At 72.3% G+C, this 461,373-nt stretch carries 372 protein-coding genes, 19 pseudogenes and 4 riboswitches (2 of these 395 cut by a window edge); of the genes and pseudogenes, 219 read left to right on the top strand and 172 right to left on the bottom strand.

Annotation, left to right across the window (positions count from 1 at the left end; genetic code table 11):
- A protein-coding gene (locus BLW82_RS40975; RefSeq protein ID WP_093507285.1) for a hypothetical protein crosses the window boundary here: on the bottom strand, window positions 1–27 show its start. Its footprint begins 180 nt before the window's first position; only the first 27 of its 207 coding nucleotides appear in the window; its start codon is at window positions 25–27; its stop codon lies beyond the left edge, outside the window.
- A 339-nt stretch (window positions 28–366) separates the two neighbouring features.
- On the opposite strand from BLW82_RS40975, the gene BLW82_RS40970 reads away from it, so the two are divergent.
- Window positions 367–1,887 (top strand): catalase, encoded by a 1,521-nt coding sequence (locus tag BLW82_RS40970; protein ID WP_093507283.1) that lies wholly within the window; start codon window positions 367–369, stop codon window positions 1,885–1,887.
- 208 nt (window positions 1,888–2,095) lie between these two features.
- Here BLW82_RS40970 and BLW82_RS40965 read toward each other — a convergent pair.
- Window positions 2,096–3,647 (bottom strand): annotated as a pseudogene (locus tag BLW82_RS40965) (MFS transporter).
- Window positions 3,648–3,932: 285 nt separating this feature from the next.
- On the opposite strand from BLW82_RS40965, the gene BLW82_RS40960 reads away from it, so the two are divergent.
- Window positions 3,933–5,786, top strand: coding sequence for an arabinofuranosidase catalytic domain-containing protein (locus BLW82_RS40960; RefSeq protein WP_177233358.1), 1,854 nt, complete (start codon window positions 3,933–3,935; stop codon window positions 5,784–5,786).
- Window positions 5,787–5,912: 126 nt separating this feature from the next.
- On the opposite strand, the gene BLW82_RS40955 is transcribed toward BLW82_RS40960, so the two are convergent.
- Window positions 5,913–6,437, bottom strand: coding sequence for a MarR family winged helix-turn-helix transcriptional regulator (locus tag BLW82_RS40955; protein WP_093507280.1), 525 nt, complete (start codon window positions 6,435–6,437; stop codon window positions 5,913–5,915).
- A 39-nt stretch (window positions 6,438–6,476) separates the two neighbouring features.
- On the opposite strand from BLW82_RS40955, the gene BLW82_RS40950 reads away from it, so the two are divergent.
- Window positions 6,477–7,400 (top strand): EamA family transporter, encoded by a 924-nt coding sequence (locus BLW82_RS40950; RefSeq protein WP_093507278.1) that lies wholly within the window; start codon window positions 6,477–6,479, stop codon window positions 7,398–7,400.
- Here the strand turns inward: BLW82_RS40950 and BLW82_RS40945 are convergent.
- Window positions 7,371–8,312, bottom strand: coding sequence for a L,D-transpeptidase (locus BLW82_RS40945; RefSeq protein ID WP_093507277.1), 942 nt, complete (start codon window positions 8,310–8,312; stop codon window positions 7,371–7,373). The genes BLW82_RS40950 and BLW82_RS40945 overlap by 30 nt on opposite strands.
- 535 nt (window positions 8,313–8,847) lie before the next feature.
- On the opposite strand from BLW82_RS40945, the gene BLW82_RS40940 reads away from it, so the two are divergent.
- On the top strand, window positions 8,848–10,275 hold the full coding sequence (locus tag BLW82_RS40940; protein ID WP_093507275.1) for an alkaline phosphatase family protein: 1,428 nt from the start codon (window positions 8,848–8,850) through the stop codon (window positions 10,273–10,275).
- Between the two features lie 160 nt (window positions 10,276–10,435).
- On the opposite strand, the gene BLW82_RS40935 is transcribed toward BLW82_RS40940, so the two are convergent.
- Window positions 10,436–12,343 carry an FHA domain-containing protein gene (locus BLW82_RS40935; protein WP_256216134.1) on the bottom strand — a complete coding sequence of 636 codons (1,908 nt, stop codon included), beginning with the start codon at window positions 12,341–12,343 and terminating at the stop codon, window positions 10,436–10,438.
- A 378-nt stretch (window positions 12,344–12,721) separates the two neighbouring features.
- The gene (locus BLW82_RS40930; RefSeq protein ID WP_093507273.1) at window positions 12,722–14,335 is read right to left on the bottom strand and encodes a purple acid phosphatase family protein; all 1,614 of its coding nucleotides are present in this window, start codon (window positions 14,333–14,335) and stop codon (window positions 12,722–12,724) included.
- Between the two features lie 258 nt (window positions 14,336–14,593).
- Here BLW82_RS40930 and BLW82_RS40925 point away from each other — a divergent pair, with 258 nt between their 5' ends.
- Together BLW82_RS40925 and BLW82_RS40920 are read left to right on the top strand one after the other, a co-directional pair.
- Entirely contained in the window at window positions 14,594–15,490 is an 897-nt protein-coding gene (locus tag BLW82_RS40925) for an RNA polymerase sigma-70 factor (protein ID WP_093507271.1), read from the top strand.
- A gap of 100 nt (window positions 15,491–15,590) precedes the next feature.
- Window positions 15,591–16,337 (top strand): SDR family oxidoreductase, encoded by a 747-nt coding sequence (locus BLW82_RS40920; protein ID WP_093507269.1) that lies wholly within the window; start codon window positions 15,591–15,593, stop codon window positions 16,335–16,337.
- Window positions 16,338–16,394: 57 nt separating this feature from the next.
- On the opposite strand, the gene BLW82_RS40915 is transcribed toward BLW82_RS40920, so the two are convergent.
- Window positions 16,395–16,736 (bottom strand): hypothetical protein, encoded by a 342-nt coding sequence (locus tag BLW82_RS40915; RefSeq protein WP_093507267.1) that lies wholly within the window; start codon window positions 16,734–16,736, stop codon window positions 16,395–16,397.
- Between the two features lie 490 nt (window positions 16,737–17,226).
- On the opposite strand from BLW82_RS40915, the gene BLW82_RS40910 reads away from it, so the two are divergent.
- From BLW82_RS40910 to BLW82_RS45935, 3 genes are read left to right on the top strand one after another with little or no spacing between them, the layout of a single operon-like run.
- Window positions 17,227–18,048: a DUF1684 domain-containing protein gene (locus tag BLW82_RS40910; RefSeq protein WP_093507265.1), complete on the top strand. Its 822-nt coding sequence runs from the start codon at window positions 17,227–17,229 to the stop codon at window positions 18,046–18,048.
- Window positions 18,049–18,098: 50 nt separating this feature from the next.
- Complete coding sequence (locus BLW82_RS45940; protein WP_256216133.1) at window positions 18,099–18,407, top strand: TetR/AcrR family transcriptional regulator; 309 nt, start codon at window positions 18,099–18,101, stop codon at window positions 18,405–18,407.
- Entirely contained in the window at window positions 18,314–18,601 is a 288-nt protein-coding gene (locus BLW82_RS45935) for a hypothetical protein (RefSeq protein WP_256216271.1), read from the top strand. The genes BLW82_RS45940 and BLW82_RS45935 overlap by 94 nt, the downstream gene beginning before the upstream one ends.
- On the opposite strand, the gene paaE is transcribed toward BLW82_RS45935, so the two are convergent.
- The 7 genes and pseudogenes from paaE to BLW82_RS40875 all read right to left on the bottom strand — a co-directional run bounded on the left by paaE (window position 18,589) and on the right by BLW82_RS40875 (window position 23,882).
- The gene (paaE, locus tag BLW82_RS40900; protein ID WP_093507263.1) at window positions 18,589–19,701 is read right to left on the bottom strand and encodes a 1,2-phenylacetyl-CoA epoxidase subunit PaaE; all 1,113 of its coding nucleotides are present in this window, start codon (window positions 19,699–19,701) and stop codon (window positions 18,589–18,591) included. The genes BLW82_RS45935 and paaE overlap by 13 nt on opposite strands.
- The gene (gene paaD / locus BLW82_RS40895) at window positions 19,701–20,216 is read right to left on the bottom strand and encodes a 1,2-phenylacetyl-CoA epoxidase subunit PaaD (RefSeq protein WP_093507261.1); all 516 of its coding nucleotides are present in this window, start codon (window positions 20,214–20,216) and stop codon (window positions 19,701–19,703) included. Before paaD ends, paaE begins: the two co-directional genes overlap by 1 nt.
- Window positions 20,210–21,040 (bottom strand): 1,2-phenylacetyl-CoA epoxidase subunit PaaC, encoded by an 831-nt coding sequence (gene paaC / locus BLW82_RS40890; RefSeq protein WP_093507259.1) that lies wholly within the window; start codon window positions 21,038–21,040, stop codon window positions 20,210–20,212. The genes paaD and paaC overlap by 7 nt, the downstream gene beginning before the upstream one ends.
- A gap of 9 nt (window positions 21,041–21,049) precedes the next feature.
- Window positions 21,050–21,340, bottom strand: coding sequence for a 1,2-phenylacetyl-CoA epoxidase subunit PaaB (gene paaB, locus BLW82_RS40885; protein ID WP_093507257.1), 291 nt, complete (start codon window positions 21,338–21,340; stop codon window positions 21,050–21,052).
- A complete protein-coding gene (paaA, locus tag BLW82_RS40880; protein WP_093508552.1) occupies window positions 21,337–22,308 on the bottom strand; it encodes a 1,2-phenylacetyl-CoA epoxidase subunit PaaA in 972 nt (323 codons plus the stop codon). The genes paaB and paaA overlap by 4 nt, the downstream gene beginning before the upstream one ends.
- A 139-nt stretch (window positions 22,309–22,447) precedes the next feature.
- Window positions 22,448–22,555: pseudogene (locus BLW82_RS45930) on the bottom strand (3-hydroxybutyryl-CoA dehydrogenase); the annotation flags it as partial.
- A gap of 106 nt (window positions 22,556–22,661) precedes the next feature.
- On the bottom strand, window positions 22,662–23,882 hold the full coding sequence (locus BLW82_RS40875; RefSeq protein WP_093507255.1) for a thiolase family protein: 1,221 nt from the start codon (window positions 23,880–23,882) through the stop codon (window positions 22,662–22,664).
- A 202-nt stretch (window positions 23,883–24,084) separates the two neighbouring features.
- On the opposite strand from BLW82_RS40875, the gene paaI reads away from it, so the two are divergent.
- The 3 genes from paaI to BLW82_RS40860 are packed head-to-tail and all read left to right on the top strand — an operon-like array spanning window position 24,085 to window position 26,387.
- Window positions 24,085–24,516, top strand: a complete 432-nt coding sequence (paaI, locus tag BLW82_RS40870) for a hydroxyphenylacetyl-CoA thioesterase PaaI (RefSeq protein WP_093507253.1) — start codon at window positions 24,085–24,087, stop codon at window positions 24,514–24,516.
- Entirely contained in the window at window positions 24,513–25,859 is a 1,347-nt protein-coding gene (gene paaK, locus BLW82_RS40865; RefSeq protein WP_093507251.1) for a phenylacetate--CoA ligase PaaK, read from the top strand. Before paaI ends, paaK begins: the two co-directional genes overlap by 4 nt.
- A gap of 42 nt (window positions 25,860–25,901) precedes the next feature.
- On the top strand, window positions 25,902–26,387 hold the full coding sequence (locus tag BLW82_RS40860) for a GNAT family N-acetyltransferase (RefSeq protein ID WP_093507249.1): 486 nt from the start codon (window positions 25,902–25,904) through the stop codon (window positions 26,385–26,387).
- Window positions 26,388–26,523: 136 nt separating this feature from the next.
- On the opposite strand, the gene BLW82_RS40855 is transcribed toward BLW82_RS40860, so the two are convergent.
- On the bottom strand, window positions 26,524–27,588 hold the full coding sequence (locus tag BLW82_RS40855; RefSeq protein WP_093507247.1) for a glycoside hydrolase family 5 protein: 1,065 nt from the start codon (window positions 27,586–27,588) through the stop codon (window positions 26,524–26,526).
- Between the two features lie 255 nt (window positions 27,589–27,843).
- On the opposite strand from BLW82_RS40855, the gene BLW82_RS40850 reads away from it, so the two are divergent.
- A complete protein-coding gene (locus BLW82_RS40850; RefSeq protein ID WP_371131453.1) occupies window positions 27,844–28,938 on the top strand; it encodes a LacI family DNA-binding transcriptional regulator in 1,095 nt (364 codons plus the stop codon).
- Here BLW82_RS40850 and BLW82_RS40845 read toward each other — a convergent pair.
- Window positions 28,904–30,463: an FAD-dependent monooxygenase gene (locus BLW82_RS40845; RefSeq protein WP_093507245.1), complete on the bottom strand. Its 1,560-nt coding sequence runs from the start codon at window positions 30,461–30,463 to the stop codon at window positions 28,904–28,906. The genes BLW82_RS40850 and BLW82_RS40845 overlap by 35 nt on opposite strands.
- Before the next feature lie 181 nt (window positions 30,464–30,644).
- On the opposite strand from BLW82_RS40845, the gene BLW82_RS40840 reads away from it, so the two are divergent.
- The 3 genes from BLW82_RS40840 (at window position 30,645) to gap (ending at window position 33,136) form a co-directional block, all read left to right on the top strand.
- Window positions 30,645–31,010 (top strand): low affinity iron permease family protein, encoded by a 366-nt coding sequence (locus BLW82_RS40840; RefSeq protein ID WP_093507243.1) that lies wholly within the window; start codon window positions 30,645–30,647, stop codon window positions 31,008–31,010.
- Between the two features lie 64 nt (window positions 31,011–31,074).
- Window positions 31,075–32,031 (top strand): GlxA family transcriptional regulator, encoded by a 957-nt coding sequence (locus tag BLW82_RS40835; protein ID WP_093507241.1) that lies wholly within the window; start codon window positions 31,075–31,077, stop codon window positions 32,029–32,031.
- Between the two features lie 109 nt (window positions 32,032–32,140).
- The gene (gene gap / locus BLW82_RS40830) at window positions 32,141–33,136 is read left to right on the top strand and encodes a type I glyceraldehyde-3-phosphate dehydrogenase (RefSeq protein ID WP_093507239.1); all 996 of its coding nucleotides are present in this window, start codon (window positions 32,141–32,143) and stop codon (window positions 33,134–33,136) included.
- 421 nt (window positions 33,137–33,557) lie between these two features.
- On the opposite strand, the gene BLW82_RS40825 is transcribed toward gap, so the two are convergent.
- Entirely contained in the window at window positions 33,558–34,802 is a 1,245-nt protein-coding gene (locus BLW82_RS40825; protein ID WP_093507237.1) for a ThuA domain-containing protein, read from the bottom strand.
- 201 nt (window positions 34,803–35,003) lie between these two features.
- Here BLW82_RS40825 and BLW82_RS40820 point away from each other — a divergent pair, with 201 nt between their 5' ends.
- Window positions 35,004–35,948: a D-2-hydroxyacid dehydrogenase family protein gene (locus tag BLW82_RS40820; protein WP_093507235.1), complete on the top strand. Its 945-nt coding sequence runs from the start codon at window positions 35,004–35,006 to the stop codon at window positions 35,946–35,948.
- Window positions 35,949–36,068: 120 nt separating this feature from the next.
- Here BLW82_RS40820 and BLW82_RS40815 read toward each other — a convergent pair whose 3' ends face one another.
- Window positions 36,069–37,586 (bottom strand): hypothetical protein, encoded by a 1,518-nt coding sequence (locus BLW82_RS40815; protein WP_093508550.1) that lies wholly within the window; start codon window positions 37,584–37,586, stop codon window positions 36,069–36,071.
- Between the two features lie 237 nt (window positions 37,587–37,823).
- Window positions 37,824–40,292, bottom strand: a complete 2,469-nt coding sequence (locus BLW82_RS40810; RefSeq protein ID WP_093507233.1) for a SpoIIE family protein phosphatase — start codon at window positions 40,290–40,292, stop codon at window positions 37,824–37,826.
- 213 nt (window positions 40,293–40,505) lie between these two features.
- Between BLW82_RS40810 and BLW82_RS40805 the strand changes: the two genes are divergently transcribed.
- Window positions 40,506–42,599: a SpoIIE family protein phosphatase gene (locus BLW82_RS40805; RefSeq protein WP_093507231.1), complete on the top strand. Its 2,094-nt coding sequence runs from the start codon at window positions 40,506–40,508 to the stop codon at window positions 42,597–42,599.
- Between the two features lie 134 nt (window positions 42,600–42,733).
- On the opposite strand, the gene BLW82_RS40800 is transcribed toward BLW82_RS40805, so the two are convergent.
- The 3 genes and pseudogenes from BLW82_RS40800 to BLW82_RS40790 all read right to left on the bottom strand — a co-directional run bounded on the left by BLW82_RS40800 (window position 42,734) and on the right by BLW82_RS40790 (window position 45,861).
- Window positions 42,734–44,395: a tetratricopeptide repeat protein gene (locus tag BLW82_RS40800; RefSeq protein ID WP_093507229.1), complete on the bottom strand. Its 1,662-nt coding sequence runs from the start codon at window positions 44,393–44,395 to the stop codon at window positions 42,734–42,736.
- Window positions 44,396–44,506: 111 nt separating this feature from the next.
- Window positions 44,507–45,193: pseudogene (locus tag BLW82_RS40795) on the bottom strand (polysaccharide deacetylase family protein); the annotation flags it as partial.
- Window positions 45,193–45,861, bottom strand: a complete 669-nt coding sequence (locus tag BLW82_RS40790; RefSeq protein WP_093507225.1) for a glycoside hydrolase family 11 protein — start codon at window positions 45,859–45,861, stop codon at window positions 45,193–45,195. The gene BLW82_RS40790 and the pseudogene BLW82_RS40795, both read right to left, overlap by 1 nt.
- A 346-nt stretch (window positions 45,862–46,207) precedes the next feature.
- Here BLW82_RS40790 and BLW82_RS40785 point away from each other — a divergent pair, with 346 nt between their 5' ends.
- On the top strand, window positions 46,208–47,392 hold the full coding sequence (locus BLW82_RS40785) for a PP2C family protein-serine/threonine phosphatase (protein ID WP_256216132.1): 1,185 nt from the start codon (window positions 46,208–46,210) through the stop codon (window positions 47,390–47,392).
- Between the two features lie 79 nt (window positions 47,393–47,471).
- Here BLW82_RS40785 and BLW82_RS40780 read toward each other — a convergent pair whose 3' ends face one another.
- Entirely contained in the window at window positions 47,472–49,001 is a 1,530-nt protein-coding gene (locus BLW82_RS40780; RefSeq protein WP_093507221.1) for an L-piperidine-6-carboxylate dehydrogenase, read from the bottom strand.
- 26 nt (window positions 49,002–49,027) lie between these two features.
- Window positions 49,028–50,425 (bottom strand): 2-oxoadipate dioxygenase/decarboxylase, encoded by a 1,398-nt coding sequence (locus BLW82_RS40775; RefSeq protein ID WP_093507219.1) that lies wholly within the window; start codon window positions 50,423–50,425, stop codon window positions 49,028–49,030.
- Window positions 50,426–50,706: 281 nt separating this feature from the next.
- Between BLW82_RS40775 and BLW82_RS40770 the strand changes: the two genes are divergently transcribed.
- The 3 genes from BLW82_RS40770 to BLW82_RS40760 all read left to right on the top strand — a co-directional run bounded on the left by BLW82_RS40770 (window position 50,707) and on the right by BLW82_RS40760 (window position 53,863).
- Window positions 50,707–52,884 (top strand): MMPL family transporter, encoded by a 2,178-nt coding sequence (locus BLW82_RS40770; RefSeq protein ID WP_093507217.1) that lies wholly within the window; start codon window positions 50,707–50,709, stop codon window positions 52,882–52,884.
- Window positions 52,885–53,041: 157 nt separating this feature from the next.
- Window positions 53,042–53,395: an ANTAR domain-containing protein gene (locus tag BLW82_RS40765; protein ID WP_093507215.1), complete on the top strand. Its 354-nt coding sequence runs from the start codon at window positions 53,042–53,044 to the stop codon at window positions 53,393–53,395.
- A gap of 15 nt (window positions 53,396–53,410) precedes the next feature.
- Window positions 53,411–53,863, top strand: a complete 453-nt coding sequence (locus tag BLW82_RS40760; protein ID WP_177233227.1) for an acyl-CoA thioesterase — start codon at window positions 53,411–53,413, stop codon at window positions 53,861–53,863.
- Between the two features lie 36 nt (window positions 53,864–53,899).
- Here the strand turns inward: BLW82_RS40760 and BLW82_RS40755 are convergent, their stop codons facing one another.
- Window positions 53,900–55,051, bottom strand: a complete 1,152-nt coding sequence (locus BLW82_RS40755) for a glutathione-independent formaldehyde dehydrogenase (RefSeq protein WP_093508549.1) — start codon at window positions 55,049–55,051, stop codon at window positions 53,900–53,902.
- An 836-nt stretch (window positions 55,052–55,887) separates the two neighbouring features.
- Between BLW82_RS40755 and BLW82_RS40745 the strand changes: the two genes are divergently transcribed.
- Window positions 55,888–57,168, top strand: a complete 1,281-nt coding sequence (locus BLW82_RS40745; protein WP_093507210.1) for an MFS transporter — start codon at window positions 55,888–55,890, stop codon at window positions 57,166–57,168.
- 56 nt (window positions 57,169–57,224) lie between these two features.
- Here the strand turns inward: BLW82_RS40745 and BLW82_RS40740 are convergent, their stop codons facing one another.
- A complete protein-coding gene (locus BLW82_RS40740) occupies window positions 57,225–58,208 on the bottom strand; it encodes a LysR family transcriptional regulator (protein ID WP_093507208.1) in 984 nt (327 codons plus the stop codon).
- A 121-nt stretch (window positions 58,209–58,329) separates the two neighbouring features.
- On the opposite strand from BLW82_RS40740, the gene BLW82_RS40735 reads away from it, so the two are divergent.
- The 8 genes and pseudogenes from BLW82_RS40735 to BLW82_RS40700 form a co-directional block, all read left to right on the top strand.
- Complete coding sequence (locus BLW82_RS40735) at window positions 58,330–59,313, top strand: fumarylacetoacetate hydrolase family protein (protein WP_093507206.1); 984 nt, start codon at window positions 58,330–58,332, stop codon at window positions 59,311–59,313.
- Entirely contained in the window at window positions 59,310–60,272 is a 963-nt protein-coding gene (locus BLW82_RS40730; protein WP_093507204.1) for a cyclase family protein, read from the top strand. The genes BLW82_RS40735 and BLW82_RS40730 overlap by 4 nt, the downstream gene beginning before the upstream one ends.
- 152 nt (window positions 60,273–60,424) lie before the next feature.
- A complete protein-coding gene (locus BLW82_RS40725; RefSeq protein ID WP_093507202.1) occupies window positions 60,425–61,588 on the top strand; it encodes an FAD-dependent oxidoreductase in 1,164 nt (387 codons plus the stop codon).
- Window positions 61,585–62,595, top strand: coding sequence for an amidohydrolase family protein (locus tag BLW82_RS40720; protein WP_093507199.1), 1,011 nt, complete (start codon window positions 61,585–61,587; stop codon window positions 62,593–62,595). Before BLW82_RS40725 ends, BLW82_RS40720 begins: the two co-directional genes overlap by 4 nt.
- A gap of 10 nt (window positions 62,596–62,605) precedes the next feature.
- The gene (locus tag BLW82_RS40715; RefSeq protein WP_093507197.1) at window positions 62,606–63,544 is read left to right on the top strand and encodes a VOC family protein; all 939 of its coding nucleotides are present in this window, start codon (window positions 62,606–62,608) and stop codon (window positions 63,542–63,544) included.
- A gap of 114 nt (window positions 63,545–63,658) precedes the next feature.
- Complete coding sequence (locus BLW82_RS40710) at window positions 63,659–64,630, top strand: fumarylacetoacetate hydrolase family protein (RefSeq protein WP_093507195.1); 972 nt, start codon at window positions 63,659–63,661, stop codon at window positions 64,628–64,630.
- Window positions 64,627–65,370: an SDR family oxidoreductase gene (locus BLW82_RS40705; protein ID WP_093507193.1), complete on the top strand. Its 744-nt coding sequence runs from the start codon at window positions 64,627–64,629 to the stop codon at window positions 65,368–65,370. Before BLW82_RS40710 ends, BLW82_RS40705 begins: the two co-directional genes overlap by 4 nt.
- A gap of 32 nt (window positions 65,371–65,402) precedes the next feature.
- Window positions 65,403–66,038 (top strand): annotated as a pseudogene (locus tag BLW82_RS40700) (CoA-transferase); the annotation flags it as partial.
- 435 nt (window positions 66,039–66,473) lie between these two features.
- Here the strand turns inward: BLW82_RS40700 and BLW82_RS40695 are convergent.
- The 3 genes from BLW82_RS40695 to BLW82_RS40685 all read right to left on the bottom strand — a co-directional run bounded on the left by BLW82_RS40695 (window position 66,474) and on the right by BLW82_RS40685 (window position 70,304).
- Window positions 66,474–67,706: an alpha/beta hydrolase family protein gene (locus BLW82_RS40695; protein WP_093507191.1), complete on the bottom strand. Its 1,233-nt coding sequence runs from the start codon at window positions 67,704–67,706 to the stop codon at window positions 66,474–66,476.
- Window positions 67,707–67,845: 139 nt separating this feature from the next.
- Window positions 67,846–69,408, bottom strand: coding sequence for a glycoside hydrolase family 30 protein (locus BLW82_RS40690; protein WP_256216131.1), 1,563 nt, complete (start codon window positions 69,406–69,408; stop codon window positions 67,846–67,848).
- A 242-nt stretch (window positions 69,409–69,650) separates the two neighbouring features.
- Window positions 69,651–70,304, bottom strand: a complete 654-nt coding sequence (locus BLW82_RS40685; protein WP_371131452.1) for a dienelactone hydrolase family protein — start codon at window positions 70,302–70,304, stop codon at window positions 69,651–69,653.
- Between the two features lie 157 nt (window positions 70,305–70,461).
- Between BLW82_RS40685 and BLW82_RS40680 the strand changes: the two genes are divergently transcribed.
- Window positions 70,462–70,938, top strand: a complete 477-nt coding sequence (locus BLW82_RS40680; RefSeq protein WP_093507189.1) for an SRPBCC family protein — start codon at window positions 70,462–70,464, stop codon at window positions 70,936–70,938.
- A gap of 82 nt (window positions 70,939–71,020) precedes the next feature.
- Here BLW82_RS40680 and BLW82_RS40675 read toward each other — a convergent pair whose 3' ends face one another.
- Window positions 71,021–71,389, bottom strand: a complete 369-nt coding sequence (locus BLW82_RS40675) for a DUF6479 family protein (protein ID WP_177233226.1) — start codon at window positions 71,387–71,389, stop codon at window positions 71,021–71,023.
- A 233-nt stretch (window positions 71,390–71,622) separates the two neighbouring features.
- Here BLW82_RS40675 and ctaD (BLW82_RS40670) point away from each other — a divergent pair, with 233 nt between their 5' ends.
- Window positions 71,623–73,296, top strand: coding sequence for an aa3-type cytochrome oxidase subunit I (gene ctaD, locus BLW82_RS40670; protein ID WP_093507187.1), 1,674 nt, complete (start codon window positions 71,623–71,625; stop codon window positions 73,294–73,296).
- Window positions 73,293–73,697, top strand: a complete 405-nt coding sequence (locus tag BLW82_RS40665; protein ID WP_093507185.1) for an aa3-type cytochrome oxidase subunit IV — start codon at window positions 73,293–73,295, stop codon at window positions 73,695–73,697. Before ctaD (BLW82_RS40670) ends, BLW82_RS40665 begins: the two co-directional genes overlap by 4 nt.
- Here the strand turns inward: BLW82_RS40665 and BLW82_RS40660 are convergent.
- From BLW82_RS40660 to BLW82_RS40650, 3 genes and pseudogenes are all read right to left on the bottom strand, one after another.
- Entirely contained in the window at window positions 73,615–75,132 is a 1,518-nt protein-coding gene (locus BLW82_RS40660) for a cytochrome bc1 complex cytochrome b subunit (RefSeq protein ID WP_093507184.1), read from the bottom strand. The two genes, BLW82_RS40665 and BLW82_RS40660, sit on opposite strands and share 83 nt — an antisense overlap.
- Window positions 75,133–75,276: 144 nt before the next feature.
- Window positions 75,277–75,495, bottom strand: a pseudogene (locus BLW82_RS45925) (CBS domain-containing protein); the annotation flags it as partial.
- A 181-nt stretch (window positions 75,496–75,676) separates the two neighbouring features.
- Window positions 75,677–76,318, bottom strand: coding sequence for a diguanylate cyclase (locus BLW82_RS40650; RefSeq protein ID WP_093507182.1), 642 nt, complete (start codon window positions 76,316–76,318; stop codon window positions 75,677–75,679).
- Window positions 76,319–76,456: 138 nt separating this feature from the next.
- On the opposite strand from BLW82_RS40650, the gene BLW82_RS40645 reads away from it, so the two are divergent.
- The 8 genes from BLW82_RS40645 to BLW82_RS40610 all read left to right on the top strand — a co-directional run bounded on the left by BLW82_RS40645 (window position 76,457) and on the right by BLW82_RS40610 (window position 84,674).
- Complete coding sequence (locus tag BLW82_RS40645) at window positions 76,457–77,413, top strand: TIGR03557 family F420-dependent LLM class oxidoreductase (RefSeq protein ID WP_093507180.1); 957 nt, start codon at window positions 76,457–76,459, stop codon at window positions 77,411–77,413.
- Window positions 77,414–77,443: 30 nt separating this feature from the next.
- Window positions 77,444–78,055, top strand: a complete 612-nt coding sequence (locus BLW82_RS40640) for a cysteine hydrolase family protein (protein WP_093508544.1) — start codon at window positions 77,444–77,446, stop codon at window positions 78,053–78,055.
- Window positions 78,052–78,381 carry a hypothetical protein gene (locus BLW82_RS46425; protein ID WP_371131451.1) on the top strand — a complete coding sequence of 110 codons (330 nt, stop codon included), beginning with the start codon at window positions 78,052–78,054 and terminating at the stop codon, window positions 78,379–78,381. Before BLW82_RS40640 ends, BLW82_RS46425 begins: the two co-directional genes overlap by 4 nt.
- A 46-nt stretch (window positions 78,382–78,427) precedes the next feature.
- Window positions 78,428–80,230: a thiamine pyrophosphate-requiring protein gene (locus BLW82_RS40630; RefSeq protein WP_093507178.1), complete on the top strand. Its 1,803-nt coding sequence runs from the start codon at window positions 78,428–78,430 to the stop codon at window positions 80,228–80,230.
- A complete protein-coding gene (locus BLW82_RS40625; protein WP_093507176.1) occupies window positions 80,227–80,460 on the top strand; it encodes a hypothetical protein in 234 nt (77 codons plus the stop codon). Before BLW82_RS40630 ends, BLW82_RS40625 begins: the two co-directional genes overlap by 4 nt.
- A 19-nt stretch (window positions 80,461–80,479) precedes the next feature.
- Entirely contained in the window at window positions 80,480–81,493 is a 1,014-nt protein-coding gene (locus BLW82_RS40620) for an SDR family oxidoreductase (protein WP_093507174.1), read from the top strand.
- 146 nt (window positions 81,494–81,639) lie between these two features.
- Window positions 81,640–83,166: an APC family permease gene (locus BLW82_RS40615; RefSeq protein ID WP_256216130.1), complete on the top strand. Its 1,527-nt coding sequence runs from the start codon at window positions 81,640–81,642 to the stop codon at window positions 83,164–83,166.
- 47 nt (window positions 83,167–83,213) lie between these two features.
- Complete coding sequence (locus BLW82_RS40610; protein ID WP_093507170.1) at window positions 83,214–84,674, top strand: aldehyde dehydrogenase family protein; 1,461 nt, start codon at window positions 83,214–83,216, stop codon at window positions 84,672–84,674.
- 95 nt (window positions 84,675–84,769) lie between these two features.
- On the opposite strand, the pseudogene BLW82_RS45920 reads toward BLW82_RS40610, so the two are convergent.
- A pseudogene (locus BLW82_RS45920) lies at window positions 84,770–84,954 on the bottom strand (DUF1275 family protein); the annotation flags it as partial.
- A 108-nt stretch (window positions 84,955–85,062) separates the two neighbouring features.
- On the opposite strand from BLW82_RS45920, the pseudogene BLW82_RS40600 reads away from it, so the two are divergent.
- The 3 genes and pseudogenes from BLW82_RS40600 to BLW82_RS40590 all read left to right on the top strand — a co-directional run bounded on the left by BLW82_RS40600 (window position 85,063) and on the right by BLW82_RS40590 (window position 88,724).
- Window positions 85,063–86,765 (top strand): annotated as a pseudogene (locus tag BLW82_RS40600) (MFS transporter).
- 30 nt (window positions 86,766–86,795) lie between these two features.
- A complete protein-coding gene (locus tag BLW82_RS40595; protein ID WP_093508543.1) occupies window positions 86,796–87,758 on the top strand; it encodes an alpha/beta fold hydrolase in 963 nt (320 codons plus the stop codon).
- A 51-nt stretch (window positions 87,759–87,809) separates the two neighbouring features.
- Window positions 87,810–88,724 (top strand): squalene/phytoene synthase family protein, encoded by a 915-nt coding sequence (locus tag BLW82_RS40590; RefSeq protein WP_093507168.1) that lies wholly within the window; start codon window positions 87,810–87,812, stop codon window positions 88,722–88,724.
- Here BLW82_RS40590 and BLW82_RS40585 read toward each other — a convergent pair.
- The 3 genes from BLW82_RS40585 to BLW82_RS40570 all read right to left on the bottom strand — a co-directional run bounded on the left by BLW82_RS40585 (window position 88,715) and on the right by BLW82_RS40570 (window position 94,330).
- On the bottom strand, window positions 88,715–90,625 hold the full coding sequence (locus BLW82_RS40585) for a glycoside hydrolase family 97 protein (RefSeq protein ID WP_177233225.1): 1,911 nt from the start codon (window positions 90,623–90,625) through the stop codon (window positions 88,715–88,717). The genes BLW82_RS40590 and BLW82_RS40585 overlap by 10 nt on opposite strands.
- Before the next feature lie 26 nt (window positions 90,626–90,651).
- Window positions 90,652–92,985, bottom strand: a complete 2,334-nt coding sequence (locus BLW82_RS40575; protein WP_177233224.1) for a glycosyl hydrolase family 95 catalytic domain-containing protein — start codon at window positions 92,983–92,985, stop codon at window positions 90,652–90,654.
- A gap of 397 nt (window positions 92,986–93,382) precedes the next feature.
- The gene (locus BLW82_RS40570) at window positions 93,383–94,330 is read right to left on the bottom strand and encodes an RICIN domain-containing protein (protein WP_256216128.1); all 948 of its coding nucleotides are present in this window, start codon (window positions 94,328–94,330) and stop codon (window positions 93,383–93,385) included.
- 296 nt (window positions 94,331–94,626) lie between these two features.
- Between BLW82_RS40570 and BLW82_RS40565 the strand changes: the two genes are divergently transcribed.
- The 3 genes from BLW82_RS40565 to BLW82_RS40555 are packed head-to-tail and all read left to right on the top strand — an operon-like array spanning window position 94,627 to window position 101,178.
- A complete protein-coding gene (locus tag BLW82_RS40565; RefSeq protein ID WP_256216127.1) occupies window positions 94,627–95,199 on the top strand; it encodes a sigma-70 family RNA polymerase sigma factor in 573 nt (190 codons plus the stop codon).
- Window positions 95,196–96,374 carry a hypothetical protein gene (locus BLW82_RS40560; protein ID WP_093507160.1) on the top strand — a complete coding sequence of 393 codons (1,179 nt, stop codon included), beginning with the start codon at window positions 95,196–95,198 and terminating at the stop codon, window positions 96,372–96,374. Before BLW82_RS40565 ends, BLW82_RS40560 begins: the two co-directional genes overlap by 4 nt.
- 58 nt (window positions 96,375–96,432) lie before the next feature.
- Window positions 96,433–101,178 carry an FtsK/SpoIIIE domain-containing protein gene (locus BLW82_RS40555; RefSeq protein ID WP_093507158.1) on the top strand — a complete coding sequence of 1,582 codons (4,746 nt, stop codon included), beginning with the start codon at window positions 96,433–96,435 and terminating at the stop codon, window positions 101,176–101,178.
- Between the two features lie 236 nt (window positions 101,179–101,414).
- Here the strand turns inward: BLW82_RS40555 and BLW82_RS40550 are convergent, their stop codons facing one another.
- Window positions 101,415–102,308: a hypothetical protein gene (locus tag BLW82_RS40550; protein ID WP_093507156.1), complete on the bottom strand. Its 894-nt coding sequence runs from the start codon at window positions 102,306–102,308 to the stop codon at window positions 101,415–101,417.
- A 170-nt stretch (window positions 102,309–102,478) separates the two neighbouring features.
- Here BLW82_RS40550 and BLW82_RS40545 point away from each other — a divergent pair, with 170 nt between their 5' ends.
- Together BLW82_RS40545 and BLW82_RS40540 are read left to right on the top strand one after the other, a co-directional pair.
- On the top strand, window positions 102,479–116,284 hold the full coding sequence (locus tag BLW82_RS40545) for a hypothetical protein (protein ID WP_093507154.1): 13,806 nt from the start codon (window positions 102,479–102,481) through the stop codon (window positions 116,282–116,284).
- Between the two features lie 37 nt (window positions 116,285–116,321).
- A complete protein-coding gene (locus BLW82_RS40540) occupies window positions 116,322–118,841 on the top strand; it encodes a right-handed parallel beta-helix repeat-containing protein (protein ID WP_093507152.1) in 2,520 nt (839 codons plus the stop codon).
- Between the two features lie 135 nt (window positions 118,842–118,976).
- On the opposite strand, the gene BLW82_RS40535 is transcribed toward BLW82_RS40540, so the two are convergent.
- Entirely contained in the window at window positions 118,977–119,531 is a 555-nt protein-coding gene (locus tag BLW82_RS40535) for a cysteine hydrolase family protein (protein ID WP_093507150.1), read from the bottom strand.
- Between the two features lie 160 nt (window positions 119,532–119,691).
- Between BLW82_RS40535 and BLW82_RS40530 the strand changes: the two genes are divergently transcribed.
- Window positions 119,692–120,306 carry a TetR/AcrR family transcriptional regulator gene (locus tag BLW82_RS40530; RefSeq protein WP_093507149.1) on the top strand — a complete coding sequence of 205 codons (615 nt, stop codon included), beginning with the start codon at window positions 119,692–119,694 and terminating at the stop codon, window positions 120,304–120,306.
- 18 nt (window positions 120,307–120,324) lie between these two features.
- Here the strand turns inward: BLW82_RS40530 and BLW82_RS40525 are convergent, their stop codons facing one another.
- Window positions 120,325–120,963, bottom strand: coding sequence for an HD domain-containing protein (locus tag BLW82_RS40525; protein WP_093507147.1), 639 nt, complete (start codon window positions 120,961–120,963; stop codon window positions 120,325–120,327).
- Window positions 120,964–121,065: 102 nt separating this feature from the next.
- Between BLW82_RS40525 and BLW82_RS40520 the strand changes: the two genes are divergently transcribed.
- Entirely contained in the window at window positions 121,066–122,061 is a 996-nt protein-coding gene (locus tag BLW82_RS40520) for a GlxA family transcriptional regulator (RefSeq protein ID WP_093507145.1), read from the top strand.
- On the top strand, window positions 122,058–122,531 hold the full coding sequence (locus BLW82_RS40515) for a GNAT family N-acetyltransferase (protein ID WP_093507143.1): 474 nt from the start codon (window positions 122,058–122,060) through the stop codon (window positions 122,529–122,531). Before BLW82_RS40520 ends, BLW82_RS40515 begins: the two co-directional genes overlap by 4 nt.
- Window position 122,532: 1 nt before the next feature.
- Here the strand turns inward: BLW82_RS40515 and BLW82_RS40510 are convergent, their stop codons facing one another.
- Window positions 122,533–123,084: a GNAT family N-acetyltransferase gene (locus BLW82_RS40510; RefSeq protein ID WP_093507141.1), complete on the bottom strand. Its 552-nt coding sequence runs from the start codon at window positions 123,082–123,084 to the stop codon at window positions 122,533–122,535.
- A 4-nt stretch (window positions 123,085–123,088) separates the two neighbouring features.
- Window positions 123,089–123,295 carry a thioredoxin domain-containing protein gene (locus tag BLW82_RS45910; protein ID WP_256216126.1) on the bottom strand — a complete coding sequence of 69 codons (207 nt, stop codon included), beginning with the start codon at window positions 123,293–123,295 and terminating at the stop codon, window positions 123,089–123,091.
- A 258-nt stretch (window positions 123,296–123,553) separates the two neighbouring features.
- Here BLW82_RS45910 and BLW82_RS40500 point away from each other — a divergent pair, with 258 nt between their 5' ends.
- The 7 genes from BLW82_RS40500 to BLW82_RS40470 all read left to right on the top strand — a co-directional run bounded on the left by BLW82_RS40500 (window position 123,554) and on the right by BLW82_RS40470 (window position 131,790).
- Complete coding sequence (locus BLW82_RS40500; protein ID WP_093507139.1) at window positions 123,554–123,958, top strand: winged helix-turn-helix transcriptional regulator; 405 nt, start codon at window positions 123,554–123,556, stop codon at window positions 123,956–123,958.
- 323 nt (window positions 123,959–124,281) lie between these two features.
- The gene (locus BLW82_RS40495; RefSeq protein ID WP_093507137.1) at window positions 124,282–126,552 is read left to right on the top strand and encodes a M4 family metallopeptidase; all 2,271 of its coding nucleotides are present in this window, start codon (window positions 124,282–124,284) and stop codon (window positions 126,550–126,552) included.
- Between the two features lie 212 nt (window positions 126,553–126,764).
- On the top strand, window positions 126,765–127,964 hold the full coding sequence (locus tag BLW82_RS40490) for a glycoside hydrolase family 3 N-terminal domain-containing protein (RefSeq protein ID WP_093508541.1): 1,200 nt from the start codon (window positions 126,765–126,767) through the stop codon (window positions 127,962–127,964).
- Between the two features lie 712 nt (window positions 127,965–128,676).
- Window positions 128,677–129,342 carry a DedA family protein gene (locus BLW82_RS40485; protein ID WP_093507135.1) on the top strand — a complete coding sequence of 222 codons (666 nt, stop codon included), beginning with the start codon at window positions 128,677–128,679 and terminating at the stop codon, window positions 129,340–129,342.
- 47 nt (window positions 129,343–129,389) lie between these two features.
- Window positions 129,390–130,052, top strand: a complete 663-nt coding sequence (locus tag BLW82_RS40480; protein ID WP_093507133.1) for a response regulator transcription factor — start codon at window positions 129,390–129,392, stop codon at window positions 130,050–130,052.
- Complete coding sequence (locus BLW82_RS40475; RefSeq protein ID WP_256216125.1) at window positions 130,049–131,425, top strand: sensor histidine kinase; 1,377 nt, start codon at window positions 130,049–130,051, stop codon at window positions 131,423–131,425. The genes BLW82_RS40480 and BLW82_RS40475 overlap by 4 nt, the downstream gene beginning before the upstream one ends.
- 29 nt (window positions 131,426–131,454) lie before the next feature.
- On the top strand, window positions 131,455–131,790 hold the full coding sequence (locus tag BLW82_RS40470) for a hypothetical protein (RefSeq protein ID WP_093507131.1): 336 nt from the start codon (window positions 131,455–131,457) through the stop codon (window positions 131,788–131,790).
- A 67-nt stretch (window positions 131,791–131,857) separates the two neighbouring features.
- On the opposite strand, the gene BLW82_RS40465 is transcribed toward BLW82_RS40470, so the two are convergent.
- The 4 genes from BLW82_RS40465 to BLW82_RS40450 form a co-directional block, all read right to left on the bottom strand.
- Window positions 131,858–132,865 carry a zinc-dependent alcohol dehydrogenase family protein gene (locus BLW82_RS40465; protein ID WP_093507129.1) on the bottom strand — a complete coding sequence of 336 codons (1,008 nt, stop codon included), beginning with the start codon at window positions 132,863–132,865 and terminating at the stop codon, window positions 131,858–131,860.
- A 119-nt stretch (window positions 132,866–132,984) separates the two neighbouring features.
- On the bottom strand, window positions 132,985–133,347 hold the full coding sequence (locus tag BLW82_RS40460) for an ArsR/SmtB family transcription factor (protein ID WP_256216124.1): 363 nt from the start codon (window positions 133,345–133,347) through the stop codon (window positions 132,985–132,987).
- 249 nt (window positions 133,348–133,596) lie between these two features.
- Window positions 133,597–134,994 carry a dihydrolipoyl dehydrogenase gene (gene lpdA / locus BLW82_RS40455; protein WP_093507127.1) on the bottom strand — a complete coding sequence of 466 codons (1,398 nt, stop codon included), beginning with the start codon at window positions 134,992–134,994 and terminating at the stop codon, window positions 133,597–133,599.
- A gap of 65 nt (window positions 134,995–135,059) precedes the next feature.
- Entirely contained in the window at window positions 135,060–135,758 is a 699-nt protein-coding gene (locus tag BLW82_RS40450) for an SDR family oxidoreductase (RefSeq protein ID WP_093507125.1), read from the bottom strand.
- 145 nt (window positions 135,759–135,903) lie between these two features.
- Between BLW82_RS40450 and BLW82_RS40445 the strand changes: the two genes are divergently transcribed.
- The 3 genes from BLW82_RS40445 (at window position 135,904) to BLW82_RS40435 (ending at window position 138,060) form a co-directional block, all read left to right on the top strand.
- Window positions 135,904–136,404 (top strand): winged helix-turn-helix transcriptional regulator, encoded by a 501-nt coding sequence (locus BLW82_RS40445; RefSeq protein WP_093507123.1) that lies wholly within the window; start codon window positions 135,904–135,906, stop codon window positions 136,402–136,404.
- A gap of 91 nt (window positions 136,405–136,495) precedes the next feature.
- Window positions 136,496–137,002: an SRPBCC family protein gene (locus BLW82_RS40440; protein ID WP_093507121.1), complete on the top strand. Its 507-nt coding sequence runs from the start codon at window positions 136,496–136,498 to the stop codon at window positions 137,000–137,002.
- The gene (locus BLW82_RS40435) at window positions 137,002–138,060 is read left to right on the top strand and encodes an LLM class flavin-dependent oxidoreductase (RefSeq protein WP_093507119.1); all 1,059 of its coding nucleotides are present in this window, start codon (window positions 137,002–137,004) and stop codon (window positions 138,058–138,060) included. Before BLW82_RS40440 ends, BLW82_RS40435 begins: the two co-directional genes overlap by 1 nt.
- 11 nt (window positions 138,061–138,071) lie before the next feature.
- Here BLW82_RS40435 and BLW82_RS40430 read toward each other — a convergent pair whose 3' ends face one another.
- Both BLW82_RS40430 and BLW82_RS40425 read right to left on the bottom strand, forming a co-directional pair.
- A complete protein-coding gene (locus BLW82_RS40430) occupies window positions 138,072–138,359 on the bottom strand; it encodes a hypothetical protein (protein ID WP_256216123.1) in 288 nt (95 codons plus the stop codon).
- A 97-nt stretch (window positions 138,360–138,456) separates the two neighbouring features.
- A complete protein-coding gene (locus BLW82_RS40425) occupies window positions 138,457–138,702 on the bottom strand; it encodes a hypothetical protein (RefSeq protein WP_218162434.1) in 246 nt (81 codons plus the stop codon).
- A 154-nt stretch (window positions 138,703–138,856) separates the two neighbouring features.
- Here BLW82_RS40425 and BLW82_RS40420 point away from each other — a divergent pair, with 154 nt between their 5' ends.
- Together BLW82_RS40420 and BLW82_RS40415 are read left to right on the top strand one after the other, a co-directional pair.
- Window positions 138,857–139,633, top strand: a complete 777-nt coding sequence (locus tag BLW82_RS40420) for a polysaccharide deacetylase family protein (RefSeq protein ID WP_093508537.1) — start codon at window positions 138,857–138,859, stop codon at window positions 139,631–139,633.
- Between the two features lie 145 nt (window positions 139,634–139,778).
- Window positions 139,779–142,106 (top strand): FUSC family protein, encoded by a 2,328-nt coding sequence (locus tag BLW82_RS40415; RefSeq protein WP_256216122.1) that lies wholly within the window; start codon window positions 139,779–139,781, stop codon window positions 142,104–142,106.
- Window positions 142,107–142,187: 81 nt separating this feature from the next.
- Here BLW82_RS40415 and BLW82_RS40410 read toward each other — a convergent pair.
- Window positions 142,188–142,555, bottom strand: a pseudogene (locus BLW82_RS40410) (SIS domain-containing protein); the annotation flags it as partial.
- A gap of 222 nt (window positions 142,556–142,777) precedes the next feature.
- On the opposite strand from BLW82_RS40410, the gene BLW82_RS40405 reads away from it, so the two are divergent.
- Window positions 142,778–143,662, top strand: coding sequence for a MurR/RpiR family transcriptional regulator (locus tag BLW82_RS40405; protein ID WP_093507115.1), 885 nt, complete (start codon window positions 142,778–142,780; stop codon window positions 143,660–143,662).
- A gap of 239 nt (window positions 143,663–143,901) precedes the next feature.
- Here BLW82_RS40405 and BLW82_RS40400 read toward each other — a convergent pair whose 3' ends face one another.
- Window positions 143,902–144,915 (bottom strand): N-acetylglucosamine kinase, encoded by a 1,014-nt coding sequence (locus BLW82_RS40400; protein ID WP_093507113.1) that lies wholly within the window; start codon window positions 144,913–144,915, stop codon window positions 143,902–143,904.
- Window positions 144,916–145,091: 176 nt separating this feature from the next.
- On the opposite strand from BLW82_RS40400, the gene BLW82_RS40395 reads away from it, so the two are divergent.
- The gene (locus tag BLW82_RS40395) at window positions 145,092–145,754 is read left to right on the top strand and encodes an aggregation-promoting factor C-terminal-like domain-containing protein (protein ID WP_177233222.1); all 663 of its coding nucleotides are present in this window, start codon (window positions 145,092–145,094) and stop codon (window positions 145,752–145,754) included.
- A 61-nt stretch (window positions 145,755–145,815) separates the two neighbouring features.
- Here BLW82_RS40395 and BLW82_RS40390 read toward each other — a convergent pair whose 3' ends face one another.
- The 4 genes from BLW82_RS40390 to BLW82_RS40380 form a co-directional block, all read right to left on the bottom strand.
- A complete protein-coding gene (locus BLW82_RS40390) occupies window positions 145,816–146,742 on the bottom strand; it encodes a hypothetical protein (RefSeq protein ID WP_107408599.1) in 927 nt (308 codons plus the stop codon).
- A 4-nt stretch (window positions 146,743–146,746) separates the two neighbouring features.
- Complete coding sequence (locus tag BLW82_RS43685; RefSeq protein ID WP_107408598.1) at window positions 146,747–147,832, bottom strand: C40 family peptidase; 1,086 nt, start codon at window positions 147,830–147,832, stop codon at window positions 146,747–146,749.
- A gap of 413 nt (window positions 147,833–148,245) precedes the next feature.
- A complete protein-coding gene (locus BLW82_RS40385) occupies window positions 148,246–152,433 on the bottom strand; it encodes a beta-galactosidase (protein ID WP_093507111.1) in 4,188 nt (1,395 codons plus the stop codon).
- 173 nt (window positions 152,434–152,606) lie between these two features.
- Complete coding sequence (locus BLW82_RS40380) at window positions 152,607–155,840, bottom strand: alpha-L-rhamnosidase (RefSeq protein WP_093507109.1); 3,234 nt, start codon at window positions 155,838–155,840, stop codon at window positions 152,607–152,609.
- A gap of 704 nt (window positions 155,841–156,544) precedes the next feature.
- On the opposite strand from BLW82_RS40380, the gene BLW82_RS40375 reads away from it, so the two are divergent.
- Window positions 156,545–157,645, top strand: a complete 1,101-nt coding sequence (locus BLW82_RS40375) for an LLM class flavin-dependent oxidoreductase (protein ID WP_093507107.1) — start codon at window positions 156,545–156,547, stop codon at window positions 157,643–157,645.
- On the top strand, window positions 157,642–159,042 hold the full coding sequence (locus BLW82_RS40370) for an NtaA/DmoA family FMN-dependent monooxygenase (protein WP_093507105.1): 1,401 nt from the start codon (window positions 157,642–157,644) through the stop codon (window positions 159,040–159,042). The genes BLW82_RS40375 and BLW82_RS40370 overlap by 4 nt, the downstream gene beginning before the upstream one ends.
- 314 nt (window positions 159,043–159,356) lie before the next feature.
- On the opposite strand, the gene egtA is transcribed toward BLW82_RS40370, so the two are convergent.
- Together egtA and BLW82_RS40360 are read right to left on the bottom strand one after the other, a co-directional pair.
- Window positions 159,357–160,637 (bottom strand): ergothioneine biosynthesis glutamate--cysteine ligase EgtA, encoded by a 1,281-nt coding sequence (egtA, locus tag BLW82_RS40365; protein ID WP_093507103.1) that lies wholly within the window; start codon window positions 160,635–160,637, stop codon window positions 159,357–159,359.
- A 151-nt stretch (window positions 160,638–160,788) separates the two neighbouring features.
- Entirely contained in the window at window positions 160,789–162,063 is a 1,275-nt protein-coding gene (locus BLW82_RS40360) for a sulfite oxidase (protein ID WP_093507101.1), read from the bottom strand.
- Window positions 162,064–162,531: 468 nt separating this feature from the next.
- On the opposite strand from BLW82_RS40360, the gene BLW82_RS40350 reads away from it, so the two are divergent.
- Window positions 162,532–163,566 carry an MDR family NADP-dependent oxidoreductase gene (locus tag BLW82_RS40350; RefSeq protein ID WP_093507097.1) on the top strand — a complete coding sequence of 345 codons (1,035 nt, stop codon included), beginning with the start codon at window positions 162,532–162,534 and terminating at the stop codon, window positions 163,564–163,566.
- 49 nt (window positions 163,567–163,615) lie between these two features.
- Window positions 163,616–163,987 carry a MerR family transcriptional regulator gene (locus BLW82_RS40345; RefSeq protein ID WP_093508534.1) on the top strand — a complete coding sequence of 124 codons (372 nt, stop codon included), beginning with the start codon at window positions 163,616–163,618 and terminating at the stop codon, window positions 163,985–163,987.
- Window positions 163,988–164,022: 35 nt separating this feature from the next.
- Here BLW82_RS40345 and BLW82_RS40340 read toward each other — a convergent pair whose 3' ends face one another.
- From BLW82_RS40340 to BLW82_RS46420, 4 genes are all read right to left on the bottom strand, one after another.
- On the bottom strand, window positions 164,023–164,616 hold the full coding sequence (locus BLW82_RS40340; RefSeq protein ID WP_093507095.1) for an FAD-dependent oxidoreductase: 594 nt from the start codon (window positions 164,614–164,616) through the stop codon (window positions 164,023–164,025).
- A 703-nt stretch (window positions 164,617–165,319) separates the two neighbouring features.
- The gene (locus tag BLW82_RS40335) at window positions 165,320–166,135 is read right to left on the bottom strand and encodes a DUF427 domain-containing protein (protein ID WP_093507093.1); all 816 of its coding nucleotides are present in this window, start codon (window positions 166,133–166,135) and stop codon (window positions 165,320–165,322) included.
- A 22-nt stretch (window positions 166,136–166,157) separates the two neighbouring features.
- On the bottom strand, window positions 166,158–166,802 hold the full coding sequence (locus BLW82_RS40330; RefSeq protein ID WP_093507091.1) for a 2OG-Fe(II) oxygenase family protein: 645 nt from the start codon (window positions 166,800–166,802) through the stop codon (window positions 166,158–166,160).
- A complete protein-coding gene (locus tag BLW82_RS46420) occupies window positions 166,739–167,095 on the bottom strand; it encodes a 2-oxoglutarate and iron-dependent oxygenase domain-containing protein (RefSeq protein ID WP_371131525.1) in 357 nt (118 codons plus the stop codon). Before BLW82_RS46420 ends, BLW82_RS40330 begins: the two co-directional genes overlap by 64 nt.
- On the opposite strand from BLW82_RS46420, the gene BLW82_RS45905 reads away from it, so the two are divergent.
- Window positions 167,052–167,357 (top strand): hypothetical protein, encoded by a 306-nt coding sequence (locus BLW82_RS45905; protein ID WP_256216121.1) that lies wholly within the window; start codon window positions 167,052–167,054, stop codon window positions 167,355–167,357. The two genes, BLW82_RS46420 and BLW82_RS45905, sit on opposite strands and share 44 nt — an antisense overlap.
- A gap of 48 nt (window positions 167,358–167,405) precedes the next feature.
- Here the strand turns inward: BLW82_RS45905 and BLW82_RS40320 are convergent, their stop codons facing one another.
- Window positions 167,406–168,155, bottom strand: coding sequence for an MFS transporter (locus tag BLW82_RS40320; protein WP_093507087.1), 750 nt, complete (start codon window positions 168,153–168,155; stop codon window positions 167,406–167,408).
- A gap of 340 nt (window positions 168,156–168,495) precedes the next feature.
- Window positions 168,496–168,609: riboswitch (SAM riboswitch) on the top strand.
- A 34-nt stretch (window positions 168,610–168,643) separates the two neighbouring features.
- Here BLW82_RS40320 and BLW82_RS46415 point away from each other — a divergent pair.
- The 6 genes from BLW82_RS46415 (at window position 168,644) to BLW82_RS40295 (ending at window position 175,320) form a co-directional block, all read left to right on the top strand.
- On the top strand, window positions 168,644–168,760 hold the full coding sequence (locus BLW82_RS46415; protein WP_351495055.1) for a putative leader peptide: 117 nt from the start codon (window positions 168,644–168,646) through the stop codon (window positions 168,758–168,760).
- A 220-nt stretch (window positions 168,761–168,980) separates the two neighbouring features.
- A complete protein-coding gene (locus BLW82_RS40315) occupies window positions 168,981–170,600 on the top strand; it encodes an ABC transporter substrate-binding protein (protein ID WP_093507085.1) in 1,620 nt (539 codons plus the stop codon).
- 3 nt (window positions 170,601–170,603) lie between these two features.
- Entirely contained in the window at window positions 170,604–171,563 is a 960-nt protein-coding gene (locus tag BLW82_RS40310) for an ABC transporter permease (RefSeq protein WP_093507083.1), read from the top strand.
- Window positions 171,560–172,483, top strand: a complete 924-nt coding sequence (locus tag BLW82_RS40305) for an ABC transporter permease (RefSeq protein ID WP_093507081.1) — start codon at window positions 171,560–171,562, stop codon at window positions 172,481–172,483. The genes BLW82_RS40310 and BLW82_RS40305 overlap by 4 nt, the downstream gene beginning before the upstream one ends.
- Entirely contained in the window at window positions 172,480–174,219 is a 1,740-nt protein-coding gene (locus tag BLW82_RS40300; protein WP_093508533.1) for an ABC transporter ATP-binding protein, read from the top strand. The genes BLW82_RS40305 and BLW82_RS40300 overlap by 4 nt, the downstream gene beginning before the upstream one ends.
- A gap of 12 nt (window positions 174,220–174,231) precedes the next feature.
- On the top strand, window positions 174,232–175,320 hold the full coding sequence (locus BLW82_RS40295) for an LLM class flavin-dependent oxidoreductase (protein ID WP_093507079.1): 1,089 nt from the start codon (window positions 174,232–174,234) through the stop codon (window positions 175,318–175,320).
- Here BLW82_RS40295 and BLW82_RS45900 read toward each other — a convergent pair.
- The 3 genes and pseudogenes from BLW82_RS45900 to BLW82_RS40280 form a co-directional block, all read right to left on the bottom strand.
- Window positions 175,289–175,432 (bottom strand): annotated as a pseudogene (locus BLW82_RS45900) (cupin); the annotation flags it as partial. The gene BLW82_RS40295 and the pseudogene BLW82_RS45900 sit on opposite strands and share 32 nt — an antisense overlap.
- A gap of 48 nt (window positions 175,433–175,480) precedes the next feature.
- A complete protein-coding gene (locus BLW82_RS40285) occupies window positions 175,481–178,198 on the bottom strand; it encodes a helix-turn-helix transcriptional regulator (RefSeq protein ID WP_093507076.1) in 2,718 nt (905 codons plus the stop codon).
- Window positions 178,199–178,422: 224 nt separating this feature from the next.
- The gene (locus BLW82_RS40280; RefSeq protein ID WP_093507074.1) at window positions 178,423–178,917 is read right to left on the bottom strand and encodes an SsgA family sporulation/cell division regulator; all 495 of its coding nucleotides are present in this window, start codon (window positions 178,915–178,917) and stop codon (window positions 178,423–178,425) included.
- A gap of 228 nt (window positions 178,918–179,145) precedes the next feature.
- Between BLW82_RS40280 and BLW82_RS40275 the strand changes: the two genes are divergently transcribed.
- Entirely contained in the window at window positions 179,146–179,643 is a 498-nt protein-coding gene (locus tag BLW82_RS40275) for a MarR family winged helix-turn-helix transcriptional regulator (protein WP_093507072.1), read from the top strand.
- 110 nt (window positions 179,644–179,753) lie between these two features.
- Entirely contained in the window at window positions 179,754–180,422 is a 669-nt protein-coding gene (locus BLW82_RS40270) for a nitroreductase (RefSeq protein WP_093508532.1), read from the top strand.
- Window positions 180,423–180,439: 17 nt separating this feature from the next.
- Here BLW82_RS40270 and BLW82_RS40265 read toward each other — a convergent pair whose 3' ends face one another.
- Window positions 180,440–181,378, bottom strand: a complete 939-nt coding sequence (locus tag BLW82_RS40265) for a sigma factor-like helix-turn-helix DNA-binding protein (RefSeq protein ID WP_093507070.1) — start codon at window positions 181,376–181,378, stop codon at window positions 180,440–180,442.
- 221 nt (window positions 181,379–181,599) lie between these two features.
- Between BLW82_RS40265 and BLW82_RS40260 the strand changes: the two genes are divergently transcribed.
- The gene (locus tag BLW82_RS40260) at window positions 181,600–181,902 is read left to right on the top strand and encodes a DUF5133 domain-containing protein (protein WP_093507068.1); all 303 of its coding nucleotides are present in this window, start codon (window positions 181,600–181,602) and stop codon (window positions 181,900–181,902) included.
- A gap of 61 nt (window positions 181,903–181,963) precedes the next feature.
- Here the strand turns inward: BLW82_RS40260 and BLW82_RS40255 are convergent, their stop codons facing one another.
- Window positions 181,964–182,452, bottom strand: a complete 489-nt coding sequence (locus tag BLW82_RS40255) for a MarR family winged helix-turn-helix transcriptional regulator (protein ID WP_093507066.1) — start codon at window positions 182,450–182,452, stop codon at window positions 181,964–181,966.
- A gap of 501 nt (window positions 182,453–182,953) precedes the next feature.
- Here BLW82_RS40255 and BLW82_RS40250 point away from each other — a divergent pair.
- Both BLW82_RS40250 and BLW82_RS40245 read left to right on the top strand, forming a co-directional pair.
- Window positions 182,954–183,427: a carboxymuconolactone decarboxylase family protein gene (locus BLW82_RS40250; RefSeq protein WP_093507064.1), complete on the top strand. Its 474-nt coding sequence runs from the start codon at window positions 182,954–182,956 to the stop codon at window positions 183,425–183,427.
- A 366-nt stretch (window positions 183,428–183,793) separates the two neighbouring features.
- Window positions 183,794–184,204: a cupin domain-containing protein gene (locus BLW82_RS40245; RefSeq protein ID WP_093507062.1), complete on the top strand. Its 411-nt coding sequence runs from the start codon at window positions 183,794–183,796 to the stop codon at window positions 184,202–184,204.
- 185 nt (window positions 184,205–184,389) lie between these two features.
- Here BLW82_RS40245 and BLW82_RS40240 read toward each other — a convergent pair whose 3' ends face one another.
- Window positions 184,390–185,118 carry an SDR family oxidoreductase gene (locus BLW82_RS40240; RefSeq protein WP_093507060.1) on the bottom strand — a complete coding sequence of 243 codons (729 nt, stop codon included), beginning with the start codon at window positions 185,116–185,118 and terminating at the stop codon, window positions 184,390–184,392.
- Window positions 185,119–185,536: 418 nt separating this feature from the next.
- Here BLW82_RS40240 and BLW82_RS45895 point away from each other — a divergent pair, with 418 nt between their 5' ends.
- Window positions 185,537–186,016 carry an Ohr family peroxiredoxin gene (locus tag BLW82_RS45895; protein ID WP_371131524.1) on the top strand — a complete coding sequence of 160 codons (480 nt, stop codon included), beginning with the start codon at window positions 185,537–185,539 and terminating at the stop codon, window positions 186,014–186,016.
- Window positions 186,017–186,154: 138 nt separating this feature from the next.
- Here the strand turns inward: BLW82_RS45895 and BLW82_RS40230 are convergent, their stop codons facing one another.
- Window positions 186,155–186,685, bottom strand: a complete 531-nt coding sequence (locus BLW82_RS40230; RefSeq protein ID WP_093507056.1) for a DUF1003 domain-containing protein — start codon at window positions 186,683–186,685, stop codon at window positions 186,155–186,157.
- 172 nt (window positions 186,686–186,857) lie between these two features.
- Between BLW82_RS40230 and BLW82_RS46410 the strand changes: the two genes are divergently transcribed.
- On the top strand, window positions 186,858–187,085 hold the full coding sequence (locus BLW82_RS46410; protein ID WP_107408624.1) for an alpha/beta fold hydrolase: 228 nt from the start codon (window positions 186,858–186,860) through the stop codon (window positions 187,083–187,085).
- A 118-nt stretch (window positions 187,086–187,203) separates the two neighbouring features.
- Here the strand turns inward: BLW82_RS46410 and BLW82_RS40220 are convergent, their stop codons facing one another.
- On the bottom strand, window positions 187,204–187,809 hold the full coding sequence (locus BLW82_RS40220) for a TetR/AcrR family transcriptional regulator (protein ID WP_093507052.1): 606 nt from the start codon (window positions 187,807–187,809) through the stop codon (window positions 187,204–187,206).
- Between the two features lie 122 nt (window positions 187,810–187,931).
- Here BLW82_RS40220 and BLW82_RS40215 point away from each other — a divergent pair, with 122 nt between their 5' ends.
- From BLW82_RS40215 to BLW82_RS40205, 3 genes are all read left to right on the top strand, one after another.
- Entirely contained in the window at window positions 187,932–189,152 is a 1,221-nt protein-coding gene (locus tag BLW82_RS40215; RefSeq protein ID WP_143063742.1) for an ABC transporter permease, read from the top strand.
- A 15-nt stretch (window positions 189,153–189,167) separates the two neighbouring features.
- Window positions 189,168–189,740 (top strand): winged helix-turn-helix transcriptional regulator, encoded by a 573-nt coding sequence (locus tag BLW82_RS40210; RefSeq protein ID WP_143063741.1) that lies wholly within the window; start codon window positions 189,168–189,170, stop codon window positions 189,738–189,740.
- 143 nt (window positions 189,741–189,883) lie between these two features.
- The gene (locus tag BLW82_RS40205; protein ID WP_093508531.1) at window positions 189,884–190,549 is read left to right on the top strand and encodes a nitroreductase; all 666 of its coding nucleotides are present in this window, start codon (window positions 189,884–189,886) and stop codon (window positions 190,547–190,549) included.
- A gap of 37 nt (window positions 190,550–190,586) precedes the next feature.
- Here the strand turns inward: BLW82_RS40205 and BLW82_RS40200 are convergent, their stop codons facing one another.
- Genes BLW82_RS40200 through BLW82_RS40190 form a run of 3 tightly spaced genes read right to left on the bottom strand, consistent with a single transcriptional unit; the run spans window position 190,587 to window position 194,517 of the window.
- Window positions 190,587–191,381, bottom strand: coding sequence for a hypothetical protein (locus BLW82_RS40200; protein ID WP_093507046.1), 795 nt, complete (start codon window positions 191,379–191,381; stop codon window positions 190,587–190,589).
- A complete protein-coding gene (locus tag BLW82_RS40195; RefSeq protein ID WP_093507044.1) occupies window positions 191,381–193,696 on the bottom strand; it encodes an HAD-IB family phosphatase in 2,316 nt (771 codons plus the stop codon). Before BLW82_RS40195 ends, BLW82_RS40200 begins: the two co-directional genes overlap by 1 nt.
- Complete coding sequence (locus BLW82_RS40190; RefSeq protein WP_093507042.1) at window positions 193,693–194,517, bottom strand: hypothetical protein; 825 nt, start codon at window positions 194,515–194,517, stop codon at window positions 193,693–193,695. The genes BLW82_RS40195 and BLW82_RS40190 overlap by 4 nt, the downstream gene beginning before the upstream one ends.
- Before the next feature lie 315 nt (window positions 194,518–194,832).
- Here BLW82_RS40190 and BLW82_RS40185 point away from each other — a divergent pair, with 315 nt between their 5' ends.
- The 9 genes from BLW82_RS40185 to BLW82_RS40145 all read left to right on the top strand — a co-directional run bounded on the left by BLW82_RS40185 (window position 194,833) and on the right by BLW82_RS40145 (window position 203,212).
- A complete protein-coding gene (locus BLW82_RS40185) occupies window positions 194,833–195,624 on the top strand; it encodes an SDR family NAD(P)-dependent oxidoreductase (RefSeq protein WP_093507040.1) in 792 nt (263 codons plus the stop codon).
- Between the two features lie 135 nt (window positions 195,625–195,759).
- The gene (locus BLW82_RS40180) at window positions 195,760–196,401 is read left to right on the top strand and encodes a lysophospholipid acyltransferase family protein (RefSeq protein WP_256216118.1); all 642 of its coding nucleotides are present in this window, start codon (window positions 195,760–195,762) and stop codon (window positions 196,399–196,401) included.
- Window positions 196,398–198,101 (top strand): FAD-binding oxidoreductase, encoded by a 1,704-nt coding sequence (locus tag BLW82_RS40175; RefSeq protein WP_218162394.1) that lies wholly within the window; start codon window positions 196,398–196,400, stop codon window positions 198,099–198,101. The genes BLW82_RS40180 and BLW82_RS40175 overlap by 4 nt, the downstream gene beginning before the upstream one ends.
- Before the next feature lie 77 nt (window positions 198,102–198,178).
- Complete coding sequence (locus BLW82_RS40170; RefSeq protein WP_093507037.1) at window positions 198,179–198,508, top strand: WhiB family transcriptional regulator; 330 nt, start codon at window positions 198,179–198,181, stop codon at window positions 198,506–198,508.
- Window positions 198,509–198,666: 158 nt separating this feature from the next.
- A complete protein-coding gene (locus tag BLW82_RS40165) occupies window positions 198,667–200,292 on the top strand; it encodes a cytochrome bc1 complex cytochrome b subunit (protein WP_093507035.1) in 1,626 nt (541 codons plus the stop codon).
- Between the two features lie 72 nt (window positions 200,293–200,364).
- Window positions 200,365–200,994, top strand: coding sequence for an HAD family hydrolase (locus tag BLW82_RS40160; RefSeq protein ID WP_256216117.1), 630 nt, complete (start codon window positions 200,365–200,367; stop codon window positions 200,992–200,994).
- 133 nt (window positions 200,995–201,127) lie between these two features.
- Entirely contained in the window at window positions 201,128–201,283 is a 156-nt protein-coding gene (locus BLW82_RS40155; RefSeq protein WP_177232775.1) for a hypothetical protein, read from the top strand.
- Window positions 201,284–201,353: 70 nt separating this feature from the next.
- Window positions 201,354–201,977 carry a DUF5134 domain-containing protein gene (locus BLW82_RS40150; RefSeq protein ID WP_093507031.1) on the top strand — a complete coding sequence of 208 codons (624 nt, stop codon included), beginning with the start codon at window positions 201,354–201,356 and terminating at the stop codon, window positions 201,975–201,977.
- A 29-nt stretch (window positions 201,978–202,006) separates the two neighbouring features.
- Complete coding sequence (locus BLW82_RS40145; protein ID WP_093508529.1) at window positions 202,007–203,212, top strand: acyl-CoA dehydrogenase family protein; 1,206 nt, start codon at window positions 202,007–202,009, stop codon at window positions 203,210–203,212.
- A gap of 48 nt (window positions 203,213–203,260) precedes the next feature.
- On the opposite strand, the gene BLW82_RS40140 is transcribed toward BLW82_RS40145, so the two are convergent.
- The 3 genes from BLW82_RS40140 to BLW82_RS40130 all read right to left on the bottom strand — a co-directional run bounded on the left by BLW82_RS40140 (window position 203,261) and on the right by BLW82_RS40130 (window position 209,318).
- Window positions 203,261–206,113, bottom strand: coding sequence for a helix-turn-helix transcriptional regulator (locus BLW82_RS40140; protein WP_177233220.1), 2,853 nt, complete (start codon window positions 206,111–206,113; stop codon window positions 203,261–203,263).
- Window positions 206,114–206,199: 86 nt separating this feature from the next.
- On the bottom strand, window positions 206,200–206,571 hold the full coding sequence (locus tag BLW82_RS40135; RefSeq protein WP_093508528.1) for a cupin domain-containing protein: 372 nt from the start codon (window positions 206,569–206,571) through the stop codon (window positions 206,200–206,202).
- 182 nt (window positions 206,572–206,753) lie between these two features.
- Window positions 206,754–209,318 (bottom strand): SpoIIE family protein phosphatase, encoded by a 2,565-nt coding sequence (locus tag BLW82_RS40130; protein ID WP_093507027.1) that lies wholly within the window; start codon window positions 209,316–209,318, stop codon window positions 206,754–206,756.
- 229 nt (window positions 209,319–209,547) lie between these two features.
- Here BLW82_RS40130 and BLW82_RS44755 point away from each other — a divergent pair, with 229 nt between their 5' ends.
- Entirely contained in the window at window positions 209,548–210,054 is a 507-nt protein-coding gene (locus BLW82_RS44755) for a hypothetical protein (protein WP_177233219.1), read from the top strand.
- Window positions 209,961–210,185, top strand: a pseudogene (locus tag BLW82_RS40125) (SDR family oxidoreductase); the annotation flags it as partial. The gene BLW82_RS44755 and the pseudogene BLW82_RS40125, both read left to right, overlap by 94 nt.
- Window positions 210,186–210,733: 548 nt before the next feature.
- Here the strand turns inward: BLW82_RS40125 and BLW82_RS40115 are convergent.
- The 4 genes from BLW82_RS40115 to BLW82_RS40100 all read right to left on the bottom strand — a co-directional run bounded on the left by BLW82_RS40115 (window position 210,734) and on the right by BLW82_RS40100 (window position 214,386).
- Window positions 210,734–211,669, bottom strand: a complete 936-nt coding sequence (locus tag BLW82_RS40115) for an RNA polymerase sigma-70 factor (protein ID WP_093507025.1) — start codon at window positions 211,667–211,669, stop codon at window positions 210,734–210,736.
- Window positions 211,670–212,264: 595 nt separating this feature from the next.
- Window positions 212,265–212,606: a hypothetical protein gene (locus BLW82_RS40110; protein WP_093508527.1), complete on the bottom strand. Its 342-nt coding sequence runs from the start codon at window positions 212,604–212,606 to the stop codon at window positions 212,265–212,267.
- Between the two features lie 14 nt (window positions 212,607–212,620).
- Window positions 212,621–213,976 carry an NAD(P)/FAD-dependent oxidoreductase gene (locus BLW82_RS40105; protein ID WP_093507023.1) on the bottom strand — a complete coding sequence of 452 codons (1,356 nt, stop codon included), beginning with the start codon at window positions 213,974–213,976 and terminating at the stop codon, window positions 212,621–212,623.
- A gap of 29 nt (window positions 213,977–214,005) precedes the next feature.
- A complete protein-coding gene (locus tag BLW82_RS40100; protein ID WP_093507021.1) occupies window positions 214,006–214,386 on the bottom strand; it encodes a hypothetical protein in 381 nt (126 codons plus the stop codon).
- Window positions 214,387–214,520: 134 nt separating this feature from the next.
- On the opposite strand from BLW82_RS40100, the gene BLW82_RS40095 reads away from it, so the two are divergent.
- The 6 genes from BLW82_RS40095 to BLW82_RS40070 all read left to right on the top strand — a co-directional run bounded on the left by BLW82_RS40095 (window position 214,521) and on the right by BLW82_RS40070 (window position 219,719).
- Window positions 214,521–215,129 (top strand): flavin reductase family protein, encoded by a 609-nt coding sequence (locus tag BLW82_RS40095; RefSeq protein WP_093507019.1) that lies wholly within the window; start codon window positions 214,521–214,523, stop codon window positions 215,127–215,129.
- A 157-nt stretch (window positions 215,130–215,286) separates the two neighbouring features.
- Window positions 215,287–215,715 carry a GntR family transcriptional regulator gene (locus BLW82_RS40090; RefSeq protein ID WP_093507017.1) on the top strand — a complete coding sequence of 143 codons (429 nt, stop codon included), beginning with the start codon at window positions 215,287–215,289 and terminating at the stop codon, window positions 215,713–215,715.
- Window positions 215,712–216,626 carry an ATP-binding cassette domain-containing protein gene (locus tag BLW82_RS40085; RefSeq protein ID WP_093507015.1) on the top strand — a complete coding sequence of 305 codons (915 nt, stop codon included), beginning with the start codon at window positions 215,712–215,714 and terminating at the stop codon, window positions 216,624–216,626. The genes BLW82_RS40090 and BLW82_RS40085 overlap by 4 nt, the downstream gene beginning before the upstream one ends.
- Complete coding sequence (locus tag BLW82_RS40080; protein ID WP_093507013.1) at window positions 216,623–217,579, top strand: transporter; 957 nt, start codon at window positions 216,623–216,625, stop codon at window positions 217,577–217,579. Before BLW82_RS40085 ends, BLW82_RS40080 begins: the two co-directional genes overlap by 4 nt.
- 193 nt (window positions 217,580–217,772) lie before the next feature.
- Window positions 217,773–218,909: an acyltransferase family protein gene (locus BLW82_RS40075; protein ID WP_093507011.1), complete on the top strand. Its 1,137-nt coding sequence runs from the start codon at window positions 217,773–217,775 to the stop codon at window positions 218,907–218,909.
- 30 nt (window positions 218,910–218,939) lie between these two features.
- Entirely contained in the window at window positions 218,940–219,719 is a 780-nt protein-coding gene (locus tag BLW82_RS40070) for a polysaccharide deacetylase family protein (RefSeq protein ID WP_093507010.1), read from the top strand.
- Here the strand turns inward: BLW82_RS40070 and BLW82_RS40065 are convergent.
- The 7 genes and pseudogenes from BLW82_RS40065 to BLW82_RS40035 all read right to left on the bottom strand — a co-directional run bounded on the left by BLW82_RS40065 (window position 219,707) and on the right by BLW82_RS40035 (window position 227,960).
- Window positions 219,707–221,332: a carboxylesterase/lipase family protein gene (locus BLW82_RS40065; RefSeq protein WP_093507008.1), complete on the bottom strand. Its 1,626-nt coding sequence runs from the start codon at window positions 221,330–221,332 to the stop codon at window positions 219,707–219,709. The genes BLW82_RS40070 and BLW82_RS40065 overlap by 13 nt on opposite strands.
- 98 nt (window positions 221,333–221,430) lie before the next feature.
- Complete coding sequence (locus BLW82_RS40060) at window positions 221,431–222,069, bottom strand: GOLPH3/VPS74 family protein (protein WP_093507006.1); 639 nt, start codon at window positions 222,067–222,069, stop codon at window positions 221,431–221,433.
- Window positions 222,070–222,192: 123 nt separating this feature from the next.
- Window positions 222,193–222,852: a response regulator gene (locus tag BLW82_RS40055; protein ID WP_093507004.1), complete on the bottom strand. Its 660-nt coding sequence runs from the start codon at window positions 222,850–222,852 to the stop codon at window positions 222,193–222,195.
- On the bottom strand, window positions 222,849–224,018 hold the full coding sequence (locus tag BLW82_RS40050) for a sensor histidine kinase (RefSeq protein ID WP_177233218.1): 1,170 nt from the start codon (window positions 224,016–224,018) through the stop codon (window positions 222,849–222,851). Before BLW82_RS40050 ends, BLW82_RS40055 begins: the two co-directional genes overlap by 4 nt.
- A gap of 227 nt (window positions 224,019–224,245) precedes the next feature.
- On the bottom strand, window positions 224,246–225,250 hold the full coding sequence (locus tag BLW82_RS40045) for a 2-dehydropantoate 2-reductase (protein ID WP_256216116.1): 1,005 nt from the start codon (window positions 225,248–225,250) through the stop codon (window positions 224,246–224,248).
- A 112-nt stretch (window positions 225,251–225,362) separates the two neighbouring features.
- A pseudogene (locus BLW82_RS40040) lies at window positions 225,363–226,168 on the bottom strand (MarR family transcriptional regulator).
- A gap of 208 nt (window positions 226,169–226,376) precedes the next feature.
- Window positions 226,377–227,960, bottom strand: a complete 1,584-nt coding sequence (locus tag BLW82_RS40035; protein ID WP_093507000.1) for a glycoside hydrolase family 32 protein — start codon at window positions 227,958–227,960, stop codon at window positions 226,377–226,379.
- A gap of 172 nt (window positions 227,961–228,132) precedes the next feature.
- On the opposite strand from BLW82_RS40035, the gene BLW82_RS40030 reads away from it, so the two are divergent.
- The 4 genes from BLW82_RS40030 to BLW82_RS40015 are packed head-to-tail and all read left to right on the top strand — an operon-like array spanning window position 228,133 to window position 232,745.
- Window positions 228,133–229,542, top strand: a complete 1,410-nt coding sequence (locus tag BLW82_RS40030; protein ID WP_093506998.1) for an extracellular solute-binding protein — start codon at window positions 228,133–228,135, stop codon at window positions 229,540–229,542.
- On the top strand, window positions 229,539–230,489 hold the full coding sequence (locus tag BLW82_RS40025) for a carbohydrate ABC transporter permease (protein ID WP_093506996.1): 951 nt from the start codon (window positions 229,539–229,541) through the stop codon (window positions 230,487–230,489). The genes BLW82_RS40030 and BLW82_RS40025 overlap by 4 nt, the downstream gene beginning before the upstream one ends.
- Before the next feature lie 13 nt (window positions 230,490–230,502).
- A complete protein-coding gene (locus tag BLW82_RS40020; RefSeq protein ID WP_093506994.1) occupies window positions 230,503–231,357 on the top strand; it encodes a carbohydrate ABC transporter permease in 855 nt (284 codons plus the stop codon).
- Window positions 231,354–232,745 (top strand): glycoside hydrolase family 32 protein, encoded by a 1,392-nt coding sequence (locus tag BLW82_RS40015; RefSeq protein ID WP_093506992.1) that lies wholly within the window; start codon window positions 231,354–231,356, stop codon window positions 232,743–232,745. Before BLW82_RS40020 ends, BLW82_RS40015 begins: the two co-directional genes overlap by 4 nt.
- Here BLW82_RS40015 and BLW82_RS40010 read toward each other — a convergent pair.
- Window positions 232,708–233,772 (bottom strand): LacI family DNA-binding transcriptional regulator, encoded by a 1,065-nt coding sequence (locus BLW82_RS40010; protein ID WP_093506990.1) that lies wholly within the window; start codon window positions 233,770–233,772, stop codon window positions 232,708–232,710. The genes BLW82_RS40015 and BLW82_RS40010 overlap by 38 nt on opposite strands.
- 114 nt (window positions 233,773–233,886) lie before the next feature.
- Here BLW82_RS40010 and BLW82_RS40005 point away from each other — a divergent pair.
- From BLW82_RS40005 to hypA, 10 genes and pseudogenes are all read left to right on the top strand, one after another.
- Window positions 233,887–234,105: pseudogene (locus tag BLW82_RS40005) on the top strand (lyase family protein); the annotation flags it as partial.
- A 235-nt stretch (window positions 234,106–234,340) separates the two neighbouring features.
- Window positions 234,341–235,162, top strand: coding sequence for a maleylpyruvate isomerase family mycothiol-dependent enzyme (locus tag BLW82_RS39995; protein ID WP_093508525.1), 822 nt, complete (start codon window positions 234,341–234,343; stop codon window positions 235,160–235,162).
- 212 nt (window positions 235,163–235,374) lie between these two features.
- Window positions 235,375–236,877, top strand: a complete 1,503-nt coding sequence (locus tag BLW82_RS39990; protein WP_371131450.1) for a hypothetical protein — start codon at window positions 235,375–235,377, stop codon at window positions 236,875–236,877.
- On the top strand, window positions 236,874–237,968 hold the full coding sequence (locus BLW82_RS39985; RefSeq protein WP_093506988.1) for an NADH-quinone oxidoreductase subunit B family protein: 1,095 nt from the start codon (window positions 236,874–236,876) through the stop codon (window positions 237,966–237,968). The genes BLW82_RS39990 and BLW82_RS39985 overlap by 4 nt, the downstream gene beginning before the upstream one ends.
- Window positions 237,969–238,033: 65 nt before the next feature.
- Window positions 238,034–239,824 carry a nickel-dependent hydrogenase large subunit gene (locus tag BLW82_RS39980; RefSeq protein WP_093506986.1) on the top strand — a complete coding sequence of 597 codons (1,791 nt, stop codon included), beginning with the start codon at window positions 238,034–238,036 and terminating at the stop codon, window positions 239,822–239,824.
- Window positions 239,817–240,362, top strand: a complete 546-nt coding sequence (locus BLW82_RS39975) for a NifU family protein (protein WP_093506984.1) — start codon at window positions 239,817–239,819, stop codon at window positions 240,360–240,362. The genes BLW82_RS39980 and BLW82_RS39975 overlap by 8 nt, the downstream gene beginning before the upstream one ends.
- Entirely contained in the window at window positions 240,359–240,979 is a 621-nt protein-coding gene (locus BLW82_RS39970) for a DUF5947 family protein (protein WP_093506982.1), read from the top strand. The genes BLW82_RS39975 and BLW82_RS39970 overlap by 4 nt, the downstream gene beginning before the upstream one ends.
- 53 nt (window positions 240,980–241,032) lie before the next feature.
- The gene (locus BLW82_RS39965; RefSeq protein WP_093506980.1) at window positions 241,033–241,239 is read left to right on the top strand and encodes a hypothetical protein; all 207 of its coding nucleotides are present in this window, start codon (window positions 241,033–241,035) and stop codon (window positions 241,237–241,239) included.
- 25 nt (window positions 241,240–241,264) lie between these two features.
- Window positions 241,265–241,459 (top strand): hypothetical protein, encoded by a 195-nt coding sequence (locus BLW82_RS39960; protein WP_143063740.1) that lies wholly within the window; start codon window positions 241,265–241,267, stop codon window positions 241,457–241,459.
- Between the two features lie 7 nt (window positions 241,460–241,466).
- Window positions 241,467–241,805: a hydrogenase maturation nickel metallochaperone HypA gene (gene hypA, locus BLW82_RS39955; RefSeq protein WP_093506976.1), complete on the top strand. Its 339-nt coding sequence runs from the start codon at window positions 241,467–241,469 to the stop codon at window positions 241,803–241,805.
- A 64-nt stretch (window positions 241,806–241,869) separates the two neighbouring features.
- Here the strand turns inward: hypA and hypE are convergent, their stop codons facing one another.
- The 7 genes from hypE to BLW82_RS39920 all read right to left on the bottom strand — a co-directional run bounded on the left by hypE (window position 241,870) and on the right by BLW82_RS39920 (window position 249,802).
- Complete coding sequence (gene hypE, locus BLW82_RS39950) at window positions 241,870–242,859, bottom strand: hydrogenase expression/formation protein HypE (RefSeq protein ID WP_093508524.1); 990 nt, start codon at window positions 242,857–242,859, stop codon at window positions 241,870–241,872.
- A gap of 67 nt (window positions 242,860–242,926) precedes the next feature.
- Window positions 242,927–244,054 (bottom strand): hydrogenase formation protein HypD, encoded by a 1,128-nt coding sequence (gene hypD, locus BLW82_RS39945; RefSeq protein ID WP_093506974.1) that lies wholly within the window; start codon window positions 244,052–244,054, stop codon window positions 242,927–242,929.
- A complete protein-coding gene (locus BLW82_RS39940) occupies window positions 244,051–244,353 on the bottom strand; it encodes a HypC/HybG/HupF family hydrogenase formation chaperone (protein ID WP_093506972.1) in 303 nt (100 codons plus the stop codon). Before BLW82_RS39940 ends, hypD begins: the two co-directional genes overlap by 4 nt.
- A gap of 3 nt (window positions 244,354–244,356) precedes the next feature.
- Window positions 244,357–246,720, bottom strand: coding sequence for a carbamoyltransferase HypF (gene hypF, locus BLW82_RS39935; protein WP_093506971.1), 2,364 nt, complete (start codon window positions 246,718–246,720; stop codon window positions 244,357–244,359).
- Entirely contained in the window at window positions 246,717–247,439 is a 723-nt protein-coding gene (hypB, locus tag BLW82_RS39930; RefSeq protein WP_093506969.1) for a hydrogenase nickel incorporation protein HypB, read from the bottom strand. The genes hypF and hypB overlap by 4 nt, the downstream gene beginning before the upstream one ends.
- A gap of 117 nt (window positions 247,440–247,556) precedes the next feature.
- Window positions 247,557–248,138, bottom strand: coding sequence for a hydrogenase maturation protease (locus tag BLW82_RS39925; RefSeq protein ID WP_093506967.1), 582 nt, complete (start codon window positions 248,136–248,138; stop codon window positions 247,557–247,559).
- Window positions 248,135–249,802, bottom strand: coding sequence for a hydrogenase maturation protein (locus BLW82_RS39920; RefSeq protein ID WP_093506965.1), 1,668 nt, complete (start codon window positions 249,800–249,802; stop codon window positions 248,135–248,137). Before BLW82_RS39920 ends, BLW82_RS39925 begins: the two co-directional genes overlap by 4 nt.
- A 180-nt stretch (window positions 249,803–249,982) precedes the next feature.
- Here BLW82_RS39920 and BLW82_RS39915 point away from each other — a divergent pair, with 180 nt between their 5' ends.
- On the top strand, window positions 249,983–251,329 hold the full coding sequence (locus tag BLW82_RS39915; protein WP_256216114.1) for an FAD-binding protein: 1,347 nt from the start codon (window positions 249,983–249,985) through the stop codon (window positions 251,327–251,329).
- Between the two features lie 224 nt (window positions 251,330–251,553).
- Here the strand turns inward: BLW82_RS39915 and BLW82_RS39910 are convergent, their stop codons facing one another.
- Both BLW82_RS39910 and BLW82_RS39905 read right to left on the bottom strand, forming a co-directional pair.
- Window positions 251,554–252,486: a pyridoxamine 5'-phosphate oxidase family protein gene (locus BLW82_RS39910; protein WP_093506963.1), complete on the bottom strand. Its 933-nt coding sequence runs from the start codon at window positions 252,484–252,486 to the stop codon at window positions 251,554–251,556.
- A 3-nt stretch (window positions 252,487–252,489) separates the two neighbouring features.
- Window positions 252,490–253,182: a hemerythrin domain-containing protein gene (locus BLW82_RS39905; RefSeq protein ID WP_256216113.1), complete on the bottom strand. Its 693-nt coding sequence runs from the start codon at window positions 253,180–253,182 to the stop codon at window positions 252,490–252,492.
- 156 nt (window positions 253,183–253,338) lie between these two features.
- Here BLW82_RS39905 and BLW82_RS39900 point away from each other — a divergent pair, with 156 nt between their 5' ends.
- Complete coding sequence (locus BLW82_RS39900; RefSeq protein WP_256216112.1) at window positions 253,339–256,665, top strand: ATP-binding protein; 3,327 nt, start codon at window positions 253,339–253,341, stop codon at window positions 256,663–256,665.
- Window positions 256,666–256,692: 27 nt separating this feature from the next.
- Here BLW82_RS39900 and pgm read toward each other — a convergent pair whose 3' ends face one another.
- The 4 genes from pgm to BLW82_RS39880 form a co-directional block, all read right to left on the bottom strand.
- Complete coding sequence (gene pgm, locus BLW82_RS39895) at window positions 256,693–258,333, bottom strand: phosphoglucomutase (alpha-D-glucose-1,6-bisphosphate-dependent) (RefSeq protein ID WP_093506961.1); 1,641 nt, start codon at window positions 258,331–258,333, stop codon at window positions 256,693–256,695.
- Between the two features lie 200 nt (window positions 258,334–258,533).
- Window positions 258,534–259,289: a CbtA family protein gene (locus tag BLW82_RS39890; protein ID WP_093506960.1), complete on the bottom strand. Its 756-nt coding sequence runs from the start codon at window positions 259,287–259,289 to the stop codon at window positions 258,534–258,536.
- Window positions 259,290–259,311: 22 nt separating this feature from the next.
- A complete protein-coding gene (locus tag BLW82_RS39885; protein WP_093506958.1) occupies window positions 259,312–259,533 on the bottom strand; it encodes a CbtB domain-containing protein in 222 nt (73 codons plus the stop codon).
- Between the two features lie 36 nt (window positions 259,534–259,569).
- Window positions 259,570–259,711, bottom strand: a riboswitch (cobalamin riboswitch).
- Between the two features lie 67 nt (window positions 259,712–259,778).
- A complete protein-coding gene (locus tag BLW82_RS39880) occupies window positions 259,779–260,834 on the bottom strand; it encodes an enoyl-CoA hydratase/isomerase family protein (protein ID WP_093506957.1) in 1,056 nt (351 codons plus the stop codon).
- Between the two features lie 331 nt (window positions 260,835–261,165).
- On the opposite strand from BLW82_RS39880, the gene BLW82_RS39870 reads away from it, so the two are divergent.
- From BLW82_RS39870 to BLW82_RS39855, 4 genes are all read left to right on the top strand, one after another.
- Window positions 261,166–262,362, top strand: coding sequence for an EfeM/EfeO family lipoprotein (locus BLW82_RS39870; RefSeq protein ID WP_093506954.1), 1,197 nt, complete (start codon window positions 261,166–261,168; stop codon window positions 262,360–262,362).
- Complete coding sequence (gene efeB / locus BLW82_RS39865; protein WP_093506952.1) at window positions 262,359–263,591, top strand: iron uptake transporter deferrochelatase/peroxidase subunit; 1,233 nt, start codon at window positions 262,359–262,361, stop codon at window positions 263,589–263,591. Before BLW82_RS39870 ends, efeB (BLW82_RS39865) begins: the two co-directional genes overlap by 4 nt.
- Window positions 263,592–263,804: 213 nt before the next feature.
- Entirely contained in the window at window positions 263,805–265,610 is a 1,806-nt protein-coding gene (locus BLW82_RS39860) for a phospholipase C (protein ID WP_093506950.1), read from the top strand.
- A 387-nt stretch (window positions 265,611–265,997) separates the two neighbouring features.
- Window positions 265,998–268,370 carry a SpoIIE family protein phosphatase gene (locus BLW82_RS39855; RefSeq protein WP_093506948.1) on the top strand — a complete coding sequence of 791 codons (2,373 nt, stop codon included), beginning with the start codon at window positions 265,998–266,000 and terminating at the stop codon, window positions 268,368–268,370.
- Window positions 268,371–268,381: 11 nt separating this feature from the next.
- On the opposite strand, the gene BLW82_RS39850 is transcribed toward BLW82_RS39855, so the two are convergent.
- The 5 genes and pseudogenes from BLW82_RS39850 to BLW82_RS39835 form a co-directional block, all read right to left on the bottom strand.
- A complete protein-coding gene (locus BLW82_RS39850; RefSeq protein WP_256216111.1) occupies window positions 268,382–268,996 on the bottom strand; it encodes a TMEM175 family protein in 615 nt (204 codons plus the stop codon).
- A 179-nt stretch (window positions 268,997–269,175) separates the two neighbouring features.
- Window positions 269,176–271,013 (bottom strand): annotated as a pseudogene (locus tag BLW82_RS46105) (M1 family aminopeptidase).
- A 137-nt stretch (window positions 271,014–271,150) separates the two neighbouring features.
- Window positions 271,151–271,318 carry a hypothetical protein gene (locus BLW82_RS44750; RefSeq protein WP_177232774.1) on the bottom strand — a complete coding sequence of 56 codons (168 nt, stop codon included), beginning with the start codon at window positions 271,316–271,318 and terminating at the stop codon, window positions 271,151–271,153.
- Between the two features lie 277 nt (window positions 271,319–271,595).
- Window positions 271,596–273,782: a catalase/peroxidase HPI gene (gene katG / locus BLW82_RS39840; RefSeq protein ID WP_093506944.1), complete on the bottom strand. Its 2,187-nt coding sequence runs from the start codon at window positions 273,780–273,782 to the stop codon at window positions 271,596–271,598.
- 76 nt (window positions 273,783–273,858) lie between these two features.
- Window positions 273,859–274,296, bottom strand: a complete 438-nt coding sequence (locus BLW82_RS39835; protein ID WP_093506942.1) for a Fur family transcriptional regulator — start codon at window positions 274,294–274,296, stop codon at window positions 273,859–273,861.
- Between the two features lie 221 nt (window positions 274,297–274,517).
- On the opposite strand from BLW82_RS39835, the gene BLW82_RS39830 reads away from it, so the two are divergent.
- The 5 genes from BLW82_RS39830 to BLW82_RS39810 all read left to right on the top strand — a co-directional run bounded on the left by BLW82_RS39830 (window position 274,518) and on the right by BLW82_RS39810 (window position 278,033).
- Entirely contained in the window at window positions 274,518–274,892 is a 375-nt protein-coding gene (locus BLW82_RS39830; protein ID WP_093506940.1) for a RodZ family helix-turn-helix domain-containing protein, read from the top strand.
- On the top strand, window positions 274,889–275,515 hold the full coding sequence (locus tag BLW82_RS39825; RefSeq protein WP_093506938.1) for a class F sortase: 627 nt from the start codon (window positions 274,889–274,891) through the stop codon (window positions 275,513–275,515). The genes BLW82_RS39830 and BLW82_RS39825 overlap by 4 nt, the downstream gene beginning before the upstream one ends.
- Before the next feature lie 92 nt (window positions 275,516–275,607).
- Window positions 275,608–276,099, top strand: coding sequence for an RNA polymerase sigma factor (locus tag BLW82_RS39820; protein ID WP_093506937.1), 492 nt, complete (start codon window positions 275,608–275,610; stop codon window positions 276,097–276,099).
- Complete coding sequence (locus BLW82_RS39815) at window positions 276,083–276,550, top strand: hypothetical protein (protein ID WP_093506935.1); 468 nt, start codon at window positions 276,083–276,085, stop codon at window positions 276,548–276,550. Before BLW82_RS39820 ends, BLW82_RS39815 begins: the two co-directional genes overlap by 17 nt.
- 364 nt (window positions 276,551–276,914) lie before the next feature.
- On the top strand, window positions 276,915–278,033 hold the full coding sequence (locus BLW82_RS39810) for an acyltransferase family protein (protein ID WP_093506933.1): 1,119 nt from the start codon (window positions 276,915–276,917) through the stop codon (window positions 278,031–278,033).
- Here BLW82_RS39810 and BLW82_RS39805 read toward each other — a convergent pair whose 3' ends face one another.
- Both BLW82_RS39805 and BLW82_RS39800 read right to left on the bottom strand, forming a co-directional pair.
- Window positions 278,034–280,166, bottom strand: a complete 2,133-nt coding sequence (locus BLW82_RS39805; RefSeq protein WP_093506931.1) for a discoidin domain-containing protein — start codon at window positions 280,164–280,166, stop codon at window positions 278,034–278,036.
- Window positions 280,167–280,322: 156 nt separating this feature from the next.
- Window positions 280,323–281,024, bottom strand: coding sequence for an SDR family oxidoreductase (locus BLW82_RS39800; protein ID WP_093506929.1), 702 nt, complete (start codon window positions 281,022–281,024; stop codon window positions 280,323–280,325).
- A gap of 285 nt (window positions 281,025–281,309) precedes the next feature.
- On the opposite strand from BLW82_RS39800, the gene BLW82_RS39795 reads away from it, so the two are divergent.
- Window positions 281,310–282,230 (top strand): SGNH/GDSL hydrolase family protein, encoded by a 921-nt coding sequence (locus BLW82_RS39795; RefSeq protein WP_093506927.1) that lies wholly within the window; start codon window positions 281,310–281,312, stop codon window positions 282,228–282,230.
- A 271-nt stretch (window positions 282,231–282,501) separates the two neighbouring features.
- On the top strand, window positions 282,502–282,993 hold the full coding sequence (locus tag BLW82_RS39790; protein ID WP_093506925.1) for a peptidylprolyl isomerase: 492 nt from the start codon (window positions 282,502–282,504) through the stop codon (window positions 282,991–282,993).
- A 61-nt stretch (window positions 282,994–283,054) separates the two neighbouring features.
- Here BLW82_RS39790 and BLW82_RS39785 read toward each other — a convergent pair whose 3' ends face one another.
- From BLW82_RS39785 to BLW82_RS39775, 3 genes are all read right to left on the bottom strand, one after another.
- The gene (locus BLW82_RS39785; protein WP_093506923.1) at window positions 283,055–284,056 is read right to left on the bottom strand and encodes an MASE1 domain-containing protein; all 1,002 of its coding nucleotides are present in this window, start codon (window positions 284,054–284,056) and stop codon (window positions 283,055–283,057) included.
- 87 nt (window positions 284,057–284,143) lie between these two features.
- Window positions 284,144–284,974, bottom strand: a complete 831-nt coding sequence (locus BLW82_RS39780) for a PP2C family protein-serine/threonine phosphatase (RefSeq protein ID WP_093506921.1) — start codon at window positions 284,972–284,974, stop codon at window positions 284,144–284,146.
- Window positions 284,975–285,117: 143 nt separating this feature from the next.
- Entirely contained in the window at window positions 285,118–286,221 is a 1,104-nt protein-coding gene (locus BLW82_RS39775) for a GNAT family N-acetyltransferase (RefSeq protein WP_093506919.1), read from the bottom strand.
- A 608-nt stretch (window positions 286,222–286,829) separates the two neighbouring features.
- On the opposite strand from BLW82_RS39775, the gene BLW82_RS39770 reads away from it, so the two are divergent.
- Entirely contained in the window at window positions 286,830–287,921 is a 1,092-nt protein-coding gene (locus BLW82_RS39770) for a mandelate racemase/muconate lactonizing enzyme family protein (protein ID WP_093506917.1), read from the top strand.
- Window positions 287,922–288,091: 170 nt separating this feature from the next.
- Here the strand turns inward: BLW82_RS39770 and BLW82_RS39760 are convergent, their stop codons facing one another.
- Complete coding sequence (locus tag BLW82_RS39760) at window positions 288,092–288,865, bottom strand: GntR family transcriptional regulator (RefSeq protein ID WP_093506915.1); 774 nt, start codon at window positions 288,863–288,865, stop codon at window positions 288,092–288,094.
- A 180-nt stretch (window positions 288,866–289,045) separates the two neighbouring features.
- On the opposite strand from BLW82_RS39760, the gene BLW82_RS39755 reads away from it, so the two are divergent.
- The 5 genes from BLW82_RS39755 (at window position 289,046) to BLW82_RS39735 (ending at window position 293,802) form a co-directional block, all read left to right on the top strand.
- Complete coding sequence (locus BLW82_RS39755; protein ID WP_177233216.1) at window positions 289,046–289,789, top strand: YqjF family protein; 744 nt, start codon at window positions 289,046–289,048, stop codon at window positions 289,787–289,789.
- Window positions 289,790–289,906: 117 nt separating this feature from the next.
- On the top strand, window positions 289,907–291,121 hold the full coding sequence (locus tag BLW82_RS39750; protein ID WP_093506913.1) for a carbohydrate-binding protein: 1,215 nt from the start codon (window positions 289,907–289,909) through the stop codon (window positions 291,119–291,121).
- Window positions 291,122–291,249: 128 nt separating this feature from the next.
- Complete coding sequence (locus tag BLW82_RS39745; RefSeq protein ID WP_093506911.1) at window positions 291,250–292,026, top strand: polysaccharide lyase family 7 protein; 777 nt, start codon at window positions 291,250–291,252, stop codon at window positions 292,024–292,026.
- Window positions 292,027–292,220: 194 nt separating this feature from the next.
- Window positions 292,221–292,673: a hypothetical protein gene (locus tag BLW82_RS39740; protein WP_093506909.1), complete on the top strand. Its 453-nt coding sequence runs from the start codon at window positions 292,221–292,223 to the stop codon at window positions 292,671–292,673.
- A 154-nt stretch (window positions 292,674–292,827) separates the two neighbouring features.
- The gene (locus BLW82_RS39735) at window positions 292,828–293,802 is read left to right on the top strand and encodes an SMP-30/gluconolactonase/LRE family protein (protein WP_093506907.1); all 975 of its coding nucleotides are present in this window, start codon (window positions 292,828–292,830) and stop codon (window positions 293,800–293,802) included.
- 42 nt (window positions 293,803–293,844) lie between these two features.
- Here BLW82_RS39735 and BLW82_RS39730 read toward each other — a convergent pair whose 3' ends face one another.
- On the bottom strand, window positions 293,845–297,219 hold the full coding sequence (locus BLW82_RS39730; protein WP_093506905.1) for a pyruvate carboxylase: 3,375 nt from the start codon (window positions 297,217–297,219) through the stop codon (window positions 293,845–293,847).
- 140 nt (window positions 297,220–297,359) lie between these two features.
- Window positions 297,360–298,220, bottom strand: a complete 861-nt coding sequence (locus BLW82_RS39725) for a hypothetical protein (protein ID WP_256216109.1) — start codon at window positions 298,218–298,220, stop codon at window positions 297,360–297,362.
- Between the two features lie 402 nt (window positions 298,221–298,622).
- Here BLW82_RS39725 and BLW82_RS45880 point away from each other — a divergent pair.
- From BLW82_RS45880 to BLW82_RS39690, 7 genes and pseudogenes are all read left to right on the top strand, one after another.
- Window positions 298,623–298,833 (top strand): annotated as a pseudogene (locus tag BLW82_RS45880) (serine hydrolase); the annotation flags it as partial.
- Window positions 298,834–299,144: 311 nt separating this feature from the next.
- Complete coding sequence (locus BLW82_RS39715) at window positions 299,145–300,734, top strand: sensor histidine kinase (RefSeq protein ID WP_093506902.1); 1,590 nt, start codon at window positions 299,145–299,147, stop codon at window positions 300,732–300,734.
- A complete protein-coding gene (locus BLW82_RS39710) occupies window positions 300,731–301,138 on the top strand; it encodes a roadblock/LC7 domain-containing protein (RefSeq protein ID WP_093506900.1) in 408 nt (135 codons plus the stop codon). Before BLW82_RS39715 ends, BLW82_RS39710 begins: the two co-directional genes overlap by 4 nt.
- The gene (locus tag BLW82_RS39705; RefSeq protein WP_093506898.1) at window positions 301,135–301,482 is read left to right on the top strand and encodes a DUF742 domain-containing protein; all 348 of its coding nucleotides are present in this window, start codon (window positions 301,135–301,137) and stop codon (window positions 301,480–301,482) included. The genes BLW82_RS39710 and BLW82_RS39705 overlap by 4 nt, the downstream gene beginning before the upstream one ends.
- Window positions 301,463–302,089: a GTP-binding protein gene (locus tag BLW82_RS39700; RefSeq protein ID WP_371131449.1), complete on the top strand. Its 627-nt coding sequence runs from the start codon at window positions 301,463–301,465 to the stop codon at window positions 302,087–302,089. Before BLW82_RS39705 ends, BLW82_RS39700 begins: the two co-directional genes overlap by 20 nt.
- The gene (locus BLW82_RS39695; RefSeq protein WP_093506893.1) at window positions 302,086–303,294 is read left to right on the top strand and encodes a cytochrome P450; all 1,209 of its coding nucleotides are present in this window, start codon (window positions 302,086–302,088) and stop codon (window positions 303,292–303,294) included. The genes BLW82_RS39700 and BLW82_RS39695 overlap by 4 nt, the downstream gene beginning before the upstream one ends.
- A gap of 70 nt (window positions 303,295–303,364) precedes the next feature.
- Window positions 303,365–304,591 carry a cytochrome P450 family protein gene (locus BLW82_RS39690; RefSeq protein WP_093506891.1) on the top strand — a complete coding sequence of 409 codons (1,227 nt, stop codon included), beginning with the start codon at window positions 303,365–303,367 and terminating at the stop codon, window positions 304,589–304,591.
- Between the two features lie 108 nt (window positions 304,592–304,699).
- Here the strand turns inward: BLW82_RS39690 and BLW82_RS39685 are convergent.
- Window positions 304,700–304,942: pseudogene (locus BLW82_RS39685) on the bottom strand (LysR family transcriptional regulator); the annotation flags it as partial.
- Between the two features lie 150 nt (window positions 304,943–305,092).
- Between BLW82_RS39685 and BLW82_RS39680 the strand changes: the two are divergent.
- From BLW82_RS39680 to BLW82_RS39670, 3 genes are all read left to right on the top strand, one after another.
- The gene (locus tag BLW82_RS39680; RefSeq protein WP_093506889.1) at window positions 305,093–306,082 is read left to right on the top strand and encodes an aldo/keto reductase; all 990 of its coding nucleotides are present in this window, start codon (window positions 305,093–305,095) and stop codon (window positions 306,080–306,082) included.
- Between the two features lie 183 nt (window positions 306,083–306,265).
- Window positions 306,266–307,426, top strand: a complete 1,161-nt coding sequence (locus BLW82_RS39675; protein WP_093508519.1) for a PP2C family protein-serine/threonine phosphatase — start codon at window positions 306,266–306,268, stop codon at window positions 307,424–307,426.
- A 377-nt stretch (window positions 307,427–307,803) separates the two neighbouring features.
- A complete protein-coding gene (locus BLW82_RS39670; protein ID WP_093506887.1) occupies window positions 307,804–308,589 on the top strand; it encodes an NPP1 family protein in 786 nt (261 codons plus the stop codon).
- 76 nt (window positions 308,590–308,665) lie between these two features.
- Here the strand turns inward: BLW82_RS39670 and BLW82_RS39665 are convergent, their stop codons facing one another.
- The 3 genes from BLW82_RS39665 to BLW82_RS39655 form a co-directional block, all read right to left on the bottom strand.
- A complete protein-coding gene (locus BLW82_RS39665) occupies window positions 308,666–309,481 on the bottom strand; it encodes an SAM-dependent methyltransferase (RefSeq protein ID WP_093506885.1) in 816 nt (271 codons plus the stop codon).
- Window positions 309,482–309,601: 120 nt separating this feature from the next.
- On the bottom strand, window positions 309,602–309,838 hold the full coding sequence (locus BLW82_RS39660; RefSeq protein WP_177233215.1) for a DUF397 domain-containing protein: 237 nt from the start codon (window positions 309,836–309,838) through the stop codon (window positions 309,602–309,604).
- 1 nt (window position 309,839) lies between these two features.
- A complete protein-coding gene (locus tag BLW82_RS39655) occupies window positions 309,840–310,715 on the bottom strand; it encodes a helix-turn-helix domain-containing protein (protein WP_093506882.1) in 876 nt (291 codons plus the stop codon).
- A 327-nt stretch (window positions 310,716–311,042) separates the two neighbouring features.
- On the opposite strand from BLW82_RS39655, the gene BLW82_RS39650 reads away from it, so the two are divergent.
- Complete coding sequence (locus BLW82_RS39650; protein ID WP_093506880.1) at window positions 311,043–311,720, top strand: ATP-binding protein; 678 nt, start codon at window positions 311,043–311,045, stop codon at window positions 311,718–311,720.
- 151 nt (window positions 311,721–311,871) lie between these two features.
- Here BLW82_RS39650 and BLW82_RS44745 read toward each other — a convergent pair whose 3' ends face one another.
- The 5 genes from BLW82_RS44745 to BLW82_RS39625 all read right to left on the bottom strand — a co-directional run bounded on the left by BLW82_RS44745 (window position 311,872) and on the right by BLW82_RS39625 (window position 318,567).
- Window positions 311,872–312,123 (bottom strand): hypothetical protein, encoded by a 252-nt coding sequence (locus BLW82_RS44745; protein WP_177233214.1) that lies wholly within the window; start codon window positions 312,121–312,123, stop codon window positions 311,872–311,874.
- A gap of 26 nt (window positions 312,124–312,149) precedes the next feature.
- Window positions 312,150–314,285 carry a hypothetical protein gene (locus tag BLW82_RS39640; protein ID WP_093506876.1) on the bottom strand — a complete coding sequence of 712 codons (2,136 nt, stop codon included), beginning with the start codon at window positions 314,283–314,285 and terminating at the stop codon, window positions 312,150–312,152.
- A 102-nt stretch (window positions 314,286–314,387) separates the two neighbouring features.
- Entirely contained in the window at window positions 314,388–314,846 is a 459-nt protein-coding gene (locus tag BLW82_RS39635) for a flavodoxin family protein (protein WP_093506874.1), read from the bottom strand.
- A 55-nt stretch (window positions 314,847–314,901) separates the two neighbouring features.
- Window positions 314,902–316,218 carry a lipase family protein gene (locus BLW82_RS39630; protein WP_093506871.1) on the bottom strand — a complete coding sequence of 439 codons (1,317 nt, stop codon included), beginning with the start codon at window positions 316,216–316,218 and terminating at the stop codon, window positions 314,902–314,904.
- Window positions 316,219–316,593: 375 nt separating this feature from the next.
- Entirely contained in the window at window positions 316,594–318,567 is a 1,974-nt protein-coding gene (locus BLW82_RS39625) for a DUF1996 domain-containing protein (protein ID WP_093506868.1), read from the bottom strand.
- A 406-nt stretch (window positions 318,568–318,973) separates the two neighbouring features.
- Window positions 318,974–319,148, top strand: a riboswitch (cyclic di-AMP (ydaO/yuaA leader).
- A gap of 10 nt (window positions 319,149–319,158) precedes the next feature.
- Between BLW82_RS39625 and BLW82_RS46405 the strand changes: the two genes are divergently transcribed.
- Window positions 319,159–321,378 (top strand): NlpC/P60 family protein, encoded by a 2,220-nt coding sequence (locus BLW82_RS46405; protein WP_371131448.1) that lies wholly within the window; start codon window positions 319,159–319,161, stop codon window positions 321,376–321,378.
- A 19-nt stretch (window positions 321,379–321,397) separates the two neighbouring features.
- On the opposite strand, the gene BLW82_RS39615 is transcribed toward BLW82_RS46405, so the two are convergent.
- Complete coding sequence (locus BLW82_RS39615; RefSeq protein ID WP_256216108.1) at window positions 321,398–322,456, bottom strand: NAD-dependent epimerase/dehydratase family protein; 1,059 nt, start codon at window positions 322,454–322,456, stop codon at window positions 321,398–321,400.
- Window positions 322,457–322,703: 247 nt separating this feature from the next.
- Here BLW82_RS39615 and BLW82_RS39610 point away from each other — a divergent pair, with 247 nt between their 5' ends.
- The 4 genes and pseudogenes from BLW82_RS39610 to BLW82_RS39595 all read left to right on the top strand — a co-directional run.
- Window positions 322,704–324,068, top strand: a complete 1,365-nt coding sequence (locus BLW82_RS39610; protein ID WP_093506863.1) for an FAD-dependent oxidoreductase — start codon at window positions 322,704–322,706, stop codon at window positions 324,066–324,068.
- Between the two features lie 339 nt (window positions 324,069–324,407).
- Window positions 324,408–325,559 carry a hypothetical protein gene (locus BLW82_RS39605; protein ID WP_093506860.1) on the top strand — a complete coding sequence of 384 codons (1,152 nt, stop codon included), beginning with the start codon at window positions 324,408–324,410 and terminating at the stop codon, window positions 325,557–325,559.
- A gap of 40 nt (window positions 325,560–325,599) precedes the next feature.
- On the top strand, window positions 325,600–325,884 hold the full coding sequence (locus tag BLW82_RS39600; RefSeq protein WP_093506858.1) for a YkvA family protein: 285 nt from the start codon (window positions 325,600–325,602) through the stop codon (window positions 325,882–325,884).
- Between the two features lie 21 nt (window positions 325,885–325,905).
- A pseudogene (locus tag BLW82_RS39595) lies at window positions 325,906–326,157 on the top strand (2-phosphosulfolactate phosphatase); the annotation flags it as partial.
- Between the two features lie 645 nt (window positions 326,158–326,802).
- Here the strand turns inward: BLW82_RS39595 and BLW82_RS39590 are convergent.
- Complete coding sequence (locus BLW82_RS39590) at window positions 326,803–327,546, bottom strand: SDR family oxidoreductase (protein WP_093506854.1); 744 nt, start codon at window positions 327,544–327,546, stop codon at window positions 326,803–326,805.
- A 169-nt stretch (window positions 327,547–327,715) separates the two neighbouring features.
- Here BLW82_RS39590 and BLW82_RS39585 point away from each other — a divergent pair, with 169 nt between their 5' ends.
- Window positions 327,716–328,756, top strand: a complete 1,041-nt coding sequence (locus tag BLW82_RS39585; protein ID WP_143063737.1) for a hypothetical protein — start codon at window positions 327,716–327,718, stop codon at window positions 328,754–328,756.
- A 267-nt stretch (window positions 328,757–329,023) separates the two neighbouring features.
- Window positions 329,024–329,203 (top strand): hypothetical protein, encoded by a 180-nt coding sequence (locus BLW82_RS39580; protein WP_093506850.1) that lies wholly within the window; start codon window positions 329,024–329,026, stop codon window positions 329,201–329,203.
- Between the two features lie 254 nt (window positions 329,204–329,457).
- On the opposite strand, the gene BLW82_RS39575 is transcribed toward BLW82_RS39580, so the two are convergent.
- A complete protein-coding gene (locus BLW82_RS39575; protein ID WP_093506848.1) occupies window positions 329,458–329,910 on the bottom strand; it encodes a MarR family winged helix-turn-helix transcriptional regulator in 453 nt (150 codons plus the stop codon).
- Window positions 329,911–330,119: 209 nt separating this feature from the next.
- On the opposite strand from BLW82_RS39575, the gene BLW82_RS39570 reads away from it, so the two are divergent.
- The 10 genes and pseudogenes from BLW82_RS39570 (at window position 330,120) to BLW82_RS39525 (ending at window position 342,097) form a co-directional block, all read left to right on the top strand.
- The gene (locus tag BLW82_RS39570; RefSeq protein ID WP_371131302.1) at window positions 330,120–331,385 is read left to right on the top strand and encodes an IS701 family transposase; all 1,266 of its coding nucleotides are present in this window, start codon (window positions 330,120–330,122) and stop codon (window positions 331,383–331,385) included.
- Window positions 331,386–331,778: 393 nt separating this feature from the next.
- Window positions 331,779–332,684: an NmrA family NAD(P)-binding protein gene (locus BLW82_RS39565; RefSeq protein WP_093506846.1), complete on the top strand. Its 906-nt coding sequence runs from the start codon at window positions 331,779–331,781 to the stop codon at window positions 332,682–332,684.
- Window positions 332,685–332,785: 101 nt separating this feature from the next.
- The gene (locus BLW82_RS39560; RefSeq protein WP_093506844.1) at window positions 332,786–333,259 is read left to right on the top strand and encodes a VOC family protein; all 474 of its coding nucleotides are present in this window, start codon (window positions 332,786–332,788) and stop codon (window positions 333,257–333,259) included.
- A gap of 119 nt (window positions 333,260–333,378) precedes the next feature.
- Window positions 333,379–334,410 carry a nitrilase-related carbon-nitrogen hydrolase gene (locus tag BLW82_RS39555; RefSeq protein ID WP_093506842.1) on the top strand — a complete coding sequence of 344 codons (1,032 nt, stop codon included), beginning with the start codon at window positions 333,379–333,381 and terminating at the stop codon, window positions 334,408–334,410.
- Complete coding sequence (locus BLW82_RS39550) at window positions 334,403–335,119, top strand: hypothetical protein (RefSeq protein ID WP_093506840.1); 717 nt, start codon at window positions 334,403–334,405, stop codon at window positions 335,117–335,119. The genes BLW82_RS39555 and BLW82_RS39550 overlap by 8 nt, the downstream gene beginning before the upstream one ends.
- An 81-nt stretch (window positions 335,120–335,200) precedes the next feature.
- Window positions 335,201–335,683, top strand: a complete 483-nt coding sequence (locus BLW82_RS39545) for an allene oxide cyclase barrel-like domain-containing protein (RefSeq protein WP_093506838.1) — start codon at window positions 335,201–335,203, stop codon at window positions 335,681–335,683.
- Window positions 335,684–335,728: 45 nt separating this feature from the next.
- Window positions 335,729–336,142 (top strand): hypothetical protein, encoded by a 414-nt coding sequence (locus BLW82_RS39540; RefSeq protein ID WP_093506836.1) that lies wholly within the window; start codon window positions 335,729–335,731, stop codon window positions 336,140–336,142.
- A 92-nt stretch (window positions 336,143–336,234) separates the two neighbouring features.
- A pseudogene (locus tag BLW82_RS39535) lies at window positions 336,235–336,675 on the top strand (2-phosphosulfolactate phosphatase); the annotation flags it as partial.
- Between the two features lie 107 nt (window positions 336,676–336,782).
- Window positions 336,783–339,275, top strand: a complete 2,493-nt coding sequence (locus BLW82_RS39530; protein ID WP_093506833.1) for a SpoIIE family protein phosphatase — start codon at window positions 336,783–336,785, stop codon at window positions 339,273–339,275.
- Window positions 339,276–339,355: 80 nt separating this feature from the next.
- Window positions 339,356–342,097 carry a SpoIIE family protein phosphatase gene (locus BLW82_RS39525; RefSeq protein ID WP_093506831.1) on the top strand — a complete coding sequence of 914 codons (2,742 nt, stop codon included), beginning with the start codon at window positions 339,356–339,358 and terminating at the stop codon, window positions 342,095–342,097.
- 3 nt (window positions 342,098–342,100) lie between these two features.
- Here the strand turns inward: BLW82_RS39525 and BLW82_RS39520 are convergent, their stop codons facing one another.
- Window positions 342,101–343,933 carry a glycoside hydrolase family 15 protein gene (locus BLW82_RS39520; protein WP_093506829.1) on the bottom strand — a complete coding sequence of 611 codons (1,833 nt, stop codon included), beginning with the start codon at window positions 343,931–343,933 and terminating at the stop codon, window positions 342,101–342,103.
- Between the two features lie 131 nt (window positions 343,934–344,064).
- Between BLW82_RS39520 and BLW82_RS39515 the strand changes: the two genes are divergently transcribed.
- The 4 genes from BLW82_RS39515 (at window position 344,065) to BLW82_RS39500 (ending at window position 348,531) form a co-directional block, all read left to right on the top strand.
- Window positions 344,065–344,271, top strand: coding sequence for a hypothetical protein (locus BLW82_RS39515; RefSeq protein WP_093506827.1), 207 nt, complete (start codon window positions 344,065–344,067; stop codon window positions 344,269–344,271).
- A 119-nt stretch (window positions 344,272–344,390) separates the two neighbouring features.
- Entirely contained in the window at window positions 344,391–345,794 is a 1,404-nt protein-coding gene (gene sthA / locus BLW82_RS39510; protein WP_093506825.1) for a Si-specific NAD(P)(+) transhydrogenase, read from the top strand.
- Window positions 345,795–346,088: 294 nt separating this feature from the next.
- The gene (locus BLW82_RS39505; protein ID WP_093506823.1) at window positions 346,089–347,561 is read left to right on the top strand and encodes an APC family permease; all 1,473 of its coding nucleotides are present in this window, start codon (window positions 346,089–346,091) and stop codon (window positions 347,559–347,561) included.
- Between the two features lie 10 nt (window positions 347,562–347,571).
- Window positions 347,572–348,531, top strand: coding sequence for a hypothetical protein (locus BLW82_RS39500; RefSeq protein WP_093506821.1), 960 nt, complete (start codon window positions 347,572–347,574; stop codon window positions 348,529–348,531).
- 98 nt (window positions 348,532–348,629) lie between these two features.
- Here BLW82_RS39500 and BLW82_RS39495 read toward each other — a convergent pair whose 3' ends face one another.
- The 3 genes from BLW82_RS39495 to efeU form a co-directional block, all read right to left on the bottom strand.
- Entirely contained in the window at window positions 348,630–349,781 is a 1,152-nt protein-coding gene (locus BLW82_RS39495; protein WP_177233213.1) for a Nickel transporter NicT, read from the bottom strand.
- A 148-nt stretch (window positions 349,782–349,929) separates the two neighbouring features.
- The gene (gene efeB, locus BLW82_RS39490) at window positions 349,930–351,201 is read right to left on the bottom strand and encodes an iron uptake transporter deferrochelatase/peroxidase subunit (RefSeq protein WP_093508516.1); all 1,272 of its coding nucleotides are present in this window, start codon (window positions 351,199–351,201) and stop codon (window positions 349,930–349,932) included.
- A gap of 47 nt (window positions 351,202–351,248) precedes the next feature.
- A complete protein-coding gene (gene efeU / locus BLW82_RS39485) occupies window positions 351,249–353,339 on the bottom strand; it encodes an iron uptake transporter permease EfeU (RefSeq protein WP_093506819.1) in 2,091 nt (696 codons plus the stop codon).
- Window positions 353,340–353,611: 272 nt separating this feature from the next.
- Here efeU and BLW82_RS39480 point away from each other — a divergent pair, with 272 nt between their 5' ends.
- The gene (locus BLW82_RS39480; protein WP_093506817.1) at window positions 353,612–354,295 is read left to right on the top strand and encodes a phosphatase PAP2 family protein; all 684 of its coding nucleotides are present in this window, start codon (window positions 353,612–353,614) and stop codon (window positions 354,293–354,295) included.
- Window positions 354,296–354,401: 106 nt separating this feature from the next.
- Here the strand turns inward: BLW82_RS39480 and BLW82_RS39475 are convergent, their stop codons facing one another.
- On the bottom strand, window positions 354,402–355,319 hold the full coding sequence (locus tag BLW82_RS39475; protein WP_256216262.1) for a lysylphosphatidylglycerol synthase domain-containing protein: 918 nt from the start codon (window positions 355,317–355,319) through the stop codon (window positions 354,402–354,404).
- Window positions 355,320–355,496: 177 nt separating this feature from the next.
- Here BLW82_RS39475 and BLW82_RS39470 point away from each other — a divergent pair, with 177 nt between their 5' ends.
- Both BLW82_RS39470 and BLW82_RS39465 read left to right on the top strand, forming a co-directional pair.
- Window positions 355,497–355,880: a BlaI/MecI/CopY family transcriptional regulator gene (locus BLW82_RS39470; protein WP_093506815.1), complete on the top strand. Its 384-nt coding sequence runs from the start codon at window positions 355,497–355,499 to the stop codon at window positions 355,878–355,880.
- Window positions 355,877–356,773: a M56 family metallopeptidase gene (locus BLW82_RS39465; protein ID WP_093506813.1), complete on the top strand. Its 897-nt coding sequence runs from the start codon at window positions 355,877–355,879 to the stop codon at window positions 356,771–356,773. The genes BLW82_RS39470 and BLW82_RS39465 overlap by 4 nt, the downstream gene beginning before the upstream one ends.
- Window positions 356,774–356,933: 160 nt before the next feature.
- Here the strand turns inward: BLW82_RS39465 and BLW82_RS39460 are convergent, their stop codons facing one another.
- Both BLW82_RS39460 and BLW82_RS39455 read right to left on the bottom strand, forming a co-directional pair.
- Window positions 356,934–359,279: a glycoside hydrolase family 65 protein gene (locus tag BLW82_RS39460; protein WP_093506811.1), complete on the bottom strand. Its 2,346-nt coding sequence runs from the start codon at window positions 359,277–359,279 to the stop codon at window positions 356,934–356,936.
- A complete protein-coding gene (locus BLW82_RS39455; protein WP_093506809.1) occupies window positions 359,276–360,010 on the bottom strand; it encodes a beta-phosphoglucomutase family hydrolase in 735 nt (244 codons plus the stop codon). Before BLW82_RS39455 ends, BLW82_RS39460 begins: the two co-directional genes overlap by 4 nt.
- A 77-nt stretch (window positions 360,011–360,087) precedes the next feature.
- Here BLW82_RS39455 and BLW82_RS39450 point away from each other — a divergent pair, with 77 nt between their 5' ends.
- Window positions 360,088–360,738, top strand: a complete 651-nt coding sequence (locus BLW82_RS39450) for a nucleoside/nucleotide kinase family protein (RefSeq protein WP_093506808.1) — start codon at window positions 360,088–360,090, stop codon at window positions 360,736–360,738.
- A 105-nt stretch (window positions 360,739–360,843) separates the two neighbouring features.
- Here the strand turns inward: BLW82_RS39450 and BLW82_RS39445 are convergent, their stop codons facing one another.
- The 6 genes from BLW82_RS39445 to BLW82_RS39420 all read right to left on the bottom strand — a co-directional run bounded on the left by BLW82_RS39445 (window position 360,844) and on the right by BLW82_RS39420 (window position 369,045).
- Window positions 360,844–362,661 carry a hypothetical protein gene (locus tag BLW82_RS39445; protein WP_093506806.1) on the bottom strand — a complete coding sequence of 606 codons (1,818 nt, stop codon included), beginning with the start codon at window positions 362,659–362,661 and terminating at the stop codon, window positions 360,844–360,846.
- 13 nt (window positions 362,662–362,674) lie between these two features.
- Window positions 362,675–364,381, bottom strand: a complete 1,707-nt coding sequence (locus tag BLW82_RS39440) for a hypothetical protein (RefSeq protein WP_093506804.1) — start codon at window positions 364,379–364,381, stop codon at window positions 362,675–362,677.
- A 1-nt stretch (window position 364,382) separates the two neighbouring features.
- The gene (locus BLW82_RS39435; protein WP_093506802.1) at window positions 364,383–365,285 is read right to left on the bottom strand and encodes a carbohydrate ABC transporter permease; all 903 of its coding nucleotides are present in this window, start codon (window positions 365,283–365,285) and stop codon (window positions 364,383–364,385) included.
- Window positions 365,282–366,193 carry a carbohydrate ABC transporter permease gene (locus BLW82_RS39430; RefSeq protein WP_093506800.1) on the bottom strand — a complete coding sequence of 304 codons (912 nt, stop codon included), beginning with the start codon at window positions 366,191–366,193 and terminating at the stop codon, window positions 365,282–365,284. The genes BLW82_RS39435 and BLW82_RS39430 overlap by 4 nt, the downstream gene beginning before the upstream one ends.
- Window positions 366,194–366,314: 121 nt before the next feature.
- Entirely contained in the window at window positions 366,315–367,637 is a 1,323-nt protein-coding gene (locus BLW82_RS39425) for an ABC transporter substrate-binding protein (RefSeq protein ID WP_093508514.1), read from the bottom strand.
- A gap of 274 nt (window positions 367,638–367,911) precedes the next feature.
- Window positions 367,912–369,045, bottom strand: a complete 1,134-nt coding sequence (locus tag BLW82_RS39420; RefSeq protein ID WP_256216107.1) for an ROK family transcriptional regulator — start codon at window positions 369,043–369,045, stop codon at window positions 367,912–367,914.
- Window positions 369,046–369,514: 469 nt separating this feature from the next.
- On the opposite strand from BLW82_RS39420, the gene BLW82_RS39415 reads away from it, so the two are divergent.
- The 6 genes from BLW82_RS39415 to BLW82_RS39390 all read left to right on the top strand — a co-directional run bounded on the left by BLW82_RS39415 (window position 369,515) and on the right by BLW82_RS39390 (window position 378,782).
- Window positions 369,515–370,420 (top strand): N-acetylglucosamine kinase, encoded by a 906-nt coding sequence (locus tag BLW82_RS39415; protein WP_093506796.1) that lies wholly within the window; start codon window positions 369,515–369,517, stop codon window positions 370,418–370,420.
- A gap of 276 nt (window positions 370,421–370,696) precedes the next feature.
- Window positions 370,697–372,628, top strand: coding sequence for a phosphatase PAP2 family protein (locus BLW82_RS39410; protein ID WP_093506794.1), 1,932 nt, complete (start codon window positions 370,697–370,699; stop codon window positions 372,626–372,628).
- A 91-nt stretch (window positions 372,629–372,719) separates the two neighbouring features.
- The gene (locus BLW82_RS39405) at window positions 372,720–374,417 is read left to right on the top strand and encodes an ArnT family glycosyltransferase (protein WP_093506792.1); all 1,698 of its coding nucleotides are present in this window, start codon (window positions 372,720–372,722) and stop codon (window positions 374,415–374,417) included.
- Between the two features lie 186 nt (window positions 374,418–374,603).
- On the top strand, window positions 374,604–375,527 hold the full coding sequence (locus BLW82_RS39400; protein ID WP_093506790.1) for a MurR/RpiR family transcriptional regulator: 924 nt from the start codon (window positions 374,604–374,606) through the stop codon (window positions 375,525–375,527).
- A 408-nt stretch (window positions 375,528–375,935) separates the two neighbouring features.
- Window positions 375,936–376,319, top strand: coding sequence for a hypothetical protein (locus BLW82_RS39395; protein WP_093506788.1), 384 nt, complete (start codon window positions 375,936–375,938; stop codon window positions 376,317–376,319).
- Between the two features lie 84 nt (window positions 376,320–376,403).
- Window positions 376,404–378,782 (top strand): SpoIIE family protein phosphatase, encoded by a 2,379-nt coding sequence (locus BLW82_RS39390; protein WP_256216105.1) that lies wholly within the window; start codon window positions 376,404–376,406, stop codon window positions 378,780–378,782.
- On the opposite strand, the gene BLW82_RS39385 is transcribed toward BLW82_RS39390, so the two are convergent.
- The gene (locus tag BLW82_RS39385) at window positions 378,769–379,566 is read right to left on the bottom strand and encodes a peptidoglycan-binding protein (protein ID WP_256216104.1); all 798 of its coding nucleotides are present in this window, start codon (window positions 379,564–379,566) and stop codon (window positions 378,769–378,771) included. The two genes, BLW82_RS39390 and BLW82_RS39385, sit on opposite strands and share 14 nt — an antisense overlap.
- 185 nt (window positions 379,567–379,751) lie before the next feature.
- On the opposite strand from BLW82_RS39385, the gene BLW82_RS39380 reads away from it, so the two are divergent.
- The 4 genes from BLW82_RS39380 (at window position 379,752) to BLW82_RS39365 (ending at window position 384,434) form a co-directional block, all read left to right on the top strand.
- Complete coding sequence (locus BLW82_RS39380) at window positions 379,752–380,495, top strand: TetR family transcriptional regulator (protein WP_093506785.1); 744 nt, start codon at window positions 379,752–379,754, stop codon at window positions 380,493–380,495.
- A 176-nt stretch (window positions 380,496–380,671) separates the two neighbouring features.
- A complete protein-coding gene (locus BLW82_RS39375) occupies window positions 380,672–381,091 on the top strand; it encodes a Zn-ribbon domain-containing OB-fold protein (protein ID WP_093506783.1) in 420 nt (139 codons plus the stop codon).
- 52 nt (window positions 381,092–381,143) lie between these two features.
- Entirely contained in the window at window positions 381,144–381,530 is a 387-nt protein-coding gene (locus BLW82_RS39370) for a nuclear transport factor 2 family protein (RefSeq protein WP_093506781.1), read from the top strand.
- Between the two features lie 135 nt (window positions 381,531–381,665).
- Window positions 381,666–384,434 (top strand): alpha/beta hydrolase, encoded by a 2,769-nt coding sequence (locus tag BLW82_RS39365; RefSeq protein ID WP_093506779.1) that lies wholly within the window; start codon window positions 381,666–381,668, stop codon window positions 384,432–384,434.
- A 33-nt stretch (window positions 384,435–384,467) separates the two neighbouring features.
- Here BLW82_RS39365 and BLW82_RS39360 read toward each other — a convergent pair whose 3' ends face one another.
- From BLW82_RS39360 to BLW82_RS39345, 3 genes are all read right to left on the bottom strand, one after another.
- Entirely contained in the window at window positions 384,468–384,863 is a 396-nt protein-coding gene (locus BLW82_RS39360; protein ID WP_093506777.1) for a PPOX class F420-dependent oxidoreductase, read from the bottom strand.
- Between the two features lie 292 nt (window positions 384,864–385,155).
- Window positions 385,156–385,911, bottom strand: coding sequence for a type 1 glutamine amidotransferase domain-containing protein (locus BLW82_RS39350; protein WP_093506773.1), 756 nt, complete (start codon window positions 385,909–385,911; stop codon window positions 385,156–385,158).
- A 49-nt stretch (window positions 385,912–385,960) separates the two neighbouring features.
- Window positions 385,961–387,133 carry a MalY/PatB family protein gene (locus BLW82_RS39345; protein ID WP_093506771.1) on the bottom strand — a complete coding sequence of 391 codons (1,173 nt, stop codon included), beginning with the start codon at window positions 387,131–387,133 and terminating at the stop codon, window positions 385,961–385,963.
- Window positions 387,134–387,323: 190 nt separating this feature from the next.
- Between BLW82_RS39345 and BLW82_RS39340 the strand changes: the two genes are divergently transcribed.
- Window positions 387,324–388,700 (top strand): S1 family peptidase, encoded by a 1,377-nt coding sequence (locus tag BLW82_RS39340; protein WP_093506769.1) that lies wholly within the window; start codon window positions 387,324–387,326, stop codon window positions 388,698–388,700.
- 100 nt (window positions 388,701–388,800) lie between these two features.
- On the opposite strand, the gene BLW82_RS44740 is transcribed toward BLW82_RS39340, so the two are convergent.
- Together BLW82_RS44740 and BLW82_RS39330 are read right to left on the bottom strand one after the other, a co-directional pair.
- The gene (locus BLW82_RS44740) at window positions 388,801–388,956 is read right to left on the bottom strand and encodes a hypothetical protein (protein WP_177232773.1); all 156 of its coding nucleotides are present in this window, start codon (window positions 388,954–388,956) and stop codon (window positions 388,801–388,803) included.
- Between the two features lie 154 nt (window positions 388,957–389,110).
- The gene (locus BLW82_RS39330; protein ID WP_256216103.1) at window positions 389,111–390,256 is read right to left on the bottom strand and encodes an ROK family transcriptional regulator; all 1,146 of its coding nucleotides are present in this window, start codon (window positions 390,254–390,256) and stop codon (window positions 389,111–389,113) included.
- 141 nt (window positions 390,257–390,397) lie between these two features.
- Here BLW82_RS39330 and BLW82_RS39325 point away from each other — a divergent pair, with 141 nt between their 5' ends.
- On the top strand, window positions 390,398–391,597 hold the full coding sequence (locus tag BLW82_RS39325; protein ID WP_093506765.1) for a Gfo/Idh/MocA family protein: 1,200 nt from the start codon (window positions 390,398–390,400) through the stop codon (window positions 391,595–391,597).
- 41 nt (window positions 391,598–391,638) lie between these two features.
- Here BLW82_RS39325 and BLW82_RS39320 read toward each other — a convergent pair whose 3' ends face one another.
- Window positions 391,639–392,334: a L,D-transpeptidase family protein gene (locus tag BLW82_RS39320; protein WP_093506763.1), complete on the bottom strand. Its 696-nt coding sequence runs from the start codon at window positions 392,332–392,334 to the stop codon at window positions 391,639–391,641.
- Window positions 392,335–392,534: 200 nt separating this feature from the next.
- On the opposite strand from BLW82_RS39320, the gene BLW82_RS39315 reads away from it, so the two are divergent.
- A complete protein-coding gene (locus tag BLW82_RS39315; RefSeq protein WP_177233212.1) occupies window positions 392,535–393,167 on the top strand; it encodes a hypothetical protein in 633 nt (210 codons plus the stop codon).
- On the opposite strand, the gene BLW82_RS39310 is transcribed toward BLW82_RS39315, so the two are convergent.
- On the bottom strand, window positions 393,091–393,909 hold the full coding sequence (locus tag BLW82_RS39310) for an SDR family NAD(P)-dependent oxidoreductase (RefSeq protein WP_093506761.1): 819 nt from the start codon (window positions 393,907–393,909) through the stop codon (window positions 393,091–393,093). The genes BLW82_RS39315 and BLW82_RS39310 overlap by 77 nt on opposite strands.
- A gap of 50 nt (window positions 393,910–393,959) precedes the next feature.
- Between BLW82_RS39310 and BLW82_RS39305 the strand changes: the two genes are divergently transcribed.
- Entirely contained in the window at window positions 393,960–394,496 is a 537-nt protein-coding gene (locus tag BLW82_RS39305; RefSeq protein WP_093506759.1) for a hypothetical protein, read from the top strand.
- A gap of 77 nt (window positions 394,497–394,573) precedes the next feature.
- On the opposite strand, the gene BLW82_RS39300 is transcribed toward BLW82_RS39305, so the two are convergent.
- Window positions 394,574–395,203, bottom strand: coding sequence for an MBL fold metallo-hydrolase (locus BLW82_RS39300; RefSeq protein ID WP_093506757.1), 630 nt, complete (start codon window positions 395,201–395,203; stop codon window positions 394,574–394,576).
- Window positions 395,203–396,291 carry an S-(hydroxymethyl)mycothiol dehydrogenase gene (locus BLW82_RS39295; protein ID WP_093506755.1) on the bottom strand — a complete coding sequence of 363 codons (1,089 nt, stop codon included), beginning with the start codon at window positions 396,289–396,291 and terminating at the stop codon, window positions 395,203–395,205. Before BLW82_RS39295 ends, BLW82_RS39300 begins: the two co-directional genes overlap by 1 nt.
- Before the next feature lie 372 nt (window positions 396,292–396,663).
- Here BLW82_RS39295 and BLW82_RS39290 point away from each other — a divergent pair, with 372 nt between their 5' ends.
- Complete coding sequence (locus tag BLW82_RS39290; protein WP_093506753.1) at window positions 396,664–398,430, top strand: ABC transporter ATP-binding protein; 1,767 nt, start codon at window positions 396,664–396,666, stop codon at window positions 398,428–398,430.
- Between the two features lie 112 nt (window positions 398,431–398,542).
- On the opposite strand, the gene BLW82_RS39285 is transcribed toward BLW82_RS39290, so the two are convergent.
- Window positions 398,543–398,839 carry a hypothetical protein gene (locus BLW82_RS39285; RefSeq protein WP_093506751.1) on the bottom strand — a complete coding sequence of 99 codons (297 nt, stop codon included), beginning with the start codon at window positions 398,837–398,839 and terminating at the stop codon, window positions 398,543–398,545.
- Between the two features lie 173 nt (window positions 398,840–399,012).
- On the opposite strand from BLW82_RS39285, the gene BLW82_RS39280 reads away from it, so the two are divergent.
- Together BLW82_RS39280 and BLW82_RS39275 are read left to right on the top strand one after the other, a co-directional pair.
- Window positions 399,013–399,378 carry a nuclear transport factor 2 family protein gene (locus BLW82_RS39280; protein ID WP_093506749.1) on the top strand — a complete coding sequence of 122 codons (366 nt, stop codon included), beginning with the start codon at window positions 399,013–399,015 and terminating at the stop codon, window positions 399,376–399,378.
- Window positions 399,379–399,550: 172 nt separating this feature from the next.
- Window positions 399,551–399,633, top strand: a riboswitch (ZMP/ZTP riboswitch).
- 25 nt (window positions 399,634–399,658) lie between these two features.
- A complete protein-coding gene (locus tag BLW82_RS39275) occupies window positions 399,659–400,507 on the top strand; it encodes a bifunctional 5,10-methylenetetrahydrofolate dehydrogenase/5,10-methenyltetrahydrofolate cyclohydrolase (protein ID WP_093506747.1) in 849 nt (282 codons plus the stop codon).
- A 3-nt stretch (window positions 400,508–400,510) separates the two neighbouring features.
- On the opposite strand, the gene BLW82_RS39270 is transcribed toward BLW82_RS39275, so the two are convergent.
- A complete protein-coding gene (locus tag BLW82_RS39270) occupies window positions 400,511–401,479 on the bottom strand; it encodes a CU044_5270 family protein (RefSeq protein ID WP_093506745.1) in 969 nt (322 codons plus the stop codon).
- Window positions 401,472–402,014 (bottom strand): RNA polymerase sigma factor, encoded by a 543-nt coding sequence (locus BLW82_RS39265; RefSeq protein ID WP_093506743.1) that lies wholly within the window; start codon window positions 402,012–402,014, stop codon window positions 401,472–401,474. Before BLW82_RS39265 ends, BLW82_RS39270 begins: the two co-directional genes overlap by 8 nt.
- Window positions 402,015–402,119: 105 nt before the next feature.
- On the opposite strand from BLW82_RS39265, the gene ctaD (BLW82_RS39260) reads away from it, so the two are divergent.
- On the top strand, window positions 402,120–403,718 hold the full coding sequence (gene ctaD, locus BLW82_RS39260; RefSeq protein ID WP_093506741.1) for an aa3-type cytochrome oxidase subunit I: 1,599 nt from the start codon (window positions 402,120–402,122) through the stop codon (window positions 403,716–403,718).
- Complete coding sequence (locus BLW82_RS39255; RefSeq protein WP_093506739.1) at window positions 403,715–404,062, top strand: hypothetical protein; 348 nt, start codon at window positions 403,715–403,717, stop codon at window positions 404,060–404,062. Before ctaD (BLW82_RS39260) ends, BLW82_RS39255 begins: the two co-directional genes overlap by 4 nt.
- Window positions 404,063–404,140: 78 nt before the next feature.
- Here BLW82_RS39255 and BLW82_RS39250 read toward each other — a convergent pair whose 3' ends face one another.
- Entirely contained in the window at window positions 404,141–404,806 is a 666-nt protein-coding gene (locus tag BLW82_RS39250; protein WP_093506737.1) for a TetR/AcrR family transcriptional regulator, read from the bottom strand.
- A gap of 175 nt (window positions 404,807–404,981) precedes the next feature.
- On the opposite strand from BLW82_RS39250, the gene BLW82_RS39245 reads away from it, so the two are divergent.
- Window positions 404,982–406,232, top strand: a complete 1,251-nt coding sequence (locus BLW82_RS39245) for a YncE family protein (protein ID WP_093506735.1) — start codon at window positions 404,982–404,984, stop codon at window positions 406,230–406,232.
- A 59-nt stretch (window positions 406,233–406,291) separates the two neighbouring features.
- Here the strand turns inward: BLW82_RS39245 and BLW82_RS39240 are convergent, their stop codons facing one another.
- Complete coding sequence (locus tag BLW82_RS39240) at window positions 406,292–408,148, bottom strand: cellulase family glycosylhydrolase (protein ID WP_093506733.1); 1,857 nt, start codon at window positions 408,146–408,148, stop codon at window positions 406,292–406,294.
- Window positions 408,149–408,215: 67 nt separating this feature from the next.
- Window positions 408,216–410,201 carry an elongation factor G gene (locus tag BLW82_RS39235; protein WP_093506731.1) on the bottom strand — a complete coding sequence of 662 codons (1,986 nt, stop codon included), beginning with the start codon at window positions 410,199–410,201 and terminating at the stop codon, window positions 408,216–408,218.
- A gap of 252 nt (window positions 410,202–410,453) precedes the next feature.
- Here BLW82_RS39235 and BLW82_RS39230 point away from each other — a divergent pair, with 252 nt between their 5' ends.
- The 8 genes from BLW82_RS39230 (at window position 410,454) to BLW82_RS39190 (ending at window position 419,950) form a co-directional block, all read left to right on the top strand.
- Window positions 410,454–410,966, top strand: a complete 513-nt coding sequence (locus tag BLW82_RS39230; protein WP_093506729.1) for a (2Fe-2S)-binding protein — start codon at window positions 410,454–410,456, stop codon at window positions 410,964–410,966.
- A complete protein-coding gene (locus tag BLW82_RS39225) occupies window positions 410,963–413,449 on the top strand; it encodes a xanthine dehydrogenase family protein molybdopterin-binding subunit (RefSeq protein WP_093506727.1) in 2,487 nt (828 codons plus the stop codon). Before BLW82_RS39230 ends, BLW82_RS39225 begins: the two co-directional genes overlap by 4 nt.
- Window positions 413,446–414,300, top strand: coding sequence for an FAD binding domain-containing protein (locus tag BLW82_RS39220; protein ID WP_093506724.1), 855 nt, complete (start codon window positions 413,446–413,448; stop codon window positions 414,298–414,300). The genes BLW82_RS39225 and BLW82_RS39220 overlap by 4 nt, the downstream gene beginning before the upstream one ends.
- 15 nt (window positions 414,301–414,315) lie before the next feature.
- On the top strand, window positions 414,316–415,191 hold the full coding sequence (locus tag BLW82_RS39215; protein ID WP_177233355.1) for an AAA family ATPase: 876 nt from the start codon (window positions 414,316–414,318) through the stop codon (window positions 415,189–415,191).
- Window positions 415,192–415,197: 6 nt separating this feature from the next.
- Complete coding sequence (locus BLW82_RS39210; protein ID WP_177233211.1) at window positions 415,198–416,418, top strand: vWA domain-containing protein; 1,221 nt, start codon at window positions 415,198–415,200, stop codon at window positions 416,416–416,418.
- Complete coding sequence (locus BLW82_RS39205) at window positions 416,411–417,517, top strand: XdhC family protein (RefSeq protein ID WP_093506722.1); 1,107 nt, start codon at window positions 416,411–416,413, stop codon at window positions 417,515–417,517. The genes BLW82_RS39210 and BLW82_RS39205 overlap by 8 nt, the downstream gene beginning before the upstream one ends.
- 34 nt (window positions 417,518–417,551) lie before the next feature.
- Window positions 417,552–418,208 (top strand): SRPBCC family protein, encoded by a 657-nt coding sequence (locus BLW82_RS39200; protein ID WP_093506720.1) that lies wholly within the window; start codon window positions 417,552–417,554, stop codon window positions 418,206–418,208.
- A gap of 347 nt (window positions 418,209–418,555) precedes the next feature.
- Entirely contained in the window at window positions 418,556–419,950 is a 1,395-nt protein-coding gene (locus BLW82_RS39190) for a hypothetical protein (protein ID WP_371131523.1), read from the top strand.
- Between the two features lie 24 nt (window positions 419,951–419,974).
- Here BLW82_RS39190 and BLW82_RS39185 read toward each other — a convergent pair whose 3' ends face one another.
- A complete protein-coding gene (locus BLW82_RS39185) occupies window positions 419,975–420,475 on the bottom strand; it encodes a metallophosphoesterase family protein (protein ID WP_093506714.1) in 501 nt (166 codons plus the stop codon).
- Window positions 420,476–420,601: 126 nt separating this feature from the next.
- Between BLW82_RS39185 and BLW82_RS39180 the strand changes: the two genes are divergently transcribed.
- Genes BLW82_RS39180 through BLW82_RS39170 form a run of 3 tightly spaced genes read left to right on the top strand, consistent with a single transcriptional unit; the run spans window position 420,602 to window position 423,041 of the window.
- Window positions 420,602–421,039 carry a MarR family winged helix-turn-helix transcriptional regulator gene (locus BLW82_RS39180; protein WP_093506712.1) on the top strand — a complete coding sequence of 146 codons (438 nt, stop codon included), beginning with the start codon at window positions 420,602–420,604 and terminating at the stop codon, window positions 421,037–421,039.
- Window positions 421,036–422,448 carry an MFS transporter gene (locus BLW82_RS39175; protein ID WP_093506710.1) on the top strand — a complete coding sequence of 471 codons (1,413 nt, stop codon included), beginning with the start codon at window positions 421,036–421,038 and terminating at the stop codon, window positions 422,446–422,448. Before BLW82_RS39180 ends, BLW82_RS39175 begins: the two co-directional genes overlap by 4 nt.
- A gap of 8 nt (window positions 422,449–422,456) precedes the next feature.
- Window positions 422,457–423,041 carry a hydrolase gene (locus tag BLW82_RS39170; RefSeq protein ID WP_093506708.1) on the top strand — a complete coding sequence of 195 codons (585 nt, stop codon included), beginning with the start codon at window positions 422,457–422,459 and terminating at the stop codon, window positions 423,039–423,041.
- Between the two features lie 129 nt (window positions 423,042–423,170).
- Here BLW82_RS39170 and rfbD read toward each other — a convergent pair whose 3' ends face one another.
- The 5 genes and pseudogenes from rfbD to BLW82_RS39145 all read right to left on the bottom strand — a co-directional run bounded on the left by rfbD (window position 423,171) and on the right by BLW82_RS39145 (window position 429,027).
- Window positions 423,171–424,052, bottom strand: coding sequence for a dTDP-4-dehydrorhamnose reductase (gene rfbD, locus BLW82_RS39165; protein WP_093506706.1), 882 nt, complete (start codon window positions 424,050–424,052; stop codon window positions 423,171–423,173).
- A pseudogene (rfbB, locus tag BLW82_RS39160) lies at window positions 424,052–425,049 on the bottom strand (dTDP-glucose 4,6-dehydratase). Before rfbB ends, rfbD begins: the two are co-directional and overlap by 1 nt.
- Window positions 425,046–426,113 (bottom strand): glucose-1-phosphate thymidylyltransferase, encoded by a 1,068-nt coding sequence (locus BLW82_RS39155; protein WP_093506704.1) that lies wholly within the window; start codon window positions 426,111–426,113, stop codon window positions 425,046–425,048. The pseudogene rfbB and the gene BLW82_RS39155 overlap by 4 nt, the downstream one beginning before the upstream one ends.
- Window positions 426,114–426,251: 138 nt before the next feature.
- Window positions 426,252–426,527, bottom strand: a complete 276-nt coding sequence (locus BLW82_RS39150) for a hypothetical protein (RefSeq protein WP_093506702.1) — start codon at window positions 426,525–426,527, stop codon at window positions 426,252–426,254.
- A 52-nt stretch (window positions 426,528–426,579) separates the two neighbouring features.
- Complete coding sequence (locus tag BLW82_RS39145) at window positions 426,580–429,027, bottom strand: SpoIIE family protein phosphatase (RefSeq protein ID WP_256216102.1); 2,448 nt, start codon at window positions 429,025–429,027, stop codon at window positions 426,580–426,582.
- Window positions 429,028–429,223: 196 nt separating this feature from the next.
- Here BLW82_RS39145 and lanKC point away from each other — a divergent pair, with 196 nt between their 5' ends.
- The 4 genes from lanKC to BLW82_RS39125 all read left to right on the top strand — a co-directional run bounded on the left by lanKC (window position 429,224) and on the right by BLW82_RS39125 (window position 435,460).
- A complete protein-coding gene (gene lanKC / locus BLW82_RS39140) occupies window positions 429,224–431,815 on the top strand; it encodes a class III lanthionine synthetase LanKC (protein ID WP_093506698.1) in 2,592 nt (863 codons plus the stop codon).
- Between the two features lie 58 nt (window positions 431,816–431,873).
- Window positions 431,874–431,990: a SapB/AmfS family lanthipeptide gene (locus BLW82_RS39135; protein WP_093506696.1), complete on the top strand. Its 117-nt coding sequence runs from the start codon at window positions 431,874–431,876 to the stop codon at window positions 431,988–431,990.
- Between the two features lie 84 nt (window positions 431,991–432,074).
- A complete protein-coding gene (locus tag BLW82_RS39130) occupies window positions 432,075–433,781 on the top strand; it encodes an ABC transporter ATP-binding protein (protein ID WP_093506694.1) in 1,707 nt (568 codons plus the stop codon).
- Between the two features lie 29 nt (window positions 433,782–433,810).
- A complete protein-coding gene (locus BLW82_RS39125; protein WP_093506692.1) occupies window positions 433,811–435,460 on the top strand; it encodes an ATP-binding cassette domain-containing protein in 1,650 nt (549 codons plus the stop codon).
- Here BLW82_RS39125 and BLW82_RS39120 read toward each other — a convergent pair.
- Window positions 435,437–436,045 (bottom strand): response regulator transcription factor, encoded by a 609-nt coding sequence (locus BLW82_RS39120; protein ID WP_256216101.1) that lies wholly within the window; start codon window positions 436,043–436,045, stop codon window positions 435,437–435,439. The two genes, BLW82_RS39125 and BLW82_RS39120, sit on opposite strands and share 24 nt — an antisense overlap.
- A 318-nt stretch (window positions 436,046–436,363) precedes the next feature.
- Between BLW82_RS39120 and BLW82_RS39115 the strand changes: the two genes are divergently transcribed.
- Window positions 436,364–438,520, top strand: a complete 2,157-nt coding sequence (locus BLW82_RS39115) for a SpoIIE family protein phosphatase (RefSeq protein WP_093508509.1) — start codon at window positions 436,364–436,366, stop codon at window positions 438,518–438,520.
- 96 nt (window positions 438,521–438,616) lie between these two features.
- Here BLW82_RS39115 and BLW82_RS39110 read toward each other — a convergent pair whose 3' ends face one another.
- Window positions 438,617–440,065, bottom strand: a complete 1,449-nt coding sequence (locus BLW82_RS39110) for a S1 family peptidase (RefSeq protein ID WP_177233210.1) — start codon at window positions 440,063–440,065, stop codon at window positions 438,617–438,619.
- Window positions 440,066–440,272: 207 nt separating this feature from the next.
- Between BLW82_RS39110 and BLW82_RS39105 the strand changes: the two genes are divergently transcribed.
- The 5 genes from BLW82_RS39105 to BLW82_RS39085 all read left to right on the top strand — a co-directional run bounded on the left by BLW82_RS39105 (window position 440,273) and on the right by BLW82_RS39085 (window position 447,355).
- Window positions 440,273–440,686, top strand: a complete 414-nt coding sequence (locus BLW82_RS39105; protein ID WP_093506687.1) for a PaaI family thioesterase — start codon at window positions 440,273–440,275, stop codon at window positions 440,684–440,686.
- Window positions 440,687–441,195: 509 nt separating this feature from the next.
- Window positions 441,196–441,411 carry a type A2 lantipeptide gene (locus BLW82_RS39100; RefSeq protein ID WP_093506685.1) on the top strand — a complete coding sequence of 72 codons (216 nt, stop codon included), beginning with the start codon at window positions 441,196–441,198 and terminating at the stop codon, window positions 441,409–441,411.
- 100 nt (window positions 441,412–441,511) lie between these two features.
- A complete protein-coding gene (locus BLW82_RS39095) occupies window positions 441,512–442,318 on the top strand; it encodes an HlyD family efflux transporter periplasmic adaptor subunit (protein ID WP_093506683.1) in 807 nt (268 codons plus the stop codon).
- On the top strand, window positions 442,315–444,537 hold the full coding sequence (locus tag BLW82_RS39090; RefSeq protein ID WP_093506681.1) for an NHLP family bacteriocin export ABC transporter peptidase/permease/ATPase subunit: 2,223 nt from the start codon (window positions 442,315–442,317) through the stop codon (window positions 444,535–444,537). Before BLW82_RS39095 ends, BLW82_RS39090 begins: the two co-directional genes overlap by 4 nt.
- A 1-nt stretch (window position 444,538) precedes the next feature.
- A complete protein-coding gene (locus tag BLW82_RS39085; RefSeq protein WP_093506679.1) occupies window positions 444,539–447,355 on the top strand; it encodes an NHLP bacteriocin export ABC transporter permease/ATPase subunit in 2,817 nt (938 codons plus the stop codon).
- 4 nt (window positions 447,356–447,359) lie between these two features.
- On the opposite strand, the gene BLW82_RS39080 is transcribed toward BLW82_RS39085, so the two are convergent.
- Together BLW82_RS39080 and BLW82_RS39075 are read right to left on the bottom strand one after the other, a co-directional pair.
- Complete coding sequence (locus tag BLW82_RS39080; RefSeq protein ID WP_093506678.1) at window positions 447,360–447,890, bottom strand: SRPBCC family protein; 531 nt, start codon at window positions 447,888–447,890, stop codon at window positions 447,360–447,362.
- A gap of 5 nt (window positions 447,891–447,895) precedes the next feature.
- The gene (locus BLW82_RS39075; RefSeq protein ID WP_093506676.1) at window positions 447,896–448,237 is read right to left on the bottom strand and encodes an ArsR/SmtB family transcription factor; all 342 of its coding nucleotides are present in this window, start codon (window positions 448,235–448,237) and stop codon (window positions 447,896–447,898) included.
- A gap of 212 nt (window positions 448,238–448,449) precedes the next feature.
- Here BLW82_RS39075 and BLW82_RS39070 point away from each other — a divergent pair, with 212 nt between their 5' ends.
- The gene (locus BLW82_RS39070) at window positions 448,450–449,952 is read left to right on the top strand and encodes an MFS transporter (protein WP_093506674.1); all 1,503 of its coding nucleotides are present in this window, start codon (window positions 448,450–448,452) and stop codon (window positions 449,950–449,952) included.
- A gap of 392 nt (window positions 449,953–450,344) precedes the next feature.
- Here BLW82_RS39070 and BLW82_RS39065 read toward each other — a convergent pair whose 3' ends face one another.
- Entirely contained in the window at window positions 450,345–450,767 is a 423-nt protein-coding gene (locus BLW82_RS39065; protein ID WP_093506672.1) for a subtilase-type protease inhibitor, read from the bottom strand.
- Between the two features lie 323 nt (window positions 450,768–451,090).
- Between BLW82_RS39065 and BLW82_RS39060 the strand changes: the two genes are divergently transcribed.
- A complete protein-coding gene (locus BLW82_RS39060) occupies window positions 451,091–451,621 on the top strand; it encodes a hypothetical protein (RefSeq protein ID WP_093506670.1) in 531 nt (176 codons plus the stop codon).
- Window positions 451,622–451,739: 118 nt separating this feature from the next.
- Here BLW82_RS39060 and BLW82_RS39055 read toward each other — a convergent pair whose 3' ends face one another.
- The 3 genes and pseudogenes from BLW82_RS39055 to BLW82_RS39045 form a co-directional block, all read right to left on the bottom strand.
- Window positions 451,740–453,374 carry an RICIN domain-containing protein gene (locus BLW82_RS39055; RefSeq protein WP_093506668.1) on the bottom strand — a complete coding sequence of 545 codons (1,635 nt, stop codon included), beginning with the start codon at window positions 453,372–453,374 and terminating at the stop codon, window positions 451,740–451,742.
- Window positions 453,375–453,664: 290 nt separating this feature from the next.
- A pseudogene (locus BLW82_RS39050) lies at window positions 453,665–453,841 on the bottom strand (toxin Doc); the annotation flags it as partial.
- Between the two features lie 3 nt (window positions 453,842–453,844).
- Entirely contained in the window at window positions 453,845–454,087 is a 243-nt protein-coding gene (locus BLW82_RS39045) for a hypothetical protein (RefSeq protein ID WP_093506666.1), read from the bottom strand.
- 178 nt (window positions 454,088–454,265) lie between these two features.
- Between BLW82_RS39045 and BLW82_RS39040 the strand changes: the two genes are divergently transcribed.
- Both BLW82_RS39040 and BLW82_RS39035 read left to right on the top strand, forming a co-directional pair.
- On the top strand, window positions 454,266–454,754 hold the full coding sequence (locus tag BLW82_RS39040) for a methylated-DNA--[protein]-cysteine S-methyltransferase (protein WP_093508507.1): 489 nt from the start codon (window positions 454,266–454,268) through the stop codon (window positions 454,752–454,754).
- A 417-nt stretch (window positions 454,755–455,171) separates the two neighbouring features.
- The gene (locus tag BLW82_RS39035) at window positions 455,172–457,559 is read left to right on the top strand and encodes a SpoIIE family protein phosphatase (RefSeq protein ID WP_093506664.1); all 2,388 of its coding nucleotides are present in this window, start codon (window positions 455,172–455,174) and stop codon (window positions 457,557–457,559) included.
- Window positions 457,560–458,031: 472 nt separating this feature from the next.
- On the opposite strand, the gene BLW82_RS39025 is transcribed toward BLW82_RS39035, so the two are convergent.
- The 4 genes in view from BLW82_RS39025 to speB are tightly spaced (at most 5 nt apart) and all read right to left on the bottom strand, a layout consistent with a single transcriptional unit that may run on beyond the window.
- Window positions 458,032–458,427 (bottom strand): nuclear transport factor 2 family protein, encoded by a 396-nt coding sequence (locus tag BLW82_RS39025; protein WP_093506662.1) that lies wholly within the window; start codon window positions 458,425–458,427, stop codon window positions 458,032–458,034.
- The gene (locus BLW82_RS39020) at window positions 458,424–459,077 is read right to left on the bottom strand and encodes a cyclase family protein (RefSeq protein WP_093506660.1); all 654 of its coding nucleotides are present in this window, start codon (window positions 459,075–459,077) and stop codon (window positions 458,424–458,426) included. Before BLW82_RS39020 ends, BLW82_RS39025 begins: the two co-directional genes overlap by 4 nt.
- A 5-nt stretch (window positions 459,078–459,082) precedes the next feature.
- Complete coding sequence (locus tag BLW82_RS39015; protein ID WP_093506658.1) at window positions 459,083–460,651, bottom strand: purine-cytosine permease family protein; 1,569 nt, start codon at window positions 460,649–460,651, stop codon at window positions 459,083–459,085.
- On the bottom strand, window positions 460,648–461,373 hold the 3' portion of the coding sequence (speB, locus tag BLW82_RS39010) for an agmatinase (RefSeq protein WP_093506656.1). It continues 243 nt past the right edge of the window; 726 of the gene's 969 nt are visible here — the last part of the coding sequence; its start codon lies off the right edge, out of view; the stop codon is at window positions 460,648–460,650. Before speB ends, BLW82_RS39015 begins: the two co-directional genes overlap by 4 nt.

Genomic DNA, 461,373 nt, shown 5'->3' with positions numbered 1-461,373 from the left:
CGCGGCGGCAGTGATGATCCTCTTCATGCTCTGAGGAACGACCGTCCCTGCCCGGGGACACGACCGGCGGCGGCGTCCCCTGCCGGAATTCGTCCCCGGCCCCCGAGTGGCGGCACCGGCCCGGTGGGACCACGCTGGATCCCGGAGAGCCGGGCCGCGCCGCCGTCGCGGCGCGGGCTCGGGCGGCGGGTGCCGGGCGCTCGGTGTTTGCCTCGCCCGGGCCTGGTCACCCGCCACTGCGGGGCGCGGCCTCCAATGTCCCGACCGGTCGGCGGCCCCCGGACACCGCAAGGACCCGGTTTCCGCACGGACCCCGGTCACCGCAGGGACCGGCATCCACTGCTCCGCGCCGAGAAAGGCAGAGTCATGACGCAGAAGCCACCCCTCACCACGACCGACTCCGGTGCCCCCGTCGAGAGCGACGAGCACTCGCTGACCGTGGGGCCCGGGGGACCGGTCCTGCTGCAGGACGCCTATCTGATCGAGCAGATGGCACAGTTCAACCGGGAGCGGATCCCCGAGCGCCAGCCGCACGCCAAGGGGAGCGGCGCGTTCGGTCACTTCGAGGTGACCGAGGACGTCAGCGCCTACACCATGGCCGGCCTCTTCCAGCCCGGCACCCGCACCGACCTGGTCATCCGCTTCTCGACGGTCGCCGGTGAGCGAGGCAGCCCGGACACCTGGCGCGACCCCCGCGGCTTCGCGATCAAGTTCTACACCAGCCAGGGCAACTACGACATGGTCGGCAACAACACGCCGGTGTTCTTCGTGAAGGACCCGATGAAGTTCCAGCACTTCATCCGGTCCCAGAAGCGCCGGGCGGACAACAACCTGCGCGACCACGACATGCAGTGGGACTTCTGGACGCTCTCCCCGGAGTCCGCCCACCAGGTGACCTGGCTGATGGGCGACCGCGGCATCCCCCGGACCTGGCGCCACATGAACGGCTACACCTCGCACACGTACATGTGGATCAACGCCAAGGGCGAACGGTTCTGGGTGAAGTACCACTTCAAGACCGACCAGGGCATCGAGTTCTTCACCCAGCACGAGGCGGACCAGATGGCCGCCGTCGACACGGATTACCACATGCGCGACCTGTTCGAGCACATCCGTGACGGCCAGTTCCCCAGCTGGACCCTGTACGTGCAGCTCATGCCGTACGCGGACGCCGCGGGTTACCGCTTCAACCCGTTCGACCTCACCAAGGTGTGGCCGCACGGTGACTATCCGCTCGTCCCGGTCGGACGGATGACCCTGGACCGCAATCCGACCGACAACCACGCCGAGATCGAGCAGGCCGCGTTCCAGCCGAACAACTTCGTTCCGGGGATCGGGCCCAGCCCGGACCGCATGCTGCTGGCCCGGCTGTTCTCCTACGCGGACGCCCACCGGCACCGGATCGGCGCCAACTACCAGCAACTCCCGGTGAACGCGCCCATCGTCGACGTCCACACGTACTCCAAGGACGGGGCGATGGCCTTCCGCAAGACGTCCGACCCGGTGTACGCCCCGAACTCCAAGGGCGGCCCCGCCGCCGACCCCGCCCGCTTCGGCCCACCGCCCACCTGGGAGGCGGACGGCGAGATCGTCCGCGCCGCGTACGTCTCCCACCCCGAGGACGACGACTGGGGCCAGCCCGGCACCATGGTGCGGGAGGTGCTGGACGACGCCGCCCGCGACCGCCTGGTGGACAACGTCGTGGGGCATCTGCTCAACGGCGTGAGCGAGCCGGTCCTCCAGCGCGCGTTCACGTACTGGTCGAACATCGACGAGACAATCGGCAAGCGCATCGCCGACGGCGTCCGCGCCAAGGGCGACGACAAGGACCCCAAGGCCGCCGAGCAGGGCAATCCCGCACGAAGCTCCATGCAGGACAAGGCCTGATCCCGTCCGCGAACAGCGGACGCCGAACGGGAAGGGTGCCGTGCGAGCCGTGGGCTCGCGCGGCACCCTTCACCCGGATGCCGGGGGCCCGGTGCGTGGCAGGTGGCCCGGTCACCACGCCGTGAGTTCGAGACAGTCGTCGACCGCCGCAGGGCCGGCCTCGGGATACGGGAGGCGCGGAGCCGCCTGCTGCTCCAGGAGGTGCCGCTCAGTCCGGACCGGCTTCTGAGGTCTTGACGCCCGCACCCGCCCGGTCCCGCAGGCAGGCGGTGTACAGCTCCTTCGAGGTGCTGACCAGCCGGCGCTGCTCCGCGCGTGAGCCGACCATGGGGCGGGAGCCGCGCAGCGGGACCTGGGCGCTCTCCGGCAGGAAGCGGACGGTCAGCAGACCGATCGCGCCGGCCAGCATCAGGTAGTAGGCGGGCACCAGCTCGTCGCCGGTGGCGTTGACCAGGGCGGCGGTCACCAGCGGTGTGGTGCCGCCGAAGGCCGCGACCGCGATGTTGAAGCCGATGCCCATCGCGGCGTAGCGGACGGCCGTGGGGAAGAGAGCCGGGAGGGTCGCGGCGCTCGGCGCGGCGAAGCAGGCCAGCAGGGTGGCTAGGAGCAGCACGCCGAGCACGGGTGGCCAGGTGCCGTGCGCCCTGATCAGCTGGAACGACGGCACCGCGAGCAGGATCATGGCGGCCGCGGAGACCCCGTAGAGCGGGACGCCGTCCGATCCGGTCGCTGAGCCGCCCGACGAAGGTGATCAGTACGACGATCCAGACCATGCCGATCAGCACCAGGAGGCCGGCCGAGCCGCTGGAGCGGTGCAGGGTCTCGGTCTGGTAGGTCGGCAAATACCCGGTGACCATGTAGTTGGTGACGTTGTACAGCAGTACGAGGCCCATGCAGACGAGCAGTGCGCGCCAGTGCCGCGTGACGACGGTCCGGAGTTCGCTGCGTGCCGACTCCTGGGCGACGCTCTTCTCGTGGTCGTCCAGCTGCTGCTGGAAGGCCGGGGACTCCTCCAGTTTCAGCCGCATGTAGAGGCCGATCACACCCAGCGGGCCCGCGATCAGGAAGGGCAGGCGCCAGCCCCAGGTGAGCATCTGCTGGTCCGTGAGGAGCACGTTCAGCACGGTGACCAGGGCCGAGCCGAGGGCGTAACCGACGAACGTGCCGAAGTCGAGCCAGCTGGAGAGGAAGCCGCGGCGCCGGTCCGGTCAGTACTCCGCGACGAACGTGGTCGCGCCGCCGTACTCGCCGCCGGTGGAGAACCCCTGGACCATGCGGGCGACGAGGAGCAGGACCGGGGCGGCGATGCCGATGGCGGCGTAGCTCGGGATCACTCCGATGGCGAAGGTGCCGAACGCCATCATGATCATGGTGGTGGCGAGCACCTCCCGCCGGCCGACCCGGTCGCCGAGCGGCCCGAAGAAGAGTCCGCCGAGGGGCCGCACGACGAAGGCGGCCGCGAAGGTGGCGAACGAGGAGATCACCTGGGCGCCGGGGGAGGCTCCGGGGAAGAAGACCTTGCCGATGGTGGCGGCGAGGTAGCTGTAGACGCCGAAGTCGAACCACTCCATGCAGTTGCCGAGCGCCGACGCGCCGACCGCGCGCCGCAGCAGCGGGCGTTCGACGACCTGGACGTCGCCGCTGCGGAAGGCCCGGTTGGTCCGCCGGAGCCTGCGGACGAGCTCGTCGCGGACCTGCCGGGGCAGTACGGCTTCGGACACGTTGCTCCCCGTTCCACCGTCAGCGGGCTCGACCGGCAGAAGTTCGCCGACGCGAACTCCGCGGCGGGCGCGAACACCTCACACCACAACCGGCTGCCCCGAAACGGCGACGCCACACGCGCGGTCTGTGCTCCTGCAACCACCGCCTCCCACCGGTTCTGGTCTGAACCAAAAAAGGAAACAAATATTGACGGACTCGAACAGCGTGCGTAAGTTCCGGGCCGAGCCGATCTGAGAGCTGTTCCGCCGCACCCCCGGTGCGGCCTCCCCCGTTCCAGCTTCGAAGGGACGCGCATGCCTGGATCCCTGTCCGCCGAATATGTCATGACCTCGCCAAGGTTGCGTGCACCGGGGCCGCGGGTCCTGGCCGTACTGGCCTCCCTGGGTCTCGCGCTCGGGCTGCTGCTCGGGTTCCCGGCCGCCTCGCAGGCCGCAGGCGCGCTGCCCTGCGACATCTACGCCGCGGCGGGTACCCCGTGCGTGGCCGCGCACAGCGTCACCCGCGCACTCTTCTCCTCCTACGCCGGCGCGCTGTACCAGGTGACCCGCGTCTCGGACGGGGCCACCGCCGACATCGGACCGCTCACCCAGGGCGGGTACGCCGACGCGGCGGCCCAGGACGCCTTCTGCGCCGCGGACGGCGGCTGCCGGATCACGAGGATCTACGACCAGAGCGGCCGCCACAACGACCTCACCCCCGGACCCGCCGGCACCGCCGGCATGGGTGCCGACCGGGGTGCCGACGCGTCCGAGATCGCCGTCACCGCGGGCGGCCACAAGGTCTACGGCCTGTGGATCTCGCCCGGCGTCGGCTACCGCTACACCGGGGTCGCGTCGGGTGTCGCCGTCAACGGACAGCCCGAGGGTGCCTACATGGTGGCCAGCGGCACCCATGTCGGATCCGCCTGCTGCTTCGACTACGGCAACGCCGAACGCACCCCCGCCGACACCGGCAACGGCCACATGGACGCCGTGTCCATCGCCACCACCTGCTACTTCGCGCCGTGCACCGGGAACGGCCCGTGGGTCGAGGCCGACCTGGAGAACGGCATGTTCCAGGGTGCCAACGGCTCCAACACGGCGAACCGGGGCAACGGCTCCGCCTTCGTCACCGCCGTACTGAAGAACAACGGGCAGACCCGGTACGCGCTCAAGGGCGGCGACTCCCGGTCGGGCGGGCTCTCCACCTGGTGGGACGGGGCGCTGCCGACCCGGGGCGGCTATCAGCCCATGCAGCAGGAGGGCGGCATCATCCTGGGCATCGGGGGCGACAACAGCAACTGGAACCGCGGGACCTTCTTCGAGGGCGTGATGGTCTCCGGCTATCCCACCGACGCCGCCGAGAACGCCGTGCAGGCGAACATCGTCTCCGTCGGGTACAACGGCGCGACGGACGTGCCGAACGGCCCGCAGGGGACCATCACCGGTCCGGGCGGCAAGTGCGTGGACGTCGCCGCCGACGACACCGGCGCGAACGGGGCCGCCGTCCAGCTGTGGGACTGCCAGACGTACGCCGAGGACCAGCACTGGACCCACAACCCCGACGGTTCGCTGTCCACCCTCGGACGGTGCCTCGACATCGAGGGCAACGGCACGGCCGGCGGGGCGAAGCTCGAACTGTGGGACTGCAACGGGGTCGGGGGCCAGAAGTGGGTCCAGCAGGCCGACGGCTCCCTCCTCAACCCCCAGTCCGGACGCTGCCTCGACTCCCCCAGCGGCGCCACCGCCAACGGCACCCGCCTGCAGATCTGGGACTGCAACGGCGCCGCCGCGCAGAAGTTCTCGGTGAACGGCGGCGGGCCAGTCAAGGGCCCGGGCGGCACGTGCGTGGACGTCGCCGCCGACGACACCGGCACGAACGGGGCCGCCGTCCAGCTGTGGGACTGCCAGACGTACGCGATCGACCAGCACTGGTACCACGGCTCGGACAACTCCCTCGCCACGCTGGGGCGTTGCCTGGACATCGTGGGCAACGGCACGGCCAACGGCACCAAGGTCGAGCTGTGGGACTGCAACGGGGTCGGGGGCCAGAAGTGGGTCCAGCAGGCCGACGGCTCCCTCCTCAACCCCCAGTCCGGACGCTGCCTCGACTCCCCCAGCGGCGCCACCGCCAACGGCACCCGCCTGCAGATCTGGGACTGCAACGGGTCCGGTGCACAGACCTTCGGCCTGACCTGAGCGCCGCCCGGGTGCGCCCTGCCGACGGCGGGGCGCACCCTCCACTCTGTTACGAGCCCTGCCACGAGTGCGCGAGGTTCATCCCTCCGAGTGAACCGGTGAGCGTGGCCGCGTACCGGGGACCGGTCACTCGCCGCCGGGGGTGTCCGGGTCCTCCATGCGGGCCAGCCAGGTGGTGAGCAGGGTTTCGAGCGACTCGGCCTCGGCGGGGGTCAGCAGGTCGACCAGGCGGCGTTCGTTGCGCATGTGGTCGGTGAAGGCACGGTCGACGAGTTCGCGCCCCGGCGTGGTGAGGGCGACGATACGGCCGCGCTGGTCGTCGTCGGAGCGGCGGCGGGTGACCAGTCCCGCCCGTTCGAGGCGGTCGATCCGCTTCGTCATCGCGCCGGTGGTGACCATGGTGTGCGCGGCGAGCTCGCCCGGCGCCCTCTCGTAGGGCTCTCCCGCACGGCGCAGGGCGCACAGGACGTCGAACTCCCCCTCGCCGAGGCCGTAGCGGCCGTAGACGAGGCAGAGTTCCTCGGTGAGCCGGCCGGCCAGGCGGTGCAGCCTGCCGATCACCCCCTGCGGGCCCACGTCGACGTCGGGCCGCTCGCGGCGCCAGTCGGCCTGGATGCGGGCCACGCGGTCGATGGGTTCATCGTGCTTCATGTCCCCACAATACCTTCCCAGGAAGTTATATTAGTTTCCATGGAAGCTAATTCACGCTGGGTGGCGGTCACCGCGGTCGCGCCGGTGGCCTGGGGTGCCAACTACTACGTGACGCACGAGTTCCTGCCCGCCGACCGCCCGCTCTACGGAGCCGCCCTGCGGGCGCTGCCCGCGGGTCTCGTCCTGCTGGCGCTGCGCAGACAGCGGCCGCGCGGTGCGTGGTGGTGGCGGTCCGTGGTGCTCGGGCTGCTCAACATGAGCGTGTTCTTCGTCCTCGTCTACGCGGCTTCCCAGCTGCTTCCGACGAGCGTCGCCTCGACCGTCATGGCGGTGTCCCCGCTGACGATGATGCTCATGGCCTGGCCCCTGGTGGCCGAGCGGCCCCGGCCCGCCCAACTGGCCTGCGCGGTGCTCGGACTCGGCGGGGTCTGCCTCATGCTGCTCACGGGGGTGCGGGGCACGAGCGTGCCGGGGATCCTGGCCTCGGCCGCCGCCATGCTGGTGTCGGCCTTCGGGCACGTCCTGACCAAGCGGTGGAGCGCCGGTACCGACGTGCTCGCGTCGACCGCCTGGCAGCTCACCGCCGGCGGCCTCTCCCTGCTCCCGGTCGCCGCGGTGGTGGAGGGTCCGCCGCCCGCGCTCTCCGCACCGGCGCTGCTCGCGTTCGGCTACGTCTCGCTGGTCGCCACCGCGCTGGCCTTCGTCGCCTGGTTCACCGGGCTGCGGCACCTGTCGGCGGGAACGGTCGGGCTGATAGGTCTGCTCAACCCCGTCACCGGCGTCCTGCTCGGCACCGCGGTCGCCGGAGAGGTGCTGACCGGCCGGCAACTGTGCGGACTGGTGCTGGCCCTGGCCGGAGTCGTCCTGGGCCGGCCCAGGCGGGAGGGGCCGCCGCCGCTCCCGGAAGCGAGCCGGCGGCCCTCCCACCGCGGGTCAGAGCGCCGTGGTCGTCTCCTGTCCTGACGCGCTGCCCGTGAGCCACTGGTCCCAGCCCAGGTTGAAGTCGGCGTAGCCGTTGTCGGCCGGGGCCTTGCCCCGGGGCGAGCCGGTGATGGTGACCGGGTCGCCCTGCTTGACCTGGCCGTAGAACCACTTGGCGTCCGACAGCGACAGGTGGACGCAACCGTGCGAACCGCGGGCGCTGCCGCTGCCCGGGTTGGGATCGCCCGTCGAGTAGTGCACGTACGTGCCCGACTGGGTGAGGTGGACGTCCCAGGGCAGCGTCAGGTCGTAGAAGTTGGGGCTGCCCTTGTCACAGCTGATGCCCACGCTGCAGGAGGTCATGTGGACCTTCTCCTGCTTGTCGATGACGGCCATCGTGCCGTCCCACGTCGGGTACTGGGCGCTGCCCGCGTTGATCGACAGGGTACGCACGGTCTGGCCGTTGCGGGTGACCTTCATGGTGTGGCCGGTCACCGAGACGTCCGCCCGCACGTCGTCGCCGATCGTGAAGGTGTGCGTGTAACCGTGCACGCCGTAGCGCCCGTTGCCGTTGCTGACGCCTGTCATGTCGGCGTCGATCTTCACCTTCGTACCGGAGGGCCAGTAGGTCTTCGGCCGCCAGTCGGCGCGGCGGTCGCCCATCCAGTGCCAGGCGCCGACCACCGGCTGCGAGGTGCTGATCTTCATGTGCTTCTCGACGTTCGCCCGCGCCTTGGCCGCCACGGGGTTCGTGAAGATCACCGAGATCGGCATGGCCACGCCGACCGTGGTGCCCGTCTGCGGGGTGATCGTGTCCAGCAGCATCGGCGGTCCCGCGGGCTTCGTGGGACTGGGCGAGGCGCTGGCGCTCGGCGTCCCGGACGCCTTCGCGTCGCCCCCGCTCGCCTTGTCGCTGCCGCCCCCGCCACCGCAGGCGGTCACCCCCACCAGCATTGCGACCGTACCGACTGCGATGCCTATGCCACCCTTGCGCCGTCCCACGCCCTGCCCCACTCACTCGTCTCGCCCTGCGGCCTCTCCAGGCCCCACTGTCCGTCAGACTGCTGCAGCACGGGTTCCAGTTCCCCCGGGGACGTAAAACATGGATCAAGAATCGGCGGCCGGCGCCCGGCGCGGTCCGGCCGGCACCGTGCGAGGAGATGCCCGGCAGCGCATCAGGAGGGCCGGGCGACCGCCACGGGGCCGTCGTCACCGGCCGCACCCCTGCCGCGGTGCGCGGCGCCCGGACGCGCGTGATTCATGTAACGGCCATCGTTCTATAACTTCTGGCAACACCCGCACGTCAAGCGGGTGTTGGTCGTAACGGACCGGTAAATTCCTTCCGTGCGTTGGCCCGGAGTTCACCAGCCGCACCTGACGCACCGCACCGCCCGGGGCCCACAGTGAACGGCGGCCCGTCCTCGTGGCCGGGCCTGCCGTCACTCCCGCAAAGACCTTCCCTGCCGGAGGGTCCGACAAAGGAGCAGTCATGGCCGAACCGACCCGTCGCAGACTGCTGGGCTCCGCCGCCGGCGCGATCGGCGGCGCCGCAACCCTGTCCCTCCTGCCGCCCAGCGTCCGGAAGGCCGTCGCCGCCGAACCGCCGAGGAACGGCTCCCTGCACGACATCGAGCACGTCGTCATGCTGATGCAGGAGAACCGGTCCTTCGACCACTACTTCGGCACCCTCTCCGGCGTCCGCGGCTTCGCCGACCCGCACGCGCTGAAGCTGGACAACGGGCGCTCCGTCTTCTACCAGCCCGACACCGTCAACCCCAAGGGCTACCTGTTGCCCTTCCACCTCGACACGCACAAGTCGAGCGCCCAGGCCATCCCCTCCACGAGCCACGCCTGGTCAGTGCAGCACCAGGCCTGGAACAACGGCAGGATGGACCAGTGGCTGCCCGCCCACCGCAAGGCCGACGGCGTCAACGGCCCCTACGTGATGGGCTACTACACCCGCGAGGACATCCCCTTCCAGTTCGCCCTCGCGGAGACCTTCACCATCTGCGACAACTACTTCTGCTCGGTGTTCGGCCCGACCTGGCCCAACCGCCTGATGTGGATGACCGGTTCGATCGACCCGGGCGGCACCCGGGGCGGTCCGGTCATCAGCAACGCGGCGCCCACGCCGTACCGCTGGACCACGTACGCCGAGCGCCTCCAGGCCGCCGGGATCAGCTGGAAGGTGTACCAGGAGGAAGACGACTACGGCACCAACATGCTGGAGCAGTTCGCGGCGTTCAGGAACGCGCAGCCCGGCTCCGATCTGTACGAGCGGGGGGTGCGGCCTCAGGCGCGCGGCACGTTCGAGGACGACGCACGCGCCGACCGGCTCCCGACGGTGTCGTGGATCTGCCCGACGAGCTACCAGTCCGAGCACCCGGACTACCTGCCGGCCGCGGGCGCCGACTACGTGGCCTCGAAGATCGAGGCCATCGCGGCGAACCCGAAGGTGTGGCGGAAGACCGCCTTCATCCTCAACTACGACGAGAACGACGGCCTGTTCGACCACGTGGCGCCGCCGACCCCGCCTGCGGGCACGAAGGACGAGTTCGTCCAGGGGCTGCCGATCGGCGGCGGGTTCCGGGTCCCGGCCGTCATCGTCTCACCCTGGACGGTGGGCGGCTGGGTGGCCTCGGAGGCCTTCGACCACACGTCGGCGCTGCAGTTCCTGGAGCGCTTCACCGGCGTCGAGGAGCCGAACGTCAGCGACTGGCGGCGGGCGGCCTTCGGTGACCTGACCACCGCGTTCCGCTTCCGCGACGCCCGCCCGCGCGCGCCACGGCTCCCCGACGACACCGCCGGGCAGCTGGAGAAGGCGCAAGAAGAAGTGGTCACGCTGCCCAAGCCGACCCTGCCCGGCGCCGACCAGTCCTTCCCCCGCCAGGAGAAGGGTTACCGCCCCCACATCTGACCGCCTGGGCGCGACGGTCCCGTGCCCGACGGTCCTGTGCCCGACGGTCCCGTGCCCGACGGTCCCGTGCCCGACGGCCCTCGCACGACGACGGGGCCGGGGCCCGGCCCCGCCCGCCGGTACGAACGGTCCGGCGGGTGGGGTCTCGGACGTCCCGGGTCTACGCCTGGGCGGCCGGTTCCAGTGCCTCCACGGCCGCGGCGGCCGCGGACGAGTCCTGGCCGTAGAAGATGTCGATGTCGACCTCCTCACCGCCCATCGTCAGCGTGTCCCAGGCGCCGCTGAGGACGAGCATGCGCAGGGTGGCGGGCTGCAGGGTGCGCAGGCGTTCCAGGATCGCCTCGTCGTCCGGCATGCCGGGCAGACGGAGGGCCAGCCGGTCGCGGATGGCCTGCATGCGCTCCAGCAGCGTCTTGGTGTCCGCCTCGCGGTCGGGCTCCTCGGGGATCCCGTCGATGCCGTGGCCGATGATGTCCTTGATCGCCCAGGTGACGCCACGGTCGTCGGTGGTCACCATCGCCTTCCAGGCCCGGCTCTTGTGCCGGTACTGCAGCATGGACATCGCCGCCTCGTGCCGGAGGAAGTCGGCGTCCCGGAACGGCCTGCCGTTCCATGCCCCGTTGAGGGAACGGGCCAGCGAGATCGCGGAGGCGAGGCCGCTGTTGAGGCCGCGGCCCGGCCAGAAGTGGATCGCGTTGGCGGCGTCGCCGAGCAGGAAGCCGTACGTGCCCGGCGAGGTGGTGGTGGGCGGCAGCAACTCGGCGGAGAAGCGGGGACGCTGCACCATGTCCAGGCGGAAGCTGGTGACCGCCGAGAGGTCGTCGGCCTCGACGCCGAACAGCAGCAGGCCCTCCTGCACCCGCCGCCACAGGGCCGAGCCCTTGACCAGGGCGGGCAGGAACAGCGTGCCGTGCGTCGAGCACTGGAAGTCGCCGTACTCGTCACGGTCCATCAGGCACGGCCGGGAGGCGATGCACTCCTCGAAGACGCGGCGGACCGGGTCCAGGCCGATCACCTCGGCGGTCTCGGCGTCGGTCAGCCGCATGTTGAGGAAGCCCTCGCCGCGCAGCGAGTTGAGCAGAAAGCGGTTCTGGGCGACGGTGAGCAGCACTGCCATGGGGTCGCTGAGTCCGGACTTCACGCGCAGGCCGAGCACGACGTCCTGGAGGTGGCGGCCGTCGAGGGAGTAGATCGACTCGTCGGCCTTGCCGAACCGGGCGGCGAAGTGCTCCCGGGTGCGCGAGCGGCCGCCGTCGCAGATCGCGAGCACGTGCTGGGAGGCGAGCGCCTCCTGCTGCTCCGCCGGGTCGAACCGGCCGGGTATGAGGCGTATCCGGTCCCGCTTCTCGTTGGCCAGCTCCAGCAGGCGGTCCTCGATGTAGGCGATGCGCATGTTGCGCGGGCTGTGGTCGCCGACCGAGTCGGGGCCGGAGGGCCACATCTCCGTGTAGTGCTCCGGGGCGAAGAGGCGCGCCTGTACCTCCTCGGGCCACGCGAGGTACTGGCGGCTCTGCACGGTCACCACCTGCTGGCGCCGTACGTTGCCCTCGTCCTTGCTCTTCCAGACGACGGTGCGGCCCTGCTTGCGCCACCTGCCGTCGTAGACGGTGATCTTCACCTGGGGCCCGAGGAAGTGTTCCAGGAGCAGGGCGAGGGAGAGCCCGACGGGGCCGCCGCCGGCGACGGTGACCTGGAGTACGGGTTCCTGTCCGTCCTTCTGCCCCGCGTGGGTGACGGACCGGGGCAGGGAGAGCGCCATCAGCGTCTCCATGGCGTCCGCCACCTCGAAGCGGAACTCCTGGTCGCCCAGGGCGATCTCGTCGCCGGGCTGCAGCAGCCGGGACTCCACCTCCTCCCCGTTGACCAGCGTGCCGTTGCTGCTCTCCAGGTCACGCAGTACGTAACCCTTGTCCTCGTCGAAGACGATCTCCGCGTGGAAGCGGGAGACGCTGAGGCTGGAGATGACGACGGTGTTCTCCGAGTTGCGCCCAAAGGTGACGCGGGTGTCCAGGACCGGGATGCGCTCCCCCGCCAGCAGACCTTCGAGTCCGACCAGCACCGGTGCCACGGCACTTCCTTCCAGGAGTGATTGACCTCGACATCACTGCGGGACCGCCGGACACTGCCGCGCACGTCCACTCCGGGCGGCAGTCAACCGGCGGGACAGCGACACGCTTGACATGTTGCCGAACCATGAGATCGATCGAGTGCGACGGCGCCACGGTTCTGCCGGCGGCGTCCGGCTTTCCTCACCCATTCGCCCCCATCGGGGAGCTTATCCTTGCGCTGCCAGGCAGTTCCAGTGGGCGCCGCGCCGCGATGTCGCGTCGGCGCGGCGGGAGTTCGCCGCTTTCGCCAGGCAGGGAGCAGGAGCCGCCGACCGGGCCGGAACACGGCGCGGGCCGGACGCTCACCGCCCGGCCCGCGTGTCCCGCCCGTCGCGCGATCAGCCGGCGTGGCCGTCGGAGCGCTTGCGGTGCAGGCTGAAGGTCTCGAAGACCGACAGTTCGCCGTTCGGCTTGTTCACGTTGTAGTACGTGACGTGCATCCGGGTGGTGTCACCGGGGTGCCGGCCGGGGTCGACGGTGAAGGCGGCGAAGCCGTAGGGGTGTTCGACGTCCCGGACGCCCACCCACACGGCTTTCTCCTGGACGTAGGTGGAGGTGCGCTTGCCGTTCGAACCGGCGGTCGCCGACACGGCGGTGATCACCTTGCCGGTGCCGTCGTTGAAGAACTTCTCGTTGGTGGTGCCCGAGACACCTCCGCCGCCGAGGATCATGTGCACGGTGCCGAGGTTGGCGTCGATGTCGTCGGTGGCCTGGGAGACCGGGTTGGGAGTCAGCGTCTCGCTGCCGTTCACCACGCCGCGCACGGCCAGCGAACGCTCGTAGTTGTGCTCGTGACCGCAGAGCACCAGGTCGACGCCGTACCGGTCGAACAGCGGGCCGTACTTCTCGCGCAGGCCGAGGTCGGCGCCGTTCGCGTCGGAGGAGCTGACCATGACCTGGTGCATGGCCACGACCACCCAGTCGACGTCCTTCGAGGAGCGCGCCGCCCTCAGCTCCTTCTCCAGGAAGGCGAGCTGGCGGCCGCCGGAGTAGCCGCTGATGTAGATGTCGCCGCCGTCCTGGAGGCAGTTGTCGTCGTTCTGCAGCACGATGACCCGCACCGAGCCGGCCGTGAACGCGTACCACAGGCCGGCGAGTTCGGCGTCGGTCTCGGTGGAGGGCAGCGAGAAGTACGTCTGGTAGGCACCGAGGCCGAGCGGGCCGTTGGCCTTCTCGATCTCGTGGTTGCCGGCCGCCGGCATCCAGGGGCGGAAGCGCGCCGAACGGGAGTTGTTGGTGAAGAAGTTGTTCCACGTGCGCACCCGGTCGACGTCCAGGTTGGCGTAGCAGAGGTCGCCGTTGAGGAGGTGGAACAACGGGGCGACCTGCTCGATGCCGGTGACGATGTCCTTCGTCGCGGGCGTGGAGTTGGCGTCCAGGCCGACGGACCCGTCGGCGGCCCAGGTGACCTGCGGGGCGGACTGGTCGCCGAAGCTGGTGAAGGTGACCGGCCTGCGTCCCCGCGGAGCCGTGCGGAACGTGCCGCTGTCGGGGGTCGCTCCCTCGTGCGTGGCGAGGTAGAGGTAGTCCGTGTCCGGGTCGAGCCCCTTCAGCAGGGCGTGGTGGACGTAGACGGTGCGGTTCGAGGTGCCGTCGACGTAGGTGACGGTCTGGGCCTTCTTGCTGGAGCCGAAGCCGTGCTCCAGGGTGCCGTAGCGCACGACGGGCCTGGTCACCGGACGGTCCGTGATCCACGACACCGTCATCTGGGTGCGCGGGTCCGCGCCGAAGGTCAGGTGCAGGCCCTGGACCGGGGGCGCGCCGGAGGAGTCCGCGGTGAGGTGGAAGGCCGGAGCGGCGTGCGGTGCGGCCTGGGCGGTGCCCGCCCCGAGGAGGCCGGTGGCGGCGGCGCCCGCCCCCGCGGTCCCCAGCAGGCCCAGCGCGTGCCGGCGGCTGAGCCCCTCCGGGCCCTCCGCCGATCTGTCCTGGGTCGACTCTGTGTGTGTGGTCATGACGCCTCCCGACGAGCAGCTGAGCAGACAACGACCGCACCCTTGCCCAGCCCAACTGCTGACACGTGAACACCACATGACCACCTGGCGATCACATGTCAGGCATCCGGCCGACGGGACCGGCTCCTGCCCGTGCCCTTACCGGCCGCCGCCCTGTCCTTGACCCCTCGGGGGGGGCTCCGACACCCCGGCTCCGGCCGTGCGCCGGCCGGGGCCGGACCGGCTTGTAGCATGCTGGTCCGACCCTGGAGGACATGAATGCGCGCCGGTGACCACGCCGACCCCCTCGACCGGGCGACGAAGGAGTTCGTCGCGGCGCGTCCGCAGCTCTTCGGCATCGCCTACCGCGTGATCGGCAGCGCCGTGGAGGCCGAGGACATCGTCCAGGAGGCATGGGTGCGGTGGCAGAACACCGACCGTAGCGACGTCCACGAGCCGGCCGCCTTCCTGGCCACGGTGACCACCCGGCTGGCGATCAACTTCACGCAGTCGGCCCGGGTGCGCCGGGAGTCGTACATCGGGCCCTGGCTGCCCGAGCCCGTCGACACGCGGCAGGATCCGCAGCTGGGTGCCGAGCGCGCGGAGGCGCTCGACTTGGCGGTGCTCTTCCTGCTGGAGAAGCTGAACCCGGTGGAGCGGGCCGCGTACGTGCTGCGGGAGGCGTTCGACTACACGTACCGGCGGATCGCGGACATCGTGGAGACCAGCGAGGCCAACGCCCGCCAGCTGGTGAGCCGGGCCCGCAAGCGGCTGGCGGCGGAGCGCAGGGAGCCGGTCGGCTCCACCGAGCACCGGCGCTTCCTGGAGGTGTTCCTCGCCGCCGCGCAGAACGGCGACCTGTCGGTCCTGGAGGAGGTGCTCACCGAGGACGTGGTCAGCTACGCCGACGGGGGCGGCATGCGCGGGGCGTCGAAGATCCCGGTGTCCGGGCTGCCGCACGTCTCCCGGTACCTGGTCGCCTTCGCCCCGCGGTTCTGGCCGCAGGCCCAGGTGCGCTGGGTCGAGGCCAACGGCCGGCCGGCCGTCCTGGTCTCGGCCTCGGGAACCGCGGTGGCGCTGCTGTCCGCCGACGTGTCGGCGCGCGGAATCGAACGTCTCCTGTGGGTGATGAACCCCGCGAAGCTGGCTCCCTTCGTGGCCTCGCTGGGGGCGTGACACACCCGTCCCCGGATTCCCGGAGCGCGTGTCACACCTGAGGGGGCTGCCCGGTCTCTTCTGTCGGAAGCAGCAGAAGGATCGCGAGAGGAATCCCGTCATGAAGGTCGTAGTCATCGGAGGCACCGGGCTCATCGGCTCGAAACTCGTCCGCAGGCTCGGCGAGCAGGGGCACGAGGCGGTCGCCGCCGCACCGAGCACCGGTGTCGACACCCTCACCGGCAAGGGCCTGGCCGAGGTCCTTGAGGGCGCCCAGGTCGTGGTCGACGTCTCCAACTCCCCCTCGTTCGAGGACCAGGCCGTCATGGACTTCTTCCGTGCCTCCACGGCCAACCTCCTCGCGGCGGAGGCCGAGGCCGGGGTGCGGCACCATGTGGCGCTGTCCGTGGTGGGCACCGACCGGCTGCAGGGCAGCGGGTACTTCCGGGCCAAGCAGGCCCAGGAGGAGCTGATCGAGGCGTCCGGCATCCCCTACACCGTCGTCCACGCGACCCAGTTCTTCGAGTTCGCGAAGGGACTCGCCGACGGGGTCACCGAGGGCGACACCGTGCGGCTGCCCGCCGGCCGGATCCAGCCCATGGTCTCCGACGACGTGGCCGCGGCCGTGGCCCGCGCCGCGGCCGGCGCCCCGGTGAACGGCGTGGTGGAGACCGGGGGCCCGGAGAGCTTCGCACTGGAGGAGTTCATCCGGATGGGGCTCGCCGCCCAGGACGACCCGCGCAAGATCGTCACGGACCCGCAGGCCACCTACTGGGGTGCCGAGCTGCAGGAGGACACGCTGCTGCCGGGCCCGGACGCGGACCTCGGCGAGGTCAGGTTCGCCGACTGGCTGGCCGGGCAGGAGTAGGGCCCGCTCCGCGGGGTCCGGCGCGGCCGCCGGGCCCCTGCCCGGCGTTCCGCCGGTCTACGACGCGCCGGCCAGCACCACGGCGACGCACAGTGCCATCGCCGCGGTGATCAGGAGCATCGCGGTCAGCGTGCCGCGCAGCCACCGACCGAAGCGGGCGTGGTGCCGCTGTTCCACCGCGCTGACGCTGGTGGCGATGTGCTCCGTCACCATGTGGGCCACGTAGGCCTGTTCCTGGAGGTACCAGCGCTCGATGTCCGCCTTCTGCTCCCGGGTCAGCCCCGGCTCGCGGGCGACGAACGCCGCGACGCGCCGGCGTGCCGCGCGCAGGTGGGCCTGCTGGTACAGGAAGTCCTGGATGTCGGTCAGGCCGCGGGCGGCCTCCTCGCTCGTGTCCATGGTGTGCTCCACAGGTGAGGCGGCGGCTGTCCGGCCGGTCGCGGTGCACGCGCATCGGCGCCGGGCGGGAGAGCTGCGCGCACGAACGTATCGAGCCGGAACGGGTCGGGGCCGGCGGTCTCACGAACGCCGTGGAGCGGGAGCAAGCGGTGCGAACCTCCAGCGTGACAACTTCCGCACGCGGTCGCAAGGTGTCGGCACCGTACGAACGCCGCGCTCGTCCGTGCCGGCGCGTTCGCGCCCGGCAAGGGCGAGTCGGTGACCCCCCTCGTCGCCGCCCCGGTGCCGCACACCCACCGGCAGCCGCCTGCCCGGCGGCGTCCGGCACGGCACACCCCGGCGCCGGCTTCCGGGGTCCGGCGTCCTCAGCGGCCGTGACACACGACTGACAAGAAGCTGTCACACAGGGACCGGAATGCGGGTCCGTCCGCCCCTCGTTCTGACGGGTTGGGCTCTTCCAGAGCCTCGCCTGACGACAGAGGACGGACGCATGACGACTGAGGCCACCACCGATCTCCAGGTCTTCACCGAGAGCTGGCAGGACTGGCACCGCGCCCAGGAGGCCCGGATCTCCGCCCCGCACGGGTTCCTGGCCATCACCGGGCTGCACTGGCTCGACGACCGCCCGCAGCGCTTCCCCGACGCCCCGGGCGCCTGGCGCACCGGCCCCGACGGGGTCGTCGTCGCCCTGGACGACGGCGAGGAGCTGGTCGTCGAGGGGAAGCCGGTGCGCGGCGAGCACCGCTTCGGCGTGCTTCCCGAGCGCGGCGGTGTCGACGCGGTCTGGGGCGACGCCGTCATCGAGGTCGCCAAGCGCGGCGGGAGCGACATCGTGCGCCCCCGGCACCCCGACGCCCCGCTGCGCACCGCGTTCACCGGAACCCCCGCCTACGCCCCCGACCCGCGCTGGGCCGTGACCGGCCGGTACGTCCCCTTCGACGAGCCGCGGCCGACCACGGTGGGCGCCGCGGTGGAGGGCCTGGAGCACGTCTACGACGCCCCGGGCCGGATCGAGTTCGAGCTGGCGGGGCGGCAGCTGTCCCTGACCGCGTTCCCCGGGCACGGTCCGGGCGGCCTGATGGTGCTGTTCACCGACGCGACCTCCGGGGTCACCACCTACGCCGCCAACCGGTCCCTGACCGTCGGACCGCCCGCCGCCGACGGCACGGTGGTGCTCGATTTCAACCGCGCCGCGAACCTGCCGTGCGCCTACACGGACCTGGCCACCTGCCCGCTGCCGCCCGCCGAGAACCGGCTGCCGGTGGCGGTCGAGGCCGGGCAGAGGATCCCGCGCGAGCGCGGCGGATCCTGACCCGGACGGCGGGGCTCGGCGCACATGATCCACAGGGCTGCCCTGTGCGCATGCCGGAGCGTCCCCCGCCGAGTGCGCCGAAGGACGGCGAGCGCCCCCTGCGGTGCGACGCCGCCCGCAACCGGGAACGGATCGTGCACGCGGCGCGGGAGGTCTTCGGGCGGCGCGGCCTCGGGGTGCCCCTCGACGACGTGGCCAAGCACGCCGGGGTCGGCGTGGGCACGATGTACCGGCGCTTCCCCCCAAGGAGGCCCTGGTACGGGCCGTGTTCGAGCACGACCTCGCGATGCGGCAGGAGTCCGCGGAGCGGGCGCTCGTCCACCCCGATCCCTGGCAGGGGCTCGTCGACTTCCTCATGACGCGGGAGAAGCCGACCGTGTCGAGCTGCTCGTCCCTGGCGACGTCGAACTGGGCCGGCAGCACGCCCAGTCGGCCGGTTCCCGTGCGTGGCTCCCTTCGCGGTCAGCCGTTCGGCTGCGCTCGGGCGGAGGCCATCGGCCGGCCCGAGCGGGGCGCCACGGATTTCCGGGCCGGGGCCGGTCAGCTGTCGTAGTCGACGGTCAGCGACTCGGAGACCGGGTAGGACTGGCAGGTCAGGACGTAGCCGGCGGCCACCTCGGCGGGTTCCAGGGCGTAGTTGCGGCGCATGTCGGCCTCGCCGTCCGTGATGCGGGCGCGGCAGGTTCCGCAGACGCCGCCCTTGCAGGCGAAGGGGAGGTCCGGGCGGAGGCGGGCGGCCGAGTCGAGGATGGTGCGCTCGCGCGGGAGGGGTGCGGTGGTGGAGCGGCCGTCCAGGGTGACGGTGACCTCGCTGGCCGGGCCGGTCGCCACCGCGTCCTCGTGGCGGACGGGCTCGATCGGCTCGTCGGCGAAGAAGAGTTCCTGGTGGATCCGTCCGGCGGGGACGCCCAGCTCGGCGAGGACCTTCTGTGCGTCGAGGACCATGCCGTGCGGGCCGCAGAGCCACCAGTGGTCGGCGCTCTCGAGGTCGACCAGGCCGTCGACGAGCGCGCCGAGGCGGTCGCCGTCGAGGCGGCCGGAGAGGAGCTCGGCCTCGCGGGGTTCGCGGGAGAGGACGTGGGCGAGGTGGAAGCGGGCGCGGTACTCGTCCTTCAGGTCGGCGAGTTCGTCGGCGAACATCACGGTGTCGGTGCGGCGGTTGCCGTAGAACAGCGTCACCGTCGAGCGGTCGTCGGCGGCGAGGACCGACTCGGCGATGGACATCATGGGGGTGATGCCGGAGCCGGCCGCGATGAGGACGTGGTGGCCGGGGACCGTGAGGTCGGGGGTGAAGGCTCCGGTGGGGGCCATCACCTCGACGGTGTCGCCCGGGCGCACCTCGTGGACCAGCCAGGACGAGAAGAGTCCGCCGGGCACCTCACGGACGCCGATGCGGGGGGCGGTGCCGGCCGGCGAGCAGATCGAGTAGGAGCGCCGCTCGTCGCGTCCGCCGACCTCGCGGCGGAGGGTGAGCGACTGGCCGGGGCCGAAGGCGAACTCCTCCGCGAGGGCGTCGGGGATGTCGAAGGTGACCGCCACCGCGTCCTCGCACAGGGGCTGGACGGCGGCGACGCGCAGGGGGTGGAAGGCAGGGCGGCGCCGGCGTGCTGTCGTCGCGGGGGCACCGGCGGTCGGTGCCGTCAGCTCTGCCATCAGATCTCCTTGACGTACTCGAACGGCTCCTGGCAGCTGAGGCAGCGCCACAGCGCCTTGCAGGAGGTGGCCGCGAACCGGGAGGTCTCCTCGGTGGCGGCCGATCCGCAGCGGGGACACGGAACCGTGCGCCGGGTCGGCGACAGGTCCAGCGGGACGGGGCCCGCGAGGCGCCGGGGCGCGGTGTTGGGCGGTGCGATGCCGTGGTCGGCGAGCTTGCGGCGCCCTTCGGGGGTGATCCAGTCACTGGTCCACGGCGGGTCGAGGACCGTCCGGATCTGCACGCGGCCGAAGCCGGCCTCGCGCAGGCGGGCGGCGACCCCGGCGCGCATCTCGGCCATGGCGGGGCAGCCCGAGTAGGTCGGCGTGAGCTCGGCGACCACCGTGCCGTCGGGCTCGACGGTGACGTCCCGCAGTACGCCGAGGTCGGCGAGGGTGAGCATGGGAAGCTCCGGGTCGGGCACCTGTTCGGCGATGTGCCGGGCGCGCCGGGCGTCGGTCAGAATGGTCACCACGTCGCCTCCGGGTGGGCGCGCGCCACGCTCTGCAGCTCGGCGAGGAGCGGGGCGAGGTGGCCGGTGTGGGCGCCTTCGCGGCCCTGGCCGGGCAGCGGCGGGACGGCCGGCATGGGGAGCCCGGCCGCGTCGAGGACCTGGTGGAGGTCGGCCAGTACCGCGTCGCGCACGTCGTGGGCGGCGAACAGCTCCTCCCAGTAGGGCGCCTGCGCCTCCAGGGCGGTCAGCATCCGCGCGTGCGACTCCTCCGTGCCGTCGCCGAGGCGTACGACCCACTCGGCGGCGTACTGCCGGTGGTAGGTGAGCTCCTTGACGCCCTTGACCGCGATCGCCGCGAACACCGGGTCGGGTGCGGCGGCCAGTTCGGTGAAGTGGGCGAGCCGCCAGCTCGCGAACACCAGGAGCCGCAGGACGGAGAAGGCGAAGTCGCCGTTGGGGAGTTCGGCGAGGCGTACGTTGCGGAACTCGGCGGCGTCCCGGAAGTAGGCGTAGGCGTCCTCCGTGCGGCCGGTGCCGTCGGTCTGGCCGGCGCGGGAGTAGAGCAGCCGGGCCTGGCCCAGCAGGTCGAGCCCGATGTTGGCCAGTGCCACCTCCTCCTCCAGCTCGGGGGCGCGGGTGACCCATTCCGCGAGCCGCTGGGCCAGGACCAGGGCGTCGTCGCCGAGCGCGAGGCAGGCGGCGGCCAGTGCGGCGGCGTCGACGCCCTCGGGTACCGCGGTGTCGACGCCGTACAGCGGGTCCTCGAACCCGGTGCCGAACGCCCAGCGCGCGTCGCTGTCGTCGTGGCCCTCGGCCAGGCTCAGGTAGACGTGGTCGTCGCTCATCGCCGGCTCCTAGATGTGCGGGACATCGTCGGGGATGTCGTAGAAGGTCGGGTGGCGGTAGACCTTGTCTGCGCTGGGGTCGAAGAAGGGGTCCTTCTCGTCCCGGGTGGAGGCGGCGATGTGCTCGGAGCGCACGGCCCAGATGCTGACGCCCTCGTTGCGGCGGGTGTACAGGTCGCGGGCGTGGGTGAGGGCCATCTGGTCGTCGGCCGCGTGCAGCGAGCCGACGTGGACGTGGTTGAGGCCGCGCTTGCCGCGGATGAAGATCTCGTACAGGGGCCAGTTCCCGGTGTCGCTCATGCCACTGCCTCCTCGCGGGCTCGGGCGGCCTGCTTGGCGGCGTGGGCACCGGCGGCCGCACGCACCCAGGCACCTTCCTCGTGGGCGGCCCGCCGGCGCTCCATGCGCTCCGCGTTGCACGGGCCGTTGCCGCTGATGACTTCCTTCAGCTCGGAGAAGTCGGGGGTGCCGAAGTCGTGGTGACCGCGCTCCTCGTTCCAGCGCAGCTCGGGGTCGGGCAGGGTCACGCCGAGCTTGGCGGCCTGCGGCACGGTCATGTCGACGAAGCGCCGGCGCAGTTCGTCGTTGCTGTGCCGCTTGATCTTCCAGGCCATCGACTGGGCCGAGTTGGGCGAGTCGTCGTCGGGCGGGCCGAACATCATCAGGGACGGCCACCACCAGCGGTCCACGGCGTCCTGCACCATCTCGCGCTGGGCGTCGGTGCCGCGCATCATGGTCATCAGCAGTTCGTAGCCCTGCCGCTGGTGGAAGGACTCCTCCTTGCAGATCCGCACCATCGCGCGCGCGTAGGGGCCGTACGAGCTGCGGCACAGCGGCACCTGGTTGCAGATGGCCGCGCCGTCCACGAACCAGCCGATGACGCCGACGTCCGCGTAGCTGAGCGTCGGGTAGTTGAAGATCGACGAGTACTTCTGGCGGCCTTCGAGGAGGCGCTCGGTGAGCTCCGCGCGGTCGATGCCGAGGGTCTCGGCGGCCGAGTACAGGTACAGGCCGTGGCCGGCCTCGTCCTGGACCTTGGCGAACAGGATCGCCTTGCGGCGCAGCGAGGGCGCCCTGGTGATCCACTCGCCTTCCGGCTGCATGCCGATGATCTCCGAGTGCGCGTGCTGGGCGATCTGCCGGATCAGCGTCTTCCGGTAGCCCTCCGGCATCCAGTCGCGCGGCTCGATCCGCTGGTCCCGCGAGATCGTCGCCTCGAAGTGGGACTCCAGATCGGGCCCGGCGTCCCTTCCGGCCGCTTCAGTCATCTCCACCAACTCCCAACCGACCATTCGTTCGGTCCATTTTAAGGTGCGCCCTCCCCGGTCTGGCAAGGGGCTACGCCGATCAGTGCGGTGCGCGGTACGGCGGCCACGGGCCAGGGACCGGTGCCGTGGCCCGCCGCGGTCACCATGTGTGGAAGCCCTGTCCCGACTTGCGTCCGAGTTCGCCGCGGGCCACCTTGTCGCGCAGCAGCCCGGGCGGGACGAAGCGGTCACCGAGGGTCGCGTGCAGGTCGTCCGGCCGCTGACGGCGTCGCGGGCCTCGGGCCGGTGAAGGGTGACGACGACCCGGTCGACGCCCTCCTCGACCAGGAGGGTGTCGTAGGACGCGGAAGTGGTCACACCCGCTCCACGAGGAGTGCGACGCCCTGGCCGACGCCTACGCAGAGCGTGGCCAGGCCGCGGTGGCCGTTCCCGCGTTCGAGGCGGCCGAGGAGGGTGAGCAGGATGCGGGCGCCGGAGCAGCCGAGCGGGTGGCCGAGGGCGATGGCGCCGCCGTCGGCGTTGACCTTGTCCTCGTCGAGCTTGAGGCGGCGGATCACGGCCAGCGCCTGGGCGGCGAAGGCCTCGTTGAGCTCCACGGCGTCCAGGTCGCCGGTCTGCCAACCGGCGCGGGCGAGGGCCTTCTCGGTGGCGGGGACCGGGCCGAGCCCCATGAGGTTGGGCTGGACACCCGCGGAGGCCGAGGCGACGATCCGGGCCCGCGGGGTGAGGCCGTACCGCTCGACCGCCGCGGCGCTCGCGACCACCAGGGCGGCAGCGCCGTCGGACAGTGGTGAGGAGGAGCCCGCCGTGACGATGCCGCCCGCGCGGAAGACGGTGCGCAGGGAGCCCAGCTTCTCCAGGGTGGTGGCGGGACGGGGGCCCTCGTCCCGGGTGACCTCGCCGTCGCGTACCGGTACGGGCACGATCTCGCGGTCGAAGCGGCCCGCCTCCTGGGCGGCCACCGCCCGCTGGTGGCTGCGCAGGGCGAAGGCGTCGGAGTCGGCGCGGGTGATGCCGTCAAGGGCGGCGACCTCCTCCGCGGTCTCCCCCATGGACAGCGTGACCTTGACCGCCTCGGGTCCGGCGTCCGCGGCCACGTCCCGGTCGGCGGCGGTGAAGCGCGGGTTGGTGAAGCGCCAGCCCGGCGCGGTGTCGTGCACCTGCCCGGGCTTGGCCCAGGGGGTCCCGGGCTTCTCCATGACCCAGGGCGCCCGGGTCATGGACTCCACTCCCCCGGCGACCACGAGGTCCGCCTCCCCGGCGCGGATCGTCTGTGCGGCCGAGGCGACGGCCGTGAGGCCCGAGGCGCACAGGCGGTTGACGGTGTAGCCGGGCACGGTGTGCGGCAGCCCGGCGAGCAGGACCGCCATCCGGGCCACGTCCCGGTTGTCCTCGCCCGCCTGGTTCGCGGCTCCCAGGACGACCTCGTCCACGGCTTCGCCGGGGACGCCGGAGCGCCGGACGGCCTCGCCGACGACGAGGGCGGCGAGGTCGTCCGGCCGTACGGTGGCGAGCGCGCCGCCGTAGCGGCCCTGCGGGGTGCGGGCCCCGTCGATCAGGTAGACGTCGGGCATCGGGCGGTCTCCTCGGCTTCGGTGCGCGGTCCGCCGCGGCCGCGGGACGGCGCGGCGGCAGGTGACGGAGGGGGCGTCGGACAGAGGGGCGCGGGCACTCTCCCGGCCTGCGGTCCACCCCTTGACATGCAGGTGGGTTGCTGGATTACTTGACCACGCCGCACGCTAACCGAATGTTCGGTCGGTTCACAAGGTGGTGGAAATGACGACCCAGGTACCCGGGACGACACCTGGCCCCGTCGAGACGATGTTCGCCGCGGACGAGGCGTCCAGGCGGCTCGGGATCGAGTTGCTGGAGCACGGCGAGGGGACGGCCGTGCTGCGGATGACGGTGACCGCCTCGCAGGTCAACGGGCACCGGATCGCCCACGGCGGGCACGTGTTCCTGCTCGCCGACACGGCGTTCGCCTGTGCCTGCAACAGCCACGGGCCGGTGACGGTCGCCGCCGGCGCCGACATCGACTTCGTCGCGCCCGCGTACGAGGGCGACGTGCTGGTCGCCACCGCGCGGGAGCGGGTCCGGTTCGGCCGCAGCGGTGTCTACGACGTGAGTGTCGTGCGCGGCGACGAGGTGATCGCGGAGTTCCGCGGCCGCAGTCGCACCCTGCGCACGCGGAGTGAGGAGCCGCAATGAGCAGCGAAGTGACCGCGCCCGAACCGAGGGGCACCCGCCGGGGAGAGCCGCTTCCCGAGGCCTTGCTGGACGAGGCCGAGCGGATGTCCCGCGAGGAGGTCGAGGCGCTCCAGCTCACCAGGCTGCGCACGACGCTGCGGCACGCGTACGACAACGTGGAGCTGTACCGCAAGAAGTTCGACGCGGCCGGCGTCGGTCCGGACGACTGCCGCACCCTCGCGGACCTCGCCCGCTTCCCCTTCACCACCAAGGCGGACCTGCGGGACACCTACCCCTTCGGCATGTTCGCGGTGCCGATGTCCGAGGTGCGGCGCGTGCACGCCTCCAGCGGCACCACCGGCCGTCCCACCGTGGTCGGCTACACGGAGAACGACCTGTCCATGTGGGCGGACGTCGTCGCCCGTTCCATCCGGGCCGCCGGCGGCCGCCCGGGGCACAAGGTCCATGTCTCCTACGGCTACGGCCTGTTCACCGGCGGCCTGGGCGCCCACTACGGCGCCGAACGCGCCGGCTGCACGGTGATCCCCGCCTCCGGCGGCATGACCGCGCGCCAGGTGCAGATCATCCAGGACTTCCGGCCCGAGATCATCATGGTCACGCCCTCCTACATGCTGACCCTGCTCGACGAGTTCGAGCGCCAGGGCGTCGATCCGCGCTCCACCTCGCTGAAGGTCGGCATCTTCGGCGCGGAGCCGTGGACGGAGGAGATGCGCCGCGAGATCGAGGAGCGCCTGGACATCCACGCGGTCGACATCTACGGGCTGTCCGAGGTCATCGGCCCCGGGGTGGCGCAGGAGTGCGTGGAGACCAAGGACGGGCTGCACGTCTGGGAGGACCACTTCTACCCGGAGGTCGTGGACCCGCTGACCGACGAGGTGCTGGCGGAGGGCGAGGGCGGCGAACTGGTCTTCACCTCGCTGACGAAGGAGGCGCTGCCGATCATCCGGTACCGCACCCGCGACCTGACCCGGCTGCTGCCCGGCACGGCGCGTCCCGGGTTCCGCCGGATCGAGAAGATCACCGGCCGGTGCGACGACATGATCATCCTCCGGGGCGTCAACGTCTTCCCCAGCCAGGTGGAGGAGATCGTGCTGCGGACGCCGGGGGTGGCCCCGCACTTCCAGATCGAGATCAGCCGGCGCGGCCGCATGGACCACATGACGGTCCGGGTGGAGGCCCGTCCCGACGCAGGCCCCGCCGACCGTGAGGCGGCGACGCGGACCATCGCCCAGGGCATCAAGGACGGCGTCGGCGTCACCGTGGAGGTCGCGGTCGTCGAACCCGAGACGCTGGAGCGCTCGCTCGGCAAATTCCGCCGGGTCAAGGACCTGCGGCAGGCCTAATTCCGTGGCGGGCGGGCGACCGGGGTACCTACTGTCCTCCTCATGCCCGAGCTCCAGTTGCTCAGCCCTGACCACTTCCCGGCGCTCCTCGCCTTCGAGCAGGACAACCGCGCCTATTTCGCGGCGACCATCCCCGACCGCGGCGACGACTTCTTCGCCGAGTTCGACGAGCGGATGCGGGCGCTGCTGGCCGAGCAGGAGGCCGGGACCTGCTACTTCCATGTGCTGGTCGACCCGGCGGGCGAGGTGCTGGGCCGGGTCAACCTGGTGGACGTCGCGGACGGCACGGCCGACCTGGGGTACCGGATCGCCGAGCGGGCCACCGGGCGGGGTCTCGCCACCCGGGGTGTACGGGAGGTGTGCCGACGTGCCGTCGACACCTACGGACTGACCACCCTGCGGGCCGCCGCCGCCGTCGGCAACGGGGCGTCCCGGGCCGTCCTCGCCAAGGCCGGGTTCACCGTGACCGGGGAGACGCGGCTGTCCCGCGGGCCGGGACTGACATATGTGCTCCGGCTGCGGCCGTGAGCGTTCCGCCGGACGGCCGCAATGCGCCACGTCGTGCGTCCGCGGCGCCGTCGTGGCTGGTCGCGCGGTTCCACACCCGGTTTTCGGCCGGGGGTGCCCCGGCGCCCCTTTCGGGGCGCTCTCGCCGCGGGGTCGGTCAGTCGCCGACCGGCCTGCCGCGCCCCCAGGCCCAGGCGAGGCGGTCGGCGCCGGACTGGTTGGTGGTGGCGAGCCATGGGCGTGATGTGCTGCCGATGAGCTTCTGGATCGAGTACGTGTCGTCGGTGCGCAGGCCGGGCCAGTACACCGAGCCCATGCCGAGCTTGCGGAAGGTGTCGGTGTCGGCCTGGACGAAGTTGACGGAGTTGTCGTCGGGGGCGGGCCTGTCGTAGTCGAGGCCGGTGGTCATGGGGGCACCGAACTCGTCGGCGACCGTGCGGTTCGCGCAGTCGCCGAGCCGGTCCTTCAGGTCGGTCACCCACTGGTCGTAGGTGGCGTAGCTCTTCCAGAAGCCGTAGTGGTGGAGGGAGAGGTAGGTGCCCTTCAGGCGCGGGTCGGCGCAGACCGTGGTGACGTGGTCGTTGTAGCCGGCGCCGCTGACGAAGACGCGGTCGTGCGGGACGGACGGGTAGGCCGCCAGCCACTTCGCCGCGAGGTCGGCCCACTGGGCGTCGGTGTAGCCGTGCGGCTCGTTCATCGGCTCGAAGTAGACGTGCGGGTCGTGCCGGTAGGCCTTCACGACGGTGTTCCACATGGGCCAGTAGGTGGCCTCGTCGTCGATGAAGCCGTCCTTGTCGGCGCCGGTGCCCTCCCAGTAGGAGACGATCACCTTGAAGCCCTGCGCCGAGGCCGCGTCGATGACCCCGCGGTACGACGTCCAGTACGAACCGTTCACCGTGTACGGGTTGACGGGCAGCCGTACGGTGTTGGCCCCGAGGTTCGCGCGGAAGGCCGCGATCACCCGGGTCGCCTTGGCGTAGGTCTGGGCGTAGGTGTCGGAGAGCGACAGGCCGGAGAGGACCACGGGGTCGTCGGCGTAGTTGTCGCGCGGGTCGGCCCAGTTGACGCCCTTGAACTGGCTGGTGCCGGGGCCCGGTGCGGCGGCGGAGGCGACGGCTGGGTTGCCGGAGAGGGTGGTGGCGCCGACCGCGGCGATCGCGACCGCCGCGAGGGCGGCACGGGTGCGGGGGGCGATCCGGGTTCTGGCGGGGGTCTTGCGCATCAACGTGCCCTTTCGGAAGACGGCGGCTCAACGCGGGGCTCGCGGGCCCGACGGCGTGTTCACGTAAACATCGACGCGGCATGTTCACGTGAACATCGCCTCCGCGAGCCCGCCCGCGGAATCTCCGCGGGGGCTGGTCACGGGGCGATGTTTACGTAAACTCGAAGGCGTCGGAATCGTGGCACCCGCTCCTGCGGCCGTCAAGGTTCGCGTTCCCGACTTCCCGTGCATGAAGGAGAATTGAGGGGTGGGGCGATGGGCCTGAACGAGCCGGGGCAGCCGGTCGCGCCGGCCGTCGGCGGTGCCCGGCGGGACGGCTCCGGGCTGCCCGGCGGACGCCGCAAGCAGCGTGTCTCCATGGCGGACGTCGCCGAACGCGCGGGTGTCTCCTCACAGACGGTCTCGCGGGTCTCCAACGGGCATCCCGGGGTGGTCGGTTCCACCCGGGAGCAGGTGCTGGCCGCGATGCGGGAGCTCGGCTACCGGCCCAACAGCGCGGCCCGCGCCCTGCGTTACGGCCGCTTCAACACCATCGGCGTGATCCTGTTCAGCCTGTCCTCCACGGGCAGCAGCCGCACTGTCGAGGCGATCGCCACGCATGCGGCGGCCGAGGGCTACGCGATCACGCTCATCCCCATCGACGTGGCCACGCAGGACAACGTGCTGGGCGCCTTCACGCGGATGGGCGAGTTGGCGGTGGACGCCGTGATCGTCATCATGGAGATCCATCTGCTGGACACCGCCACCGTGCAACTGCCTCCCGGCGTCCATGTGGTGGTCGTGGACTCGGACGCCGGGGACCGCTACGGCGTGGTCGACACGGACCAGGCGGACGGCGCGCGCGGGGCCGTACGGCATCTGCTGGATCTGGGCCACCGGACGGTGTGGCACGTGGCAGGTCCCGAGTCCTCGTACGCGGCCCAGCGCCGTGCCCAGGCCTGGCGGGCGGTGCTGGTGGAGGCCGGGTGTCCCGTTCCGGGGCTGCTGCGCGGCGACTGGTCGGCCGAGTCCGGTTACGCGGCGGGGCTCGCGCTCGCCGAGGAGGCGGACTGCACGGCCGTGTTCGCGGCCAACGACCAGACGGCCCTGGGCCTGCTGCGCGCCTTCCACGAACGGGGCCGGTCCGTGCCCGCGGAGATCAGTGTGGTCGGTTTCGACGACACTCCGGACGCGGCCTTCTTCATCCCGCCCCTCACCACCGTCCACCAGGACTTCGCCGAGGTCGGCCGCCGCTGCGTGGCGGGCGTCCTGCGCCAGATCCGCACCGGTGACGACTCCCGCCCCGGCACCGACCTGGTCCCGGCCCGTCTGGTGGTCAGGGGGAGCACCGCTCCGCCGCGCACGACGTGACGGCGGTCAGGGCCGCGCGCAGGGCCGGGCCGGACGGCTGGGGACCCTCCCAGCGGGCGGCGACGTGGCCGTCGGGGCGGACGAGCAGCGCCCCGCCGTGCAGGCTCAGGCCGTACCGGTCGGCGTGGTCGCCGGGCAGCGGTTCGACGTGCAACGGCCAGGGCCCGGTGGCGTGTTGCCGCCAGGGTCCGGGGTCCGGCGTCAGGACGGTGAACCACTCCCCGAGCGCGTCGAGCGTGGAGCGGTCCGGGGTGAGCCAGTGGTGGGGCAGGCGGTGGCCCGGCCGCGCGGTGGGCACGTACTCGGTGCCGGGGACCTCGGGGCGCGCGTGGACTGCGGCGGAGTCGTACACGGTGCCGAGAACCAGGCCCAGCTGTGCGAAGTACCTTTCCGACCAGGGCAGTTCGACCGGTGCCGAGGAGCCGCTGCGCAACTGCTCCTTGCGCAGGTTCTGCACCTGGAGCAGGAGGTGGGTGTTGGCGACCGCCTGGCGGAGGGTCTCGTGGGCCACCGGCAGGCGCTCGGTCTCGTAGGTGTCCAGCAGGGCGGGTTCGGCCCAGCCCTGCAGGACGCCGGCCAGTTTCCAGGCCAGGTTGTGCGCGTCCGCGACGCCGGCGTTCATGCCGAGGCCACCGATCGGCGGGACCGCATGCGCGGCGTCGCCGGCCAGCAGGACCCGGCCCCGCCTCAGCCTCTCGGCGACGTAGGCGGTCATCGACCAGTGCTGGACCCGCACCACGTCGGCACGGACCTCGGTACCGGCGCCCAGGGCGTGCGAGACGCGGCCGGACCAGTCGGGCCGCCCGTTCCCGTCGGGCGTGGGGCCGAACCAGGCCCAGCCGCCCTCCGGGTAGAGCGGGGTGAAGGAGCCGAACGCGGTGAAGTAGACCCCGGCGGGCTGGTGGGCGCACCAGGGGGCCAGGTCGGCGTCGAACACGACGGTGGTGTACTCACCGAGTGCTCCGGGGCCGGTGGTGGCGATGCCCAGCCGATCGCGGACGGTGGAGTTCGCGCCGTCGGCGGCGACCACGTACCGGGCCCGGACGCGGGTCCGCGCGCCGCGTGCGCCGTCGGCGAGCACGGCGACGACACCTTCCGGTTCCTCCTCCAGGGCGACCAGTCCGGTGCCGAACCGCACCTCTCCCCCGGCGGCGGCGAGCAGGGTGGGCTCCAGCCGGTCCTGCGAGGTGACCACCCCGACGACCGGGCTCTCGGCGACCGCCGCGCGCACCCCGACCATCGCGGCGCCGGCGAAGTCGGGGGCGCACAGAGTGTCCCGGAAGCGCACCCGGCCGTACTCGGGTGCGAACGCGGCCGCCGTGATCCTTTCGGCGACCCCGAGCCGGCGGAAGATCTCCATGGACCGCACGTTGACGAGGCGGGCCCGCGGAAACGGGGACAGTTCCCGGTGCTTCTCGACCAGCAGGGACGGCACCCCCCAGCGCTCCAGCAGCGCCCGTGCGGTGAGTCCGACCGGCCCCCCGCCGACGATCAGCACCGGCACCTCTGCGTCCGCTCCAGGCATGGCTCCATCGTCGGGCCCCGTCCACCGCCCGCCGTCGCCGGCCGCGGGCAGCCACCCGAACGGGTTCCCATCCGCGCGGGGGCTCCGTGGCACGGCCGCGGATGAAGAGGTACGCCAGGGGGTACCCGGGCCGGAACCGTGGTGAAGGGCACCGCGCGGGCGTAGGAGTTCTCCTGTGTCCATGACGCATCCTGCCGAGCGCTCCCGCAACGGGCGGGGCTGGTTCGAACGGCTGGCCGAGGCGGCCTCGAACCTCACCAGTTCGCTGGCGTTCATGTGCTTCTGCCTGGCCCTGGTCGCCGCCTTCGTCGCCGTGCACCTCTCGGGTCTCGCGCTCAGCTGGCAGCTGCTCGTCGGGGACGTCATGACCTCCGTGAACCTGCTGCTGCTCGCCCTGCTGAAGAACTCCGAGCGCCGCGCGGAACACGCCATCCAGCGCAAGCTCGACAGCATCGCCGCCGCGCTGCTCGACCAGCGGGAGGGCGACCACCCCGTCGAGGCGGCCGAGGAGCTGCGCAGGGCGATCCGGATGGAGGAGGAGCTCTGAGCCGCCCGGCGGCCGGTGGGCGGTCCGCTCCGGGCGTGGGCCGGGTCCTCGTACTCTGTTCGATGTGTCTCCCGTCCGTCTGCATCGCGTCGCCGTCCTTGTGCTGGAGGGGGCCAAACCCCTCGACGTCGGTATCCCGGCGCAGGTGTTCACGACCCGGGCGAGCATGCCCTACGAGGTGAGGGTGTGCGGCGCGGCGCCGGGTCTGGTCACCGGCGGCGACGGGCTGTCCTACCACGTCGCCGACGGCCTCGACGCGCTGGAGTGGGCGGAGATCGTGTTCGTGCCCGGGTACCGGTTCCCGGACCGGGAGGACCCGCAGCCGGCCGTCGTCGACGCGCTGCTCGGCGCGCACCGGCGGGGCACGCGGCTGGCCGCCATCTCGACGGGGGCCTTCGCGCTCGCCGCGACCGGGCTGCTCGACGGCAGGCGCGCCACCACGCACTGGCACTACACGCGCGCCCTCGCCGAGAAGCATCCGCTGGTCAAGGTGGACGAGAACGTGCTGTTCGTCGACGAGGGCAGCGTCCTGACGTCCGCTGGCGCCGCCTCGGGGATCGACCTGTGCCTGCACATCCTGCGCGGCGACCTCGGGGTGGCCGCCTCCAACCACGCGGCCCGGCGGCTGGTGGCGGCGCCCTACCGCAGCGGCGGCCAGGCGCAGTACGTGCCGCGCAGCGTGCCCGAGCCGCTCGGCGAGCGGTTCGCGGCGACCCGCGAGTGGGCGCTGCACCGGCTCGGCGAACCGCTCGGCCTCGACGCGCTGGCCCGGCACGCGGGGGTGTCGGCACGGACGTTCTCGCGGCGGTTCGTGGAGGACACCGGGTACACGCCGATGCAGTGGGTGATGCGTGCCCGGATCGACCTGGCCCGTGAGCTGCTCGAACGGTCGGAACGCAGCGTCGAGCAGATCGCGGCCGACGTGGGCCTGGGCACCGGGGCGAACCTGCGGCTGCACTTCCAGCGCATCCTCGGCACGACGCCGAGCGACTACCGGCGCACCTTCACCAAGGGGGAGTAGGGCCGCCCGGGAGACGCCTGGCGGGATCCTTTCGAACCATGGCGTTCTCGCCGCTGTCCCGGCCGCGGACGGCCCGCGAACCTGGTGGCGTAGCGAAGGGACACCACTTATGACTCGTATCGCCGTCAACGGATTCGGCCGCATCGGACGCAACGTGCTGCGCGCCCTGCTGGAGCGGGACAGCAGCCTGGAAGTCGTCGCCGTCAACGACCTCACGGAGCCGGCCGCCCTCGCGCGGCTGCTCGCCTTCGACTCCACGGCCGGCCGCCTCGGCCGCCCGGTGAGCGTCGACGGGGACGTCCTCGTGGTCGACGGGCGCCGCATCAAGGTCCTCGCGGAGCGCGAGCCGGCGCAGCTGCCCTGGGCCGAGCTCGGCGTGGACGTCGTGCTGGAGTCGACCGGCCGCTTCACCTCGGCGAAGGCGGCCCGCGCGCACCTCGACGCGGGCGCCCGGAAGGTGCTGGTCAGCGCGCCGTCGGACGGTGCGGACGTCACGCTGGCGTACGGTGTGAACACCGACGCGTACGACGCGGAGCTGCACACGATCGTCTCCAACGCCTCGTGCACGACCAACGCGCTCGCGCCGCTGGCCGCCGTCCTCGACGAACTCGCCGGGATCGAGCACGGGTTCATGACCACGGTGCACGCCTACACGCAGGAGCAGAACCTGCAGGACGGCCCGCACCGCGACCCCCGGCGGGCCCGTGCCGCCGGTGTCAACATCGTGCCGACCACGACGGGCGCCGCCAAGGCGATCGGTCTGGTGCTGCCGAACCTCGACGGGAAGCTGTCGGGCGACTCGATCCGGGTGCCGGTGCCGGTGGGCTCGATCGTCGAGCTGAACACGACCGTGTCGCGTGACGTGACGCGCGACGAGGTGCTGGCCGCGTACCGCGCGGCGGCCGAGGGGCCGCTCGCGGGCGTCCTGGAGTACTCGGAGGACGCGCTGGTGTCGTCGGACATCACGGGCAACCCGGCCTCGTCGATCTTCGACTCGGCCCTGACCCGCGTCGAAGGCCGCCACGTCAAGGTGGTCGCCTGGTACGACAACGAGTGGGGCTTCTCGAACCGGGTGATCGACACGCTCGAACTGCTGGCGCGCTGACCGGCCTTGACAGGTCGGGAGCGGTCGGCCGCCGGCCGGGTGGCCGACCGCTCCGCGCCGTACGTCGGACGGCGGCACCGATCACCGCCGTGACCACGGCGAGGACGAGCGAGGGCAGGAAGCGACAGCGGGAGCCGGGTCAGGCCGGTCCCGGCTGCCGTCCGCGCGGCGCCTGCGCGGCGGGTTCGGCCGGAATCACCGTTTCCGCGGGCCACTTCTGTCGGGGCCGGCGCTTCGGACCGCATACCGACGTGCCGCCTGCGGAGCTGCCCTTGGACCTGCAACCCGGGGTGAACGGCGCTGTCGCCTGCCCCCGTCCCCCGCTCTCCGGACGGCACCGTGGCGCCGTTCTCGACGCATACGTGAAACGCGGGCACGCCGTGTGCCGGCGTGCCCGCGTCCCACCCGAGTGCCGGGTGTGTCAGGACGGGAGGGTCCAGTTCTGGTTGGCGGCTCCCGAGCAGGTCCAGATCTGCAGCCGGGTGCCGTTGGCCGAACTCGGGCCGGTGGCGTCGAGGCACTTGCCCGACTGCGGGTTGACGAGGGAGCCGTTCGAGCCCGCCCGCCAGACCTGTGAGCCCGTGCCGTTGCAGTCGTAGAGCTGCACCTTGGTGCCGTCGGCGGTTCCGGCGCCGGTCACGTCCATGCACTTGCCGAGGGCGCTGAGGGTTCCGGAGCTGCCGACCGTCCAGTTCTGGGCGCTGGTGCCGTTGCAGTCGTAGAGCTGGACGGCGGTGCCGTTGGCGGTGGCCGCGCCCGCGACGTCCACGCACTTGCCGCCGTACCCGTGGATCGGGCCGGTGGCGCTGGTGGGCGGGGTGACCGGACCGGACTGGCCGGCCGCCCACTTGATCTCCTGGAGCAGGAGCTGGTTCTGCTGGGCGCTCGCGAACGTCGACGACAGCGTGGTGTTGGTCGAGTAGTCCATCGCGTTGTGGCCGAAGTTGTTGTAGACCATCTTGTAGTTGCGGTTGGACCAGACGATCGGGTAGTAGCCGCTGTACCAGGTCTGGTTGGGGTCGGTGCCGACCGGGAACGTGGACGGGGCCAGCGAGGCGAGGATGTCGATGGCCGGGTTCTGCCGCAGGTCGTTCTGCCAGCTGTACCACTCGCTCACCGAGGACGTGATGGTGGACGGGAGGTTCGCGGTGGCCGGGTGCGAGGGGTCGTCGATCTGCAGTGTCTCCTGGGTCGGTCCCCAGGAGTTGCTCCTGAAGGTGCCGGTGCCGAGGAAGGTGTTGTGGTACCAGGGCCAGTCGCTGGTGTCGTCGTTGTACGCCGAGACGTGGAAGCCGATGAACCCGCCGCCGTTCGCCATGTAGGTCTGGAAAGCGGCCTGCTGGGACGCGGTGTGGGGATAGTTGTCGAGGAACATGACGACCTGGTAGCCGGCCAGGGTGGAGGCGTTGAGCCGGCTCCAGTCCGTGGTCGCGGTGTAGGTGAAGCCGTTCTGGGCGCCGGCCTGCGGGAACCAGCTGTTGGCCTCGTGGTCGAAGCTGATGTGTGCCGCGTCGTACGTGCCGTCGTAGAAGGCGATCACGTTGACGGGGGTGGCGGCGTGGGCGTCGTGGGCGGGACCGGCCTGGATGCCGAGCACGACGGCGACCAGGGCGAAGAGTCTCAACAGGGTACGGGGCCAGGCGAGGTGCGGGCGGGGGGTGAGCATGCGGGGCCTTCCTCATACGTGACCGTCGGATACATATGCGGGTGAGCCGCATTGAAGGCCCCGGGGTGCGTACATGTCAATGGTGCAGACCAATCCGGTTACGGTCCGGAGATCCGCGGGCCACGTGCCGCACGTGATGGCCCCCTCCACGCGCCTCGGGTGACACCCTGAAGATCGGGGCCGAGAGCGAGAGGGATACGGATGAGGATCGCGATCCTGGACGACTATCAGGGCGTGGCGCTGAGCCTGGCGGACTGGGATTCGCTCCACGCCGACGTGCACGTCTTCTCCGACGCCTTCGGCGGCGAGGACGAAGCCGTGGCGGCGCTCGCCGACTACGAGGTGGTCGTGGCGATGCGCGAGCGGACCCCGTTCCCCGCGTCGGCCCTGGAGCGGCTGCCGCACCTGAAACTGCTGGTCACCACCGGGCCCGTCAACGCGGCGATCGACGTGGACGCCGCACGCCGGCTGGGGATCACGGTCTGCGGCACCGGCTACTTCTCCTACCCGACGGCCGAACTCACCTGGGGTCTCATCCTGTCCGCGGCCCGGCTGATCCCCCAGCAGGTGGATTCGGTGCGGCGGGGCGGCTGGCAGCAGGGACTGGGGACGAGTCTGCGGGGCGCCACCCTGGGGGTGCTGGGCCTCGGCCGGCTGGGGACGGCGGTGACGGAGGTGGGGCGCGCCTTCGGTATGCGGTGCATCGCCTGGAGCCAGCACCTGACACCGGCGGACGCGCAGGCGAAAGGGGTGACCTACGTGGCACGGGACGAGTTGTTCGAGCGCTCCGACGTGCTGAGCGTCCACGTCGTGCTCAGCGAGCGCACCCGGGGTCTGGTCGGCGCCCGCGAGCTGGGCCTCATGAAGCCTACGGCGATCCTGGTGAACACCTCCCGCGGGCCCGTGGTGGACGAGGCGGCGCTGATCGGCGCACTGACCGAGGGCAGCATCGCCTCCGCGGCGCTGGACGTCTTCGACCGCGAGCCACTGCCGCCCGGCCACCCGCTGCGTACCCTGCCGAACGCCGTGGTGACCCCCCACATCGGCTATGTGAGCCGGGATCTGTACGAGGTGTTCTACCGGGACGCGGTCGAGGACATCGCGGCCTGGCGGGCCGGGACGCCGGTGCGCACCCTCACGGGCTGAGTGCACCGCGTCCGTACACCTGGATCCGCTCAGCCGGCGTACGGCATCACCTTGACGGTCCTGCCCCGGCTGTCCGTCTCCTTCACGGCCGCGGCGCGCCGCGCCGCGGCACGAGCCCGCTCAGTAGGTGGACCCCAGCGTCTGCGTCGTGTAGGCGCACTCCGTGTAGACGTAGCCGTAGCGCAGCTTCGCGGTGTCGGAGCCGGGGGTGGCCGTGCTGTCGTTCTGCGGCTTGTGCACGAAGTACGTGGTGCCGGGCGGGAGGCTGATCGTGCGCTGCGGGTAGTTCTTGCCGCTGTCGCTGCACGGTTCCCAGCCGCTGATCAGCGGGCTGGCGAACGAGTACGCCTTGCAACTCCCGCACGCCTTCAGGGTGAAGCTGCCGGTGACCGGGCCCGTGTACAGGACGGTGATGTCGTCGGGACTGTCGTTCTTGACGGTCACGGAAATGCCGCCGCCGGAGGCGGTGGTGGGCAGCTTCTTGCCGGCGGCCGGGAGGGTCTGGGCGACCTCGGCGCCGATGGCGATCTTGCGGGCGCGGTCGCGGTTCTTGGCGTGCGGGTTGTCGCTGACGAACTTCCCCAGGGTCTGCTGTGCCTGCGCGTAGTCACCGTCCTGGTACTGCTTGACGCCGCACTGGTACTCCCCCGCGTCGCCGCTGCGGCCGGCCCGGCCGGCGACCTTGGTCAGACCGTCGGCCTGGGCGCCGGACCCGTTCGACAGCTGGACGATCTGTGTGGTGAGCGTGCCCAGCTGTGCGACGGCGCCGCACGGGTCCTTCCCGGAGACCGCCTTCGCCGCCTTCGTCTCGGCGGCGTCCACGGCGGGTACGACCTTGGCGGCCTGGGCGGAGTCGGGGAAGGTGCTCAGCAGGTCGCCGAACTGGGTGACCCAGTCGGTCCCGCCGTCGGCGAGGCCCTTCGCCCCGCACTCGTACAGCGAGGTGGCCAGCCGGTCGTCGGGCCAGTGGGCGAGCGTGCCGAGCAGGTCCTTCGGCATGGAGTCGGGCACGGTCCGCAGGAACTGCAGCGGTGCGACGGCCGAGCAGTAGTCACGGTGGCTGTAGGCGGCCGCGACCGTCGTGTAGTAGGTCTTCAGGCGGTCGGGGACCTGGGCGGCGGCGCGCGAGCCGGAGTGGTGGACGGCGAGGTCACGGTAGACGGCGAGGGCGCTCCGGTAACCGGACCTGGCCGTGCCGAAGTCCTGCCCGGCCGCCACGCTCACCTGACGGTCGGCGCGGTCGAGACGGCCGAGGAGGGCACGTTCGACGGCCTCGTGCTGTGCGCTGTCGTACCAGAGCGCGCCGCCCACGGGGACGGCGAGCAGGGCGATGCCCAGCACGAGCGCGACGGGCCGCCGTCCCGGCCATGCCAGGCGGGTGCGCAGGCCGGCGAACCAGCCGTGGACGGCGGCCGCCAGGAGGAGAACGGCGTAGAGGACCAGCGCGGTTCCGGGCACGCCGTCGGCGTCCGCGGGCAGGGCCATGAGCAGCAGGACCGCGGTGGCGGCCAGACACACGGCCAGCGCAATCCGTCTTCGCAGCAGCAGGTAACCGAGGCCGAGGCCGCTGAGGTTGAGCAGGGCGACGGCGGTGGCGCGCAGGGCGTCCGGCGGGGTGGGCGGCGGGGCCGACGGCATGGGCGGCACGAACGGGCCCGCAGTCGGGAAACCCGGGGCCGGGGCGGCCTGGCCGGGGAACCCCTGGTGCGGCGAGCCGTGATCGGGCGGTCCCTGGTGTGAAGGTCGCTGGTGCGGGCCGTACGCGTCCCCGGACATGGCGGCTCCCCCAATTGCTGCCGTTTCCTTCGGAATTGATAGCGTACGGCCATACGTGCGAATGTGACAGGGGCACCAGGACGGTCGGTACCGGACCGGTCACACTCCGGGGATCTCCTGCTCGGCCCAGATGATCTTGCCTTCTCCGGTGTAGCGGGCTCCCCAGCGGTGGGCGAGCTGAGCCACCAGGAAGAGGCCGCGGCCGCCCTCGTCGGTGCTGCGGGCGTGCCGCAGCCGGGGGGCGGTGCTGCTGGCGTCGGCGACCTCGCAGGTCAGCCGGGCGTCGCGCAACAGCCGTAGCCGGATGGGCGGTTCGGCGTAGCGGATGGCGTTGGTGACCAGTTCGCTGACGATGAGTTCGGTGGTCGTCGCCAGTTCGTCATAGCCCCAGGCGACCACCTGGCGCACGGCCTCGGCGCGGACGTCGGCGACGGCCGCCGGGTCGGCCGGCACGTCCCAGGAGACGACGTTGCCGGCGCCCAGGGCGTGGGTGCGGGCCAGCAGCAGGGCGATGTCGTCGGGCTGGGGAACGGGGACCAGTTGCCGCACGGCCGACGTGCACAGCGTCTCCAGGTCGGCGCCGGGGCAGGCCAGCGCGCCGCGGAGGCGGGCCATGCCCAGATCCACGTCCTGGTCGGCGCCTTCGATGAGGCCGTCGGTGTAGAGGCCGAACAGGCTGCCCTCGGCGAGTTCGATCTCGGTGGCCTCGAAGGCCATGCCGCCGAGCCCGAGCGGCGGTCCGGCGGGGATCTCCGGAAAGTGGACGCGGCCCTCGGGTGAGACGACGACCGGTGGCGGATGTCCGGCGCGGGCCATCGCGCACCGCCGGGTCACCGGGTCGTAGACCGCGTACAGGCAGGTCGCCCCGACGAAGGTGTCCGAACTGCCCTCCGCCACCGCTCCCTTGCCCTCCTCCTCCCCCAGCCGCAGCACGAGGTCGTCGAGATGGGCGAGGAGGTCATCGGGGGGCATGTCCATGTCGGCGAGGGTCTGTACGGCGGTCCGCAGCCGGCCCATGCTCGCCGCCGCGGTGAGGCCGTGCCCGACCACGTCGCCGACGACCAGGCCGACCCGGGCGCCGGACAGCGGGATCACGTCGAACCAGTCGCCGCCGACGCCGTCCGTCGCGTCGGCCGGCAGGTAGGAGGAGGCCACCTCCAGGGCCGTGCCGCCGGTCAGGGCCTGGGGCAGGAGGCTGCGCTGGAGGGTGACGGCAGCCGTGTGCTCCCTGGTGTAGCGGCGGGCGTTGTCGACGCAGACGGCGGCGCGCGCGACCAGTTCCTGCGCGAGCAGGACGTCGTCGGGCTCGAAGGAGATCGGGTTGAGCGAGCGGGCGAACGTGGTGAGACCCAGGACGGTGTTGCGCGCCCGCATCGGGACCGAGATCAGGGTGTGCAGTCCGAAGTCCCGGATGCGGGCGGCCCGCGCGGGCTGTTCGAGGGCCCACTGGCGGTCGTCCGGGTCGAGTTCGGGGACGAGGACCGGCTCGCCGCTGATGAGCAGGTCCACGCCGTGCGGCGGGGGCAGGAAGTCGACCTGGTCGCCGATCCCCGCCACGGCCTCGGGGCTGCCCTCCCGGACCGTGCGCAGCGCTGCGCGCCGCATCACCGCCCGGTCGGGGGCCGGGCCGGCGTCGGGCAGCCAGGTGCCGTGTCCCTCGTTGCTGAGGACGGGCTCCAGGAGGTCGACGATGACGAAGTCGGCGAAGCGCGGGACGGCGAAGTCGGCGAGTTCCTGCGCGGTGCGCAGGACGTCGAGGGTGGTGCCGATGCGGGTGCCGGCCTCGTTGACGAGCGACAGCAGCTGCCGGGCGTTCCAGCGTTCGGTGACGTCCGAGACCAGGTAGCAGACGCCGGTCACCGTGTCGTCGGGGTCGACGAGCGGAAAGAACGACGTCGAGTAGGCGCGCTGGCGGTGCGGGTCCGACCAGCTCCAGCCGAGGTACTCGTAGTCGGTGACCGGCTCCCTGGTCGTCAGCACCTTGCGCATCAGGCCTTCGATGGTGGTGCCCTGCAGGCCGGGCAGCAGCTCGCTGAGCCGGCGGCCCAGGCGCTGCTCGCGGGGGACTCCGCCGAACTGCTCCAGGGTGTCGTTGAGCCAGACGTACCTCAGGTCCAGGTCCATCACTGCCATCCCGATCGGTGACCGGGTGAGGAACCCGTCGAGGACGGACTGGCCCACCGTCCACTGCGGGCGCTGCTCGCGCGCCGAGACCAGGAAGCACTCGGCGCCGCCGATCCGGAAGGCCGCGGAGACCCGCAGGTCGACGACGACGCTGCGGCCGTCGAGGTGCCGCAGCGGGACGAGGCCGCTCCACCCCATGCCGGAGCGGCAGCGCTCGGCGACCCCGGCGGCCCGGGCCGGGTCGACGCGCTTGGCGAGCAGCCGCACGGCGGGGCTGCCCAGCATCGTGACGGCCGGATGGCCGAGCAGCGCCTCGGCGCCACGGGTCCACCCGACCACGTCGCCCTCTGCCGACAGCACCGCCGCAGCGTCACTGGCGGCGTCCAGCAGGCCGTGCGGCCTCACGGTGGTCGACACGTCGAAATCTTCTCGCGGAGAATCCATTGGATACATCCTGTACGTCCCCTCATGTTCCCGCTTGTCCACCCGCTGCGCACCGGCCCTGGCGGGGACCGCGACGGGCGCCTGGACACGGTGCGTGAGACCGGGCGGAGCGGGGCACTCGGTCTGGAGTTGGGGCGAGCCGCACCCCGGGGGCAGCATGGAAGGGCCGTTTGCAGCGGCATCGGCCCGGCGGCCGGTGGAGGTGGTTGAGGGATGGCGGTGGACTCCCTGCGGTCCGGTGACGCCGAAGGTTCCGGCGGCTCCCGCAGCGCCGATTACGGCTCTGCCCTACCGCGCCCGACCGGCCTGCTGGACGTGCTGAGCGTGGCCGCGGTGGCGCTGGACGTGCAGGGCCGGATCGTGTTCTGGACCCCGCAGGCCGAGGAACTGTTCGGCTACACGTCCGAGGAGGCCCTCCGCAAGAACGCGGCGCGCCTGCTCATGCAGCCGGAGCATCTGAAGTCCGCGGTGAAGGTCTTCACGGACGTACTGGAGACCGGGCACAGCTGGGCCGGCGCGTTCCCGGTCCGGCACAAGGACGGCAGCACCCGGCTGATGGAGTTCCGCACCATGCGGCTCCTTGACGACCTCGGCGACACCTACGCCTTGGGCATCGTCGCCGACCACACCCTGCTGCAGCGGCTGGAGACCGACCTGGCGCTGTGCGAGCGGCTGATCAGCCAGTCCCCGATCGGCCTGGCCCTGCTCGACCCCGATCTGCGCTATCTCCTGGTGAACCCGGCGCTGGAGCGGATCGACGGCGTCCCCGCCGAGGAGCACATCGGTCGCCACCTGCGGGAGACGCCGCTGCTGCCCGACATCGACACCGTCGAGTCGGCGCTGCGCCAGGTGCTCACCACGGGCACGCCGCTGCTCGACCAGTACCACGTGGGACGTACACCCGCCGACCCGGAGCACGAGCACGCCTGGTCGCTGTCGTTCTACCGGCTCGAGGACCCCGGTGGCCGGGTCCTGGGCGCCGCGACCTCGGTGGTCGACGTGACGGAACGGCACCGCGCGGCCGCCGAGGCCGACCGGGCCCGGCGCCGCCTCGCCCTGATCGCCGACGCCTCGGCCCGGGTGGGCACCTCGCTGGAGGTGGAGCGCACGGCGCACGAGCTGGCCGAGATCGCCACCCCGGTGCTCGCGGACGTCGTCGCGGTGGACGTGCTGGACGCGGCGCTGGCCCTGCGCCGCTCGCGCCGCCCCGACAACGGCCCGGAGCTGTTCCGCGCCCTCGCCCTCGAGGCCGCCCATCCCACGGTCGCCCTGCGGGCCGCCGACACGCCCGGTGACCTCGCCTCCTACGACGGCGACCGGCTGGTCACGCTGTGCGTGCACACCGCCCGCCCGGTGCTGGTCCCGCGGGTCGGCAGGCAGGACCTGCCGCGCATCGCCCGCAGTCCGGAGGCCGGGGCGCTGCTGGAGGAGGCGGGCGTGCACTCCTACCTGGTGGTGCCGCTGATCGCGCACGGGGAGGTGCTGGGTGCCCTCGACCTCAAGCGGACCCGCAATCCGCTCCCCTTCGACGAGGACGACGTCGTCCTCGCCACCGAGCTGGCCGGGCGTGCGGCCGTGGCCATCGACAACGCCCGCTGGTTCCAGAGCGTGCGCAACACCGCCCTCACCCTCCAGCGCAGCCTGCTGCCCGACCACCCGCCCGAGCACACCGGCCTGGAACTGGCCTCCCGCTACGAGCCGGCGCAGGCGACGAGCGAGGTGGGCGGCGACTGGTACGACGTGATCCCGCTGTCGCAGGACAGGACCGCGCTGGTCGTCGGCGACGTGATGGGCAACGGCATCGACGCGGCCGCCACGATGGGCCGGCTGCGGACCGCCACCTGCGCCTACGCGGACCTGGAGCTGCCCCCGGACGCGGTGCTCAAGCACCTCGACCGGATCACCTGCGACCTGGAGCACTACATCGTCACCTGCCTGTACGCGGTGTACGACCCGCACACCAGGAGCTGCGAGATCGCCAACGCGGGCCACATGCCGCCCGCGCTGGTGCACTCCGACCGTCCGCCGGCTCTCCTGGAGCTGCCGCCCGCCGCCCCGCTCGGCGTCGGCGGCATCGCCTTCGGGACCACCACCATCGGCTTCGACCCGGGGGACCTGCTGGTCCTGTACACCGACGGCCTGGTCGAGACCCGCCGCCACCCCATCGACGACCGCCTCGAGGTCCTCCTCGGCTTCCTCGACGAGCCCCACCGCCCCCTGGAGGAGACCTGCGACCTCCTCCTGCACGGCCTCCGCCACCCCGACGACCACGACGACGTGGCCCTGCTGGTGGCCCGGGCCCTCTGAAGCGCCCCGATACAGCCCCCGCAGTTCAGCGCCCCGAAGGAGGGGCCGCGGGGGTGCCCCCGGCCGAAGGCTGGGGGAGGAACCGCGCGACCAGCCGCGACGGCGCCGCAGACGAACGACGGCAGGCCGCGGTGCTACTGCCCGCCGCAGCACTCCGTCCGGCAGAAGCACGACGCCGTGATCGGCACGTCCGCCAGCGCCTCCGCCAGCCTCAGCTGCTGACCCACGATCCGCGCCTCGCCCTCCCGGCCGAGCCGCCGGAGGCACTCGTGGAAGCCGTGCAGCGCCCACACGTTGCCCGGGTGCTGCAACGCCCGGGGCAGGGTGCCGTCCAGGCCGAGGTCGGCCCGGTAGACCGCCTCGGCCTCGGCGATCCGGCCGCGTTCGAGGAGCAGGGCGCCGTAGGCGTGCCGGGTGGGCTGCATCCAGCCCCACGGTTCGTCGTACGGGAGGTTGTCGTCCAGGTCGACCGACCGGCGCAGCTCGGCGAAGGCCGTGTCGAAGTCGCCCTTCCGGTAAGCGAGTTCGCCGTCGAGCATGGCGGAGGCGATGGCCAGGATGTCGACGCAGGTGTTGTTGAACAGCATGCGGGTCTCCGGGACGGCGGCGACCGCGTCCCGGAAGCGGGCCCGTTCGGTCTCACCTTCGGCGATCCGGCCGGTGGCCGCCTGGGCGACACCGCGCGCGTAGTGCAGCATCGCGGTGGTCACGCAGTACAGCCGCGGGTCGGCGGGCAGCGGCAGGCGCAGGATGTCGTCCCAGCGGCCGAAGCGGACCAGGACGTGCACCCGCATGGCAACGAAGCCCTCCAGCCAGTCGGCCATCGGGGGGCTCTGCACCCTCAGCAGCTCTGCCGGTACGGCGGCTTCGAGCCGTTCGGCCAGGGCGAGGGCGTCCTGGAGGCGGCCGAGGAACAGGGCGCCGTAGATTCCGAAGTGCAGGTTGTGGCAGCGGTAGAGGGTGTAGAAGTTCATCGCGCCGGCGCGGGCGAGGTACTTCTCGTCGGCGGCGACGGCCGCGGCGTTGTCGGAGACGACGCGGCGGTAGTCGCCGCACAGGACCTCCAGGTGGGACGGCATGTGCTGGAGGTGCCCGGCGTCGGGCACGAGGCCGCGGAGCCGTTCGGCGACCGGCAGGGCGGTCTCGGGCGTGGGCGACATCTCCATGAGGTGGATGTAGAGGTGCAGCAGCCCGGGATGCCTGGCTCCGCCCTCGGTCGCGAGGGCCCGCTCCAGCACGGCCCTCACTTCCTCCGTGCGGGCCCCGTCGGCCGGGCGTCCGCTGCGGATGTCCCAGAGCTGCCAGGGGGTGAGGTTCATCAGGGCGTCCGCGTAGAGGGCGGCGACGTCGAGGTCGTCGGGCGCCAGTTCGTAGGCGGTGCGCAGGCTGTCGGCGTAGGCGGTGTTCCACACCGAGCAGGCCGCCGCGTCCGGGGCCGCGGACTGCGGGTACCGGGCGCGCAGTGCCTCGATCAGGGCGCGTTCGACGGGGGTCGCGTGCGCGGCCTTGGCGTGGGCGCGTTCCACGGCGGCGTGGGTCCGCTCGACCGTGTCCGCCAGGTCACCCGGGTCGAAGAACTCCCAGGGTTTGTTGTAGTGGGGACCGAGGGCGTAGGCGACGCCCCAGTCGGCCATGGCGCAGTCCGGGTCCGCCGCACCGGCCGCCTCGAAACAGCGGACGGCCTCCTCGTGGTTGAAGGCGTAGGTCCAGTTCAGCCCCCGGTCGAACCAGGTCTGTGCGGCGGCGGACGAAGTCGTCACGCGCCGGCCGTGACGGCCCAGGTCGTAGTAGTCCACGGTGGCGAACCTATCGACGCGGGGCGGGCGGGCGAACCCCGTTCATCCGAAGTCATGAGGGTGGCGCGGCGGTTGACGGGCCGCCGCGCCACTCGTGCCACCGTTCTCTCAGGGCGCGACCGCGCGGCCGGTCTGCGCGGAGATCCGCCCGGCGCACAGCCCCTTGGCCGCGAGGGTCTGTGCGATGCGCGGGATCGCGGCCAGGGTGTTGGCCGGCCACTCGTGCATGAGGATGATCTGGCCGCCGGTGAGCCGGGAGACGGCCTGCACGATCGCGTCGGTGCTCGCGCCGTTCCAGTCCTGCGAGTCGACGTCCCAGATGATCTCGGTGAGCCCGTACCTGGCCTCGACCGCCCGTACGGTGGCGTTGGTCTCGCCGTAGGGCGGCCGGAACAGCGCCGGTGTCCCGCCGCCGGCCGCCGCGACGGCCGACTGGGTGCGGGAGATCTCCGAGTCGATCTGCGCCTGGGTCTCCTGGGTGAGGTGCGGGTGGGTGTAACTGTGGTTGCCGACCCACATACCCGCGTTGACCTGGGCCTTGACCTGGGCCGGGTAGGCGGCCGCGTACTGGCCCTCGTTGAACATGGTGGCCCGCAGCCCGTTCGCCCTCAGGGCGCCGAGCAGGCCCGGGGTGTGGGCGGTGGACGGTCCGTCGTCGAAGGTCAGGCCGACGTAACCGGCGCAGGTGGCGGAGCGGGCGGGGGCGGCGCCGACGGCGAGGGTGCCGGCGGCGGCCAGCGCGACGGCGGCGGCGGTCGCGACCAGGGGGCGTGACGAGTGTTTCGCTACGGCACTCATCACGCCACCGTGATGTTCGAGCTGCCGCTGCTCTGGTAGCCCTCGGTCGCGAGGATCTGGTAGTAGCTGAAGCTGCCCAGGGGCATGCCGGCCCTGGCCCAGGAGTCGAAGTGGTTGCCGGTGGTGATGGTGCCGCCGGTCCGCTTGGACTGGCGGACGCTCCAGTACTGGTTGAAGGTCTTGGTGCCCTCGACGGACGGGGCGTTGTACCGCGTCGTCAGGTAGATGTCGTAGGTGCCGCCGTCGGTGGTGACGCTGCCCTTGTACGTTCCGGTGGGCCGGTAGGTGCCCCAGTTGTCGACGATGTAGTACTCGACGAGCGGGTTCGAGGTCCACCCGTAGAGGGACAGGTAGCCGTTGCCGGAGGGGCTGAAGCTGCCCGAGTAGGTCACGTTCCGGCGGGCGCCGGTGCTCCAGCCCTTGCCGCAGACGAAGTTGCCGGTGTTGCGCCAGCTGGTGCCGTAGTTGCCCCCGGAGCCGAGGGTCATGGAGACCGTGCCCTGCGCGTCGGTCCAGAACGAGTAGTAGTAGCCGTTGTTCGTGCCGGTCTGGTTGGTGGTGACGACGGTGGCGGCGCGGGCGGTGCCGGGCAGGGCCAGCCCGGCGGCGGCGCCCAGCAGCAGGGCGCCGGCACTCCTGCGGCTCAGGGCGTGGTCGAGCGGGTTCATGGGATGCCTCCTCGTGTTGGCCTGTGCGGGTGCGGCCTGGTGGGGAGTGTTGGTCTGGCCATGACAGCTGTCAACAGTTTCGGTAATTATTTCGAAACCTTCGATTCACCCGGTTACACATCTGCGCACTTGAAGCATCTGATCAGCCGACAGAAGAGCGAACTTCTCGCCGCGCGACAGAGATGAGATCCCTTTACGAGTATCAAATTCTCGAATGTTTCGACGCATGGCTCGAATGCTTCTGCGGGTCCCGGAACATGCCGCTGAGTGGAGCAATCACCAGCGTTCCGGGGGTCGGCCGGAGAGGCTGGGTGTCTTGTCTAGATTCATATGCCAGGAGTCCCGGGTGAGGCATGACGGTCCCAACCCACCACTGCCCGCGCCGCCCGCGTGGATGCGCTGGCTACCGGTCCTGTACATCGCCGTCGTACTGCTGATCGAACCGGTCACTCCGGTGCAGTGGCCGGTGAGTTTCGTCCTGATCGCGCTGCCTCTGGTGACCGCCTTCGCCCACCCGCCCGTCGTCGTCGCGGTCGCCACGGTCTTCGGCATCGGCCTCGAACTTCTGCTGGCCGGAACCCCGTGCTGTGCGGGACGCCCCGTCGGCTACGTCTGGGAACGGCACTACGTGGCCGCCTACGCGTGCACGGCTCTGGTGGGTGCGCTGGGCGCGATCCTGGCCGCGCACCGGATCCGCCGGGAACGCACCCTGGCCGACGTCCGGTTCGTGGCCGAGATCGCCCAACGCGTCCTGCTCAGGCCGGTCCCGCGCCGGATCGGGAACCTGCTCCTCGAGAGCTTCTACCTGTCCGCCGCCGCGGAGGCACGTATCGGCGGCGACCTCTTCGAGGCGGTTCCGACCGTGTACGGAGTACGGCTGCTCATCGGGGACGTGCGCGGCAAGGGGCTGCTCGCGGTGGAGACCGCGGCGGCGATGCTGGGCGCGTTCCGCGAGGCGGCGCACGACGAACCCGACCTGCGTGCGCTGGTGGAGCGGGTGGACATCAGCATGACCCGCCGGGCGGACCGGCTGGGCGGGACCGAACTGGGTGAGCGGTTCGTGACCGCCGTCTTCGCGGAGATCCCGGGGAACGAGCGGATCGTGCGCGTCCTCAACTGCGGCCATCCGCCGCCGCTGCTCATCCGCCCCGGCGAGGTGAGCGAACTGGACCGGGGGCAGCCGGGTCCGCCGCTGAACCTCGGCATGCTCGTCGGGGATCCCTACCGCGTCGACACCTACTCCTTCGGCCCCGGCGACCAACTGCTCCTGTACACGGACGGTGTCACCGAGACCCGGGATCCGGACGGCGCCTTCTACCCGCTGCTCCAGCGGCTGCGTTCGTGGGGCCCGATGCCGCCCCCGGAGCTGCTGGAGCGGCTCCATCAGGACCTGCTGGCCTACAGCCACGACCAGTTGCGGGACGACACGGCCGCGCTCACCGCCTTCCTGCTGCCCGAGGAGGCGGCCGAGACAGCCCGCTCCGGCCAGGACGACACGGTCAACGGGGAGTTCGGCGAGCCGCTGCCGTGACGCAGCCGCCGTGGCGACGTCGAAGACGCTGATCTGCGCGAACCGGCCGCCCGCTTGCGGGAGGACTCCTGACAGACGGTCAGAGGAAGCTGACGCCCTGGGCCAGGGTGAGTTCGCCGGAGTAGTTGACCGTGTTGGTGGCGGAGCGCATGTACGCCTTCCAGGCGTCGGACCCGGACTCGCGGCCGCCGCCGGTGTCCTTCTCGCCGCCGAAGGCGCCGCCGATCTCGGCTCCGGAGGTGCCGAGGTTGACGTTGGCGATGCCGCAGTCGGAGCCTGCGGCGGAGAGGAAGAGCTCGGCCTCGCGCTGGTCGCGGGTGAAGATGCTGGAGGACAGGCCCTGCGGGACGTCGTTGTGGAGCGCGATCGCCTCGTCGAGGGTGTCGTAACCGAGGACGTACAGGATCGGTGCGAAGGTCTCCTCCCGTACGACGTCGGTCTGTTCGTCGACGCGGACCAGGACGGGCTCGGTGTAGGCCGCCGCGGGTGCTTCCTCGGCCAGGCGCCGGTTACCGCCGGCCAGGAGCTTGCCGCCGTCGGCCTGGACGCGGGCGAGGGCGTGCCGCATGCGGTCGAGGGCGCCGGTGGTGATGAGCGGGCCGACCAGGGTCGCGGGGTCGAACGGGTTGCCTACGGGAAGCCTGCCGTAGACGGTGGTCAGACGTTCGGCGAGGGTGTCGGCGACGTCCCGGTGGACGATGAGCCGGCGCAGGGTGGTGCAGCGCTGGCCCGCCGTGCCGGCCGCGGCGAAGACGATGCTCTGGACGGCGAGGTCGAGGTCGGCGGAGGGTGCGACGATCGCGGCGTTGTTGCCGCCGAGTTCCAGCAGGCTGCGGCCGAAGCGGGCGGCGACGCGGGGTCCGACCTCGCGGCCCATGCGGGTGGAGCCGGTGGCGCTGACGAGGGCCACCCGCGGGTCGTCGACGAGCCGCTCGCCGACCGTGCGGTCCCCGAGCAGCAGGCGGTGCACGTCGCGCGGGGCGCCGGTCTCCTCGGCGGCTCGGGTGAGCAGGTGGTGGCAGGCCAGTGCGGTCAGCGGGGTGAGTTCCGAGGGCTTCCAGACCACGGTGTCGCCGCAGACCAGGGCGACGGCGGTGTTCCAGGACCAGACGGCCACCGGGAAGTTGAAGGCGGAGACGACGCCGACCACGCCGAGCGGGTGCCAGGTCTCGGCGAGGCGGTGGCCGGGGCGTTCGGAGGCGATCGTACGGCCGTAGAGCTGACGGGAGAGGCCGACCGCGAAGTCGCAGATGTCGATCATCTCCTGGACCTCGCCGAGCGCCTCCGAGCGGATCTTGCCCGCCTCGACGGTGACGAGGTCGGCGAGGTCGCTCTTGTGCTCGCGCAGCAGCTCGCCGAGGCGGCGGACCAGGTCGCCGCGGCGCGGGGCGGGGGTGGTGCGCCAGGTCAGGAAGGCGGCACGGGCGGCGGCGAGGGCCTCTTCGACGTCGGTGGCGGTGGATGCCCGCAGGCCGAAGAGGTGTTCGCCGGTGACGGGGGTGCGAGCCGGGAGGTCGTCGCCCTCGGGGACCTGTGCACCGATGGTCCGCAGGCGGGCCCGGGCGCGGGTGCGCAGCTCGTCCGTGGTGGGCAGCGCGGTGCTGGTCATCCTGGTCCTCCGGAGGTGTGAAGGGGTCAGCTGACGGGTTCGGTGAGGCCGAGGGTGCGGGCGGTCCGGGCGAGGGAGCGGTTCTGCTGCCGCTCGTAGAGGGCGAAGGGGTCGAGGACTTCGCGGCCGATGGCGCCGGAGAGCCAGTCGGCGTCGTAGGCGGTGCCCTGCGCGTCGCTGTCGCGGGTGCCCTCGCCGCCGAGGTTGGACTGGAAGATGCCGGCGGCGGAGCGGGGCAGGAAGTCCTCGTAGACGACCGGTTCGGCGCGCACCCAGCCCTGGCGTACCAGTTCGGCGATGCCGGCGGGCGGGGTGCGCCCGTCGTGCGGCCGGTCGTCGGCGACCCGGTAGGTGAAGTACGCCAGCCCCTGGGCCGCCAGTTCCTCCTCGCTGCCGGGCAGGTGGCGCTCCCAGACGGCGCGGGCCAGGTCGGCGCGCGCCGTCCCGGGGTGCCGGGCGGCCTGTTCGTCGACGCGGTCGAGGAGTTCGTCGTACAGCGCGCGGCCCGCCCGGGTGAGGGCGATGCCGCGGGCCTCGACCTCGCCGAAGCGCACCCGCAGGGCGCCGCTGACTACGCTGCCGTCCTCGGTGCGCATCGCGCGGGCCTCGGCCAGGGCGCGGAAGGAGGTCTGGCGGAGCAGGACGTCGGGGCCCTTCCAGGCCGGCGGGCCCTGGATGGTGTCGATCATCTCGATGCCGCGGTCGGTCATCCGGCGGTACAGCTCGTCGATGTCCAGGACGCGTGGAGTCAGGTGGTTGATGTGGGTGCTGCGGACGCCTCCGATGTCGGCGGCGACGGCGGAGACCCGCTCCAGGGTCCGGTACCAGGCGCGGTCCACCGGTTCGGCCGACAGCTCGAAGGCCCGCACGGCCAATTGCAGGAAGCGCTCGGCGTCGTCCGGCCGCAGTCCGCGGTCGGCCGCGGCGCGGTCGGCGAGCGTGAGCAGTTCCGGCGGGAAGAGTTCGCGGGCGGCGAGGAAGGCCTCCAGGCGGGCGCGCAGGTCCGCGTCGAAGAAGCGGGGGTCGGCCGGGGTGAGCAGGGAGGTGAACACGCGGAAGGGGTTGCGGGCGAGTCCCTCGCCGTCGACCGGGCGGAAGGCGGTGGAGACGACGGGGACGGCGCTGGTCGCGGCCTCCCGCAGGTCGTAGAAGCCGACGGGGTGCATGCCGAGGGCGCCGAAGACGCGGGCGACCTGGCGCAGTTCGCGCGGGGTGCCGACGCGGATGGCGCCGTGCCGCTCGGCGGTGACCCTGCCGATGGAGCCGAGTCGTTCGGCGTCGGCTCCACGGGCGCGCAGCACGTCCTCGTTCACCTCGCGGGAGACGTCCACCAGCGTGGTGTAGGCCGGGACCTCCCGCCCGTACATCTCCGACAGCCGTGCCGCGAAGGCGGCCCGCAGCTGCCATTGACCGATCGTCGACATGGTTCGCCCCTCCGGTCGTCGACGGCGCCGCGATCACGCCTTCGATGGTCGCCGACCGGACCGCCGCCGTACAGATGACGGGGCCGCCCGCGGGCGGCGGGAAAGGCGCAACTACGGGCGGCGCGAAAAACCCGGTGGACCGATCTTCACAGCTGATCTCTAACATATGGCGTCAAGACAACCAAGCGACCGGCTCGTCGGATGCGTGCCGGTCGGGGTCGCCGATGCCAGGGTCCGCTCCCCGGGCTGCGGTGATCTTCCTACCCAGGAGGACCTTCCGCATGTTCCGACGAATTGGCAGTGCCGTCGTCCGACATCCTGTCTGGACGATCGTGGCATGGCTGATCGCGGCGGTGGCGATCGTCGCCACCGCCCCGAGCCTGCCCTCGAACAGCGACGAGAGCAGCTTCCTGCCCAAGAGTTACGAGTCCATCAAAGCGGCCGATCTCCAGGCGAAGGCGTTCCCCAGCGCCTTCACCCCGTCCGCGATCGCGCTGTACCAGCGCACCGACGGCGGCAAGCTCACCGCCGAGGACACGAAGGACGTCGCCAGGTTCGCCACCGAACTGGGCGGCAAGCACATCGACCAGGTCCAGAAGGTCGTCCCCGGCCAGCCGTCGAAGGACGGCAGGTACGACCTGATCCTGGTGCAGATGGACAGCAAGAAAGCCGGTCAGCCCGTGCAGGCGGACGCGGCGAAGGTGTTGCGCGACGACGTCAAGCAACTGGCCAAGGGCACGAACCTGGAGGTGAAGCTGGGCGGTTCGGCGGCGCAGGCCCTCGACCAGCAGGACTCCTCCAAGCGCGGTGAGGCGCTGATCGGCGTCGGCACCTTCGTGATCATCCTGGTGACCCTGCTGATCATCTTCCGGGCGCCGATCCTGGCGTTCCTGCCGCTGGTGCTGATCGGCGTGGTGTCGGCCATCGCCAACGGGCTGATCGCGTACGCCACCAAGCTGTTCGGTCTGCAGGCCAACAGTTCCGTGTCGTCGATCCTGATCGTCGTGCTGTTCGGCGTGGGCACGGACTACTTCCTGTTCCTGATGTTCCGCTACCGCGAACGCCTGCGCGCGGGAGACGAACCGAAGGAGGCCATGGTCAACGCGGTCGGCCGGGTCGGTGAGGCGATCGCCTCGGCGGCGGGCGCCGTCATCATCGCCTTCCTCGCGCTGGTGCTCTCCACACTGGGCTTCCTGAAGCAGATGGGCCCGGCGCTGGCCATCGCGGTCTCCGTCACCCTGATCGCGGGGCTGACGCTGATCCCGGCCGTGGTCTCGCTGATCGGCCCCAAGGTGTTCTGGCCGTCCAAGTCCTGGCAGCAGGAGCCGTCGAACGCCCGTTTCGCGGCCCTGGGCCGTGGAGTGCAGCGCCGTCCGGGGCTGACCGCGATGGTCTCCGGGCTGGTCCTGGTCGTGCTGTCGCTGGGCACGCTGGGCTTCCACGCCACGTTCGACCTCGCGTCGGGCTCGATGCCCAAGACCAAGGAGTCCATGGTCGTCCAGGACCAGATGCAGAAGGCGTACTCGGCCGGTGCCGCCGCGCCCACCGACGTCTACCTCTCCAGCACCGACGGCAAGCCGCTGGACACGTCCGCCTTCGGCGCGTACGCGCGGAAGCTCGGGGCCGTGGACGGGGTCGCGAACGCCCGGATGGCCCAGGTGAACAAGGCCGGGACCACGGCGGACTTCACCGTCACCCTCAAGTACGAGGCGTCAACGGACAAGGCCATAGAGTCCGTCGGCCGGGTGCGGGACGTCGCGCACGCCGGCGCTCCGGAGGGGACCGAGGCGCTCGTCGGCGGCATGTCCTCGATCTACAAGGACATCGACTCGGCGGTCAACCACGACTACCGCACGGTGTTCCCGGTCGCCGCTCTGCTGATCATGGTGATCCTGGGGCTGCTGCTGCGCAGCGTGGTCGCTCCCTGGTACCTGATCGCCTCCGTCGGGCTCGGCTTCGGCTCGACCCTCGGCGCCACGGTCTGGATCTTCCAGGAGGCGCAGCACAAGCCGGGTCTGATGTTCATGCTGCCGGTGATCATGTATCTCTTCGTGGTCGCCATCGGCACGGACTACAACATCCTCATGATCGCCCGGCTCCGGGAGGAGGCCCGCGAGGGCCGGGAGCCGCGCGAGGCGGCCGGGATGGCACTGCGGCACGCCGGGCCGACGGTGGCCGCGGCGGGCTTCATCCTGGCCGCGACCTTCGCCACGATGATGCTGGCGGGCAACTCGCTGCTCACCGAGATGGGTTTCGCGGTCTCCTTCGGCATCGCGGTGGCCGCCTTCGTCATGGCGATGTTCTTCACCCCGAGCCTCACGGCGCTGATCGGCCACGCGGCCTGGTGGCCGGGCCACGCCGACCGGGCGGAACCGGCGGCGATCCCGGGACAGGCGGGCGGCGACGCCACGTCGTCGGCCGGGGAGGACCGGAACGCCCCCGCGGGGCGCCGCGGCTAGGCGCTCCGCCGGGAGGGCCGGCTGCCGGCCGCGGCGCCGTCGTGGCTGGTCGCGTGGTTCCTCCCCCAGCGCCCCCGCGGGGCCGGCGCGGTGTACGGATGGGATCCGGGGGAAGGCGTTGAGCCGACCCCGGACCCCATCCCCCACGAGGCGATCCATGGCGTTCTTCGCGATCTCCCGCACGGAGCCGTTGCGGTTGCTGTCGGTCACCGAACTGGCCGTCGAGCTGGAAAGGCTTCGGGCCGAGAACGCCCAACTGCAGCAGGCCGTCACCTCGCACGCCGTCATCGACCAGGCCATCGGCGCGGTCGTCGCCTACGGCCGGATCCCCCCGGACGAGGCCTGGCGGGTCCTGCGGGACATGTCCCAGCGCACCAACACCAAGGTGCGCACCCTCGCCGCGCGGATCCTGAGGTACGCGCAGGGCGAGGCCGTCCCGGACTTCGATGCGGCCGAGCTGCGACGGGCGATCGACCGGTACCGGGTCTTGCACCGGACCTCGGCTTGTTGACTACACTTGACGACCGTGAAAAATACGCAATACAAGCCGGCTGGTGCCGGTACCGACGGTGTCCGCGCCATACACCGGTGCCGGGTCGAGTGGCCGGACACCGACGCCTCCGGGCACTACCACAACACCGCGGTGGTGCGGTTCGTGGAGGCGGCCGAGGCCGCGCTGGTACGCGAGCGCGGCCTCGTGGGCTACTTCGGCGCCGCGCCACGGGTGCGCTACGAGGCCGACTTCACGGCACCGCTCTGGTTCCAGCAGGAGGTGACGACGGTCCTGACCGTCGAACGCGTCGGCACCTCCTCGATGACGTTCGGCTTCGAGGTGTGGGGCGAGGAGATCGACGGCCGGCCGCGGCAACTCGCCGCGGCCGGCCGCTATACCGTCGTCCACGTGCCGCAGGGGACGGAGCGGAACAGTGCCCCCTGGCCCGCCGAGTGGATCACCGCGCTCACCCCGGCGCGAGGCTGACGTGACCGGGTCCACCGCGCTGCGCCGGCGACGGTGCTACGCCGCGAGAGCGTGCCCCGGGTGCAGGACGACCTTGGTGTAGCCCTCGATCCGCTGGTCGAACTTCTCGTAGGCGCCCGGTGCCTCCTCGAGCGGCAGTTCGTGGGAGACCACGAAACTGGGCTTGGCCCGCCCGGCGATGATCAGGTCGCGCAACTGCCGGTTGTACTGCTTGACGTTGCACTGACCGGTGCCCATCTGCTGCCCCTTCTCGAACATCCGACCGATGGACACCAGCAGCAGGCCGTGCTTGGCGTGCTCGTCGGGTCCGCCCGGGTCGGACGGGACGTACAGGCCCGGTACGCCGAGCATGCCGGTCGGCCGTACCGTGTCGACGAGGGCGTTCAGGACGACGGCGGGTTCCTCGTGGCTCGCGTCGTGCGCCTGGGCCTGGTAGCCGACGGCGTCGACGCCCTTGTCCGTGCCCTCGCCCCCGGTCTGTTCCTTGATCTGCTCGGCCGGGTCGCCCTTGGTGAAGTCGATCGGTATCGCCCCGATCTGCTCGGCCTTGGCGAGCCGCTCGGGCACCCGGTCGACCGAGAACACCTTGGACGCGCCCCGCAGCAGCGCCGAGTACGCGGCCATCAGACCGACCGGGCCGGCGCCGAAGACGGCGACGCTCTCGCCGGGGGACAACCGGGCGAGCTCACAGCCGTGGTAGCCGGTCGGGAAGATGTCCGCGAGCAGCACGAAGTCGGTCTCGAACTCGTTGCCCGGCGGCAGCTTCAGGCAGTTGAAGTCGGCGAACGGTACGCGCAGCAGCTCCGCCTGGCCGCCCTTGTAGGGGCCCATGGCCACGTAGCCGTAGGCTCCGCCGGCGAAGCCCGGGTTGACCGTGAGGCAGAAACCGGTCTTGCCGGCCAGGCAGTTCTTGCAGAAGCCGCAGGCGACGTTGAAGGGCATGACCACCCGGTCGCCCTCGGACAGCGAGATCACGCCGGAGCCGATCTCCTCGACGATGCCGAGGTTCTCGTGTCCGAAGACGATGCCCGCCTCCGCGGCCGTACGCCCCTCGTACATGTGCAGGTCGGATCCGCAGATGGCGGTCGACGTAACCCGTACCAGCACGTCGTTCGGGTGCTGGATCTGTGGATCGTCGACGTCCCTGACTGTGACGGTGAAGGGCTTCTCGTAGACGACGGCTTTCACCTGGTTCACCTCCGCGTCGAACGCCGTACGACGACGGACCGCGCGGCCCGAGGCCTGGCCGGCAGAGACGGCCGGGACCGAGGCCCGGTCCGTGCCGCGACTCTGGGCGCTCTAGTTCCACCATCGGATACTTCCAGAAAACGCCGGTCGGGCAGCCGCTGCAACCCAGGCCCCGGCGAGGCCCTCCTCCTGGGAAAGCGCCCGGCCCAGCGAGCCACGCACGGCTGCGGCGCGGTCCTCGGTTCCCTCGCCAACAGGGCTGGCCGGCAGGGCTGTTGCACCAAGGGGGCCGGTGGGAGTGGAGCATACGGTGGCCGTGCGGCCGGTTTCGGAGCTGCTCGCCGAGAACTCCGTGCGCCACGGCGGGAAGGTCGCCGTCGCCGACGACCGGCGGGCGGTGGGCTGGGCGGAGCTGGAGCGCAGGACCGGCCGGCCCACGCGGCGGGGGCGTCGGTCGCCGTCGCCGTCTGTCGGCGCGTCCTGCCGCTGCCCTGTCCGCTGACGCTGCCTGGCGTGCGCGACCGTGCCGGCTGCCGGCTTTGGGCGGTGTCCCGGGAGCCGGGACGACCGAGCTCCGGGACACCGCTGTTCGCGCGCAGGAACGGCCGTGCACGTCTTTCGTCCGGGTGACGGTTACCGATTGCATCCACCGCGTGGATAACCCGGATACGGGATTCGGATCGCGCTGGGGATGGCACCGGCGCGTTGGCGCCCCCATAGTCGTCGCTACCGCACGCCGCTGTCCGGATGCCGCCGGCGTGCGCGTCCCCCAGCATGCCGTGCGTCGTCGGCGCCCGTGAGGCATGCCCGCTCCCTTTCCGTTCCCTGGAGTCGCCATGCCCGGTTCCGTGCCCCCGCCGCCTCCCGCCGCGGTCGATGCCACCGCTCCGTCAGCCGCCGCCGTGTCGGGCCCGGCCCATCTGCTGCGGGTGACCCTGCTGATGGCGGGCAGCTGTCTGCCGATCCTGGGGGCGGTGCTGATCGCCCCGGTACTGCCGAAGATGCAGGACCACTTCGCGTCGGTCCCGGGGGCCAAGGCGCTGGTGCCCCTCGCGCTGACCGTCCCGGCGCTCGCGCTGGCACTGCTGGCCCCGTTCGCCGGTGTGATCGTGGACCGGGTGGGCCGCAAGCGCCTGCTGGTCGTGGCGACCCTGCTGTACGCCGCGTTCGGCACGGCCCCGCTGTGGCTGGACTCGCTGGGTGGCATCATCGCCGGCCGCGCCCTCGTCGGAGTCGCCGAGGCCGCGATCATGACAGCCTGCACGACCCTGATCGGCGACTACTACAGTGGCCGGCAGCGGGTGAAGTACCTCGCCCTGCAGACCATGTGCGCCTCGGCATCGGCCACCGTCTTCTTCGTGCTCGGCGGCGCCGCCGGATCGGCGGGCTGGCGGGTGCCGTTCTGGGTGTACGCCGTGAGCCTGGTGCTGGCCCCGCTGATGGCAACCGCCCTGCCCGATCCGGCGGCCCGTGCGGACGGCGACGAGGTCCCGGCCGCGGCTCCGGCCGAGGCGGAGGCCCGCCGCCCGTTCCCCTTGCGGCAGCTGGCGGGCATCTGTGCCCTCACCTTCTTCGGGGCGATGGTCTTCTACACCGTCCCGGTGGAGATGTCGTACCTGCTCGACGACCTCGGGGTGGAGAACACCGGCGTGATCGGACTGGCCACCGCCACCGCCAGTGCCGCCACCGTGGGGGGAGCGGTCACCTTCGCCCGGCTCAAGCGTTCTCCCGACCCGATGCTTCCCGTCGTTCTCGCGGTCTGCGCGGTCGGCTTCGGGGTGATGTTCCTCGCGGGCAACGCCCCGCTGCTGGTCATCGGGGCGGTCGTCAACTGTGTGGGCACCGGCATGCTGCTTCCCGCCCTGCTCACCAGTGCCATGTCCCGTCTGTCGTTCGAGGACCGCGGCCGTGGCACGGGGCTGTGGACGGCGGCCTTCTTCGGCGGTGAGTTCGTCTGCCCGCTGGTGCTGCTCGCCGGGGAGGCTGCCGTCGGCAGTCTCGCCGGTGCGGTGGGCGTGCTGGGGCTGGCCGCCGCCCTCGTCGCGGCGGGGCTGTGGGCGGCCCGCCGCCGTACGGGTGCCGTCGATCCCCGGCCGTTGCCGGAGCGGTCGTTCTGAGGGCGGCCAGTCCGCCCGCCGACAGCGCGTCGCTCACGGGCTGCCGCCGGGCCCGGTCAGAGCCGGCCCGGCGGCAGCCCCGCGCTCTGGTCGACGGGCACGGCCTTCCCTGCGCCCTTGCCATTGCCGTAGCCGTTGCCCAGCAGCGTCGCGCCCACCTCCGCGGCCTTCTGCCGCAGCCAGATGTGGCCCGCGTCCTGCGCGTGCACCGGGTGCCACCACATCGCCTCCCGCACCGGTACCGCCTCGAACGGGCAGGGCAGGACGCGCACCGCGGCGGAGCGGACCGCCTTGCGCGCCAGGCGCTCCTGGATCATCGCGATCCGGCGGGTGCCCTCGACCATGTGGGGCAGCAGCTGGAAGGTCTGCACGGACACCTCCACCTGGGGACTGATCCCTATCATGCTGAGCTGGCGGGCGGCCGGGGCGTCGTAGGGACGCTGGTAGACGGCCCAGGGCAGACGCCCCAGCTGGTCCAGGGTGAGTTCGTCACCGATCTCGGGGTGGTCGTCTGCGACCAGGAACAGCCAGCGGTCCTGGTGGAGGTCGACGGCGGGCAAGCCGTCGATGACGCCGTGCGGCATCAGCAGTCCGTCGACGGTGCTCAGCACGGTGGCGGTGTTCTCCACGACGGACGGTGCCGGGTGCTGGAAGGTGAGCCGGATGCCGGGCGCCTCCTGGTGCAGGGTGCGGGCGAGTGCGGCGCCGAAGACGGCCGCTCCGTAGTCGGAGGCGAGCAGCGTGAACTCGCGGGTCTCGGCGGCCGCGTCGAAGTCGGCCTGGCTCGAGAAGACCCGCTCCAGCAGGTCGCACGCGGTGGCGCTGCGGTCGCGCAGGGCGGTGCCGAGCGGGGTCAGCTCGTAGGCGTTGCCGGTCCGGGCGAGCAGGTCGTCGTCGAAATGGCGGCGCAGCCGGGACAGCGCCGCGCTCATGGCGGGCTGGCTCAGCCCGATGCGCTCGCCGGCCCGGGTGACATTGCGCTCTTCCAGCAGCGCGCGCAGGGCGAGGACCAGATTGAGGTCGAGTCGGGACAGGTTCACCGGGCAACCACCTAGCAAGCGAGAGTCATCCATGGCATGGATTCGGCACATCCACAGGATTGATTTCCGTGATTGACCGATGGGGGCCAGAGTAGACCGCACCCCAGCAGGAGGAAATCGGATGGCAACGCTCGCGCAACCTGCCGGCCCGTTCGCGCTCGGCACGTTCTCCACTCAGGACGGGGAGCCGTTTCCCGGCCTCCTGGCCATGGGCCGGGTACTCGACTTGAGCGGTGTCCTGGCCTGGGCGCCGTCCAGCGTGCGCGCCGTGGTGGAGCGGTGGGAGGAGGCGCTGCCCGTCCTGCGCGTCCTGGCGGACGAGGACTCCCCTGGCCGGCGGCCACTGGAGGGCCTGCGGGTGCACGCCCCCATCGAGCCGCGGCAGATCTTCCAGTCCGGCGCCAACTACCGGCAACACGTGATCGACCTGGAGGTCGCCCACCGCTCCCCGGACGACCCGCGCACGGTCGAGGAGGCCCGTGCGGAGATCGCCGCGGTCATGGACCGCCGGGCCGCCGAGGACCTGCCGTACGTCTTCATCGGTCTGCCGAGCGCGATCACCGGCCCGTACGACGACGTGGTCCTGCCCGCCTGGGCCGAAAAGCCGGACTGGGAGCTGGAGTTGGCGGCCGTCATCGCCAAGCCCGCCTACCGGGTGACGGTCGAGGAGGCCCTGGAGTACGTCGCCGGCTACACCATCGCCAACGACCTCACCGATCGCGCCACCGTGTTCCGCCGGGACATGAAGGCCATCGGCACCGACTGGCTGCGCAGCAAGAACGCCCCCGGCTTCACGCCGCTCGGCCCGTGGCTCGTACCGGCCGAGTCGATCGCGGACACCGGTGACCTGCGGGTCACGCTCAAGCTCAACGGCGACACCATGCAGGACGAGTCCACCAAGGACATGCTCTTCGGCGTCGCCCGGTTGGTGTCGTACGCCTCGCAGACGGCTCAACTCCTGCCCGGTGACCTGGTGTTGACCGGCAGCCCGGCCGGCAACGGCATCCACTGGGGACGCCTGCTGCGCGACGGCGACGTCATGGAGGGTTCCATCACCGGTCTGGGCGTGCAGCGCACCCGCTGTGTCGCGGAGGGCACGGCATGAGCCTGGACCGCCGCGACCCGGAGGGCGCGATAGCCGAGGCCGCCAAGGCGTACTCCAACTGGGGGCGTTGGGGTGAGGACGACGTGCTCGGCACGCTGAACTTCCTCGACGAGGCCAAGCGGCGCGAGGGCGCGGCGCTCGTGCGCCGCGGCGTCAGCTTCTCGTTGTCGCAGCGGTTCGACATGAACGGCCCGCAGAAGGGCTGGCGCCGGCGGACCAACCCGGTGCACACCATGCTCGACACGGGCACCGACGCGGCGCTGGGCAACCAGGGTTTCCCGCACGGCATCGGCGGCGCCGACGACGTGATCGCCATGCCGCTGCAGTGCTCGACCCAGTGGGACGGACTGGGCCACATCTTCGACCACGGATTCGCCTGGAACGGGCGGCGCGCCGACAAGGTGGTCACCTCCGAAGGCGACCTCGTCACCGGCATCGAGCACATGGCGCCGCACGTCGCCGGACGCGGCGTGCTCCTCGACGTCTGCCAGGTCGTCGGCACCGACGGCGAACTGCCCGACGGGTTCGCCATCACCGAGGAGCACCTCACCCGGACCGCCGAGGCCCACGGGGTGACCGTCGGCCGCGGCGACATCGTGCTCGTCCGCACCGGACACCTCGCCCGCGCACGGCGCGACGGCTGGGGCGACTACGCGGGCGGCCCCGCGCCCGGCCTGTCGTTCACCACCGCCGGCTGGCTGCACGGCAGTGAGATCGCCGCCGTCGCCACCGACACCTGGGGCTTCGAGGTCCGTCCCAACGAGTTCGAGGGCGCCTTCCAGCCGCTGCACCAGGTCGTCATCCCCAACATGGGCCTGCTGATCGGCGAGATGTGGGACCTCGACGCACTCGCCGCCGACTGCGCCGACGACGGCGCGTACGAGTTCTGGCTCACCGCCGCTCCCCTCCCCGTCACCGGCGCGGTGGGCTCCCCGGTCAACCCGATCGCCGTCAAGTAACCCGCACAACCGCCGGGTGCGCCGTTCCCCGGACAGCAGCGGCGCATCCGGCCCCGCACCCCCGTCCCCTCCTCTGGCCCGCACGCGCGGCGGGCGAGCCGCAGCCCCGCCGCCCGATGTCGCGCGGCCCAACCCCGGGAGGAATCCCCGACATGGCCGACAGCCGCACTCTCCCCCAGCCTCCGGCCGGGGGCACACCCACCGTCCTGGTCATCGGCGGGGGCGCCTCGGGCAACGCCGTCACCGTCCTGCTGCGTCGCGCCGGCATCGCCGTCGACCTGATCGAGGCCAAGCCGGACTGGAACGCGACCACCGGCTCCGGCATCACCCTCCAGGGCAACGCCCTGCGGGTCCTGCGCGAACTGGGCGTGTGGGACCAGGTGAAAGCCTCCGGATACGCCTTCGGATCGCTGGGCGTGACCGCCCCCGACGGCACCGTCCTGTTCGTCGCCGAGGACATCCAGACCGGCGGGGAGGACCTGCCCGCGACCCTCGGCATGCAGCGCCCCCAGCTGCAGCAGATCCTCATCGACGCGGTCCTCGCCTCCGGCGCCGACGTTCGTCTCGGCACCACCGCCGAAGCGCTGGAGCAGGACGCCGACGGCGTCTCGGTGCGCTTCAGCGACGGCACCGAGGGCAGATACGACCTGGTGATCGCCGCCGACGGTCTCAACTCGGCCACCCGCGCCGCGATCGGCATCACCGACAAACCCGAGCCGACCGGCATGGGCATCTGGCGCATCGCCGCCCCGCGGCCCGCGAGCGTGACGCGCACCGACCTCGCCTACGGCGGCCCCGCCTACATCGCCGGCTACTGCCCCACCAGCGAGAACACCATCTACGCGTACGTCGTCGAAGCGTGCCGCGACCGCGCCTCGATCGACCCGGCCACCTACGCCGACGAGATGCGCCGCCTGGCGCAGAGCTACGGCGGGGTCTGGCCGGAGATCACCGAGCACATCACGGACCCGAAGAAGGTCAACTACACCTGGTTCGACCACCTGCTGGTGGAGGGGTCCTGGCACCGGGGCCGGATCGTGCTGATCGGCGACGCCGCCCACTGCTGCCCGCCCACCATGGCCCAGGGCGCGGCGATGTCCCTGGAGGACGCCCTCGTCCTCGCCGAGCTGCTCACCAGCGGACGGGACTGGGACGACGAACTGTTCCAGGCCTACCACGACCGCCGTATCCCCCGGGTGCGCACCGTCGTCGCGGCGTCCCTGCAGATCGGCCAGTGGCAGCTGGACGGTGTGCGCGACGCCGACATGGCCGGGCTGGTCGGCCGCACCATGAACCTCCTCAAGGAGCGCCCGTGACCACCACCGCATCCTCCGCGCCGACCGTCGACGTCCACGCCCACCTCCTGCTCCCGGAGGTCGAGGAGGCCGTCGCCGGTCATCCCGGTCTCGCGGAGGCCCGCGAGCTCGACGCCCGCCGCAACGGCCCGGCGGCGCTGGCCGTCAACGGTCCGATGGTCGGGGCGCGGGTGCCGAAGCTGACGGACGCCGCGGTGCGCCTGGCGGCCATGGACGCGCAGGGCGTGGACATCCAGCTGGTCAGCCCCTCGCCGTCCCACTACCACTACTGGGCAGAGCCCCAACTGGCCGGGAAGGTCTGCCGGCTGGCCAACGAGGGCACCGCCGCACACTGTGCGAAGGCTCCCGACCGTCTTCACGGCCTGGGCCTGGTCCCGCTCCAGCATCCCGACCTCGCGGTCGGCCTGCTCGACCACGCCCTGGACCAGGGGCTGAGGGGCGTGGAGATCTCCTCGCACGCGCTCGGCCACGAACTGTCGGACCCGGCGTACGAACCCCTCTGGTCCCGTGCGGAGGAGACGGGCGCCTTCCTCTTCCTGCACCCGTTCGGCTGCACCCTCGACGAGCGCCTGGACCGGTGGTACCTGTCCAACACCGTCGGCCAGCCCACGGAGAACGCGGTCGCCCTCTCCCACCTGATCTTCTCCGGCGTCCTGGACCGTCATCCGGGTCTGAAGCTGATCGCGGCGCACGGCGGCGGCTACCTGCCCACCCACATCGGCCGCTCCGACCACGCCTGGCGGGCCCGTCCCGACGCCCGGGGCTGTGAGCGGGAACCGAGCAGCTATCTGAAGCAGCTGTACTTCGACTCCCTGGTCCACGACCCGCAGGTGCTGCGGGAGCTGCTGCGAGCGGTCGGCCGGGAACGGGTGCTGCTCGGCTCCGACTTCCCCTTCGACATGGGCACCGACGACCCTCTCGGCGCGCTGCGCGCCGCGGACCTGCCCGACACCGACTTCCACTCCGTCCGCGGCGGAAACGCCGCCGCTCTGCTCAACCTCGTCTGAGGAGCCCCCCATGAGTAACCGCCTGCTCACCCACCTCCGCCACGTCGACCTCGCCGTGCCGGACTACGACAAGCAACTCGACTTCTACGCCGGCGTCTGGGGCCTGACCAAGGTCGCCGAGGACTCCGGCGTCTCCTTCCTGGCCGCCGAGGGCTCCCCCGAGCAGTACGTCGTCCGGCTGCGCAAGGCCGACGAGAAGCGTCTGGACCTCGTCTCCTACGGCGCCGCGAACACGACCGACGTGGACACCCTCGCCGAACAACTTCTCGCGGCCGGCGTGCAGTTGGTCTCCCAGCCGGGCAAGGTGGACACCCCCGGGGGCGGGTACGGGTTCCGGTTCTTCGACGTGGACGGGCGCACCGTCGAGGTCTCCGCCGACGTCGAGGTGCGGCAGCACCGCAGGATCGAGGAGAAGGAGTCGATCCCGGTCAAGCTGTCGCACGTCGTCCTCAACTCGCCGGATCTGGACAAGACCAGGGCGTGGTACGAGGAGCACCTCGGCTTCCGGCTGTCCGACACGCTCGGGCATCCGCACATCGGCGACGTCATGCACTTCATGCGGATCAGCAACCAGCACCACTCCATGGCCATCGCCAAGGGCCCGTACACCTCCCTGCACCACATCTCCTTCGAGATGCGCGGGATCGACGAGTACATGCGCGGCTCCGGCCGTGTCATCCGCTCCGGCGCCCGCAAGATCTGGGGCCCGGGCCGGCACATGGCGGGCGGCAACACCTTCACCTACTTCCTCGACCCGCACGGCAACACGGTCGAGTACACGACGGAGTTGGAGCTGCTGGACGAGGACACCTGGCACCCGCACGTCTACGACTTCTCCAAGCCCGAGGTCACCGACCAGTGGGGCACGGCCAACCCGATGAACGAACTGGTCACCAAGGAGTCGTTCAACGACGTCGACCGCGGCGTCTTCGTCGCCCCGCCGGTCTGATCGGCGACGCCCTGAGTCCCCGGGGGCGCGGTGACCCTGTCACCGCCCTGACTCCCCTGCCGCGCCCCCGGCCTTCGTGCCACCCCTCACGCCGACAGCCGACAGGAAACCGCCATGCGTTTCGCCACGTACGAGTACCGCAACCGACGCCAGGTGGCCGTCGTCGCAGAGGACGGCACGCTCCACCCCCTACCCGGTGTCAGCTCACTGACCGGCCTGCTCGTCGAGGGCGGCGGGCTGCCCGAACTGCTCGCCGCGGGCTCCGCGACCCTCGACGTCCCGGCCGGCCCCCACGTCTCCGAGGTACGACTGCTGACGCCGCTCCAGCCGCCCACCGTGCGTGACTTCGTCACCTTCGAGGAACACGTCGAGGGCGTACGGCGGTCCGTGGACGGGGCTGCCGGGGTACCGGAGCGGTGGTACGCGGCCCCGACGTTCTACTTCGGCAACCCCTACGCGGTGTACGGGCCGCACGACGACATCCCCATGCCGCCGGGGTCGAGCGTTCTCGACTTCGAGCTGGAGGTCGCCGCCGTGGTCGGAAAGGAGGGCCGCGACCTCACTCCCGAGCGGGCCCGCGACCACATCGTCGGCTACACCGTCTTCAACGACTGGTCGGCACGGGACCTGCAGTCCGCCGAGATGAAGGTCGGCCTCGGCCCCTGCAAGGGCAAGGACACCGCCACCACGCTCGGTCCTTACCTGGTCACCGCCGACGAGCTGGCCAAGTACCGCGACGCGGACGGCTTCCTGCGCCTGGCGCTCACCGCCGAGATCAACGGCGAGGTCGTGGGCAAGGATCTGCTGTCCAACATGAGCTGGACCTTCGAGGAGATGGTCGCCTACGCCTCACGCGGGACCGTCGTCCGCCCCGGCGACGTCCTCGGTTCCGGGACCTGCGGCAACGGCGGCTGCCTCGCCGAGCTGTGGGGTGTACGGGGTGAGCAGTCCCCGCCTCCCCTGAAGCCCGGCGACACGGTCACCCTCACCGTCGAGGGCATCGGCTCCGTCTCCAACACCGTGGTGGCCGGCCCGGACCCCATGACCGTTCCCGTCGCCCGGCGCCGCACGAGGGAGCGGCCGTGACCGGTCTCCATCCCAGAAGACTCCTCGGCAGGGTCGTCGTGGTCACGGGCGCGGCCGGTGGCCAGGGCGCCGCGGAGGCCGAGGCGCTGGCCCGCGAGGGCGCCCGGGTGATCGCCACCGACGTCACGCAGGCACCCGGCTGCCGCCGTCTCGACGTCACGAGCGAGAAGGACTGGGCGGAACTCGCCGCCGACCTGCGTGCGGCGTACGGGCAGGTGCACGGCCTGGTCAACAACGCGGGCATCACCTGGCGGGCCCGGATCGGCGACGTACGCCCCGAGGACATGGCCCGCGTCCACGCGGTCAACGTCACCGGCCCGCTGCTGGGCATCCAGCACCTGATGCCCCTGATGCCGTCCGGCTCCTCGATCGTGAACGTCGGCTCGTCCGCCGCGCTGACCGGCCACTACCCGGTCGCCTACACGGCCGGCAAGTGGGCGCTGCGCGGCGTGTCGAAGACCGCTGCCATGGAACTGGGGCCCCGCGGCATCCGCGTGAACACGATCCATCCCGGCTTCATCGAGACGGACATGACCGCCTCCGCGGCGCCCGCCTTTCGCGAGGCGAACATCCGGGAGACACCGCTCGGCCGCACCGGCACGGCCGGGGAGGTCGCCCCGCTCGTGGTCTTCCTCCTGTCCGACGAGTCGTCCTTCATCACCGGCGCCGAGATCCCGGTCGACGGCGGCCTCACTGCGCACGGCGGCGTCAAGTCGATCTCCGACGCCCTTCACCGGTAGCAGCGGAAAGGCCCTCCCACCCCCTCCCGCCCATGGACAAGGTCCGCGCGAGCGCGGCCGAGGCGGTCGCCGACATTCCCGACGGTGCGTCACTGGCCGTCGGCGGCTTCGGACTCAGCGGTGTACCCGAGACCGCGATCCGGGCCCTGCACGAGCAGGGCGCGACCGGCCTAGAGGTCGTGTCGAACAACTGCGGCGTCGACGGGCGCGGGCTGGGCGTGCTGCCGGCCGCCGGACGCATCGCCGGCAAGGAGACCGTCACCGTCCTGCCCGGCGCCTCCTTCTTCGACTCGGCCCTGTCCTTCGGGATGATCCGCGGCGGCCACATCGACACCGCCGTGCTCGGCGCCATGCAGGTGTCGGCCGCCGGCGACCTGGCCAACTGGATGATCCCCGGCAAGATGGTCAAGGGCATGGGCGGCGCGATGGACCTCGTCCACGGCGCCCGGCGCGTCATCGTCCTGATGGAGCACACCGCCAAGGACGGCACCCCCAAGATCGTCGAGGAGTGCACCCTGCCGCTGACCGGCGAGCGGTGCGTCCACCGGATCATCACCGACCTCGGCGTACTGGACGTCACACCGGCCGGCCTCGCGCTCGTCGAGACCGCACCCGGGGTCACCGCCGAGGACATCACCGCCCGCACCGAAGCACCTCTGATGATCCGGAAGCCATCAACCATGGCCGCGTCGGGCGGGCGGGGACCGCGGTCCCCGCCCGCCCGACAGGCCCTGGCCCCGCGCCGCCCTCAACCTCCTCGCCTACGCCCACCTCATCCCCGTCGTGGACGGAAGAATCCCGGTCGATGCGCGCGGCGCCATCTGAAGGGCGCCGAATGGCGTGCCCACGTTGCCGCACCGGGCCGCGCGTGCGGGGAATGCCTGGGCCAGTACGACCGGCTCACGTTCCCGTGGAAGGCGACGGGCTGCTCGACGGCCCTGCGAGCGGCATCACCGACACCGGCGGCTCACCTCTACCGCCTGACCATCGGAACCATCGACCAACGCCTGGAGGGCTGCGACGCCGGGTGCCTGTTCGACCAGCGCATTCCGTCGGTTCCCCCGCAGGACGCATCCTCGGCGCCGAGCCCGCCTGACGGGCCTTCACCAAGGCCGAGGCACCAACAACTCCGGGGCAGTGGCCGAGGGGCCTGCCACCTCACGGCCGTGCAGCCGCCGGTCGAAGAAGGAGGCGAGGCAGGCCCGTGCGACGGGGATCGCGCGGGCCGGGGCGATGGTGCCGATGTTCTTCACGACCGTCGCCCGGGGCAGCCCGAGGCGACGGGCGATCTGCGGGATCAGCGCCTCCTCGTCGGTGAACGTGGCGTGTTCGGCGCCGCGCAGGGTCAGGCCCTCGCGCGGGCCGCGGCTGTGCCGCCACAGGGAGTTCCAGGACGGGACCGTGCTCAGGTCGTTGCCGTCCTTGCCGAGCAGCAGGAAGGGCCGGTCCAGGCCCTCGGCGGCGACGGTGGAGAGGTGACCGGAGTCGCCGTCGTCCGGGACGTAGGCGACGACGCCGTCCATGTTGGCCCCGGCCGCGACGCGCCGGTCCTCGTGCATCGTCTGGAGGGCCGTGAAGCCTCCTGCCGAGTGCCCGAACATGCCGATGCGGTCCAGGTCCGAAATGCCGCGCAGTGCGCGGGGCAGCGCACGCGGCAGCTCGTCGAGCAGGAAGCGGGTGTCGGCCACCCGTACGTCGATCGTCTTCTTCAGGAGCGCCCTGATCCGCTTCTTGTCCGGGTAGGCCTTGTCGTACTCGGCGGGCAGCACGGTGCGTTCGACATGGCCGCCGGGGAACTGGACGGCGGTGGCGTCGTAGGTGTGGTCGAGCATCACCACGACGTAGCCGCGGGAGGCGAGATCGTCGCAGAGGGTGGCGCCGAGGGAGCGCGGGTCGCCGGTGCCGGGTGAGTAGCAGACGACCGGGTACGGGCCGTGGTCCCGGTCGGCCGGGGCGTCCTCGTGCGCGTGGGTCCGGGTGGCCGCCCAGTCGACCTTGTCGGCGGGCACGTCGGTGAGGTTGTTGACGGCAGTGAAGCCGGCGGCCTCCCCAGGCAGCATCTGCGGTGCCCTGGGGTGGCCGCCGGTGTCCCGCGCCGGGTACCGGACGCTGATCATCAGCTCCCGGTACGCCTGCGCGGTGATCCAGGGATCGGCACGTGCGGTGTCGACGAGGCGCAGGGAGACGGTCCCCACCGGATGCGGGCCGCCGGGCGCCGGCAGGGTCAGCCGCACCGGCCCCGCCGCGGACGGCGTGGCCGACGCGGTGCGCGCGGAGACGGCGGACAGGGCGGTGGCGGCGACGGCCGACAGCAGGGCGGTACGGCGGGTGAGCAAGGCGGGCCTCCTCGGCTGCGCGGTCCGCGCGGACGGCACGGACCGCGCGGACCGCGTGTGTTCGCGGCTCCTCTCAGCCTTGCGGACGGGCCCGGCCGCCACCATCCGGCAAGCCCGTTGTCACCCCGGGGGGTTAGCCCTACGCTCGGCCTCGCCACCGGTAGGTGGCGTAGGAGCCCGCCGGTACGGTCGTCACGAAGCTCTGGCCGCCGACGGTGACCCGGACCTTGCTGTCGGTGCCGTTGCCGTTGCCGAGGACGGTGACGTAGCCGCCGTCGCGAGTGCGGTAGACCACGTTGCCGATGCCGTGTTCGGTGGCGCTGGACTCCAGGCGGACGTCACCGGGCGAGAGGTACTTCGCGAACTGCCCGAGCCCGTACAGCTCGTCGCGGACGGAGAACTTCTTGGTCTCCGTGTCGACGGTCACCAGCCGGTCCTTCCACTTGGTGGTGGCCGCGACCTGGTCCCAGTCGACGTTGTTGTCGCGGGCCGGTGTCCAGTGCAGGGTGCCGCCGTCCTGGTCGGTGGTCTGGGCCCACAGGATGTAGGAGCCGGCGTCCAGGCGGAAGTCGTCGAGGACGGTCGAGGGCGAGAGGTCGCTGGTCTCCGTGAGCTGGACGGGCTTGCCGAACTCCTCGAACGCGTCGCGCATGACGGTCGGGTCGCCCCAGTAGGGGTGGAAGGCGATGGCGTCGGCCGCCTTGCGGACCTGCGCGCCGGTCACCGAGCCGTCGGGGGCGTCCTGGAAGATGCGGTGGTAGTTCTTGGTCGCCGTGCTGTTGGGGTCGCGCCAGTCCCAGAAGTTGAAGTCGTGCACGTAGAGCTGGGTGTCCAGGCGGGCAGCGCGCATCTCGCGCTTGACGGCGAGGGCCAGCTTCTGCTGCTGGGCGACGCTGATGTCCATGGCCGGGTAGACGACGTCCATGCCGGGCTCGTTGAGCAGGGTGAGCGCGTCGACGCGGACGCCGTGCCTGGCGTACGCCTGGACGAACTTGACGTAGTAGCGGGCGAAGACCTCGATGCAGTCGTCCCGCAACTTGCCGACCTGGTAGTAGTCCGTGCTGCTGCCGGGCTTGAGGGCGACCTCGCCGAGGAAGCGGTTGTTCGTCTTCATCCAGGCCGGGGCGCTCCACGCCGACGCGAAGAACGTGGCGTGCGGGTTGTAGTGCTGGATGAGCTTGACGGTGTCGACGATGTGCAGGTCGATGTCCCGCTGCACGGAGAAGTGCTTCAGGCCGAAGTCCTCGGTGACGCCGGCGGGCAGGTCGTCCTCGGACCAGAACGGCAGGTGCTCGATGAGGTCGGGACTGCCGATGGTCAGCCGGAACCGGTCGAGTCCGGCGCCGTGCTTCGGGTCGACGAGGAGCCGGACGGCCTTCGCGCGTTCGGCGGGGGTGAGCTTCCACAGGTTGGAGACGCTGGTCTCGTCCAGGGAGAAGCCGATGCCGGTGTACTCCTGCCGCGGCGCGCCCGGGTCTGCGACCACGGCCGCGTCGACGGCACCGCCCGGGTCAGCGCCGGTCCTGACGATCGGCAGGGGCTGCCACGCCTGCGCGGCGCCGGTGGAGTAGGTGCCGGTCACGACCTGGCCGTGCCCGGTGCTGCCGGTCCCGGGCCGCCCGGACTGCCCGGACGGACCCGCGGCGATGAGTGGCAGGGTCATGACAGTCACGGCCGCGATCGCGGTGATCGTACGTCTCACAGCAACTCCTCCGAGTGGACGGCGACTTGCGATCCAAGCAATATCCGCGATGTTAAGTCAAGGTGTGAAGAAAGGGTTTCCGCGAGGAGCCGTGCCGGCGCCCGGCAGGCTGCCGGCCGCCGACGGGCCGTCAGTTCAGTCATCCCGACGAGTCCGTCGAGCACGGCGGGCAGTGGCTGTTCGCCGTGCGCCGGCCGGTGGCCGACCGGACGGAGGCCCGCCCGTCGGCACCCTGAGCGGCGTCAGACCGGCAGGTGGCGGGTGAACCAGTCGCGGGCCAGGTGTGCGACGCGCTCCAGTGTGCCGGGCTCCTCGAACAGGTGGGTGGCGCCGGGGACGACCACGAGCCGGGTCTCGCCCGGGATCCGCCGGGCCGCCGCCTGATTCAGCCGCAGGACCTCCTGGTCGCGTTCGCCGACGATCAGGAGGGTCGGCCGGTGGACCGACGCCAGCGCTTCCGGGGCCAGATCCGGCCGGCCGCCCCGGCTGACGACCGCGCGGACCGTGTCCGGACGCGCGGCGGCCGCGACGAGGGCGGCCGCGGCGCCCGTGCTGGCGCCGAAGAGCCCACGCCCCAGGCCGGCGGCGGGGTCGTACTCACCGAGCCGGTCGACGAGGTCGGTCAGGCGTGCGGCGAGCAGCCCGATGTCGAAACGGAGCGCCCCGGACACCGCGTCGGTGCGCTCCTCCTCGCGGGTGAGCAGGTCGGCGAGCACGGTGCCGATCCCGGCCGCGTACAGCTCGCCGGCGACGTAGCGGTTGCGGGGGCTGTGCCGGCCGCTGCCGCTTCCGTGGGCGAACAGCACGACCCCGGTGGCCGCCTCGGGGACGGCCACGTCGGCGTCGAGCCGCACTCCCGCGGCGGGTATCCGCACGCTCTCCATGACCGCCTTCACGGCCCCTCCTCACCTGCGGGTCCGCCCACCGGCCCGGTCCGGGACCGTCCCGGGTGATTCGCCGGCGGAAGCGGGTACCCGTCCGCCGTGCGAATGCGAACCAATCGCATCAGGCACGCCTAAAAGGTTCATACCCTAACGCACAAGGGAGGAACAGATGAGCACGGTCAAGGAAACCGTGGACGTCGACGTCCCGGTCCACACGGCCTACAACCAGTGGACCCAGTTCGGGGACTTCCCGAGCTTCATGGAAGGCGTCGACGAGGTCCGGCAGCTCGACGACCGGCACAACCACTGGACCACCAGCATCGGCGGGGTGCGTCGCGAGTTCGACACCGAGATCGTCGACCAGTTGCCGGACGACCGGATCACCTGGCGGACCGTCGACGGCGACACGACCCAGCGCGGGTCCGTCCGCTTCGAGCCCCTGGACCCGACGCACACCCGGATCGAGCTCACCATGGACATCGAGCCCTCCGGGATGGCCGAGAAGGGCGCGGACGCGCTCGGCATGATCGACCGGCGGGTCAAGGGGGACCTGCACCGCTTCAAGGACTTCATCGAGCACCGCGGCGCCGAGAGCGGCGCGTGGCGCGGCCGCATCCGGCCCGGCGACCCCGGCGGCCTCCACTGAGGACGCACTGAGGGCGACACGGCCCAGCGTCACACCCCACGAAACCCCGGGCCCGTGCAGCGGGCCCGGGGTCTCGCGTCGGTCACTTCGCGCCGCTGCCCCCGCTTCCGAAGGATCCGCTGGACCCGGGGTGCCAGCGCCGGCGCGCCTGGTCCCCGCTCGGCCGGGTGGACGCGTTGCCGAGCTGGTGCGGGGTGAGACGCTCCCCGCCCTCGGCCGCCCGGGGCACCTCGTTCGGCTCGCGCATGGTCTGCTCCTCGCGCACCGGCCCGGAGTCGGGCAGCCTCGGCTGCTCCGAGCGCCGGGGCGGTGCCGACTCCCGCCGCCGCACCCCGATGCCGAGACGTACGGCGCCCATCAGCGCGGCCGTGACGAGTACCCCGCAGACGACGATGACGACCATCCCCGCCACCGAGCCGGCGGCGGCCAGTTGCTCCAGTGCTGTGTCCATCACCGCCGGGTACCCGCCACCGGGCATCGAATGCCCGGCGGTGAGGCGTGGCGGAGCCGGTCTTCGGCGGGTCCCCGGTAGCGTCGCCCGCAGCTGACACGTCCCGTTCGCCCGCCGAACCGGTTCGTCGTCCCAGGTGGCGGCCGCGTCCGTGCGCGAGCCGGCGGTTTCCGTGAACGGCGGGCAGAGCACCCGCGAGGCGCTTCCCGCGCCCGGCACGGCTGAGGAGGACCATGAGCGAACTCTCGCAACGCGTCGCCGAAGAGCCCGCGCCTCCCCGGCTGCCCGCGCCGCTGGGGCGCCGGCTGCTCGGCTGGATCTCCACGACCGACCACAAGGTGATCGGCCGCCTGTACATGGTGACGGCGTTCTGCTTCTTCCTGTTCGCCGGGCTGCTGGCCCTCGGCATGCGGGCCGAACTGGCCCGTCCCGGGCTGCAGTTCCTCAACGACCAGGCCTACAACCAGTTCGTCACCATCCACGGCACGATCATGATGCTGCTGTTCGCGACCCCGATGTTCGCCGGTTTCGCGAACGCGATCATGCCGCTCCAGATCGGCGCCCCGGACCTGGCCTTCCCGCGGCTGAACGCGCTGTCGTACTGGATGTACCTGTTCGGCGGGCTGATCGTGGTCTCCGGGTTTCTGGTGCCGGACGGTCCTGCGGCGTTCGGCTGGTTCGCGTACGCGCCGCTGAACAGCGCCTACTTCTCCCCCGGCGCGGGCGGCGACCTGTGGGTGATGGGGCTGGTGGTGTCGGGCGTGTCGACGACGCTCACCGCGGTGAACTTCCTCGCCACCGTCCTGTGCCTGCGCGCCCCGGGCATGACCATGTTCCGGATGCCGATGTTCACCTGGAACGTGCTGTTCACGTCCATCCTGGTGCTGCCCGCGTTCCCGGTGCTGACGGCCGCGCTGCTCGCCCTGGAGTCCGACCGCAAGTTCGGCTCGCACGTCTTCGACGCGCACAACGGCGGTGCGCTGCTGTGGCAGCACCTGTTCTGGTTCTTCGGCCATCCCGAGGTCTACATCGTGGCGCTGCCGTTCTTCGGGATCATCTCGGAGATCATCCCGGTGTTCTCGCGCAAGCCGCTGTTCGGCTATCTGCCGATGATCGGCGCGACCACCTCGATCACCATGCTGTCCGCGGTGGTATGGGCACACCACATGTTCGCGACCGGGGCGGTACTGCTGCCGTTCTTCTCGATCATGTCGTTCCTGATCGCCGTCCCGACCGGGATCAAGTTCTTCGCATGGATCGGCACGATGCGCGGCGGTTCGCTCTCCTTCGAGACGCCGATGCTGTGGTCGATGGGGTTCCTGGTGACGTTCCTGCTCGGCGGGCTGAGCGGGGTGCTCGTCGCCTCGCCCCCGCTCGACTTCCACGTCACCGACTCCTACTTCATCGTGGCCCATCTGCACTACGTGCTCTTCGGGACGGTGGTCTTCGCGATGTTCGCCGGGTTCTACTTCTGGTGGCCCAAGTTCACCGGCAAGATGCTCGACGAGCGGCTGGGCAAGGTGCACTTCTGGCTGCTCCTCCCGGGGTTCCAGCTGACCTTCCTGGTGCAGCACTGGCTCGGGGCCGAGGGCATGCCCCGCCGCTACGCCGACTACCTGCCGGCGGACGGCTTCACCCTCCTCAACACCCTCTCGTCGGCGGGCGCGTTCCTGCTGGGCGTCTCCACCCTGCCGTTCCTCTACAACGTCTGGCGTACGGCCCGCACGGGACGGCGGGTCGAGGAGGACGACCCGTGGGGGTACGGGCGCGGCCTCGAGTGGGCGACGAGCTGCCCGCCTCCGCGGCACAACTTCGTGGCGCTGCCCCGGGTGCGGTCGGAGTCGCCGTCCTTCGACCTGCACCATCCGGAGATCCTGCGGCAGGCGGAGAAGAAGGGGCTGCGGTGAAGGTCGAGGCACTGCTCTTCGGCGGGGTGGCGGTCTTCTTCGGTGCCGCCGCCGCGCTCTACGGCGTGTGGTCGCACGCCGATCCGGCCGGGACGGCGACGCTGATCGTGGCGTTCGGGATGGCCGCGCTGGTGTCGTTCTTCTGCGCGGTCAGCTACCTCCGGCACGGTCCGCGCCCCCAGGACCGCAAGGAGGCGGAGGTGGCGGAGGCGGCCGGGCCGGTGGAGTTCTTCCCGCCGCACAGCTCCTGGCCGGTCGTCACGGCGCTCGGGTTCGCGCTCGCGGCGACCGGGGTGGTGTTCGGGCTGTGGCTGTTCCTCATCGGCTTCGGTGTTCTGGCCCGGGGTGTTGCCGGGATGGTGTTCCAGTACGTGAATCGGGGGGTCGGTCAGGAAGACTGAGCGGCCTGCGCGGGGCGCCCGGCCGGAACGACGTGACCGGGCGGTGCCCGCTCTCGTAGCCGCCGGCGAGGGTCTGCCGTACCTCGCCGGTCTCCTCGCCCTCGGTCAGCCGCTCCTGTTCGGCGTGCAGCAGGGCCCGGCACACCGTGCGGGTCACGAGGAAGGCGGCGACCGGAGCCAGGACGAGTGCGACCCGGAAGATCCAGGTCAGTGCGTTGACCGAGATCCGGAAGGTCTGCGCCATGACGTCGTTGCCGCCGGCCAGCAGCAGCACGCCGTAGCAGGTGATCCCGGCGACGCCGAGCCCGGTGCGGACGGGCCGTTCGCGGGGACGGTCGCAGAGGTGCTGCTCCTGCCGCCCCTCCCCGGTCAGCCGCTGCTCGGCGAAGGGGTAGGCGTACAACACGAGGAAGAACAGCGCCGGCAGGACGACGGCAGGCAGCAGCACGTTCCACATGAGGGTGTGACCGGCGAAGTTCGTCTCCCAGGGCGGCACGAGGCGCAGCGAGCCTTCCAGGAAGCCGACGTACCAGTCCGGCTGGGAGCCGGTCGACACCTGGTCGGGGCGGTAGGGGCCGTACGTCCACACCGGGTTGATCTGGACGGCGCCGGCCAGCACGACCAGGAGCCCGGAGACCATGAGGGAAAGGCCCAGGGAGGAGGCCGTGAACTGCGGGTAGAGCGGCTTCCCGACGACGTTGGTGTTCCGGTGGCCCGGTCCCCGCCAGTGGGTGTGCTTGAGGTGGAACACGAGGATCAGGTGGACGGTGACCAGGGCGATCAGCGCGCCGGGCAGCAGCAGGATGTGCAGGCTGTACAGGCGGGGGACGATGTCGTGGCCGGGGAACTCGCTGCCGAACGCGAACATCGCGAGGTACGTCCCGGCCACCGGGATCGACAGCATGATGCCCTGGGCGATCCGCAGCCCGGTGCCGGACAGGAGGTCGTCGGGCAGGGAGTAGCCGGCGAAGCCCTCGGCCAGGGCGAGTGCGAAGAGGGTGACGCCGATGGCCCAGTTCATCTCCCGCGGCCGCCGGAAGGCGCCAGTGAAGAAGACCCGGAGCAGGTGCACGCCGATCGCGGCGACGAAGACCAGCGCCGCCCAGTGGTGGGCCTGCCGCATCAGCAGCCCGCCGCGGACGTCGAAGCTGATGCGCAGGGTGGAGTCGAAGGCTCCGGACACGGGCTGTCCGAGCAGGGGGACGTACGACCCCTGGTAGACGACGTCCCGCATCTCGGGTTCGAAGAAGAACGTCAGCCACACGCCCGTGAGCACCAGGACGATCAGGCTGTAGAGAGCGATCTCGCCCAGCAGGAACGACCAGTGGTCGGGGAAGGACTTGCGCAGCAGCTGCCCGGCCCCGTCGTGGACGGGCAGCCGGGCGTCGACCGCGTTCGCCAGCCGCTCCCCCGCCGCACCGTGCTCGTGATTCACCGGACGCCCTCCTCACCTCGCGCCATCCCTTGCCCGGGAGGCGCGGGGCGAGCACCCGGCCGCCGCGAAACACTCGCGCGGCCGGACCGCGGCACCCGATCGGCTGAGAGCGTGAGCGCCTCGGGTGTTCTCCCGGCCCTGCCGTCAGGTGTCGGGCCGGGCCGCGCTGATGTCACCGAGGGCGGAGGTCTCGTCGCGTTCGATCGCGAGGTCGCCGATGGCGATGATGCCCACCGACTGGTCGCCGTCGACGACCGGGAGCCGCCGTACGGCGTGCTCGCGCATCAGCCGGACCGTCCGGTCCAGGGTGTCGTCGGGGGTGACAGTGACCAGGTCGTCGCCGGCCGCCCGCAGCACGGTGGTCCGGACGGCGACGCTTCCGGCCGGCGCGAACTCGTGCCCCGCGCGTTTGAGGATGACGGTCCGTTTCCCATCGACGGCTCCCTTCGGACGACACGGACGGCCCGGACGACACAGACGACACAGACGGCACGGACGGGACGGGCGGCGGCCCGGACGGGACCGGTGGGACGGGCGGCATGCTCTACGCCGCCTGCGCGGTCGGCGCCGTGCGCACGCAGCGCCACAGCTCCTCGGCGTACGGCAGGACGACGCCGCAGACGACGGCGCCGCCGAGTGCCGCCAGGTACCTCGCCGGAAGCGGGTGCTCCTTGGGCAGCAGCCGCCAGTCCTGCGCACCCCGGCCGCCGCGCAGGGTGGCGCGGACCTGGTCGTCGTGCAGGCAGGCGGTGAAGGCCAGGGCGGTGAGCGGCAACACCTCCAGGAAGCTGTGGATGTGCTGCTCGATCGGCCGGACCTCCCGTTCGCCGACGGCCAGCGAGACGTCGTACACGGCCGTGGCGCCGTGGGCGAGGGCGGCGCCGCCCATCACCGAGAGCACCAGGGGGTTGATCCGGGCCAGCAGCCCCATGAGGACGGGCACTCCCGCCTCGGTCATCATCAGGGCGTGGACCGCGGACTCCTTGGTGCCGCTGGTGTGCTCGATCCGGGTCCGTTTGTGCATCCACCAGTCCGCCAGGCCGGGCAGTACCCACAGCGGGACGGCGCCGTACAGGAGGAACCGCCTGCCGGCGTCCTCCGTCTCGGTCGAGTGGAGCGGAATGCGCAGGTCGGCGGAGCGCCGCCAGTTCCGCCAGGCCTTCCGGGGCAGCACGCGCAGTGCCATGGACACCTCCGTGGTCGGTCCGTCGACGACCCGTCTCCCCGGTACCCCTCCGCATCCGGGCGACACTCCGTGCACAACCCGGTGGCCGCCGGGTACTCGGCAGCGGTTCCCCGTCACACACGTGCATCAGGAGAGACGATGGCGGCTTTCGGATACTTCCTCTCGTGCGAGGAGCACAGCCCCGCGGACCTGGTCGAGCAGGCGCGGATGGCCGAGCAGGCCGGTTTCGAGGCGCTGTGGATCTCGGACCACTACCACCCCTGGCACGACGGGCAGGGCCAGAGCCCGTTCGTGTGGTCGGTGATCGGCGCCCTCTCCCAGGCGGTCTCGCTGCCCGTGGAGACGGCCGTGACCTGCCCGCTGGTGCGCACCCACCCCGCCGTGGTCGCCCAGGCGGCCGCGACCGCCGCGGTGCAGCTGGACGGCCGGTTCCGGCTGGGGGTGGGCACGGGTGAGGCTCTGAACGAGCACATCCTCGGCACGGCCTGGCCCGAGGCGCCGGTGCGGCTGGAAATGCTGGAGGAGGCCCTCCAGATCATCCGCCGGCTGTTCACCGGTGAGCAGGTCAGCCACCACGGCCGGCACTACACCGTGGAGAACGCCCGCCTCTACACGGTGCCGGACGAGCCGGTGCCGATCGACGTGTCGGCGTTCGGCCCGCAGGCCACCGAGGTCGCGGCGCGGATCGGGGACGGGCTGATCACCATGATGCCCGAGGAGTCCGCGGTGGAGCGGTTCCGGCGCGGGGGCGGCGGCGCCAACCCCGTGTACGGCGGGATGAAGGTGTGCTGGGGCGCCGACCGGCAGGAGGCCGTCCGCACCGCGCACCGGCTGTGGGCGAACGAGCAGCTGCCCGGCGAACTCCCGCAGGTCCTGCCGACACCGCGCCACTTCGAGCAGGCCATGGAACTGGTCACCGAGGAGCAGGTGGCCGGCTCCGTGCCGTGCGGCGACGACCCCGAGGAGCACGTCAAGGCCGTGTCCGCGTTCGTCGACGCCGGGTTCGACACCGTCTACGTCAACCAGATCGGCCCCGACCAGCAGGGCTTCTTCGACTTCTACCGCACCAAGGTCCTGCCGCGCCTGCGGAGCTGACCTCGACAGCAGCGGAAGGTGGTGAACGCCGTGACCGGGTCCGGATCGACCGGCGGTACCGCGCTCGTCGTCATCGACATGATCAACACGTACGACCACGAGGACGCGGAGCTGCTGCTCCCCGCCGCCGAGCAGGTGGTGCCCGTCCTGGCGAACCTGATCGGCCGGGCCCGGGACGCGGACGTGCCGGTGATCTACGCCAACGACAACTTCGGCCTCTGGCGCTCCCACCACGGGGAACTGGTCGAATCCGCGCTGTCCCGCCCGCACGCCGCCCTGGTCGAGCCGATCCGGCCCGACGACGACTCGCTGTTCGTCGTGAAGGCCCGGCACTCGATCTTCTACGACACGCCCATGTCGTACCTTCTGTGGCAACTGGGCGTCGGGACGGTGGTGCTGACCGGTCAGGTCACCGAGCAGTGCGTCCTGTACTCCGCTCTCGACGCGCACATCCGCCACCTGGATGTCACGGTGCCGAAGGACGCCGTCGCCTCCATCCACCCGCACCTGGCGGACGCGGCGCTGGAAATGATGGAACGCAACATGGGTGCCCGAATCGTCCTGGAGAAGGAAGTCGATTTCCGGGGTACCCGGCGGCCCGCGCGGGAGGGAACTCGAAGTCAGCCCGGAGGTAGGCCATGAGCTCACGCGTTCACGGAGAGTCACTGGACCGCCGGTTCACGGCCCTTCGGGCCGGGACCGACGCGGAGGTCCGGTTCGACACCGGGAGCCGCGCCTACTCGACGGACGGCTCCGACTACCGGCACCGGGGCGGCACCGGGCGCCGGGCCCTGCACCTGGCGGAGGCACAGGCCGTGGCCCTCGACGGCCCCGTGCCCAGCGACCGCCCCGAACGGCTCGCCCGGCGGCCCGCCGAACCCTCCGGCACGGCGCGGTGGGCGACCACCGCGGCCGCCGGGACCCTCGCGGCCGCGCTGGGCGCCGTAGGGCGGCTGCGCCGCCCGTAGACGCACGCATAGGCACCCACCTCAACTTCAGGAAAGGTTGTCGCACATGTCGACGAAGGTCTCCGACTACATCCTCCAGCGGCTGCGCGAGTGGGACGTGGAGCACGTCTTCGCCTACCCCGGCGACGGCATCAACGGCCTGCTCGCGGCCTGGGGACGCGCGGAGAACAACCCCCGGTTCATCCAGTCCCGGCACGAGGAGATGTCCGCCTTCGAGGCCTGTGGGTACGCGAAGTTCTCCGGCAAGGTCGGCGTGTGCGCGGCCACCTCCGGCCCCGGGGCCATCCATCTCCTCAACGGCCTGTACGACGCCAAGCTGGACCATGTCCCGGTGGTGGCGATCGTCGGGCAGACCAACCGCAGTGCCATGGGCGGCTCGTACCAGCAGGAGGTCGACCTGCTGTCCCTGTACAAGGACGTGGCCTCGGACTTCTGCGAGATGGTCACCGTCCCCGAGCAGCTCCCGAACGTCCTGGACCGGGCCATGCGTACGGCCATGGCCCGCCGCTCGGTGACCGCCGTGATCATCCCGGCCGACGTGCAGGACCTGGACTACTCGCCGCCCGAGCACGCCTTCAAGATGGTGCCGTCCAGCCTCGGCATGCCGCACTACGCGCCGGTACCCGACGACGGCGACCTCCAGCGGGCCGCCGACGTGCTCAACTCGGGCGGCAGGACGGCGATCCTGATCGGCCAGGGCGCGCGCGGCGCCCGCACGGAGGTGGCGGAGGTCGCCGACCGGCTCGGGGCGGGGGTCGCCAAGGCACTGCTGGGCAAGGACGCCCTGGACGACGACCTGCCCTACGTCACCGGTGCCATCGGGCTGCTCGGCACCCGGCCGTCGTACGAGATGATGCGTGACTGCGACACGCTGCTGGTCATCGGTTCGTCCTTCCCCTACACGCAGTTCCTGCCGGCGTTCGGGAAGGCGCGGGCGGTGCAGATCGACATCGATCCGCACATGGTCGGGATGCGCTACCCCTTCGAGGTCAACCTCGTCGGCGACGCCGCCCGGACCCTGCGCAGGCTGCTGCCGCTGCTGGAGCAGATGGAGGACCCGTCCTGGCGGGAGACGATCGAGAGCAACGTCAGGGACTGGTGGGAGGTGATGGAGCGGCGGGCCGCCGTCGAGGCCGACCCGATCAACCCCGAGTACGTCGCCCACGCCCTCAGCGGACTGCTCCCGGACGACGTGATCCTCTCGGCCGACTCCGGTTCGGCCGCCAACTGGTACGCCCGGCACCTGAAGCTGGGCGGGGCGATGCGGGGCTCGCTGTCGGGGACGCTGGCGACGATGGGCCCGGGCGTGCCGTACGCCATCGGTGCCAAGTTCGCGCACGGCGACCGGCCGGCGATCGCCCTGGTCGGTGACGGGGCGATGCAGATGAACGGGCTGGCCGAGCTGATCACCGTCGCCAAGTACTGGCAGGACTGGGCGGACCCGCGGCTGATCGTCGCCGTCTTCAACAACCGGGACCTGAACCAGGTGACCTGGGAGATGCGCGCCATGGAGGGCGCCCCGCAGTTCCTGCCCTCGCAGTCCCTCCCGGACGTCGGGTACGCCGACTTCGCCCGCTCGCTGGGCCTGACGGGAATGCGGATCGACGAGCCGGGCGGGGTGCGGGGCGCGTGGGAAGCCGCGCTCGCCGCCGACCGTCCGTGCGTCCTCGACTTCGTGACCGACCCTGCGGTACCGCCGATCCCGCCGCACGCCACCCTCGACCAGATCGAGGCGGCGGCCGCCGCCGTCCTGAAGGGCGACAGCGACCGGGGGGCGATGGTCCGGCAGGGCTTCAAGGCCAAGGTGCAGGAGTTCCTGCCGCACCGGCACGAAGCGGGACGGCGGTGAGCGGCCTGCCGGCCGTCGAGCGGGTGGACAGCGCCGTCCACACCGTTCCGACGGACTCGCCCGAGGCGGACGGGACCGCGGCCTGGGACAGCACCACGCGCGTCCTGGTCACCGTCCGCTGCGGGGACGTCACCGGGCTCGGGAACACCCACGCCCCGGCCGCGTGGACCGTCTCCGACCTCCTCGCCCGAACGGTCACCGAACAGGGCCGCCCCTTCCGCATCAGCTGACGAACCGAAGGAAAGGACCATGTCGCAAGTCGTCGTCATCACCGGAGCAAGCGCCGGCATCGGCCGCGCCGTCGCCCGCCTCTACGCCGAACGCGGGGCGCGCGTCGCCCTGATCGCACGGGGCGAGGCCGGCCTCGAAGCCGCGGCGAAGGAGGTCGCGGAACTCGGCGGCCATCCGCTGATCCAGCGGGCCGACACCGCGGACCCTGGCCAGGTGGAGGCCGCCGCCGACACCGTCGAACGGCTCCTCGGGCCCATCGACGTCTGGATCAACTGCGCCTTCACCAGCGTGTTCGCGCCCTTCGTCGAGATCACCCCGGAGGAGTACCGGCGGGTCACCGAGGTCACGTATCTCGGGTTCGTCAACGGCACCCGGGCCGCCCTCGCCCGGATGCTGCCGCGCGACCGGGGCACCATCGTGCAGGTCGGGTCGGCACTCGGCGAGCGGGCGATCCCGCTCCAGTCGGCCTACTGTGCCGCCAAGCACGCCATCAACGGCTTCACCTCCTCCGTCCGGCTCGAACTGCTGCACCAGGGCAGCAACGTGCACATCACGATCGCCCAGATGCCGGCGGTGAACACCCCGCAGTTCTCCTGGGTGCGCTCCAAGCTCCCCCGTCATCCGCAGCCGGTGCCGCCGATCTACCAGCCCGAGGTGGCCGCGCGCGGTGTCGTGTTCGCCGCCGACCGTCCCGCTCGCAAACAGCGCTACATCGGCGCCACCACGGCGGCGACGATCTGGGCCAACCGGCTCGCCCCCGCCCTCCTCGACCGCTACCTGGCCCGAACCGGCTTCGGCTCCCAGCAGACGGACGCCCCCGCACCCCCCGGCCGGGGCAACCTGTACGCGCCGGCCGACTCCGTGCCCGGCACCGACCACGGCGCCCACGGCGAGTTCGACGACCGGTCGCACGGGCACTCCGTGCAGGCCGCGCTGGCCCGGCACCCGGCGGTGACGGCCGCGACCACGACCGCCCTGACCGTCGCGGCGGTCGGCGGGGTACGGCGGCTGCTGGGCACCAGGAGCGGGTAGCGGGGGTCCCGCGGTTTCCGGGAGATTTCCGGCGGCTGTGAGTGCCGGAAGCGATGGTCACGACTTGGGTCCGAGCGCTTGTGCGGTTGTGCGGCACAGTGGACCATGGCCGGATCGCGCCCCTCCTGAGCACGCTGGAGCTCCCGGTGACCGCTGCCCCACTCGCACCCGAGCCGGTCGACGCGCCGGCCGCCGCCCAGGCGGAACGGCAGAAGCTGCGCAAGCACTTCGGCCGCTTCGACATCCTGTTCTTCCTGCTGTGCACCATCGTCGGCGTGGACACCATCGGTGCCGTGGCCTCGTCCGGTGCCGAGGCGTTCACCTGGCTGATCGTGCTGGCCGTGGTGTTCTTCGTGCCGTCCGCGCTGCTGATCGCCGAGCTGGGGGCAGCCTTCCCCGACGAGGGCGGCCCCTACATCTGGACCAGCCGGGCCTTCGGGCGCCTCGCCGGTGCCGTCAACAACTTCCTGTACTGGATCACCAACCCGGTGTGGCTGGGCGGCACCCTCGCCGTCTCCGCCGTCACGGCGTACACCACCTTCTTCAACGGCGGGAAGGAGCTGAGCACCCCCGCCTTCTACGTCTTCACCGTCGTCTTCGTGTGGGTGGGCGTGCTCGCCGCGATCCTCTCCTTCGACATCGGCAAGTGGATCCCGACCATCGGCGCCTGGAGCCGGTTCGTGCTGCTCGGCCTGTTCACCGTCACGGTCGTGGTGTACGGGATCCAGCACGGTCTGCACGGCTTCGGCATCGGCGACTTCTCGCCGACCTACGCCGGATTCGTCGGCCTGGTGCCGGTCCTGATGTTCAACTACGTCGGTTTCGAGCTGCCGAACACGGCCGGCGACGAGATGACGAACCCGCAGAAGGACATCCCGTACGGCATCTTCCGCAGCGCCGTGCTCTCCGTCCTCCTCTACGCGCTGCCGATCCTCGGCATCCTGCTCGTCCTGCCGGTCAAGGCGATCACCGGCCTCGGCGGCTTCGTCGACGCGATCCGGCAGGTCTTCACGGTGTACGGCGGCCACGTCGGCGCCGACGGCACCGCCACGCTGAGCGGGTTCGGCACCGTGCTCGGCGATCTGGCCGGGATCATGTTCATCCTCACGGTGCTCTCCTCCGGCGTCACCTGGATCATGGGCTCGGACCGCGCCCTGGCCGTCTCCGGCTACGACGGCGCCGCGCCCCGCTTCCTCGGCGTGATCTCCAGCCGGTTCGGCACCCCGGTCCGGGTGAACATCCTCAGCGGACTGGTCTCCACCGCGGTCCTGATCCTGGCCCACCAGTTGACCAACGGCAGCGCGGCCAAGCTCTTCGGCGCGGTCCTCGGCCTCGCCGTGTCCACCACCCTCGTCAGCTACCTGGGCATCTTCCCGGCGCTGCCGTTCCTGCGCCGCAAGTACCCGGACACGCCCCGCCCGTACCGGGCCCCCCTCCCCTGGGTCATCAGCGGTGTGCTCACCCTGCTGATCCTCTTCGCCAGTGTGCAGCTGGTGGCGCCCGGGGCCGGCGACCACTGGTTCGGCGCCGACTACGCGCCGGACGGCTGGACCCACGCCGAGCGCGGAAAGTACCTGCTGACGGAGCTGATCCCACTCGTCGGCTTCATGCTCCTGGGTGTCCTGTTCTGGGCGCTGGGCCGGCCGACCCGGACGGCGGCCGCCGAAAAGTAGGGCGCGAATGCTTGAACCGTAAACATGTGGTGCCTACGGTTGCGCCCATGCCCCTCATTCGCGAACTGCTGATCGGCGGCAAGGACGTCCCCGCCCTGTCCGGCCGAACCACCGAGGACCTCGCCCCCTACAGCGGCGAGGTCTACGCCACGGTCGCCGCGGCCGGGCCCGAGGACGTGACCCGCGCCGTGGACGCCGCCGACGCGGCCTTCGAGGACTGGGCCGCGCTCGCCCCCTTCGCCCGCCGCGCGATCTTCCTGAAGGCCGCCGACCTGCTGGAGTCACGTGCGGAGCAGGTCGCCGACCTCATGGCCCAGGAGGTCGGCGGCACCCGGCCGTGGGCCGGCTTCAACGTGGGTCTCGCCGCGAACATCCTGCGCGAGGCGGGGGCCGCGATCACCGCGCCGCGCGGAGAGGTGCTGAGCGCCCAGGAGGCCGGCACCCTGGGCCTCGCGGTCCGGGAGCCGCTCGGCGTGGTGGCGGCGTTCGCGCCGTGGAACGCGCCGGTCATCCTCGGTGTCCGGGCGGTCGCCGCGCCGCTCGCCGCCGGGAACACGGTGGTCGTCAAGCCCAGCGAGGACGCCCCGATCGCCTGCGGGCTGCTCGTCGCGGACGTGCTGCGCGAGGCCGGGCTGCCCGACGGCGTGCTGAACGTGGTCACCAACGCCCGGGAGGACGCGGCCGAGATCGCCGAGGCGCTGATCGCCGACCCGCGGGTGCGGGCGGTGAACTTCACCGGCTCCACCGGCGTCGGCCGGATCATCGGCACCCACGCGGCACGGCACCTCAAGCCGGCGGTGCTGGAACTGGGCGGCAAGAACGCGGTGCTCGTCCTCGCGGACGCCGACGTGGACTACGCGGTGGACGCCGTCACCTTCAGCATGTTCATGAACTCCGGGCAGATCTGCATGTCGGGCGACCGCATCCTCGTCCACGAGTCCCTCGCCGAGGAGTTCACCGGCAAGCTCAGCGCCAAGGTCGCCGCCCTCCCGGCCGGCGATCCGGCCGACCCGCACACCGTGGTGGGCCCGCTGGTCACGGCCGCCGCGGCGGAGCGCGTGGCAGGGCTGGTGGCGGACGCCGTCGGCAAGGGCGCCACCGTGCTCACCGGGGGCGGCCGGCCGGAGGGCGCGGTGCATCCGGCGACCGTGCTCGCCGACGTCCCCAGGGACGCCGAGCTGTACTACGCGGAGGCCTTCGGACCGCTCGGCGTCGTCGAGACGTTCGCCGACGACGCAGCCGCGATCGCCCTCGCCAACGACACCGACAACGGCCTGACGTGCGGCATCATCACCGAGAACGCGACGCACGGGCTGGCGGTCGCGCGCCGGATCCGGACCGGGATCGTGCACATCAACGACCAGTCCGTGGCCGACGAGCCGCACGCTCCCTTCGGCGGGGTCAAGGCCTCCGGGTACGGCCGGTTCGGCGGCCGGTGGGGCATCGAGGCGTTCTCCAACACCCGCTGGGTGACCCTGACGACGCAGCAGGCGCACTACCCGTTCTGAACGCCGCGTCCGCCGCGGGTCGCGTGCTCGCCGCGGGGGCCCGGCGGCGGAGCGGGGGCCCGGCGGCGGACGCGGCGCCACAGCGGGTCGGTCCAGCCCGCGATCGCGAAGCCGGAGACGACGAGGTTGCCGGTCGTGTGGCGACGAAGACGTGGCCGGGGGCGAGGTGGCCGAAGGCGTCCACGAGGCCGGTGACCACGGTGAGGTCGAGCACCACCGGGGGCAGGGGGCCGTGCCGGTCGGCCGGGTCGGGTGGGGCGCGCCGGTCCGGCCGGCCCACGGTGGCTGCCCGTTCGGGCAGAGGGCGAGCCGGCAGGGCGTCTCCGCTTGCCTCGGCGCGGTTTCGGCGCGTAGGAAAGCGGCGTAGGAAAGCCGGGAAGGCGGGGGCATGTCAGGCACCACGAAGGACGACGACGGCGCTGGTGGTTCCCCGGTTCCGGGTTCGGCCTGGGCGCCGCTGGCGCTGCCGGTGTTCCGGGCCCTGTGGATCGCGCAGTTCGTGTCGAACATCGGCACCTGGATGCAGACGGTCGGCGCGCAGTGGCTGCTGCTGGGCCACGGGGCAACCTTGGTCACGCTCGTGCAGACCGCGTCCAGTCTGCCCGTAGTGCTGCTGGCGCTGCCGTCGGGGGTGCTCGCCGACCGGTTCGACCGGCGGGGGCTGCTCGTCGTCGCCCAGGTCGCCATGTGCGCGGTGGCGGTGGTCCTCGCGGTGCTGGCCTTCGCCGGCGCGCTCGCGCCGGGTGCGCTGCTCGCGCTGACGTTCCTGCTGGGCTGCGGCACCGCCCTGATGAGCCCGGCGTGGCAGGCGATCCAGCCCGAACTCGTGGGCCGCGCCCAGCTCGGGCAGGCCTCCGCGCTGGGCGCGGTCAACATGAACCTGGCCCGCGCCATCGGGCCGGCCGTGGGCGGTGTGCTGGTCGCGGCGGCGGGCGCGGGGTGGACGTTCGCCTTCAACGCGGTGTCCTACCTGGGCATCGTGGCCGTGCTGCTGCTGTGGAAGCGTCCCGCGGGCGCGTCCGTCCCGGCCGCCGAGGGCGAGGGGTTCTTCACCGCCCTGTACGCGGCCCGCCGTTACGTGTGGAACGCGCCCGGCGTCCGCCGGGTGCTGCTGCGCACCGCGCTGTTCATCCCCGGTGCGGCCGCCGTGTGGTCGCTGCTGCCGCTGGTCGCGGGCGACTCGCTGCACCTGGGCTCCGGCGGATACGGTCTGCTGCTGGCCGCCGTCGGGTTCGGCGCGGTGGGCGGCGCGTTCCTGCTGCCGCGGCTGCAGAAGCTGCTCGGAGCCAACGGGGTCCTGGCCGCCGGTGCCGTCGCCTTCGGGGTGGTCCTGACCGTCCTGGCCACGGTGCACGTCACCTGGGCCGTCGCGGTCGCGCTGCTGCCCGCGGGGGTGGCCTGGATCGCGGTCCTGTCCACGCTCAACGCGGCGACCCAGACCCGGCTGCCCGGCTGGGTGCGGGCCCGCGGCCTCGCCGTCTACCTGCTGGTCTTCCAGGGCGGCCAGGCCCTCGCCGCCCCGCTGTGGGGCGCGCTGGCCCAGGGCGCGGGACTCGGCACCGCCCTGCTCGTGGCGGCGGGCCTGCTCGTGCTCACCGCCGTCACCGTGCCGCTCTGGCCGCTGTACGACGCCGCGCGGATCGACCCGACCCCGTCCGACCACTGGCCGACCCCGCCCTGGTGTACGAGCCCGGTCCGGCCGACGGGCCGGTCCTCGTCTCGATCGTCTACCACGTCTCCCCCGACGACGGGGTGGCCTTCGCCCGGGCCATGGAGAACGTCGCCCGCTCCCGGCGCCGCACCGGGGCGCTCACCTGGGGGCTGTACGAGGACGGCACCGAACCCGGCCGGTTCATCGAGAACTACCTCGTCGGGTCGTGGGCGGAGCACCTCGCCCAGCACCACACCCGCCAGACCGTGACCGACCGGCGCTTCGAGGAGCAGGCCCGGTCCTTCCTGCTGCCCGGCAGCACGCCCCAGGCCACGCACGCCTTCGACGCCGCCGTCGCCGCGGGGAGGGGCCGCCGGGCCTCCGCGCCGCCACCGGCTCCGGACGTCTCCCCCGTGTCCGGCGCCGGTCAGGACGGGTAGCCGAAGATCGTTGCGCGTACGCTCGTGCACATGGTCCAGCATCGAATGGTCGACGTGAACGGGATCCGGCTGCACATCGCCGAGGAGGGTTCCGGTCCGCTGGTCGTGCTGCTGCACGGCTTCCCCGAGTCCTGGCACTCCTGGCAGCACCAGTTCGGTCCGCTCGCCGCGGCCGGTTTCCGCGTGGTCGCCCCCGACCAGCGCGGGTACGGCGGCAGTGACCGTCCGGCGGACGTCGAGGCGTACGACATCCTCCACCTGGTCGGCGATGTCGTCGGGCTGATCCGGGAGCTGGGCGAGGAGCGGGCGTTCGTCGTCGGGCACGACTGGGGCGCGCCGGTGGCCTGGCACACCGCCCTGTTCCGCCCCGACCTGGTGCGCGGGGTGGCGGGACTGAGCGTGCCGCCGCCGTTCCGCGGGACGCAGCCGCCGCTGCGGACCATGGAGGAGCGGTTCGGCGGGCGCTTCTACTGGAACTACTTCAACCGCCCCGGGGTCGCCGACGCCGAGTTCGGCCGCGACCCGCGCACCACGCTGCGGAAGTTCTTCACCATGGCGTCCGGGGAAGGCGCCGGGGCCGGTGAGGTCCGGCAGCCGCTGGTCGACCCCGAGCGAGGCTGGCTGGCGGACATGCCGGATCCGGAGACCCTGCCGGAGTGGTTCACCGAGGCGGACCTCGACGCGCTCACCGAGAGCTTCTCGCACGGCTTCACCGGCGCCCTCAACTGGTACCGCAACCTCGATCGCAACTGGGAACTGACCGCTCCCTGGCAGGGCGCCGTCGTCACCCCGCCCGCGCTCTACGTCTACGGGGACCGCGACCTGGTCCCGGCGTTCCCCGGCACACCCGAACTCATCGCCCGCCTGCCCCAGTTGATGCCGAACCTGGTGCGCGAGCCGGTCAGCCTGGCGGGCTGCGGGCACTGGACCCAGCAGGAGCGCCCGGACGAGGTGAACGCGGCGCTGCTGGACTTCCTGAAGCCCCTTTCCTGAGTCCCCTCGGGGCCGGACTCCGCTGTCCGGGCGTACCTCTACGATCTTCCCGTGAGCGCGTGGAACAAGACCCTGACCGCGGCAGGCATCACGGACCCCGTACTGCGCCGGGACTACGGCGTCCAGCGTCGGCTGGTGCGGCGGTACCGGCGCAGTGCCTACCTGGCCTGCCGGGTGCTGCTGCCGCCCGCCGTGCTGCCCCACGTGGTGGCCGCGACGGCCGTGATGCACCACGGGGACACGCTCCTGGACTCCGGCCCGAAGCCGGCGCGGGCAGCGGCCTGGGACGCCTGGGAGGAGCGGGTGCGCACCGCGCTGCAGACCGGGACCAGTGACGATCCGCTGATCCGCACCCTGCTGCACACCGTCACCGCGTACCCTCGGCACCGGGAGGCCGTGGAAGCGTATCTGGCCACCGCCGCCGCCGAGTTGGCGTTCGACGGCTTCACCACGGAGGCCGACTACCAGGCCTACGTGGACGCCTACTCGCTGCCCGCCTTCCTGCCGATCGCCGGCCTGCTGGGGCCCGACGACGACACCGACGGGCGGTTCCGGGCGGGTTGCCGCACGCTCATCGACGGCAGCCAGCGGCTGGACTTCGTCAACGACCTCGCCGAGGACCTGCGGGAGGGCCACCCGGGCATCCCGGCGGAGACCCTGAAGCGCTTCTCGGTCACGGTGGCCGACCTGGAGGCGGGCCGGGCCTCCGACGGGCTGCGCTCCCTCGTGGCGCACGAGGTCGAGGCGGCCCGGGCCGATCTGCGGACGGGGCGGGAGGTGCTGGGCCTGATGCCGCCCGCCCACCGGCCGATGGTGAGCGCCCTCATCGAGATCGAGCTGATGACCGCCGAGGCGGTACTGGCCCGCGGGACGGGGGTGCTGCGGGGTTCGGCGTCGCCGTCCACGGCGGGCACCCTCAAGCTGTTGCTCGGTGCCCGCCGGGCGGCGGTACGCGCTCAGCGGTAGCAGGTGGTGACGCCCGGGTGCCACCGGCAGGCGATCCCGGCGAACCCGCCGCCTGCGACGACGTCGATACTCAAGTCATCCCCTCCGTGCAGGACGTGACTGTCCTGGACGAGGCCGTCGGCGCCGTCCCGGATCGTCTGCACCAGCCACGTGCCCCGGCCGACGGCCAGGGGCACGGTGGCGGTGTGGGCAGCACCGGCGTACACCCCGCCGAGGAACCAGCGGTCCCCGCTGCGGCGGGCGAGCACGGCCTCCTGACCGGGACTGCCGGCCAGCAGCCGGGTGTCGTCCCAGGCGGCCGGCTCCTGGTCGAGGAAGTCCCGGGCCAGGGGCCGCTGGTCGTACGACTCGGGGGTGCCCGCGAACATCTGGAGCCCCGACTCGTAGACGACGGTGAGCCCGGCCTCGGCCGCGTCGGAGTTCGGGCGCAGGCCGACGCGCTGGAAACCGCCGGGGGTGAAGTCCATCGAGCCGATGACGTTGCGGGTGAAGGGCAGGGTGGTGAGGTGTGCGGCGGTGTTGGTGCGCTTCTCCTCCCCGCCGACGGCCTCCATGCTCATCACCTGCGGCCAGGTGCGCTGGATGCCCTTGGGCAGGGTGGCGCCGTGGAAGTCGACCATGAGGTGGTGGGCGGCGGTCTGGGCGAGGATGGTGTCGTACCACCGGAACATCGACTGTGCCTCGGAGTTCATGAAGTCGATCTTGACTCCCTTGACGCCCCAGCGCTCCAGCGTCGGTAGCCACCGGTCGCGTTCCTCGGGGGTGTCGAGGTCGCGCTGGTGGACCCAGACGATGATCCCGACGCCCTTGGCCCGTGCGTAGTCGACGAGTCGGGGCATCCAGCTGTCGGTCTGCCAGTCGGGGTCGGTGACGTCCCACTCGTCCTTCTTGAAGTACCAGCCGGAGTCGACGGCCTCGTAGGGCCAGTGGTGGGCGGCCGCGTAGTCGACGTACGCCTTCTGCGCGTCGAGGCTCTGGCCCGCGGCGCGACCGCCGGCCAGCCAGGTCCAGAGCACGGTGCCGGGGTGGATCCAGGAGGTGTCGGGGACCTCGGAGGCGGGGGCGAGGTCGTCGGTGAAGGTGGACCGGGTGACGGTGGCGAGGTTTCCGGTGATCATGGCCCGCCAGGGGGTGGTCAGGGGGCCGTCGGTGTGCACCTGGCTGTCGGCGAGCGTGACGCGGTAGGTGCCGGTGCCCTGGGTGTGGGCGAGCCGGGCGCCGGAGTAGGTGCCGGTGAGGTCGGACTCGGCGAGCAGGGTGTAGCCGCCGTCGGTGGCGAACAGGGCCTGGTCCGAGTACTCGCCGGTCGGGGCGGTCGCGGCGGTGTACCGGTTGAACTGGCCCTCGTTGTCGACCCGGTAGGTGCTCAGCCAGGCGCCCGCGTCCGCCGGCAGGTTGAACGCGGAGGTCTCGCCGAGGACGTCGCCGTACCCGGCGGGCAGGACGTAGCGGTAGGCGATGCCGTCGGCCGCGGCGCGGACGACGAGGTCGAGGCGGGCACCGGCGGCGGTGGCGAAGGACAGCCGGGTCTCGTTCATGCGCACCCGGCGGTCCAGGCGCTTGCCGGACTTCGCCCGGTAACGCGCCTCGACCGTACGGTCCTTGCGGTGCAGGAAGCGCAACCCCTGCGAGAGGTCGGCCTGTTGCGTGAGGATGCCGAGGGGCGACGGTTCGATCATCGTACGGCCGTCGCGCGAGACCGCGAGGCCTAGGGTGCCGGTGGTGTCGTCGAGGGCTATCCGGGCGCTGGGTGCGTGGGCCGCCTCGGCCACGGTCCAGCTGTGCGGCGGCCGGTGCTGCTGCTCGGCCCGTGCGGGGCCGGTGGCGAGGAGGGTGGCCGCCAGTCCGGCGCAGAGCGCGGCGGCCACGGTTCGCACGGTTCTCGGGGGTGGAACGGCCATGTGAACCCTGCCTTCCGGTCGGTGGTTTACGGCAGTCCCCACGCCGCGCCCGGCTCGCTGACGGCGACCGGGGCGATGACGAGGTCGGGGCGGGAGCCGGAGTGCACGAGGACCTCGCGGCCGCGGGGCAGGTCGATGGCGAGGGTGCCGTCGCCGAGGTCGTGGGTGCGGGCCGGGGTGCCGTCGTCGAGCAGGACGGTGAGGGGGCCGGTCAGGCCGTGGCGGAGCTTGAGCGGCTCGCCGGCCAGGCTGCGGATCCGGATGAACCGGGTACTGCCCCCCTTGCGCACCGCGCTGACCAGGAAGGCGCCCTGGGTGCGGAAGTCGTGCAGGGTGAGGTCCGCCCAGGCGGTCGGGACGGCCGGGAAGACGCGGATGATCCCGCCCCAGCTCTGGCAGAACATGTCGTGCAGGGACTGCGAGGCGGACAGCGGGGTCTCGATGACCGGTCCGGCCTCGGTGTAGTGGGTGTTGGCCCGGCAGGGGTAGCGGGTCGTGGGGTCGAAGAACTTCCGCAGGTAGCCGATGGCGGTGTCGCCGTCGCCGGTCATCGCGTACATCGAGGCGGCCCCGGTGTAGCTGTAGCCGCGGTGGGCCCCGGTCAGCGCGTGCCAGCGCACGACGGACTTCGTGATCAGGTCGCGGTTCTCCGGCTGGTCCCAGTTGACGAGGTACAGCGGGTACACCATCAGCAGGTGCGAGTAGTGGCGGTGGGACTGGTCGTACGGGGTGTCGGCGCCGATCATGAAACCGTTGTCGTCCACCGGGTACGGGGTGAGCCGGGTCAGTATCTCCTGCCAGCGCGGCTTCAACTCGTCGTCGATTCCGAGCAGTTCGGCGGAGTCGAGAAGGGTCTGGCAGCCCCAGCGGATCAGGGCGAGGTCGTAGTTGGTGTCCTGCGGCGGGACGACCGGGTACTCGGGCGAGAGCGTGCTGGGCAGGTGCAGCCTGCCGTCGCTGCCCGGGGTGAGGAAGTGCCAGTAGTAATTGACCGTACGGCGCAGCAGCGGGTAGATCGTTTCGCGGAGCAGGGACTCGTCCATGGAGTGGCGGTAGGACAGCCAGACGTTGTGCAGGGCCCAGGTGAGGTCCCCGGTCTCGGCGCCGGTTCCCGGCCTGCCGACCTCGCGGTTGGCGAACATGTCGGAGCTGCGCCCGATGCCGGAGCTGTCCGCGCGGTAGGCGGCGGGCACGTTGGCGGTGAGCTGTTCCTGGCTCTGGCGCAGGGTGGTGGCGAGGGAGTCCAGTTCCGGGTGGTTGAAGGCGTGGATCAGCCAGTACTCGAGCTGGACGTTGAGGTTCCACCAGACCGCCGGCCAGGGGGTGGGTTCCAGCCAGGGGCCGGAGGTGGCCATGACCGGGCCGTCGGCGCGGCTGGCGGAGGCGACCTTGTAGAGCTGGATCCAGTGGAAACTCTGCAGCCGCTGGTCGGGGAACGAGACGAAGCTCTTGCGGTAGAAGGCGTGCCACCAGTGGGTGTGGCGTCGCCTGAGTGTGCTGTATGACGTAGCACTGCGCAGCCGACGTCGGGAGTCCGCCTCGGCGGCGCTGTCCGACGGGAAGCTGTGCCCGACGCTCAGCAGCAGATCGTCGCCGGTGCGGCGGTAGGAGGTGGCCGTCTGGCCGCCGCCGGTGAGAGGTTGGAGGACCTGTTCGGTGCCGTCGGCCGTGGTGCGGGTGGTCCAGGGCGGGTTGGCGGTGTAGCCGGCGGGCGGTGCCTCCTGGATCCTGCGGGGGCTGACGGCCTCCTCGGGGTGGAAGGTCCAGGTGACGCGCTCGCCCCCGTCGGCGCCGGCGCGGACGGCGAGGACCTCGTCGTGGACGATGGCGGCGAGGGTGAGGGTGCCGGCGGTGGTGGTGACGGTGCCGGTGAGTTCGGCGTTCCACAGGCTCAGGCGCCAGTCCACGGCGGTGATGGTGCCGGCCGGTTCGAGGGTGAGGTGCCCGACGGGCAGACGGGCCGTGCCCCAGCCGCTGCCGAACTCCGGGCGGTGGTCCTGGACCCGGCCGTGCTGGACGGTGAAGCGGATCTGGTTGGTACCGGGCTCCTGGTAGACCATGCTGCCGAGCAGCCCGTCACCGAGGAACGGCCCCTCGTACCAGAGGGCCGGCAGCCTGGTCCACAGCAGATCCTGGCCACGCAGGAAGCGGTCCCAGGCGCCGTCGGTGGTCATGGTGTTGCGGAGTTCCCAGGGGTGGCGGGCGGCCGGCGCGGCCGGTGCCGGGGCCTCTGCGGCGGCGGGTTCCGTCGACGCCGCGTGGGCGGTTCCGGACAGGGTCACGGCCGCCGCTCCGCCGAGGGCGGTGCCGAGTACGGCTCTGCGCGGCATCGGCGAACGTTGCTCAGGGTGCGAGGTCATCATCGTCCTCCAGACCTGACGGATCATCGATACATCGGGTGTATCGGGGAACCTAGGGATCTGGCTTGCACCTGTCAACAACCTCAACACGGCGGAGAGCACGCCAGGTTAGTCCGCACAACGGGCCTGACCTCTATGTTCACATCAGTAGCCGCAGCTCAAGTCCTTGACTCATCCGATGTATCGGAGGTGCCTGACTCCTGTCCGATGTCTGTTCTCACGGTCGCCGCCTCGACCGGCGGCCGGACGCGGACGTCGCTCAACCGCACGTGGCGCAAGCTCGGGGAATCTCGAACCGACCGGACGGCGCGCACCGCCGTTCACCACATCGGAAGCGGCGGTGCGGAGGCCCGTTTCCGCGGCCTCCGCCACCGGACCAGGTGGCCGGCCTCGGTCGTCAGCTCTTGTGCCACTTCTGGTTGGGGGTGCCCGAGCAGGTCCACAGCTGGAGCTTGGTGCCGTTGACCGTGCCGTTGTCGGTGACGTCGACGCACTTGTCGGCCAGGGCGCTGACCAGGTCGCCCCGGTCGCTGAGGTAGAAGAGCTGGGCCCGGCTGCCGCTGCACTTGGCGACCTGGATCGCCGTGCCGTTCGCGGTGTTGCCCCACGCCAGGTCCATGCACAGGCCGAGCGAGCGGATGGTGCCGTCCGACTGGAAGACCCATTTCTGCTTGGCGGCGCCCGAGCAGTCCAGGATCTCCAGCCGGGTGCCGTCGCCGCCCGCGTCGGTGACGTCGACGCACCGGCCCGATCCGGTGCCGACGAGCTTCACGCCGGGCACGGTGGTGGTCTTCGTACCGCCGCCTCCCGACGTGGAACCGCCGGACGAGGCCGTGCCCGAGGAGGAGGACTTGGTGCCGCCGCCGGACTTCGAACCGGACGCGTTGGAGCCCGCGTTCGCGTCCGGGCCCGAGCCCGACCCGGAGCCGACGGTACCGCCTCCCGACTGCTGTCCGGTCGAGCCGGTGCCCGTGCCGCCGGCCGACCCGGAACCGCCGGAGGTGCTCTTCCCGGGCTTGTGGGAGGTGCTGTGCGAGGGCGAGGGGGACGGCGACGGGGAGACGGAACCGGTCGTACTGGACAGCGTTGTCGGCTCCCCCGCCGCCACCACGGCGGCCGGTGTGGTGCCCGGGTCGGGGAAGAGGTCCACCCGGCTCAGCAGCGGCACGGCCAGGGCGACGACGACGGTGAGCCCGGCCGCCGCGCCGACGGTCGCCCACACCCGCGCGCCCGGCACGAGCCCGCGGCGGGGCACGGCGGGCCGGCGGGCGAAGGTGTCGCTGAAACGTCCCGCCGGGGTACCGGGCCGTTCCGCCGAGGGCCGGGGTCTGCGAAGGGGCGGCACGTCGTCTCCTGAGGGTCTCGTGAAGGTCTCGGAACGCCCGGAACATGCGGGGCACAGGAACAGTAACCAAGGCGCGGCACCGATCCGCCCATGCGTCCACGAAGATCCAGCCGAACGTCACCTTCCGTCCACCTATGCGGGGTTGCCTGTGACCAACCTGTTGAAGTCCGGGGCGGGTGCGGCTTCGGGAACGGGCGTTATTCGCGCTAGCGTTCGTGCCTGACGCGATTCACAGTGACACAGAGCAACCCGGCAAGACAGCACAACAGCACCACCGACACCGGAAGGCGGAGGCCGTGAGCCTCATCGACCATGACCGCGCCGACGGCGCGGACCGGACGCTCGGCCTCCTTCTCGCGGAGCGCGACAGCCTGCGCCGCTTCGTGACCGGCATGATGGGGCGCGACCCCCACGGCGCGGAGGACGTCGTCCAGGAAACCCTGTTGCGGGCCTGGCAGTCGGCCGGACAGCTGGACTGGCGGGACCGGCCCATCCGGATGTGGCTGTTCCGGGTGGCCCGCAACCTGGTGGTCGACGGCCGGCGCCGGGACCGGAGCATCCCGGTGGGGATCACGGCGGCGGACTTCGGCGGCGCCGCACCCGCGCCGGTGCCCGACCACGCCGAACAGGTCGGCGACCGCCGGGTGCTGGTCTCCGCCCTGCGCACCCTCGCTCCCGCGCACCGGGAGGCCGTCGTCCGCGTGCACCTGCTGGGCCAGCCCGGCGACGACGTGGCCCGCCGGCTCGGGCTGCCCCCGGGCACGGTCAAGTCCCGGACCCATCACGGCATCCGCGCGCTGCGCGCCACCCTCGAATCCCACGGCTGCCGCCCGGCCGGGACCCAGCATCTCCGGGGAGAGACGCGATGACCTCCGACACCATCACCACCCTGCTCGGCCTCGTCGGCGTCCTGGTGCTGGTCCTCGCCGTCACGCACTGGCTGGTCCGGCGCGGCGGCGGCTGGAAGGCCCTGTGGCGCCGGCTCGGGCGTGAGATCGGCCTGACCGTGAAGGCGTTCACGGGTCCGGTCCGTATGGAGCTGCGCTACCGGCGCGGCCTGCGCCAGCTGGTGCGGCTGCTGCGCGACCCGGCCGTGTGGGCCGACGCCGAGCGGGCCACGGCGCTGGCCGCGGGCGTCCGGGCCGGGGTGCGGCCGTACGGCGTGCTGGCCAGCCCGGAGTGGATGGCCGTGCTGGTCGCGGCGGACGGCGACGCGCTGCGTGAGCCGCCGGCACCCTGGGCGGCGGACGAGAGCGACCCGCGGCTGTGGTGGATCGACCGTGCCGATCTGACCGACGACGGCGCGGAGTCCGCCGTACCGCTGCTGGTGTGCGTGGGGCTCGACATGGGCCACGCCGTGCTGCTGGACGTGCGTTCCGGTCCGCCCGCGCTGTCCGTGTACGGCCCGTCGCGCGCCGCCCGTTCGGCCCGCGCGGTGCTCCAGGCGCTCGCCGCGCAGGTGGACGCCCGGCTGCCGGAGGGCCGGGTCGCCATCGCCGCCGGGGTGCACCCGCGGCATCCGGGGATGCCGGCCGCGGCGGCCGTCGGACAGCCCGGCGTCGAGGTCGCGGTGTGCGCCGACCCCCTGGAGCGGCCGCTGCCGTCCGGGGTCCGGCTGCTGAGCCTGGGCGTGGCCCGGGGCCGGACCCGGCTGCTGGAGGTCGCCCCGGACGCGGTGCTCACGGTGCACGGCGCGCCCGCCGCCGCCCGGGTCGACGTGCTGCCGCTGTCGCGGGCCGTGGCCCGGACGCTGGCCGCGCTGCCGCCGTGCCCGGAGCTCCCACAGGCCGGACCCGCGGGTCCGGCGGACGCCGTGTCCGCGGCCGATCCCGACCTGCTGCCGGACGAGCCGGACCTCGACACCGGCGCGGCCCCCGTCACCGAACCGACCGGGGTCTCCGCGTCCCGGCCGGCCCCCGCGTCCGAGCCGGCCGCCGTGCCGGTGCCCGCTCCGGCCGCGGCCGTCGGGAGCGACGACGACTTCGCGGAACCGAGCACCTCCGAGGCGGCCGGGGTCTCCGCGACCTCGGCGCAGGCGCCGTGACGCCCTGACCGCCGTACCGTCCCCCGATCCCGTACGAACGAATGCCCGGCTGGGAGCCGTGAACCTCACCATCACCACCGTGGACGCCACGGACGGACAGCGCCGCGACCACCAGGTCCGGCTGCCCTCGAACGCCACCGTCGGCGATCTCGCCGCCGCCCTCACCCAGGACGAGGCCGCCGCCGGCGGCGGTGCGGACTGGGCGGCGGCCGGCGCGCCGCGGGCCCAGAACCTCTACACCGGCGGCCACCGGCTCGACCCCGACACGCCGGTGGCCGGCAGCGGGATCCGGGACGGCGGCCTGGTCGGGCTCGGCGGCCCGGCCCGCCCCGCCGACCTGGTCCGGCTCCAGGACGACGGCGCCCCGGACGGGGTGCTCGCCGAAGTGCACCTCGTCTCCGGGCCCGGCGCCGGGCGCACCTGGCGACTCGGTCCCGGCAGCCACGAGATCGGCAGCGACCCGCTGTGCGCCCTGCGCCTCGACCACGCCGACGGGGTGCCTCAGAACGGGCTGTGGGTGACCGTCGGCGCGGACGGCACCGCTTCCTGGCAGCGCATCGACGCCGACCCGGAGGCGGCCGTACGGGCCAGGCTCGCCTCGCCGCCGCCCGACGACGCCATCACCCAGCTGCGCCGCCCGCGCCCGCAGCCGCCCCGCGAACGCCCGGCGGGGCCCGGCCCGGTGCCGTGGCCGGCCGGAGAGGACCTGACGGTGGGTCCGGTGCTGCTGCGGATGAGCTCCCCGGTCGAGGCGGACGCGGCGGTCACGCCGTCCGCCGACGGCTACGGGGTGGACTACAACCGGCCGCCGCGGATCGCCCCGCACCTGGACGCCCAGCGGGTCCGGCTGCCGCAGCCGCCGTCGCCGCCGCAGAAGCGGCCGTTCCCGACCGTGATGATGATCTCCCCGATCGTCCTCGGCCTGTTCATGGTCAGCATCTTCAAGTCGTACTACTTCCTGGTGTTCCTGTTCCTCAGCCCGATGATGATGCTGTCGAACTGGGCGACCGGCCGCCGTGCGGCCCGCAAGCAGTTCCTGGAGTCGGAGGCGGCCTACGAGCGGCGCCGTGACGTCCTGGAGGAGCAGGTCCGGGACGCGGTCGTGGGCGAGCGCCGGGTACGGGACAAGACCGGCCCGGACCCGGCGTCGGTGGCCCTGATCGCGACCGGTCCCGGCGGCCGGCTCTGGGAGCGGCGCCGCCGCGACCCGGACCATCTGGTGCTGCGCCTGGGCACGGTGGACCAGCCGTCGGTGCGGGAGCTGGAGGACCCTGCGCGGGACGAGAACCACCGCTCGATCCGCTGGAACATCCCCGACACGCCGATCGGTGTGGACATCACCGCGCACGGTGTGGTGGGCGTCGCGGGTCCGGCAGCCGAGGTGCAGCCGCTGGCCCGCTGGCTGGTGGCGCAGGCCGGTGTCCTGCACAGCCCGCGCGACCTGAGGATCGTCGTCCTGACCGAGCCGGACCGGGTCGCGGACTGGGCGTGGACGCGCTGGCTGCCGCATCTGAAGCCCGGTACGGCGGGCGGTCCCGTGGTCCTGATCGGCAACGACCCGGAGTCCACGGCCGCCCGGATCAGCGAACTCGTCTCCCAGGTGCAGTCGCGGCGCCGGCAGGCCGGCAACGAGCGGGACGTGGTCTTCGCCGAGCCCGACGTCCTGGTGATCGCGGACGGGGCGCGGCGGCTGCGCGACGTGCCCGGCATGGTGCAGGTGCTGACCGACGGACCGCGGGTGCGGATCTTCAGCGTCTGCCTGGACGAGCAGGAGCGGCTGCTGCCCGAGGAGAGCACGGGTGTCGTGCTCGCCGCCGACGGACGCCTGACCGTACGGCGTCCCGGCGCGCCCGACCTGCCCGCGGTGCGCGCCGACCGGGTCTCCCCCGAGTGGTGCGAGCAAGTGGCCCGCGCACTGGCCCCGATCCGGGACGTCAGCCCCGAGCACGACGCCGGACTGCCGCAGCGGGTGCGGCTCCTGGACCTCCTCGGCCAGGAGCCGCCCGACGCGCGGGCGCTGCTGGACCGCTGGCGGACCGACCCCGCCTCCACGTCCTTCCTGATCGGCACCGGCTTCGACGGACCGCTCTCCCTGGACCTGGTGCAGGACGGACCGCACGGCCTGGTCGCCGGTACGACGGGTTCCGGCAAGTCGGAGCTGCTGCAGACGTTCGTGGCGTCGCTGGCCGCCGCCAACCGGCCCGACGAACTCACCTTCGTGCTGGTCGACTACAAGGGCGGCAGCGCGTTCAAGGAGTGCGCCGGCCTGCCGCACACCCTCGGCATGGTCACCGACCTCGACGCCCACCTCGTGGAACGGGCCCTGGAGTCGCTCGGCGCCGAACTGCGGCGCCGGGAGCAGGTGCTGGCCGCCGCCGACGCCAAGGACCACCCCGAGTACCGGGCCAAGCGGGCCGCCGACCCCTCGCTGGCCCCGCTGCCGCGGCTGCTGCTGGTCATCGACGAGTTCGCCACCCTGGTCCGCGAGGTCCCCGACTTCGTGCCCGGGCTGATCAGCATCGCGCAGCGCGGCCGTTCGCTCGGCATCCACCTGATCCTGGCCACCCAGCGCCCGGCCGGTGTGGTCACGGGTGACATCCGCGCCAACACCAACCTACGGATCGCGCTGCGGGTCACCGACATGACCGAGAGCCAGGACATCATCGACGTCAAGGACGCCGTCGACATCTCCTCCGGCACCCCCGGGCGGGCCCTGGTGCGGCGCGGGCCGAAGCAGGCGGACCCGTTCCAGACCGCGTGGGTGGGCGCCGAACGGCCCCGGGAGGCCCCGGCCGCCGCGGCCGAGCCGGAGGCCGGTCACCGCAGGCCGGTCCGTTCGGTGGACGTGGGCTGGGACGCCCTCGGCCGGCCCGCCGAACTGCCCGCCGAGGCACGGACGGTGACGGTCGCCTCCACGCAGGGGCCGGCCCCGACCGACCTCCAGGCGCTGGTCGAGGAGATCCGCACCGCGGCCGACCTGCTCGACGACTTCACCCCGCAGCCCAGCCCCTGGCTGCCCCCGCTCCAGCGGGAACTGACCCTGGACGACCTGGCCGAGCTCGGCGCCACCCGCGAGGGCCGGCTGGTGATCCCGTACGCATTGGAGGACGTGCCGCAGCTCCAGCAGCGCCGGGTGGCCGTGGCCGACCTGGCCACCTTCGGGCACCTGTACGTCATCGGCGCGCCGCGCTCGGGCCGTACCCAGGTGCTGCGGACCATCGCCGGATCGGCCGCGCGCGCGGCGAGCACCGCCGACGTGCACATCTACGGCATCGACGCGGGCGGCGGCGGACTCACCGCGCTCGGCGCGCTGCCGCACTGCGGTGGCGTGGTCTCCCGGCACGACCTGGAGCGGCTGGGCCGGCTGCTGCAGCGCCTGAACCGGGAGCTGACCGAGCGGCAGGACCTGGCGCAGACGCACAGCGCGACCGGCATCGCCGAGCTGCGCAAGCTGCTGCCGAAGGCCGAACGGCCCGCGCACATCATGCTGTTCATCGACGGCTGGGACTCGCTCTCGGTCATCATCGACGAGCACGACCACGGCCAGCTGGTGCAGGAGGTGACCCGGCTCATCCGCGAGGGTGCCGCCGCGGGCATCCACGTCGTCGCGACCTCCGAACGCTCCCTGCTGGGCGGGCGGATGGCCGCGCACAACGACCACAAGCTGCTGCTGCGGCAGGGCGACCGCAGTGACTACCAGGCGGTCGGCATGATGCCCAACAAGATCCCGGCGGACATCCCGCCGGGCCGTGGCTGGCACGTCCTCAGCGGCACCGAGACGCAGGTGGCACTGCTGGCGGCCGGCGGCGGGACCGAGCAGGCCGAGGCGCTGCGCACGATCGGCGAGGCCGCGCGCAAGCGGGACGCGCAGGTGCCGGAGGCCCGGCGGCCGTTCCAGGTCGCGGTGCTGCCGCGCTCGGTGGAGTTCGCCCAGGCCTACGAGAAGGTCAAGCAGAGCGACCGGCGGCCCATGTGGGGGCTGCTCGGCGTCGGCGGCGACGAGGGCGGGCCGGTCGGCACGGACCTGGCGGGCTCCGCCTCGGCGTTCGGGGTGTTCGGCCCGGCCGGGTCGGGCCGCAGCAACACCCTCGCCTCGATCGCGGTGTCCCTGCTGGCCGGCGGTACCTCGCTGGTCGTCCTCACCCCGCGCGAGTCGCCGTTGCGCGCCCTGGAGCGGCACGCCACGGCCACCGTGCTCACCGGGAACGACCCGTCGGCGGACACCGTGCAGGCGGCGCTTGACGCGCTGCCGGGGCCGAGGGTGGTGGTGATCGACGACGCCGACCTGCTCACCGGCTCGGCGGCGGACAAGCTCCTCAAGGAGATCGCCGTCTCGGGCCGCGACCGGGGCTTGGGGCTGGTCTACGCGGCTTCGGCGGAGGGCTTCCAGAGCGGGATGAGCGGGTGGACGCTCGCGGCCCGCCGGGCGCGGCGCGGCCTGCTGCTCGCGCCGAAGAACCTCACCGAGGGCGACCTGGTCGGCGTACGCCTGATGCCGAGCGTGGTCCGGTCGACGACGCATCCGGGCCGGGCCTGGACAGCCGGACCGGGCGGTGCGCTGCTCGCCCTCCAGGTGCCGCTCACCCCCTGCGGGCCTGACCCTCACCGCACGGCACACGAAGGGGCCCTCCCGGGAAGTCCGGGAGGGCCCCTTCTCGCTCGCGGGTGTTACGAGTTGTTCTGCAGGCTGCTGCTGATGCCCTGGTCGAACTGGATCGCGTTCTCCTTGATGCCGTTGAACATCTCGGAGAAGTCGTTGATGCCCTTCACCGCGGCCAGCAGGCTGGTGTCGAAGTTGTTGTAGGTGGTGCGGATGACTTCGCTGGACTGCTGGAAGACCATGCCGTCGTCGACGAGGGTGTTGACCCGGTTGCGCAGGTTGCTGAGCACCGGCAGCAGGTTCTCGTGGGCGTCGTGCAGCAGGCTCACGACCTCCTCGATCTTGTGGTAGTCGAGGTTGATGCCGTTGTAGCTGGCCATGGGGTTCCTGTCCGTTCCTGTCGTTCTCGAAGGGGGTACTTCTCTGAGGGGGGCGTCGGGCTACATGACGGGCCGGGTGCCGCCCGAGCCGTGGCCCGAGCCCCCGCCCGAGCCGCCGCCCGAACCGCCACCGCCCGAACCGCCGTCGTCTCCCGGGTCGCCGCCCACCTGCTGCCAGTCCGGCTGGTTGCCGTTGGCGTCCTTGGGGCCGCGGGTGTACTCGGTGCGGTCGCCGTCACTGCCGGTGGTCACCATCGTGCCGCTGCCGTCGGAGTTGAGGTTGGTCTCCGAGTGCACGGTGCTGCCGTCCGGGTACGAGGTGTCCGTGGTGTAGTGGTTGCCGTCGCTGGAGTAGTTGGTGACCGAGGTGTACGTCTTGCCGTCGTAGGTGACGGTGGACTCCTCCTTGATCACGTGGTGCTGGTCGTCGAGCGTGAGGTGCGTGTGCACGCTGCCGCGGTCGGTGGTGATCATCTGGTCCAGCGGCGGGTCACCGGGGTCGGTGGCGGAGCAGAAGTCCGGCATCGTGCCGTCCGGTCCTGGCACGCACTGGTCGAGGTGGGACTGCTTGTAGTCCCACAGATCCTTCTCCCGGAAGTAGTTCTGCAGGCCCAGGTTGCTGCCGGTGATGCCCATGCCCTGGGCCAGTTCGGAGTCGAAGGACAGGAACGCCTCGCCCACCGAGCCGAAGGCGTTCGCCAGTTCCTTGAGGCCCTTGTCCGCGTGGGACATGGTGCTGCTCGCGTTGGAGTAGAAGCCCGAGAGCGCGTCGGCCAGGGTCTGGTCACCGAGGACGGTCAGGGCCTCGGCGGAGGTGTACCCGTCGTAGTCCGTCTGGCCCAGCCGGGAGAACGTGCTGTTGTCGAGGAGCGGACCGATGTCGCCGGCCAGGTTCTCCAGGTCCCGTTTGGCGTCGTTGAGGACGTTGTATTCGATTTTCAGGCCATCGGCCATGGGGGGCCTCCCAGTCACGACTCCGGTCAGTTGGACCACGCCGCACACGCCTCGCCGGTTCACCCGGGACGGCGGCTGTAACCCAGATCACGTGAACCGCAGCGGTCACTGTGGCGTGGTCAGTTGGGGAGGAACCGCCCCGAGCCCCGCAGCTTCCGGGAGGAACCCGTATGCCACGCCCGACCGACTGGAACGCGATCGGGCTGGACAGCGACCCCACGCCGGGTGACCCGGACCAGATCCGGACGCTGTCCACCGAGCTCAACCACCTGGGTTCCGAGGCCCGCCGTATCAGCACCGCGATCGACGCGGTGATGAACACCGCCGGTGACAGCGTGTTCGTCGGCGAGGCGGCCGACGCCCTCCGCGGCAAGGTCAACGACCGGCTGCGCGGGCACATCGAGGACGTGGCGCAGTCCTTCGAGAGCGCGGCGACCGCGCTGACCACCTGGGCGGACAAGCTGGTCGACCTGCAGTCCCGGGCCGACGGGGCGCTCAACTCGGGCCGCGGGCTGTCCGAGGACGACCCGGACCGGGAGACCTACGCCTCCACGGCCCGGCAGGCCGGCACCGAGCACGGCGAGGGCGCCTCCACTGCGGCGAGCAGCATCTCGGGTGTCTCCAACATCCAGCTGCCGATCTCCGAGTGCCAGATCTTCTGGGAGGCGTTCCAGTGGCTGGCGATCATCCTGATCATCCCGGCACTGATCTTCGGCGGCCCGATCGCGCTGCTCGCCCTCGGCGTCAACCTGACCCTCTTCATCAAGACGATCGTCGACTTCGCCAACGGCAACGCCAGCTTCCTCGACCTCTTCCTCGCCGGACTGGGCATCCTGGCGCCCACCACCAAGGCGCTGCCGATCTTCCAGATCATCAAGGGCGTCGCGACGACCGCGTTCGCCAAGGGGTTCGCCAACATCGCCCGGGGCACCTTCCAGGCGCTGCGCAACCTGTTCACCAACGGATTCCGCCCCACCACGCTGCTGCTCGGCCTCAAGGACCTGGTGCGGCTCGGCAGTACCTGGGTCTACAAGGGCGGCCTGTGGGTGCTGGACGGCATCCACAACCTGCCCAACGTCATCGGCCGCGGCGTCAACTCCCTCGGCCTGACGGTGGTGCAGGGCTTCAAGGCGATCCCCGGATTCGTGCGCGGGCTGCCCGAGACGCTCTCCCGGGGCTGGCAGGCCACCAAGGAGTGGGTGGGCCAGGAGTTCGGCGGCACCAAATGGCTGCGCATCTTCCTGCCGGTGGACGCGGCGGAGATCGGCGAGTACGGCTTCGCGCGCGCCCTGCGCATCGGCCTCTTCGACCGCGGTGTGCTCGGCCAGCACGTCTTCGGCGCCCCGATCACCAGCAGCATCGGCCGTACGATCAGCTCGGTCCCGGTCGACCCGCGCACCGTCGACGCCCTGGTCGACATGCCCCGCATCCAGCTCAACGAGGTGCGGTTCGGGGCGGGTTCCGGACAGAGCAGCATCCACAACCTCGACCTCAACATCCCGAGCACCCATCTGGACGTGACGTCGACGCTGCGGCCGCCGTCCCTGAACCTGGGCGACGTCGGCGCGATCGCCCACCGCGGCAACTTCGGCGTCCACGCCGCGCGCACGGTGGACGCGCTGGTCGACATGCCGCACGTGCAGCTCGGCACCGTGCGCGTGGAGAACTTCGGTGCCCTGGGCGGTCACTCGGGGCTCGGGGTGAGCGCCGGCGCCACGCCGACCGTCACCACCGCGTCCGGCCTGCACGTGCCCGCCTCGGCCGGTGTCCCCGGCGCCACCCACGGCATCACCGAAACGCCGGTGACGGCCGTCTCCGGGGGCGCCCACACCACGCTCACCGGGCTGCCCCCGACGCCGGCGAACCTCACCTCCCACGCCGACGTGCTGCTGCCGGGCGGCGCGCACAACGCCACCCATGCGCCGGGCGGCACCGTCCTCACCGGCACCCACGCCACCCCGCCTCCGGTCGCGGCCACGCTCGGCGACCTCTCGACCGGCAACCCGGCCGCGGGCACCCTGCACTCCGCGTTCACCGGCACCCCGGGCGTGGGCGCCGTGCACGCGCCGGGCACCCCCGGCATCGGCGCCGCCCGCACCACGCTGACCGGCACCCCGGGCACGAACATCGCGCACACCGGGCTGGACTCGGCCCCGGCTCCCGGTTCCCCGCACGACGTGACGGCACCGCACAGCCTGCTCACCGGCCCCACGACCGTGGCGCACCCCTCGCCGAGCGGCCTCGGGCACGGCGGGCCGGGCAGTGTCGACGCCGGGGTATCGGCCTTCGACCTGCTGGCCGGCACCCGCCACCACACCCCGCACTCCCCCGTGGCGCCCGGCGCCGGCGACGCCCTCGCCGAGCGCACCACCAGCGCCCTCAACGCCCACCAGACCCGCCTGCACCTCGACGAACTCGTCCACCAGCCGGGCTCGCCGCACCCCGGCACCCCGGCGGAGCGGCTGCCGCACGGCTCGCCGTCCCCGGCTCCCGGGACGCCGGACCGGCTCACGATCGGCACCGGCGGCACGCACGAGCCTGCTCCCGCCCCGGTGGGCGGCGCCGGGCACCCGGGTCCCGGCGGCGACCCCAGCCGCTCGGCCCTCGACCTCGTCGACACCGGCCGCAGCGCCCGCACCACCGACAGCCCCGCCTTCGCCGGCGCACCGGCCCACACGGACGCCGACAAGGGGCTGGCCGGATCGGCCTCCGGAACATCCGGGCATGCCCCGGAGCACCTGCCGGAGCAGGGCGCCGCGTCCTCGTCCTCCATCACCGCCCCGTCCGACAGGTACAAGCTGCAGTTCGACGAGTCCGCCCTCGGCCATACCGCGCACGACTCCGGCGGGATCAAGGTCGTCACCGACAGGATGAGCACCCCCTACCTGGGCGGCGCGGGCGTCGACTTCGTGAACACGGCCGAGAAGCAGGGCTTCACGATCGACCTGCCGTCCGGCTCCGCCGGCCACGGCGGCGACGCCTTCGACGCCGCGCCCGCCGCCGCCCACTCCGACGGCTTCGACGAGCTCCTCAAGGACGCCAACGTCGTCAAGGTGCCCGGCGACCACCAGCTGGCACTCAGGGCACCGCGCACCGGACAGCCCGAACTCCACGGCGCGGCGGTCGAGTCGGGTCTGTACACCGTGGAGAAGCAGGGCACGGGCTTCGTCGTACGGCAGCTGGACGCCGTCGGCGGCAGCGTGGTGCACAGCTGGACGTTCAAGCGGCTGGGCGGCCTCCGGCTCGCCGAGGAGACCGTGCGGTTCGGCGACGGCCCGTTCGGCGGGGTGAGCGTCAAGATCGCGGGCAAGTCCGTGGACTCCGTGACCGACGGCGCCGGCACCTGGCCGGCGAAGCTGGCCGGCGAGGACGAGATCGTCGTCGCCTCCGCCTCCGGCAGCCACGTCTACAGCCGCTCCACCGGCGGCCTGCTGCGCTCCGCCACCCCGGACGTCACCCTGCCCCCGCGCCCGGCCGGACTCACCGGCACGTCCGCGGACAGCTGGGACGCCGCCGCCCACGCGGCCCGCGGCCACATGGGCAGGGCCGCGGCCGACAACGAGACCAAGCTGTTCATGCAGGGCGTCATCGGCGGCGCCTTCACCTCGAAGAAGGGGTACGGCGGCTTCGTCAACCCCAGCGCCCTGGAGGCCAATCCGGGCCTGGTGAGCAAGGTCAAGCAGTTCAACAAGGTCGCCGACGACCTGATGTTCGAGGGTCCCAACCAGCGCATGACGGTGTGGCGGGGCGTCTCCATGGACCCGCGGGCCGCCCAGGCCGACGTGTTCGTGGAGCGGCTGCCCGCCTCCACCTCCAACAACCGCGCCTTCCAGGCGGAGTGGGCGAAGAACGGGGTCAACAGCAACCGCGTCGTCTTCGAGATCGACGTCCCCGCCGACCACGGCAAGCTCGCCATGGCCTACCCGCCGGGGTACGAGAAGGCCGCGGACGACGCCCTCGCGCTCAACCAGGACCAGTGGGAGATCACCCTCTCGCCGACCCGGCTGCACCGCACCGGACCGGCCCGGATCGAGGACGGCATCACGGTCGTCCCGGTACGCGCCGAGCAGATCCCGCAGGCCCAGCTCGACGGGCTCATCAACGAGAAGTGGTCCGGACTGCACTCGGGCGAGGCGTTCGAGGACTTCGGCCGCGCCTTCGGCCAGGACGCGATCCGCCGCTGGGAGGGCCTCGGCGACGCGGTCGTACGGGAGGGCGGTGACGGCCCGAACGTGAGGACGTTCACCGTCGCCCGGCCCGGCCACGCGGACGAGATGACCATCACCGTCACCCACAAGGTGGACGAGAACGCCGTCTCCGTCACGATCACCGGCGGCGACCGCACGTTCGCCAAGGAGTGGAGCGGCACCGGCTTCAACGACCTCGCCGCCGACCTGCGCGGCCACGTACTGCACAACAACGAACTGCTCAGCTCACTGCCGACGCCCGCGTCCTGGGGCAGGGAGCTGCCGAGCCCGGTCCACCCGGCCACGGCCCACCCGGACACGCCCGTCCCCAGCCCGACCCGGGGCACCCCCGACACGACGCCGAGGCCGGGCCAGGACTCCGCGCACTCCGGCGGCCAGGACCTGCCCGGGCGCGGGCCCCGGCTCACTCCGGCCGAGATCGAGCAGGCGTGGTTCCGCGACGGCGAACGCGTCGACGCGCTCTTCGGGCACCTGGACGACCCGTCGCGCGGGGCCCGCCGCGAGGCCTGGCGGGACTACGTGCAGGCACGGTACGACCTGGGCCGGGCCGATGACCTGCTGCCGCACAACGGGCACGCGGGCAGCTCCCGCGGACCCACGCCCGACGAGATCCGCGCCCGCGAGAACGTCGACCTCGCCCAGCAGCGGTACGACGCCGCGCACCACCGTCTGACCGACCTCGGCGTGGACCCGGTGCGCATGGAGGCCGACCTCGCCCACCTGCGCATGCTCAGCCTGAAGGAACGACCCCGCGTGCTCGGCGGCACGGTCAGCGCCGCGGACGACGGGACCGCCGCGCCCGCGGCCCCCGCTCCGGCCGCCCACGCCACGACGGACGCGGCCCTGTCCGCACCGCCTCCCCGGCGCCTGGGCGAGATCCTCGCCGACCAGACCAAGGCACGTCAGGAACTGCATCAGGCGGAGATGAAACAGACGCAGACCGGCAAGGACGCCGACAAGATCGCGGAGGCGAAGGACGAGGTCCGCAGGGCGACCACGACGTTCGAGGGCACCTCCCGCGAACTGGACGAGGCCTTCCGGCACGAGCTGGACAACCATCTGCTCTCGCAGCGGGAACTGAACCTGCTCGTCGACCAGTTCGCGGGGGCGGGAGACATCGACCGGGCGCGGGCCCTGCAGCGCCACGCGCTGGACCTCGACGTCCGGACCCGCGCCACGACCGACGGCTCCGCCCGTCCGGACCAGTTCATCAGGACCGGCCAGGAGATCCGGGACCAGTCGCGCCACGTACAGCAACTCGCCAACGACCTCGAAGGACAGGTCAGGGCGGGCTCGGCGGCCCCGGAGGAACTCAGGGAACTGGCCGGCAAACTCGACCGGGCCGCCACCGAACTCGACGCGTCATTGCAGGGCCATGTCACGGACGCCGCCCGGTTCGGCGGCACCTACACCCTGCGCAACCAGCACGGTCCCGTCGCCGCCGTCGCCCACCACCTCGCCCACCTGGTCGACGAGGCCGCCCAGGCCGCCGGGCCCGGCGACTCCCTGGTCCTCAAGGGCTTCCTCGGCACCGACGCCTCGGTGGCCGACGTCCGACGCGGCCTGCCGGCTCTCGTGCGGCGCTACCGCGAGAACCAGGCGTTCGGCGAGGTGCACACCGGCAGCCAGTGGAAAGCCGTGCTGCCCGGCACCGAGGCACAGTGGCAGAGGGTGTTCGAGGACTTCCAGGGTTTCGACAGACTGTCGCGGTCCGAGCAGCACGACTTCGTGCGCAAGCTCTCCGAGCGGAACATCCAGGACCTGCGCGCCGAGGTCGACGACCTGCTGAAGGACATGCCGTCCGCGGAACGGGTGCGGTTCGAGCAGTTGCGGGACAAGCTCATGGACCTGCCCTACCGGATCAAACACGCCACCCCGGCCTACCACGCCATCGCCAACAGCGGTGTGATGTCCTCCCAGGGCGACCTGGCCCGCCGGGGCGTCAGGTTCCTCGCGTCCGGCAAGAGTTCGGCGAAGAACACCTCCAACCTGGGCAACGACGACTTCGTGTTCTTCCGGTTGGAGGTCGGCGACAAGCCGATGGCGACCCGCTACGGGCCGACCACCCTCGTCTTCGACGCGAAGGTCCTGGAGGAGCGGGGCGGCTGGGTCTCGCTGCACGACCAGCTGCATCCGCTGGACCGTGACACGATGAGCCGGCTCACGGTCGGCGACGACGTCGTGCGGAGCGCGAAGTACGACGAAGGCTTCAACGACGTGGGCACGAGGGGCCGCTGGACGTACACGTACCGCAACGGCGAGAGCGCCCGCCAGGTCTCCTTCGAACAGGAGGTCTTCCACGGCGAGCACGTGCGCGAGGCGCTCTCCCTCTCGGTGGTGCGCGAAGTGCACCTCATCGGCGGCACCTTCAAGGACGACGTCTTCCGGCTGCTGGCCGAATCCGAGAACCCGGAGGAGCTGGGCTCGGTCATCTCCAAGCTGTACCGGCCGGAGGCCAAGTTCGGCTCCGGACTGCCCATCAACCCGCACGGGAGCCAGGTCCGGACCGAGTGGCCGCAACCGCGCGAGGTGCACGACGCGGACGGCGACGGACGCTACCTGCCCGACGGCAACGTCGACCCGGTCGCGCGGGCCGCGGGCAAGGCGTTCGACGAGGCGTCCGACCGGGTTCGCCAGGCGGACAACGCCCTCAGGAGCGGCAACGCCAGAGCGGTTCGCCACAACCTCAACAGGGCCCGACCGCACGCCCAGCAGTCGGTCGACCTGTCGCGGGAGTTCCACGCCGTCGCCGACGGCCCGCGCAAGGACATGGCGGAGAAGCTGCTCGGCGAGCGCATCAAGCTCCTGGCCGACATCGACACCCGGATCGCGCAGCTGAAGACCGAGCCGAAGGCGGCGAAGGCGCCGGTCGTCAAGACGCCGGACGCGGGGACGTCCACGGCGGCTCCCGGGACGGGTCCGGCCGATCTGAGCGCGCTGCCCCAGCAGGCCGAACAGGCACTGCAGTCGATCCCCGGCATCACCGAGGACATGAAGCGGATGGCCCGGGCGCTCGGCCACTCGGACGGCTTCCGGGTGCTCAAGAACTCCAGCAGGGGCACTCACACCAAGGCGGCGGTGGGCCTCGACAAGACCGAGTTCAAGGTCGCGTTCGACGAGATGCGCAAGGCGGGCCTGGTCAAGGGCGAGCCGGACGGCCTGCACCTCACCGAGCAGGGCCGCAAGCTGCTGCTGCCGGCGGAGCTCGACACCGGCCTGCCGGTGCCCTCCACGTCCACCGTGACCGAGGGCCTCGGGGGCCCGGTCCACGCCGGACCCGAGCTCCCCCACACCCTGTCGGGCCCTGACACCGAGGCCGGCGCGCTCACCGGAGACGGCCACCCGCCGCACGGCTCCCCCGCGCCGCGCGACCCGGACACCAGCCCACCGGCGCCACACCACACCGACACGAACACCGTGCCCCCGGCCCCGCACGACCTCGACACCACGTCACCGGCCCCGCACCACACCGACACGAACACCGTGTACTCGTCGCCGCACGACATCGAAACCAAGTCACCGTCGCCGCACGACCTCGACACCAAGACCCCGGCCCCGCACGACATCGAAACCAAGACCCCGGCCCCGCACGACCTCGACACCAAGACCCCGGCCCCGCACGACCTCGACACCAAGACCCCGTCGTCGCATGCCCCGGCACCCCACGACGCCGGCACGCAGTCGCCGGCCCCGCACCACACCGACTCCGAGACGCTCCCGCCGCTACTGAAGGGGGGCGACACCGCCGTTCCGCCCGCCACGGGCCACGGCGCCGCCACGCACCCCCTCGACGCGGAGACCGCACCGCAGCACCTCTCCGACACCACCGCTCCGCACCGGCCCACCGAGACCGCGCCGGAGGCCTTCCAGCCGCACCCGTCCGACAGCCACACACTTCCGTCCGGGCTCACGAAGGCCGACCCGACCGCGCCGCACCTCACCCGATCCGAGACGCGCACCCCACACCTCCCGGACACCGACACCACCCCGCCCCACCCCACCGATTCCGACACGGCCGCGACGCCTCTCGACGACACCCGGATCGACGGCGGCCGGCCCGCCCGGCCACTCGGTGACGCCGTCCTCGGCGACGTGCTCGGGACGCCCCGGCGGACCGGCGACACCACCGTGGCGGCACCGGCGCCCGGCACCGTTCACCCGGCCGCTCCCGACCTCCTCGACCGGGCCGCCTTCCGCCGCAGCACGTACCGGGAGAACGGCATCCGCGCCCGCTCTCTGATCCGGTACGTCGACCGTGCTCTCGACGCCTTCCACCGCGTTCCCGCCGACCAGTTGGCGCAGCGGGCCCATGCCCTCGACAACCTGGCGGACGCGGCCGAGCGCTTCCTGCGGGACCGCCCGGTGTCGGCCCGCCGCCCCGGAGTGGAACAGCTGCTGCGGCAGGTGCGGGCCGAGGCGGACGCCTACCGGCTGCTCGACGACTTCCGGCGGCTCGGCGGCGACGGGGACGGGCTGGCCGGCCGCATCCGTGCCGCCCTCGCCGACGGCGGCACGACGCCGCACACGCGGGCCACGCTGCAGACGACGCTCGACGGCATGGACCGGTCCGCGCAGGCCCAACGGCAGAACGACGCCCTGAGCCTGCTGGCCGGCACCCCGCCGCTCCGGAACACCGGTGACACCACCTTCGCCGCACCGCCCCCGCCACACGGTGACACGACCCCGGCGGCACCCGCCCGCCACGACGGCGACACCACCCCTGCCGCCCCCGTCCGGCCGGACCGCGGCAAGGGCCCGGCCGTACCCTCCCGGCAGCCCGGGGAGACGCCGTGGGCGGAGGATTCGGCGCGCTTCGACGAACTGCTGGGCGGCGACGGTCGGCCGTTCCGCGAGGCCTGGGTCGAGCTGTCGTCCGCCCGGGTCGAACTGAACCGGGTCGAGGATCTGCGCGGCGCACCGGGCGGAGCCAGCACCTCACGGGGTGTCAGTGAATACGACGTGCAGCTCAACCACGAGCTGATCACCGCTCAGGACCGGTTCCGCACCGCCTACACGAACCTCGAGGACCTCGGGGTCCATCCGACCGAGATCGAGGCCCGGATCCGCGAGATCGAGCTGGGGGCCACCCGGCGCGGCGCGACGATCGGCGCGGGCAAGTTCGACACGCTGCCCGACACGGCCCCGCCGGCGGTCAACCACATCGCTCTGAACGACTCGGGTACGAGCGGGCCGAACGGCCTTGCCATCCAACGCAGTGTGGGCCAGGACGGCTCGGTGACGCTTCAGGTACTCGACCAGCACCTGCACCCGGACCCGACGCGCACGGTCGTCGCCCGGCCGGACGGCGGTTTCGACGTCCGGCACACGCAGTCGGACATCGTCGACACCTACACCGTGAACGGCGACCGCATCGCCTACGACACGCCACTGCTCGGGGCCGGCGGCGGGCCGACCGGCCTGCGTCTGCACACCGGCATCAACGGCCACGGCACGCCCCAGGTTCTGACGGTGCACGGCCCGGGGGCCGACCGGCTCACCGCCTTCCCGCTGCCCGACGGCGCCGCACGGATCACCCATCTCGACACCGGCGTCACCCGGCGCGTGGACTCCCTGGGCGCCCAGCTCGACGAGGGCGTCCAGCTCACCGGCCGGGACGGCGTGCCCGCCGGGACCGACCGGGTGCGGGTCACCGGCGCCGCGGACGTCCATGTCACCGATCTCGCGGGCAACCGGCTCGACCTGCGGGTGCAGGACCTGGGTGACGGGAACGGTGTCAGGGTCACCGACGGGACGACCGGGGTGTCCGTCCGCCACGACGGTCAGGGCCGCCTCCAGGAGACCGGCGTCTCGCTGACCGACCCGCGGGGAATCCGTGGGGAGCGGTTCCTGGCCGACGAGGGTGCGGGCCGCTTCACCCTGACCGACCCGTCCGGTGCCCGGTTGCCTCAGGCGGTCACCGAACTGCCCGGCGGCTCAGGTTTCCGGGTGACCGACGAGGCGAGCGGGGCGACCAGCAGGTTCGCGGGCGACGGCCGCTACCAGGACGTCGGCCTCGCACTGTTCGACCCGGCGGCGAACGCGCGCGGCGCCCGGATCGTCGTACCGGACGGCGCGGGCGGTCACCTTCTCACCGACGCGGCGGGGCAGCCGCTGATCCAACGGGTGGTAGCGGTCGAGGGCGATCGGCCGCGCACGATCGACGACGTCACCGGCGAGTCCGTGCTGTACGACGCCGAGGGCCGCCCGGTGAGCACCTCGACCGCGCTGGCCGACCCGGCCGGCGGGCCGCGCGGCGCCCGGTTCGCCGAGCCGGACGAGGCAGGCGGCTTCCGTCTCACGGACGCAGGCCGCAACCCGCTGCCCGACACGGTCACCGCGCTCCCCGGCAACGGCGGTTTCCGGACCGTGCACGCCACCGGCCACCGCACCTTCGCGCCCAACGGCGACTTCGCGGGAGACGGACTGCGGCTGACGGGACGGGGCGGCGTGCCCGCCGGGCATCTGGACCGGCCGCTCGGCGCGGATCAGCGCTGGCTGGACGAGGCCTTCGCGCCGGACCCGGCGCGCGCGGTCGGCTTCGACGCGGCCGGCCGCGTCGAGATCGCGGGTCCCGGCGGCCGGCAGGTCTTCGACCAGCACACCGGCCGGTTCGTCCGGGAGACGGTCCCGCTGCCCGGCGGCGGCCACCGCACCACCCTGGCCGACGGGACGTTCACCCGGTACGACGCCCGGGGCGCCGTCACGGCCACCGGCACCCCGCTGCCCGCGGGCCACGGCGGACGCCACCTCGTCGTGACTCCGCCGACCGCGGAGCACGCGGGCGCCTGGCTGGAGGACGCGGCCGGCGCCCGGCTCGCGCACTGGGACGCCGTCGGGCGGCCCGACGGCACCACCCGGATCACGTTCGGCGACCGGACCAGCCCGCGGGACGGCGAGTTCGTGCACCTGGCCGCCGACGGCAGCGTGGCCCGGCAGGGCTTCAACGTGCTGGACAACGGGCGGCGCACGGACTACCGGTACGTCGTCGACCACGTCGCGGGCACCTGGGAGCGGACCACCAGGTCCGGGGAGGCCGTGGCGGCCGGGTCCTTCCACCACGGCACCGCCGACCTCTCCGGCGCCGCGGGCGGTCACGTCAAGCTGCTCAGCTCCACCGGGAAGCAGGTGCCGGTCTTCGAGCGCCGGGTGCTGCCCGGTGCCTCCGGCGACGTGGTCGACTCCTTCCGGCGTACCGACACGATCGCCTTCGCCCGGACCAACCCCCGTACCCACTGGGTGCGCTGGGACGACACCGGCACTCCGGCCGGCACGGGCAGCCGGCACCACGACACGGCGGGCACCGGCTGGCGCGACACCGACGGCCGGGGCCGCACGGTGCGCGAGTACCGTGACGGGCTGCAGAAGTTCGACGGCCGGACCGGCCACACCCTGGGGACCGTGGACGGCAACGGCGCCTGGACCTGGCACCGTTACGACGGCGACGGCAAGGTGATCGCGTCGGGCCCGCGAACCCGTGAGCGCATCGGCGGCGGCTGGACCGACCGCACCGCGGACGGCCGGATCGCCCAGCAGCAGTGGGGCATGGCCGAATGGCCCGAGCGGGCCGGCCAGTACCAGGAACACGCCATGAACCCGGCCGACGGGACCCTCCGCGCCACCTGGGAGCGGCACTCCCCGCACGGCAAGGAGGTCGGCAAGCGCGAGAGCCTCGCCGGCGGCTTCCTGACCACCGACCGCTGGCGCGAGCAGCGCCCGCCCACCTGGATCCGCACCCGCTGGCTGGCCGGCGCCGAGCACACCCGGCCGCCGTACGCCCATGTCCGCGGCGACGACACCTACCAGCTGTTCACGTGGACGAAGGAGGCGGGCGACGGCACCACCACGTCCGGGGTGCGCTACGTCGCGATGGACGGCAGCGCTCTGGACCTGGCCTCCGACGGCAGCTTCGCCCGGTTCAGCGGCAAGCTGCACGACGGCACCTCCCTGAAGGTGGGCGATCACGCGGCGCGCCCCGACCACGCCCCGGCCCACCCGGGCGACCTCCCCTGGCAGGCCGGCGATCTCAGGGGCTACCGCCAACAGCTCACGAACGACCCGCAGGGCAGGCTCTGGCAGGACGTCCACCGGGACGCCGGCGGCGTCACCCGGACCGTCCGGGAGGGCCGCCCGAACGGGGTCGTGCGGGAGTTCACCGGTGACCGCACCTGGGTGGACCGGGACCCGCACGGCAACCTCGTCGGGCAGAGCCACGCCCACCCGGACGGCACCGCCGGACGGGTGGTCCAGGGCTCCGGCCGCGCCGACTCGGGCCGCTGGACCTGGCGTGAGCTGGACGCGCAGGGCACCGAACTGGGCAGCGGCCGACGGGAGTTCTTCCGCGGCTCGAACGACTCGCGGCTGCCCTGGGACGACTCCTACCGGGACTACGACGGCAACGGGAACCTGGTCCGCGAGCGCCGGATGCTGGACTCCGGCCGGTACGTCGACGCCTGGCGGGACGACCGGGGCAACTGGCGCGTCAGCGCCCATGAACGCAACGGCACGCCCATCGGCGTGGGCAACGGCGAGCAGATCCGCCGCTGGTGGAACGGCCGGGCGTGGCAGGACCAATGGGCGCACGGCGCCCGCCACTTCCGTGACGAGTTGCACGTCCCCGGTCAGGCCGCGCCCACCGTCCTGCGCGAGACCCCGGTCCACAACGGCGGACCGCTGCGGGTGCGGGCGTACAGCACGACCGTCACGCAGAACACCCCGGCCGGCTCGGTCTGGAAGGAGTTCGACCACGGCAGCGTGGTGCGGGAGCGCAAGGCCGACGGCGGCGGCTTCCTGGAGACCGACGCCTGGCGCGGCCAGTGGAACCGCTACAACAGGAACGGCGACCTGATCGCCCAGCGCACCGACAGCGGCCTGGTGTTCGAGCGGGACAGCTTCGGCCGGATGCGGCTCACCGGCAACGAGTACGACTTCCGCGGCCCGCTCACCGAGATCCGCGGCTGGGGCCGTACCACCCGGGAGGCCCAGCGGATGCCGTGGTCCGGCACGGTGGTGCCCGGCGGCGACGCGGCGCTGCGCGAGGCGCGTCACGAGCCGTACTGGCAGTCCGTGGCCAAGAAGGCGGCGCTGGAGCTCGGCCAGGAGTTCATCCTGGAGTTCGGCGCGAACCTCGCCGTCAACGGGATCGTCGCCGCCGTCCAGAACAAGCCGTTCACCGGCAAGGACGCGCTGAAGTCGTTCGCCAACGCGGCGGTCGGCGCGACCCTCAAGACGGGTCTGAGCACCGCGGTGCACGAGAGCCGGGCCCTCGGGTTCGAGAAGCTCGGCCGGTTCAAGGCGGGCATCGCCAACATCGACGGCGGCAAGCCGTGGACCCGGCGTCCGCTCAACCACGACAAGACCTGGGCCAACGAGTGGGCGGGCAACGAGACGCCGACCCGCTGGCGGGGCGGTGTGTACGACTTCTCGTTCGGGGTCCTGAGCGGTGCGCTGTCCGGCTGGGTCAACGGCAGCATGAACGCGGCCGTATGGGGCGTCACCGACGCGGACGGGCAGACCGTGAAGCTGCACGGCGGGGACGCGGTCTGGGAGGGCGGGATCAACGCCGCCGCCTCGGTCACCACGGCGGCCACCACCGGCCTGGTCAAGAACGTGTTCGTGATGAGCGCGGGCGGCCGGCTCTTCCACCGCCAGGGCTTCGCCGACTTCTGGATCCAGCTACCCTTCAAGATCTTCGAGAAGACGATCCAGTCGCTGTACCTGACCAGTACGTATCGTGCGAGCATCAACCCGACGTACTACCAGGCACCGTGACCGGGCAGCGGCGAGCACCGAGGACTGAGGAACGTAGATGACCACCCGTCACACCGTGGCGCCCAAGGGGCAGGGCGGCCGGGGCGCGTACCGGACCATCGGCGAGGCGATACGCGCCGCCTCGCCCGGCGATCTGGTGGTGATCGCCCCGGGCACCTGGACCGAGAACCTGGTCCTGGACCGCGCGGTCGTGCTCACGGCCGAGCACGGCCGGGGCAGCGTGGTGATCGCGGCGCCGCCCGGTGAGGCGCCGGCGGTGACCGTGGACGGGCCGGACTGCGCCCTGCACAACATCACGGTGTGGGGCTCGGACGCGGGCCTGCCCGCGGTGAGCGTGTCGCCGGGCGCCGGGCTGGTCCTGGAGGAGTGCTCGGTGGAGGGCGGCCGGGTCCAGGTGAAGGGCCCGGAGGACGAGGAGGGCGGTACGACGGCCGTCGTGCTGCGCCGCTGCCGTCTGGAGGGGGCCAGGCTGGCCGGTCTGCACCTGGCGGGCGGTGTCCGCGCCCGCCTGGAGGACACGGCGGTGACCGGCGTCGACGGCACGGGCGTGGTGCTGTCCGGCACGGCGAGCCTGGACGCCGTACGGCTGCGGCTTGAGCGTACGACCGGGTCCGGGATGCGGCTGCGCGGCCGGTCCCGGCTGCGGCTGACCGACTCGGTGCTGGCGGGCAGTGGCCGGGCGGGGCTGCTGCTGGAGGACTCGACCGAGGCCACGGCCGGGGAGTCGCGGATCGAGACGCCCGGCGCGGCGGGGGTGCATCTGACCGGTTCGGCGCGGGCCGAGCTGACCGACTGCCGGATCCGGGGAGCGGCCGCCAGCGGGCTGGTCGTGCAGGAGACCGCGCGGCTCAGCGCGTCGGGCTGTTCCGTGGCCGACGCGGGGGCCAACGGGCTCCTGGTCACCGGCTCGGCCGAGGCGGAGCTGGCCGACTGCCGGATCGACCGGAGCACCTTCAGCGCGGTCCATCTGGCCGGGACGGCCGTCGGGCGGCTCGCCGACTGCCGGGTGCGGGGCGGCTCCGAGCACGGGGTGCACGCGACGGGCGAGGCCCGGATCGAGCTGACCGACTGCGGGATCGCCGACGTCGCCATGACCGGGGTCAGCGTCCTGGAGCGGGCGGTGGCCACGCTGACCGGCTGCCGGGTCGCCGGGACCGCCGCCGGGATCGGCATCGGCTCGGCCGCCGGCAGCACGGTCTCGGACACCACGGTGACCGGGACGAAGGAGATCGGCGTGCAGGTCGCCAAGGGCGCCGCCGTCTCCCTCGCCGGGATCCGGATCAGCGGCGCCGGAGCGGCCGGCCTGGTGGTCGACGAGGGCGCCGAGGCGACGGTGACGGGCGGCCGGGTCGAGGACTGCGCGGGCTCGGGCGCCGTCGTGTGGACCGGGGCCAGGCCGGAGGTGACCGGGCTGCACATCGACCGGCCGGGCAAGAACGGGGTGTTCCTGGCCGAGGGCGCGGGCGGCACGTTCACCTCGCTCGACGTCACCCGGGCGGGCTTCCCGGCGCTGCACGTCGCCAAGGGCGCCGACCCGGTCTTCCGGCACTGCCGGATCCGGGACTGCGCGGAGGCGCTGGGCACCGACGAGGGCGCCGAGCCGGTCCTGGAGGACTGCACGGCCGACGGCGCCCCGCTGACCTTCGGCGCCCCGGCCGCCGCCCCCGCGAACGGCAGGCCCGGTGCGGCCCCCTCCCCTGCCGCCGCCAAGCCGGCCGACGACTCCAACGAGCCGGAGGAGGAGAACCTGGAGGACCTGCTCGGCGAACTCCACGAACTGGTCGGCCTGGACCGCGTGAAGCAGGACGTCGGCTCCCTGGTCAAGCTCATGCAGACGGTCCGCCGCCGCGAGGAGGCCGGTCTGCCGGCCCCGCCGCTCAGCCGCCACCTGGTGTTCGCCGGCAACCCCGGCACCGGCAAGACCACCGTCGCCCGCCTCTACGGCCGTCTCCTCAAGGCCCTCGGGCTGCTCCGCCGGGGCCACCTGGTCGAGGTCGACCGGACCGCGCTCGTCGGCGAGTACGTGGGCCACACCGGCCCGAAGACCACCGCCGCCTTCAACCGGGCGCTCGGCGGCGTCCTCTTCATCGACGAGGCCTACTCGCTGGCCCCGGCCTTCGCGGGCAACGACTTCGGCACCGAGGCCGTGGCGACCCTGGTGAAGCTGATGGAGGACCACCGCGACGACGTGGTGGTCATCGCCGCCGGCTACCCCGGCGACATGCACCGCTTCATCGGCTCCAACCCCGGTCTCGCCTCCCGCTTCGGCCGCACCCTCCTCTTCGAGGACTACGAGCCGGCCGAGCTGGTGTCGATCGTCGAGTTCCAGGCGGGGCAGCACCGCTACGAGCTGACCCCCACGGCGCGTACCGAACTGTTCTCGCTCTTCGAGGCCATGCCCCGGGGCGAGGGCTTCGGCAACGGCCGCTCGGCCCGCCAGATCTTCCAGGAGATGACCGAGCGCCAGGCCCAGCGCGTCGCCGAGCTGACCGCCCCGACGGCGGAACAGCTGATCAGTCTGGAGGCCCACGACCTGCCCCATCCGGCCGCCCGCTGACGGGGCGAGCTGTTCGAGGGGCTGGTCCCGCGGCCGGCCGGCGAGGTGCCGCGGGTGCGCTCGAACTTCGTCAACGGCGTCAAGCGGCCGCCGGCCGAGGTGACCCTCGCCCGAGGGCCGGACGGAGCTTCTCGGTCAGAGCGCCGCGACCCAGGCGTCCACCGTCGTGACCTCGGCCTGCTTCGGGAACACCTTCTCCGTGAGCACCCGGTGCACCTCCGGGTCGGAGTCGAGGCAGCCGTCGGACAGGACGGTGAGCTCGAAGTCGAGGTCCGCCGCCTGGCGCAGCGTGGACAGCACGACGCCGCTGGTGGCGATGCCGGTGAGGACGAGGTGATCGATCTCGCCGGCCCGCAGCACCATGTCGAGGTCACTGCCCGCGAAGGCGCTGACCCGCCGCTTGGTGACCACCGGCTCGCCGGGTGCGGGGGCCACGTCCGGGTGCACCTGCATGGCCGGGCCGTCCCCGGCCAGCCGTCGCGCGGCGCCCACGAGGCCGCGGAAGGTCTTGTTGCGGGCGCTGACCTCCGGGTAGCCCGGGCGGAAACCGACGACCACGTAGATCACCGGGACGCCGGCGGCCCGGGCGGCGTCGATCGCCTTGCCCAGGCGGGGCAGGTAGCCGTCGTCGGGAAAGCGGTCGACGACGACCTGCTGGGCGTCCATGACGAGCAGGGCTTGCTGAGGCACCGTCTCTGTTCCTTCCACGCGGCCCCGTTGGTCATCAAGCGATTACTTGGCAACGTAGACCGCGGTGCGGGATCATGTCAACGCATGATGACTTCGTGGCGGCATCCCCGGGCCCCGACCCGCCGGAGGGCCCGGGGTGGCGTCGAGGAGAGGAGCCGCTGTGCCGTCGGACGACATGACCGGCCGGGCCGCCGGGGGGACCCGGCGCAGGGACGCCGCGGCGACCCGGCGGGCCCTGCTGCTGGCCGCCCGCACCCGGTTCACGCGGCTGGGCTACGACCGTACGACGCTGCGGGACGTCGCCGCGGACGCCGGGGTCAACCTGGCGCTCATCAAGCGGTACTTCGGCTCCAAGGAGGGCCTGTTCAAGGCGGCGCTGGCGTCGGCGCCCCGCTTCCTGGGCGGTGACGGGGAGGTCCCCCGCGACCGGGCGGCGCTCGCCGAGACGCTGAGCCGGCAGCTGGCCGCCGGGGCGTGGGCGGAGTTCGGCGAGCACCCGGTGCTGATGCTGCTGCGGGACTCCGGGGACGCACAGGTGGGTCAGCTGCGACGGCGGGCCCTGGCGGAGTTCGGGCGGCAGGTGCTCGAAGCGTCGGGCGCGTCGTCGGCACCCGACGCCGAGCTGCGGGCCGAACTCCTGGTCGCCCTCGGCGTCGGGGTCGCCGTCGTCCGCTCCGCCGTGGGCCTGCGCCCCCTGGCCGACGCCACGCCCGAGGACCTGCTGGGCCCCCTCCGCGACGTCGTGGAGGGGCTGCTCGGACCGGCGCCGGACTGAACGTCCCGCTCGCAGGGGTCACTCGGGCCAGGCGGAGTTCTTGATGACCTCGACGAAGTCGCCGCGCCGGAAGCCGGGCACGAAGTGGGCGAGCACGTCCGCCTTGACGTTGCCGAAGGTGGTGTCGGGGCGGTCCTGGATGCCCTCGGTGAAAGCGGCGAGGATCTGGTTCTTGAAGTCGGGACGGGGGTGCGCCGCGACGACCGCCGCACGCTGCTCGTCGGTGACGTCGTGGTAGCCGATGCCCAGCACGTCCAGCTCGACCCCGCGGGTCACCAGGGCGATCTCGGGTGCCATGTGCAGCGGGATCTCCGGGGTGGTGTGCAGGGCGATGGCCGTCCACACCCGCTCGCCGGGCTCGCCGGTGATGCCGTGGGCCTGGAGGAAGGCGCGGGCCTCGTCGGCGCCGTCGATCTCGAAGCGCTGGTCGGTACGGCGCAGGCTCTTGGTGAGCCCGAGGTCGTGGAACATCGCGCCGACGTACAGCAGCTCGGGGTCGAAGCCGAGCCCCAGGGCCCGGCCGCGCAGCGAGCCCCACAGGAAGACCCGCCGGGAGTGGTCGAACACCACCGGGGTGGCGACGTCACGGACCATCTCGGTGGCCTCCCGGACCAGGGCGGTGTCCGGGATGCGCACGCCTGCGATCTCTTCGTTCATCGTTCTCGGCCTCCGTACCGGATAGGTGATGTACCTCCAGGGTCCGCCCGGCGACGTAGGCTGAGCCATGTCCCTGCTGCCAGGAAAACCACGGATTCGGACATGACGCATCGAGTGGGCTTTGTGGTCTTCGACGGGGTGACCATGCTCGACGTCAGCGGTCCCTCGGAGGTGCTGCACCAGGCGGGCCGGATCGCCGAGCCCTACGAGCTGGTGCTGGTCTCCCCGGCGGGCGGCACCGTGACCACGTCCGCCGGACTGGCACTGACCGGCACGGTACGGGCGGCCGACGCCGGACCGGTCGACACGGTCCTGGTGGCCGGCGGTGACCGGCTCGCCGAGCGGCCGGTCGAGGAGGCGCTGCTCGCCGCGGCCCGCGCCCTGTGCGAGGGGGCGCGCAGGGTGGCCTCGGTGTGCACGGGCGCGTTCGTGCTGGGCGAGCTGGGCCTGCTCGACGGCCGGCGCGCGACCACGCACTGGCGGCATGCGGCCGCCTTCGCGCGCCGGTACCCGCGGGTGCGGGTCGAGCCGGACGCCATCCACATCCGCGACGGGCGGTACGTCACGTCGGCCGGCATCAGCGCGGGCATCGACCTCACCCTCGCGCTGGTGGAGGACGACCACGGCGCGGACGTGGCCCGGGACGTCGCCCGCGAACTGGTGGTGTTCCTGCAACGCCCCGGCGGCCAGTCGCAGTTCTCCACGGCCGTCGCCACACCGCCGGCCCGCAGCGACCTGCTCCGCACCCTGGTCGCGGCCGTCCTCGCCGATCCGACCGCCGACCACACCCTGCCCGCCATGGCCGCGTCCGCCGCCGTCAGTCCCCGGCACCTCACCCGGCTGTTCACCGCCGAGCTGGGCACCACGCCCGCGCGCTGGGTCGAGCGGGTCCGCCTGGACCGCGCCCAGCAGCTGCTCCTGACCGGCCACAGCGTCACCGCGGCCGCCCGGCACAGCGGCCTCGGCAGCGACGAGACCCTCCGCCGCGCCTTCGCCCGCCACCTGGGCACCACCCCGACCCACTACCGCAGACGCTTCGCCACCACCGGGTCTCCGGACCAGGCGGAACAGCCGCAGCGGGCGGAACGCCTGCCATGATCGTCGGCATGGGCACACACATCACGCCGGCCACGATGGCCGACTTCCACCGGGTTCTGACCGATCACCCGCGTTACTGGGGCGAACGCGACCTCCGTTCCCTGCATCTGCCGGCCCTGGTGCAGGAGTTCGGCTCCACCTGCCTGGTCGCCCGGGCCGAGGACGGAATCCGCGGGTACGTCTTCGGGTTCGTCACCCCGGACGGCACCGGGTACGTGCACCTGATCGCCACGCGGGACGACGCCCGTGGCACCGGTCTCGGGCGTCGCCTGTACGCGGAGTTCGCCGCGGCGGCGGAACGCCACGGGGCACGGAGGCTGAAGGCGATCACGTCGGTCCGGAACACCGGCTCGATCGCCTTCCACCGCGGCCTCGGCTTCGACGCGGAGATCGTCGACGACTACAACGGCCCCGGCCGCACCATGGCCGTCTTCCGCCGGGATCTGCCGCTCGACGTCTCCCGTCCCTGACTCACGCCAGGAGCCGCCCGGCCGCGCCGTACTGCTCCGACGACAGCGCGAACACCCGCACCGGCCGACCTGAGGTGGGATTCACGGTCTCACGGACCGGACGCATCCCCAGCTTGGTCACGATCCGTTCGGAGGCGTCGTTGCCCACTTGGACGATGCTGACGATCCGCTCCAGCCCGCACTCCCCGAACCCGAACCGGACGGCGGCCACGGCGGCCTCGGTGGCCAGGCCCTGTCCCCAGTGGGCACGTCCCAGCCGCCAGCCGACCTCGACCGCCGGCAGTACCTCCGGCAGGAACCCGGGTACCGACAGGCCGGTGAACCCGGCCAGTTCGCCCGTGGACCGGATCTCCACGGCGAACAGGCCGAACCCCCGTGACTCCCACTCGTCCTCCCATGCCCGGACCCCGTCGCGGGTCTGCTGTTCGTCACGGACACCGCCGTCGCGGATCCACCGCATGACCTCGGGGTCGGCGTTGACGGCAGCCATGGGCGCGATGTCCTCCTCGCGCCAGCGACGCAGGATCAGACGGGGAGTCTCGAGTATGACCATCCGGTCATTCTGGATGACACGGCGGGAAGAGCTGTGCCCGCACCCACGCGGGGTCCGGGCGGGTGCGCGGCTGCCCCGCCAGGACGGCGGTCGGCACGGTCTCGTTGCCGTCGTCGGCCGCCCGCACCGCCGTCGCTCCCGCCGGATCGCGCCGGATGCCGACCCGGTGCGACTGCCGGGCGCTGCGCCCCGGCCGGATGCGCAGTCGCATGCGGTACGTGCGGCCCCGCCGCCAGAAGACGACCGGCCTGCCGTCGGCCGCGCCGCGGCGCTGCGCCTCCTGCGCACGGACCTGGGGAAGACCGGCGGCGAGTTGACGAGTTGACGCCCGCGAGCGCCGGGAACGCCAGGAGGAGCAAGGCCGCCGTGCCGGGGCTCCCCCGAAGGATCAGCCCGGTGGCGACGGCCGAGCATCAGAGCCATGGGTAAGTAGTTACCTGAAGGTGCCTAGGTCCCCCAGAGGTGAGCGATGCCGACGACGACGGCGGCCCAGCGGCGCGAGAAGGCGCGCGTGGCGTACGACGCGTTCCTCCGGGCCTGCCCCACCAACCAGTTGCTCGACCGGATCAGCGACAAGTGGGTCAGCCTGGTCGTCTGCGCACTGGCCCCCGGCCCCATGCGGTACAGCGAACTCGCCCGCAAGATCGCCGGCGTCAGCCCCAAGATGCTCACCCAGACCCTGCGCTCCCTCGAACGCGACGGCATTCTCGCCCGTACGGTGACCCCGTCCGTCCCCGTCCGCGTGGACTACGAACTCACCCCGCTCGGCCTCAGCCTCTCCCTGCTGCTGGCGGGCGTGAAGGACTGGGCGGAGACCCACATCGAAGAGGTCCACGAGGCCCGCGAGCGCTATGACGCGGGGGCCGAGAGCTAGGGGCTGTCCGCCTCCGCGGCCGAAAAGCGCTGTTCAGGCGCTCGAACGCGCCGCTCGCAACCGCCAGTTCAAGCCGTTGTTCTGATGCGGTCATGACATTCTCGTCCCGCGGGTGTCAATCTGCTCTCCGAAAGTTCACCGCCTGCTCACAGGTGTCTCACTCACCTCCCTTTCCCCATACCTGACTTCACCCCGCACGGCAGCGAGGAACCGACCCCCCTCCGAGCCGTGCCACCCACCCGCGCGCCGCCGGACGGCCCCACCAGGCCGACCCGCTCTCCCGGGCCCCACCAGGGCCCGACCACCCCACAGAAGGAGAACGCATGCTCCGGCAGGACCGTCACCACCGTCGCACCAGACACAGCGTGGCCCTGGCACTGACGGCGGCGAGCGCCATGCTCGTGGCCGGGATCCAGAGCGGCACCGCCGTGGCCGCACCCGGCGGCCACGCCACCGCCAGGATCCAGGCCACCCCCGACGCCGGCGCGGCCCCCGCCCCGCTCTCGGCGGCCAGGCGTACGGCGCTGCTCAAGACCGCCGCCACACAGGCCCCGGACACCGCACGGACCCTCGGCCTCGGCACCGGCGAGAAGCTGGTCGTCAAGGACGTGACCCAGGATGCCGACGGGACCACGCACACCCGCTACGAACGCACCTACGCGGGTCTGCCGGTCCTAGGCGGCGACCTGATCGTGCATGACAGCGGCGGTCGCCTCACCGTGTCGCGTGCCACGAAGGCGGCCCTCGCGCTGCCGTCGACCAAGGCGAAGGTCTCCCCGGCGACGGCGAAGGCCCAGGCGCTCACCGCGGCGGCGAAGACCGGCGGCGAGCACCCCGCACTCGACACCGCCCCGCGCCTCGTCGTCTGGGCCGCCTCCGGCCGCCCCGCCCTCGCCTGGGAGTCCGTGGTCGGCGGCTTCCAGGACGACGGCACCCCCAGCGAACTCCACGTGATCACCGACGCGGACACCGGAAAGCGGCTCTTCACGTACCAGGGTGTCGAAACCGGCACCGGCACCGGCCAGTTCAGCGGGACCGTGCCGCTCAGCACCACGCTCTCCGGTTCGACGTACCAGCTCGTCGACGGTGACCGCGCCGGACACCGCACCTACGACCTGAAGCAGGGCACCTCCGGCACCGGCACGCTCTTCACCGACGACAACGATGTCTGGGGCGACGGCACCCCGGCCGACCGGCAGACCGCGGGCGTGGACGTCGCCTTCGGCGCGGCGGCCACCTGGGACTACTACAAGAACGTCTTCGGCCGCAACGGCATACGCAACGACGGCGTCGCCGCCTACAGCCGCGCCCACTACGGCAACAACTACGTCAACGCCTTCTGGCAGGACAGCTGCTTCTGCATGACGTACGGCGACGGTTCGGGCAACACCCACCCACTCACCGCGCTCGACGTGGCCGCCCACGAGATGAGCCACGGCGTGACCGCGGCCACCGCGGGCCTCACCTACTCCGGCGAGTCGGGCGGTCTCAACGAGGCGACCTCCGACATCTTCGCCGCCGCCGTCGAGTTCTACGAGAACCTGCCGGCCGACGTCCCGGACTACCTGGTCGGCGAGAAGATCGACATCAACGGCGACGGCACCCCGCTGCGTTACATGGACAAGCCCTCCAAGGACGGTGCGTCCAGCGACTACTGGAGTTCCTCCCTGGGCGGCCTCGACGTCCACTACTCCTCGGGCCCGGCCAACCACTTCTTCTACCTGCTCTCCGAGGGCAGCGGGGCGAAGACCGTGAACGGGGTCGCCTACGACAGCCCCACCTACGACGGGCAGTCGGTGACCGGCATCGGCATCGACAACGCCCAGCGCGTCTGGTACCGGGCGCTCACCACCTACATGACGTCCAGCACGAACTACGCGGGCGCCCGCACGGCCACCCTGCAGGCCGCGGCCGACCTGTTCGGCGCCTACAGCCCCTCCTACCTCGCCGTGGCCGACGCGTGGGCGGCGATCAACGTGGGCCATCGCATCGCACTGGGCGTCAACATCGCGCCGGTCGCGGACCAGATCAGCGGTGTCGGGCAGGCCGTCTCCCTCCAGACCGACGCGTACACCACCAACTCCGGGGCGGGCCTGACCTACACGGCGACCGGCCTGCCGGACGGCCTGACGATGAGTGACACGGGCCTGATCTCGGGCACCCCGACCACTCTCGGCACCAGCGACGTCACCGTCACGGTCACCGACGACACCGGGGCGAGCAGCACGGTGAGCTTCTCCTGGGAGGTGGCCTACGTCTACGCCAACGCCACCCACGTCGACATCCCCGACAACAGCACGGCGGTGGAGTCCCCGATCACCGTCACCGACCGCACCGGGAACGCCTCGGCGACCACCCAGGTCTACGTGAAGATCATCCACACCTACCGGGGCGACCTGACGGTCGACCTGGTCGGTCCCGACGGAACGGTCTACTCGCTGCTGAACCGCAGCGGCGGCTCCGCAGACAACGTCGACCAGACGTTCACCGTCGACGCGTCCGCGCAGCCCCTCAACGGCACCTGGAAGCTCCGGGTCCAGGACCACGCCGCGATCGACGTCGGCTACATCGACCAGTGGCGGCTCATCCCCTGAGCCCGCCCCGGCCGGTGACCTCGGCCGGATGTGCGGAGTCGTTGTCGCGGGACGTGGACACGTCCCGCGACAACGGCTTCGCCCGGGTGCTGACGGCACCCGTTCGGCGTAACGTATTGTGCGAATGAACCGGTCGCGGGCCATGCGGTCCGATGTCGTCCGTCGGCCCGTTGGTCTCCGCGACGTGCACCCGTATCAGTCAGGAGCGCATCGTGGGGACACCTGTTCGTCGACGCGCCCGCGGCGGCTCCGCCGCCCGGCGCACCTCTGTGGGACTCGTCACCGCCGCGCTCGCCGCCGGTGTGTGCACGGTGCCGGCCGCGGACGCGGCCGCCCGGCCCGTGTCCGCCGTCTCCGCCGCGAGCTGCGCCGACACGGTGTACGCGAAGATGACCCAGGCCCAGCGCGTGGGCCAGTTGTTCATGGGCGGGGTCAACGCCACCCGACCGAGTACGACGGACCTGAAGACACTGCGTACTTACCACGTCGGGTCCGTCATGCTCACCGGCCGCAGCACCGCCGGGACCGCCGCGACGCGGAAGGTGGTCGACGCGTTCCGCACGCAGGCCGACACGGTCGGCGGACACCGGGTCGGGCTGCTCGTCTCCACCGACCAGGAGGGCGGCCAGGTCCAGGTGCTCAGCGGACCCGGATTCTCGGTCATCCCCAACGGCCTGACCCAGGGCACGTGGAGCACCGCGACCCTGCGCAGCCGCGCCGCGACCTGGGCGGGACAGCTCAAGGCGGCGGGCCTCGACCTCAATCTCGCCCCGGTCGCCGACGTGGTTCCCGCGAGTCTCGGCACCCGCAACGCCCCCATCGGCCACTTCTACCGCGAGTACGGCCACACCCCCGCCGTCGTGACCTCGCACACCGGCGCCTTCGCCGCGGGTTTCCGCACGGCCAAGGTGATGACCACGTTCAAGCACTTCCCCGGCCTTGGCCAGGTGATCGGCAACACCGACACCACCGCGAACGTCGTCGACTCGGTGACCACCGCGTCCAGTTCGAGCCTGCAGCCGTTCCAGAGCGGGATCAAGGCGGGGGCGCCGTTCGTGATGATCTCGTCGGCGAAGTACACGAAGATCGACTCGAAGCACATCGCCGCGTTCTCCCCGACCGTCATCAACTCGCTGCTGCGCACCAAGTTCGGCTTCAAGGGAGTCGTCATCTCCGACGACCTCGGCCAGGCGGTCGCGGTGCGCGCCTACACTCCGGCGCAACGCGCGGTGCAGTTCATCGGCGCCGGCGGCGACATGGTCCTCACGGTCCAGGCGTCGACCGTGCCGGCGATGGTCCAGGGGGTGCAGGCCCAGATGGCGAGGGACGCGTCGTTCCGCACCAAGGTCGCCGCCTCCGTGCACCGCATCCTCACCGCCAAGGCCAACGCCGGCCGCCTCACCTGCAGCTGAGACCAGTCCCCCGGTGCGTTCCGTGCGCAGGAGTCCATCACGCGGTCGCCACGGGATGCCCGGCTTCCGTCGTTTCGTGGGGTCACAGGTCGAACTTCGCGGCGAACTCCGTCATCGCGCCGCCGACAGCGCGAACTGCGCGATGTCGCAAGCGACATGGAGCGAGATCATCCGCTCCCAGTCGGTCTTGGGATCAAGCCCGGCGAGCTCGCGGTCCGCTCACCAGTACCCACGGCGCAACGTCCGTCCCTCCAAGTCGAAGCCGTTCCCCGGAGGACGGGACGCAGAAAACGCGCTCTTGGCCGCGTCCGGCGTGGAAGACGTCGGCGGCCATCGGCCGAACACGCCGACCGTGACGCCCGCCGTCCGGTACACCCAGGCGAAGAGGAGGCGCTCCGCGGTCACGGGCGGCACGACGACACGCCGCACACCCGGTGCCCCAGATGTCTTTGCCCATGCTTGGACGCCTCTGGTGTATGAGTTTCAGGTCCGCGTGCCGGCCCTGAACACGACCTGACTGCCACAGCGAACTCCCTGGTCACGGTGGTTGAGCAGGTGCTTCGCAGGCGCGTTCGGATGTCGGCGCCGCAACCGTGGGCGCACCGTCGCCCGTCCGCGATCGTCTAGAGTTCCGTACGACGTCTACAAAGTTGTAGTCGTTCAGGTGTTCAGGTGTTCAGGTGCGACCGTCCGCCGGAAAGGGCCCCCCTTCATGACCACACCGATCCTCGCGGCGTCACAGCTGGCCGTGAACGTGCTCGACGCCCATTCGCTGCTGTCGGCCTTCGGCGTGCTGGGCGTCGGCCTGGTGATGTTCGCGGAGACGGGGCTGCTGGTCGGGTTCTTCCTGCCGGGCGACTCCCTGCTGTTCACCGCAGGCCTGCTGTGCACGGGATCGGCGCAGGGCAACCTGCACCTGTCCCTGGGACCGCTGCTCGTGGCGGCGGCCGTGGGTGCGCTGGCCGGGGCGCAGTTCGGGTACCTGCTCGGCCGGAAGGCGGGCGGCGCCCTGCTGGCACGCAGCCGTTCCAAGCGCCTGCACGAGGGCGTGCAACGGGCCGAGGACTTCCTCGGGCGGTACGGCCACGCGAAGGCCATCGTCCTGGCGCGCTTCGTGCCGGTGGTGCGTACGGTGCTCAACCCGATGGCGGGGGCGCTGGAGGTCCCGGTGCGGACGTTCACCCAGTGGCAGGTCGTCGGCGGACTCGTGTGGAGTCTCGGCCTCACCCTCGCCGGATACGCGCTGGGCTCCTCGATCCCGAACGTCGACCGCTACCTGCTGCCGCTGGTGGCGCTCATCGTGGTCGTGTCCCTGATTCCCGTGCTCTCCGAGGTGTACCGGGGGCGGCGGGCCGCCAGGGCAGAGGGCCGCGGGTGACCGACGCGGCCCGGACCGCGGTACGGCCGTAGCTCCGACGGAGGACCATGCCTCACAAGATCCTGGTCGTGGAGGACGACCATGCCCTGCGGGACGTGCTGCGCCGCGGGCTGGCCGACGAGGGTTTCGAGCCCGTGCCCGCCGCCGACGGCGCCACCGCCCTGCGGCTGACCGGCGACGGCATCGGCGCGGTCGTACTGGACGTCGGGCTGCCGGACGCGGACGGCCGGGACGTGTGCCAGGCGATGCGCGCCAACGGATTCGCGGCCCCGATCATCTTCCTCACGGCCCGCCACCACCTCACCGACCGGCTGTCCGGGTTCTCCGCCGGGGGCGACGACTACCTCCCCAAGCCGTTCCACCTCGCCGAACTCGTCGCCCGCCTCCGGGCCGCGCTCAAGCGGTCCGCCCCGCCGGCCGTGTCCGCGGCCGGGGACCTGGTCCTGGACCCGACCCGGCACAGCGCGCGCGTCGGCGAGGCCAGGGTCGAGCTGTCGCCGACGGAGTTCCGGCTGCTGGCCACGCTGGTGGCCGCGGGCGGGGACATCGTGAGCCGCCGGGACCTGGTACGGGCCGCCTGGCCGGACGGGGCCCAGGTCAGCGACAACACGCTGGACCAGTACCTGAGCCGGTTGCGCCGCAAGCTGCGCGCGGCGGGCAGCGGGCTGGACCTCGGGACGGCGCGCGGGATCGGCCACCGGCTGTCGTGAACGGCCTCGTACGACGCCTGGCCCCGCGCACGCTGCGCGGCCGGCTCTCGCTCGTGGCGGTGACCACGGCGGCCCTCCTGATGACCGTCCTGACCGTGGCGTTCAACACCGTCATGGACCGGCACCTGCGGCACCAGGCGGACGCCGAGCTGGGCAGCCGCGCGGCCGCCGTCGCCACCACCGTGGACACCAGCGGCTCACGGGTACGGGTCCTGGAGACCGTGAACGACCGGCTCCTCGACTCCAACGTCTGGATCTACACCGGGAAGCGGCTGCTGGAGAAGCCTCCGTCCGCCACCGCCGGCGGCGCCCTGACCGAGGCCGCCGCGCGGCTCGCCGCGCACGGGGACGGCACCTGTACGACCGTGACGGTCGCGGAACCCCGGTCCGTGCGCCTGTGCGCCCGCTCCGTGGCCGGGCGTGGCAGCACGGTGACGATCGTCACCGCCCTCGACCTCGGCCCGTACCGCAACTCGGCGGACGCCGTACTGCTGGGTTCCCTGGTCCTGGACTCGCTCATGCTCGCGTGCACCTACGCGCTGACCCGTCTCGCCGTCGGGCGGGCGCTGCGCCCGGTGCGCACCATGACGGACCAGGCCGCCGAGTGGAGCGCCGCGGGCTCCGACGAGCGGTTCGGCGCGGCCGGGCAGCCGGCCGAACTCGCCCGCCTCGGCGCCTCGCTGGACGCGCTCCTCGACCGCGTCGGGACCGTGCTGCGGCACGAGCGCCAGCTGACCGGGGAGCTGTCCCACGAGCTGCGCACGCCGCTCACCCGGATCATCGTCGAGCTGGACTGGTGGGGGGCCCGGCCCCGCTCCGGCGCCGAGACCCGGTCGACGCACGAGGTGATCGCAGAGGCGGCCCAGGCCATGCGCACCATCTGCGACACCCTGCTGGACGACGCCCGCGAGGAGGCGCACACCGCCGGCACCGCCCCCGGCGCCACGGCCGTCGTACCGGTCCTGCACCGGCTGGTCGACCGCCTGGGGACACCGGAGCGGGTGACGGCAGTCGTCGACGCGGCCGGTGCGGAGCCGGCGGCGGGCGTCCGGCCCGCCCTCATCGAACGCATCGTGAGCCCCTTGCTGGCGAACGCGCTCCGCTACGCGGAGTCCACGGTGACCGTGTCCGCGTGTCCGGTGCCCGGCGGGGTCCGGATCAGCGTCACCGACGACGGCCCCGGCGTACCGGAGACGTTCGTGGACGACCTCTTCCAGCCCGGTCGCCGGGCCGATCCCGGGGACGGGCACGACGGCGCGGGCCTCGGCCTGCCGCTCGCACGGCGCCTGGCCCGGTCCGTCGGCGGCGAGGTGACCCACGACCCCACGCACACCACCGGCGCCCGCTTCCTGGCCGACCTGCCTGCCGGGTGAGTCACCGACGAAGGCCGTCCGTCGTGCCGATGGCCGGGAAACTGGCCAGGTCCCTCCTCACGGCCCCGGTCTTCCCGCGCCCCGGACTCGTGGTCGCGCTGGAGCGCCGCCCCACCGAACGCCGCCGCCGTACGGTCTTCCTGCAGGTCCGCGCCATCTCGCGCCGGCGCACAGCCGAGATCGTCGCGACCCTCTTCCCGTCCCTGACCGAGGACGGGGTGGACACCCTCACCGCCTACGCCGTGGCCGGCGCCGACGGCCCGTTCGTGCACCGGGAGGTCCAGGGCGACCCCGTCGACCTGGTGGCCCTGTTCGAACTGCACGCCCGGCTCATCCACGACGCGGCGGCGCGGGCGGGGCACTGACGGCCGCCCCGCCCGCGCCCCGGACCCACGTCCGCCCGTCGGCGGCCGACCGGGGGTACCGGGTGGCTCAGGAAGGCGCGCCCTCGTGGGAGACGGTGACGACGATCTTGCCGACGTGCTCGTTCGCTTCCATGTAGCGGTGTGCCTCGGCGATGTCCGCGAGGTCGAAGGTGCGGTCGACGACGGGGTCGAAGGAGCCGGAGGCGAGGCCCGCGTTGACGAACGCGACCGCACGGCGCAGCCGCTCGGGATCCGTGGTGATCTCGAAGAGGGTGTAGGTACTGCTGTTCAGCGCCGGGAAGGACTGGGCGTTGGGCAGCGGGGTGGGACGCGGGTCGAGGGCGCCGTAGACCACCAGGAAGCCGCCCGGGGCGATCCCCTGCGCGAGGGTCTCCACGCCGGGTCCCGCGACGGGGTCGAAGGCCAGGCGGACGCCCTCGCCGCCGGTGATCTCCTTGATCCGGGCGGGCAGGTCCTCCTCGTCGGTGACGATCACGTGGGCCGCGCCGGCCTCCAGCAGGCGCTGCTTCTTGCCGGGGCCGCGCGTGGTGGCGATCGGGATCGCACCGACATGGCGGGCGATCTGGGGGGCGGCGAGTCCGACGCTGCTGGAGGCCGCCGTGATCAGGACGTGGTCGCCGGGGCGCACCCGGCCGCTCTCGGCGAGGGGGCCGTAGGCGGTGGTGTACGCCATCCACACGGCCGCCGCCCGCACCGGGTCGACGTCGGCCGGGCGGGGCACGACCGCCGAGGCCGGGACGATGACGTGGTCGCCGTACGTGCCGTAGTCGGTCTGCAGGAACTGCGGTACGACCGCCACCGGGTCGCCCTCGGCGAGGCCGGTCACGCCCTCGCCGACCGCCTCCACCACACCGGCGGCCTCGTAGCCGAGCGTCGAGGGGAAGACCGGGTCGTAGAAGTAGGCGCCCTCCCGGTACATGATCTCAGCGCGGTTCAGGCCGATCGCGTCGACGCGGATCCGGACCTCGCCCGCGCCGGGCTCGCCGACCTCGACGTCACGGAGGGTGAGGACCTCGGGTCCGCCAATCCGGTCGAACTGAACGAGTCTTGCCATGGTGCATCCGTCCTCAGGGCAGGTATCGGGAAGGAGACGCGCCGGCCCGGCCCGGCGTCTCCACCCACCCTGCCCCAAGGTTCGATAGCCGTCAAATTTTGAGCGCCATCGAAATAGGGTCACCGGCCGTTCCGGTCCGCACCCGCTTCCGCCTCCGCCGACGCGGCGGCCAGGACCGCGGAGAGCAGACCCGGGAACCGCAGTTCCATCTCGTCGGTGCGCAGCGTGTTCATCTTCGCCGTCCCGACGTAGTACTGCCGGATCACACCGGCCTCGCGCAGCACGGAGAAGTGGTGCGTCAGCGTGGACGGCGAGACGGGCGCGACGAACGTCCCGCAGCTCAGGTCCTCCCCCGCGCGGGCCAGCTGGGACACCACCATGCGCCGCACCGGGTCCACCAGCGCCTCCAGCACCTGCTGGAGCGAGACCTCGGACAGCTCGGGGTGCTCCACGGTGCGGGCGGTGGTGCGGGGGCGGGCCACGGTGACTCCTCGGGGCGGCTGCTGGACGGTCACGTCATGGTACGACCGCCTTCCCGACCACCTCCGGCCCGAGATCGTCCGGCGGGACTTCAGGCGTTGCGCAGCACCTCGCGGACGTGCCGGACGATCTCGTCGTCGGTGCAGGCGTGCCCCCCGATGCCCCAGCCACCGGGCACCGCCTCGGTCAGGACGGCCCAGGTGCGCTCGGCGAGAGGAGCGGGGGGGTCGGTGCGGCCCCGCGCAGACGGGTCAGAGGTTGATCATGTGCCCGGCGAGCCCGTGCAGGGCGTCCTGGACCGCCTCGCTCAGCGTGGGATGGGCGTGCACGTTCCGGGCGAGTTCGTGCACGGTGAGGTCCCACTTCTGGGCGAGGGTCAGCTCGGGCAGGAGTTCCGTCACGTCCGGTCCGATCAGGTGGCCGCCGATCAGTTCGCCGTACCGGGCGTCGCTGACGAGTTTCACGAACCCGACCGTGTCGCCGAGGCCGTGGGCCTTGGCGTTGGCCGTGAAGGGGAACTTAGCCACCCGCACGTCGAAGCCCTGGGCGCGGGCCTCGGCCTCGGTCCAGCCGAAGCTGGCGATCTGCGGCTGGCAGAACGTGGCGCGCGGGATCATCCGGTAGTCCAGCTCCATGGTCTCCGCCCCGGCTATGGTCTCCGCGGCGACGATGCCCATCGCCTCCGCGGTGTGCGCCAGCATCAGCTTCGCCGTGACGTCGCCGATGGCGTAGATGTGCGGCTGGCTGGTACGGCAGTACCCGTCGACGTCGATGGCACCGCGCTCGGTGAGCCGCACCCCGGTGCTGTTCAGGCTGTAGCCGGCCGTCCGCGGCTGGAAGCCGGTGGCCTGGAGGACCTTCTCCGCCTCCAGGACCTGCTCCGCGTCACCGGAGCGGACGGTCACGCGGACGTTGTCCTCGGTCTCCTCGATGGACTGCACGGCGGTGGAGGTCAGGATCCTGATGCCCTGCCGCTTGAAGCGCCGGGTCAGCTCGGCGGAGACCTCCTCGTCCTCCAGCGGGGCGATCCGGTCCAGGAACTCCACCAGCGTGACCTCGACGCCGTAGGACCGCAGCAGATAGGCGAACTCGACGCCGATGGCCCCGGCGCCCGCGATGACGATGCTCGCCGGGAGGGTGTCGGAGAGGATCTGCTCCTCGTAGGTGACGACGCGGCGGCCCAGCGTGGTGCCGGGGAGCAGCTTCACGGTCGAGCCGGTCGCGATGATGCAGGAGCGGAAGGAGAGCGTGGTCTCGCCGTCCTGCATGCGTACCTGGAGGGTGTGCGGATCGAGGAAGGTGCCCTGCCCGTCGAACTGCTCGATCTTGTTCTTGCGCATGAGGTAGCCGACGCCCTTCACGCGCCCGTCGGCGACCACCCGGCTGCGCTCGTAGGCGGCGCGGTAGTCCAGAGCCACCTCCCCGCTGATCTTCACGCCGAACTTCTCCGCGTCGTGCAGGATCAGCTGGGCGACCTCGGCGTTGCGCAGCAGCGCCTTCGCCGGGATGCAGCCGATGTTCAGGCAGACGCCACCCCAGAAGCGGCCCTCCACGACGGCCGTGCGCAGGCCCAGCTGGGCGGCGCGGATCGCGGCCACGTAGCCGCCCGGCCCGGCTCCCAGGACGACGACGTCGAAGTCGGTCTGCATGGCTCCACCTCACCGTTGTGTCGAGTGGTCTGCTGACTCCACGGTCGCACGATCAGGACGCGCGATCAGCCGGTCGGGTAGAGAAGATCGAGCGGACCGGAGAGCGCGGCGCGGACCCGGCGGGCTGTCTCGTCGACGAGGACCTCGGGCTCGTCGCGGGCGATCGCCTCCATGGTCTGCGCGGCCACCTCGGCAGCGTCCGTCTTCGGCTCGTCCACCGCCGCGGTGGCGTCGGTGTCCACCCAGCCGACGTGCACGCCGACGACCAGCGTTCCCTGCTCCCGCAGGGCGACCCGCAGCGCGTTGGTCACCGACCACTGCGCCGCCTTGGACGCGGCGTAGCTGGGGAACCGCCAGGTCGAGCGCCACGACGCCACGGACAGCATGTTCACGAGGGCGCCGCCGCCGTTGGCCGCGAGCACCGGCGCGAAGGCGCGCGAGACGGCCCAGGTGCCCAGGTAGTTCACCTCCAGCTCCTGCCGGGCGCCGTCCAGGGAGCCCTCCAGCAGGGGCGGCCCGCCCTGGATGCCCGCGTTGTTGATCACGATGGTCGCGTCGGACGCGGTCCGGGCGGCGGCCTCGATCTGCTCGGGGTCGGTGACGTCGAGGCGCAGCGGCACCGGCCCCGGTTCGGTGAAGCTCTCCGGCCGTCGTACACCCGCGTACACCTTGGCCGCGCCCCGGGCGAGCAGGGCCCGGCAGAACGCCAGCCCGATCCCCCGGTTGGCTCCGGTCACCAGCGCGACCGATCCCTCGATCTTCATGGTCGGACACCTCGCTCCACGGCTCACGGCCGCCCTCCGGACGGCCCCCGGCCCCCCGCTTCATGCTGCGGCCTCGGCGGGCCGCCCACATCCGAAACCGTAGCTGTCAGCAGAGTTTCTTCACAAGACTCGCTATCGTGGAGCCATGAAACGGACGTCGTTCGCCAAGTGGCCGTGCTCCATCGCGCGGACCGTCGACCTGCTGGGTGACCACTGGACACCGCTCGTGGTGCGGGAGGCCTTCTACGGGATCCGCCGCTTCGACGAGTTCCAGCAGGAACTGGGCATCGCCCGCAACACCTTGACCGACCGGCTGCGCCATCTGGTGGACGAGCGGATCCTGGAGAAGCGGCTGTACGAGGCCGAGCCGCCGCGCTACGACTACGTCCTCACGGAGAAGGGCCGGGACCTGTTCGCGGTGCTGGCCGCGATGTCCGCGTGGGGCGACCGGTGGCTGGCCGGGGAGCGGGGCGTGCCCGTGGTCTTCCACCACGAGGCGTGCGGCCACGACACCACGCCCGAGGTCGTCTGCGCGCAGTGCCGTACACCGCTCAGGTCCGAGGAGACCTCGATGCGGATGGGGCCCGGCTATCCCGAGCGGCTCAGGGAGCGGCCGGACATCCGCCGGCGGTTCGGCACCGACTGAGCACGGCACACCCTGTCGCCCTCTTGACAAGGTAAGTCTCATATAGCAACTCTGACGGTCAGACACCTGCACGGCAAGGAGGCCGACGGTCTTGGAGTGGACGGGCGCACGCTACGCGGACAAACCCACGGTCGAGGCACGGACCTGGATCGACGCCCCACCGGCCACGGTGTGGGCGCTGGTCAGCGACATCGGACTGATGCCGGACATGAGCAAGGAGCTCCGGTCCGTCACCTGGCTGGACGGGGCCGAAGCTCCGGCGGTGGGGGCCAGGTTCGTCGGCCGCAGTGAACACGAGGCGCTCGGGAAGTGGGAGACCACCTCCCATGTGATCGAGTGCGAGCCGGAGTCGGTGTTCGCCTGGGCGGTGGAGGATCCGTCCGACCCCTCCGCGGTCTGGCGGTTCCGGCTCCACGCGAAGGACGGCGGGACGGAGCTGTCGGAGTGGATGCAGCTGGGTCCGGGGCGTTCCGGGCTGTCCCTCGCCATCGACCGGATGCCCGACAAGGAGCAGAAGATCGTGTTCGTACGGCTGCGGGAGTTCGAGCGTGGCATCACCGCCACCCTCGCCGAGATCAAGAAGCGGGCGGAGGCGTGATGCGGACGGCCACCACGATCGAGGCCTCGGGCGGCGAACACTGGTCCCGGACGAGCGACTTCGTCGTCGAGGCCGAGAAGCTGGGCCTGGACGTCTGCTGGGTCGCCGAGGCCTGGGGCTCCGACGCGCCCTCCGCGCTCGGCTACTACGCGGCGCTCACCGACCGGATGCTGCTCGGCTCCGGCATCATGCAGCTCGGCACCCGGACACCGACGGCCGTGGCCCAGACGGCCATCACCCTCTCCAACCTGTCCGGCGGGCGCTTCCTGCTCGGTCTCGGCGCCTCCGGCCCGCAGGTGATCGAGGGGCTGCACGGCATCCCCTTCGCGCGGCCGCTGCGCCGCATGCGCGAGACCGTGGAGATCGTCCGGCAAGTCGTCGCCGGCGGCCGGCTCTCCTACTCCGGCGCCGAGTTCACACTGCCCCTGCCCGGCGGCGAGGCCGTCCCGATGCGGCTGTCGATGCGCGCCGAGCACGACATCCCCGTCTACCTCGCCGCCCTCTCCCCCGCCATGCTGCGGCTGACCGGCGAGGCCGCCGACGGCTGGCTCGGCACCAGCTTCGTGCCCGAGGGCGCCGCCGACGCCTACTTCGCGCACCTCGACGAGGGCCTGGCCCGCAGCGGTCGTACCCGCGCGGACCTGGACGTCTGCCAGGGCGCGGAGGTCGCCTTCGCGGCCGACGAGGAGGCGCTCGGCGCGATGGTCGCCGGACGCAAGAAAGAACTCGCCTTCAGCCTCGGCGGGATGGGCTCGGCGTCCACGAACTTCTACAACAACGCCTACAGCCGCCAGGGCTGGGCCGAGGTCGCCGCCGAGGTGCGCGAGCGCTGGCAGGCCGGCGACCGGGACGGCGCGGCCGGTCTGGTGACCGACGAGATGGTGCTCGGCACGACGCTGATCGGTACGGAGGCCATGGTCCGCGAGCGCCTCGCGGTCTGGCGCGACGCCGGCGTCGACACCGTCCGCCTCTACCCGGCCGGCGAGACCCTGGAGGACCGGCTCACCACCCTGGGGCGGGCGATCGAGCTGGTCCGCGAGGCCGGCGCGCCCGCCTGAGCCCGGCCCGTTCAGCCGAGGGCGTCGCTCCGCACCGAGGCCTGCCGCTGCCGGTGCTGCTCGTTCCAGAGGTCCGCGAGCTCGCCGAGGGCGCTGCTGACGCGGCGCAGTTCCCAGAGCAGGTAGACACCGGCCGCGGCGAACGGGATCCACTGGCCCCAGTGGAAGAGCAGGACCGGCATGTACAGCAGGCCCGCCAGGACGAGGAACTTGACGAGCACCTCGGCCGCGTAGGTCCGTCCGCGTGCGACGACGGCCTGCTCTCCACGGCCCTGGACCCACTGCAGACGCGATGTCATGACTGCCCCCTCCGCCCCTCGGGCTCCGGCAGCCAGTCTCGGGGCGGGGGCGGCACCCCGCCAGGACCGCCGGAGGAACTCGACATTCTCCACATGATCATCGCGAACGGCGGACCGGGTTCCGGACCGATCCCGAGGTGAGCCGCTCGCGCAGGGCACGGCCGAGCGGGTTCGGCTCGGGCGGCGGTGTCCCGCCGCCGAGTTGGCCGGCACGCGGTTCCCGGGGCGCCTCGACCAGGGCGAGGGGGTTGCCGCCGGTCGAGGCGACGATCCGGTCCCGGACACCGGGGTCGAGGGCGCCGGGGACCGCCGGCTCCAGCAGCCGTCCGGCCGCCGCCAACACCGATCACGCCGCCCGGCGTTAAAGGTCTCGCAGAGCGCCTGTCGCGAAACTCTCGCGGAATTGTCCGTGATCGGTAACGGAGGGATCCGGTGCCCTCCGTTCTCCGTCCTGACGGGTGCACGAGATCGACTCAACGGCAGGGATCGGGGCGGACATGGCGCGGCACGGCGGACGGGGATGGTACGGCCAGGTGGCCGCGGCGGCGCTCGGGGTCACGGCCGTGACCGTGGCCGCCTCGCTGTGGACCGCACAGGCAGGTCCCGTCACCGGCCCCGCGAAGGCCGGGACCTCGGTGCACCATCCCGCGCCGAAGGCGGCTGCGGCCGCGGTGTCCGCGCAGATCGCGCACGCCTCGGACCGGGGCACGCGGGGCGTGAACATCACCATCGACGACGGACCGGACCCGGTCTGGACCCCCAAGGTGCTCCAGGTGCTCAAGGAGTACGGCGTGAAGGCCACGTTCTGCATGATCGGACCGCAGGCGAAGGCCCACCCGGACCTGGTCAGGGCAGTGGTGGCCGCCGGGCACCGGCTCTGCGACCACACGGTCTCCCACGACGTCACCATGGACACCAAGTCCGAGGCCTACCAGTCCCGGGAGATCCTCGACGCCGACAGCATGATCACCGAAGCGTCGGGGGGTGTGCGGCCGCTCTACTACCGCGCCCCCGGCGGCGCCTTCGCCCCGTACAGCCGCAAGGTCGCCGCCTCCCACGGCATGCGCCCGCTCGGCTGGAACGTCGACTCGAAGGACTTCGAGCGCCCCGGCACGGCCGCCATCGTCGCCACCGTCAAGGAGGAACTGCCGAACGGGCCGACCGTCCTCTTCCACGACGCCGGCGGCGACCGCTCCGAGACGGTCGACGCCCTGCGCGAGGTGCTTCCGTGGCTGAAGGAACAGGGGTACTCGTTCGGCTTCCCGGTGCGCTGAGCCCGCGCCGCTCCCAGGGGCCCGGGGCAAATGTTGCGGGCGGCCCGGCGGTGACCGCATATGGAGTGGTGTGGGCGGTGCGGCGTCGGAGCCGGCCGCCCGGGGCCGGTGGGAGGTGGACATGTCGGGGCGGGCGCCACGGTGGGTGACGTGGTTGCGCGGCAAGGACCCGGATCTCGCGGCGACCCGGCGGGCCGCGCGTACGGCGCTGGTGATGCCCGCCCTGTTCGCCCTGTGCAACGAGGTGCTGCACTCCCCGACGATGGCGAGCTACGCGGCGTTCGGCTCGTTCTCGATGCTGCTGCTGGTGGACTACTCGGGGCCGATGGTGGAGCGGCTGCGGGCGCAGGCGGCGCTCACGGTGGCGTGGCTGGTGCTGATCTGCCTCGGCACGCTGGTCGCGCCGTGGCTCTGGCTCGCCGTGGCGGCCACGGTCGTGGTCGGGTTCGCGGTCCTGTTCGCCGGTGTGGTCAGCTCGGTCCTGGCAGGCAGTTCGACAGCGCTGCTGCTGGCCTTCGTGCTGCCGGTGACCGCCCCGGTGCCCTTGTCGCTGCTGCCCGCGCGCCTGGCCGGCGCGGGCCTGGCGGGGGCGGTGGCACTGCCGGCCGTCGCCCTGCTGTGGCCGCGTCCCGTGGCCGACCTGCTCAGCGCTCCGGCGGCGGCCGTCTGCCGGGCCGCCGCCGGGTATCTGCGGATCCGCGCGGACCTGCCGGGGAAGGACGGGCCGGGGTCCGACGCCGAGCTGTGCCGGGCGGGGGCCGAGCACACCGCCCGGGCCGACGCGGAGCTGCGCGGGGTCTTCGGCGCCACGACGTGCCGCCCCACCGGTCTGTCCGCGACCTCGCGTGCCCTGGTCCGGCTGGTGGACCAGCTCACCTGGCTGTGCGCCGTCCTCGTCGACCGGTCCGAGTACACCGACGAGCCCCCGGCCTGCGATCCGGCCGCGCACACCGTACGCCGCGCCGCCGCGCACGTCCTGGAGGCGGCCTGCGATCTGCTCACGGACCTGGACGGGGACACCGGTCCGCTGCGGACCCGGGAGAGCGACCTGCGGGCGGCACTGGCCGGGATGGAGCACAGCTCCACCGTCCAGGTGCCCGCCGAGCACCCCGGCGGCACCAGCACGGCGGAGGTCTACGGGTTCATCGCCGCGCTCGACGTGTCCTTCCGCGCCCAGGAGCTCGGTTTCGCCGTGCTGCAGATCGCCGAGAACGTCGACCTGGCGGCCACCGCCTGGCAGCGCAGCTGGCCTGAGCGGCTCCTCGGCCTCGAGCCGGGCGCGCTGACCGCGCCCCTCGCGGCCGCGCGGGAACGCGCCGTCGCCCATCTCGAGCCGGACTCGGTGTGGCTGCACAACAGCCTGCGCGGCGCCGTCGGCCTGGGCATCGCCGTGTTCCTGGCCGGGGTCACCGGTGTGGGGCACTCCTTCTGGGTGCTGCTGGGCACCCTTTCCGTGCTCCGCTCGAACGCGCTCAGCACCGGCCAGAACGCCGTCCGCGCCGTCCTCGGCACGGTCGGCGGGTCGGTGGTGGGCGCCGTGTTGCTGCGGCTGATCGGCCACCACGGCACGGCGCTGTGGTTCGTGCTCCCCGTGGCCATCCTGTGCGCCGGGATCGCGCCCGCCGCCATCTCCTTCGCGGCCGGGCAGGCCGCGTTCACCGTCACGCTGGTGGTGCTGTTCAACATCGGCCACGACCCGAACTGGCACATCGCCCTGCTGCGCGTCCAGGACATCGCGCTTGGGTGCCTGGTCAGCGTGGTGGTGGCGGTGTTCTTCTGGCCGCGCGGCGCCCGGGCCGCCGTCCACAAGGCACTCGCCGAGGCGTACGACGACAGCGCCCGCTACCTCGGGCGCGCCGTGGACTACGCGCTCGGTCACCGCGATCCCACCGATCCCGATCCGCAGGGCCGGGTGGCGGCGGCCGCGGCCCGCCGCCTCGACGACGCGTTCCGCAACTACCTCGCCGAGCGCGGTGCCAAGCCGCTGTCGCTGTCCTGCGCGACCACTCTCGTCACCGGGGTCGTCGGGCTCCGGCTGGCCGCCGAGGCCGTCGTCTCGCTGTGGCGGGGCGAGGACCTGGCGCGGGTCCAGGCCGTCCGGGCCGACGCCCATCGTGCCGTCCTCGGCTCGGCGGCGCTGGTCACCGGCTGGTACCACGACTTCGCCGCGAGCCTCGGGGGCCGTACGGCCGTGCCCGACGCCCTTCCGCTCCGGCCCGAGGGGGCGGCGCGGCTCGTGGAGTCCGTCCGCACCGAACTCAGCGACGGTCAGGGCCGGGCCACCCCCGTCGCGGTCCGGGTCATCTGGACCGACGACCACGTCGACGCCGCCCGCCGCCTCCAGCCGGCCCTGTCCGAGGCCGCCAGGGCCCAGGCGAGGTCACAGCACCGCCGAGTGCGGAAGGCACAGACCGGTTCGACCGCGGCACCGGAACCGGGCAGCGCGTCATCGCCGCGCGGCTCGGAGCGGTGATCCGGACAGTCGGCGCGGCCCGGCACCGGCGGCGCCCGCCGGCGCCGTCAGTCCGCGGTGCGCCGGATCCGTCCGGCGTACCTGGGGACGCGGGGCGGCGAGGGCGTAGAGGCGGGCGGCGACGCCGGGATCGCGTTCCAGGAGCGGGTCGTCGAGGACGCTGGGGTGTTCGCTGCCCTAGAGGACGAGGTCGGCGATGCTGATCCGATTGGTGGAACCAACCCGCCCGCACGGCCGGCGACTTCGAGGACCAGAGCCTGGGAGTGGCCGGTACCGAAGGCCTGGACGACCCCGTCGGCGCGGACGCAGTCGGCGATCGGCCCGGCGGCCCGCGCGACGTCGGCGCGGGCCGACTCCGCGAGGCGGTGGAGGGCCGCGAGGCCCTCGCGGGCGAAGCGTTCGGCGCTCACCGGTCCAGCCCTGGACCCGTCGGCGGACTCGACGGACACGCGCACACTCCCCACTGCCGCAACGGCCGGGACGCGTCCCCGGGGACGGCACCGCCGGAACCCGTGGCCGCCGGAACCCGGAACGGCGGTGGATCGGACCACCCCGGACTCGCCCCGATCGGCGGATCGATGAATCAGGCACCCGGCAGCCGGTGCAACGGCGTGCCGCTGCGGGCCCGGTATTCAACTGACGGCTCGTAAGGTGCCAGGTACGGTCTCCCCATGCCCTCGACCGACGTCACCGCACTGATCCGAACCGAGCTGCCGCGCCTGGCCGGTTCCCTGCGGAAGGTGGGCGAGCTGATCCTCGCGGATCCGGCCGCCGTCGCGCACTGTTCGGCCGCGGAGCTGGGCCGCCGTACCGGCACCTCGCAGGCGACCGTCACCCGTTTCTGCCGGGCCGTCGGTCTCGACTCCTACCAGCACCTGCTGATCGCGCTCGCGCAGGAGCGGGGCCGCGGCGAGGTCTCCGACTGGGGCACGGCCGAGATCGGTCCGGACATCTCCCCGGACGACAGCCTGGAGCGAGTGGTGAAGGTGGTCGGCACCGCGGACCTGCGGGCCGTCCAGCAGACCCTGGACCGGATCGACCTGGACGCGGTCGAGCGGGCCGCGCAGGCGATGGCCCGGGCCCGCAGGATCGACGTCTACGGCGTGGGCGGCAGCGGCGCGGTGGCGCAGGAGACCGAGACCCGGCTGTTCCGGATCGGCTGTTCGGTGCGCGGCTGGACCGAGGTGCACGCCGCGGTCACCTCCGCCGCGCTGCTCACCCCCGCCGACGTCGCGCTCGGCATCTCGCACTCCGGGTCCACCCGCGAGACGACCGAGCCGTTCGAGACGGCCGGGCGGCGCGGCGCGACCACGATCGCCCTCACCGCCGACCCGCGTTCCCCGCTCGCCCGCGCCGCCGGCATCCGGCTCATCTCGTCCACCCCGGAGACCAGCTTCCCCACCGGCATCATCGGCGCCCGCCACTCGGTGCTGCTGCTCATCGACTGCCTGTACGTCCGGGTCGCCCAGCTCACCTACCAACGGGCCAGCGCCGCACTGGCGTTGACCGACCACATCGCCGGGCAGCACGCGGTGAGGGCCCGGCGATCGCACTGAGCCGACGACCGCTGGGTGCAGGGATGGACCAACGACAGACCAGGTAGCTGGGTGATCGAGCCATTCCGCGATGCCAGGAAGGGGCTCCACCTGCACCCGTAGGAGCCCTGTGCGTGTGACCTCTGCCGAGTCGACCGTGTTCTTCACCGGCCCTCCTGGGGAGAACACCGGGCGCGGTGAGGCGACCGGTCCCGGAGCGCGCGGCGGGCGGGGGCGGAGGAATCGGCTGGTGCCAGTAATCACGGGGTGTCGGCGGGCCGATGGCCGGTGAGCAGCCGTGCCAGTGCCACGGCCCCCGCCCGGCCGTCCGCCACCGGGACGATCGTGAGGCCGGCGAGCCGTGCCGCGAGCGGGGTGAGCAGCGGACCGTCCGGGGCGGTCAAGCCGCCCGTGACGACCAGGAGTTCGCCCGGGCGTGGTCGCAACGCGTGCACGGTCAGGACGAGATGGGCGACCGCCTCCCGGAGGATCCCCCGGGCGACGAGATCGTTGTCCGCCGCCGCCTCAAGCACCAGTGGCGCGAGGTCGGCCAGCCGTACCGGCGGGCGGTCCAGCACGGCGGGCAGCAGCCCCGCCCGGTAGGCGGCCCGCCGGGCGGGCGCCCAGCACCCACCGCCGGCCGGCGGCAGCGTGTCGGCCGCAACCCCAAGAGCCCGGCCGACGGTGGCGGTCAGCACGGTCGGTCCGCCCCGCCCGTCCACGGCCCGCAGCGCCGCCCGGGTCGCCTCGCGGCCGATCCAGAACCCGCCGCCGTCGTCCCCGAGCAGCCAGCCGTCCCCGCCAGAGGTGGCGGCCGGCACACGCCCCACGATCCGGGCGGCGACCACTCCCGTGCCGGCCACCAGGGCGAGTCCGTCCGCCGGGCGCCCGGGCGCCCCGGCGAAGGCCGCCTCGACGTCGCTGTGGACCTCGACGGCACCGGTGCGGATCCCCAGCCGTGACAGCGCCGCGCCGAGTGCGGCCCGCGCGCGTACCCGGCCCCGCTCCTCCTCCGGCGCCCGGGCGGCGCCCGCGAAACCGGCGGCGACCGCGAGGACTTGCCCCCGCATCGCCGCGGGCACGGCCGACGCGACCGCCTCGGCCAGATGTGCGGCGAGTTCGGGCCCGGGCACGGTCAGCGCGTTGCCCGGCCCGGCCTCGCCCTCCCCGCGCACCTGCCCGTCACGCGCGTCCGCGAGGACCGCACGGGTCCGGGTGCCGCCGGCGTCGATCCCGACGACCCACCCGTCGCGCCGGTTCGCGTCACTTTTCATGGGGGCTCATGGTGGCCCCTGAGTCCGCCCCGGCGAAGGTGTGAGCATCCGCACTCCCGCCGGCATTGCGCCGGCCGGGCCGGCACGCAAGAGTGTTCCAACTGTCCCACCCGTCAAGCGAGACACTTCCGTCGACCGCCGCACACGGTGGCCCGGGCGAAGAGGAAGAGAAGCGCGTGAGCCGCATAACGGTCCGGGGACTCGCGGTGGCGTCGGCCACCGCGGTCACCGCTGTCGGAAGTGTCGTCGGTGTCGCCTCGGGCAGCAGCGCGCAGAACAACGACGCGGAGGCGACCGCGGCCGACTCCACCCTCCTCGCGGACCTCCCCGCGGGGCAGCAGGCCCGGGTGCAGACCACGTCGCTGACGCAGCAGGCCGAGGCCATGGCGGTGCAGGCGGACGCGGGCGCCCGCAAGGACGCCGAGCAGGCCGCCCGGACCGCTGCGGCCAAGGCCGCCAAGGCCAAGAAGGCCGCCGCCGAGGAACGGGAAAAGGCCAAGGCCGCGGCCGGCGACCCCACCGCCGGCTTCCCGGTGCAGAGTTCCTACACCGTGGCGCAGATCAAGGCGATCGCCGCGGAGATCGTGGGCAGCGGCCAGTTCCAGTGCTTCAGCAACATCGTGGATCACGAGTCCACCTGGAACTACCTCGCGGTGAACCCCTCTTCCGGCGCCTACGGCCTCGTCCAGGCCCTGCCGGGCAACAAGATGGCCTCCGTGGCCGCCGACTGGCAGACCAATCCGGCCACGCAGATCAAGTGGGGCCTCAACTACATGAACACCACATACGGCAGCCCCTGCCAGGCCTGGGCGTTCTGGCAGGTCCACCACGCCTACTGAGCAATCGCCCACCTCGTTGGGCTGGTCGGTCGGGGCCTGTTCGCGCTGCGGACGTCTGCGCTCAGGACTGTGACCCGGCGGAGCGGCCGGGGCGCCGGGTGAATCTGCGGATCCCCCGGCGGGTGGGGCTGAGGGGTGTGTCCTCGGGGGCGATCGGTCCCTGGCCCGCCGTCACGGCCGGTGCCGTGGGCGGCGCCGTGGCCGCGGCCGACAGTGAGCGGGTGCCCCGTTCGAGCCGGCTCCGGACCGCTCGGGCCATGGCCTGGTGGGACGGTTCCAGCGGGATGCCCTCGGTGGCCAGGTGTTCCCACATGTGCAGCAGTTCCTGCCCTCGGGTGGCGACCTGACCGTCGTCCGTCAGCCGCTGCCAAGCCGCGGTGGCGCGGGCCACCTCGGGGGCCGCCCGGTTCAGGTCGGTGCGGCAGCGGATGCGGGCGACGGTCAGCGCGAGGACGGTGGAGAGCATGTAGTCGCCGCGCTGGTACGCGAGGTACGCCTCGATCGCCCGCGCCTCCAGCGAGAGTTCGTCCTCGGCACCCCTGCGCAGGGTGAGGTGTTCCCGCAGGGCGCTGGCGAGGACGGACGCGGCGTGCAGCTCTCCTCGCTGCGCGTGCTGGATGATGCGTTCGACGCGGGCGAGGGGCGGGAACGCCTCCTCCTCCGCGGCGGTGCGCTCCCGTCCGGGCGGCAGGTCCTCCTCGTCGGCGATGGTCCGGCTGGAGCCGTCGGGGTGGACCCGCAGCCGCGCCACCTGCAGCACGCTGCGGTCGATGACGGTGGCCGCCACCGGGGCACCCAGGGTGCGGGCGAACATGGCGATCGCGTCGAGGATCGCCTCGTTGGGGGGCCGCGTGCCGCCCATCTCCAGCAGATGGCCGTTGACGACCGTCGAGCCGTCCTCGGCCACGTAGGCGTCGAGCCGGATCAGCGGCGGTGCGCTCAGCGCGGGCAGGTTTCCCCCGTTGCGGGGGGTCATTGAGGAGGTCATCCGCTCAGACTCCGGGTCGGACGACACCGAGGATGGGCATGGAGGCGGCCGGGGCGGTCGTGACCGTGCGTCCGGGCCGCGGGGCGTGGACGATCTGTCCGCCGCCTATGTACATGCCCACGTGGGTGGCGTCGTAGTAGATGATCAGGTCGCCGGGCTGCACGGAGGACAGGCTGACCCGGGTCAGCCCCTGCCACTGCGCCTGCGAGGTGCGGGGTATGGGGTGCCCGGCCGCCGCCCACGCGGTGGAGGTCAGCCCCGAGCAGTCGTACGACGAGGGGCCCACGGCGCCCCAGACGTACGGTTTGCCGATCTGCGCCAACGCGAAGTCGACGGCTTTCCCGGCCGCTCCGCTGACCTTCGTCCGGCCGCCGCTCGAACCGGTGCCGGTCGAGGTACCGCCGCCGGAACCGGGTCCCGTCCACCTGGCCTCGGCCTCCTTCGCCTGATCCTTCTCCAACTGGGCCAGCTTGCGGGTCTGTTCCTTCTTCAGGCCCGCCTCGATCTGTTCGGCCTCGGCGATCCTCTTCTCGATCTTCTGCTTCGCCTCGGCCTTGTCCGCGCGCGTGTTCTTCAGTTCCCGCAGCTTCTCCGCGGCGGCGTCCGTCTGCCGGCTCAGCTGCGCGCGGACGTTCGCCTGGTTCTCGGACACGGTCACCACGTCGCGCAGGGCCTGCCGGGCCTGGGCGGCGTCGTCCAGGGCGTGCTCGGGGTGGTCGCCGAGCAGGAGCTGGAGGCCCGTGGAGTCGAGATTGCCGCCACGGTACTGCGTGCGGGCGGCCGCGCCCGCGAGGTCGTGCAGGTCGGCGAGCTTGCTCTCGGTACGGGCCAGGTCCGTGTGGAGCGACGCGAGCCGCTTCTCCTGCTCGGTCGCCTTCACGCCGGCCGCGTCGTAGGCCTCGGTCGCCACCTCCGCCTGCCGGTAGAGGCCGTTCAGCTCGTCCTGGATGTCCTCGATCGACTTGTCGTTGCGCGGATCCGGTTTGCCGGGAGTCGCGTAACTCGGGCCGGGTAACACGGCGATCGCGCAGACGATGGCCGCGGTGGCGGCCAGGCTCCGCAGCCGTCTGCCACGGGTCGACACGTTCATCGGCTCCATCTTCAGAGGTCACATGCGGGTGGCCCGGACGGCCAGCTCTCCCGTCGCAGCCGTCATCGCGGTTCCCACGGGGAACTGTTCGATTCCTGAACACATTACCCCGCCACGAACGGCCCGCCTCTGTACCCCCGGGCGTGTCAACCTGCCCGCAAGCGCCTTCTGCACCACGGACGGACACCGCGGTGACGCCCCGGCACGACACCGGCGAGGGGGAACTCCCGCACGGCAGAGGCCACTTGCCTTCTCCTCATTCACCCGACCGAGGTCTCCCCTGCACGGCATGCCATACTCCCGGCCGGCCATTCCGTTCCGAAACGGTCTGCCCGGCCAGGATTACGGACAGTGCGAAGTGCCCCCGAGGGCACCCGTGTTGACCTCGCGGCCGTGCCCGGTGTGCCGTCCGGCTAGCCGCACGTCAGCGTCGGAGTCCCCCAGTCGCCGTGGTCGTTGCCGTTGCCGTCGCCGGCGTCGCCGACCTTCAGGTCGAGCACCTTGGCGCCGCTGACGTCGACGTCGATCGGCACCGCGGCCTGTTTGCCGCGGACCGTCGGCGTGGTCACCAGGGTCCGGCCGTCGGCGATCACGGAGAACGTCACCGTTCCCGCGCCGCCGGTCTCGTCGTCGACGCCGACCTCCGCCGTGAGCCGGGAGCAGCGTCCGGCGAGATAGAGCTGGACGTCACTGACCGAGTTGGTGCCCAGGCCCTTGGCGTAGCCGACGCCGGCGACGGTGATCGGACGGCCGTCCCCGGCCGCCTGTTCGCCGACGCTGGTGTCGCGCTCCACCGGGCCCCACCCGTTGGTGGACGACAGGAACGGCAGGTCGCTCACCGCGCTCTGCCCGGCCGGCGGGGTCGGTGGGATCCCGCGGACGATGCGCTCGTCACCGCCGGTGGTCTGTCGTCCGCTCTGCGCGTAGTGCACCGTGGTGGTGAGCGCCGAGGCGGACGGGAGGGTGCCGTCCGGCGGCCTGACCGTCCAGGAGAAGGTGGCCGATCCGCCCGGTCGCACCCGCTCGACCGAGCCCGGGCTCGTGGCGGTCACGGTCCAGCCGTCGGGCGCGGCGAGCGCTGCCGTCAGGCGGGAGGCGGACGGCCGGTCCCCCGGCACCCGTACCGTCGTCTCGGCCGTGAAGGCCTGGGCCGACTGTGCGGTGTCCGGCACGTCCAGGGTGACGTCCGTCCCCGGGCGTTGCGGCATCGCGTACTTCCCGGCGTCGTAACGGGGGCTGTCGTTCTGCGCGACCCGCAGGGACGAGGCGTAGCTGCCGTAGTCGGTGAGGGAGACCTTGCCGAGGCCGCCGGTGCTGCCGTCCAGGTTCCAGACGGCGATGGCGATGCTGTTGTGACCGTTGGGGTTGAGGATGCCGTTGGGCACGGGGAAGGTGTGCTGGGGGCCGAGGTAGTTGACGTAGTTGCCGACCTGCCAGCCGTTCACGAAGATCGTGGCGCGGTACTTGCGGGACGGGTCGTCGGTGAACGTCAGCCCGACGGAGGTGTCCTGACCGTGCGGCAGGTCCAGGTCGGCATCGGTGCGGTACCAGGAGACGCCGGGGCGGGTGTCGGTCGCCGGCAGGGACACCTGGTCCCAGGTGCGGTCCGGGTAGCCGGGCAGGGACCAGCCGGCGCGTTCGCCGTACAGGCCGCCCGTGGCGAGCGGGCCGCGCACGGTGTCCTGGAGGTCCTCGCCCCCGCGGACGCCCTGTACCCGCCAGGTGACGGAGGTCAGCGGCGCCCCGGTGAGGGAGGCGCTGGTCAGGCCTCGGGCGGTCTTGTTGCCATTGGTCGAGTTGTAGTCCTCCTCGTGCCCCATGTTCACGGTGAGGACGGAGATGACGTTGTCGCCCTCGGCGTTCAGCGAGCCGGCGGGGAAGGTGAAGTCGGCGCTGCCGGTGGTGGAGCTGCCCAGGAAAGTGCCGTTGAGCCAGGCGGAGAACGCCTGCGCGCCGCCGCCGGAGTCGGAGACCAGGTGGACGCCGGTCTCCTTGCCGGTGGTGCGGAAGCGGCCGCGGTACCAGGTGTTGCCGGTGTGGAAGCCGTAGTCGTCCGCGTAGAGCACCGGTTGCGCGTCGCTGCCGGAGACGCTGTTGGTGGTCGTCCTGTCGGCCACCTGCCAGCCGGTGTCGTCGAAGCCGGGGGCCGCTTCGGGCGACTCCTCGGCGTGCTTCCAGTTCGTCAGTTCCGGCAGGTGGACGGGGGCGGCCGTCGGGATCGTCCCGGTGCGGCTCGCCGTGCCGGCGGCCGCACCGCGCACCGTCCTGCCGTTCCAGGTGACGCGGTCGGCGGCGGTGAACACCTCGATGTTCTTGTCGTCGGCGTTGTCGCCGGTGAGCGCCACGGTACGGCCGCCGTCCAGGCTGGTCGCCGTGCGCAGCAGGTGGGTGCCGCGCACCAGCACCGGACCGGTCGACGTGTCCTGGCGCCAGAAGGTCTCGGCCGTGGCCTTGTCACCGGCGAGCAGCAGGAGCGGGCGCTTCCCGGCGCCGCTGATGCTGATGCGGATCAGGCCCTTGTGCGTGTAGTCGAGGCGCAGGTCGCCGGTGGCCGCGTCCCAGGTGGTGGTGACGGTGCCGCCGGTGGCGGTGACGGTGGGCTCGGTGGCGTAGCGCAGCACGGTCTCGCCGTCGCTGTCCTGGTCGCCGTAGAGCACGGCGACGTCCCGGTCCCCGATCGTCGCGCTGGTCATGAGCTCCGACGTCGAGTACTGCAACTGCGCGTCCCCGAGCCGGTAGTTCGCGACGATCACGTGCGAGTCGCGGCCGTCGAGGGTGATCGCGGTGCCGGGCTGCTGGGGCACGACCGGGTAGGTCGGCGCGGCGGCGGAGTCGCCCGTCGGAACGTCGATGGCGTCAATGGCCACGTAGTTGTCCGTCGACCCCGGACTGTGGGTCCCGTCGACCACGATCTTCAGGGTGTGCGCACCCGGTGCCAGGCCGGTCTTCTGGAAGAGCACGGCCTGGTTCTCGCCGCCGGAGTCGTCGACCGTCGCCGCCTTCGTACCGTCGAGGTAGACGTCGGCGTAGCCGTGGTTGTTCGTCTTCGAGCCGATCCAGCGGATCGCGGTGCCGTCGAAGGGCACGGTGAGCGAGTCACCGGCCTTGGCGGAGAACGACTCGGTGTGCTTGTAGTCGCCGCCGGTGTAGCTGGTGTTGGCGACGTGCGACCAGGAACCGGCGTACTGGAGCGCGGAGTCGGGGTCGTCCCAGGTGTAGGTGGTGTCCGCGGCCGGCTGGGCGTTGAAGTCCAGTGAGATGTGCGTCCTGTCGACCGCGGTGGACGTGGAGTTGCCGTGCCGCAGGACGTGGAACTGGGTCTTCGTGTCGGGGTTCATCCGGGCGGTGTCGACGATCGCGGAGTCGTCCGGCGGGGTGGTTCTGATCGCCTCGGTCTTGGTCAGCGGGGCGACCGACTGGGTGAAGTACCCGATCAGCTTGTCCTCGTAGTACTTCGGGTCGAGCTGGCGGTTCTCGCGGATCGCGGCACCGTAGTCGTACGAGGTGTAGTTCTCCGGCATGCCCAGCCAGCCCCAGTTGGTGCCGCCGTAGGTCATGTAGAAGCTCTGCGCGGTGGTGCCGACGGCGATGTTCTGCTTGTAGAAGACGTCGGCGAACTGGTCGTTGATCAGCTGGGCGCACTTGTCGTACCCCGGTCCGCCCCAGGGGTCGAAGGCGCCGCCCTGGAACTCCGGTGAGTACAGCGGCTTTCCGGCGGGGTGGTCGTAGCTGATGTCCGGGACGCCGTTCCACTTCGCGGGGTTGGAGCAGTCGAAGCCCTGCGGGTAGGAGTCCGGGCCGTCGACGTCCAGGGCGCCGGTGCCGGAGTTGAACGTGCCGTTGTTGTTGCCGGTCAGCGGGACCGTGATGCCGTCGGCGCGGGCCTTGTCCTCCAGGTGCTGCATGTAGGAGCGGCCGGCGGCCGAGCCGTTGTAGTACTCGTTCTCGACCTGGTAGGCGATGACCGAGCCGGTGCCGTTGGTCAGCTGGTGGCGGGCGATGATCCGGTCGATCTGGGTCAGCCATTCGTCGGCGTACTTCAGGAACCGCGGGTCGTCGCTGCGGTTGTTCCCGGCCTTGGTGGTCAGCCAGCCGGGCAGGCCGCCGCTGTCGACCTCCGCGTTGATGTACGGCGCCGGGCGGGCGATGACGTAGAGCCCGGCCTCCTGGGCCATGTCGAGGAGCCTGTCGACGTCCCGCACCCCGCTGAAGTCGTACACGCCCGGCTTCGGCGAGTGGTAGCCCCAGTCGAAGTACAGCGAGGTGGAGTTGAACCCGGCGGCCCTCATCTTCTGGAAGATGTCCCGCCACAGGTCCGGGCTCGGCAGCCGGAAGTAGTGGAACTCCCCGGACCACAGGTAGGTGCGCTTGCCGTCGACGAGGAAGGAGTAGCCGTCGAGGCTCACCGTGTGCGGCTGCGGGGCCGCGGCGGTGGCGGCGGTCTCGGCTGCGGTCGCCCGCCCGCCGATGTCCTGTGCCGCCGCGGCGGGGGCGATCATGCCCGCCGCCAGGGCGATGGTCGCGGCCGCCGCGAGGACGGGCCGCCACCACCGGCGCCCACCGGGCCTTGCCGCCTCTGAACCGATCCGATCACTCCGCACCGCGGCCTCCAGACCGACTTGAGCAATCAACACCAAACAGACTCGGGCAAAGTCGAACAGTAAGGGGGCGCAAGGCTCAACACAATGGGGCGGGAGAACACAGTCGAGGTGTCCGGCGGCGAGGCGGACGCGTGGGGGGCGGGCCCGCCCCGCCCCCCACGCGCGAGTGGGCGTCAGGCGCTGAAGTGGTGTGTTCCGGAGCCGACTTGGTAGACCGCGCAGCCGTCCTCCTGGCGCAGGAAGGTGCCGTGCGTGCGGGTCACCTGCTTCGGCGTGTCCGTCGGGATCCAGACCTCGGCGGTCGTGTTGGGCGGCACCTCGCAGCTCAGGGTGAAGCGGCCGGCCCGCTGCTGCCACCGGGTGGCGACCGGGCCGTAGACCGAGGTGAAGCGGGCGTCGGCGGTGGTGACGGCGCCGCCCGGGCGGGGGCGGACCACGATCTCGCGGTACCCGGGCCGGCCCGCCGCGATGCCCGCGATGTTGGCGTACATCCACTCCCCCACCGAACCGTAGGCGTAGTGGTTGAACGAGTTCATGGCCGGGTCCTGGAAACCGCCGTCGGGCCGGATGGAGTCCCAGCGCTCCCACATCGTGGTGGAGCCCCGGTCGATCTGGTAGCCCCAGCTCGGGAAGGTGCGCTGCTGCAGCAGCCGGTAGGCGACGTCGGTGTGCCCGGTGTCGGTCAGCACGGGCAGCAGCCGCGGCGTGCCGAGGAAGCCGGTGGACAGGTGCCAGTCCCTGGCCTCGATCAGGGCGACGAGCCGGTCGGCGGCGGCCTCACGGGCGGCGTCGGGCAGCAGGTCCATGGACAGCGCCAGGACGTACGCCGTCTGCGTGTCTCCCTTCACCCTGCCGTCGGCGGTGACGTAGGCGCTCTGGAAGGCCGCCCGGATCCGGCCGAAGAGGTCGCGGCAGGCCGCGGCGTCCGCGTCCGCGCCGAGTTCCGCCGCCATCTCGGCCGCGAGGGCGGCGCTGTGCGCGAAGTACGCGGTGGCGATGACGTCCTTGGGGGTCTCGTCGTCGACGTTCAGCCAGTCGCCGTACCCTTCGGCGGGGCGCAGCAGCCCGTCGCTGTGCTGTTCCAGGTACGTCAGCCACTCCCGGACGGACGGCAGGGCGTCCGCGATGACCTGGCGGTCGCCGTAGGCCCGGTAGAGAGCCCAGGGCACGGTGACGCCCGCGTCGCCCCAGCCCGCGGTGCCGTTGCCGAGGGTGCCGACCACCGGCGCCACGTCCGTGAACGCGCCCGCCGGAGTCCGCGAGTCACGCAGGTCGACGAGCCACTTGGACAGGAAGCGGGCCGACTCCATGGTGTAGGCGGCGGTGGGCGAGAAGACGTTGATGTCGCCCGTCCAGCCGAGCCGCTCGTCGCGCGCGGGCGTGTCGGTCGGCACGGAGAGGAAGTTGCCGCGCTGGCCCCACGTGATGTTGTGGTGCAGCTGGTTCAGCATCGGCACGTCGGTCTCGAAGTCCAGGGTGAAGGGGGCGTCCGTGTGCATGACGCGCCCGGTGACGGCCTTCGCCGTGGGGGTGCCGGGGAACCCGGTCACCTCGACGTAGCGGAACCCGTGGAAGGTGAAGCGCGGCTCGTACACCTCCTCCCCGCCGCCCTTGAGGGTGTACGTGTCCATCGCCGCCGCGCTCCGCAGGTTGGCGGTGTAGACCGTGCCGTCGGGGTTGAGCACCTCGGCGTGTCTCAGCCGCACGGTCGTGCCCGCGTCTCCCGTCACCCGCAGCCGTACCGAGCCGACCATGTTCTGCCCCAGGTCGAACACGTGGACGCCGGGCTTGGGCCGGGTCACCGCCAGCGGAGTCAACTCCCGCTCCACGCGCACCGGTCCGTCCACCTGCGCGACGATCAGCCCGGGTCCGATGTCGCCCTCGTCGCGCGCGCCGAGCCAGTTCGTGTCGTCGAAGCCGGGTGAGGTCCAGCCGGGCGTCTCCTTGCGGGCGTCGTACGTCTCGCCGTTCAGCAGGTCCGCGGCGACGATCGGCCCGGCGGCGGCCCGCCAGTCGGTGGACGACGTGACGCGCCCGCTCGTGCCGTCCGCGTACTCCACCTCCAACTGTGCGCGCAGGGCCGGGTGCCGACCGTACTGGCCGGGTCCGAACATGCCCACGTTGCCCGCGTACCAGCCGGGCGCCAGGTACGCCCCGATGGCATTGGAGCCGGGCCGCAACAGCCCGGTGACGTCGTACGTCTGGTACTGGACGCGGGTGCGGTAGTCCGTCCAGCCCGGTGCGAGCTGGTCGTCGCCCACGCGGCTGCCGTTGAGGCGGGCCTCGTACAGGCCGAGGGCCGTGGCGTACAGGCGGGCGCGCGCCACCTTCTTGCGCGGCAGCCGGAACTCGTGCCGCAGCTGCGTGACGGCGTACGACACCGGGACGACCCGCCCCCACGGCCCGCCGCCCCACGCGGCCGCCACCCCGGCGGTGAGCCAGCCCCCGTCGTCGAACCCCGGCTCCCGCCACCCGTCGCCCGGTTCCGTGTCCGTGGCCTTCCAGGAGGCGTCGGTGAACACCTTCTGCTCGCCCGATGCGGTCCGCACCACCAGGACGGCGACGAGTCCGGCCGGCCCCTCGGTCGCGTTGGTGGCGGACACGGCGATAACGTTGTCGCCCGCCTGTACGCGGTCCAGCACGTCGATCACGGCCGGGCGGCGCCAGTCCTCGTTGTCGGTGTCGAGGTCGGTGTGCGCCACCTCGACGCCGTTCACGGAGACGGCGTACACGTTGTCCGCGGTGATGGCGAGGGTCGCCGCGGTGATCCCGGCGGGCAGTTCGGCGGTGCGGCGGAACCAGCGGGTGGCCGCCGGGACGCTGCTCGCAGGGTCGCCCTCGGGGAACCAGATCCACGAACCGCCCTCGAAGGACGGTGCGTCGGTGAGGATCGCCGGTGCGGAGATCCAGTCGGCGGTCCACCGGCCGGTGCCCATGAGCCCGGTCTCCCACCACGAGGGCTCGCTCCAGCCGGAGACCCTGCCCGCGCCGTCCCACACCCGCACGGACCAGTGGTAGCGCGTCCGGGGCTGCAGCGCGGGGCCGGCGTACGGCACGAGCACGGACTCGCCGGAGGCGACCCTGCCGCTGTCCCAGACGTCCGGGCGGGCCAGCCCCGAGGCCGTGGTGGCGACCCGGACCTGATAGGCGCTCTGCCGCACGTCCACCCCGTCGGACACCAACGGCCAGCTCAGCCGGGGGCGTTGGACGTCCAGGCCCAGGGGGTGCCGGACGTACTCCACGGTCGGCGCGGCGACGCCCAGGGCGTCGTGCGTCGTGTCCGGCCGGGTCCGCGCCCCGGCCTCGGGGCGGCCGGACGCCGACGCGGTCGCCGCCGGCACACCGTCGACGGCGGCCGCCGCGACCGTGGCAGCGGCGGCCGCGAGCATGTTCCTCCTGCTGATCATCTGCGACTCCTCACACACACGAGGCATTGTTTGAATCGATTCAATCGGAAGGGGCGTGGGTAACGTAAAGCCGGGCGAGGCGGGGGTCAATCGTCGCGCAGGTGATTTCGCGTCGTCGTCGGCACATGTCGGCCGTGAGCAGGTTCCGGCCACTGGGCGACGGATCAGGGCCGATTGAACGGTTTCAATCGCTTTCGACGGCACGGCAGGCGCGCCGTCGGGGCCGAGCCGCGGCACGCCACCGTGTCGCCGTGGCGCACGGCCCCACCGCGCCGGGAGAACGGTGACAGCGGTGTGGGCCGGGTGGCCCGTCCTTGACACCAGCCGGGTCGGGCGACGTACGGTGAACCGATCGGTTTCTGATGGGTGGAGGCCCTTGATGCACGCATCCGGCGCGGCACCGCGAGGTGGGCGCTGTGGCGTGCGGCTGATCGTGCGCAGGCATGTCGACTACTGCCGCACCTGCTCCGCCGTCTGTCCTTCCGCACGCCGCTGAGCCCTGTCGGCTCGTCTCGCCGTCACCTCGCACAACGGCCCCGCCGCCCGGCCCGTCCGGCCGTGGCCTTCTGATCCTGCCCCCGCAGCGGCCCGTCGGGTCTCCTCCCGCCGCGGCCCGTCCCGGCTGTCCAGCCGGGCTCCCCGTCCGGCTCCTTCGCCGCGGCCCCGCGGTCGCGCGTCCCCGTGTTTCCCGGAAGGAACGTCCATTGTCCGGCCCTGGCCTGCACCTCGCCGTCGAGATCGACGGCGACGGCGCCCACCCCGCGGCCTGGCGCCGCGCCGCCCACACACCCGACCGACTGCTCGCCCCGCGCCGTGCGGCCGGGTCGGCCGCCGTGGCCGAGAACGCCGGGTTCACTCTGGTCACCCTGGACGACGGGGTACTGCCGCCCGGTGCCGGGCCCGATCCCGTCGGCCGTATCGGGGCGGTGGAGCGGGCCGCCTTCGTCGCGGCGTCCACGAGCACGATCGGGATCGCGCCCGTCGTCCCGGTCACGTATGCCGAACCCTTCCATGTCTCCAGCCAGTTGGCGTCCCTGGACCACCTCTCCGTCGGCCGTGCCGGGTGGGTGGTGACGGAGGAGGAACACCCCGAGGCTGCCCGGGTCTGGGGGCGCCCTCTGGTCGCCGACGCGGCCGCGCGGGCCCGGGAGTCCGAGGACGGTGTCGAGGTGGCCCGCGCCCTGTGGGACTCGTGGGAGGACGACGCGGTCATCCGGTCCGTCGCCACGAGCCGCTACCTCGACCGCGACCGGCTCCACTACATCGACTTCACCGGGGAGACCTACGCGGTCAAGGGCCCCGCGATCGTGCCGCGCCCCCCGCAGGGGCAGCTCGTCGTCCTGGGCCGCCCGGACCGGGTGCCGGCCGCGCGGCTCGACGTCGCGCTGGTCGACGGCCGTGACCCGGCCGCGGTCGCCGCGGCCGCCGCCGGCGCGGGTACGCCCCGCGTCTTCGCCGAGGTCGAGGTGGCCCTGGACGGCCCGGACGCGACCGGCACCGAGCGCGTCGCCGACCTGGAGCGGCATGCGCCGTGGGCGGACCGCGGGCGGTTGCGGTACGTCGGGGCGGCGGCCGGACTGGTCGCCGTCCTGGACGAGTTGAGCCGTCACGTGGACGGGGTGCGGCTGCATCCGCTGGTGCTGGACGAGGATCTGGCCGTCCTCTCCCGCCTCGTCCTGCCGGCCCTGTCCGAGCGGCGTCTCGTCGCCCGGCCGCTGCCCGGCACGTCCCTGCGCTCGGCCCTTGGTCTGGAGCGTCCCGCCAACCGGTTCGCGGCCGCGGCCGTCCAGGAGGAGACCCGATGACCCGCACCGACCCCCTCGACGTCCCCCGGCCGCACGCCCAGCTGCACTTCGGGGTGTTCTTCCAGGGTGTGAACCACTGGACCATCTGGTCCGCGCCCGACAGCGGCTCGCAGATCGACCCCGCCTCCTTCCGGCGCGTCGCGCAGACCGCCGAACGGGGCCTGTTCGACGCCTTCTTCCTCGGTGAGGGACTCCGGCTGCGCGAGGTCGACGGCAGGATCCACGATCTCGACGTGGCCGGACGGCCGGACGCCATCACCCAGCTCGCGGCGCTGGCCGCGGTCACCCGCCGGATCGGCCTGGTCTCCACCTCCAACTCGACCTTCAACGAGCCGGCGGATCTCGCCCGCCGGCTCTCCGGTCTCGACCTCCTCTCCGAGGGCCGGGCCGGCTGGAACGTGGTGACCACGGACAACGCCTGGACCGGCGCCAACTTCCGCCGCGGGGGCTACCTCGACCACGCCGACCGCTACCGGCGCGCCGAGGAGTTCCTGACCGTGGCCCGCGCCCTGTGGGACGGCTGGGACGACCGGGCGGTCGCCACGTCCGCGGACGCGCCCGCCTGGTCGGTGCCCGGCGCGGTACGCCGAGTGCGCCACCGGGGGCCGCAGTTCGACGTCGACCTCGCCCCCACCCTGCCGCGCAGCGCCCAGGGCCACCCGGTGATCTTCCAGGCGGGTGACTCCGGCGAGGGGCGCGACTTCGCCGCCCGCAACGCGGACGTCATCTTCTCCGCGCACGGCAACGACTTCGACGACGCGCTGGCCTTCGCCGATGACATCCGGCGCCGGCTGCGGGCGGCCGGGCGGCCCGACGACGACCTGCGGATCCTGCCCGGCACCGAGATCATCATCGGCGCCACAGAGCAGGAGGCCGAGGAGAAGAAGCGCTGGATCCGGCTGCAGCAGGTCACTCCCGCGACGGCGCTCGGGATCGCCGGGCTGTTGTGGGGCATCGACCTGTCCGACCGCGACGCCGACGGACCGCTGCCCGCCGAGGGCCCGGTCGTCGCCGAGAACGACGGCTCCTTCGGGGCCCGGCGCATCGCCGACCCGCGCTCGGTGGTGGCGGAGTGGCGGGCGAAGGCCGAGGCGCACGGCTGGTCGCTGCGCGAGACCGTCATCGCGCTCGGACCCCAGCGCGGGCACATCGGCACCCCGTCCGGTCTGGCCGACAAGTTCGCCCGCTTCGTGCGACACGGCGCGGTCGACGGCTTCAACGTCACGCCGTACCTCATCCCCGACGGCCTCGACGACATCGTCGACCTGCTCGTCCCCGAACTGCAGGAACGCGGGGTCTACCGCACCGACTACACCGGCACCACGCTGCGCGAACACCTCGGCCTGCGCGCGCCCCTCACCCACCGCTCCGCACCCGAGCGGCGGCAGGCGGGCTGAGCCCCTCGGCGACGGGACCCCGCCGCCGACGGACCGGCACCCGGTGCCGGTCCGTCGGCGCGGCGGCCGAACGCCCCGCCCGGCTCAGCCGACCTGGGGCCCCGCGCACACGAGCACGTGAATCCGTAGGCACACACGCAGCGCCCTTCCCTGTTCGGTCGGCGCACCGGGCAGAGGTCGTCCCACGGAAGCGCCACGTCGTCCCTCGCAAGCGCCACGAAATCGCCACGGAGCACAACGCGCGGCCCGAACTCTCGCGCCCCCCTGGCGTCTTGACCGCCTCTGACACTCCTCGGGCAACACCGGGGCGCGGCTCACCGTTCCGCTCGCAGCCGTGCGGGCGCCTCCCGGTCGAGTACGTCGTCGGCCGGGCAGCGACCGCGTGCGACGTAGCGGTCGGCGTAGGCCGCGACGGCGGCCACGACCCCGGTGCTCGCGCCCAGTCGCGGCAGGGCGTCCAGCGCCGCGGCGAAACAGGTCACCGCGGCACGCCTGAGTCCCGGGTCGGCGAGCCCGTGGCGGGCCGCGGCGGTCCACAGCGGATTGTGCGGCGCCGGGGCACCGGCGCCGCGCTCGGCCAGGGGTGTCACGGCCCGGTTCGCGATCGCGGCGGCGCCCGGGTCGTCGAACAGGGCCGTGACCACCGCGAGCGGCACGATCCACCCGTCGTCGCCCGGCTGTGCGTCGATCATGCGCAGTTCCAGGTGTCCGCGCGGCCTGACCGGCGGGAACAGTGTGCTGATGTGGTACTCGAGGTCCGCGTGGGTCGGCGGGCGCATGGTGCGCGAGCGGGTCCACTCGCGGAAGCTCACCCCGTCCGGCACCTCCCAGGGGCCGTCCCGGCGTACGCACATCACCGGCGCGTCGAGGACCCGCCGGACCCAGGCGTGCCGGGGATCGTGGGACAGGGAGGGACCGCCGGCCCGTCCCGGATCGAGTTCCGCCCACATCAGCTGCCGGGTGGACAGCCAGCCCGTGGGGCGGCCTTCGGCCATGGGCGAGTTCGCGAACACCGCGACCAGGACCGCGCCCAGGTGGTGCGCCAGCCACCAGCGGCGCGCGAATCCCATGACACCGGGCTCCTCCCGTCCGCCGTCGAGGCAGACCTGGACGGAGGCCGACGTGCACATCAGGGTGCGCCCCGCCCGGCCCGTGCGGTCGAGACAGGCCTCCATCGCGTCGTAGCGCCGCTCCCGCAGGAAGCGGCGAGGCCGCTGCCAGGGATCGACGCCCATGCCGGCCAGGGCCAGACCGTGCTCGTGGAGTGCGGTGCGCACCGCGTCGAGATCGGCGGAGACCTCCGAGACGCACGCGGCCAGCGACGGGGCCGGCCGGGAACTCAGCTCCACCTGGCCGCCGGGCTCGATGCTCAGCCCGGACGTCAGCGGGAGGTCGCGCAGGTCGGCGTGGGCCGCCGCCAGTTCCTCCCGGCCCACGGGCTCGTGCGGCGCGCGCTCCCGGTGGACGAGCCACTCCACTTCGACGCCGACGCTGCGCGGCGGGCCCGTCTTGAAACAGACTCCCTCGACCAGCGCCTCCGCCTGTTGTTCGGTGACGGCAGGGCCATCAACGCCACACTCCGGTGAAACCGACATCCGGGAGCCTCCTGAGCCGCCTCAGGGTCGTCGGGGATCCGACGTCCGGTACGCGTACCGCTGTGCCTGCTGCCAGAGTCCGCCGTCCCGTCCTGTCATGACAAGAGCGCACTTTCCACGTCGCCGGATCAGAAGGCCGGGCGGCGAGCCGTCACACCACGCTCACCGGATGCCGTACCACCGCGTCGAACAGGTAGCCCTGTGTGTTGGGCACGGCGGCGTCCGGCTGAGAGCGGCCGGCGGTGTCGGTGGCCCGGGCCAGCAGCTGGGTTGCGCCGGGTTCCTCGGGGTGCCAGTCGAAGGACCAGCGGGTCCAGGTACCGGCGCGGGGCCGGTCGCGCAGGCGGGCACGGCGCCAGCTCGTCCCGCCGTCGGTGCTGATGTCGACCCGGGCGACGGCGCCCGCACCCGACCACGACCGTCCGTGCAGTACGTGCCGGTGCCCCGCCGTGAACGTGGCCCCGTCGGCGAGCTCGAAGGCGCTCTTCGTCGCCTGCCGGGTGAGCGGTGCGCTGCCGCCCTGCGGGTAGGCGGGGCCGAACAGGCGGTAGAAGGTGGTGTTCCAGGGCGAGTAGAGCGGCTCGGCGGACACCTCGATGTCGCCGACCCACTTGATCGACGCGATCCCCACCCAGGAGGGCACCAGCACCCGCACCGGATACCCGTGGTCGTACGGAAGCCGCTCACCGTTCATCTCGTACGCGAGCAGTACGTCGTCCAGTGCCTTGGCCAACGGCAGTGGACGGCGGACCCGGCCGAGGTTCTCGCCGCCGCTGACGTACTCGGCGTCCAGGCCGCGCGGCTGCACGTCCACGGCGTCGTGGGAGAGCCCGGCCCTGCGCAGCACGTCGGCGAGGCGCACCCCGCGCCAGCGTGCGACCCCGACCGCGCCCAGGGTCCACGCGGTGCCGGTGACGGTCTCGCCCTGCTGGGTCGTGTAGTAGGAGCGGCCGTTGCCGGCGCACTCGACGAAGGCGGTCCGGGTGACGGCCGGCAGGGCGCGCAGGTCGTCGTACCCGAACTCCACCGACCGGTCCTCGCCCGGGCTGCCGCGCAGTCCGCTCCCCCACAGCCGCAGTCGCCAGTCACCGGCGTCCAGGACGGGGGTGGCGGTGTGGTTGCGCACGAAGAACAGCTCGTTGGGGGTGTGGTGACCGGTCCCGCGCAGTGCCTCCCAGCGGGTCTCGGCGTTGGTGCCGCGCTCGATGAACCACTCGGGCGGCAGCGGCTTGACGATTCCGGCGACGGCGGCGCGGGCGGAGCGGGAACTCCCGAGTGCCGTCCCGGCGGCGGTGGCGGCGAGCAGGGTGAGCAGCCGGCGGCGGGTGACCCCGTCGGCTCTGGCCTCACCGGCGAGCCACTGGCGCAGCCTCCGGCGGTCGTAGTCGGTTTCGTGGCGGTGACCGGAGGGAGTGGCAGCAGACATGGCGGGTCCTCGTCATGAGAGGGCGGAGGAGCGCGGCAGGGTGCGACGAGGGGCCGGGGCCGGGGCACCCGGCGGCAGCCGGTACGACCGGGCGTGCCGGACTGGCGGCTGAAAGAGCGGTCAGCGAGCGGAGGGGGCGATCAGCCGCTCGTCCGACACAGCGCGGCGGCGACCCGGACGAGGTCCACGGCGCGGCGGCGGGTCAGAGGCTCCAGCGACGGCATGGCGGGATGCAAGCACGCGGAGCGCAGGGTGTCAACGGAGCCTTCGGGTCGGCATGACAGGGTGTCCGGCTCGTCGAACACCCCTCCACGGTGGTGGATTCGGTTCGTGGCGCCGTCGAGGGGCAGCGCGACCGGCTTGCCCTTGACGTACGCGTCAGGGGTTAGGTTCTGCGCTCCGGCAGCCCGACCGTCCGGCTGTCCGGGCCCTCGCTCACCCCCCCGGAACCCGTTCAGGAGCCCCGACATGCCCGCCGAGCTGCCCTCGACGTCCCGCGAGATCCTGCTGACCGCCACACCCGGCGGACTGCCCGGACCCGAACACCTCACGATCACGCCAAGGCCGCTCCCTCACCCCGGGCCTGGACAAGTCCTCGTCAGGAACCAGTACTTCCTGGTCTTTCCCGGACTGCGCACGCTCGTCGGGGACGAGGCCGACGGCATGCCGCTGCCCCGCATCCACCCCGGTGACGCTCTGTACGGCCCCGCGGTGGGTGAGGTCGTCGCGGCCGGGCCCGGCGGTCCGCTGCGTCCGGGGGACAAGGTCACGCACCTGCTCGGGTGGCGCGAGTACGCACTGGTCGCGGCGACGGACTGCACCACACTCGGCGACCTCCTGCCCGACCCGGTCGCCCACCTCTCGTCCGGTTCGGCCGCCTACGGGGCGTTGACCCGGCTCACCGAAGTCCGCCCAGGCGACACGGTGTTCGTCACGGGAGCGGCCGGAGCCGTGGGTACGCTGGCCGGCCAGATCGCCCGGCTGCTGGGGGCCGGCAGGGTCATCGGGAGCACCCGGTCGCCGGCCAAGGCCGAGCGGCTGCGGGCCGAACTGGGCTACGACGCGGTCGTGGTGCCCGGGAACCGGCCCTTCGACGAGCAACTGGCCGCGGCGGCACCGGACGGCATCGACGTACTCGTGGACAACGTCGGCGGTGAGCAGCTCACGGCGGCTGTGCGCACCGCGCGCCGGGGCGCCCGCTTCGCCCTGGTGGGCGCGCTGTCGGGACAGCTGTCGCCGAACCGCGGCGGTGGCAGTTCACCCACGGAGATCGACACCTTCCGCCTGGTCGGCCAGGGCGTCTCGCTGCACGGCTACAGCGGACAGGACCATCCCGACGTCGCGGCGGAGTGGACCAGGCGCTTCGGGGACTGGCTGCGCTCCGGCGACATCACCTTCCCTCAGGCACGGATCCCGGGCATGGATCGCGCCCCTCGGGCGTTGCGGGAACTGTTGGAGGGGCAGCACTTCGGAACCGTCGTCGTGGAGTTGCCGCCACGGTGACGCGCAGGCGCGCGGTCGCGGCGGCAGAGGCCGAGGCTCGGGGGTGGACATGCGGATCGGGGACGCGGCTGCAGCCGCGGGGACCACCCCGCGGGCACTGCGGTTCTACGAGGAACGGGGGCTGCTGCCGCCACCGCGGCGCACAGCCGCCGGGCAACGTGAGTACGGGCCCGACGAGGTGGCCAGAGTCCGTGTCATCCGTGAACTGCTGGCGCTCGGCCTCACCGTCGAGGACCTGCGCAGTCTCACCGACCGGCTCGCCCTGCTCGGCGAACTCCCGCCGGGGCGGTGCGGCCACCCCGACAGCGACCGGCCCGGCTCCGGGGTGATCGTCCGCAGGCTCGCGGCCCTCGACGCCGAGATCGACCGGCTGACCCGGCTGCGCACGGAACTGGCCCTGCGCACCTTCGGTCAGCCGTGACGGCACGTCAACGTCGGCAGGGCCGGCGCCGGTTCTCAGTCCGGGTACCGGGGGCCGACCGCACTGCGAGCGCCGAGTGCCCGGCCCTTGCCCCAGCCGAGTTCGCGGACGCTCTCCCCGGTCGTACGCTCCACCGCCCGCGCGCCCGACACGACCGCGTCGGCATCGACCAGCAGCTCCAGCGCCGGAGTGCGGTCGAGGATGCGTACGCCCAGGCGCTGCACGCGGATCCGCTGCCGGCGCATGTACTCGGGACCTTGGAGGTCACCGCGGAGCTGACGGCCCCGGGCGTCGACGGGGAAGGGGTAACGCTGCACCCGGGCCAGCTCGTCCATGCGGGCGTGGGTCTCGTCGAGGACCCGGGCCATCCAGTCCCGGTCGGCGAGAAACCCGCCCAGGCCCTCCCTGCTCGCCATGGCGGCCTCGCGCAGCTCGGGGACGTCGTCGACGTACCAGATGCCGGTGCCGACCGACGCGGTCGCGCCGTTCGCACCCGTGTAGCCCTTGTCGGCCAGGACGACACCGGCCCCGGCCTGGGCGGCCTCGATCGCGGACCAGGTGCCGGCCGGCCCGCCGCCGATCACCAACACGTCACCGGTCAGGGTCTGTTCGGATTCGGGACTCGTCATGGCATGCGTTCCTTCCCTCGACCCGAGCACAGTTCGTCCGCACGCCGGACCGCCGTTCTCCGGCCGATACCGAGGCATGGGGAGGTCCCTCTCCAGGACGGGGCGCACTGACGGTTGCTGAGGGGCGGGTGATCGGGGGACGAGCGGCGGTGGGACGGATGCGGGGCGGGTGCCCGGGCCGGTCGCGACGCGAGGGTTCGACGGCAGGACCCTCGGCGGTGTCGGGGCCGGCCCCTGCTCACTGCCCCGGGGCGTCCGGGAGCCGGAAGGACGAAGCACGCGTGCGGGCGGCGGTCGGCGCGATACCGCGAGAGGGACACCGCTGGGGCGGACACCGCGCGCCGGCCCTTCCGGACGTAGGCGCCGGGCTCAGGCCGGCCGATGTCGTGATCCGCTCAGCGGATCAGCGACACGTCTTCCGGATCAACGACGACAGAACGCGCTGGAGACGTGCGCCAGGTCGATGTGGCGCCTCCGGGTCGGATCCGTGCGCGGGGTCAGGGAAAGTGAGTTGAGCGGAGGTCCACGCCGCCGGTCGATACGTTCCGGACAGCCCTCACATTGCGGAAACATCGGCCGCCCGTGAGCGGGCGTCGCAGCACGACCGACGGGGCCTGGCTGTCGGGTGACATGCCGGGCCCCGTCGCGGCGCGGCCGGCCGTGCACCGAGGTGGTCCGTCCGGACGGCGGCGGTCGTTGCCCGTCAGGCGCGCTGCTGCTCCACGAGCGCCTTGGTGAAGTGGGTGACGGGGCGCGCCAACCGTTCGCCGTCGACGGTGATGTCGACGGCCTCGTTGTAGAAGGCGAGGAGCCCCTCGACGGCTCCGACCGCGGGCAGCGGGTCCGGGTAACTCCAGACGACGTTGGGCGGGACGTCGGCCTCGCCGCGCCACGACCAGTACTCGGCGGTGCCCTTGTACGGGCAGCCGGTGTGGTGGTCGGTGGCTTCGAGCAGGTCGAGGCGGACGTCCTCGCGCGGGACGTAGTAGCGGGTGGGCAGGCCGGTCTCGAAGAGCAGGACCGGACGGCGGGTGTCCGCGACGACCGTGCCGTCGATCTCGACCACGAGGTGCCGGCTGCTGGGGATGGCGTCGACCCGCTTGTGCGGGTCACGGGGGTGGACGAAGATCTCTTCCTCCTCCTCGTACCAGTGGTCCAGGCCCCGCCCGACGCGCGGGAACCACTCGAAGGCGATGTGGTCGGCCAGGTCGGCGGCCGGGAAGGTCCAGGCGGCGTTCTCGAGCAGTTCGCCGTCGACCTCGACGTCGTAGAAGATCCGCGAGCCGGTGTGGGTACCGGTCGGCGGGTTCTTCGCCGGCCGGAGCAGTTCCTCGCGTACCTCCGCACGGGGGAACGCGTACAGCGGTACGGGAACTCCCGGCTCCCAGACGAGGACGGGGTGGCGGCTGTCGACGACCGTGACGTCACCCCTGCGGCCGCGCACCCAGCGCTCGCTCGGCTCCCACAGGAGCCCCTCCGGGGTGGTCCGCACGGCCCGTGCGGTGGGGAACGTGGTCATGAGCGGGTCTCCTTCGGCTGGTTCACGCGGTGACTTCGGCGACGTAGGAGCGGTTCTCCCGCCAGGCGGCGAGTTGCTCGGGGCGGCCGAAGACCCTCAGGTACTCCTCGACGTTGCCACTGGCACGCTCCCACACCGATACGGGTTCGAAGTCGGATCCGTCCGGGTCGGCGGAGGCCGGCAGGGGTGCCACGACCGTGTCCAGGCCCGGGTGGACGAAGACGGCGGAGGAGCGTCGCGTCACCGTGCCGCCGGCCACCACCCGGTGCCGTCCGGGGCGCAGCCTGCCGTCCGTCCAGTTGGTCAGCAGGGTGCCGGTGAACACCTGGAGGGCGTCGTGCCGGATCGTTACGGAGGTCCAGGTGCCGTCCGGACGCCGGCCCTGGAGGCCGGCGTAGTCACCCTCCTGGTGGAGCACGGTGAGCGCGGAGCTGTCGGCGTGTTCCAGGAGGAGGAGTTTCTCGTCGTCCGACGCGCCGTCGTGCGGCCACTTGGGGTAGTTGTTGACGACCGTCGTCGTGCAGACGTCGTCGCCGAGCGGGAAGGTGTCGGCGGGCACGCCCAGCACGCGCGCGTACAGGCCGAGGACGCGGCGGGCCACGTTCACGAACGCGTCCTGGTAGCGCCGGGTCGCGGCGCGCAGGCCGGGCTCCTGCGGCGGCCACACGTTGGCGTGGGCGTAGAGGGTGGCCTGCGTGGGGGTGAGCCCGGCGGCCTCGGCCGCTTCCGCGTCGTCGTACTGGCCGACGTTGAACCGTTCGAGTTCGAGGCGGCCGAAGTCGTCGGGCCACTGCCGCCAGCCGCGGTAGGGGTGTCCGGTGGGACTGGCCAGCTGTTCCTTCTCCTCGCGGGGAGGTCGAGGACCCGGCGGAAGCCGTCGTTGAATTCGGTGATCACCTCCGCGGGGACTCCGTGGTTGACGATCTGGATGATCCCGATCGTCTGGGCGGCCTGGCGCACCGTGGCGCGTCGACGAGGAAGAGGCGCCCCGACGCTGTGCGGGAACTTCGCCTTCAGGGCGATCGCGGCCGGCGCGCCGAACCCGGCGCCCACGAGGGGCACGCCGCCCGGCGTGAAGGACCGCGCGGCCTCCTCCAGCGTGCCGGCCAGGCGCCGGGGGGCGGTAGTCGCCCCGGCCGCGCCTGCTGGAGCGGCCGTGGCCGGGCAGGTCCAGGCCGACGGCGGGCCGGTCGAGGGCCGGCAGGACGTGCGGTGTTCATGAGGCCGAGGCCCCGGGAGCCGACGTCGAAGACACGCCCCGCGAACAGCGTCAGCGTGGGTGGAAGTTGACCGCGAAGGTGGCGACCAGGCCGAAGCTGGTGAGGACACCGACGAGTTCGGGCCGGGCCGCCACGTAGCGCAGCCCCGCCGCGCCCGCCCCTGTCCAGGGCGGCCGGGCCACGAAGGGCGTGTCCCGCGCCCGCGGCCGGATCGACAGCAGACCGGCGAGGACGACGGTGAAGGACACGGCGTTGAGGGCGAGCACCCACCCGGTGCCGATCGCCCCGATCAGCACACCGGCGATCGCCGGGCCGATCAGCCGCGCGGCGTTCAGGGACAGGATGTTCAGGCCCGCCGCCTTCGGGATGAGCGCCCGGCCGACCAGCTCGGTGACGAAGGACAGGCGTGCCGGGTTCTCCACCGTGAACACGCAGCCGAGCGCGAAGGACAGGACGTACAGCAGCCACAGGGCGGCATGGCCGGAGAACACGATGACCGTCAGGACCAGTGCCTGGACCGCGTACAGCGGCTGGGTCCACAGCAGCAGGGTCCGGCGGTCGTACCGGTCGGCGACGACCCCGCCCCACAGGCCGATCAGCAGCACCGGGGCGAACTGGAGTCCGGCGACCCAGCCGAGCGCGGTACCGCTGTGGGTGAGCGTCAGGACGAACCAGTCCAGCGCGACACCCTGCAGGGCGCTGCCGATGTCGGACACCAGGCCCGTGCTCCAGTAGATCCGGTAGTCACGGACCCGCAGGGCGGCGAACACCCCCTTCGGGGCAGTGCTGTTGACGACCATGCGGCTCTTTCCGAGCGGGCGGGGCCTGGACGCGGACGCGTCGCGGGACGCTTGCGACGCCGGTCCGGGCCCAGCAGGGGACGCGGCGCGGCGGAGGCGGACGCGAAGGGAGCGAGTGGTCAGCGACAGGTCTGGTCGAACTGGTCGGCACGACGGCCCGACCAGAACGGGTCGAGCAGCACCGTGCGTGCCTGACCTGCGGTCTCCATGGCCGGATCAAAGCACACGGAACAAGGTGCGTCCACCATCCGTCCCGGCACATGAGACGACCCCGCTCTCCGGACAGGGCGTCACGTCGCGGCATTGACGTACGACAAAATCGATCCGTAGCATCACCAACGGCATTGAGTGTCAGCGTCAAGCCCTGGCTCGCTGACCGGCAACCCTCCCGCGCGGTGGGGTGCTCCAGGTGAAAGCCCGGCGGGGTCACCGATGACTCCCGCAAGCGCGTGGCCCCGTGACCGGGGCCGGAGACGGGGAGGTCCGGCATGCTGCACAGCGATGACTCCGCTGCCTCCCCCGCCGACGCCACGGCGTACTCCCGGCTCTCGCGCCGGCGCCACATCGATCTGAAGCGCTCGACCAGCTGCCTCTGTCGGGCCTGACCGGCCAGGCCGCCGCCGGCTGACATCCGTCACCGGCCCGCCACCTTCGCGCCGTCCTTCCCCCTGGGCCACCGGTTCCCGGTGCCGTCCGCATGCCAACCCCCTGTCTGCACAGCGCATCCCCGGCCGGAGTCGATCCGCCCGGGCCGCGCACACCGTCATGCCTGCGCGCATCCGTGCGCGGTAGTGCCTCGGTGACACGAGTAGGAGAAAGCCCTCCGTGACTGCACTTCCGGATTTCAGACCCTCCCGATGGGCGCCCCTGGCCGCGCTCCTGACCACCAGCGTCCTGCTGACCGCGTGCGGTTCGGGCGACGACGGCTCCGGCGGCGGAAGCGGCCGGGCGAAGTCCGGCGGCACCCTGACCTTCGCGGTGGGCTCCGACGCGGGCTGCGTGGACCCGCAGCAGGTCGGCAGCAACGACACGATCTACTCGGTGCGCCAGATCGTGGACTCGCTCACCGACCAGGACCCGAAGACCGGAAAGATCGTGCCGTGGCTCGCCAAGAGCTGGGACATCAGCACCGACGCGACCACGTTCACGTTCCACCTGCGGTCCGGCGTCACCTTCAGCGACGGATCCAAGCTGACCGCCCAGGTGGTCAAGGACAACTTCGACGCGGTGCCGCAGCTCGGTGCCCTGGGCACCCTCGCCGAGGGCTACCTGAGCGGCGTCAAGAGCACCGCCGTGGTCGACCCGCTCACCGTCAAGGTGACCTTCAAGCAGCCCAACGCCCAGTTCCTCCAGGCGACTTCGACCCACTCGCTGGGCATCGAGTCCTCGGCGAGCGTCAAGAAGAGCCCGCAGCAGAAGTGCAGCGACGGGGTGGTCGGGTCCGGCCCGTTCGTGCTCAAGCAGTACGTGCAGAACCAGTCGGTCACCCTGGGCAGGCGCACCGGGTACGACTGGGGTTCCTCGCTGTGGTCGAAGAAGGGCGAGGCCTACCTGGACAAGCTGGTGTTCAAGGTCGTGCCCGAGGCGGGGGTGCGGGCCGGCAGTCTCCAGTCCGGGCAGGTGGACGCGATCAGCAGCGTCGGCAAGGCCAACGAGGCGGCGCTCAAGGGCGGCCAGGTCACCCTGCAGAGCCGTGCCAACCCCGGTGTGGTGTTCGGCCTCGGGCTCAACAACGCGCGGCCGCTGCTGAAGGACGCGAAGGTCCGTCAGGCGATCTCGGCCGCCGTCGACCGGAAGCAGATCGCCGACACCGTCTACCCGACCGGCACCCGGCCGGCGACCAGCATCCTGGCGCACACCACGCCCGACTACACGGACCTCTCCGCGGACCTCGCGCTCGACGCGGCCAAGGCGAAGTCGCTGCTGGGCTCGGCCGGCTGGCAGGCGGGCAGCGACGGCGTCCGCACCAAGGACGGCAAGAAGCTGACCCTGACCATCAGCTGGTTCCCGAACGCGGCCACCAACCAGCCCGCCCTGGAGCTGGTCCAGCAGCAGCTCAAGGCCGTCGGGATCGACGTGGTGCTCAAGCAGCTGCCGGTCACCCAGTTCGCCACGACGCTCCAGTCGGGTGACTTCGACGTGGTGTGGGGGAACACGACCCGCGCCGACCCGGACATCCTGCGCAGTTCCTTCTCCACCCGGCTGGCCAACTTCTACCACCTGCCCGCGACTTCGCTGGACACGGCACTGTCCGCGCAGGCCGCGACCACGGACACCGCACAGCGCGGGCGGCTCGTCGCCGAGGCGCAGAAGCTGATCGTGCAGAACGCGTACGACGTGCCGGTGGTGGAGCTCCAGACCCAGCTCGGCGTCTCGAAGAAGGTGCACGACCTGGAGTTCGACTCCGGCAGCCGCGTCCAGTTGCACGACACCTGGATCGGGTAGCGGATGCGTCGCTACGTGATCAAACGGCTGGCGCAGGCGGTCGGGGTGCTGTGGGCGGCCTACACGGTGTCGTTCCTGGTACTGGACTTCCTGCCCGGTGACCCGGTCTCGGCGATGGCCGGGGCGGGGATGGACACGGGACAGGTCGACCCGGCCCAGCTCGCCGAGCTGCGGCACGAGTACGGCTTCGACAAGCCGGTGCTGGTGCAGTACGCGGAGTATCTGGGCCGGGCGGTGCGCGGGGACTTCGGCGACGCGGTCTCCACCGGCCGCCCGGTCACCGCCACTCTGGCCGACGCGCTGCCGCAGACGCTCCAGCTGACCGGTGCCGCGCTGCTGCTGGCGGTGGTCCTCGGCGGCGGACTCGCGGTGGTGGCGACCTACACCTCGCGGCGGTGGCTGCGGCAACTGCTGCTGTCGTTGCCCCCGTTGGGGGTGTCGGTCCCGACGTTCTGGGTCGGACTGCTGCTCGTCGAGGCGTTCTCGTTCAAGCTGCACTGGTTCCCGGCGTTCGGCAACGACGGGCTGCGCGGCCTGGTGCTGCCGGCCCTGACGCTGGCGATACCGACCGGCGCGCAGGTCGCCCAGGTGCTGGCGAAGAGCCTGCTCACCGCGCTGGACCAGGCCTATGTGGAGACCGCGCGGGCCAAGGGAGCCGGCCGGTGGCGGGTGCATCTGAGGCATGCGCTGCGCAACGCGTCGCTGCCGGCGCTGACGGTCGTGGGCCTGCTGGTCGGGCAGCTGATCGCCGGTTCGGTGGTGGTCGAGACGGTGTTCTCCCGCGACGGTCTGGGCCGGGTGACCGCCGGTGCGGTCACCACCCAGGACATCCCGCTGGTCCAGGGGGTGGTGGTGTTCGGCGCGCTGATCTTCGTGGCGACGAACCTGCTCGTCGACCTCGTCTATCCGCTGCTGGACCCGCGGATCGTGGTGGCCTCGGAGAGAAAGGCGGGCTTCGCATGAGTCAGAGTCTTGTCGACGACCGGGCCGAGGCCGCCCGCGGCCTCGCCCGGCCGGTCGGAAACGGGTCCCCCGCGGAGTCCGGCCGGCCCGCCGGCATCCGCCGGGTGCTCCGCTTCCTGCTGCGCCGCCCCGGTCTGCTGCTGTCCGGCGTCGTCCTCGTGCTGGTGGTGCTGGCCGCCTTCTGGCCGGATCTGTTCACCTCACAGGACCCGCTGAAGGGGGTGCCCTCCCAGAACTTCCGCGGCCCGAGCGGCGGTCACTGGTTCGGCACGGACGAGTTGGGCCGCGACGTCTTCTCCCGTGTGGTCCACGGTGCCCAGCTCTCCCTCAAGGCCACGCTGATCGCGGTCCTGGTGGCGTTCGTGGTCGGCGGCCTGCTCGGGGTCGTCGCCGGGTTCGTGGGCCGCTGGGTGGACGACGTGCTGATGCGCTTCGTGGACGTCCTGCTCTCCATCCCCGCGCTGTTCCTGTCGCTGGCCCTGGTCACCGCGCTCGGGTACGGGACGGTGAAGGTGGCCGTCGCGGTGGGCATCGCCAGCGTGGCGTCCTTCGCCCGGGTGGCGCGGGCGGAGGTGCTCCGGGTGCGGCAGGCGGTGTTCGTGGAGGCGTCCCGGTCCTGCGGGGCGCGCTGGTACTCGGTGCTCGGCCGGCACGTCCTGCCCAACGCCGCGGGGCCGGTGATCGTCCTCGCCACGCTGGACTTCGGCACCTCGATCCTGTCCGTGTCGGCGTTGAGCTTCCTCGGCTACGGCGCGCCGCCGCCCGCCCCGGAGTGGGGGACGCTGATCTCCGACGGCCGCAACTACCTGGCCAACGCCTGGTGGCTGACCGCACTGCCCGGTCTGGCGATCGCCGCCACCGTACTGGCCGCCAACCGCATCGCGCGGGCGCTGGACGGCGAATGGGCACGGCAGCGATGACGCACGACGCACGCGAGAACAACGACGACGCGCACAAGAACAGCGGCGCAGGCGAGAACCGCGGCACACGCGAGAACGGTGGGGACGTGAGCACACCACTCCTGGAGATCCGCGGCCTGTCCGTGTCGTACCGCACCCGGGGCGGCACGGTGCCGGCCGTACGGGGCGTGGACCTGGACGTATGGCCCGGACAGGTGACCGCCGTGGTGGGCGAGTCCGGTTCCGGCAAGAGCACCACCGCGCACGCGGTCACCCGGCTGCTGGCGGCCAACGGCACCGTCGACGCGGGCACCGTCCGGTTCGGCCGGCACGATCTGGCCGCCCTCTCCGAGGCGGAGCTGCGCACGGTGCGCGGTGCGCAGATCGGGCTGGTCCCGCAGGATCCGACGGTCTCGCTCAACCCGGTGAAACGGATCGGCGAGCAGGTCGCCGAGGTGCTGCGCGTCCACGGCCTGGCGACCCGGCGCGGGGCGGCGGCCGAAGCGGTCGCCGTCCTCGACCGGGCCGGGCTGCCCGACGCGGCCGTCCGGGCCCGGCAGTACCCGCACGAGCTGTCCGGCGGCATGCGGCAGCGGGCCCTGATCGCGGTCGCCATCGCGGCGAAGCCCCGGCTGATCATCGCCGACGAGCCCACCAGCGCGCTCGACGTCACCGTGCAGCGGGTCATCCTCGACCACCTCCAGCACCTCACCGAGGAGTCGGGCACCGCGATCCTGCTGGTCACCCACGACCTCGGGGTGGCCGCCGACCGGGCCCAGCGCCTGGTGGTCATGGAGCAGGGCAGGGTCGTCGAGTCGGGCGACACCCGGGCCCTGCTGGCCGACCCGCAGCACGAGTACACCCGGCGGCTGCTGGCCGCCGCCCCGAGCCTCACCACGGCCCGCGCCCGGACCCCGGTCCCCACCGCCCCGCCCGAGACGGCGCCTTCCCTGGTCGAGGCACGCAACCTGGTCAAGGAGTTCCGCCTGCCGCGGGCCGGCGGCGCGGCCCGGACCCTGCGCGCGGTCGACGACGTGAGCCTCACCCTGCGGCGCGGGCAGACCCTCGCCCTCGTCGGGGAGTCCGGCTCGGGCAAGTCCACCACCGCCCGGCTGGTGCTGCGCCTGGCCGAGGCGACCTCCGGACAGGTGCTGTTCGACGGCACCGACGTCACCACCGCCAAGGGCGCCGAGGTGAGGGAGCTGCGCCGGCGTGCCCAGCTGGTCTACCAGAACCCGTACGCCTCGCTCGACCCGCGCTTCTCCATCGGCGAGGTGATCACCGAGCCCCTGCGGGCGTTCAAGGTCGGCGACCGCGCCTCCCGGCTGGAGCGCGCCCGCGAACTCCTCGACCGGGTCGCGCTGCCCACCGCGACGCTGGAGCGCCGCCCGGCGGAACTGTCCGGCGGACAGCGCCAGCGGGTCGCCATCGCGCGTGCCCTCGCCCTCTCCCCCGACCTGGTGGTGTGCGACGAACCGGTCTCCGCGCTCGACGTGTCCGTCCAGGCCCAGGTCCTCGATCTGCTGGCCGAGTTGCAGACGGACACCGGCGTGGCGTACCTGTTCATCTCGCACGACCTGGCCGTCGTACGGCAGATCGCGCACCAGGTCGCCGTCATGCGGGCCGGCCGAATCGTCGAGACGGGGCCGCCCGGGGAGCTGTTCTCCGAGCCCCGTCACGAGTACACCCGCGAGCTGCTGGCGGCGATCCCGGGCGGGCGGGTGCCCGCCCCCGCCGCCGAGACCACCACGAGCTGAGGACCGGCGCCCATGACCACTCCGACCATCACCTCACTGGCCTTCCTGACGCCCGGCAACTTCGCGGACGACGACCCCTACCCCGGCCTGGAGGAAACCCTTCGGCTCTTCGAGTACGGCGAGCGGCTCGGCTACGACGGCGCCTGGATCCGGCAGCGTCACCTCGAACACGGCGTGGGCTCGGCGGCCGTGTTCCTCGCGGCGGCCGGGCAGCGCACCGAGCGCATCGAGCTGGGCACCGCGGTCATCCCGATCGGCTACGAGAGCCCGTTCCGGCTCGCCGAGGACCTGGCGCTGGCCGACGTGCTGTCCCGGGGCCGGCTCCAGGTCGGTTTCAGCACCGGCATGCCCCACGCCGACCTGCTCGGCGACCTGGTGTACGACGGGGACTGGCGCGGCTTCGACCTGTCGTACGGCAGGATCACCCGGGTCGTGCAGAACCTGCGTGGCGACTATCTCGGCGGCCCGGACACGGTGATCCACTCGCCCGGCAACGTCCAGCGTCCCCGTCTGCAGCCGCACAACCCCGGCCTGGCGCGCCGTATCTGGTACGGCGGCGGCAGCCTGCGCTCGGTCCGCTGGGCCGCCGGGCAGGGCCTCGGTCTGCTCGGCGGCAACATCGTCACCGGCGAGGACACCGACGACTTCACCACCGCCCAGCTCAACCTGCTGTCGGAGTACCGGCGCTCGCTGCCGGACGGCCGTGCGCCACGGGTGGCCGTGGGCCGGGTGATCGTGCCCCTCGACAGCGCCGACGCGGCCACCCGCGCCCGCTACCGGGCCTACGCGGCGAGCCGCCACGAGCGCACCCTCGCGCCGCAGGGCCCGAGGCGCGTCCTGTTCGCCCCGGACGTCGTCGGGACCGCCGAGCAGATCCTGGAGGAGCTCACGGCCGATCCGGTGCTCGCCGAAGTGTCCGAGCTGCGCCTGGAGTTGCCGTACGAGTTCCACCGGGAGGAGTACGAGCAGATCCTGCACGACGTACGGCACCTCGTGGCGCCCGAGCTGGGCTGGCGCCCCGAGGCTGCTCAGGCAGGCGCCGGGCGAGCCCCGGAGGCCACGCGTCGGGGGCCGGAGGTGCGTACAGGCCGGGCCGGTTGACCATGATCGCCTCATGGCTGCTGCGGGCGATGACGAGCACGGCCTCCTCGGCGGGGTCCGGATTCTCCTCGCGGTGCGGTACGAACCGGGGGGAGACGAAGATGTGGTCGCCCAGTGCCCTGGCCACGCCCGCCCCTCGCACGGCTCGGGGCCCAAGCCGTCAGACGCCGGACGTGGACTGTTCGTCCTGCAGCGCGGCGAGGGCGGCCGCCAGCTTGCCGCGGCCGGTGATGCCCAGGCGTGGGTAGATGCGGTAGAGGTGCGCTCCGACGGTGCGGTGCGAGATGAACAGGCGTTGGCCGATCTCCCGGTTGCTCAGCCCCCGCGACGCCAGCACGGCTATCTGCATCTCCTGGGCGGACAGCTGATCGCCGGTGTTCGCGTGCCGTCGACCGCTCGACTCGCCGGTGGCACGCAGCTGTTCGCGGGCCATCTCGGCCCAGGGCTGCGCGCCGGCCCGGTCGAACTCGGCGCAGGCGAGCCGCAGCGGGTGCCGGGCGTCGACGTTGCGGCGCTGGCGGCGCAGCCACCGGCCGTGGTGCAGACGGAGCCGGGCACGCGACAGCGTCCATGCGGCGGGCAGTGCGGTCAGGGCCGCGGCGTATCGCTCCTCCGCGGTGTCGTCCGGAGCCAGCACCGCGTCGGTGTAGGCATGCGCCACCATCATCATTTCCGAGGGCAGCCGTCCGGCCAGCTCCGGAAGACCGGACAGCAGGTCCCGGGCCTGCCGTACGGTGCCCGCGGCGACCGCGGCGTCCGCCAGGTCCGGTGCGAGCAGCCAGCGGCTCACCGAGTGGTAGTGCGGATCCGCGGGGTCGAAAGCGCGCGCCAGCACGTCGTACGCCTCCGTTGCTCGGCCTTCGAAGAGCGCGAGCAGGCCGTCGGTCTGCTGTGCCATCACGGTGACGAACGGCATCTGCAGGAACAGGCTGTGCGTACGCAGTTCGCCGGTCGTCCGCGTCGCCTGCTCGGTTTCCCCGCGCAGGGCCGCCACCAGGCCGCCCGCAGCCTTCAACCCCAGCCAGACGATCCACTCCCCGGTCTCCTCGGCCAGGGCCAGTCCTTCGGCGCACTCTTCGCGAGCCCGCTCGAGCTGACCGAGGTACACCTGCGGCCAGGCGGCGGCCAGTGAACGGGCGAGCAGCCCGAGCCGGCCCTGCGAACGCCATGCCGCGGCCGCCGCCGCCAGGTACTGGACGGCGCGGCTGACGTCGCCCGTCACCATCGCACCGCTGCCGAGGAAATGCAGGATCCGGCCGTCCTCATGGTCTGCTCCGATACCGCCGAGCCGCGCGATCACGTCGGTCCCGTGCCGGTACGGCTCGGCATACGCCCGCACCGCGAGCACGTGGGGGGCGTTCGGATCGGGATTCCATCGATCGAGTTCCGCCGCGGTCTGGGCCCGCACCCGCGCGTCGCCGTCCTGGAAGAAGCACCGCGCGCTGGCACGCCACAACAGGTTCTCCGCGACGTCTCCGGCTCCCGCGTCGAAGGCTCCGGCCGCCGCGGTGACCATGTCCTGGATCCGTCGTTCCGGCTCGCCCGGTTCGAAAGCAGAACTGTCCGACACCACCATCAGGCGAGCCCGGTCGACCGGGTCCAGCACGCTCATGTCCATGCGGTCCAGCAGCGACTGGACGCTGATGCTGTGATTGATCTCGCTGGACAACTCGGCCGTCCGGACCAGAATGCCGGTCCGACGCTGGGCATCGAGGACGAGGTCGGCCGCCTGACGCAGCGCCGGGACGGCTGCGGCCGCCTTCCCCGCGGCCTGCGACGCGTCGGCGAAACGCTCGAGCCGAACGGCCAGCTCCTCGTCCGGCCCGATCGTGGCCGCCGCCTCGTGAGCGAGTTGGCGCTCGGGGGTCCCTTCCATCACCACTGCGAGGGCACGGTGGGTGGCCAGTCGGTCGGCGAGTGTCGCGTGGGTGTAGATCGCCGTGCGCATCAGCGGATGGCGGAACTCGGCGGTGAAACCGACCAGGGTGACCAGATCTGCGTCGACCGCCTCCTGCACCGCGTCGACGGAGACCGCAGAGCCGGAGAGGCGGCTCGCCAGATCCAGCAGGAGGTTCAGGGGCGCGGCCGGCTCGGCGGCCAGGACCAGGAGCAACGTGCGGCACTCCCGGCTCACGGAATCGGTACGTGCGGAGAACGCGTCCTCCAGCCGCTGGGTCAGCGGCAGGTCGTCCAGCTGCGCGGTCATGCCCTGGACGGCCTTGGGCAGCTCCACCAGGGCCAGCGGATTGCCCGCGGCACGCTCCAGGATGAGCGCCCGCAACGACGGCGGCAGGTCGGGCGCGCCGGCATCGAGCAGTTCGGCGGCGGCCGGTCGGCTGAGCGGTAGCAGCGGAAGGTCCAGGTGTCCGTACGACTCGGAGTACTGGACCCGGGCGCCGGCGATCACCTGTATGGAGAGGTCATGGGTGCGCCGGGCGACGAACTTGAGCACGTCCCGGCTTGAGGAGTCGATCCACTGCAAGTCGTCCACCAGCAGCAGGAGCGGCTGGAGACTGGCCTCGTCGGCGAGCAGTTCGAGCACGGCCAGTCCGACCCGGTACATCTCGGGCTCGGTGTCCCTGGCACTGAACGCGGCGCTCAGCGCCGACCGGTGCGGATCCGACAGGTCCTTCATGCCACGGGCGACCGGCTGCAGCAGCATCTGCAGTGCGGCGAACGGCAGCCACTGCTCGGGCTCCACCCCGGAGGTGCGGAGCACCTTGAAACCGCTTTCCGCGGCCTCGGCCCCGACCGTGCGCAGCAGTGCCGACTTGCCGACACCGGCGGCGCCGTGGATCAGTAGTGCACCACCGTGCCCGGCTGCGGCGTCCGCGAGCAGACCCCGCAGGATGCGCAGTTCCTCGTCCCGCCCCCTCACACGCGTGCGGATCCCGCCTTCCGCGGGATTCGCGACAACCGCGTCCCGACACGTGCGCCCGCGGGATGCTCAGGCGCCGGACGTCCATTCATCGGCACGACAAGCAGGGGGCACAGCACGTGAAGCTTCTCTCCGCCAGGGGGGTGGTCCGCTCAGCATGCTACTCGTCGGGTACGACCCTCCTGTCGGTGAGGGTGGACCATCAGTCGAACGACTCTCTGACGTCACGTCTCGTCCGACAACCGACCGGCAAAACCCTCCAGCCCCAGAAAGCTCCCCTCCCCCCCGAGGGGCACGACGTCGAAGGTGGAGGTCAGGAATTCATCGATCACTACCGCGGACGCGGCTACGACGAACGTCTCCCAGCCCGACCGGAACGACAAGTACACCAAGCCGTGACCACGGATTTCGTCGGGCCAGATCTGCACGTCACCGAAACCGTCGAGCCGCCGCCTGCCGGAGGCCAGGAGCTCGCGGCCGAACTCCCACTCGATGACCGGATCACTGCCCGCGTTGAACGCCATGGTCACGGAGTACGGCTCCGCGCTGTCATAGCGGAGCTCTGTCATGACCGGCAGCGGCGTCCCCTCTTCGAGAAGAGCCACGACCGTTCGACATGTCACCGGCTCCCGCTCGACACCCCACCTCGCGTGGCCCTCCGACCCGGCTTTGCGAGCACACCCTGGCTCGTCATCGGTGTCGAAGACCTTGCCGCTCATGATTCGTCCTCTCCCGTCTTCCCGTCGCGACGGCTGTGGATCGGCGCGCACGGGGCCAGGCCCAGGGCATGGGCCGGCTCGCTACCACGAGCGTGGGACGGGCTGAGAGGCGATGCATCAGTCAAGTGACTTCGAGGGCACGACAGGCCGGATCACGGCTCCTCAGATCATCTGTGACCGACTCACATGAAACCGTCACGAATGCACCTATGGCTGTAATGTGACCTCGTGACGACCCACGCACCTCACGAAGCAGCCCCGCCGGGCGCCCCACGCGCCACCGACCGCCCCGGGGACACCTCGCCTTTCGCTCTCGCCCTGCTGTTGCGGCGGGCGCACTGGCGGGTGGCCGGGGTGATGACGGAGGCGCTGCGCCCGCTGGGTATCGAGTTGCGGCACTTCGCGGTGTTGCTGGTGCTGGTCGACCGGGGGCCCACGGTGCAGCGGGACCTGGGTGCGGCGACGGGGTCGGACAAGGCGGGTGTCATGAGGGTCGTGGACGATCTGGAGCGGATGGGACTGGCCGTCCGCAAGGCGGTTCCGGGCGACCGGCGGGTGCGCGCGGTGGAGATCACGCCACGGGGTCTCGAGCTGTTCGATGCGGCGCATGCGGCCGCGGAGTCGCCGGCCGAGCGCCTGGTGACCAATCTGGAGCAGGGCGAACGCGAGCAGCTGACAGGACTGCTGACCCGGTTCGCCCACCCCACCGAGCCCGACAAGACATGAACGGGCCCCTCTCTCCCCTCACCGTCACGCTCGTCCGATATAGTATTGACCGATACTATTTCGAGTGAGACGGTTATGGAGGTGTCAAGGAGAAAGTGGTGCAGGCGATCATGAATGTCTACGAGGCTGTCGCGAGTCGGCGAGCCGTGCGGGGCTTCACCGACCAGCAGGTACCGCGGGAAGTGCTGGAGCGCGTGCTGGCCGCCGCGGCCTGGGCACCATCCGCATCGAACCTCCAGCCGTGGCACGTCTACGTACTGACCGACCGGCCGCTGGCTGAGCTCAAGAAGCGTGCCGGCGAACGCATAGCCGCAAGCGACCCCTGGGACGAGCCCGAGTACGAGCAGTACCCCCCAGCCCTCAAGAGCCCGTACCAGGAGCGCCGATCCGCCTTCGGCGAGCAGCGCTACGGCGCGCTCGGCATTCCGCGCGAGGACCTGGAGGCACGGCAGAGGGCCGCTGCCGCGAACTGGGACTGCTTCGGGGCACCCGCCGCCCTGTTCTGCTACGTCGACCGCGGCATGGGCCGGCCGCAGTGGTCGGACCTGGGCATGTATCTGCAGTCCGTGATGCTGCTGCTCCGGGTCGAAGGGCTGCACAGCTGCACGCAGATGGCCTGGGCGAAGTACCACAAGACCGTCGCGGACGTCCTGTCGCCGCCGGATGAACTCCTTCTCTTCTGCGGCATGTCGATCGGGCACGAGGACGTCACGGCAAGCCAACCTCGTATCGGCCGGGCGCCGCTCGAGGAGACAGTCACGTTCGTCGGCGGCTGCTGACCAGGCGGCGCCGGCGATCAGAGCGAGTCGTCGCCCTGCGATGACGGGCCCCCGTGCGAGCCGGAGTCCGGGATGGCGGGAGGCTGGTTCCAGGACCGCAGCTTGTCGGGATTGAGGACAACCCACGCCTGCGCGACACGGTGTTCAGCGATGTCGAGGCTGATGACGGCGGCGACCTGGCAGTCGTAACGAACGACGAGGCCGGTACGCCCGTTGACGGAGTGGGTGGTCAGGGCGGTGCGGGGGTGGCGGGCCAGGAGCGTCAGCAGGCTGTGGGCGACCTGACGGCTGCCGTGCACCGGCCTGCTCAGTGCGCGGACCTTGCCGCCGCCGTCGAAGAACGCCGTGGCGTCCGGACACAGCAGCGACTCGAGCAGTTCGGCATCCTCGTCCACGCAGGCCTGGCGGACGGTGCGGGCGAGGAGATCCTGTTCGTCAGGAGGGGTGGAGCGCGAGCGCTGCATCCGAAGGCTGCGGCGGGCACGGTCGGCGAGCTCGGTGCACTCGGGCTCCGGGCGTCCCACGATGTCGGCAACCGTGCGGGAGGCCATCCCGAAGACGTCGTTGAGCACGAACGCCGCCCGCTCGGCCGGCGACAGGGAGTCCAGCGCGTTCAGCAGAACCCGGCTGACCTCCTCCGCCAGGCCCGCCTGAGCGCCCCCGGAATCTGGTGGTGCCGTCGAGTGCTCCGCCGGCCGGTCAGGCCGACCGGTCACGCCACGACGGGGGCGGGCGAGTAGGCCCAGGCAGATCCCGCCCGCGGTCTTCGTGAGCCAGTGCCGGGGAGCCGTGATCCGGCCACGCTCCGCGTCGGACAGGCCGTACCACCGACGGTAGCTCTCACCAACCACGTTCTCCGCCTCACGGGAGTCGCCCAGCATCCAGTAGGTGACTTCCAGCAGGTGCCGCCGTTCGTCGAGCAACTCCGCGACCGGCACCGCGTCGGCGTCGTCCATTTGGCTTTCTCCCCCTCACCAGGCACAGCGCAACAAAGACAGGTACGTTCCTCGGCTCAATCCTCTGACCGGGCACGCACACGTCGTGTGACACCGGCTGTCTCCCGCGGCCGCGCATCTCAGGAATGCATCGGGCGGGAGACCATCTCGTCACACAACCTGGGGACAACCGGTCTTCCCTCACGCCGGTGTGACCAGAACGTCGAAAGGGAGGGCCTGTTGTGCTCGTTGTTCCGGATCCGAAGATCGTCAGAGGACTGCTGACCCGGTACGCGTGCCTGCGGATCGCGTTCGCCGAGAACGAGGGGCGGGAGAGGGCACGCGAGCTTGAGGACGTGAGTTACACGCTGTGCATCACGATGGGAGCCCGGACAGTCGACGACGCCGTAGCGGCCGCGGACACGCTGTTGGTGGCCCAGGCAGCCGGGCGGGGCCGTGTCCAGGAGCCGGACGGCGGGGACGGTCTGCCGACGAGCCCCGCCGACTGCCCGGCGCCCGGTGACATCCCCTCCGTCGCTCCGTAGAAAACCGTCCTCACCCGTTTCCGTACGGCCGTGTGGGCGAACCGGTCCCGTCCGGGCGTGTTCATGTCTTGTCGGGCTCGGTGGGGTGGGCGAACCGGGTAAGCAGCCCTGTCAGCTGCTCGCGTTCGCCCTGCTCCAGATTGGCCACCAGGCGCTCGGCCAGCGGCTCCGCGGCCGCATGCGCCGCGTCGAACAGCTCGACACCCCGTGGCGTGATCTCCACCGCGCGCACCCGCCGGTCGCCCGGAACCGCCTTGCGGACGGCCAGTCCCATCCGCTCCAGATCGTCCACGACCCTCATGACACCCGCCTTGTCCGACCCCGTCGCCGCACCCAGGTCCCGCTGCACCGTGGGCCCCCGGTCGACCAGCACCAGCAACACCGCGAAGTGCCGCAACTCGATACCCAGCGGGCGCAGCGCCTCCGTCATCACCCCGGCCACCCGCCAGTGCGCCCGCCGCAACAGCAGGCCGAGAGCGAAAGGCGAGGTGTCCCCGGGGCGGTCGGTGGCACGCGAGGCGGCCGAGGAGAGCGGAGCGTCGGCTGTCACAGCCCCACGCTATCAGCCGTCCACTCACCCGATACGGTAGCGACTGACACAAAAGGAGAGCGGTCTCGCCGTCGGTGCACGTAGGCACCAGCTCCCGATTCCGGGCCGCGCGCCACGCGCGTGCGGCCACGCTCCCGGCCACTGCTGACGCGATGCAGGCGCCCCGGGCGGTCGTAGCGATCACGAGCCTCGACAACCGTCTACGTGGCGATCGCGTCCTGGCCCGCCAACCACACCACCGAGGCCCTCTCTGTCACGGCGCGGAGGGGGTGCGGGACCGGCTCTGTGACCGTCTTCGGCACACCGACGACGTGTCCGCCGGCCCGGCCCCGTGCGGTGATCGGCGTCCCGCGGTCAAGGTGGGTGCACAGCTCGCGCGCCCTCGAACCCGGCACGGTGACGACACGACGGCTGAGACCCGGGTCACATCAGACTTCGGTGTCACACCTCGGCGGGCTGCCCGGTCAGTGGTGCGAACCAGCAATTCCGCAAGGAGAAATCATGGACGCACGTCTCAACTACTACGGCAATCCGCTCGCGGGCAAGGTGCTCAAGCACCTCGTCTCGGCCAGCAAGGCGCTGTCGGACTCGTCGCTGCCGGCCACCGTCCAGCATCTGGTGGAGGTCCGCGCCAGCCAGATCAACGGCTGCGGCTTCTGCACCGACATGCACACCAAGGAGGCCACCCACGCCGGGGAGACCTCGGTACGGCTCAACCTGATCGCCGCCTGGCGGGAGGCGACGGTCTTCACCGAGGCCGAGCGCGCCGCGCTGGAGCTGGCCGAGCAGGGCACCCGCGTCGCGGACGCGGCCGGTGGGGTCACCGACGAGGCCTGGGCGAACGCCGCGAAGCACTTCGACGAGGACCAACTGGCGGCCCTGACCAGCCTGATTGCCGTCATCAACGCCTACAACCGCATCAACATCATCACCCAGCAGCCGGCCGGCGGCTACAAGGTCGGCATGTTCGGCTGAGCTCGAAGCCGGGGCCGGATGCCCAGGGGCCGGGAGGCAGCCGGGTAGGGACAACCCTTGTCCCGTCATCGATGCCTTCGGCGCGGAGAACGACCTTCGGGCGCCGGCCGACTGCGCTCAAGCAGGTGGTCGGCCGAGCCGGTCTCTTCGGAGCCCGGCACCGCTGCGCCGACGGTGCCGCTGCCGGGACCGCAGCCGGCCGAACGGTGGCGGGCGAGCACCGGCCCGCCGCGCGTGACGCGGGAGGCTCGCGGCGTGCCACAGAAGTGGGCCGCGTTCTGTCTTCGCTGTAGATCAAGTCGTTGTGAGCCTGGAACCGCTGACGCGAACTCGTCCGTTCCGGGCCGGTAACACGGAGGTAGCACCATGCACGAAATGCACTCAGAGGACGGATTCGGACCGAAGATGCTGGCGGATGTCAAGCCGCCCTTCGTTCCCGAGGGCGCTTCGGGAATGACCGTCCTCGTCGAGTGGGCTCCCGGCGACCCGGGTACTCCTCCGCACCGCCACTCGGGGCCGTGTTTCGGCTACGTCCTCGAAGGTGCGGTCAGGTGGGAGCTCGAGGGCGAGCCGGAGCACGTGATCAAGGCCGGTGAGACGTTCTGGGAGCCGGGCGGCGAGGTGATCCACTACCAGAACGGCAACGCCTCCTCGGAGGTGCCGGCCAAGTACATCGTGTTCATGATGTGCGCGCCGAACCAGCCGATGCTCACCCTGGTCGACGACGAGGAACTGGAGAAACGGGCCCACCTGCGGGCCCCCCGCCCCACCGACTGAGCTCCCGCCTGTCCACGGGCCGACGGAGTCACGGGACCTCGGCCGACGACAGCGAGCAGCTCCTCCCCTGCGCGCCGCCATGGCTCTCGCCATGGCGGCGCCGTCGTATGGACGGCGTCCCCGGGCGGGCGCACGGCGTCCTCGGACGAACGCAGGGCGCCCCGAACGCCCCGGCCGCGCCCTGGTCAGGAAAGCCAGTCGGTGTAGCGGGTGGGCGCGAGGTGCGCGTTCTTGTCGGTGAGGACGTCGCCCTTGACCACGGCGAACATACCGGCAGTGGGGTCGGTGACGACGGTACGGGGGTCGCCCTTGTGGGACAGAGTGATCCGGCCCAGTTCGTCCAGGGGGAAGATCTCGGGGCCGGCGATGTTGCGGATCCCGTTCAGCGGGGCGCCGGCGGCCACCTCCGCCACCGCGTGCGCCACATCCCGGGAGGCGATGGGCTGAATGGGCGTGGCGGGAAGCCGGACGGTGTCCGCGTCGGCGGTCCAGGACAGCACCGCATCCATGAAGTCCATGAACTGCGTGGCCCGGACGATCGAATAGGGGATCGGCCCGTCCGCGAGGATCTTCTCCTGGAGCGTCTTGGCGCGGTAGTAGTCCAGCTCGGGCACCTGGTCCGTGCCGACGATCGAGAGGATGACGAAGTGACCGACACCGCCCTTGTCGGCCGCCGCCAGGAGGTTGTCCATCGAGGTCTGGAAGAACGCGAGGGAGGCGTCGTCGAAGGTCGGGGAGTTCGTCAGGTTGATGACGACGTCGGCTCCCATGACCGCCTCGTCCAGGCCCTGACCGCTGAGGATGTCGACTCCTGTGGACTGCGAGTGCGGCACCGCCTCGTGCCCGGCGGTGTTCAACTCCTTGACGACCTGCGACCCGATCAGTCCCGTACCGCCGATGACCGCGAACTTCATGACATGCCCTTCCGCCGGCGACCAGCCCGGAATGTTACGTAAGTCACTATATGTGAGCACCAAGGGTTCGGCTCGGACACATGTCAGGGTGCGCAGCAGCCTCCGTCAGCCGCGCGGCGACCCACCCGCGTCCGCCTCGACGGCGACTGTCACAACGGCGGGCATATGTCGGTCAACTGGCTGTCCGCATCTGGAAACCCTCCATACGCGAAGGTGCCCCCATGGCATTCGACATCACCGGTCCGTCGGGTTCTGCCCATGGCCGCCCGGAATCCCGCAGCGCACGGCGGCTCGGTACAGGCAGGTCGCCGGGTGCGCACAGGCCGACGGAGGTGAGCCCTACGGCGTCGGTTTCGGCTCAGCGCCCGGCTGTGTACTGCGACGCCGACGGAGACATGCCGTGAACGAGCCGACCCGGTTGCCCGATCTTTCCGCTGACAAGGACTTCCACGGAGAGGCCTTCGCGCCGATCTACACCACCACTGTGACGGTGAACGGGGGGATGGCGCATCACGGCCGGGCCTCGGGAAGGGCCCGCTCGGGCGACGGCGTCCTGGATCTCGACCTGCGCATGCCGGCGGAACTGGGCGGAGACGGCCAGGGGACGAATCCCGAGCAGTTGTTCGCCGCCGGTATTGCCGCCTGTTTCCACGGGGCGCTGAGTCTGGTCGCGCGGCAGGCCGCACTGGACCCTGCAGCGATCTCCGTGGAAGCGACCGTGGCTTTCGGACGGGACCCGGAAGACGGCGGCTATCTGTTGCATGTCGACCTTGAGGTCAAGTGGCCGGACATCGACCTGGCCGCCGCGGCCCCGCTCGTGGAGAAGGCCGATTCGCTCTGCCCGTACACGAAGATGGCCCTGCGGGGAACACCGACGAGTATCAGGCTGGCCTCATAGCCGACTGCGTCGGCTGCTTGCCCGGCCGTACGTCGTTTCGACGGCTGTCGTGTGTCTCGTGCTTGCACACGGCAGCCGTCGAAAGAGAGTGCCGACCACCACTCCTCAGCACCGATACCGGCCGCCGGAAGGCCCTGTTCACAGCGCATCCGGGGCCACGGGCGGAACGTCGGAGCCCGATTCCAGCGCGCTCCTGCTCTGCTTGATGATCTCCTGGACGTGCAGCTCGATCTCCTCCGGATTCAGGCCGAGCGCCTTTCCTGTGTGCACCGCCCAGATCTCGGCACGAAGATTGGTCTCGAAATCCAGGTCGGCCCGGACGTTCTCCCGTACTGCTTGCCGGTTCTGGCTCACCATGACGAAGGTCGACAGGAAGATGGCCTCAAGGCTCACGATCATGGTGAGCAGCCCGAACGGGTAGGGGTCGAAGACCGCTACGGCGCCGAACAGCCTGAGGTTGAGGGCGATCCACACCGCGAACCAGACGGCATGCACGTAGACGAAGCCCATCGTGCCCGCGAAGGCCGTGATCACGTCCGCGAACCGATCCTGCGACGTGCGCACCCTGGCGAACACCAGCCGCTCGTGGCGCGCGCGGAGGTCGGGGCGGTCAGCGCCCCCGGAAGCGGAGCGCGGCCGGGAGGTCCGGCCTTCTGATCGAACGGTCATTCGCACTTACACCCTCATTCCCTCGCCGAGGACGCCATCGCCACCGGCCGCCCATGGCCTCGGCCCATCAGGTGGGGACGCCCGGAGCGCCCTCACGCCGGGAGGACACCTGGGAGTACGACCGGAGGTATGACCGTGGAGCCCACGAGATTGTGACGCGGCCCAGCGCCCGCTGGCAGCTTCCGCGGTCACGGAGCCGTCGGGTGAGCCGGCGTGGAAGACGATCCCCTCGTGGGCACTGATCGGCCGCCAGGACAAGATCATCCCGGCGGCCGCGCAAGAGGCGGCGGCGAAGGTCGCGCACACCAAGGTCCAGGAGATCGACTCCTCGCACCTCTCCATGGTCTCCAACCCCGGCGCCGTGGCCAGGCTCATCACCACGGCGGCCCGCACCAGCTGATCCGTACGCGACCCTCCCTTCGAGGCTTCCGGACAGAGCTCTCCGGACTCCTCGAAGGGAGGAAGCGCCGCCCTCGACGACACCGTCGAGGGCGGCTGCCCGGTGTTCCGGAGACCGCTCAGCGCTCACCGGCCGGTCCCGGCCACAGCGCCCGCACTGCGTCGGGCACCTCGGCCACCACCGCCGGATCGAGCAGAGCCACTTGCAGGATGTAACCGGGGAGGACGGAGAGCATCGTCGAAGCGATCCCCTCTGCGGTCGCGTTCGTCGGCAGACCGCCCCGCTCCTGGTGGTCGCGGACCAGAGTGACGAGATTGGCGCGCATGCCGCCCATGAGATCGTCGAGCTTGCGCGCCAGCGAGCGGTTGCGCATGGCCTCTCCCCAGACCAGAACCGCGAGGCCGGCCACGTCCTCCTCGGCGGACTTGACCCGAATCACCTCCAGCAGTTCCGCCATGACCGCCCCCATGGACCGGCCCCGCCGGTTCGCCGCGACGGCGACCGTGACGTCCAGGACATCGCGCATGTTCTCCTCGGCGATCGCGAGGATCATCTCGTCCTTGCTGGTGAAGTGCCGATACACCGCGCCCGCGGACAGCCCCGACTCCGCGAACAGGTCCTGCATGGACGTGGAGTGGAACCCGTCGCGCAGGAAGCAGCGGCGCGCCGCGTCCAGGATCTGCTTGCGGCGGGCGTCCATGTGCTGCTGAGTGACCTTGGGCATGAGACGAGGCTACCAAAGAAAACGAACGTTCGTGTTGACGCTTGCGACCCCACGGGCCAGACTGAACCCCTCAAGAAAAACGATCATTCCTTTTTATGAGAGGGCAGGCCGTGAGGAACCCCTTGTCAGGACACCAGACATGGCGGGAAGTAGCCATCGCCGCCGTCGTGCTGCCCATAGTGATCACGCTGGCGGTGATGACGTTCGCCTGGCCGGCGGGGCGGATCTCGCCGCGCGACGTCCCGGTGGGGATCGTGGGCACGGGGCCGGCCAGTCAGCACGCGGTGGAGAAACTGACTCAGCAGAAGCCCGGTGCCTTCGACTTTCGCCTCTACCCTGACCAGCACGCGGCGCGGTCGGCGATCAGGAACCGGGATGTCTACGGAGCCTTCGCCATCTCCGGCCACGGCATCACCGTGCTGAAGGCCACCGCCGCAAGCCCCTCCGTGGCCCAGCTTCTGACCGATGTCGGACAGCAGCTGGCGGACAAGGCCGCCGCGCAGGCGACCGCCCGGCAGGAGGCTGCCGAACAGAAAGCCGCCGAGCAGAAGGCCGGCGGCGCGCGTTCGCCGGCGAAGGCCCACAAGCAGGCAGCCGCCCAGCAGGGAGCCGCCGGCGCCGATTCCCCGGTGAAGATCCTCGCGAAGTCGGTCGACGTGGTGCCCGTCGCCGCGGACGACCCTCGGGGTGTGGTGTTCAGCTCATCGGTCTTCCCGCTCACGATCTGCGGCATCTTGATCGGGGCGTTCGTCACGATGGCTCGCGGCCTGGCACGCCCGCGGCACCGGGTGCTGACGCTTCTCGTCGCATGCGCCGTCGCGGCCCTCGGCGTCTATGTCGTGGCCCAGGGTTTCCTCGGGGCCCTGCCCCACAACCACGTGGCCACGTGGGCGATCCTGACCCTCGACCTGCTCTCCGTCAGCGCCACCGCCGCCGGTGCGATCCGGCTCTTGGGGCCGGCAGGTCTCGGGCTCAGCGCCGCGATCATGGTCTTCGTCGGAAACGCCTTCTCCGGCGCCACCTCCGCTCCGGAGATGCTTCCCAAGGGCGTGGACTACGTCGGCCAGTGGCTGCCCCCAGGCGCCGGCGCCGGCCTGCTGCGCGACGTCACGTACTTCGACGGCAACGCCGACGCCGGTCACCTTGCCGTCCTCGTCCTGTGGACCGTCTGCGGGCTCACGGCGGTCATGTGCGGCCACTGGGTCATCAGGGAAGGCCGCGGCACGAAGAGCGGTGTGCCGGCTTCCGGAGAGTTGCTCCCGGCAGTGCCGGGCTCCGGCACCGCCCTGACGGTGCCGCGCCACGCGCACGCGCACGCCCGTCGCCACGACGGGGAGGACTGATACCGAGCGCTTCATGTGCGCGATCACGACTTGGCCGCCGTGGACTTCGGACGGATACCGAAGACCGATGAGGCGCCGACCCGCGCCGACTCCCGACACAGCTACGGCTGCGACCGCACCCACGCCCACCGAATCTGCGCGAGTTGTCGCACCGCGACGGCTCGCGCCGTACCGGAACGGACACGCACCATGCCCACCCCACAAGACCCTCACCGGGCAGACCGAACCGAGCATCCGCGGTCCGCCGACACCTCTCCGGCCATCGCCCGGGCCTTCGCCCTGCTCAGCAACGACTGGAACGGCCTGATCCTGATGGCTTTGGCCAAAGGGCCGGCCGATTCCGCGCAGATTCGCGAGCGCGTCCCCGGCATCAGCAGCCGCATGCTCACCCAGCGGCTCCAGGAGCTGACCGCGACCGACCTGGTCACCCAGGAGGTCCGGCCCGGACTGCCATCGCGGCCCCGTTACGCACTCTCACCGCACGGCAACGCGTTCCTCGTCCCCCTGGCCGTTCTGTTCCTTTGGGCGGAAGATCACCTTCCTGTGAGCAGTTCGCCGGCCGACCGACCGGCCACGACCGACCTCTGACAACTTCCCGTCCGGACGCGACCGCCGCGGGAGACGCGAGACGGCGGGGCTACGATCCATGGCATTTCATGCATATTGTTACATTTCATAGTCTTTCGACTGGCAAGGATGGCATGTAGGGCAGACGAGGGAGCCTGGTGATCTTGGACGTCTACGAGGCGGTGACGAGCCGACGAGCCGTACGTGGATTCATCGACCGGCCCGTCCCGAGAGAGGTGCTCGAGCGGGTGCTCTCCGCCGCGGCCTGGGCGCCCTCCGGGTCGAACCTCCAGCCCTGGCACGTCTACGTACTGACCGGCCGGCCGCTGGACGAACTCAAGGAGCTCGCCGGCGGGCGTGTGACCGCGCGCGATCCCTGGGACGAACGCGAATACGAGATGTACCCGCCGACACTGAGGTCCCCCTACCGCGAGCGCCGGTCCGCCTTCGGTGCGGAGCGCTACAGCTCACTGGGCATCGGGCGAGAGGACTGGGAGTCGCGCCAGAGGGCCGCTTCCGCGAACTGGGAGTGTTTCGGGGCACCGGCCGCCCTGTTCTGCTACATCGACCGCGGTCTGGGCCGGCCCCAGTGGTCCGACCTGGGCATGTACCTGCAGACGGTGATGCTGCTGCTCCGCGCCGAAGGCCTGCACAGCTGCCCGCAGATGGCGTGGTCGGTCTACCGCAAGACCGTCGCGGAGGTCCTCTCGCCCCCGGACGACCTCATCCTCTTCTGCGGTATGTCGATCGGATTCGAGGACACCGCGGTGCCCTACACCCGTACCGGCCGGGCACCGCTCGAACAGACGGTCACCTTCGTCGCCGAATAGATCCCGTGCGAGAAGGTGACCCTCCGGCGTGGCGGTGTCAGGCAGCGATGCCGCGGCTGTCCATGGCGTCCTCGACGATGCGCAGCCCGTCCAGGCCCGGCAGCTTCGCGATGTGCGCGTCGATGTCGCGGATGAGTTTGCGGCCCTCGGAGCCCCCGAAGAGGTGGGTCATGACATGCGTGACCTCGGTCTCGGGCATGACGCCCGAGCCGACCGGGCCCCAGGCCCTCTCGAGCGCCAGGCGGGCGACCACCCGGGCCTTCTTGCTCGCCGCGAGGCGGTCGCGCGCCTGCGATGCGTAGAACGCGACATGCTTCGTCTCCTGCTGTGCGATCCGCTTGAGCAGCGGCAGCAGCACGGGGTGGCTCTCCAGCGCGGCCAGTCGGTGGTACGCCGCGGTCGCCGACCACTCGTTCGCCGCTCCCCACGCCATGTGCACGGCGACGAAATCGTTTCCGACCAGCCGACCTATCACCGTCTGCTTCACCGTCCCCAGGCGGTCCCGCCAGCCGAGCTTCAGGCGGGTCGCCTTGAGCTCGTCGAAGTCGACTCGGAGGCCGTGGCGCTCCAGCACGGCCGCGAGGGCTTCGCCGTGCCAGAACTCCTCGCGGTTCCACATCGTCATGAAGGCGCCCACCGCCGGCTCGTCGTGAGACGGGGTCGTCAGCAGATCACGCAGGTAGCACACCGTGTGGTACTCGATGTCGCACATGTAGCGCAGTGTGCGCAGCGTCTCCGCGGGCAGCGGGTTGCGCTCGAACTCGTCGAAGTCGAGGTCGGCCCACTGCACGCCGGTGGAGTTCTTCGTGTACTTGTCCATGTCGAAGGCCATCAGTCACTCTTCCCGTCGGTGCGCGTCGGATTCGTCGCCCGGGCCGCGATGACCTCGCGGCGCACACCCGCACCGCCGCTCTTCCAGCGGTGGATGTCCCAGTTCCTCCGGTGCGACGCGCGTGCCAGTTCCGCGTCGGGGTTGATCGCCGAGGGCTTGCCCAGCAGTGACAGCCACGGCAGGTCGGAGTGGCTGTCGCCGTAGCCGTAGGAGGCGGCGAGGTCGTAGCCGCCCTCCTCGGCGTACCGCAGGAGCCACGCGGCCCGCGCCTCGTCCACCAGCGGCGGCTTCGCCAGATAGCCGGTGAGCACCCCGTCCCTCACGTGCATGGAGCTCCCGACGACCTCGTCGAACAGGTCGGCGAGCGGAGCGGCGAGAAGGCCGGCCGAGCCGGTGACCAGGACGGTGCGGTGACCTGCCGCGCGGTGCTCGCGGATACGCGCCAGGGCGTCCGCGCTCGTGTGCCGCAGCATCGTGTCGGCGTAGCCGCTCCGCACCACCTCTTCCAGGCGGGCGACGGGCATGCCGCGGTAGCGGCGCAGGAAGGCGCGGATGAACTCGCCGCGGTCACGTCGCTCGGCGCGGAGGTAGCCGGGCAGGGAGACGAGCAGGTCCGCCACCTCCTTCGGCCAGGCCGCCTTGCGGAAGCCCGCGGTGCGCACCCAGAGGTACTGCTCGACGATGTTGGAGTCGACGACGGTCCGTTCGAGGTCGAAGACGGCGAGTACGTCGGTACGCCGCGGCAGTTCGCGTCGCGGACGGGCGCCCGGCGGCCGGACGGTCGCGGCTCTCCGACGACGGTGGGCGGCCGTCAGCTCGGTGATGGCGGGGAGGTGCACCTTCTGCAGGTACCCCTCCCAGTCGATCCGCTCCACACCGAAGCCACGGTCCTCACGCACTCCGGCCGGAAGGGCGTTGTTCAGCGCGCGGGCGTTGCGGTCGTCGAAGACGATCTCGGTCTGCGCATAGGCGCGGTAGAGGTCGACGAAGTTGCCGAGTGTGGCGATACCGGCGCGCAACTTGGCGTTCCCGGTCGCGAGAGCGCGCTTGCGCTCGTTGTTCGGCATCAGCCGCAAGGCGGCGTCCCACAGGTCGGCCTTCGTCCTCGCCAGCCGGAGGACGCGGTTGAACCTGCGCTCGCCCGAGAACTTCCAGTCCGGCACTTCGACGAATCCGCCGTCCTTCGGAAGCGGGTGCTGCGTGTAGTAATCGCGTACGTTCTCGTACATGCGGTGGAAGGGCAGCGGATTCGACGCGCCCGAGGCGATGTGGAAGTACCGCGGCTCGTCGACGGGGGCCGGGTTGGCCGCCACGGCCAGGATGGCGTTGACGACCAGGTCGACGGGGATGACATCGAGGATCGAGTCGGGCAGCCCGGGGAAGTCGGGCAACTGACCGCGGCCGTAGGCGAAGATCAGCGGATCGGCGACCTTGAAGCCGTCGATCCAGCCGGGGAACGGGTGCCGCAGCGCGCTCTCGATGATCGCGGGCCGGACCACCGAAAGCCGGTGTCCGGCCTCCCCCCAGAGGTCTTCCGCGGCCCGTTCGGCGAGTGCCTTCGTCAGCGTGTAGACGTCGGTCCACCCCAGGCTCTGGGCGCGCCGCCGGCCGGCGGCGACGAGCCGGGAACGCACCCACTCGCGCCGCGCGTTCTCGCTCGCGCGGGCCGCAGCGATCGGGCCCTCCTTGCCGTGGTCGCCGCGGGCGCGGGACATGAACCGCTCGAGCATCGCCGGTTCCCGTGAGGTGAGTTCGGCCTGCTCGTGGATCCGGGTCGCCAGGGTCCACTCGGTGTGCCAGAGGACATCGTGTTCGAGCCTGGCCTCGGGCACCACACCACGGCGGAGCCCTCCGACGTAACAGGTCGACACGTGGACGACGTGCGGGTCGGATCCGGAGGCGAGCAGGGCCTTGTAGAGGCCCACGGCGCCGTTGACGTTCGTGTCGAACGCCTCGTGGATGGGCGGGTCGAACGAGACGGTCGACGCCGAGTGGATGACGACGTCGAGGTCGGCGGGCAGCTCGGGGACGCGGGTCACGCTGCCCTCGAGCACGGTGATCCGTGCCCGGACGATGCGGTCGGCCTCTTCGGCGCCCACGGTGTCCCGCCAGCGCCGGAAGACGGGTTTGCGCAGCAGCTGTCGGAGCCGGTCCTGCCCGGTCTGACTGCCCTTGCGGCGCACGAGGAGTGAGATACGGGTGGCGGGGTGGTCGCGGAGCAGCCGCTCCAGCACGGCCTGCCCGACGAAGCCGGTGGCGCCGGTCAGCAGGACGTGCGCGTCGCCGAGTTCGGTGTTCGCGTGGTGCGGTGTCACGGAAGGAGCCTCGATTCCACGGTAGATGCGACACCGGGACGGATGCCGGGGAGCGCGGCGACCATCCCGCGGATACGGCGCGCCTCGGCCCGTCCGCGCTGGTCGCCGAAGACATGGCGTTCGAAGAAGGTGCGCTCGTGCCCTGAGCGGTCGACCGAGCCGAGCGGCCAGGCGGCGTGCCGGAGAGCACGGCAGGTGATGCGCTGGGCACGAGCGGAGTCGCGTAGCCGGCGCTCGGCCTCCTCGGCGAGGAAGCGGATGTGACGGTTCTTGATCTCCACCAGGGGATCGATGATCGACGCCGTGGCGGAGGACACGCCGGCCAGGCGCCGGTAGGCAGCCTGCGTGATCCATTCGTCCACGAGGCCCGTCGTCACATGTTCGGCGACGATCTGCGTACCGGTGATGCCGGCGACGAGAGAGCGACGGATCGGGCCACGGCGTGCGCGGCGCTCCGCAGGTACCCGCCGTGCCGGACCGGCGCTCGAAGGCAGGTCGCGGGCGGCGGGAGAGGCATCGAGGACGGCGTCGAGAGTGTCGGCAGTCCAGAACCTCTCGAACATCCACGTGGTGAGGAACGCGGTGACCCGGGCGTCCTTGTGTGTCGCCGTCACGAGGAGGTCGCGTACGCGGTGCAGCGTCGTACGTTCCATGTCGCGCAGCGCGCGCACGAGTCGGACGGAGTCGGCGTCGAGCGGCTCTTCGGCGAGCGGCCCGAGGTCGAGCGTCCCGCGGTGGCTGCCGTGTGCCGTGCGGGCGAACTCACGCACGTCGAAGCCCGCTGTCTCGGGCGGCAGGGTCGTCTCGTTGTTCGCGTTCATGCACGGGCTTTCTAGGCGGGAGCGGGGGAAACTCTGCGGCGGTCCCGAAGCCTGCGAGAAGCCACCGGGACCCTCACGTGAGACCGCGCGCCCGACACATGTGTGACATCACTCGCCTCGGTCATGTGCGGAAGCTCGTGTCACAAGGCGGAGGCGTGCCCGGTCTAACGCGATGACCCCGGAAACGAAAGGTGTGTCAGGCGCGTGGACTCAGCCATCTGCCGTTGTACGAGGCAGGTCACCCGGTGCGGCTCGTCGGAGCCGGTCGTCGGCCGAGCGGGGATCTCGGATGTCGAGTAGAGGACGGGTGAGACCGTGCTGAGCCGTACCCGGGTCGCCCTTGTCACCGGTGCCACCTCCGGGATCGGGGCGGCGTTCGCGCGCGCCCTGGCAGACCGCGGATGGGACCTGGTCCTGGTGGCGCGCGACAGGGAGCGGCTCGGCCGGGTGGCCGCCGAGCTCGAATCCCGGGGCCGTGCCGTCGAGGTGCTGCCCGCCGACCTGGCCGAGCGTGCCGACGTCGCACGTGTCGCCGCCCGGCTGGCGGACCCCGCCCGTCCGGTGGACATGCTCGTGAACAACGCCGGTTTCGGCGTGCACGCACCGATGACCTCGGCCGACACCGCTCCGCACGACCGGGCGATCGAGGTCATGGGGCGTGCGGTGCTGGTGCTCGCCGGCGCCGCCGGACGGGCCATGCACGAACGCGGGCACGGCGCGGTCGTCAATGTGTCGAGCACGGCCGGGTTCGTCACGATGGGAAGTTATTCGGCGGTCAAGGCCTTCGTGACCTCCCTCTCGGAGGGACTGGCGAACGAGCTCCACGGAACGGGCGTCACCGTGACGGCACTCTGCCCGGGCTGGGTCCGCACCGAATTCCACACGCGGGCCGGAATCCGCTCGTCGAGCATTCCGGACTTCCTCTGGCTCGACGCCCGGCGAGTCGTCGAGACGACTCTGCGCGACGTCCGCCGCGGACGGGTGATCTCCGTGCCGAGCTTCCGGTACCGGTTGCTCATCTGGTGCGCACGTCATCTGCCACGCCACACGCTGCGGTGGATCTCGCGACGGATCTCGTCCAGCCGCACGGACATTCTCACTGACTGAAGGAATCAGTGCGGGCGAACCCGCACGGGAAGGAAGCGGATGCCTGCGACGGTACGCGACCGTTTCACCTCACGCTCACACGCCGCGGCGCGTTTCATCGCACAGCGGGGGCTGCTGAAGCCTCTCGTCTGGAGCGTGACCAGCGTCACGGTGCTCGGGCGCGAGCGGTTGACGAACGTCGAGGACTCGTATGTCGTCGTCGCCAATCACACCTCGCATCTGGACACGCCACTCATCATGGGCGCGCTGCCGCGCCGGCTGGCGCGCTACCTCGCGGTGGGAGCCGCTGCCGACTACTTCTTCGACGTGTGGCGGCGACGCGGCCTGACGGCCCTCTTCTTCAACGCCTTCCCGGTCGACCGCACCGGAGCGTACGCGCGCGGAGTGAGCACCCGCGCCGTGACCGCCAAGGCTCTGCTGAACCGGGGAGTGCCACTCCTGATCTTTCCGGAGGGGACCCGATCGCGCGACGGTTCGCTCGGAACGTTCAAGCCGGGGGCGGCGGCACTCGCCTCGTCGGCCGAGGTGCCGGTGCTTCCCGTCGCGGTCATCGGCGCGCATGCGGCGCATCCTCGCGGATCGAACTGGCCGAGGCCGGGCCGGCTGCCGGTCGGGGTCGTCTTCGGCGAACCGCTCACTGCTTTTCCCGGGGAGTCGAGGAGCGAGTTCACCGAACGTATCCGCTCGGCGATCCTCACCCTCACCGAGGAGAACTCCGAACGCATCCTCGGCGTGAGTACAACCTCACGTCGTATTCCCGAAGGAGACCACTCGTGACCGAACCTGCCGGCCGCACCGACGCGACGCGCACCGCTGATGTGAAACACATGAAGTGGTGGGGCTGGGGCGTGGAAGGTGTCGGCTTCCGACACGAGGACAAGCCTGGTTTCGCGCCGTTCGTACAGCGGGCCATCGGCCTCGATCTCCGGGCGGCCGAACACACCACCGCGGGGCCCGACTTCGCGCAGTTGAAGGTGCCGCCCTCGGAAGCGCCCGAGGGATTCGTCACGCTGCTGACGGACATCGTCGGAGCCGGCAACGCGGTCGTGGACGACCTGTCCCGCGTCGTCCACACCTACGGCAAGAGCCTGCGAGACCTGGTCCGCATCCGGGCCGGCGAGATGGGGCGCAGTCCCGATGTGGTCGTCTACCCGGCTGACGAGGCGGAGGTGCGGAGGGTCGTCGACGCGGCTGTCGAAGCGGACGCCGTGATCATTCCCTTCGGGGGCGGCAGCAATATCGCGGGCAGCCTGGAGCCGCACGTGGACGAGGACCGGGTGGTCGTCTCGCTCGACCTCGGCCGCCTCGACCGGGTGCTGGAGATCGACCCCGACTCCGGCCTGGCGCGGGTCCAGGCCGGGGCGCAGGGGCCCGGCCTCGAGGCCCGACTCAACCAGGAGGGCTGGACGACGGGGCACTTCCCCGACTCGTTCACCCACTCGACGCTGGGCGGGTGGGTCGCCACGCGCTCGTCCGGCATGCAGTCGGACAAGTACGGCGACATAGCGGACATCGTCAAGGGGCTGCGCGTCGTGCGGGCCGGCGGGGTCCTCGTGATCCGTGCCGTGCCGAGCGCGTCGACCGGGCCGAGCGTCCGGGAGATGGTGGTGGGCTCAGAGGGGCGGCTCGGCGTCATCACCGAGGTCACGGTGCAGGTGCACCGGCTCCCCGCGAAGCGGGTGATCCACGCCTACTTCTTCAGGAATCTCGACCACGGCCTCGCGGCGATGCAGGAGATCGCGGAAAGCGATGTGTCGCCCTCGGTCACCCGTGTCTCGGACGCGCACGAGACTGGCTTCTCCCTGGCGACGAGCAAGGAGTCGAGGGGCGTTCGGAAGACGGGACAGGCCGGCCTCATGGCGTACCTCAGGCGGCGTGGCTGGAACCTGGACGAGATGTGCCTCTCCTTCATCGGCTTCGAGGGCGACAAGGCACACGTGAAACGGCAGAAGTCGATCGTCGACCGGATCGTGCGCAGGCATCACGGCATCGGCGTCGGCAGGGGACCGGGTGCGCTCTACGACCAGAAGAAGTTCGACACGCCCTACATCCGCGACTTCCTGCTCGACCGCGGGGCCGCCGGCGACGTGAGCGAGACGGCCGGCCCGTGGTCGAAGCTCCGCGGCATCCACGCGGCGGTCTACGAGGCGGCCGACCTCGCCTACGAGAGGATCGGCCGCACCGGCTGGACCATGTCGCACATGTCGCACTCCTATCACTCCGGAGCCTGCCTCTACTTCACGTTCGCCTTCGTCTTCGGCGACGACCCGCTCGGCGAGTACGACACCGTCAAGCGCGCGATCCAGCAGGCGTTCGTCGACGCCGGCGGCACGATCTCGCACCACCACGGGGTGGGCCTGGAGCACGCGCCCTGGCTGGCGGAGGACATCTCCCCCCAGGGTGTCGCGATCATGTCGGGCCTCTTCGGCGCCGCCGACCCGGGGGGCAACTTCAACCCGCGCAAGATCGTGGTCTGAGCGGGTGCGCGCCACCTTGTCACACACCGGCCAGGTGCCCCGTCTCAGATGACAACCCCCCGGAGGTCTCCTCTGTCATGGCTACAGCACAACGCGACCACACGACGCACTGGCGTGAACGGGGAGCCTGCCCGCGCGTCGACCCCGATCTGTTCTTCCCCATCGGCGACGGCGGCCTGACGCAGGTTCAGATCACCGAGGCCAAGGCCGTCTGCCGTCGATGTCCGGTCATGGAGCAGTGTCTCGGCTGGGTCATGCAGGTCGAGCAGGTGGAAGGCATCTGGGGCGGGACGACGGAAGGCGAGCGCCGCCTGATGAGGCGACGCGACGACACTGACGAACACCTCGGGGCAAGACGTGTCACATCCACGCGTCCTGCTCGGTCGTATGGGTGGAAGCAGTCATGAGCCTGCTCGCCCAGGGAGTGCGGACCAGGCGGCCCGCCGACTCGGTTCCGCCCACGACAAGCGACTGACCTGCCGTATCCGTTCCCTGTCCGGCAGCAAGACGGGCTCATGCATCGCGAGCGTCCCTTTTCGGGCCGGGTGAGGAATGGTTGCCGGACATGGATGATCCGAGCCAGAAGGAAGAAGTGGCCGAAGGAGGCGATGGGGAGCGCATCGCCCGCTGGGCGGACGGACGCCTGGGCCCGAACAGCCTGCTGCGGGCCACATCACGAAAGACGTTCCCCGACCACTGGTCCTTCTTGTTGGGGGAGATCTGTCTCTACAGTTTCCTCGTCATTGTCGTGACCGGGGTTTATCTGAGCCTGTATTTCCATCCGTCGATGAAAGAGGTGCAGTACAACGGCAGTTATCTGCCGTTGCGGGGGCAGACGGTGTCGGAGGCGTACAACTCCACGATGCACGTCTCCTTCGACGTCCGGGGCGGCCTGTTGATCCGGCAGGCGCATCACTGGGCGGCCCTGGTGTTCATCGGGGCCGCGCTCGTCCACATGCTGCGTGTGTTCTTCACCGGGGCCTTCCGCAAACCCCGTGAGTTCCAGTGGCTGTTCGGCTTCCTGCTGCTGGTCCTCGGAATGTTCGGAGGACTGACCGGATACGACCTGCCGGACGACCTTCTTTCCGGCACCGGGCTCGCCGTCGTGAACGGGACAATACTTTCCATACCCGTCGCCGGAACCTACCTGTCGATGTTTCTCTTCGGAGGCGGGTTCCCGGGCGGTGAACTGGTGGCGCGCTTCAACGCGATCCATGTCCTGGTCATCCCGGCCATCATGGTGGGACTGCTCGTGGCCCATCTGATCCTGCTGCTCCACCACAGGCACACGCAGTATCCGGGCCCGGGCCGGAGCAACAGGAACCTGGTGGGCCTGCCGCTCAGGGTGCGGGCGGTGAAGTCCGCGGGTGTCCTCTTCCTGGTCGGCGGTGTCATCTTCGCGATCGCGGCCCTCGCGCAGATCAATCCCATCTGGCTGTACGGCCCCTACCGCGTCGACCAGGTCTCGGCCGGCTCACAGCCCGACTGGTACATGGGCGTGGCGGACGGACTGCTGCGCGTCATGCCGGGCTGGGAGATCGCCCTGTGGGGCCACACCCTGGCCCTGGACAACCTGATTCCGCTGGTGGCGGGCGTCGGCTTCTTCCTGGCCATGGGCGCATACCCGTTCATCGAGTCCTGGGTGACCGGGGACGATCGTGAGCAGCACCTTCTCGACAGACCGCGCAACCGCCCCGTGCGCACGGCACTCGGTGTGGCCTGGATCGGCTTCTATCTGGTGTCGCTCATCGGCGCCGCGAACGACATCATCGCCACCCGGTTCCATCTCTCGGTCGAATCAGTCACGTGGGCGGTCCGCGTCGGCCTCTTCGTCGTGCCTGTCGCGGCCTACGCCGTGGCGAAGCGGTGGTCCCTCGGTCTGCAACGCAGGGATCGCGACAAGGTGCTGCACGGTCGCGAGACGGGCGTCGTCAAGCGCCTGCCGCACGGCGAGTTCGTCGAGGTGCACGAGCCTCTCGGCCGGGCGGAGCTCCACCTCCTGACACAGCATGAGCAGTACACACCGATCGCACCCGGCGCGAACGGCGACACGGGCGACCGGGGTGCAGGCGCCCGCCTCGCCCGGCGCCTGCGGGTCGGGGCCAGCCGTGCCCTCTACGGCGAAGGCTCGCAGATCCCCAAGCCGACCTTGCCGGAGTACCAGGAGATCACTGACAAGCACCGTGCGTGACAGTGCGGCCCGGATGCCGACAGACGGTGTGGGAGAGAGGTTCGGAAAACTGTGCCGAGAACATGTCTCATAGTGGACTTCGGCGGTGTTCTCACAACATCGCTCGACGATGCGGTGCGCGGCTTCGAAGCCCGCGAAGGCCTGCCCGAGGGGGCGGTGGAGCACGGCTGGTACCGGAACCCGGCGATGGTCGCGCTCACTCACGACCTCGAATGCGGCAGGGCCAGTCAGTCCGGCTGGAACCGGCGCATGGGCCGGGCGCTGGGCATCGACAGCACCGACCTGCTGGGCCGGATCTTCGCGGACTCCCGTCTCGACGATTCCATGGTGGCGGTGCTGGCCCGGGCCCGCGCCTGCGGCCTGAAGACGGGTCTGCTGTCCAACAGCATGGGCTTGGCGCCATGGAACATGTACCGGGGCTTCGACATCGACACGGCCTTCGACGCGGCGTTCGTCTCCGGGCAGCACGGACTGCGCAAACCGGACCCGGCTGCGTATCGGCTGCTCCTCACGATGCTCGAAGTGCCCGGCGGGGACTGCGTCTTCGTCGACGACAACGCCGAGAACCTGCCGCCCGCCGAGGCCCTGGGAATGGCCACTGTTCTGCATCGCAGCGCAGAGCTCTCCACGGCGCGGCTCGGGGAACTGCTGGGCGTCGCCCTCACGCCGGAGCCCCGTCCGGCGTTCGCGCCGGTGTTGTGACATCGCGGCGCAGCCTGCTGTGTCACGGATTCACCGTGCGTCCGGTCATCACTGCGGGAGGCGCGTGGGACCAGGATGCAGCGGATCCACGGAGGTGGAACACGATGCCGGAGAAGCCCGGCCGGGTGGTGATGTGATCCATGACCAGGACGGCAACGCACTGACGCATGCGCGGACCCGGTTCGTCGCGACCATGATGTGCGCGCCGGGCAGGCCGATGCTCCAACTCGTCGGTGAGAAGGAACCGGCCGAACGGACCCATCTGCGCGCCCCGTGCCCCACCGGCTGACCACCCAACCGCTCACACAAGCCAGTTCCGACACGGATCCCGACCGCTCCGTGGGAGGGTGCGACTCGGCATGAGTGCCACCGACGTTGTCCATTACATGCTGACCGCCTTGTTCGCGGCGGCCGCCGTCCGAGCGCTCCGGCAGAGTGTCGTGGCCCGGGCCGGTGGCTGCCGCCGCCGCGTCGACCATCTGCTGCACGCCGCCATGGCACTGACCATGGCGGTGATGCCGTGGAGCCGGGGCGGCGCCCTGCCCGCGCTGCCGCAGTCGGTCTTCTTCGCCGCCGCCGCACTGTGGTTCCCGCTGACCGCCGTCAGGAGCGGCCAGGAGGGACAACTGTCGGCAACGGTGCGGAGACTGCCCTACGCGGTGGGCATGGCGGCGATGACCTGGATGTCGTACCGCGCGGCGGGGCATGGGCACCGGACCATGGCCGACGGCGTTCCGACGGCACATCAGGCCATGCAGGTCAGCCACTCCATGGGCGAGTCGAAGGCCGGCAGCGTCGTCACCGTGGTGTTGGCGCTGTACCTGCTCACCTGTGCTCTGCGGGCGCTGACCCGCGACATGCCCGCGCTGCGCGCGACCACCGGCACGGTGGCCGACTCGACCAGCCTGAGCGATGTGTGCGACCGCTTCTGGGACGGAGCGACAGCCATGGGAACGCTGGTCATGCTTCTGATGCCCCATTGACCGAAACGAAGACCTTCCAGGAGAACACCGTGACCACCACTCCCCCTGCGCTGTCGGACGACCTGCTCGCCGCCGACTTCTACCTCTACGAGGCGCTTCTCCCGGACGAGGAACGCACAATACTGGGCAAGGCCCGCGCCTTCCTGCGTGACGAGGTGAAGCCGTTGGTCAACGGGTACTGGGACAAGGGCGAGTTCCCCGTGGAACTGATCGAGAGGTTCCGCGGGAGCGGCCTGACCGCCCTGTCGTACGAGGGTTACGGTGACCACCTGCCCGCCACCAGCCATCTGCTCGGCGGCATGCTCGCGATGGAGATGAGTCGCGTCGACGCCTCGGTCGCCACATTCTTCGGTGTCCACAACGGCCTCAGCTTCTACTCCATCCTCACCGGTGGCGACCAGGAGCAGCGGGAGAGGTGGCTGCCCGCCATGGCCTCGATGGAGAAGATCGGCGCCTTCGCCATGACCGAACCGCTGGGTGGCTCCGACGTCTCCGGCGGCATGCGCACCACTGCCGAGCGCCGGGGCGGCACTTGGGTGCTCAACGGCGCGAAGAGGTGGATCGGCAACGCCACCTTCGCCGACCACGTCGTGGTGTGGGCGCGTGACGTGGACGACAACCAGGTCAAGGGCTTCGTCGTCGAGAAGGGCACCCCCGGGTTCGTGCCGGTGAAGATCGAGGGCAAGATCGCGCTCCGGATCGTAGAGAACGCCGAGATCACCCTGACCGACGTACGGGTCCCGGAGGCCGACCGCCTCCAGAACATCAACTCCTTCAGGGACGTCGCGGAGATCCTGCGCTTCACCCGCAGCGGTGTCGCCTGGCAGGCTCTGGGCGTCATGATCGGCGCCTACGAGCTCGCACTCGGCTACGCCAAGGAGCGGCGGCAGTTCGGGCGCCCGATCGCCGGATTCCAGATGGTGCAGGACCTGCTGGTGAAGAGCCTGGGCGACATCACCGCGTCCTGGGGCATGCTGGTGCAGCTCGCCCGGCTGCAGGACCAGGGCATCTTCCGCGACGACCACTCGGCGCTGGCCAAGGGGTTCACCACGTCCCGGATGCGCGAGGTCGTCGCGGCCGGCCGCGAGATCTTCGGCGGCAACGGCATCGTCCTCGACTACGACGTCGCACGGTTCTTCGCCGACGCCGAGGCCCTCTACTCCTACGAGGGCACCCGCCAGATGCAGACCCTCATCGTCGGCAAGTCCATAACCGGGCAGAGCGCTTTCGTCTGAGGTGCGGCTTCGGCGCCGCAGCCCGTGCCTCCGGAGCCGGGGCACCGCTCACCCGGTCCCGTCGGCGACATCGCCCCGTTCGACGGCCAGCCGGGTCAGTTCGACACGGGTGTTGATGTCGAGCTTGGTGAAGATGTGTCTCATGTGGGTGTTGACGGTGTGCACGGACACGTGGAGCCGGTCGGCGATCGCCCGGTTGGTGAGCCCGGCCACGACGAGCGGGATCAGTTTCCGCTCGGATTCGGTCAGACTCCCCCACCCCGGGGAGCCGACCGTGTCCAGCCGGGGGGTGCCCGCGCGCACGCCCAGCTGCCGTAGCCGCCGCCTCAGCCGTTCGCCGTCGCCCCGGGCACCCGAGGCCGACACCAGCTCACCCGCTTCTTCGAAGTACGCGATCGCCTGCGCCGTCTCGGCCGAGGCGGCCAGGAGCTCGCCGAGGTCCTCACACGCCGCGGCCAGAGCCAGTCGCCTGCCGGTACTGCGGTAGCCGGCGACGGCGGACACGAGGGCACGCGGGTCGCTGTTGAGCAGGCCGTCCACATGGGCACGGACGGCCGCGCCGATCCGCTGACTGTCGTCCCGCGCGGTCAGGGTGCCCAGTGCGCCGGCCACGGCCTGCGCGACCGACGGGTCGGCGCCGCGCAGCGCGATACGCACGATCGAGGGCCAGTGGGACGGCGGAAGGGTGAGCAGCCGCGTCGGCTCGCTGTCCGCGAAGCTGCCCGTGAGTGCCGCCGCCGCTGCCTCGTGCCTGCCCTCCGCGTCCGCCAGGCAGGCGCGCGCGAGCGACACCCACAGGGCGTACCGCCGCGCGTTCGTGCCGGAACCGGCTTCGGCCGCGCGGAGATGGTCCCTCGCCCCGGCGAGGTCACCGCGCCTGGTCTCCACGAGTGCCAGCACGGCGCGGGCCTGCGGATTCGGCTGGGTGATCTCGAGTTCGTCCGCCACGGCCAGGCCGGCCTCGGCCTCCACGGCCGCGTCGTCCAGCGCGCCCTGTTCGAGCAGGGCGCAGGCACGCCTGGCATGCCAGTGCGGCAGTGACCAGCCGAGGCCCAGCGCCTCCGCTTCGCGTCGGCCCTCACGCAGCACCCGCTCGGTGTCCCCGAGCCGGTCGGTGCTGGTCAGTACCGTGGCCAGCCACAGCGCCGGAATTCTAGGAGGCCGCAGGTAGGCCACGATCGGCTCGGCGTAGGCGCGGGCGGTGGCGGCCTCGGCGAGCTCCAGCGCTCGGCCGAGGCGGCCACGGTAGAAGGACGTCTGCGACTGGAACACCATGACACTGACGACGACGGCTGGATCGTGGCTCTGGTAGGCATCCGCGACCAGGCCTGTGTCCGTCTGCTCGGCGGCGGTGATGTTCCCGAGGTACACGTGGCCCGTCCCCTGGGTCTTCAGCAGCAGGACCCGCAGGTCGTTCGGCAGCGCGGGGAGGGCCAGGGCCTGCTGCAGATGGGTCATGGCCGCGTCGTCGTCGCCCGCGGCCTGGTGAATCTCGGCGGCCACCAGGCGCAGGTTCGCCTCCTGCGTCGGCTCCAGACCGTCCGACAGGGTCGCGTCGACCAGGTCGAGCGCCTCGTGAACCCGGCGGGTCCGGCCGAGGTACTCGGCGGCGTCGGTCAGCAGTCCCACGCGGCGCCGGTCGCGCGGGGGCAGCAGGCCGGCGATCCGCTGGGCCAGGTCCGCGGCCGCGTCGGGGGCCGTCGACGACAGTTCCCGTACGGCGGTGTGCAGCATGGTCACGGCGTCGTCGTCGAGCGGGCCGCCCGCCATGACGACATGCCAGGCCACCTCCGCCGACCGTGCCCCGTCGGCGCGCAGGCTCTCGGCGGCCTCCCGGTGCAGCGCGGTCCGTACGGCCGGCGGCAGGTTCTCGTGGACAGCCTGGCGCAGGAGGTCGTGGCGGAAGGCGAGCCGCGGGCCGTCCGCCGAGAGCAGATCGCTGTTCAGGGCGGCTCCCACGCCGGACAGCAGACTGCCGACCCGCCTCCCGAGCATGCGGGCCGCCGTGCCGAGGTCGAACTCGCGGCCGAGGACGGAGCCGATCTGAAGGAGACGCGCGGCGTCCTCCGGGAGCCGGTGCAGACGCGCGGCGACACCCTGCCGGAAGCCGACGGGTATGTCCCGGTACAAGCGGCCAGCCGCACCCGTCCCTGCTGCGGCGGCCCCCGTGTCAGGGAAAGAGCGCACCAGTTCGATCGCGAGGAACGGGTTGCCCGCGACGCCTCGCAGCATCCTGGCCAGACCGGGTGAGGGTTCCGCCCCGAGCACGTCGGCCGCGATGTGCTCCAGTTCCCGCTGGGGCAGCGGGCCGAGGGTCAGCCATCGGGCGCCGAGGCGTTCGAGGTCCTCCCGCACCCTGGCCACGGTCGGGCGCTCGGTCTCCGACCGTACCGCCAGCACCCACAGGATCCGCGAGGTGGCCAGGCGTCCGGGCAGCGTGCGCAGCGCGAAGAGCGTGGCCGGATCCGACCATTGTGCGTCGTCCACGAGCACGACTACCGGCGCGCGCTGAGCCCGCTCCTCCAGCGCGTCCGCGATGCTGTCCAGCAACCGGAGCCGCTGGTCGTCCAGGCCCGCGGCGGCTCGGGCGGAACCGTCGTGGGCCTGCAGGACGGACTGCAGGGCGGCTCCTGCCGCATATTGATCGAACTCGTCGGCCCGTACGGAGACCACGTCGAACCCGCACCGCCGCGCGCGGCCGTCCAGCTCCGCGAGGAGCCGGCTCTTGCCGACGCCGGGCGCGCCTTCCACGACGACGCAGGCGCCTCGTCCGCCACGCACCGCCACCAGAGCCTCGCGGACGGCCGCGATCTCACGGTCCCGTCCTCGCAGGCGCAGCCCGGTCCCGGCCTTGCCTTCGCGCCCGGGATCCAGGTGGCCCGTGGCGTCCGTGCTGTGCATGAGGCAAGCATGCCGCAGGTCATATGTGCCCTCAACGCCGGTCCCCCTGCCCATGTCGGCCGGGTCCCTCCTTGCGAGCCGGCGGATCACTCGCCGGTGCGTGGGGCGCGCAAGTGGGCCCGTTTCTCCAGTTCCTCGTCGTCGACCAGGGTGAGCATCGGCTGGCCCGGCGCACACATCATGAACACGATGTACTTGGCCGGCACCTCCGAGGAGGCGTTGCCGTTCTGGTAGTGGATCACCTCACCGCCCGGCTCCCAGAACGTCTCACCGGCCTTGATCACACGTTCCGGCTCGCCCTCGAGCTCCCACCTGACCGCACCTTCGAGGACGTAGCCGAAACACGGCCCCGAGTGGCGGTGCGGAGGAGTCCCGGGGTCGCCGGGCGGCCACTCGACGAGAACGGTCATGCCCGAGGCACCCTCGGGAACGAAGGGCGGTTTGACGTCCGCCAGCATCCTGGGGCCGAACGCCGACCCGTTGTCCTGTCCGGCGGTCCCGGCCGCCGGGTCCTCTGCCGACACTGGTGCACCTCCGTAGGGCTGCCCGGAGCGGATGGTCCGGCACTGCTGCTCCAAGAACCACCCTGCATCCGGACGGCGGCCCTCACAAACCAGGAGCGCGCGGCCTGGCGAACCCCCTACCAGGGCGAGGGCCCGCGTACCGCGACGACACCGGAGTCCGCGGCCGTCGCGGAGACGAGGACGGGGCGTTCCGCGGACACGGGAGGAACCCCGGGGGCCGGTGAGTCTGCCGATGCGGGGGCCAGGTCCTCTTCGGCCCAGACCACCTTGCCGCCCGGCACGGTGCGGGAGCCCCATCTGCGGGACAACTGGGCGACCAGAAAGAGGCCGCGGCCGTTCTCGTCATGGGTGCATGCGCTGCGCAGACGTGGGGCGCAGGCGCTCGAGTCGAACACTTCGCAGGTAAGGACCTGGTGCCGGATCAGGCGCAGGGTGATCCGGCCGCTGCCGTGCCGGACGGCGTTGGTGACCAGTTCACTGACGATCAGTTTCGTGGCGTCCGCAAGACCGTCCAGGCCCCATTCGGTCAGCTGGCGGGCCGCCATGTGCCGGGCGCTGTGGGCCGCGGTCTGGTCGCTGGGCAGCGCCCAGGAGGCCACCTGGGTGGGGCTGAGCGTACGGGTGCGGACGAGGAGCAGCGTGGCGTCGTCGGAGGGCGCCTGCCCCGGGAAGGTATCCATCGCGCCGCTGCAGAGTTCTTCGAGGGCGCGGCCCGGTTGGGCCAGGGCGCTGCCGAGGCGGTGCATTCCCACGTCGATGTCGTGGTCGCGGGTCTCGACGAGTCCGTCGGTGTACAGGCCCAGCAGACTTCCCTCGGGCAGTTCCAGCTCCGCGGCCTCGAAGGGGACGCCCAGGCCCAGGCCCAGCGGAGTTCCGGCGGGCAGGTCGGGGAAGGCGACCCGCCCCTGCGGGTCGATGATCGCGGGCGGCGGGTGCCCGGCCCGTGCCATGGCACACCGGCGGGTGACCGGGTCGTAGACCGCGTACAGACAGGTGGCGCCGACAGCCGGGGAGTACTGCTCCGGAGCGTCGGCATCGTCCTCGGCCAGCCGCTGGACCGTGTCGTCGAGGTGGGTGAGTAGTTCGTCGGGGGGCAGCTCCATGTCGGCGAGGGTGCGTACGGCGGTGCGGAGGCGGCCCATGGTCGCGGCGGCGTCGATCCCGTGTCCGACCACGTCGCCTACGACGAGAGCCACCCGCGCGCCGGACAGCGGGATCACGTCGAACCAGTCGCCCCCGACGCCGTGATCCATGTCGGCGGGGAGGTAACGCGAAGCCGTGTCGACCGCCGAGCCGCCCTTCAGACGGTGCGGGAGCAGGTTCCGCTGGAGGGCGAGGGCGGCGGTGTGCTCGCGGACGTACTGGCGCGCGTTGTCCAGCGCCAGCGCGGCGCGGCCCACGAGTTCCTCGGCGAGGAGCACGTCGACCTCCTGGAACGGCCCCGGGTCCGAGGTGCGGATGAACAACACCATGCCCAGCAGGACGCGCCGCGCACGGATGGGTATGAGCATCAGCGAGTGGATGCCGTTCTCGTCAATCGTCCGCGCCCGCTCCGGGTCCTCGTCGAGCCAGGTGCCCGGAGCGGTGTCCAGGACCGGTTCCAGGTGGGGCATCCCGGTGCGCAGGACGTCGGTGAAGGGTGAGGCGGGCGGCCAGGGGACCACCTCGCCGTGCGCCCACGGGGACTCCGGGACCCCGTCGTGGATCGATGCCAGACCGGCGCGCCGGAAAACGGGGAAGCGCCGGCCCGTGGCGCCGACGTGGACCGGGGGCCCTTCGCCGAACGGGACCGACTGTTCGAGGTCCACGGCGACGTAGTCGGCGAGCAGCGGCACGGCCAGGTCGGCCAGTTCCTGGCTGGTCCGCATCACGTCCAGGCTGCCGCCGAGGCGGGCACTGCCCTCGCTGAGGATGGCCAGGCGATCGCGCGCCCGCCGGCTCTCGGTGAGGTCGACGCTGATGACGCACACCCCGAGCACCTGACCATCGGCGTCCTGGAGGCAGAAGACCGAAGCCGCGTACGTGTGCTCCCGGTGCGGGCTCGACGGCAGCCACGTCCGGTGGTCGTGGACCTTCACGGGCCCGCCCCGCATCACCTCTCGCATCGCCGCCTCGAGTGTTTCGGCCTCGGCACCCGGCCGCACATCGCTGAACCGCCGCCCGAGCCGACGGTCGCGGGAGATGCCGTCGTGGCTCTCCATCGTGTCGTTCACCCAGGTGCACCGCAGTTGCGGGTCCCGCACGACGACGCTCATGGGGACGCGGGCGAGCAGCGATTCCCGCACCAGTTCGTTCGTCGCTTCCCCGGAGGCCTCGCCGATGTCGGTCACGGAGACGAGCCACCTGACCGTTTCGCCGCGCCCCCACAGCATCGAGACCCGCAGGCTCACGTCGAGCCGGTGCCCGTCCCGGTGCCGTACCGTCGTCGTGCCCGACCAACCGCGCCGGGCCCGGCACCGGTCGACGAACTCCGCGGTCGTCGTCGGCGCTTCTTCGGAGTACGGCAGTACGGCCGAGGCCGACCGGCCCACCACGTCGCCGGCGGAGTACCCGACCAGGCGCTCGGCGGCCCGCGTCCATCCGACCACCGTCCCCTGCTCGTCGAGCATCGCGATCGCCGACTCCGAGGGCTCGCGGATGTTCGGCTGCCTGCGGGGTGTCGCTGTGTCTGTGCTGATCATCGAATCGTCGTCCTCGGATAGGTGGCGGCGAGGCAGGCACCTGTGGCACGCCGTGCTTCGTCACCGTGATCGATTCCGCTGTCGGACATGAGCGCGATTGCGCCCCCACTTGTCCCTTTTCAGGGCATTGACCGGACGGCGCTCTGATCTGTGACAGAGGCCACCGCCGCGACGGCGGTCCTGGCGGCTCTCCGCGTGGGGCCGGCCGGTGCGGACGTACCGTGCTGGTATGTGCTCCACGTGGGAGAACGGCGCGGTACCGCCCTACGGACCTCGTCCGTCCTCCGCCGCCTCCGAGCCGACACGCCGGGCGGAGCTGGACCGGCTGCTGGAGTTCGCCGTGCGCGACACGGGGGTGCTCGCGGGTGCTGTCTTCCTGCTGGCGTCCGATGGGCAGACGCTGCGGCTGGAGGTGACCACGGGGCTGCCGACGGAGTACCTGACGCCCTGGTCCCGGGTGGCGCTGTCAAGCCCTGTCGCGGTGGCGGAGGCGCTCCGCCTGCGGCGGCTGGTCCGGCTCAGCGATCCCGACGAGTTCGCCCGGCGCTATCCGCGTACGGCGACCGCACTTCGCCACCACTGCGCGGCAGCCGCGGCACCGATCGTCTCGGTACCGGCCTCAGCCGCCATCCCCGGGCGGGCATGGTCGCGCTCGGGGCGGCCAAGGCCGCGCTGGAAGGGCTGGCCCGCTATCTCACCCAGGAACTGGGTCCGCACGGAATCACGGTCAACGTGATCGCGCCCGGTGCGGTGGAGGACACCCGGATGGCCGGCGTGACCGGCGACGCGGTCAGGGAGCGGCAGGTGGCCGCCACCCCGCTGGGCCGCCTGGCGCGTCCGGCCGACGTCGCCCAGGCGATCGCCTTCCACACCGGTGAGGACAACTCCTTCATGACCGGCACCACCGCCGCGGTCAACGGCGGAACTGCCATGGACCGACGAACTCGCCGTCTGGCGCGCACGGAGCGCCGGCCTCCCGGACCACACGGCCGAGAAGGTCATCGTGCGCACCATCGATCTCGCCCACGTCGGCCGTGGCCTGCACGAGGAACTGGCTTCCAGATCCCCACCGTGGGCGTGGCCGTGGATGCCACCCCCATCCCGCCCGACGACCCGGCGGTCCAGGCCGTCGTACGTGCGCATCGCCGTGCCCTGCAGGTGATCCACGACGCCCCCGGGACCACGCTGCGGCACATCCGGACATTCCCGGACGGACAGACCGCGAAAGAGGTCCGAGCACACTACGAGACGTACATCGAGCCGTACTTCACCGACGACGGCCGAGCCGATCTCGAGGCCGGCGAGAGCGCGATCGGGGCGGTCGCGGCCGAACTCGGCATGCCCGCCTCGTCACCGCAGCCGAGATGTACCGTACCGCGGTGTTCGAGCCCGGGTGAGGAAGCCGGGAGTGCGGCTCATCCGACAACCGCCCCAAGGCCGGGCGCGGTTGCGCCTCGGGTGCCGGAGTCCAGAAACGCGGCGATCTTGCCGGGGTTGAACACCCACATCACCCTGCGGATGCCTTCCCGGGAAGCGGCGATCGTCAGGATCGTGGTGGGGGAACCGTCGCGGTAGATCATCACGCCCGTACGGCCGTTGGCCTCGACCAGCCGCAGGTCCGCGCCCTGCCAGAAGCGGCGGGTCGCGGTGGCCAGGTTGGCCACACGCGCAGGCCCCACCACAGGTACCCGGGCGGCTCCCCGCAGACCGTTGCCGTCGGACAGGCTGACGACGTCAGGGGCGAGGACGGCTTCCAGCGAAGCCACATCGCCGGTACTAGCCGCTGATACGAAGGCGTCCAGCAGGCGCCGATGCTCCTGTGCGTCCACACTCGACCGCGGCTCGCCCGCAAGGCGCTTGCGCGAACGGCTGACGATCTGACGGACGTTGACGACGCTGAGCTGCAGGATCTCGGCAATCTCCGGATAGGAGTAGTCGAACGCCTCGCGCAGGACGTACGCGGCCCGCTCGGTGGGGCTCAGCTTCTCCAGCACGAGCAACAGGGCCAGCTCCAGAGCCTCCGCCCGCTGCGCGCCCACCTCCGGATCACAACCGGTGTCGACGGGCTCGGGCAACCACGGCCCGATGTAGGTCTCCCGGCGCACCCGCGCCGACTGCGCCACGTTGATGGCCAGGCGGGTCGTCGCGCTGGACAGGAAGGCCACGGGGCTCAACACCACGGAGCGGTCGGTCTTCTGCCAGCGCAGCCACACCTCTTGGACCACGTCCTCGGCCTCGGCCACGCTGCCGAGCACACGGTAGGCGATCCCGAAGAGGCGCGCCCGGTACTGCACGAAGGCAGAGACAGCCTCGTCAAGGTCACTCCTCGCAGGGGACGACTCTAGATACATGATCCTGTGGTCCTCGTTCCTCCGGATACGGCAGTCGCGTGGCGGGATCACATCGCTACCGCGGACAGGTGGACGGCTTCGGCAAGCGGTCCAGGGGAAAAGCGGCAACTGAAAGTCACGACTGGTCCCATCGCAGCTGACCAGAGATCCGGATCGGCCCCGCTCCTCTGGCGGAGCAACGGCGGTCAGGTGGAGACATCGTGATCTCGCGGCCCAGCCCTCGGCTGACCTCAGGACTCTCTTCAGGTAGCGCATGCATTCTTCGCCAACCACACCAGACTGGGTCATAGCGATGGCCGGGCACATCGCATGATCGAGTGATTCGGCCGGCCCTGGGACGGGCGGTGGATCGCGCGGCCCGCGGGTAACTCCTTCCGCCTGGCGTGTCTCACCATTGACCGGCGGGGATCGGAAAATGTGACACGGTGCCCGACACACCATGAGCGGCCGTCACACCAGGACGCGGCCCCTCGTCAGGGCAGGTCCGGACGGCCGGAGCGGCTCGGTGCACTCCCGGGGCCCATCGCACGATCTAGTGATTCGACCCGGCCGGCCGACGGCAGCGGAACCATCGACGCGGTGCGCAGTCGGCGTTTCAGCTCAACGATTTCAGGAGCACGGCGAAGCACAGGGCCATGGCCACGCTGATCAGGATCATCGCGGTGAGCGTTCCTCGCAGCCAGCGCGTGAAGCGGACCCGGTGCCGCTGCTGAACCTCGGTGACGTGTGCCGCGATGTGTTCCGTCACCATGCGCGCGACGTATGTCTGTTCCTTGAGATACCAGGTCTCGATGTCCACCTTCTGCTCCGGGGTCAGCCCCGGTACCCGCGTGGTGAAGACCGTGACGCGCTGCCGTGCCGCTTCCAGATGGGCGTGCCGGCACAGGAAGGTCTCGATGTCGGTCAGGCCGCGGGCGGCCTCCTTGCTCGTGTTCATGGTGTGCTCCACGGTCATGCGGCCGTACGACCGCTCGTCGGACTCTCGCCGGCGCGCTGCGGATCACCGCTCGTGACGAACGCGTCGCGTGGATGCTGGACGGAGGCGAGGGAGACGAGATCCCGGCCGAAGACCGCGGCCGTGAGCCAGACCGTGAGGACGCGGATCTTGCGTTCCCATGAGGGCACGGCCAGGACGTGGTAACCGCGGTGCATCAGCCAGGCAGGAAGCCCCTTGATGACGATTCTCTTGTACTGGAAGATGCCCCGGCCCAGCCCGAGCGTGGCCACCACCCCCAGGCTGCTGTGGCGGTAGTTCTTGATGCGCCTCCCGCGCAGATCGGCCACGATGTTCTTCGCTAGGCGTCTGCCCTGCCGTACGGCGTGCTGGGCGTTCGGCACCGTGTGAGCCCCCGGCACCCTGGAGGCCAGGTCGGGCACGGCCGCGTCGTCCCCGGCCGCCCATGCGTCCGGGACTGGTTCGCTGCCGGTGCCCACGCGCAGGTCGGGGCGGACCACGAGCAGGCCCCGCTCGTCGATCGGAAGATCCGAGTGGTTGTGCACGACCGGATTGGAGGCGTTGCCGGCGGTCCACACGACCAGTGCGGAATCGAACTCCTCCCCGTCGGAGAGCACTACACGGCCGCCGGCGAGGGAGCGGATCTGTGTGTCGAGGTGAACGTGCGCGCCACGGCGCTCCAGGGAGCGCACCACCCAGGCGCCCGGCTTGTCCGCCACCTCGGGGAGGATGCGGCCCCGGGCCTCGACCAGGTGGAAGGAGAGTTCGTCAGCGCTCAGCTCCGGGTACGACTTGAGCATCGCCATCGCGAGCGACAGCAGTTCCCCGAAGCCCTCGACCCCGGAGAACCCGCCGCCCACGAACGTGACGGTCAGCAGCCGTCGCCGCTCGGCGCCGGCAGGCAGGGAGGCCGCCTGGTCGAACGCAGTCATCAGCCGGTCGCGGATGGCCACCGCCTCTTCGACGTGCTTCAGACCGATCGCGTGCTGGGCGAGCCCCGGGATGGGGAAGGTGCGGGTCACGGCACCGGCGGTCACGACGAGGGTGTCGTAACGCAGTTCGTACTCCGCTCCGTCGGCGGGTCGTACCGTGACCGTCCGGTCCGCGTGGCGGATCGCGGTCACGGTTCCCGCGATCAGCCGGGCGCGGCGCAGGTGCCGCCGCAGCGACACGGCGGCGTGCCGCGCCTCGACCGATCCGGCCGTCACCTCCGGCAGAAACGGTTGGTACGTCATGTACGGGCGGGGGTCGACAACCGTGACCCGTGCCTCTGCCGCACTGAGCCTCTTCTCCAGGCCCCATGCGGCGTAGAAGCCTGCATAGCCGCCACCGACGATCACAATTTCGCGCATCAGACCCTCTGTTTGTTGTTCGACACCCCTTAGACAAAACAGGGCCAGAAGGTGTGACAGGGCCGTCTCATGACCAGCCCGATGGTGAGCACGGTGATGACGGGCTTGAGCACCGCCTGCCGGCCGGTCAGCCCTGAACGCTCGGGGGAGCGTCGGTCCGCGGACCGGGGCGGTGACGCCGCTGCGGCGTCGCCGCCCCGTCGCTGGGCACGGCGCTGCGCGACGTGGTGGAGCGTGGGCTGGTCCGGCGGCGGGCCCACCCCACCCACGGGAAGATCCTCGAGATGTCCGTCACCGCCGCCGGGGTGGAGCCGGCGCTGCAGGGCGGGGGCGTACTGGAACCGTGCGAGCGGGGAGCCCTCCGGGCCTTTCTGCCCGAGGAGCAGGAACAAGGGCGCGAACACCTCCATCGCATGCCCGGCACCCTCAGCCCACGGGCCCTCGGAGCCGCCGGGCCCCCCGACGAGACGCACGGTGCGTGAGCCGGCACGACACACCCGGCGGGCTGCGGAAGACCCAGGTGCGCCGGTCCGATACTCGGTCCATGCGTGTGGAATACGCCCCCGAGGCGATGAGCAGCACGGACTTCTACAGGTTTCTGACGTCGGTGGTCATTCCCCGGCCGATCGCATGGGTCTCCACGATCACCCCCGACGGACGGACCGAGAACCTCGCGCCGCACTCCTTCTTCAGCATCGCCAGCACCGATCCCCCGATCGTCCAGTTCACCTCGATCGGCCGGAAGGACTCGCTGCGGAACGTCGAGGCGACCGGGGAGTTCGTCGTCAACTTCTCGTCCGAACCGCTCCTGCGGCTGATCAACGCCACGGCCACCGACTTCCCGCGCTCGGTGAGCGAGTTCGACACCGCGGGCATCGAGCGGGAAGCCAGCCGAAGCGTCCGCCCGCCCAGGGTGGCGGCCGCCCATGTGGCGCTGGAGTGCCGTTCCCACACCACCCTGCGCATGGGCAACTGCACCCTGGTCTTCGGGCGGGTGCTGCAGGCCGCGGTCGACGAGAAGTACCTCGCGGACGGCCGCCCCAGCAGCGAGCTGCTGCGCCCCCTGACGAAGCTCGGCGGCGACGAGTGGGGCACTCTCGGTGAGGTGCTGCACCTGAACCGCATCCCCTACGAGGAACCCGGCACCGCCTGATTCCCCGCCGGTGCCGCCCGGCGACGCGGCCCACCGGCGGCACCCCTCCCCCCGCTCACGCGCTCACGCGCTCAAAGGAGTTTGACAGCGCGGGCGGACATCCACCATGCTTCCATTAATTCATTAGCACAAGCATGGTGGAACCGAGGAAGGCGACGTGATCGACTACCGGATCGACCGCGGCAGCGGCGTACCGGCCTACGTACAGATCGTCGAGCAGACCGAACGAGCGCTCCGGATGGGGTTCCTGAAGGTCGGGGACAAGCTGCCCACGGCCAAGGAGGTGGTGGCGGCGACCGCCATCAACCCCAACACCGTGCTCCGGGCCTACCGCGACCTGGAGCAGGCCGGCCTGGTCGAACTCCGCCGCGGCCTCGGCACCTTCGTGACGCGATCACTCGCCCGCCCCGGCGCGGAGGACGACTCCCCGCTGCGCCGGGAGGTCACCGCCTGGGTGGCCCGCGCCCGGGCCGAAGGCCTGGAGCGGGCCGACGTCCTCGCCATGGTCACAGCGGCCCTGGACACCCACGACGAACACGACACCCACACCCCGGGCGACCGGGAACCTACGAAGGAGGACGCATGACCGGGCCAGACGCGCCGGCCGCGGTGCGCGCCACGGGACTCGGATTCCAGTACCGGAGGCGGGGCGACTGGGCCCTGCGGGACTGCGAGTTCACCATACCCGGCGGCCGGATAGCCGCTCTCGTCGGACGCAACGGCGCCGGCAAGAGCACGCTGCTGCACCTGGCCGGCGGCCTCCTGCGAGCCGGCACCGGGGACCTGCGGGTACTGGGCGCCGCGCCCGGCACCCCCGAGGCCCGCACCCGGGTCGCCCTGCTCACCCAGGACAAGCCGCTCTACCCCCGGTTCACCGTGGCGGACACCCTGCTGATGGGCGAGAAGCTGAACTCCTCGTGGGACCGGGCGGCCGCCGAGCGGATCGTCCAGGAGGGCGGCATCCCGCCCCATGCCCGCGTCGGCGAACTCTCGCCCGGCCGGCGCACCCGCGTCGCGCTCGCCCTGGCCCTCGGTAAGCGACCCGAACTCCTGCTGCTCGACGAGCCGTTGGCCGACCTCGACCCGGTGGCCCGGGGCGAGATCATGGCGGCGCTGATGTCCGAGGCCGCCGAGCGCGGCACGAGCATCGTGCTCTCCTCGCACGTCCTGCCCGAACTGGAGGAGACCTGCGACTGGGTGCTGGTGCTGCGCGAGGGCCGGGCCGAGCTGAGCGAGGACGCCGAGGCGCTGCGCGAGAGCCACGCCGTACTGACCTGCTCCGCCGACCGGGCCGACGCCCTTGCCGCACAGCACACCGTCGTACAGCGCCGCATCGCCGGCCGGCAACTGACCGCCCTGGTGAGACAGCGCGGACCGCTGCGCGGCGACTGGCACACGGCACGGCCGCGGCTGGAGGACATCCTGATCGGCTACCTCCAGGCCCCGGAGGAGCCGGCGCGGACCGCCGCGGGCGAGCGGACGGAGGCGGCGGCGTGAAAGGCTCCCTCTGGCTCGCCTGGCGCCAGCAGCGCGTCCCGGCCGGCATCGGCGCGGCCGCCCTCATCCTCACCGCGGCGATCGCCGCGTACTACCGCTCGCGCATGCTGGACGCCTTGCACAGCGGGCTGTTCGACCACTGCGCCACCGGGCCGCTGTACTGCACCCGGCCCGACACCGGCCTGCCACTCCTGCTGGACGTCGAGCCGCTGAAGTACCTCGGGGCGCTGAACATCCTGCTGCCCGTCGTCATCGGAGTCTTCTGGGGCGCCCCGTTGCTGGGCCGCGACCGGGAACTGGGCACGCACCGCATGGTCCTCGCCCAGGGCCCGAGCCGCGGCCAGTGGTTCGCCTCCCGGTTCGCCCTCGCCGCGGTGACCACGACCGCCCTCTCCGGCCTGCTCGCGGGAGTGTTCGCCTGGTGGTGGCGCCCGGCCGCCGACCGCAGCTACGGCCTGTTCTGGTACGACACCACCGCGCTGAGCGGCTCGGGCCCCCGCGTCGTCGCGGCCGCCCTGTTCGGCCTGGCGGCCGGCACCCTGCTGGGCCTGCTGGCCCGCCGGGTCCTGGCGGCGATGGGCCTGACCCTGCTGGTGACGGGGATGACGATCCTCCTGCTGGAGTGGACGCACTGGACCCGGCTCCTGGTGCCGCCGCACACCTATGTCAGCGCCGGCAGCGCCCCCAAGGCGCCGATGGGCGAGAAGTGGTCGACCGGGAACTACGGCCTGATCACGGCCTCCGGACGCCACGACTCCGTGTTCAACTGTGCTTTCCCGTCAGGGGCCCGGCTGAAGGAGTGCATGACGGCACATGGGTACGTGGCCCGTTTCTACGAGGCCAACCCCGCCGGTGACTACTGGGCCTTCCAGTGGACCGACACCGCCGTCCTCGGCGGCCTGGCCGTCCTGCTCACGGTCGTCACCGTGCTGCTCCTGCGCCGCCGCGTCTGAGCAGTCGCCGCACCCGCACCACTCCCCCTCACCGTCCGCCCCTCACCGGGGTTCCCAACTTCCCCTGCACGGAGGTCGCTTCGCCATGCCCGCCGACGCCGAGTCGCCGAAGAAACCGCTCCCGCACGTCCGGCCCGGGACAGGCGTCAGCCGCCCGCCGGCCACCGTCTGCTGACCCGGTCCCGGTTCCGACATGCCGTCCCCCGAACCGCACAGCGGGCCGTCGCGCCTCGTCGCGATCGACGGACTTCGCCTGGTGGCCGCGCTGATGGTCGCCGCATACCACTTCCTGGGCACGCCCACCCCGCACTTCTGGGGCAGAACCGAACTCCGGGACTCCGCCCCGCTCCTGCACGAGATCAGCGGCTACGGCTGGCTCGGCGTCGAGTTCTTCTTCCTCATCAGCGGCTTCGTGATCTGCATGAGCTGCTGGGGGCGGACCCCGGCGCAGTTCACCGTCTCCCGCTTCGCACGGCTCTTTCCGGCCTACTGGTGCGCGGTGCTCCTGGTCGTCCTGCTCGTCCTGGGCTCACGGCTGGTCCGGTGGCCCGCCGCCACCCACGTCGACCCGCGTACGGTGCTGGGGAACCTGACGATGGCCCCGGGACCACTGGGACTCGATCCGGTCGACGGAGTCAGCTGGACCCTCTGGGTGGAGGCACGCTTCTACCTGCTGATGGCCGCGCTCCTCGTCCTCGGCCTGACCTACCGGCGGGTGGTGGCCTGCTGCGGAGCCTGGCTGCTGGCCGGTGTCATCGCCCGTGAACTCCACTCGCCGCTGCTCGACGAATTCGTCCTGACCCGGTACACCGGGCTGTTCGTCGCCGGCATCGTGCTCCACCTCATGCACAGGTTCGGGCAGAGCCTGCTGCTCTGGCTGCTGCTCGGCTTCGCCTGGTGCTACCAGCTCACCGTGCTCGACCTACGGGTGGCCGACCACGCCGCCGTACCCCCTGGCGAGGGGCGGCCCTCCTGGGCCGTCTGCGCGGTGGTGCTCACACTCTGCCTCGGGCTGCTCGCCCTCGCCGGAACCGGCCCGCTGACCGGGCTGCGCTGGCGCTGGCCGGTCACCGCCGGGGCGCTCACCTACCCCTTCTACCTCGTCCACCAGAGCCTCGGGGTCCCCCTGGCCAAGGGCCTGGTCCGGGCGTTCCCGGGGCTGGGGCCGCTGCCCGCGACGGCGCTGTCCGTCGTCTGCATGCTGGGGCTCGCCCTGCTGGTCCACAGGCTGGTGGAACGTCGGCTCGGACGCCGGCTGAGGCAACGCCTGACCCTCGACATGCGGCCGCGGGACCTCTCCGCGCGGCCCGCCCTCACCCGCACGCGCTGACCCCGCGACTCCATCGAAGAAGGGGCTCCCATGCTCTTCAACGCACGTACCAGACGGTCCCGTGTACTCATCGCCGTCGCGACGGCGGCCGTCGTCGCCGTGGCCGTCGCCGTGACTCTGGCCCTGACGGTGACGACCTACGAGCACACCTCGCCACGCACCGCCCGGAACAAGGCATCGGGATCGGTGACCGGAGACGTCGACTGCCGCAGGGCGAAGTGTGTGGCCCTCAGCTTCGACGGCGGCCCCAGCGCGACGACTCCCAGGCTGCTGGACATCCTCAAGCAGCAGCATCTGCACGCCACCTTCTTCGTGCAGGGCAGGGGGCACATCTCGAAGTACCCCGGCATCCTGCGCCGCATCGCCGAGGAGGGGGAGGAAATCGGCAACCACACCTGGACCCACCCGAGGCTGACGGACCTCGACGAGGCCGGCGCCCGTGCGGAGCTGACCCGGACCCAGAACGCCATCGAGAGGATCACCGGCACCAGGCCCGTCCTGATGCGTCCGCCGGAGGGCCGTACGGACCGCACAGTGGCCAAGGTCTGCCGGGAGCTCGGGCTGGCGCAGGTGCTGTGGAGCGTCACCGCCAAGGACTACGAGACGACGGACTCGGCGCTGATCACCAAGCGGGTTCTCGAACAGACCCACCGCGACGGCATCATCCTGCTGCACGACCTGCACAAGGGGACCGTGCCCGCCGTCCCCGGGATTCTCAAGGCGCTGAAGCAGCGTGGCTACACCGTCGTCACGGTGTCGCAACTGCTCGCCCCCGCCAAGCCCCAGCCCGGGATGGTCTACCGGCCCTGAGGCGCCTCGCCGGCGCTCCTACCCCTTGTCGCGCGCTCTCCCCCCGCAGAACTCCAGCCGCCCGGCTCGAGCGCGCTCCAGAACGCGCAGTGGTGGCGGGACTCCGCCGTCCGGGTGGGCACGACGTGGTCCGGTGCCAGGGAGAGCACCGTGTGCCGGGACCAGACCGGCGCCGACGGGCCGTTCGGGTCGGCGGTGCGGGCGAAGCGGCTCCAGTAGTCGATCATGGTGTCGGCCAGCCGGTGCTGTGCCGCGGTCAGTTCGCGGGGCCGGCCGCCCAGGTCGAAGAGGTAGGGCAGTTCGCTCGCGTGCGGTGCGCCGAGCGGGAACGGCGGGGTGCCCGGGGTGAGGGGCGGAGCGTGCTCGTCGGCGAACTCGTACCGCCAGACCGGCACCCGGGCCGCGAGCAGGCCGCCGGTGCGCGCCGTCGGGCAGGCGAAGTCCGCGTCGCCGATGACCGCGCCGAACACCGGGCCGCCGTCGGCGCCGTGCACCGGATACGCGCGGACGACCGCCTCCGCCTGCCCCGGGGAGGGGAAGAAGGCGGCGGCGACGTCGGGCCAGGTGGCGGGGGTGACGGGGTGGCCGGCCTGGATGATGCCGGCGGCCCAGCCGTTGCCCTCGTCGTGGTTGTTCCCGATGAGCACGGGGACCTGGTGGAAGCGGCCGCCGGCGATCGCCGCCGTGGGATCACCGGGCAGCAACGGGGTGCCGTAGGCGGGCTGTTGGTCCGTGTCCTGGGCGGCGAGCAGCCGGGAGACCCGCACGCGCCGCAGGCAGGCGAGGACGTCGTGGGAGGAGCCGCAGCCGACGTTCGACGCGAGGTCCGCGCCCGCGTCGCGTGCCGTGGACAGGGGAACGGCGGACGGCGCGAAGGGGCGGTCGGGACTGCCGGTGCAGGGGCCGCTCTCGATGATCGCCCGGTCGAAGAGTCCGGCGGCCGCGGGTGAGGCGAGTTGGGCGCAGACGCTGTAGCCGCCCGCGGACTCGCCGGCCAGCGTCACCTCGTGCGGGTCGCCGCCGAAGGCGCCGATGCCGGCACGGACCCAGCGCAGCGCCGCCTGCTGGTCGGCCAGCCCGAAGGTGCCGGAGCCGGGCAGCCCCGCGCGCGCGAGGAAACCGAGCGCCCCGAGGCGGTAGTTCACGGTGACGACCACGACGTCGCCCCGAACGGCCATGCGGTGGGCGTCGTACGAGCTGCCCGCCCCGGTGGTGAAACCGCCGCCGTGCAGCCATACGATCACCGGCCTGGGGTGCGCCGGGCTCGCGCCGTCGGGTGTCGTGACGTTCAGGTGGAGGCAGTCCTCGTCGGTGCTGCCACCGGGCACCTCGCCGGCCGGCTGCGGGCAGGCGCTCGCGGGCCGGGTCGCGTCTCGCACCCCTGTCCAGGCGGCCGGACGGCGCGGGGCCGCCCAGCGCAGCGTGCCGACCGGTGGGGCCGCGTAGGGGATGCCCTCGAAGGTGCGGTATCCGTCGTGTGCGGCTCCCCGCACCAGGCCGTCGCGGGTGTGCACCGTCGTCGCGACGGCGGGCCGGGCGGGTGGCGCCGGAGACCAGGCCGCCGCGAGTACGGCGGTCAGGGCGCAGGCCAGGGTGGTCAAGGTGCGGTGCATGGTCGTCTCCCCCTTGCTGTCGGTCGTCCCGCCTCGGGGACGGTGTCCCGCCTCGCGTGCGGTTCTCCCGCCCCGCGGTGCGGGGCTCCGCCCTGCGGTCAGCTGCCGCCCATGCCGCCCTGCGCCGCGACCATGGTCGTCGGCAGCGCGCGCACGGCGTGTTCCAGGCCGGGCGCGAGGGCGCCGAGGCGGCTCGTGCAGGCGTCGATACGGGCCCGGTGGGTCTTCTGGTCCTGCCGTGACACGACCGCCCGGACCCGTCCCGCCGCGGCCAGCGCCACCAGCACGGCGTCGGCGTCGGGAACCTCCCGCACGGGGCCGTCGCCGTGCAGTGCTGCGGACACCCTGGCGCGCAGTGCCGCGGACACGGCGTGGTCCGTCACCGTCGACCGGCGGGCGCCGAGGCGGAAGCGGGGCGCCCGCAGGGTGAGGAGTCCGGCTGCGGCGAGCCGGTCCTCGACCTCCGTCAGGCTCCGCCGGCGGTGCCGGCGTACGAGCTGCTTCCAGCCGTGTCCGCCGACGGCGTCGCGCAGCACCCCGTCCAGGACGGGGTCGCCGGCCGGTTCCGTGCCGGACACGGTGACCGTGCCGCGGTCCTCTCCGAGCCGGCCGCGCAGCGTGAGGTCGGCGAGGGCGGCGGCACGGACCAGCAGCTCGGTCCGGGAGCGGTCGTACGGTCCTTCGGCCGCGTCGTCGTGGGCGAGCAGGTACATGAGGCAGGCCAGGTCATCGGTCACATCTCGACGCTAGGGCCGGTCACCCGGGCCGCGGATCGCCCGCCGGGACGGACCGCGACCGGGAGCACGGGAGGACGGCGGCCCGGTCTCCTCCCTGAGGAGGAGGGACCGAGGCCGGTGGGCTCAGGCGCGGCGCGGTCGTACCAGGCCGTGGTCGTAGGCGGCGACGACGGCCTGGACGCGGTCGCGCAGGCCCAGTTTGCGCAGCACCGCCGTGACGTGGTTCTTCACGGTGGCCTCCGACAGGCGCAGCCGCTCGGCGATCTCTGCGTTCGACAGTGCCTGCCCGATCAGGGTGAGCACCTCCCGCTCGCGGCCGGAGAGGTCCCGCAGGGACGGCGGCGGCGCCGGGTCGGGCGTGGTGCGCAGGAACCGGTCGAGGACGCGGCTCAGCACGGTGGGCGCCAGCAGCGCGTCACCGCGCGCGGTGACGCGGATCGCTTCGACGAGTTCGGGGGCGCGGATGTCCTTCAGCAGGAATCCGCTCGCTCCGGCCCGCAGCGCGTCGACCACGTGCGCGTCCACGTCCCAGGTGGTCAGCACGAGCACCCGGGCCCGGCCGCCGTCCGCCACGATCCGGCGGGTCGCCTCGATGCCGTCCACGACGGGCATGCGGACGTCCATCAGCACCACGTCGGGCGCCAGCTCCCGCGTCAGCCGCACCGCCTCGCCGCCGTCGGACGCCTCACCGACCACCTCCAGGTCGTCCCGGGCGTCGATGATCATGCGGAAGCCGGTACGCACCAGGGCCTGGTCGTCGGCCAGGACGACACGCAACGTCATGACACCCCCTCCACCGGCAGCCGGGCCGCCACCTCGAACCCGCCGCCGGGCAGTGGGCCCGCACGCAGGCTGCCGCCCACGAGCCGCACCCGCTCCCGCATGCCCACGAGCCCGCGCCTCGCTCCCGTCGTATCCGAACGCCCCTGCACGGTACGGCCGTTGTCGACGACGGTGACCTCCACGCACCTCCCGTCCAGCAGCACGCGCACGCTCACCTCGTCGGCGTCCGCCGCATGGCGCAGGGTGTTGGTCAGCGCTTCCTGCACGATCCGGTACGCCGCCAGGTCCACCGCGGCCGGCAGTCCGTCGGTGGCGCCGTCGCGGTCCACGTGCACGGCCATCCCGGTCGCCCGCACGGTGTCGGCCAGTTCGTCCAAGCGCGCCAGCGAGGGCCCCGGCTGCCGCGGTTCCCCGGTGCCCTCCGTGCTCTCGTCGGGCCCGAACGCCCGCAGCAGCAGGCGCAGTTCGCCGAGCGCCGACCGTGCACCCGACTCGATGGCCCGCAGCGCCTGGCGGGCCTGTTCGGGCTGCCGGGTGAAGACGTCGTCGGCGGCACCCGCCTGGACGACCATCACGGACAGGGTGTGTGCCACGACGTCGTGCACCTCGCGTGCGATCCGCGCCCGCTCCTCCACCACAGCCCGGCGCGTCTCCGACCTCGTCCGGGCCCGCTGCGCCCGGCGCCACTGCCCGGCGGTCCACGCCAGGACCACCATGAGCAGGTAGACCGCGAGGCCCGCGGGGCCGCCCGCGCCGAAGGACAGCGGGGCCGGCAGGCACACCGCCACGAGCGCCCGCGCGGACACCCGCCGCGGTCTGACCGCCGACAGCACGCACAGGGCGACCTGTGCCGCGAGCAGGGCGCCGGTCAGGGTCACCGCGGGCAGCAGCGCCCAGACCGCGAGTCCCGCCGCCGCGGTCGCGGCCAGTACGGCGGCCGGGGCGCGTGCCACCCACCTCAGGGCGCAGACCTGGACGAGGACCAGGGCCACGGCCGCGGGCAGCCGCCCGGCGTGGTCCGCACCGACGACGAGGACCGAGGTGCCGAGGACACCGAGCACCAGCCCGGCCGACCCCCACCACAGGACCCGCGCCGACCGGGGCGACGGCTCCTCCCCCGCTTCCCCGGCGAGCACCTCGTCCGGCTGCCTGTTGCTGCGGTCCACGCCCCGACCCTATCCGTTCCGTGACCGGGTCACGCCACCGATTCAGCCCGCATTGTCCGTCTGTGAACCCGAGCATTCATGCCGACGCCCTGACGCACGCCGAAACGGAGGGCGCGCTGATCGCTGCAGTCACCGGAGTCGCGCAAGTCCGCGCATGAGAGCAACGCGGCCGTCGCGGCGGCCCGGCAGGGCCCGGTTGCCGGTGGTGCGGGACGACGGACGAGGATTCAGGACGCGGCGCGCAGTTCGGCGTACAGCTCCGCTCCGGTCCAGGTGCGCGGGGTGGTCTCCGCCTGGTGCACGAGGGCGGCGAGCCGGGCGTTGGCAGCGGCGTCCTGTCCGTGGCCGCGGGCAAGGGTGACGATCTCGCCCTGGAGGGAGTCGATCTCTGTGGGGCGGCCGCGTTGCAGGTCCTCCCACATCGACGAGCGCGCGTGGGCGTCGATCCGCAGCGAGGCCGCGGCCACCCGGCGGAACACGGCGTCGGGCAGTCCGAGGAGGTACGGGGTCAGGCGGGGCGAGGCCGGGCCGAGGCGGGCGGGGGTGATGCCGGCGGCGCGGTAGGCGGCGAGGGCCTCGCGCTGGCACAGGGCTAGGCAGCGCCGGTAGGCCCGTTGGCCGAGTTGGTCGCGAAGCGGCAGCCCGGACAGGGCGTTGACCGCGTTGTTGAGGTTCATCAGCAGTTTGGCGTGCTGCACGGCGGCCATGTCGGTGCGGGCCTCGACGGCCAGGTCGGCGCGGCGCAGCGCCGTGTGCAGGGTGTCGTCGGGCTCGGTCATGAGCGTGCCCGGCATGCCCTGGTGGACGGCGCCGGGTTCGGGCTGGACCACGTTGTAGGGCACCATCCCGGCGAGCACGGTGTGTCCCGGCAGGGCGGAGCGCAGGGTGGCGGGGTTGTGCAGGCCGTTCTGCAAGCTGACCACGACGGCGCCGGGGGCGAGATGGGCGGCGAGGTCCTTGGCGGCGGCCTCGGTCCCGGCGGTCTTCACGGTGACCAGCACGTGGTCGGCGTCGGCCGCGGCGCCGGGTTCGGTGGCGAGGATCAGCCGCTCGGGCGCGAGGTGCACGGGCGGACGGGCGCCGACGGTGAGCGTGAGCCCCCGTTCACGCAGCACCTCCATGCCGGAGGGCCGGCCGATGAACGCCACCTCGTACCCGGCCGCGACGAGGTGGCCGCCGAGATGGCAGCCGATGCTGCCGGCGCCGAAGACGGCGAAACGGGGCTTCGACACGGGTGACCTCCGGTGCATCGACGGTGGCGGCGCGGTTGCGGCCCGGGCCGATCGGCCACCCTAGCGCTCCCGGACGGGGCCGTCGGTGGCCTGTGCCGTCTCTGATCCCGGGTCACCGCGAGCCTGCCGCCACCAGGGTCGCGGTGATGGGTTCGAGCTCGGTGATCAGCTCGTCGAGTTCGGCCGGGGACAGGGCGGCGTAGGGCGGGGTGGCGAGTTCGTCGGTGAGGGTTTCGATGCGTTGTTTGGCCGCGCGGCCGGCGTCGGTGAAGCGGCCGTCGGAGTCGACGAGTCCGCGTTCGCGCAGGCCGTCCATGACCGCGGCCAGGCGTTCCTTCGGCAGGTGGTGAAGGCGTCCGAACGACTCCGGGGGTGGATGCCCTGTTCGAGAGCGGAGAGCACGTGGGCCTCCGTGCCGCCGATGCGCGCGCCGACGAGAGCGGCGATGTGCCCGTCGCCGCGGTGCTCGCGCAGCATGGTCGCGGAATGCCACAGCCGGGCGACGGGATCGCCGGGTACCTCGAGGGTGCGCATGCCGGCGTACATCACCCGCCCTTCGGCGGGGGCGCTCGTCGCGGCCTTGGTGGTCAGGTCCGCGGCGCGCACCAGGCCCGGTGAGTCGGCCGACCCCGCGCCGAGGATGCGCCGCAGGGAGGCCACGCTGCCCCGCTGCCGCGCGGCGACGGACGCCTCGGGCGGAATCGTCTCCCAGGCACGGGGGATGTGCCGTGCGGCCTCCCCGTCGGCGAAGCTGTAGAAGGCCGCGTGCACGACGTGGGCCGGCACCCGCCCCAGTGGTGCGGCGCGGCTGGCGAAGTAGCCGTCCCAGTAGCCGCGGTGGCCGAGTGCGGCCAGTTCCTCTTTGCACTCGTCGGCCAGGTAGGTGACCAGGCAGATCGGCTCCAGGAGATCGAACATGCGCCGGGCGATATGAGTCATCGGGTGCAAGCGGGTGTCGCGCATCGGTCTTCTCCCTTTGTGAGGTGTGCCGGCTTGGACCGGCCGGCACACCTGAAGTCATCGGCGGCCGAGGAGGAGCACCGCGGACGGGCATGCGCGCCGGCGACTTGCCGTCGCACTGGGAGCGGAAGCCGTCCCGGCGCGGTGTGCACCCGCTCCCCCGGCCTCACACCGAGAACTCGCGTATCACCGTGTTGCGGAACACCGCCCCGCCGCCGATCGTGAACAGTGCCAGCCGGGTGTCCAGCAGGTACGGGAACACCTGGCTGGTGTGCACGTGGCGGCCGTCGTCGACGAACATCTCCACCGACGTGCGGTCCACCAGGATGCGCAGCTTCACCGTGCCGGCGGCCGGGTCGAACGGGGTGTGGCTCTCCTGCCACCTGCCGGACGTGTCGGCGTTCACCGTGTTGCGTCGGTTGAGGAAGGCGTAGTCGGCGTAGACCCCGGCGTCGATGTGCCGACCGCCGTCGGGTGAGCGCCTCAGCTGGAGGCCGGCGCCGGTGAGCCGGGACCAGGTGATCTCGGTCGTCACCTCGTAGGAGATACCGGTGTAGTCGAGCACCTTCGTGCCGTCCACGGTCACGTCGCCCAGGTTCACGGTGCGGGAGACGTGCGAGTCGAGGCCGGCGACCGGTCGGGAGGCGAGGTAGTAGGTGCCGTCGGATGCCTTCTTGAGGGTGATCTCGCGGACGACGGAGTCGGTGCCGTTGAAGCCGTCGCAGTCGATGGTGGGGGTGGTGTGGGCGTAGTCCCAGTCGTTCACCCAGCCGATCGCGTGCCGGGCGGCCGCGTCCACCGCGCCGCCGGGGTCCCGCTTCTCGAAGGTGACGGCGGCGTACCAGTCCCAGCCGTGGTCGAGCCACTGGGGGTCGTTCGCGTCAGGGGTGAACGCGCTGCCGTCGAAGGAACCCGTCCAGTAGGCGTACGTGTTGGGCAGCCCCGAGCCCTTGCCGTTGGCGCTCGCGCCGAGCACCCACTTGACGGTGCCGTCGCCTGCGGTGATGCGGAACAGGTCGGGGCACTCCAGGACGCCGATGCCGTCGTGAACGAATCCGTCCGCGTAGGTCCAGGACTTGAGGTCGTCGGAGTGGTAGAAGCCGATCTTGTCGTTCTCGGCGAGGGCCATCACCCAGCGGCCCCGGTCCTCGTCGCGGATCACCTTGGGGTCGCGGAAGTCGGCGACGCCCGGGTTGGGCAGGACGGGGTCGGTGCCGTGGTTGCTGAAGGTGACACCGCCGTCGGTCGAGTAGTACAGGAACTGTTCCTGGTGGTCGGTGCCGCCGCCGGGGGACATGGTGACGATGACGACGACCGCGCCGGCGCCGAATCCGGCCGTGTTGCCGGTGTCGACCACCGCCGAACCCGACCAGAGGTCGCCGTTGGGCGTGGTGTCCTTGGGCACGGCGACCCCGCGGTCGGTGAAGGAGACCAGGTCCCTGGTGGTGGCCAGGCGCCACGCGGTACCGACGGCGCCGGTGAAGTAGTCGGCGTTGTAAAGGTAGTAGTAGTGGTATTCGCCGTCGATCCAGACGGGCCGCTGCGGGTCGTTCTTCCACTGGTCGGGCACCGTGAAGTGATACGCGGCGCGGTAACTCGCCCCGCTCGTGGCGGGCTTGGTCTTCTTCCTGCCCGCGGCTCCGGGCTGCGGAGCGGCCGTGGCCGTTCCGACGGGCAGCAGTGCGGCGGCGGTGCCCGCCGCCGATCCTGCGAACAGTGCTCTCCTGGAAATCCCTGACGTTCCGGACATGACGCATCGTTCCTCTCATGGCGGCTCGGGAGGGCGCGTGGCGGCTCGTGTGAACGAGGACTGTAGACCTAACTCGTTAAAGGTCAAGCGTTCCCGACCCTTGACAGGCCTGTTGCGCGGTTCTCATCATCTGGGGCATCAACCCTGATCTAACACGAGTTAGGCGCTTTGGATGACTGACTCGCACCTCCCCCGCCGCACGCTCCTGCGGTACGGCGCGTACGGGGCGGGAGCGGCCGCCCTGGCCGCGACCGCCGCGAGCTGGGACCGGCTCACGGGAGCCGACATCCCCGGCCGCGACGACGGCTCCCTCGTCGTCGCCACCCTCGGCTCCGCCTTCGACCCGGCCACCGTCGACGCCCTCACCAAGGGCTTCCACCGGCTCCACCCGGACATCCCGCTGCGGGTGAACGCGGTGCAGGCCGTCGACTGGTCGGACTTCTTCGCGAAGATCCTCACCCAGATCGCCGCGGGCAGCGCGCCCGACCTGGTGTACGTGGCCACCGAGGGTGTGCAGCTGTTCGCCCGGCGGCTCGGCGTCCCGCTGGACCGCTGGGTGCGGCGGGACGCGGCGGAACTGCGTGAGTACTTCGCCGACGTCCACCCCTCGCTGGTCGAGTCGATGATGTACGAGGGGAACCTCTACCAGCTGCCGATGGAGTTCAACGCCGCCGACATGTACCTCAACAAGCAGGTACTCGAGCGGGCGGGCGCGGGATTCCCGGCGGCCGACTGGAGCCGCGACGACTTCACCGCGCTGCTGCGGGAGATGAAGCGGGCCGGCGACGCGCACTTCACTCCGTACTTCTGGACCAACCGGCTGTGGGGCGGCGTGGTGCCCTGGCTCTTCGCGAACGACACGAACCTGCTTGAGGAGTCGAGGGCGCCCGGCGGCTCCTGGCTGTGGGACGCCTTCTACCCGGCCGCCGACCGGCGGGGGCGCGGCGGGGGCTTCCGCTGGACGAACCCGCAGGCCACCGCCGACCGGGTCGAGGAGGCGTACGACTATCTCGCCTCGCTCGTCCAGGAGAACCTGTGCACCCGGCCCGAGGGCGGCAACGGCAGCAATCTGGTCGGCGTGTTCTCCACCGGCCGCGTCGGCGTCACGCCGGCGGGCGGATTCTGGGCGGGCGGTCTGCATCTGGCCGGCATGCGGGCCGCCGACTACGACGTGCAGTACTTCCCGCGCTGGCGTACCCAGCGCCACCAGTTCGGCGCGGCGGGCTACGCGCTGCTGCGCACCTCGAAGAAACAGGAAGCCGCCTGGGAGTTCATCAAGTACGCGGCCCGCAAGGACACCATGACCCGGCTGTTCCGGAGCAACCAGACCACCCCGGCCCGGCGTTCGATGCTGAACGCCGCCCGCTACGCCGCGAGCGGCCCGGCGCACTGGCAGGTCTTCTACGACACCCTCGACCGGTTCCCCGACACCGGCCCGATCCCCGCGCCGCCGCAGGTCGCCGAGGTGACCGACGTCCTGCTCAAGTACACCGGCACCGCGCTGGCCTCGCCGCGCGCGGTGGGTCCCGCGTTGCGCCGGATGCAGGGCGACCTGGAGCAGGCCATGGAGCGTGAGGTATGACGAACACCCAGGTCCCGGCCGTACGTCCACGGCCCTCCGTGCCGTCCGCCGTCGCCGTGCGGTCCTCCGTCCGTGACCGCGGCGCCCGGCTGCTGGCCGCGCTGTTCCTGGCGCCCACGGTCGTCGGCATCGTCGTCTTCACGGTCGTGCCGATCATCGGGTCCGTCGTGCTGAGCCTGTTCCACTGGAACGTGATCGACCCGCCGCGCTTCGCCGGCGGCGCCAACTACCGTACGACGTTCACGGACTCGACCGTCCTGGTCTCCTTCCGCAACACGCTCGTCTTCATGGTCCTCGCGGTCGCTCTGCAACTGCTGATCGCGCTGGCGCTGGCGCTCGCGCTGAACGGGCGGATGCCGGTGTGGCTGCGATCGGTGTTCCGGTCGGCGTTCTTCTTCCCGCTGGTGCTGTCCGCCGCTTCGATCTCGGTGGTGATGAAGTACCTGTTCAACCAGGACTTCGGGGTGGTGAACTGGCTGATCGGCCTGGTCGGCGTCGCGCCCGTGCCCTGGCTGACCTCGGAGCACGCGGCCATGGCCACGGTGATCCTGGTCTACGTGTGGCAGCAGTTCGGTTTCTCGTTCCTGCTGTTCGTCGGCGGTCTGAACAACATCCCCAAGGAGATCCACGAGGCGGCCGCCCTCGACGGCGCGAGCGGCCTGCGCAAGCACCTCGCCATCACGCTGCCGCTGCTGTCGCCGACGCTGCTCGTCGCGTCGGTGGTCGGCATCATCAACGCCCTCCAGGTCTTCGAACAGCCCTACGTCCTCACCGACGGCGGACCCGGCGACGCCACCCGCACCGTGGTGATGGTGATCTACGAGAGGGCCTTCGAGCAGCTCGACTTCGGCGAGGCATCCGCGGTGGGCGTGCTGCTCTTCGCGCTGATCATGGCGGTCACCGCCCTCCAGTTCCGGCTCAGCCGGCGTTACGTCCACTACCAGTGAGCCGGTGAGCCGCATGAGCCAAGCAACCCTGTCCCTGAGCCGCGTACGCCACTCGCTCGCCCCTCGGGCCCGGATCGCCGGACTGACCGTGTGCGCCCTGCTGACGCTCGGCCCGGTCGTCTGGACCGTCTCCACCTCCCTGCGCACTCCGGCCCAGTCCTTCGACCTGCCTCCGCAGATCGTCCCGGCGCACCCGACGACCGCGGCCTACCGCGGGGTCTTCCAGCAGATCGACGTGTGGCTGCTCGCCCTCAACTCCACGCTGGTGACGGCGCTGATCGCCCTCGGCCAGATGATCACGGCAGGTCTCGCCGGATACGCCTTCGCGCGCCTGGAGTTCCGCTTCAAGAAGCCGCTGTTCGGCCTGGTCCTGGCGACGATGATGGTGCCGTTGCAGGTCACCATCGTGCCCGTGTTCCTGGTGCTGAAGTCGATGCACCTCACCGACACACTCCTCGGCCTGATCATCCCGGCCTTCCCGACCGCCTTCGGCACCTTCCTGATGCGCCAGTACTTCCTCGGCATGCCGAAGGACCTGGGCGAGGCGGCCATGCTGGACGGCGCGGGGCCCTGGCGGATCTTCCGCTCGGTATACGCGCCGCTGGCCGCACCCGGCCTGGCGATCGTCGGCGTACTGGCCTTCAACTACCACTGGAACGAGTTCTTCCGCCCGCTGATCCTGGAGACCTCCAGCCAGAACTACACGCTTCCACTGGGCCTGGTCTCCCTCCAGGGCAACCTCGGCACCGGGTCGATCTCGGTGGTCCTCGCGGGGGTCGTGCTCTCGATGCTCCCCGCGGTCGCCGTGTTCGTCGTCGGCCAGCGCCCGCTGCGCGAGGGCATCACGTCCGCAGGAGTCAACCGTTGAGCGATGACCCCAACGCCCCGCGTCTCAGGGTCCGTCCGTCCACCGGCTGGATCAACGACCCCAACGGACCGTTCCGTTGGCGGGACCGCTACCACCTCTTCTACCAGCACAACCCCGACGCACCGGTGCACGCGAACGTCCACTGGGGACATGCCTCCAGCGCCGACCTCGCGCACTGGGAGCACCACCCGATCGCGCTCGCCCCGACGCCCGGCGGCCCCGACGAGGCAGGCTGCTGGTCGGGCTGCGTCATCGACGAAGCCGGCACACCGACCGCTGTGTACACGGGAGTCGACCGTGCCCACACCGGACTCGGCGCCATCTGCCTGGCGCGGGCGGCGGACCCGGACGACGAGCGGCTGACCGCGTGGAAGCCACTGCCGACGCCCGTGGTGGCCGGGCCGCCGCCGGGACTGGACGTGGTGATGTTCCGCGACCCGTTCGTCTTCCGCCACGCGGACCGGCGCTGGGCCCTCGTCGGGGCCGGGCACGCCGACGGCACGCCGTCCGTCCTGCTCTACGACTGCGACGACCTGGCCGACTGGCGGTTCGCCGGTGTGCTGCTGGACGGCGCGGACCCGGTGGCCGTCGGCGCGTTCGGCGACAAGGCGGTGGGCTGGGAGTGCCCCCACCTGTACCGGACAGCGGGCGGCGACCACGTACTTCTGGTGTCGCTGTGGGACGGGGATCCCTGCTCGACCGGCTATCTGACCGGCCGTCTGCAAGCGGACGGCCGGGGAACGCCGAGGTTCGTGACGCGCGCCGGCGGCCGGCTCGACCAGGGGCGGGACTTCTACGCTCCCGCCGTGCTCCAGGAACCGGACCGCGCACTGCTGTGGGGCTGGTCGTGGGAGGCCCGCCCGCAGGACGAGGTGCACCGGGCCGGATGGGCGGGCGTCCTCACCGCGCCACGGGTCGTCGACGTACACGCCGACGGTTCGCTGCGCGTCCGTCCGGCCCCGGAGCTCGACCTGCTCCGCCCGGCCGAGCCGTTCGTCACCGCGCCGGGCCGGGTTCCGCTGCCCACGACGTACGACCTGACGATCACCGCCTGCGGACCGACCACGGTGAGCCTGCTCCGGGACGCGTCGGGCCGGGAGCTGACCCTCCGGGCGGACCCCGCCGGCGGAACCGTCGTCCTCGACCGCAGTGGCTGGCCCCGGACCGGCAGGGAAGGCTCCGCCCCGATCACCGTGCACGTGCCGAGGGCGCCGGAACTCACGCTCCGGCTGCTCGTCGACGGCTCTCTCCTCGAAATCTTCGTCGCGGAGCGGGCGATGGTCACCGAGCGCGTCTACCGGCGCCCGGGCGACATCGCCGAACTGGTGGTCGAGGGGCCTGGTGCCCGGGTCACCGGGTGGGCGCCGGCGCCACGGAGGCGCGGCTGACCACAGGGCAGGCCAGACGCCGGACGGTCGCGGGCGGCGTCCGGCCGGTGTCGATGGCGTCCAGGAGCAGCCGGGCCGCCGCCTCGCCCATCGCCCGGTGCGGCAGCGCGACCGAGGTGAGGGGCGGGGTGAGGAACGCGGCCATGTGCTCCTGGTCGTCGTAGCCGACCACCGACAGATCGGCGGGGACGTCGATCCCGAGCCGGGTCGCGGCGTGCAGGACGCCCGCCGCGACCCGGTCGTTGTAGCACAGGACGCCGGAGGGGCGGCGGTCCGGTTCGACCCCGTCGAACAGGCGCAGTGCCCCCGCGTATCCCGCCGAGATCTCCCCGCCGCCGCGTACGATCCACTTCTCGGGCACGGTGACGCCCTCGGCGCGCAGCGCGTCGCGGAAGCCGCGGGTGCGTTCGGCCGAGGCGATGTCGTCCAGGCCGCCGATCACGGCGAGCCGGCGGTGGCCCGCGTCGAGCAGTAGGCGGGCCGCGCTACGGCCACCGGCGCGCTCGGCTGGGACCACGGCGGGCAGGGAGTCGTCCTCGGGCAGGCAGTTGGCCAGCACGGAGTGGGTGCGGTGCAGGCCCTCGGGGACGCGGACCCGGCGCAGTGACATGGCCGCGTAGATGATGCCGTCCACGCGCCGGTCGAGCAGCTCCGCGACGGCCGCGTCCTCCTTGGCGGGGTCACCGCCGGAGTCGACGGTGAGGACTAGATGGTCGCTGCCCCAGGCCGTCTCCATGGCCCCGCGCAGCAGCCGGCCGGCGAACGGTGAGGACGCGATCTCGTCGGTGACCAGCCCGATCACGGCCGTACGGCGACGGCGCAGACCGCGGGCGACGGGATCGGGGCGGTAGCCCAGTTGTGCGGCGGCCTGCCGGATGCGTTCCTGGGTGGCGGGCGAGAGGTTGCCCTCGGCCCGGCCGTTGAACACGAAGGACACCGCGGTGTGCGACACACCGGCGATCCGGGCCACGTCCCGTGACGTCGGGCGCCCGGTGCCCGTGCTCCTGCTCTCCTCGGCACCGCCCACGCCGTCCGCCGCCCTCGCCCAGCCCGTCCCTGCCGATCACCGCCCACCCTATCCGCGGGGAGCGCCGCGGCACACGGGAGCCCCTCAGGGCACCGCGGCCCGGGCGCCCGACGTGATCACCGGAGGCTGGCCTCCGGACCCCGCTGCGGACTGGACGAACTCATCCTTCCGGCGAACGAGCCCGGTTCCTCGATCATGCCGGGCAAGGTCAACCCGACCCAGTGCGAGATCATGGTCATGGTCTGCGTCCAAGTGCTGTCCGAGGACGAGACCATCGCCTTCGCCGGCGCCCGGGGCACCTTCGAACTCAACGCCATGCGCCCGGTCGCGGCGGGCCACCGAGGAGGGGCTGCTCCGCGACGACCTGCCGTCCGCCTGGGCGAGTTCACTGCCGCCGCGGCTCATGCATCTGGCCGCGCAGCAGCTGCCCGAGCTCAGCGCGGCCCAGGCCGCCGACGCGGTCGTCGACACCCTTCTGCGGGGGCTCGGGGCGCCGTGATCGTCGCGGGGCTTGTGACCGGCCGGTAGGTCTGATTGGGTACCGCGCGACAGAACAGAGGTGGGCGGCGTGGATCAGGCAGCAGGACAGGACGTGCGCGGGGCGTTGCCCGCGGGGCTCGGGCAGGCGATACGGCGGACCGCCGCCGACATCACGGCCGTACTCGACGGGGTGGCCGACACGAGCCGGGCCGTGCCCGGGTCGCAGTGGACGGTCGGCGAGGCGGCGGCCCATCTGGCGCTGGCCAACGAGCTGATGGCCGACCTCGCCCTGGGCCGGGAACGGCCCTACGGGGACGGTACGCCGCAGAGCCTGGCGGCGGCGAACGCCGAGTCGCTGGCCGTGTTCGGGGAGCGCCGGGCGGCGCCGCTCGCGGCGATGATCAGCGACCAGGCGGAGCGGTGCGCCGACGCGCTGGCCGCGGCGGCCGACGGCCCGGCGCCGGTGACCCCGCTCGGCCCGATGGACCGGTCCGTACTCGCCTCCTACCTGCTCACCCACATGCTGGGCCACGGTTACGATCTCGCCCGCGCGGTGCGCCGCCCGCACATGATCGACGCCGAACGGGTCGCGTGGTGCGTCCCGTTCCTGCTCTCGGCGATGCCGGCCGTGGCCGACGGCACGGCCACCGCCGGTCTGACCGCCCGCTACACGATCCGGCTGCGCGGCGGCGGCGCCTTCGGCGTCAGCCTGGGCGACGGCGCCGTACAGGTGGCACCGGAACCGTCGGCCCACCCGGACTGCACGATCCTCATCGACCCGGTCGCCTTCCTGCTCATCGCCCTGGGCCGCCGCAACCCGTGGCTCGCCATGGCCCGGGGCCAGGTGTTCGCCTACGGGCGCAAGCCCTGGCTCGGGCCCCGCTTCCCCGCTCTCTTCGTCGCGCCCTGAGCTCCCGGCTGCCACTGCCGTCGCCGTTGCCCCGGCCTCGCGTCGGCTCACCGGCCCGGCGGCACGGCGGTACCGCCGCCGCGCGCTGATCCGGCCCGCTCCCAGGCATCCCCCGTCCGGCCCAACCCCGCTCGGCCAGAAGAGGCGCGCGGGCGTGACCGGTGTGACCGTGGTGGAAGGTATGGGCGCGCGCACGGATTCGAGGAGGTCGCATGGCCGAGGGACTGGTCGACGGCAGAGCGCCCCGCACTGCCCTGGTGGACGGCTCCGGCCGCCCCGCGCCGACCTTCGAAGCGATGAGTGCCGTCGCCGATGCCGTGCTCTACGAGGGTTACCTCCTCTACCCCTATCGGCGGTCGTCGCCGAAGAACCGCGCCCGCTGGCAGTTCGGGGTCCTCTTCCCCCGCGACTGGGCGGAGGCGGACGGGCCGGTCAGTCCGGGCGTGTCGGGTTCGGCGGACTCCTGGTACCAGCGGACGGAGTGCCTGCTGCGGGTGAACCGGCCGGATGCGGTCGTGCGGCTGCGGGTGCGGTACCTGCAACTGCAGCACAAGCAGGTCGAGGACGCCGACGGGCGGCCCGTCGAGTCGCTGGCCTGCGGCGACGGGACCGTGCAGCTGACCTTCGAGGAGGCGGTGGCCCGCGCGGCCGACCTCACGGCCGCGCTGGACGAGGGCGAGTACAGGTTCGCGGTGGGCTCCCCGGCCGGTACCGACACCGAGGAACTGCCCGGCGGCGCCGGGCGGATCGTCCGCCGCCGGGCGGAGGTGCGGGCGAGTACCGTCCTGGTGGCCGAGCGGCTCGGCGAGGGCCTCTTCCGGCTCCGGGTACGCACCGCGAACGAAGGGAGCGTGGGGGATCCGCGCGCCCCGCGCGACCTGGCCCTGCGGCACGCGCTCATCGCCACCCACACCCTCCTCGGCGTCGAGGGCGCGGAGTTCGTCTCCCTGATCGACCCGGGCCGGGCCCTCCGGGAGGCCGCCCGGGGCTGCCGCAACGACTTCACCTTCCCGGTGCTCGGCGGCCCGCCCCCGGCCGGCGCCCCCGCGGACGGCTCGGCGTCCGCCCTGCTGCTCTCCTCGCCGATCATCCTCCCCGACCATCCGCAGGTGGCGCCGGAGAGCCCCGGCGACCTCCACGACGCCGGTGAGATCGACGAGATCCTCACCCTGCGGACCATGCTGCTGACGGACGAGGAGAAACGGGAGGCCCGGGCCACCGACCCGCGGGCCGCCGAGATCCTCGACCGGGTCGACACCATGCCACCGGAGGTCTTCGAACGCCTGCACGGCGCCATCCGCTCACTCGGCCCGGCCGCCGCTGCCTCCTCCCCCACCGTGCGTCCCGCCTGGTGGCAGGAGGGCGGCGACGACGGGCTCTCGCCCGCCACCGACAGCGTCCTCGTCGGCGGCGTGCGGGTCGGCGGCGGCAGCCCGGTGCGGCTGCGCCCGCGCGGCAGGGGCGCCGACGCCCAGGACATGTTCCTCGTCGGCCGCACCGCGACCGTCGCCGCCGTCTTCCACGACGTGGACGGCAGTACCCACCTGGCCGTCACCGTGGACGACGACCCGGCGGCCGAACTGCACGGCTGGTACGGCCGCTTCCACTACTTCCGGCCCGACGAAGTCGAGCCGCTCGGGGCACCGACGTCCCGGACCCAGCGGCGGCTGCCGAGCCGTCCCCGGGACCCACTCCATCGGAGGCCTAGCGCATGAGCACCAGCAAGAACGGCACCACGGCCGTCACCGGCGAAGGCGGCCGGGCCGACGGCGAGCACCAGGGGTTCGACGAGATCACCATCCTCTGGATCTCCGAGGGCATGAGCTGCGACGGCGACACCGTCTCCGTGACGGCCGCCGACCAGCCCTCCATCGAGGACCTGGTCCTGGGCCTGATCCCGGGCATGCCGAAGGTCAACCTGGTCAACAAGGTGCTCTCGCCGAGCCTGGGCGGGGAGGACTTCCTCGCGCCGTACCGGGCGGCCGCGCGGGGCGAACTGGAGCCGTTCATCCTCGTCATCGAGGGCTCCATCCCGAACCAGAACATCATCGAGGGCGAGGGCTACTGGACGTCCTTCGGCAACCATCCGGAGACCGGTCAGCCGCAGACCCTCAACGAGTGGATCGACGACCTGGCGCCCCGGGCCTGGGCGGTGGTGGCCGTCGGCACCTGCGCCACCTTCGGCGGCATCCACGCGATGGCCGGCAACCCGACCGGCGCCATGGGCCTCGCGGACTACCTCGGCTGGGACTTCAAGTCCCAGGGCGGGCTGCCCGTGGTGAACATCCCGGGCTGCCCGGTGCAGCCGGAGAACTTCATGGAGACCCTGGTCTGGGTGCTCTACCACGCCGCCGGCACCGCTCCCCCGCCGCCGCTGGACCACATGCTGCGGCCGCAGTGGCTGTTCGGCCGCACCGTCCACGAGGGCTGCGACCGCGCCGCCTACTACGAGCAGGCGACCTTCGCGGCGGACTACAACTCGCCCAAGTGCCTGGTCAAGACGGGCTGCTGGGGTCCGGTCGTGAACTGCAACGTGCCCAAGCGGGGCTGGATGGCCGGTATCGGCGGCTGTCCGAACGTCGGCGGCATCTGCATCGGCTGCACCATGCCGGGCTTCCCGGACGCGTTCATGCCGTTCATGGACGAGCCGCCCGGCGGCACCCTCTCCTCGCTCGCCATCAAGCCGTACGGGGCGGTCATCCGCCGGCTGCGCGGCTTCACCAACGAGCTGGTCAACCACGAGCCGAAGTGGCGCCACAACAAGCGCAAGCTCACCAGCGGCTACGCCCCGCGCTGGCGCCCCTGACGCGCCACGGCCAGTCCCCCCACCCAGTCCCCCCAGTCCCCCACAGCAAAGGTCAGCACACGCCGATGACAACCGAGGCCCGGCAAAAGGGGCGCAAGCCCGCGCAGATCGTGGACATGTCCTGGGATCCGATCACCCGGATCATCGGAAACCTGGGCATCTACACGAAGATCGACTTCGCCAACCGGGAGGTGGTGGAGTGCCACAGCACCTCCTCCCTCTTCCGCGGCTACTCCGTCTTCATGAAGGGGAAGGACCCGCGCGACGCCGGGTTCATCACCTCCCGCATCTGCGGCATCTGCGGCGACAACCACACGACGTGCTCCGACTACGCCCAGCAGATGGCGTACGGAGTGAAGCCGCCGCCGCTGGCCGAGCACATCGTCAACCTCGGCGAAGCGGCCGAGTACATGTTCGACCACACGATCTTCCAGGACAACCTGGTCTTCGTGGACTTCTGCGAGCAGATGGTCAAGGCCACCAACCCGACCGTCCTGGCCCGCGCGCAGAAGACGAACGCGCCGCGCGGTGACATCCACGGCTTCCGGACCATCGCGGACATCATGAAGGCCTTCAACCCCTTCGAGGGCGAGGTCTACAAGGAGGCCCTGAAGGTCTCCCGGACCACCCGCGAGATGTTCTGCCTGATGGAGGGCCGCCACGTGCACCCCTCCACCCTGTATCCGGGCGGTGTCGGCACGATGCCGTCACCGACCGCGTTCACCGACTACCTCAGCCGGCTGATGCACGTCATCGACTTCGTGAAGAAGGCCGTCGCCATGAACGACGACGTCTTCGACTTCTTCTACGAGGCGCTGCCCGGTTACGAAGAAGTGGGTAAACGCCGCATCCTCCTCGGCTGCTGGGGTGCCTGGCAGGATCCGAAGGTCGTCGACTACCGCTACGAGAACATGGAGCGCTGGGGCCGGGCGATGTACGTCACCCCGGGCGTCGTGGTCGACGGCGAGCTGGTCACCAACAGTCTGGTCGACATCAACCTGGGCCTCAGGATCATGCTGGGCAGCTCCTTCTACGAGGACTGGGTCAACGAGGACCCCTTCGTCACCCACGATCCGCTCGGCAACCCCGTGGACATGCGCCATCCGTGGAACCAGACGACCCTGCCGGTGCCGCAGAAGCGGGACTTCGAGGGCAACTACAGCTGGGTGATGAGCCCCCGCTGGTACGACCAGCGCACCGGCGACCACCTCGCCCTGGACACCGGCGGCGGCCCGCTGGCCCGGCTCTGGTCGACCGCGCTCAGCGGCCTCGTCGACACCCCGTACATCAAGGCCACCGGCAGCAGCGTTCGGATCTCGCTGCCCAAGGGCCCGGAGCTGCCGGAGACCACGCTGGAGTGGAAGATCCCGAAGTGGTCGAACACCCTTGAGCGCGACCGCGCCCGGCCGTACTTCGTCGCGTACGCGGCCGCCATGGCCCTGCAGTTCCTGGACGAGGCGATGGGCCTCGTCCGGTCCGGCGACACCAAGGTGTTCGAGGACTTCGAGGTGCCGGACGAGGCGATCGGCTGCGGCTTCCACGAGGCCGTGCGCGGGGTCCTCTCGCACCACCTGGTGATCAAGGACAAGAAGATCGCCAACTACCACCCGTACCCGCCGACTCCGTGGAACGCCAGCCCGCGTGACAAGTTCGGCACGCCGGGGCCGTACGAGGACGCCGTGATGGGCCAGCCGATCTTCGAGGAGAACGGTCCGGACGACTTCAAGGGCGTCGACATCATGCGCACGGTCCGCAGCTTCGACCCCTGTCTGCCGTGCGGGGTCCACATGTACACGGGCAAGGGCAAGACGCTGAGCGTCACGCACTCGCCGGTGTACGGGGCGAACCATGGCTGACGGGCGGCTCGACGGCCCGGCGGTCGAGTCCCGGCTGGCCCGGCTCGACGGGCTGCTGGAAACCCTGGAGTCCGCGCCGGGGCCGACGGGCGGCTCGGCCGTCGAGGCGGTACGCCTGCTGACCGAGGTCTACGGCGAGGCCCTCGCCCGCGTCCTCGACCAGGCGGACGCGCCCCTGGCCGAGCGGCTCGCCGACGACGAGCTGCTCGACCACCTCATGGTCCTGCACGGCATCCACCCGGACCCGCCCGAGCGCCGGGCCGCCCGCGCGGTCGAGCGGCTGCGCCCCGCCGTGCGGGAACGCGGCGGTGACGTCGAGTGGGCCGGGGTGGAGGGCGAGGTGGGCTGGGTGCGGCTGGCCACGGGCGGCGGTTGCGGCTCGGGGTGCGGCGGAGGTACCACCGAGGTGACCGACGCCGTCCGGGAGGCGGTGCTCGCCGCGGCTCCCGAGCTGGCCGACGTGCAGCCGGTGCCCGAGGCTCCGGCGCCCGCCTTCGTCCCCCTGGACTCCCTGCGCCGGCCCCAGGAGGCCCGGTGACCACGCGCACGCCGCCCGGCGGAGCCCTGGCCCGCCTCATCCGCTCCTCGGCCGACCGGCGGCCGGCGGCCGGGGCGGAGGTGTGCGACCTGTGCGCCGAGCCGCTGTCCGAGGACCATCCGCATCTGTACGACACCGGGCAGGCCGAGGTCCGCTGTGCCTGCCGCGCCTGCTCGGTGCTGTTCGCCGACGCACGGCACGGGACCGGCGCGGGCGACGGCCAGTTCCGGCTGGTCCCGACCCGCCGGGTCCGCCTGCCGAAGGTGGACACCGCGGCCCTCGGGGTCCCGGTCGGCCTGGTGTTCTTCGTGCCGCGGGCCGACGGCTCGGTCACCGCAGAGGGGCCGAGCCCGGCCGGGGCCATGCGCTGGGAGGTGGACGCGGCGGCCTGGCAGCAGGCGGTCGCCGGCTGCCCCCCGCTGGCCGGCCTGACCCCCGATGTCGAGGCGCTGCTGGTGAACACCGTGCACGGCCTCGACCACCACTGGATCGTCCCGGTCGACGACTGCTTCCGCATGCTCGCCGTCGTCCGCCGGGAGTGGCGCGGCCTGTCCGGCGGTGGCCGGATGTGGCCGGCCGTGGAGCGTTTCTTCGAGGAGCTCACCGAGCGGCCCTGAGCCGAGCGGCCTCGGAGAACGGCAACACAGGATGGCGCAGGAAGGAGAACCCCATGGGAAGCATCAGGGTCGGCCGCGCGCAGGCGAGGCCCGACACGCCGTCCCACGTGCCCGGCATGCACCAGGGCAACAGGGGCCCCTACACGAAGCAGACCGGACACCACCCGGACGGCACCGCCGACGCGCGGCGCTCGACCAACATCCACTGGAAGCGGCACGACGTGCTGCTGGACGTGATGCCGAACATCCCGCCCGGATGACCCAGAGCGACAGGGAGTCCCCCGCATGAACCGAATGGACCACATGAAGGTGCAACGCAAGAGAACGGGTACGGCGGCCCAGCGGGTCCTGACCGCCGAGGTCGCCGTGGTGGGCGCGCTGCTGCTGGCGCTGTTCGTCACCGAGATCCCCAGCATGATGCGCGAGATGAGGATCTGGCGGATCGCCGGCGGGCTGCGCGCCGGTCACCGGTATCCGTGAGCCGGTCGTGCACGAACTGTCGATCGCGACCGCGATCGTGGAGCAGGCCGACGAGTGGGCCCGGGCGGACGGCGCGGACCGTGTCTCCGCGGTGACCGTCCGGGTCGGCGAACTGTCCGGGGTCGTCCCCGACGCCCTGGACTTCGCCTTCGAGGTGGCCCGCGACGGCACCGCCCTCGCGGGCGCCCGGCTCGTCGTCGAACAGGTGACCGCGCACGCCTGGTGCGGGCCGTGCGCCGAGGAGTTCGCGGTGGGCATGCCGCCGTTCTTCTGGTGCCCGCGCTGCGACCGGCCCTCCACGGACCTGCGCAGCGGCCGGGAGCTGGAGATCACCGCGGTCGAATGACCCCGCCGGTGCCCTGGCGGTCCCGGGCACCGGCGGGGTCGTCGCCCGTCTTCGGGAGATGTCGTCAGCAGATGCGGGGCAGTTGCTCCCCGAGCGGGAGGTCGACGATCCGGGTGCCTCCGAGTCCGGTCGACACCACCACCATCCCGGGGTGCTCGGTCACGCATTCCCCGATCAGGGTCGCGCCGGTCCCCTGCGGATGGGCGCGCATCGCCTCCAGCACCGCGTCGGCGTCCGCCGCCGGGACGAAGGCCACGAGCCTGCCCTCGTTGGCGACGTAGAGCGGGTCGAGGCCCAGGAAACCGCAGGCCGCCGCGACCGCGTCCGGGACCGGCAGGGCGCGCTCGGCGAGCCGGACCCCGGTGCCCGAGGCGCGGGCGATCTCGTTCAGGGACGCGGCCAGGCCGCCGCGGGTCGGGTCGCGCAGGACGTGGACGTCGGGGGTGACGTCCAGCATGGTGGCGACCAGGTCGGCCAGCGGCGCGGTGTCGCTGGCGATCTCGACGCCGAACTCCAGCCCCTCGCGCACGCTGAGCACCGCGACACCGTGCAGGCCGATCGGCCCGCTGACGATGACGGCGTCGCCGGGCCGGGCCCGCTGCGGCCGGATGTCGACCCGCTCTGGGACCAGGCCGACGCCGGCCGTGGTGACGTACACCCCGTCCCCGTGGCCGCTCTCGACCACCTTGGTGTCGCCGGTGGCGATCGTGACTCCGGCCGTCTCGGCCGCCGCGCCCATGGCCCGCGCGACGCGTTCGACGACGGACAGCTCGACGCCCTCCTCCAGTACGAAGGCGGCGGAGAGGTAGGCGGGCCGGGCGCCGCTCATCGCCAGGTCGTTGACGGTGCCGTTGACGGCGAGGTCGCCGAGGCAGCCGCCGGGGAAGAACAGCGGCCGTACGACGTAGGAGTCGGTGGAGAGGGCGAGGCGGGCGCCGCCGAGCTGGAGGACGGCGGAGTCGGTCATCCCGGCGAGGAGGGCGTTGCCGTAGGCGGGGGCGAAGATCTGCTCGATCAGTTCGGCGGAGAGGGTGCCGCCTCCGCCGTGGCCCATGACCACGACCGGCTGGTCGCGGATCGGCGCCGGGCAGCTCCAGTTCGCGGGGTCGACGACGGTCTGGTCAGCCAACGGGGTTCATCTCCTCGCGCGGGAGCGCCGGTTCGGACATCCGGCGGTAGAGGTAGTAGGCGGCGCAGGCGCCCTCGCTGGAGACCATGGTGGCGCCGAGCGGGGTGCGCGGGGTGCAGGTGGTGCCGAAGGCCGCGCAGTCGGTGGGCTTGATGAGCCCTTGCAGGACTTCGCCGGCGCGGCACTCGGCGGGTTCCTCGGTGCGGATGCCGGTGACGTCGAAGCGGTGCTCGGCGTCGAAGTCGCGGTAGGCCTCGCTCAGCCGCCAGCCGCTGCCGGGGATGCGGCCGATGCCGCGCCAGTTCCGGTCGGTGACCTCGAAGACCTCCTCGATCATGCGGATGGCGGCCGGGTTGCCTTCGGCGCGCACGGCGCGGGCGTAGGCGTTCTCCACCCGGTGCTCGCCGCGCTCCAGTTGGCGGACCGTGCGGCGGATGCCCTCCAGGATGTCGAGCGGTTCGAAGCCGGTGACGACGACGGGGACCCGGTGCCGTTCGGCGAGTTCGGGGTACTCGGCCATGCCCATCACACTGCACACGTGCCCGGCGGCCAGGAAGCCCTGAACGCGGCAGGCGGGGGCGGTCATGATGGCCTCGATGGCCGGGGGGACCCGGACGTGGGAGACCAGCAGGGTGAAGTTGGCCAGGCCGAGGCGCTTGGCCTGGTGGACGGCCATGGCGTTGGCGGGTGCGGTGGTCTCGAAGCCGATGGCGAAGAACACCACCTGCCTGTCCGGGTGGCGGCGGGCGAGCTGGAGCGCGTCGAGCGGTGAGTAGACCACCCGGACGTCGCCGCCCTCGCCCTTGACCCGGAACAGGTCCCGGTCGGTGCCGGGGACCCGCAGCATGTCGCCGAACGAGCAGAAGATCACGTCGGGGCGGGCGGCGATCTCCAGCGCCTTGTCGATGCACTCCAGCGGGGTCACGCACACCGGGCAGCCCGGCCCGTGGATCAACTCGACCTGCTCCGGCAGGAGTTGGTCGATGCCGTGCCGGATGATGGAGTGGGTCTGGCCGCCGCACACCTCCATCAGGGCCCAGGGCCGGGTGGCGGTGGCCCGGATCTCGTCCAGCAGCCGGCGGGCCAGCTTGGGGTCGTTGAACTCGTCGAGGTACTTCACCGGGCCTCGCTCCCCTCGGTCCCCTGAGCCGCCTGCCGGGCCGCCTGCTGCCAGGCGTCGCCGAACTCCTCCTCCAGGAGCCCCAGTTCCTCGAAGAGTTTGAGGGAGGCCAGGGCCGACTCCTCGTCGAGGCGCTGCAGGGCGAAGCCCACATGGACGATGACGTACTCACCGACCTTGACGTCCGACACGTACTCCAGACACGCCTGCTTCTGCACCCCGCCGAAGTCGATCAGGCCGGTGAGGGGATCGGCGGTGTCGTCGATGCGCACGACTCTGCCGGGAACTGCCAAGCACATGGGTCACTCCGTCTCGTCGCTGACTGCCTTGCGTCGGTCGTCGTCGGGCCGTGGTCCGTGGGCCGCGACCACCAGCTGCCCGAGCGCCAGTCCGCCGTCGTTCGGCGGGACTTCGCCGTGCCGCAGGACCGTGAATCCGGCGCCGTGCAGCAGGTCCGCGCTCGCGTCCTCGAGGAGCGCGTTGGCGAAGACTCCCCCGGTGAGGGCGACGGTGTTCGCTCCGGTGGCCCGGCGCGCTCCGCGGCACAGGTCCAGGACCGCCCGGGCGACCCCGCGGTGGAAGCGTGCCGCGATCACCGGCACCGGGGTGCCGCGCCGCAGGTCGGCGATGATCGCGCACAGGGCGGGGCCCGGGTCGAAGGTATCGCCGAAGGGGTATGCGGCCGTCTCCGCGTCCCAGGCCGCGCAGGCCTGCGCCTCCAGTTCCAGGGCGGCCTGGGCCTCGTACCCGGCGCGGTGACACACGCCCGCGAGGGACGACACGGCGTCGAAGAGGCGCCCCATGCTGGAGGTGGCCACGCAGCCGACCTGGTTCGGCAACTGCCGCTCCAGCACGCGGAGTTCCTCACGGGAGCAGGCGGCGACACTGGGCAGGTCGGCGTCCCAGGGCAGGCCGGCCGCCCACAGCCGGGCAAGGGCCGTCCGGCAGGGGTTGGCGACGCCCGCGTCCCCGCCGGGCAGCGGGGCCGGGGCGAGGTGGGCGAGGCGCCGGTAGCCGGTGTAGTCGGCGAGGAGCACCTCGCCGCCCCAGACGGTGCCGTCGTCGCCGTATCCGGTGCCGTCAAAGGCGACGCCGATGACGGGTGCGGTGCCGTCGAGGCCGGCCTCGGCCATGGCGGAGGCGATGTGGGCGTGGTGGTGCTGGACGAACACCGGACTGCCGAGCCGCAACCGGGTGGCGCGGCGGCGGGCCCAGGCGGACGAGTGGTAGCCGGGGTGGCGGTCGGCGGCGACCACTTCGGGGCGGACCCCGGTCAGCAGGCGCAGGTGCCGTTCCGCTCGCACGGCCGCCTCCAGGGTGGCCAGGTCGCCCATGTCGCCGATGTGCGGCCCGAACCAGGCCAGGTCGCCCTCGCCCACGCACAGCGCGTTCTTGAGGTCGCCGCCGGCCGCGAGCGCGGGCCGGACCGGGACCGGCAGGCGCAGCGGGCGCGGCGCGTAGCCGCGGGAGCGGCGCAGGACCTGTTCGGTGCCGTCGGCGCGGACCCGCAGCAGGGAGTCGTCGCAGGGCGAGGCGATGGGCCGGTCGTGGGCGAGCCAGGCGTCGGCGAGGCCGGACAGCCGGGTCAGCGCCTCGTCGTCGTCCGTGACGATGGGCTCGCCCGAGCGGTTGCCGCTGGTCATGACCAGGACACGGGGGCCGGGCGGGTCGCCGGGGAGGCCGAAGAGGAGGGTGTGGACGGGGGTGTAGGGCAGCATGACGCCGAGGTGTGGGCTGCCGGGGCAGACGCCGGGCGCGAGCCGGGCGGCGGGACGGGGGCGGAGCAGGACGATGGGGCGGCGGGGGCCGGTGAGCGCGGCCCGTCCGGCCGTCCCGACCTCGGCGATCCGTTCCGCCTCGGCGAGGTCGGCGCACATCACCGCGAACGGCTTGTCGCCGCGTGCCTTGCGGGTGCGCAGGGTGTCCACGGCCGGGGCGGCGGAGGCGTCGCAGGCCAGGTGGTAGCCGCCGATGCCCTTCACGGCGACGATCCGCCCCGCGGCGAGCAGCTCTCGCGCCCGTGAGAGGGCGTCACCGTCGCGGGCTGCTCTCACCCCGCTGCCGGCGGCGGGCACCAGCCGCAGCCGGGGGCCACACTCCGGGCAGGCCACCGGCTGGGCGTGGAAGCGGCGGTCGGCCGGGGCCTCGTACTCCCGGGTGCAGGCCGGGCACATGGGGAAGCCGGACATGGTGGTGGCCGCGCGGTCGTAGGGCATGCCGGTGGCGATGGTGAAGCGGGGGCCGCAGTGGGTGCAGGTGATGAAGGGGTGGCGGTGCCTGCGGTCGGCCGGGGCGGCCAGTTCGCGCAGGCAGTCGGCGCAGGTGGCGGTGTCGGGCGGGAGGAGGGTGCGGCCCGGGACGGACTGCTCGGTGGCGCGAATGGTGAAGTCCGGGTCGGCCCCGGTGGCCGGCAGCTCCTCGACGGCCACGGCGGTCACGGTGGCCAGCGGCGGCGGCTCACCGGCGAGCCGCGCGCAGAACCGTTCGACGGCGGCCGCCGCGCCCTCGACCTCGATGAGGACCCCGCTCGCCGTGTTGCTGACGAACCCGGTGAGCGCCAGGCCGGCGGCCAGCCGGTGGACGTGGGGGCGGAATCCCACGCCCTGCACGGTCCCGCGCACCGTGACGCGACGGCGGACCGCCGTCGTCGTGGCGGGCGCCGTCACGAGGCGGTCGGGGCGTGGACGTGGCCGTGCGGGTGCGGGGCGAGCGGCGGCCGGTGCGCCGGGGCGCCGTCCCGTACGGCGAGCGCCCGCTCCAGGACCGTGTCGACGCCCTCCCCGGTGCGGGCGCAGGAGCGCACGATCTCCACCCCGGGGTTGACCCGCCGCACCTGCTCGGCGAAGGCGGTCTCGTCGAAGCCGGCCGGTCCCGCGAGGTCGGTCTTGGTGAGCACGACCAGGTGCGCCGAGCCGAAGGCGGTGGGGTACTTCGCCGGCTTGTCCTCGCCCTCGGTCACCGCCATCAGCACGATCCGCAGGTGCTCGCCGAGGTCGTAGGAGGCCGGGCAGACCAGGTTGCCGACGTTCTCCACGAACAGCAGCGCGGTCTCCGGCGGCAGCCAGCCCTCCAGGTGGCCGCGGACCTGCCGGGCCTCCAGGTGGCACAGCCCGTCGGTGAGCAGCTGCTTCACCGGCGCTCCGGAACGGGCCAGGCGCTTGGCGTCGTTCTCGGTGGCGAGGTCGGCGGTGAAGGCCGCGACGGGCACGCCCCGCTCTCCCGCCCGGGCCAGCACCCGGCCGAGCAGCTCGGTCTTGCCGCTGCCGGGGCTGGACAGCAGGTTCACCACGCCGACGCCGCGCGCGGCCAGGTCGCCGCGCAGGCTCGCGGCCAGGCCGTCGTTCCTGGCCAGGACGGCCCGGGTGACCTCCTCCGACTGACACATGGGGACTCCGCTCCGGTGATGCCGTTCGTCTGCCGCGGGCCGGTGGGGGCCCATCGCGCCCACGCGGCGGCGGCCGCCCGTCGGCTCAGCCCCGCACCCCTGACGGGGCGCGTCCGCTCAGTGATCCTCCGCGCCGCCGGCGGCTGTCGGCGGGCGACCGGCCGCGGCGGGGGCCGCGGATTCCTCCGGGCGGTCCAACGCGGGCGTGACCAGGGGATCGGCGAGCAGTGCCGGGACCAGGGTGTGCAGGGCGGCGACGGCCCGTGCGACCGCGTCCCGGACGGGGGCGCTCAGCCCGGGGGCGATGTCCTCGTCGCCGCGCGGCGGTTCCCCGGGCTCGCAGGCGAGCACGAGGACGCGGGGCAGGGGCTCCTCGCCGAGGTGGGCGGCGAGGGCGAGGACCTTCGCCGGGTCCATGCCGTGCGCCTCGGGCGGGGCGTCCGGGCGGCGGCCGGGGAGTTCGGGTTCGACGAGGGACAGGGTGCCGGGGCGTTCGCCGCGTACGGCGGCGTCCACCAGCAGGACCACCGACCACCCGTCGAGCAGGGTGTAGGCGAGGTCCATGCCCCGGATGCCGAAGTCCCGGATCCGCGCCCCGGGCGGCAGCGGGCGCTGCTCCAGGGCGCGGATCACCTCGGGGCCGAAGGCGTCGTCGCCGAGGAAGATGTTGCCGACGCCCGCCACCAGGAGTCGCGTCACCGGGCACCGCCCGGGACCTTGCGGACGAAGTCGGAGCGCAGCGCGTGGTAGGCGGCGTCCGGGTCGAAGAACAGGGCGTGCATGCGGGCGAGTTCGTCCTTCCGGTACTCGGCGAGCGGCCGTTCCTCCTCGTGGACCCGGCGCGCCGCGGCCTTGGCGGCGATCCGGCGGCCGAGATCCGGGCCGGCGGCGAGCTCGGCCGCCAGCCGCTCGACCTCGGCGGTGAAGCCCTGCGCCGGGACCGGCAGCAGCCGGTCGACGAGCCCGGTCCGGGCGGCGGTCGCGGCGCTCACCGGCCGGGCCTCCTCCGTCAGCCGCCGGGCCGTCTCCGCGCCGACGCGGCGCGGCAGGGAGTACGTCCAGAACTCCGAGCCGTACAGGCCCATCCGCCGGTAGTGCGGATTGAGCACGGCGCCGGGCCGGCACCAGACCTCGTCGGCGGCGAGGGCGAGCATGGCGCCGCCGGCCGCCGCGTTCCCGCCGAGCGCGGCCACGACGAACCGGTCGGTGGTCCGTAGTACGGCCTCGACCAGGTCGTCCATCGCCTCGAGGTTGGTCCACGACTCCTGGGCGGGGTCCGGGGCGGCCTCGATGACGTTGAGATGGATGCCGTTGGAGAAGAAGTCCCGGCGGCCGCCGAGCACCAGGACCCGGGTCGGCCGGGCGAGGGCGTACCGGTAGGCGGCGAGCAGGCGCCGGCAGTGGCCGGTGCTCATGGCGCCGCCGGGGAAGGAGAAGCTGACGAAGCCGACGTCGCCGTACTGCCGGTAGCTGATGTCGGTCCAGGTGCGGCGGTCCGGGGGCAGTTCGAGCGGGGCGGGGCGCTCGGGGAGGTCCGGGTCGAGGACGTGGGTGGCGGGACGGCGGAAGGGGGCCCGATCGCCGGAGTTCTTGCGGGGGCGCAGTTCGGGGATCCAGACGGCGCCGTCGCGGGTGGCCCGGCAGACCGCGCCCGCCCGGGTCGCCAGGAGCTCGCCCGGCTCTCCGCGCAGCCGGTCCTCCGGGTGGCCGCCGTGCAGGAACACCTCGCGGCCGAGGAGTTCGTCCAGCACCCCCGGCTGCGAGTCGGCGCCGCGCAGCTTGCGCAGCACCGTCGCGGTGTCGTCGGCCGCCCAGTCGATCCGCCGCCGCTCCTGCCGGAAGGCGTCCCGCCAGACGACCTTGCCGTGGATCGCGGGGTCGCTCTGCGGCCGTGGCTTGTAGGAACCGTCCGCGTACCGGCGTACGGCCCGGTGGACGGCGGTGAGGGCGGCGTCGGCGGCCTCGTTGCGGTAGAGGTCGCTCTTGCCGACCGGCGTCACCGGGAAGGTCTCACTCGCCCAGACCGCGCCCGCGTCCATGGCCGCCTCGGCCTGGAGCACGGTCACCCCCCACTCGGCCGCCTCTCCGGCGATGGCCCAGTCGAGGGCGGAGGGGCCTCGGTCGCCGGGCGGTCCGGGATGGACGATCAGGCAGGTGTGCTGCTGCCAGACGTCCGTGGGGAGTGCCGTCTTCAGCATCGGCGCGATGATCAGCTCCGGGTGCCGGTCCCGGACGGCACGGCGTACGGCGTCGGGACCCTGGCCGGCGAGGACGACGTCCACCCGGTGGCCGAGGTCGGACAGTTCGGCGCAGACCCGTTGGGACAGGCTGTTGAACGCACTCGCGACGAGCAGAATGTCCATGGTGCGGCATATTCGTCGCTTCGACGGCTCCCGGGAAGGACCCGTGCGGCGTTTCGCCCGCCGTCCTGCGCCGGGCGGCCCTGTTCGGGCGGCGGAACGGGAAACGGGGACCGTACGCCGGGCCCGTGGCGCGAAGATGGGTGCGCCCGTGCCGAGCGATCCCTCTTTGGAGCGTGCCGCGTGACGTCGTCGGACCGTGTCTGCGAACGATTCGAGGAACTGCTGGACACCCGCCCGGAGATCCTGCGGGAGGCCGCGGAGGACTTCGGCCGGCTGGTGTCCGCCCCGCCGCTGGGGGTGCTGCGGCCCGGGTCGGCGGCCGGGGTCCGGGACGCGCTCGCGTATGCCGGGCCGCGCGGGATCCCGGTGGCGGCCCGGGCCGGCGGCCATTCGATGTACGGCCAGGGGCAGGCGCCCGGCGGGATCGTCCTCGACCTGCGGGGGCTGAACGCGGTCGGTCCGGTGACCGGGGACCGGGTGGAGGTGCAGGCGGGGGCGCTGTGGCGGGACGTGCTCGCGGCGACGCTGCCGTACGGGCTCGCGCCGCCCGTCCTCACCGACTACCTCGGGGCCGGCGTCGGCGGGGTGCTGAGCGTCGGCGGCCTGGGCGGCGCGAGTCACCGGCACGGCCTGGTCGCGGACTCGGTGCTGGAACTGGAGGTGGTGACCGGAGCCGGTGAGCATCTGGTCTGCTCGCCGGAACGCCACGGGACCCTCTTCCACGCGGTCCTGGCCGGCCTGGGCCAGGTGGCCGTCGTCGTCCGGGCCACTGTGCGCCTGTCCCCCGCGCCCGCCCTGGTCCGCCGCTACTGCCTGTACTACCCCGGTCTCGACGCCTACCTGGCCGACCAGCGCCTGCTGGCGAGGGACGGGCGCTTCGCCTACCTCGAAGGCCAGGCCCGCCCCGCCGAGGGCACCGCCGACGGCTGGACCTACATGGTGGAGGCGGTGGCCGCCCACCGGGCAACGGCCCCGCCCGACGACCGGACCCTGCTCGGTGACCTCTCCTTCACCTCGTCCGAGACCGAGGACCTCGGATACGCCGAGTTCGCGAACCGGGTCGCCGCAGACGAGGAGGTCCTGCGCGCGACCGGCGAGTGGTTCCACCCGCACCCCTGGCTGAACCTGCTGCTCCCCGACGACACCGCCGCGTCCGTCGTGACCGGCGTCCTCACCGACCCCGCCTTCCGGGACCTGCGCGAGAACGGCCTGGTCCTGCTCTACCCCCTGCTCACCCGGACCCTGCGGGCCCCGCTGTTCCGGCGCCCGCGCGGTGAGGTCGTCCACCTCCTCGCCCTGCTGCGCACCGCCGCCCCGGGCACGGCCGACCCGATGGTGGCGGCCAACCGGAAGGCCTACGAGCACGCGCGGGCCAAGGGCGCGGTCGCCTATCCGGCCAACGCGCTGCCGATGTCCGCCGGCGACTGGCGGGAGCACTACGGCAGCGGGTGGGGCACCCTCGCCGAGGCGAAGAGCCGCCACGACCCGCACGGCATCCTCGGCCGGGGGCACGGCATGGGCTGGTGACCGGCGGCGCGGAAGATTCGGTGCGCCGGAGGTGTCGATCGCGCGGGGTGCCGTTCGTCGGTGGGGTGCAGGAAGTTCTTCAGGACCGGGAGGAACCGTGAAGTACATGCTGCTGGTCTGCGGCGACGACACCGCTGCGCGTCCGGGATGGCCCCGTCGAACCCTGGGCGGAGGAGCACGGCGTCCGGCGCGGGACGCGGTTGTACGGCCACCGGCCGCAGCGCTCAGGCACCCGGGGGTTCGCCGCTGCGCCGCGCGTCCTGCGCCAGCGCCCTGAACTCCGCCCACCGCACCCGTGGCCGGGGCAGGCCCCGTCGGCGCAGATAGCGGTCGGTGGCCTGCCGCGTGCTGCGCAGCACGCTCACCGCGTCGCTCACCCGGCCCGACCCCATCGGCTCCACCACCTTGCCCGGGACCAGCACCCAGCCGGAACCGGCCGCCCGCAGTTCGCCGCGCACGAGGGCGTTGTGCATGTGGTTGAGGCGTTCGTCGTGCCGGTGCACCAGGAGGGCGGCGGGGCCTTCGGTGGCCGGGCAGTCGGCCGGTACGTCCACGGCGAAGCCCTCGCCCGCGGGTACCGGCCGGGTCCGGGCCAGCACCGGCGCACCGGAGGCGTCGCGTGCGGCGAGCACCGCCGTCGGGAACCGGGCGAGCTGCGCGGCGCCGACCCGTTCACCGGGCGGCGCGGCGGGCGTGCCGGACGGCGGCAACGGGGAGCGCACGACCACCTGTTGCGGCGTGACGGTGATCAGCAGACGCAGGTAGTACCAGTCCATCACCAGCCGCATCGGTGCCGTGACGTACGACCTGCTGTGCGGCTGCCGTTCGAACAGCATCCGCCAGTAGTCCTCGGCGCCCTGCGGGCCGGTCATGATCTCGTCGGGGCACTCGGCGCGGCCGCCGACGAAGATCTGCGGGGGCTGCTCCAGGCCGCTGCCGGTGGGGTCGGAGAAGAGCAGGGCGACGCGGCCGTCCCGGCGGATGTTCAGCGCCTTCTGCGCGAACGCCAGGGAGGTGCTGAGCAGCAGCGTCCCGTCCGGGCGGCGGCGCACGGCCGTCGGCCAGGCCAACGGGGTGCCGTCCCGGCCCAGGGTGGCGAACTCGCAGGTCCGGTAGGCGTCGAGGACGTCGAGCGGGGCGGAGTCGAGGAGGGCCACGGTCTACTCCCCGTCCAGCGGGGCACGCATGCTCTGGCGGTAGGCGGCGTACTGGCGGCGGCCGACGGCCCGCCACAGCACCCGGCCGATGAGCGGGGCCTTGCCCAGGAAGAAGGCGCTCTCCTCGGGAGTGGCCTCCTCCAGGATCGCGCCGAGGGCCAGCAGGCGCTTGTTCTTGGGCAGCCCTTCCAGGCCGCGTTGCCCGACCAGTTCCCATTCCGGGACGGTGAGATGCTCGGCGACCAGCGGGAGCAGCGAGCGCTCCTCCTCCTCGAGGTGCTCGAGCAGCGCGATCCGGTGTGCGTCCAGGGCCAGCGCCAGTTCCTCGCCGGGTATCCGGTCTCCGGACCGCTCCCACAGGAGCAGCCACTCGTCGACCGCCGCCAGGGTGCGGTCGATCGCCTCGTGCTGCTCGGTCATCCGGTCCATCAGCGCCTCGTCGTGCGCGGCCCGGTCCCGCAGCAGCGGCCAGATCAGTTCGTCCTCGGCGTGGTGATGGTGGTGCAGGCCGCGGGTGTAGTCGCGCAGGGCGGCGGTGACCCGCGCCGCGGCGGCCCGGTCGCCGTCGGGCACGGCACGCACCAGCCGGGGCAGCAGGGCCGACTCGCGGCGGAAGACCCGGTGGACCACGACCATCTCGTGGGTGTGCGGACGCTCTGCGGGGGCGGAGGCGCCGTGGCTGCTGTTGAGGGACACGCTTGCTTGCTCCAACGATGCGGTGTGTGCGATGAGCTGCCCACGGTCGCGCACTCCTCTTGGCGTCCGCTTGGTGCCCGGCTCCGCGGCCCCGTCCAGCGCGCGTTCAACGTCTGTTGACAGGATCGACGCAGCGCTCGGGTAGATTCCCGCGGCGTGCTGCGTTTGCGAGTCCTGGGTCCGCTGGGTGCCGAAGTCGCGGGGACGCCGGTCGAGTTGGGCGCCCCGCGACAGCGCGCCGTGCTGGCGCTGCTGATCGCGGCCCGGGGCGGTGTCGTACCGGTGGACCGGATGACGGACGCGCTGTGGCGGGGTGAGCCGCCGGCCAAGGCAGGTGTGTCGCTGCACGCCTATCTGTCCAACCTGCGCCGGTCGCTGGAGCCGGCACGCCCGCCGCGGGCCCCGGCCACCGTCCTGGTCACCGTGGCACCGGGGTACGCGCTGCGGCTGGCCGGGGACGCGGTGGACGCCTGGCGGTTCGAGACCTGGGTCGGACGGGCCCGCACCGCGCCGGCCGACGAGGCCCGGCGGCTGCTCGCCGAGGCGCTGGGGTGGTGGCGCGGACCGGCCTTCGCCGAGCACGCGGACGAGGAGTGGGCCGCCGCTGAGGTGGCCCGGCTGACCGGGCTGTACGCGGAGGCCCGGGAGCTGGCCGTGGCCGCGGATCTGCGCACCGGCCGGGCGGCCCAGGCCGCTTCCGACGCCGAGTCGCTGGTCCGGGACGCTCCCCTGCGCGAGGAGGGCTGGCGGCTGCTCGCGCTCGCCCACTGGGCCTGCGACCGGCAGGCGGACGCCCTCGCCGCGGTGCGCCGCGCCGGCGCGGTCCTGCGGGCCGAACTGGGCTGCGATCCCGGGCCCGCCCTGCGGGAGCTGGAACACGCCGTGCTCAACGGGCGGTTGGACGTGTTGCGCGCGGTCGTGCCCGAGCCGGCCGCCGAACTCCCCGCGCGCACCGGCCCCGGCCTGTTCGTCGGCCGGGGCCAGGAGTTGCGCGCCCTGGCCGGGGCGGCCCGCGGCGCCCGCGACGCCGGCGGACTGGTGCTGGTCACGGGTGCGGCCGGGGCCGGCAAGTCCGCGTTCCTCGACCGGGGCGCGGGCCGGCTGCGCGAGGCCGGCTGGCGGGTGGTGGTCGGGCGCTGCCCTGAGTACGAGGGCGCTCCGCCCGCCTGGGCCTGGGTGGAGGCGCTCGGTGCGCTCGCCCGCGAGGTGCCCCCGGCCAGGCCCGAGGAGCTGACGGTGCTGCTGCGGGAGCCGGATGGCACGGCCGTCCCCGCCCCGGACGGCGAGGCCAGCGCCGGCCGCTTCCGCATGCACCGCGCCTTCGCCGCCTGGCTGCGCGCCGCGGCCTCCCGGGCGCCCCTCGCCGTCCTCCTGGAGGACCTGCACCGGGCGGACGCCGAGACGCTCGCTCTCGTCGAGGCGGCGGCCGCGGTCACCGGAGTGCCCCTGCTCACCGTCGCCGGTTACCGGCCCGGGGAGGTCGGCGAGCACCTGCTCAAGACCCTCGCCCACCTCGCCCCCGCCGCCCCGTACCGGATCGCGCTCGGCGGACTGCCGCTCCGGGACACCGCCACCCTGGTGACCGCCGTCTGCGGCGCGCCCGTGGCCCCGGAGACCGTGGCGGCGCTCGCCGAACGCACCGGCGGCAATCCCTTCTACGTCCTGGAGAGCGCCCGGCTCCTGGCCGACGAGGGCGCCCTGGTCGCGGTCTCCGAGGTCCCCCAGGGGGTGCGTGACGTGCTGCGCAGGCGCCTCGCCCTGCTGCCGGCCGCCGCCCGGGCCGTCGTACAACTCGCCGCCGTGCTGGGGCTGGAGGCCGAGGTCGCGCTGCTCGTCGATGCCGCCGAGGCGGACGAGGAGCAGGTGCTGGAGGGCCTCGACGCGGCGCTCGACGCCGAGTTGCTCGCCGAACCCGGGCCCGGCCGCGTCCGGTTCGTGCACGCCCTGGTCCGCGACACCGTCTACGCCGACCTCTCCGGCGCCCGGCGGTCCCGGCTGCACGCCCGCGTCGCGCGCCTGCTGCGCCACCACCGCCCCGCCGAACTCGCGGCCCTGGCCCACCACTTCGCCCGTTCCGGCAGCACGGCCGACGCCCCGCTCGCCGTCGACTACGCACTGCGCGCCGCCGAGGCCGCCGAGCGGCGCTACGCCCACGACGTCGCCGTCACCCTGATCCAGCAGGCGATCGACACCTGTACCGCGACCACGGGCGACGACGCCCCGCCCGACCGGCTGATCGAGCTGCTGGTACGGCTGCTGGGCGCGCAGGTGCGCACCGGCGCCACCGACGCGGCCCGGCGCACCCGGCAGCGCGCGGTGGAACTCGCCGAGCAGGCCGACCGCGGCGACCTGGTCGCGGCCGTGTACGGGGCCTGGACCGAGCCCGCGGCCTGGCGCAGCCGGCTCGAAGGACCGTACGACCGGACCGCGCTGGCCCGCCTCGAACGGCTCGCGGCCGATCCGGGTCTCGACGGACCGACCAGGGCCCGCGTCCTCCAGGTCCTCGTCGACGCGGTCGCCGCCGAGGACCCGCCGCGGGCTCTGGCGGCGGCCCGGGACCAGCTGGACCTCGCCCGTGCCGACGGCGAACCCCGGCTGATGGCCGCCGCGTTGATGGCGTCGGCACGGTTGCTGCCGCACGAGCACCGGACCGGCACCCGGCCGACGCTCACCGCCGAGCTGCGCGACCTCGCCCGGGCCCACGACCTGCCCGCCTACCGCTGGGTCTGCGAGAACCTGGACGCGATGACCGCGGCCGCCCGCAACGACCCTGCGGCCGTGCACCGGCACACCGCGGAGGGGCTGGCCCTCGCCCGCCGCTACCGGCTGGTGTGGGCGCAGGGGCTCAGCGCGGCGACCACCGCCATGCTGGCGTGCGTTTCCGGGCGCTTCGAGGCGGCGGAGGCCGCCTACACGGAGGCGGACACCCTGCTGCAGCGGGTGGGCGCCCACCACGCCACCGGTCTGCGCACGCTCGGGTTGATCACCATGCGGCTCGTCCAGGACCGTGCGGCCGACATCGAGCCGCTGGTGCGGACCGTGTACGAGTCGGCGCCCGGCCAGGTCGCGGTGGCGTGGGCGCTGGTCCTGGCACGGCTGGGCAGACTGGACGAGGCCCTGGCCGTACCCGTCCGCGCGGAAACGCCGCGGGACCACCTCTACGGCCTGGAGCTCGACTTCCGCGCCCAGCTCGCCGTCGTGCACCGGGACCACGGCACCGCGGCCGCCCTCCTCGGGCACCTGCGGCCGCTGCGGGACCAGCTGGCCGGCGCGACGGGCGCGGCGTACGCGAGCCGTCCGCTCGCGCACGCGCTGGCCGACCTGCACCGCCTGCTCGGCGAGGACCGGGCGGCGGCCGAGGGCTACGCGCTGGCCGAACGCACCGCGCTCGCCTGGGGTTCGGCCCACCTGGCGGCCGACGCCCGCCGGGCCGCGGCGGACCTGGCCGAGGCCCGGGCCCGCCGCCGCACCTTCGCCACCTGACGGCCCGGCAGCGGGCCGCCCGCGTCGTCAGCCGCCGAGCGCGGCGTTCACCACCGCCTTCGCCTCCTCCTGCACCCGGGCCAGGTGGTCGGGGCCCTGGAAGGACTCGGCGTAGATCTTGTAGACGTCCTCGGTACCGGACGGCCGGGCCGCGAACCAGGCGTTCTCGGTGGTCACCTTGATGCCGCCGATCGCCGCGCCGTTGCCCGGCGCCTCGGTGAGGACGGCGGTGACCGGTTCGCCCGCCAGGGTCTCGGCGGTGACCTGGGCCGGGGAGAGTTTCGCGAGGAGGGCCTTCTCCTCGCGGGTGGCGGGGGCGTCGATGCGGGCGTAGGCGGGTTCGCCGAAGCGGGCGGTGAGATCGGCGTAGTGCTCGGACGGCGTCTTGTCCGTCACGGCCGTGATCTCGGAGGCGAGCAGGGCGAGCAGGATGCCGTCCTTGTCGGTGGTCCAGACCGAGCCGTCGCGGCGCAGGAAGGAGGCGCCCGCCGACTCCTCGCCGCCGAACCCGATGGCGCCGCCGACCAGTCCGTCGACGAACCACTTGAACCCGACCGGAACCTCCACCAGTTGACGGCCGAGGTCGGCGGCGACCCGGTCGATCATCGAGGAGGAGACGAGGGTCTTGCCGACGCCGGCGTCGGCCGCCCACTGCTCGCGGTGGCGGTAGAGGTAGGAGATGGCGACGGCGAGGTAGTGGTTGGGGTTCATCAGGCCGGCGTCGCGGGTGACGATGCCGTGCCGGTCGGCGTCGGCGTCGTTGCCGGTGGCGACGCGGAACTCGGCGCGCTTCTCGATGAGCGAGGCCATCGCGTACGGCGACGAGCAGTCCATGCGGATCTTGCCGTCCCAGTCCAGCGTCATGAACCGCCAGGTGGGGTCGGTGTACGGGTTGACCACGGTGAGGTCGAGGCTGTGCCGTTCGGCGATCCGGCCCCAGTAGGCGACGGAGGCGCCGCCGAGCGGGTCGGCGCCGATGCGCAGCCCCGAGGCCCGGACCGCGTCGAGGTCGAGGACGCTGGGCAGGTCGTCGACGTACACGCCCATGAAGTCGTAGCGTCCGGTGGCCGGCGCGGCGAGCGCCCGCTCGTAGGGGATGCGCTGTACGTCCTTCAGGCCGTCCGCGATGATCTGGTTGGCGCGGTCCTGGATCCAGGAGGTGGCGTCGGACGCGGCCGGGCCGCCGCTGGGCGGGTTGTACTTGAAGCCGCCGTCGCCGGGCGGGTTGTGCGAGGGGGTGACCACGACGCCGTCCGCGAGGCCGGTGGTACGGCCCCGGTTGTGGGTGAGGATGGCGTGCGAGACGGCGGGGGTGGGGGTGTAACCGTCGGCGCTGTCGATCAGGACGGTCACGCCGTTGGCGGCGAACACCTCCAGGGCGGTGACCTTGGCGGGCTCGGACAGGGCATGGGTGTCGGCGCCCAGGAAGAGGGGACCGTCGGTGCCCTGGCCGCTCCGGTACTCGCAGATGGCCTGGCTGGTGGCGGCGATGTGGTCCTCGTTGAACGCGGTCGTCAGCGACGATCCGCGGTGTCCCGAGGTGCCGAACGCCACCCGCTGGCCGGGGTCGGACGGGTCGGGGTGCAGCGCGTAGTAGGCCGTGACCAGCCGGGCCACGTCGACAAGGTCCTCCGGAGCCGCCGGCCGGCCCGCTCGCTCATGCGGCATGAGTCCACTTCCTCCGCAGTCGTTGATCGATCGCTCGCCGCCCATCTTTCCTTGTCGGCGGTCACGAGCGCGAGTACGGCACCGGCCGCGCGCCGAGGACACGGCGGGTTCGCGGCCGGTTCACGGCGCAGGTACCGCAGAGGACCCGCCGGACGGTTCCGGCGGGCCCTCTCGTGTCGTGCGGTGTGGCGTGGTGGCGGTCAGTGCGGAGCGGGCACCGTGCGCGCGGCGGCCGGGGCCTTCGCGGGCCTCGGGTCGAGGACGCGGTCGGCCAGCTCGCCGAAGAGCAGGCCGAATCCGCCCCAGAGCACCAGCTGTATGGCGAGCGCCGAGAGCCGGAACCGCCACAGCAGGGTGGCCGGGAAGTCCGCCGGCACCTCGTTGATCACCGGCAGGAACTGGTAGGCCAGCCCGATGACGACGGCGAACGCGCCCACCGCGAGAACGGTCGCCCACCAGGTGCCCAGCCGCGGCTGGAGCCGCTTGCCGAGGATGGTGGCGGCGACCGCTAGGAGCACGCTGAGCAGCATCATCAGGAAGTACAGCGTGGTCCGCTTGCCGATGGTGTCCGGGTCGCCCACCGACGGCGGGTTGGCCGGGTACTTCAGGAACGGCACCACGTACACGGTGGCCAGGGCGCAGCCGGACAGCAGCAGCGCCGTCGCCCGCGCCGAGAGACTGCCGACGCGGCCGAGGGCGAAGCAGAAGGCCAGGGCGGCGATGCCGCCGAAGGCGACCCCGTAGACGAGGACGCCGGTGGCGAGGCCGGCGGTGGACTGCAGGGAGCGGGAGACGACTTCCATCTCGTGCTCGTGCGAGTGGGCGTCCTCGAAGCTGATCGCCTTGTCGACGTTCGGCTCACCGAGGACGTAGGCGGCGACGAGGGCGAGCAGGCCGGCGGCCAGGCCAGCGAGCATGCCCCGCACCAGGAGGTTCCGGACCGTTGCGGAGTTCATGGGTGGTACGGCGCCCCTCGCGTCAGTGGCAGGGGAAGCCGAGCAGGTGGCGGGCGTCGTGCACCCACTCGTGGACGTCCGTGCCGCTGAACACGGAGGTGGCGCCCTGTTCGGCGCCGACGAAGTAGAGCAGGACCAGCATCAGGATGCCGAAGAAGACCGCCCAGGGAGCTATCGCGGACAGCGGCAGCTTGGCGGGAACGGCGGGGGTGTCGGCTGTCGGCGGAGCGACGGTCTGCGCCATGGCAGGACCTCCTCTGGGAGTTCGCGTCCCAACTCGGTGGTGCACAGGACGACGGCCACGGGTCTGACTCACGAGCAGCTGTGAGGCTCTCGCATACAGTGGCGCGACCGTCCCGGATTCTCACCGGGTTCCGTCTCGCCGTCGTCGATATCGGACAGACCGTACCGCGTGTCAGGAGCACGGCCAAGACCGCACCATCAGGCGTGATCTTCGTCTCGCGCCTGACGGGCGGCCGGTCGAGTGGGTCAGGCGGGTGGGGCGAGGCCCAGTTCGCGGTCGCCGAGGGGGGCGAAGAAGCGGTCGACGTCGGCGTCGGTGACCTCGGTGAGGGTGGCCGGGGACCAGCGCGGGGTGCGGTCCTTGTCGACGACCTGGGCGCGGATGCCCTCCACCAGGTCATGGGCGGCGAGGGAGGCGCAGGAGACGCGGTACTCCTGGTCCAGGACCCGTTCCAGGGTGCCCTGTCGGCGGGCCCGGCGCAGCGCCGCCAGCGTGACCTTCAGGGCGGTGGGCGACCTGGTGAGCAGGGTGTCCGCCGCCTCCTTCGCCGCGGGATCGCCGTGCGCGAGCAGCCGCTGGACGATCTCCTCGACGGTGTCGGCCGCGTAGCAGGCGTCGATCCACGCCCGCTGCCCGGCCAACTGCCCCTCGGGTGCCTGCCGTACCCGCCGGGCGAGTGCCTCGGGTACGGACAGGGCGGCGAGGTCGGCGACGAACGCGGGGATCGCACCGGACGGCATGCAGTGGTCGGCGAGTCCGCAGAGCACGGCGTCGGCGGCACCGATCGCGGCGCCCGTCAGGGCCAGGTGGGTGCCGAGTTCGCCGGGCGCGCGGCCGAGCAGATACGTGCCGCCGACGTCGGGCACGAAGCCGATCCCGGTCTCCGGCATGGCGATCCGCGACCGCTCGGTGGCGATCCGGACGCTGCCGTGTGCCGAGACGCCGACCCCACCGCCCATCACGATGCCGTCCATGACCGCGACGTACGGCTTGGGGTACCGGGCGATGCGGGCGTTGAGGCGGTACTCGTCCCGCCAGAACGCGGCCGCGGCCGAGCCGTCGCCGTCCCGGGCGTCGTCGTGGACTGCTCGGATGTCCCCGCCCGCGCACAGGCCGCGCTCCCCCGCGCCGGTGATGACCACGGTCCGGACGGCGGGGTCCCGTTCCCACGTGGTGAGCGCCTCGTCGATGCGGCGCACCATGGCGTGGGACAGCGCGTTGATGGCCTTCGGCCGGTTGAGCGTGAGGTGCGCGGCCCGTCCTTCGACGTGCAGCAGGACGTGTTCGTCGGCGCCGGTCATCCGGACACCTCCGCCGGGCCGCCGGCCACGATGAGGCGCATGATCTCGTCGGTTCCTTCCGGGATCGGGTGGACGCGTGGGTCACGGACGATCTTCTCGTGTCCGCCACGTCCGGAGCACGCCGGCCCGTCGCGGGGCGTCCGGCGACCTCGCCGGTCCGTGGCCGTGCGCTTCCGGCCGGTCCGGCCCGGTACCGGCCGAGCGGCCGCGCCGGGTCTCCGGTGAACCGGCAGGGAACTCTTGGTCATGGGTTTCCCTGGACGGCCGTTCGAGTACAAAGGGCTGCCTAACATGAGGCGACCGCGAACGGTACGAACCCCGGGAGCTCGGGATGGTGTTGTCCGGCCTCAGCTGGAGGTCGTTGCGTCCCTGGACGGTCGTCGGCGTCGCCGTCGTGTGCCTGGTGGCCGGAGTACTGGCGTTCACCCGCGACCCACGCCCCGCGCACGCCGGCCCGACGGCGCTGCCGCACACCACCGTCGAGGTGTCCGCCAGCCGCTGCGGCCGGGGGTGGAGCGCGCCGGTGTCCGGTGTCCAGGTCTTCGACCTGCACAATCCGACCGACGGGGCCGCCGGGGTCCTCCTGGAGGACCCCGGGAGCCGGGCCGTGTACGGCGAGGTCGAGGACATCGGCCCCGGTACGACCCGGGAGCTGACCGTCCGGCTGGGCAAGGGCGCGTACGCGTTCACGTGCGTGCCCGCCGACGCCGACGCCGTCACCGGGCCCACCGTCCGGATCGCCGGGGGCAGCAGCGGCCCGGCCGCCGCCCCGGTCACCGAGCACGACCTGATCCCGCCAGCGCTCGCCTACCAGAAGTGGGTCGGCAACGGCCTGTCCGACGTCGTACGGCTGACGACCGCCCTGCGCGCCGCGGTCGACCGCGGCGATCTGGCCGAGGCCCGCACCGCCTGGCTGCCGGCACACCTGGAGTACGAGCGGCTGGGCGCGGCGTACGACGCCTTCGGCGACGCCGACGGCGCGATCAACGGCACGGACGCGGGACTGCCCGGCGGGGTACACGACAAGGACTTCACCGGCTTCCACCGGATCGAGTACGGCTTGTGGCACGGCGAGTCCGCCGCCGGCCTGCGCGGTCCGGCCACGGACCTGGTGAAGGCCGTCACCGCACTGCGCGACGACTGGGCGCAGACCCGGATGGACCCCGCCCAGCTGGGGCTGCGGGCGCACGAGATCCTGGAGAACACGGTGCAGTTCGAGCTGACCGGCCGTACCGACTACGGCAGCGGCAGCAACCTCGCCACCGCCCGCGCCAACCTGGACGGCACCGTGGAGGTCATGTCCCGGCTGCACCCGCTGCTCGCCACCCGGTACCCGGATCTGGCCACGCTGGAGAGCGAGTTGAAGCGGGCCGGGACGGTGCTCGACGCTTTCGGGCACGGCGGCACCTGGACGCCGCCGGCGAAGCTCGGTCACCGGCAGCGCGAGGACGTCGACGCGGTCCTCGGCGACCTGGTGGAGCGGCTGGCGTCGGTGGCCACCCTGTGCGATCCGCGGAGGACGGTATGAGCGCGAACGAGACGGCCGGCAAGGGCGGGGTGGGCCGCCGCGGGTTCCTGCGCGGCGCGGCCCTCGCGGGGGCCGGGCTGGCCGCCGGCGGCGCGGCCGCCCCCGGCACGGACAGCACCGCCCCCGGCACGATCGCGCCCTTCCACGGCGCCCGCCAGCGCTCGGCGATCGCCGCGCCCCGCCGGACGACCGTGTTCACCTCCTTCGACGTCACCGCCGAGGGCCGCGCCGAGCTGACCGAGCTGCTGCACACGCTCACCGACCGCGCCCGCTTCCTGTCCTCGGGCGGCACCCCTGACCCGGCGGGGGTCACCGCGCCGCCCGCCGACTCGGGCGTCCTCGGTGGGCAACTGCCCTCCGGTGCGCTGGCGGTGACCGTCGGCGTCGGCGGCTCGCTCTTCGACGACCGGTACGGGCTCGGGAAGCTGAGACCGCGTCGGCTGACGGCGATGCCGGAGTTCCCGGACGACGACCTGCGGCCCGAGTGGTGCCACGGCGACCTCAGTGTGCAGTTGCACGCGGACGACCCGGACACCGTGCTGCACGCCCTGCGCGACATCGCCCGGCACACCCGGGGCGGGATGCAGGTCCGCTGGCGGCTGGACGGCTTCACCAGCCCGCCCCGCCCGTCCGGCACCCCGCGCAACCTGCTGGGCTTCAAGGACGGCACCGCCAACCCGGAGACCGGCAGCGCCCGGGAGATGGACCGGCTGGTGTGGGTCGGCAAGGACTCCGGCGAACCCGAGTGGGCCGTGGGCGGCAGCTACCAGGTGGTGCGGCTGATCCGGATGCTGGTGGAGTTCTGGGACCGGGTCTCGCTCAGCGAGCAGGAGCGGATGTTCGGCCGGTCGCGCGAGTCCGGAGCGCCCCTGGACGGCAACGCCGAGCACGACGCGCCCGATTACGCCGACGACCCCAAGGGCGACGTCATCCCGCTGGACGCGCACATCCGGCTGGCCAACCCGCGCACCACGGCCACCGCCGACCAGCGGCTGCTGCGCCGTGCGTACAACTACGACCGGGGCATGGACAGCAACGGCAACCTCGACATGGGGCTGCTGTTCTGCTGCTACCAGCAGGACCTCGCCCGGCAGTTCGAGACCGTGCAGAAGCGGCTGGCCGGCGAGCCGCTGGTCGACTACATCTCGCCGTTCGGCGGCGGCTACTTCTTCGCCCTGCCCGGCGTGCGGGACCGCGGCGACTGGTACGGACGCGCTCTGCTCGCCTGAGCTTGTCCGAACAACTCGTCGGCACATCCGCGAACCACATGGTCAATACACAGTCAAGTTTTGCCCCAGCATCCCTGACTCGGTGTTCATGCGCACGCCATCATGGCTCCGCCGCGGCGCCCGCAAGCGGGCGAAGCATCCCTGCCTGTACGACGCAGTGACGTTCATGCCCGGAGGGGAACCAGCATGGCCAGCACAGGAAGACGAACGGCGATGAGGAGCCTCGGCGCCCTCGCGGGGGCCGCCGCGCTCACGGTCCTCGGGGGCACCGCGCCCAGCTGGGCCGCCGAACCCGCCGGGCACGGCAGCGGGTCGTCGACCGCGACCCCGATCAAGCACGTGGTCGTGCTGTTCGACGAGAACATCTCCTTCGACCACTACTTCGCGACCTACCCGAAGGCCGCGAACACCGACGGCACGAAGTTCACGGCCTCGAAGAACACCCCGAAGGACGTCGACACCGTCGCGCACGCCGGGCTGCTGACGAAGAACCCGAACCAGTACGCGCCCAGGCGGCTCTCCCCGTCGCAGGCGATGACCTGCGACCAGAACCACTCCTACGGGCCCGAGCAGCTGGCCTACGACGGCGGCAGGGCCGACCAGTTCGTGCAGAACACCGAGGTCGACAAGTGCAGCGGCGGCCTGTTCGGCGAGCCGGGCCTCGTCATGGACTACTACGACGGCAACACCGTCACCGGTCTGTGGAACTACGCCCAGCAGTACGCCCTCAACGACCGCTCCTACAGCTCGGTCTACGGCCCGTCCACGCCCGGCGCGCTCAACCTGGCCTCGGGTCAGACGCACGGCGCGATCTCGGTGGACTCGGTCACCGGCAAGCAGACGTCGACGCCTGACTCGTACGCCATCGCCTCCCCGGACGCGAAGGGCGTCGGCACGGTCGTCAACGACCCCGACCCGGCCTACGACGACTGCTCCGACAAGGACCACACCAGCACCAGCGCGCTGGCGTCGCTGCAGGGCAGGAACATCGGCGACCTGCTCAACTCCAAGAAGGTGACCTGGGGCTGGTTCCAGGGCGGCTTCCGCCCGTCGACGGCCTACGACGGCACGTCCGGCTCCTACGCCAAGTGCGACACCGCGCACACCAACGTCGGCGGCGCCTCCGTGATCGACTACAGCCCGCACCACAACCCGTTCTCGTACTACAAGTCGACGTCCAACCCGCACCACGTGGCGCCGAAGAACGTGAACGAGATCGGTCACAACGGCCGGGCGAACCACAACTACGACCTGACCGACTTCACCGCGGCCGCCAAGGCGGGCAAGCTCCCGGCCGTCAGCTTCCTCAAGGCCGGCGAGTACCAGGACGGCCACGCGGGCTACTCCGACCCGACCGACGAGCAGCACTTCCTCGTCAACGAGATCAACACCATCCAGAGCTCGCCGCAGTGGAAGTCCACCGCGATCGTGATCGCCTACGACGACTCCGACGGCTGGTACGACCACGCCTACGCCAAGCCCCGCAACGGCTCCAAGGACACCACGGTCGGCTCCAACGGCAAGGCCCTGGACAGCGCGGCCTGCCAGTCCGGCCCGGCCGCGTCCGGTGGCTACGCCGACCGCTGCGGCCCCGGCACCCGGCTGCCGCTGCTGGTCGTCTCGCCGTACAGCAAGGTGAACAAGGTCGACCACACCCAGACCGACCAGGCCTCGATCACCCGCTTCATCGAGGACAACTGGCACACCGGCCGCGTCGGCGACCACTCCTTCGACGCGACCGCGGGCTCGCTGACGAACATGTTCGACTTCCGGCACCCGAACAACAAGCAGGTGCTGCTGAACGCGGACGGCTCGGTCAGGCACATCGGCCCGATCCGCCACGTCTCCGCGGTGAGCACCCACCTCACCCCGGGCCCGGCGATGGTGGACACGGCCGCGACGACCGACTCCGGCCGGTTCCCGGCCCTTCCGGTCAGCCTCGGTGCGGGCGCCCTGGTGGCCGTCGGCGCCACGGGCACGTACCTGACGCTCCGCCGCAGGCAGCGCACCGCCGCCTGACGCACCCCGCGTCCTGACCCGCTCGGCACGGTCCTCCTCCCCGGGCCGTGCCGCGCGGCGTCTCCATGCCCATGCACAGTCCCGCCGCTCCCTGCGGCCCGGCACCGCCGACGTCCTGCGCGAGACGGAGATCGCGCCGCGCCCGGCCTGGGTCCGGCAGCACCCGCGGCTCGCGCCGACCCTTCTGTGGGGGACGACGGACAGGTGCCGGGTCCGCCCGAGGCGGGATCGCCGGCGGGACGCGCGTGACGGGTGCCGAAGGTCTGTCCCGCGCCCCGGGCCGTCAGGGCTTCTCGTGGTGCGGCTCCGCTCCGGCGGGCGGGCCGTGCGGTTGTCGTCCGTCCTGCGGCACGGGATGCTGGGGGAGCACGGAGGGAAGCGGTGCCCATGGATCGTTTTCCGAACGCGGCCGACGTCGATTTCCACAGTCCTCTGGACCTCACCAAGGCCGCGGCCGCGGTGCTGGACGCCGACGGCCGCATCTCGGGCTGGAGCCCGTCGGCCCGGCGCCTGCTCGGGCATCCGGCCGAGGACGTGCTCGGCCGGCCGGCGGCCCTGCTGCTGGCGACGGACCCGGGACAGCGGCCCTCCTCGCTCTGCACGGCGCACCGGCCCCGCAGCACGGTCCTGGACCTGGTCTGCCGGGACGGGCGTACCCTGCGCGCGGCCGTGACCTTCAGCCCCATCGTGACCCAGGACATGGCCGCGACCGTCGTGCTCGCGGCGGAGCTGAAGGAGCTGCGCTGCTGGGAGTCCCAGCTGGCCATGTTGCAGGGGCTGGCCACCGAGTCCCCCGTGGGCCTGACGATCTTCGACACCGACATGCGGGTCGTCTGGGGGAACGTCTCCACCGATCTGGAGCTCGCGGGGGTCGCCCAGTACGTGGGCCGTCCGGCGGCGGACCTCTTCCCCGAGGGCGAGTTCATCTCCCGGCACCATCCGCCGGACGAGGACCAGATCATGGAGCACGTGCTCACGACGGGCGAACCGATCATGGGCATGCACTACCGGGGACGGGCCCCCGCCGACCCGGTGCGCGAGCACGTCTGGTCCTGCTCGTACCACCGGCTGGTGGACGCCCGGGGCGAGCCGCTGGGCCTGTTCGAGGAGTCCCTGGACATCACCGACCGCTACCGGGCCCAGGAACGGCTGTCGCTGCTCGTGCGGGCGGGCAAGCGCATCGGCGCCTCGCTGGACGTGCGCCGCACCGCCGCGGAACTCGCCGACGTGGCGGTGCCGCAGCTGGCCGACGAGGTACTGGTCGACCTCCCGCCGGCGGTCATCGAGGGCCGGCAGCCGCCGACGGGTTCGGCGCCGGGCCACAGCCTGCTGCGGATGCACGGCCGGACCCCGGAGGAGTTCCGGACCAGTCCCGTCTCCTACCCGCCGTCGTCGCCGCAGGCACTGAGCCTGGCCACCAGCCGCCCCGTCGTCGACGCCGTCCCGCCCACGTCACCGGACGGGCCCGCGCCGGACGGGCGGCGCTCCAGCCTCTTCGTCCCGCTGCTCGCCCGGGACGCGGTCCTCGGCCTCGCCACCTTCCGGCGCAGCCACAACCCGGACCCCTTCGGGCCCGAGGAGCAGACCCTTGCGGTGGAGCTGACCGAGCGGGCCGCCGTCGGCATCGACAACGCCCGCCGCTACACGAGCCAGCACGCGGCGGCCCTGGTGCTGCAGCGGAGCCTGCTGCCGCAGCACCTGCCCGAGCAGAGCGCGGTCGAGGTGGCGTACCGGTATCTGCCCGCCGACAGCCGGGTGGGCGTGGGCGGCGACTGGTTCGACCTGATCCCGCTCTCCGGAGCCCGCGTGGGGCTGACCGTCGGCGACGTGGTCGGCCACGGCGTGCACGCGGCCGCGACCATGGGCAGGCTGCGCGCCACCGTACGGACCCTGGCGCTGCTGGACCTCGACCCGGCGGAGCTGCTCACCCGCCTCGACGGCCTGGTCGCGCAGGACTCCGAGCCCGACGCGGACGACGGGCTCGGCGACGAGGCGCTCGGGGTGACCTGCCTGTACGCGATCTACGACCCGGTGAGCGGCCGCTGTGTCTGGGCGAGCGCGGGGCATCCGCCGCCGATCGTGGCCGACGCGACCGGCTCGGTGGCGCTGTCCGCGCTGGCGCCGGGTCCGCCCCTGGGGCTCGGCAGCCTGCCCTACGAGAACGTCGAGCTGAGCCTGTCCAACGGCAGCGTGGTGGCTTTCTTCACCGACGGGGTGGTGGAGGACCGGCGCACCGACATCGACAGCGGTATCGACCGTCTCGCCCATGTGCTCACCTGGCAGCGGTGCCCGCTGGAGGAGCTGTGCGACCGGGCGCTGTCGACGCTGCCGCCGGGGCCGCAGGCGGACGACGCGACCCTGCTGCTGATCCGTACCCGGCGGCTCGGGGCCGGCCAGGTGGCGGACCTGGAGCTGCCGCCCGACCCGGCGATGGTGGCGCGGGCGCGCACGGACACGGAGCGCCAGCTGGAGTCCTGGGGCCTGGCCGACCTGGCGTTCACCGCGGAACTGGTGGTGAGCGAGCTGGTCACCAACAGCATCCGGTACGCCACCGGGCCGGTGATGCTGAGGCTGATCAAGGACCGCAGCCTGCTGTGCGAGGTCTCCGACAACGCGCACACGGCACCGCACCTGCGGCGGGCCCGCCGGGACGACGAGGGCGGCCGCGGCCTGTTCCTCGTCGCCCAGATGTCGCAGCGCTGGGGTACGCGCTACACCGGGTCCGGGAAGACCATCTGGGCCGAACTGGCCATCCCCTGACCCGGGCGGGCCTAGGACCGCTCTTCCCCGGCCGCGGCCGGCACGGCCGGTGCCGGTGCCCGGTGCAGGGCGCGGGCCGGGATCACCATCAGCCACCAGTACTTGGCGAGGCCGGGTGACCAGAACGCCAGCGGGATCGCGGTCACGAAGACCAGGACGTGCAGGGCGCTGCGGCGGACCGACGCCCGCAGTTCCGCCGGGTCCGTGCCCGTCACCGCCAGCGCCGGGGCGGCCAGCAGGCGCAGGTACATCGCGCCGAGGAAGCCGAGGGACAGCGCGATCGAGCCCGAGTAGCACGCCGTGGCCGCCGCCGTCTCGCCGTACTCGCTGATCAGCTTGGTCGGAAAGGGCAGCGCCGCGGCGACCGCGAGCAGGGCGAAGTACAGGTAGAGCAGCCAGCGGTCGACGGTCGCGATCATCCGGAACAGGGCGTGCTGGGTCAGCCAGAGCACGCCGATGACGGCGAAGCTCAGCAGGTACGCGCCGATCGCGGGCAGCAACTCCCGCAGGGCGTGCGGGACTTCCGAGTCGCGCAGGCCCTCGGGGACGGTGATGTCGAGGGCGAGCAGGGTGATGGCGATGGCGAAGACGGCGTCGCCGAGCATCGACAGTCGCTCGGGACTCACGGAGATCGCGCCGCGGCGCAGGGTGAGGGGCGGGAGTTGCTCATGTGAAGGACACCAGGGGCTCGTCGGCGTGGGGACGACGACAGAGGTACCACACGACGGTGTGCGGACGGAGCGGGAAAGATCCCCGGGCTGCGCTTTGCCCCTCGGGGAAATTCCCCGCCCCTTCCGGACGGGTGTCAGCCGTCGATGCGGTGCGTGGTCCAGAACGACGTCAGGTCGGTGCTGGTCGCGGCCTGGGCCGCCGCCTTGAACTCGGCGGTGGTCGAGACGCCGTACCAGTGCGAACTGGCGTAGCTCTTCAGGAGGTTGGTCATGGCGGTGTCACCGATGAGGCGGCGCAGGTCGTGCAGGGCGCACTTGCCGTAGCCGTAGACGACGGTGGAGTAGCGCGAGGAGTGGGTGTCCCAGTAGGCCATCGAGTTGGTGATCTTCTCGGCCGACGAGGCCCAGGAGACGCTGTTCCAGCAGTTGCTGCCGGTCAGTCCCTGCGCCAGATCGGTGGCGTAGTCGGTGAACGCCTCGTCCAGCCAGGGGCTGTTGTACTCGTCGTCGCCGACGATGCCGTACCACCACTGGTGGCCGATCTCGTGGGTGAGCGCGGTGGTGCTGACGAGGTCGAGGACGAAGCCGGGTACTCCATGCCGCCGAACCAGAAGTTGTTGTCGATGACCGCGTCCAGTTCGCCGTAGGGGTAGGCCCCGAAGCGGCCGGCGTGGGCGTCGACCGCCGACTTGGCGGTGGTGAGCATGGACTGGGCGCTGGAGGAACTGATGCCCGACACCGAGTAGATGTTGACCGGCACGCCGCCCGGGGAGGTGCCGGAGATCTTGGTGAACGGCCCGGCCGCCCAGGCGAAGTCACGGGCCTTGGAGGCCGTGGCGGTGGTGACGGTACGGCCGCTGGTGCCGGGGGTGTCGACCGAGGTGCCGGTCGCCGGGACCAGGAGGCTGCTGGGATGGTCCAGGGTCACCTTGAAGTCGGCGGCCAGGGAGTAGAAGGACTCGCCGTTGTTGGTGTACGGGTCCAGGTGCCAGCCGGAGCCGTCGCGGACCGCGAGCACGGGCAGCGCGTTGCCGATCATGCTGAAGGCGCCGTCGTGGCCGAAGCGGTCGGCGCCGCTGGGCACGGTGATGCCCAGGTCGAAGCCGATCGTGGTGCTCTGGCCCTGCGCCAGCGGCGTCGGCAGGGCGACCTCCAGGGCGGTGCAGGCGACCGAGAGGGCGCCCGCGGTGCCGCCGGTGACGTTGCTGACGGTGATCGGCGGGGCCGAGCAGGTGCCGTGGTAGTTGTCCCACAGCCTGAGGTAGACCTCGCTGAGCGCGGTCGCGGAGGCGTTGGTGAAGGTCACGCTCTCGTGGCCGCTCCAGCCGGTGCCGGCGGAGTTGCTGGTCAGGCTGACGGTGTACGACGGCGCTGCGGGGGTGCGGGTGGTGTCGCCGGGCGTGCCGGCGGCCGAGGTGTCGAGGGCCACGTCGTCGACGACGAAGCTGGTCTGGAGGCTGGAGTCCTCGGTGCCGGTGAAGGCCACGGTCACGGTCTGGCCGGCGAAGGCGGACACGTCGAACGACTTCTTCACGTACCCGGTGTTCTTGTCCAGGTTCGAATAGGTCGCCAGCGTGGTACTGCCGATCTTGGCCGTGAGCTTGTCGTACGCCGTGGACGAGGTGGTCTCGGCGGTGTCGACGTGCAGCCAGAAGGAGAGCGTCGCGGCGCATCCGGAGGGGACGCTGACGCTCTGCGAGAGCGTGTCGGTATGGGTGGAGCCGGTGCCGTCCAGCCAGGCGAAGCTGGAGCCGCCGTGGGCGGACTGGCCGGAGCGGCTGGTGATCACGCTGGTCGAGGACTGCGTCCAGGGTGACGTACCGCTCTCGAAGCCGCCGTTGGCGACGACCTGGGCGGGAGTGCAGGCCGCCTGGTCGGCGGCTGACGCCGTGCTGCCGGGGAGCAGGGCCGCGGCGAGCGCCGCGATGGCCAGCGCGCTGGTGGCGAAGGCCCTGTGGGGGGTCGATCTCACACGAAACTCCTTTGCGGAGGCCGGGATCCTGGCCTGCTGAGTGGCCGCCGGTCCGGCCCGGGGTGCGCCGGCGGCGGCCATACGCGTTGCGAAGTGGTGCGAGTCGGAAGCCTGACAGATTTGACCAGGCCATGTCACTAAGGGGTTACCCTCGCGTCAGGAGTGGTGCGCGCGGCACGGGGTGGGGCCCGGGCCTCGAAGGGGGCCGGCAGGCCGCCCGCGGCCGGGACCAGGACCAGGACCAGGACCAGGACCAGGGTGAGGGCGGCGTCGCGCCACTCCGGACGTACGTGGTCCTGCGTCATGGCCGGACGTCAGTTCCGCGTCGGGGACCGACGGATCGAGGGCGGGCGGCAGCGACGACGCGGCGTCGCAGTCCCCGTGGTGGTGATGGTGCTGCAGAGTCCGCCGAGGTCGCGTGCTACGCGCTTGTCCCGGTGGGGAGTTGACCAGGCAGCCGCACAGACGGCAATGCCCGGACCGGCTCACGGGGAGCCGGCCCGGGCACAGGGCTCCGGTCGGTCGGACCACGGTCGCTCAGACCACGGTCGGTCGGACCACGGTCGCTCAGACCAGGTTCGGTCAGACCAGGTCGAACCTGTCGGCGTCGGCGACCTTCGTCCAGGCGGCCACGAAGTCCTTCACGAACTTTTCCTTGGCGTCGTCGCTCGCGTAGACCTCGGCGACGGCGCGCAGCTCGGAGTTGGAGCCGAAGACCAGGTCGGCACGGGTGCCGGTCCACTTGACCGCGCCACTCGCGTCGCGGCCCTCGAAGGTGGACTGGTCCTCGGACGTGGACTTCCAGGTCGTGCCCATGTCGAGCAGGTTGACGAAGAAGTCGTTGGTCAGCACGCCCGGCGTCTCGGTGAGGACGCCGTGCTTCGAGCCGCCCTGGTTGGCGCCGAGGACGCGCAGACCGCCGACGAGGACGGTCAGCTCGGGGGCGCTGAGGCCGAGCAGGTTGGCGCGGTCGAGGAGCAGGTACTCGGCCGGCAGGCGGTTGCCCTTGCCGAGGTAGTTGCGGAAGCCGTCCGCGGTCGGCTCCAGAGCCGCGAAGGACTCGGCGTCCGTGTGCTCGTCGGTCGCGTCGACCCGGCCCGGGGTGAAGGGCACCTCGACGTCGACACCGGCGTCCTTGGCGGCCTTCTCCACCGCGGCGGCACCGCCGAGGACGATCAGGTCGGCCAGGGAGACCTTCTTGGCACCGGTGTTGAAGTCGCGCTGGACGCCCTCCAGAACCCGCAGGACCTGGGCGAGCTCGTCCGGGTCGTTGACCTCCCAGCCGCGCTGCGGCTCCAGGCGGACGCGGGCGCCGTTGGCGCCGCCGCGCTTGTCGCTGCCGCGGAACGTCGAGGCCGACGCCCACGCCGCCTTGACCAGCTGCGAGACCGTCAGGCCCGAGTCGAGGAGCTTGGCCTTCAGAGCCGTGACGTCGGCCGCGTCGATGGCCTCGCCCTCGGCCTGCGGCAGCGGGTCCTGCCAGATCAGCGTCTCCGCCGGGACCTCCGGGCCGAGGTACAGGGACTTCGGGCCCATGTCACGGTGGGTCAGCTTGAACCAGGCGCGGGCGAAGGCGTCCGCGAACTGGTCGGGGTTCTCGTGGAAGCGGCGCGCGATCGGCTCGTAGATCGGGTCGAAGCGCAGCGACAGGTCGGTGGTGAGCATCGTGGGCAGACGCTTCTTCGACGGGTCGTGCGCGTCCGGGATGATCGCCTCGGCGTCCTTGGCCACCCACTGCTTGGCGCCGGCCGGGGACTCGGTCAGCTCCCACTCGTAGCCGAAGAGGATGCCGAAGAAGTCGTTGCTCCACTGGGTGGGCTTGGTGGTCCAGGTGACCTCCAGACCACTGGTGATGGCGTCGCCGCCCTTGCCGGTGCCGTAGGTGCTCTTCCAGCCGAGGCCCTGCTGCTCGATCGGGGCGCCCTCGGGCTCGGCGCCCACGTTCTCGGCGGGGCCGGCGCCGTGGGTCTTGCCGAAGGTGTGGCCGCCGGCGATGAGGGCGACGGTCTCCTCGTCGTTCATCGCCATCCGGCGGAAGGTCTCGCGGATGTCGCGGGCCGCGGCGATCGGGTCCGGGTTGCCGTTGGGGCCCTCGGGGTTGACGTAGATGAGGCCCATCTGGACGGCGCCGAGCGGGCTCTCCAGGTCACGGTCGCCCGTGTAGCGCTGGTCGTCGAGCCAGACCTTCTCGGGACCCCAGTAGACGTCGTCCTCCGGCTCCCAGACGTCCTCGCGGCCGCCACCGAAGCCGAAGGTCTTGAAGCCCATCGACTCCAGGGCCACGTTGCCGGTGAGGATCATGAGGTCGGCCCAGGAGATGGCCTGGCCGTACTTCTTCTTGACCGGCCACAGCAGACGGCGCGCCTTGTCCAGGTTGCCGTTGTCCGGCCAGCTGTTGAGCGGGGCGAAGCGCTGCTGGCCGGCGCCGGCGCCGCCGCGGCCGTCGGAGATGCGGTAGGTGCCGGCGCTGTGCCAGGCCATGCGGATCATCAGCGGGCCGTAGTTGCCGAAGTCGGCCGGCCACCAGTCCTGGGAGGTGGTGAGCACCTCCGCGATGTCACGTTTCACGGCGGCGAGGTCGAGGTTCTGGAACGCCTCGGCGTAGTCGAAACCCTCGTCGAGGGGGTTCGAGACAGCGGGGTTCTTGGCAAGGATCTTCAGGTTGAGCCCCTCGGGCCACCACTGGCGGTTGCCGCCGCCTTGGGTGGGGTGCGGTGCGCGGTCGTGCGCGACCGGGCACTTGCCCGCGTTCTCCTGGGCCTCAGACATGGGGGAAATCCTTCCGGAAAGGGCGGATCGACGTACTCAGGAACTACTGGATGTACTCGGGAACTACTGGACTTACTCAGGAACTACTGGCGGTGGAACAGGCGGGGCACAGGCCCCAGTAGATGACCTCGGCCTCGTCGATCGCGAAGCCGTGGTCGTCCGACGCGGTCAGGCACGGGGCGTCACCGACCGCACAGTCGACATCGGCGACGGCACCGCACGACCGGCACAGGACGTGGTGGTGGTTGTCGCCGACACGCCCCTCGAAGCGGGCCGGGCTGCCGGCCGGTTCGATGCGGCGTATGAGTTTCGCCGTGGTGAGCGCGTGCAGCGCGTCGTACACGGCTTGAAGCGATATGTGGCCCACCCGCTCGCGGACGCCCGAGGCGATCGCCTCGACGTCGAGGTGGTCCCCGTGGCGGACGGTCTCCAGCAGCGCGACGCGGGCGGCCGTCACCCGCAGGCCGGCACCGCGCAGCTCGTCGGCGGTCGTCGGGGGCTGGGAGGCGGTCATGGCGACAACCTATCGCCATAAACACGAGTGATTCAAGAAAACAAACCACTCAAGTCTGGTGGCGAACCGGCCAACGTCCGGCCGCACCCGTCACCCGCCGCCCGTCCGCCGCACGGCTTTGCCATCTCTTTACAACCCGTCCCGGTGCCGGGTCGTCTCTCCGCACGATCCGTAACTCAGCCCGCCCCGACCACGGCGGGCCGACGAAAGAGAGCGTCCTCATGCGCCGAACAGTCCTGAGCGCCACGGCACTCGCCTGCACCGCCGTCCTGGCGGGCACGGTGCCCGCGTTCGCCGACAGCTCCACCCCGCGCCCGGTCCCCACCGTGGCGCAGTCCGCCGCGGTCTCCGCCAAGCCGTCCGCCGTCCCGTCCCAGGCGCCGTCCGCCGCGCCGTCCCGGGCCTCGACCCCCGCGCCGACGCGGGACTCCCGCCAGGTCGCGGCGGTGCCGCAGGGCGCGCCCGACACCGGGGTGACGGAGCCGTCCTCGGACTCCGGCTCCGAGAACGCGCTGATCGGCGGCGGCGCGGCGGCCGTGCTCGCCGCGGGCGCGACGGTGTTCGCCGTCCGTCGCCGCCGGGCGACCGGGGCATGACCCCCCTCTCCAGGCGCACCTTGGTCACCGCCGCGACGGCCTCGCTGCTGGCGGGCTGCGCGGGCCGGACACCGGACCGGACGGCCCCGGCCGCCCACCGGAGTCCGGCGTCCTCGCCGCCCCCGGCCACGACCACGGCCGCCTCCGGCGCGCCCACCCCACTGGGCAGGTCCACGCCGGTCCGGCTGCGCATTCCGGCGATCGGGGTCGACACCCCGCTGCTGCGGCTCGGCCTGGCCGCCGACGGCACGGTGCAGGTGCCGCCGGTCACCGCGCACGACCGGGCGGGCTGGTACCGGTACTCCCCCACCCCGGGGCAGACCGGCCCGTCGGTGATCCTCGGCCATGTCACGGTCGGCGCCTACGGGGACGGGGTGTTCCGCCGGCTCGCGGAGCTGCGCCGGGGCGAGCAGGCCGTGGCGCGCCTGGAGAACGGCAGGTCGGCGGTGTTCACCGTCGACAAGGTGCGTACGGTCGCCAAGGCCGCGTTCCCGACCGAGGACGTGTACGGGGACGTGGACCGCCCGGAACTGCGGCTGATCACCTGCGGCGGTCCGCGCGGCGGCGACGGCTACCTCGACAACGTGATCGTCTTCGCCACGCTGACCGGCACCACACGCTGACCCGCCGGAACGGATGCGGGTCAGGTGGAACGCACGCCACCGGGCCCGCATCCTCCCGGACGAGCTACCCCCCCCCACGACCCTGGAGAACGTTGAAACGGTCCCGTGACACGGCGGCCTCCGAGCTGTTCGCCGCCCTCTATCCGCGCCTGGCCGGCTGGTGCCGTCGTCTGGTCGACGACGACGAGACGGCGCACGAGATCGCCTCGGAGGCCTTCACCCGGCTGTGGGCCCGGTGGACGAAGGTGGAGGAGCCGCGCGGCTTCCTCTACGTCACCGCGGCCAACCTGGTCCGGGACCACTGGCGCAAGCTGGAGCGCGAGCGCCGCGCGGTGCGCCGGGCCGGTACGGAGGCCGCGATCCGCCCGCACGCCGAACCGGCGGATCCCTCGGTACGCCTGCTGGTGCAGTCCCTGCCCGAGCGGCTGCGGGTGCCGATCCTGCTGCACTACTACGCTGACATGCCGATCCGGGAGGTGTCCGAGCTGACCGGGCGCAAGGAAGGAACCGTCAAGGCCGATCTGCACGCGGCCCGAGAACTGCTCCGCGGCCATCTGAGGAGAAGCCTTGACCACACGCTTTGACGACGAGCCCGAGTTCGACGGCCCCGACGACCCCCTGGCGGTCATCCTCCGGCCCCCGGCCGCCCACCTCGGTCCGCCACCGGGCCGCTACGAGCAGATCCGGCGCGCCGCGGGCCGCCGCCGGCTGGTCCGCACGGCGGCCGGGGCGGGGGTGACCTGTGCCGTCGCCGTCTGTGTCGCCCTGTCGCTGCACCTGACGGCGCCTGCCGCGCCGCACTCCCCCCAGGTCCCCCTCGCGCCGCCGGCTCTCAGTCCCACCGCCCCGCACCGCCCCTCGGGATCACCGACGCCGGCCACGCCCAGCCCACGTCCGAGTGTCGCGCCGACGCAGCGGGCGAGCACGCAGGCTCCCGCCCGGGGAGCGTCGGCCACTCCGTCCACCGCCCCGTCCGCGCTCCGGCACGTGCCGTCCGCGGACCGGCCGAGCGCCGCCAGGGCGGCTACCCGCTGAGCGCTGCGCGGGACGTGCCCCGTCACGTTGTCGGCCGACCGCGGCGCCGCGGCAGCTGGTCGCACAGTTCCCCGCGCCCCTTATGGGGCGCTGCCCTCGGGGCACTGCCGAGCCGAGCCGTCAACGCGGCGGCGGCCGGTGTCATCCGTCCGTGAGCCCGGCTTCCGGCGTGGCGCCGCTCCCCAAAGGCGCGGGTCAAGGCGCCACTCCGGCGGGTGCGGGGTGTGGTGGGAGGGACGGCCCGGATGGCCGAGGATGCGCCTCGGCGTTGGTGTGATGTTTCGTACGAGGCCGGAATGAAAGGCGTGGAACGGGCAACGCTCCGTTTCATGCTCCACGCGCGAACCCTCCGGCAGGTGACTCGATGACGACGGCGACCCAGGCCCCTCCGACCGCTCCGGCCGCCGCGCCGTCCACCCGCTCCCTGCCGTCCGCGCCCGCTCCCTCGCTGCCCTCCCTGACCGGGCTGAGATGGATGGCCGCGCTGCTTGTCTTCGGGCTGCACGTGCACAACTTCCGTTATTTCGGCGGCACGGGCGGTCGCATCGTGTCCTGGGGGTTCGAGGCCGGCGCCTCGGGGGTGTCGTTCTTCTTCATCCTGTCCGGGTTCGTCCTGATGTGGTCCGCGCGGCCGGGTGACCGGGCGGCACGCTTCTGGTGGCGGCGGGTCGCCCGGATCTACCCGGTGCACCTGGTCACCGTCGCCCTCGCGCTGGTCATGGTGTGCACGCTGCCCCGCCAGCCGAGGCCGACCCTGCCGCAGGGCCTGGCGGACGTGTTCCTGGTGCACTCCTGGTGGCGGCCGTGGTGGCAGACGCTGGACCCGGTCAGCTGGTCGCTGGCCTGCGAGGCCTTCTTCTACGTCGCGTTCCCGCTGCTGGCGCTGGTGCTGCGCCGCCTGGACGGGCGGGGCGCCGCGGCGCTGGCGGCGCTGGCCGTGCTGACCGTACTGGCGCTGGCCTGGACGGACGCGCACCACTGGTGGGCGCAGCCGATCAGTTCCTTCCCGGCGGCCCGGCTGCCCGAGTTCGTGCTGGGCGCGGCCACCGCCCGGCTCGTGCTGCTCGGCCGGTGGCGCGGCCCGGGCCTGGAGGCCTCGCTGGCGCTCGCGATCATCGGCTACTTCCTGGTCCCGCAGGTCACCGCCGAGTACGCGGCCATCGCGTGCACCATCACGGGCTTCGCGCTGCTCATCCCGGCGGCGGCCGTCGCGGACCTGCACGGGCTGCCCTCGCTCTGGCGGCGCCGCCGGCTGGTCCGCCTCGGCGAACTGTCGTTCGCGTTCTACATGGTCCATCTCCTGGTGCTGCGGGCGGGCACCCACCTGCTCGGTACCCGCCCGCGCTTCCACCTGTTCACCGGCGCCGCCGTCGCCGTCGCCGCGTTCACCGTCGCGCTGGGCCTGTCCTGGCTCCTCTACGAGGGCGTGGAGCGGCCCGCGCGACGGCTGCTGCTTCGGACGGCACGGCGGCGGACGGCCTAGCTACGGGAACTGGACCACCTTGGAGGGGGTCGTGCTGGTCCCCGAGGTCGGCGATCCGGTGGTGTTGACGACGTGGGCGTACTGCCCCATGCCGCCGAGGGAGATCACCAGCAGGTCGTGCATCTTGATCCCCGAGCCGGTCGGCACCTGGAAGCCGTTGGACTGGACGATCGACGGATCGGCCGTGTAGTTGCAGTAGCTGCCCAGGCCCCACGCCTCGTGGGTGGTCACGGTGTCGGCGACCCTGTAGGCCGCGTAGCCGACGACGCCGTCGTGGGTGATGGCGGCGGCGTTCGGGGCGTCGTACGCCTTCTCGTTCTGGAAGAAGATCGTGCGGCCGCGTTCGCCGTTCCAGTAGACGTCGTACTTGTTGAAGTGCTCGACGAACAGGCCGGTGGCCAGGACGTCGTTGCCGTTGACTCTGAGGCCGTAGTCGGCGCGGTTGGTGGTCCAGCCGACGCCGCTGCCGTGGTCGGCGCGCCACAGCCAGGTGTGGTCGATGATCACGTTGTTGCTGTTGACGACCACGGAGTTGGTGGCGAGGCCGGGTCCGGCGCCGCCGATGCGGACGAACACGTCCTGCATGGAGGTGGGGTTGGCGGAGTGGTCGGCCGTGGAGCCGGGGTCGCCGATCCGCAGCAGGGTGTCGGAGTTGACGGTGCCCGCGTCGATCAGGAACCCGGCCAGCTTGACGCCGTCGACGTCGGCCACGTGCAGGGCGTCGACGCCGTTGTCCGGGACCAGGGTGGCGAGGCCGAGGCCGAGCACCACGGCGTTGGCGCGGGTGACGTTGATGGTCTGGTTCAGGTGGTAGATGCCCGGGGTGAAGAGGAGGTTGAGGCCCTGGGCGAGGGCCTGGTTGATGGTGGCGGCGGTGGCGCCGGGCTTGACGACGTAGAACTGGTCCAGCGGGAGGGAGGTGCCCGCGTTGGCCGGCCAGGAGACGCCCCGCGCGTTGGTGCGCTTGGCCGGGACGAAGACCTTGTACGCGTTGCCGTCCAGGTAGAGGAACGGCTTCTCGCGCGAGACCGGGGTGTTGTCCAGCGTGGTGTATGAGCCGGTGGCGAAGTCGGTCGCGGGTGCGCCCTGGACGCCGGAGAAGGTCATGTTCCACACGCCGTTGGTCCAGCCGCCGACCGAGCTGTCGCGGGTGTACCACTGCTGCTGGGAGTACGGGCCGACCGTGCCGTCGATCTTCGAGTCGGCGATGTAGCCGCCGGAGGCCCAGCCGTAGCCGTTCGGGGCGAGGTTGAGACCGCCCTTGACGTGGATGCGGCGGAAGGGGGCCGCCTGAGCCACGGCCCACCGGTCGGTGCCGTTCGAGGGCGTGATGGCGAAGTTCTCCGCGGAACGCCAGAAGTTCTGGGTGGCGTTGCCGTTGAACCATCCGGCGTCGACCGTGACGTCACCGTTGATCTGGGTGTCGTCGGGGTTCAGGCCCAGCCCGGAGATCGAGGTGTAGAAGCCGATCTGGGCGTTGATGCCGTTGTAGGTGCCCGGCTTGAGCAGGAACTGGTAGCGGCCGGTGCCGAACTGGGCCGACTCCTGCTGGGCGAAGACGGAGTCGAACTTCGCCTGGAGGTTCGGCGTGGACGGGTCGACGACGATCACGTTGGGGCCGAGGTCGCCGCCGCCCTGGACCGGGGGCGTGCCGGTGGTGGTGCCGAAGACCTGGAACTCCCAGAGCGAGTAGCCCCACTGGGTGGCGCGGTGCACGCCCAGCATCCGGACGTAGCGGCCCTGCCCGGAGACGGTGAGGGTGTCGGTGCCGCCGTCGCCGCCGGTCACGGACTGCAGGTCGGCCCAGCTGCTGCCGTCGGAGGAGATCTGGACCTTGTAGTCCTTGCCGTAGGCGGCCTCCCAGTTGAGGACCACCTGGTTTACCTGAGCGGTGGCGCCGAGGTCGACCTGCAGCCACTGGTCGTCGGTGAAGGCGGACGACCAGCGGGTGCCGGTGTTGCCGTCCACCGCGTTCCCGGCGGCGGTCCCGGCGTTCTCCTCCGAGGAGGCGGCGGCCGTCCTGCCTTGCGACAGCGGGGTGTCGGCGGCCTGGGCCGCCGGAGCATGGACGGCGGGAAGGGCGAGCAGTGCTGCCAGGGCGGCGAGCACTGCACCCAAGGATCTCAGTCTCATCAGCGGCTCCCTGAGGTGGGCACGGGGCGCGCGCAACCGGCGTGCCCCACTGCTTAGTTCAGGATTTGATTTAAGTGGTGAGGCAACCAGTCGACAACCCTTGCGACGGTGGAATTTCCCACGACCGTGCCCCAACCCGCCTCCGCCGGGCCCTGGTTACCGGCCGAGCTGCCGGTACAGGTCGGCAGGGTCGGCCGACAGGCCCCCCTTGACCGTGCGGGTCAGTTCGTCGCCGAGCACCTCCCAGGCGTCCGCCTCGATCCCGTCGAGAGCGGCCGCGGCGATGTCCTCGGACTTCGCCTTGGCCCCCTCGACGTGGGCCGCCATGTCGGTGTCGACGTAGCCCATGTGCAGGCCGGTCACGCCGATGCCGCGCGACTGGAGCGCCAGGCGCAGGCTGTTGGTCTGCGACCACAGGGCCGCCTTGGAGGCGCTGTAGGCGCCACCGTCGGCGATCCAGGACAGGACCGAGTGCACGTTCAGGATGTGGCCGCCGCCGTTGCGCTCGATGACCGGGACGAAGGCGCGGGCGAGCAGCAGCGGGCCGTAGAAGTTGGTCTCGAACTCCTGGCGGATGTCGTCCAGCGAGGAGGTCAGGAAGCGGGTCCCGGTGGCGACCCCGGCGTTGTTGATCAGAACGGTGACGTCCTGCGCCCGCTCGGCGACCGCCGCCACGGAGTCGGGGTCGGTCACCTCCAGGGCCAGCCCGACGGCGTCGGGGTGGGTGACGGTGCGCGGGTCGCGGGCGGTCGCGTAGACCTTGCCGGCGCCGCGCGCGTACAGCTCTTCCACCAGCGCCTTTCCGACGCCTCGGCTGCCGCCGGTGACGAGGACGACGGAGTCCTTGATAGCGGTCATGACACTCACGCTCCAGACGTGTGCACAGATCGGAAACCGATCGGTTTCCTCCGGTTCCCGGCCATCGTAAACCGATCGGTTTCCAACTTCAATCGCAGGGGGCGCCACCGGGCCGCCGCCCGGACCGGATGCCCTTACGGGCAGGGCGGGTTACTCGATCCAGTTCCTTGCGTCCGACCTCTGGCTACGGACTCCTACCGGGCGGTATACAGACCCCCGACACACGCGTGCGGGCCGCCCGTCGGGACCGGTTCCGTGCGCGTCCTGGTTCCAGGGGGGATCTCCATGGCGTACGGCATCCCGTCCGACGGTCCGGTAAGACGGCACCGGCGGAGGGCCACCGTGGCGGCGGCGCTGGGCGGCTGCGTCCTGGTGGCCGCGTCCACGGCTCCGGCCGCGGCGCACGGCGGCGACCACGGTCCCGGCCACGACCGCGGCACCGGTTACGTGGCGCTCGGCGACTCCTACACCTCGGGCCCGGCCATCCCGACGCAGGTCGACGCGGGCTGCGCCCGCTCCGACCACAACTACCCCTCGCTGGTGGCGGCGGCCCGGCACGTGAGCGCCTTCAAGGACGTGAGCTGTGCCGGCGCGACCACCGCCGAGATGTGGAAGGCGCAGGGCACCAACGGCCCCCAGCTCGACGCCGTACAGCGCGGCACCGACCTGGTGACCGTCCAGATCGGTGGCAACGACATCGGGTTCAGCTCGATCATCGGCACCTGCGCGGCCCTCAGCTCCAAGGACCTGACCGGCGACCCCTGCCGGCAGTACTACAACGCGTCCGGCACCGACCAGCTGGTGCGCAACATCGTGCAGACCGCGCCCAAGGTCGACAAGGTGCTGCGGGCGATCCGCGCGCGGGCCCCGCACGCCCGGATCCTGGTCGTCGGCTACCCCGACCTGCTGCCCGACGACGGCAGCGGCTGCTACCCGACGGTTCCCTTCGCGGCCAAGGACTTCCCCTACCTCCGCGACACCGGCGAGCGGCTGAACCTCATGCTCCGGCTGGTGGCCGCCTGGAACGGCGCACGGTACGTGGACACGTACGGTCCGACCGTCGGCCACGACATGTGCAAGGCGCCCGCCGACCGCTGGATCGAGCCCCTCCAGCCGGCCTCGCCGGCGGCCCCGGCCCACCCCAACGCGAAGGGCGAGGCGGTCATGGCCCAGGCGGTGCTCAAGCGGCTGGAGCGCCGTTACTGAGCGCTCCGGCGCCGTCTGCCGGCTGCGGCGCCGCCGTGGCCGGTCGCGCGGTTCCCCGCGCCCACGGGGCGCTGGTCACGGGGCGCCGTTCGCCGGCAGTGGTTTGGACGGATAGGTGCGCACCTCAACTCCGCGAGCGGTCTCGGGGGCCGGCCGGCCGGCAGCTCCTGGACTCACTGGTGGGCCTCTGAGCGGACCCGGCGCCCCGACACCACGGGCCGTACGGCCCCGCAGGAGGGACCGCGGAGCGGTTCGCGATAGGTTGACCTGCATGAGCGACAACGTTTATTTCGACATCTCGATCAACAACGAGCCGGCCGGCCGGATCGTGTTCAACCTGTTCGACGACGTGGTGCCCGACACGGCCCGCAACTTCCGTGAGCTCGCCACCGGACAGCACGGCTTCGGGTACGCCGGTTCCGGCTTCCACCGGATCATCCCCCAGTTCATGCTCCAGGGCGGTGACTTCACCCGCGGTGACGGAACCGGCGGCAAGAGCATCTTCGGCGAGAAGTTCAAGGACGAGAACTTCCAGCTCAAGCACGACCGCAAGTACCTGCTGAGCATGGCCAACGCGGGCCCGAACACCAACGGCTCGCAGTTCTTCGTCACCACCGTCGTGACGCCCTGGCTGGACGGCAAGCACGTGGTCTTCGGTGAGGTCGTCGAGGGCCAGGACATCGTCGACAAGATCGAGGGCTACGGCTCCCAGAGCGGTACCCCCAAGGCCAAGGTCGAGATCACGGCGAGCGGCACCGTCTGATCCCGGACCGGCGCCCTTCCACGGGGGACCGGGCGGCTCGCCCGGTCCCCCGAGCCGTCGGTCACCGCGCGCCGCGCTCGCGCCGCGGTTCCGGCTGCGTCGGGGCCCGCCCCGGTGGGGAGCCGTGCGCGGTGAGGTGTTCCAGAACCTCGGCCAGTTCCTTGCAGGCCTCCTCGACGGAGCGCCGGGTGTGGTGCTGCTCGGTGATGACGGCCGACAGCAGCAGCGCGGTCAGCGCCAGCGAGCCGTTGAACAGCTGCAGCTTCAGCATCACGCTCACCGGGGAGAGCCGGGCGAACGCGCCGACGCCGTCCCGCGCGGCGATCGCCGCCATGACCGACGTGAACAGGGCGCACAGCATGCTCCCCGCCAGCCGGAACCGCAGCGCGGCCCAGATCACCACCGGGTAGACGAGGAACAGCGCGCTCAGGGTGCTGTGCGTGGCCACCGTGACCAGGGCGACCGTGACGACCGCGAGGGCCAGTGCCTCCTTCCACCGGGCCGCGGACGGCGGCCGTCGGGCTTCCCAGAGCACCAGCAGGACCGGGGTGACGATCAGTACGCCCATCGCGTCGCCCGCCCACCACGCCAGCCAGATCGACCAGAAGTGGGTCGCGGCGAGCTTGCCGGCCAGGAACAGGGCGACCACGTCGACGGTGGAGCTGACCAGCATGGCGGCCAGCGCACCGAGGAACACCAGGGCGACGCCGTCCCGCAGCCGGCCCAGGTCGGTGCGGAAGCCGACCCGGCGCAGCAGCACGCAGGCGCAGACCGGCCCCGCCGTATTGCCGACCATGATGCCCACGACGTCGGGCCCGGGCGGGCCGAGCGACAGCACGAGGAAGAGGGCACCGAGCGAGACGCCCGGCCAGCAGCCCAGGCCGAAGACCAGCAGACAGGCCAGCGCCACGCCGGTCGACGGATAGACGGGGGTGACGACGGCACCCTGGACGGTGAGCCGGCACAGCAGGCCGAGCCGTCCCGCCGCGACGTAGCAGGTGGCGACGGCCACCGTCCGGAGGGCGAAGACGGCCGGCCGACGCAGCTCCTGGTAACCCACCACACCAGCCATCACACACCGAGGCGGCCGTCTCGGCGAGGCGGGAGCCGTCCGCGGCCGAATCGGCAAAGGCCCGTCGGCACCCGGAGGCTACGGCGCGGCGGCGGGCGGGTCGTCGTGGCCCATGACCAGCACGGCCGCGTCGTCCTCGTGGCCCACCCGTTCCGCGCCCTTGATGACGGCGGCGGCCAGGGACTGCGCCTCGAGGCCGGCCACGGCGGCGAGGCCCGCGAGCCGCACCACCTGGTCGAGCCCCTCCTCGATGGGCATCGACGGCCCCTCCACCACCCCGTCCGTGAGCAGCACGACCACGCCGCCGGTGGTGAGCCGGTGGCGGGCGACGGGGTACTCGGTGCCCGGTTCGATGCCCAGCGGCGGGCCGCACTCGTCCTCTCCGAGGCCGGACTTTCCGTCGGCGGTGGCCCACACGAACGGCACGTGGCCGGCCCGGGCACTCTCCAGCACCCCGGTATCCGGGTCGAGCCGCATGAAGGTGCAGGTCGCGAAGAGGTCACCGCCCAGGGACGCCAGGAGGTCGTTGGTGCGGGCGAGCAGTTCGCCGGGCCCGCCGGTCACTGTGGCGAGCGCCCGCAGGGCCGCCCGGACCTGGCCCATGAAGGCGGCCGCCTCGATGTTGTGTCCCTGGACGTCGCCGATGGACAGGCCGATGCGGCCGTCGGGCAGGGTGAAGGCGTCGTACCAGTCGCCGCCCACGTTGAGCCCGAAGCAGGCGGGCGCGTACCGGACGGCCAGGTGGCAGCCGGGGGTGTCGGGCAGGTCCCGGGGCAGCATGCCGCGCTGGAGGGCGACGGCCAGCTCCACCTGGGAACGCTGGTACTCGGCCCGCTCGCGTGCCTGGGCGGTGAGCGACCTCAGTCTGGCCAGCAGCTCGTCGTCGTCCGTTGCGCGCTTGCGGGGCATGGATCTCTCCGCCCGAGGCTTCGTCCTACCAGGGCAAACCCCTAGGTTGTGACCTCTACAGGATCATAGTGCGAACGGCGGCCGGCCGAGCGGACGCCGGCGGCGACGGCCGGGCACGGCCGGCCGCCGCCGGACGGACCCGTTCACCCCTCGCGCATGCCGTCCGGGCGGCGGGCCGCACGCAGCGTGCCGACCTTCTTGAGCAGCCGGTCCGCCGGGTCGCGCAGCCGGGGATGGGCGAGGACGGTGTTGCGCAGCCCGCGGACCGGCCGGCGCCACAGGCGGTGCGCCGCGGCCACCGGATGGGTGCGGGTGGCGAAGCCCTCGCCCACCCGCAGTTCGCGGGTCTTGAGCCAGTCCTTGTACTCCTTGTCGCCACGCCCGAGGTCGACGAGGGTGACACCGCCGCGGGCCGCCGCCTCGGCGGTGCGCAGATGCATCATCAGCCCCGGTGAGTAGTAGTGCAGCTCGGGGTCGTAGGCGGTGAACCAGGCGGCGAGCACGGTGGCCGACCGCGGGCCGAAGTGCGCGGCCACCGGCCGGTCGCCGGCGTAGAGCACGGACAGCAGTCCGGTGAAGTGTTCCTCGCGGACGTGGAAGAGGTGGTCCACCAGGTCGACGATCCAGGGGCGGGCGAAGCGGTCCATGCGGCCGGTCCGCCGGTACTGGGCGGACTTCCAGCGCATCAGGGTGCGCAGGGCCGCGGGGTCGCGCTCGTCGGGCTCGAAGCGCAGGTCGCCGAGGTCGCGGCCGAGGCGCCGTTCCTTCTTCAGCGTGGTCTTCGCCAGGCCCGGGTAGGTTGCGCGCAGCCACTCGGGGTAACCGCCGTCGCCGGGCTTCACGTCGATCACCGGCGAGGCGAAGGTGCCGGTCACATGAGGGGCGAAAGGTCTCTGTTCGGCGACCAGGTGGTCGAACTCGAAGATGGACATCCCGCAGGCGCTCAGCAGCTCCTGGGCGTCCCAGAGGACTCCGGGCCGGTGCACCAGCGCCTGGCAGTCGGAGAGGCCGAGGCCGACGGCCCGGCCGACCCCCAGGGCGTTGCGCTCGTACGGGAGGAAGCCGACGGGTTCGCCGCCCTCGCGCAGGACCGCCACCCGTACACCGGCCCGGTGCCTGCCGACGCCGATGGTGAACTCCGGGGCCAGAAAGGGGTTGGCGTACTCCGGTGACTCGTCCATCGCGTGGTGCCAGGCCCGGCGGAGCGGCTCGGTCAGCTCGCCGGGTCTGTGGATCGTGATGTCCACCTCAGATCAACCGCCCCTCGGCCGACGAGGTGTGTGAAGCATGACTGCACTGGCCTCTGGATCGCATGGGCGACCGCTCCCCCCCCAAAAACGCGTATTCCGCGTTCTGCCGTTTCTACGAACAGCTTCTGTTCCCCGCTGTGCTCTTTCGTTCCCGGACCGGCGACGGGGTCGCCGGTCCGGGGGTGTCGCTCAAACGTCGCGAAACAGTACGCACGATGTCAAGAGTGCCACTGTCGGGGCAGGTTGGGGGTGGGTGACTCGGACTTTCCCGGCCCTTTCCATCGGGTCGCCACCGGACCGCCGACGCCTGCGGCCGAGCAGCCCCCCGAGCGTTTCCTATAGGATTCGTGCCCCTCCTTCACGCAAGGCTCCCGCGCTTGTCGAATCACCGCAGATAGAGGCGATTCTCGCCGCAGACCTTGACGCACGCATCCGCCTGCCCCACGATCGCCGCATCGATTTCCTATCTGATCCGGAAGGGGTGGGCGATGTAGTTCCCGACCAGATCCGTCCTGTCCGCGGCTGTACCTCTCGTGCGGCTGACCGCCTCGAAAGCGCCCGCGGAGCCCGCAGAGCGCGCAGAACCCAAAGGAGAACGGACATTGATGAGCAGCACCATCACGGCCGCGACCGCCCGGCTGGTCGACATCGCCGTCGAGACGGACCGCACCGACGCGGTGCAGTCCTTCGTCAAACAGGAGACGATCCTGGTCGACCTGGCGATGGCGGACGGTCTCGCGGGTACCGGCTACGCGTACACGATCGGCACCGGCGGCACCTCCGTCCTGGCCCTCCTGCGGGACCATCTGCTGCCCGCCCTCGTCGGGCAGGACGCCCGCAACGTCGAGGCGCTGTGGCAGCGGCTGTTCGCCCTGACCCGAGCCACCACCACCGGCGCCATCACCTCCCTCGCCCTCGCCGCCGTCGACACCGCCCTGTGGGACGCGCGCTGCAAGCGGGCCGGGGAACCGCTGTGGCGGCTGGCCGGCGGGCACCGCCGGGAGGTGCCGGTCTACGACACCGAGGGCGGCTGGCTCCACCTGAGCACCGAGGACCTGGTCAAGGGCGCCCTGCGGGCCCAGGAAGCGGGCTGGGCCGGCGTCAAGATCAAGGTGGGCAAGCCGCATCCCGCCGAGGACGCGGAGCGGCTGCGCGCCGTACGCGAGGCGGTCGGGCCCACGCTGCACGTCATGACCGACGCCAACCAGTCCCAGACGGCCTCCTCGGTGCTCCGGCTCGCGGCCGCGCTGGAGCCGTACGACCCGTACTGGCTGGAGGAGCCGCTGCCCGCGGACGACATCAGCGGCCACGCCCGACTCGCGCGGGCGACCCGGATCCCGGTGGCGGTCGGCGAGTCGATGTACTCGCTCATGCAGTTCCGCAGCTACCTGGAGACCGGTGCCGCCTCCGTCGTCCAGGCCGACGCCGCGCGGATCGGCGGTATCACCCCGTGGCTGAAGGTCGCGCACCTGGCCGAGAGCCACAACGTGGCGGTGTGCCCGCACTTCCTGATGGAGCTGCACGTCAGCCTCGCCGCCGCGGTGCCCAACGGCGGCTTCGTCGAGTACATCCCGCAACTGCGGGCCGTGACCCGGACCGAGCTGGCCATCCGCGACGGCCTGGCCGTGGCCCCGGACGAGCCGGGCATCGGCATCGACTGGGACCCGGACGCGCTCGACGACCGAAGGGTGGCATGACGACCTCCGTGAGTCCCCCGGACGCGGCCCCCAAGGAGGAGACCACCGGTCACCGGATGCCGTTCTGGGGCGACCAGCGGCTCGGTTATGGCGGCGCACCGCACCCAATCAGGCGCCGGCTCCGGAGGCGGCCCCGGGCGAGTGGTGGGTCACCGCGGAACAGGTGTTCCTCAGGGAGTGACCGGTCCTGTGACGCCGTCGCGGCCCTCGTCCTCGCCGCCGTCGTCCTCTTCGCCGCCGTCCGGGAGCTGGCGTTCCATGCTGCGGGTGAGGTGCTCGGTCATCGCCTCGGCCGCCCGCTCGGGGTTGCGGCGGAGCACGGCCCGGACGATCCGCTCGTGCTCGGCGACGGTCGGGCCGCCGGCGCCGACGACGCCGCCGAGCCGGAAGATGTGCAGGTGCGCGTGGAGGCGCTGTACGGCATCCGCGAGGAGCGGCCGGTGCGCGGCCTGTCCGATCGCCTCGTGGAAGCGCTGGTCGAGGGCGGCGAAGTCGCGGTAGGACGCGTACCGCCCGTTGGGGCTCGGCTGGTCCTGCATCTCCTCCACGATCCGTTCCAGACCGTCGAGTTGCTCCTCGGTGGCGTTGGCCGCGGCCAGGGCGGCGGCCCGCGGTTCCAGTAGCAGCCGCATCTCGAAGAGTTCCGCGAGGCCCTGACGGGTCAGCAGCTCGGTGGCCCGGTACCCGGACAGGGCGCGCTTGACCACGAGGCCGTCGGACTCCAGCCGGGCCAGCGCCTCCCGGACCGGGGTGGGCGAGACACCGAGGGTGCGGGAGAGCGCGTCGATGCCGACGCGGGCGCCGGGGGCGATCTCGTGGTCCATGACCATCGCCTTGATGCTCTCGTACACGCTGTCCGACAGCGCCTGCCGGACGGGGGGCGGCCCGCCGGGTCCGTCGCCGTCGCCCGGGACCCCGGCCGCGGAAGAGCTGTGCGGCGGCATCCCGGCTCCCCCTTCTCAAGGCCTGCGTGTCGCCCAGAGTTTACCCGGGTGACCGGACCGGGCGGCACGGAAGTCCTGATCAGCGGGCCGTCGCCACCGAAGCGCACCGGCGGGACCGGTTCCGCACCGTTCTCGCGGAACATTCCCGTCGGCTCGCACTGGCGTGCTATGACCGGTGTCATGGAGACCGTGGCGGCCGAGCCCGTAACCCCGTCCACCCCACGCCCCGTCCGGGTGCCGACGATGGTGCAGGGGTGGCACCGACTGACCTTCCTGCACTGGCCGGTGGCGCCGGAGAAGGTGGCGGGGCTGCTGCCCGCCGGCACCCGCCCGGACACCCTGGACGGGGTCACCTACGTCGGGCTCGTCCCGTTCCTGATGCGGGGCACGGGCTTCGGGCCGGGGCCGGGACTGCCGTATCTGGGCACCTTCTGCGAGACGAACGTACGGCTGTACTCGGTGGACGGGCAGGGCCGGCGCGGGGTGGTGTTCAGGTCGCTGGACGCGACCCGGCTGCTCCCGGTGCTGGTGGGCCGGCTGGGGTTCGGACTGCCGTACGTCTGGTCCGCGATGCGGCTGCGCCGGGAGGGCGATGTGGTCACCTACACCTGTCGGCGGCGGCGCCCGGCGGCCGCGAGCCGGGCGGTCGTGCGGATCGGGGCGCCGGTCGGCGAGCCGTCGACGCTGGAACACTTCCTCACCGCCCGCTGGGGGCTGCACGTGACCTGGCACGGCCGCACCGCGCACCTGCCGAACGAGCATGCCCCCTGGCCGCTGCACCGGGCGGAACTCCTGCGGCTGGACGACGAGTTGGTGGAGGCGGCCGGCCTGCCGGCGATGGCCGGGCCACCGGTCAGCGTGCTCTGGTCGCCCGGCGTGAAGGTGCGGTTCGGGACGCTGGAACTGCTCCGCCCGACCAGGTAAAGAAATCGTATGGTCTAGTCCAAAGTGGGCTTTGGTCCAGTCCAATTCATTGACGTGACCGCGACACCTCCGGAAGCTGGGACCCACCCACCTCCCCCGGCCCCCCTGGAGGCACCAGTGAGACCCCTTCGCGCATGTCTGGGCGCGGCGGCCGCCGTCACCCTCGCCGCCGCCGGCGCCACCGCCCTCGTCGCGAGCAACGCCTCGGGCGCGACCAGCTCGCTGAGCAACCGGTGGTACGCGGCCGCCCCCTACCTGATGCCGCTGGACAACAACCCGCCGGACGCGGCCGCCATCATGGACGCCACCGGGCTCAAGGCCTTCCAGCTGGCGTTCGTCCTGGCCCCCAGCGGCGGCGGCTGCTCGCCCACCTGGGGCGGCACCGCGGCGGTCTCCTCGGACACCGCCGTCCAGTCGGTGATCAACACGATCCGCGCGAAGGGCGGCGACGTCTCCGTCTCCATCGGCGGCTACGGCGGCACCAAGCTGGGGCAGACCTGCGCGGACGCGGCCTCCACCGCGGCGGCCTACCAGCAGGTCATCACCAAGTACGGGCTGCACGCGATCGACTTCGACCTGGAGGAGCCGGAGTACGAGAACACCGCGGCGATCAAGAACGAGATCGGCGCCGCGAAGATCCTCCAGCAGAACAACCCCGGCCTGTACGTCTCGGTGACGACGGCCGGCACCGCGGACGGCACCGGCTGGTTCGGCAAGCAGATGCTGCTGGAGGCGAAGTCGCAGGGGTTCACGCCCAACAACTTCTCCATCATGCCCTTCGACGGCGGCTTCAGCGGGGCGGCCTCGCAGACCAGCGCGCTCACCAACTTCAACTCGATCCTGCAGTCCACCTTCGGCTGGGACCAGGCGACCGCCTACGCCCACGAGGGTTTCTCCGGGATGAACGGGCGCAGCGACACCGGTGAGTACTTCACCCAGGCCGACTTCCAGACCGTGCTCGACTACGCGACGAGCCACAACATGGACCGGTTCACGTTCTGGTCCCTGAACCGCGACCGCCAGTGCAGCCCGGTCGACAACAATGGCACCACGTCCGGGACCTGCTCCAGCGTGGCGCAGGGCGCCTGGGACTTCGCCAAGTTCTCGGTGAAGTTCGCCGGGGTCACCCCGCCGACCACCACGCCCACCCCGACGCCGACCCCGACGCCCACGCCCACCTCGTGCAAGACGGCCTGGAGCGCGACCGCGGTGTACACGGCCGGGAACGAGGTCTCGTACAACAGCCACAACTGGAAGGCCAAGTGGTGGACCCAGAACGAGGTGCCCGGCGCCTCGGAGTGGGGCCCCTGGCAGGACGAGGGCGCCTGCTGAACCTCTTGACGTGACTGGTCCGGACCTTTAGCTTCACGGGTCATCGGCGGTTACGGATGCGTCCGGAGTTCACGGATATGAACAGCAATGGGTTCCGGGCGCATCCCTCTGACGAAAGGACCCCCCACGTGAACCGTTCCCGGCTGCTCGCGGCACCCACCGCCGCGGGTCTCGCGCTCGCCCTCACCGTGCTGTTCGGCGGGAGCGCGGACGCGGCGAACCCGAACGTCGCGCCCGGCGGCAACTTCGACCTGTCCATATGGCAGCTCCAGGAGCCGGTCGGCTCCCCCGGCTCGCCGACCACCATCCCCTCGTCCCGGCTGCAGGGCGCGAACGGCTACCAGGACGCGTACTTCTACACCGACACCCGCGACGGGGCGATGACCTTCTGGGCGCCCGAGAAGGGCGTCACCACCCCGAACTCCAACTACGCCCGCTCCGAACTGCGCGAGATGAACCGGGACGGCAGCGCCGCCAACTGGTCGCTGAGCGGCAGCCACAGGATGAGCGCGACGCTGCGGGTGGTCTCGGTGACGAAGAACGTCTGCGTGGGCCAGATCCACCTCGGCACCGGCGGCTCCTCCACCAAGCCGCTGCTCGAGCTGTACTACCACTCCAACGGCGACATCGTGCTGGGCACCGAGAACTCCCCGGACGGCGGCCAGACCACGCACAGCGTGGGCCACGTGTCGATCGGCAAGACCTGGACGTACACCATCGCGGTCTCGGGTGGGAACACCATCGACCTGACGGTCAACGGCACCACGACCCACTACGCCATCCCGTCCTCCTTCAATCCGTACAAGCAGTACTTCAAGGCCGGCTCGTACAACCAGTCGTCCTCCGACAGCACGACCAACGGCGCCCGGGTCGCGTTCTACGGCCTGACCGTCAAACACGGCTGAGTCCCCCCGGTCCTCCGGCCGGCGGACGCCCCCGAACCGCGGCCGGTGCCCGGCGTCCCGGCACCGGCCGCGGAGGAGGGCTCCACCGGCGGGCACGACCTGAACGGACTGCCGAATACTCCGCAAGTGGTACATCCCGCATCCCGGTCGTAGCGTCGAAGAGGACCTGTACGACCTAGCGGGCGGGAGCGACCATGCGACCAGTGGTGGGAACGGCGATCGGACTCGGGGCGGCCCTGCTGCTTACGGCGGGCATGACGACGGCCTCCGCGACGCCGCCGACACCGCCCGCGGCGCGGGCCTCGGCCCAGCATCCGGTGCTCGTCGACTGCCTCTGGCACCAGCGGTACCGGCCGAGCGACTTCATCCTGGCCTGCGGGGACGGCAACAGCCTCCTCACCGGTATGCACTGGACGCAGTGGAACGACACCACGGCGGTCGCCCAGGGCGTGAACGTGGTGAACGACTGCAAGCCGTACTGCGCGGCCGGGAAGTTCCACAAGTACCCGGTGACCGTACGGCTCGACCGCCCGGCGGCCTGGACGAAGCACCCGAACGTAGCGCACTTCACACGGCTGAACCTGACCTACTCCGGTGCCAAGCCGGAAGGGTACGCGCAGGTCATGAAGTACGCCATGTGGAACTGAGCGGGGCCGTCACCCGGCTGCGCGGCATGCGGGGCCAGGCCGTGCGCCGGGCGGGCGACGTCGCGGCCACGGCTGCCGCGGCCCGGGGTCGGGAAGGCGTCATGTTGGTGTGACCGGTACGCCGGAGTCTTGCGCTCCCGTCGAAAGAGGTCACATGCCCCGATTCCCCCGCCGGGCCGTCGTCGCCCCGGCCGTGGTCGCGATCGGCCTGCTCGCGGCGGTTCCGGCCGCGAGCGACGAGCCGGTCCTCTCCCGCCCGCACACCGTCGCCCATTTCGATCTGGCCCAGGGGCAGACGCCCGAGAGCGTCGTCGCGGAGCAGGGCGGCTCGGTCGACATGTCCTTCGCGTTCGCCCGGCAGGTCGTCAAGGTCACCCGGGAGCGCCGGGTCCGTGTCCTCGCCACCCTGCCCGACGAAAGCCACCCGCGGACGCCCCTGGTGAGCAGCGCGGTCACGCACGGCCTGGCCCGCGCCCACGACGGCACGCTGTACGTCAACTACGCCACCGGCACCAGCAGGACCGGCGTCTGGCGGATCCCGGCGGGCGGCGGCTCGCCCGAGCAGATCGCCCAGCTGCCGGCGGACGGCCTGCCCAACGGTCTGGCCCTCGACGAGCGGCACGGCGTCCTCTACGCCGCCGACTCGGCGCTGGGCACGGTGTGGCGCATCCCGCAGTCGGGTGGCACGCCCACCGCCTGGGCCACCGGCGCCGACCTCTCCGGACTCCCGTCGGCCACCGGCTTCGGCGCCAACGGGGTCAAGGTGCACAAGGACGCGGTGTGGGTCACCAACACCGACCGGGGCACGCTGCTGCGCATCCCGGTCGGCGCGGACGGCTCGGCCGGGCCCATCGGGACGAGGGCGACCGGCCTCACCGGGGTCGACGACTTCGTCTTCCCCGGGCACTCGGACCTCGTGCTCGCCGCGCTGAGCCCGTCCAACGAGGTCGCGCTGGTCGCCCCGGACGGCAGCCACGCCGGCGTCCTGACGGTGCAGGAGGGGCTGTCCAACCCGACCTCGCTGGCGGTCCGCGGCCGGGACGTGTTCGTGGCGAGCGCCGCCTACTTCACCCAGCGCGACCCCAACCTGCTCAAGGCCCTGCTGGGCGCCCACTTCTCCCGCTCGTAGCCGGGGAGGGCCGGGCGGACCCGGCCCTCGTGCGGGCCGGCCTCAGGCGATCTCGACCAGCAGGTCGCCGCCCTCCACCTGCTGGATGCGGTTGATGGCGAGCCGGGAGATGCGGCCGGCCTTCGGGGCGGTGATGGTGGCCTCCATCTTCATGGCCTCGATCGTGGCCACGGTGGCACCGGCCTCGACCTCCGCGCCCTCCTCCACCGCGAGGGTGACGACACCGGCGAACGGGGCCGCGACATGGCCGGGGTCGGAACGGTCGGCCTTCTCGGTGACCGGGACGTCGGAGGCCGCCGCACGGTCGCGGATCTGGATCGGCCGCAGCTGCCCGTTGAGGCTCGACATCACCGTGCGCATGCCGCGCTCGTCGGCCTCGCCGACCGCCTGGAGCTCGATGAGCAGCCGGACGCCGGGCTCCAGGTCGACCGCGTACTCCTTGCCCGGGCGCAGGCCGTAGAAGAAGTCCTTGCTGTCGAGGACGCTGGTGTCGCCGTACGTCTGCCGGTGGGTCTCGAACTCGCGGGTGGGGGCCGGGAACAGCAGCCGGTTGAGGGTCGTGCGGGGCTCCTTGGCCAGGCCCTCGCGGTCCTCGGCGGTCAGCTCGGGCGCCGGCTTCGCGGCGGCGCGGCCCTGGAGGGCCTTGGTGCGGAACGGCTCCGGCCAGCCGCCGGGCGGGGTGCCCAGCTCGCCGCGGAGGAAGCCGATGACCGAGTCGGGGATGTCGAACCGGTCGGGGGTCGACTCGAAGTCCTCCGGACTCACCCCGGCGCCGACCAGGTGCAGGGCGAGGTCGCCGACCACCTTGGAGGACGGGGTCACCTTGACCAGCCGGCCGAGGATCCGGTCGGCGGCCTCGTACATGGCCTCGATGTCCTCGAAGCGGTCGCCGAGGCCGAGCGCGACGGCCTGGGTGCGCAGGTTGGAGAGCTGACCGCCGGGGATCTCGTGGTGGTAGACGCGGCCGGTCGGCGAGGCGAGGCCCGCCTCGAAGGGGGCGTAGACCTTGCGGACGCTCTCCCAGTACGGCTCCAGGTCCTCGACCGCCCGCAGGTCGAGCCCGGTGGGACGCTCCGAGTGGTCGGTCGCGGCCACGATCGCCGACAGGGACGGCTGCGAGGTCGTACCGGCCATGGAGGCCACCGCGCCGTCCACCGCGTCCGCACCCGCCTGGATCGCGGCGAGGTAGGTGGCGAGCTGGCCGCCCGCGGTGTCGTGGGTGTGCAGGTGGACCGGGAGGTCGAACTCGCTGCGCAGCGCCGAGACCAGCTTGGCCGCGGCCGGGGCGCGCAGCAGGCCGGCCATGTCCTTGACGGCGAGGACGTGCGCGCCCGCCTCGACGATCTGCTCGGCGAGCCGCAGGTAGTAGTCGAGGGTGTAGAGGCGCTCGTCCGGGTCGGACAGGTCGGCGGTGTAGCAGAGGGCCACCTCGGCGACGGCGGTGCCCGTCTCGCGTACGGCCTGGATGGCGGGGCGCATCTGGTTGACGTCGTTGAGGGCGTCGAAGATGCGGAAGATGTCGATGCCGGTGGCGGCGGCCTCGTGGACGAAGGCGTCGCTCACCTCCGTCGGGTACGGGGTGTAGCCGACGGTGTTGCGGCCGCGCAGCAGCATCTGCAGGCAGATGTTGGGGACGGCCTCGCGCAGGGCGGCGAGGCGCTCCCAGGGGTCCTCGGCGAGGAAGCGGAGCGCGACGTCGTAGGTGGCGCCGCCCCAGCACTCCAGCGACAGGAGTTCGGGCAGGGTGCGGGCGACGACCGGGGCGACGGCGAGGAGGTCCTTGGTGCGCACGCGAGTGGCGAGCAGGGACTGGTGGGCGTCGCGGAAGGTGGTGTCGGTGATGCCGATGGTGGGCGACTCGCGCAGCCAGCGGGCGAAGCCCTCCGGGCCGGCCTCGACCAGCCGCTGCCGCGACCCGGCCGGCGGCTCGCCCGCGGGCAGCGGGGGCAGCTTGGTGGTCGACTCGATCAGATGGGGGCGCTCGCCGTGCGGCTTGTTGACGGTGACGTCGGCCAGGTAGGTGAGCAGCTTGGTGCCGCGGTCGGCGGAGGAGCGGGCGGTGAGCAGGTGCGGGCGCTGCTCGATGAACGAGGTGGTGATCCGGCCCGCCTGGAAGTCCGGGTCGTCCAGGACGGCCTGGAGGAACGGGATGTTGGTGGCGACGCCGCGGATGCGGAACTCGGCGACGGCGCGCCGGGCGCGGCCGATGGCGGCCTTGAAGTCCCGGCCCCGGCAGGTGAGCTTGACCAGCATGGAGTCGAAGTGCGCGCTGATCTCCGTGCCGGCGTGGGTGGTGCCGCCGTCGAGCCGGATGCCGGAGCCGCCCGGGGAGCGGTAGGCGCTGATGCGGCCGGTGTCGGGGCGGAAGCCGTTGGCGGGGTCCTCGGTGGTGATGCGGCACTGGAGAGCGGCGCCGTGCAGTTTCACCGTCTCCTGGGAGAGGCCGAGGTCGGCCAGGGTCTCGCCGGAGGCGATGCGCATCTGGGCCTGGACCAGGTCGACGTCGGTGACCTCCTCGGTGACCGTGTGCTCGACCTGGATGCGGGGGTTCATCTCGATGAAGACGTGGTTGCCTTCGCGGTCGAGGAGGAACTCGACGGTGCCGGCGTTGCGGTAGCCGATCTCGCGGGCGAAGCGGACGGCGTCGGCGCAGATGCGGTCGCGCAGGGCGGGGTCGAGGTTGGGCGCGGGGGCCAGCTCGATGACCTTCTGGTGGCGGCGCTGGAGCGAGCAGTCCCGCTCGAAGAGGTGGATGACGTTGCCCTCGCCGTCGGCGAGGATCTGCACCTCGATGTGGCGGGGGTCGACGACGGCCTTCTCCAGGAAGACGGTCGGGTCGCCGAACGCGGAGGCCGCCTCCCGGGAGGCCTGTTCGATCGACTCGCGCAGCGCGGCCGGGTCCTCGACCCGGCGCATGCCGCGGCCACCGCCGCCGGCCACGGCCTTGACGAAGACCGGGAAGCCGATCTCGTCAGCCGCGCGGACCAGTTCGTCGATGTCGTTGGAGGGCTGGGAGGAGCCGAGCACCGGTACGCCGGCCGCACGGGCGGCGGCGACCGCGCGGGCCTTGTTGCCCGTCAGTTCCAGCGTCTGGGCGTTGGGCCCGACGAAGGTGATGCCCGCCTCCTCGCAGGCGCGGGCGAGTTCGGGGTTCTCGGAGAGGAAGCCGTAGCCGGGGTAGACGGCGTCGGCCCCGGCCTGCCGGGCGGCGGCCACGATCTCCTCGACGGAGAGATAGGCCCGTACCGGATGTCCCGGTTCCCCGATCTCGTAGGCCTCGTCGGCCTTGAGCCGGTGCAGCGAGTTGCGGTCCTCGTAGGGGAAGACGGCGACCGTGCGCGCACCCAACTCGTAGCCCGCGCGGAATGCGCGGATGGCGATCTCTCCACGGTTGGCGACCAGCACCTTGCGGAACATCCCTGGATCCCTTCAGCCTGCCGGCGACGAACACCATGGTGTCAGCCGCGCCCTGCCGTAGCCCGCGCAACATTAGGGGTTGGCCGGACCGGCTGAAGTGCGAAAACCATCACATTGACGTGGGTGAGCAGTTCGGCGGGTCAGCCGCGTGACATATGGGGTTTCGGGGAAGCCGGCAGGGTTGGGGAGTTCGCGGGGCGGCGCGGGGCGGGTACGGAGTGGCGCGGTGGGCCCGGGCGGGGTACCGGCGGGTCGGACCGGGGCGGCCGCTGTGCGGCGTCGAGGCGGCCGGCGAGGCGGGCCAACAGCGGCAGCCTGCGGCCGTGCAGCAGGCCGAGGACGAGCGCGGCGGCCACGGCGATCAGGTGCTCGCGGCCCGCGAGGTTCGGTACGGCGACGGACTCCCACACCATCGAGCCGCCGGTGAGGGTGAAGACGACGGGGGCGCGCCGCACCACCGCCAGGTAGGTGAAGAGGCCCACCACGGCGGCGGACGGCCCCGTGTCGAGGATCCGGCCGGCCTCCGGGGGCAGTCCGAGACCCCACCAGCCGGGGCCGAGCGCGACCATCACCCGGGCGGTCATCGTGCCGGCCAGGGTGGTGAGGTACGCGACGGCGAGGGTGCGGCCGCGGCCGAGGGCGAGTTCGGCGAGCGCGAAGGCGAGGAAGAGCTGGGTGATGCCCGCCCAGACCGGCAGGTCGAGCGCCGGGACGTAGAGCGAGACCGGGGTGCGCAGCAGGGAGAGCCACAGGGGCAGGTCGGCAGTGACGCCGCCGAGGTGCCACACCAGCCGCCGGCCGAAGGGGTGCTGGGCGATGCCGTGGAAGAAGATGACGCCGAACGCGGCCACGAACGCCAGCACGAGCCCGGACAGCCCGCGCCGCACCAGCTGCCGTACCGGGTCCACCACGACGGCGTGCCATTCGCCGCGCAGCGTGTGCCGCACGAACCGGACCGCCCACGCGGCCACCCGGCCCCAGTCGCCTGCCATGAAAGGCATCGCCCCCCTCGACACCGTCCCCGTCGTCGGCCTGCGCACTCCAAGAGGTTCTCCGCGCCCGGGGCGTTCCACGCGTCATCGTATAGACGTTTGGATCATTTGCGACGATGCGGGAGCTACGGCCGACCGGATACCGGCGTCGGATTTATCACCCGTCCATGGCTGAACCCGGGCACCCGCGACTGCGTCCCCTGACTGCCGTCCCGGTGATGGAGCGGTAGCGCGGAAACCGTCGCGTCGCACGGTGCCGGCCTCGGCTCCGCGGGCGGCGGTGACCACCGCGCCCGCGCCGAAGGCGGCCACGGGACTGCGCGCCCCGGAGCGCGAACACGGGCCCCGGATCGGGGTGTTCGCCCGGGAGGCGGCGCTCCGGTCACCGGAGAGCCGGAGAATCTCACCGCGGGAATGACGGTCGCGGAGGTGTGCGGAGCCGCGATCGAGTACGGCGACAACACCGCGGCCGACCTGTTGCTGGAGCAACCGGGTGGGCCGGCGGCGGTGACGGGGCTGTGCCGTTCGCTCGGGGACGGGGTGACGCGCCTGGACCGGTGGGAGCCGGAGCTGGACTCGGCGGAGCCCGGGCGGGTCACCGACACCACCACTCCCCTGGCCGTCTCAACCACCTACGCGAAGCCGACGGACGGTCATGCCCTGGCGGTCGGCGACAAAACCGGAACGGGCGACTACGGCACCGCCGACGGTGTCGCGGTCGCGGCGGACGCCTTCGGACACGGCGGCGCACAGGATCGTTCACAGCCGGAGCACAGCAAGCCTCCATGCCGGTCCCGGAATTTCCGCGATGGGACCGGAACCGTTCTGCTTCGATCACGAACTCTCGTATAGTGACGCGCAGTTCAGCACCGAGCGTCACAACTCCTTCACCGGACACGCATCCCTACCCGCTCCGAGGACCAGACCGGAACGATGACCGCGCCCACGCATCCCGGCGAACGACCTGCCCTCCGTACGCTCGTTCCGACCTTCGCGCTGACCGCGGTGGCGTCGGCCCTCGCGGTCGTCGCCGCGACGACCGCCGCGCCGGCCTCGGTACGCACACCCCTCGCCCTCGGCGCGAGCGCGGCCGCACTGCTGCTGTGCGCGGCGGTGACCTGGGCCGTGCACGCGGCGCGGACCGCCCGCGCCGCCCGGCGCCGGCTGGAGGCGGTGAGCCAGGACCTCGGGCGGCTGCTCCAGCAACAGGCCAGGGCCACCGAGGAGGCGCGCCAGGAGCAGCAGCGGCTGATCGACGAACTGGCGCAGCAGCGCAGCGAGTTCGCCGAGTCCTTCAAGCAGGAGCGGGCGCGGATCCAGCAGGACAGCGGCCAGGAACTGGACTGGTACCAGCAGGAGAACGCCCGGCTCACCGCCGAACTGGAGCGCGCCGCACGGGAACGGGCCGCCGCGATCGCCGCCGCCGGCAACGCGGCCGGGCGCATGCAGGCCCTGGCCACCGCCACCCTCGCCGACCTGCGGGCCATGGAGGACCGGCACTCCGACGAGGAGGTCCTCGCCGACCTGCTGCACCTCGACCACCGCACGGCCCAGGCGGGCCGGCTCGCCGACTCCATCGCCGTGCTCACCGGGGCGCGCTCCGGCCGCCGGTGGGCGCGCCCGATCAGCATGGAGTCGATCCTGCGCGGCGCGATGGGCCGCATCAGCGGTTACCGCCGGGTGCGGGTGCACTCGGTGAGCGAGACGGCCGTGGCCGGACACGCCGCCGAGGGTGTCATGCACGCACTGGCCGAACTCCTCGACAACGCGGCCAACTTCTCGCCCCCCACGGCCGAGGTCCACGTGTACGTGGAGGAGGTACCGGCCGGGGTCATCGTGTCCGTGGAGGACAGCGGGCTGGTGATGGGCGAGGTGCAGCTGCGCCGCGCCGAGCGCGCGGTCGCCGGTGACAGCACCGAGCTCGGCGGCCTGACCGGCACCCGGCTGGGGCTCGCGGTGGTGGGCCGGCTGGCCCGCAAGCACGGTCTGAAGGTGTCGTTCCGGCCGTCGGCGCGCGGCGGCACCGGAGTGCTGATGCTGGTCCCGCAGGACCTGCTGACCCGCCCGGCCGCCGACGAACCGGCCTCGGCTCAGGAGACGGAGCCGGCCGCACCGGTACCGGCGCCGCTCGACCCCGCGCCGGTCCACGAGTCCGCCGCCGAGCCGACCGAGGACGAGGACGAGGAAGGGCCCACCGGGCTGCCCAGGCGGCGCCGCGGCCGGACCCTCGCCGAGGCCGAGCGCCGGGCGGCGCCCCAGCCGGCGGAGCCGCGCCCCGCGCCCGCCGCCGCGGACGCCCAGGTCCGCGCCGCCCGCTTCAACAGCTTCCGGCAGGCCGTCCGCCCCGCCACGCACGACACCCCCTCCGCCGAGACCACCGAAACCCCCGGCGCGGCCGGCGGACCGGCGGCCCCTCACGCCCCCACCCCCACGCACGACCCGGTCCCCGCGCCCCACCCGGAGTCCGGCCCAGAGCTCACGTCCCACCCACATGCGTACCCGGAAGGCGACCCCACTCCATGACCGGCAGGACCACCGCCGACTCCAAGCTCACCTGGCTCATCGAGGGACTCCTGGAGCGCACCCCCGGCGCGCGGCACGCCCTGGTGCTGTCCCGCGACGGGTTGAAGCTCTGCCGTACCCCCGAGCTCTCCGTCGACCAGGCCGACCAGCTCGCGGCGATCGCCGCCGGCATCCAGTCGCTGTCGCACGGGGCGTCCGTCGAGTTCGGCGACGGCAGCGGCGGCGTGCGGTCGGCGATGACCGAGTTCTACGGGGGCGTGCTGTTCATCGTGGAGGCCGGCGAGGGCGCCCACCTGGCCGTGGTGACCAGCGAGGACGCCGACCCCGGCCTAGTCGGGCACAACATGAGCGAACTGGTCGAGCAGCTCGGCGAGCACCTGACCGCGCAGCCCCGTACGTCATGAGCCGCCCGGGCAGGGACGACGCGCCCGACCGCCTGTACACCCTCACCGGCGGCCGCAGCGGCACCGGCCCCGACAGCCCCTTCGACCTGGTCACCCTGGTCGTCGCCGAGTCCGAGCCGACGCCCGGCATGCAGTCGGAGCACGCGGCGATCCTGCGCCTGGCGGAGTTCCCGACCTCGGTGGTGGAGATCGCCGCGGAGCTGAGGCTGCCGGTGAGCATCACCAAGATCCTGCTGGTCGACCTGCAGGCGGCCGGCCGGGTCAGCGCCCGCCACCCCCACCGGCCGGCCATCACCGACCCCGACATCCTGGAGCAGGTGCTCGTTGGACTCCGCAACCTCTGACGCGCGCACCCCGTTGGGTGCCTCCGCCGACCACGGTTTCAAGATCGTGGTGGTGGGCGGCTTCGGCGTCGGCAAGACCACCCTGGTCCGCTCGGTCAGTGAGATACGTCCCCTCAACACCGAGGAGACGATGACCCAGGCCGGCGAGGCGGTCGACGACATCCGTGAGGTGCGCGGCAAGTCCGCGACCACCGTCGCCTTCGACTTCGGCCGGATCACCCTGGACGCCCGCAACGTGCTGTACCTGTTCGGGGCGCCGGGCCAGGAGCGGTTCTGGTTCCTGTGGGACCGGCTGTTCTCCGGCACCCTCGGCGCGGTGGTACTCGTCGACACCCGGCGGATCGGCGACTCCTGGTACGCCATCGACCGCCTGGAGAAGCACGGCACCCCGTTCATCGTGGCCTGCAACGACTTCGGCGGCCCCGTGCACACGCCCCGGGACGTCCGGCACGCCCTCGACCTGGACCCGCACGTCCCGCTGGTCAACTGCGACGCCCGGTCCCGGGAGTCCGGCAAGCAGGTGCTGATCACACTCGTCCAGCACGTCAAGAACCGGTACGCCGGCCCGTCCGCACCGGCGGACCTGCCCCGACAGGAGTTCGTGTGACCCCCGAAGCCGTGCCGCTCGGCGGCCCCCGGTTCCAGACCGAACCGGCGCGTCTGTACCGCGAGATCCGGCGCGACCACGGTCCCGTCACGCCCGTCGTGCTGGACGGGGACGTGCCGGCCTGGCTGGTGGTCGGCTACCGCGAGCTGCACCAGGTGACCGGGGACCCGGTACTGTTCAGCCGGGACTCCGAGCTGTGGAACCAGTGGGACATGATCCCCGACGACTGGCCGCTGCTGCCGATGATCGGCCGCAGGCAGCCGTCGATCCTCTACACGGTCGGCGAGCGGCACCGCGAGCGGGCCGGGATGATCAGCGACGCGCTGGAGGCCGTCGACCCGTTCGAACTGCGCGGCCACGCCGAACGGTTCGCGGACGAGTTGATCGACGCGCTGTGCACGAGCGGCGAGGCGGACCTGATCGGCCAGTACGCGATGCTGCTGCCGGTGCGGGTGCTGGCCCGGCTGTACGGCTTCGCCGACGAGGAGGGGCCCGGCCTGGTCACCGCGCTCAACGACATGATCGACGGGCGGGAGCGGGCGATCGCCGGGCAGCAGCATCTGGGCTCGTCCATGGCGCAGTTGCTGGCCGACCGAAAGGCGGACCCGGCCGACGACGTGGTGTCGCGGATGCTCCAGGACAAGAGCGGCTTCACCGACGAAGAGATCATGCAGGACCTGATGGTCATGATGGCGGCCGGGCACCAGCCGACCGCCGACTGGATCGGCAACTCGCTGCGGTTGATGCTCACCGACGACCGGTTCGCCGCCTCGCTGTTCGGCGGGCGCAACAGCGTCGCCGAGGCGATGAACGAGGTGCTGTGGGAGGACACTCCCAGCCAGAACATCGCGGGCCGCTGGGCCTCCCGCGACACGCAGCTGGGCGGCCGCCGGATCCGCGCGGGCGACCTGCTGATCCTCAGCTTCCAGGGCGCCAACTCCGATCCGCAGGTGCGCACCGACGCCTCCGCGCTGACCGGCGGCAACTACGCGCACTTCTCCTTCGGGCACGGCGAGCACCGCTGCCCCTTCCCCGCCCAGGAGGTCGCCGAGGTGGTCGCGCGGACCGGCATCGAGGTCGTCCTCGACCGGCTCCCGGACATCGACCTCGCGGTGCCCGCCGACACCCTCACGCGCCGGCCCTCGCCCTGGCTGCGGGGGCTGACCGAGCTGCCCGTCAGGTTCACGCCCGTACCCGCCCTGTAGTCACCACCGACAGTTTGGCGCAGCACCGATCGGCGCAGTACTCCGACCCTGCCCTGGGAGGCACGTCACGATGACGACCGGTACCGAACAAGCCCGGATCGCCCTCGACCCCTTCGTCACCGACCTCGACGGCGAGAGCGCGCGGCTGCGCGCCGCCGGTCCCCTCGCCGCCGTGGAGCTGCCCGGCGGGGTGCCCGTGTGGGCCGTCACGCACCACGCCGAGGCCAAGGCGCTGCTCACCGACCCGCGCCTGGTCAAGGACATCAACGTGTGGGGTGCCTGGCAGCGCGGCGAGATCGCGCCGGACTGGCCGTTGATCGGCCTCGCCAACCCCGGCCGTTCGATGCTGACCGTGGACGGCGCCGACCACCGCAGGATGCGCACGCTGGTCGCGCAGGCGCTCACCCCGCGCCGGGTGGAGCAGATGCGGGAGCGGATCCAGAAGCTCACCCAGGACCTGCTGGACGGCCTCCCGGCGGACGAGGAGACGGTCGACCTCAAGGCGGCCTTCGCGTACCCGCTGCCCATGTTCGTGATCGCCGACCTGATGGGCATCGACGAGGCCGAACTGCCCCGCCTGAAGGTGCTGTTCGAGAAGTTCTTCTCCACCCAGACCCCGCCCGCGGAGGTCGTCGCGACCCTCACCGAGCTGGCGGGGATCATGGCGGCGACGGTCGCCGCCAAGCGGGCCGAGCCCGGCGACGACCTCACCAGCGCTCTGATCCTGGCCTCCGAGGACGGCGACCACCTCACCGACGAGGAGATCGTCTCCACCCTCCAGCTGATGGTGGCCGCCGGGCACGAGACGACGATCTCCCTGATCGTCAACGCGGTGGTCAACCTCTCCACCCACCCCGACCAGCGCGCCAAGGTGCTCTCCGGCGAGGTGGACTGGTCCGCGGTGGTCGAGGAGACCCTGCGCTGGTCCACCCCGACCTCGCACGTGCTGATCCGGTTCGCCACCGAGGACGTGCCGGTCGGCGACACTGTGCTTCCGGCAGGCGACGCGCTCATCGTCTCGTACGCCGCGATCGGCCGCGACGAGAACGCGCACGGGCCGAGCGCCGGGGAGTTCGACGTCACCCGCGAGTCGGCGAACCGGCACATCTCCTTCGGGCACGGCCCGCACGTCTGCCCGGGTGCGGCGCTCTCCCGGCTGGAGGCGGGCGTGGCGCTGCCCGCGCTGTACGACCGCTTCCCCGGCCTGGATCTGGCGGTACCGGCGTCCGAGCTGCGCAACAAGCCGGTGGTCACCCAGAACGACCTCTTCGAACTGCCGGTCCGGCTGACTCCTTGAGTACGCCGTCGGCCGGCCGCGGCGCCGTCGTGGCCGGTCGCGCAGTTCCTCCCGCAGCCTTCGGCCGGGGGTACCCCCGGCGCCCCTTTCGGGGCGCTTGCTCAGCGGTTCCTCGCCGAGCGCGTCGCCCTCGGCGAGGATGCGGTGCGCCCACGCCAGCACGACCTCGCCCTCGGGGGTCAGGTCCTCGTAGCGGCGGCCCCGGCGCACGATCGGCACGTCGCGTTCGTGTTCGAGTCGCCGTATCGCGGCGGACAGGGAAGGCTGCGAGACATGGCAGGCGGCGGCCGCCCGGGCGAAGTGCCGCTCGCGGGCGAGCGCCACGAGGTATTCGAGCCGGCGCAGCGGCATGCGGCCTCCGCGGCGGTCCCGGCGACGGGGACAGGGTACGGGCTCCGGGTCCAGGTGTACCGGATCGGCGGTCGCCCGTTTGACTTCGAGTGCTCTTGAAGTCGTAGCGTCCAGAGGGAGAACGCGACAGCGGGAAAGGCTGGGAGTCACATGCGACAGCGGAATCTGCGGGATCTTCAGGTGAGCAGCATCGGCCTCGGGTGCATGGGGATGTCCGCCTTCTACGGCACCGCCGACGAGGACGAAGGCGTGCGGACCATCCGCCGCGCGCGGGAACTCGGGATCACCTTCCTCGACACCGCGCAGCTCTACGGACCGCTCACCAACGAATCGCTGGTCGGCGAGGCGGTCCGGGGGCACCGGGACGAGTACGTGATCGCCACGAAGTTCAACTACCGGATGGACCACGCCGTCCCCGGCGACATGAGCAGCATCGGCCCGCAGGACGGCTCGGCCGAGCACGTCCGCAGCTCGGTCCACGGCTCGCTGGACCGGCTCGGCACCGACTACATCGACCTGTACTACCAGCACCGCGTCGACCCGAACGTGCCGATCGAGGAGACCGTGGGCGCGCTGGCCGAGCTGGTCGCCGAGGGCAAGGTGCGGCACATCGGGCTGAGCGAGGCGAGCGCCGACACGATCCGGCGGGCCAACGCCGTGCACCCGGTCGCGGCCGTACAGACCGAGTACTCGCTGTGGAGCCGGGACCCGGAGGACGAGGTGCTCCCCACCTGCCGGGAGCTGGGCATCGGCTTCGTTCCGTACTCGCCGCTGGGCCGCGGCTTCCTCGCCGGCCGCTTCTCCTCCCCCGAGGACCTCGACGCGAACGACTGGCGCCGCACCGGCCCCCGCTTCACCGGCGACAACCTGGAGGCGAACCTGCGGCTGGCCGCCAAGGTGAAGGAGATCGCCGCCGAGAAGGACGTGACCCCGGCCCAGCTGGCCCTCGCCTGGGTGCTGGCCCAGGGCGACGACATCGTCCCGATCCCGGGCACCAAGCGCGTCGCCTACCTGGAGCAGAACGCGGGCGCGGTCGACGTCGAGCTGACCAAGGAGGACCTGGCCCGGATCGAGGCCGAGGTCCCGCGGGCGGCGGGCGACCGCTACGACGAGGCCGGGATGCGGTCCGTGAACCTCTGAACAGCACCCCCGAAGTAGCGCCCCAAAGGGGCGCGGGGAACTGCGCGACCAGCCACGACGACGGCGCAGCCGGCGGACGGCATGTCGCGGCACTTCCGGAGGCGCGCCCGGAGAGCCGGAAGTCTCCGGGGCGCCGCCCGGCTCTCGGTGGCCGGTACCCCGGTGGTGGCGCACGCTGGTGCCATGGGGAAGCTGCAGGGGTGCGTGTCGGGGCTGCGGCGGTCGTGGCAGTCGTCGCACGCGCTGCTGCTGCTCCCGGTGCTGCTCATCGTGGTGATCACGGTGGCGGACCTGCGCGCGCCCGAGGACATCCATCTGGGGCCGGCCCTGGTCATCGCCCCGGCGCTCACCCCGTCCTTCGCGGGCCCCCGGTCCACCGCGCTGGTCGGGGCGCTCGCGGTGGTCGCCCAGCTGCTGATCGCCGTGCTCCACGGCGGGCTGACCACCGCCAACCACATCGTGCAGATCGTCACCCTGGTGCTGCTCTCGGTGATCGTGGTGGTCTACAGCGCGGTCCGCGATCGGCGCCGTGCCCAGCTGGCCCAGGTGCGCACGGTCGCCGAGGCCGCGCAGCACGTCCTGATGTGGCCGCTGCCCGAGCACATCGGCCCGCTGCGGATCGCCTCGCTCTACCTGGCCGCCGAGGACGAGGCGCAGATCGGCGGCGACCTGTACGCGGCCACCCGCTGCGACGGCGAGGTCCGGGTTCTCATCGGCGACGTCCGGGGCAAGGGCCTGTCCGCGATCGGCGAGGCGGCGCTGCTGCTGGGTGCGTTCCGGGAGTCCGCCCACCGGCACATCACCCTGCCGGACCTCGCCACCGCCCTGGAGCAGAGCGTGCAGCGGTACGCGGAGGATCTGGAGCCCCGGGAGGAGGCGGCCGAGCGGTTCGCCACCGCGCTGCTGGTCGAGATCCCCGACGAGGACCTGGTGACCCGGATGACCAGCTCCGGTCATCCCCCGCCCCTGCTGCTGAGCCCGGGGCACGCGGTCACGGTGCCGAGCCTGCACCCGTCGCCGCCGCTCGGTGTGCACGGTGCGGGCGGCATTGAGCGCACCCTGGACGTGTTCTCGTTCGAGCCCGGTGACACCCTGCTGCTCTACACCGACGGTGTCGTGGAGGCCCGGGACGCGCAGGGCCGCTTCTACCCGCTCGCCGAACGGGTCGCCCAGTGGACGGACGCCTCACCGGAGGCGCTGATGTTCCGCATCCGGCGCGACCTGCTGGCGCACGCGGGCGGCCACCTCGGCGACGACGCGGCCCTGATCGCCCTGCACCGCACCTCGGCCGTGCACCACCCTCACCACCACGGCGTCCTCGGCCACGGCTCCGCACGGTCCTAGCGGGCCTCGGAACTCCGCGGACCGTGCCTCCGGGCAGGGTGGCCCAGTTGGCCAGGAAGCCGGGTCCGGACTCCGTGGACACCGCCGTGCCGGCCGCGGTCCTGGCCTCGGCCGGTGTGGGCAGCGTGCTGTCCGTGTCGCTCACGGGGGTTGCCTCTCGGGGCGGTGAGGGGACGCACCGACGAGCAGCCTGGCCTCGGGGGTACGCCCTGCGCCAACCGCATCCGGGGGACTCACAGCAGGTCAACAGCGTTTGACAGCAGCCGAGTTGGGCGCGCTGTTCAATTGCCTTTCGGTCAAAGTTAAGTCGTAAGGGTGGTCGTCGGCAGGGGCTGACTGCGAGACTCCGCTTCGCCTTTCACCGACAGGGAGTCCCCATGACCGAACTGCAATCCCCCACCCGCAGACGGCCGCTCCGCAAGGCCCTCGCCGCCGCTCTCGGCGCGCTCGCGCTGGTCGTCGCCGTGCCGGCCACCGCGCACGCCGACGTTCTGACGCTGCTGCCGCAGAACGCCGACGGTCTGGAGCAGACGTTCTCCCCGGCCTACGACTACGACGGCGACGGCTGCTACGCCACCGCGGCCATCGGCGCCGACGGCACCATCAACCCGGGTCTCTCGCTCGGCGGCGACGTCAACGGCCACTGCCACGACTACGCGCAACTCGCCAACGCCAACACGTACTCGCGCGAGAAGTGCAACAACGGCTGGTGCGCGGTGATGTACGCCAGCTACTTCGAGAAGGACCAGGCGACGTACGGGCCGCTGGCCATCGGGCACCGGCACGACTGGGAACACGTCATCGTGTGGATCCAGAACAACCAGGTGCAGTACGTCTCGGTCTCCCAGCACAGCAGCTACCTGGTGCAGCCGGCCTCGGCGATCCGGTTCGACGGCACGCACCCGAAGATCGTCTACCACAAGGACGGCCTGTCCACCCACGACTTCCGGTTCGCCAACTCCAACGACGACCCGCCGGAGAACGTGACCGGCGGCTGGTTCTTCCCGCGTCTGGTGGGCTGGGACGGCTATCCGGCGGGCTACCGCGACAAGCTGATGAACGCGGACTTCGGCGAGGCCACCATCAAGATCAAGGACGGCTCGTTCAACGCCAACCTGGGCTACTCCATGCCGTCCGGGATCTCGTTCGACCCGAACGCCTGACCCGGGCGCCGTCCTCGCGGCGAGACGACCGTGCCGGGGCCGGGAAGGTGAGCCGGGCCCCGGCACGGAACCCCTGCTACGGCTTGCGGGCCACCGCTCCGTACATCGCGATGTCCTCGTCGCGGATGCCCTGCTCGCCGCTGCCGTCCGGGTGCCACTTGTGCACCTGGACGATGCCCGGCTCCACCAGCTCCAGGCCCTCGAAGAACTGGTGGGCCTCGTCGATGGTGCGCAGCCGCATCGGCATGTTGCGGGCCGCGTACTCGCGGGCGACCCGGCCCACCTCCTCGGGGGCGAACTCGGCGGTGCCGATGGACATCGCCAGGTAGCTGCCCGACGGCAGCGGTTCGAGGAGCCGTCGGACGACGCCCACCGCGTCGTCCGCGTCGAGCATGAAGTGGACGATGGCGATCACCGTGAGCGCCACCGGCTTGTCCAGGTCGAGGGTCTCGCGCAGCTCGGGGGCCTCGTAGAGGTCCGTCAGGTCGCGGAAGTCGGCCTCGATGTACGCCGTCCGGCCCTCGGGCGTGCTGGAGAGCAGGCCCTGGGACAGGGTGAGGACGATGGGGTCGTTGTCCACGTAGACGACCCGGGAGTCCGGGGAGACCTCCTGGGCTATCTCGTGCAGGTTCGGGGAGGTGGGGATGCCGGTCCCGACGTCCAGGAACTGGCGCATCCCCGCCTCCTCGGCGAGCCAGCGCACGGCACGGTTCATCCAGTCGCGGTTGGCGCGCATGTGGATCGGGAGCGCGGGCCACTCCCGGGCCATCGCATCGCCCGCCTCCTGGTCGGCGGGGTAGTAGTCCTTGCCGCCCAGGATGTAGTCGTAGATCCGGGCGGAGTGCGCGTTCTCGGTGTCGATGCGGTCGGCCGGCCATCCGTTGTCGGGCAACGCCGTGTCTCCCATTCAGGTGAGGGATGCGGGGGTGTTCGGGGGGCTGCGCTGTGCTGCACGGGATGTGGGGAATTTGTTGAACGATCAGCTATAGCAAGGAAGTTCCGGAGAATCCGATCACATCAGGAAGTCGGCGTCACCCGCCTTCACTCCGGACAGGAAACTCGTCATCTCACGGGGTGTGAAGACCAGCGCCGGTCCGTCGGGGTCGGTCGACTGGCGTACCGCGACCCGGCCGTCGGCGAGCTTCTTCACTTCGACGCAGGCGCCGCCGGCGTCGTCGCTCCACGGCTTGGACCAGCCGCGCGCGCCGAGTTGCCGGGACGGGATGCCGTTGCGTATGGGGTGGTGCACGTCAGAGCTCCTTGCGAATCGCACCGAGGATGGCCTCGGTCTTCCTGGCGGGCGTCGCCTGCGCGCCCAGCCGGTCCAGGGCCTCGCGGTAGACCACCACGTCGTCGTTCTTGTCCAGGTAGACAGCGCCCACCAGGCCGTTGAGATAGACGATGTCGGGCAGCTCGGGGGCCTTGAACCGGAAGAGGTGGTACGCGCCCGCGCGCATGGCGGGGTGCGGGCCGTTGGCGAACGGCATGATCTGCAAGGTGACGTTGGGGAGCCGGTTGATCCCGATGAGATGGTCGATCTGGGCGCGCATCACCCCGGCGCCGCCGACCGGCCAGCGCAGCACGGTCTCGTCCATCACGACCCACAGCCGCGGCGGCGCGGGCCGGGTGATCAGCTCCTGCCGGCGCATGCGCAGCGCCACCATGCGCTCGGTCGCCTCGCTCGGCGCGTGCGGGTTGCCGGCGCCGAGCAGGGCGGCGGCGTACTCGCGGGTCTGCAACAGGCCGTGCACGAACTGGTTCTCGTAGGCACGGATCTGCAACGCCGCCTGTTCCAGGCTCAGGTACGCGGCGAACCAGTCCGGCATCACGTCGCGGTAGGTGTGCCACCAGCCGCGCTTGTTGGCCTCGCGCACCGACTGCAGGAAGGTGTCGATCTCCTGGCGGTCCGTCACGCCGTAGACCTGCAGCAGCTTCTCGGCGTCGGCCAGCCGGAGCCGGGCCACCTTGGCGGCCTCCATCCGGCGGATCGTGGAGTGGCTGACCCCGATCGCGGCGGCCGCCTGCTCATAGGTCAGGCCGGCCCGGGTCCGCATCTCCTCCAGCTGCCGGCCGAGGATCATGCGCAGGACGGACGGGGCTCCGCCCCAGTCGGTCTCCGAGGTCACGCCCTACCCCCTCACACCAGCTTCCAGGGTCACCGTCTCACGTACGCGTGATCGTTCACGTGCGCGTTCGATCACTTCCTACCGGGAGCAGCATGCACTTCGCTTCTTGCAATTTTCAACTTGCTGGTTGCGAGCCGATGTTGGCAGATGCCAGAGTGGAGTCACTGCTCCGGCCGACCAAGGAGCAGGCGAAGCAGTGCAGTTGGGGGAGACTGAGCTGCGGTCCGGCGCCGTCCAGGCACGGGTCGTCGTCTGCCCCCGCGCGGCCCGGGACGCACGCGACCGATCAGCCCCCACGCTGCGAAGCCGGACGAAAGGCGCACGGCGATGGCCCCGCCCTCTCTCCCCCAGCCGCTCGACCGACTGCCCGAGGACCACATACCCGGCCTGCCCCGGCCGGCCCTGGCGGCCGCCGCCGAGGGCCCGTACCGCCCGTCGGAGCCGACGGGCGTCCCCAGACCACCCGGAGGCGAACGCCTCGGTCGACTCCCTGGGCCGCAAGGCCTCGACCGGTTCGCCTCCGGGGACCGGCCCGCCCCGCGCAGCCGGGTCCTCGACCTGGCGCCGACCCCACGCGCCGTGGGCAACGCCCGCCGGAGCGTGGCCGAGCTGCTCGGCTCGTGGGGCGTGTGCGAGGAGGCCCTCGACAACGCGGTCCTGGTGACCTCGGAACTGGTCACCAACGCGATCGTGCACTCGGCCGGCCGGCGGATCGTCTGCCGGGTGCACGCCGGAGCCGACCGGATCCACATCGAGGTCGAGGACCAGAACAGCGGGAGCATCGCGCTCCCGGCGCCCCGGCGGGCCAAGCCCGACGAGCAGAACGGGCGCGGCCTGTTCCTCGTCGACGCGCTCAGTCTCGACTGGGGCGTCACGACCGCGCCGGAAGGACGGCCCGCCGCCCGGGTCGTCTGGGCCGAGTTGTCGACGGCGCCGGACGCACCGCTCACCACCCCCCACGCCTCAGGAGGCCCCCCGACCCATGGACCGTCCCCCCACTCCTGAACCCGCAGCCGACCCGTCCTGGACCCGCACCCGCCCCAAGCCCGGCCCGGAACAACCCCACACCGCTCCGGCCGGCTGAACCACCGGCACCACCCCGCGGCCGGGACGCGTTTGTCCCGGCCCTGCCGCCTCGCCGGCCGGGAGCCGCGGTTCACTCCACCGCGTGGGCCAGCAACGCGGCGGCGGCCGCCCGCAGTTGTACCGCGGCGGTCACACAGGCCGTCGCCTGCCGCTCCAGGGCGGCACCGCTCCACTCCGGGGCCCCGGCACAGTCGCCCAGCCGCTCGGCGGCGCCGCGCAGCCGCTCGGCGTAGCCGTCCATCCGGTCCGCGTCGACCCGCAGGCCGTCCACGTACGCGAGGAGTTCCGGGGCGGCGGTGGCGGGACGGGATTCGGTCGCCATGAGGTTCACCTGTCCTCGGGGGATGCCTAGCGCGGCAGCACCGCGCCGGCGCTTCTGTGGGCCACGAACCGGGGGCTGGTCAGGACGAACCCGGGCCGCACGGCGTCGAGTTCGAGGATCTGAAGGTGCCGGGCGAGCGGCCCGTGGGCGCCGTCGAGCCGCAAGCGCAGCCGGGGACGGGCATGGACGCGCGGTCTGCCGTGGGCGCGGACCAGGGTACGTACGGTGCTCTCGCCCCGGCGCCCGTAGAGCACCCAGTCCGCCTCGGGACAGCGGGCGCCGGGGCCCGGGCGGCCCTCCACCGACACTCCCAGCTCGGGCGCGTGGACGCGCAGTTCCCGTCCTTGCAGCTCGATCTCGGCGGCGCCGTGCACGGCCGGCTGCGCCCAGAGCTCCTCGGCCACCGCCCGCGCCTCCTCCGTGCCGACGGCGAGCGCGACCACGTACCGTCCGGTGCGCCGCAGGTCGGCACGGCGCACCAGGTCCGCGGCGAGGTCGTACGCGTGCGGCCGCCACAGGTCGTCGACCAGCACCGACAGGCCGAGTTCCGTGTACGGGCCGATGGTGGTGCAGCGGTGCTCGTAGAGGGAGAGCACGGCGAGGGCGCGGCGGCCGAGCCGGGTGGGGACCATCCAGGTGACGTCGGGCAGCAGGCTGCGGGCCACGTCGGTGTCGACCGGGAAGCACAGGTGCGCGGCGGAGGAGTCGTAGTAGCGCACCGGCACGTCGACCGGGCCCGCCGACGTGGCCAGGCCGGTGGTGGGGACGGCCAGGAACGGGTAGCCCTCGGGCGGGCGGCGGCGGTCCCTGAGCCGGTAGACACGGGTGCGTTCGACCGGGCCCCGGTAACGGGCGAGGGCCCGGTCGACGTCGGCCCGGGCCTGCGGGACCACCGTCTCCAGGTCGTCGATGTACACGCGGAGCAGGTGGCAGCGCGGGAACTCGCGGGTGGGGCCGGGGTAGTCGACCCGGTACCTGTTGGGGTGCGGGGCGCCGGGGCCGTCCAGGACCGGGACGATGTCGTGCCGGTTGGTGATGCCGGCCACCCAGGTGCGCGGGTCGGCGGGTCTGCGGTCGTCGGTCTGCGCGCCGACGACGGCCACGTGGGTGACCCGGTAGGCGCGGCAGAACTCGTCGTCCTGCGCGAGGCTGAGCAGGGCGGTCCCCCCCTCGCCGTGCCCGACCAGCGCGAGTTCGGCGCCGCGCGGGATGCCGTGGTCCCGGATGGCCAGCAGGATCGAGCGGGCGTACGGCGAGTCGGTCAGGAACAGGTTGCGCCAGGCGCCGGCGAAGTCCTGCGGGGAGTCGTCGCGGGGGCGGCCGGGGGCCGTGCCGGGTGCCTGCACGACGTACCGGAGCACGCCGTCGGGGCCGCGCACCTCCTGGACGAGGACGCGGGCGTCCCCGGCGAGTACGTCGATGTTGCGCAGGAAGCCGAGGAAGGAGCCCTCGGTGGCGAGGGCCCCGGCCTCCTGGACGGAGGGTTCGACGGCCTGGGCGGCGCCCGCGCTCCGGGCCGGGCCGGCCAGGTGGGAGGCGTCGGTGCCCCGGACCGGGCCGGCGCTCAGCTGCCGTCCCGCGGCCAGCGCCCAGGCGGTCTCGTCGCTCAGCGGGTCCTCGTCCAGCAGGCCCCGGACGGCGAGGAGATCCGCCAGGATGGGGGCGAGCGCGGAGAGCGGGCGCTGGGCGTCCCGGTCCTTGAAGAGGGCCCGCAGCGCGCGGACGGCCGCCTCCGGGCCGCGGTCGGCGCCGACCGCGGCCGCCAGCCGGCGCATGCCCGGGTCGCGCCCGAACTCGGGGTGGTCGAGGAGTACGGCGGCGATCCGCAGCCGCAGCGAGGTGACCGCCACCAACTGGGCCAGGCTCGCCCGGCCCAGCGCCTCCCCCGCCGCGCCGAGCAGATGACCCACGCCGTCCGGCGCGACGATCGCCGAGCCGCCGAGGCCCTGCCTGTTGGTGAGCGTCCGCAGCAGCGCCCAGCGGGCGGCCACGCCGGTGCGCGGGCGGCGGCGCGCGGAACCCGTCAGCGCCGGGGCGAACAGGACCGAGCTGGTCCGTGCGGAGACCTCGCGGATGCCCTCGGCGACGGCCACCACGTCACGGGCGCACTCCCGCAGCATCTCCGCCGCGGGCGGCCCGCAGGCACGGCGCTCCGCTGCCATCCGGCGCTCCCCGGGATCGACGACATCGCCTGCTCCCATCGTGTGCCCTGGCTGCGGCGCCCGCACCTTCGTCCGTCCGGGTGAACGGCGGCCGCACCGGGGTCAGGCGTCGTCGGCGAGGCCGGCGGCGACCGTCGCGCCCAGTTCCCAGCACGCCTCGATGTCGGCCTTGCGGGGTTCGCCGGTCACCGTGACCGGTTCGGCCGCCCGGCGCCAGCCGAGGCCGGTGGTGATCGAGTCGAGGGCGCGCAGGGCGCCGGTGACGTCGTTGCCGCCGTGCACGTAGGCCCCGAAGGGGCGGCCGCGCGTCTCGTCCAGGCACGGGTAGTAGATCTGGTCGAAGAAATGCTTGAGCGCGCCGGAGACGTAGCCGAGGTTGGCCGGGGTGCCGAGGAGGTATCCGTCGGCCGCGAGCACGTCGGCGGCGGTGGCCGACAGCGCCGCCCGCCGCACGACCCGCACGCCCTCGATCTCCGGGGTCGTCGCCCCGGAGACCACGGCCTCGAACATGGCCTGGCAGTGCGGTGAGGGGGTGTGGTGGACGATCAGCAAGGTGGGCACACCGGCACCCTGCCGTGCGCCGCCCGCCGACGGCAAATTGCCGGCGGGCCGGCACTCAGGGCTGTAGGGGCATGCTCCGGCAGTTGGAGCCGGCCGGTACGCCGGTCAGCCGGGCGGTGAGCCAGGCGATGGCGTCGCCCTGGTCGGTGAGCAGGGGTTCCAGGTGGTTCAGCAGGGCCCGGCCCGTGGACGGCAGGAGGACCGGCACGTAGGTGACGTCCGCGCCCCTGTCGCACCAGTCGACGGCGAGCTGCCGGGCCTGCGCGTGCGGGACGAGGTCGTCGCTGACGCCGGTGGCCAGCCGCACCGGGCTCGCGGGCGCGGTCCGTCCGATGCGCTGGTCGTCGAGGAAGGCCTGGAGGACGGGCTCCTCGGCGATGACCTGGGAGACGGAGCTGCCGTCGTTCGTCCAGGCGGTGCTGTGCCGGGATCCGTAGGCGAGGAGCGCGTCGCCGACGCACATCGTCGCGAGGTCGGCGAGGGCGGCCCGGCCCGTCGTGCCGAGGTGGGCGTCGACGACCGGCCTGAGCGCCGGGTCGGCCTGTACGAAGCCGTTGACCGCCCAGCCGAGGGCGCCCGCCAGGTCGCTGCCGTCGATGGCCGCGGTGACGGCGGTGAGGTCGGCGGGCGGTGCCCCGGCGTAGGTGCCGGAGAGGGTGATGTCCGGGGCGTAGGCGGGCTGCAGCTCGGCGGCCGCGGCGGTGGCGCCGCCGCCCTGGCTGTAGCCGAACAGGCCCACCCGCGAGGCGGCGGTGACCGAGGCGCCGGCCAGGTGCCGGGCGGCGCGTACGGCGTCCAGGACCGCGTGGGCGCCGTCGAGCCGGTTGACGTAGGTGTGGACCCGGTCCGTGGCGCCGAGGCCCACGTAGTCGGTGACGACGACCGCGACGCCCTCGGCGAGCAGCCGGTAGATCGACAGGTCCTCGTAACCGACGGACACCGTCCGGCCGTTGAGGATCAGTGGGTACTGCAGGCCCATGGAGGCGGCGCACTGGTCGCCCTGCCCCATGGTGCCGGGGGCCAGCGCGACCAGCGGGCGGGCGCCGGGACCGAGCCAGGGGGCGGTCGGCTCGATGTAGGCGCCGGTGACGGCGACCGGGTCGCCGGCCGAGTCCGTGGACTTGTACATCAGCCGGGTCGCGGTGCCCGGCAGTGGCCCGGACAGGCTCGGCAGGCTCAGGGCCAGCGGGAGGGGCTCGGTGCGGACGAGGGCGCCGTCGGCCGTGGGCAGGGTGGCCGGCGGGTCGTAGAAGGCGGGGATGGTGACGCCCCGGGAGACCTCCGCCTGGGAGGCCGTGGCCTGCAGGGTCTGGAGACCGAGACAGGCGGCGACGGCGACGGCGGTGGCCAGCAGGCGGACGCGGACAGGCATGGGGAACCTCCTGGACGTGGGGGGTGCGGAGGACGTCCCCGGAGCGGCCGACGGGGCGGGGCGGTTTACCCGACGGTAACGAGCCGCGCGTTACCGGGGGTAGCAGTCGTCAGATTACGGTTCGGTAATGTGACGGTCCGTCAACAACTGGGCGCTGGGCGCACACGCGCACGATGGGTGCGAGCGGCCGGCAGGGAGAGGCTCGGCCGACGTCATGATGCCGGTGCGCGGTTCCAGCGGGGCGACCGGGCACGCGGGCACGGTTGGCGCCGCCGGTTCGGCGGGCGCACCTGGGCGGGCTCGACAGCGCGGAGCACGACGAGATGCTCCCCGCGTTCGAGCCCGCCCAGGACACGCTGCGTGGCAGGTGACAGGTCAGAACGAGGTCCGCTTGGTGCGCCACAGCAACGCGGCCCCGGAGACCAGCAGCAGGCCGCCGAAGACCGCGGGCCACAGGTGGGCGCCGGTCTCGGCGAGACCGCCCTGGACGGCCTGGGGTTCGGTCTGGGGCTCGGTCTGTGAACCGGTGGGCGGGGTCTCCTGGCCGGCCGGAGCGGCGGCCGCGGTGCCGGTCGGCGAGGCGGCCGCGCTGCCGGTGGGTGCCTGGGTGTCGGGCCGCCGCGTCGGCTCGTTGATCACACCGCCGCCCGACGACTTGGTGGTCGACGTCTTCTTCGGGGACGCGGTCGCGTAGACCCTCGGCAGCCCGGTGGAGCCGGAACCGGAGCCAGGGGCCGGGGCGGTGGCGGTCTCCGTGGCCGGGGTGCCGGCCGGGGGCTCGGACGACGGCTGGTCCGACGACGGCTGCTGGGTCGCGGGCTCGGAGGGCTCGGCGCTCTGCGTCGCGGCCGGCGGCCCGGACGGGCTCGCGGTCCCGCTCGGCTGCGAGGGCTCCGCGCTCTGGGACGGGGGCTGCTCGTCGGCCCCCGCGCCGCACTTGCGGCCGGAGTTGATGCAGTCGACCATCTTCCGCATCAGGCCCTCGTCGAAGACGTTGATGAAGTCGCCGTGGTCGGTGACCGGCTTGTGCAGCTGCTCGGGGAACGAGTCCACCGCGAACAGCGGGACGGTACGGCCGCCGTCCTGGAGACTCGGCGCGGCCACGTCGTAGACGATGCGCTGCACCAGCTGCGGGATGGCCTGGAAACCGGCCGGGCAGCTGCCGTCGGGGCCTTCGAACGCCACGTGGGTGCGGTGGTTGGCGCTGTCGATGTTCCGGCCGTCCCAGCAGCTCTGGAACCGGAACGTGCGCACGACGTCGCTGCCGGAGGGGCAGAGGGGGTACTTGTCCTTGAGCTGCCGGTCCTCGTAACCGGTGCAGCTCCAGGAGGCGTTGGCGTTGGCCGGGCCGTTGACGAACGACTTGGCGTCGCCGGTGATGATGCGCAGCAGCCGCGGCATCTCGGTGACCTTGGAGGTGGGGTTGCCCTCGAAGGTCAGCGTGACCTGCTTGGCCGTGACGATCTGCCCGGCGTTGCCCTCGGTGCCGCCGCCCGGCTTGTCGGCGTCCCGCTCCTGCTTGCCGTTCTGCAGCCGCAGCACGGGCCAGTAGTACGTGGACTTGTCGCCCTGGTCCGCACAGCTGGTCTGCGCGTTCGCCAGGTCCTGGTCGCTGGCGAAGGCGTTGTTGGACTGGTTGCCGATGTAGTCGTGGAAGTGGTGGGCGCCGTTGGAGACGCCGGGGGCGACGATGACGTTGTCCGAGTTGAACAGGCCGTTCGCGTTGACACCGCAGCTGGAGGAGAACGTGCCGGTGGAGCCGCCGGACCGCTCGGCCGGGGTCGAGACGTTGGGCTGGACCGAGGTGATGTCCGCGTAGTCGGCGGCGACCGGTCCGTTGCCGCCCTGGCCGCCGGCTCCGGCGCCCTGGCTCGGCGCGGCGCCGCCCTGGCCGCTCTGGCTCGGCGTGGCACTGCCCTGGGGGGCCGCCGACTGCCCGGCGCCCTGGTTCGAGGAGCGCAGGGTGCAGGCGGCGAGCTCGTCGAGGCCCTGCGGGCGGTCGCCCTCGCGGCCGATGGCGTCGGCGATGCGCTGGAGGGACTCGGACCGCTCCGCCTTCAGCGGGTCGATGATGGTCTGGCCGGCGAAGCCGGGGTTCTGCTCGATCTCGGCCGCGGACTGGGTGAGTTGCTGGTAGGCGGCGGCGATCTGCTGGTCCAGCTGGGCGAGTTCACGGTCGACGTCCGCCCGGGCGCCGTCGGGAACCGCGGTCAGCCGGCTGCCGACGTCGGGGCAGTAGATCGTGGGCGCGGACAGCACCTGGCCGGTGGCGACCTGTCCCTGGTCCCCGCCGTTCTCGGTGGCCGAGGCATAGACGTTCACCGCGACCAGTCCCCCGCCGCCGAGCATCAGGGCGACCGCTGCGAAGGTCGCGCGTTGTGCGCCGGTCGGGCGTCTGCGCCTGTTGCGTCTCAAGGTCGTTCCCCTGCGTGTCGTGGGCGGCCGGGCATGGAAATCCCCCGCCCTATACGGCTCACAGCCCCACCGTGTTCAACAGACCCGCGAATTCACGGTGACCTCACAGAAAGCGCGTGCGCCGCGGCAGGCGAACGCGACCGACGGCAACGCCCCGGTGACCCTGCGAATGCAATGGATGCGCGCGAAATACCGTTCCGCACGGTCGAGTTCCGAACGCTACGACGAACATCACAAATACGTATCGGACATTAGCCACTTCAACCTTCACACGAGTGACACAAGTTGGCTAAGTTGACGGGCAAGCCGCTCGGCTCCCCCCGGCGAATCCCGTCGGGCCGTGCGGCCTCCGCCGAGTCCGGTGCCCCTCAGGGGCTGATCCGGAGCCGGGGACCCAACCGACCACTGGGGTGAATCGGCCGCCGTCCGCAAGGACAAAGGCCGTAGGGCATGCCTTCCGGATTCGACCGCCCGAACCCGACAGCTAACCCGGTAGGCGGAGTACGGAAGGAGCACGACCCCTCAATGGCGCCCGAGAGCCGTGACGAGGTTCGGCAGCGGATCGACAGCCTCTACGACCAGGCCGAGAACGCCACCGGGAACTACAACGCCACCCGTGCGTTGAGCGGGGGCTCGCGCTCACGCGGCGTCCCGCTGTTCAAACGGCCCCGTCGTGACGACCCGGGCCTCGACAACATCGCCCGGGAGTGGTTCGAGGGGGCGCGCTCGAAGCTCGGGCCGAGCGTTCCGGCCGCGCTGCCCTCCGACCGGCAGCCCGCCCGGCCCGGCCCGCGGCGGCCCGTCAGCGCCATGGCCGCCGACCTGCTCGGCCAGCTGGAGGACTCCGGCCCGGCCCGGCTGGAGCTGACCGCGGGACCGTCCGGGCAGAGCGAGATCGAGGTCGTGCGCGAGCTGCCGGCCCGCCCGAGGCTGGAATTGACGGCGGGGCCCGCCGCGGCGCTGCCCGCGGGGACCTCGGGTGCGCCCCGGGCGCTGCCCGCCGCCGGGCCGCAGCGGCCGACGCCGGGTGCCTCGAAGACCAAGAACCAGCTCAAGCTCGCCAAGGCGCGCGAGGTGCTGTCCCAGCGCACCGGGCAGCGCGCGATCGCCGCCCTCGACGCGACCCCTGCCCCGGCCCCTGTCGTCCAGGCCGTTCCGCCGTCGACCAGCCCCTGGCCGACACCCGGGGCCCCGGCCCCGGCGCAGCAGTGGCAGGCGCCCGCCGTCGGCATACCCGACCAGCGCACCGGCAGCGCCCCCGCCAGGCCCGACTCCCCTGCCGCCACCCGCGCGCTCCCGGCGGTGACCGAGACGGGCGGCATCCCGATCGTGTCCCCTTCGGACACCGGCACCTTCCGCATCATGACCCCGGGGGGTGCCGACAGCGCCCCGACCCGGGCCGCGGCGGACACGGGCGGCTTCCGCGTCATGACACCGGGCGGCTCGGTCGGCGGGACCTACCAGAGCGCGCCCGCCATGGACGCGGGCGCCGCCCAGACTCCGGCCCCGGGGGACACCGGCTCCTTCCGGATCATGACGCCCGGCGCCACGGGCTCGTTCCCGATGCCGACGCCGGCCGACCCGGGCGTCTTCCCGACAGCCGATCCCATGGCGAGCACGAGCGTCTTCCCGACCGCGGACCCCATGACGGGCACCAGCGTCTTCCCGACCGCGGACCCCATGACGGGCACCAGCGCCTTCCCGACCGCGGACCCCACGAACAGCGGCGCCTTCCCGACCGCAGCGCCCGTCGCTCCTGCCCCGGCCCCCAGCCCGATGGACGTCGGCGGTTTCCGGGTCATGTCGCCGAACGCGCCCGCCTCCTACACCGACGTTGCGCCGGTCGCCGCCGACACCGCATTCGGCACCGCATACGGCACCGCCTATGGCGCCGGCGGGTACCCCATGGCAGCCCCCGCCGTCCCCGCCCCGCCCATGGCCGCCATGCCGACGGCCGCCCCCTTCGCCGCGGCACCCGCCGCCGACGTGGCCGGCGCCTATCCGGCGGCCATGCAGTCCGCCGACGGCGCGTACGCCTATGCCTACGCATACGACACCAGCATGGCCATGCCCACCGCGATGGCGGCGCCCACCGCGGCGATGCCCGCACCCATGGCAGCCACCATGGCGGCGCCGATGACGGCACCGCCGACCGCCGCGATGCCGACGGCCATGACCGCGCCGCCCGAGGCGATGATCGCTGCCGCGCCCGCGATGGCGATGCCCATGGCCGCCCCCGCGCCGGTCGTCACCGCCCCGGTGCCCACGACGCCCCTGCCGACCGCACCCCCGCAGGTCCCGGCCCCGGTGCCCACCACCGCCGAGCCGGCGCCCGGCGGCTACGCCGACGCCGGCGCCTTCCTCCAGCCGGGCGCAGCCGCCGAGCCGGGCAAGGCGATGAAGGCGCTCGCGTTCGCGCGGGAGCAGATCGGCCGGCCGTGTGTCTGGGGCGCGACCGGGCCGGGGGCGTACGACGCCTCCAGCCTGACCCAGGCCGCCTGGCGCGCCGCGGGCGTCACGCTGCCGCGTACCGCGCCGGAGCAGACGCTGGCCGGCACCCCGATCACGCTGGCCGCCGTCGAGCCGGGCGACCTGGTCTTCTTCTTCGACGACGACAGCCACGTGGGGATCTACGCGGGCGGCGGCACTATGGTGCACGCGCCGAGCCCCGGGGCGCTCATCCGCGAGGAGTCGATCTACAACGCCGGGGAGTCGGCGATCCACCGGGTGATCCGCCCGGCCTGACCCTCCGCGGCCGTGGGGCTCAGACCCTCCGCCGCCGGGTGCGCCAGCTCTCGTGGTGGTCCAGGAGGGTCTGTTCGACGGGCCGGTAGGCGATGCCCAGATCGCGGACGCTGCGGCCGTTGTCGACGCGGAAGCGGATGCCGAGGTGCTTGCGTATGTAGTCCTGGGTGAGGCCGAAGAGCGGGCCCAGGACGCGTACCGGGCCGTGCGGGAGCGCGGTGCGCGGCAGGCGCGGGTCCCAGGGGTGGCGGGTGCGGATGATCCGGGACATCTCGTGGAAGGACGTCATCGTCTCGTTGGCCACGATGTAACGGCCCCTGGCCGCCGGGTTCTCCGCGGCCGCGATGTGCGCGTCGGCCACGTCGCGGACGTCCGCGGTGGTGAAGCTGAAGTCCGGGGCGCCGTAGCAGAAGCAGCCCTTGAACAGCTCGTCGAGCAGGAAGAGGCTGCCGGACTCGGAGGCGGGGGCGAGGGAGGGGCCCAGGATCAGGCCGGGGTTGACCGAGACCAGGCGCCAGCGGTCCTGGGCGGCCCCGGCGTCCCGGGCGGCGCGCTCGGCGACCGTCTTGGCGTAGTGGTAGGGGTTGTTCGCCACGGTGCTGGTGGTGTTGAAGTACTCCTCGGTCAGCACCCCGCCGGCCATCTCGCGGACGTCGGCGTAGTCGCCGAAGATCGCGCCCACGGTGGAGGTGAGCACCAGCGTCTCCACCTCCGGCGTGCGCTCGACGCCGCCGAGCACGTTGCGGGTGCCGAGCAGCGCCGGGTCCACCACGTCCCGTTGACCGTCCTTGATCCGTTCCGGCATCAGGAACGGCGAGGCCACGTGGAAGACGGTCGCGCAACCGCGGAACGCCTCGTCGAAGGAGCCGTCCTTCAGCAGGTCGGCCTCGAACAGGGTGAGCCGCCCGGGGAAGGCCTCCTGGAGCTCCCACAGGGGCCGTACCTTCGCCGCGTCGGAGGCGCGGCGGACGGTCGCCCTGACCCGGTACCCGCGCTCCAGCAGCCGCCGTACCAGGTGGCTCCCGACGAATCCGCTGCCGCCGGTCACCGCGACGGCCGTCCCCCCGCGTGCTGCCACGCTCTCACCCCTCGCCCTCCGGCCACCGCGCCTCGGTGCGCCGCAGAGGACAGGGTGGTGCATGTGACGTGCGCCCGCCAAGCACTGGGAGGTCACCGGGCCGCCCCGGAGGCCATAAGCCGGACCCGGTACATGTCATAAGATCGGCTTATGAGGTCATAGGGCGGACCCGCGTACTAACTTAGGACTGCCTTAGTTTAGGCTTCCCGTTCGAGATCGATTGTCCTCACTCGAAGGGAACCTGATCATGCCGCGCCCCCTGCGGGTAGCCATCGTCGGAGCCGGCCCCGCCGGGATCTACGCCGCCGACGCCCTGCTCAAGTCCGGGGTGGCCGCCGAGCCCGGCGTGTCCATCGACCTCTTCGAGCGGATGCCCGCCCCGTTCGGCCTGATCCGCTACGGCGTCGCCCCCGACCACCCGCGCATCAAGGGCATCATCACCGCCCTGCACCAGGTGCTCGACAAGCCGCAGATCCGGCTCTTCGGCAACGTGGACTACCCGGCCGACATCAGCCTCGACGACCTGCGCACGTTCTACGACGCGGTGATCTTCTCGACCGGCGCCACCGCCGACCGCGAGCTGCGGATACCCGGCATCGAGCTGGACGGCTCCTACGGCGCCGCCGACTTCGTCTCCTGGTACGACGGCCACCCGGACGTGCCGCGCACCTGGCCGCTGGAGGCGGAGAAGGTCGCGGTCCTCGGCGTCGGCAACGTGGCCCTGGACGTGGCCCGCATCCTCGCCAAGACCGCCGACGAACTGCTGCCGACGGAGATCCCGCCGAACGTCTACGACGGCCTGAAGGCCAACAAGGCCCTCGAGGTCCACGTCTTCGGCCGCCGCGGCCCGGCGCAGGCGAAGTTCTCCCCGATGGAGCTGCGGGAGCTGGACCACTCGCCCAACATCGAGGTCATCGTCGATCCCGAGGACATCGACTACGACGAGGGCTCGATCGAGACCCGGCGCGGCAACAAGCAGGCCGACATGGTCGCCAAGACCCTGGAGAACTGGGCGATCCGCGACGTCGGCGACCGCCCGCACAAGCTCTTCCTGCACTTCTTCGAGTCGCCGGCCGAGATCCTCGGCGAGGACGGCAAGGTCGTCGGCCTGCGCACCGAGCGCACCGCCCTCGACGGCACGGGCAACGTCAAGGGCACCGGCGAGTTCAAGGACTGGGACCTCGGTGCCGTCTACCGCGCCGTCGGCTACCTCTCCGACAGGCTGCCCAAACTGCCCTGGGACATCGAGTCGGGCACCGTCCCCGACGAGGGCGGCCGGGTCATGGAGGAGAGCGGCGGCCACCTCCGGTCGACGTACGTCACCGGCTGGATCCGGCGCGGCCCGGTCGGCCTCATCGGCCACACCAAGGGCGACGCCAACGAGACGGTGTCCAACCTGCTGGACGACCACGCGAACGGCCGCCTGCACACGCCCGAGGCGCCCGCGCCGGAGGCCGTGGACGCCTTCCTCGCCGAGCGTGGCGTCCGCTTCACCACCTGGGAGGGCTGGTACCGCCTGGACGCCGCCGAGAAGGCGCTGGGCGAGCCGCAGGGCCGCGAGCGCGTCAAGCTGGTCGAGCGCGAGGACATGCTCCGCGAGAGCGGCGCCTGAGGCGCTCGGACGTGACCTGTGAGAGGGGGCCGGCGCACCGCCGTCGGCCCCCTCTCGTGCTTCCTTCTCGTGCGTCCTTCTCGTCGTTCTGTCTCATGCCTCCCGGCGGCGGGCACGGGGGCCGCCCCTGGCGGATGGTCGGGCGGCCCCCGTGCCCGGCACCATTCTCCGAGGCCGGCCGGATCGGCGGCACGGGTGAACCGGCGTCGTACGACGCACTCGGTTCGCACCCCGGGTGCGGGGCGCACTCGCCGTGCGCGGGCGGCCCCCGCCCTATGAGACACGCTCCCGGGCGGCGATACTGGAGGACGCACTCCTCTCCCACCCGCAGATTGGCCCATGTCGAACTCCGCCACCGACCGTGCCGTCCTTCCGCCGACCGTCTGGGCCGCCCGCGGCCGTCACACGGGTCCGGACTCCGAGGAGGTGATCCGCAGGATCCTGCGCAGCCGCAAGGAGGCCGGCGTCCTCGACGACCTCGCGGAACCCCCCGTGCCCGAGGACCCCGCCCGACGTGTCTTCGAGGCCCGCTGGCGCGTCGACGACGGCACCGTGACGGTGCGTGCCCGGCTGGTCCTCACGGTCGACCCGCAGGGCCGGCAGGCGGGGCGGGAGTGGCAGCTCGTCGCCGAGGCCGACCGGCCCTGGGACGAGGCCTGGGCCTCCCCGGCGGTGATGTTCTGGCCCGACGGCGACGAGGCCGGTGACGGCGGCGAGGCCGCCTGGGACTACCACCCGACGGTGGCGGGCGTCAGGCTCCGCACGGTCAACCCGCTGCCCGCCGACGACAAGGACATGCGCCGGGTGCTGCGGGACGCGGCGAAGGACGCCTGGTGCGTCAACCTCGTGGTGCACGAGGCGATGACCCCCGACGCGCTCGGGCGGCTGCCGCTGGTCCGGCAGCTGCCGCCCGGCCTCGCGCACCGCGTCGTGGAGCACCGGGCCGCGCCCCAGCAGTTCCGCGCCGTCAACTGGGCGCTGCGCGACCTCGGGGTCGAGGTCCCGCGCGGCGGCGCCGTACTGCTGCCCCCGGACCCGGCGCCGTCGGGCTACGACGCGCAGGAGTACGCGGTGCGCAGCGTCTTCCTCGACGGCTCGGAGCCCACCGAACTGATCGCCGCCGTGCGCCGGTTCGCCGCGCTGCCGAAGCCCGCGCCGCTGGGCGCCGAGGAGGCGCTGGCCGATCTGCGGGACAACTGGACCCTGATGACGCTGGAGGAGGAGCTGGCGCGCGAGCGCAGGCGGGTCGCCCAGTACGCCGAGGCGCTGGAGGCCATGACCAGGTCGCGGGACCTGTACCGGGAGGCCGCCGAGCGGGCCGACGAGGCGCTCGCCGCCCTCCGCGACAACCCCGCCCCGGCCGCACCGGCACCCCGGACCGCCTCCCCCTTCCAGCAGTTGACCCGCGCCTTCAAGGGGCGGCGGGCCCCGAAGGACGGTGCCGGGACGGCGGTCATGCCCGAGGACGAAACCGGGAAGACGGAGCAGTGAGAGACCCCGGGCCGGATCGGGGCCGGACGACAGGACAGCCATGGACACCACCACGACCGTGCTCGTGATCGGCGCGATCGTCGCCGCGGCCCTGCTGGCCGGCGCCGTCGCCGTACTCGTACGGCTGGTCCGCACCCGGCGCACCCTGCGCCGGGCCGGGCTGCCGACCGGCTCGCGCTGGGTGTTCTGGGGCGCCGTCCTGTATCTGGTGCTCCCCACCGACCTGCTGCCCGACCCGATCTACCTGGACGACATCGGCGTCCTGCTGCTGGCCCTGCGCTCGATGCGCGCGGCCCTGCCGGCCGCGGAGGAGACGGAGCTCTGACCGGCCGGGCATGATGAGGTGATGCGAGCCACCTTCACCGGCCTCCCCGGTCTGTCCTCGACACCCGAAGTCGCCGTGGTCGTCGACGTGATGCGCGCGTTCACCGTTGCGGCCTGGGCGTTCCACCGGGGCGCCGAGCGGATCGTGTTCGCCGAAACCCTGGACGAGGCGCTGGAGTTGAAGGCCCGTCACCCCGGCTGGCTGGCCGTCCAGGACGGCCCGGTGGTGCCGGGCTTCGACCTGGCCAACTCACCCGCCCAGCTGCGCGCGGTTCCCTATTGAATGAGCGTGTTGAAGCTCATCAAGAAGGGTGCTGCCAGAGTGAGTTGGCGTGTGTTCTGGGTGCCGCCACAGGCACTGCGAAGCGGAGTCCGAGACGGTCACCACGCACCGCCCCGGCCAGTCTGAGGCCGTAATGCGGTCCGGCCGCCCCGGCACGGCGATGAGGTCGTGCCTCAATCGGCCTTGTGGTCGTCGGATCAAGTGATCGTGAACAGTGACGGCCCCGGGGCGTCGTGCAGCCTGACCACCGTTGCCCCGCAGGTGCGCGCAGACGCCGGCGGCGCGACCACGATCGCAGCGACCTTTTCCCTTGCGGTGGTCGTCACCATTGCCGGGACCCGCCGGGACAGGTCAGTCAGGCAGCACCTTTTGAGCCCTTCACCGCGGAGCCCGGCTGCGGTCCTCAAGGTCCGGGCTGCTGCTGACTCCTAGAGATCAGACGGTTGCGCCGGACGGGAGCCCAGGCGGAGCCGCCGCCTGGTTGGAAGGAGAGGAGCCGTGACATTCTTCAGCGTCGTGGCCGGATTGATCGCCGGTGGGTTGGCCCTGCCGACCACTCGGCTTCGTGAGCGCTACCGGCACGGAAGAGTGCTCAAGGTCAGCGGGGAGCTGCCCGGGGGCTGGGCAGGATGGACGCTATTGGGGATCTGCGAGCCAGTCATCGAAGGTGGTCGGCGCGATGCGGGCGTCCTTGCCGGGCAGGAGGACGTCGCCTGCCATGTCCGGACCGAGCAGCGATGACCAGGTGGGCACCAGCTTGACCGCGTGTCCGCGCGCGTCGTTGGTGCGCCGGGCCATGTCGACCAGGTCCTGCGGTTCCGGGCCGGCGACGTCGCGGTAGCGCCCCTGCGGTGCGCCCGTGGCGATCTCGGCGAGGATGCCGGCGACATCCGCGGGGGCGATCGGCTGGACGAGCAGCGGCGGGATGGTGGCGACGCCGTGGTGTTCGGTCCAGCTCGTCACCGTTGCGGCGAAGTCGTGGAACTGCGTGAAGGGAACGATCGTCCACGGTGTCGGGCCCTCGGCCACGAGGCGCTCCTGCTCACGTTTGCCGGCGTAGTGGGCGTTGCCGTCCACCCGGTCGACGCCGACGATCGAGAGCAGCACGTGGTGACGGACACCGGCTCGCTCCTCGGCGGCGAGCAGGTTAGAGGTGGCGGCGCCGAAGAAGGCCACCGCCTCGTCCCGGTCGGCTGTCTCGTGGCTTGTGGCGTCCACGACGGCGTCGACGCCGATCAGCGCGGTGTCGAGGCCGTCCCCGCTGATCAGGTCGATGCCGTGCGAGCGGCTGATCCGTACGACGTCGTGTGCGGCCTGCTCAAGAACGGCGACGGTGCGGGATCCGATGTTCCCGGTTGCTCCGGCGACTGCGATGCGCATGGTGAGTGCTCTTCCGGTGTGTGCGATGCCTCTCAGCGTCCCCCGCTGTAGGCGTCCGCGGGATGGGCGGTCTTGCCCTTCCCAAGATAGGAGCATATGCTCGTATTATCAAGGGGGGCTCTCCGAGGCCCCTTCTCTCTCCGGCGATTCCCCGTCAAGAGGTTGTGCTATGGCTCTCTCCACTGGAACGGCCACCGAGCGTGAGCGGCAGCGTCCCGCAGTGGCGGAGCAGGCCCCCGAGCCGAACCGGGGGGCTCACCGGCCGCCCGTGAAGGCATGGCTCCAGCCGGTGCTGATCTCGCTGATCGTCGTGGCCGCCTTCATCGCGTGCTACGTCGGTCTCCAGCGTGACCCACAGCCCCACCGGGTGCCCATCGCCGTCACGGGGCCGAGCCTGCCGGGCGAGATACAGCGGGCCCTGGGTGACGCCGTCGAGGTCCACCCCGCCGCGGACGCTGCGACGGCACGTCACGCGCTGGAGCGGTACGACGTGGTGGCGGTGCTCGATGCCGCAGCCCCGGGCCATCTGAACCTGCAGATCGCCGGCGCCGCCGGTGTGTCCACCACGTCGGCCGTGAGCCGGCTCGTCGACGCCTACGCCCAGGGCGCCGGCGCGCACATGACCACCGCGGACGTGGTCCCGCCGGTCGAGCACGACGCCCGCGGCCTGGCCGGCTTCTACGTGGCCTTCGGCGTGAGCCTGGCCGGTTTCGTTCTGGGCTCCAACGTCCTGGGGCTGGCCGGTGTCATGCATCTCCGGCACCGGTACTTCCTGCTCGCCGGAGCCTCCGCCGCCATCGGCACCGTAGGGGCGATCGTCGTCGGACCCGTCCTGGGCGCCGCTCCGGCCCCGCTGGTGCCGCTGGTCTTCGTTCTGGCCCTGCTCGCGGCCGCGACGGCGTTCACGACCAAGCTCCTGGGCGCCCTCCTGGGGCCGATCGGGCTGCCGATCACCACGCTGGTGCTGCTGACCGTCGGCAACGCCACGAGCGGTGCGGTTGTCGGAGCCGACCTGCTGCCCTCCTGGGCCCGTACGGTCTCCGCCCTGCTGCCGCCGGGAGCGGCCGTCCGCGGCATCGCCGATCTCAGCTACGACAACGGCTCACACCTCGCCGGTCCCGTCCTCACCCTGGCTCTGTGGGCCATCGCCGCGGGATTCCTGCTGAGCCTGCGCCCCCGCCTGATGCGGCGCCGGGCAGCCGTCGCGTGACCGCTGCGTCAGACCCCGCAGCTGCTGTTCCTGCCGTTCTATCGTTCCGGCACTCTGCCGTTCCTGGCGGGCAAGACTCCCGGCAAGAACGGCGGCAGACGACCGGTCCTCCCGCCGACTGCGGGGAACGGCACGACCGGTCGGAATCGTCACGCAGAAGCTCCTGGTGGCTGAACGACGCCGCCAGGAAGGCCGCTTCCGACCCTGCCCCGGGCAGAGCGGATGCCATCGAGCGCGGCGAGGGCGCCGCGAAGAGGAGACGCTGAAATGGAACACGAACGCACCACCGCCGACCCGGCGCAGAGGCAGCGCAGCTTGCGGTTCTCCAGGCTGCCCGAGCGGGTCCGGCTGGAGGACACGGTGGAAGAGCGACCGGCCGTGCCGCACGACACCCTGAGCGGCGCCTACAACCCGGACTGGTGGCTCATACGCATGGGCGGCCTGTGAGCCGCCGCCCCGGCCGGCCTGGGCGGGTTCCGCCCGCCCGTGCCACTGCGAACCGGTGTCACCCCCGGCCGGGATCCTCAATCTTCCGCAGTACTGCGCCGCCCTTCGCGCGCCGTACGAATCCCGAGGGGAGTCCTTGTGAAGTACCGGAAGATCCTTGTCCAGTTGACGTCGATCGCGGCCGCCGGAGCGATCGCGACCGGATGCTTCCTCCACCTGTTCTAGGCGGAGCCCGCCAGCAGGAGGGCCGCCGACTACTCAGCCCAGGGGTGGAATCCGGTGCCGAGGACGTCCTCGAGAGCGGCGCGCAGTCGGGCCGCCTTGTCCTGGCCGAAGCTCTCCTCGAACTCGGACTGCACGGTGCGCCAGTAGGGGAGTGCGGCCTTCATCCGGGCGAGGCCGTCCGGGGTGAGGGTGACGATGCGGGCGCGGCGGTCTGTCGGTGACGGTTCGACGGTGACGAGGCCTTCCCGGGCGAGTGGTTTGAGATTGCTGGCCAAGGTGGTGCGGTCCATGGCGATCATCTCGGCGAGGCTGCTGATGGTGATCTGCTCGCGGGTGCTCAGCTTCTGGAGGATGTTGAATTGCGTGGCGCGCAGGCCCGTCGGGGCGAGCGCCTTGTCGTAGGTGGCGCTGAGGTACCGGGCTGCCTTACGTAGAGCCAGGTTGTTGCAGGAACTGCTGTTGTCCCTCTCGGTGCCGGCCATGCTTTCCTCCAGATGCGGTATCAAAGTACGAGTATATGCACCTAACCGCTGGAGGTACTACGAGGAGGCGGTCGCACCCCATCGGTGCGGCAAGAGGCGGCGCCTCGCCGGTTCGGCCGCTACGACCGCTTCGCCGGGGCCTAGTAGGGCTTGGTCAGGTTCATTTGTGGATGGCGTGTCCGTTGGTCGGTGGGTGTCGTTGAGGTGGTGTGACACCTGAGGAGATGGTCGGGGTCCGGGAGGCCCTGGAGGCGTTCACGGCGGAGTTGTTCGACGGCTTCTTCCGTGCTGACCAGCGGCGATGGGGACAGGTTTATGTGCGGGGACTGTTGCTGAACGGTCGGCGCAAGTCGGTGGAGCCGATGGCGGCCCGCCTCGGCGAGGACGGCAACCGGCAGGCACTGGCCCACTTCGTGACGACCAGCCCGTGGAATCCGGCGCACGTGCAGGCCCGCCTGGCCTGGAAGATGCAGGACGCGATCCGGCCGGAAGCGCTGATCGTCGACGACACCGGGTTCCTCAAGGACGGGGACGCCTCGGCGTGCGTGTCCCGGCAGTACACCGGAACCGCGGGCAAGGTCACCAACTGCCAGGTGGGAGTGTCGCTGCACCTGGCCACCGACCGTGCCTCGGCCGCGATCGACTGGCGGCTGTTCATGCCGGCCGGCTGGGACCCGGCCTCGCCCGAGGCAGATGCGGCCAAGGTCGCCCGCCGCACCCGCTGCGGCATCCCCGCCCAGACGGGACACGTGGAGAAGTGGCAGCTGGCCCTGGACATGATCGACGAAGCACGGTCGTGGGGCATCGACGTTCCCCTCGTCGTCGCGGACGCCGGATACGGCGACGCCGCCGCCTTCCGCAGCGGCCTGGAAGAACGCAATCTGCCCTATGCGGTGGGCATCTCCGGCCGCCACACCGCTCACCCTGCCGATGCCCGGCCCGTCCAGCCCGCCTACGCGGGCACCGGCCGGCCGTCGAAGATGCAGTACCCCGACCCGCCGCAGAGCGTGAAGGACCTGGTCATCGCGGCCGGCCGGACGGCCGCTCGGCCGGTGTCCTGGCGAGAGGGATCCCGGCCGGGCAACAGCCGAAGCGGCTTCAGGCGCATGTACTCGCGGTTCGTCGCCCTGCGCATCCGTCCCGCCGGACGCGGCATCCGCAAGCCGGCCGACGAACCGGAACTGCCCGAGCGCTGGCTGCTTGCCGAATGGCCAGCCGACGAGAGCGAACCGGTGCAGTTCTGGCTGTCCAGCCTGCCCTCCGGCATGCCTTTGGCCACCCTGGTGCGGCTGGCCAAGCTCCGCTGGCGCATCGAGCACGACTACCGCGAGATGAAACAAGCCCTGGGACTGGCCCACTTCGAGGGCCGCACCTGGAACGGCTGGCACCACCACGTCACCCTCGTCTCCGCCGCCCACGCCTTCTGCACACTCCAACGGCTGGCACGAGACCCAAAAGACACGGCGCAGGACTGAGCCTCTACCAGACCGTCCGCGAGCTGCAAACACTCCTCGCCCTCTGGACCGGCGCCTGCCCCACCTGCCACCACGACATACCCACCCCAATACGAACCTGACCAAGCCCTACTAGGTTCGAAAGGCGCCGGAGTGGCTTTCGGGAGCGGCGGCCCGGCTGCCGGAAGCGCAGTTCACCGCATCGTTCGCAGCCGCAGCCCCCGAAGGGAAGAAGACTTCTTGCACTTCCCCAATTAGGAGCATATGCTCCTAACGCCAGGGAGGAAGCCTCTCGAATCCCCTCCCTGCTTCTCCCGCGACAGTCAAGGAAGCGCCGCCGGTACGGCCGCGCCCCACCAACCGCGGATGCGATTTCGATCTTCGCCCAGTCACAAGGAAAAGGGAGACAAACCCATGGCTGCCAGTAACCCCGTCCTCATCACAGGCGCGGGCGGCGTGGGCCGTAGCGTCCTCGAGAAGCTGCGCGCACGGGACGTGCCCGTGCGTGTCATGGTCCGTCGGGACGACGACCGCGCCGCGCAGTTGCAGGCACTCGGAGCTGAGGTCGTCCTCGGTGACCTCACGCGACCCGAGACCGTCGCGGTCGCTCTGGAAGGCGTTCGAAGTATGTACTTCGCCATGCCTGTATCGCCGGACCACCTGCTCGCGGCAACCACAGTGGCGAGCGTCGCGCGGGAGTACGGCGGGTTGGACGCGCTGGTGGACATGTCGCAGATGACCGTGTCCCAGATGACCGCCACCAGCACCGCGGAGTCCCGCCAGCAGCGGCTGCACTGGCTTGCGGAGCAGGTGTTCGACTGGTCAGGTCTGCCGATGGTCCATATCCGGCCCACGTCGTTCCTGGACAACCCGCTGTTCACCACGCTTCCGGCGCAGACGATCCCCAAGAGGGGCACGATCGAGCTGCCGTTCGGAACCGGGCGCACCTCGCCGATCGCCGTGGACGACGTCGCCAGGGTGGTCGCCACCGTGCTGCACGAGCCCGCCCCCCACGCGGGTCACGTCTACGAACTGACCGGCCCGCGCACGGTCGACATGACCGAGATGGCCGAGGCCTTCTCCAAGGTGCTGGGCCGGCCGATCTCGTACGTGGACGTCCCCTTGGAGCAGTGGCGGAACGAGGTGCTCTCGACGATCGGTCTGCCGTCCCACATCGAGCAGCACATCGTCACCATGTGCCGCCTGCATCAGCAGAACCGGTACGACCGGGCGTCGGACGCCGTCGAGCGCCTGACCGGCGTTCCCGCCTCGACGATCGAGGACTTCGTCGCGGCACGCAAGGACTTCTACCTCGCCTGACCCTTCCCGAGGGCTCGCCGCACACGGCGTGGCGAGCACCACGAGGATCCCCCTGCGTCCCGCGCTGGTGCGGGACACCGACAACGAAAGTGATCAAACGCATGAACATGAAACTCGAGCTTCTCGTCCTGCCGGTCTCGGACGTCGACCGTTCCAGGGCCTTCTACGAGAAGGCCGGATTCCGGCTCGACCTCGCTCTGGACGTCACCGACGACTACCGCGTGGTCCACCTCACGCCGCCCGGGTCCGAGTCATCGATCATCTTCGGACAGGGCCTCACCACGGCCGCGCCCGGGTCGGCCCAGGGGCTGTACCTCGTCGTCGAGGACATAGAAGAGGCCCGCGCGGAACTGGTCGGCCGCGGAATCGAGGTGAGCGAGGTGTTCCACGACGACAAGGGCATCTTCTTCCACGGTCACGATGCCGGAGACGTCGTCCACAACGGTCAGGGCCAGGCGCGCATCACCGGACCGCACCCCGGACGTGCCAGCTACGGCTCCTTCGCCACTTTCAGCGACCCGGACGGCAACGGCTGGGTGCTCCAGGAGATCACGCAGAGGTTCCCCGGCCGCTGAACGCCCTTGCGACTGACGGTTTTCCACAATCAGCCTCGCTGTCCCGGCGGGTGGCCCGCCCGCCGTCACGCGCCCCACCGCGACTACAGCCTCACCCACGAACCGAAAGGAAACCGCTCATGACAGTCGTACGAGCCGCCGCGGTGCAGATCAGCCCAGTGCTCTACAGCCGCGCCGGCACCACGGGCAAGATCGTGCAGAAGATCCGCGACTTGGGCGAGCAGGGTGTCCAGTTCGCGGTCTTCCCCGAGACCGTCGTCCCGTACTACCCCTACTTCTCCTACATGAAGCCGCCCTACATGACGGCCAAGGAGCACCTGCTCCTGCTGCAAGAGGCGGTGACCGTACCGTCCGCCGAGACCGACGCGATCGCCGAAGCCGCCCGGGAAGCACGGATGGTCGTCTCGGTCGGCGTCAACGAGCGTGACGGCGGCACCCTCTACAACACGCAGTTGCTGTTCGACGCGGACGGCACGTTGATCCAGCGTCGCCGCAAGATCACGCCCACTTACCACGAGCGGATGGTGTGGGGTCAGGGCGACGGGTCGGGTCTGCAGGCGGTGGACAGTGCCGTCGGCCGCATCGGCCAGCTCGCATGCTGGGAGCACTACCTGCCCCTGGCGCGCTACGCCCTGATCGCCGACGGTGAGCAGATCCACGCCGCGATGTACCCCGGTGCCTTCGGCGGCCGGCAGTTCGCTGAGCAGATCGAAGTGAGCATCCGTGAGCACGCGTTGGAGTCGGCCTGCTTCGTGGTCAACGCCACCGCCTGGCTCGACGCCGCTCAGCAGGAGCAGATCGTCGCGGACACCGGTGGACCCCTCGCCGCTGTCTCCGGCGGCTTCTTCACCGCCATCGTCGACCCCGAAGGCCGCGTCATGGGCGAGCCCCTCACGTCGGGTGAGGGAGAGGTCATCGCTGACCTGGACCTCTCCCGCATCGACCTGCGCAAGCGCCTGATGGACTCGCGCGGCCACTACAGCCGTCCTGAACTGCTCAGCCTCCACATCGACCGCACGCCGACGCCGCACATCCACGAGCGCGGCACCAGGGCTCCGGCCCCTGCCGTTCGTGCTGTCGACGAAGACAGCAGGAACGGCGTGACCAGTGACACCCCGACGACGATACGAGAGGAGTTCTCCCGTGGGTGATCTGCTGAGCACCGCCGTCGAGGCGCACGGCGGCCTGGATCGCTACAACCAGTACAGCTCGGCCACAGTGCACTTCCGCCTCGGGGGTTCACTGTGGCGGCTGAAGGGACGGGAAGGGATTCTGAGCCATGCGGCGGTGCGGCTGGACCTGCACCGGCAATACGCCAGCCACTACCCCTTCACCGCCGCCCAGCTGCGAACCTCCTTCACCGCCGAGCGGGTGGCCGTCGAGACGGTCGAGGGCGAGGTGAAGGCCGAGCGCTCCCACCCTCGCGCCTCGTTCCCGAGCGACGTGCGCGCTCCCTGGGACGACCTGCACGTCGCCTACTTCGCCGGCTACGCCATGTGGACCTATCTCACGTCCCCCTTCACCTTCGCCTCCGACGGGTTCAAGGTCGTGGAACTGCCGGCGGTCACTGAGGAGACGGAGCCCTGGAGACGCCTGCGGGTCACCTTCCCGGACCGCATCGCCACACACTGCCGCGAGCAGGTGTTCTACTTCGGCCCGGACGGCCTGCTGCGCAGACACGACTACACGCCCGAGGTCATCAACGCGGGCCCCGCCGCCCACTACCCCTCCGCCTACCAGGAGTTCGACGGGATCATGGTCCCGACCAGGCGCCGCGTCTTCCGGCTCGGCAAGGACGGAACAGTGTCCCGGGACTCGGCACTCGTCACCATCGACGTCGAGAGCGTCCTGTTCATCTGAGCGGGCAAAGCGACCCCTCCCAGCGATGCGATGCCCCCGCACGCACGCGACGACAACACCCTTAAGAAACGGAGGCGCACCATGCGCAAGATCCTCCTGAGCCGACTCCTGCCAGTCACCGCGGCCGCCCTGCTCCTCGCCGGTACTGGAGTGGCATCAGCCAGTACCGACAGCGCGACGAGCGCACACCAGCGCGCGGAGATCGTCGAGTTGGTCGCCAAGCAGACCCAGTCCCACACCGTCGACACGGGCGAGAAGGGACACAGCCTCGGTGATGAGCTGGTCGTCGCCGAAGACCTGTACCAGAACGGAAAGAAGGTCGGCGACCACGCCGTGGTGTGCACCTACGTGCACATCGGTCCGGACACACTCCAGTGCCTGGGCACTTTCGCCCTGCCCCAGGGGCAGATCACCGGACAGGCTCTGCTCCACCTGCCCTCCCACTCGGCCGTCGACGTCGCCATCACCGGCGGATCAGGCACCTACAACGGTGCCGAAGGCTACGTCCACACCGTTCCGGCCGGCACCACGGAGCGGCACCTCACCTTCCACATCACCCGTTAACCACCCCCAAGCCCGCTCACCTCTACCGGAGCAAGGAGACATGACATGACAGACACGGAACACGGCGACACCGACCGCCAAGGCCTGAGCTACTACCCCTGGTGGCTGGACCACCTGGCCGACGACGCCACACTGGAGGGCGCCGCGATGAACGGCACGGCGCGCGGAGCGGAAACGGTCCGGACCATCGTGGTCAAAGCCCGCGAACTGTACGAGTTCCAGGACTTCAGCTACGCCGGCGACTTCGGCGACAACGGATTCCTGGAGGTCTATGAGTCCTCGATCCAGGGCGAGCCCCTGAAGGTCGTCGTCACGGTCACCCGGAACGCCGCGGGGCAGGCCCAGGACCTTGCGGTGCTCCACCGGCCGCGCAACTCGCTGCTGCTCTTCTCCCGTCTGATGCACAAGAAGTTCGCCGGCACCCCGCTCGCCGGGCACTTCCTCTCCGACGAGTCCTGAGCAACGATCCCGAGCGCAGGCCCGGGTCCGTCAGCCAGCCTCGTCGCCGATCTGCCAGCCGTACCTCAACACGCCGCACTTGACAGGGAAGCTCACTGGACGTCGCGGGCCGTACGGTCGTCCAGAAGACCACCGCCGGGACGACCGGCGCGCTCGCCGTCGCCGGGGCCGAGCTGCTGCTGTGCGCGAGTTTCGTGGTCGCCGGGGCCACCGCGGCCGTGCTGCGGCGCGAGCGGCCGGCGGCGGTCACCTTCGTGGTCACCGGGGACGGCGGGCGGGCCGCGGAGGACCTGGCCTGCGCCGAGTACATCGCCGGGCTGGTGAGCGAGGGCTCCGTCGCCCCGGACCCGTTCGTGGAGCGGGCCCGGAACTCCGGCGCGGCGGCGCGGCTCGCCGAGGGCCTGCGGCTCGGCCGGCAGGGCGTGCACCCCGAGGACGTACCGATGTGCCTGGTGCCGGACGCCTTCCCGTTCGCCATGGCGGCCGCCCGGGAGGACGGTCACCTGGTGCTGCGGCCGGTGGGCGGCGGCTGAGCCGGCCGGGACCGCACCGGTCCGGGCCCGGGGGTGCGTGTTCGGGCCGTCGTGACGCATTCTTGCTGTGTCACCCACCCGGCGGTGCGCGGACGAGGTAGGACCCCATGCCTGGGAGCGACGAGCACGTGGGCCGGGCGCGTGAGCGGCTGACCGCGCTGCTGGTCGAGGCCTCGACCGGCGCCCTCGGCGCGGCGGGTGCCCACGTCGCCGGGGTGTACCTGCGCTCCGGCACGCCCGGTCTGCTCCGGCTGGCCACGCTGGTGGGGCTGCCCGGTCGGCTGTTCAGACCCTGGTGGCGGCTGCACGTGGACCGGCCGTTCCCGGTCGCGGACGCCTACCGGCTCGGCACGCGGGTGGTCCTGCCCAACGCGACCGAGATGGTGCGCCGCTATCCGCAGTTCGCGGCGGGCCTGCCGTTCCAGTTCGGTTCGGTGTACACGCCCGTGCCCGGGGCGGAGCCGTCCTTCGGGGTGCTCACCGTGCTGCTTTCCGGTACCGAGGACACCGTGGACGAGCTGCCGGACCTGGACCGGCTGTGCGGGCTGGCCCAGCGGCTCGGTGCCGGGCTGCGCGAGCTGGCGGCCGAGGAGGGGGACGCGGCGGCCGCCTGGGAGGGCGAGCCGGTGTGCGTCCGGCCGCCCGCGCCCCGGCCGGGGCCGGCCCGGGTGGGCCGTTTCACCTGGGACCCGGTCACCTCCGCGGTGCACGCCGACGACCGGCTGCACGCCCTGCTCGGCAGGGCGCCGGAGGACTTCCCCGCTACCGGCGCCGGGCTGGCTGTGGCCGTGACGCCCGCCGACGCGGAGGACGTGCTGACCGCGCTGCAGGAGTCCGCGGCCGGCAAGCCGCCGTACGCCCCGCTGCGGGTGCGGGCCGCGGACGGCACCCCGCTGCTGCTGGAGCTGTGGCCGCCCGGCGCGGCCGACCCGTCGCTGGTCTCCGGGATCGTCGTCGACCCGGGCCCGTCCGCCGCCGCCGACGGAGCGGCCGACCTGCTCCCCGAGGGCGTCTTCTGCCTGGACCGCTCCGGCATCGTCCGCTACGCCAACCCGGCGGCCGTCCGGCTGGCCGGCCGGACCCGCGCCGAGTTGCTCGGCCGGCCCCTGTGGGAGGCCATGCCGTGGCTGAGCGGGCCGTCGTACGACGACCACTGGCGCGGGGCGCTGCTCGCCCGCGGCCCGGTGCACTTCCAGGTCCGGCGCGGCGGCGCCGCGGAGGGCGACTTCCTCGCCCTGTCGGTGCATCCGGGGTCCGACCTGGTCACCTGCACGGTCGTCCCGGCCAGCCGGATCGACCCGCCCGTGCACCTGACCCGCGCGGGCGGGCCGGGCGCGCTCGGACGGTCCGGCGGCTCCTCGATGGCCCCGCTGTACCGGCCGATCGCCCTGGCGATCGCGCTGACCGACGCCGTGACCGCCCGGCAGGTGTCCGCGGTGGTGGTGCGGGAGCTGCTGCCCGCGTTCGGCGGTCGCCGGCTGGCCATCTACCTGCTCCAGGACCGGCATCTCTACCTGGCCTGGGAGACGGGTTTCCCGCCGGGCTTCCTCGCCCCGTTCGACGGCGTGGGTCTGGACGCCCGCATCCCCGGTGTGGAGGCCCTCACCACCGGCCGGCCGTTGTTCTTCGAGTCGATGCGGCGGCTGGCGGACACCTTCCCGGGTCTTGCCCTGGACGCCGACGTGGGCGCCCGCGCCTTCCTGCCGCTGATCGCCTCGGGGCGCCCGGTCGGCACCTGCATCCTCGGCTTCGAGTCCGAGCGGAGCTTCAGCACCGAGGAGCGGACCGTCCTCATGGCGCTCGCGGGCCTGATCGCGCACGCGATGGAGAAGGCCCGCCGTTACGACAGCGAGGCGGCCCTGGCCCGCGGACTCCAGCAGGCGCTGCTGCCCCGCAGGCTGTCGGCGCACCCGCGGGTGGAGACCGCGGGCCGGTATCTGCCGGGCACCCAGGGCATGGACGTGGGCGGCGACTGGTACGACGTGGTCGGGGCGGGCGACGGCCTCGCGCTGGTCATCGGCGACGTCCAGGGGCACGGCGTGCAGGCGGCCGCCACTATGGGGCAACTGCGCAGCGCGGTCCGAGCGTTCGCGCTCAGCGACCGGCCGCCCGACGAGGTGCTGAGCGGCACCAACCGGCTGCTCATCGACCTCGACCCGGGCCAGTTCGCAAGCTGCTGCTACCTGCGCCTCGACCCCGCCACCGGGCGCGTCCGGATCGCCCGGGCCGGTCATCCGCCGCCCCTGCTGCGGGCCCCGGACGGCCGTACCCGGGTCCTGGAGGTCCCCGGCGGCGTCGTGCTGGGCGTCGACCCGCGGGCCCGGTATCCGGTGACCGGGCTGGAGCTGGTGCCGGACGCGATCCTCGCCCTGTACACGGACGGTCTCGTGGAGCGGCCGGGAGGCGACATCGACGACGGCATCGCGGCGCTGGGGGCGGCCCTGGCCGAGGCCGGGGCGGCGCCGGGACGGCGTGGCGCCCGTACCCTCACCGGCGTGGCCGACCGGCTCACCGCCATGGCCCGGCACGCCACCGACCGCCCCGACGACGTGGCGCTGCTGCTCGCCACCCGCCGTTCGGGGGCCGCGGACCGGGGCTGACCGGGACACAAAGGGTATGGGCCCGGTTACCTCGGGGGACGCTCTCGCCTCGGGCGGCCCGGCAGTGTAGACATGGGCTCATGGTGCGTCAGCCCGGCCGGTCCGACACTCGGCCGTCCCGATCCGGGGCTCCGCGCGCGCCGCTCGCCCGGCAGAAGCCGAGCGGGCCGGGGCGTATCCGGTCCGGACGGCTGTGGTCGGCGCTGAGCGGCCGCAGCGTGGCCGCGCAGGTCTTCGTGCTGCAGGTCGCGATCGTGCTGCTGCTGATCGTGTCGGCCGTGCTGGCGCTGGTGCTCCAGGTGGAGCACGACAGCAGCATGGAGGCCCGCAACCGGTCCCTGGCCGTCGCCCAGACCTTCGCCGACGCCCCCGGCACGGCGGCCGCACTGCGGCTGCCCGACCCGACGACGGTGCTCCAGCCACGGGCGGAGGCGGCCCGCAGGGCCACGGGCGTGGACTTCATCGTCGTCATGAACACCGACGGGATCCGGTACACGCACCCCAAGCCGGACCGCATCGGGAAGAAGTTCGTCGGGACCATCGGGCCCGCGCTGGCCGGCGGGACCGTCACCGAGGAGGTGCACGGCACCATCGGGGAGCTGGTGCAGGCGGTGGTCCCGGTCCGGGACGCGAACGGCAAGGTGGTGGGCCTGGTGTCGGCCGGTATCACCACCGCGCACGTGGGCGGCATCGCCAACCAGCAGCTGCCGCTGCTGCTGGCCGCGGCCGCCGCGGCGCTCGCCCTGGCGACGGCGGGCACCGCCCTGGTCAGCCGGCGGTTGCTGCGCCAGACGCACGGTCTGGGCCCGGACGAGATGACCCGGATGTACGAGCACCACGACGCGGTGCTGCACTCGGTGCGCGAGGGGGTGCTGATCGTCGGCGGCGACGGCCGGCTGATGCTCGCCAACGACGAGGCGCAGCGCCTGCTGGACCTGCCCCAGGACGCCGAGCACCGCCGGGTGCTGGACCTCGGCCTGGACCCGGAGACGGCGACGCTGATCGCCTCCGGGCGGGTCGCCACCGACGAGGTGCACCTGGTCAAGGACCGGCTGCTGGCCGTCAACCAGCGCCCCATCGAGGTGCGCGGCGGACCGCCCGGCAGCGTCATCACGCTGCGCGACTCCACCGAGCTGCGGGCACTCTCCGGCCGCGCCGAGGTGGCCCGCGAGCGTCTGAACATGCTCTACGAGGCCGGGGTGGGCATCGGCACCAGTCTGGACGTCACCCGTACCGCCGAAGAACTCGCGGAGCTGGCCGTGCCGCGGTTCGCGGACTACGCCGCCGTCGACCTGTACGAGGCGGTCCTCAAGGGCGAGGAACCCAAGCCCGGGGACGCGCTGCGCCGGGTGGCGTGCACCGGCATCCGCAAGGACGCGCCGCTGTACCCGGTCGGCGAGAGGTTCCAGTTCGTGCCGTCCTCGCCGCAGGGCCGGAGCCTGCTGAGCGGGGAGTCGGTCGTCGAGCCGCGGCTGCGGGAGGCGCCCGGCTGGCGGGCCCAGGACGTGGAGCTGGCCGGCCAGATCCTGGAGTTCGGCATCCACTCGCTGATCACGGTTCCGCTGCGGGCCGGGAACATGGTGCTGGGGGTGGCCAACTTCTGCCGCTCGGAGAAGCCCGCCCCGTTCGACACCGAGGAGCTGGCCCTCGCGGAGGAGCTGGTGGCCCGCGCCGCCGTCTCCATCGACAATGCGCGCCGCTACACGCGCGAGCACAGCATGGCGGTGACCCTGCAGCGCAGCCTGCTGCCGCGCAGTCTGCCGGCGCAGAGCGCCCTGGACATCGCCTACCGGTACCTGCCGGCCCAGTCGGGCGTGGGCGGCGACTGGTTCGACGTGCTGCCGCTGTCCGGAGCCCGGGTGGCGCTGGTGGTCGGCGACGTGGTGGGGCACGGGTTGCACGCGGCGGCGACCATGGGGCGGCTGAGGACCGCCGTGCACAACTTCACGGCGCTGGACCTGCAGCCGGACGAGCTGCTCTGCCTGCTGGACGAGTTGGTGAGCCGTATCGATCAGGACGAGACCTCCGAGGACGACGCGGACACCCCGGCCGCGATCAGCGGCGCGACCTGCCTGTACGCGATCTACGACCCGGTGTCGCGGCGCTGCACGGTGGCCCGTGCCGGTCATCCGCCGCCGGCGCTGGTCAGGCCGGACGGCGGAGTGGAGTTCGCGGACGTGCCGGCCGGCCCTCCGCTCGGCCTGGGCGGGCTGCCCTTCGAGACGGCCGAGCTGGAACTGGCGCCGGGCAGCAGCCTGGTCCTGTACACCGACGGGTTGGTGGAGGACCGGCAGCGGGACATCGACGAGGGGCTGGAACTGCTGGCCGGCGCGCTGGAGTCGGCGGCCGACGGCACCCCGGACGAGACCTGTGCGGCCGTCCTGGAGCGGCTGCCGGCCCGCCCCAGCGACGACGTGGCGCTGATCGTCGCCAGGACCCGGGCGCTCGGCGCGGACCGGATCGCCGAGTGGCAGGTGCCGGCGGATCCGGCGGCCGTCTCGGAGGTGCGGTCCAGGGTGACCCGTCAGCTGGCGGACTGGGAGCTGGACGAGCTGTCCTTCACGACGGAGCTGATCCTCAGCGAGCTGGTCACCAACGCCATCCGGCACGGCCGGGCGCCCATCGGGGTACGGCTGCTGCGCGACCGGACGCTGATCTGCGAGGTCTCCGACGGCAGCACCACCTCCCCGCACCTGCGATACGCGGCGAGCACCGACGAGGGCGGCCGGGGCCTGTTCCTGGTCGCGCAGATGGCCGAGCGGTGGGGCACCCGCTACACGCCCGCGGGGAAGGTCATCTGGGCGGAGCAGCCGCTGCCGTGATCCTCAGCCCAGCGCGCGGTCCAGGTTGAAGGCGGCGCTGATGAGGGAGAGGTGCGTGAACGCCTGCGGGAAGTTGCCCTGTTGCTCGCCGGTGCGGCCGATTTCCTCGGCGTACAGGCCGAGATGGTTGGCGTAGGTGAGCATCTTCTCGAAGGCGAGCCGGGCCTCCTCGACGCGTCCGGCGCGTACCAGGGCCTCCACGTACCAGAAGGAGCAGATCGAGAAGGTGCCCTCGTCGCCGCGGAGGCCGTCGGGGCTGGCCTGCGGGTCGTAGCGGTAGACGAGGGAGTCGGAGACCAGGTCCTCGGTGAGGGCGTCCAGGGTGGACAGCCACTTGGGGTCGGTCGGGGCGATGAACTTGGCCAGGGGCATCATCAGGAGCGAGGCGTCGAGGACGTCGCCGCCCTCGTACTGGACGAAGGCGCCGCGCCGCTCGGACCAGCCACGGTCCATGATCCGCCGGTAGATCGCGTCGCGGCACTGCCGCCAGCGGGGCAGGTCGGCGGGGAGGCCGCGCCGGTTGGCGAGGCGGATCGCGCGCTCGATGGCGACCCAGCACATCAGGCGCGAGTACAGGAAGTTCTTGCGGCCGCCGCGGGTCTCCCACACGCCCTCGTCGGGCTGGTCCCAGTGGTCGCAGACCCAGCCCACGAGGCGGGTGACGTCGTCCCACTGGGCGCTGGAGATGGGTTCGGCCCATTTGTCGTAGAGGTAGATCGAGTCGATGAGGGCGCCGTAGATGTCGAGCTGGAGCTGGTCGGCGGCGGCGTTGCCGACCCGGACCGGGGCCGAGCCGCAGTGGCCCTCCAGGTGGGTCAGCTCGCGTTCGGGCAGGTCGGAGCGGCCGTCGATGCCGTACATGATCTGCAGCGGGCCGGAGGCGAAGCCGTCGCCGGGGCTGATGTAGGTGGTCACGAACTTCATGAAGGCCGCGGCCTCGCTGCTGAAGCCGAGCCGCAGCAGGGCGTAGACGGCGAAGGCGGCGTCGCGGATCCAGACGTAGCGGTAGTCCCAGTTGCGTTCGCCGCCGAACTGCTCGGGGAGGCTGGTGGTGGGGGCGGCGACGATGGCGCCGGTGGGGGCGTAGGTGAGCAGCTTCAGGGTGAGCGCCGAGCGGTGCACCATCTCACGCCAGCGGCCGCGGTAGCGGGACTGGTGGAGCCAGCGCCGCCAGTAGCAGACCGTGGCCTCGAACTCTTGTTCTGCCTCGGCCCGGGCGCAGCCGCGCGGCGCGATGTCCTCGCCTGCCTGGTCGAGGGCGAAGACCGAGGACTCGCCCTCGGTGAGCTTGAAGTCGGCGCAGGCGTCCGGCCCCTCGCTCTCCAGGGCCACCGTCGAGGTGAGCAGCAGGGACTTGTCCGGGGACTCGAACAGCGCGGTGTCACCGAGTATGCGCACGGTGTGCGGGTCGGCGCCGTAGTTGAAGCGGGGGGCCACCCGGACCCGGAAGGGCACGGTGCCGCGCACGCACAGCACCCGGCGGATCAGCCGGTGCCGCGCGGACTCCGACTCCCCCGTAACCGGCATGAAGTCCTGGACCTCGCCGACCCCCTCGTCGGTGAAGAACCGGGTGATCAGCACGTTCGTGTCGGGGAAGTAGAACTGCTTGGTCCGGGCCGGTACGGCGGCGGCCAGCGCGAAGAAGCCGCCACGCTCGGCGTCCAGGACGGCGGCGAAGACGCTGGGGGCGTCGAAGGACGGGCTGCAGTACCAGTCGATCGTGCCGTTGCTGCCGACCAGGGCCACGCTGCGCAGATCGCCGATCAGTCCGTGCTCGGCGATCGGCAGGTAGCGGGGGCTCCCGGGCGCATTCTGGTAAAACGCCTGCTCGGCCATCGTGACGGCCTCCCCGGAACGGATGTACGGTCACCTTACAACCTAAAACGGGCTAATTCCTTCCCGGGATGCGGGGTGCGGCCGGGCGGGCAATCGTGAGAGTGTGCACCCCGCTCCGCGAAGGAGGGACCATGTCGACCTCAGAATCCGAAGCGTCCCGGTCGTCCGACGACCGCGCCACCCCGGACTTCCTGCTGCACAGCGCCCCCGGCACCGGGGTGGCGCCCGAGGACCTGGTGATGGCGTCGGGCCGGGACGTCACCCCGGAAACCCTGGAATGGGCCAGGAAGAAGATGGAGCGCGAAGGGCCGAACTGCGTCGAGCGGCTCCTGCCCTGACACCGGCGGCCCCGCGGGGCCGGTGAGGCGCGCAACGGGCCTGGCTCCCGCCGGAATTCACGGGAAGGTTGCCCGTTCACCCTTACGAAGCGGGGGCGGCTGCTGACAGACTTCGCAGGGTGCCCGACTTCGACATGCTCGTCATCGGTTCCGGACCCGGCGGCCAGAAGGCAGCCATCGCGGCGGCCAAACTCGGCCGCCGGGTCGCCGTCGTGGACAGCCCCGACATGGTCGGCGGGGTGTCGATCCACACCGGGACCATCCCATCCAAGACCCTGCGCGAGGCGGTCCTCTACCTGACCGGCCTGACCCAGCGCGACCTGTACGGCCAGAGCTACCGGCTGAAGGAGGACATCACCGTCGCCGACCTGACCGCGCGCACCCAGCACGTGGTCGGCCGCGAGGTGGACGTCATCCGCAACCAGCTCTCCCGCAACCACGTCACCCTCTGCTCCGGCACCGGCCGGTTCGTCGATCCGCACACCGTGGCCCTGCGCGAACCCAACGGCAACGAACGGCTGTTGACCGCCGAGCACATCATCATCGCGACCGGCACCCGGCCGGCCCGGCCGGACAGCGTCGAGTTCGACGGCCGCACCATCATGGACTCGGACAACGTGCTGTCGCTGGAGCGGGTGCCGCGCTCCATGGTCATCGTCGGGGCCGGCGTCATCGGCATGGAGTACGCCAGCATGTTCGCCGCGCTCGGCAGCAAGGTCACCGTGGTCGAGAAGCGCGCGGCCATGCTGGACATGTGCGACGTCGAGGTCGTCGAGTCGCTCAAGTACCACCTGCGGGACCTGGCCGTCACCTTCCGGTTCGGGGAGACGGTCGCCGCCGTCGAGCGGCACGCCCGGCGCACGCTGACCGTGCTGGAGAGCGGCAAGAAGATACCGGCGGACACGGTGATGTACTCGGCGGGCCGGCAGGGCCTGACCGACGGACTCGACCTCGACAGGGCGGGCCTGTCCGCGGACCGGCGCGGCCGGATCAAGGTGGACGAGCACTTCCGCACCGAGGTGCCGCACATCTACGCCGTGGGCGACGTCATCGGCTTTCCGGCACTCGCGGCGACCTCGATGGAACAGGGCCGGGTCGCCGCGTACCACGCGTACGGGGAACCGGTCGGGCAGATGGACAACCTCCAGCCCATCGGCATCTACACGATTCCGGAGATCAGCTTCGTCGGCCGGACCGAGGACCAACTCACCGCGGACAGCGTGCCGTTCGAAGTCGGCGTGGCCCGCTACCGGGAGCTGGCCCGGGGCCAGATCATCGGCGACTCGCACGGCATGCTCAAGCTCCTGGTCTCTCCCGAGGACCGTCGGCTGCTCGGTGTGCACTGCTTCGGTACCGGAGCGACAGAACTGATCCATATCGGACAGTCGGTCATGGGATGCGGTGGCACGGTCGACTACCTGGTGGACGCGGTGTTCAACTACCCGACTCTCGCGGAGTCGTACAAGGTTGCGGCCCTCGACGCCACCAACAAGCTGCGGCAGCTCGACCGGCTGGAGGACTGAGGGGCTGACGGAACCGGCGCCTCCGGTGTGAGAGTTGTCAGCACCAAGTGGCATATGTGATTGCTGATCGGTCAGCTTGAAAGGTCAAAGCGTGCCGCTATAGTCACACCCACACACGCGGTGTGACCGTTCGCCGACTCTGGGCATGCGGCCCTCACCACCATCCTTCTCTTCCGACCGGTCCTTGCCCGAGGCCAACCCTCACGGGGTGCGGGGCGGGTCGCGCACCCCCCACCCGTACCGCCGCGGGTCTGCACTCCCGTGCGCCCTGCACGACCGGAAAGCAGCACAACCATGAGCAACAACAGGGGCAGAGGGCTCCAGGCCAATGCCCTCGGCACGTTCGACACCGTGGTCATGGCCGTCGCGGGCAGCGCCCCGGCGTACTCGCTGGCCGCGACCACCGCGGTGCTGGTCGGCGCGGTGGGGCCGGCCAGTCCGGCCGCCCTGTTGTGGTGTGCGATACCGATGCTGGGCATCGCGCTCGCCTTCAGCTACCTGGGCCGGATCGACGTCAACGCGGGCGCGAGCTACTCCTGGGTGGGGCGCACCCTGCATCCGTTCCTCGGCTTCGTCAGCGGCTGGGCGCTGGTGGTCTCCGCGACCATCTTCATGGTGGCCGGCTCCCTGCCGGCCGGGTCGATGACCCTGTCCCTGTTCGACGCGGACCTCGCCGGCAACGTGGCCCTGTCCACGGTGGTCGGCGCCGCCTGGTTCCTGGTCATGCTGGCGGTGGTGCTCGGCGGCGCCCGCCTCACCGTCCGCGCCCAGCTGCTGATGTCCGGCATCGAGCTGGCGATCCTGCTGCTCTTCGCGGTGCTGGCCCTCTTCCACACCGGCAACGCCCGCAGCTTCGACTGGTCCTGGTTCGGCTTCTCCCACTTCGACGGCGTCTCCGGCTTCGCCGCCGGCGCGCTCGTCGCCGCCTTCTACTACTGGGGCTGGGACGTCACCAGCAACCTCAGCGAGGAGACCCGCAACTCCCGCCGCACCACCGGCCTCGCGGGCCTGATCGGCGTCGGCGTCGTCTTCGTCCTCTTCGAGGTGTTCACCGTCGCCGTGAACGTGATCCTCTCCTCGGGCCAGATCGCGGCGAACAAGGCCAACGTGCTGGGCGTGCTGGGCGAGGAGATCTGGCCGGGCTGGGGCGGCAGGCTGCTCGTCGCCGCCGTGATGCTGTCCACCATCGCCACCCTGGAGACGACGCTCATCCAGGTCACCCGCTCACTGTTCGCGATGGGCCGCGACCGGACGATGCCGACCGCGCTGGGCCGGGTGCACCGCACCTGGAACACCCCGCACGTGGCGATCGGCGTGGTCGGCGCGGTGGCGCTGACCCTGTTCATCGCCTCCAACGCACTGGGCTCGGTGGGCGAGATCCTCGACGACGCCATCAAGGCGATCGGCCTGCAGATCGCCGTCTACTACGGCCTCGCGGGCCTCGCGGTGGTCGTGGCCTACCGCAAGATGCTGTTCAGGTCGGCGGCCAACTTCCTGCTCGGCGGGCTGTGGCCACTGCTCGGCGCGGTGTTCATGTTCTGGATCTTCGTCGAGTCGCTGGGCGACCTGAGCACCGCGGCCATCGCGATCGGCATCGGCGGCCTGGCCGTCGGGCTGATCCCGATGCTCTGGTACTGGAAGCAGGGCAGCGACTACTACCGCCCCGCCAAGCTGGACGCCACCCGCACGGTCGAGGCCGACTACGTCCCCGACGAACCCGCCACCGTGCACGCCCGGGCTTACGAAGGCCTCCCCACCGACTTCTGAGGTACGAGTCATGGCGCGCGACCGTTTCGCCCCCGACTTCGACCCGGACTGCGGGGACGCATCCCTCACCTCGGCCCGGCAGGACATCGTCATCGGCCGCTGGCAGGGCCTCCGGGATCTGCTCCGGACCACCGGCCCGGACTGGCTGGCCCGGGGGCACCGGGTCCGGCTGCTGGCGCAGGCCTGCGCGGGCAACTCGACGGCCGAGTCCTGGCTGGCCACCGAACCGCACGGCGCCGACGCGCTGATGCTGCGGGCGGCGACCGAGACGGCCCGGGCGTTCACCCTGGCCATCTCGGCGGGCCGCGGTGTCCCGATCGACCGGGCCAGGATCGACACCGCCGTGCTGGCCTGCCTGGCCGCCGCCGACGCGTACCCGCAGGACCCGACCCCCTGGGTCTCGCTGATCTCGGTGGCCCGGCTGTACCCGACCGGGGTACGCCGGCAGGAACTCGCCCGCTGGTGGGACGAACTGCACCGGCGCGACCCCTACAACGTGGAGGGCCACCTCCAGGTGCTCCACTACTACTCCGCGCGCTGGCACGGCACGCACGGCCTGATGTACGACTTCGCCCGGGACGCGGCCGGGGTCGCCCCGCCGGGCTGCGCGCTGCCCGTCCTGGTGCAGTACGCCCGCGTCGAGGAGTTCCGGTACGCCCTGGACGCGGCGCAGGGGCAGGGGAACGCGGTCGCGCTCAGCCAGCACTGGAAGCACGACGGCGCGGTCAGCGACGTTCGCCGTACCTGGGAGCGCTGGATCGCCCAGCGCCCCGAGGGCCCGGTCGCCCCGGGCGAGCTGCGCGACCTCAACCACCTGACGCACGCGGCCTGCCAGGCGGGCGCCATGGACCTCGCCCTGGAACTCCTGCGGCTCCAGGGGCGGCGCGCGACCCGCACACCGTGGTCGTACACCGGCGACGCGGAGAAGCAGATCATCAAGTGGCGGGCGGATCTGAAGATGCGTGGCTGATACGCCGTCCGCGGGCTGCGGCGCCGTCGTGACCGGTCGCCCGGTTCTTCCCGCAGCCTTCGGCGGGGGTACCCCCGGCGCCCCTTGCGGGGCACCGCTCAGCTCTCGGTTTGCTCGGCGAGGCCGCTGGTCCACTTCTCCTCGATGCGGCCCATCTTCCAGACCGCCAGCGCGATCGCCCAGGTGGCGAAGAAGAGGCCGACGATGACGAAGCCGACGGTGTTGAGGTCCAGCCCGGCGACCCAGTCCCAGAAGAATCCGTGCAGGTCCATCTTGTCGGCGAGCAGGCCGAGGAGTTCCACGGTGCCGATGATCAGGGCGACGGCCACGGACAGGCCGGTGATGGTGAGGTTGTAGTAGACCTTGCGGACCGGCTTGGAGAACGCCCACTCGTAGGCGAAGTTCATGAACGAGCCGTCGATGGTGTCCAGGAGCGACATGCCGGCCGCGAAGAGCACCGGCAGGGTCAGGATGGCGTACCAGGGCAGGCCGGAGGCGGCGCCGGAGCCGGCGAGGACGAGGAGCGCGATCTCGGTGGCGGTGTCGAAGCCGAGGCCGAAGAGAAGCCCCAGCGGGTACATCTGCCAGGGCTTGCGGATCGAACCGGTGACCCGGCCGAGGAAGCGGTTCATGAAGCCGCGGTTGTTCAGCTGGATCTCCAGCGCGGCCTCGTCGTAGGCGCCGGAGCGCATCTGCCGGAACACCTTCCAGATGCCGGCCAGGATGACGAGGTTGATGCCGGCGATGAGGTAGAGGAAGGTACCGGAGACCGTCGTACCGATCAGGCCGGTGACGTCGTGGAGGCTCGATTTGTCGTTCTGGACGGGTCCGGCGAGGGTCTTCATGCCGAGCGAGAGCAGCAGGGAGAGGCCGAAGACGATGCTGGAGTGGCCGAGGGAGAACCAGAAGCCCACCGACAGCGGCCGCTGCCCCTCGCCCATCAGCTTGCGGGTGGTGTTGTCGATGGCCGCGATGTGGTCGGCGTCGAAGGCGTGCCGCATGCCCAGCGTGTACGCGGTCACGCCGATGCCTATGCCGAAGGACTCGGTGCCCACGCTGAAGTGCCGGGGCGCGATGATCCCGACCAGGGTGCCCCAGCCGATGACGTGCAGGGCGAGCACGAGGCCGGCCATCCCGCCGACCCTGGTCCACTCCTGCCGTGTCATGGAGCCGCGGACACGGCGCCAGGCCGAGCGCTTGGTCTCGGCCTGGGCGGGGAGGGACGGAGCGGAACCAGGGGCGGCCGTCATCGGGGGGTGACATCCTTCGGTCGAGCGTGGGGCAGCTGCCCTCGGCAGCCTTGTGCCATCGTCCCGCACTTGCACATCATTCGCAGCAAGGCTCGAGGCAGGCCTTCACCAAGAGAACGTCATGAGAAGGCAAAGGCCGGTCGGGTGGTCAGGACGCCAGCAGTCCGCTCCCCAGCCAGTCGCCGGAGTTCCTCACCCCCGGCAGGGCGAAGAAGTAGCCGCCTCCGGTCGGTGATATGTAGTCGACGAGCGGCTCGTCGATGAGCCGGGTCTGGGTGGCCTCGAACTGGCGCTGGACGTCCTGCTGGTAGCAGCAGAAGACCAGGCCCATGTCGAGGTTGCCGACGGCGTCGATGCCCCGGTCGTAGTTGTAGCCGCGGCGCAGGATACGGGAACTGTCCGTCTTCGCGGTGCGCGGGTTGGCCAGCCGGATGTGGGCGTCCAGCGGGATGGCGTTGCCCTTCGGGTCCTTGGCGTAGTTGGGGATGTCGGTCTCCTTGGCGCCGTCCAGCGGGGCGCCGGTGTCCTTGCGGCGGCCGAACATCAGCTCCTGCTCACTGAGCGAGACCCGGTCCCAGAACTCGACGAGCATCCGGATGATCCGGACCACCTGATAGCTGCCGCCCACCGTCCAGGCCGGCTCACCCTGCCCGGCGCCGACCCAGATCAGCCGGTTGGTCTCCCGGGCCGAGGTGACGTCCGGGTTGGCGATGCCGTCCTTGAAGCCGAGCAGGTTGCGCTGGGCGCCGGTCGGCCGCGGGGCGTTCTGGAACCCGTCGATCCGCCACTTGATCTGCATGGCGCCACGGGTGTGCCTGGTGATGTCCCGCAGGGCGTGCAGGACGGTGTCGGTGCTGTTGGCGCAGATCTGGAGGGAGAGGTCGCCGTGGCACTCGGCGGGCTTGAGGTTGTCGTTGGGGAAGGTCCGCATCGGGGTCAGCCGGGCGGGCTTCGCCTTCCCCAGGCCGTACCGGTCGTCGAACAGCGAGGCACCCACGCCGACGGTGACCGTGAGTGCGTCGGAGGGGACCTCGGGGCCGAGGATGCCGTTGTCGGCGGGCGGTGCGCCGACGCCGAGGTCGTCGGGGGTGCCGCCGGAGGTGAGGAAGCGGGCCCGCTCGGTGATCGTCCTCAGCAGGTCGGCGAGCTCCTGGCGACTGCCGGCGATGATGTCGAAGGAGACGAAGGTGGCGGCGGCCGGGGCCGGGGTGAGGATGCCGGCCTGGTGGGTGCCGTGGAAGGGGACCCTGGCCGTGCCGGACACGTCGGCGGCCTGGGCCTCGGCGGTGCCGCCGGCCTGGCTCAGCGCGAAGCCGCCGCCGGCCAGGACCGCGCCCGCGGCGCCGGCGCCCAGCGCCGTCCGCACGAAGGAGCGGCGGCCCGCGCCCATCGGGCAGGACGGGGTGTCGGCAGCGGACATCGGAGGGTTCCCTTCGTCGTACGGGTGCGGGTGCGGTGCGGGGTTCATCAGGCGGACTTCCTGATCTCCAGGAGGTCCGGCACCGGGGCGAGGTCTTCCAGGAGCTGTCCGGTGGCGCCGGTGATCCGCTGCCGGGTGACGGTGTCGAGCTGCTCGACCGGGGTCCAGCTCGCGTCCCGGTGCTCGGCGTCCAGGAGCTGCTGGAGACGGGCGACGTCCGCGTCGACGGCCGGGAGCAGCTTCGGCGCGCGGGTGGTCAGCAGCGGGCGCAGGACGGTGAGCAGCTCGCGGGTACCGGCGAGGTTGGCGTTCGCGGTGGCGAGGTTGGTTCCGCTGCCCTCGTCGGTGTCGGCGGTCAGCTCGAACTGAAGGGTGTTCTCCAGGATCTCGTGGGCGCGCAGCGGCAGGTCGCCCGGGTCGAAGTCCTGGGTGGGGAAGGCCTTCTGGAGCCCGGCCGCCGCGTCGGCGAGCGCCTGGACCGGGGCCTTCAGCCGTCCGGCGGTCTGCGCGTGCCACAGACCGTACTCGACCCGGTGGAACCCGGCGAAGTCCCTGTCGGCCACCCCGCCGGGCAGGCCGTCGGCACGGCCGTCGATCTTCTGCTCGTAGTCCTCGAAGGTGCCGTAGGCGGCCCCGAGGGAGGAGTAGGTGAGGTGGGCGGCCAGCCAGTCGGTGCGGGCCTTGGCGAGGTGGTTGCCCGCGATGTCCGCGTCGAGCGTGCGGGTCTGGGCGACGAGGGTGGCCAGACCCTGTTGGACGTAGGCCTTGTACGCCTTCAGCGGCCCCGCGAGGTCGTTCTCGGAGACGGGTACGACCGCCTTGGTGCTGCCCGTGCCGCCGCCGACGGTGACCGGCCTGGAGGTGACGGCCCTGCCGGTGGAGGGGACACAGCGCCAGGCGTAGGTGCCGCCGGCGACCGTGGCGACCAGGTCCCGGGTGGTGCCGGGGGCGAGGCCCTCGACCTCGCCGTAGACCGCGTTGCTGCTGGGGTCGATCAGGTACACCTCGGAGGTCTTGTCCCCGGTGTTCTGCATCTGGAAGGTCTGGCGGCCCGCCTTGGGCGCGGTGAACCCCTTGCCGCAGTCGGTCTCGGAGACGGCGACGGTCTGCCCGCCGCTCGGCTTGGGCCGGGCCAGGGCGACGACGAGCCCGGCGACCACGACGGGGACGGCGACCACGGCCACGGGCACCACCCAGGCAGGCCGGCGGCCACCAGCCCCGACGGGCTTGGGGCCGGGCCCCGGCAGGCCGGCCACAGGACCCGGCCGCGCCGGCGTCCCGGGCTTCCCGGCGGCCGGCTTCGGCGCGGCGGCACGCGCTGCGGGCACCGCGCGCACTCCCCGCACGAACAGGGTCATCACCACGGCGAGGTAGCCGGCGTAGCCGGCCACCTGGAGCCAGGTCATCGCCGGGGTGATGTTGAGGACGCCCTGGAGGAGGGTGCTGTACCAGGAGCCCGCGTCGATGTGGCTGCCGAGGTCGAAGGCGTAGGCGGTGCTGCCCGGGAGGACGCCGCCCTCCTGGAGGTCGCGGAGCCCGTAGCCGAGGACGCCGGCCGCGATCACGATCAGGACGGCGCCGGTGTAGGTGAAGAACTTCGTGAGGTTGATCTTCAGGACCCGGCGGTACAGGCCCCAGCAGAGGCCGGCCGCCAGGACCAGGCCGATCCCGGCGCCGGTCAGGGGCCCCGCGGACTCGCCGGCCGCCCGGGCGGTGGTCCACAGGAACAGCGCGGTCTCCAGGCCCTCGCGGCCCACCGCGAGGAACGAGGTCAGGATCAGCACGCCCGAGCCCATGGCCAGGGCACCGGTGACCTTCTCCTTGATCTCGCCGGAGAGGCTGCGGGCCGAGCGGCGCATCCAGAAGACCATCGCGGTGACGAAGGCGACCGCGATCACGCTGAGGGTGCCGCCGAAGGCCTCCTGGGCGGTCGCGGAGAGGGAGGCGGCGGTGAAGGTGAGGACCGCGCCGAAGCTCATCGCCAGCGCGATCGCGGCCAGGACACCCGTCCACACCTGCGGCAGCCGGTTCCTGGCCCCGGCCCGCACCAGCGTGGCGACGAGGATCGAGACGATCAGCCCGGCCTCAAGACCTTCCCTCAGTCCGATCAGGAAACTCGGAAACGCGTCGTCCCACATCGGCCGCAGCCCTCCCCGGCAGGCCCGTCCCCGCCCCTTGGCTCGAACTTAGTGAAGGCATGCCTTACTCCGCCGACCATGATGACTACACCCATGCAGTCAGCCGGTCATGAACGGGTAATGGTGCGGCAAAAGCCACGGCCGGCCGCCGACGCGCGCACCCGGGAGCACCGCCGGGACGGCAATCGTCTACATTCGAGTAGACCGTCTACAGGTTCGTAGTCATCACTTGCGTCGCACCGCGTCACACCGAGGGGGCCGTCGTCACAGTCATGGACCGCAAGAGGACCGCGGAGTTCGCCGGGAGTGTCGCGCTCGGAGCCTGGGCGGCGTTCGCCGTGCTGGCCCTGGTGGTGGCGGGCCGGCACGGCACCCCGCTCGCGCCGGACCACGCCCTGCTGACCTGGGCCCTCGGTCACCGGACCGACGTGGCGGTGGCCGTGGCCCGGGGAATCACCGCGACCGGCACCGGGGCCGTGCCGTACGCCCTGGTCGTGGCGGCGGGGCTGGTCGTGGGCCGCACCCGGCGGCAGCGGCTGGTCGCCGCGCTGCTCGGCGCCGGCTGCCTCACCCTGGGCCAGGCGCTCCGGTGGGGCGTGATGGAGCTGGTCGCCCGGCCCCGGCCGCCGCGGGCCGACTGGCAGACGTCGGCCTCCGGCTGGTCCTTCCCGTCCGGCCACACCACCACCGCCGCGCTCGCCGCCGGCCTGGTCGTCCTCGCGATCTGGACGAGGGCTCCGCGCGGCCGCGGCCCGTGGTGCGCCGCCGTCGCCTGCTGGGGACTGACCGTGGGGGCCACCCGGGTGTTCCTCGGCGTGCACTGGTGCACCGACGTGCTCGGCGGCTGGCTGTTCGCGGCCGGGTGGCTCGGGGTCTGCGCGTGCCTGGCGGCCCGGTGGGTTCCGGACGCGTGGGCGCGGGACGGCAGTCAAGAGAGACCGGTGGCCGCGCCCTGAGTCGGGGCGCGGCGCCGGGCCCGTCCGGGCGGAGCGCCGCGCCGGCCGGCCGGCTCGCGGGTCAGGTCCCCGGTCGGGGCCGGGGCCGCCGGTCGCCGAGTCGTCGTCACAGTGCCCGGCGCCGGACCAGCAGGCCGAGCACCAGGAGGCCCGGCAGCAGCGGCAGCCACATGGTCAGCAGCCGGTAGCCGAGTACGGCGGAGGCGGCCGCGGCGGCCGGGGTCCCGGAGGCGGTGAGGGCGAACGCGAGAGCCGCGTCGAGGGAGCCGAGGCCGCCAGGGGTGGGCAGCAGCGCGGCGGCGCCGCTGGCGGCGAGGTAGAGGAGCGCCACCCGGGCCGGGGGCAGCGGCAGTCCGACCGCCCGGGTGACGGCGAAGAGCACCAGCGCGTGCAGCCCGGCGAAGGCCAAAGAACCGCCCCACAGCGCGGCCGCGCGGACCGGACGGGCGTGCAGGGCCCGGATGTCGGCGGTCACCGCGGCCACCGCACCCCGGCAGCGCGGCCACACCCGGGCCCGGAGCAGCAGCAGGGCCAGGGTGGCCGCGGCGGCCACCGCGAGGAGGGCGGCCCCGGACACGTGCGGGATCCGCAGCAGCCCCGGGCACGCGGGAGCGAGCACGGCGATCAGCGCCAGCCGGACCACGGCCCCGGAGGCCGCCTTGACCGCGAGGGCCGACGCACCGCGGCCGGCCGTCAAGCCGCAGCGCATGAGGAACCGCAGGTTCACCGCGCCCGCGCCGAGCCCGGCGGGCAGCACGTGGTTGGCGGCCGACGCGGCGAACTGGGCGGCGACCAGCCGGCCACCGGGCAGCCGGCGGGTGACCGCGCCCTGCTGGGCGAGGGCGGAGGACGCCCAGGTCCCGGCCGCCGCCACGGCCGCCACCAGCAGCCACCTCTGGTCGGCGTCGGCGAGCCGCGCCGCCCCGTGCGCCACGACCGGCCAGTGCCGCCGGACCAGCCAGCCCGCGCCGAGCAGCAGCACCAGGCAGACACCGCTCTGCCAGTAGAGCCCCCGGCGGCCCATGACGGGCGTGGTGTTCACGTTCGAGACCATCGAGGCACCCACCCCTGTTCCCCTGCGGCACGCAGGACCCTCCACGGGCCTAAGGGACAAACACTGACAAATTAACCGGACTTACCGACGGAGGCAGCGCGGGTACGTCCATACGAACGGCGGCACTACGCGCTGTAAGGTTGTGGCATGGCTGGCACAGGGTCCCGCGGCAGGACGGAGCGGCGCAGCGCCGGAGCGCTGGAGAGCGAGGTCCTGGCGGCCCTGTGGGCGACCGACCACCCGCTGACCCCGGTCGAGATCCAGACCGAGATCGGCGGCGGACTCGCCTACAACACGGTTCACACCATCCTGAAGCGGCTGTACGACAAGGGACTCGTCCTGCGCGACGCGGACGGGCGGCGCGGTGCGTACCGGCCGGCGAAGAACGCGGCCGAGCTGACCGCCGAGGCCATGCACGAGGCCCTGGACCGGGGACCGGACCCGATCGCGGCGCTCCAGCAGTTCGTGTCCGGGCTGAGCCCGGAGGAGGAGCGGGCGCTGCGGAACCTGTTCGCCGGAGGCGGCGCATGAGGTTCGACGTCTACACCCCGCTGCTGGTCTCCCTGCTGCTGTCCCTGGTCAGCCCGGTGACAGCCCGCCGGGTCGCGCCGGCACTGGCGGCGCGCGTCCTCGCGTCCGCCGCGGTGCTGACCGCCACCGCGGTCACCTGGTCGCTGATCCTCCTGGCGACGGCTCTGCTGGGCGACGCCCCGCCGGTGGTCCGGGAGGCGCACGAGGACGGTCGTCCGCTGGCCGACCCGGTGCCCGAGGTGATCGGCGTCGCCGCCTGCCTGGCGCTGGTCGTGGTGGTCTGGCGGGTGCAGCGGGCGCTGCGGGCCGAGCGGTGCACCCGGCGGGCGCTGCGGCGGCTGTGCGAGGGGCATCCGCGGGACACCGAACTGGTGGTGGCGGCCTGCGAGGTGCCGCAGGCGTTCGCGATCCCGGGCCGGCCCGGCCGCATCCTGGTCACCTCGGCGATGCTGGGCGCGCTGGCACCGGCGGAGCGGCGGGTGCTGCTCGCGCACGAGCGCGCCCACCTGCGCCACCGGCACGGCCGCCTGGTGACGGCGGTGTCGCTCGCGGCGGCCGCCAATCCGCTGCTCGGACCGGTCCGTTCCGCGGTGGCCTTCCTGGCGGAGCGGTGGGCGGACGAGCAGGCGGCGACCGAGGTCGGGGACCGCGACACCACCGCCCGGGCACTGGCCCGGGCGGCCCTCAGCGCGGGGCGTGCCACCCGGCCGGCCTGCGGCCTGAACTTCACCGACCGCGCGGTGACGCGCCGCATCGCGGCCCTGCAGACGACCCCGCCGCCCTATCTCTGGTCGGCCGCGGCGGCGGTGCTCGCCCTGGGCGCACTCGCCGCACTGTTCGCGGCGGACGCGACGGGCGATCTGGTACGGCTCCTGTACCAGGCCCTCACGTGAGCGCCCCTTCTTCCCGGGGGCGCGGGGAACTGCGCGACCAGCCACGACGGCGGCACGGACGACCGATCACGCCGTAGGGGTACCGACGCGTCGCCGGGTGCCGGTCGTGTAGGGCCGCTCGCGCAGTTCCCCGCGCCCTTGGAAGACGGGGCGCCGTCGCTCACGCCGGCCGAGCCGGTGCCCTGTGCGGCGGCTGGGCCGGTGCCGGCCCCGGCCGGGTGGGCGGCACCGCCCGTACCGTCGGGCTCTCCGTGCCGACCGTCACCGGCTCGCCGTGGTGGTACACCGTCAGCGGCGGTCCGTCCAGCAGGGTGTACGTCGCCTTGTCGGCGCCGATCTCCACACGCAGCCTGCTGTCGCGCAGCTGCAGGCTGAAGGCGAGACGGCGCAGCCGTTCGGGCAGCCGGGGGGCGAAGCGGGCGCCGTCGTCGTAGTGGCGCAGCCCGCCGAAGCCGGCGACCAGGGCCATCCAGGTACCGGCGAGGGAGGCGATGTGCAGTCCGTCGCGGGTGTTGTGCTCCAGGTCGTCGAGGTCCATCAGCGCGGCCTCGGCGGTGTAGGCGTGGGCGAGCGTCAGGTGCCCGGCCTGGGCGGCGACGACGGCCTGGCAGCAGGCGGACAGCGAGGAGTCGCGGACCGTCAGCGGCTCGTAGTAGGCGAAGTTGCGGGCGATGTGCTCCTCGTCGAAGTACGACTCGCAGGTGTACATCGCGAGGACCAGGTCGGCCTGTTTGACGACCTGTTTGCGGTACAGGTCGAAGTACGGGAAGTTCAGGAGCAGCGGGTACTGGTCGGGGCGGGTGTTCTCGAAGTCCCAGCGCTGGTAGCGGGTGAACCCGGCGCTCTGTTCGTGGACGCCGAGCTCGTGGTTGTACGCGATGTGCATGGCCTCGGCCGCGTCCCGCCAGGCGGCGCTCTCCTCCGCGTCGACGCCGAGCTCCGCCGCCTGCCGCGGATGGCGTTCGACGGCGTCGGCCGCGGCCAGCAGGTTCGCCCGGGCCATGAGGTTGGTGTACGTGTTGTCGTCGGCGACCGCGCTGTACTCGTCGGGGCCGGTGACGCCGTCGATGTGGAAGGCGCCGCGGCTGTCGTGGTGGCCGAGCGAGCGCCACAGGCGGGCGGTCTCGACGAGCAGTTCGACGCCGGTGTCCCGTTCGAAGTCGGTGTCGCCGGTGGCGGCGACGTAGCGGACCACGGCGTCGGCGACGTCGGCGTTGACGTGGAAGGCGGCGGTGCCGGCCGGCCAGTAGGCCGAGCCCTCCGGTCCCGCGATGGTCCGCCACGGGAACGCGGCCCCCTCCAGACCGAGCTGGGCGGCGCGTTCGCGGGCGGCGGGCAGGGTGTTGTGCCGCCAGCGCAGCGCCTCGGCGACGGCGCCGGGGGCGGTGTGGGTGAGGACGGGAAGCACGAACATCTCGGTGTCCCAGAAGGCGTGCCCGTCGTACCCGGAGCCGGTGAGGCCCTTGGCGGGTATCGCCCGCTGTTCGGCGCGGGCTCCCGCCTGCAGGACGTGGAAGAGGGCGAAGCGGACGGCCTGCTGGATCTCCTCGTCGCCGTCCACCTCCACGTCGGCGCGGGACCAGAAGTCGTCGAGGTAGTCGCGCTGCTCGTCGGCGAGCCCCTGCCAGCCCTCGTGGGCGGCGGCCGCGAGCGCCGCGTCCACCTGGTCGGCCATGGCGGGCAGCGAGCGCACCCCGGACCAGCCGTGCGCGACCAACTTCTCCACCCGCAGCCGCTGCCCGGGCTCCAGGACGGAGGTGACGGTCATCCGGGCCACGTCCACGCCGCTCTCGGCGCGCACCGTGGTCCGCTCGGGGCCGGAGACGGTGTGGTCGGCGGCGACCGCGACCCGCAGGCCGCTGCGCCGGGTGCGGTGCACGAGACGCAGCCGCTGCCCGGAGGCGAAGTCGTCCTCCTGCTCCAGCGGCGACTGCAGTGCGAGCGCGGCGCGGGGATCGCCGTTCGCATCGGGCAGTTGCTCGTTGGCGACCAGCTCGGACTGGACCACGATCCGGCAGCGCCGGTCGACGGCCTCCACCTCGTAGGAGACGGCGGCGATCGCCCGCTGGGTCAGCGACACCAGCCGGGTCGAGCGCACCCGCACGGTGGAGCCGGCCGGTGAGGTCCACTCGCAGGTCCGCTCCAGGACGCCACGGCGCAGGTCGAGGACCCGCTCGTGGGCGACGAGCCGTCCGTAGCGCAGGTCGAAGGGTTCGTCGTCGACCAGCAGCCGCAGGATCTTGCCGTTGGTGACGTTGATGACGGTCTGCCCGGACTCCGGGTAGCCGTAGCCGGCCTCCGCGTACGGCAGCGGGTGCACCTCGTGCACGCCGTTGAGGTAGCTGCCCGGCAGCCCGTGCGGTTCGCCCTCGTCGAGGTTGCCGCGCCAGCCGACGTGCCCGTTGGACAGCGCGAACACCGACTCGCTCTGTGCGAGCACGTCCAGGTTGAGCGCGGTCTCGCGGACCGCCCAGGGTTCCACGGCGTACGCCCGTTGGGTGATCACTCCTTGCCTCCCAGCTCGGCGAGGTCCTTCACGACGGTGTTCGCGCCGTGTGCGTACAGGGCGTCCGTCTGCCCGACGCGGTCCACGCCGACGACGTACCCGAAACGGCCCGCCCGACCCGCGTCCATCCCGGCGAGGGCGTCCTCGAAGACCGCGGCGGCGGCCGGTTCGACCCCCAGGTCGTGGGCGGCGGCCAGGAAGGTGTCCGGGTGCGGCTTGCCGGGCAGGTGCCGCTCGGCGGCCACGACGCCGTCGATCCGGACGTCGAAGAAGTGCTCGGCGCCGATGGAACGCAGTACGTCACGGCAGTTGGCGCTGGACGAGACGATCGCGGTGCGCAGCCCGTGCGCGCGGACCGCCTCCAGGTAGCGCAGGGTGCCGTCGTAGGCCTCGACACCTTGGGTGCGGATCTTCTCCAGCAGCAGTTCGTTCTTGCGGTTGCCGAGGCCGTGCACGGTCGGGGCGTCCGGTGGGTCGTCGGGGGTGCCCTCGGGCAGGTGGATGCCACGGGAGTCGAGGAAGGCGCGTACCCCGTCGGCGCGTGGGCGTCCGTCGACGTACTCGTCGTAGTCGGCGGCCGCGTCGAAGGGCCGTTGTCCGTCGTGGCCGCGCAGGAAGGCGTCGAAGGTCTCCTTCCACGCCGCGGCGTGCACGACGGCCGTCTTGGTGACGACCCCGTCGAGATCGAAGAGACAGGCCTGGATGGTGTCGGGCAGACCTAGTGCAGTCATGTCCCGCATCTTCCCCACCGAACGGTTTCGAGAGGGTGGCGCCCGCCACATTCCCGGCCCGGTGTCACACTTTTTGCGTGCCGCTGACTTTCGACGACCTTCTCGACCGCGCCCGATCTCTCGCCGGACGGGGCCCGCGCGCGGTCCTCGGCATCGCGGGCAGCCCCGGCGCGGGCAAGACCACCCTGGCCGAGCACCTGGTACGGGAGCTGAACGGCACCGGTGCGCCGTGGGCCGCGCACGTGCCGATGGACGGCTTCCACCTGGCCGACGTCGAGCTGGACCGGCTCGGGCTCAGGGACCGCAAGGGGGCGCCCGAGACCTTCGACGCGGCCGGGTACGCGGCGCTGCTGCGGCGGTTGCGGGAGGACAGGGACGTCGTGGTGTACGCGCCGGGCTTCGAGCGGGTCCTGGAGCAGCCGATCGCGGGCGCGATCCCCGTCCTGCCGAGCGCCCGGCTGGTGGTGACGGAGGGCAACTACCTGCTGCTGACGGACGGTTTGTGGGCGCGGGTGCGGCCGGCCCTGGACGAGGTGTGGTTCTGCGAGATCGACGAGGACGAGCGGGTACGGCGGCTGGTCGCCCGGCACGAGGAGTTCGGCAAGGGACACGAGCAGGCGGCGGCCTGGGTCAAGGGCACCGACCAGCTCAACGCCGACCTGGTGGCCGCCACCCGGGACCGGGCAGACCTGGTGATCACCGAGACGGCACTGGGCAGCGCCCCGTAAAGGGCGCCGGGGGTACCCCCGGCCGAAGGCTGGGGGAGGAACTGCGCGACCGGCCTCGACGGCGCCGCAGCCGGCACACGGACTGTCGCGCAGGACCCACGGCGCTCAGCAGGCGATGACGGTGAGTTCAGGCACTCCGTGCTCGTCCTCGGCCCCGATGGCGGCCGTGAACGCCTCGGTGCGCACGGTGAGGTCGCCCTCGAAGGACGGCGCAAAGTCGCCACCGGCCCCGTACCGCACGGCGAACACGTGCAGCTTCTCCGGCGCGCCCGGCGCCGGTTCGGCCTCGTACGCCGTGGAGGCGACCAGGTGCCGCCACCCCTCATCCGGGTTGCCGTACCCGCGCGGGTCGGCGGCGAGGGCGAACGCGGCCTGCTCCTGGGTGAGTTCGGCGCGCGCGTCGAAGTGGTCCGCGCCCTGCGCGGCGGGATGCGTGAGGCGCAGGGCGCCCGCCGCGGCGACCTCGCCCTCGGCGACCCGGCGCACCCGGTCGCCGTCGTCGGCCGCGTAGGGCAGCCCGGCCAGCAGGTACGGCGACCCGTCCAGGCGTTCCACGGCCACCGTCACCCAGAGCCGGGTGCCGTCCGTGACGTACAGGGAGCGCACGTGGCGCAGGACCTGGTCGCGGCCCACGACCGGCTTGCTGACCAGCTTGGCGGTCAGGCCGTCGGCATGGACGTCCCGGACCCGGACCTCGCCCATCGGCCGGCAGTAAAGGAAGCCGTCCAGGACCGGGCCGAAGCCGTGCTGCCGGTTCACCGCCGCCGGCAGGTGGTAGGTGCCGCCCGCCTCGATCAGCGACGGCGTCATGCGGTGGTCGAAGGCCACCGAGACCGATCCCGCGCGGAGTTGGTGGCGGGCGGGGGCCGTCGAGGGCTCGCGGTGCCAGGGGGTGGGGTCCTGGATCTGCCAGACCAGCATCCAGGCGAAGTGCCCGTCGACACCGCCGTCCGGCTTGACCGCGTGCCGGCCCCAGTTGGTGTCGCCCCGGTAGCGGCCCAGGTCGGAGCCGATCCGGGCGCCGAAGTAGCGCAGCCCGAGCACGGATTCGAAGCCGGAGTGCTGTTCGCTGTAGCGGGGGCCGCCGTTGTCGAAGCCGCCGTTCGGCAGGCGGGCGTCGATGTAGCGGGCGAGCGCGTCGCCGTCCTCGGCGAACATCTCGGCGCCGCTGATCCGGTGGGCCTGGGCGAGGAAGGACAGTGAGATCGGGCCGTAGTTGTTGTCGTAGGCGCCGCCGTGCTCGGGCGGCAGCAGCGCGCCCCGGTCCGGGATCCGGTGGGCGCGGATCTCGTCGTGGTACAGCCGCAGGGCGCGCTGGCGCGTCGCGTCCGCCGGGGCGTTTGGCAGATGGCGGGCGAGCATCAGTCCGCCGACCACGCACCCGATGGCCTGGTTGCCGGCCTCCTGCGGGTTGAAGAAGGTCGCCTCGGTGAGCCAGCGCCAGTAACCCAGCGCCACCTCCAGCAGACCGGTCCGCTGCTCCTCGTCGACGAGCCCCTCGGCCAGGTCGAGCAGGTTGACCGCCTGCAGCAGCGCCCACACGGTGCTCGGCCAGTCGCCGATGGGGTGCGCGCCGGCCTCGAGAACGTAACGGGCGTACGGCAGACCGGAGTTGCGGACCCTGAGGTTCGGGTAGCCGGGGTTGTCCTCGCGGTAGACCCGCTCCCGCAGATGGAAGGCGAGGCTGCGGTGCACCGCCTCGGGCAGGCGCGGATCCTTGGAGCGCTGCCAGGCGAGGGCCAGCAGGGAGGTGACGCCGAGCGAGGTGTCGCCGATGTCGTCGTCGGCGTCCGGGTGCTCGAGGTTGCCCTCGGGGGTGAGGCGCGCGAGGGCCTGCACGGTGACGTCGGCGAGGACGGCGTCGTATGCCTCCGGGGTGTCCGGCAGGTCGTGCAGCGGCCCGAGCTGGCGTGGGAGGTGCAAGGAGATCAGCCCTTCATGCCTGAGATGTGGCGCGCAGTGCGAGGGTCAGTGTCTGCGGTCCGTGTCCGCCGAGGTAGACGCGGTTCCCGGTCGTCGCGTCCGTGCCGCCGACCACGGTGTGGTCCTGCCCCGGGTCGTAGCGCAGTACGTCGCTCCGGTCCGGTCCGGCGAGCGGTTCGCCCGTCTCGACGGCGGCCTCGACCCGGATCTCGTCGTCGCCGACGCGGTAGGTCAACGGCTCGGTCGTCAGGCACCAGCGTCCGTCCCCGAGCGGTACGGCGCCGTGCGGCTCGCCGCCCGGCCGGAAGGTCAGTTCGAGGGCCCAGGGCACCGACGGGCCGCTGATGTCGATCCGCAGGTCGGCCCCGTCCTCCCGCAGGTCGACCTCGACTCGGGTCGTGTGGGAGACCTCGTCCTGAGAGCGGTCGGGGAAGGCCATCGCCGCGGAGAAGCGGCCCTCGTCCACCAGACGGTAGGCGCCGTCGTCGCGCCGCCGGTCCTTCGGGAGCGGCTGGTAGTAGGCGGTGGTGAGGGTTTGGGTGAGCCGGTACCGGTTGTCGGCGAGCTGTTCCATGTCGGTGGCGCGGAACGGGCCCAGGTCGAAGAACACCCGCGAGAGGCGGACCGCGTCGAGGACGGCGGCACCGGCGAACAGGCGCAGGAAGGTGGGGTTGCAGGCGAGGCCCGAGCGGATGCGCCGGTGCTCGGGCACGTCGGAGCCGCCGTAGACCACGGTGTGCGCGGTGGCCGAGACGTGTGCGGCGAGGCGTGCGGTGGGGAGGTACCGGTCGCGCGGGAGCTTCTCCGTGTCCGGGGCCGGCAGGGCGCGGCACAGATCCGGGGTGAGGAGGGTCTGGGCGAGCAGGTCGGGGTCGTCGATGCCGTCGGCGGCCGCCAGACGGGCCGCGCGGGCGAAGTCGCCCCGGCCGGTGCGGATCGCGAGCAGCCGGTAGTGCGGCAGATAGGGCCAGAGCGCGAACGACAGCCTCTGGTCCTGGCGGCGCGAGTGGACGGTCTCCACCGTGCCGTCCGGCCTGATCAGGTCCAGGGTCGTGGCGAGGTTGCGTTCGACGGCGTCCAGCAGGTCGGTACGTCCTAGCACCTCGGCCAGCAGCAGCAGCGACGGGTTGGTCACGAGGGACGCGTAGACGGCACTGCGTTCCGAGTACAGGCCGTCCGCGTCGATGTCGACGCCCTCGGCGAGCCACTCCTCGGCGCGGGCGAGCAGCCGGGCGTCCGGGAACGAGCGGTGCAGCCGGGCCAGCGCCGCGGACAGCTCCCAGCGGTGGTTCGGGGTGTGCACCCCGCCGGTCAGGAGGGGGCCGGTGGCGGGGCCGGCGATGTCGGCGAGCGCCGCCGTGACGTCGGCCAGTTCCGGCCCCGCGCCCGCGGCGAGGACGTGCGCGTCGCACACGTCGTTGACGGTGAACGCGGAGTCCGGCGGCGACTGCACGTTGTCGCCGCCCGCGAAGAGGCCGGAGGCCGTCTGCATGGACCGCAGGGCACGGAGGTGGGTCAGCGCGGCGGCGACCGCCCGCTCGCTGCCGTACAGGGCCGATTCCGGCGAGCGGTACACCGCGACCAGGGTCTTCACCCGCCGGGCCAGGGCGCGGTGCGGCCCGATGAACTCCGTCGACGGGTCGGCCTCGAGCAGGGCGGCCTGCCTGTCGGCGGCGAGCGCCGCCGCGCGGACGAACTCGTGGTCGAGCAGGGCGGTCAAGTCAGTCCTTCAGTCCGGCGTTGATGTCGGCGCTCATGACGTACCGCTGGAACACCAGGAAGACGAGGATCAGCGGAATCATGGAGATGACCGATCCGCCCAGCAGCACCGACCAGTTGATGTTCTGCGCCCCGACGAGACTCTGGATGCCGATCTGCACGGTGAACTTGTCGGGGTCGTTGAGCATCAGCAGCGGCCAGATGTAGTCGTTCCACCGCCACTGGAAGGACAGGATGGCGAGGGTCAGCATGATGGGCCGGGAGATCGGCACCATGATCCTCAGGAAGATCGACAGTTCACGGGCGCCGTCGATGCGGGCGGCCTCCACGAGTTCGTCGGGGACCGTCAGGAAGAACTGCCGGAACATGAAGCATCCGGTGGCGGTGAGCACGGCCGGGAGGATGATGCCGCCGAACGAGTTGTAGAGGCCGAGGTCGCGGACGACCAGGAACTCCGGGGCGAGCATGACCTCGGACGGCAGCATCGTGGTGGCCAGGATGCAGACGAAGAACGCCTTGAGCCATCTGTTGTCGTACTTGGCCAGTGCGTACCCGGTGCAGCAGCTGACCCCCACCGTGAGGATCGTCGTGATCACGCACACGAGGGCCGTGTTGATGAAGTACTGGGAGAAGTTGGCGCTGTCCCACGCGGCCTTGTAGCCCGACAGGGTGGGGTGGTGCGGAACCACCGTCAGCGGAAGGGAGAAGAGGTCTCCGGCCGGCTTGAAGGAGCTGAGGATGAACCACAGCACCGGCAGTCCGTAGAGAGCCGCCAGGATCCACAGCAGGGTCGTCGCGGGTACCGCGCGCCGGAGCCCGCCGTCGCGCCCGCCGCGGGGCCGCCTCTTGGAGAGGGCCTTCACGGAACCGGCGTCGACCGGACGCGGCGTGTCTGTGGTGGTCATCGGTTCTCCATCCGCCGGTTGGCGATCAGCTGGATGATCGCGACGGCCATCAGGATGAGCATGAGCACGAACGACGCGGCGCTCGCGTAGCCGATCTGGCCCCGGTTGAATCCGGTCTGGTAGATGTACTGGACAAGCAGGTTGTTCGAGGTGCCCGGTCCGCCGTTGTTGAGGGAGACGAACAGCGGGTATTCCTTCATCGCGTTGATGGTGTTGAGGAGGATGACGATGAAGGACGTCGGCGCGATGCTCGGCAGTGTGATGCTGATGAACTGGCGCCAGGGGCCGGCGCCGTCGAGCGACGCCGCCTCGTAGTAGGAGGTGGGCACGTTCTTGATCGCCGCGATGAACAGCAGCATCGAGAAGGCCGTTCCCCACCAGGCGCCGGCCATCACGACCACGCCCAGCGACAGGTCGGCGTTCGACTGCCAGGCGATCGCGTGCCCGCCGAGCTTCTCGATGACGTAGTTGATCAGTCCGAAGTTCTCACCGAACAGCCACCGCCACAGGACACCGACGACGATGGGCGAGATGAGCCACGGGACGAAGAAGACGACCCGGGCGATCGAGGTGCCCTTGGCCTGCTTGCTCACCACCAGGTTGGCGATGAGGAGCGAGAGCACGAAGTTCAGCGGCACGACCAGCACGGTGTACAGCAGCGTCCGTGTCAGCGCGTCGTAGAAGGTGGAGTCGCCGAACAGGTTGGTGTAGTTGTCCAGTCCGATGAACTGGAACGCTCCCACGCCCGTGTAGTTCGTGAAGGAGTAGACGAGCCCGATCACCGCCGGCCACACGAAGAACAGTGCGAAGAGCACGACGTTGGCCGCGATGAGGACGAGCGGCGCGAAGGTGTAGGTGCTGCGTCGCCTGGGCGGGCTCCCGGACACGTCCGAGGCGCGTTTTGTCATCTTCCTGACTCCGTGCTGTGGGGATGGATGCCGTGGGCTCAGGCCCTGAACCCGTGATCGTGTGGGCGCCCGGGGCGGGCGGCGGAGTCTCGATCCCGCCGCCCGGCCCGCCGGCCTGTGATCAGCCGCCGACCTGCTGGTTGTAGCCGTCCACGATGTTCTGCAGGGCCTTGTCGGCCGACTGCTGGCCGTTGACCGCCTTGCCGAGCTCCGTCTTGGTCGGGTCGGTGGTGAGGCTCTTGCCCTTCAGCGCCCACTCGGTCTGCGCGTTGTTGAAGTAGCCCGAGATCGGGTCGTAGAGCGGGATCTCCTCGTTGTACAGCTTGAACGCCGCCTGCGCCGCGTCGGAGGTGAAGGGGTACTTCGGGCTCAGGCCGCTCTCGACGGGGAGGAACCCGGAGGTCTCGACCAGCTCGGTGTACTGCTTCGGGTCGTACACCCAGGACATGAACTTCTTCGCGGCGGTGGCCGCGGCGCCGTTGTTGTTGAAGCCCACCATCATGCCGCCGCTGTTGACGTCACTGGCCTGTACCGGCTGGGCGGGGGTCGGGACGCTCGCCCACTGGAACTTCTTGATGCTGTCCGCGAAGGAGGCGACCTGCCACACGCCGGACCAGTAGGCGACCACGTCACCGCTCTGGAACATGGCGGACGGGTCGGCGCCGCTGGTCCACACCGACTTCGGCATGGTCTTGTCGTCGTTGAGCCCGACGAAGTACTTGACGGCCTTCTTGGTCGCGTCGTCCACCGAGAACTTGCCGGAGGAGTCGGCGTGGACGTACTTGCCGCCCATCTCGTACACCATGGCGCGCAGCCGGGACGGCGACTGGTCGAAGGTGAGCGAGTACTTGGCGCCGGTCTTCTGCCGGACCTTGTCGGCCGCCGCGACGAACTCGGTCCAGGTCCAGGTGTCCGAGGGCGAGGCCGGGACGGAGACGCCGGCCTTCTCGAACAGCGTCTTGTTGATGAACAGGCCGGAGGCGGTCACGTCCGAGGGGATGGACAGCACCTTCCCGGACGAGTCCTTGGCGAGGAAGTTGGCGTTGATGTTGTAGCTCTTGTTGTCGGCGACGGAGCTGAGGTCGATCAGCTTGTTCGACCAGATCGGGTCGAGCGCCGGCACGTCCGCGACGTCGGGCAGCGAGTTCGCCTGAGCGGCGTTGTGGAGCTTCGTCGGGTAGCCGTCGTAGGGGATGTTGACCAGCTTGACGTCGACGCCGGCTTCCTTCTTGTACTGCGCCACCAGCTTCTTCCAGCCCGCGTCCTGTCCCGGGACCGTGGAGATCCAGAACGTCAGCGACTTGGAGGTCCCGCCCGAGCCGGAGCCCGACCCGCAGGCGGAGAGCAGCAGAGCTCCTGCCGAGGCCACGGCAGCGAGGGGAATCAGGCGGCGCATACCGCCGCGGCCGAGTCGGCTGGTGCGCCGCACACCCACAGTGGTCATCTTCGATCCCATTTCGTCGAACGGACGGAGCACGGCGCCGACTGGGGCGGCACTGGTGCATTTTGAAGGAAAAGTCGCTTTCCGGGTCGCGGCCTCGCCCGGCCGCATCGTCCACGCGGAGTGAGGTCCCCGGCCGTCCTGGCCGTCACCGCACGGGCACGCCCTCGTGCGGTTGCCGTACGTCGTGTACGGGCTGGGAGGCTCGCCCCAAGCCGGCGTCCCGGCCGACTTAGAAAGCGCTTGTCCGGACATTGGCAGACCGATCAGGAGGCCGTCAATCCTTCACCCGCGCGCCTTCGGTCACGGTTTGGACTCCCTTGGCGACGGCGAGCCGGGCGGCCCCGAGCACGGTACCGAGATCGCCGATCTGGCTGCTGACCACCTCGGTGGGCCAGCTCAGCCGCCCCAGCTCGGCCCGCACCCCGGGCAGGAGCTGCGGGTCCGCGCCCGTGCTGCCGCCCAGCACGATCAGCCCCGGGTCCAGTACGGCGGCCACCGCGGCGGCCAGCCGGCCCACGTCGGTGGCGTGCCGGGCGACCAGGGCCTGTGCGGGCTCCCGGCCCTGGGCCGCCAGCGCGAAGAGCCGCTCGGCGGTGCGCGGGCACGGACCGTCGGTTTCCGGCCACGCCTCGCAGGCCCGGCGCAGCAGGGCCTGCGAGCCGACATAGGCCTCCAGGGCCTCCTGGCGGGGCTCCCGGCCGTCGTCCCAGGGATAGGGCAGCCGGGCGAGCTCACCGGCCGCGCCGTTGGCGCCGCGCAGCACGTGTCCGCCGATGACGACACCCAGACCGATACCGACGCCGATCCGCAGGTAGCCGAAGGTGTGGCGGCCCCGGGCCGCGCCCTCGTGGAGCTCGGCGAGGGCCGCGCAGTTCACGTTGTTCTCCAGGTGGACGGGGACCCCCGGCGGCAGGGCGACGGAGACCGCGTCGAAGACGGGCCCGGCCTTGGCGGTCGCCGGGCGCATGCCGGTGCCTGCCAGGTCGGGGGCGGTGACGTCACCGACGGCGACGACGATGGCCCGCAACGGGGCGCCCGCCGGCAGCGCGGCCAGCGCCTCGCGGACGGCGTCGGCGGCCCGGGTGCGGGGCGTGTCCGCCTCGGCGAGCAGGGTGCCGTCCAGGGCGCAGGCGCGGACCCGGGTACGGGCCGGGCCGAGGTCGACGGCGAGGACGGAGCCGGCGGCGGGCCCGAGGCCGTAGACGGCGGCGGAGCGGCCGGTGCCGCTGGAGGCGGTGCCCGCGTGGGTGGCGAGCCCGGCCCCCTCCAGCTCCGCGACGGCGGCGGAGACCGTCGGTTTGGACAGGCCCGCGAGGCTCGCGAGCTGCGGCCGGGTGGCGCTGCCGGCCTGGGTCAGTACGGCGAAGACCGCGCCGGCGCTCTCGGTGAGCCGGGGGCCCTCAGCCACGACGTGTTCCACAGTTCCCCCATGGGTCAGGGGCCGCGCTCCCCCGGAGGCGGGAGATGCGGCGATGCGGTGCCGTTGTGCCGCGCGGTTCTGGCCTCGACAGCGTCCCGTTGATCGAGTCCGCGGCAACTCTTGACGCACTGTACTTCGTTAGTTAACTTCCTAACGAAGTACACGGTACTCGCCTGCCGTGCTCCGCAAGAAGCCCGTCCCGGGGCTTCCCGACGTGCCCAACTCCTGTCCGGCCAGACACGGTTCGCCCGCCGTCGCAGCCAGTCGCTCCGCTGGAAGTGCCGCGATGCGCCGTCGTTCGCCCTCGGCGCCATCGTGGCTGTTCGCACCGTTCCTCCCCCAGGCCTTCGGCCGGGGGTGCCCCGAGCGCCTCTTCGGGGCGCTGTCGAACGGCGGCGGACTTCGGCTCGGGGCCAGACTCTTCGGCGCTCTTCGCCCAGCCGACGAAAGAGGATCCGTGCAGGACACATCTTCTCCCCCGCTCGTGGTCGGGATCGACGTGGGCGGCACCAAGACCCAGCTCCGCGCCCTCGCCGGCGCGGACCGGGTCGCCGACCTCGTCCGTCCCAGCAGCGGCTGGCGGCCGCACGACGCGGCCGCCGCGGCCCGCTGGCTGGCCGCGCTGGTCCACGACGCCCTGCCCTCCGGCACCCGCCCGGCCGCCCTGGCCGTCGGCGGGCACGCCTGTGAGACCCCCCGTCAGTGCGCCGGCATCGCCAACGCCCTGCGGGACCTCCTCGGCGTACCGGTCCGGGTGGTGGGCGACGCCGAGCTCCTCGTCCCCGCCGCCGGCCTGGACAAGGGGGTCGGTCTGGTCGCCGGTACCGGCTCGGTGGCGGTCGGCCGGCAGTCCGACGGCAGCCCCGTGCAGGTGGGCGGCTGGGGTGCGGTCCTCGGTGACGAGGGCGGCGCCGCCGGACTCGTCCGGGACGCCGCCCGTGCCGTCTGGGCCGCGCACGACCGCGGCGAGGCCCCCGACGCCCTCGCGGCCGGACTCGTCGCCGCCTTCGAGGTGCCGGAGGTCCCCGCGCTCGGCGCCGCCCTCGAAGGCGCCACCGACGTCTCCGCCGAGTGGGGCCGGCACGCCCCGGTGCTCTTCGCCGCGGCCGACGCGGGCTCCCGGCTCGCCGCGGCGGTGATAGCCGACGGCGGCCGCGCCCTCGCCGGCCTGGTGGCGCGGCTGGCCGCGCGCGGTCTCGCGGTGGACGACGTGGTGGTCGCGGGCGGCACGATCCTGTCCCAGCCGCGTCTGTACGACGCCTTCGCCACCGCGCTCGCCGAGGCCGTACCCGGCGCGCGACCGCAGCCGTTGCGGTGCCCGCCGGTCGAGGGAGCGGTGGCGCTGGCGCGTTCGGTCCGGTGAGAAACCCTTCCGCAGCCCGTCGGGTCCCGCCGCACCGGACCACGGGTCGTCCGAGGCCGCGAACACGCAGGTCCGGGGCGGTTCTTCCGGCGAACCACAGAGCCGCCGTTCAACTCCGGGTCACACGGCGGCCGTCGGGCGATGGCCGCCGGGACACGAACTCGCCCTAGAACTGCGCTCGTTCAACGCTCTTCCCTCGCGAACCCACACGCTCGCGCGCACCCGGAGCACCGGCCGTCCGCGTGAACTCCCCCAGCATTCGAGAGAGGCACACCCATGCCGTCACCTGCCGGGCAACACTCCGCCGCCCCGACCCGTGGACCCGCCGTCGGCCGACGGGGATTCCTGAAGACCTCGCTCGGCGCGTCGGCCGGTGTGCTGGCGGCCCCGACCTTCGTCGGCTGGCTCGCGGCCGCCGACGCCAAGGCCGCCACGCCCCTGGCGTTCGTCGACGACTACAAGACGAACATCAGCACCAACGTGACCGCCGACACCAACGCGGTGGTCCGCATCCTCGGCGGCTTCGCGCGGGTCTGGAAGACCGGTGCCGCCTGGAACACCGGCACCGTGCTGCGCGCCGACATCCTGCGCGACAACATGCGCTACTGCGCGAAGATCACCCGGAAGCGCAGCGCCGCCGACGCGAAGAAGGCGTTCATCTACGACCGCCAGCACCAGAGTTACGCCATGATCGCCGGCCTCGGCCCGCTCGCCGGCCTCTACCGGGCCGGTGCCCTCGCGGTCACCTCGATCACCAGCGCCCCCGACGGCACGCCCGCCACCACGGTCAGCGACGCCGTCCCGGCCGGCGCCCCGGCGGGCGCGGCGCTCGGCGCGGGCTCACACGACTCGGCGCTGGGCAAGGTGGCCACCCTGGTCGACACCCTGCGCGGCACCTACGCGTCCGGCAACCCGTCCAAGTACGCCTACCAGTACCCCCGTCCGTGGCGGATGAACGAGGACAGCCAGGTCGTCGACACCGGGACGACGGACGCGTACGGCTTCCCGGTCTACGACTCCGAGGTGGCCGTCGCCCCGCAGCTGCTGCGCCAGCGCAGCACCTCCCCCACCGACGACGGAGGCTTCCCCTCCGGCCACACCAACGCCTTCCACCTGGCGGGCCTGGCCTACGCGTACGCCGTGCCGGAGCGCTTCCAGGAGCTGGTCACCCGCGCCCTGGAGCTGAGCGACACCCGGATCGTCGCGGGTATGCACAACACGGTCGACGTGATCGGCGGCCGCATCATGGCCACCGCGCTCGCCGCCGCCACCCTCGCCGACCCGGCCAACGCCGACCTCAAGGCGGCCGCCCGCGCCCAGGCCCTCGCCTACTTCGCGGCGCAGACCGGCTCCACCGCCGACACCCTGTACGCCTACGCCCACTCGGCCGGCACCGCGGCCGACCCGTACGCCGACCGCGCGGCCAACGAGCGCGCGACCATCCCCCGGCTGACGTACATCCTGGACCGGGAGGGCCGCGAGCTGCCGTTCGACGTGCCCAAGGGCGCGGAGGTGCTGCTGGAGACGCGGCAGCCGTACCTCACGGCCGACCAGCGCCGCGAGGTACTGCGCACGACCGGCCTGCCCTCCGGGTACGTGCTGCTGGACGGCCCGGAGCAGTGGGGCCGCCTCAACCTGTTCGCCGCCGCGGACGGTTACGGCGCCTTCGACGCGGACGTCACGGTCGCCCTGGACGCGGCGGCCGGCGGCTTCGCGGCGGCGGACACCTGGCGCAACGACATCGACGGCCACGGCGGTCTGACCAAGAACGGCACCGGCACGCTGACCCTGACCGGCGACAACGACTACCGGGGCGGCACCGTGCTGGCCGCCGGCACCCTGGTCGCCGCGTCCGAGAAGGCACTGGGCCGCGGTGACGTCCGGGTCTCGGCGGGCACCCTGCGGGTCGTCTCGGAGCTGTTCGTGCGCGGCACGTACACGCAGGACGCGGGCACCCTCGCCATCACCCTGGCCAAGGGGGGCAAGGCGCCGCTGACGGTGAAGCACCTGGCCGTCCTCGGCGAGGGCGCCACCCTGTCCCTCACCCTCGACACCGAACACCCGCCGGCCGTGGGCAGCACCCTGCCGGTCGTCGACGCGCCGCGGCTGCGCGGCCAGTTCGACAAGGTGGAGCTGAACTCCGCCACGCTGCGAGCCGTACCCGTGTACACGGCAGACGGTCTGTCGGTACGACTCGTGAAGCGGTGACGCGCCCGGTGGCGGGAGCGATGCGACAGTAGGGCCCATGACTGCTCGTGATCGCTCCCGTCACCGCGGGCCAGGTGTCCCCGCGGGGCGGATGATGGCAAGCGAACAGCAGTCGGTCCTCGAACCCGGTGTCCCCGGCCTCCCCGCCGGCCCCGGTCCCCTTCCCCGGCCCGCCCCCGCGGCCCGGCTGACCGCCGCCCTGCGCACCCGTCGCCGGTGGCTGGTGCCGGTCCTCGCGGTGCTGCTGCTGGCCCAGATGGCGGCGGCCATGGTGACCACCGCGGTCCAGCAGACGCCCACCGTCGACGAGCCGGTCTACGTGGCCACGGCCACCGACTACCTCCACGAGCACCGGCTGCGCTACAACACCGAGCACCCGCCGCTCGGCAAGCTCGTGATCATGGCCGGGATCGCGGTCGCCGACCCGCACTACGACCCGTCGTACCGCGGCGACCAGGGGCAGGTGGGCCGGCATCTGCTGTACGCGTCCGGCAACGACCCCTGGCGGGTGATGCTGTGGGCGCGGCTGCCGGTGATCGTGCTGACGCTGCTGTTCGGCCTGGTGGCGTTCGCCTTCGCCCGCGAGGTCCTCGGTACGGCGGCCGGCTTGTCGGCGCTCGCCCTGTACTGCTTCTCGCCGGACGTCATCGCGCACGGCTCGCTGGCCACCCTGGACGTGCCGTCGGCCGGGTTCGTGCTGACGTCGGCGTGGCTGGTGTGGCGGGCCCGCCGCCGGCCCCGGCTGTACCTGCCCCTGGCGGGGGCCGCGCTGGGGGCCTCGGTGGCGACGAAGATGAGCGCGCTGCCCGCGATTCCGGTGCTCGTGGCGCTGGCGGTGGTCTCGGTGTGGGGGGCGCGCCCGGGCCGTGCGCTGCGCGCCGTCGCGGCCGCGGTCGTGGTGACGGTGACGGCGGTCGTCGTCGTGTGGCTCTCCTACCTGGCGGTCGATCCCCGGCTGCGTGCGCTGTCCGCCGAGCCGGTGCCCGCGGTGCACGGCCTGCGGGGCCTGCTGACCGGCCTGCTGCCCTTCCCGGCGTCCTACCGGGACGGCATGCGGATGCAGTTCGCGCTGGAGGACTACCCCTGGCAGGGCTATCTGTTCGGGCACCTCTACACCGGCTCCCGCTGGTACTACCTGCCGGCCGCCCTGCTCGTGAAGACCCCGCTCGGCATGCTGGCGCTGTGGGCGGCGGGTGCCGTCGCGCTGGTGGCGGTGCGGCGGCTGCGACGGGCCGCGCCCTACGTGCTGGTGCCGCCGGCCGTGCTGCTGGCCTCGGCGATGACCGGGTCGCGGGATTTCGGGACGCGGTACGCGGTCTTCATGCCGATGTTCCTCGCGGTGGCCGGGGCCGCGGCCCTGACGGTGCGCCGGCGCTGGGCACGGCCGGTGGGCGGGGCGCTGGTGCTGTTCGTCGCCGTGAGTTCGCTGCGGACGTTCCCGTTCTATCTGCCGTACGCCAACGAAACGTTCGGGGGTCCGGCGAAGACGCATCTGTGGCTGCACGACTCCAACGTGGACTGGGGGCAGGACCTGGGCAGGCTCGCCGACCGGCTCGCGGAGCGCTACCCGGGCGAGCGGATCTGGCTGGTCTACAAGGGCAGTGGCGTCCCGGCGTACTACGGGATCCATGCCGCCGACCCCCGCAAGGTGCCGCCCGGGCAGGTGCACGGCCTGCTGGTCGTCTCGGACTCGTCGGCCGCCAAGGCCCGGGGCAGGCTGGCCGAATTGATCGACACCAGCCGTCCGGTCGATGATGTCGGTCATTCGATCACCATCTATCGGCGATGACCGTACGATCCATCCGATCCACCGACGAGGCCCACCGCATCCGTCGCCGGTGAGCGCCGGAATCCCGGTGCTGTTTCCGCATCCCGGGCGTCCGGCGCCGGGACGGTCCGGCGTACCGCACAACCCCTGGTCACCACGGTCCGTGAGCTATGTTGAGTCCTCGTGGGAGACAAAGGAGGCGCTTCGGTGCCATCGCCGCAGCAGGCACGTGCACAGGCATCCGCGATCACCTCGGGCAAAACCGTGCCGGAGGCGGAGGCCGCGCCCACCTCCCAGCTCCGCGAACTCTTCGACGGTCCCCGCCTCTCCCCCGGCCAGCGCCGCATCGCCCAGTACCTGATCGACCACATCACCGAGGCGGCCTTCCTGTCGATCACCGACCTGGCCGAGCGGGTCGGGGTCAGCCAGCCGTCGGTGACCCGGTTCGCGGGCGCGGTCGGCTTCAGCGGGTACCCTGCGCTGCGCGAGCGGCTCCAGTCGATCGCGCTGCGCACCCTGGCCGGCGGCACCGGGGCCGCCACCGAGCAGCGCAGCAACGAGCTGCAGGCCGCCGTGGACGCCGAGATCGAGAACCTGGAGAACCTGCGCCGGGACTTCGCCGACCCGGACCGGGTGATCTGGATCGGCCGCGAGCTGTCCCAGTCGTCGCCGCTGACCGTGCTGGGCCTGCGCATCTCCGTCTCGCTGGCTGAGTACTTCGCCTACGCCGCCCGCCGTATCCACCCCGATGTCCGGCTGGTGACCCGGGGCGGCAGCGTGGCGTACGACGCGCTGCTGCAGTCCCGCGAGGCGGGCGGCACCTGGGTGCTGGCGTTCGGCATGCCGCGGCACGCGCAGGAGACGCTGACCGCGATCCGGGTGGCGCGCACGGCGGGGCTGCGGGTGGCGCTGGTGACCGATCTGGCGCTCGGCGCGCTCGCCGACGAGGCCGACGTCACCTTCAGCACCGGCATCGGGTCCCGCCTGGTCTTCGACACCTACGCGGCGCCCGGTCTGATGGCCGCCGCCCTGCTCCAGGCCATGACCGATGCCGATCCCGAGCGCACCCAGGCCCGGCTTGAGGAGTACGAGCAGGTCGCCGAGGAACACCAGTTCTTCCTCAAGGACTGACCCGGATCCGATCCCCGCGGGACCTCGTAAGGGGAGTATTCACCTCATTTCCCGCATGAATGTTTTCATGCGTCTTGCAAACCGGACGGCATATATAAATACTGCTCACGGATCACCCACCCGGCCCACTCCGGGCATGTTCCGCACCCGAGGACGCACCGCTCGCACCCGCCCCGAGAAAGCCGACGGACCGCCCATGCGCACGCAGCACCACCCGCAGTGCCGGCGGCCGGCGTCCGGGGCCTCGCGCGGACACCCCCAGCCGCCGTCTCCTACCCGCGTCGGCGCCGGGGATGTTCGAACGGGCATCGCCTGCGCGATCCGCCCGCGGCGGCTTCGGCCATCCCCTAGGCCGGAGCCGCCAAGACCTCCGTCGAGCACCCTCACGACGCCGCACACCCGGAAGCGATGATCATGACTCTGACGACGACCGCGCGCATCAGCCCAGACTGGCCCTGCCAGGTGAAGGCACCGGGCAGTTACGACTGGGAGCGCTCCGCCGCGAAATGGCTGCGCGAGCTGGTCCCGGCCCGCTACGCCAGCTATCCGGCACTGATCCGGCACCCCGTGCTGCTCGCCCGGCACGCGCAGATCCAGGTCCAGCAGGAGGTCCGGGTGGCGCGCACGGCGCTGCAGACCGCACGGGCCGAGCTGCCCCTGCTGGGCCTGCCGGAGTCGGTCATCGAGCACACCATCAAGCTGTACGCGGCGGAGGTCATGCAGCTGCAGCACATCGCCCGCAGCGTCCGCGTGGTCACCGAGGCGCTCGTCGGGCACAGCACCGGACGCTGACCACATCCGTCCACGGATGCCCATGTCCTGCACAGCTCGGGTACAGGCGTGATCGAGAGCCCCGTCCTGTGCCATGCTCGATCCGTGACGAGCGAGTACGTGCCTGCCGTGGACTCCGGTGCCGTCGCCGAGCCGGCGGCCCTGGCCAGGATCGTGTCCAGGCAGCGCGCCGAGCTGGACCGGCTGCGGGAGTCGGCCGCCACTTCCGCGGTGGTGGAGCGTGCCAAGGGTGCTCTGATGGCCACCGCGGGCTGCTCCCCCGACGCCGCGCACGAGGCGCTGGCGCAACGGGCCGAGGCCGGGAACCGCACGCTGCTGGAGGAGTGCTGGCTCACCCTCGGCGCCCTGATGCCCACCCCGCCCGCCGCCACGGCCCCCGCCCCCGAACCGCTCGCCCCCAACCCGTCTCCCGGGGCGCCCGCCCCGACCGGGACCGCCGAGGTCCTCAGCCGCCTCGGCAGGGCCCTGCTGCACGTCGGCTCCCGGCAGGAACTGGCCGAGGTGCTCCACGAGCACCTGGCACCCCGGATCGACGCCGACGCGGTGCTGCTCTACCGGCGGCTGCCCAGCGGCGGGCTCGAACTCGCCGGGCACGCGGGCCTCGACGCCACGCTCGCCACCCGGTGGCACAAGGTGCCGCCGCTGCGGGGTATCGCCCCCCTGGAGGTGCTGACGGCGGGCGAGCCGCTCTGGCTGGAGCACTTCGCCGAGGACCGGCAGGTGTACCAGCTCATCGACGAGCCGCCCGGGCACTGGCGGTCCCGGGCCTGGGTACCGGTCACGGCGGACACGGTCCTCGGGGTACTGCGTCGCCCCGAGGCCGCCTTCGGACAGGCGGACCGTGAGCTGCTGCAGTCGGTCGCCCGGCTCGTCGCCGGCCACCTCGGCGTCCCCGCGGCGCCGGTGACCTCGGACCTCGCCACGGCGGTGCAGCCGGTCCTCGACGCCCTGCCGGGAGCCACGGTCCTGCTGGTCCCGCTGCGCACCGCCGCCGGGGAGGTGGAGGACTACCGCATCGAGGCTGCCACTCCGGGGGCCGTCGACATCCTGGGCCGCACCGGCCGGGAGCTGATCGGCTCGCACGTCCTGGAGAGCTATCCCTCCGTCGCCGGCGAGTCGCTCTGGCAGGCCTACCTGAAGGTGCTCGCCGGAGGCGAGCCGTACGAGGGCGAGCCGTTCGTCTACGAGGAGATCGTCGCGGGGGTGACCGTGACGGCCACCTACTCGGTGCGCGCGGCGCGGCTCGGCGACGGGCTGCTGGTGACCTGGCTGCGGCACGACACCGAGGAGCGGCAGGAGCAGCGGCTGGCGGAGCTGCAGCGGCTGGGCAACCTCGGCTGGGCGAACTGGAACCTGGTCACCCGCCAGGTCAACTGGTCGTCCCAGGTGTACACCATCCTGGGCCGCGACCCGGGACGCGGCGCGGTGCCGCTGGACCTGCTGCCGGACCTGGTACTTCCCGAGGACGCCCACGCGCTGGCCCGGGCCGTCACCGAACTCGCCCGTACCGGCCGGTCGTTCGACGTGCCGTTCCGGATCAGGACCGGGAACGCGGTACGGCATCTGAGGGCGGTCGCGGAAGCGGTGAGCGGCACGGACGGGACGGTCGTCGAGGTGCACGGCTTCGTGCAGGACCTCACCGCGCAGCGCAGCGCCGAGCTCGCGCTGGTGGACAGCGAACGCGCGATCCTCGTGCAGCGCGGCGTCCTGGACGCCGAGCGTGCGCTCGCCGCCCGGCTCCAGCACGCGCTGCTGCCGCTGCCCAGCAACCCGGTGCAGCTGCACGGGCTGCACGTCGAGGTCGCCTACCTGCCCGCACAGACGGGGGTGCACGTCGGCGGGGACTGGTTCAGCGCCATCGAACTGCCCGACGAGGCCGCGCTGTTCGTGGTCGGCGACGTCGCGGGCCACGGTGTCGACGCCGTCGCCACGATGGCCCAGCTGCGCTTCACCGCCAAGGGCATGGTGAGTACCGGCTCCTCGCTGACCGGTGCGCTGGCCCGGCTCAACTTCCTGCTCCTGCACTCGCGCGACGCCCAGTCCACCGCGACACTCGTCCTGGCCCGCTACGACCCCGCCGAGCGGCGTCTCGCCTGGGCCCAGGCGGGTCACCCGCCGCCGCTCCTCGTGCGCGGGGGCCGGGCCTACCGCCTCGACCGTCCGGCCGGCATGCTGCTCGGTGCGTCGGCGAATCCGGTCTACGAGTCGGCCGAGTTCCAGCTGGAGCCCGGCGACCGGCTGCTGCTGTACACCGACGGGCTGGTCGAGCGGCTGGGCGAGGACATCGACGCGGGCCTGGACCGTCTGGCGGCGGCCGCGCTCGCCGCCGGACCCGCCTCCCTGGACGACCTCCTCGCCGCGATGCTGACGGGCGAACGGCGCGACGACGTGTGCGTGCTGGACATCCGGGTGCCGGTGGAGGGCGAGGAGCAGCCGCCGCCCCGGGCGGTCAGCCACCGCTGAGGCCGGTGCGGGACTCCAGGGCGCGGCGGGTGTCGTCGCCGTAGACACCGCGTTCGTCGCCGCTGATGCCGTACCAGACCTGGAACCGCTCCACGGCGGCGGTCAGGGCGGCGTCGTAGGTGCCGCCGGTGGAACCGTCGCGGTAGACGTCCGGGATGCGCAGCAGGCGTTGCTCCAGCTCGACGACCCCGGGGCCGGTGTCGCCCTGGCGGAGGGTGCCGGCGCCGTCGGGGTCGGTGGAGGTGTCCGACGCCGGCGGGGTGGAGACCGGTGCCGTGCTGGCCGACCCGGACGGCTGCGCGGCCTCGGCTGTGCCCTCCCGGCCGGGCAGCAGCAACGCACAGCCGAAGCCGACCAGGGCGGCCGCGCCGACGGCCACCACGACGGCGGCCCGACGCAGTCCCGGCCCGAAGCCGAAGGCACGGGACGGGTCGGCGCCGTGGCCGTATCCGCCGCTGCCTGGCGCGGTGCGCGGGCCGTCGGTGACGGGCGGCAGTTCTTGTGTCTCGTCCTCCGTGCCGGAGCCGAAGGACCCGGCGCCGGTGCCGGAACCGGCTGCCGGTTCGAAGGCCTCGAAGTCCGCGGGGCCGCCGTTCCCCGCCGCCTTTCCTTCCTTCGCGTCTCTCGCGTCTCTCGTCGCCCGCGTCCGCTCGGCCGCCTCCGCGTCCGCGTGGAACTCCCGCATCAGCTCCGCGAGGGTGTCGAGCCGTCGGGGGCGCAGGACCCGGACCGGTTCCAGGACCGGCCCGCGGTGCGGCTGTTCAGGGTCAGGCGGTGTCGACACACTGCTCTCCTTCCACTCCCCGTGCGCACGGGGAGTCCGCGATCCCCGAGAACACATACGGGAGGAGCGCCCCACCGGTTCAGCCCGGGCTCGCGTGCGGGCCTCGGTCCGGCGGCGGAGCACTCAGTCCCCTGACCTGGTGCACTGAGTGCCATGCGGGTCGGCGGAATGCTACGTTCGCGTCCATGAGCTCCAGCAGCGTGGCACCGCCCGCCAAGCCGCCCATGCGGGACGCCCTGGTCGCGGCGGCCTTCCGGCTCTTCCTGGAGCGCGGGTACGAGCAGACGACCGTGGACGACATCGTCTCCCTCGCGGGAGTCGGGCGCCGGTCCTTCTTCCGCTACTTCCCCTCCAAGGAGGACGTGGTCTTCCCCGACCACGAGGGATGCCTGGCCGACATGACCGCCTTCCTCGCGGCCGGCGACCCGGAGTGCGAGCCGGTATGGCGGGTCTGCGACGCGGCGCGGCTGGTGCTGCGGATGTACGCGGAGAACCCGACCTTCTCGGTGCAGCGCTACCGCCTCACCAAACAGGTCCCGGGGCTGCGCGCGTACGAGCTGTCGGTGGTGTGGCGCTACGAGCGCGCGCTCGCCGAGTACCTGCGCGGCCGGTACGCCGGCCGCCCCGACGGAACGCTGCGGGCGGATGTCGTGGCGGCGGCCGTCGTCGCGGCGCACAACAACGCGCTCCGCTCCTGGCTGCGTTCGGACGGCCGGATCGACGCGGACGAGACGGTCGGCCACGCCCTCGGGTACGTGCAGGCCGCGTTCGGCACCCCGGCCGCCGGTCCCGCGGCGGCCACGGCGCCGGCCGCGCTGTTCGGCGGCCCGGCGGAACACCCGGACGACGTGGTCGTCCTCGTCTCCCGGCGGGACGCCCCGCTGTGGCGGGTGGTCCAGGAGATCGAGACCGCGTTCGGCCGCGCCTGAGACCCGGAGGACCTCGGCGCAGGGGTACGCCACATTAGGGGTACGCAGTGCCTTTACGGTTGGCACTGAGTGCCATACTCTGTCGACGTGCACGGTGGCACGGCCGACCGGGCACAGGCGTGCCCGGCCGGGTCCGGGCACGTGGGATTCCGGGCGAGCGCAGGGAGTTGACCAGCGTGTACCACCACTCGACGAGCGCCGCGCAGTCGGCGGTCGGATTCGCGACGGGCGTGCTCGACCCCGCGCCCGCGGACCGCGCCAAGGACGCCATCGTCTACCAGCGCTGCACCTGGTGCGGCACCGCGATGTACCACCGGCTGCTGTGTCCCGTGTGCCAGGGCAGCGAACTGCGGACCGAGCGCAGCGAAGGCACCGGCACGGTCCGCCACTCGACGGTGGTGCACCGCAACACGCCCGCCGCGCGCAACGTCTCCCTGATCGAGATGGCCGAGGGGTTCGTGGTCCGGGGCCGGGTCATGGGCCCGCCGATCGGCATCCACAGCGGTGACCGCGTGCGGCTCTCGACGGCCAAGGACCCGGTGCGGGGCGAGCCGGTCTTCCAGCTGCTGGACGAGCCGTACCGGGCCTGGAGCTGACGGTCGCGAACGCGGTTGCCCGGCGACCGGGGCGCCGGGCGAGGATGTGCCAATGAACGATGAATCAGCCCAGGTCGAGGCCGCGATCGCAGGCGAGCTGCGGCTCATGGATCCCGAGGTGCGCGCCTCCCGGGAGCTGGCGGCAGAGCTGCTGGACCCGGAGTTCGTGGAGGTGGGCGCGTCCGGCCGCAGGTACGGCTACGAGCAGCTGATCGCCGAACTGCCTGACAAGGCGGGCGCGTCGGCGGCCGGCCCCCGCTACGAGCCGTCCGGCATGACCGGCGTCGTCCTCGCTCCCGGGCTGGTCCTGGTGACTTTCGAGGCCCGCCTCGGCGACCGCCGTTCCCGGCACAGCTCACTGTGGCGCCGACGCGACGAGCGGAGCGGCTGGCGGATGTACTACCACCACGCCACGGTCGTACCGCCCGGCGTCGAGTGACGGTTTCCCGGCACTTGATCCAGCCACTCCCGCCACACAGGCAACCCACAGACTCGGCTCCCCGTCCTCCGGGACGCGAGGGGCTCCCCGGAACCGCCGGGGCGGCCCGCACTCGCGTTCCGAGGAGGAGGAACATTGGTCCGTACCCGGCGCATATGGGTCACCGCGGCGGCGGTGCTCGCGCTCGCGGGAGGAGTGTCCGGTACCACGGCGCACGCTCAACAGGCCCCGGCCGCAGCCGTGTCCGACGGCAAGCTGCCGCCGGGCTGGCACATCGACCGGGGACGGCAGGCGCCCCAGTTGGTGTGGCGGTCCGGCAGACGGGTGCCGATGGGGGACGCGCGGGTCGAATTCCGTGCGGACGGGCGGCTGTTGGGGGTGCCGAAACCGGAACGGGACGGGCACACCTTCCGGCTCGGCCTGGACGGGGCGCGCACGGGAGCGCTGAAGAACCTTCAGGTCTGGTCCGGCGGACGCCGGCTGGACAGCCGACCGGGCGCTGCCGTGTCCGGGCCCTCGGCGGCGGTCCGGCCCCCGGCGCAGCTGCCCGCGAATCCGGTGGACCCGGGCAGGCCCGGCCCGTACCGCACGAGGACGGGCTCGTACCGACTCGCGTCGGTGCGGCTGCCCGGGTTCTCCGTCCCGGTCGAGATGCAGGCCGTGGTGGTCGCGCCCACCGGGATCTCCGGGGCCCGCCCGCTCGCCCTGTTCCTGCACGGCCGCCATGCCACCTGCTACGCCCCGCACGGCGGCTCCGAAGACGCCTCCGGCGCCTGGCCGTGCCCGGCCGGGACGCTCCCGGTACCGAGCCACCGGGGCTATCTGCGTGACCAGCGACTGCTGGCCTCCCAGGGCTATGTGACGGTGTCGATCTCGGCCAACGGGATCAACGGCCAGGACTGGCAGGCCGAGGACGGCGGTGCGCAGGCCCGTTCCTCCCTGATCCGGCTGCACCTCGCGCACTGGGCCGACTGGGCGCGCGACCCGCGCCACGCACCCCCGGTCGTGCGCGAGGCGCCCCGCGCCGACCTCTCCCGGGTGCTGCTGATCGGCCACTCGCGGGGCGGCGAGGGCGTCAACCGGGCGGCGCTGGACAGCCTGTACCCGCCGCCGGCCGGCCAGGACGGCTACCACGGCAGAGTGCGCTGGCACGTCAGCGGGACCGTCCTGATCGGCCCGACCGTCTTCGGCCAGAACCCGGTGCCGGACGTGCCGTCGCTCACGGTCCTGCCCGGCTGCGACGGGGACGTCTCCGACCTCCAGGGCGAGGTGTACGTCGACGGCACCCGCGCGGTCAGCACGGGCAAGGCCCTGCACAGCGCGGTGTACGTGACCGGCGCCGACCACAACTTCTTCAACACCGAGTGGACGCCTGGACAGGCGCAGGCCCCCGCGGAGGACGACTTCTCCGACGACCCGGACCACCCGGACCCGGTCTGCTCCCCGCGGGCCGCGACCCGGCTGACCGCCGACCAGCAGCACCGGGCGGGCTCGACGTACATCGCGGCGGCGGCCCGGCTGTTCGTCGCGGGCGACGACAAGATCCGTCCGCTGCTGGACGGTTCGGGACGGCGGGCGCCGTCGGCGGACCCGGCGCGGGTGCTCGCGCACGCGGTCGGCGCGAACCGCGGTGCCGGGTTCCTGCCGGACGGCAAGGTGACGGTGACCGGTGGCCGGCTGTGTTCGGCGGTCGATCCCGACCCGGCGGTGGCCTGCCTGGGCGAGGGCGCCACGGGTGTCTCGCCGCACTTCGCGCAGTGGGAGACGGGACGGGAGGCGGGCCGGCACGCGATCGCGCTGCACTGGACGTCCGCCGGGTCCCCGGCCCGTGTCCGGGTGGCGCGGCCGGTCTCGCTCTTCGGTGCCGACGCGCTCGCGCTGCGGGTCTTCGTGCCGCCGAACTCCCGGGGCACTGCCCTCGACGTGTCCGTATCCGACAGCCGTGGCCGGCGGGCCACGCTGGGCCGGGTCCGCGCCGACGGCCTGCCGGGCAGCGAACGCACCGCCTCCTACTGGGCGCGTGAACTGCGGGTGCCGCTCACCGCCGCCCGCCGGGCCGGCCTCGACCTGCGGTCCGTCACGTCCCTCGACCTGACGCCGCGTTCGGGATCCGGACGGGCCTGGCTGATGGACGCCTGGGGCTGGCGGCCGGGCACCCCGGCGGTCCGCGCGGCCGCAGTTCCGCGCGTCGACGTCGGCCGGCTCACCGTCGACGAGGGCGACTCGGGCGTGCGCACCTACCACGTCCCGGTGCGGGTGTCCGGGCGGGGCAGCGGCCAGGTCCGGGTGTACGTCGTCGACCCGGCGACCGGTACCGCGAAGGACCGCCTGGTCACCGTGGGCCCCGGCGGTCACGGCATCGACGTGCCGGTCGAGGTGCGGGGCAACACCCGCTACGGCGCCGACGTGCCGTACGACGTGCTGGTCAAGGCCGTCCACGAGGCGGTCGTCGGCTCCTACCGGGGCGGGGTGACCGTACGCAACGACGATCCGGCACCCACCGTCACCGTGGCTCCGCTCGCGGACCGGGTGACCGAGGGCTCGGCCCTGAAGTGGCGGATCTCGCTGTCGGAGGCCGCGGACACGGACATCGGCGCGCTGTTCGTGCCGGTGCCGGTCGGCAGCGGCGGCACGGAACTGTCCACCAAGGACGTCGACCCCGGCTGGCTGGCCGACGCCTCCGGCGCGGATCCCGACCCGGAGCGGCCGCTGTCCCAGGTGGCCGGCCTGTACCTGTGGCTGGACGTGCCCGCGGGACAGACGAACCTCGACGTGACCGTGCCGACCGTGCGGGACCAGGTCGCGGAACTGGCCGAGTCGGTGATCTTCCGGCAGACGGACGACGGCGGGGACCCGCTGCCCGGCGGGCCGACGCTCACCGGCACGGTGCTGGACGCCTCGTAGCGCTCCGCGCGCCCTGAGGAGGCCTCGGCCTTCTCAGGGCGCCAGGGTCACCCGGATGCCGAGCGTGCCGTCGACGCCCCGGCGCAGCCTGCTGCCGAGGAGGACGAGACGGCCGGAGAAGCCGTACTTGCGGGCGATGAGGCCGCGGTAGCGGGCGGTGGTGACCGCGTCGGTGATCTCGGCGGTGGCCGGTACGGGGTCGCCGGTCGGGTTGCCGCGCACATCGCAGGGGCCGACCGTGACGTCGGCGCGGCGGCGGATGCGCTTGACCTTGAAGGAGTCGGCGGTCGTCCAGACGCCGAGGGCGTCCCCGTCCCGCACGACCCACACCGGGGTCGGGACGGGGGTGCCGTCCTTGCGGTAGCTGGTGACCAGCAGGTACTTACCGCTGCCGAGCCGGTCCAGGGCCGTACCGGAGGTGTCGTCCATGCCCGGAGTCTAGTGCTGCGGCAGGCAACGTTTGCCCGTCAAGGAGCGGCGTCCGGTGCGTGCTCTCGGCGTGCCGGCCGGAAGTCCTCGTACTGGATGTACTTGGGCTTTCGGCCGGTGCGGCGAGAGTGCGTGCCGGGCGTCGTGACAGGGCGAACGTTGCCTGTTGCGGCACTAGGCGAGTCCGCGGCCCGAAGGGCGCTGGGAGGTGCCCCCGGCCGAAGGCTGGGGGAGGACCCGCGCGGCCGGCCACGACGGCCCCGCGGTCGACGGACGGCAGGTCGCGGCGCCTTCAGCGGAGCGCTCGGTCGAGCAGGTCGAGGTACCGCCGCGCGAACAGATACGCGTCACCGGGCCACCGGGCCGACAGATAGGTGCCGTCCTGGACGACGAAGGCGTGCGTGTCGTCGGTCGCGGTGCCGCGCCGGGTGAGCTCGCGGGGGCCGTGCTCGAACTGGGCGGCCGGGTCGGCGAGGGCGGCCCGCACCTCGTCCTCGACGTAGGCGGGATAGGTCCGGTAGTAGCGCCCCAGGCGCCACGCGGTGGTCAGGTACGCGGTGCGTTCCATGTACTTGGGCAGGCAGGTGGTACGGCGGCCGGACAGGACGCTGCGCCCGGTGGCCGGGTCCCCGGTGCGGGCGAGGACGAGGACGCCGTGGCAGATCGCGCCGACCGGGCGGCCGAGCGCCCAGAACCTCCCCACCTGGTCGCGCAGTTCGGGCGAACCGAGGTACTGGCGCATGCCGGGCGCGTGGCCGCCGGGCAGCAGCAGTCCGTCGAAACCGGTGACATCGAGGCCGGACCAGCCGACCGTGTCCGTGAACTCCGGTGCTGCGGTGAGCTGTTCGTAGAACCGCTTGGGTTCGTCCTCGGCGCCGAGCTGCCCGAACAGGACGCCGGTGAGCAGCCGGGGGTCGGCCGCCGGCCGGGTGCCGGGGCGTTCGGTGGCGAAGACGACCTCGTGGCCGGCCCGGGTCAGCTCCCGCCAGGGCACGGCCACCTCGGTCACGTCGAAGTCCCGGTCGGGAAGCGGCATCAGCACACGCATGCGGCCATCATGTCAGCCGCGCGGTCACGCCTGAGGTGGGCGTCACACCTCACGCGAGCGCCGCCGCCATCCGCCGTACCGCCTCCGTGATCACCTCGGGTGAGGTGGCCAGGTTGAGCCGCACGTGCCCGGCGCCGCCGGTCCCGAAGGGGAGGCCGGAGTTGACGGCGACCCGGCCCCGCTCCAGGAAGACCTCGGCCGGATCGTCGCCGAGGCCGAGATCGCGGCAGTCGAGCCAGGCGAGGTAGGTCGCCTCGGCGGGCCGGTACCGGATCCCGGGCAGGTGGCGGTCGAGCAGGCCGGCCAGCAGGCGCCGGTTCTCGTCGAGGCCCGCGAGCAGGGCCTCCAGCCAGGCGGTGCCGTCGGTCAGCGCGGCCGTGTGGGCGATGACGCCGACGTGGCTCGGGCCGTGGCTGACCTCCTCCGGCAGCCGGGCGAGGTCGGCGGCGGCTCCGGGTCCGGCCAGGGCGAGCGCGGCCTTGAGGCCGGCGAGGTTCCAGGCCTTGGACGCGGACATCAGGGAGAGCCCGTGTTCGGCGCCCGGCACGCTCAGGTACGGCACGAAGCCGACGCCCGGCGCGGTGAGCGGGGCGTGGATCTCGTCGGCGACGACCCGGACGCCGTACCGCTCCGCGAGGGCGGTGACGGCGGTGAGCTCGTCGGCGGTGTGGACGGTGCCGGTCGGGTTGTGCGGGCTGCACAGCAGATAGCCGGCCCGGCCTCCGCCGAGGCCGCGGAAGGCGTCCTCCAGGACGTCGAGGTCGATGCGCCCGTCGGCGCCGAGCGGGGCCTCCACCACCCGCCGGCCCATGTTCCCGACGAACTGGTAGAAGGGCGGGTACACCGGGGAGTTGACGACCACCGGGTCACCGGGCCCGGTGACCAGCTTCAGCATCTCGACCACGCCGAGCATCACGTCGGGGACGATCGCGGTGCGGGCCGTGTCCAGCCCGTCCCAGCCCCAGCGTTTCGCGGCGAACGCGGCGAGCGCCTCGGCGTAGCCGGTGCCCGCCGGGTAGCCGGTGTCGCCGAGTTCCATGGCGGCCGTGACCGCGCGGACGACGGCCGGGGCGAGCGGCACGTCCATCTCGGCCACCCACACCGGGAGCACGTCCTCGGGATAGGTGCGCCATTTCATGCTGGTACGACATCGCAGCCGGTCGAGGGTGAGGGCGCGCAGCGGGTTCGGCTCGCCCGGATTCTCCTGCGGGATGCTGGTCATGGCCTCAAGATAGGCGGCCGGGGCAGGCCCGGGAACGAGGCGTACGGCCGTGCCGCACTGCCACGGGATCGTAAAGATCACCGCCGCTGTGAACGCCCTGGGGGCCACCCGCGTATGGAGAGCAGGGCGCTCGACGACCGGAGGGCCCCGCGGTGCAGGCACCGCGCGTTCGGGGTTTCGGGAGCCATGGATGAGGCACGCACGACGACGGGTCGTCCGGCGGGGGACACAGCTGGCGGCGGTCGGCGGACTCCTTCTGGGGGGCGCGATGGTCACCACGGCCATGGCGAGCGAGACGCCCGGCACGTCCGCCGTCCCGTTCAGCGCGGGCTCCGCGACCGAGGCCGGCAACACCGGTGCCGCGCTGGTGGCGAAGCTCGGTACCGCCCGTACGGCGGGCAGTTGGATCGGTGCCGACGGCAGGCCGGTGGTCGCGGTGACCGACGCCGGTGCCGCCGCGACGGTGCGGCAGGCGGGCGCCGAGCCCAAGATGGTGTCGCACAGCATGAACGAGCTCAAGGCGGCCACCGCCACGCTGAAGGCGGCGCCCCGGGTGGCCGGCACCGCGTGGGTGGTGGACTACAAGACCAACCGGGTGATGGTGGAGGCCGACAGCACGGTCTCCTCATCCGACTGGTCGGACCTGAGCCGGGTCGCCTCGGGCATCGGGAGCTTCGTGCGGATGCAGCGCTCCGAGGGCAGGTTCACCACCCGGCTGAACGGGGCGCAGCCCATCCTGTCGACGGGCGGCCGCTGCTCGGCCGGGTTCAACGTCACCAACGGGAGCACCGACTTCATCCTCACCGCCGGTCACTGCGGTCCCGCCAACACCATCTGGTTCGACGAGGGCCAGGGCAACGGCCAGCAGGTCGGCACGACGATCGACACGCAGTTCCCGGGCAACGACTTCTCGCTGATCCAGTACGCCAACGGGAAGGCCGGTGACAACGCCGACGTGGTCGCCATCGGCAACGGCCAGGGCGTGCGGATTACGGGGGCGGCCGATCCGGCGGTCGGCGAGAAGGTGTTCCGCAGCGGCTCCACCAGCGGGCTGCACGACGGCACGGTGACCGCGCTCAACGCGACCGTCAACTACCCGGAGGGCACGGTCACCGGGCTCATCCAGACCAATGTGTGCGCCGAACCGGGCGACAGCGGGGGCCCGTTGTTCTCCAACGGCATCGCGCTGGGGATGACGTCGGGCGGCAGCGGTGACTGCACCACGGGCGGGGTGACGTTCTTCCAGCCGGTGACGCGTGCGATGGCCGCGCTGAACGTACAGCTGATCGTGACGAAGCAGGCCGCCGGGGGGCAGGCCGCCACGCCCGCGCCGTCCGCGTCGGCCAACCACAGCGCCATCGCGCCGAGCGCGGCTTCACCGGGGTCGTCGGCGCCGGTCACCGGGGACGACACCAGCCTCATCACCCGGCTCACGGACACCCGCAACATCGGACCGGGCCTGCTGGTGATCGGCGGCAGTCTGATCGCGCTGGTGGGTACGCGCTTCATCCGCGCGGAACAGGACCGCAAGGCGTACCAGCGCTACTACTCGGCCACTTGGGGCTGACGGGGGGCGGCGCGAGGTCTGCCGCGCGAGGTCTTGCGAGAAGGGGCACCCGCCGTGGCAGGTGCCCGGGACGGGCCGGTCAGGCCGTCTGGCCCGGCTGCTACGGGGTCGCCGCCGCCCATTCGAGGACGAGCCGCCGGTACTCCTCGCGCTGCTCGGTGCTCAGTGTCCCGCCCGACCGGAGCCACAGGGCCCGGATCTCCTCGTTGACCTCGTCGGCCGATCGCTCGGAGACGGTTTCAACAGTGGTGGACATGGTGTGAAGCATATGCCGCTCGACGTGAAGGCGCCGTGAGTAAGTACGACCGATACGGACATATCGGACCGTGTTACTCATCACGTCAACAGGTCGGGCGCCGGTGGGAGTTCGATGCCGTCCCGGCACCGCCCGCACCTGCGGAAACGGCAGTTCAGCCGCCGGCCCGGCCGAGAACCAGGACCTGGATCGCCAGGACGGCCGCGCCCCGCGCCCAGTCGTGGAAGTCGGAGACCTTGGTCTCCAGGCCGATCGGGGCCGCGAGCGGATGCCGGTGGGTGCGGACCGTCTCCCGCACCGTGTCGCCGGCCACGTCCATCAGGCCGACCCCCTCCCCGGCCAGCAGGATCTTCTGCGGCATGACGAAGTTGGCGATCTGCGCGAGCAGGGTGCCCAGCGCCCGGCCGGCCTCGCCGACCACCCGCGCGGCCATCGGCTCGCCCGCGGCGGCGCCGGCGAGGATCTCCTCGTACGACGCGTCGCGGCCGGTGGCGGCCCGGACCTGGTAGCGGATGCTGGGGATGGTGAGCAGCGACGCGGCGCTGCCGCGCTCGCCCTGCGGGGTGAGCGGGCCCAGGGGGTCGATGATCCAGTGCCGTCCAAAACCGCGGTCCTCCTCGGCGCAGGGGACCCGCCTGCCGCCGAGCACCAGGCCGTAGCCGATGCCGGCGCCGATGGTCAGGACGACGAAGCGGTCGAGTCCGCGGCCGGCGCCGAACCAGGTCTCGGCCTCGACCAGGGCGGCCACGTCGTTCTCCACGACGACCGGCAGCCCGGTGCGCTCCCGGACCAGCCCGGCCAGCGGGACGTCACGCCAGGACAGATAGGGCGATTCGCCTACCACGGCGTTCTCGCGCACGAACCCGCCGACGCCGATGCCGATGCCCGCGATCGCGGGGTGGCGGCCGGCGAGCTCCGCGGTCATGTCGGCCAGCAGGTCGGCGACGTACTTCGGGTCGTGACCGGTGAGCGGCCGGTCGAGACGGGCGACGATGTCGCTCCTGAGGCTGGTGACGACGGCGTAGACCATCTCGTCGGTGATCTTGAAGCCGAGGAAGGACCGGGACTCGGCGACCACGGCGAGCGGCTGCGAGGGCCGGCCCTGACGGGTCTCCGGGGCGCCCGTCCAGGGGGCCTCGACGAGCAGGCCGGACTCGATGAGCGGCTTGGTGAGGCGGGTGAGGCTGCCCTGGGAGAGGTTCAGCCGACGGGCCAGCTCGGTACGCGACAGGGGTCCGTTGACGAGCACCTCGATCGCCACGGAGCGCTCCGCGGAGCTCAGCGGCAGCCAGTCGGTCACGGCATTCCTTTTCTTCCGAGACTGAAGCAACCACGCCACCCTACTGTGCGCCGTGTGCGCCGCATAAGCGCCCTGCCCGCACCTTTCTGACTTCCTTCCGCCCCTTGACGCCAAGATTCTTCCGCGACGAAAGTAACCCCCATGACTTTCTCACTCGGCATCGTCGGCGCCGGACAGTTCTCCGGACAGTTCGCCACGCTCTTCCAGGCCCATCCCGGCGTCGGCGACGTGTACGTCACCGACCTGCTGCCCGAGCGGGCGGAGAAGCTCGCCGCCGCCCAGGGTCTGGCGGGCACCTTCCCGTCGTACGAGGCCATGCTGGAGTCGGGCGTCGACGCGGTCGCGATCTTCACGCAGCGCTGGACGCACGGCCCGCTGGTCCTCCAGGGCCTGAACGCGGGCAAGCACGTGTACTCCGCGGTCCCGATGGCGATCACGACCGAGGAGATCGCCGCGATCATCGACGCGGTCAAGGCGACCGGTCTGACGTACATGATGGGCGAGACCAGCCAGTACAACCCGGCCACCGTGCACGCCCGCAACCAGATCGCCGAGGGCGCCTTCGGACGGCTCTTCTACGCCGAGGGCGACTACGTCCACGACATGGACCTCGGCTTCTACGACGCCTACCGCTACAGCGGCGGCGAGAACTGGAAGGCGACCGCCAGCTATCCCCCGCTGCTCTACCCGACGCACGCGGTCGGCGGGGTGCTCGGCGCCTGGCAGACGCACGCGGTGAGCGTGTCGGCGATCGGCGTCGTGGACGACCGGGGCGACGGCGTCTTCGACAAGGAGGTCAGCCAGTTCGGCAACGACGTGTCCAACGCGACCGCGCTGTTCGAGGTGGCGGGCGGCGGTTCCTTCCGCACCAACGAGTTCCGGCGGGTGGGCTACCCGTCCCACATCCGTGAGTCCCGCTTCCGGTTCTTCGGCACCGAGGCGAGCATGGAGCAGCTGGCGACGGTGGCGCTGTGGCAGGACAAGAAGGGCGTGCAGGACATCAGCGAACTGCTGGAGCCCAAGCCGACCATGTCCCCCGACGACCCGTCCCTCCAGCACATCGCGCCGGAGCTGCGGGCCGCCTTCACCTCCGGGTCGGCGCCGGTGCACGACCGGGCGCGGCTGCCGCGGGAGTTCGACACGCTGCACAACGGGCACGAGGGCAGCCACCACTTCCTGGTGGACGACTTCGTGACCGCCGTCAACACCCGCGGCCTCCCGACGGTCAACGCGTGGGTCGCGGCCCGCTACACCCTGCCGGGCATCGTCGCGCACGAGTCCGCGCGGCAGGGCGGGGCCAGGCTGGAGATCCCGGACTTCGGGGACGCCCCGGAGAGCTGAGCCGCGGCCGCCGGCCGGAGCCGGCGGCGGGCCGGGTGCCGTCAGGTGCCCGGCTTGCGGCCGTAGACGTAGACGTCGTCGCCGTTCTTCAGCAGCGACCAGTACTTCTTGGCCGTCGTGGTGGTCATGTTGACGCAGCCGTGCGAACCCGGCGGGTTCCACATGCTCAGACCCACCGAGTGGAAGGCCTGCCCGCCGTCGAAGAACTGGCTGTAGGGCATCGGCACGTTGTAGAGCGAGGAGACGTGGTCGATGTCACGCCAGTAGATCTTCTTCAGGCCGGTGCGGGTGACGTACCCCTTGCGGCCGGTGCGGACCGGGACCGGGCCGTAGACGAGCTTGTTCCCGTCCTGGATCCAGCTGAGCTGGAGCGTCAGGTTGACGCATGCGATGCGCCCCTTGTTGGTGGGACACTTGCCGTCCTTGTTCGGCTTGTCGCCGACGGCCTTCTGCTTGTTCATCAGGTCCATCACGCCCCAGGTGACCGAGCCGGCGTAGCCGATGTCCGGCGTGATGCCGTGCTTGTCCTGGAAGGCCTTGATCGCCTTGCAGTCGGCGGCGGACTGCTTGCCGTCCACCGGCCGCCCGAGGAACTTCTCCACCTGCTTCTGGTACGGCCCGGCCTGCGTCGTGCAGCTCGCCGCCTGCGCCGGAGCGGAGGTGAGGGCGAGGGTGAGCGGCGCCACGAGGCCCGTGACACCGAGCACGACGGCACTTCGTCTACGTATGTCCCCCATATGAAGTCTGTCTCCTCTTCCGGTTTTTCCTGTGCTGTGGTCTCGTCGTACTGGACCGCCCGATGCGCGGCATTGGTTGTAGCCCGGGGCGGGCTGTGACGAAACGGTTAACTTAGCCGCCGCGGCCGGCCGGGTGAGCACCGGTCCACTTACCCGGAAGTGGACCGCGCCACAGCATCCTGGCCGACCTAGTGCCGGGCATGCATCCGGCGCTCGCCGGCGATCTCGCCCGGCTTCCCGAACTCCTCCGGACCGCCCACGACGCAGCCGCCCGTGCGGCGGCCGGATGGGCAAAGCGACCGGTGGCCGCGCTCGGGCCCGCGCCCGCGCGGGCGCCGCTGCCGGAGCGGGGCGAGGGCGGTGCCGGCGCGCCGGCCCGGTTCACTGAGCGGTGGGCGCCGGGAATGTCGGCCTCGGCCGGGCCACGCCGCCTCGGTTTCGTCACCGGCGGTGTGACCCCGGCCGCCCTCGCCGGCGACTGGCTGACCTCCGCCTACGACCAGAACGCGGCCGGCGACGCCGGTTCCTGGGGTACCGCCCTGGAGCGTGAGACCGTCGCCCGGCCGGCCGGGATGTCCGGGCTGGGCGACGCGCACAGCGGGGCCTTCGTGACCGGGGCCACGATGTCGAACACGGTCGGTCTGGCGATCGCCCGGGAGTGGCCCGGCGAGCGGCTCGGGGTGGACGTCTGGCGGGCGGGCGCCGCCGCGCTCGGCCCGGTCGACGTGCTCTCCGGCAGCAGCCCTCGCGGCCGCCTCAGCCGCGCTCTGAGCCGAGCCGGGCCTCCCGGTGCGGCCGCAGCGCCGCGTGGAACCCGCCGTGCACGGCGGTGAGTCCGCCGTCCACGCTCAGGGTGGTGCCGGTGATCCAGGCGGCGTCGCGGGAGGCGAGGAAGGCGACGGCCGCGGCGACGTCCTCGGGCTCGCCCACCCGGCCCAGCGGGTACAGCGAACGGACGGCGTCGAGTTCGTCGTCCCGGCCCGCCCAGGCCGAGGTGCGGACGGTGCCCGGCTCCACCAGGTTGACCCGCACCCCGCGCGCGGCCGCGTGCCCGGCGAGGGTGCGGGTCAGCGAGCCGAGGCCGGCCTTGGCGGCGCTGTAGGCGTGGTTGCCGAAGTCGGCACGGGCGTTGACGGAGCCGATGCTGACGATCGCGCCCCGGCCCGAGGCGGCGAGATGCGGAAGGGCGGCGCGGCAGCAGCGGTGGACGCCGGTGAGCGTGATGTCGAGGTCGAGGGCCCACGCGTCGTCCGGCTGGTCCTCGAAGAGGGGCAGGTCCGGGGTGCAGTGCGCGGCGCAGTTCACCAGGACGTCGAGCGAGCCGAAGACGCCGGCGGCCCGCTCGACGGCCGCCTCCACCGAGTCCCGGTCGGCGACGTCACAGGCGAACGCCTCCACCGCCAGTCCCTGTTCGCGCAGCGCGGCCGCCGCCCGCTCCGCCTCGGGCAGGTCCCGGTCGGTCGCCAGCACCCGTGCGCCCTCCTCGGCCAGCCGGCGGGCCACGGCCGCGCCGATGCCGCGGGCCGCGCCCGTGACGAGAACTCCGTATCCGGCAAAGCGAGTCAGTCCGGTCATGACGACGACCGTACGGCCCGTGCGATCAACAGGACAGATACCGTGCGCACATGACCGCGTTCCTGCAGCAACTCCCGGCTCTGATAGGCGTCGTGATCGGCGCGCTCGGCTCGTATCTCGCGGTCGTGCGGGGCGACCGGGCGCGGTTCCTGCGGGAGCGGGAGGCGCGCTGGGAGGAGCGCCGGCTAGCGGTGTACAGCGAGTACGCGCGAGCGCTGAAGAAGACGGTGAACCTCACCTACCGGGTAGCCGCCCATCTCGGCAACGACCCGCATCCGCACCCGATCTCCCCGGCCGAGGCCGAGCCGCAACTGGCGGCGGCCACCGACGGCCGTGACCCGGCCGGGGAGGCGCTGATCATGCTGGGCAGCCGCGAGGTGGTGGAGCAGGCCCGGGAGTGGGTGACCGCGGTGATGGCGATGGAACGGTTCATGCGCTCCGGGACGGTCGACCCGGACGCCTGGCAGGACCTGCTGGCGCGGCAGCGGGCCTGCCGCGAGCGCTACTACACCGCCGTCCGCGAGGACCTCGCGCTGCCGCCGGGGCACCCGGCGCTCTGGCCCACCCGGCCGGCGTCCGACGGCTGAGGGCGGGCCGGTTCGGCGGTGGCGGTTCCGCGGAGGCCGGTGGCGGGCCTGCCGCGGAAGCCGACGTCACGTGCGGGTCAGTGCCCCCGGGCGATCCACTCCGCCAGCTGCGGCGCCTCGGCGCCGATGGTGGTCGGGTCGCCGTGTCCGGTCAGGACCTTCGTCTCCGGCGGGAGGGTGAGGAGCTTGTCCCGGATGGAGTCGATGATCGTCGGGAAGTGCGAGTACGACCGTCCGGTGGCGCCGGGGCCGCCCTGGAAGAGGGTGTCGCCGGTGAAGACGACGCCCAGGCCGGGGTCGTGGAGGCAGACTGCGCCGGGCGCGTGGCCCGGTGTGTGCAGGACGGTCAGGTCGGCGCCCGCGGCCTCGATGACCAGCCCGTCGGACAGGTGGTTGTCCGGGTCGCGGTCCGGGTGGGTGAGCTTCCACAGCGGCAGGTCGTCGGGGTGCAGCCAGATCTTGGCGCCGGTGAGGTCCGCGAGGGCGGGCGCGGCGTCGATGTGGTCGTTGTGGGCGTGGGTGCAGATGATCGCCTTCAGGACGCGGTCGTCGACGGCCTCGGCGATGGCCCGGGCGTCATGGGCGGCGTCGATGACGATCACCTCGCGCTCGTCGCCGACGATCCAGACGTTGTTGTCGACGTCCCAGGTGCCGCCGTCGAGGGTGAACTGGCCAGAGGTGACGAGGCGTTCGATGCGCGTGGTCATCACAGCACCACCACCGAACGCAGCACGTCGCCGCCGTGCATCCGCTCGAACGCCTTCTCCACCTCGTCGAGCTGGATGGTCTCGGTGACGAAGGCGTCCAGCGGCAGCCGCCCCTGCAGGTGCAGGTCGATGAGCATGGGGAAGTCCCGGGTGGGCAGGCAGTCGCCGTACCAGCTGGACTTCAGGGCGCCGCCGCGGCCGAAGACGTCCAGGAGGGGCAGTTCCAGCTTCATCTCGGGGGTGGGCACGCCGACCAGGACGACGGTGCCGGCGAGGTCGCGGGCGTAGAAGGCCTGCTGGTACGTCTCCGGGCGGCCGACCGCCTCGATGACGACGTCGGCGCCGAAGCCGCCGGTCAGGCCGCGGATCGCCTCGACGGGGTCGGCCTCGCGCGAGTTGACCGTGTGGGTGGCGCCCAGGGAGCGGGCCTTGTCCAGCTTCCGGTCGTCGATGTCGACGGCGATGATCTTCGCGGCGCCCGCGAGCCGGGACCCGGCGATCGCCGCGTCGCCGACCCCGCCGCAGCCGATCACGGCGACCGAGTCGCCCCGGCCGACGCCGCCCGTGTTGATCGCCGCGCCGATGCCCGCCATCACCCCGCAGCCCAGCAGCCCGGCGACCGCCGGGGAGACGGCCGGGTCGACCTTGGTGCACTGCCCGGCGGCGACCAGCGTCTTCTCGGCGAAGGCGCCGATGCCGAGGGCCGCGGAGAGCTCCTGACCGGTCGCGGCGAGGGTCATCTTCTGCTGCGCGTTGTGGGTGTTGAAGCAGTACCAGGGCCGCCCGCGCAGACAGGCCCGGCACTGGCCGCACACGGCACGCCAGTTGAGGATCACGAAGTCACCGGGCGCGACGTCCGTGACGCCCGCCCCGACCGACTCCACCACCCCGGCGGCCTCGTGGCCGAGCAGGAAGGGGAACTCGTCGGTGATCCCGCCCTGTTTGTAGTGCAGGTCGGTGTGACAGACCCCGCAGGCCTGTACCTGTACGACGGCTTCGCCCGGCCCGGGGTCGGGCACCACGATCGTCTCGACCCGCACGGGCTCGTCCTTGCCCGGTGCGATCACGCCGCGTACTTCCTGCGCCATGGGCCTGCCCTTTCGTCGCTCTGCTGACGTGCTGTCTTCCGACCCTACGCGGGAACGATCAGCGACGGCACGCATCGGTCGACGCGGATCGTCCGGCAGCGCCGCCGTTCGTGTGGCCACCCTCCCTGCCACATACCCCCAGGGGGTACATCTGCCAAGACGCCTCATGCTCCCCCAGCACCTTGCTACAGCCCCCGCGTGCCTCCGGCGCCCGGGCCGAGCGCGCCGGGCACGACATCCCGGCGGCGGCCTCGGCGCGACCCCGGCGAGGCTCGGTTCCGCCCGGGCTGACCGGGCGGCCCCGGTACCGGGAGCGGCCGTCGTAGCCTGGGGCGTCGGAGGGCGCCGCCCGCCGCCCGGACGAGGAGCACCGTGACAGCCGCTGACGCAGTTCCGACGAGCCAGGCCAAGGAGCCCGTGTTCCGGCTGCTGCTCTCCTGCGTACGGCCGCACCGCTGGGCCCTGCTGACCGGTGCGCTGCTCTCGCTGGTGACGGGCGCGACCGGGCTGCTGCTGCCGCTGGTGGCCCGGGGGTTGATCGACGACCTGTCCCAGGACCGTTCCATCACGGGCAAGTTGGTCGCGATGGCGGGCCTGGTGGTCGCCAACGCCGGGGTGGGTGCGCTGGGTTCGTACGTTCTGCGGCGCACCGGGGAGTCGGTGGTGCTGGGGGCACGGCGCGCCCTGTCGTCGTACCTGCTCAGACTGCGGATCACCGCGGTGGACCGTACCGAACCCGGTGACCTGATGGCGCGGATCACCTCGGACACCACCCTGCTGCGCGAGGTCACCACGGACTCGCTGGTCGCACTCGGCACCGAGGGACTCACCCTGGTCGCCACCGTGGTGATGATGGGGCTGGTCGATCCGGTGCTCCTCGCCGTCACCCTCGCGGTGATCGCCGCGGCGGGCACGGTGGTGGGGACGATCGTGCCACGCATCAACCGGGCGAGCCGCCGGGCGCAGGACGCGGTAGGGGTGATGGGGGCCTCGCTGGAGCGGGTGCTGGGCGCGCTGCGCACGGTGAAGGCGTCCGGCGCCGAGCAGCGGGAGGAACTCGTCCTGCACGAGGCCGCCGAGGAGTCCTGGCGGCAGAGCGTGCGGGCCGCCAAGTGGTCGGCCGCGGCGGGCAACACGGCGGGACTCGCGATGCAGCTGGCGTTCATCACGGTGCTCGCGGTGGGAGGTGCCCGGGTGGCGACCGGTGCGATCGGCGTGGGCACGCTGGTGGCTTTCCTGCTCTACGTCTTCTATCTGCTGCAGCCGATCCAGCAGATCGTCGGGGCGATCACCCAGTACCAGACCGGCGCCGGTGCGCTCGCCCGGATCCAGGAGGCGCTGCGGCTGCCCGCCGAACCCCCTTCCCGTCCCGCCGAGTTGCCGTCCGCCGGCGCCGAACCGGCCTCGGTCGCCTTCACCGACGTACGCTTCCGCTACGCCGACGACCTGCCGTACGTCCACCACGGCGTCACCTTCGACGTCCCCGCGCGGGGCATGACGGCGTTCGTGGGGCCGTCCGGCGCGGGCAAGACCACCGTCTTCTCACTGGTCGAGCGGTTCTACGACCCGGAGTCCGGCACCGTCGCCGTCGACGGCCGTCCGGTCGCCGACTGGGAACTGCCACTGCTGCGTTCGGCCATCGGGTACGTCGAGCAGGACGCGCCCGTGCTGTCGGGCACGCTGAAGGACAACCTGCTGCTCGGGAACCCGGAGGCGGACGAGGACGCGGTCGCGCGGGTGCTGAAGACGACCCGGCTCGACGGTCTGGTGGCACGGCTGCCGCAGGGGCTCGAGACCCTGGTCGGCCATCGCGGCACCAAGCTGTCGGGCGGGGAGCGCCAACGGGTGGCGATCGGCCGGGCGTTGCTGCGCCGGCCCCGGCTGCTGCTGCTGGACGAGGCCACCTCCCAGCTGGACGCGGTGAACGAGGCGGCACTCCGGGACACCGTCGCCGACGTGGCACGGTCGACCACGGTCCTGGTGGTCGCGCACCGGCTGTCGACGGTGACCATGGCGGACCGGATCGTCGTCATGGACGCGGGCCGGGTCCGCGCGGTGGGCACGCACCGCGAGCTGGTGGCGGCGGACCCGCTGTACGCGGAGCTGGCGGCGACGCAGTTCCTGGCCTCGGAGCAGTGAACACGGAGCACCGAGCACCGAGCACCGAGCACCGAGCACCGAGCACCGAGCACGGGCAACGAAGAGGGCCGCCCCTGCCGGAACGGCCCTCGGTGTGCGGCGCGGTCAGCGGTCAGGCTTCGACGGCCGGCAGCAGCCCCATGACGGGCGCGGCCAGGTCGGTGACCTGGTGGAGTTCGCCGAGCTTGTGGAGTCCGTTGAGCCCCTGCACCTGCTCCGAGACCTTCGGCATCTTGTCCCGGTACTCCGCGGGGATGTCGCCGCGGGTCACCGAGTCGAGCACGCCGAGCGCGGTGAGCTTCCCCGGGTGCTGCGCGCCCCCGTCGGCCGCGTTCGCGAGCGGCGCGGCGAGGCCGGTGACCCCGACGGCAAGGCCGACGGCGGCGACGATACGTCGTGTTGAGATCATGTCCTCAGCAACGGCCCCGGCGCCGGGCCGGACACGGGCGGCCGGTCCCCCTCACCCGCAAGGCGGAGCGCGCGGCCTGCGCTTGCCGAGCCAGGCGGCGCGGGGGACGCTCGATGTGAGGGGCTGGCGCGGCCCGCTCCGCATCGGGTCGCGGGCTCCCGTAGGAGGTCACCATGGGCACCGCGACGGGTTCCACGTTCGACACCGACACGCTGCGCCGGGCGATAGAGGGGAACACCGGGAACAGTCTTCTGGCGCTCTACGCGGACGACGCGGAGATCCGCATCATCGACCGCAACACCCAGCCCAGCCACCCCAAGGTCCTGCACGGCCGCCGGGACATCGCCGCGCTGCTGGACGACGTCTACAGCCGCGACATGACGCACACGCTGGACCAGTGCATCGTCCAGGGCGACAAGGCCGCCTTCAGCGAGTCCTGCGAGTACGGGGACGGGGTCCGGGTGCTCGCGGAGTCGATGATCACGCTGCGTGACGGCAAGATCGCCGAACAGATCATGATCCAGGCATGGGACGAGTAGTCGCCAGGACCGGGAGGGTCCAGGTCAGCTCCCGGCTGACCTGGACCTTCTCGGCGCGGGCCGCGCTGGGGCACGCCCGCCGCCCGCGGCCTCGCGCGTGCACCGCGCTGCTGCGGGCGTTCCTGCGGACCGCGCACTGCCGCCGGAGGCGCCGGGCGTCTCGGTTACCCTGAGGGCGGGCCGTGACTGGCGCTGAGGTGGAGCACCACCGGGGAGCGGTCCGCAGTGTCGTTGCCGTGCGCCTGGGCGATCAAGGTCGAACCAGCTCAGGAGTGTGCGCATGACCCAGGCCCGCCTCATCGACGGCACCGCCGTCGCCCGCCGGATCGTCGAGGAGACCTCGGAGCAGGCCGCCGGCCTCACCGCGCGGACCGGTGTCACGCCGTGTCTGGCGACCGTGCTGGTCGGCGAGGACCCCGCCTCCGTCACCTACGTCCGGATGAAGCAGAACCGCAGCCGCAAGGCGGGGATCGCCTCCCGGCACGTGGCGCTGCCCGCCACCACGACCACCGCGGAACTCGTCGCCGTACTGCGCGGGTTGTCGGCGGACCCGGCCGTGCACGGCATCCTGCTCCAGCACCCGGTCGGCGAACACATCGACGAGCGGGCCGCGTTCGAGGCGATCGCGCCGGAGAAGGACGTGGACGGCGTGACCTTCGCGTCGTTCGCGACGATGAGCTTCGGCCTGCCGGGCTTCGTCTCCTGCACCCCCGGCGGCATGCTGCGCCTGCTCGACGCGTACGACGTCGACCCGGCCGGGAAGCGGGCGGTGGTCGTGGGCCGCAGCGCGATCCTGGGCAAGCCGGCCGGGATGCTGCTGCTCGCGCGCGACGCCACCGTCACCTACTGCCACTCCCGCACCCGGGACCTGTCGGAGGTCGTCCGTGAGGCGGACATCGTGGTCGCGGCCGTCGGCCGGCCCCGGCTGATCGGGGGGCGGGACCTCAAGCCGGGCGCCGTCGTGCTCGACGCCGGCTACAACGCGGGCAACGTCGGCGACGTCGACTTCGACACCGCCGTCGAGCGGGCCTCGCTGATCACGCCGGTGCCGGGCGGGGTCGGCCCGATGACGATCGCCGTGCTGCTGGAGCAGACGGTGGCGGCGGCCGCCCGGCAGCTCGGGGCGTGAGGGTCAGCGCAGCCAGGCGCGGTACTCCATGACGTCCCCGGCGTGCACCCCGTACTCGGGGTCGTCCCGGGTGAACGTGGTCTCCAGGCCGAGTACCGCACCGGTGGCCGGGTCCAGGATCAGCATCCGCCGTCCGCCGGTGCCCTCGTCCAGGACGTAGGCCTGCCCGGTGCGGTCCAGCCGGTCGGTGACCTGGCCGGCGGGCCGCAGCCCCTTCGCGTCCGCGAGCAGTTCGGCCAGGGCCGCCGACTCGCGCGCCCCGAGCGTCCAGTTGTCCAGCAACTCCGCGGTGGCGTCGAGGAGTTCGGACGTGGTCAGGGTGTCGCCGTGGATCAGGTCGGTGAGGTAGGCGCGGAGCTTCGCGGGGTCGTGCGGGGGTGTGGACAGGGGCGGGGCGTCGCCCCACATCGGCGGGAACGTCCGCCGGCTGAGCACATGGCCGTCCTCGACCCGGCCCGTGTCGGTCAGGACGGGCCGGCCGGCGTGGTCCGGGTCGGTCGCCACGACCACCTCGGTGTGCGTGCCGTCCGCCCGCCAGCGCACCACGCGCTCCTCGGGCAGGGTGACGGGCGGGCTGTCGTCGCTCATGGCCAGGCTCCAGGACTGCACGTGGGTGCCCCGGCGCAGCACCGGGGAGCCGTCCGTGGCGGCCACGGCGGCGAGTCGCGCGACCTGGGCGAGCGGTACGGCGGCGGAGTGGGCGTGCACGGCCAGCGGCCGGGGCGCGGCGACGGCCGGGGCGCCCGCGGGTCCGCCGAGCAGCACGGTCAGCGTGGTGGCGGTGACGACGGCGGCCGCGGTCAGCCCCCACAGCAGGCGGGTCCGGGCCGAGGTCCGGCGGCCGGGGCGGGTGCCGGACAGGAGCCGGTCGAGGTGCCGTTCGGCGGTGTGGTCCAGGGGACCGTCGCCGAAGTGGGGGCCGTCGGCGGGCACCGGGTCGGCGGCGCGCAGCAGGTCGAGTTCGTCAGCCATGGCGGTGTTCCTCGGGAAGGGCCTCGGCGGCGGGCGGGCGCAGTCGGTCGATCTCGGCTCTGAGCCGGTGCCGGGCTCGGTGCAGCCGCATCGCCGCCGCCCGGCCGCCGCAGCCCAGGACGACCGCGATCTCGTCGGCCCCCAGCTCCTCCCAGGCGGCCAGCCGCAGCACCTCCTGGTCGGCCGGGGACAGCCGGGCCAGCGCGTCGTGCACCCAGGCGCCGGGGTGCTCGCTGTCCGGGGCGGCCACGATGTGCCGTGCGTGGGCGGTCTGGTCGTTGCCCAGCCGGTCCAGCAGCCGGCGCCGGCGCCCGTATCCGCGTACCGCGTTGGCGAGGCAGTTGCGTGCCACGCCGTACAGCCAGGGCAGCGGGGCCGCCGGCAGGTCGGCGCGGCGCCGCCAGGCCACCGTGAACACCTCCGCCACCACTTCCTCCACCTCGCCGGCCCGCCCGTCCAGTCGCCGCGCGACATAGCGGCTGACCGCCCAGTAGTGCTCGCGATAGGCAGCGGCGAAGATCTCGTCGTTGCTCATGTCCCGTTCTTGTCCGGCACCTCCCCGAGCGTCACACCCGGCTCCGTGACGCTCGTCGCATCCGTCGAGTGTGACCGGTGGGGACAGCCCGGACACAGGCGGGGCATGAGCAACCTCAAGTGGCTGACGACCACGGATCACAAGACGATCGGGACGCTGTACCTGGTCACGGCGTTCTCGTTCTTCTGCGTGGGTGGGGTGACGGCCCTGCTGATGCGCGCCGAGCTGGCCCGTCCCGGCCTGCAGATCATGTCGAACGAGCAGTTCAACCAGGCGTTCACGATGCACGGCACGATCATGCTGCTGATGTTCGCGACGCCGCTGTTCGCCGGATTCGCGAACTGGATCATGCCGCTCCAGATCGGCGCCCCGGACGTGGCCTTCCCCCGCCTGAACATGCTGGCCTACTGGCTGTACCTGCTCGGCTCCACCGTCGCGGTGGGCGGCTTCCTCACCCCGCAGGGGGCGGCGGACTTCGGCTGGTTCGCGTACGCCCCGCTGTCGGACGCGGTCCGCTCGCCGGGGATCGGCGCCGACATGTGGATCATGGGCCTGGCGCTCTCCGGCTTCGGGACCATCCTCGGCGCGGTCAACTTCATCACCACGATCATCTGCATGCGTGCCCCCGGCATGACCATGTTCCGGATGCCGATCTTCGTCTGGAACGTCCTCCTCACCGCCGTCCTGGTCCTGCTCGCCTTCCCCGTCCTCGCCGCCGCCCTGTTCGCCCTCGAGGCGGACCGCAAGTTCGGCGCCCACGTCTTCGACGCGGCCAACGGCGGGGCACTGCTCTGGCAGCACCTGTTCTGGTTCTTCGGCCACCCGGAGGTCTACATCATCGCGCTGCCGTTCTTCGGCATCATCAGCGAGGTCATCCCGGTCTTCTCCCGCAAGCCGATGTTCGGGTACATGGGCCTGGTCGCGGCGACGATCTCGATCGCCGGCCTCTCGGTCACCGTCTGGGCCCACCACATGTACGTCACGGGCGGTGTCCTCCTCCCCTTCTTCTCCTTCATGACCTTCCTGATCGCGGTCCCGACGGGAGTGAAGTTCTTCAACTGGATCGGCACGATGTGGCAGGGCTCGCTGTCCTTCGAGACGCCCATGCTCTGGACCATGGGCTTCCTGGTGACGTTCGTCTTCGGCGGCCTGACCGGCGTGATGCTCGCGTCCCCGCCGATCGACTTCCACGTCTCCGACTCGTACTTCGTCGTCGCCCACTTCCACTACGTCGTCTTCGGCACGGTCGTCTTCGCGATGTTCGCCGGATTCCACTTCTGGTGGCCCAAGTTCACCGGCAGGATGCTCGACGAACGCCTCGGCAAGATCACCTTCTGGACCCTGTTCATCGGCTTCCACGGCACGTTCCTGGTCCAGCACTGGCTGGGTGCCGAGGGCATGCAGCGCCGGATCCCCGACTACCTGGCGGTCGAGGGGTTCACCACCCTCAACACGGTCTCGACCATCTTCTCGTTCCTGCTGGGCTCGTCACTGCTGCCGTTCTTCTACAACGTCTGGAAGACCGCCAAGTACGGGGAGAAGGTGGAGTCGGACGATCCGTGGGGCTACGGCCGCTCCCTTGAGTGGGCGACGTCCTGCCCACCCCCGCGCCACAACTTCGTCTCCCTCCCCCAGATCCGCAGCGAGTCCCCGGCGTTCGACCTGCATCACGCCCCCGCTGAGCGGGAGTTGAGCGCCCGATGACGGCGCGGGAGGAGGAGCGGGCGCTGGTGGCTCAGCTGGAGGGCCATCTGCTGCTGGCGGCGACGAGGCAGGAGGGCCGGAGGGCGGCGGCCCGGCTCGTGGCCCGCGTCGACTGGCTGACGGACACTCAGCGAGCCGACGTCGAGCGGCATTTCGAGGCCGAGTACACGGAACTGGCCCGGAGGTCCTGGCAGCACACGGCACATCGCGCCGAGCAGTTGAGGCACGAGTACGAGGGGAGATACCGGTCGCTACGCCAACGCCTCCTGGGGTACTTCCTGCCGGCCTGCGCCCTGCTGACGGCAGCAGTTCTGCTGACGCTGTCCGCACGAGCGCCCCTCTAGGGGCGCTGGGGGTACCCCCGGGCGAAGGCTGGGGGAGGAACCGGCGCCGCGGGCCACGACGCACGCGCAGCCCGACGACTACCGGGAACCCCCCGGCTTCCATCCGTCCGGCCGCAGGATCCCCACCAGCAACCGCACCAGCTCCTCCACGACGTCGTCCAGCGTGGCCTCCACCCACCCCGCACTCCAGTCGTGCAGCAGCCCGTTCACGCTGCCGATGAACGCCGTCGCGGCCAGCCGGTAGTCCCGCGGCGCCGCGTCCCCGCGCGCGACCGCCGCGTTCGCCTCGGTGCATATCAGCTCCACCCACCGCGCCCGCCGCGCCAGCCGCTGCTCCTCCAGCCGGGAGCTCACCCCGATGATCTCCACGAAGGCGATGCGGATGCGCCGCGGATCCGACGTGACGTCACGGGCGTACGCGCGGAACAGCACTGTCACCCGCTCGACCAGCGACAGCGGTTCCGCCTCGGCGAACGCGTCGGCCACCGCCCGCTCCGCCCACCCGTTGACCTCCAGGTGCAAGGCGGCGAGCACGTCCTCCAAGGTCTGGAACTCCTCGTAGAACTGACGCGTCGACAGACCGGCCGCCTGACTCAGGGCGGCGACGGTCGTGGCGCGGAACCCCGGTGCTTCGCCGAAGAGTTGAAGGGCCGCGTCCAAGAAGCGCCGACGCCGGTCGGCCTTTCGTTCCGCGGCGGACCGACCGCCGTAGCGACCCGTCGGCGCCTTGAGCCTGCCCGCCAAGATTGCCCCCTCCGTCGACCGCCCGATGGGCGATTTTCTCGCGTACGCCTCTTGTGGAGACACCGACCCCTTCCTTACTTTTCAGTAAGTTCCTTTTGAACGCGCCCGTGTTCAGATTCTGTGACCCTGTGACGGCACGCGCGCGTCCCCACCCCCCTCAGAGGAGAGAGCAGTCATGCCTGCTTTCAGACCCAGGCACCTTTGCTCCGTGGCCGCCGCCCTCGTCCTGACCGTCGCCGCGCCCGCGACCGCCGCCACCGCCGCCGCGACCGACGCGTCGCTGCGTGAGGTGCTGTTCGTCGGCAACAACTGGGACGGCACCGCGACCGTCCTGAAGTCGACCGGCGACTTCGCCAAGGTCGGCCAGATCAACGTCGTCCCCGACAAGGACGCGCGGATCGCCGAGATCAACGCCGACCCCATCAAGTGGATCTACTACACGTCGATCCGCAACGAGGTCGGCCAGGGCCACGACCAGTACGTGGACGACATGTACTCCACACCGGACGGCAGGTCCGTGGTCGTCTCCCGCCCGAGCTTCGCCGACGTCGTCTCCATCGACCTGGCCACCGACACGATCAACTGGCGGTTCCCGGTCGCCGGTTACCGCGCCGACCACATGGCGGTGTCGCCCGACGGCACCAAGGTGGCGGTGTCGGCGTCCACCGCGAACAAGGTGCAGGTGCTGGACATCAACACCGGTAAGGAGCTGGGCGAGTTCGCCACCGGCGACAAGCCGCACGAGAACGTCTTCAGCCCGGACGGCAAGTACATCTGGAACATGTCGATCGGCGAGGTCACCACCTCGCTCGACGACCCGATCTGGGACTGGACGAAGGGCGACCGGCACATCACCGTCGCCGACGCCACGACCTACAAGCAGGTCAAGACCATCGACATGCGGGCCCGGCTGAACGCGATCGGCCTGACCGACTTCTCGGACGCGGTCCGGCCCGCGGCCTTCACGCCCGACTGGTCGAAGATGTACTTCCAGGTGTCGTTCTTCAACGGCTTCCTGGAGTACGACATCGCCACCGACAAGATCACCCGGGTGAAGACGCTGCCGGCGAACCCGGCGACCAGCACCGACCGCACCACCTGGCTGCTGGACTCGCGTCACCACGGGATCTCGATGAAGCCGGACGGCACCAAGCTGTGCGTCGCCGGGACGATGGACAACTACGCCACGATCGTCGACCGCGCCACCCTCCAGGAAGGGCCGCTCGTCACGGCGTCCACCCCGTACTGGGCCACGGTCAGCGGAGACGGCAAGGACTGCGTCATCTCGGAGAGCGGCGCCGACCAGGTGACGGCCATCGACTTCGGCACCGGCCAGAAGGTGGTCTCGGTCCCGGTCGGCGACCACCCGCAGCGCGTCCGGCTCGGCCATGTGCAGGCCGACTGGACTGGTGCGGCGACTGGTTGACGGCCCACCAGAACCTTCGGTCTCCGGGATGCGCGGCATCCCGGAGACCGGAGCACTGCTCAGAACTTCGCCGCCACCCAGGCGGCCAGCTCCGCCTTGGCCGCGTTGAGCACGGCCGAGCCGGGCGACGTCGCCCCGTTGGTCACCAGCGCGAAGTGCGGCACGCCGGAGTCCGAGTCGGTGAGCAGCAGTCGGCGGCTGCCCGTCCCACCCGGTTCCGCCGCCACTCCGACCGGGGTCGAGGACGTGTACGACGGTGGCGCGTAGGCCGTGCCCAGGTCCGAGACGACGGTGGTGGACGCCGTCGCGAAGGAGGCCGGGAGGTGCAGTTCGGTCGGTGCGGTGGCGCTGCCGGAGCGCCAGACCTCTACGGCGTACTGGCCGGAGCCGACCAGCGCGGCCACGTTCGGCAGCGAGCCGGGCACCGGGTTCCAGGTCAGGGTCGTGGAGCCGTCCCGGGAGCGGTCCTCGTAGGTGAAGGCGAGGATGGCGCCCGAGGTGGCGGACGGGTAGATCCGGTCGAGCAGCCGGGCGTCCTGACGGAGCGTCACGGTGCCCGAGCCGGTGGTGTTCACGGCCGACATGTCCTCGCCGTTCCAGGCGTCACCCGAGGTGAGGACCTTGTTCGGGTTGTCGTTCATCAGCTCGTGGTGGCGGCCGCTGTAGATGTCCCACTGCCACTGGGTGCCGGACAGGACCGGCCCGGAGGAGGCCGGGGTGGACCACCAGCTCGCCCCGGAGAGGCGGGAGTCGAGGGCCTGGTACATCGCCTTGTCGACGGTCGGCGCCTTGCCGGAGGTGGTGCCGGACAGCGGATGCCCGAACTCGCTGACGATCGCCGCCGTTGCGGCCGCCGAGGCGCGGTCGCGGACGGTGCCGAAGTCGGTGGAGTACTGGCCGTCGGAGGCGTTGCCCCACATCAGGATGCCGGAGATGGCCTTCTGGTCGTAGAAGTGGGTGTTGAAGACGTAGCCGGAGCCGAACGTCCCCGCGTCCAGCAGGCCGCCCTCCTCCTTGGTGACGTTGCCGTTCCAGAAGAGGTTCGGTTCCACGAGGGCGGGCTTCACGCTCCAGCCGGCCGCGTCCATCCGGGCCCGGAACTTCTGGTAGAAGGGCCACAACCGGTTCTGCTCCCAGCTGCGGGAGGTCTCGCCGGAGTCGTAGGAGCCGGCGTACGGCTCGTTGTACGGGTCGAAGCCGACCACGCCCGCGAACTCGTCGGACGTGAGGTGCCGGGCCAGGTAGGTCATGGTGGTCTGGGCGGTGGCCAGGAAGGCGTCCTGGAGGCCGTGGTTGTTGTGCCAGAAGTCGTACTGGGCGTCCTGTACGGCGGCGTTCTGGGTGATGTTCTGTCCCCAGACGAAGCAGATGCCGCAGTACTCGGTCGGGTAGTCCCCCAGCTCCACCGCCCACTTCGGGGCGCCGTCGCCGGTGTACCAGCTGCCCGAGTTGAACAGGTGGCGGGAGTACAGGTCCTGGTGGAAGTCGGGGAAGACGCGGATGCCGGCGTCGAGGAACGCCTGCATCTGCGCGGTCGCGTCGGCCAGGTAGGCCGTGTCGACCTGGCCCTGGACGGGTTCGGCGTGCGCCCAGGAGAGCAGGAAGCGCACGGCGTTGCCGCCGCCGAGGGCGCGCAGCGCGGTGGCGGACTTCCTCGCGTCGGCGACGGAGGCGAAGGGCAGGCCGCTGTTCTCCTCCAGCTTGGTCTCGCCGGAGACGTTGTAGCCGCGCAGCACGACCTCACGGCCCTGGCCGTCGACGAAACGGCCGTTCTGCACGGTGAGCGCGGTGCCGTCGAACCAGAGGGAGCCGGACGGGGTGGCCGCGGTGGCGGACGGGGCGCCCGCCACCGCGAGGAATCCGCAGAGGACAACCAGGACAACGATCAGTCGTGCCCGGATATTCGTCATGTCCATTACAGTCGGGTGATTTCCGGACACAGTCAATACTTCTGACTCACGAGTAAGTTGTGTGCCGGTTCCCTCAGCCGGCCACTCGACCGGTCACGTTCAACAGGTACTCCTTGCGGCTCAGCGGGTTGTGGTCGGTCCGCGACCGCTCCGGGACCGGCCCCCGCAGCACCGGCGCGTAGTGGTCGAAGGCGGTCTCCAGCTCGCCCTCGCCCCGGGTCAGCCCCGGCAGCCGTTGCTCAAGACCGTGCACCCGGGCCGCCGGTACCACGCCCTCCAGGAGCGCGAGCGCCCCCTCGGTCCCGGTCCGCTGCGGCACCGCGCCGAGCCCGGCGAGCACCGGCAGCAGGGCGCCCAGGGTGTCCACCGGTGCCTCCAGGCGGAAGCGGTGCATGGGCTCGTGCACCAGGGTGCCGGCCCGCCGCAGCGCCTCGGTGAGCACCAGCGGGGCAAGGCCGCGGAAGTCGTACCCGGTGCTGGACATGCTCTTGTCGAAGCCCTGGTGGGCGTGGCTCTGCCGGGGCGAGTAGCCGGAGTGGGTCATGGTCACCGTGCAGTCCGGGATCCGCCAGCCGTGCAGCCCCTGCCCGAGGGACTCGCGCACGGCGTCCTCGACGGCCTTGAAGAAGGCGTACGGCATCGCGCCGAGCTCCACCTCCAGGCGGAAGCAGACACCCGCTCCCGGCGGGGCCGGCTCCACCCGCAGGCCGACCGTGGCCAGGAAGGGGTTGCCGTCCCTCTTGTTGAACTCGACGGCGGATCCGGTGCCGGTGAGCCGTTCGACGCAGATGACGGTGGTCTCCCGGAAGGTGACGCCGAGGCCGTACTCGTCGGCGAGGGTCGCCTGGATCACCTCCTTCTGCACCTCGCCGTAGAGGGAGACCGAGGTCTCCTGGCGCACCTCGTCGTGCCGGACGTCGATCAGCGGGTCCTGCTCGGCGAGCTGGGTCAGGGCGACATGCAGGGAGCGGCGGTCGGTGCCGGGGCCGGGAACCACGACGGTCTCCAGGGTCGGGGGTGCGAAGTGATGCGCGTACACCCGGCCCGGCACCCCGAGGGCGTCCCCGACCCGGATGCCGCCGAGCCCCCACACCTTGACGATCCGCCCGGCACCGGCGCGCTCCCGCCGCAGGTCGGTGCCGTCCTCGAAGACGCTCAGCCCGGTGACCCGGCCCTCCGGCCGGCCCCCGGCCGCGGCGCGGTTCCCGAACGGGACCCGGTCGCGGACCCCGAGGGTTCCGGAGAAGAGACGCGCATAGGCGACCTTCTCCCCCGCCGGGCCCCGCTCCACCTTGAAGACCGTGCCGGAGAGCGGGCCGTCCGCGTCTGCGCCGGCGGCCGGGAGCAGCCGCTCGATGCCGGCGATCAGGTCGGGCACCCCGGCGCCGGTGGCGGCGGAGCCGAAGTAGACCGGATGGACCACGGCCCGCCGGGCCTGCTCGGCGAGGGCGGCGCGCAGCCGCGGCTCGGGGACCCCACCGTCGAGGTAGGCGGCGAGCAGCGCGTCGTCGTGGTCGGCGAGCGTGTCCAGCGCGGCCGGGCCGAGGCCGGGCAGGAAGCGGGCGGCGCGGGTGCCGAGCGCGGTGGCACGGCCCATCGGGACGACCGGGACGGCGAGCCTGCGGGCCAGCTGGGCGAGCACGGCGTCGCCACGGGCACCCCGCCGGTCGATCTTGTTGACGAAGACCAGCGTGGGGATGCGCAGCCGCCGCAGGGTCCGCATCAGCACGCGGGTCTGCGCCTGGACGCCCTCCACGGCCGAGACGACCAGGACCGCGCCGTCGAGGACACCGAGCACCCGCTCCACCTCGGCGATGAAGTCCGGGTGGCCCGGGGTGTCGATGAGGTTGACGGTGACACCGTCGAGCGGGAACGACACGACCGCCGACTTGATGGTGATCCCGCGCTGCCGCTCCAGGGCGAGGGTGTCGGTACGGGTGCTGCCGTCGTCGACGCTGCCGAGCTCGTCGGTGACGCCGGCGGTGTGCAGCAGCCGTTCGGTCAGACTGGTCTTACCTGCGTCGACGTGGGCGAGAATGCCGAGATTGAGCAGATGCACTGAGCGTGATGTCCTTCGCCATGGGTGGGATTCCTTCCTCGGTGGACATGCACGCAGCGCGCATCGGTGGCCCTCTCTCTGTGACGTCGGGTGAGGAGCAGTGCAGCAGGGCGGACCCGGTGGCGGCAATGGATTAACGCTCAACGAAAGCCCCGTCGCAGCACTCGCCGCCCCCATGACACGGTTCTAGAGTGACCTACATCACGCCGCCTGGCTGAACTCCCTCGGTCCCGCGCACGGTCTGGAGGCCACATGACCCACATCAAGGTGACGGTGGACGGCACGCGCTACGAGGACGAAGTGGAACCCCGTCTGCTGCTCGTCCACTACCTGCGCGACCGTCTCGGCCTGACCGGCACCCCGATCGGCTGCGACACCTCCAACTGCGGCGCGTGCACGGTCGACCTGGACGGGGCGACCGTCAAGAGCTGCTCGGTGCTGGCCGTCCAGGCGGACGGCTGCGCGGTGACCACCGTCCAGGGGCTGGCCTCGGACGGGGAGTGGACGCCGCTGCAGCGCGCCTTCCACGAGCGGCACGGCCTGCAGTGCGGCTACTGCACGCCCGGAATGCTCATGGCCGCCCGTGATCTGCTGAACGAGAACCCGCACCCCACCTCCGACGAGGTCAGGCAGGCCCTGGAGGGCAACCTGTGCCGGTGCACCGGCTACCAGAACATCGTCCGCGCGGTGCTGGCCGCCGCCGCGGAACCGGACGGGCGGCAGACCGCCTCCGGGCACCAGGTACCCGAGGAGGCCACGGCATGACCGACCAGGCCGTACGGTCCGCAGCGCACGAGATCGGCCGCGCCCGGCTGCGCAAGGAGGACGCCCGGCTGATCACCGGCCAGACCAACTGGACCGACAACATCCAGGTCGCCGGACTGCTCCACCTGGCCGTCCTGCGCAGCCCGATGGCGCACGCCCGCATCACGCGTGTGGACGTCTCCCCCGCCCTCGAACGCCCCGGCGTCGTCGCCGCGTTCACCGGCGCCGACCTCGCCGAGGGCCTGGGTTCGCTGCCCTGCGCCTGGCCGGTCACCGAGGACATCGTGCTGCCCGACCACCCGCCGATCGCCGTCGACGAGGTCCGGCACGCCGGCGACCCGGTGGCCGTCGTGGTGGCCCGCGACCGGTACGCCGCCGCCGACGCGCTGGAGGCGGTGGAGGTCGACTACGACCCGCTGCCCCCGGTCCTCGACCTGGAGGCCGCCCTCGCCGACGACGCCCCGCTGGTCCACGCCGACAAGGGCACCAACCGCTGCTACACCTGGCCGCTCGCCACCGGCGAGAGCTTCGAGGCGGTACGGCAGCGCGCCGAGGTCACCCTCAAGCGCCGCTACCACCAGCAGCGGCTGATCCCCAACGCCATGGAGCCGCGCGCGGTCGTGGTCACCCCGATCGCCGCCTCCGGCGAGTACACGGTCTACTCGGCGACCCAGATCCCGCACATCCTGCGGATCATGCTGGCCACCGTCACCGGCATCCCCGAGCAGAAGATCCGGGTGATCGCCCCGGACGTGGGGGGCGGCTTCGGCTCCAAGCTCCAGGTGTACGGGGAGGAGGCCCTCGCCCTCGCGATCGCCCGCAGGCTGGGCCGACCCGTCAAGTGGACGGAGTCCCGCTCCGAGGGCTACCTCGCCACCCACCACGGCCGCGGCATGATCCAGGACATCGAGGTCGCCGCCACCCGCGAGGGCCGGCTGCTCGGCCTGAAGGTGGACCTGACCGCCGACATGGGCGCCTACCTGATGCTGGTCACCCCGGGCATCCCGATCCTCGGCGCCTTCATGTACCCCGCGATCTACAAGATGGACGCCTACGAATTCACCTGCACCGGCGTCTTCACCACCCGCACCCCCACCGACGCCTACCGTGGTGCCGGGCGCCCGGAGGCGACCTTCGCCATCGAGCGGATCATGGACGAGCTGGCCGCCGAACTCGACCTGGATCCCGTGGAGTTGCGGCGCCGGAACTGGATCCGGCACGAGGAGTTCCCGTACACCACCATCGCCGGGCTGACCTACGACAGCGGCGACTACGAGGCGGCCACCGACAAGGCTCTCGCCCTGTTCGGGTACGACGACCTGCGCGCCGAGCAGCAGAAGCGCGACGAACGCGGCGACACCGTACGCCTCGGTATCGGCGTGTCCACGTTCACGGAGATGTGCGGGCTGGCCCCGAGCCGGGTCCTGCGCGACCTGCGCTACGCGGCCGGCGGCTGGGAGGCGGCGAGCATCCGCATGCTGCCCACCGGAAAGGTCGAGGTCGTCACCGGGACCAGTCCGCACGGGCAGGGGCACGAGACCTGCTGGAGCCAGATCGCGGCCGACGTGCTGGGCGTGCCGTTCGAGGACGTCGAGGTGGTGCACGGCGACACCCGGTCCTCCCCGCAGGGCATGGACACCTACGGCTCGCGGTCGCTGGCCGTCGGCGGCGAGGCCGTGCACCGGGCGGCGACGCAGGTGGTCGAGAAGGCGCGCAAGGTCGCCGCGCACCTGCTGGAGGCCAGCGAGCAGGACCTGGAGTTCACGGACGGCGTGTTCGCCGTGAAGGGCTCGCCGGAGGCGCGGAAGACCATCCAGGAGATCGCCTTCGAGGCGTTCACCGGCCACGACCTGCCCGACGGGGTCGAAGCGTCCATCAACGCCGAGACGGTCGTCGACCCGGAGAACTTCTCCTACCCGCACGGCACCCACCTGTGCGCCGTCGAGGTCGACACCGAGACCGGGAAGACGAGGATCAGGTCGTACGTCTGCGTGGACGACGTCGGCCATGTCGTCAACCCGATGATCGTCGAGGGCCAGGTGCACGGCGGGCTCGCGCAGGGCATCGCGCAGGCGCTGTACGAGGAGGCCGTCTACGACGAGGAGGGCAACCTCGTCTCCGGGACCATGGCCGACTACCTGGTGCCGTCGGCGGCGGACCTGCCGGACTTCGTCACCGACCGGACGGAGACCCCGGCGACCTCGAACGCCATGGGCGTCAAGGGAGTCGGCGAGGCCGGGACGATCGCGTCGACGCCCGCGGTGGTCAACGCCGTGGTGGACGCGCTGCGTCCGCTGGGCGTCACCGACGTGCGGATGCCGTGCTCGCCGCACCGGGTGTGGCAGGCCGTGCGGGCCGCCCGCGCCGGCCGGGGCGGTACCGGCGAGGAGGCCGGCGGCACCGGTCCCGCGCGGTCGGGCCAGTCCGGGCAGGCCGCCCGCTCCGGTGACCTGGGTCAGTACGGTGAGGAGGGCTCCGCATGATTCCCCCCACGTTCGAGTACACCCGTCCGGCCACCGTCGACGAGGCGGTGGGCGCGCTCGCCGACGCGGGCGAGGAGGCGAAGGTGCTGGCCGGCGGGCAGAGCCTGCTGCCGCTGCTGCGCCTGCGGCTCGCCTTCCCGGAGCTGGTCGTGGACGTCGGCCGGATCCCGGAGCTGCGCGGGGTCCGCGAGGACGGCGACACGCTCGCCGTCGGCGCGCTGACCACCCACCACGACGTCGTCCACGACCCGCTGGTGCGGCGGCACGCCGGGCTGCTGGCGGCGGCCACGGCCACCGTCGCCGATCCCGCCGTACGGCACCGCGGCACCCTCGGCGGGTCCCTCGCGCACGCCGACCCGGCCGGGGACCTGCCCGCCGTGGCGCTCGCCCTCGACGCCGAACTGGTGGTCGCCGGGCCGGGCGGGCGGCGTACGATCCCGGCCCGGGAGTTCTTCGTCGACTACCTCCAGTCGGCGCTCGCGCCCGACGAACTCCTGGTGGAGGTGCGGATCCCGAAGACGGACGGCTGGGGCTTCCACTACGAGAAGTTCCACGCGGTCGCGCAGTCCTGGGCGATCGTCGGGGTCGCCGCGCTGGTGCGGCGGGACGACGGGCACATCGCCGAGGCGCGCGTCGGGCTCACCAACATGGGCTCCACCCCGCTGCGGGCCGCCGCGGCCGAGCAGGCGCTGTCCGGTGCCGACGGCCCGCAGGCCGTGGCCCGCGCCGCCGAGGCCGCCGCCGAGGGCACCCGGCCCTCCCAGGACCTGTCGGCCTCGCCCGAGTACCGGCAGCACCTCGCACGGGTGCTGACCAGGCGGGCCGTGCTGACCGCCGCCGGAATGGGGTGAGTGCCGATTCCCCCGATGGACGACCCGGAGCAGGTGGGGGCCCGGCTTGCGGAGACGGGGTACCTCGTCGACGAAGGGCTGGCCGTCACCTGCTTCCTGGCCCTCAGACTGCACCGGCCGCTGTTCTGTGAGGGCGACGCCGGCGTGGGCAAGACCGCGCTCGCCGCCGCCCTCGCTCAGGCGCTGGGCGCACCGCTGATCCGGCTGCAGTGCCACGAGGGCATCGACGCCTCCCAGGCCCTGTACGACTGGGACTTCCCGCGCCAGCTGCTGCACCTGCGGGCCGCCGAGGCGGCGGGCGTGCAGGACGCGGAGCGGCTGGAGAGCGAGCTGTACGACCGGCGCTTCCTGATCGCCCGGCCGCTGCTGCTGGCGCTCCAGCGGCATCCGTCGGTGCTGCTGGTCGACGAGATCGACCGGGCCGACGACGAGTTCGAGGCGTTCCTCCTCGAATTGCTGTCCGAGTACTCGGTGACGATCCCGGAGCTGGGCACGCTGCGCGCCGAGGTGCCGCCGGTGGTGGTGCTGACCTCGAACCGGACCCGCGAGGTGCACGACGCGCTGAAGCGGCGGTGCCTGTACCACTGGTTCGACCATCCCTCGTTCGCCCGCGAACTGGCCATCGTGCGCCGCCGGCTGCCACAGGTGTCGGCCCACCTGGCCGAACAGGTCACGGCGCTCGTGCAGGCGCTGCGCGGCGCGGACCTGGTCAAGCCGCCGGGCGTCGCGGAGACGCTGGACTGGGCGGAGGCGCTGGACGCGCTGGGGGCGAGCGAGGTGGACGCCGAACTGGCCGTGGCGACACTGGGTTCGGTGCTGAAGTACCGGGAGGACACGGAGCGGGCGCGCGGGCTCGATCTCTCGGCGGTCCTCGCGGCCCGGGGCGGGTGACCTGGCGTGGGCGCGGCGCTGTCCAGCACGGCCGGGGTGCCGGCGGATGCCGTACTGCTGGGTTTCGTAAGGGCGTTGCGGGCGGCGGGGGTGGACGCGAGCGCGGAGCGCGGGTACGCGTTCCTGCGCGCCGTGGCCGCCCTGCGGCCCGGGGTGCGCCCGGACGTGTACTGGGCGGGGCGGGCGACGCTGTGCGGCGGCCACGACGACCTGGAGCGGTACGACAGGGTGTTCGCCGCATACTTCGGTCCGTCCCCGGCTCCGGCCCGGCTGCCGCTGGGCACCGCTCCCGCGCCCCGGCTGCGGCTCGTCGCCCGGGAGACGGCCACGGCACCCCGTACCGGTGGCGAGAGCGAGCCGCCGGGGCCGCCCACCGCCGTCCTCGCCAGCTCCGCCGAAGTCCTTCGGCACCGTGACGTCACCGAGCTGGATCCCGCCGAGCGGGCCCAACTGCGGCGCCTGCTGGCCGCGTTCACGCTCGAAGGGCAGACCCGCCGCTCGGCGCGGCGCCGGCCGGCCAGGCGTGGGGAGGTCGATCCGCGGCGCACCGTACGGGAGTTGCTGCGGCGCGGCGGGGAACCGGCCCTGCTGCGGCGGCACGCGCGAGTGGCCCGGCCGCGCCGGGTGGTGCTGCTCGTCGACGTGAGCGGTTCGATGGGCCCGTACGCCGACGCGCTGCTGCGGTTCGCGCACGCGGCGGTGCGCGCGGGCCGCACGGAGGTGTTCACGATCGGCACCCGGCTGACCCGGGTGACCCGTGAACTGTCGCACCGGGACCCGGACCTGGCGATGGCGGAGGTCGCGGCCGCGGTCCCCGACTGGCGTGGCGGCACCCGGCTCGGCGAGCTGCTGCGCGAGTTCCTCAACCGGTGGGGGCAGCGCGGCATGGCGCGCGGGGCGATCGTCGTCCTGCTCTCGGACGGCTGGGAGCGAGGCGATCCGGAGCTGCTCGGGGAGCAGATGCGCCGGCTGCACGCCCTGGCCCACCAGGTGGTCTGGGCGAACCCGCGCAAGGCACGGCCCGGTTACGCGCCGCTGGCGGCGGGGATGGCGGCGGCGCTGCCCAGCGTGGACGCCTTCGTGGCGGGGCACAGCCTGGCGGCGCTCGAGCGGCTAGCCGCGGTGGTACGCGGGGCGCGGACCGGTGCCGCGCCGGCACAGGGACCCGGGAAAAGCCCCGGAAAAGCACCCGAGGCAGGACCGGGGAAGGGAGCGGACGGTGCGTGAGATTCTGCCGACGCTGGCCGGGTGGCACGCGGCCGGGATCCCGTTCGGCCTCGCCACGGTGGTCGCGGTCAGCCGCAGCGCACCGCGCGGACCCGGTGCGGCCATGGCCGTGGGTCCTGACGACGAGGTGGTGGGCAGCGTCTCCGGCGGCTGCGTCGAGGGCGCCGTCTTCGAGCTGGCCCAGGAGGTCGTCGCGACCGGCGAGCCGTCGCTGCAGACCTTCGGCTACAGCGACGCGGACGCCTTCGCGGTCGGGCTGACCTGTGGCGGCGAGATCACCCTGCTGGTCAGGCCGGTGACCGCGGACTCCGACCCGGCGTTCGGCGCGGTGGCCGGGTCGGTCGCCGCGGGCGAGCCGGTGACCGTGGCGACGGTGGTGGACGGGCCGGCCCGGCAGGGCGCCGTGCTCGCCGTCTGGCCGGACCGGACGGCGGGCTCGCTCGGCACGACCGGCCTCGACGTCGCCGTCACCGCCGACGCGCGCGGCGAACTCGCGCTCGGCGCCTCCGTCCTGCGGCACTACGGCCCGCACGGCGAACGCCGCGAGGACGCGGTCACCGTGTTCCTCCAGTCGTTCGCGCCGCCGCCCCGGATGCTGGTGTTCGGCGCGATCGACTACGCGGCCGCGGTGGCCCGCATCGGCGACTTCCTCGGCTACCGGGTCACCGTCTGCGACGCCCGCCCGGTCTTCGCCACCCCGAAGCGCTTCCCGGCCGCCGTCGAGGTCGTCGTCGACTGGCCGCACCGCTACCTGAGCCGCACCGTCACCGACGACCGCACGGTGATCTGCGTCCTCACCCACGACCCGAAGTTCGACGTGCCGCTCCTCGAGGAGGCGTTGCGCCGTCCGGCCGCCTACATCGGGGCGATGGGCAGCCGCCGGACCCACGACGAACGGCGCGCCCGGCTGGCCGGGTCCGGTCTCACCGAGGCCGAACTGTCCCGGCTGCGCTCGCCGCTCGGCCTGGACCTCGGCGCCCGTACCCCGGAGGAGGTCGCGGTCTCCGTCGCCGCCGAGATCGTCGCCCTGCGCTGGGGCGGCAGCGGCGCGCCGCTGGCCACGACCACCGGCGCCATCCACGCGTCCGCCGTCCACTGAGCGGGAGCCCCAGGAGGAGCAGAAGGAGCGAGTCATGGAACTGCACCACGAGTTCAGCGTCCCCGTCCCGGTCGACGACGCCTGGCGCGCGCTCCTGGACATCGAACGGGTCGCGCCCTGCCTGCCGGGCGCGGTCGTGGAGGAGTACGACGGCCGGACGGTGACCGGCTCGGTGAAGGTCAAGGTGGGCCCGGTCACCGTGACCTACCGGGGCACCGCGGTCTTCGAGGAGCAGGACGGGGCGGCCCACCGGATGGTGCTGGCGGCGAGCGGCCGGGAGACCCGCGGGCAGGGCACGGCCAGGGCCACGGTCACCGGCACGCTCACCGCACGCGACGGCGGTACCGCGGTGTCGGTGCGCACCGACCTCACGGTGACCGGCCGCCCCGCGCAGTTCGGCCGTGGGGTGCTGTCGGAGGTCGGCGACCGGCTGGTGAGACAGTTCGCGGACTGCCTCGCGACCCGGCTGGCGGAACGGCCGCCCGGCCCCGGCGGCGAACCGGAGCCGGTGGGCGAGGAGGTCGGGGAGGCCGAACCGGCGGAGCCGCTCGACCTGCTGCGTACCGCCGGGGTACCGGTGGCCAAGCGGGCCGCCGCGGTGGCCGCCGTGCTCGCCGTGCTCGCGGTGACGGCGGCCCGCCTGTGCCGACGCCGGCGGCGGCCCGCCGGGCACCGCGCCCGGCACCGGTGACGTGTTCCGTCCGCCGAACACTATGAACACAACGCCCGAGCCCATGGTTCCGGTCCCGGCCCGCTCCCTAGTGCCGCGGCAGGCAACGTTTGCCCGTCAAGGAGCGGCGTCCGGTGCGTGCTCTCGGCGTGCCGGCCGGAAGTCCTCGTACTGGAGGTACTTGGGCTTTCGGCCGGTGCGGCGAGAGTGCGTGCCGGGCGTCGTGACGGGGCGAACGTTGCCTGTTGCGGCACTAGCATCGCCGCGAACGGCGCGAAGGAGCGCCGACGACGACAGGGAGCCGCGCCGTGGACAGGTCGAGAACGCCCGTACGGGTCCGCCGGACGGGCCGCAGCCGACGTACCGGACTGCTCGCCTCGCTGGCGGCGGCCCTCACCGCCGCCTTCGCCGGGGCCCCTCCCGCACAGGCCGCGACGCCGCCGCCGGCCGCCGTCTCCTGCCCGGCGGAGCTCGACGGCAGGGCCACCTGCTACACCGGCCAGGGCGCCGACGGCGCCTACTACGCCATCGCCGTCCCCGGGCACTGGAACGGCTCCCTGGTCGTGCACGCCCACGGCGGCCCCGACCTCGGCGCCGGTTCGGACCCGGCGCGCAGCGTCGACGACCTGGCCCGCTGGTCGGTCATGGTCAAGGAGGGCTACGCCTGGGCGGGTTCGTCCTACCGCCGGGGCGGCTACGGCACCCGGACGGCCGCCGCGGACACCGAGAACCTACGCCGGCTCTTCGTCGCGAACTTCGGTAAGCCGCGGCGGACTTACGTGCACGGCCAGTCCTGGGGCGGGGACGTCGCCGCCAAGGTCGTCGAGGTGTACGGGAAGCGGGGCGGACCGTACGACGGGGCACTGCTCACCAGCGGGGTCCTCGGCGGCGGCTCCCGGGGTTACGACTACCGCGTCGACCTCCGCGTCGTCTACCAGTACTACTGCCACAACATGCCCCGGCCGACCGAACCCCAGTACCCGCTCTGGCAGGGACTGCGCGCGGACTCGACGCTGACGACGGCCGGACTGCGCGCCCGGCTCCAGGAGTGCACGGGCTACGCCTCGGACCCGCGGGAGCGCACCGCCCTCCAGCAGCGCAACCTCGACGACATCCTCGCGGTCACCGGCGTCCCCGAGCGCACCCTGGAGTCGCATCTGCGGTTCGCGGTCTTCACGTTCCGGGACATCGTGCACGACCGGCTCGGCGACCGTGACCCGTTCTCGAACGAGGGCGTGCGGTACTCGGGTTCGCACGACGACAAGGCGCTCAACGCCGGGGTCGAGCGCTTCAGCGCCGATCCGACGGCGGTACGCGACCTGTCGTACGACAGCGACCTCACCGGCAAGGTGTCGATACCGGTGCTCACGATGCACGCGATCGACGACCCGACGGCGTTCGTGGAGCACGAGGCGGCCTACCGGGCCACCCTGCGCGGCGCGGGCCGGGACCGGTACCTCGTGCAGACGTTCACCCGCGAGTCCGAGCACAGTTCGCTGAGCGACGCGGAGTACGCCGACTCGATCGCGGCGCTGGACCGTTGGGTGCGCACGGGCCGCAAGCCGACGCCGGGGACGATCGCGGGCTCGTGCGCCGCGTTCGACCGGGTCTACGCCACCGGCTGCTTCTACGACCCGGACTTCCGTCCCGCCTCCTACGCCTCCCGGGTCCGGCCGCGGCCGGGCGGGCTGAGCTGGCCCGCCATGACGGCCGCGCAGCAGAAGCGGTGGAGCAGGATCGACGGGGTCGGCATCGCGCCCTGACGGACCGCGCCCCGACGGGCCCGCTCAGCGCGGCGGCAGCCGGTGCAGGGTCACCTCGGTGAGGGCGCCGTCGTCGACGGTCGCCGTGAGGTAGGTGCAGTGCGGCTGGCGGCGGCGGTCGGTCGGGGAGCCGGGGTTGAGCAGGCGCAGGCCGCCGGGGGCCGTGGTGTCCCAGGGGATGTGGCTGTGCCCGAAGACCAGGACGTCCAGGTCGGGGAAGCGGGCGGCGCAGCGGTCCTCGCGGCCCTGGGCGGGGCCGGTCTCGTGGACCACTCCGAAGCGCAGGCCGCCCAGGTCGGCGCGGGCCACCTCGGGCAGCCGGGCTCGCAGGCCCGGGCCGTCGTTGTTGCCGTACACCCCGATGAGCCGGCGGCTGCGGCTCTCCAGCAGGTCGAGGGTGGCCTCGTCGACCCAGTCGCCGGCGTGCAGGACGACGTCGGCGCGCGGGAGTTCGGCGAGGAGCCGGTCCGGGAGACGCTTGGCACGCAGCGGGAGGTGCGTGTCGGAGGTGAGGAGCAGGCGCACCCGGCCCAGGGTAGGCCAGGAGACCGCACAGAGATCTTCAGTCCGGGCTTAACAGTTTCGATTGGACAGCTACGGCTGTACAGTTCCGACTGGACAGTTCGGACTGACGGTTTTACGGTGGGGCGCATGACAGAGATCTCCGGCTCCGCGACCCGCGCGGCACGCGACCTGCGCGTGATGTTCAGCAGGATGCGCCGCCGTATCCGCGAGGTCGCCCAGGACGCGGACCTCACCCCGTCCCAGGAGTCGGCCCTCACCCTGGTGTCGAAGCACGGCGCGGCCACGGCCAGTGCGCTGGCCTCCGCCGAGGGGGTGCGGCCGCAGTCGATGGCCGCCACCCTGGCCGCGCTCGACCAGCAGGGGCTGATCCGCCGCAGCCCGGACCCGACCGACGGCCGCCGCCAGCTGGTCACCCTGACCGAGGCCGGTCAGGCCCGTGTCGAGGGCAACCGGCAGGCGCGTGACGAGTGGCTGGCCCGCGCCTTCCAGGACCGGTACACCGAGGACGAGCGCCGGACCCTGCTCACCGCGATCGAGCTGCTCGACCGGCTGTCGCGCCCGTGATACCGAGGCTCACCGCGGGAACCCGCAAGGACACCCGCCCGGCCCCCACCGGATTCGACCGGCGGCTGATCGCGCCGATGGTCCTGGGTTCCGTACTGAACCCGATCAACTCCTCGATGATCGCGGTGGCCCTGGTGCCGATCGGCATCGCCTTCGGGGCCCCGCCCGCCGAGACGGCCTGGCTGGTCACCGCGCTCTACCTGGCGACCGCCGTGGGCCAGCCGGTGATCGGCCGGCTCGTGGACATGTACGGGCCGCGCCGGCTCTACCTCGCCGGCACCAGCCTGGTGGGCGTGGCCGGGCTGATGGGCGCCCTCGCCCCCACGCTGGGGGTACTGATCGCGGCGCGGGTGCTGCTCGGCTTCGGCACGTCGGCGGCGTACCCGGCGGCGATGCGGCTGACCCGGAGCGAGGCCGAGCGCACCGGGCGGGACAGCCCGGCCGGGGTGCTGACCGCGCTCGCCGTGTCCGCCCAGACCGTGGCCGTGATCGGTCCGACACTGGGCGGGATTCTGATCGGCGCCGGCGGCTGGCACCTGGTGTTCACCGTCAACGTGCCGCTCTCCGCGGCCTGCCTGGTGCTCGGTGTGAAGTGGCTGCCGAGGACCCCGGCCGCCGGGCAGCGGCAGCGCATGGACCTGCCGGGCATGGCCCTGTTCGCCGTCCTGCTGGTCTCGCTGATGCTCTTCCTGATGAGCCCGGGACCGGACCGGTGGTACCTGCCGGCGCTGACCGTGGCCGCGGCCGCCGTCTTCGCGGCCCGGGAGTTGCGGGTGCCCGACCCGTTCGTCGACCTGCGGGTCCTCGGCGGCAACGTTCCGCTCATCGTCACCTACGTGCGCCAGCTGCTCGCGTACACCACCTCGTACGCCTTCCTGTACGGCTACACGCAGTGGCTGGAGCAGGGCCGCGGGCTCAGCGCCTCCGCGGCCGGGCTCGCGCTGCTCCCGCTGTCGGCCGCCGCGCTCGTCACCGCCACGGTCACCGGCCGCCGGGAGGCGGTCCGCGCCAAGCTGGTGATCGGCTCCGTGCTGCAGATCGCGGGCTGCGCGGCCCTGCTGCTGGTCGGCGCCGGCAGCCCGGTCTGGCTGCTGCTCGCGGTCGGCGCGCTGCTCGGCGTCCCGCAGGGCCTGCTCGGACTCGCCGCGCAGACCGCCTTGTACCGGCAGGCCGACCCGGAGCGAATCGGTTCCGCGGCCGGACTGCTGCGCACCTTCATGTACCTCGGCGCGCTGGGTTCCTCCGCCGCCACCGCGGCGTTCTACCCGCACCGCGCCGACACGGGCGGGCTGCACGGCCTGGCCCTGTTCATGCTCGCCGGCTCGGCACTGCTGCTGGCGATCACCCTGCCGGACCGCTCCCTGGCCCGGCTCACCCCCGTACCCCGTCAAACCCCCCGAAAGGCCTGATCCACCCCATGTCTCTGAGCACGCTCGACCCGCGCACCGCCCTCGTCGTGATCGACCTCCAGCAGGGCATCGTGGGCATGCCCACCCAGCCCCACACCGGCGCCGAGGTGGTCGCCCGCACGGCGGAGCTCGCCGACGCCTTCCGCGCCCAGGGCCTGCCCGTCGTCCTGGTCCGGGTCTCCTTCGCCGCCGACTTCGCCGACGCCGTCCCGGGCCGCACCGAGCGCCAGGCCCGCGGCCTCGCCTTCCCGGAGGGCTGGGACGTCGTCGTCGACGAACTGTCCGGTCACGACGGCGACATCCTTGTCACCAAGCACAACTGGAGCGCGTTCCACGGCACGGACCTCGACGTCCAGCTGCGCCGCCGGGGCGTCACCCAGATCGTGCTGACCGGGATCGCCACCAGCATCGGTGTGGAGTCCACCGCCCGGGACGCCTACGCGCACGGCTACCACGTGACGCTCGCCACGGACGCAATGGCCGACGCCGACGGCGAGGCGCACGCGGGCAGCGTCGAGCGGATCTTCCCCCGGCTCGGCGAGTCCGGCAGCACGGTCGAGGTGCTGGAGCTGCTCGCCAAGACCCACGGCTGAGCCCGGCCGGCCGCCGGGGCGGGTTCCCGCTGCCCCGGCGACGCCGTCCGACACGCCGCAGGGCGGCCGACGCGCTCGATGAGCCGTCGGCCGCCCTGCGGCGTGTTGCGGAGGTGTTCTGAGCGCCGCCTAGGCGGACATCTCCTTGCGGATGAGCGGCAGCCCCTCCGCCAGTGCCTGCCGCCAGTCCCGCAGCGGCTCCAGGCCGGCCTCGGCCCACCGGTCGTGCCCGAGGGCGCTGTAGGCGGGGCGGGGTGCCGGGCGGACGAACGCCTCGCTGGTGGTGGGGCGGACCCGCTCGGGGTCGGCGCCGAGCAGGCGGAACACCTCACGGGCCAGCTCGCACCAGGTGGCCGATCCGGAGTTGGTGCCGTGGAAGACGCCGTGCGCGCGGTCGTCCCGGCCGAGGCGGGGGCCGAGGTCGGCGATCCGGGCGGCCAGGTCGGCGCTCCAGGTGGGCTGGCCGCGCTGGTCGTCGACGACGTCGAGGGTGTCCCGGCGGGACTCCAGCTCGATCATCGTGCGCACGAAATTCTTCCCGTGCGTGCCGTACAGCCAGGCGGTGCGGACGACCGCGCTCGCGCCCGGGAGCTCCGCCAGGACGGCCCGCTCGCCCGCGAGCTTGGTACGCCCGTAGGCGGTGCGCGGGGCGGTCGGGTGGTCCTCGGGGTACGGGCTGGTGCGGGCCGCGCCGTCGAAGACGTAGTCCGTCGAGACGTGGACGAGGCGGGCGCCGTGCCGGGCGGCGGCGCGGGCCAGCAGGCGCGGGCCCTCGCCGTTGATCAGCAGGGCCCGCTCCTCGTCGGTCTCGGCGTCGTCGACGGCGGTGTACGCGGCGCAGTTGACCACCAGGTCGGGCGTGTGCGCGGCGAGCGCCGAGTCCACCGAGTCGGCGCTGGTGATGTCGAGGCCGGCGCGGCCGAGGGCCACGACCTCCTCACCCCGGCGGGCGAGCTCCTCGGTCACGTCGTGGCCGAGCATGCCGCCCGCTCCGGCGACGAGCCACTTCATCAGTGCTTCCCCTGCTCCTTGCGGGACTCCAGGGCGGCGCGCTCCTTGAGCGGCTCCCACCAGTCCCGGTTGTCGCGGTACCAGGCCACGGTGTCGGCGAGGCCGGAGGTGAAGTCGTGCTTGGGGTGTAGCCCAGCTCGTCGTGGATCTTGCTCCAGTCGACGGAGTAACGCTGGTCGTGGCCCTTGCGGTCGGCGACGCGGTCCACGCGCTCCCAGTCGGCGCCGCAGGCCTCGAGCAGCAGGCCGGTGAGCTCCTTGTTGCTGAGCTCGGTGCCGCCGCCGATGTTGTAGACCTCACCGGGCCGGCCGCCGGTGCGGACCAGGTCGATGCCCTGGCAGTGGTCCTCGACGTGCAGCCAGTCGCGGACGTTGCTGCCGTCGCCGTACAGGGGCACGTTCTTGCCGTCGAGGAGGTTGCTCACGAAGAGCGGGATGACCTTCTCGGGGAACTGGTGCGGCCCGTAGTTGTTGGAGCAGCGGGTGACGCGGACGTCCAGGCCGTGGGTGCGGTGGAAGGCCAGCGCGAGCAGGTCGGAGGAGGCCTTGGAGGCGGAGTACGGCGAGTTCGGCTGGAGCGGGTGGCTCTCGGGCCAGGAGCCGGTCTCGATGGAGCCGTAGACCTCGTCGGTGGAGACGTGCACGAACGGGCCGACGTTGTGCCGCAGGGCCGCGTCGAGCAGCGTCTGGGTGCCGACCACGTTGGTGCGGACGAACGCGCCGGCCCCGTCGATCGAGCGGTCGACGTGCGACTCGGCGGCGAAGTGCACCACCTGGTCGGCGTCGGCCATGAGCCGGTCGACCAGCTCGGCGTCGCAGATGTCGCCCTGGACGAAGGTCAGCCGGGGGTGCGACTCGGGCAGGTTCGTCAGGGTGCCCGCGTAGGTGAGCTTGTCCAGCACGGTGATGTGCGGCGCGTCAGGGGCGGTGTCGGCGAGCAGGCCGCGGACGTACGTGGAGCCGATGAAGCCGGCGGCGCCGGTGACGAGGAGATTCATGAACGGATCTGCACCTTGCTGTGGTCTCCGAGAACGAGGCGGTGGGCGCTGGGGGTGCCGGGTGCCGGGGTGACCTCGACGTGCCGGCCGATCAGCGAGGACTCGATCCTGCCCACCCCGTCGATGGACGAGTCCCGCAGCACTATGGAGAACTCCAGCTCACTCGCGGTGATCCGGCAGTTCTCGGCGACCGACGTGAAGGGGCCCACGTACGAGTCGCTGACGACGGTCCCCGCGCCGATCACGACGGGGCCGACGATCCGGGAGCCGGTGACGCGCGCGCCCGCCTCGACGACCACGCGGCCGACGATCTGGCTGGCCTCGTCGACCTCGCCGTCGATGCGCGGCTCCTGCGACTCCAGGACGGTCCGGTTGACCTCCAGCATGTCGACGACGTTGCCGGTGTCCTTCCAGTAGCCCTTGATCACCGTGGAGCGCACGTCGGCGCGCTGGTCGATCAGGTGCTGGATGGCGTGGGTGATCTCCAGCTCGCCGCGCCAGGACGGCTTGATGGCGCGGACGGCGTCGTGGATGGCCGGTGTGAAGAGGTACACACCGACCAGGGCGAGGTCGCTCTTGGGCTCCTGCGGCTTCTCCTCGAGCCCGACCACCTGACCGTCGGCGTCCAGCTCGGCGACGCCGAAGGCGCGCGGGTTGGGCACGTGGGTGAGGAGGATCTGGGCGTCGGGGCGGGTCTCGCGGAACTCGTCGACCAGTCCGCTGATGCCGCCGACGATGAAGTTGTCGCCGAGGTACATGACGAAGTCGTCGTCGGCGAGGAAGTCGCGGGCGATCAGCACCGCGTGGGCCAGGCCCAGCGGCTGGTCCTGGGGGATGTAGGTGACGTCCAGGCCGAACTTCGACCCGTCGCCGACCGCCTCCTCGATCTCGGCGGCGGTGTCGCCGACGATCATTCCGACCTCGGTGACGCCCGCGGCGGCCAGGGATTCGAGCCCGTAGAAGAGCACGGGTTTGTTCGCCACCGGTACGAGCTGTTTCGCCGATGTGTGGGTGATCGGCCGCAGCCGTGTGCCGGCACCGCCGGAGAGCACCAAAGCCTTCATTCGCTACACCTTATAGGTGAACATCTGGTTGAGACGTTCTTCTGTTTTCCTGACTGGTTACGACAGTATGGCCTCGGTGCGGACGCCCTGTGACCACGAGGTGCCCCGGAACTGCGTCTCGTCCCCTTTTTCCGCTGGTCAGGAGCCTTCCGGCCAGGCCGCCGCGCGTTCCACCTCGGCCTCGATCTCGGCCCGGGACCGGCCCTCGTCGCGGGCGTACTCGTTCACCGCGGTCAGTTCGTCCCGGGCGAGGTCGCGCCAGGCGCGCAGGGCGGTCTCGTAGGTCTGCGACTGGGCACCGCCCGACTGCTGACGGGCCGGTGGCCCGTAGGTGTCCCGCAGTTCCAGGACCTTTTCGTGGGCCGCGTCGGCCGCGCGGTGCTTCGCCACGAGTTCTTCGAAGGTGTGTGCCACGTCTTGGACCCTAAGGAGAGTCGGGCCGCGCCGCCTGTCGAGAGCGCGGGGGTCACTCCGCCAGGACGAGTTCCGCCCACACCTGCTTGCCGCCGCTGGCCGGCACGGTCCCCCAGGCGGTGGACACCGCCTCCACCAGGAGGATGCCGCGGCCGCCGGTGGCCTCCCAGCCGATGTTGGTGGGCTTCACGGGGCTGCGCGGCGAGGCGTCGGCGACGGCGACCCGCAGCCGGTGGTCGACCAGGGTCAGGTCGAGCCGGACGGGCCCGTCGGTGTGGATGAGGGCGTTGGTGACCAGCTCGGAGACGACCAGCAGGGCCACGTCCATGCCCTCGTCGGTCAAGCCCCAGGAGCGCAGGGTGCGCCTGCTGAAGCGGCGCGCGTGCCGGGCCGCCTCGGGGACCCGCCACACGGTCCAGCTCTCCCGCAGCGGACGGACGGCCATGCCGTCGTAGCGCATCAGCAGCAGGGCGACGTCGTCGGCACGTTGGGCGTTGCCGAGCAGGGTGTCGGCGACCAGGCCGAGGTGGGCGGGGTCGGAGCCGGCGAGATCGCGGGCGAAGCGCTCCATGCCGTCGTCGATGTCGGCGTCGGGGGACTCCACCAGACCGTCGGTGGTCAGGGCGAGCACGGTGCCGGGGCGCAGGCTGAGCTGGGTCATCGGGAACTCGGCGCGGCCGAGCACGCCGAGCGGCGGGCCGCCCTCGGTCTCGGTGATCCGCGTGGTGCCGTCCGGCTGGCGCAGCACGGGCGGCAGGTGTCCGGCGCGCACGCACCAGGCGGTGCCGTCCTCCATGTCGACGTCGACGTAGCAGCAGGTGGCGAACAGGTCGCTCTCCATGTCCAGGAGCAGCCGGTTGGCGTGCGAGACGACCACGTCGGGGGTGTGCCCCTCGGCGGCGTAGGCGCGCAGCGCGGTGCGCATCTGGCCCATGAGGGCGGCGGCGCTCGCGTTGTGGCCCTGGACGTCGCCGATGACCAGGGCGACGTGGTTGTCGGTCAGCGGGATCACGTCGTACCAGTCGCCGCCGACCTCCAGACCGCCCTCGGTGGTGGGCAGGTAGCGGGCAACGGCCTCGGCGCCGGGCAGCCGGGGCAGCCGGCGCGGCAGCAGGGCGCGCTGGAGCATCCCGACGAGTTCGTGCTCGGCGTCGAAGGCGTGGGCGCGCATGAGTGCCTCGCCCGCGAGGCGGGCGGAAGCGGTGAGCAGGGCGCGTTCGTCGGGCCCGAAGTCGTGCGGGGCGTCCCAGCCGATCAGGCAGGCGCCGGCCATCCGGCCACCGGCGGGCAGCGGGAGGACGGCGAGGCCGCCGGGACCGACCTCGGCGAGGGCGGGTTCCAGGGCGGCCCGGGCGGGCCAGATCTGGGCGCGGCCCTCGCGCAGGGCGGCGGCGAGGGTGGGCATGGACCGCACGGGGGCGTCGGGCCACTCGCTGCGCCACTCGGTGCGCCACAGCTCCGGCCAGGACTCGGCCTCGGGCGGGTCGAGGACGGTGACGACCAGGCGGTCGTTCTCCAGTTCGGCCAGCGCGATCCGGTCGGCCTTGAGCGGCGCGCGCAGCGCGTGGACGACGGCCTGGCCGACGTCCTTGACCGTGCGGGCGGTGGCCAGGGCGGCGGCGAGCTGCTGCACGCGGGTCACGTCGCTGACGTCCGAGCGGAGCGTGGAGGCGTCGGCGACGGTGCCGGCCAGCAGGGCCGGGTGCCCTTCGCCGCCGGGCACCAGCCGGCCGCGCAGCCGCAGCCACTTGGGCGGGCCCGACGGCTGCAGGATCCGGAACTCCAGCTCGCGGTCGCCGATGGACATGTGGTCCGCCTCGACGACGGACATCAGGGCGGGCAGGTCCTCGGGGAGGGTGCGGCCCAGCAGCGTCTCGACCTTGCCGTCGAACTCGTCGCGGCCCATCCGGAAGAGGTCGAGGATGCCGTCGCCGACCGCGATCCGGCCGGTGTCCATGGCGAGGCTGAAGGCGTCGGCGGGCAGCTCGCCGGTGTAGGCGGCGGTGGGGAGCGGGGCGGGCAGGGCGATCGTCCGGGCCACCAGGCCCAGGCAGCCGCGGTCCTCGGGACCGAACCCGTCGTCGCGCTCGCTGATGGCGACGAGGATCCCGGCGCCGCCGGGCAGCGGCAGGACGCCCAGCCAGAACTCCGATGACGGGGTCCGCCGCGCCTCGGGGCAGTCGGCCAGCTCGTCGGGGCCGAGCCAGACGGACCGCCCGGTGCCGTACGCCTCCGCCGCCGGGGACCGCCCGATCGCCGGGTAGGCGTCACGCAGCCCGTACAGGGTGCGGGGCAGGCCCGCCGACTCGGCGAGGCGCAGCACGGTCCCTTCGTCGCCGGGGGTGTACACCCCGGCGAAGGCCGCGCCGGCGAACACCAGCGCCTGTTCGAGCACGCGACGGAGCCGATCGGGTGCGCCGGGATCGCCAGTGAGCGTTTCGAGGGCGATTTCGGCGCGATCCGTTCTCGTTCCGCGTATCGCAGCACCCTCACTGACCACGCCGCCATTACAGCGCTTATGCGCCGTCTGCGCAGCCCCTGTGACCGTTCCGCGGAGGACGGGGAGCCGGCGTGCTCGAAATCCACCGAACATCTCCGACCCGTGCGTTCCGCACGGCGTTCTCGTGACAGACGTGACTGTCCGCGACCATGCGACGCCTGGAAGTGTCGGGACCGGCCCACGGAGGGGGACACGGATGGACGGACGCTACGAGGTGTACGCGCTGGCCGACCGGCACTTCTACGACACGCCGGACCGGCTCCGGAGCACCGGGCCGCGGACGGAACGGCTGTTCGCCGCCGCGCGTCGCACGGTGCCCGAGGGCTGGCGTGCGGCGCGCTCGGGGGACTGGCTGACCATGACCCCGCTCGGCGCGGACTGCACGCCGCAGCCCTCGCCGGCCCAGGGCTGGAAGATCCACTCCTCGGCCACCCGGGCGAACGCGGAGCGGATCGCGGCGATCGTGTGGGACTACTGCGTCCCGCGCCGCATCCCGTTCAAGTTCGTCCCGGGACCGCATCTGCTGCACCTGCGCAACGCCAAGTACGCGGCCCGCGACACCAGCGGGAAGTTCGTCACGGTGTACCCGCCCGACGAGGACCGGCTGCTGGAGGTGCTGCGCGAGCTGGGCGCGCTCCTGGAGGGCTTCGAGGGGCCGTACATCCTGACCGACCTGCGCTGGAACGACGGGCCGCTGTACGTCCGCTACGGCGCGTTCGCGCGCACGTACGTCGTCGACGAGCGCGGTGCGCTGGTGACGGCGGTGCGGGACGGCGAGGGCAGGCCGGTGCCGGACCGGCGGACGCCGGCCTTCCAGGTGCCGGAGTGGGTGGCGCTGCCCGAGTTCCTGCGGCCGCAGCTGGCGGCGCGGGAGGCCACGACGGTGGGCGAGCTGCCGTACCGGATCGAGAAGGCGCTGCACTTCTCCAACGGTGGCGGGGTCTACGCCGGGACCGACACCCGGGACGGGCGGCGGGTCGTGCTGAAGGAGGGGCGGCCGCACGCGGGGCTCGCGGCCGACGGCGCCGACGCCGTGGCCCGGCTGGGGCGGGAGAAGGCGGCCCTGGAGGCGGTGGCAGGCACCGGGGTGGTGCCCGAGGTCCGGGACTGGTTCACGCTGGGCGAGCACCGGTTCCTCGTGATGGACCTCCTGGAGGGCCGCCCGCTCAACGCCTTCTTCGCGGAACGGCATCCGCTGCTCACCGCGGACCCGGACCCCGGGGCGGTGCGTGACTACACGGCCTGGGCGCTGCGCATCCACCGTAAGGTGGCGGAGGCCGTGGCGGCGGTGCACGCGCGCGGGATCGCCTTCAACGACCTGCACGTCTTCAACATCATGGTCGGGCCCGACGAGGAGTCGGTGTTCCTCATCGACTTCGAGGCGGCCGCCCCGATCGGGGAGAACGGCCGTCAGGTGGTCGCCCATCCGGGCTTCTTCGCGCCGCCGGACCGCAGGGGCGCCGAGGTGGACCGGTACGCCCTGGCCTGTCTGCGGCTCGCCCTGTTCCTGCCCGTGACCTCGCTGTTCGTCGTGGACCGGGGCAAGGCGGCCCATCTCGCGGACGTGATCGCCGGTCAGTTCCCGGACGTGCCGCGGGAGTTCCTGGACGAGGCGGTCACGGAGATCACCCGGGGCGCCCCGGCCGCGCGTCCGGTCGTCCCGGCGGAGTGGCCGCACAGCCGGGACTCGATGGCCAAGGCGATCCTGGCCTCCGCGACCCCCGGGCGCGACGACCGGCTCTTCCCCGGTGACATCGCCCAGTTCGGGGACGGCGGCGGCCTCGGTCTCGCGCACGGCGCGGCCGGGGTGCTGTACGCCCTGGACCGGGCGGGCGCCGGCCGGTACGAGGAGGGCGAGCGCTGGCTGCTCGACCACACCGCGCCCCCGCCGCCCGGCACCCCGCTCGGCCTGTACGACGGTCTCGCGGGCGTCGCCCACGTCCTTGACCTGCTCGGCCACCGGCAGCGCGCCCTGGACCTGGTGGACGGCGTCCTCCGGGAGAACTGGCGCAGCCTCTCCTCCGACCTGCACGGCGGCCTGGCCGGTCTGGGCCTGGTCCTGGACTCCCTCGCCGACGCGACCGGCGAGAGCGAGCTGCGCGAGCGGGCCGCCGAGGCCGCGGAGATCCTCCTGCGACGGCTCGGCGAACCGCTCCCGGACACGCCCCGGCGGCGGGCCGGGCTGCTGCGGGGTGCGACCGGGCCCGCGCTGTTCCTGCTGCGGCGCCACGAACGGACGGGTGACGCCGGTCTGCTGGCTGCGGCCGGGCGGGCGCTGCGTCGGGACCTGGACCGCTGCACGGTGCAGCGGGGCGGCGGCCTGGAGGTCGACGAGGGCCGGCGCACGCTCCCCTACCTCGGCGACGGCAGCGTGGGGATCGGCATGGTCCTCGACGACTGGCTCGCCCACGGGGCGGACGGGACCGGCGACTTCGAGCGCGCCCGGGCCGCGATCCGCACGGCCGCCACCTCGCGCTTCTACGCCCAGCCCGGTCTCTTCCAGGGCCGCGCGGGCATGATCCTGCACCTCGCCCGCACCGGCGCCGACCCGGACCGGCTCGCCGCGCAGGTCGACGGGCTCGGCTGGCTGGCGATGGCCTACCAGGGCCAACTCGCCTTCCCCGGTCACCAGATGATGCGGCTCTCCATGGATCTCGCCACCGGAACCGCCGGGTGTCTGCTGGCGCTCACGGCGGCCCTCGACGGCGACCGCGCCGCCCACCTGCCGTTCCTCCCGCCGCCACCGGCGGCCCCCAGAACGCGGCCGCGCGCTTCGGCGCGGTCGTGACACATCCCCGTCCCCGACAACACCCGGGGGGCCGCTCGGTCCCCGGAAAGGACACGCTATGGCACTGCTCGACCTGCAGACGATGGAGTCCGAGGAAGGTCACGACGGCGGTGGCGCCAGCACGGTGAGCCTGCTGTCGTGCGTCTCGGCGGCGAGCGTCCTGCTCTGTCTCTGACCGGCACCACGACACCGGCTCCGGACGGCTCCCTCCCGAAGGAGGGGGCCGTCCGGGGCCTTCGCCGACACGAGGGCTGCCGCGATGACCCGACCCCCGCACCGCGATCCGATGTCCACCGCCCTGCGCCACGCCGGGGCGCGTTGCGCCGCCCTGTGCCTGGCGAGTACGGCGGCCACGGCGACGGGGCTGCTGCTGCCCGCGGTGCTGGGCCATGCCCTGGACCTGCTGCTGGCGGGCGCCCCGGCGACCGCGTGGGTGGCCCGGGCCGCCGGGCTTGTGCTGCTGCTGGCCCTGCTGGACGGCTGCGCGAGCGTGCTCGCGGGGACCGTCGACGCGCGGGCCACGGCCGGGCTGCGCAAGCGCGTCACCGGGCACGTGCTGGCGCTGGGACCGCGCGCGGGGACCCGGTTCGGCACCGGGGACCTGGTCGCCCGGCTGGTCGGGAACGCCGCGCAGGCCGGGACCGGGCCCGCCGCCCTCGCCGCGCTCCTCGCGGCCCTCGCCGGTCCGGTCGGCGGGGTGGTCGCGCTCGGTCTGGTCGATCCGTGGCTCGCGGCCGTGTTCCTGGCCGGGGCACCCGTACTCGCCCTGCTGCTGCGGGCGTTCGCCCGGGACACCTCGGCGTGCGTGGCCGAGTACCAGCGCGCGCAGGGAAGGATCGCGACGGCGCTGGCGGAGGCGGTCGACGGCCACCGGACGATCGTGGCCGCCGGTCTCCAGGCCCGGGAGGCGGAGCGCGTGCTGCGCCCGCTGCCCGATCTCGCCCGCGCCGGGCACCGCATGTGGCGGGTGCAGGGCCGGGCCGCCGCCCAGGCGGTCGCCGTGGGCCCGCTGCTCCAGCTCGCGGTCGTGGCGGCGGCCGGCCTGCTGCTCGCCCGGCACCGGATCTCGGTCGGCGAGCTGCTCGCCGCCTCCCGCTACGCCGTCCTCGCGACAGGCGTCGGCGTGCTGGTCGGACAGCTCGCCGCCACCGCCCGGGCGCGCTCGTCCGCGAGCCGCCTCGCCGAGGTGCTGGCCCTTCCCGCGCCGGCCCACGGCAGCCGCGCGCTCCCGCCCGGCCCCGGCCGCCTGGAGCTGCGCGCGGTCACCGCCCGCCGGGACGGCCGCACGGTACTGGACTGCGTCGGCCTGGACGTACCCGGCGGCACCGCCCTCGCCGTCGTCGGCCGTTCGGGCACCGGCAAGTCCCTGCTCGCCGAACTCGCGGGCCGGCTGGCCGATCCCGACGCCGGTGAGGTCCTGCTGGACGGCGTCCCCCTGCCCGCGCTCCGCCACGACGCGCTGCGCCGGGCCGTCACCTGCGCCTTCGCCCGTCCGGCCCTCCTCGGCGGGACCGTCGCGGACACCATCGCCTTCGGCCTCACCACCCCCTCCCCCGACGAGATCCGCGCCGCCGCCGCCAAGGCCCAGGCGGACACGTACATCCGCCGGCTCCCCGACGGCTGTGCGACCATGCTCACCGACGCCCCCCGCTCCGGCGGCGAGTCCCAGCGTCTCGGTCTGGCCCGGGCGTTCGCGCACCCCGGCCGGCTGCTGATCCTCGACGACGCCCTCTCCAGTCTGGACACCGTCACCGAACACCGCGTCGCCGCGGCCCTGCTGGCGCCCGGCCCGGGACCGACCCGGCTGATCGTCGCGCACCGCCCGTCGACCGCGGCCCGGGCGGACGCGGTGGCCTGGCTGGACGGCGGCCGGGTGCGGGCGGTGGGAACCCATGCGGAGCTGTGGCGGGACCCTGAGTACCGGGCGGTGTTCGGGGCGCGCGCGGCCGAGGGCGCGGCCCGGTGACCGCCCCGCCGCTGCGGACTAGCCGGGCCGTGCCGGTGCGCCTGGTGTGCTGGTCGCTGCTGGAGGCCGGGCAGACCTTTCTGCTCGGCTACGCCCTGGCCCGTGCGCTCGACGCCGGGTTCCTGGCCGGGGACGCGCGGACCGGGCTGTGGTGGCTCGCCGCGGCCGCGGGCGCGGTGGTGGCGGGGGCGTACGGGACCCGGCGAGTGTACGGGGTGGTCGCCGACCTCGTGGAGCCGGTGCGGGACCGCCTGGTCGCGGGGGTGGTCGCGCGCGGGGTGCGGGAGGCCGACCGGGGGGCGCTGTCCGGCCTGACCCAGCAGGCGGAGATCGCCCGGGACACTCTCGCCGGGCTGGTGCTGGTGTCCCGGTCGTTCGTGTTCACGGCCGCCGGCGCCGTCACCGGGCTGTGCGCCCTCGCACCGCCGCTGCTGCTCGTGGTGCTGCCCCCGCTGCTGGCCGGGCTGGCCCTGTTCGCCGCGACGCTGCGCCCGCTGGCACGCCGCCAGGAGGCCTTCCTGACCGCCGACGAGGCGCTCGCGGCGGAACTGGGCGCAGTGGGACCGGCGTTGCGGGACGTCACCGCGGCGGGGGCCGAGGAACAGGTCGCCGCGCAGACCGGTCGGCGGGTGGACGCCGAGTTCCGGGCCGCCCGGGCACTGGCCCGCTGGAGCGTCATACGGGTGGCGGCGCTCGCGGTGGGCGGCCAGCTGCCCCCGGTGCTGCTGCTCGCCGCCGCGCCCTGGCTGCTCGCCCACGGCATGACCGCGGGTGCCCTGGTCGGCGCGCTCGCCTACGTCACGCAGTCCCTGCTTCCCGCCCTGCAGAACCTGGTGCACGGGCTGGGCACCGGCGGGACCCGCCTCACGGTCGTCCTGCGCAGACTCCGCCCGCCCCCGGATCCCGGCCCGCCCCCGGCGCCGGCCGCGGAGGCGACCGCCGGCGCCCCCGCGCTCTCGTTCTCCGCCGTCACCTTCGCCTACGGCCCGGCGAGCACCCCCGTCCTCGACGGACTCGACCTCGTCGTCCCGTGCGGCGGTCATCTCGCCGTCGTGGGCCCCAGCGGGATCGGCAAGTCGACGCTGACCGCGGTGGCCGCCGGGCTGCTGAGCCCGGCGCAGGGCACGGTCCGGGTGTGCGGCCACCCCGTGCCGGCGGCCCGGACGGCCGCGCTGCGGGTGCTGATCCCGCAGGAGGCGTACGTCTGTACGGGCACCCTCGCCGAGAACCTGGGGCTGCTGCGCCCGGACCCCGTCCCGGATCCTGAACTGCTGGCCGCGGCCGAGGCGGTCGGGCTCACGCCGCTCCTGGAGCGGCTCGGCGGTCCGGACGCCCCGGTGCGGCCGGCGGCGCTGTCGGCGGGTGAGCGGCAGCTGATCGCGCTCACCCGTGCCTATCTCTCCCCCGCCCCGCTCGCCCTGCTCGACGAGGCGACCTGCCACCTCGACGCGGAGACCGAGGCCCGCGCCGAGACGGCGTTCGCCACCCGGCCGGGCGGCACGCTGGTGGTCGTCGCGCACCGGATCGACTCGGCCCGCCGCGCCCGGCGGATCCTGGTGATGGACGGCCCCCGCACGGCCTACGGCACCCATGAGGAGCTGCTGCGCACCTGCGCCCTCTACCGGGAGCTGGCGGCGCCCGGCGAGGCGGCAGGGTCACAGCCACCCCTCGCCCTGTGAGATCCGGATCGCGTCGACGCGGTTGCGGGCCCCGGTCTTGCGGGTGATCGCCGCCATGTAGTTGCGCACGGTCCCGTGCGACAGGTGCAGGCTGCCGGCGATCTCCGCGATGGACGCCCCGCCGGCCGCCAGTTCCAGCACGCTCAGCTCCCGTCTGGTGAGGGGGATCTCGGCCGCCCGCAGGAAGCCGAAGCCCAGCGAGTCGTCGGCGAAACGTTCCCCCTCGGCGGCGCGCCGGATCGCCTGCACCAGCCGTTCCGGCGCGCCCGCCTTGTCGACGTAGCCGAGCGCCCCCGCCTCGGCCGCCCGCTTCAGCAGCCCCGGCCTGTTCGCGCCGGCGAGCACCACGAGCCGCGGCGCGGGCGCACCGGGCTCGGCCGGGCGCAGGTCGGCCAGCGGCGGCACGCCGCGGGTGCCGGAGCTGTCGAGGTCTGCGGCGCACACGTCGGGGCGCGCCGCCCGGACCCGCCCCCGCGCGCCGTGCCACGGCGTGTCGTCCACGCTCAGCCCCGGTTCCCGGCGTAACCACTCCGCCAGGACCGATCTCACCAGACACACGTCGTGCACCAGAAGTACCCGGATCACCGCCGCCCCCTCAGCCAGACATACGTCGGTTCTTCCGTTCAAGGTGTGGAACGCGTGCCCCATTGTTGGCGTCGTCCACCATTGATGGGCGCGAAGATCCGGCCATAAGGGTGCGCGGGGGCGCACGCCCGGCGCTCGCACCCCGCCCCGCGCTTCGGCTGCGGGGGAATGTGCCGGGGCGAACGGGGTACCCCGGCCGGCCCGGTGCCGGGGGTCGGCGCGGCTCTCGCCGTGCGCCGGTCGCCGCCACGAGGGAGCCTTGAGCCGGAGGACGCGACGCGCGGCCGGACGAGGAGGTGGTCGGGCGTGTCCGACGGGATGGGGCCGCCTCCGGCGGGAGCGGAGCCCGACGCCGAGGTGCCGGCGGCCGGGGGCAGCCGCTCCGGCCGGCCCCTGTTGTCGCTGGCGCTGGCCGCCATGCTGGAGGAGGTCCAGGCGCACTCCGGCGCGGTCTACCTGCTCGCGGCCGACGAGCCGGTCCTGGAGATGTCGGTGACGGCGGGGCTGCCCCGGGCCTTCGCCGCGCCCTGGGAGCGGGTCGGGCTCAGCGCGCCGATCCCGGTCGCGGACGCGGCGCGCGACCGGCGGCTGGTGTGGGTGGGCGGCGAGGAGGACATGGCGCGCCGGTACCCGCGCATCGCGGTGGTGCTGCCGTACGCGTTCGCGCTGGCCGCGCTCCCCGTGGCGACGGCGGACACCCTGTACGGGGCGGTGTACGTGACCTGGCCCGGCGCCCATCCGACGGTGCTGTCCGACCGGGAGCGGGAGTCGCTGACCTCGGCGTGCGACCGGCTGGCGGTGCGGCTGGAGCGGGTCGCCCGGCAGAACCGTCCGCTGCGCGGCGAACCGGATCTGCTGGCGGCACCCCCGTCGGGGGTGGCGGGCACGTTCGGCACGGTGGAGGCGGCGCGGATGGTGGGGCGGCTGCCGTACGGGCTCGTCTCGCTCGATCTGCGCGGCCGGGTCGCCTTCGCCAACGGGGCGGCGGCCGAACTGCTCGGCGTGCAGGTCGACGATCTGCTGGGCACCCAGCCGTGGGTGTCGGTGCCGTGGCTGAACGACCCGATGTACGAGGACCGCTACCGGGCGGCGCTGCTCAGTCAGCACGTGACGTCGTTCGTGGCGCTGCGGCCGCCCGGCGACTGGCTGTCGTTCCGGATGTATCCGAGCACGACCGGGCTGACCACGCGGATCAGCCGGGCGCGGGCGGTCGCCGAGATGGTGGGGGCGGCCCCGCGCGCGGACGCCGCGCCGACGCACCGGCTGGTCACCATCTCGCAGGTGCTGAGCCTGGCCGGGGCGCTGACCGAGGCCGTCGGGGTGCAGGACGTGGTGCAGCTGGTGGCGGACGAGGTCGCCCCGTCCGTCGGCAGCCAGGCCGTGGTGGTGCTCGGCCCGCGGGGCGGACGGCTGCACGTGCTGGGGCACCGCGGGCACGAGGAGCCGCGGACCGTGGAGCGCTTCGACGGCCTCCCGCTGGCCGAACGCACGCCCGGCACCCATGTCCTGAACACCGGCGTGCCGGCGTTCTTCGAGTCGAGGCAGCAATTGGAGCGGCTCTATCCGGATCGGCGCGACACTCCGGACGGGTTCGCCGCCTGGGCGTACCTGCCGCTGATCGCGTCGGGCCGCCCGGTGGGCACCTGTGTCCTCGCCTACGCCGAGCCGCACGTCTTCCCGGCCGACGAGCGTGCCGTCCTCACCAGCCTCGGCGGGCTGATCGCGCAGGCGCTGGAGCGGGCCCTGCTCTACGACGCGAAGAACCAGCTTGCGCACGGTCTGCAGGCGGCCCTGCTGCCGCACTCGCTGACCCCGCCGGCCGGTATCGAGGCGGCCGCCCGCTATCTGCCGGCCACGCACGGCATGGAGATCGGCGGCGACTTCTACGACCTGGTGCCCACCCGGCCGCTGGCCGCGGCGGTGATCGGGGACGTGCAGGGGCACAACGTGACGGCGGCCGGGCTGATGGGCCAGATCCGTACCGGAGTACGGGCCTTCACGAGCGTCGGGCAGACGCCGGAGGAGGTGATGTGCAGCACCAACCGGCTGCTGATCGACTCCGGTGCCGAGCTGTTCGCGAGCTGTCTGTACCTGCGGCTGGACCCGGAGCGCGGGCGCGCGGTGATGGCGCGGGCTGGGCATCCGCCGCCGCTGCTGAGACGTCCGGACGGTCGGGTGCGGGTCCTCGATCTGGCCGGCGGCCCGTTGCTGGGCATCGACTCGGAGGCGACGTACCCGACGACCGAGGTGTCGCTCGCGCCGGGCGCGGTGCTCGCCCTCTACACCGACGGGCTGGTCGAGTCCCCCGGCATGGACATCGAGGACGCCCTGGTCGGACTCGGGGAACTGCTCTCGGAGAACGGCGACCAGCCACTGGACCGGCTCGCCGACACGCTCGTGCGGCACAGTGCGGCGGCGCAGGAGCGTGTCGACGATGTCGCGGTGCTGTTGCTGCGGGCCGAGGCCGGCGGCTGACCCGCGCCGGCGGCGATCCGGTCCGTCCCTCCCGCCGGAGGCCCGGAGCCGGCACCGTCGGCGGGGAACCGCCGGCAGGCCGTCCCCGGGGGGCGGTCAGTGGGACGACGAGGTGCTGTCCGCGCCGGTCCCGGACTGGTCGCCGGTGCCCGTCCCGGCACCCGTTCCGGACTGGTCGCCGGTGCCCGTCCCGGCACCCGTGCCCGACTGGTCGCCGGTACCGGTGCCGGTCGGGTCCCCGGTGCCGCTCTGGTCGCCCGCGGTGGCGGACGGGTCGGCGGTGCCGCCGATCTGGTCGCCGCCGATCTGGTCGCCGGCGCCGTTCTGGGCACCGGCGGTGGCGGACGGGTCGGCCGTGGCGCTGCCGTCACCGGCTCCCGCGCCGGCTCCCGCGCCCGCGCCGCCGAGGGTCGCGCCGGTCGCCTGCAGGGCGGTGGTCACCGGCTGGAAGAAGGTCTCGCCGCCGGAGGTGCAGTCGCCGCTGCCGCCGGAGGTCATGCCGACCGCGCCGCCGTCCTGAGTGAACAGCGAGCCGCCGCTGTCGCCGGCCTCGGCGCAGACGTTGGTCTGGATGAGACCGGTGACGGTGTCGACCCCGTTGGGATCGGTCTCGCTCTGGAAGTTGACGGTGGCGTCGAGGCCGGTGACCTGGCCGTCGTGCAGCCCGGTGGTGGAGCCCATCCGGAACACGGTCTCGCCGACGGTGGCGTCGGCGGCCTGGTTGATGGCGACGGTCTGGCCGTTGCCTATGTTGACCTCGCTGGGCGCCTGGGTGGTGGCGTCGTTGTACTTGACGAGCGAGAAGTCGCCGTTGCCGGGGAACTGGGCCTGGTCCACGGTGGCGATGGGCTGGCCGGTCTCGGAGTCGGACCAGTCCTTGGCCGCGACCCCGCAGTGACCGGCCGTCAGGAAGGCGGGGCTGCCGTCCGAGGCGGTGACGTTGAAGCCGAGGGAGCAGCGGACGGTGCCGTTCTGCACCTGGGAGAAGATCGCGTCGCCGCCGGAGACGAGGGTCTTGAAGGTGCCCGACGACTTCTTGAGGGTCGCCATGTTCGAGCCGAGGCCCTGGACCGTCGACTGCAGGGTGTCCCACTTGGTGCCGGAGACGGTGGAGTCGGCGGTGACCACGACCTTGTTGGTCTTCGGGTCGACGGCCCAGGCGGTGCCCGGGATGGTCGCCTTGGTCTTCAGGGTCTTGGCGACGGCCTCGAGTGCCGAGGTGCTGTTCTGCACCTGGCGCACGACCGCGCCGGCCTGCTCCGCCTGAGCGACCACGTTGTTGTCGCCGTTGACGACGTTGACGACCAGCTGCTGCTTGGCGCTGTCGTAGTAGGACCCGGCGAAGGCCTGGCCGAGGAGCTGCTGGAGCTGCGCGGCGAGGTTCGAGGCGCCCGCGGCCTTCAGGGTCTTGGGGGCAGCGGTGGCGCCGGAGGCGTTGTCCTGGGACGCGTTGGCCATCGGCAGCAGGAACGCCGCGGCTCCGAGCGCGGCGACACCGCCCACCGCGATGGCGGCCTTGCGCTTCGGAATTCGCTTGTGACTCAAACTTCTCGACCTCCAAGGGACGGAGTGTCTGCCGTTGCGGGGCAGTCGTTCGTGAGCGGCGCCTGGATGGCCATAGGTACGGGCGGGTCACGTGGTGCGTTCAATTCCGTTTGCCAACTTGCTTGACCCGGTGATGAATCGGCCATGGCGCGCCCATGAGGGAACAGGTCCGCGTACGGGGCGGCCGCGCCGGGAACAATCCCCCATATGACGATGACCACCGCCGAAGCCGACAAGATCCTCTCCGCCAACTTCGCCCCTTGGGTGCTCGACCTGGGGCTGGCCGTCGAGGCGCTGGGCGAGGACCGGGCGGTGCTGCGTCTGCCCTGGTCGGACCGGCTGTCGCGGGAGGGCGGCGGGCTGTCGGGGCAGGCGCTGATGGCGGCCGCCGACACGGCGACGGTGATCGCGGTCTCGGCGGCCCGGGGCGGCTTCGTGCCGATGACGACGGTGCAGCAGTCGACCTCGTTCCAGCGCGCGGTGACCGGTTCGGATGTCCTGATCGAAGCGGTGCTGACCAAACTGGGCCGCCGGATGGCGTTCGCCGACATCACGATGAGCGATCAGCGGTCGGGTGCGCTCGCGGCACAGGCGAGCACGGTGTACGCGATTCTGGGCTGACCTCGCGCACGGCCGGCCGAACAGGCCGACACGTTCGGCAACCGGTCATCGACGGTCCGTTGCGATCACGGACTGGAATCATTGCTTCAGGGAATCTGCACATCCACCACCCAAGCGGGTCACGGGAAGCGGCGGATCTGCACATTCGCGCGCCCCTCGCCGTGCCCTTGGCCCGGAGTGCCGGATTCGCCGCCGGGTGCACAAGCGGTGCGGCGGGGGCGAAGTCGCGCGCCTTGTGAAGGAGTCGCCGACAAGCGGTGCGCGCGCCTGCACGGTTGCGTCCTTGTGGGACTCAAGTTCCCAGGTGAGACGCATGGTTGATTGGAAGCGCGGCCCGTGGGCGTGCTTTGATCCAACGCACCGCGGGCCGCGAAGGGCTTCCGGAAACGGGCGCCCGGCGCTCGCGGTCGCGGCCGTCCGCTCGTCCCCCCAAGGGCCGTGTTCGTCCCTGAAGGGCGTCGGGGGCCGCTCTCCCCCTTGTGAATATCCATATGAAGGGAAGTTCCATCATGAACTCCACCCCCCAGGTTGAGACCGTCGAGATCTCCGACGCCGAGCTCGACAACGTCTCCGGCGGTCTGTCCCTGAACGCCGTCGGCACCGTCACCGGCCTGGTGGACGGCGTTGCCCCGGTTTCCGGCCTGGTCAACACGGTCGTCGGCACCGTCGAGGGTGTCACCGGCCTGAACACCCAGCCGGTCACCAACCTGGTCGCCGGTCTCTGACCGCACCTCGTCGCCGTTGAGTCCCGGAGCCGGATCCCGGCCCCGGGGCTCTCGGGCGTTCTGAAACACCCGTGTCTCTCCCCTAGGTGAGGGAAGTTCCGTGCAGTTCCGCCAACAGGCCCTCGCCAAGCTCCAGTCACCGGAGGAGCTCGACCTTCCGGTGCGGTTCGCCCGTCCGCAGGGCTGGCTCGCGCTGTCCGTCTCCGTCGTCGTGATGGCGGCGGCCTCGGTGTGGGCGGTGACCGGTTCGGTCGCCTCCACGGTGAGCGCGCAGGCCATCCTCACCCACGGGCAGGGCAGCTACATCCTGCAGAGCCCGGTCGCCGGGCAGGTCACGGCGGTCCTCGCCGAGCAGGGCGAGCGGCTGCCGGCGAACTCCCCCGTCCTGAAGGTGCACACGAGCCAGGGCGACTCCGTCGTGCGCACGGTCGCCGCGGGCCGGATCAGCGCGCTCGCCGCGACCATCGGGCAGATCATCCAGACCGGCACGAACGTCGCCGCCGTGGAGAAGGTCGCCCACGCCTCGGACCCGCTCTACGCGACGGTGTACGTCCCCGCCGAGAACGCCTCGTCCATCCCCGCGGACGCCCCGGTCGACCTGACCGTGTCGTCGGTGTCGACGCAGGAGTACGGCGTGCTGCGCGGACATGTGAGGTCGGTGGACCGCGCCGCCCAGTCGGCGCAGTCGATCTCGGCGTTCCTCGGCGACAGCCAGCTCGGCGAACAATTCACCAAGAAGGGCCGACCGGTGGCCGTACTGGTCCGGCTGGACCCGTCGAAGAGGACGAAGAGCGGCTACCGGTGGTCCTCGGCGGACGGGCCGCCGTTCAAGCTCGACTCCATGACCCTGGCCTCGGGTTCGATCCGGCTGGCCGACCAGCGTCCCGTCGATTGGCTGCTCCCGTGACCACCGCCCAGGAGACCCGCGGCCGCCGCCGCGCCGCGCCGCCCAAGCGTCCGGTTCCCAAGGGCCGCGGCCGGACGGTCCGTACGCCCACCGTGCTCCAGATGGAGGCCGTCGAGTGCGGCGCCGCCTCCCTCTCCATGGTCCTCGGCCACTACGGCCGCCATGTCCCGCTGGAGGAGCTGCGCATCGCCTGCGGTGTCTCCCGCGACGGCTCGCGCGCCAGCAATCTGCTGAAGGCGGCCCGCAGTTACGGCCTCACCGCCAAGGGCATGCAGATGGACCTGGCCGCCCTGGCCGACGTGCAGGGACCGGCGATCCTGTTCTGGGAGTTCAACCACTACGTCGTCTACGACGGCATGGGCCGCCGCTTCGGCCGCCGGGGCGTGTACATCAACGACCCCGCCAAGGGCCGCCGGTTCGTGCCGATGGAGGAGTTCGACGGCAGCTTCACCGGTGTCGTCCTGGTCCTGGAACCGGGCGACGGCTTCGAGCGGGGCGGCCGGCGCCCCGGCGTCCTCGGTGCCATGCCGGCCCGGCTGCGCGGCACCGCCGGCACCATGCCGGCCGCCATCCTGGCCAGCCTGCTGCTGGTGGTCGTGGGCGCGGCGGTGCCCGCGCTCAGCCGCCAGTACATCGACCTGTTCCTCATCGGCGGCCAGACCTCGCTGCTCACCGTGCTGTTCGCCGCGATGGGCACCTGCGTCCTGCTCACCCTGGTGCTGACCTGGCTGCAGCAGGCGAACCTGCTGCACGGCCGGATCGTCTCCTCCACGCTGTCCAGCGCCCGCTTCCTGCGCCACCTGCTGCGCCTGCCGGTGACCTTCTTCGCCCAGCGCAGCCCGGCCGACCTGGTGCAGCGCCTGCAGTCCAACGACCAGGTCGCCGAGACCCTGGCCCGCGACCTCGCGGCGGCCGGCGTGGACGCCGTGGTCGTCGTCCTCTACGCCGTGCTCCTCTACACCTACGACGTCCAGCTCACCTTCCTCGGCATCGGCGTGGCCCTGCTGAACATCGTGGCGATGCGGCTCGTGGTACGGCTGCGTGCGACCCGGACCGCGAAGCTGCGCGCGGACACCGCCCGGCTCACCAACACCTCCTACACCGGCCTCCAGCTGATCGAGACGATGAAGGCGACCGGCGGCGAGGACGGCTACTTCCGCAGGTGGGCGGGGCAGCACGCGAGCACGCTCGAGGAGCAGCAGCGGCTCGGGGTGCCGAGCGCCTGGCTCGGCGTGGTGGCCCCGACACTGGCCACCGTCAACAGCGCGCTGATCCTGTGGATCGGCGGCATGCGGGCGGTCGAGGGCGGCATCTCGGTCGGCCTCCTGGTCGCCTTCCAGTCCCTGGTCACCCGCTTCACCGCCCCGCTGACCCGGCTCAACGGGGTCGCGGGCCGCATCCAGGACTTCGCCGCCGACGTGGCCCGCCTCAAGGACGTGGAGAACTTCCAGGCGGACCCGGTCTACGCCCGCCCCGGCGCCGGCGACTCCACCCGGCGGCTGCAGGGCCACGTCGAGCTGGAGAACATCAGCTTCGGCTACAGCCCGCTGGACAAGCCCCTGCTCACCGGCTTCGACCTCTCCGTCGGCCCCGGCCGCCAGGTCGCCCTGGTCGGCGGCTCGGGCAGCGGCAAGTCCACCGTCTCCCGGCTGATCTCGGGCCTGTACGCCCCCTGGGAGGGCGTGATCCGCATCGACGGCCGGCGTCTGGAGGACATCCCGCGCGGCGCGCTGGCCGCCTCCGTCTCCTTCGTCGACCAGGACGTCTTCCTCTTCGAGGGGTCGGTCCGCGACAACGTGGCGCTGTGGGACCCGTCGATCCCGGACGAGGCCGTGGTGGAGGCGCTGCGCGACGCGGCCCTGTACGACGTGGTGGCGCGCCGGCCCGGCGGGATCCACAGCAGGGTCGAGCAGGACGGCCGCAACTTCTCCGGCGGCCAGCGCCAGCGCCTGGAGATCGCGCGGGCGCTGGTGCGCCGGCCGAGCATCCTCGTCCTCGACGAGGTGACCAGCGCGCTGGACGCGGAGACCGAGCTGACCGTCATGGACAACCTGCGGCGGCGCGGCTGCGCCTGCGTCGTCATCGCGCACCGGCTGAGCACGGTCCGCGACAGCGACGAGATCGTCGTGCTCCAGCACGGCACGGTCGTGGAGCGCGGGCGGCACGACGAGCTGGTGGCACACGGCGGGGCGTACGCCGCGCTGGTCAGGGAGCGATGAGATGACGACCGTGGACCAAGGCGACCTCGTACTCGGGGCGTTCGGGGCACTGGGCAACCGGATCGACTGCACCGGCTTCACCCGCCTCGACCTCGAAGGCCCGCAGGTGCTGTGGCTGGTGGCGTCCGGCGCCCTCGACCTGTTCGCGGTGGACGCCGAACAGCAGGGCCACTGGCACCACCTGGGCCGCCTGGAGGCCGGCGCGCTGCTGCTCGGCCCGGTCGCGGGACCGCAGCACACGCTGGTGGCCCGCCCGTTGCGGGACTGCGTCGTGCACCGCATCGGCCTGCGCGAGCTGTACCAGCCGTCCAGCACCCAGACCTGGTCCTACGACGAGTACGGCACCCCCCAGTACGTCCCGCCGACCACGAGCCCCGTGGAGTACGCGCTCGCGCTCGGCGTCGGCCGCGGCCTGTCCGTTCTCTTCCAGGCCCCGATGACCGACGGCGAGCGGGCCACGGCCCCCACCGACGACGACGTCTTCTGGATGCAGGTGCCGCCGGGCAGCGTGCAGTACGGCTCGCTGTACGGCGCGGAGGCGGCCGCCGACCTGCTGATGGACCCCGCGCTGTGGCAGAGCATGGTCGACCAGCAGTACCGGCTGCTCACCACCCTCGACCGGTGGATCGAGCAGCTGGAGCGCACCCACGAGACGCGGACGGCGGCCGGTATCAAGGCCGGTGAGGCGGTCCGGGCCCAGGCCGACCGCACGCTCCTCGCCTCCATCGGCAAGGCGGCCAAGCGCACCACGGCCGCCGACGCCGACGCCTCCTACGCGGCCTGCAGACTGGTCGCCGAGGCCGCGGGCATCACCCTCGCCGAGCCCGCGCAGGGCGGCACCGAGAGCGACCGCATCGACCCGGTCGAACGGGTGGCCCTCGCCTCCCGGGTCCGCACCCGGGCGATACGGCTCGACGGGCGCTGGTGGCACGACAACGTCGGCCCGCTGGTCGGACACCGCGCCCTGTCCGGCGCTCCGGTGGCCCTGCTGTGGCGGCGGGGCGGCTATGTGGCCGTCCATCCGGCGACCGGCCGCGAGACCCCGATCGAGAAGGCGAACGCGCCGGAGTTCGAGCCGCGCGCGGTGATGTTCTACCGGCCGCTGCCCGACAAGGCGCTCAGCCCGCTCGGCCTGCTCCGGTTCAGCCTGCGCGGTACGCGCGGCGACCTGGCCAACCTGCTGCTGGCCGGGCTGGTGACCGTGGCGATCGGCGCCCTGGTGCCGATCGCCACCGGCAGGGTGCTGGGCGACTACGTGCCGAAGGCCCAGACGGACCTGATCGTGCAGGTCTGCCTGGCGGTGATCGTCAGCGCCGTGGTGTCGGCCGCGTTCACGCTGCTGGAGAACCTGACCATCCTGCGCCTGGAGGGCCGTATCGAGGCGACCCTGCAACCGGCCGTCTGGGACCGGCTGCTGCGGCTGCCGACCAGGTTCTTCACCCAGCGCTCGACCGGTGAGCTGGCCAGCGCGGCGATGGGCGTCAGCGCGATGCGCCGGCTGCTGGCGGGGGTCGGCCCGGTGGTCGCCCAGTCGGTGACCGTCGGGGTGATGAACCTGGGTCTGCTGTTCTGGTTCAGCGTGCCGATGGCGCTGGCGGCGCTTGCCATGCTGGTCGTCATCGGCGCGCTGTTCCTCGGGCTCGGGCTGTGGCAGGTGCGCTGGCAGCGCAAGCTCGTGGTGCTCGGCAACAAGCTGAACAACCAGGCCTTCCAGACCCTGCGGGGCCTGCCCAAGCTGCGGGTGGCGGCCGCCGAGAACTACGCGTACGCGGCCTGGGCGGGCGAGTTCGCGCGCAGCCGGGAGCTCCAGCAGAAGGTGGGCCGGATCAAGAACCTGACCACGGTGCTGGGCTCGGTCTACCTGCCGGTCTGCACCCTGCTGATGTTCATGCTGCTCGCGGGCCCGGCGCGGGGCGCCATGGACGCGGCGGCCTTCCTCACCTTCAACACGTCGGTGACGATGCTGCTCACCTCGGTCACCCAGCTGACCGGTTCCTTCGTGTCGGCGGTGGCCGCGCTCCCCCTCTTCGAGGAGATCAAGCCGGTCCTGGAGGCCGCCCCCGAGGTCCGCACCGCAAGCACCCGCCCCGGCCCGCTGTCCGGCGCCGTGGAGGCCCGGCGCCTGTCCTTCCGTTACTCGGACGACGGTCCGCTGGTCCTGGACGACGTCTCCTTCGCCGTCCGCCCGGGCGAGTTCGTGGCGGTCGTCGGCCCCAGCGGCTGCGGCAAGTCGACCCTGCTGCGGCTGCTGATCGGCTTCGACAAACCGGTTTCCGGAAGCGTGCTGTACGACGGCCAGGACCTGGGCGCCCTCGACCAGTCGGCGGTCCGCCGCCAGTGCGGGGTGGTGCTCCAGCACGCGCAGCCGTTCACCGGCTCGATCCTGGACGTCATCTGCGGCACCGAGCCGTACACCCCCGAGGAGGCGATGGCGGCGGCCGAGATGGCCGGACTCGCGGAGGACATCAAGCGGATGCCGATGGGACTGCACACCATCGTCGCCGGAAGCGGTGCGATCTCCGGCGGCCAGCGGCAGCGGCTGATGATCGCCCAGGCGCTGATCCGGCGCCCGCGCATCCTCTTCTTCGACGAGGCGACGAGTGCGCTCGACAACGACACCCAGCGCACGGTCATCGAGAGCACCCGCAAGCTGAACGCCACCCGGATCGTGATCGCCCACCGGCTGTCCACGGTCCTGGACGCCGACCGGGTGATCGTGATGGAGGACGGCAAGGTCGCCCAGCAGGGCCCGCCCGCCCAGCTGCTCGCCGACACCGGCGGGCGCCTGCACGAACTGGTGCGACGGCAGCTGGCGTGACCGGTCAGGCGCCGAGGCCGGGGACGGGGGCGCCGGAGGGCAGGCCGGCGTCGAGATAGCCCTGGTAGTACTCCTTCCAGGGCGCGGTGACGCCGGCGTGCGGGGCCGGGAAGCGCTCACCGCGGGCCTTGGCGTCGAGGGCGGCGAGGCAGACCTCCCAGCCGGCGCTGTTGCGGGCGGCGGTGTTCTCCTCGCCCAGCACGTGCGTGAGGGTGAAGCGGGTGCCGTCGGGCCCGGCGTCCTCCAGGTCGAAGCGGATCTCGTCGCCGCCCCAGTCGAAGGTGAGGTTGCGGGGCGGGTCGACGGCGAGCACGGTGCCGTGCGACTCGGGCATGTTCGGATCGCCGGTGAACCTGACGGAGCCGCCGGAGCGCAGGTCGAACTCGGCACGGGAGGGGAACCACCCGGCGAGTTCGTCGGGGTCGGTGACGAAGTGCCAGACGCGGTCGACGGGGTGGCCGTACAGGCGGCTGAAGCGGACGGCGGGGCGGCCGTCGTCGAGGGTGACGTAGGTGCCGGTGAGTTCGGCGGGCATGGGGATCAGTCCTTCGAGGTGGGGGCTTCCGGATCGTCCGCCGTCTCGTCCAGGCGGCGGCCCAGGGTGTCCAGGCTGCTGTTCCACAGCCGGCGATAGGGGGCCAGCCAGGCGTCGAGTTCGGCGATGGGTGTCGGGTCCAGGGCGTAGACGCGGCGCTGCGCGTCCTGCCGCACCCGGACCAGGCCCGCCTCCCTCAACACTTTGAGGTGCTTGGACGTGCCGGGCTGGCTGAGGCCGCAGGCGTCCACGATCTCGCCGACGGGGCGCGGGCGGGCGAGGAGGAGGCCGACTATGGCACGTCGGTGCGGGTCGGCGAGGGCGGTCCAGAGAGTGTCGGCGGACATGGCTTCAATATGCCCAGGCGGTTATATTCCTGTCAAGGAATATACACTCCACGACGGGCGGTGCGCCCCCTCCCAGCGAAACGTTGCCGTTTCGCTGAAAGTGGTCTAGGCTCGATGTGTACGAAACCGTTTCGTTCGCGGCGTGGGAGATGCCGTGGCAACGAAACGGCTTCTTGGTAAATCCCGAACGACTTCCCTGGAGTGGTTCTCGCATGTCTGAGAAGACTTTGACCGACGACGTCCGCGTCGGTACCGAGGAGGCACCGCCGGTCGCCTCCTCCAAGCGGTGGTGGATCCTCGCGGTCATCGCCATCGCCCAGCTGATGGTGGTGCTCGACGCCACCATCGTGAACATCGCCCTCCCGTCCGCCCAGGCAGACCTCGGGTTCTCCGACGGCAACCGGCAGTGGATCGTCACCGCGTACGCCCTCAGCTTCGCGTCCCTGCTGCTGCTCGGCGGCCGGATCGCCGACCTGTTCGGACGCAAGACCGCCTTCCTCATAGGGGTCGCCGGCTTCGCCGCCGTGTCGGCGCTGGGCGGTGCCGCGAACGGCTTCGGGATGCTGGTCACCGCGCGGGCCCTCCAGGGCGCCTTCGGCGCGCTGCTGGCCCCGACCGCGCTCTCGCTCCTCAACACCACGTTCACCGACGCCCGCGAGCGGGCCCGGGCGTTCAGTGTCTACGGCGCCATCGCCGGTGCCGGCGGTGCGGTGGGCCTGCTGCTCGGCGGTGTCCTCACCGACACGTTCGACTGGCGCTCGACCCTGTACGTGAACGTCGCGATCGCGGTCGTCGCCTTCGCGGGCGGCATGACGCTGCTGCACAACCACCGCGACGCCGGGAACGCCAAGCTGGACGTCCCCGGCACGGTCCTGGTCGCGGCCGGTCTGTTCTCGCTGGTCTACGGCTTCTCCAACGCCGAGTCGCACGACTGGGGTTCGCCGCTGACCTGGGGCTTCCTGATCGCCGGTGTCGTGTTCCTGGCCGCCTTCACGTGGTGGCAGACCAAGACCGAGCACCCGCTGCTGCCGCTGGGCATCCTGATGGACCGCGACCGGGGGGCCTCGCTCCTCGCCGTGCTGATCTCCGCCGGCGGCATGTTCGGCGTGTTCCTCTTCCTCACCTACTACCTGCAGCTGAACCTCGGTTTCAGCCCGACGAAGACCGGCGCGGCGTTCCTGCCGATGATCGGCGGCCTGATGGTGACGGCACAGATCGGCACCCAGGTTCTGGTGCCGCGGATCGGCCCCAAGCTGGTCGTCCCGCTGGGCTTCGCGGTCTCCGTGGTCGGCATGATCTGGCTGACCGGGATCGGCGTCGGCTCCAGCTACGTCAGCGCGGTGCTGCCGCAGCTGATCATCACCGGCCTCGGCCTGGGCCTGGTCATGCCGGCGGCCATGCAGCTGGGAACGGGCGGGGTGACGGCCGACGAGGCCGGCGTCGCCTCCGCGACGGTCAACGCCATGCAGCAGGTGGGCGGTTCGATCGGTACGGCGCTGCTCAACACGCTGGCGGCGAGCGCGGCGACGGGCTACCTGGCCGGCAAGGACGCGACCAGCAAGCTGGTGCAGGCGCAGGCGACGATCGAGAGCTACACGACCGCGTTCTGGTGGTCGGCCGGGATGTTCGCGGTCGGCGGGGTCATCGCCTTCGTGCTGTTCCGCAAGGGGGTGCCGCAGCAGGACCCGGACGCGGCGCCGGTCGTCCACATGTAGCTTCCGCAGAGCCGCAGGCAATGAGGGGCCGCCGTCAGCAGGGAGACGGTGGCCCCTCGCCGTTGTCGTCAGCGGGTGTGATGCGGCTGGTCGCGCAGTCCCTCCACCAGCCGTCGGCCGGGGTACCCCCAGCACCCCTGAAAGGGCCACCCCGGCGAGGTTTCCCGGCTGTTCGGCTCCAGCGAGGCCGCGGCTGCCGGGACGTCTTCCGCCGCTCCCCGGCATTCCCCAGGACGGGAACGCCGGGAAGCGGCGGTGATGCCGGGGGTCGGACGGGCAGCCCCACACCACCCGTCCGCCCCCCGGTGCGAGATCGCAGGTTCCCGCTCCAGGGGCCGCACTCCCCAGTTACGGACCTGTCCGGCAGTCACGAGGACCGTGCGATCCCGGGCTCAGAAGGCGAAGACGTTCGTCCCGTAGGCGTCCCGCATGCACTGGTTGCCGAAGGTGTGCTCGTAGGAGACGCGCTTGCCCTGCCAGACGCCTTCCACTGTGACCACGACGGGGTCGTAGAGCTTGGTGCACCACACGTCGGCCCTGGGCACCAGGGCGTTCAGGTCACCGCCGGCGCCGCGTAGATCGGCACAGGCCTCGGCGGCCGCCGGGTGGGTCCCGGAGGCGCTGGGGGCGCAGTTCAGGGTGACGGCGCGCTCGGGCGTGGCGGTGGCCGCGTCTGTGCCGTGGCCGGTGGTGAGCACCAGGGCCGAGGGGGCGTAGAGCGAGCTCGGGGCGGCGACGGCGGCCCCCGTCAGGGGTCCGCAGACGGCGGCGGCCGTGAGGCCGATGGCCGCTGCCCAGCGCGCGGTGGTTCGCATTGTGTGCATCCTTCCGCTCGGTTCGACGGGTGCCGCCCTCGGCCCGGTGGGTGCCGGGGCGGCGGGCGCCACTCTGCCGAGTCCGCCGCGGAAACACACATCGACCCCACGGGTTTCAGTAACCTTGCGTATTGAAGCAGTGGCGTGAAGTCACGGAATTCGAACGCGTCGGCCGCTCAACGGAGCGGTTCTTGATCGCCCGAAGCAGCCAGATGGCGCGATCTCATCGCCTCGTTAATCGTCCTGAAACATTCCGCTTCCGCTGTCGGCGGACTTCCGGGCAAGCCCTTGCCTTCGCTCTGCAACGGAGTAATCGTCATTACATGATTACTCAAGAGCAGCGAGACAAGGTTCGCGGCTGGTTCGCCGGCCGCCTGCCCGACGGCCTCTTCGAGGAACTGGTCGAGGTGACGGTCGACCGCGAGGAGGTCACCGTCATCGGGCGCATCCCCGGCCCCGAACTCGCGGACGGCGCGTCGGACGCAGAGCGGGAGGGGGCCGTACAGGGCCGGATCCAGGAGTTCCGGGAGCGCACCCGGGAGGGCCGGATGGCCGTCGCGCGGGAGGCGGAGCACCAGTTCCGGCGCAAGGTCTCCTGGGGCGTGGTGTGTTCGGGGCAGCGGGCGCTGTTCACGCATGTGGCCGCGCCGGTGATGACCCGGCTGCGCCAGCCCGAGCGGGAGGTCCTGGACACCCTGATCGCCGGCGGCGTGGCACGCAGCCGCAGCGAGGCACTGGCCTGGTGCGTACGCCTCGTCCAGCGCCACACCGACGACTGGCTGACGGAACTCCGCGACTCCCTGGAACACGTGGAACGCGTCCGGTCCCAGGGCCCGGACGCCGACCAGGACTGAACGCGCTCCGAAGGGGCGCTGGGGGTACGCCCGGCCGAAGGCGGGGGGAGGAACCTCGCGACCACCCACGACGGCCCCGCGGACGACCCACGACGCCCACGGCCTCCCCGCGCAGCGCCTAGTGGCCGGCCAGCCCCGCCGGCTGCGCCGAAGGCCCCCCGCTCCCGGCGATGGAGAGCGAGCCACGGCTCTGTGCCGGCACCGGCGCGTCGGTCAGCCAGCGCTGGCCGCTGGTGTGGTCGCGGACCTTGACCACGATGTCGGAGCCGGGGTCCACCCCGCCCGTCCCGAGGGCGAGGGTCTCGTCCCAGCGCGGCAGCAACTCGCCCTGGGCGGTGAGGTCGTAGCGCACGTCGGCGCCGCGCTGGGCGCCCTCGCCGGCACAGGCACCGAGGATGACCACCCCGGCGTCCGCGTGCGAGTCCAGGCACAGGTCCGGGCCGGCCGCGCTGCGCAGCTCCCCGTCGCTCTCGTACGTCCACTGCTGGGTCGAGGCCGAGGAGCACACGGCGAGCACGACGCTCGTCCCCGTCTTCGGCTCGCCGTTGATGTCCAGGCAGAGCTGGGCGGCGGCGTTGCGCAGCCGGGTCGTGTGGTCGGCGGCGGGCAGCCCTGCCGTGCCGGAGGTGGGCGTCGCCTCGGGCTCGGAGTCGCCGGGCACCAGGCCCGCGGTGGCGACGGCGTCGCTGCCCTCACCGCCGCCGGACAGCGTGCTGACGGCGAGCACGGAGGCGAGCAGTCCCGCGCCGGCCACCCCGACACTCGTCAGCAGCGTCTTCGACGACCAGGAGCCGGGCGGACGGCGCACCGGCACGGGGATGCGGGCGAGGATCCGGGTCGTCCGGTCGGCCGCGCGCCGCCGACCGCCGCCTCCGGCGCGCCGGGCGGCCGCACGGGTGAGGGGAACCTCCGCACCGCCCTTGCGCCCCGGGCGCGTGTCGAGGTAGCGGCGGGCGCCCCAGCCGAGCACCGCCTCGACCAGCAGGACGCCCAGTCCGCCCTCGACATGGCCGAGTTGCTCGGCGGCGGCCCTGCAGTACGGGCACTCCGCGAGATGCGCCTGGACGTCCGGCAGCAGGGCACCGCCGCGGCGGATGGGCACGTCGAGGAGCCGGTTGTAGTACCGGCACTCCTGGGACGGCGCGAGTTCCCGGTGGGCGCGGACGCAGCCCTCACGGAATCTCTCCCGGGCGTCTTCGAGAGCCGCTGACGCGGTTGTCGTGTCCATGCCCAACAGACCGGCCGGTACGGTTATCGGTTCCGCCTCCACCTCGGCGTGCCAGAGCAGGCTCTGGGCGAGCGCCGGAAGGCCCAGGAATGAACGCTCCGCGAGCATGCGGTTTTCCGGGGTCATGGACTTCGTGGCACGCATACCACGCCCGCCGGCCGGTTTCCCGAGGTCCGGGAGAACCTCGGCTATTCGGTCCTCGACGGCCCAGTTGGCCACCGTGTCCCGGACCGAGACCAGCAGGCGCGGCCGGATCGCGTCGGCCGTCTCACCGAGGGCCACCCGGTCGAGGACCTGGTGGAAGGCGGCCGCCGCGACCATGTGCGCGACGGGCCCCGAGGCGGCCAGGCAGATGACCGCGTACTCCTGGACGGGCCGCCAGTGCCGGGCCATGAGCAGCGCGGCGGACCGGGAGGCCTCGATGTCCGACCCGGCTCGCAGCGGCGCGGCGAGGGACTCGTCGGACTCCCCCGCACCACCGCCCGGCGGCGGACAGGAAGGTCGAGGCGGGAGGGGGGTGGACACGGAGCGGATTCCTTAGGTGCGGTGGTGCGTACCTCTTCGGTGCGCCTGCGGAGGGCGGGAATTCGCCGGCACGGTGTCGGTCGCGTTCCTCAACTGCCTAATTGGACCAGGCCATTACCCCGCGCGGGTATTCACCCTCGCACAAGTCTCACACAAGCAACAAGGCGCCCGAACAACATCGACGGCATTGACAGAAAGTCAGAAAGGTGGCGGCGGCTATTGCCCCTTCATGGCCGCATTCACATTCCGCGCACCCCGTGTGAACCGCGCGCCCGCACCGGCCCCGCGCGCACGCTCCCGGCCCGCCAGGCGGCGTCGGAGTCCACACCGAGACGCGGCGGGTCGACCCGGTGCCGGGCGACGGCGGCGACCAGCGCGGAGAAGTCGTTGATGGTGGGCTGCTCCGGCATGACTTCCTCATGGCGCTGGAGCAGCCAGGGCACGTCGATGTGGATGACCGGCGGCATGGCTCAGGCGGCCTCGCCCTTCGCGGGCGGCCGCTCGTCGTCCGGGAACGCCGCGGCGAACTCGGCGGCGTGCGCCGCGAAGAAACGGCGGAATTCCTCCGCCCCTTCCTGCAGCGCCCGGTGCCGGGCGATGTCGGCGGCGGCCGCCTCACGGACAAGGGCCTTCATCGACGTACCGCGCTCCTTGGCTATCTGCCTCAGGTCCTCAAGCTCGCGGTCGCTGAACTCCACGTTGAGAGCTGGCATGCCCTTCACGGTACCGCGAGGGTACTCCACCGTAAATACCCGCAGGTCAAGACCGACTCTTCACGGTACCAGCGGGACCCGGGAACCATGTCCGTTTTCCGCCGGTCGGCGGCGTGGCGCCGCGCCAGACTCGGTGTCACGACGAGAGCGACGGCGAGTGAGGCACCGGATGGATGAGATGGACGTGTACACCGTGTACGACAGCCCGCTGGGCGAGCTGTGCCTGACCGGCGCGGAGTCAGCCGACGGCTTCGTCCTCACGGCACTCTCCCTGCCGGCGCGGCGCGGCGCCGGGACCGTCCGCGCCGACCGCCCGTTCGCCGAGGCGGTACGCCAGTTGAACGCCTACTTCGGCGGCCGGCGCACCCGCTTCGACCTGCCCCGCGCCGCCCGGGGGACGGAGTTCCAGCAGCAGGTGTGGCGGGCGCTCGACGACATCCCGTACGGCACCACGACGACGTACGGCGAACTGGCGGCACGGCTGGGCGTGCCCCGGTCCGAGATCCGGGCGGTGGGCGCCGCGGTCGGCGCCAACCCCCTGCTCGTGATCCGGCCCTGCCACCGCGTGATCGGCGCCGACGGCTCGATGCGCGGGTACGCGGGCGGGGTCGAGAACAAGGTACGGCTGCTCACCCACGAGGGCGCGCTGCAGCCGATGCTGGGCTGAGCCGTCTCCCGCACGGCCGTTGTCGGGCCCGGCGCGCGAACCGCCGGTGACCGCGAAGGAGATGAGGTGTTCGGCGTCGGGTATCACCACGCCGTGTGAGTGGACGATCTCGGCGGTCGCGAAGACCGGCGAACGCCCGTACGCGGCCGTGGACTTGCGGTCGGGGTGAGACGGACGGCGTGCGGGCACCGGCGGTGCGCAGAATTCTGACGGGGTGGTACTTGTGCCCGTCAAGGGTCCGGAAGCCTCGGCCCACCCCTTTCGTCCCGGCGGCCGGTCCCCGTTCGGCACCCCGGACAGGGCCCGGCCCCGACCGGCCGCCCCTCGCCGCTTGCCGGTCACGGGAGGGTCCGAAGCACTACGCTGAACACGAGTGGTGCACCTGTTGACTGTGAGTGTGCGCTTGGGAGTGGCGAGATGAGCCGGGTCTACCCCTTCGACGACGCGGCGACGGCCCGGGCTGTCATCGACGAGGACGGCACTCTGACCGAGTGGAGCGAGGGCGCGCGGCGGCTCCTCGGCCACCCGGCCGAGGAAGTCGTGGGCCGCCCCGCGGCGCTGCTGCTGGCCGGGGACGCCGTGCCGCGCGCACCCGTCGGCACCCGCTGGGACGGCACCCTCGGACTCCGCCACCGCGACGGCCGCACGGTCCCGGTCTGGCTGCTCGCCCACCACACCCCGGCCCACGACGGGCGGCCCGGCCACTGGGTGCTGGTCTCCCCGCTGGACGACGGCGGGCCGCGCACCCCGGACGATCCGCTGGCCACGGCCGCGCTGACGCAGTCACCGTGCGCCATCGCGGTCTACGACGACCAGCTCAGGCTGCGCCGGATGAACGAGGCGATGGCCCAGGTCATCGGGCTGCCCGAAAAACGGGTCCAGGGGCTCAGGGTCACGGAGATCGGTGGCAGGCAGGAGAGCGGGGACCTGGAGCTGAGCATGCTCCGGGTGCTGGCCTCGGGCCGGCCGCTGGACGTGCAGACGTACCTGCGGATCGGCGACGAGGACCGGGCGCACGCCTGGCTGGCCCGGTTGGCGCCGGTCACCGACGCCGCCGGGCGGGTGTGGGGCGTGAGCCTGGCCGCCCACGACTTCACCGAGAACTACCTGGCCAGGGAGCGGCTCCAGCTGGTCAACGCGGCGAGCGTGCGGATCGGCAGCACCCTCGACGTCGTACGGACATCCCAGGAGCTGGCGGACGTCTGCGTCCCGGCCCTCGCCGACCTCGTCACCGTCGACCTGCTGGACCCGCCGGAGGACGGCGGCGACCTCCCGGCCCGGCTGACCGCGCCGGTCACCCTGCGCCGCATCGCACACCAGTCCGTGCTCCCCGGCGTGCCCGAGGCGGTCCTCAAGCCCGGGCAGACCGAGGTCTACCCGGCCGCCTCACCGCAGGCGGACTCGCTGACCGCGGGGCACACGATCGTGGCCTCGGTGTCGTCCGGTGAGCTGGACGACTGGCTGAGCTGGAACAAGGCCCGCGGGGAGCGGGTGCGCGAGTTCGGCGTGCACTCCTCGATGTCGGTGCCGATCCAGGCCCGCGGTACCACCCTGGGGGTCGCGGTGTTCCGGCGGCACCGGCGGCTCGACCCTTTCGGGCCCGACGACGTGCTGCTCGCCGAGGAGATCACCGCCCGGGCCGCCGTCTGCATCGACAACGCCCGCCGGTACTCGCGCGAGCGCGAGACCGCCCTGGCCCTGCAGCGCAGTCTGCTGCCCCGGACGCTGCCGCGCACCGCCGCCCTGCAGGCCGCCTCCCGCTACCTGCCGGCGGCACGGGCCGGGGTGGGCGGCGACTGGTTCGACGTGATCCCGCTGTCCGGGCTGCGGGTCGCCATGGTCGTCGGGGACGTCGTCGGCCACGGTGTGCAGGCCTCGGCGACCATGGGCCGGCTGCGGACCGCCGTACGCACCCTCGCCGACATCGACCTGGCCCCGGACGAGCTGCTCACCCACCTCGACGACCTGGTGCTGCGGCTCTCCGAGGAGCAGGGCGGCGAGGGCAGCACCGGAGAGGTCGGCGCGACCTGCCTGTACGCCGTCTACGACCCGGTGTCGCGGCGCTGCACACTGGCCCGCGCCGGGCACCCGCCTCCCGTACTGCTGCGTCCGGGCCACCTCCCGCACCGGCTCGACCTGCCCGCCGGACCCCCGCTGGGCCTGGGCGGGCTGCCGTTCGAGTCGGCCGAGGTGACGCTGGACGAGGGCACGGTCCTGGCGATGTTCACGGACGGGCTGATCACCTCCCGGCACCGGGACCCGGACACCGGCCGACGGCTCCTCCACGAGGCGCTGGCGGCGTACAGCGACTCGCTGGACGAGACCTGCGACCGGATCCTGCACGCCCTGCTGCCGTCCGGCGGCGCGGCCGACGACGTGGCCCTGCTGCTGGCCCGCACGCGGGGACTGCCGCCGGCCCGGGTGGCGTCCTGGGACATCCCCGCGGACCCGGCCCTGGTCGCACCGATCCGCAAGCAGGTCGTCGAGCAGCTCGACGTGTGGGACCTGAGCATGGCCGCTTTCACGACGGAGCTGGTGGTCAGCGAGCTGGTCACCAACGCCATCCGGTACGGCGCCCACCCCATCGGGCTGCGGCTGATCCACGACACGGCCACCCTGATCTGCGAGGTCTCCGACACCAGCCACACCGCTCCGCACCTGCGCCGGGCCAAGACCTGGGACGAGGGCGGCCGGGGCCTGCTGCTGGTGGCCCAGCTGACCCAGCGGTGGGGCACCCGGCACACCGCGGAGGGCAAGACGATCTGGGCGGAGCTGTCGCTCTTCGAGGACGACGAACTCCGCTGAGAGTGCCGCCTGGTGCCGTCGGCCGACTGCGGCGCCGTCGTCGCTGGTCACGCAGTTCCCCGCGCCCCCTCGGGACGCGTTACCAAGCCGCAGTCTTCAGACAGTCGCCGCAGACAGGTGACCGCGAACCGATCGCCAGGTCCCAGTCCGACTGCGGCGCCGTCGTCGCTGGTCGCGCAGTTCCCCGCGCCCCTGACGGGGCGCGTTGCCAAGCCGCAGTCTCCAGACAGTCGCCGCAGACAGGTAGCCGCGAACCGATCGCCAGGTCTCCGTCCGGCTGCGGCGCCGTCGTGGCTGGTCGCGCAGTTCCCCGCGCCCCTGACGGGGCGCGTTGCCAAGCCGCAGTCTCCAGACAGTCGCCGCAGACAGGTGACCGCGAACCGATCGCCAGGTCCCAGTCCGACTGCGGCGCCGTCGTCGCTGGTCGCGCAGTTCCCCGCGCCCCTGACGGGGCGCTGCTGAACCGTTGGTGTCAGACAGTCGCGGCGGAAAGGTGCTCGTGGACCGCTTGCCAGGCGTCGCCGTCGGTGCGGTGGAGGACGATGGTCTCGCGTTCGTGGAGGACGTCCTCGCCGGCCGTGGTGGAGATGCGGGTGGTCACCGAGTGGGTGAAGACGGCGGTGTCGCCGAGGAGCTGGAGGCGGCGGTCGCTCGAGTCGCAGGCGAGGACGCGGAAGGCGTCCTCGTCGGTCCACTGCTGCCAGAGGGCGCGGTACTCCGCGGTGGAGTCCAGGCGCCGGCCGGTGGTGTGGAAGACGAAGGTGGCGTCGGGGGCGAAGGCGGCGAAGTAGTCGTCGGTGCGGCCCTCGGCGAAGGCGGAGATCAGGGCGTCCGCCGCGGCGAGGACGGTGTCGTGGTCGTGGCTCAAGGCTTCGGCTCCGAGATCCGGGCCACGGCGCGGACGGGTGCGCCGTCCGCGCCGGGCAGGTGCAGGGGGAAGAGGGTGACGTGGACGTCGTGGCCGGTGTGCTGGGCGTCCAGGACCTCGGCGAGGTTGGTGAGGTTCTCGGCGATGACGGCGTCGGCGCCGCACAGGATGCGGTGGGCGGGGAGGGTGTCGCCGGGGGTCGGGTCGACGCTGAGGGCGTCGATGCCGACGGTGTGGATGCCGCGGGCGACGAGGAGGGCGGCCGCCGCCTCGGTCAGGTGGGGGTGGTCGTGGTAGGCGTCGGTGCCCCAGTGCGCGGACCAGCCGGTGGCGATCAGCACGATCCGGTCCGCCGGGACGCGGGCGAGCAGGTCGGTGCCGATGGCCGCCCGGGGCGGAAGGCCCCGGGCGTCGACGATGTGGGCGGGGCCGTCGAACCGGTTCAGCGGGAGCTGGTCCAGCGTGGGCAGGCCGTCCTCGATGTGGGATGGTGCGTCCACGTGGGTGCCGGACTGCGAACCCATGTGCACCTGGAGGACGTTGACGCCGTCGTGGGCGGCGGTGAGCGCGGGGCGGATGTCCACCCGCGGGTCGCCGGGGTAGACCGGCATGCCGGTGCGCAGCGGCACGGACAGGTCGATCAGGCGCATCCCGCTCACACCTCCGCGGGCTCGGGGGCGGCGACGACCGCGCCGTCGGCCGCGGTGATGGGCGGCACCGGGGTGTCGGCGGCGCGCACCAGCCGCGGGCCCTCGGGACCGAAGACGGCGCGGGGCTCGGGGAAGAGCCACAGCAGGGCCAGGTAGAGGACCGCGGCGAGACCCAGGCCGACGGGCAGCGAGATGTCCACGCCGCCCGCGAGGTCGCCGAGGGCGCCGACGAACTGGCCGGGGAGGTTGACGAACTGGACCGCGAGCAGGGCGGCGGCCAGCCAGGCGGCCATACCGCGCCAGTTCCAGCCGTGCGTGAACCAGTAACGCCCGCCCCGCTGACGGCGGTTGAAGACCTGCAGCGAGTCGGGGTCGTACCAGCCGCGGCGGGTGAGGAAGCCCAGGGTCATGATGACCATCCACGGCGCGGTGCAGACGATGATCAGCGTCGCGAAGGTGGAGATGGACTGGGTCAGGTTGGCGGCGAACCGGCCGATGAAGATGAAGGAGATCGACAGGACGCCGATGAACACGGTGGCCTGCACCCGGCTGAACCTCGGGAAGACGCTGGCGAAGTCGAGGCCGGTGCCGTAGAGCGAGGTGGTGCCGGTGGACATGCCGCCGATCAGGGCGAGCAGGCAGACAGGCAGGAAGTACCAGGAGGGCGAGACGGCGAGCAGGCCGCCGACGTAGTCCGGGGCGCTCGGGTCGAGGAAGTTCCCGGCCTTGGCGGCGATGATCGAGGCGGTCGCCAGGCCGAAGAAGAACGGCAGGATCGTCGCGATCTGGGAGAGGAACGCCGCGCCCATGACCCGGCGGCGCGGGGCGTCGGCGGGGATGTAGCGGGCCCAGTCGCCGAGGAACGCCCCGAACGAGACGGGGTTGGAGAGCACGATCAGCGCGGAGCCGATGAACGCCGGCCAGAAGCCCGGGGTGCTCAGCGAGTGGAAGCTGCCCTGGTAGCCGGGGTCGAAGTCGCCCCCGAAGGCGAAGAGGCCGAGGACGAAGAGCAGCGAGGCGGCGGCCACCGCGATTTTGTTCACGAAGAGCATGAACCGGAAGCCGTAGATGCACACCGTCAGCACCAGCGCGGCGAACAGCCCGTACGCCAGCGCGTACACGCCCTCATTGGTCGGCAGGTGGAACATCCGGTGCGCGCCGCCGACCAGGGCGTCGCCGGAGGACCACACGGAGATCGAGAAGAACGCGACCGCGGTCAGCAGGGAGAGGAAGGAGCCGACAACCCGGCCGTGCACCCCCAGGTGGGCGGAGGAGGAGACCGAGTTGTTCGTGCCGTTCAGCGGGCCGAACACGGCGAGCGGGGCCAGGATCAGCGCACCGACGGCGAGGCCCAGGCCGGTGGCCGCCAGGCCCTGCCAGAAGGAGAGCCCGAACAGGATCGGGAAGGCGCCGAGGACGCAGGTGGCGAAGGTGTTCGCGCCGCCGAAGGCGACCCGGAACAGGTCGAGCGGCCGGGCGGTGCGGTCGGCGTCGGGGATGCGCTCGACGCCGTAGGTCTCGATCTCGGTCAGCGACGGGGCGTCGTGCTGCTCCGCTGGGGGGCTGGTGGTCATGTCTGCTCCTCGCGAGGGCCGGCGGAGTCCAGGGTGAACAGGCTGATCAGGTCGTAGGCGACGTGCGACGCGGCGACGGAGGTGATGTCGGCGTGGTCGTAGGCGGGGGCGACCTCGACGACGTCGCCGCCGACGAGGTGGAGCCCGGCGAGGCCGCGCAGGATCTCCAGCAGCTCACGCGAGGTCATGCCGCCGGCTTCCGGGGTGCCGGTGCCGGGGGCGTGTGCGGGGTCGAGGACGTCGATGTCGACGGAGACGTACAGCGGCCGGTCGCCGATGCGCTGCCGCAGCGCGTCCACGGTCTCGTCGACGCCGCGGCGCAGCACGTCGGCGGAGGTGACGATGCCGAAGCCGAGCCGGCGGTCCTCCTCCAGGTCCCGCTTGCCGTACAGGGGGCCGCGGGTGCCGACGTGGCTGAGCGCCTCGGTGTCGACGATGCCCTCCTCGACGGCGCGGCGGAACGGGGTGCCGTGGGTGTACTCGGCGCCGAAGTAGGTGTCCCAGGTGTCGAGGTGGGCGTCGAAGTGGAGCACGGCGACCGGCCCGTGCCGCTTGGCGACGGCGCGCAGCAGGGGCAGCGCGATGGTGTGGTCGCCGCCGATGGTCACCAGCTTCGTGCCGTCGGCCTGGAGGCGGGAGGCCTCGTGCTCGACGGTCTCGATCGCCTCGTTGATGTCGAAGGGGTTCACCGGGATGTCCCCGGCGTCGGCGACCTGCGCCGT

The organism is Streptomyces sp. Ag109_O5-10 (assembly GCF_900105755.1).
GTDB lineage: Bacteria > Actinomycetota > Actinomycetes > Streptomycetales > Streptomycetaceae > Streptomyces.
This window is presented reverse-complemented; position numbering and strand designations above follow the sequence as displayed.

Coding starts and splice junctions, on each gene's coding strand:
- BLW82_RS45910 (WP_256216126.1), bottom strand. CDS start 123,295: ATGCGACTGCGCATCCGGCCGGGGCGCAGCGCCCGGCAGTCGCACCGG.
- BLW82_RS40420 (WP_093508537.1), top strand. CDS start 138,857: ATGGCGCGGCACGGCGGACGGGGATGGTACGGCCAGGTGGCCGCGGCG.
- BLW82_RS44740 (WP_177232773.1), bottom strand. CDS start 388,956: ATGTCCACCACTGTTGAAACCGTCTCCGAGCGATCGGCCGACGAGGTC.
- BLW82_RS39575 (WP_093506848.1), bottom strand. CDS start 329,910: ATGGCCGGCACCGAGAGGGACAACAGCAGTTCCTGCAACAACCTGGCT.
- BLW82_RS39680 (WP_093506889.1), top strand. CDS start 305,093: ATGCGACAGCGGAATCTGCGGGATCTTCAGGTGAGCAGCATCGGCCTC.
- BLW82_RS39325 (WP_093506765.1), top strand. CDS start 390,398: ATGACTTTCTCACTCGGCATCGTCGGCGCCGGACAGTTCTCCGGACAG.
- BLW82_RS40075 (WP_093507011.1), top strand. CDS start 217,773: ATGCCGTCCCCCGAACCGCACAGCGGGCCGTCGCGCCTCGTCGCGATC.
- BLW82_RS39115 (WP_093508509.1), top strand. CDS start 436,364: ATGGGGCCGCCTCCGGCGGGAGCGGAGCCCGACGCCGAGGTGCCGGCG.
- BLW82_RS40380 (WP_093507109.1), bottom strand. CDS start 155,840: ATGATCAGCAGGAGGAACATGCTCGCGGCCGCCGCTGCCACGGTCGCG.
- BLW82_RS40910 (WP_093507265.1), top strand. CDS start 17,227: ATGACGACTGAGGCCACCACCGATCTCCAGGTCTTCACCGAGAGCTGG.
- BLW82_RS40540 (WP_093507152.1), top strand. CDS start 116,322: ATGACCACCCGTCACACCGTGGCGCCCAAGGGGCAGGGCGGCCGGGGC.
- BLW82_RS39515 (WP_093506827.1), top strand. CDS start 344,065: ATGTCGACCTCAGAATCCGAAGCGTCCCGGTCGTCCGACGACCGCGCC.
- BLW82_RS39555 (WP_093506842.1), top strand. CDS start 333,379: ATGACAGTCGTACGAGCCGCCGCGGTGCAGATCAGCCCAGTGCTCTAC.
- hypB (WP_093506969.1), bottom strand. CDS start 247,439: ATGTGTCAGTCGGAGGAGGTCACCCGGGCCGTCCTGGCCAGGAACGAC.
- BLW82_RS39520 (WP_093506829.1), bottom strand. CDS start 343,933: ATGGCCGAGCAGGCGTTTTACCAGAATGCGCCCGGGAGCCCCCGCTAC.
- BLW82_RS40745 (WP_093507210.1), top strand. CDS start 55,888: ATGCCCGGTTCCGTGCCCCCGCCGCCTCCCGCCGCGGTCGATGCCACC.
- BLW82_RS39035 (WP_093506664.1), top strand. CDS start 455,172: ATGAGCCGGGTCTACCCCTTCGACGACGCGGCGACGGCCCGGGCTGTC.
- BLW82_RS39105 (WP_093506687.1), top strand. CDS start 440,273: ATGACGATGACCACCGCCGAAGCCGACAAGATCCTCTCCGCCAACTTC.
- BLW82_RS40280 (WP_093507074.1), bottom strand. CDS start 178,917: ATGAGCGGCAAGGTCTTCGACACCGATGACGAGCCAGGGTGTGCTCGC.
- BLW82_RS39240 (WP_093506733.1), bottom strand. CDS start 408,148: ATGGACATGACGAATATCCGGGCACGACTGATCGTTGTCCTGGTTGTC.
- BLW82_RS39725 (WP_256216109.1), bottom strand. CDS start 298,220: ATGCCTTTCATGGCAGGCGACTGGGGCCGGGTGGCCGCGTGGGCGGTC.
- BLW82_RS40595 (WP_093508543.1), top strand. CDS start 86,796: ATGGTCCAGCATCGAATGGTCGACGTGAACGGGATCCGGCTGCACATC.
- BLW82_RS40930 (WP_093507273.1), bottom strand. CDS start 14,335: ATGACCACACACACAGAGTCGACCCAGGACAGATCGGCGGAGGGCCCG.
- BLW82_RS40840 (WP_093507243.1), top strand. CDS start 30,645: ATGACGCATCCTGCCGAGCGCTCCCGCAACGGGCGGGGCTGGTTCGAA.
- BLW82_RS40465 (WP_093507129.1), bottom strand. CDS start 132,865: ATGGCAAGACTCGTTCAGTTCGACCGGATTGGCGGACCCGAGGTCCTC.
- efeB (WP_093506952.1), top strand. CDS start 262,359: ATGAGCGCGAACGAGACGGCCGGCAAGGGCGGGGTGGGCCGCCGCGGG.
- BLW82_RS39410 (WP_093506794.1), top strand. CDS start 370,697: ATGCCGTCACCTGCCGGGCAACACTCCGCCGCCCCGACCCGTGGACCC.
- BLW82_RS40780 (WP_093507221.1), bottom strand. CDS start 49,001: ATGACCAGCACCGCGCTGCCCACCACGGACGAGCTGCGCACCCGCGCC.
- BLW82_RS39640 (WP_093506876.1), bottom strand. CDS start 314,285: ATGGCAGCGGAGCGCCGTGCCTGCGGGCCGCCCGCGGCGGAGATGCTG.
- katG (WP_093506944.1), bottom strand. CDS start 273,782: ATGTCTGAGGCCCAGGAGAACGCGGGCAAGTGCCCGGTCGCGCACGAC.
- BLW82_RS39065 (WP_093506672.1), bottom strand. CDS start 450,767: ATGCGAACCACCGCGCGCTGGGCAGCGGCCATCGGCCTCACGGCCGCC.
- BLW82_RS39800 (WP_093506929.1), bottom strand. CDS start 281,024: ATGACCGCTATCAAGGACTCCGTCGTCCTCGTCACCGGCGGCAGCCGA.
- BLW82_RS39265 (WP_093506743.1), bottom strand. CDS start 402,014: ATGAGCAACGACGAGATCTTCGCCGCTGCCTATCGCGAGCACTACTGG.
- paaC (WP_093507259.1), bottom strand. CDS start 21,040: ATGAGCGACGACCACGTCTACCTGAGCCTGGCCGAGGGCCACGACGAC.
- BLW82_RS39855 (WP_093506948.1), top strand. CDS start 265,998: ATGGATCGTTTTCCGAACGCGGCCGACGTCGATTTCCACAGTCCTCTG.
- BLW82_RS39200 (WP_093506720.1), top strand. CDS start 417,552: ATGGAACTGCACCACGAGTTCAGCGTCCCCGTCCCGGTCGACGACGCC.
- BLW82_RS40105 (WP_093507023.1), bottom strand. CDS start 213,976: ATGCGCGAAATTGTGATCGTCGGTGGCGGCTATGCAGGCTTCTACGCC.
- BLW82_RS39170 (WP_093506708.1), top strand. CDS start 422,457: ATGTCTCTGAGCACGCTCGACCCGCGCACCGCCCTCGTCGTGATCGAC.
- BLW82_RS40030 (WP_093506998.1), top strand. CDS start 228,133: ATGACTGACTCGCACCTCCCCCGCCGCACGCTCCTGCGGTACGGCGCG.
- BLW82_RS40875 (WP_093507255.1), bottom strand. CDS start 23,882: ATGCCCGACGTCTACCTGATCGACGGGGCCCGCACCCCGCAGGGCCGC.
- BLW82_RS39015 (WP_093506658.1), bottom strand. CDS start 460,651: ATGACCACCAGCCCCCCAGCGGAGCAGCACGACGCCCCGTCGCTGACC.
- BLW82_RS40130 (WP_093507027.1), bottom strand. CDS start 209,318: ATGATCAGCACAGACACAGCGACACCCCGCAGGCAGCCGAACATCCGC.
- BLW82_RS40950 (WP_093507278.1), top strand. CDS start 6,477: ATGGAAGCTAATTCACGCTGGGTGGCGGTCACCGCGGTCGCGCCGGTG.
- BLW82_RS40805 (WP_093507231.1), top strand. CDS start 40,506: ATGGCGGTGGACTCCCTGCGGTCCGGTGACGCCGAAGGTTCCGGCGGC.
- BLW82_RS40775 (WP_093507219.1), bottom strand. CDS start 50,425: ATGTCGACGATCGGTCAATGGCAGCTGCGGGCCGCCTTCGCGGCACGG.
- BLW82_RS39225 (WP_093506727.1), top strand. CDS start 410,963: ATGACCGACCAGGCCGTACGGTCCGCAGCGCACGAGATCGGCCGCGCC.
- paaI (WP_093507253.1), top strand. CDS start 24,085: ATGACGACCCAGGTACCCGGGACGACACCTGGCCCCGTCGAGACGATG.
- BLW82_RS40170 (WP_093507037.1), top strand. CDS start 198,179: ATGGCTACAGCACAACGCGACCACACGACGCACTGGCGTGAACGGGGA.
- BLW82_RS40765 (WP_093507215.1), top strand. CDS start 53,042: ATGGCGTTCTTCGCGATCTCCCGCACGGAGCCGTTGCGGTTGCTGTCG.
- BLW82_RS40850 (WP_371131453.1), top strand. CDS start 27,844: ATGGGCCTGAACGAGCCGGGGCAGCCGGTCGCGCCGGCCGTCGGCGGT.
- BLW82_RS40020 (WP_093506994.1), top strand. CDS start 230,503: ATGAGCCAAGCAACCCTGTCCCTGAGCCGCGTACGCCACTCGCTCGCC.
- BLW82_RS40095 (WP_093507019.1), top strand. CDS start 214,521: ATGCGTGTGGAATACGCCCCCGAGGCGATGAGCAGCACGGACTTCTAC.
- BLW82_RS46425 (WP_371131451.1), top strand. CDS start 78,052: ATGAGCTCACGCGTTCACGGAGAGTCACTGGACCGCCGGTTCACGGCC.
- BLW82_RS39920 (WP_093506965.1), bottom strand. CDS start 249,802: ATGGACATTCTGCTCGTCGCGAGTGCGTTCAACAGCCTGTCCCAACGG.
- BLW82_RS40790 (WP_093507225.1), bottom strand. CDS start 45,861: ATGAACCCGCTCGACCACGCCCTGAGCCGCAGGAGTGCCGGCGCCCTG.
- BLW82_RS40025 (WP_093506996.1), top strand. CDS start 229,539: ATGACGAACACCCAGGTCCCGGCCGTACGTCCACGGCCCTCCGTGCCG.
- BLW82_RS45940 (WP_256216133.1), top strand. CDS start 18,099: ATGCCGGAGCGTCCCCCGCCGAGTGCGCCGAAGGACGGCGAGCGCCCC.
- efeU (WP_093506819.1), bottom strand. CDS start 353,339: ATGTGGGACGACGCGTTTCCGAGTTTCCTGATCGGACTGAGGGAAGGT.
- paaE (WP_093507263.1), bottom strand. CDS start 19,701: ATGGCAGAGCTGACGGCACCGACCGCCGGTGCCCCCGCGACGACAGCA.
- BLW82_RS39805 (WP_093506931.1), bottom strand. CDS start 280,166: ATGAGACTGAGATCCTTGGGTGCAGTGCTCGCCGCCCTGGCAGCACTG.
- BLW82_RS39975 (WP_093506984.1), top strand. CDS start 239,817: ATGGCTGACGGGCGGCTCGACGGCCCGGCGGTCGAGTCCCGGCTGGCC.
- BLW82_RS39215 (WP_177233355.1), top strand. CDS start 414,316: ATGGACGACCCGGAGCAGGTGGGGGCCCGGCTTGCGGAGACGGGGTAC.
- BLW82_RS40350 (WP_093507097.1), top strand. CDS start 162,532: ATGCCCGCCGAGCTGCCCTCGACGTCCCGCGAGATCCTGCTGACCGCC.
- BLW82_RS44755 (WP_177233219.1), top strand. CDS start 209,548: ATGTGCTCCACGTGGGAGAACGGCGCGGTACCGCCCTACGGACCTCGT.
- BLW82_RS39405 (WP_093506792.1), top strand. CDS start 372,720: ATGATGGCAAGCGAACAGCAGTCGGTCCTCGAACCCGGTGTCCCCGGC.
- pgm (WP_093506961.1), bottom strand. CDS start 258,333: ATGCCGCATGAGCGAGCGGGCCGGCCGGCGGCTCCGGAGGACCTTGTC.
- BLW82_RS40300 (WP_093508533.1), top strand. CDS start 172,480: ATGACGCACGACGCACGCGAGAACAACGACGACGCGCACAAGAACAGC.
- BLW82_RS39465 (WP_093506813.1), top strand. CDS start 355,877: ATGAGGTTCGACGTCTACACCCCGCTGCTGGTCTCCCTGCTGCTGTCC.
- efeB (WP_093508516.1), bottom strand. CDS start 351,201: ATGTCCGCTGCCGACACCCCGTCCTGCCCGATGGGCGCGGGCCGCCGC.
- BLW82_RS40065 (WP_093507008.1), bottom strand. CDS start 221,332: ATGCACCGCACCTTGACCACCCTGGCCTGCGCCCTGACCGCCGTACTC.
- BLW82_RS39020 (WP_093506660.1), bottom strand. CDS start 459,077: ATGCGCCTGATCGACCTGTCCGTGCCGCTGCGCACCGGCATGCCGGTC.
- BLW82_RS40250 (WP_093507064.1), top strand. CDS start 182,954: ATGGACGCACGTCTCAACTACTACGGCAATCCGCTCGCGGGCAAGGTG.
- BLW82_RS39690 (WP_093506891.1), top strand. CDS start 303,365: ATGACGACCGGTACCGAACAAGCCCGGATCGCCCTCGACCCCTTCGTC.
- BLW82_RS40960 (WP_177233358.1), top strand. CDS start 3,933: ATGACCTCGCCAAGGTTGCGTGCACCGGGGCCGCGGGTCCTGGCCGTA.
- BLW82_RS39360 (WP_093506777.1), bottom strand. CDS start 384,863: ATGGACGACACCTCCGGTACGGCCCTGGACCGGCTCGGCAGCGGTAAG.
- BLW82_RS39610 (WP_093506863.1), top strand. CDS start 322,704: ATGCCGCGCCCCCTGCGGGTAGCCATCGTCGGAGCCGGCCCCGCCGGG.
- BLW82_RS44745 (WP_177233214.1), bottom strand. CDS start 312,123: ATGGCGACCGAATCCCGTCCCGCCACCGCCGCCCCGGAACTCCTCGCG.
- BLW82_RS40820 (WP_093507235.1), top strand. CDS start 35,004: ATGAGGATCGCGATCCTGGACGACTATCAGGGCGTGGCGCTGAGCCTG.
- BLW82_RS40680 (WP_093507189.1), top strand. CDS start 70,462: ATGAGCACGGTCAAGGAAACCGTGGACGTCGACGTCCCGGTCCACACG.
- BLW82_RS40525 (WP_093507147.1), bottom strand. CDS start 120,963: ATGAACGAAGAGATCGCAGGCGTGCGCATCCCGGACACCGCCCTGGTC.
- BLW82_RS39435 (WP_093506802.1), bottom strand. CDS start 365,285: ATGACCACCACAGACACGCCGCGTCCGGTCGACGCCGGTTCCGTGAAG.
- BLW82_RS39480 (WP_093506817.1), top strand. CDS start 353,612: ATGGACCGCAAGAGGACCGCGGAGTTCGCCGGGAGTGTCGCGCTCGGA.
- BLW82_RS39670 (WP_093506887.1), top strand. CDS start 307,804: ATGACCGAACTGCAATCCCCCACCCGCAGACGGCCGCTCCGCAAGGCC.
- paaK (WP_093507251.1), top strand. CDS start 24,513: ATGAGCAGCGAAGTGACCGCGCCCGAACCGAGGGGCACCCGCCGGGGA.
- BLW82_RS39180 (WP_093506712.1), top strand. CDS start 420,602: ATGACAGAGATCTCCGGCTCCGCGACCCGCGCGGCACGCGACCTGCGC.
- BLW82_RS39135 (WP_093506696.1), top strand. CDS start 431,874: ATGGCACTGCTCGACCTGCAGACGATGGAGTCCGAGGAAGGTCACGAC.
- BLW82_RS39525 (WP_093506831.1), top strand. CDS start 339,356: ATGGTGCGTCAGCCCGGCCGGTCCGACACTCGGCCGTCCCGATCCGGG.
- BLW82_RS40485 (WP_093507135.1), top strand. CDS start 128,677: ATGACCACACCGATCCTCGCGGCGTCACAGCTGGCCGTGAACGTGCTC.
- BLW82_RS39100 (WP_093506685.1), top strand. CDS start 441,196: ATGAACTCCACCCCCCAGGTTGAGACCGTCGAGATCTCCGACGCCGAG.
- BLW82_RS39130 (WP_093506694.1), top strand. CDS start 432,075: ATGACCCGACCCCCGCACCGCGATCCGATGTCCACCGCCCTGCGCCAC.
- BLW82_RS40450 (WP_093507125.1), bottom strand. CDS start 135,758: ATGAAGATCGAGGGATCGGTCGCGCTGGTGACCGGAGCCAACCGGGGG.
- BLW82_RS40610 (WP_093507170.1), top strand. CDS start 83,214: ATGCCCCTCATTCGCGAACTGCTGATCGGCGGCAAGGACGTCCCCGCC.
- BLW82_RS40470 (WP_093507131.1), top strand. CDS start 131,455: ATGGCCGGGAAACTGGCCAGGTCCCTCCTCACGGCCCCGGTCTTCCCG.
- BLW82_RS40070 (WP_093507010.1), top strand. CDS start 218,940: ATGCTCTTCAACGCACGTACCAGACGGTCCCGTGTACTCATCGCCGTC.
- BLW82_RS40955 (WP_093507280.1), bottom strand. CDS start 6,437: ATGAAGCACGATGAACCCATCGACCGCGTGGCCCGCATCCAGGCCGAC.
- BLW82_RS40115 (WP_093507025.1), bottom strand. CDS start 211,669: ATGTATCTAGAGTCGTCCCCTGCGAGGAGTGACCTTGACGAGGCTGTC.
- BLW82_RS40335 (WP_093507093.1), bottom strand. CDS start 166,135: ATGACCACGTTCCCCACCGCACGGGCCGTGCGGACCACCCCGGAGGGG.
- BLW82_RS39605 (WP_093506860.1), top strand. CDS start 324,408: ATGTCGAACTCCGCCACCGACCGTGCCGTCCTTCCGCCGACCGTCTGG.
- BLW82_RS39545 (WP_093506838.1), top strand. CDS start 335,201: ATGCGCAAGATCCTCCTGAGCCGACTCCTGCCAGTCACCGCGGCCGCC.
- BLW82_RS40770 (WP_093507217.1), top strand. CDS start 50,707: ATGTTCCGACGAATTGGCAGTGCCGTCGTCCGACATCCTGTCTGGACG.
- BLW82_RS39500 (WP_093506821.1), top strand. CDS start 347,572: ATGGCGCGCGACCGTTTCGCCCCCGACTTCGACCCGGACTGCGGGGAC.
- paaA (WP_093508552.1), bottom strand. CDS start 22,308: ATGACTGAAGCGGCCGGAAGGGACGCCGGGCCCGATCTGGAGTCCCAC.
- BLW82_RS39780 (WP_093506921.1), bottom strand. CDS start 284,974: ATGCCCCGCAAGCGCGCAACGGACGACGACGAGCTGCTGGCCAGACTG.
- BLW82_RS40200 (WP_093507046.1), bottom strand. CDS start 191,381: ATGGCCTTCGACATGGACAAGTACACGAAGAACTCCACCGGCGTGCAG.
- BLW82_RS40550 (WP_093507156.1), bottom strand. CDS start 102,308: ATGGCCGATGGCCTGAAAATCGAATACAACGTCCTCAACGACGCCAAA.
- BLW82_RS39285 (WP_093506751.1), bottom strand. CDS start 398,839: ATGATCTCAACACGACGTATCGTCGCCGCCGTCGGCCTTGCCGTCGGG.
- BLW82_RS39565 (WP_093506846.1), top strand. CDS start 331,779: ATGGCTGCCAGTAACCCCGTCCTCATCACAGGCGCGGGCGGCGTGGGC.
- BLW82_RS39625 (WP_093506868.1), bottom strand. CDS start 318,567: ATGCTCGGCGGCGGGGGACTGGTCGCGGTGAACGTCTATGCCTCGGCC.
- BLW82_RS39880 (WP_093506957.1), bottom strand. CDS start 260,834: ATGACCGGCGCCGACGAACACGTCCTGCTGCACGTCGAAGGACGGGCC.
- BLW82_RS39755 (WP_177233216.1), top strand. CDS start 289,046: ATGGAGACCGTGGCGGCCGAGCCCGTAACCCCGTCCACCCCACGCCCC.
- BLW82_RS40925 (WP_093507271.1), top strand. CDS start 14,594: ATGCGCGCCGGTGACCACGCCGACCCCCTCGACCGGGCGACGAAGGAG.
- BLW82_RS39295 (WP_093506755.1), bottom strand. CDS start 396,291: ATGGCGCAGGAAGTACGCGGCGTGATCGCACCGGGCAAGGACGAGCCC.
- BLW82_RS44750 (WP_177232774.1), bottom strand. CDS start 271,318: ATGACGCAGGACCACGTACGTCCGGAGTGGCGCGACGCCGCCCTCACC.
- BLW82_RS46405 (WP_371131448.1), top strand. CDS start 319,159: ATGGCGCCCGAGAGCCGTGACGAGGTTCGGCAGCGGATCGACAGCCTC.
- BLW82_RS40645 (WP_093507180.1), top strand. CDS start 76,457: ATGGCGGCTTTCGGATACTTCCTCTCGTGCGAGGAGCACAGCCCCGCG.
- BLW82_RS39505 (WP_093506823.1), top strand. CDS start 346,089: ATGAGCAACAACAGGGGCAGAGGGCTCCAGGCCAATGCCCTCGGCACG.
- BLW82_RS40405 (WP_093507115.1), top strand. CDS start 142,778: ATGCCCTCGACCGACGTCACCGCACTGATCCGAACCGAGCTGCCGCGC.
- BLW82_RS39600 (WP_093506858.1), top strand. CDS start 325,600: ATGGACACCACCACGACCGTGCTCGTGATCGGCGCGATCGTCGCCGCG.
- BLW82_RS40735 (WP_093507206.1), top strand. CDS start 58,330: ATGGCAACGCTCGCGCAACCTGCCGGCCCGTTCGCGCTCGGCACGTTC.
- BLW82_RS40515 (WP_093507143.1), top strand. CDS start 122,058: ATGATCGTCGGCATGGGCACACACATCACGCCGGCCACGATGGCCGAC.
- BLW82_RS39475 (WP_256216262.1), bottom strand. CDS start 355,319: ATGGGCCGCCGGGGGCTCTACTGGCAGAGCGGTGTCTGCCTGGTGCTG.
- BLW82_RS40400 (WP_093507113.1), bottom strand. CDS start 144,915: ATGAAAAGTGACGCGAACCGGCGCGACGGGTGGGTCGTCGGGATCGAC.
- BLW82_RS40310 (WP_093507083.1), top strand. CDS start 170,604: ATGCGTCGCTACGTGATCAAACGGCTGGCGCAGGCGGTCGGGGTGCTG.
- BLW82_RS40495 (WP_093507137.1), top strand. CDS start 124,282: ATGCTCCGGCAGGACCGTCACCACCGTCGCACCAGACACAGCGTGGCC.
- BLW82_RS40620 (WP_093507174.1), top strand. CDS start 80,480: ATGTCGCAAGTCGTCGTCATCACCGGAGCAAGCGCCGGCATCGGCCGC.
- BLW82_RS39280 (WP_093506749.1), top strand. CDS start 399,013: ATGGGCACCGCGACGGGTTCCACGTTCGACACCGACACGCTGCGCCGG.
- BLW82_RS40245 (WP_093507062.1), top strand. CDS start 183,794: ATGCACGAAATGCACTCAGAGGACGGATTCGGACCGAAGATGCTGGCG.
- BLW82_RS40585 (WP_177233225.1), bottom strand. CDS start 90,625: ATGGCCGTTCCACCCCCGAGAACCGTGCGAACCGTGGCCGCCGCGCTC.
- BLW82_RS40560 (WP_093507160.1), top strand. CDS start 95,196: ATGACCTCCGACACCATCACCACCCTGCTCGGCCTCGTCGGCGTCCTG.
- BLW82_RS40220 (WP_093507052.1), bottom strand. CDS start 187,809: ATGCCCAAGGTCACTCAGCAGCACATGGACGCCCGCCGCAAGCAGATC.
- BLW82_RS39885 (WP_093506958.1), bottom strand. CDS start 259,533: ATGGCGCAGACCGTCGCTCCGCCGACAGCCGACACCCCCGCCGTTCCC.
- BLW82_RS40970 (WP_093507283.1), top strand. CDS start 367: ATGACGCAGAAGCCACCCCTCACCACGACCGACTCCGGTGCCCCCGTC.
- BLW82_RS39220 (WP_093506724.1), top strand. CDS start 413,446: ATGATTCCCCCCACGTTCGAGTACACCCGTCCGGCCACCGTCGACGAG.
- BLW82_RS40150 (WP_093507031.1), top strand. CDS start 201,354: ATGAGTGCCACCGACGTTGTCCATTACATGCTGACCGCCTTGTTCGCG.
- hypE (WP_093508524.1), bottom strand. CDS start 242,859: ATGGGCCACGGCGGAGGCGGCACCCTCTCCGCCGAACTGATCGAGCAG.
- BLW82_RS39455 (WP_093506809.1), bottom strand. CDS start 360,010: ATGACTGCACTAGGTCTGCCCGACACCATCCAGGCCTGTCTCTTCGAT.
- ctaD (WP_093507187.1), top strand. CDS start 71,623: ATGAGCGAACTCTCGCAACGCGTCGCCGAAGAGCCCGCGCCTCCCCGG.
- ctaD (WP_093506741.1), top strand. CDS start 402,120: ATGAGCAACCTCAAGTGGCTGACGACCACGGATCACAAGACGATCGGG.
- BLW82_RS39255 (WP_093506739.1), top strand. CDS start 403,715: ATGACGGCGCGGGAGGAGGAGCGGGCGCTGGTGGCTCAGCTGGAGGGC.
- BLW82_RS40295 (WP_093507079.1), top strand. CDS start 174,232: ATGACCACTCCGACCATCACCTCACTGGCCTTCCTGACGCCCGGCAAC.
- BLW82_RS39395 (WP_093506788.1), top strand. CDS start 375,936: ATGATCATGACTCTGACGACGACCGCGCGCATCAGCCCAGACTGGCCC.
- BLW82_RS40480 (WP_093507133.1), top strand. CDS start 129,390: ATGCCTCACAAGATCCTGGTCGTGGAGGACGACCATGCCCTGCGGGAC.
- BLW82_RS40035 (WP_093507000.1), bottom strand. CDS start 227,960: ATGTCCGGAACGTCAGGGATTTCCAGGAGAGCACTGTTCGCAGGATCG.
- BLW82_RS40110 (WP_093508527.1), bottom strand. CDS start 212,606: ATGAACACGAGCAAGGAGGCCGCCCGCGGCCTGACCGACATCGAGACC.
- BLW82_RS39430 (WP_093506800.1), bottom strand. CDS start 366,193: ATGACAAAACGCGCCTCGGACGTGTCCGGGAGCCCGCCCAGGCGACGC.
- BLW82_RS39650 (WP_093506880.1), top strand. CDS start 311,043: ATGGCCCCGCCCTCTCTCCCCCAGCCGCTCGACCGACTGCCCGAGGAC.
- BLW82_RS39580 (WP_093506850.1), top strand. CDS start 329,024: ATGGAACACGAACGCACCACCGCCGACCCGGCGCAGAGGCAGCGCAGC.
- BLW82_RS39740 (WP_093506909.1), top strand. CDS start 292,221: ATGCGACCAGTGGTGGGAACGGCGATCGGACTCGGGGCGGCCCTGCTG.
- BLW82_RS40855 (WP_093507247.1), bottom strand. CDS start 27,588: ATGCGCAAGACCCCCGCCAGAACCCGGATCGCCCCCCGCACCCGTGCC.
- BLW82_RS40520 (WP_093507145.1), top strand. CDS start 121,066: ATGACGCATCGAGTGGGCTTTGTGGTCTTCGACGGGGTGACCATGCTC.
- BLW82_RS39320 (WP_093506763.1), bottom strand. CDS start 392,334: ATGGGGGACATACGTAGACGAAGTGCCGTCGTGCTCGGTGTCACGGGC.
- BLW82_RS40305 (WP_093507081.1), top strand. CDS start 171,560: ATGAGTCAGAGTCTTGTCGACGACCGGGCCGAGGCCGCCCGCGGCCTC.
- BLW82_RS40100 (WP_093507021.1), bottom strand. CDS start 214,386: ATGGAGGTGTTCGCGCCCTTGTTCCTGCTCCTCGGGCAGAAAGGCCCG.
- BLW82_RS39275 (WP_093506747.1), top strand. CDS start 399,659: ATGACCCAGGCCCGCCTCATCGACGGCACCGCCGTCGCCCGCCGGATC.
- BLW82_RS40675 (WP_177233226.1), bottom strand. CDS start 71,389: ATGGACACAGCACTGGAGCAACTGGCCGCCGCCGGCTCGGTGGCGGGG.
- BLW82_RS39300 (WP_093506757.1), bottom strand. CDS start 395,203: ATGACCACGCGCATCGAACGCCTCGTCACCTCTGGCCAGTTCACCCTC.
- BLW82_RS43685 (WP_107408598.1), bottom strand. CDS start 147,832: ATGAACGTGTCGACCCGTGGCAGACGGCTGCGGAGCCTGGCCGCCACC.
- BLW82_RS39960 (WP_143063740.1), top strand. CDS start 241,265: ATGAACCGAATGGACCACATGAAGGTGCAACGCAAGAGAACGGGTACG.
- lanKC (WP_093506698.1), top strand. CDS start 429,224: ATGGACGGACGCTACGAGGTGTACGCGCTGGCCGACCGGCACTTCTAC.
- BLW82_RS40915 (WP_093507267.1), bottom strand. CDS start 16,736: ATGGACACGAGCGAGGAGGCCGCCCGCGGCCTGACCGACATCCAGGAC.
- lpdA (WP_093507127.1), bottom strand. CDS start 134,994: ATGCAGACCGACTTCGACGTCGTCGTCCTGGGAGCCGGGCCGGGCGGC.
- BLW82_RS40240 (WP_093507060.1), bottom strand. CDS start 185,118: ATGAAGTTCGCGGTCATCGGCGGTACGGGACTGATCGGGTCGCAGGTC.
- BLW82_RS40320 (WP_093507087.1), bottom strand. CDS start 168,155: ATGGTCGTCAACAGCACTGCCCCGAAGGGGGTGTTCGCCGCCCTGCGG.
- BLW82_RS39965 (WP_093506980.1), top strand. CDS start 241,033: ATGGGAAGCATCAGGGTCGGCCGCGCGCAGGCGAGGCCCGACACGCCG.
- BLW82_RS39345 (WP_093506771.1), bottom strand. CDS start 387,133: ATGACCAGCATCCCGCAGGAGAATCCGGGCGAGCCGAACCCGCTGCGC.
- BLW82_RS39705 (WP_093506898.1), top strand. CDS start 301,135: ATGAGCCGCCCGGGCAGGGACGACGCGCCCGACCGCCTGTACACCCTC.
- BLW82_RS40730 (WP_093507204.1), top strand. CDS start 59,310: ATGAGCCTGGACCGCCGCGACCCGGAGGGCGCGATAGCCGAGGCCGCC.
- BLW82_RS39810 (WP_093506933.1), top strand. CDS start 276,915: ATGACGACGGCGACCCAGGCCCCTCCGACCGCTCCGGCCGCCGCGCCG.
- egtA (WP_093507103.1), bottom strand. CDS start 160,637: ATGTCGGTTTCACCGGAGTGTGGCGTTGATGGCCCTGCCGTCACCGAA.
- BLW82_RS40435 (WP_093507119.1), top strand. CDS start 137,002: ATGCGGACGGCCACCACGATCGAGGCCTCGGGCGGCGAACACTGGTCC.
- BLW82_RS39990 (WP_371131450.1), top strand. CDS start 235,375: ATGGCCGAGGGACTGGTCGACGGCAGAGCGCCCCGCACTGCCCTGGTG.
- rfbD (WP_093506706.1), bottom strand. CDS start 424,052: ATGAAGTGGCTCGTCGCCGGAGCGGGCGGCATGCTCGGCCACGACGTG.
- BLW82_RS40945 (WP_093507277.1), bottom strand. CDS start 8,312: ATGCTGGTGGGGGTGACCGCCTGCGGTGGCGGGGGCGGCAGCGACAAG.
- BLW82_RS40845 (WP_093507245.1), bottom strand. CDS start 30,463: ATGCCTGGAGCGGACGCAGAGGTGCCGGTGCTGATCGTCGGCGGGGGG.
- BLW82_RS39155 (WP_093506704.1), bottom strand. CDS start 426,113: ATGAAGGCTTTGGTGCTCTCCGGCGGTGCCGGCACACGGCTGCGGCCG.
- BLW82_RS39315 (WP_177233212.1), top strand. CDS start 392,535: ATGCATCCGGCGCTCGCCGGCGATCTCGCCCGGCTTCCCGAACTCCTC.
- BLW82_RS39070 (WP_093506674.1), top strand. CDS start 448,450: ATGTCTGAGAAGACTTTGACCGACGACGTCCGCGTCGGTACCGAGGAG.
- BLW82_RS40085 (WP_093507015.1), top strand. CDS start 215,712: ATGACCGGGCCAGACGCGCCGGCCGCGGTGCGCGCCACGGGACTCGGA.
- BLW82_RS39590 (WP_093506854.1), bottom strand. CDS start 327,546: ATGCGCATCGCAGTCGCCGGAGCAACCGGGAACATCGGATCCCGCACC.
- BLW82_RS40920 (WP_093507269.1), top strand. CDS start 15,591: ATGAAGGTCGTAGTCATCGGAGGCACCGGGCTCATCGGCTCGAAACTC.
- BLW82_RS39470 (WP_093506815.1), top strand. CDS start 355,497: ATGGCTGGCACAGGGTCCCGCGGCAGGACGGAGCGGCGCAGCGCCGGA.
- BLW82_RS40940 (WP_093507275.1), top strand. CDS start 8,848: ATGGCCGAACCGACCCGTCGCAGACTGCTGGGCTCCGCCGCCGGCGCG.
- BLW82_RS39495 (WP_177233213.1), bottom strand. CDS start 349,781: ATGACGGCCGCCCCTGGTTCCGCTCCGTCCCTCCCCGCCCAGGCCGAG.
- BLW82_RS39060 (WP_093506670.1), top strand. CDS start 451,091: ATGATTACTCAAGAGCAGCGAGACAAGGTTCGCGGCTGGTTCGCCGGC.
- BLW82_RS40430 (WP_256216123.1), bottom strand. CDS start 138,359: ATGACATCGCGTCTGCAGTGGGTCCAGGGCCGTGGAGAGCAGGCCGTC.
- BLW82_RS40810 (WP_093507233.1), bottom strand. CDS start 40,292: ATGGATTCTCCGCGAGAAGATTTCGACGTGTCGACCACCGTGAGGCCG.
- BLW82_RS40510 (WP_093507141.1), bottom strand. CDS start 123,084: ATGGTCATACTCGAGACTCCCCGTCTGATCCTGCGTCGCTGGCGCGAG.
- BLW82_RS39085 (WP_093506679.1), top strand. CDS start 444,539: ATGACGACCGTGGACCAAGGCGACCTCGTACTCGGGGCGTTCGGGGCA.
- BLW82_RS40140 (WP_177233220.1), bottom strand. CDS start 206,113: ATGCACAGCACGGACGCCACGGGCCACCTGGATCCCGGGCGCGAAGGC.
- BLW82_RS39710 (WP_093506900.1), top strand. CDS start 300,731: ATGACCGGCAGGACCACCGCCGACTCCAAGCTCACCTGGCTCATCGAG.
- BLW82_RS39370 (WP_093506781.1), top strand. CDS start 381,144: ATGAACGATGAATCAGCCCAGGTCGAGGCCGCGATCGCAGGCGAGCTG.
- BLW82_RS40345 (WP_093508534.1), top strand. CDS start 163,616: ATGCGGATCGGGGACGCGGCTGCAGCCGCGGGGACCACCCCGCGGGCA.
- BLW82_RS39985 (WP_093506988.1), top strand. CDS start 236,874: ATGAGCACCAGCAAGAACGGCACCACGGCCGTCACCGGCGAAGGCGGC.
- BLW82_RS39585 (WP_143063737.1), top strand. CDS start 327,716: ATGGCTCTCTCCACTGGAACGGCCACCGAGCGTGAGCGGCAGCGTCCC.
- BLW82_RS39245 (WP_093506735.1), top strand. CDS start 404,982: ATGCCTGCTTTCAGACCCAGGCACCTTTGCTCCGTGGCCGCCGCCCTC.
- BLW82_RS40165 (WP_093507035.1), top strand. CDS start 198,667: ATGGATGATCCGAGCCAGAAGGAAGAAGTGGCCGAAGGAGGCGATGGG.
- BLW82_RS39940 (WP_093506972.1), bottom strand. CDS start 244,353: ATGTGCTTGGCAGTTCCCGGCAGAGTCGTGCGCATCGACGACACCGCC.
- BLW82_RS40815 (WP_093508550.1), bottom strand. CDS start 37,586: ATGCCGTCGGCCCCGCCGCCCACCCCGCCGGACGCCCTGCGCGCCACC.
- BLW82_RS39835 (WP_093506942.1), bottom strand. CDS start 274,296: ATGACCGCCTCCCAGCCCCCGACGACCGCCGACGAGCTGCGCGGTGCC.
- BLW82_RS39715 (WP_093506902.1), top strand. CDS start 299,145: ATGACCGCGCCCACGCATCCCGGCGAACGACCTGCCCTCCGTACGCTC.
- BLW82_RS40825 (WP_093507237.1), bottom strand. CDS start 34,802: ATGCTCACCCCCCGCCCGCACCTCGCCTGGCCCCGTACCCTGTTGAGA.
- BLW82_RS39075 (WP_093506676.1), bottom strand. CDS start 448,237: ATGTCCGCCGACACTCTCTGGACCGCCCTCGCCGACCCGCACCGACGT.
- BLW82_RS40190 (WP_093507042.1), bottom strand. CDS start 194,517: ATGAACGCGAACAACGAGACGACCCTGCCGCCCGAGACAGCGGGCTTC.
- BLW82_RS40710 (WP_093507195.1), top strand. CDS start 63,659: ATGCGTTTCGCCACGTACGAGTACCGCAACCGACGCCAGGTGGCCGTC.
- BLW82_RS39540 (WP_093506836.1), top strand. CDS start 335,729: ATGACAGACACGGAACACGGCGACACCGACCGCCAAGGCCTGAGCTAC.
- BLW82_RS39040 (WP_093508507.1), top strand. CDS start 454,266: ATGGACGTGTACACCGTGTACGACAGCCCGCTGGGCGAGCTGTGCCTG.
- BLW82_RS39350 (WP_093506773.1), bottom strand. CDS start 385,911: ATGCGTGTGCTGATGCCGCTTCCCGACCGGGACTTCGACGTGACCGAG.
- BLW82_RS40230 (WP_093507056.1), bottom strand. CDS start 186,685: ATGACCGTTCGATCAGAAGGCCGGACCTCCCGGCCGCGCTCCGCTTCC.
- BLW82_RS40340 (WP_093507095.1), bottom strand. CDS start 164,616: ATGACGAGTCCCGAATCCGAACAGACCCTGACCGGTGACGTGTTGGTG.
- BLW82_RS39560 (WP_093506844.1), top strand. CDS start 332,786: ATGAACATGAAACTCGAGCTTCTCGTCCTGCCGGTCTCGGACGTCGAC.
- BLW82_RS40445 (WP_093507123.1), top strand. CDS start 135,904: ATGAAACGGACGTCGTTCGCCAAGTGGCCGTGCTCCATCGCGCGGACC.
- BLW82_RS39080 (WP_093506678.1), bottom strand. CDS start 447,890: ATGCCCGCCGAACTCACCGGCACCTACGTCACCCTCGACGACGGCCGC.
- BLW82_RS39310 (WP_093506761.1), bottom strand. CDS start 393,909: ATGACCGGACTGACTCGCTTTGCCGGATACGGAGTTCTCGTCACGGGC.
- BLW82_RS39530 (WP_093506833.1), top strand. CDS start 336,783: ATGCCTGGGAGCGACGAGCACGTGGGCCGGGCGCGTGAGCGGCTGACC.
- BLW82_RS39770 (WP_093506917.1), top strand. CDS start 286,830: ATGAGCAGCACCATCACGGCCGCGACCGCCCGGCTGGTCGACATCGCC.
- BLW82_RS39980 (WP_093506986.1), top strand. CDS start 238,034: ATGACAACCGAGGCCCGGCAAAAGGGGCGCAAGCCCGCGCAGATCGTG.
- BLW82_RS40270 (WP_093508532.1), top strand. CDS start 179,754: ATGAATGTCTACGAGGCTGTCGCGAGTCGGCGAGCCGTGCGGGGCTTC.
- paaB (WP_093507257.1), bottom strand. CDS start 21,340: ATGAGCGACACCGGGAACTGGCCCCTGTACGAGATCTTCATCCGCGGC.
- BLW82_RS40545 (WP_093507154.1), top strand. CDS start 102,479: ATGCCACGCCCGACCGACTGGAACGCGATCGGGCTGGACAGCGACCCC.
- BLW82_RS39830 (WP_093506940.1), top strand. CDS start 274,518: ATGCGCCGAACAGTCCTGAGCGCCACGGCACTCGCCTGCACCGCCGTC.
- BLW82_RS46415 (WP_351495055.1), top strand. CDS start 168,644: ATGCTGCACAGCGATGACTCCGCTGCCTCCCCCGCCGACGCCACGGCG.
- BLW82_RS39795 (WP_093506927.1), top strand. CDS start 281,310: ATGGCGTACGGCATCCCGTCCGACGGTCCGGTAAGACGGCACCGGCGG.
- BLW82_RS40650 (WP_093507182.1), bottom strand. CDS start 76,318: ATGGCACTGCGCGTGCTGCCCCGGAAGGCCTGGCGGAACTGGCGGCGC.
- BLW82_RS40500 (WP_093507139.1), top strand. CDS start 123,554: ATGCCGACGACGACGGCGGCCCAGCGGCGCGAGAAGGCGCGCGTGGCG.
- BLW82_RS40390 (WP_107408599.1), bottom strand. CDS start 146,742: ATGACCTCCTCAATGACCCCCCGCAACGGGGGAAACCTGCCCGCGCTG.
- BLW82_RS39735 (WP_093506907.1), top strand. CDS start 292,828: ATGCCCCGATTCCCCCGCCGGGCCGTCGTCGCCCCGGCCGTGGTCGCG.
- BLW82_RS39230 (WP_093506729.1), top strand. CDS start 410,454: ATGACCCACATCAAGGTGACGGTGGACGGCACGCGCTACGAGGACGAA.
- BLW82_RS39305 (WP_093506759.1), top strand. CDS start 393,960: ATGACCGCGTTCCTGCAGCAACTCCCGGCTCTGATAGGCGTCGTGATC.
- BLW82_RS39825 (WP_093506938.1), top strand. CDS start 274,889: ATGACCCCCCTCTCCAGGCGCACCTTGGTCACCGCCGCGACGGCCTCG.
- BLW82_RS40360 (WP_093507101.1), bottom strand. CDS start 162,063: ATGTCTGCTGCCACTCCCTCCGGTCACCGCCACGAAACCGACTACGAC.
- BLW82_RS39425 (WP_093508514.1), bottom strand. CDS start 367,637: ATGACCACTGTGGGTGTGCGGCGCACCAGCCGACTCGGCCGCGGCGGT.
- BLW82_RS39675 (WP_093508519.1), top strand. CDS start 306,266: ATGGGGAAGCTGCAGGGGTGCGTGTCGGGGCTGCGGCGGTCGTGGCAG.
- BLW82_RS39380 (WP_093506785.1), top strand. CDS start 379,752: ATGAGCTCCAGCAGCGTGGCACCGCCCGCCAAGCCGCCCATGCGGGAC.
- BLW82_RS40725 (WP_093507202.1), top strand. CDS start 60,425: ATGGCCGACAGCCGCACTCTCCCCCAGCCTCCGGCCGGGGGCACACCC.
- BLW82_RS40630 (WP_093507178.1), top strand. CDS start 78,428: ATGTCGACGAAGGTCTCCGACTACATCCTCCAGCGGCTGCGCGAGTGG.
- BLW82_RS39730 (WP_093506905.1), bottom strand. CDS start 297,219: ATGTTCCGCAAGGTGCTGGTCGCCAACCGTGGAGAGATCGCCATCCGC.
- BLW82_RS39630 (WP_093506871.1), bottom strand. CDS start 316,218: ATGCCTGTCCGCGTCCGCCTGCTGGCCACCGCCGTCGCCGTCGCCGCC.
- BLW82_RS40575 (WP_177233224.1), bottom strand. CDS start 92,985: ATGACCTCGCACCCTGAGCAACGTTCGCCGATGCCGCGCAGAGCCGTA.
- BLW82_RS40135 (WP_093508528.1), bottom strand. CDS start 206,571: ATGCTGGCGGACGTCAAACCGCCCTTCGTTCCCGAGGGTGCCTCGGGC.
- BLW82_RS39340 (WP_093506769.1), top strand. CDS start 387,324: ATGAGGCACGCACGACGACGGGTCGTCCGGCGGGGGACACAGCTGGCG.
- BLW82_RS40055 (WP_093507004.1), bottom strand. CDS start 222,852: ATGACGTTGCGTGTCGTCCTGGCCGACGACCAGGCCCTGGTGCGTACC.
- BLW82_RS39270 (WP_093506745.1), bottom strand. CDS start 401,479: ATGGCTGACGAACTCGACCTGCTGCGCGCCGCCGACCCGGTGCCCGCC.
- BLW82_RS40715 (WP_093507197.1), top strand. CDS start 62,606: ATGAGTAACCGCCTGCTCACCCACCTCCGCCACGTCGACCTCGCCGTG.
- BLW82_RS39890 (WP_093506960.1), bottom strand. CDS start 259,289: ATGAACTCCGCAACGGTCCGGAACCTCCTGGTGCGGGGCATGCTCGCT.
- BLW82_RS39760 (WP_093506915.1), bottom strand. CDS start 288,865: ATGCCGCCGCACAGCTCTTCCGCGGCCGGGGTCCCGGGCGACGGCGAC.
- BLW82_RS39790 (WP_093506925.1), top strand. CDS start 282,502: ATGAGCGACAACGTTTATTTCGACATCTCGATCAACAACGAGCCGGCC.
- gap (WP_093507239.1), top strand. CDS start 32,141: ATGACTCGTATCGCCGTCAACGGATTCGGCCGCATCGGACGCAACGTG.
- BLW82_RS40370 (WP_093507105.1), top strand. CDS start 157,642: ATGACCCGCACCGACCCCCTCGACGTCCCCCGGCCGCACGCCCAGCTG.
- BLW82_RS39870 (WP_093506954.1), top strand. CDS start 261,166: ATGGTGTTGTCCGGCCTCAGCTGGAGGTCGTTGCGTCCCTGGACGGTC.
- BLW82_RS39045 (WP_093506666.1), bottom strand. CDS start 454,087: ATGCCAGCTCTCAACGTGGAGTTCAGCGACCGCGAGCTTGAGGACCTG.
- BLW82_RS40265 (WP_093507070.1), bottom strand. CDS start 181,378: ATGGACGACGCCGACGCGGTGCCGGTCGCGGAGTTGCTCGACGAACGG.
- BLW82_RS39860 (WP_093506950.1), top strand. CDS start 263,805: ATGAGGAGCCTCGGCGCCCTCGCGGGGGCCGCCGCGCTCACGGTCCTC.
- BLW82_RS40860 (WP_093507249.1), top strand. CDS start 25,902: ATGCCCGAGCTCCAGTTGCTCAGCCCTGACCACTTCCCGGCGCTCCTC.